This window comes from Desnuesiella massiliensis (assembly GCF_001403615.1).
GTDB classification, from domain to species: Bacteria; Bacillota; Clostridia; order Clostridiales; family Clostridiaceae; genus Desnuesiella; species Desnuesiella massiliensis.
The window spans coordinates 1-461373 of the sequence record NZ_LN879455.1 but is presented as its reverse complement, the minus strand read 5'-3'; the positions used below and the strand labels follow the sequence as shown (position 1 = coordinate 461373).

Below are 461373 nucleotides of genomic sequence, written 5' to 3'. Positions count from 1 at the left end.
CGCCTTCTGTAAATATAAATTCTTTTCCGCAGTCTTTACATACTAAAGTTTTATCTGCCATATCGATACACTCCTTTTTTAAGATTATTATAATATAAAAAAATTTTATCTCTTAAAAAAGAAGAGTATAAACTTTTATTATATTAAACGACATGCATTATTATATCACAATAATTTAATTAGTCAAATAATATTTTTTGGTAAGTAAGTTATTACTTACTATATACTGTCATCGATATAATTTCAGGGCGGTTAAATAGCCTTTGAGGTGCTACACTGTTTCCTAACCCTCTGCTAACTATCATAGTTGTATTATTTTTATTATAGGCTCCCTTATAATATTTTGGAAAAAATCCTTGGTTTGGAGCTATGACACCACCTATAAAAGGTATATTAATCTGTCCTCCATGAGCATGTCCTGCGAATACTAAATCTATTCCAGCTTCCTCATAAATATCAAATAGTTCCGGTCTATGAGAAAGTAAAATATTAAACTCTCTTTCTTTATCATACTCCATACTTTTAAGCACATTTTTAGTAATTTCGAAATCTTTATATGCCTCACTGTAGTCTTTTGTGTTGAAGGCTGGATCATCTACTCCTAAAATATTAATATAGTCTCCTCCTTTACTTACTGTTAGCTTATTATTTCTTAGTACATTAACCTCTCTTTCTTTTAGCTTTCTTTCAAGGGAAGGAAACTTTCCAGACCAAGCCTCATGATTGCCTGTAACATAGTATATGGGGCATATATCTTTTATTTTATCAATAAAGTCCAAGCTTTTATCTTCATTATAACGTCTCCTATCCACTAGATCTCCAGTAATAACTATTATATGTGGTTTTTCATCCCTTATCTTCTCTACTAAGTCTTTATTATTTTTCCCAAAGACTTTACTGTGCAAATCAGATATTTGAATAATTTTAAATCCCTCAAAGTCCTTTGGCAGCTTACTGCTATATAGTTCTTTCTTAGTGAGCTGAATAGAATTATTTTCAAAATAGAGAAAAGATATTAGGATTATAAGTATAATAAAAAAAATTAATATTTTAGGCATCTTCATATATTTAAATCCCTCATCTTATTTAAATTATTGGTGATTACCGCATTCCTTGTCCCACTAATTTTTTCATAAAAAAATAGCTTTTGTTTGCTAAATATATTTATGACTAAGTTCACTGCTATGATAATATTAAATACCATCATAACAAATATTACCACTATATTAATTAGACCTTTTTCCCCATTTAAAGTAATTACCTGAATCATGATATAATTCAGACCAGTAATGCCGTAATAAAGAATTCCATATCTTTTGAAAACCTCTAAGAACTTTAGTTTTTCTTCCTTTCCCTTGACCTTTATCCTTACAAGCCATTTTCCAAAAGTTCTTCCATTGGTAGCATATACTATTAATATAAAATATATAAAAATAAGAATTGCCTTTGAAAATAACTCTTGCTCCCTTTTAAATATAGTCAATACAAAAGAAACTATAGTCCAGTCTATAGAAAAAGCTATACCTCTTCTTACAATTCCTATTGGCATACTGCTTAAATCCACATTTTCATCTAATTTTTCTGCTTCAGGCAAAAAATAAGCAAACATAGGAGCAATTATAAATCCAATTAACCCACCCAAGGTATTTAAAATCAAATCATCCACATCAAAAATCCTATAAGGAGCATTATATATTCCGTATAATGCAGTAAGCTGGGTAAGTTCAAAAAATAATGACATAAAGAAGCTCATTACTAATGTTTGCTTTAACCCTTTATTAAAATAATATCTTAAATATATACCTAGAGGGGTTAATAGTACCCCATTAAAAGCAGCTTGAAGAAAAGCTCTTTCTTTAAATATAGTTATATAGGTGGATTTATTGCCAAATACCACTTTACTTTCTTTAATTATATCTCTTATAAAATTAAAAGGAGTAAGCTTATAATATACAGTACCAGGCAATTGAAGACTTTTTACATCCCTGGATGCAGGCAGTGGCAAAATTATTAAATAATAAGCTGTTATTAAATATAATAAAAAGGAATAAAGTATAAAAGCTCTAAACTTATTAAGATATCCATATTTTTTATATTGAAATATCAAAAAGGGTAAGGTTATAAAAGCGGCTATGAAAGGGAAAGTAAAAAAAGCCATCTTTATAGGAAATGCATAGCTGTTCATAGCATCTTCCCTCCATTTCAATTAATTTACTTAAACATTATAGCATATTATTTTATCCCCGTCCCTTAATCACTTTTACATATATTTAATATAATTTCAAAAACAAAAGAGTATCTAGCTCTTAAGAACTTAAACTAAAATTAGCTAAGTCCTTAACTAGATACTCTAATGCGTATGCATATATTAAATTAGCTTATATTATTTTTCCTTTTAGCTATCATTGGTAATATTAATCCTAGACCGATTAGTACGAAAGGTGTTATAAAGTTAAGAGTAATTTGGAAATACCATTGTGAGCTATAAGCTTGAACACCTTTTGGAAACATACCCATTACACAAGCAAAGGCTGTAAATAAGAAGCACCATAATCCCACTCCAAAGGCTACCTTTGAGTTCTTTATGAATTTATATTCGTAGTTTAGCTTTCCATCTAATACAGATCTTAACGCCATATAAGCTAAGAATACCCATAAGTACCTCATTGGCATAACTACTGAGTTAAGATCTAATAGCCAATTAAATAATGTGTTAATATCTCCTATACCAAAAGCCGGTACCATTATTAATATGCCTACTAGCACAGCAGTTAATTTATATCCGTTAATTGGAGCACCATTTTTATTGATCTTAGTTAAAGATTTTGGTATATATCTTTCATCAGCATCAGAGAATAACACCTTTAACGGAGCATCTATAGAGAATACTAACGCTGAAATTTGAGCTGTCATATTAGCCAAAGCATAAACAATTAGGAAGAAGTTTCCTAATCCATAATATTCTCCAAGCATCTTAAAGGCATAATATTGACCATTCATCTTTAAGTCCTTTGGAATATTGTTTGCATCAAACATCATACCCATAGCTATAGATCCTAATAAGGCTGATATAGCTACCATTATGGCTAGTACAATCATTCCTTTTGGGAATTCCTTACTTGGATTCTTTGTGTTATTAACATACGGAGAAATTTTTTCAGATCCTCCTACTGCAAATACCAACATTGATAAAGTAGTAAAGTAAGCAAAATTAAATTCTGGCATTATTGACTTAAAACTTATATTAGTGGTAGCAGGCTTTACTCCTGTTAATGCTGGTGCAGCAATTACTAATAGTATATATAATAGCGACATTATAAATGTAGAAGTACCTGCTATGGTTCCTATTTTCTTTAGGGAATTTACTCCCTTAGAAGCTACCCATAAGAATATAAAGAACACTACTAAACTTATAGATTGTAATACCATAGGATTTAAAGCTTTTATAACTTTACCATCTTGAAATACACTCCAGCTTAATGCTATTAATATAGCTTGTGGCTTTTGCGCTAAGTAAGGTACATGTACCACCCAGTATGTCCATCCTGCTAAGTATGCAAGATTAGCTCCCATAGTGGATCTTATCCATGTACTAACTCCACCTCTTCCATCTTTAAAGGCCGATCCCATTTCACCAACCATTAAAGCATAAGGAACAAAATAAAGAGCAATCATTAGCACCCAGGATACAATAACTGATAACCCCTGATTGGCATAGTTGTTTACAACATTTCCAAATCCCCATACCATAACAAAAGCCATCAATGCCAGGTTGTACCACCTAAGGTTTCTCACTTCATTGTTATCCATAATACAAACCTCCTCTTTAGTAAAATAATAATTCAACATTCTGTTAAACGTTTGCACCGAAAAATAATTTATTTCCTGCCTTTCTCCATCTGATATATCTTATTTTTCGACTTTTTTCTACATTTATTTTGTTACATTTCATATCTTAGCACTATTTTTAACACAAAACAATAGCTTGATTTTAATTTTATCGAAATTTTATTCATCTTGGCTGTGGATATTTAAATTTTTAAATAAAATAATTCGTTAAAAAAGTTTTATAACGAATCTTTCTTATCACTTTTTTGTGAAAATGTTAATAAAGTTCTATTAAAATTATAAAATAATGTATTAAAATCATTGACATTAAAAGGTATTTGCTAATATAATGAAATTGTGTAAGTAAATTTTAGGCGAAGGGAGTGTTGTATTATGAAAAAGTTTATATTAGAGGTGATTTATAAATAAAACTTAATACTGGATCATGTCACATATAAATGAATATTAATTTATTTTAATATACTTCATTTATTATGACTATTGATCACTCTAGTTTAGTAACCCCTTAGGCCTATATATTTTAATAATTTCAAAATGAGGCACCATGGTTATGGTGTTATTTTTATGCAAAAAATGCTATCGGGAAGCTATTCCTCTTAGCTTTTTTTGATTTCTAGGGGTTTTTAATGCGATTAAAATAGATTATGAAAGAAGGTATACTATTGTCATTACAACAATATGGATGGAATAATTCCTTAAATGAAGAACTTAAGAAATATACTGATAAAAACTTAAAACCAGCAAGAGTTACGATGGAAAGTAAAAACTTATATAAGCTATATACTGATATTGGTGAGGTAGAAGCTAAAGTCTCCGGCAAATTTATGTATGAGGCCATGAGTAAAGCTGATTTTCCTAGCGTGGGAGATTGGGTAGCTATATCCCTTAGAGAAGATGAGAAAAATGCTACTATTCATTCAGTGCTTCCTAGAAAAAGCTCTTTCCTTAGAAAGGTAGCAGGCACAATACCCGATTCTCAGGTTATAGCAGCTAATTTTGATTACGTTTTTATAATGACTTCTTTAAACAATAATTTTAGTTTAAGAAGAATAGAACGATATTTAGCTATTGCTTGGGACAGCGGCGGATTACCCGTAATAATTTTAAGCAAAGCAGACCTCTGCGATAATATTGATGAAAAAATTTCTTCTGTAGAGAGCATAGCTCCCGGTGTCCCTATACACGCAGTAAGCTCTGAAACCGGAGATGGAATTGAAACCCTTTTTAACTATGTTGTTTCAGGAAACACTATAACTGTAGTAGGCTCCTCTGGAGTAGGTAAGTCCACTTTATTAAACAAACTATCCAATGAAAATTTAATGGACACCAGCTCCATAAGAGAAGAAGATTCTAAAGGAAGGCATACCACTACCCATAGGCAGATGTTTCTTTTACCCTCTGGAGGACTAATAATCGATACTCCGGGTACAAGAGAGCTAGGGCTTTGGGAGATAGATTCTGGTATTACAGAGACCTTTGGTGATGTTGAAAGTATAGCTTTAGGCTGTAAGTTTAAAGATTGTAAACATGAAAAGGAGCCTGGCTGCAAGATTAGAGAAGCCTTAGCTAATGGTATGTTGGATTCAAAAAGGCTAGAGAGCTATATAAAACTGAAGAAGGAACTTAAATATATTGAAGCTAAAAATCAGCATGCTTCCAGAGTCAAAGATAAAAAGAAGATGAAAAATACTAAGGACTACAAGTGTAAAACATATGAATATTAATGTAATACTGCTCTATACCAAATAAAAAAAATGCGTAGCATTCTAATGTTACGCATTTTTCAACTCTATGAATAATTACTTGAAATTAATCAATATAAATGTGTAAGACTTCTATATGATTATTGAGCAACCCAACCCTTTGTGTTAATCTAATTTCACTTCAAAGCTTTTATCCTCATGGATCTCTATATTATTCATTTTGTCTGTGCCTATAAAGAATCTTTTACTTCCCTTATTTTTAAATACCGCTGTTATTTTTTCCCCTTTATCCATAACCTTATCAACATTACCCTTTGAAAAATCTCTTTCTAATAAATTTTTATTTTCATCATAAATATTTAAATTATATTTTTGTAATTCCAAGGATAAGCCTTCAGTAATATACTCTACATATACCTCATTATCTTTTGCCTCTATATTACTTATAATTATTTTATTTTTTTCGTTTTGAGTAATAGTCATTGGGAATTTATCCTTAACTTCTAAAAGCTCATTTTTTTCAATTTCCCTCTTGTCAGTTGAATGACTAAAATAGGGTATAAAAGTCAAAATTTTAGAATCCCTAGGTATTGCAGAGTATTTCATATTTCCTGAGTAGCTATTTCTCATAAACATGGAGTCTGTTCTATAACCTAAGCCCTCTGCTATTAATTCCCGTCCTTTATCATCTCTTACAATAAAATTATAAAACTCATTTTTACCTCTTAACTTAAAGCTTATTCCTGTGGTTAAAGGTGATGAAGTCAATTTTTCTAGCTCCATCTTCCCTCCACCAGGAGTACTAAGGGTTTTACTGATTTTATAGCTTCTAGTTTCTGCAGTGATTTTCTCCTTAGATACATTAAATTTAAATTCCCAAGGTCCTTTTACATTCTCTATTTCCTTTCCAGTGTCTGGGTCTATCACCTTAACCCCTTCATATACTACTTTCATGGATATATTTTTAGGTATATCTTCCTTCATTATATCTAGATTATCAATAGTTAGATAAGAACCGTCATCTTCGGTATGCTTACGGCCTCCCCCTCCTACATTTAACCATTTCCCATTAATATACACCTTAGGATGAAGGGTTAAAAATTTGTGCTTTATATCCTTATCCTTCCTATCAAATGTAGTGGCTATTCTAAGCTCATTATCATCTAGTACTACTTCCTTTAATGTAACCTTAAATCCATTTAACTCTAGAGACTGGTCTATTACATTAGTGTATTTATCAAAATCTGAATTTCCATAGCCTGTTATCTCTTTTATAATTCCTCCCACTAGAGGTATATTGCTAGCAAAGCTTGGATTACTATTATATCCAACTATAGAGACAAGTAATAAAACTCCTGCTGCCATAGCTACCTTTTTACCACGAGATTTTTTAGGTTTAATCTTGCTTTTTAAAGTATTTTTAATTTTTTTCTTCTCTATATCATTTAAAGGACTTTCGTCATACTCCTTTAAGTCTATCTGAACATCATTTAGCATTTCATAAACATCCTTCATTGTGAATTCACCTCTCCACTAAATAATTCTTTTAACTTTCTTCTCCCTCTTGAAAGCCTGTTATTTACAGCAGAACTTTTTAACCCAAGCTCCTCAGCTATATGATTAGTGCTTTCCTCTTGAAAATATTTTCTTATAAATATATCTCTATCTGAAGGAGTTAGATTAGATAACAGCTTCATTATCTCTTTATTGCATTCCTGCTGTAATAGTTCTTTGTCTATATCAGCCTCTTCCTTTAATTCTAACTCTTCCACATTTTCATGATATAAGCTCTTTATATACTTTCTTTGATAATCAATAGCCTTATATTTTGCAATAGCTCCTATCCAAGCTTTAAAGCTATTAACCCCTGAGAACTTATGACAATTTTCCCATATAGCTAAGAACACATCATTCATGCACTCTTCAATATATCCGCTGTTTTCGAAATTAAATAAGGTCTTTTGTACAACAGACTTAATCAATGCACCATAATTGTCAACAACAAACTCTAAAGCTTTAGGGTTTTTCCTCTTCAGTTGTTCTACTACATTGTCCTCCCTTATTCCCATGCTTTATTCTCCTTTCTGTAAAAGCTCTTACATATATTAAGTCGTAATTACTTATGTATTTATATCAATATTTAGTATAACTTTTTAGAATATCAAAAATAAAGATATTATTTTCAAATTATAAAGAAAAAACCAGCTCCTAAGAACTGGTTTTTTTTATAACTTGCTTATATGATATTAAATTAAAAATGCCACTCCACCCACAGGAATATCAATGCTCAAAAGTCCTTTATTTAAGTTTACCTTTTCTCTTCTAACCACCTGACCAGAGCAGTTTAGCACCTCTATATGTTTTTCTCCAAAATTCTCTTCTATTTCAAGATAGATTTTATTTTTCTGTGTTCCATTTACTAATATAACTTTTCCATTTGCTTCCTTACCTAAATGTGTAACAATCTCTGAATATACAGCTACTATATGTTCTTTTTCTGTACTTGAAGCAATTAGTGGGTAATTTAATTCTGGATACAATGGAGTTAGTTTTCCTTCTAGAAGCATCTCTCTATGTTTTTTCCAAAACTCAAGCCAAAATCTACTTACTTCAAAATGCTCTTGTTTTAGATTTTCAAACTTCATAGATAATTGAGGCACAGAAAATAATATGTTTATAAATTGCAATGCTACATTTTCCATACTATCTTCACTGTTCCACATTATCATATCTGAGTGAGGAGCAGTATTTCCGCATAGCAATCTTATATCCATTGATCCTATCTTATTAGTTATAGCATCATTAGGACAATCTGTAACTCTGAACATATTGCCATACTTTCTCATATAGGGACCTATATATCTTTGTCTAAATTCAATCATAAAATCAGGCTTAATAGCTCTAAGCTTCTCCATTACAGCACTTAATAAGCAATCTACAGCCTCTTGAACAGATTCAAAATCCATAAGCTCATTATGACTATTTGATCCATCACTTGGTAAATCAAATTCATCTACAAAATCTAATTTTAATCCATCTAAATCCCATTCCCTAACTGCATCTTCATATATAGAGATTAAATATTCTCTAACTTCAGGATATCTTGGATCAAGCACTCCAGCTTTTAAAATTTCATTGTATGACAGTATCTTATTATTAAATCTACTCCAAGCCTCTGAATGTAATCCAACAAAAGGAACGCTATACCAAAGCATATATTTTAGACCTATATCATGTACTCTCTTTACATGTTCTTTCATATTAGAAATTCTTTCCTTGGCAACTTTCCAATCTCCACAATAAGCATATCCTCTGTTGTTATCAGAAGTTTGCCATCCATCATCTACAATAATAGCTTCACAGCCTAGCTCCTTAGCTACTCTGCACTGCTTTTCTATTTCATCCTCTTTTATTTCTTGATGAAAGCTATACCAAGTAGAGTACATTGGTTGCTTTGCAAATTCTGGAACAAATGCAGGCTCATACTGTTTAAAGCTTTCCCACCATTTTGAAACATCCTTTAAGCTTTCGTAGTAAGGGATATTTCTTGTGTCTATTCTCAGTTCTCCTTCATATTCTGATACCTTCTTTGAAATTTCAGTGAAAAGTACAATTTTACACTTAAAAGTGCCATCCTCTTCATGTACTCCTAGATTAATATTAACCGTATTTAAAGCATCTGAAAAAGCACAAGTAAGCCTATTCTGTCCACTTACATTATATAGGCATGAAACCGGTGCTGAAATTGTCGCCTTAGAAAAAAATCCCCTTGCCCAATCAGCATGGAAGGCCTTATGTCTAAAGGCAGTGGGATACCAATAAGAATGTATATCAATAATAGGCTGATCCCATGATATTGTAATTTTAGGCAGGTGAATTGGTATCTGTGAATTAATTTTCAGCTTCACACTTTCTAATCCATCCTCCAATTCCTCACTAGTAAGATTTAACTCTAACCCTTCGCCACCCTCTACAGTAATTATATGTTTACTTGTTTTTATCTGTTTCAAATTCCTACCTCCTTACACCACTTACATTAAATAAAAGGAGATATAAATTTATCTCCTTTTATGAAGTTGCTTCTAATATCTTAAAGGAATTAAAAGTTCTACACAAATTTAGGTAACCAATTACCATGAGCTTCAATTAAATCATCACATAAAGCAATAATATCATCTATAGATAGCTCAGAAGATGTATGTGGATCAAGCATAGCCGCATGATAAATGTATTCCTTCTTACCAGTCATTGCTGCTTCTAGTGTTAATAATTGTGTATTAATATTTGTTCTATTCAATGCAGCCAATTGAGGTGGAAGGTCACCTATATGGCATGGTGTTACTCCGCTTCTATCAACCAAGCAAGGAACTTCTACTACGGCATCTTTAGGCAGATTAGTTATCAATCCATTATTCAATACATTTCCGCCAATTTTATATGGAACATCCGTTTCCATAGCCTCCATTATATATGAAGCATACTCACTTGTTCTTTTATGTTCAATATTCTTATTATTTACCAAATCCTTACCTAGTTGCTTCCATCCGTTTATTTGAGCTACGCATCTTCTTGGATATTCATCTAATGGAATATTAAATCTTTCAATTAATTCAGGGTATTTATCTTTTATAAAGTAAGGCATGTATTCTGCATTGTGCTCACTGGACTCAGTTACGTAATATCCAAATTGCTTCATTATTTCATAGCGCACCATATCTCCATGAGGCGTTTCTCTTTGCAAGGCTCTTTTCTTAATTTCTGGATATAAATCTTCGCCCTTTCTTGTAATCTCTAATAACCAAGCCATATGATTAATTCCAGCTATTTTCCACTGAATATCCTCAGTTTCCATTCCTAAGCCTTTTAATAAGTAATCTGCACAAACTTGTACACTATGACACAATCCCACAGTTTTGATGCTTGTTCCTCTAAGCATAGCTCCTGTTAGTATTGCCATTGGATTTGTATAATTTAAAAACCATGCATTAGGACAAACTTCTTCCATATCTTTTGCAAAATCTAACATTACAGGCATTGTCCTTAGTGCTCTGAAAATACCTCCAATACCTAAAGTATCTCCAATAGTTTGACGTAATCCATACTTTTTAGGTATTTCAAAGTCGGTTACGGTGCAAGGCTCATATCCGCCTACTTGAATTGCATTTACTACATATTTAGCTCCTCTCAAAGCTTCTTTTCTATCTGAATAAGCTACAATTTTAGCACGATTACTATTGCAATTTTTATTAATATTTTTTAATATCACTTCAGATTCAATTAATCTATTTTGATCTATGTCGTAAAGAGCAATTTCAGAATCTCTAAGCGATGGTGTTAACATAACATCCCCTAGTACATTTTTCGCAAAAATCGTGCTGCCCGCGCCCATAAAAGCAATTTTTGTCATAATCATCCCTCCATTAAATTTTCTTACTTTTACTTTATGCTTGATTTCATTTATAATTATAAATATTAACCAAATGAATATATATGGTATTATGTTATTAGTGTATAGTTCAATGTTACATCAATTTGTAAGATAACCAAATTGAAAACTCCATATATACTACTCTAAGCCTTCGGTAAATTTCATCCAGAAATTACTGTACAGCCCTTCCTTAACTAGCAAGTCACTATGAGCTCCTTCTTCCACAATATCACCATTATTCATAACTAAAATTCTATCAGCATTTTCTATGGTGGATAATCTATGGGCAATTATTACTGCAGTTTTATTCTTCATCAATTTTTCCATAGCTTGTTGTATTTTCATTTCGCTTATATTATCAAGAGCTGAGGTGGCTTCATCCATAATAATTACCTTTGCATCTTTCAAAAAAGCTCTCGCTATGGATATTCTCTGTCTTTGTCCTCCTGAAAGATTTGAACCCTTCTCACTAATATCTGTATCATATCTCTCCGGCAGTTCCATAATAAAATCATGGATACTAGCAAGTTTTGCTGCATTTAGTATTTCTTCATCACTAGCCTCTAAGTTTCCTAAAGCTATATTTTCTTTAATTGTGCCTGTAAAAATATAAGGAGTTTGAGATATATAAGCTATATTTTCTCTCATTTCAGACAGATTAGTTTTAGACTCTTTTCCAAAAACCTTTACACTGCCTTTAATAGGGAATAACAATCCGCTACAAAGTTTTGCTAAAGTACTTTTTCCGCAACCACTTTTTCCTACGAGGGCTACGGTTTCCCCTTCCCTTATATTTATAGTTAGTTCATTAAATAACTTATCATCATTTTCATAACTAAAATCTATTTCATCAATGGATATTCCGGTTTCTTTGTTATAGCTTTCTATTAATTTATTTCCACCTAAATCAAACTCTTCTTCATAGTCCATAAGCTCAAATACTCTTCGCCCAACTCCAATCCCCTTTTGAATCTTTCCCCATATATCTGCAAAACCTATAAAACATCCTTGTACCTGGCCAAATAACATTACAAACGCCAAAATACTCCCTACTGCCATTTGTCCCTTTATGGCTAAATAACATACAACTACTGCATATATTAGTTGAAGCCCTCCTTGGATAAAAATAAATAGAGCCCTAAACTTTATGTTTAATACTACTTCTTTCATTTGTAGTATTCTTAAGCTTTTACGCTTCTCTTTAAAATCTTTTTCTAAAACTAATTCTAAGTTCAAGACTCTAGCCTCTTCCATGCCTTGTAAGATTTCTTGTATTGCTGTTTCAACCACTGCCATTTGTTCTTCTATTTCTCTAGAAACTTTCTGCATCTTTTTATTTACAAATCCTGTCATAAGAAAAGAAAGTGGCGTTATAAGAATAGTTATTATTCCTAGAACTACATTTCTAGAAATTAAATATACTCCAGCGCCTACTGCTGCTAATATCATATTAAAGGTTGTAGTTAACTGGCTAGTCACAATGGATACTAATATTGGTATATCATTCTTTAATAATGACATCATATCTCCTGAATGCTTAGACTGCAATTTCTCCATAGGAAGTTTATTTATCTTATTCATTGTAGAAATAGTTAAATCCCTAATGGTTTTGTGCCTAGCATAATGCATCATCCATCCACCTATCATGCAAAGGGTAACTATAAAAACTGCAACTATAGCTGCTAATTTTGTTGTTGTAATAAGATTATGTTTCTCTCCATTAATTATCATATTTATAAGAGGTTCTTGTATAGCTGCTATTCCTACTGTTAATATAACGAAGGCTGGAATCATTATAAGAGCCCCTAAAACTGTTATCCATACGTATTTCTTTGTATATCCAAAGGTTCTTTTAAAAATTTGCCAAGATGTCATACTGCTGTCACCCCCTGATCTCCCAAATCTTTATAATTTAATTTATAATACACTCCTTGTAATTTCATAAGCTCATTATGCTTTCCTTGTTCTACAATATTTCCATTTTCTATAATAGCTATATTATCAGCTTGTCTAATTGTTGATAGTCTGTGAGCAACAACTATGGTAATTCTATGCTCCTTACCTTGATAAATTAAATTCTGAATTTCCTCTTCATTTTCACTATCTAAAGCTGATGTGGGTTCGTCCATTAATAATATTTCGGCATTCTTTAATATAGCTCTTGCTATTGCAACTCTCTGTTTTTGTCCACCAGATAATATGTACCCCTTTTCTCCTATGAAGGTATCATATCCTTTAGGTAAAGTCATAATAAAATCATGAATTTGAGCTTTTTTTGCTGCTTCATATACTTCTTCTTCCTTTGCTCCACTCTTAGCACATTTTATATTATCCATTACTGTTCCTGTAAAAAGATATGGATTTTGAGAAACATAGGATATTTTTTCTCTCCACTTTTCAGGCTCCATAGCTACTATTGAACTTCCATTGTACTCTATAGCACCTTTTTCTATATCATAAAATCTTAATAATAGCTTTAATAAAGTACTCTTACCTCCGCCGCTATTGCCTACTAATGCTGTTACCTTACCTTTAGGTATCATTAGATTTATATTATTAAAAATATTTTCATCCTGCTTATATCCAAAAGTAACATTAGATAATAATATACCTTCATAATTATCTATATGCTTTTCTAAATCAACTACTTTTTTCTCTAAAGGCATATCAAATATTTCAAACATTCTTGCACCAGCTGATATTGATTGTTGTAGTTGGGCCCAGGAAGATACTATTTCTTGTACTGGATAAACTAAACTTCCAAAAGCAATAAGAATTGTAGTTACTCCTCCAATTTCTATCTCTCCATTGAAAACTAAAAGTCCTCCGTAAGCAATCAACAAAATTCTTCCTCCAAAATTAACAAGGTTTTTTGTATTCCATATGATTTCATCCCATATCAAAAGCTTTCTTAATAACCTAAAATAATCTTTATAACTATGCTCAACTTTTTCTTTAAAATAATTTTTTAATCCATAGACTCTAACTGTTTCTCCACCTTGAATAACATCCTGCATATAACTATAAATTTCTGCTTCTTTTTTCTGACGCTTATCATAGGCCTTTCTTGCTAAAGAGGAAACAGGATTTAAAATCATAGGTAGTATAATAGCTACTATGATTGCTAAAATAGCTAACTTTATATTCATAGTAGAAAAATAAACAAAAAACATAGTCAGCTCTATAATTGAATTAAGAATCATTTGAACTTTATCGCTTACTCCATCTACAGCACTTCTTGAGGAACTCGTAATCCTTGAAATTAAATCTTGAGAATGATTTTCTTGAATATTTTTAAGTTTTCCTTTTAATAAATGACCTACAAGTCTTCCTTCAGTAATGGATTGAATCTTAAGCCTATAAAATCCACTGGCATAAATTATTGCAGAATAAAATAAAATTTCGCCTAAAATTCCAGCTACTGAAAATATAATACCTTGTTTAAATAAAGTCATATTTTTGCTTACAGCACTATTAACCATCTTTCTAATGCCTTCATTTATAGAAATGTTAGCAGCTGCAGAAAATACTGATGCAACTGCTATTATGGCATAAGCATACCAATATTTTTTAATTAATCCAAAAAGCTTTTTTAAAACCTTAATTGAAGAATATTTAATTTCTTTTTCCATACTTACCTCTCATTATTTAAAGATAAATTTTTCTTATAGGAGGCTGTGAAAAAAGGTGTTCTATAGGTTTCCATACACCGTGCGTGGAACCCCACGAGCGAACCGTGAAAAAGAACACCTATGTTTTTCACATCCTCCTATATATAAACAACCTGAAAATTTTATTATTTTTCTATACTTTTGCTTTATTCTTAATTTCATTTTAATTATAAATACTGCCTAGCGGGAGTATATATGGTATTATGTTATTAGCGTATAATTAAATGTTACATAAATTTTAAGATAAATACCCTAGGAGGTTACTATGAACGATTTTCTCATGGAAGAATTATTTTTAGAAATAACAAATAAATATGATTCAAACTTAATCGTTTACCAGTGTGGCTATGAAAACTGTAGACCCAAACATTCTTATGGACCTGCCATCAGAGATCATTATTTAATTCACTTTGTTACAAAGGGCAGTGGAAAATTCTACATAGATAATGTCTCCTTTGAAGTAAAAGAAAATCAAGGATTTTTAATATGTCCTGGGGATATCACCTATTATGAAGCTGACGAAGATACTCCTTGGAACTATATTTGGGTGGGCTTTAATGGAATGAAAGCCCCTCAATATATTAGACAAATGGGATTAAGTAAAGATAACCCTATAATAAATACAAAGAATTCAGAGCTTATTATAGACTATTTAAACAAAATTTTTGAAAGTACAAAGCTTGAACGTGCTCGTGAAATTAGAATGCTGGGTTATCTGTATTTATTTTTATCTGTATTAATCGGAGAATCTGATGTTAAGGAGACAATAAATTATAAGCATGAATATATACAAAAAGCCTTAGAGTATATAGAGATGAATTATTCTAGAAATATAACCGTAAAGAATATTGCCGAACACATTGGTTTAAACAGAAGCTATTTTAGCAGTCTATTTAAAGCTTCACTAAATATATCTCCTGAAAATTTTTTAATTCAATATAGAGTTAATAAAGCCTGCGAGCTTTTAAAGCAAAATAAAAATTTAAGAATAGCAGATGTATCTCGTTCAGTGGGATATACAGATCAGTTAGCTTTTTCAAAAACCTTTAAAAAAGTAAAAGGCTATTCTCCAAGTGAATATCTCATGAAAAATGAATAAAAAAATTACTACAGGAAATTTTTCCTGTGGTAATTTTCAGTCTCAATTGCCTTTAAAAACGCATTTTGAAAATACATAATAGCATAGCACATCAAGCTTATTACAAATAATACACTAATACCAGGTATAATGTAGAAAATCATGAAATTCAATAATAAAGCCATAATTATTAATATTGTAGTTTTTATCTTTTTAAATATATACACAATTGACATTATAATAACTTCCTTAGATTTTATGTGAAATCTTGAAACTATAGGGAACATATAAAATCCGCAAACTGATACCAATAAAAATAACAAAATAAACAGGAAGTATAGCTCATTTTTCACACTATTAATATCCACGTATAGTATAATGAGTACAGTAAGTTGTATCATCCATAAAAAAATGGCTTGCCTAAAATTCATCTTGTACATTCTAAAATAGTCCTTAGTTATGTTTACATCTTTTTCCCTCAGGAGCTTTCCCATTACCCCCAATAGCGCAGTAAAGGCTGGTCCTAATGGCAGGCTACATAAAAATATTTCTAATATGCTTGCTTCCATGATGCCATAATAATTTATTTTAATTAATAAGAATAAAAGAGGTATATTAAGCAGTAGAAAATATAAATTTCCCATGAAAAACCAGTAGAAATAGTTAGTTATTGTATATATGCTTCTTTTATCAAAATCTTTTTTGCTACTCATAATATCCTCCTCTACCTCCTCATATAATGCAAATTAAATAATCTTAACCACATGCTGCTCACTCTCATGTACAGCTACTATAACATATGAGTATTTACTTCCGCAATAATTATGTCCTTGTTCAGCTTTAACCTTTATTCCATCAACTAGTAGTTCGCTTGTTTCCCCTTTAAATATAGCTTTCCAGTATACAACACTTCCCCCATTGTTTGTGAAAGCTATCTCTTTATTTTCTATACACCTTATAGAAATTTCGTTGTTAAATATAGGAACATTATTAATTTCAATCCACTCTACATCCTCTGTTAATCTTGGAGTACTTTCAATTATTCTTTTAGTTGAATCTGGTATTATTCCAACCATACCTGTAATAATGCTATCCACGACGCTATAAGATACTTCTGGATATTCTCTTCTCTTTTTCTCAGTGCTTACTAAATCCATAATAACATGATATGCTTCCTTATTAAATCCATTTCTATATAGCACTTCTGCATAGTGTGATTGAGTCTCGATATTTATGTCTTTAGCACATAAAAGCACCTTAATGGAGTCCTTAATTTTTTTCTCATCTTTAACAATACCAAAATATAATGGCATAGGAGTTATAAGTTTAATATTTTCAGCAGCATCATATGCTGAAGCCCCCTCGAATTCTCCATTTTCTAAAATAAAAGTATTGTAGTTGTTTTTATTTTCATTCCACCATACTGTATCAAATATATGTTTTATTGTATTGGCTTTTTCTTCATATTCTTTGGCTTCTATGGTATTACCTCTTAAAGCTTGTATCTTAGAGTAGGATAAATATCCCCTGTATTGTGCAGCTACCATATCGCAGGCTGACACTATTTTATTAACTCCAACTTGATATTCTAAATATGAAGGAATTCCTCTATAATCAATAATTCCTTTATACTCCAGAAATCCATCATTATTCACATCCCAACACTTTACATAATCCTCTACAGTTCTTTTGTAGAAATTCAGAAAAATAGGGTCATTTATATAATCTAAATCTCCAGTCCAAAGATATTGCCTATAACAACAATCTAAAACATCAAAATTTGCAGGCAGGTTATACCAGAAATTATCATCATCCTTATAATCCTCTGGAGCAGGTAAATTATATTTATTTATTTCCCAATAGCTGCACCAATCTCTAGTTTCACTAATATTTTCAGCAAACTTTTTCAACATATTTTTTGTAAATAGCTGTAGTCCTAGCAACTGAGCCCCTGTACTTTGATGGGCAACGTCACGCATACAAAAGGCATCTCTTCCTGGCAGTGCAGCTTCATACCATAATCCCACAGGATCATTTACATGAACATATTCTAATGCTTGCTGCTTAGCCCAATTAAATCCCTCAACTAATTTACTATTAGAAGACTTTATTGTAATTTTACTTATGTTGTCCATATTCATTTTCAAAACTCCTCTTATATATAGTTAATATGGATATATACGACTTTTTCTCAGGTTATTCTTTAACGGCTCCAATAGTAATACCAGATATAAAATACTTCTGGAAGAATGGATATATCATGGCAATGGGTACAGTTACTACCATAGTAATGGCAGCCTGAACTGTCTTAGGGGTAAGGGAAGAGTACTGTGTAGCAGCTAGTTGTTGATCCCTTATCTTTTCTAATGCCTCTGTCTCTAATAAAACTTTTCTTAAATATACCTGTAGGGTATCCCACTTTCCCGATGGATTATAGACCACGGAAGTAAACCAGTCATTCCAATGGCCAACGCCATTAAAAACACATACTGCTGCTATTACAGGAATACATATTGGAAGCATTATCTTCCAAAATATTGTTAGCTCCCCAGCACCATCAATTCTTGCTGATTCACTTAAAGCATCTGGTATTCCTTGCATATATGCGGCAATTATAAGCATATTGTAAGCGCTAAAAATACTAGGCAGCCAATATATGGTAAAGGTATTTATCAAATGCAGCTTTACCATTAATAAATAAAAAGGAATTAGCCCCCCACTAAGATACATAGTTATTACGAACAGCCTTCTCATGAATTTTCTTCCTGAAAAGCCTTTAATAGTTATGATGTATGCTAAAAGAGCAGTACCTATTACGCTAGTAGAGGTTCCAACTAACACTCTTGCTATAGAGACAAGCGTAGCTTTAGCCATGGACTTTTGTTGGAATATAAACTTATAGGCATCAAAGGAAACTTTCCTGGGCCAAAGATATATTCCTCCTTTAACTGCATCAGCACTATCGTTAAAGGAAATGGCTAATTGGTTTATAAAAGGGTATAGCATCACAATAATAAGTAATATCATGAAAATAGTGTTAAAAACATCAAATATTTTGCTTCCTAAACTTTTTTTATAATGTCTTGATTCCATTTAATCCACCTCATTTTCCTTATATTGCAAATAATCATAATGATTATCAATCATTTTATCTTTAAATGCAAATGTTATTATATTAATGATAGGTCAAAGAATTTCTTGCTTAGACGATTTGCTAAAAATACAAGGGTAAGACCAATAACTGACTTAAACAATCCTACTGCCATACCATAAGAATATCTTCCTAATTGTATACCATATCTATATGCATAGGTATCAATTACATCCCAATACTCGCGGGTCTGAGGTGAACCCAAAAGAAGCTGTTGCTCAAAGCCTGCATTTAATATACTTCCAATTTGAAGTATCAAAAGTAATATTACTGTGGTCCTTATACCTGGTAAGGTTATATGCCATACCTTGCCAAACCTATTTACTCCGTCTACTTCCGCAGCGTCATACAATTCCTTATCAATACCTGCAATAGCAGATAGATAAAGAATAGAAGAAAAACCAACACCTTTCCATATATTAGCTGAAGTGATTATCGTCCAAAAATACTTTCCTTCTCCCAAAAATGATATTTCTCTGTTTAGGAGTCCAAGCTTTTGAAGAATAACTGGTAATAATCCATCAGTACTCAAAAATGAATATATTAAACTTGCTGTAACCACCCAAGAAATAAAATAAGGTAAGTACGAAATACTTTGTACAATTTTCTTGAAATGCTTATTACCCACTTCATTGATTAACAATGCCAATATAATTGGTGCTGGAAATGCAAATAGAAGATTTAATCCGCTTATTGCCAAAGTATTTCTTAATATGTTTAAAAATTCTGGGGCGTTAAAAAACTGTTTAAAATAGAATAGTCCCGCCCAATCGCAGGATAAAATGCTTTTTCCAGGAGTATAGTGGAAAAATGCTATTAACATTCCATACATCGGGTAATACGCAAAGGTTAATACCCAAATTATTATTGGAATGCAAATTATCCATATGTGCTTTTCTTTTTTAAAATTCCTAATTATTTTATCTATTTTCTTTTCTTTTTTCACCTGTAAATTATTTGACTGCAAAGATAGATTGCTCATTCTTTTACCTCCTAGAAAATTTATGCTATTCTTTATTAAAAAGAGAAGGGATTAAGCTCCTTCTCTTTTTATAAAATTACTTCTTTCCCCACTTAGTCAAATTTTTCTTATATTGTTCTGTCATATGCTTTTCTAGCTTATCTACGCCAGCTTTTTGAACTTTACTTTTCATCTCTGAATAATTCTTATCAAATTCTTCATCAGTCTTACTTAAAACAGCTTTTGCCCAATACGCTCTAATAACATCATCAATCTGTTGCTGAATAACTGTTACAGGATTGTCTGGTAGGAACTCTATTTGATCCATAGCCGAATTATCATAAATAGTGTCCTTTAAATTATCATTCATAATTTTTTTCCACTTTGCCTGATCATTGAAACACTGATCTATCCACGCATTTGCGTTTGGAGCATCACTCATAGCTCCTTGAGCATGAACTAACCATAAATAGTTTGGTCCAAGCGCTTCATGAGCTTTATAATCATAACTAGCATTTATTATTTCCTGCTTAGTTTTTTCATTGAAGCTCCATTTTCCATCTTTAAAATTCCAATTTGAAATATCTAGATTTGGAACCCCCCAGGCAAATAACCTTGTACCATTTGGTGTAATTGCAAAATTAAGAAATCTAATTATGTCCTCTGGATTTTTTGCTTTATCTGTTATAACAGTGTATCCCCATCCTGTTGTATCCTTTGGTGAAAAGTATGCCTTTTCAGCTTCTGCATCCTTTATGGCAACTTGCACATATCTTTGTTCTTCTTTCCATTCTTTATTTGTCTTCTGCCATACTTCATGTCCAGCATTCCAAGTTTCCCACCAAGGCCCTATATGTCCAACAATTCTCTCATCGGATACCTTTGTTTTCCATTGCTCAAATTTATTAGAGAAAGCATCTGGGTCCAGCATTCCATCTTTATATGCTTTATTGTAAAATTTAGTAAACTCAAGCCCTTCTTTAGTATTGATCCAATGTGTTAAATTGTGGTTGCTATCTTCTTTATAACCTTCCTTTAATCCCCAAATACTAGCCAATATAGGTACTGAACCAGTTGATGTAGCATTTGCTGTAGATATAAAGCAGTTATCATTATTCCAGGATAGAGCATACACTTTTTGCCCTTTTGAATTTGTCGGGTGTTTTTCTACAATTTTCTTTAATACTTCATAATATTCTTCTGGAGTCTCAAACTTAGGAGCGCCTATTTCCTGATACCAATCCCATCTGATATGAGCCGAATAATCAGGTATAGGAAGCATTCCCCATCCAGTTGGTAATGCATATATCTTACCGTCTTCATCTTTAAATCTATTTAACATATCTCCTAATTCTTTTTTGATATTTTCACCATACTTATCAATATAGGGTGTTAAATCTTTTATCTTTCCCTGTTGCTTTAACTTTGTCACATCTGCCTTAGTTAGTTCTGTTATTACTTCAGGGTAATCATTAGACGCCAATGCTAGATTAAATCTTTCATCAGCATTCTGGTTGTAAACGATTTTATTAATCTTAACATTAAAGTTATCTAATACATATTTTTGTAACTGCTCTGTTCTAGTTTTAGATTTTTCAGGGTCAGCTTTAACTTTAGCATAAAAATTAAGCTCTAAAGTATTTTCTGGCACTGCCCATCCATACTCATTAGTTCCTTTAGTTTTAAATTCACTTTTTGCTGTATCCACAGTATCCTTTTTACATCCAAAAAGCGTTGAAGTTACAAAAATACAGGCTAACAAAGCAACAACATATCTTTTTTTCATATTACTTCCCCCTCTTTAATTGTTATAGAAACTCTTTCATAATTTAAATAATCTTCCTCGAGACCCTATATGTTCCCATAGAAGAAAAATACTTATATATATTGGATTTAATGTAGTAAAATAGATTATTCCGCGGAACCTTGAAATTCTTTTATTGTTTATATAAATTATAGTATAGTACTGTACTATATTAAAATGAACTAATGTTAGAAGTATATGTCTAATTGTTAGTTTGAAAAGGTTTTCTTTTATTAATAAATTTAGGGGAACAGCTTAAGCTAATACTTCATATCTGCATCGTAACGGTTTTAAACTGTCATTTTGGAACATATACAAGTTAGACCTTCCTAGTACTTCCTTATTCTATGCTAAAAAAGTGAATTCTTAAAAGTTTAATTTCAACAAAAAAGAGCTGCCTTCTCTAGAAATCACTTTCTATTTGAAGACAACCCTTTTCAATATTTATCTATGTTATTGTTCTATGGTAGTTTCCTTCTTCTCTTCTTTATTTGCTATATTTTGAAGCATTCCTAATAAATCTATGCCTGTGGTAGCCTTTATAGTTTCAGGTACTTTTGTCATTATATCTGTAACATAGCCCGATACTTTTGATGCTCCACCTGAGCCATTTCCACTATCTATTACCACGATTTTTTCAGTCTTAGATAGAGGCTCTGCAATAGCTCTTGCAAGATCAGGCATTTTTTCAATAATCATTTGAAGCATAGCTGCTTCATTATATTGCTTATAAGCTTCTGCCTTTTTGAACATGGCTTCTGCCTCAGCTTTTCCAGTCTCTCTGATTATTTCAACCTTAGCCATACCTTCTAATCTCATGGCCTCTGCTTTAGCTTGACCCTCTAACTTAATAGCTTCCGACTTCGCTTGAGCTTCTTGAATATATTGATACTTTTCTGCTTCTGCTTCCTTTTTTACTGTAGCCTCAAGTTCTTTTTCTTTTCTCAAAGCTTCTTGCTCTGCTAGCTCAATTTCCTTTTGCTTTCTAACTATTTGAACCATCATTTCAGTTTCCGTAACTTCTTTTTTAACCTTGTTAGCTTCTATTTCGTAAGCCAAGTCCGCTACAGCTTTTGAAGTTTCTTGATCTTTTCTATATAATTGAACCTTTAATTCCTTATTCTTTAAGGATTCAGCTACAGAAGTTTCAGCAACAAGCTTAGCAGCTTCTCCTTCTCTAAAAGCTTCAGAAGTTCTTATCTTTGTCTCTTTTTGAGCCTCTGCTTCTGCTATTTGAGCATCTCTTTTAACTTCTGCAATTCTTCCTTTTCCTAAGGCTTGAAGATATCCATTTTCATCAGCTACATCTCTTATAGTAAAAGCCTTGATTTCAAGACCCATTTGGTCTAAGTCAATGGCAGCTACTTCCTGAACTCTTGAGGCAAATTTCTCTCTATCTTTATATATTTCTTCTACGGTCATCTTAGATACAATTTCTCTAAGTTTACCTTCTAGAACGTCCTTAGATGTATCTTTTATAATATCTATGGTTTTTTGTTCATGTCCGGTGTTAAATTGTTCTACTGCCGCTAGTACGGATTCTAGGTCTGATTTAACCTTAATAACAGCCACACCGTCAGCTGATATACCAACACCTTGCTCCGTTAAAGCATTTCCGATTTTAACTTCAATTTTTATGTTTTCTAAGGAAATTTTATCTGTTCTTTCTAGAAAAGGAATTACTAATCCTCCTCCACCAGATATAACTCTCTTCTTTAATCCTGTAACTACTACAGCCTTATCTTGCGGAACCTTTTTCCACATGGATAATAAAATTCCTAGTAATAATAGAATCAAGGCTCCTATCATTATAGGCATGATATAATTATCAATAGGCATAATTAAATTCTCCCCCTTACACTATATATTTATATATTTATTTTCTCTTTAATTGGAATTACATAAAAAACACTCTTATCTACTTTAGTGATAATAACCTTTTCTCCCCTTAAAACCGTTATTCCCTCTAAACTTTTAGCCGGTGAGCTATATTTATTGCCATTAGCCACATAAGTGATAGCGCCTATGCCCTCCTCCATTATGGATTCCAACACCACAGCCTCTATACCTATAAGCTCTTCTCTTGCTATAGAGCTTGTATTTTCAGCCTTTTTCAATTTTTCAAATATAAATTTTGAAAAAACAAAGGCCACAGCTAAACCAGAAAAAAGTGCAATAAAAAATACAAATGTCCAAGCTTTCTTCATACCTAATAGTCCCACTCCTCCAAAAACAGTTAAAAAGGCGGCAATAACAGCAGGTCTTAGCATTGAAGCAAAAGGAAATTCAAACCCTAGATCTAAATCCACTCCAAAGTTTAAAACCTCAAAAATACTTCCTAGAAAAAAAGATATGAGTATATAAATAACTCCAATTATAAAAGAAATATAAAACACCTTTTCCATAGATACCTCTGAATTCATAATTTTTATATATTATACCATATTTTATATATTAATAGTACGTATTCATAATTTTTATAGCTTTTTAACATTTAAATATTTTTTATTAGAACCTTTAACATAATACATAATATCTAAATTTATGGGAACTATAGATATAGTGCTATTTTTATTATAAAAAAATACATTTATAATGGTCAATAAAATGTGAAAGGAGTTGAAAAACCGTTAAATTAACACATATCGCTTAAAAGATAGTGTTAATGTAGGGTGGGTTACATCCGAAGTTACGCCTTTGGAGTGTTAGACCAAACGAAAGTAGTATATCCTTTTAGGAGTACAAAATCGAGCACGTTGAATGAGGAAGCAAACATAAACTCTTATAGAGTTTTATAGTCTTTGCGTAACGGTATAAATATGAGTGAAGAAAGAAAAGAACGAGATGATCGCCGAGGAGGTATACTTGGATATCTAGGTAGGCTTGTAGTAACTGCGATAGTACTTGCCATTACATCATTTTTAACCCCTGGGTTTTCCATAGTAGGTTTATGGCCAATTTTAATTGCTGCTGTAGTTATATCTTTAATTGATTATGGTGTAGAAAAACTTATGGGGGTTGATGCCTCACCCTTTGGTAAAGGATTTAAAGGATTTGTAATTACAGCTATAATACTTTATATAGCTCAATTCTTAGTTCCTTCTATGAGTGTTACAATAATGGGAGCTATAATCGCAGCTGTAGTTATTGGAATTTTAGATGCACTAATTCCTGGAAGAGCTATGTAGCCTTACTATGTATTTTAAAATTGGAGGGTAACTGATGAGTGCTAAGATATATTCTTTCAGAGATGAAGAGGGCCATCTTGTAAAGTATACCGTAAAAGAGCGCCTTCTAATAGATCAAAAGGATTATGTAATAATGTCTCCTGAAGACAATTCCTCTTTAATGGAGGTTTATAGATTCAATTTTGAAAATGGGAATGAATCTTTAGAACTTGTAGAAAATCAAAATGAGCTTAATAAAATAAAATCCATTTCTAAAGTAATGTAATAATATTAAAGACTTTGTGTACTCTTAAAAAAGTATCAAAGTCTTTTTTATGTTTTTATTTTTTACCTTGACTAAATTAGGAGTTTAATATATATTTTTCAGTACTAACTTTGTTATTATTACGTATTATAGGTAAATAATTTTATGTATAAATTTTATTATTGTGAGGGATATGAAATGACTATAGAAGATTTAAAGAAATACTGTTTATCTAAAAAAGGTGCTAAAGAAGAATATCCTTTCGGCCCTGAAGTTATAGTAATAAAAGTATGTGGCAAAATGTTTGCTCTGATTTCAAACAAGGAAGGAAAGGTAAATATATCTTTAAAATGCGAACCTTTATTGGCAGATAGCTTAAGACAAGAGTATTCTTACATAATACCTGGATATCACTTAAATAAAAAGCATTGGAATACAGTGATAATAGAGGATTATATTATAAAAGAGCATTTATTTTGGATGATTGATAACTCCTATGATCTAGTATTTAATAGTTTGCCTAAAAAGCTACGAGAAGAAGCATCATTGTAATTGAATATATATTATATGAAGGAGAGTGTTTTTAATGAAAATAAAATCCCTTCCTCTCTGTCTATTGCTACTCTCTACTATAGTATTAACCTCCTGCACAAATAAGCCCGACAGCTCCAAGGAAGTTAATGAAAAGAATGTAGTAACCGTGTCTGGTAATAAAGATACTAAATCCACAGAGGAAGAACTTAAATATTCTGCTAAAGATTTTATGCCTAAAAAAGTTAATATGAAAATATCTTATTTAGGAGGCTTTGAAAATGGCGGAGAACAAACCTATGTAGAGTACTCAAAGGATAACAGAGTTCAGCTTAAGACCTCTAATGGAGGTACCACTGTAGTTAATGTGCTTGAAGAAAGAAAGGAAGGAGTATTCACAGTATATAGAAGCCCTGAATTTTATGCTAAGAAAAATGTATTATCTATGAATTCCCCTAAAGAGGAAGTATATCTTAAAAATCCTATAAAAGTGGGTACTAATTGGAAAACTAATGATGGTGTGACAAAAACCATAACTGCTGTAGATATGGATTTAGATACAAAAGCCGGAAAGTTTAAGGTTGTAGAGGTAACTTCTCAAACTAAGGAATATACCTTTAAAGAATATTTTGCTAAGGACTTAGGATTGATAAAAACCTTATTTACAACTAATGGTGCTGAATTTTTAACTGAAATAAAATCTATAGAGGAGAATTCACCATTTATTGAAAGCTATAGATTTTTCTATTATAATGCTGTAGAAGATAAAATACTTTATGTGGATAAAACCATGGCACAGCAAGAAGCTGCACAGCTTAAAATTATTCTTGATGAAAATTTTAGGAAGACTCCTAGAAAAGAGCTTATACCTATTAAGAGTAATATAAAAATAAACAAAATAGAATTATTAGAAGAAAAAGGGATTCTTCATATAGACTTTTCTAATAATTTTGTAAAAGAAATGGGCCTAGGCGGTGGCGTGGAAATTAATTTTCTTCAAGCCATAGTCAATACCCTTGGCTACAATTATAAGGCAGATAAAGTATTGATAACCCTAGATGGAAAGCCTTATAATTCTGGCCATATTACCACGAAAAAAGATGAAGCTTTTTCTGTTAATTATGATAGATGCTTTAAAATGAACTGATTTTAAATAAAAATTACGAAGCAATTTTTATTTAATGCACAATGTACAGAGCACAATTCAAAAAAGCGACCAAAGTCGCTTTTTTCTTATATGTTTTATTTAATTACAATACTCTTATCCTAAGGCCACATCCAAAATCATCATTACAGTAAAACCAAGCATAGTAGCTAAAGTAGCTAGATCTGTATTTCCTCCCTGTTGTGACTCCGGTATAAGCTCCTCTACTACAACATATATCATAGCACCTGCTGCAAAACTAAGGGCATAGGGCAACATTGATTGAACATATATTACTGCTAAAGCTCCTATTACACCCGCAATAGGCTCCACAATTCCAGAGGCCTGACCATACATAAAGCTCTTTAACCTTGAAAAGCCTTCTCTTCTTAGAGGAATAGATACTGCTGCTCCCTCTGGAAAATTTTGAAGTCCTATACCTATGGCCAATGCAATGGCTCCTGCTAAGGATGCGGAAGGCAAGTTAGACGCTACAGCCCCAAAGGCTACCCCTACCGCTAGACCTTCTGGTATATTATGAAGAGTTATAGCTAACACCAATAATATACTCCTCTGCCAGCTTGTTTTTACTCCCTCTGCTTCACTTTTCTCCAAGCCCAAATGGAGATGTGGTAAAAATTTATCTACTAAGAATAAAAATACTCCTCCACCTAAGAAGCCTAGAGCAGCTGGTATCCAAGCTGACTTTCCGGCTGCTTCGCTCATTTCAATAGCTGGAGACAGTAATGACCAAAAGCTAGCTGCAATCATAACCCCCGCTGCAAAACCTAGCATTGAATCAAGAATCTTTCTATTCAAATTTTTAAATAAAAATACTAGGGCTGATCCTAAAGCTGTAACTCCCCAGGTAAATAAGGTGGCTAATAAAGCCTGCATTATGGGACTTAAATTCACAAACCAATCAAACATAAATTCCCTCCATATTATCACTCAATCAATTAATAATCATTATCTATTAATTTTAATTATAGCATATTTTCCTTTATAGTCCTAGCGATTTTTAATTCGTTGATATATCTTACTATTTAATGATATAATATGTTAACATTTTTAATTGGAGGAAAGGCTTTTTATGAAAAATATTAAAATAAAAAAACTAAACAACAATCTTCAATCTTTAGAGCTAAAAAAGAAGGAAGAGCATGTGCATACTGGAACCTATGAAGGTGAAAGAAAGGATGGAAAGATGCATGGCTATGGCACTTTTACATATACTAATGGAACTGTATATTCAGGCTATTGGAAGGACAATATGATGCACGGTGAAGGTACTTTGACTTGGGCTTCTGGTGAAAAATACATAGGAAGTTGGAAAAACGATTTAAAGCATGGTTATGGCATATACACCTGGCCCGATGGAGATAGCTATGTAGGACACTGGGAGAATGATCTAAAGACTGGTCATGGAATATATACTTGGTGCGATGGTGATAAATACATAGGGGATTGGTATGAGGACCAACGCCATGGAGAAGGCATTCAGCACCTTAGCTATGGAGATAAATATATAGGTCAGTGGATAAAAGACCAGAGACACGGTCATGGTATGTATATACATGAAAATGGAGAGATATTCATTGGTCAGTATGAAAATGATGACAGAATGGAATAAATTATAGGGAAACAATTTCAACTATAAATCACAGCAGTAAAAATTAAGCTTTTGCTGCTGTGATTTTTTACATATGCCTAGATTGTAATCTTTATAAAATGATGCCTTTTAGCTGGCCAGGAACTTGTATATGGAATGTTTAGAGCTTCGTAGGAATGCTGACTTACTAGAGGTTCTCCTCTACTAAAGGAAGTTATAATAGCAGAATGAAATATAGTTCCGCTGCTCCCCTCAAAAAATATGAAGTCTCCAAGCTCTAACTCTTTTTTATTAAAAACCTCCACTCCTTTTGCTCCAAAGTAATTGACGCTTTGATTAATCTTTAAATAGTAATATAAGGAGTTTGCCACAGTCCAAGGTATGGACCAAGTATCATCCATTACATTAGAGGTATTTTTATTATTATACCACCAAGGATGCTTAGGGTCATAGGTCATAGGAGCCCCTCCTGCATATAAACACTGTGACAGAAAATTAGCACAGTCTCCACTAGAATCTCCTATGAGAGGAAAATACCTATAAGCAGGATTAGGCTTTAAAGCAAAGGTTTTAGCATAAGCCACCGCATTACTTCTTAAATATTTGCTCATTTAACTCTCCTTAAAAGAACTATACTTACATAACATGAAATTAAAGAAAAAAGATTAAGAGCCTACATAACTACCACCATTTACATGAAGTATTTGCCCAGTAACATAACTAGAGTCCTCAGAAGCTAAATACACATAAGTAGGTCCGAGCTCTACAGGCTGACCAGCTCTTTTCATAGGAGTATCCAATCCAAAAGTTGTTATATATTCTGCTGGATAGCTGGCAGGTTGTAGTGGTGTCCAAATAGGACCAGGAGCAACACCATTAACTCTTATTCCTTTTGATACAAGAGAAATCGCCAATGAACGTGTAAAACTAACAATAGCTCCCTTTGTAGATGAATAATCAATAAGATACTTATTTCCTCTATAAGCTGTGACAGAGGCTGTGTTTATGATTGTACTACCACATTTAAGATATGGTAAAGCCGCTTTAGTAACATAGAATAGCGGAAAGATATTTGTACGGAAGGTATCCTCTAATTGTTCTGAAGTAATATCTTCAAGACTATTCTGAGGGAACTGCACTCCTGCATTATTAACTAGCACATCTAAATGTCCAAATGCGGAAATAGTTTCCTTAACTATCCTCTTACAGAAGCTCTCTTGCCTCAAATCACCAGAAATTATAATACACTTTCTTCCTTGAGCCTCTACTAGGGATTTTGTTTCTCTTGCATCCTCATGTTCATTAAAGTAAACAATAACAATATTTGCTCCTTCTTTAGCAAAGACTAAAGATACAGCTCTTCCAATTCCACTATCTCCACCAGTAATCAAAGCTACCTTATTTTTTAATTTGCCGCTTCCAGTATAGTCAGGGTTATCAAATATGGGTCTTGGATGCATAAGGGTTTCAAATCCAGGCTGCATAGGTTGATGCTGAGGTGGAAAGGTCATTGGAACTTCCTCGCATTTTGTTTTATAACCGAAATATGGATAGCAAAGAATCAAACTTATTCCTCCTATAAACACTATCTATTTTAATTATATGTTCAAGAGTTGAAAATGTTAAAATAATAAGTATAAAACTCTACTATAAAAATTGAATTATTATTATAAATTATAAAAATATTAAAATGTAGTAACAAAGATATTAAAATATCATATTATAATTATTGCAATATATTATATAAGAGAGGTAATCATGGCAGGAAGCGAACAATATGTAAAGCTCTCCTTAGAGCTAAATTTATTTTTCTTAAGGATATTAAAGGAACATGCTATCTTTGCAGCAGCTTCATTACCACCTAAGGATGTTCATATTTCCATGCAGTTTATTTCAATGAACAGAACCTTAGAGGCATTGCTTTCTAGAGCAATATCCTTGTCCCAAGGCAACATAAGCGAGGAAGTAAAAAATTCCTCCGAGCTAGTTACTGAATTTACTCTTCCAGCTGAACAGGCAGCCCAAACCTTAACAGGTATTCCTATCGATACTACTTTAACAGTTAGAGAGATGAACTTAGGTTATAGAAAAAATTATCCTACCAAAGAAAGCATAGTTAATCGAGTATCAGCCCTTAATCAGGACATAATTAAAGTGGGAAACTCAGCTATAAGATTTCAAACCAATATTCTTAATCAAATTCTATCCTGTAAAGCCTTCAGCTATACTTACCCATTAAACCTTGATCATGTCATAAGAGAGGCCCGTGCTTATATAAATACCCTTAGTAAGCTTCAAGCTAAACGAGATAAAGATGTAACACTAAAAGAGCTTATAGAAGAGGAAATTTTTTGGAATGATATAATGGAAGAACATTCTAAGTTCATAAGGGGATATTTAGATCCATCTGAAACTAAGCTATTTAGAAAGGCCAATGAATTTGCAGAAGAATTTGAGAAACTTGAGGAAAAAACAAAGGCACTTGTTAATAATCCAAGTAATGTCAAGTCCGTAACTGATGATAGTTATAAGCTTGTGACAGAATTGAGAAACTTTAAAAGGCAAGGAACGGAAGGCTTGTTACACTGTAAAATAAAAGCTATTATGCCCGCCCTATTAGCAGACCATGTAACTAGAGAAGCAAACTACTATTTAAGAATTCTTTGTGCTTTAAAAGTATAAGATAAGTCCTTCCAAGATAACTTGGAAGGACTTATTTGCTTAGTAGACTTATTTTTAATTAATAAAATTTGCATTATTAGCTAAAGCTTTTATTGTCTAGGATTAGTAAAGGATGGCGCTGTGGGGTTAGGATTTTCAAAAAATCTTCCTGGTGTAGATAAATCAAAGTAAAGCTTAGAATCTTCTGTTACCCCAAAATCTCTATTAGATCCAGTGTCTTTAACTTTATTTAATGCTTCTCTAAACAATGCATTATGAGCTTCTTCACGGTTTAATAAAAAATCAATAGTTTGTTTTACATACTTATCATTAATTTGACGATATAGATATTCATATACCACCTTTGCTCTTTGTTCTGAGGCTATATTCGAAAGTAGATCAGCCACTAAATCCCCTGTTACGGTTACATAATTTGCTGACCAAGGAGCCCCAGAAGAATTTGTTAACACAGGTGATAAACCTGATAAAACATGAGTTTCAATTTCTCCAGTACCTACAGTTTGATAATCTACATTATGTCCATTTAATAAATTTATAGTCTGTGCCACCATTTCCATATGACTTAACTCTTCTGCAGCAATATCTAAGAATAAATCCTTAATTTCTTGATTATTAATTCTAAAACTTTGAGATAAATACTGTAATGCTGCTTTTAATTCACCATTACCTCCACCAAGCTGCTCTTGCATTAGTACTGCATACTGAGGATTAACCTTATCAATTTTTACTTCATGCAGTAAATTTTTTTCGTGCTTAAACATTATAAGTCACTCCTTATGATTTTAATTTTAAACTCTCCATATAGTTTTAGAAATAATAATTGGTTTTATTCTATTTATTTAAGTTTTATTTATGTAATAAATTAAGGATAGTTTATTCTGTAATAATTAAAAACACCTAGATTTAACTAGATGTCCTCAATTACTCTTTAATTTCTCTACATTCCCCTGCTAATTTCCCTCTCAGGCCTAAAAGCAGCAGGCAATGCTTGTATCAATAGAAATACTATTAAACAAGAACCAATCTTATCCAAAAGATTACTGACAACTTTAGTTTGGAAGGATGCTGCAAAAATATTACTTCCACTCTTTTGCAGCCATAGGAATAAGAAATCAAGACCTGTACCTGTTAATCCTCCGTATACCCAAATTCCAATAGGCGTTCCAATCAACGGAGCCACTACACTTAATATCAATCCAGTTATGATGGCTGTAACAAAATTAAAGCTAAATTTTCTGCTTATGAATCCCACAACTAAGGCTACTACTACGCTTACAATCAAAAATGGTATATCTTTAGGATTAAAAATAATTCCGGTAATTAAATTTGTAAGCCCTCCTACTGCGGCACCATACCAAGGACCATAATAAACTGCTATAAATATTGTTCCTATAGTATCTAAATATAATGGCAATTTTAAACTGCTAGTAATTATACCTAGCACTATATTTAATGCTATAGCTACTGAGCATAATACCATGATTCTAACCTTATTATTTCTCATTTCTTTCACCTACCTTTAATATTATTTTCCAATAAGATTATATTGTTGTCTCATTAGAAACTCCAATACTTTTTCATAATACAGTCGTAACCAACCATAGAATTTATCAATAATTAAAAAGTTTCTAAATTTTCATGGTATAATCTAAATTTAATAATATATGAATCAGAGGTATCAGAATGGATAGAAATAAAAAGCTTATAATAGTAAGTCACTGCATACTTAACCAAAATAGTGTAGTAGCTCCATTAGCTAGAGCAAAAGGTCCCTTTCCTATAGCAAAAATATTCTTAGATATGGGTGTAGGTGTGCTTCAACTTCCCTGTCCCGAATTCAAATTTTTAGGACCAACGAGAGTTCCTATGTCCAAAGAAGAGTACGATACAAAAGAATACAGAGAATTGTGCAAGAACTTATTTATACCAATTATAGAGGATATAAAAAAATACATATCTGCAGGATATGAAATCAAGGGAATTATAGGCATCAATGAAAGCCCTACTTGCAGTATTACAGGCAACCGTGGAATATTTATGGAAGAGATTTTTAAACTGTTAGAAAAAGAAGAGATTTTTATAGATTATTTAGAAGTACCTACAGACTATAGTGAGGATAGTAATTATATAGATTTTGAACAGCAAGTTCTGAAATTATTAAAATAGACCACGACACTCTAAATAAAAATTGCGATGCAATTTTTATTAAAAGGCTATTCTCTAGCCTTTTTTTAATGCACAGTTCACAATTCACAATGAAGGAAATTTTTTCTCCGCTAATGCTACGAAAAAAATTAGGAGTTTGTAAAGCGTGGCTAATGATTAGCCACAACTTTTTTAGAGTGGCAAAGCCACTAAAAATTATAATTAAAGATTTTTCATAGAGTAAGGTCGAAAAATCCTCCCCATTGTGCACTGTGCATTGGTAGAGTAAGTCGGTGGCTAATCGCCACCTTCTCCTCATCAAACCGTGCGTGCGATTTTCCCGCACACGGCTTTCCGACATTCTTCTTTCTAAGGCATTACGACTTTAATAAGCTAGTTTCTTTAGTCCCATTTCTTTGAGTTTATTTACTACCTCTTTAATCCATCTATGTCGAGGTCTGTTTTGTTTCTTGCTATTATACCAAATGGTAAATCTTTGTATGATATACCAGTCTATTTTACTCAGCTGTTTGTTTGAGTATTTTAATTTATAGTAGTTTCTAAGTCCTACTATTTTCCTATTTATTATTTTGACTAATTCATACATTTCTTTCTTTAGATTTGCTCTGTTTCCTAAAACCTCTTTCACTTTCTTCTTCATATTGTCCATTGCCTTTTTACAGGGTATTTGTATTGTGGTGTTATATCTTTGTCCTTTCCTGCTTTCTATTTGGCTACGTCTATGATGAAATCCTAGAAAGTCAAATCCTTCTTTACCGTCCCACATATTCACAAATCTTGTTTTCTCTTTTAGGTCTGAAACCATAGGAATATTCCTTAAAATCTGCTTCAAATATAGGCTCGATAATTATTTTAGTAGCTGTTTGTACTATTCTATCCTTTATTATCGGTATTCCTAATGGTCTTTTCTTTCCATCTTTCTTGGGTATATATACTCTTTTAACTGGCTTAGGATTATAATGATTTTCTATTAATTCTTGCTGTATTTCTTTGAGAAGCTTGCTCTCTCCATATTCTACAACATCATCAATATAGATTTCATCTATTCCTCCAATTCCCTTATTGGCTTTTACTTGTTTCCATGCTTTCATTAAGATATCTTCTCTATATACTTTGTCATATAGAGCATGAAACTTTCGTCTCTTATTAGTCTTGGCACTTAGATATAGTTTCCTCTGAAGTTTTCGAGCTTTGTCTATGGTGTTGTTAGCTTTCGCATTCACTCACTCTTACCTCCTTTGAAAACTTGAATGAAGCAGAGTTCCTTCCCTATATGCAGTTTTGTTGTCTGCATAATCTTTGGTACTATGAACTCCTCCGACTCCTTCTCTGCTGAATAACAATTTCGCTTTTAACTTATATGTTTTCATTTTACGGCTTTCGCCGTGCAGAGGAAGGCCTCTCCAGTTCCAAACCATACTTTAAATACATGTCGTTTTCCCTATACCGAAGGATTCTTTGATGGTGTTATCCAAGTTCTTCCCATCTTCCGTGGTCTTCGCCCCAATGCACTAGGCTCGACTTCCTCTTTGTCTACTTTCGCAGTCTATGCTTACGATACGGCAAAATTCACTTTATGTTACGACCTGTATTTTCGCTCGCACCTTCTCAGGTACTTCACCCTCACGCTTCATACCCAGTATTTCTACTACGCATGGTGATTGGCTACTAGGCTTCTTGGCAATTACCTTGACTGGACTTTCACCAGTTAGCATGGTTCAGCTTAGCTGGACGCACTGAATTGTGCATTAAAAAAGCGACCTAAGTCGCTTTTTATCTATATTCCCTCTCTACTTCATTCCAATTCACTACATTCCACCAAGCATCTATATAATCTGCTCTTTTATTCTGGTATTTTAAATAATAAGCATGCTCCCATACATCAATGCCTAATATAGGTTTTATGCCTGCCATTATTGGACTATCTTGATTAGGCATAGATATTATCTTTAGCTTCCCATCCTTATCTTTTATAAGCCAAGCCCATCCGCTGCCGAATCTTCCTAGGGCCGCCTCCTTAAATTCTTTTTTAAAGTTTTCAAAGGAACCAAAGGCTTTATCAATATCAGCTTTAAGTTTTCCTTTTGGTATTCCATACTTATCCTTGCCCATAATTCTCCAAAATAAAGAATGATTATAGTGTCCTCCACCATTATTTCTTACCGTTTCCCTAATATCCTCTGGCAAGGTGTTTAAATTCATCAGTAGCTCTTCAATAGTCTTTCCTTTTAGCTCAGGGTGTTTATTTATAGCTTCGTTTAATTTATCCACATAAGTTCCATGATGCTTTTCATAATGAATCTGCATGGTTCTAGCATCAATGAAGGGCTCAAGGGCATCATAACTATAAGGCAATTCTGGAAGCTTGAATTCTCCCCCTTGAACTGCACTAGTTTTCAAAGACATCAATTGAGATAGTACTAAAGTAAAGGCTAAAATAGTAGAAATAATAAATTTTGTTCTAAAGTTATTTTTATGCATTGAATAATCCTCCTCTGTCTTTATGTTTTTAGTTATGCCATATAATGAGGAGGATTATTCATAATTTTTATGCCGCTGATTCTAAAGCTTCATTTATATGTTGAAAAACTGACTCTTCTCCAATTAAATCAATGAAGCCCATATTCTCTAATACCTTTTTAGGCTGCTCTTGAACTTCTGATAAGTATAATTTTACATTATGATGTTTGCATCTCTCATACACTCTTTCTAGTGCCTCAAGGGCTGAAGCATCCATGGCATTAGCATTTTTCATATCCAATATTAACACGTCGTATTTAGGATGTATTTCTTTCATAACCTCCATAAATTTATTTACCACTCCAAAGAAGAATGGTCCATTTATTTCATAGATCAAAACCTTATCGCTCCAACTACTTTGTAGCTCTTTTTCTTCTAAATCATCATAATCTAAATTAGCACTTTCAATTCTTGTAGTATCCGCGGCTCTTTTCATAAATAAGAACATTGCTATAACCATTCCAATTTCAATAGCTATCACTAGATCAAAAACTATAGTCAATATAAAGGTTAAAAGAAGAATTGCTACATCGCTCTTAGGTGCTTTAAGCAAGGAATACATAGATTTCCATTCACCCATATTATAAGAAACAATGATTAATATAGCTGCTAAAGTAGTCATAGGTATAAGTTTTGCCAAAGGCATAAAAACAAGCATTATAAGTAATAAGGTAACAGCATGTACTATTCCTGCAATGGGACTTCTACCTCCATTTTTAACATTAGCAGCCGTTCTAGCAATGGCACCAGTAGCAGGTATTCCTCCAAACAAAGCTGAAACCACATTAGCTACTCCTTGAGCTACTAATTCCATATTAGAATCATGTTTGCCACCTATCATTCCATCTGCCACTACCGCTGACAGCAAGGATTCAATAGCAGCTAATATTGCTATGGTCAAAGCTGGATTAAATAAATTTTTCAAGGTTTCAAAGTCAACCTTTGGTAAAGCCGGCATTGGAATAGCAGAAGATATATTGTTATAACGACTCCCAATAGTTTCTACGGGAAGATTGAAAATCTGAACTGCTAAAGTAGCCACTACTAAGGCTATTAAAGATCCTGGTATACTTTTATTTACTTTTGGCCATAAAATCATTATTAATAAGGATCCAAGGCCTACTAAAAAAGCGGATAGATTAAAAGTATTCATATGTTGAAAATAGACTTGCCATTTATGTATAAATTCAGCAGGTACATTTGAAATATTAAGTCCTAAAAAATCTTTAACCTGTGTAGAAAGCAAGGTTATAGCAATACCTGAGGTAAACCCTACGGTTATAGGATATGGTACAAATTTTATTATGCTTCCTAGCTTCATAAAACCTAGTATTATCAATATAACTCCAGCCATAAGGGTAGAAATTATAAGTCCCTGAATACCATGCTGCTGAATTATACCATATACTATAACCACAAAAGCTCCTGTGGGGCCGCCAATCTGTACTCTACTTCCGCCAAGAAAAGATATAAAAAATCCTGCCATAATAGCCGTTATAAGACCCTTTTCTGGAGACACCCCTGAGGATATTCCTAGGGCTACAGATAGCGGCAAAGCAATAATAGCTACTATGATTCCAGCAATTACATCCCTTGCTATCTTCTCTTTGGTAATCTCTTTTCTCTCCATCATTCTAAACAGTTTAGGTTTCATTTTTAATTCCCCCAATATAATATTATCCATACAAGATGATACGCCTTATTATAAAAGCTGTCAAAACAAGTTTTAACATATTTCAAGATCATTGTGTAAAATTCTCTTTTAAAATCGCTGGTTACTATGTTAAGATAATCTCATGTGATGTTAAATAATACTATGTTAGGAGTGTTAACTTGGAAAATGCAACCTATAATAATGGACATAGAAAAATACCCCTGGCTGATAAAATAGGTTATGGCTTGGGTAATTTTAGTACTGGTGTAGCCATTCAAGTGGTAGGAGCTTACTTGGTTTTCTATTGTACTGCTGTGCTTGATATCCCTGGGAGCTTGGTAGGTATAGCAGTAAGCTTAGGAGTAGTTTGGGATGCTATCACCGATCCTTTAATGGGATATTTCTCTGATATCACTAAATCTAGAACCTTCGGCAGAAGGCATCTATATTTAATTATTGGCGGAATAGGTATGGCTCTTAGTAATTTCTTCCTATGGAATATAAGCTCATCTTTCTCAACTTCCACAAAGTTTACCATAGTTTTAATAGATATTCTTGCAGTGAAGACCTTTATGACTATCTTCATAACTCCCTATACAGCTTTGGGTGCGGAGTTATCTAATGATTATAACGAAAGAACCTCTATTCAAGGGATTAAAACTATTTTCTTCTTATTGGGACTTTCCTTTGTATCCGTAGTTGGTATGTATATTTTCTTTCAGCCTAGTGCAGAATACCCCGTTGGACAGTTAAATCCAGAAGCTTACAAAAATATGGGCTTATTTTCTTCTATTATAGTTATAATTTTTGCCCTAGCCTGTTTTTTTTCAACAAAAAAATATATATCAATATTAAATCAGCATGAGCAAAATAATGAGATTAAAGGTGGTATACTAGCACTTTTTAATTCTTTTAAGGATATATTTATCAATAAAAGCTTTAGATATGTAGCCTTTGCTTACATGTTTAACAATATAGCCTCTGCTTTGTTATCCAATATAGGCCTTCATGTTTTTACTTATACCTTTAGCTTAACCAGTCAACAAATTGCCATTATTGTAGGAGTTCAATTTTTATTCAGTATGCTTTCTCAGCCAATTTGGACATATACCTCTAAAAAGTTGGACAAGAAACCTTCCATGATATTAGGTTTAATTATATGTATGATAGCTAGTTTAATCTTTATAGTGACGGTGTTATTAAAGGACTATGTACAGGGAAATATAATTTACTTTTTACCCTTTGCCATATTGGGCGGCTTTGGGACAGGAGGTTTATTTACTTTACCTCTTTCTATGATTGCAGATGTTATCGACCTAGATGAGCTAAATACAGGAAAGCGTTCAGAAGGCTCCTATTACGGTTGTCTTACTTTATTTTATAAACTTTCTCAATCAGTGGCACTATTTCTAATTGGAATTTTATTAGATTTAGTCAAATTTGATTCTAGTCTTACTGTACAAAGTAATAGTACAGTAATTATTCTTGGATTAATATTAGGTATAGGGCCTATAATCAGCTTTATACTCTCTCTTTTAAGTCTGAATAAATATGATCTTACAAGGACAAAGGTAGAAAATATTCAAAGAAGAATTATAGAAAGAAACCATAAAAATAAAGGCTTAACTTTTTAGTTAGCCTTTTTATTATATTCATATGCATGTTTATTTTTAAGCACTTATATTCTCATTAATATTTTCCACCATACTATTAATCCACTTATTAGATATAAACCTTCTTATAAGTATAACCACCTTTATCACCTCTTCTGTACAAGAGCATAATACCACTAAGGGTATAGGCAGCTTTAAAATAAAGGCTGCAATAAAGGCCATAGGTATTCCTATAAACCAAAGAGTTATACCTTGAACCAATAATCCATATTTAGCATCCCCTCCACCTCTAAGTATCCCAACTATAACCATAGCATTATAAACCTTTATCATCATGAATATAGCATAGATGTACAATATATATCTTGAATGCTCAATCACCATTTGTGATACATTAAAGAAAGAAAGTATTAATGGTGTTGAGATAAATAATATAATAGACAAAATCATACCGACAACTAAAGACACTGCACAGAGTCGTTTTGCATAGAGCTTGCCCCTTTCCTCATTTCCTGCTCCTATCTCTTTTCCTACTATCACCACAGATGCATTAGCTAGCCCAAAGGTTATTATCATAAATAAATTAAGCACTGTAGAACAAATTTGCACTGAAGCAGAAGCTTGTGTCCCTATTCTTCCATATATAATAGCATAGGTTACATTTCCAAGCCCCCAGCAGGCCTCATTTAACACTACAGGAATTATTGCTGAATAAGTTGAAGCTGTAAGTTGCTTAGAGCTCCCAACACAATCTTTCGGTCTTACAGACAATATTCCTTTTGATATGTAAATGTATGTTAAAAGCACAGCGCATTCCAAGACTCTAGCTATTACAGTAGCCAAAGCAGCTCCTCTAACTCCCATAACAGGCAATCCAAGCTTCCCAAAAATTAATATATAATTTAAAATACCGTTGGTAATTAATCCCACAAAACTAGCAACCATAGGGACTAATGTGTTTTCTATACTTCTTGAAGCGCTAGCAAAATTAAAGGTTATAGTAGTAAATATATAGCTTATACATACTATTTTTATATAATCTGATCCTATAGCTATAACCTCTGGATCTTTATTAAATATTGACATTATATTTTCTGGTATAATTAAAGCTACTATAGTAAAGGCAATAGTTACAATAATACCGATTATTAACCCTATGCATAATACTCTTCTTATATTTTCCTTATCTTTCTTCCCCCATAATTGAGCTATGAATACAGAAATTCCAGAGCTTATCCCCATAACTATCAAGCTGAATATAAAATAATATTGATTAGCTATACCTACAGAAGCCAGCTCCACTTCCCCCACCATACCTATCATTACAGTATCTAGCATATTCAAAGAGGATGCAATGAGATATTGCAAAACAATAGGTAAAGCCAAAACAAAAACTCCTTTATAAAACTTTCTGTCATAAAACAATTCTTTAACTCTTAATTTATACATTGTTATTCACTTCCTTTATATTAATTGCAAAAATAAAAAGACAACCCACTTTGAGTTTTTTAAGTGGGTTGTCAAACACTTGTTATCTGATTTATAAATCATCAAACATGATATTAAATTTCTATTATAAAATTGCTCAAGGAGTATTATATCAACGTAGATTTTAGCTGTCAATAAATCATATAATTATTTTACAAGATTATCTTGTACCACCTAGGTTTAAATTTAGTATATAATTTAAGTATATGTAATTTCATTTAGCTACGGGAGGTAACAAACATGGATGATTATATAAATTTTATAGCGGAAGCTTGGAGAGAATTTATAGCTACAGGTAATACGCATCCTAAAGTAAGAAGCGAAATAGCAGATTCTTGGAGAAGATGCAAAAGCTATGGTGTAGATCCCATGAATGGCCGAGGCATTAATAATTATAAGCATCCTGAAGTCTTAACAAGTGAAAATGCTGAGCTTATCTCTGTGGCAAAACCTATAATGGAGAGCATCTACAGCATAGTTGCTGGCTCTGGCTTTTCTATAATCTTAACCGATAAAGATGGATATATCGTGGAGGTAATTGGCGATAAAGATATAATGGAAAGAGCTGATAAGTTAAACTTTGTTAAAGGAGAGCTATGGACGGAGGCCTGCGTTGGAACTAACGCTATAGGCACAGCACTTTATTTAGATAAGCCTATACAAACTATTGGAGCAGAGCATTTTGGAATTAACCAACATTCATGGACATGTTCCGCTTCCCCTATTCATGATGAGGATGGTAATTTAATAGGCTGCATAAATATGTCAGGTAACTCTTATAGTGCCCATTCTCATACCTTAGGTATTGTTACCTCAGCAGCTCAATCCATACAAAAGCAATTAGCTCTTATAATATCTTATAATCTTATGAATATAACCTTTGACTCTATTTCAGAAGGCATGATTGTATTGAATGATCAATTAAAAGTAAAAAGAATCAATGATAGAGCTATGGAGATTTTAAATATAAAGGCTGAAGAAGCAATAAAGATGGATATTATCCATACTTTGTCCAATATTAATTTTAATGAAATTATCTGTAATAGCCGCAAAACCTTTAATAATGTAGAATGTGATTTTTATATAAAAGGAAATAGAATTAAGTGCATTATAAATGCTGTGCCAATGAAGGTTAATGAAAAGCTGGTAGGCATTGTCATAACCTTTAGGGAGGCTCAATATGTTCATAAACTAGTTAATAAAGTAGTTGGCTATAAAGCTTCTTATAATTTTGAAGATATAATAACCAAAAACGAAAAAATGAATGCTATGATTAGCTTCGCTAAGAAGGCAGCTAAAAGTGATTGCAATATTTTAATTCAAGGAGAAAGCGGAACAGGAAAGGAGCTCATAGCTCAATCCATCCATAATTATAGTAAGAGATCCCCTGGGCCCTTCGTAGCCGTAAACTGCGCATCTATTCCTAGAGAATTAGTAGAAAGTGAACTTTTTGGGTATGAAAAAGGAGCCTTTACCGGTGCATCTAAAGATGGCCACCCTGGAAAATTTGAGCTAGCAGACGGAGGAACTATATTCCTAGATGAAATAGGTGAATTGCCTTTAGATATACAGACAAAGCTTCTTAGAGTATTAGATAATAATAAAGTCATAAGGGTTGGGAGCACCTATGAAAAGCAGCTAAATGTAAGGGTTATAGGGGCCACTAATAGAGTTTTAAAAGAAGAAATAAAAAAGAAAAACTTTAGGGAAGACCTATATTATAGATTAAATGTCATGAATATAAATACCATTCCCTTAAGAAATAGAAAAGAGGATATAGAAGTTCTAGTTCAACATTTTGTAAAGATTCTATCTATCAAAAATGGTCATTTAAATAAGGCTGTAAGAAAAGATTATATAAATGAGCTAATGAAATATCCTTGGCCAGGTAATGTAAGAGAACTTAGAAATGTGGTAGAAAGAGACTACTATTTAAGTGATGGAGACTTGGTGGCTGCTTACGCTATAGAGGATAATGCTATAGAGAATATTATTGTAGAAAATTCTACACATGAAGTAGAAGAAAATATACCTTTAATATCTATACAATCCTTAGAAAAGCAAAGCATTGAAAAAGCATTGGTTAATTGCAAAGGAAATATAGTTAAGGCATCTACTATTTTAAATATAAGCAGATCTACCTTATATAGAAAAATTAAAAAATATAATATCCAGGTTGACTAATGCAATTTTAAAAAATGTATCAAAATGAGAATTATATCTTTCTGTAGCATAATGACACATAATTATTGTGTCATTATGCTACACTTTTTTTATTCGATAACAAAATATAATCAATCTCCTTTGTATAAAATTTATCAAATGTTCATATATATTGTTATTTATTCTACATATTCAGCCTATAATATCACAACTATCAATATATTTTTCATCTCATAAAAAAGTTGGCAAGGTTATTGCTATTATATATCTGTGAATAAATTAACAACAATACTAGAATAGTTATATTTAGGAGGATTAATCATGAAGGCAGCATTATGGTATAAAAAGAATGATGTAAGAGTTGAAGAAATCGTAGAACCAGTAGTAACAAAAGGTTCAGTAAAAATTAAAGTTAAATGGTGTGGAATCTGTGGTTCAGATTTACATGAATATTTAGGAGGACCAATATTCATACCAGTTGGACAACCTCATCCCTTAAGTGGAAATACAGCACCTGTAGTTTTAGGACATGAGTTCTCAGGAGAAGTTGTAGAGGTTGGTGAAGGAGTAACCAAGCTTAAGGCTGGAGACAGAGTAATAGTGGAACCCATCGTAGCCTGTGGCAAATGTCCTGCTTGTTTAGAAGGCAAATATAACCTTTGTTCTTCTCTAGGTTTCCATGGACTTTGCGGAAGCGGTGGCGGACTTGCTGAATACACTGTATTCCCTCAAGAATATATTCATAAAATTCCAGATACTATGTCCTATGAAAAAGCTGCTTTAGTAGAGCCTATGGCGGTAGCATTACACTCCATAAGAATTGCTAACTTCAAAACTGGAGATACTGCTTTAGTGCTAGGTTCAGGTCCTATAGGCTTAGCTACTATTGAATGTTTAAAGGCTGCAGGCGCTAAGCTTGTAATAGTTCTTCAAAGAAAATCCATAAGACAAGAATATGCTAAAAGAGCTGGTGCTGACATAGTGCTTGATCCAAATGAAGTAGATATAGCTGCAGAGGTTAAAAAGCTTACAGACGGTGTTGGCGTAGACGTAGCCTTTGAAACTACAGGAGCTAAAATAGGTTTTGATACAGGATTAAATAGCTTAAAATTTGAAGGTACTTTAGTAGTAACTAGTATCTGGGAAAATGAAATAAGCTTTAATCCAAATCTTCTAGTATTTAGTGAAAAGAAAATTATAGGAACCTTAGCTTATAGACATGAGTTCCCAGCAACTATTGCTCAAATGAGCGACGGAAGAGTAAAGGCTGAAGGTTATATAACAAAGAAAATTCATTTAGATGATATAGTAGAAGAAGGTTTCGGAGCATTAACTGGACCAGAAAAGAAAAAACATGTAAAAATCTTAGTAACTCCGGACAAATCTCTTTTATAAAAAGCAACAAAAGCTATTGGTATAACTACAGATTATACCAATAGCTTAATTAGGTTTATTACGTCAATGTTAAAATATGGAGGAATGAAAATGTACAGAATAGTAAAAAAATCCTTACTAGCACCAAATATTTATCTCATGGATATAGAGGCGCCAAGAGTGGCTAAGTCTTGCTATCCTGGTCAATTTGTTATAGTTAAGATGGATGAAAAGGGAGAAAGAATTCCTCTTACCATCTGCGACTATGACAGAGAAAAGGGTACAGTGACCATAGTATTCCAAACCTTAGGACAATCCACTAAGATAATGGCTACTTATGAAGAAGGTGGAGCTTTTGCAGACTTCGTAGGACCACTTGGACAACCTTCTGAAATGGTGCATGAAGATTTAGAGAGTTTAAAAGCTAAGAAGATAATGTTCATAGCTGGAGGGGTAGGAACAGCTCCAGTATATCCTCAAGTTAAATGGCTTCATGAAAAAGGCATCAAAGCAGATGTTATAGTAGGAGCTAAAACTAAGGACATAGTTATATTAGAAGAAGAAATGAAAACTGTAGCAGGAAATCTATATATAGCTACAGATGATGGATCTTCTGGCTTTAAAGGCTTAGTTACAGATCAATTAAAGGACTTAGTACAAAATCAAGGAAAGAAATATGATTTCGTGGTAGCTATAGGAACAATGATAATGATGAAGTTCGTAGCAATGCTTACTAAAGAATTAAATATTCCTACTATAGTAAGCTTAAATCCAATAATGGTGGATGGTACTGGTATGTGCGGTGCTTGCAGAGTAACTGTAGGTGGAGAAGTTAAGTTTGCCTGTGTTGATGGCCCAGAGTTTGATGGACACTTAGTAAACTTTGATGAGGCTATGAGAAGACAAACTATGTATAAATCAGAAGAAGGAAGAAAGGTACTAAAGACAGAAGAAGGAGACACTCACCATCATGGTGGATGTGGCTGCGGTAGGCATAATGATTAATAATCATTATGTGCGCGAAAGGAATACAAGGAGGGATAAATAATGGATAGAATGAAGAGAACCCCAATAAAAGAACAAGATCCAAAAGTAAGAGCTAATAATTTTGAAGAAGTATGTTTAGGATATTCCTTAGAGGAAGCAGTTTTGGAAGCATCAAGATGCTTAAATTGCAAAAACCCAAGATGTGTTGGGGATTGTCCTGTTTCTATTAACATACCAGAATTTATAGAGCAAGTTAAAAGTGGTAACATAGAAGAAGCAGCAAAGATTATTGCTAAATCTAGTGCACTGCCAGCAGTTTGTGGAAGAGTCTGTCCACAAGAAAGCCAATGTGAAGGAAAATGTGTCCTTGGCATAAAAGGTGAAGCAGTAGCTATAGGAAAGCTTGAAAGATTTGTAGCGGACTGGTCAAGAGAAAACAAGGTAGACTTAAGTGAAGTAGAAGAAAATAAGAATAAAAAGGTTGCAGTAATAGGAAGTGGACCAGCAGGGCTTACCTGTGCAGGCGACTTAGCCAAAAAAGGCTATAATGTAACTATATTTGAAGCACTACATGAGCCAGGTGGAGTTTTAGTATACGGTATTCCGGAGTTCAGACTTCCAAAGGATACTGTAGTTAAGCATGAAATAGAGAATGTTAAAAAGCTTGGAGTAAAAATTGAAACTAATGTTATAGTGGGAAGAACTGTAACTATAGATGAGCTTATGGAGGAAGAAGGCTTTGAGGCAGTATTCATAGGCTCTGGAGCAGGACTTCCAAACTTTATGGGCATACCAGGTGAAAATGCTAATGGTGTAGCTTCTGCTAACGAATTCTTAACAAGAAACAACCTTATGAAGGCCTTCAAAGAAGAGTACTCCACTCCTATAAGAGTTGGACAGAAGGTAGCTGTAGTAGGGGGAGGAAATGTGGCTATGGACGCTGCTAGAACTGCTTTAAGACTAGGAGCAGAGGTTCATATAGTTTATAGAAGATCTGAATCAGAACTTCCAGCTAGAGTAGAAGAAGTACATCATGCTAAGGAAGAAGGAGTAATCTTTGACCTTTTAACTAATCCTATAGAGATATTAACCGATGAAAAAGGCTGGGTTAGCGGAATGAAATGCATAAAAATGGAGCTTGGAGAACCTGATGCTTCAGGAAGAAGAAAGCCAGTAGAAGTTCCAAATTCTGAGTTTATCATGGATGTGGACACAGTAATCATGTCCTTAGGAACTTCCCCAAATCCATTGATTTCATCTACAACAAAGGGTCTAGATATAAATAAGAGAAAATGCATCATCGCTGAAGAAGAAACAGGTTTAACCTCTAGAGAAAGAGTATATGCTGGAGGAGATGCTGTTACAGGAGCAGCTACGGTTATTCTAGCTATGGGTGCTGGTAAGAAGGCAGCTAAGGCTATTAATGAGTTCTTAAGTAAATAATCATTCTAAATAAAAATTACGAAATAATTTTTATTTAGTGCACAATTCACAATGAAGGAAATTTTTTCTTAACTGACATTACGAAAAAATGTGAATTTATAAAGCGTGGCTAATGCTTAGCCACGCTTTACTTTTATAAAAAATATAATCATAGATTTTTCGTAGAGTAACGGAGAAAAATCAACTATAATTGTGCATTGTGAATTGTGAACTGTGAATTAAAAAAGCATTTTTTAAGTTTTTTATTTACTTTATTCTTTTATCTCTGAACTCTAATCTTTGAAAAAGCATAATATATAATAAAGTAATTATTAAGGAGCGTTATAATTTCTATGAATGACTATTATAACTTAAATAGATGAGGTTGCACCAACACTTCTCCTGTAGGGAGTCCAAATGCTGTACAAAACTATAATCCTCCTGAGAGGCCCGTCCCAGCTTTTATACCTTCAAAAGAAAAAGCTAAAGCAATGGGTTTTACAAAAGCGCCTAATGCAAAAACCATTGCTCCTAATACTGCTATTCCTTGCTTATTTAAATTTACCTATATATGGCTAAACAACCATGCTGAATTTTGGTCCAAACCTATATTGATTAATAAGAACTTTTTAGGCTGCTGGATTTGGAATAAATCTCATTGGTATTATAGTGAAATAAACTTAATGAATATTGAATGTTTTATATGTTATTAGGCATAGATTACTACACAAAGTGATAATCTATATTTTTTAATCCTTCAAAGCTTTCTGATATATCAATGCCAATGCTCCTATTACTACAACTCCTATGGCTATTAAGGGTATTATTAAACTTAAAGTTATTCCATCAGAAGCAGTCAAAATCTTCATAGAATGGGTTGCTGGAAATACTTTGCTTACCTTTACAAAGAAGCTTGGCAACATATTTGATGGAAACATGATTCCACTAAGCAATAAAGAAGGTAAAAAAACAAGCTGCGATAACATAGTCATGGTAGAGATTTTTTTAGCGGTTATTCCTATAAGGATGCCTATAAGGATACTAATAGTAATAAACAGCAGCAAAGCTAAGAAATAACTAAGTGGATTTGTTGGAAGGTTTGCTTTAAATATAATGGGCGCTGATATATAGATGATTACAGAGACTATACACATATGCACTAAGGCAGATATAAAATTTGTTGCAAGCATTGCCCATAGAGGAACATTAGCTACCTTATAAGCCTTTTTGGACTCAGAGGCAAACAACTCAAGCAAAGGATCTGGAGTTCCAAAAAATGCTCCCATTGAAATACTAAATATGGTCATGGACTGTATTAAGGTCTGTTGTGAAAGAGGGTTTATTGTTGAAAATACAGAACCCATTACTAAATAGAAAATAAGAGGTATTATATAATAAGCAAGCAAAATGCCTTTATTCCTAAAATCAAGCTTCCATTGTAAAATAGCGCTATAAATAAATCCACTCATGTTATATCACCTCTCTTTTAGTATTTATAATTTCTATAAATCTTTCCTCTAAGGACGTTCCTTCAACCTTTATATCTGTGATGATATCCTGTTTTTCCTTAACTACTTGTATTATTTCATTTAATCCCTCAGTAATATTGTCCACAATTAAAGTAATATAGTCTTGAGAAATTTCTTCTACACTGCTATATTTATAGTTCTTATTATTAAGTAGTGTACTGTTTAGAGTTTTTACTATTACTTTCTTGTTTCCCTTTCCTGCTGCAGACACTTCATAAGGTGTTCCTGTAGCTGCAATCTTACCTTTAAATATAATTGCCATTCTATCACATAAGGCTTCTACCTCTGCCATATCATGACTTGCTAAAATTATGGTAGCCCCTTTCTCCTTAAGCTTTCTTATCTCATTGTGAAGGTTTATTCTCCCTTCTACGTCAAGACCTGCAGTGGGCTCATCTAAAATAATCAGCTTAGGATTATGTGCTGTTGCCAGTGCTAAGTGTAACCTTCGCTTCTGTCCTGCTGACAGAGTACTGTATTGCTTTTTGTAGCAATCTTTAAGTCCGTATATTTCAAGTAAATCTTCTCTAATAGCTACCTTTTGCCATTTACAAAAAAGAGTCATAGCTTCTACAACTGTCATATTTCCCTGAAGTGATGTAGATTGAAGCTGAACGCCTATTAACTTATAAATATTTTTATTTTTCATCACATTCTCACCGAAGATGTTAATTGTTCCCTTATCAAAGGATTTTACTCCTTCAATGCATTCAAGAGTCGTAGTTTTTCCTGCTCCATTAGGGCCAAGAATTCCAAATATTTCCCCCTCTTTGACCTCTAAACTAAGACTGTTCACTGCGGTAAAATTACCATAGTTTTTTGTAAGATTATTCACACATAAAGCCAAACTCACAATTATTCTCCTCCTCCTACTTATTCTAATGTTATACCCTTAGTTTTATTATAGTATATTAGACAACTTAACGCGCAATACCTTCAATTATTTTCTATTAATTTAATTATTTTCAAAGTAGCATAAGCAATAAGTAGCTTAAAAAAATAAACCGTAATAAACAAAAGTTTATCACAGCTTATTTTCATATCTTTGCAAGGCTTTTATAAAGTTTCCTTCTACTAGCTCATTAAGCTCCTTAATAATAAATTCAGGTTTTTCCTTCATACCATTTTTCATCCATTGAATTACCAGCCCAGTAAAAGCAAGAGTATAGAAATTAGCAATAAATTTCTTATCTTCTTCCTTTACATTCATATTGCTTGAAACCTCATTAACCACTCCCATGATTAAATCATTAGTTACAGAATAAAGATAATTGTCTAAGTGCTCTCTTCCTAAAGAATTCAAGGTATTAATGCAAAGGTCTTTATTATCCTCTATATATAAAAAGATTTTATAAAATCCCTCTGTCCAAGTGTCGTAACTCCTATACTGAGCTATGCTTTCCACAGCTTCTGTCTTATATATCCACCCTACCAATTCAAAAATATCTTGAAAATGATAATAAAAGGTTTGTCTGTTAACTCCGCAGTTATCTACTACATCCTTAACAGATATTTTATTTAGAGGAGTTCTCTTCATCAATTCCTTTAGAGAATTTGCAATAGCCTTCTTTGTTATTAAAGAACTAGACATTCCATCACCTACTATTTATCAAAATACTACTCAAAATCATGTATAAATTATACCTAAATATTGATATTATCTCAATAAATCATTAGCTAACTGTGGCTTTAAAATTATTAAATTTCTATTAAGGTATGGTAAAAAAATAAAAATATCTAAAGGCAGCTTTTCTAATTGACATCTTTAAAACAAAACGCGTTTCTTTGATTTACTTTCTGCCACCCATCCTACTATCATCCATGGTTGTATTACCTGTAGTAGGAAGCTCCCCTGACAATTGCTTCTTAATATTTTCAATCCTATCCCTTATATAATTTATAATGGAAGTTGAACCGCCCATGATGCCCCCGCCAGGGCCACCTTTCATGTCACCACCATTAGGACCACCTTTCATATCTCCCTGTGGCGGAACTGGTCTATTGCCTTTTTCAAATCCAGGCATATCTTGAGGTCTCTGCCCGTTTGCTGCACCTTGGTTTGTGTTCTGTGAAGCCCCTGTAGCAGCATCGGGTTTGTTCTGCGATTTATCTTGAGAAGGCCCTACCGGAATGTTAGTATTTGCACTAACATCTGTAGTGCTATATTTTATGTTTGCTTCGAACTGCTCCATAGTGTAAAACTTACTAGGATCTGCCTCTACGTAAGGTCTTATAATAGTAGCAAGTTCTTCCACCCTTTTTTTAAAATTTTCCAAGTAGTTAAGAAGTTGTTTTATATACTCATGATATTTTGTCTTATATTCCTCTACAGCTAATAAATTATTTATTAAAGGAAGATTCTTTATATTAACCCCCATTACCGGCTCATCAATAGGAATAGTTGTAAGATTTCCTCCTCCAAAGCCTGCCATGGACATGTTATAGTCCCAAGGAATAACTGTAAATTTGCCCTCTTGTTCATACAAATAATAATTTTGAACTAGGTTTCCGCTATAGCTATCGTAATTACCTAGTACAGTGTTAGCCGCTATATATCTTAATGCACTATCTACATCTAAAACTTTTTCAATATTTCTCTTCTGTCCCTGTGGCATTTCATTTAAAATCTTTATAAAGTTTTTAAGGTCAGCTTTTGTTTCATCCTTTCCTACCTTTAGCTCACTCTTATCATAATTGCTTCCTTCAACATATTGAAGGGTACTTCCCTGTCCCTGTTTGTATAAATTTCCATTATTGCTACCAAAGTTATTTTCTAAAAAGCTGTCATCAAGGGCTTCAACACAAAGATAAAAACCATATAGCTTGCCATTAATATAAAGATTTGCAAAAGCTGTTTCTGGAACCTGAGCACCTATAGACTTAAGAGCTTCATAGCTTAAATATTCACGCATATATGATGGATCTGAGTACATATTATTTACAACAAATTCATCTAATCCAAGAAGATTTTGTCCCTTTACATATTTATCAAGTTTAATTCTAAAGCTATAACGGTCAGAACTGCTATTAGCCACTGATCTTAAAGTAAGATTCCCTTTTGTTCTAAAACCTACATTGTCCAAGGTTACATCACCCACCGTAACCTTAGCGCTTTTATACTCTTCAGCCATAGGATCTTCTATAATACTTTTAAAATCCTTTTCTGCTATTTCCACCTTGATATCTATTACTCCATCTTTTTTAAATATTGCCTCATAATCTGAAGCTGTTTTAGAGGATGTTTTTTCTCCATTCTTTGTTTCAGATTGCTTGGTAGCAGAACCTATAGTGTTGCTTTTACTATTTGCATATATTTTATAAACTAGTGCTGTAGCTATAAATATAGTTACAATACAAACAGCTATTATTTGTTTTATTCTAGTATTGTTCTTCATATTAAACTCCTCCCAATTAATATTCTGCTGTATCTGCACACATTAACAATGTAATGTTTAGATTGCCATTTCTACACCTAAGTGTATCTATGAATTCCTTTTGATTCACCTTGTTATCCATGGTTATTATATAAACGAGCTCGTAAAGACTGCCTAAGTCAGCGGTTCTCACTCTCTTTAACTCGTACTCTTTAGTAAACTGCTTAAATATATCATCAAAGGCACCTTCATAATCTAAATCTTCTGGAATAGTTATTTTAAGTAATTTCTGAGAATGTTTTTTTGCTCCAAAATTAAATAGATTAAGAGTAAACATCAGCAAGCAGAGAAAAATTGTAAACAAAACTGCATAGCCATAAAAGCCTACTCCACAGGCTAGACCTGCCGCCATAGTAAATAGCACATAAGCTATATCCTTTGGATCTCCAGGGGCACTTCTGAATTTGATTATAGAAAAGGCTCCTGCCAGACTAAACGCTCTTGCTACATTGCTGCCTATTAATAGTATGATTATTGCTATAACTGTAGGTACAAGAATCAAGGTAAGTGAAAAATTTTGAGAATAGCTACCCTTATTAGCAGTCTTCATGTAAGTTAAGCTTATAATAGCCCCTAAGGCAAAAGATACAATCATTGTTATAATAGAGCTTCCTAAAGATATTGTTGTATTAACTGTGGTTGAGTTGAATATTGTTTCAAGCATAAATTTATTTCCCCTTTCAAATTCCTGTCGTTTAATAGCATCCTTTGGTATTCCTCACCGTATTTTGAAAAGCTTGTACTAACTATTTCATATTCAGAAAGTAATTTACATAGCCATAATGGGATACTCTTTGAAGTTTTAACTTCCATAAGCCATTGATCATCTTCTAATAGATTGTCACCATAATCTCCCTGCTCTAGTTTTAAATCATACCTTCTTGTCCTTATATTCCTATCAAAGGTTATTCGCAAATTCCGATTTTCTTTGCTAAATAATGCTTTTCTGTCATAAGCTAGGTAGAGAGTTGGCTCAAGATCATATATTTTTAAAATATACTCTATCTCATTTACTACCTGCTTATTCATATAATCCTTAATTTCAGGTTTTACACCTGTTCTTACAAAATCATAGGCCTCTTTAAGCATTAGTGCGGTTCTCCTTTTGTTAACAACACCACAGACCTTTTTCTTAATCTCTAAATATACCTTATCCTCTTCCCCTGGAATCCCATAGCCTCTAAGTCTAAGCTTTTCCTTATATTTAGGTTTAGATAAAGAACTTCTAATGAGGTAATTATCCTTAGTATCAAAATAAATATTGCTAATGGTATAAAACTCATAGGTCTTATTATACTCATCAAATTCCATATACTTCAAAAGTTTATGCTGTATATTTTCATATGTGACTTTATCAATTAAAAACTTGCTTTCGCATCTGTTAAAAATCTCTATTGCCATGGTTAAACTCCTTTCATTTTTTCAGATATCTTCTCCCTTTGTTGATTTCATTCTAATTACTAAACCTTAAATAAACCTTAAAGGTTTTACAGGAATTTAACAAAAGTTTATTTCAGTTTTGTGAAAAAATATATTAAAAAATATAGAGATTTATTTGATATAGTTAAATATCTTTGCTAAGCATTTAAGATTAATTAAAGGTTTGCTGTGATATAATACAATAAAGATATTTAAAAACGGAGGGACTGCTATGCGTATATTGCTTGTAGAAGATGAGGTTTATTTATCTGAAGCTTTAACCCAAATATTAAGAAAAAATAATTATACCGTGGATGCCGTTGGAGAAGGTGATGCAGGACTAGATAATGCCCTAAGCAATATCTATGATTTGATAATATTAGATATAATGCTGCCTAAAATGGATGGTATAAGCATACTTAAAAATATACGCAAAGAAGGAATCTCTACCCCTGTTATTCTTCTTACTGCTAAAGGAGAAATTTCTGATAAGGTGATTGGATTAGATAGTGGCGCAGATGATTATTTACCAAAGCCCTTTTCTACAGAAGAATTATTAGCGCGAATAAGGGCCCTGTCAAGGCGTAAAGGTGAAGTGATTACTGATAATAGCTTAAGATATGGCGATATTGAGCTAAATCTCTCTACCCTTAAGCTTTCAAAGGTAAGTAAAGAGGTGAAGCTTATACTAAAGGAAAGCGAACTTTTAGAGCTTCTCATTTCTCGGAAGAATATAGCCACCTCTAAAGAATTAATAATAGAAAAGCTTTGGGGGTATGACTCCGAGGCAGAGCATAATCATGTGGAAGTTTATGTTTCCTTTTTAAGAAAAAAGCTAGTGTTTTTAAATTCAGAGGTAAGTATAAACACAGTTCGAGGTGTAGGTTATATTTTGGAGGAAAGATAGATGTTTAAGAAGCTTAAAAATAAATTTCTCTTCCTTAATTTAGTTATAATTTCTGTTACCATGCTCCTAGCTTTTATATCAATTTATGCAATAACCTATGATAATACTCGTAAATCTATAAACTTGGAACTACATAGACTATCAAAACCTAATGAAGGCCAAAGGCCGCCTAAGGCTAGCTTTGATGTCCCTAATACCTCTCGTAGTTTTTCTAACACAGAGCAACCTCCAGAGCCTTCTGTCTCTTTTACTTTAATAGCGGACAGCAATAAAAACTTAGTTAACTATTTTTCTATATTCCAAATGGAGAAGGATTTCTATGAATCCGCAATGAAAATGGCTTTTTCCAAAGACTCTAACACAGGAAGCTTTAATTTAGATGGAAGGCATTGGGCCTTTATAATAAACCCTCAAATGGACTTAGGTGGCTATAGGCTTGTATTTTTAGATGTAACTTCTCAACAGTCTATTCTTAATAGACTTGTTTATACCTTTTTAATTGTGGTATTAGTTATGATGATTATTATCTTCTTTATAAGCAGATTCTTTGCAAACAAATCCATAAAGCCAATTAAAGAGGCCTTTGATAAGCAAAAGCAATTTATTGCAGATGCCTCCCATGAACTAAAGACCCCCCTTGCTGTTATCAATACAAATGCTGACGTACTTTTATCCAACAGCGAAGATAAGATAAGCACTCAAGCAAAATGGATTCATTATATTAAATCTGAAGTAGATAGAATGACAAAATTAACTAATGATCTTTTATATCTGACCCAAATGGATTATTCCGAGATAAAAATGATATTTACGGACTTTAATTTAAGTGAAGCTGTTGAAAATGTCATTTTAACTATGGAAGCAATAATTTTTGAAAATAATATTTCCCTAACTTATGATATCGAGCCTAACTTAATGATTCATGGTAATAGCGAGCAGATTAAGCAGGTAGTTATGATTCTTTTAGATAATGCATTAAAATACACAAACAAAAATGGAACTGTAAATATTACTTTAAAAAAGTATCACAATTCCATTATTTTATCCTTAACTAATACTGGAGAGGGAATTCCAGAAGATCAAATAAATAAAATATTCGATAGATTTTATCGCATAGATAAGTCTAGAGCAAGAAAAACCGGTGGCTATGGCCTTGGCCTAGCTATAGCTAAAGCTATAGTGGATCAGCACGGAGGCAAAATCTATGCTAAAAGTATTTTAAATGAAAGTACTACCTTCAGTGTTGAGTTACCACGCGGCAACTAGTAAGATGGTGTATGTTAGTTTATACTTTTACAAATAAGTTAAAACCTCCGTATTTCAATGTTTTTTAATACGGAGGTTCTAACTTACATTACTATTCTATAGTGAGTCTTACCTTTAGGCTTACAATAATATGATATGTCATAATTTTAGAAACCATCTATAACCTTTATCACTTTAAGTCAATAACTATATCTTCTAAAATTATTTCCTTAGGCATTACTCCTTTTTTATTTAAGTAGTCCAATATTTTCTGATCTTTATTCGGTTCTTTAAGGGCTCCTGGTCCAATGATTCGATGTCCATCTTCTCCTATGACACCAAAGTCAGCCTTAGCTTTTATTATGAGCTTAGTGGCCTTTTCATCTATTTTTTCGTAGGTAGCACTCCAATTTATAATATCCTTAGAGCCACTGCCTCCATTGCCTTCACCCTTATAAACATTGCCCAAGTCATCTTTAACTTCAATAAGCTCCATATAGGTATCATCATACCCCTTCATAGCTTCTTTTGAGACCTTCTGACTATAATATAGAATGGTGGACATTGGAGTAAAAGTTATTTTTTCTACATTTATGCTTACTCCTGCTTTCTCTACACTTCTGTTAACTATTTTACTTTCTCCCTCTATCTTCTTAAGGTTGAATTCGAAATTCCAGTTACCCTTTATATCCAAATCTTTAAAATTACCCACTTTATCAAATTCTAACTTAACATTAAGCTCCTCTTTAACCTCATCTATAGACACTCTGGTGAATCCTACATAAGTATTTTCTTTTACCTTATGAGCTCCACTGGCGCCTCCCATTGCGCCCCTATATTCTTTAATACTAAGATCATTAGAAACATTTATTGCCTCCCCTAAGTCCTTTTCAGTTTCCAGGGTATACGTGACCATCACTGTTGTTCCATCATATATGGCATCACTTAGAGTGATTTTAATCCCATTGCTTTCCTGTGTCATGTCTAAGGATTTAGAATAATCCTTGTATCCCTTATAGCTTCCTTGCTTATTTTCACTTAAGTAAGCAAATATATTTCCAATAACAGGGATATCTCTAGCGTAAGTAGGGAATGCTACTCCTAATGCTGTTGTTCCAATTACTACAGCTGCCGCCGCTGCGACCACTTGTTTTTTCCATTTATTCTTAACTCTTGAATGTCCTTTCTTTTTATATCCCTCTTCTATGGCAATTTTAATTCTATGATCCAGCGTTGATGGGGCTTTAATTTCATCTATATTTTCATATTTCATATCTATATCTCCTCCATATAAACTCTCAATTTCTTTAAAGTTCTGCTAATGCTGCTTTTAATGGTTCCCATGGGGCTATGAGTTACCTCAGAAATATCTTTTATAGTCATATCCTCCATGTATCTCATAGAGATTAACTCTTTCTCCTTTTCTGTTAAGCTTTCTAGAGCCTTATGCAAATCTAAACTTCCCTCTATATCAGCATTGCTATAAATTAATTTGTTTTCAAAAATACTTGCATCATTCATTTCTATATTTTTACTTTTCCTTAGATAATCCCTGCAGGTGTTAATTGTGATACGAGTAATCCATGTATTGAAATACTGGGGTTCTTTTAGCTTATCAATGGACTGAATAGCTTTTATAATAGAATCATGAATACAATCTAATGCATCATCCTCATTCTGCATATGCATAAGTGCTATTCTATATAGTTTTTCTTTTATGGGTTCTAACAGTCTATAAAAGCTCTCCCCATCTCCATTTTTAGCTCTATAAAAGCTCATTTCATCAACCAACCCCATCACCCCTTTCATATAGTTCTTTGAAGCTGCTTCATCCATTAGACGTATAGCTTACTAAAAACGTTGCATAAATATAGGAGGATGTGAAAAAAGGTGTTCTATAGGTTTCCCTACATCGCGCGTGGAGCCCCACGAACGGCCCGTTAAAAAGAACACCTACGTTTTTCACCTCCTCTTATAATACCATATATAAAAAAGCCTCTAAGTTAATCCTTAGAAGCTTAAAACTATAAGTCTATACTATAATTTAACTATGACTTTTTATTATTGGTTGATAAATATCCTGTTCAACAATTAAATTTCTTCTCCATATAGATAAATAAATTCCTATTAATATACTATCTGTTATATAATTAGCCGATCCGAATGAGATAAAAGGAATACTTGAGTTTATTCCATCTATAAGTCCAAATCCCGTTATTATACCAATAGTACAGCTACATGCTAAATAAATAATTATAGTGGTTGATAAATAGTATGCAGCCATACTTTTCAACTCCAGTGTACTAAATATCATTAAAATTATTAACAATATGAATAGAACTATTAAAATGCTAGCAAAGCTCCATCCAAGCTTTGATGCAATAATGAGGAGCTCATAATCAGCCCAATTATTGGGAAAATTCGAAAATCCCTTTTCAAGGAAGGTTGATGCATCTCCTGTCCATCTTGAAGCATAAATTAATTCCGTAACTTCAGAACTATAAGCTTCAAAACCTGATAATAGTCTGGTAATTGCTATTACGAATACAATAAATCCATACATAGTAACTAAATAAGTCCTTCTATTATTAATAGAAAAGTGATTTTTAAGAACAGCTATGGTTATAATTGATAAGTACACTATAGTCATTATAAAAGCAAACCCTCTATTGGAGTTTATATACAAACAAAATAGTCCAATAGCTGAAAATACAACCAGCTTTATAAGACCAAATGCTCCATCACCTCTTACTTCAATTAACATTCCTATTATAGCTATTATAAATAGTAAATTATAGAATTTAGATACTTCAAAACTTATTATACCAGCTTGTAAAAATACAGAATTATTAACTCTAGTACCAAATATAACTGCAGTAATTGTCAAAAGTATTGCTAAAAAATATAATAATCTATTGTGGCTTATTAGCTTTCTATAATCTATATTATACATTAATAAGGCAGTGACAGTCCCAATACCTATGCTTAAAAGCTGTTTCTTCGCAAAAATAATGCCATTTCCATAAGGCAACTCTCTTGCTATAAATAAAAATATAACTCCTATAAAACTTAAAATTCCAACAACGGCAACTACCTTCCATGATATCTGTGCCTTATGTACCTTATTCAAGTTAGCTCCTATTTCCTTTGGCTCTCCCATGGACTGAACTGCCTTAATTAACGCCTCTTTTTCTTCAAATCCTTCCTCTATAAAATTTTCTACCATATCATCAATGTGCATCTCTAATTCTTTTCTTACGGAGTTATGTGCTTCTTTAAAAGAAATTTCTCTACAAACCTCATTAAGAAAAGCATCTTTACTATAATACATATTTATTGACCTCAATAACCTTATTTATACTAGTAGAAAAACTAACCCATTCATCCTTCTTAGCTTTTAACTCCTTAACTCCCTCATTTGTTATTTTATAATATTTACGCTTTTTGCCTTTATCACCTTCCGAAGTATATGAAATAACCAAACCATGCTTTTCTAAAGAATGTAGTATAGGATATAATGTCCCCTCTTTAAGTGAAAATGCATTTTCTGACCTTTTTTCAAGTTCCTTTACCATTTGATATCCATACATATCTTCAGATTGTAATAAACTTAAAATCATAAGCATAGTGCTTCCTGACATCAAACTTTTATCAAAACTCATAATCAATCACTCCTATTTTTTACCTAGATAATCTATGCTTACTATTTTAAATATTATAATAAATAAAGTCAAGCAGGCTCCTTATAATATATATTACTAATTCTTCTTTATCATTTCTATGATTTCTTGACTAATAACTTCAGGTTTAAACCAATGAACATAATGCTGGGAATCATCTACTATAATTTGCTTACTATTTGTAGACCATTTTAATAAGCCTTGCTGAATATTTCTGGTCAATTCTGAGCTATTGTATAAGGAAGAGGTTATTACTTTTAATGGAGTATTCCCAATATTCTTATTCTCTACTAATCTTGATGAATCCATTCTCAATTCTTGAAGATGATTCTTATTATTAAGGGTCTTTATAAACATAGCTTCATCAAGCTCCCTTAACTCTTCCGGTGCTAAAGAAAGATCGTTTTTATAGCCTGTGAATCTTGAGGCATATAAATCTGTATTATCAAAAAGTAGTCTTGTTATTCCAAATTTATTTAGCATATTAATTATGTTATTAAAAATCGTACTTTTTACAGTTCCATATCTTATAAAGTACTTTGAAGGCCTTTTTATAGTTATTGTATAGTATGGATTTGATCCATCAATGAGCGCTACTCCAGCTACTTCACTACTATACAATTGAGCAAATCGTAAAACTTCATTAGCTCCAAAAGAGTGTCCTACAAGGATATAAGGGCCCTTTTCGCCTGCTTTTACAAGTAGGTCATGCAGTTCTTTAGTAATTATATCAATATCTCTCTCTCCACTTGCGACTTCGCTCCACCCATATCCTGGTCTCTCATAAACTACAGCTCTAGTATATTTTGATATTTCTTTCTGCAATGGATAATAATCCACATAGGGACTTGGTGTTTTCCATCCTGATGTAAAAACAACTGTTGGGGTGTTATCTGCTAGGCCTTCTCCATATATGTGCATACTATGTCCATTAATATCTATTAATTTGCCTGGTGGTTCAAATTTCTTGCTATCTTCAAATTCTCTATATTTTTCAAAAGCAAAACCACTAACCACTAAGGCTACTAGTATTAAAATTATAATTCTTTTCTTTCCTTCTCCTTTTTTCTTATGATACTTAGGGCACACCTTACTAAAAACCTTCATCATACTTTTTTCCTCCTTATAAATATATTACCTCGATAGTCTATGTAATAATAATACATAGACTATCGAGGTATGTCAATATTAAAATATTTTATTATTAAGTCATAAATATTAAAGAAGGAGCTTATATTAATCGCGACTCTCAGTTTAACCACAAGCAGATTTATATATACATATGTTAGCTTTTGTAAGACGCTTTATAATTTAAAATACCTTTAGCCAACGCTTCTGCACATTTTGTTTGTCCACTTTCTGAGGTTATAAATTTCTCATCAGAAGAATTAGTTAAAAAACCTAATTCAACTAATGTAGAAACAGATTTATTAAGTCTCAATACAGCCAACGATTTTTCGGCTTCATACTTTATTCCTCGACTCGAAGTGTAATTATAATCAGAGAGTTCTTTCTGAATAGCCTTAGCCAGCTTTTCTCCTTCAGTATTAGGAAATCTGCACCAAGTTTCCATGCCTTTAAAAGAAGTATTAGTATTTCCATTACCATGTATAGATATGAATACATCTGCTTTAGCATCATTAGATATTTTAACTCTTTCTCTTAAATCTTCTTTCTCATTAGAAGGCCAAGATACTTTATCACTATTCCTTGTATAGATTACTTTAATATTGTTTTTTTCTAATAATTTTCCTAATTTTAGAGCTATCTCTAAGGTTACATCTTTTTCATGTATTCCAGATAAGCTTGTAGTACCTTTATCATATCCACCATGACCAGCATCAATACAAACTGTAAAATTTGACTCACTATCTATTTGCTGTTTATTACTATTGCTAACATTTTCTATATTTTTATTTGAAGTCACTAATTTATTTTTCTTATGTTGTTGATAGCTAGTAAATACAAATAACACTATGATAATAAGAAATAAAATCACCTTTGAAGTCATTTTGCGTAGCATTCTCTTTTTTCTATTTCTTAAAAATATTTCTCTTCTTTTCATCAGTTTACTACCCCTTTTACTTTAAGTTATATTTTCAATACATTTATAGTGCTTCATGTCTTTCTTTCTCACGGTAATTTTTACATATTTAACAAGTTAGCTCTTGTCATATCAATAGAACTTTTAGTTTTTTATTAAATCCTTATATTAATTGTAAAATCTAAATTTATGATAAGTGTTTGCAAATTGTAATATAGTTGTAAAGCTTAATTAAAAACTAAAAAAGTTCTAAATTATTATAGGGACATTACTATCCTTATAATAATTTAGAACTTTTAGTTTAAGTTATTTCTCTATAGGGGGATGTGAAAAACATAGGTGTTCTTTTTCACGGGCCGCTCGTGGAGCTCCACGCACGGTGTAGGGAACCCTATAGAACACCTTTTTTCACAACCTCCTATACATATATTTTCTTTTTTAAGTACCAAGATAACTAGTATTAAGCAAACTCATTATACCTACTGAAAATGAGATAATATTTAAATTTTTATTAATATACGCTGTTACTTTTTTACTTGAAATTTCAGCATCCTCAAACATAAATCTATATGAGATCTCTTTTTCTGCATCTATTAATTTTTTATTAACAAGCTTTCCATTTTTAATACCACCCAGGTTATTTTTTTCAATAAACTCTTTTGTAATTCTCTCTGCTTCCTTTGCATCAACGTTATTATTAGAACCTAGTATACTCTTACTACCATAAAAATAAAAATCCAATATCTCTCCTGTTTTTGCATTCAGTACAATTTGATTGTTTACGAGAAAATTTTCCTTTGGCATTTTAACATTTTGAGGATAAAAAATTACATAATAGACTCCATTTTCTAATACAGATTTACTATCCTCAAACTGAGTTTTTAAATTATCTTCTAATTTTAGTCTATTTAGACTATTTTTAATCTCATTTGACCCTTGAAAATATACATAACACTGCACTTCAGTTAAATATAGTTTTATATTTAGATATTTTTCTAAGCCTTCCAAAGCTTTCAGCTTGACCTCTTCTTCTGATAGAATCTTATTTTCATTTAACCTTTCTGAAGAGGTAGAATTATTAGTATCTATGGTTTCAACTACTAATTGATTTTTTTTAACCTTACTAAAGTTATCACAGGAGGTTAAAAATATACTAAAAATTAGTACTAGCAGAAATAGTTTTTTATATCTCATCAATGGAATCCTCACCTTCACAATTATTAAAGATCAATCTAATAGAAGTACCTTTGTCTACTTCACTTTCAACTTGAAATCTTCCATTATGAATATCCAATATCTTTTTACAAATTGCTAGGCCTAATCCCGCTCCATTATTTGCTTTAGTTCTTGCTTTATCCACCATATAAAAAGGTTCAAAAATTTTATCTATATGCTCCTCTGAAATACCTATACCATCATCTTTGATCTCAACCTCACTCCTATCTTTATTGATATTAATGTGTATTTCAGAATCAACCTTTGAAGCTTTTATAGCATTATCTGTGAGATTAGATAGTAATACCTTTATTAAATCTCTTTCCATAAGAATTTCAAAATCTTCTCCATTTATCATCAGTTTAATGTTTTTTTTATTTAAGCTTGGTTGTAAAGCTCCCTTAACTTCAAAAGTTATATTTTTTATACTTTCACTTTTCATTTTAAATTCTTCTTTTTTTAGTAATATTAAGTCCATTAGCTTAAATGATAATTCTTCTAACCTTTTCCCTTCTTTATAAATAAAATCCAAACCCTCTATAAAAATTTCCTCATTATATTTAGTGGTACGAAGCAAATTAGAATATCCTATTATAGAGGTTAATGGAGTTTTTAATTCATGAGTCAAGTTATCTATAAATCTTTGCTTTTCATTATTGTTTCTTTCTAGTTCATTAATTTTTTCATCAACAACTTCAGCCATTAAGTTAAAATTTTCAGATAAAATTCCTAGTTCATCCTTAGAATTTATTTTTACTTTTTCAGAAAAATTGCCTTTAGCTATTCTTTTAGTAGCTCCTATAAGCTTTTGTATTGGTTTGGTTATGTATTTGCTTATAAAATACATAAATATCATAAATAATAAAGATGCTACTAAATCTAACTTAAGAAAAAAAATATATTGATTCTTTCTTTCTTCAAATATTTGAGAAATGTTTCTTATATAAGTAAAAGGATATATTTTGTTATTTACACTTATTGGGGTTGATATGAATATATAGGATTTATTGTCTATATCTTTAATTATATATTGCCTTTTTTCTATTTGAAGGGATTTAAGCTCCTCTCTGCTATCAGGTAACTTAAAATTTATATTGCTAAATATATTTCCTTTATTTTCATCTAAAATCTCTATATAAACATTTTTATCATTATATTTTTTATAATAATCATTGATAGCATTAAATAAAATTTCATCGTCAGAACTTGTATTACGAGAATATCTTTTTAATGTATTATACACAGGCATACTCAAGTTTACACCAGAATAAATACTTAAATGTTCACTTAAGCACCTATCTATTTCTCTTGTTAATGTTTCATTGTGAATTTTTTCTATCAATAAAATTCCTGCAAAGTTAAAGGTTAGAATAAATAAAATTAAAGAGAAAAGGTATATTCTTTGCCAAAATTTCATTTATTATTCCTCCAACCTATAGCCGATTTTATAAATTGTTTTAATATTGTCATTTAAGTCTAATTTTCTTCTAATGGAACCAATATGCATATCAACAGTTCTAGTTCCTCCAAAATAATCAAACTGCCATACTCTTTCTAATAACATTTCTCTTGTTAAAGCTACATTTTTGTTTTGTGCCAAAATACATAGTAGTTCAAATTCTTTATGGGTCAAATCTACTATTTTATCATTCTTTTTTACTATTCTCTCTTTTAAATATATCTTTATATCCTTAAACTCTAAAATATCTTTAATTTTTCCATATCTTCTAAGAACAGTTTCAATTCTTGCTAATAATTCTATGGCCTCAAAAGGTTTTACAATATAGTCTTCAGCTCCTAATCTTAATCCATTTACTTTATCAATAACCGAGTTTTTAGCTGTTAGAAAAATAACCGGAACATCTAAATACCTTATTTTATCCATTATAGTAAAACCATCTGCATCTGGAAGCATAACATCTAAAAGTATTAAATCAAAGTGTTCTTTCTCAATAATATTTATAGCTTCTAATCCATTATATACTTCTTTAGTTTCATAATTTGCAATATTTAAATTAAACTTAATTAATCTTGATATTCCTAAATCATCTTCTACTATCAAAATTTTTCGTTTCAGTATCCTCACTCCTGTAATTTTATTCTTATCTATACATAAAAAGCACAGGAAAGCTTGATATATCTCTGTGCTTATATAGAGAGAAACACTACGAGAACTTAATTTATACATGTTCCAAAATGCCAATCTTTAAGGCATTATGGGGCATGTATAAATTAATAGTTGAAGTTGTTTCTCTATAGGAGGATGTGAAAAATATAGGTGTTCTTTTTCGCGGGCCGCTGGTGAGGCTCCACCCGCGGTGTAGGGAAACCTATAGAACACCTTTTTTCACAGCCTCCTATATTATTATATTCAATTCATATCCATAAATATAGTACATAATAAAACATCAGTTATGATGCCGTTCCTTTGTAAGCAATAATAATTATTATAATCTATTAATGTATATGAAGTTTATTATATTTGTAAAGTTTTTGTAAAGTTTATATTTTTATTGACTGTCCGAACAGTCAGTGATATTATATAGCAAAAGGAGGAATATAATGGAGCATAAATTATCTGATAAACGTCTAGAAAAAGGAGAGCAAGCACGTACCCGCATCATAAATGCCGCTATAGAAATCATCTCTGAAAATGGTATAAAGGAACTATCTGCTGCTAAATTAGCAAAGGCTACTGCTATGAGCAAGAGCAATATATTTCATCACTTTAAATCAATAGATGAAATATTGATGGAAGTGCTTAATATCATTTTCCAAGAGCTTCTGGAACCTTTGACCCTGGAATATAAAAATTTAGAAGAATTTCTAAATATAATAGGTCAATCTTCTTACAATGTGCCAGAGGAATATTTAAAAGTATTTAAAGCATTTTTTTCATTCTATCATGAGGGTATGTTTAATGTAGAATATAAAAAAACATTAGCTTCTTGTACTGATCAAATCACTAACCTTATATACAAACAGCTGAAACAATTGTCGTCAGGTGATTCTAATGAAGAAACTCTCTATTCTGCAGCAACCATTATATTATCTATGATGGATGGTATGGGGTTACACTACCTACTTAAAGGAGATAGTTCAAAATATTATGAGGCATGGAGTATTCAAACTAAGTTACTGCTCCAGCTCCTGTCAAATCACTAATACCCAGTTTAATATGGGTATTCATATAAAACTGACCATTCAATCGGTCATTATATTAAATACTATAAAAATTAAAGGAGGATTCTTATGAAATCAGTAAATATACCAAAATTTTTTCATGAAGTCTTTGGAAAAAAATCCACAGTTTTAGAGCTATTCTTAAGTATATCTTTTAGCATAGCAATGAGCATTTTTCTTCTTACCTTCACTTATTTAGAGTGGAAAGATTTTGAGACGTGGAAAATTATACTCATCATGCTTTTAGCTCTAGATATAACTGGAGGAGTTATCGCAAATTTTACATTATCGACAAATAATCATTATAAAGCTCATCCAAAAGCACGATTGATTTTTATACTAATGCATGTTCAACCAATGCTTTTAGCTTTATTGTCATGGGATTACTTTCTTCCTTGTAGCTATGTTTGGGCATATACAGTTGTCTCATCCCTTATAGTAAATGCATTAATCAAACACCCTGCTCAAAAAACAATAGCTGCGGTTTTGGCAGCTATTGGCTCTTGCACTACTTTAATTTTTTTCACATATATACCAAAATTTTTACTCATAATACTACTTTTATATATTATTAAAGTGGTATTCAGCTTTGCAGTGGATCATTACTCTCAAAGAGAGGTATAAAATATGGACAATATAAGTACAAACGCATTAAACAGAGAAATAATAACTTTGAAAAGATATCATGAAGCTCAAGTATTAGATATATTACCAAAGGCCTTTAGGAATGATCCCATGTTCCAATATTTATTTACAGGTGAGACACAGCTGAAATATCTTCAAAGCTTTTTTAAATTTGTATTTTACAAAAGTATCTTATTGAAAGAGCTCCCAATTGGTGTAAAGGAGGATAATATATTAAAAGCTGTTGCAAACATTGAACTTCCTAATAGTACTAAGGGGGCATCACTTCTATTAAAGCCTGCTTTTATATATAGTGGAATAAAGCTATTTTGTGAAATTCCTAAGCACGTTTTTACTTTTATAAATAAATATATGCAGATTACTTCTTCTGTTCGCCCTAAGACACCTCATCATTATTTAGTATTTATTGGTGTTGATATTCAGAATCAAGGTAAGGGCATAGGTAAAATACTTTTAAATCATATACATGAATTAGTAGACAAAGATCCCCTATCTGCTGGCATTGGATTAGACACTGAAAATCCAATAAATGTTAAGATATACGAAAGCTTTGGATACAAGGTAGTTGAAGAAAAAAAAATTGATGACATTACAATCTACTGTATGTTTAGACCAAGAATTCCCATTACATCTCCATAACTACCTCTGATAATGTTTTATTTTTAACCACAAATACTTTATCATACTTTTTCTTAGTGTCTTCAAATATTATATGACTTATATTAACTACTGTTATACCTTCCAAATTCAACAATGTATTTTCTATTTCCCTTGCTATAGTAGAGTCTAGGCTTGCAAAGGCTTCATCTAAGAAGATTATATCTCGTTTCCCCAGTAACCCTCTTGCAATGGCTACTCTACTTCTCTCTCCTCCGGATATGTTTTTACCATTATCTAAAATCATGGTGTCTATGCCTTGTGGCAATGCTTTTACAAAGTCACTTAACCCAGCTCTTTTTAAAGCTACAATTATTTCTTCTTCGCTATAATCCTTATATAAGGTTATATTATTTCTTAAAGTATCCTCAAACAGGAACACCTGTTGTTCCACATTTGATATATTATTGAAGTAGCTTGCCTTTTTTATATCTTTCAGGCTTTGATTATCTATTAGAATTTCGCCCTCTTTTGGAAGAAAGTACTTTCGTAACAGCTTTAGCAAGGTTGATTTTCCACCACCACTAGGCCCTATTACTAAATATTTTCCTCCCTTTTCAATGCTGAAGTTCACATCCCTTAAGACTTCATTTTCATCGTAGCTAAAGGAAACATTATTGAACTCAATACTTTGGTTAAAAGCATTCATAGCTATAGTTTCTACATGATTATCATAGTTCATTAGTACCTCATCCAGTTTCTTGAATATAGGTTTTGAAGATAAAATTTTAGGAAACCACTCTGCAAATTGCATCAATGGACTTATAACCTTGCTCATATTATTAACAATAAGGATGACTCCACCAGTGGTTAGCGATCCCTTAATAGACATATATGCCACCACTGCTAACAAAGAAAAATAAGCTAAATTAATGGTAAAGGATTGTACAGACGAAATATATGTATATATTTTGTCTATAACATATCCTTTATGTTGTATATCCTTGCTTTTTCTATAGAAGTCCTCTTGAACTTTACCATTTAGATTATTAGCTTTAATAATTTGAAAAGCGCTTAATACTTCTTTTATATAAGTAGTGTATCCTTCAAACAATTCACTTCTATGAGCCTGATGCTTTTGAATGGGTTTACCTAGCAGCATGGAAACCCCTGTACTGACAATCCCAATAACCACACCTATGCCCAATGCATAGGGACTTACAGAAGCAATCACAGCAAAGCCCACAATAAAATAAATAATATTCACTCCAACTTCAAATAAAGAATCTATATAACTCATCTCAATAGTATTCATATCATTTGTTAATGAAGATATGTATTTAGAATTATTATCCTTTTGAAACTCATTTATATTCTTATTAAAAACCCTTTCTATAAAAACCCCTTTAACGGAACGAGCTGCTTTTACTTTATACAAGCCTTTCGTGTAAGAGAGCAGTAGGCTGGTTGGTAATAAAATCAATGCCATCACAAGAAGCTTTTTTGCAGCACCAATAAAAATGCTGTTATTTCCTGCAATAGTTGCATCTATTATATTCATAGTATAAATAGAGATTAACCCTTCTAGCACGGCTGTACAAAGTGCCACAGCGAGAGCTATTATTAAAAAGGGCCAAGCTCTCCAAATTGACTTTTTCATAGGGCAACCTCCTCAAAATAAACTTTAGGTGCATGCTGCTTTATATTTCCATCTTTAATTTCTAAAATATAGTCATACTTTTCAGTTATACCCTCATAATATCTATGCGAGATGGCTATTACAGTACTATCAATACTTAAAATAGTATTTTCAACCTTTCTACCAAGCTCTTCGTCCAGACTTGAAGTACCTTCATCTACAAAAAGTATATTGGAGTTCTTAACTATAGCTCGAGCTATAGATATTCTCTGACGCTCTCCTCCAGATAGATTTTTTCCATTTTCCTTTACATCTTCATATATTCCACTTTCTTTTTTAACTAAAAAATCCTCTAACCCTGATTTTTTAGCAGCTTCTAATACTTGCTCTTCAGTAAAAGGCTTAAATAAAGCGATATTATTAAAAATGTTATCCTCAAAGAGAAAAACATCTTGATATATAAAAGAGATATTTTCATTCATACTATTTTCTTTTATATTTTTATAATCTACTCCATCTGCTGATATTTCTCCTTTATAATCATCATAAATCATAGATAGCAACTTGATTAAGGTGGATTTACCAGCACCACTTGCCCCTTTTAACAGATACTTTTTACCCTTTTCTATATTAAAAGATACTCCTTTAAAGATTTCCTTACCCTCATAATTAAAATATAAATCCCTTACCTTAATTTCATCTTCAAAGGAAAAATTTCTTTCCTTATTGAGCTGTGCATCAACCTTCTCATCACTTAAGGTAATTTTATTATATATTTTGGAGGCTGACTTTAATTCATTCAATAAAGGCAGTATTGCAGAAATATGCCATACGCAGCTATTTGACAATTGCAGCATGAAGGTAGCTCTAGTAAAGGACTCACCCTTAGAAATCAAAGTTAATAAATAAAATAGCGTACCCACAAAGATCATATATCCTAAAAAATTAGTTAACCTTTGTTGGGCATCAGTAAAAAAGGTATAACTAAACTTTTTCCTTTCTAATCTAAAAATAGATTTTAAGGATTTTGATAGGAATTTATCTTCTATATTGTTAAGTTTAAGTATTTCCAATCCGTTAAAAGTGTTTGATATATCGACGACAAAATTTTCATTGTATTCTGAAACTTCTTCCTGTAGTTTAACAGTTTTATTTTCGAAAGATCTGCTTATAAAAAAAAGTATTATAGAAATAAAAGCAATACCTAAAGCAAACTTATAATCCATAGTTGCTAATATTATTATAGATGTGATATAAACTCCTCCACAAAAAACAAAGTTTATTAGCTTTAAAAAAAATGTTTTTTCAAAGATATTTATATCGTTTATTAGATTTGATATATAGGAATCTTTTGATTTCTTACTAAAATTTTTATAAGAAGACTTTAATATTTTATCAAAGGCTTTTACCCTAACATCTAAAAGGGTATCTCTCATAAATGAAATCCTCATAAACCTTGACACTATAAACATTATGGATCCCAAAGCTATCATAGCTACTGTAAGTATTACTGCATTTCTAAAATATTCTATACTTCTTTTTTCGATACTTCCTATTAAAAGCGATGCAGCAAAGTTTACTAATATGTGATCTATAACTGGTATAAAGCAAGCTAATAAATAAAGAATAAATCTTCCCCTTCTTTTTAACAATAACTCTTTCAACAAACTCCCCCCAATTATTTTTTATAATCTCTAAATACCCGTTTTCAGTTTCTTGCTATTCCATAAATTTAACCATATGTAATCTACTTGTAAATTATCATAATATAGTATAGTGAAAATTATAGCACAGGGGAAATTTTGAAACAATAAAAATCCAAGCTTATATACTATTAAAAAATTAAAGCTATGACAAGAATATATTCTAACCATAGCTTTAATTTAAATATATAGTTACATCTATAAAATTGAAGAAGATAATACTTTATCTAGCTCTTTAAAGCTATTATACCCTTGAGAAACTACTCTTCCTTTATCTTCTTTAACTGCAATGACTGTTGGAAAGCTTACAGCACCTATTGAAACCGCCATATCAAAATGCTTAAGAGTCTCTTGTGTTAATTCTTCTGATTGAAATTCTTTAGTAAATTCCTCTTTGGATATATTAAAACTTTCAGATATTTCAATATATGTCTGTAAGTCATTCATATCCTTTCCTTCCACGAAGAATGCATTTTGAAGGCTCTTAAGAAAGCTAAAAGCCACGTCTTTTTTTAATTTTTGCACTAAAACTATGGCTTTTGCTCCTGGTAAACTGTCTAAAACTATATCAGTGCTTTCTAATATATTTTTATTAAATCCCTCTCCAAATCTTTTACCAGTTAATTGTTCTATTCTTACATTATGCTGCTTTATATAATTTCCTAAGCTATTATTCATGACTTTAGCATCATTCCCTACCCACATTCCTCCAGGTAGAATGCTAAAATCATAAACCTCCTTATATTTTTCCTGTATTTCAGTTATGACATCACTAAAGCCATAGCACCATCCGCACATAGTATCCATAATATAATATATTTTTGTATCCATATTTTACACCTCATAATTTATTTTTAAATTTACTCGTTGTAACCATTATAGTTACATCAAATAAATTTGTCAACAAAATATTTAAAACTTTTTAGGATGTAATTCATGAAATAAAGCAATAAAATTGCCAACTGCTTTGCAGCTGGCAATTTTATCATGATTTTGCTGTAGTATTAAAAGTTATTGAAAGCTTATCTTTATCTGAAGGAAGTATTCAATGCCCTTAATAAAGTACGAACATCATATCTGTGAGGAGTAACTGGGCAGATTTTCTTATCTAGTCCTAGCAAGGTGTAAACTGCCATTCTTGCAGCTCGAATAGAATACTCCTCTGTAAATACCATATCCTCAGGTATTTCAACAAATTGACTAATAAATGCAAGGTTTGTAGATCCTTCTGGTACTACCTTTGGACGATCGCTCATAGCACGTGGTTGGAACATTGAAACAATATATGGCATCATGCAAGGAATTACATTTACTATACTGTCCATAATCTCATCATAGTGTTCCTCAAAGTGCAACTGATGAATGAGCTCTGTAAGAATTTCTTCTCCTGTACATTCACGCATAGGCTTCTTCACATAATCACCGATTTTGTCTGTGTAGAGTCCATAGCCCCAGAAAATCGTAGTATCTTCAGGTTGATTCTTAAAGTGAGGCTGTGCTGCCACAACTATAGACATTAACCAACTGGAATCTTTAAAGGTCATTAATGCTCCGCTTCCTGGTTTGTTACGGGAGTATTTTTCAATTAACTTTAAGAATTTATTACCCTTACAAGTAACCGTAAAGGATTCCCAGTTTGATAGCTCAGCATTTCCAAAGAATGGTTTAGGATTACCAAGACCTTCTTTCTTGGCTGCAATTTTTGACCATAATTCTCCCGACATAGGCCTATCAACTACCATCTTAGGTGCAGTATGAAGATCTCCTAAGGTAGCATTATCTGTCATACAACCATTAGTTACTATACATAAATCCCCTTTATTAAGTTGAACTACGCCCTTTTTCCCATTTTCCTCATAATGAATTGCTGTAGCTGTAATACCGTCTCCATCTTCAAAATCTAAATCTGTTACTGTGTATTTTAAGCTAAAATCAACACCGAATCCATCTAAATAAGCCTTTATAGGTAAAATAATAGATTCATATTGATTATATGGTGTTCTTGTTACCCCTTCAAGGGTTTGAATACGTGAAAATTCAAATATCATACGGTTCATATAACGTTTGAACTCAAAAAGACTTGACCACTTTTGAAAAGCAAAGGTTGTCTGCCACATATACCAGAAGTTTGTCTCAAAAAAGTGAGGTGTCTTAGCAAACCAATCGCATATACGTAAATTATCTAGCTTTTCTTCTGGAGCAATCATTAGTTTTCCTAAGGCTATACGATCCTCGTTGTTAAAGCCCATGGAAGTAACATCAAGTACTTCTCCATCCTTATTTATAAGTCTTGCGTTTGCATGAGTGGGATGATCATGGTCAAAAGCAAGAATTTCATCACAGACTGACATTCCTTCATGATCTAAAGATGGTATTGAAGAAAGTAATTCCCAAGTATTTTCGTAAGTTTCTTCATTTAGCATTCTTCCGCCACGACAAATAAATCCATCCGCTGCATTTCCTGCACCATCATTACTTCCCCCTAGGATATGCATTCCTTCTAATATATGAATATTTCCACCTGGAAAACCGCAATCTCTTACAAGGTAAGCTGCTCCTGCTAAAGAGGCAAGTCCGCCGCCAACAAAATAAACCTGTTTGTTTTCGTATTCTTTTTTCATATTCATAACCTCCATATATTAATTTATTTTTCCCTGTGACATAAATATACTTCACCTTTTAATTGCTTACTATAGACAATAAAACAGTAGTGTATAAAGTTTATACACTACTGTTTTATTGTCTAAAAATAATATAGTATTTATCGATTTATTTGATATTATTTACTTTCGCCTGTATATATTAAAATTGCATCTCTTAAAAATTCAGCTGTACCAGGCTGTTCCTTATCATAATATGCTTTAAATCTCTCATCTTCTACATACATCTGAGCAAGACCAGCATGTGCTTCTTTACTATATTCATTCCAATAGTAAGTGAGCCATCTCTTATGAAGCTCCGCTGCCCTTTGAGCTATATCACTAGCTGGATCACCGTTTTTAAAAGCTTCCACTAGGGTTGACTTTATTTCCGCTTCAAGACTTGTCACTTCAGCATATTGCTCTTCTGTCATGTTCATGAGCTTTGCATTTGACTTTTCAACTGCATCATTTCCATATTTTTTTCTTATCTCTTCACCATACTTTTTCTCATTATCATCTACCATCTTCTTTTTAAAGCCTTCAAATTTTTCTTTATTACTCATCTTAATTCTCCCTTCTGTTAAAGCTATGGTTTTATCCACATTAGCTATTAAAACATCTAATTGATTTCTTTTCTCCAGGAGTTTTTCTCGATGTTCCCTAAGTGCAGCAGCTCCATCAAAAGAAGGTGCAGTTACTATATCTTTTATGCTCTCTAAGCTAACACCTAGTTCCCTATAAAAAAGTATTTGCTGTAATCTGTCAACCTCTGCTTCCCCATAAATACGATACCCTGATGAATTAATTCTTGCCGGCTTAAGAATTCCTATTTCATCATAATACCTAAGGGTTCTTGTACTAACACCTGCTAATTTACCTAGCTTCTGCACTGTATATTCCATCTTTACCCCTCCTGTTCTTTTTATATTGTACTTAATTATTAACCATTAAGTACCCTACAAGATCAATATACACCTTTACGCAGCGTTAATGTCAATAGCATTTCAAAAAATATTTGTAAAATGAAAAGGTAATGGAGAATCTTTGATTTATAGGAGGATGTGAAAAACATAAGTGTTCTTTTTCACGGGCCGCTCGTGGATCTCCACGCCCGGTGTAGGAAACCTTATAGAACACCTTTTTTTACATCCTCCTATATATAAAGAAATATTAAAAAAGTCACCAAAAGACAATCCACTTTGTTTAACATGCAGAAAAAATTTACCTATACATTTCTAAACAAAAGTGTACTATCAAAAGGCGACTTTTATATTTCAATTATTATAATTTAATTAAGTTAGATGAACGATTACTTATTTCTAATAAGTATTTCATCTATAATACCATAATCCTTGGCTTCCTTTGAAGTCATAAAATTATCTCTTTCCATATCCCGCTCAAGTTTCTCTATTGATTGACCTGTTCTCTCACTATATATTTCTATAACTTTCTTTTTAGTTCTCAATATTTTATCAGCATATATTTTTATATCAGTAGCCTGACCGCTTAAGCCACCTGAAATAGAAGGCTGGTGTATCATAATTTCACTATTAGGCAACGCAAATCTCTTACCCTTAGTGCCGCCAGTTAGTAGGAATGATCCCATACTAGCCGCCATACCAAGGCATATAGTGGATACATCTGGCTTAATATACTGCATAGTATCATAAATAGCAAGTCCTGCAGTGACTGACCCACCGGGGCTATTAATATAAAAAATTATATCTTTCTCTGGATCTTCACCTTCTAAAAACAGCATCTGAGCTATTATAATGCTTGCAGTAGCATCATTTACTTCCTCACTTAAAGTTATGATTCTGTCTTTCAATAGCCTTGAATAAATATCATAGGATCTTTCACCTCTGTTAGTCTGCTCAATAACCATAGGCACATAACTCATAAAAATCCTCCTTTTAAAACCCTATTATTTTATGCAACTTTACAAAATGAGTTCATCATTACTGGAGTTGTAGTGTTTTCATGACACAAGTGTATCTTCTTATATTGTAAAATATTAATCTTTATCTTCCTAAACTCTCCTGGAGAAATCTTAAACATTCTCCTAAAGGCTCTAGAAAAGGCTTCCTGAGATCCAAATTGATATTTTAATGCAACATCAACTATTTTAATATTGCTATCAATTAACTCTTTGGCAGCTTCCGTGAGGCGCCTTTTCCTAATGTATGTCATCACTGTTTCACCAACTAATTCATGAAAAACTCTATGATAATGATACTTAGAAAGAAAAACTTGCTTAGCCAAGTTCTCCAGTAAAATCTTTTCTTCTAAATTACTTTCAATATATTCTATAGAAGCTTGAATTCTTTCTTTATAGTTCATGATACTCCTCCAATCTATGAAAGCTACACAATTTAATTATAGAAACTTTCTGCATAAAAGTCCTGACATTTTTTGCTGAATTTTTATATACAAGCTAACTAATAACTATTACTGGAACTATCATTAAAAGTACTTTCTATTTTATCAAACATTCTCTTTCAAGATCAAATAGTTCTTGATAATAATGCAAGTGCTCAATTTTAGGTGAAAAAAATGAGAAAACATCCCCCTCGCACCTACAGGCATCCTTCTCTACTCCATCAAATGCAAAGCTTAACCGCATTACACATTCTTCTTTGCAGTGTCTGCATGGAGTTGCGCTCAATAGTGATTCTTTTATAGCTTCTGGCCATTGGCAATTATGTATATACTTTTCGATATTATTTAGTTTTAATCTTAGCTTTAGCAATCCATCTTGAGGGTAGTGATAATCTGTTAAACGGAAGTAATCTCCTGTCTCTTTTCCTTTGTGATTTAAAAAAGTGGCTTTGTATATAATATCTTCTTCTATACCTATTGAATAGTCATATTTTTTTATATATTGAAGAAATGCTCTGAAAAATTTAGTATTTTCTTCTCCAATAAGATTTTCAAAATCCGTTAACTCTAAATCTGGTAATGTATTTGTTTTTTCTTCCATAACTCTATAATTTAATATATAGAAATGAGTATTTACATAGCCTTTTGTCCCTTTTAATGAGTACGAGGCTCTTGTACAATATCCTTTAAGCATAGCAAGAAAACGGGATGCTTCTGGATAAGAAACAACAAATTGGTCACACCCCTTTGAAAACTTGTTTTTATCCCAATTACTAAAATAAAATCCCTGCTTCATAAGACTGTTTATTATATAAGCTTTGTTTTTAACTTTCATTTCTGAAATCATATTATCAAATTTTTGGGTATTTACATATAAATCTCCGCTCACAATTTCACCTGACATAGCTAAACAATATAAAATATTCCCAATTCTCCAAACAGATGCTAAAGATTCTCTTGCTTCTTTTGAATGGGTATGGTATTTTTCTACTTCATATAGTGGCAATCCATATGAAATAGGATCGTTGCACACATCTTCATAAATTGATTTCATCACTGTATGAAATCTTTTAAATTCCTCTACCCATTCCTCCTGTGAAAGCCCAAACACAAATTCACTATGAATATTAAAGGTTGGTACTATGGGAACAATCATTTTTCTATAGTACTCGGCTTGCTTCTGCACATAATAAATATAATCCATTTTATCATCTCCATTTATTTTACTCCTATTACCATTATATAGTTTATATAAAATTAAAGTAAATATCTGTAATATAGTTTTGCTGTTTTTTGCATAAAAATTAGACCTCTTTCATATTTAAGAGGTCTAGGTAAATCATTATTTAATTTTGATTTAAAGTACGTTTTAAGAACTCCTTAGTACGCTCTTGCGTTGGATTATTGAAGATTTGCTCTGGAGTTCCTTCTTCCGCAATAACTCCTTTGTCCATAAATATCACTCTATCAGACACCTCTTTTGCAAATCCCATTTCGTGAGTTACTATGAGCATGGTAAGACCAGATTCCGCAAGCTCCTTCATAACCTTAAGAACTTCTCCTACCATTTCTGGGTCAAGAGCTGAGGTTGGCTCATCAAACAGCATAACATCTGGTTCCATAGAAAGAGCCCTTGCAATTGCCACTCTTTGCTTTTGTCCACCTGATAATTGTTTGGGTTTTGCATTAATGTATTGCTCCATTCCAACCACCTTTAAATATTTCAAGGCCACTTTTTCTGCCTCTTCCTTGGAACGCTTTAATACTTTTATTTGCCCTACAACGCAGTTGCTTAGTACATTATGATTATTAAACAAGTTAAATTGCTGGAACACCATACCTAATTTTGTACGATAGGCGTATATATCATGCTTCTCATCTAAAATATTTTCTTCATTATAGATTATTTCACCACCGCTTGGTTTTTCTAAAAGGTTAACGCAGCGAAGAAGAGTTGATTTACCAGATCCTGAGGAACCTATGATACAAACTACTTCTCCCTTATTAACTGAAAAATCAATGTCCTTTAATACTTCATGAGTTCCAAAGGATTTACTTAAATGTTGAATATCAATTACTTTTTCCATACTTTCTCCTCCTTTGCTTTTAGGGAAACAATACGGAAACTTAACTTGTACATGTTTGAAAATCGCAGCTTTAAGCGATTATCGGACATGTATAAGTTAATAGTTGAAGTTGTTTCCCTATATTTATTCTAACCGATGCTTTTTGTCCTACGCAGCATATCCTCAGGAGTCTCTACTTGCATTTGATTTGCATACATGATGTAGTTATCAGGGCCATCTAATTTTCTTTCGATATATCTCAAAATTCTTGTTATTGTAAAGGTCATTACAAAATAAATAACACAAGCAACAAAGAATGTCTCAAAATATCTAAAGTTATTTCCTGAAATTGATTTTGTTTGGAAATATAGCTCTGTTACAGAAATTACATTAAGTACTGATGTGTCTTTTATATTAATTACAAATTCATTACCCGTTGCTGGTAAAATATTGCGAATTACTTGTGGTAATACTACATTAGTCATAGTTTGTATATGATTCATGCCTATGGCTTGAGCTGCCTCAAATTGTCCTTTATCAATAGAAACAATACCACCACGAACAATTTCTGCCATGTAAGCCCCCGTATTAATAGAAACAATAAAAATAGCTGCATACAATCGATTCATATTTACCCCAAAGGCTAAGGCAGATCCGTAATAAATTACCATAGCCTGTACAATCATAGGAGTGCCACGAAATACTTCTATATAAACTGAAAGAATAACGTTGATAGCTTTAAGAATGACTCTTTTTGCTCCTCTTTCGGGCTTTGGAATAGTACGTATAACCCCTACTAGCAGACCAATGATAGAGCCTAATATAGTACCAACCATGGAAATTAGTAGTGTTACGCCAGCTCCTCTAAGAAACATTGGCCAGTTTGTTGAAATAATTTTTACTACCCAATCAAAGCTCATTTTTCTCCTCCTTCTATTCCAATGACTTTTAAATAATAACTATTTAGCTGCCGGTTGATTTTTGATAGCAGCATCCATGATGCTTGTACGATCTTGTTCTGAAACATCTGATAATATCTTATTGATTTTTGCAGTTAATTCGCTGCCTTTTGCAACACCTACAGCAATGGCAGTATCATCATCGGAGGTAGTGAACTTCTCTTTAAATTCTGCCATCTTAAATTTATCATTGGCAGCAGAAGCACTAACACCTTCTGGACGTTCTGACACATAACCATCAATCATTCCAGATTCAAGAGCAACTCTCATAGCTGGGAAATTGTCCATAGCTGGCTGCTTATTTACTCCTTTGATTTGATCTATTACTGAATAGTGGAAAGTATTTAATTGAGCAGTTACCTTTGCTCCTTTGAAATCTTGTATAGAAGTAGCACCATCATATTTACCACCTTTTTTAACCACCATAACTAGATCAGATTTATAGTAGTTGTCTGAAAAGTCTATGGCTTCTTTACGCTCTGCTGTTGGTGACATACCTGCAATGATGGCATCAATCTTTCCTGAAGCTAATGCTGGTACAAGACCATCCCATTCAGTTTTAACTATAACTAATTGCTTTCCTAAGCCTTCAGCAATTTTTTTAGCTATTTCTACATCATATCCACCTGCATATTCTGAGCTGCCTTCAATTTTAACGGCGCCATTGGAAGCATCCATTTGAGTCCAGTTGAATGGTGCGTATCCTGCTTCAAGACCTACTTTAAAAGTTTCAGCTTTTGCTGCTGGTGATTTTGAACCTTCAGAGTTACCTTTTGAAGCACAACCTGTAAAAAGCATAATTGCTGATAAAGACATTGCTATTAATAATGATAATTTTTTTCTCATAATAATTTTCCTCCTGTTTTTTTAATTTAATATAGTATTGAGATTTAAGATGTCTTTTCACCTTTGCCATACTAGCCCATTTTTGATATTTTTAGACATCAAACTCAAACAAAAAAGACCTGAGGTAAACTCAGATCCTAATATGCGTGATTAGTCCTTAAGCCCCTTCTTTTCCCAAAATGAGATAGCACAACTCAATAAACCGGGAAGCTTATTGAGACAGTCCTGCAGTTCTTAACTGCAGACCCAGCAAATAATACTGAGAAATATTATAAACTTCGGCGATATTTCCTTCTCTTTAGCATCATCGCTTCTCCTACTCCACTAAAGACTATTAAACACCGCGCCTCTACCTCACTGTAAAAGTGAGGCCTTATTAAGTTATAGTACATACTATACAACAATATATTACATATGTCAACATAACTATTAATTTTTTTTAATTTTCTCTTCAAAAATTTTTCTCATGTAAAATAACTTAACAAGCTTCTAGCTGCTGGCACTTGAATAAAACTTAACAGCAAAATCCCATAACTTTTTACTTATTATGAAAAATACTATTGGGGCTGTAATTCCCCATAATATCATGATTGTACTTAATTTATTTAAAATAAATAGTGTTCCGAAGTTAGTTATGATAAAAATAGGTACTATAAATACTCCTATAGCCCTGATTATATTATTATAAATGATCATTGGCATATTATTAAAATCCCACATTTGATTTACAATCTCATTTATTCCTCTCGTTGATATGGTCCAGAAAGCAAATATATTAGGAATCAGAAATAGGCTATAAATCAAAAATATTCCGCTTATTGTATAGCCTAAAAATACCAATATATTTATTGCACTTGGCTGTATTCCTGCTCTTATCCAACCAACTATAATCATAGCCCCACCAGTTATAACAGACACTAATGCAAATCCTATATCAGTTCTTCTAAGGGTTGCCATAAATTGCAATGACACTGGCTTCACAATAACCATGTCTAGTTCCCCCGTTCTTACCTGATGAGATAGCATGCTGAAATTGTTAAGAAAAAATGAAACAAATATTCCTGACAATGCACTATATGTGCCTATAAAAATCATCATTTCATCTGGGGTTACTCCATTTATTGATACATCAGCGCTATAAAGTACAATTGCATAGGTCAATTTCACTCCTATATATGCCAATTGGATTAAACATGCCATAAAAAAGTTAAATCTGTATTCCATTTGAGACATTATAGAGTTTTTAACTAGAATGAAATAGAGTTTAGTATATCTTTTAATATTATTTATAAACTTCATTAGAAAAACCCTTTCCTAAAAATATTTTATCGAGATAACCTGGCTTAACACCCAGCAGCTATATACTTTTTCATACCATTTTTCCATAGATATTTTTGTAATAATATTAATATTAATATCCAAGTTAGCTGTACTGTCAGACCTATACCAATATCATCTATTTGAGCCCTGCCATTTAATATATTTATAGGGAAATACGTTAAATAATAAAACGGTAATGCTTTTAAAAGGTATAGCACCTTATTGCCAAATATGTCTATAGGAAATATTCCTCCTGAAATAATGGTAGCAACTACATTTATAGCCAAAAATAATCCCCAGCATTCCTCCATCCAAAATGCTATAACTGAAATAGTATAGGATAGTAAGAATTTAAGTACTAGATCTAAGCTAATTATTAATATAAATAATAATATCTGAGTAAGAGTAATAGATACCTGATCGTTAAATTTAAAGGAAAATAAAAATACAATTATTAAACTAAAAACTATGATCAAGTGTAATAATTTTTCCCCTAGAAACTTAAACAATCTATAAAAAAAATAATTTACAGGCTGTATTAAATATCTACTTAACCCACCATTCTTAATATCCTCATTAATTTCTCCTTCAAAGTTTGTAGATATAAGTTTTGTGATAAGAGCAGATAACACTACATATATAACCATCTGACTATGGTTGTATCCAAACAGCTCACTCTTACCCGAATTTTTAAAGATAGCTTGCCATAGATAATATTGTATTACTATGGGGAAAAAACATGATACCAATGATAGTAGAAAATCTACTCTATACTCTATAGAATTTTTAAATCCTATATTTAAGATTTTGCTATATTTCAATGCTTTAATTTTAATCATCTCCCTTTTTAAAAAGATACTCAATGCATTGCTCTAAGGGCAGGTTTTCTATAGTGAAATCTATTAAAGAAAATTTATCTATAAGCACTTTTGCACAGGATTTTACATTATCATTTAAAACCTCAATAGTGACCTGTTCGCCGTTATTATCTTTTATCTCGCCAAATCTTGTTAACTCCCCTAAATCTCTATTCTCTTCCAGCTTAAACTTAATTATTTTTTTGTTTTCCATGACACTATTCAAATTTTCTAAAAGTCCATCATGTACAATTTCTCCTTGATTTATAACTATGGCCCTTTTACAGAGGCTCTCTATATCTTGCATATAATGGCTTGTTAACATTACCGTAGTTTTGTTTTGCTCATTATAATACTTGAAAAAATTTCGTATTTGTCTTTGGGCTATTATATCTAAACCTATGGTTGGCTCATCAAGGAAAATAACCTTCGGCCTGTGTATCAGAGCAGCAATTATTTCTATTTTCATTCTTTCCCCTAGGGAGAGTCTTCTCACTTGTACTGGTAATAGTTCCTTTACATCCAAAAGCTCTGTAAGCTCATCTAAAGAATTTCTATATTCTTTATCCTCAAGTTCATATATATATTTGTTTAATAATATACTTTCATTAGCTGGCAAGTCCCACCATAATTGATTTTTCTGAGCCATTACCAATGCAAATTGTTTTTTAAATTCATTGCTTCTATGCCAAGGTGTATAGCCTAATACCTTAGCGTTACCCTCTGTAGGATAAAGAATCCCTGATAATAATTTCATCGTAGTGGTTTTTCCTGAGCCATTAGGCCCTAAAAAGCCTACAATTTCTCCTTCTTCTATTTCAAAGGAAATGCCTTTTAACGCCTCCTTATATAATTTTTCTCTATAAAACAGATTTCTAAAGGAGTTCTTTATTCCTTCTTCCTTTTTGTAATAAGAATAGGTTTTACTAAGGCCTTTAACCTGAATCATGCTCATTTTTACTCTCAACACCCTTCATTTTTCAATTTACGAATATTAGCTCCAATAAGAATTCACATTTTGGTTTTATACAATAAACTAAAATTCTCATTTTTATTTTAATTACACATTGCATATAATTAAATTGTAATTATTATAGATTTTATAGATAAAATATATATTAAGAAATCTTAATATTTTCCTCAGTGAGTTCTTAACCTTTTGATGTTATTTTAAAAATGAAATTCAGATAAGGAGACCTTAAAAAATGAGTGAAAGAATATTAATTGTGGACGACGATGAAAAAATTCGAAATTTGATTTCTATTTATTTGAAAAATGAGGGCTATATAACCTTAGAAGCAGGTGATGCCCTTGAAGCATTAAAGATGCTAGGAGAAGATGATATAGACCTGATCATGCTAGATATAATGATGCCTAATATGGATGGTATTGAAGCCTGTATGAAAATACGAGAGGAAAAGAATATGCCTATTATCATGCTTTCAGCAAAATCAGAGGAATTGGACAAAATTTATGGTCTTAGTTCAGGAGCAGATGATTATATAACAAAGCCCTTTAATCCTATGGAATTAATAGCAAGAGTTAAATCGCAGCTTAGAAGGTATAAAAAATATAATAAAGAAGCAAGTACTGATAATAATATAATTGAAGTAGGAGATTTAACTATCAATACGGATACCCGTCAGGTTTATACTGGAAGCTCTGAAGTGAGGCTTACTCCTAAAGAATTTGACATATTAGAACTTTTGGCGAGAAATAAAGGGATTGTATTAAGCGTAAGTAAAATCTACGAAGCAGTATGGAAAGATGATTTTTTAAAATCCGATAATAATGTAATGGTTCATATAACTAAAATAAGAGAAAAAATTGAAAGTGATACTAAAAATCCTATTTATATAAAAACAGTTTGGGGAGTAGGTTATAAGATATGAAAAAAACTATAATTACTAGTAAAATTAGCATCAAACTTTTGCTCACCTTCTTAGTAAGTCTTCTTTTATCAATATTAGCATTGTTGTTATTTAGTTTAATGGGCATTTCTGCAGTTATGCCAGGCCCTTCAGACTTTTTCTTAGCAATAGGTATATTTATACTCTGCTTATTGTTAATGATAAACAAAGAAGTAAAATACATCAAATATATCTCAGAAAGGGTTAAGAAGATATCTAATGAGGATTTAGGCGCTACCATGGAAATCCATGGAAATGACGAACTTGCTGAGCTTGCTGAAAGTGTAAATTTCATGTCAAAGGAGTTAAAATATAGACGTGAAAAGGAAATAGAAATAGAAAGAACTAAAAATGAACTCATAACTAATATTTCCCACGATTTAAGGACACCCCTTACTTCTATTGTAGGATATGTGGATTTATTAAAAAAGAAAGAATACAAAACTGAAGAACAGCTAAATGAATATGTGGATACCATATATAATAAATCTCAAAACCTTCAAATGCTGATTAATGAATTATTTGAATATACAAAACTTACAACTCCAGGGATAAAAATCAATTATAGCAAGGTTAATTTAAACGGCCTACTAGGACAAATGATTGGAGAGTACACCCCAATCTTTGGTAAAGAAAGTTTAATAATTAAAAAAGATATTTCTGAACAGGATATTTATGTAAATGTTGATATTGAAAAAATAGTGAGAGTATTTGACAATATCTTAATAAATGCAAAAAAGTATAGTTCTAAACCTGCTGACATTCATGTAAAACTCTGCCGCCAGAATAATAAAGCAATTGTGTCAATTTCAAACACAACAAATAAAATTTCTGTAGATAATCTAGATATTATTTTTGAAAAATTTTATAGAGTAGATTCTTCGAGAAGAGATGACGGCGGCTCAGGCCTTGGCCTTGCTATTGCAAGAAGAATTGTGGAATTACATGGCGGAAATATATGGGCAGAATACAAGGATGATGTCATTACGTTTTATATTGAACTAGATGCACAGATATAAAAAGGCATTTAAGAGAAATCTTAAATGTCTTTTTTTACACAGTTTTTTAAGAGACTTAAGAATTCTTAATAAATAAATCGATAAAATGTAAAGAATTCCTTTCTATAATAACCTTATAAATAATAAATTTACTAAAAAACATCAATGTAAATGGGATAAATAGTGTAAAGTTCCCTGAGAATATATACTAATAGTATTTGGAGGAGATAAAAATGAGTATTTTAGGTACTTTTGATTCAATAAAATGGCTAACCGTTTTTGAGATGCTGCTCTGTTTATTAAATTTAGTTGTTTTTGTATGGTATGCTATACCTATTAAAAAATATTACAGATGGTTAGACTTTTTACCAAGTTTAGCTGTGATTATAGCTATTATAAATATTATATATGGAGATACTTCGTATTTAGCTATAGTACTCTATTTATTAACAGTAATAGTATTCTTACGTACAGTAAAGAAAGTATTTAAGCCAAGTTATAGCATTCTTGTCCCAAAGCATAGAATCTTACTCTGTACCTGTGGAGTAATACCAATAATATTAGTATTAATGCTTGCAGGTGAAACAAGATACAATCCAATTAGTAACTTAAGTAATATGAGCTACTCTCAGGCTTTTGTAGAGATGAATAAGCGGCTATCCATTGAATACCCTTTTGGAGATTGGAAGAAAATTAACTGGGATGAATTAAAAAATAAATATGAACCTATATTTCAAAAAGCTGAGCAAGATAAGGACAAAGACTTATACTACAAGACTTTAAGAGAATATGTCTCTTCCATCCCCGATGGACATGTTGCCTTGAGGAATATGCAACAGCTAAAAAAGGAATTTGGCGGCGGCTTTGGAATCCGTGCAATTCGATTGGACAATGGCAGGATATTGGTCAATTCGGTTATAAAGGATAGTCCAGCTGATAGAAACGGATTAAGAATTGGGGCAGAATTGCTGACCTGGGACCAAAAAGACGGGAAAGAAGCTTTTAATAATACAAACTGTAACCTGACCTCTGCGGCTACGGATCATGCCAAATTTTATGCTCAAGGAATTTTTATGGTTCGAGCACCTATAGGAAAAGAAATTCTAGTTGAATTTAAAAATATAGACGAAAAAGAAGTAAAAAAAGTGGTTCTTACAGCCTACGACGATGAATTCCAGACCCTAAAACGCCCTTCTGGAAGTAAAGAGCCCATTGAAGGTAAATTATTAGATAGTGGCTATGCCTATGTGAAAATCAGCAGTTTTCCAATGGCATTCTTTTCAAGGCCTGAAAAAGTACTGGAGGAGAAATTGAAATTATTCCAGGATAGTCAGGTAAAGGGGTTGATTATAGATCTTCGTGACAATAAAGGTGGTGAGGACTCCCTAGTTGCTAAAATGGCTGGGTATTTTGTTAAAGAAGAGAGGCTTTATGAATACTCGAGCTACTATAACCGATTTACCAAGAAGTTTGAGATCAACAATAACGAAGTTAGGAAAATAAAACCTGCTAAGCCTTATTACGGCGGCAAAATAGCTATTTTAATAAACAGCCAAACGGCCAGCTCTGGGGAAGGGCTTCCGCTAGTGCTAAAGGGATTACCTAATGTTAAAATTATTGGATTTACAGCTACAAATGGCTCATTTGGAATGGTCACCAGTCCCATTGAAATTAAAATGCCAGAAGGATTTACCATCAGTTTACCTGATGGAAGGTCACTTAATAAGGATAAAGTTATCCAAGTTGATAGTGACCATACTGGCCAAGGTGGTATAGCTCCTGATATTAAGATTCAATTAGATGAAGAAACTTTTAGGAAAAAGTATATTAATGGACAAGATGTTGAATTAAACTATGCCATAGAAACATTAAAATGATAAATCAAACTAACTTAAAAGAGACTGCACAGGCTTCTCCACAACCACAGGTCACATCACAAACTTTAAACCCACTTTTTAACCTATAAAAGTGGGTTTTATATATTTCTTTGAGTCAAGAAAATATCACTTTAGCAAACGATAATATGGTACTCTTTTTAATTCCTCAAATCCTAATTTATGCGCAAGCTTCCTTGATCCTATATTTGCAGAATTACATGACCAAACTGGTTCGTAACCATTTTCAATGCAATAATCGATTAATTTTGAGCATACCATAGAAGCAAAACCTGAACCTTGCTTTTCTTCGTAAGTTTCAATTCCTATTTCAAGCTTATCATCTACAATATAGGATGAAAATGCAGTAGATGCTGGAAAATCATTCTCTAATAATAAGGTAAAACCTATTCCATTTTTTATAAAGTCACCGAAATTATTCCAAAAATGATTTGGTATTACACTTCCACTTAATTGATAAAAAATAGTTTCAGTCGTTGCAATAATTTTGTAGTGCTCGTTCTTGAGGTTTCTTCTAAATGCTAAATATTTTTTCTTATTAAAAATAAAATTTATTCTCTCATATTCTAAAATTTTTTTATCTTCTCCCGGAAAGAATGATTGTTTATATGGCTCATTGAGATTCTTTTTTATTAGGTTAGTTCCTAAAATAGCGTCCATTTTGGAATATAGTGAAGCAGGATATACTTGCAGCCATTCAAATCCATTCCTGACATTTTCTAAATTAAGCATATGAGATGTGAGCTGTACATAAAAATCTTCTTTGTTTGTTTCTCCATAAAGTAGAGCCATTCCATAAGGATGCTGGATATAAAATGAAGCTGGAGAGGACTCGTCATCAATAAACACCTTCCCTTCTACCTTTCTTTCCAAAACAGCTAATGCAAACATTGTATTTATATCTGCTGATCGAATGATTGGTATCACTTTTTTATAATCTCGGATATCTAATGCTTTCATCATATTTACCCTTCCTTTCTAAAACTATTTCATATAATCAAGGCCATGATATAATTAATTCTTAACTTAATATTCCCTTAATGTTAATTTTAGTATATAATGCAGACATAAATAGTTCAAACGTTTGATATCGACTCTGTACTATTACAGGTAGTAAGAATACAATGTTTTAGGAGATTGGAATCATGTATAAAATAGAATTGGTAAAAGAACATATTATGAATGAGATTGAACAAGGGAAAATTAAAAAAGGACAAAGGCTTCCAGGATGCAGAGAAGTTGCCAAAAAGCTTTCCATCAATAAAATTACAGTGAATAAAGCATATAAGTCTTTAGAGGATTCACATATTCTTTACTCTGTACCAAGGGGTGGTTACTATTTCGTTGGAGCTGATGTCAAAGAGGTGATCACATCAAAGAATATCGACTTTCAAAATATAAAGCCAGATCCAACACTGCTTCCTTATAGAGCTTTTACTCATGCAATAAATCGCGCCATAGAAGAGCATAAAAAAAAGCTTTTTGAATATGATACACCGTTAGGTTTAAAAAGTTTAAGAGAAACTCTAAAAGAAAGGTTTGAACAAAATGGTATATATACTTCCAGCTCACAAATCCTTATCACTCATGGAGCTCAACAAGGGATTTATTTGGCTTTGAAAGCCCTATTTCCTAGCCTATCCAGTGGCAAACTTTTAGTGGAAGCACCAACCTATAATGCAGCCCTAGATATGGCAAAAAGTCTTAATATTGATTGCATAGGGATAAAGAGAACTGCTAATGGAATTGATCTTGATGAGCTGGAAAATATTTTAAAGAAAGAACCTATTAAGGCATTCTATATCATTCCAAGACACCATAACCCGACAGGGTATTCATTAGTAGAGAAAGATAAGAAAAAGTTAGTGGATCTCTGTTACAAATACGGAGTCCTATTAATTGAAGATGACTATTTAGCGGATTTGGGTACAGATAAGCGTACTCTACCCTTACACTACTATGATACGAATCAACTGACTTTCCACATTCGCAGCTTCTCTAAAACCTTTATGCCGGGGATTCGTTTAGGTGCAATGGTTATACCAAATTCCTTCTATGATACTATGATTAAACAAAAGTATTTATTAGATATAAATACATCCAGTATACCTCAGGGTGCACTTGATTTTTTTATAAAATCAGGAATGTATGACCAGCACATAAAAAAAGTAAACGCATGTTATAAACGCAAACTATTGAAAGCCAAAGCAATCCTAACCTATATGTGTCCAGCAGGCTTATCCTTTCATGTTCCCAAGCAAGGTCTTTTTCTATGGTTAACACTGCCCGTTGAAGTTTCAGCCAATAGAATTATAGAAAAACTAGCCCAAAATAACATTCGGGTTTGCTCTTCTTCACAGTTTTATATTACTAATGGTGTAGAGCAAAACCTTAGGCTATGTATATCCGCCGTTCCTGAAGAAGATATTAAAGCATTAGGTGCTGTTATAGAAGCCATCAAAGATGAAATGCGACAATAGGTTATTTATAATATTTTTAGATACTTGATACTTAAATAAAAAGCGGCGGTGACTTAGCAGTCCTCCAATAAGGATATTTACGAAAACATTGTACTTGTTACGCACACAGACATCGAACATTGCGGATGAGATTGTCAAGACAGAATTGATTTATATCTAAAAATGAACAACAGCCTTGCAGACACTTCAAAAGTCTATAAGGCTGTTTGCTTCTGTAGATTATCTTGACTATCTCGCAAACGCAGTTTCGAGGGCAGTTATCAGTAAATTGCTCATAATCGTGTATTAAAACTCAATTTTTCTAATATCCTGCTTCTTAAATTTATATGCAAGAAGAACTGCACAAGTAGTTAATACCAAAGTGGTTAAAATACTTGCTTCAATACCATATTGCCCGCCATTTAAAATGCTGTTTCCATTGGTTGATAAATTGAATATTGCAGCTGTTTCACCATCTTTACCGCTTAAATTAAGTCCACAGATATTTAATAGTATAAAGTTCCAAAAGAAATGTAAACCACAAGCAACATAAATATTTCCGTCATTAATCATATATAGTGCGAAAATTGCAGATACCAACAGTAAATTAATTACTCCAATAATACAGTATATTAAATCTGCTTTAAAGAGTGATGAAAAATGTGGCCATGCAAAAGCTAACGAGCTAATAAAAATTGCAATTATAATAGGAACTCTTTTTGCAAGTGATGTCATCAAAAATCCACGACACATTACTTCTTCCATTGCACTTTGAATAATGAATCCACCCATAAATGCTAAAATAAGCTTATAATCAACAACTTCAAAAATACCGTTATATTTTATTGAATCGGTTAAAAGACTGAGTCCTAAACACATGGCTAATAGCACTACTGCAACCAACATACCCTTTAAATATTCAATAATTTTCTTATTAAAGCCAAGTGTTTTCGGAGAACGCCTTTCAAATATTTTACAATATAGAATTATTACACCAATATGTATAATGTACCCATAATATTTCATTAGTGTCATAGCAGTAGGACTAAGCATTTCTCCATGAAGAACATCGTATCCCATTGCATAATGTATGATAATAATGATTGGCTCTGCAATAAGCATACACCCAAAGTATAAAACAATAAAGGACAGAATTTTTCTTATAAGAAAAAAAAAGGTTGGGACATTTTCATCTTTCATGCTAAATGGGTTAATGCCCTTGATAAAACTTTTAACTGCACTAAAAACAGCACTCATTTTTTGTTCCTCCACAAATTATAATGGTGGAAAACCGTTTGTCGCAAAATATATTACCATTACGATTATATCAACAAGCAAGAATGTACCAACTGCTATGCCGACAATTTTTAGTGCAAGAAAAATTATATCACGAGTTGTCTTTTTCGTTTTTGTAACCTTGCTTCCAATGCTGTCATTTTCTATTTTAGGTTCAGGCTTTTGTCCTTTGATTAATTCATCAATAGACACATGAAAAAACTCCGACAACAATATTAGCTTTTCCATTTCAGGAGTAGTTTCATTAAGTTCCCATTTTGATATGGTTTGTCTTGAAACATTAAGCTGTCCGCCAAGTTCATCTTGTGACATATTTTTTCCTTTTCGTAAGACTAATAGATTTTCTCCAAAACTCATTTTATCACCTCGTATTACTATATCAATTTTTAGTATATCACTGAAACCAATCGTGCGTGGAATCTTGTCAACCAAACTTAACATTTGTGTTAAAGTGGCTTTCCAACTGTATTTCTTTAGATTATATAAGCTTTACTCGTCCCATACCTTAAACTAAGAAACGGAAGATTATTTTTCTAATTCAGTATAGCACTTGTGCCCATTTTTCGTAACCGATGAGAAATTCATTTGAATGATCTTGACAATTCATTTCGTGAGCGCTATGATTACTCACGGAAGAAAAGAGGCTAAATGGAACCATACACGACCATACAACTGAATGTAAAAGTAACACAGGATATTTACAAAATATCCTGTGGCAAATCTTAGGGGCAGAAAACATCCTTATGAGAGGTTTCCTTTATACCCACCACTTTTTTCTCTCTCTTATTCCCATTTAAAAAAACGAATAGAAATTCCAATACAAATGGCTGCTATAAAAGCTATTACAATAATTGAAAATAGTACATCTGTAGCAGGCAAACCCAGCGAGGTTGCTTTCAACAACTTTATTCCCTGCGTTAATGGCATAAAATCAGCTACCTTTTGAAGTGCAGATGGCATTACTTCATAGGGCAAAGTTGCTCCTGAAAAAATAAGCATAGGGAAGTACAAAACACTAGCAATTACGCTGGCGGTTTTTATATCTGGTGAAACTCCGCCTACCATCATACCAAGACTGAACATGGAAAGCATCACTAGCAGGTATGATGCTAAGAATTGCAGCAGTGAGCCAGCAAATTGGAACTGGAAAAAGAGTGATGCAACAGCATAAACAAGAATAAGAGAGACTACTGAGTAAAGCATATAAATTGTTACCTGTACAGCTAAAATCAGAGCTGGGCTTATTGGAGTAACCTTAAACCGTTTCAAAATTTTCTTGTTTCGATAATCCGATATGACTAACGGAAGTCCCATAACTCCTCCTGCGCATATAGCAATAGTGGAAACAGCTCCAAAGGACTGCTCTAAAAAGGTGTATTCTGCCCCATCAAAGGCAGGCCTATTGCCGTATATGATACCGAGGATAATAACCAACACCACTGGCATACATAGTGCAAAAATAAACATGTCCATTCCCCGCAGGGATAGTTTAAGCTCTGTTTTAACCATGGTACTAAATGTTTTCATTTTCTAATTCCTCCTCACCTGTATACCAAAGGTATGCATCTTCTAATTTCTCATAAGGACTGGCCTCAATGGCTTTCTGTACCGTTCCGCAGAAAATCAGGCTTCCATTTTTCAAAATACCTATCCTGTCACATAAGATTTCTACCTCGTCCATAAAATGAGAGGTCAAAAATATGGTTAAGCCTCTACTCTTCAATTCCAACAAGCTATTCCATACACTTCTCCTTGCTTTTGTGTCAAGACCTGTTGTTAATTCATCCAAGAACACAACCTCTGGATTTGAGATCAGTGCAAGCACAATAAACAACCTTTGTTTTTGTCCTCCTGACAATTCATTCACCATATTTTTTGCTTTGTTTTCCAGACCGAACTGCTTTAGCAAAGCTTCATAATCGGCAGGTCTTTTATAAAGGCAATATGTTTCCTGGCAAAGCTCAGTGACGGTTATTTTGTCTTGATAGTTTGCCTCCTGAAATTGAACACCAACTCTCTCGAAAAGCTTTTTTCGCTCCCTATGGGGATTCATTCCCAAAATAGATACTGTTCCGCTATCTGATTTTTTCGTACCTAGTATGCACTCAATGGTAGTGCTCTTTCCTGCTCCGTTAGCACCAATCAAACCAAATACCTCACCTCGTGTAACCTGAAATTTAAGATTTTCAACTGCAGGTATTCCTGCGTAAGTCTTACATAACTTATCAACTTTAATTGTCACTTCCATTTTCCAAACCTCCTTACATTTTGTACATGTAAAATAATACCACCAGAACATAGTCTGGTGGAAAAATGTAGGGTTTTATTTAGTTGAATTATGAAAAGTTTTTAAATCGCTTTTTCATCTTTTTTAACTGAGCCATTACATGAAGAGCATTACTTTCAGCCTCCTGTAATGAAGTAAGTAGTTTATCGCATACAGAAATAATATCATCATCATGTTTAGGAGTATCAATTACTTCTCTGATATTAACACTTGGATCCTGGGAAATGGCGGACAGCATTCGTAAAATGGCTGACAGAGAATAATTAGCACACCTCAAAGAGCGGATAATTTTTAGGCGCATGATATCATCATCCGTATAAACTCGATAACCATTTTGCCTTCGCTTTATTGTAATAAGACCATTTAATTCCCAATTTCTTAAAATATCCATTGTAATCTGTAAATATTCGGCTGTCTGCTTTCTTGTAAGAGATAAATGTCCTGCTTCTCCTGTATGATGTGAGGCAGATAATATCTGTTTTACAATTTCAATTGCTTCTTCCGCATTCTGTTTCTCTACTCTAATCTGTGATAGATAGCTTTCCGTGTGACTAATAGCCACATCAAAATTTTTTGTAGCAGAAATTTTAATAATATCAACAGCTTTTTTGCGTAAGCCATTTTGTAATACCTCAACTTTTAGTACAGCCCTTGCTAATTTGAACTGTTCAATATGCAAATCAGTAAAAACACGATAGCCATTTTCCTGTCTTTCTGGTTTAGGAATTAATTGATACTTTTCATAAAGACGCACTGTATTAGGATGAACACCAACTATTTTTGCTACTTCCGCTGTCTTATACTTATTTCCTATCATATTTTCACCTCCATTGACCTTTATCATAACACACCTTTAAAGTATGGTGTTATAGTGGAGAGTTTATTAACCATTTTTAGCACAGTCACTAGTTTATAACGTGAAAAAAACTGATTACCGTTAAAATAGTAAGGTTTTTAATCTAAATTTTTCCTTTTAGTTTTCGCATAGCAACTTTATTCTTTCACTATTAGTTCCATCACATCGCGTCTCATGCTTCGCGATGCTTCTTTTGTGGGCTTGCCCAAGCGTACAAGCATCTGGATGGTACCTCCACCAGAAGCATAGTCCCGGTGAATGCTACTGTAGAGTTCTTTCATTTCCGGGTATTCCTCCAGAACCTGGCTGAGGGGTTGCATAGCAAAGCCCATACGGTGAGCTTCCAGTATTAGTCTGCTGTAAAACATACCGCTTTTAACCTGGCTTATACGACTGTTGTCATCCGTAATAATCATGGCATAAGCTGGTGTATTGTCCACGGATGTACGGGTAGATTTAATAAAAAGCTCCGAGGAAGCTTTGCCACTGTTCATCGAAGGAAAGAGCGTAACCAAGCCCTGCATGAGATGGCGCATGATCCCGGAAGTACCCTGTCCTTCAACAGAAAAGCCATAGCGGTATTTATTTTTTTGGTGCTCGTTAGTGCGGAAGATATTTTCCGACTCCTGCATAACGCGGTTTACACCTGCTTCGATTACCGCCCCCTTCATTGCATAGCTCCCCAATTTGTCCATAGTTTCTTTATCCTGAAAAATCTTTATGGATCTATTGACATCACCATTGATGTTTTCCAACTGTTTTACCTGTTCAGGGATTAACTTGGTTGACTGGTACGCCGCCCTGTTTGTATCCGATAAAAACATAAAATCATAAAGCGGGCTGCTTTGAGGCTTGCCTTTCGTAAGCGTGATTTTCGCCACCGGTTTAGTTTTCATGCTCTCCAACAGTTTTTGCTCATCATAGCCGCCCTCCGGGAACAACTCCACTGCAGTATTATATCCTAATTGATCTCCGGCAATATTGACATACTCCAAAAATGTGCCTTGAGTAATCATCATTTGACGTGCAAAAGGATCTACCTCTTTTGTTAAGAGGTCACTGTCGGCGTATAAGTAAAATACCATGGGATCATCTTTGTCGAGCCGGATTTTCCAAGGCTGCATATTATGGCCATTGGCAGCTAGTACCCCGTGAGACACAAGACGTATTCTTAGATCATTAAATTTTTGTGAGTAGGTCTTTTGCCAAGGTTCCATGTACTTTGGCGACTCAAAAATACCACTTATGATGAATAAGGATGCAAAAGCTATGATTAATAAAGCTCCAAAGCATGAAAGAATAATAGTCATCGTTTTCTTCACCGTCCTTTTACTCATCTATGATTTCCTCCATTTTCAGTTTGTATTGATCTGATGATAAGTTCAAAAGCTGCTGATATCAATTCCTCCGGTGTCGTCCTGTGATAATTCTTAATATAATTCTCCTTTTTCTTTGCGGTATTAAAAACGCCAATCGTACAGGCCCATAAAGCAAGAGCTGTTGTTACGACATCCAAATCACCGCGGATGGAACCTTCTGCAATACCCTTTTCCAGTGCTCCGGTCAAATGCCCTAGTATTTCCTCTCCAAGTGTATAGCATTCTTCTCTCGATTGATCCGGAATCCCTTTTTGAAAATCCAATTCACCGTTTTCATATTCCATAATTGCCTCAAAATATTTTGGATAATCCTTGCTGAACTGATAGAGTGTCAAAGAAATTTGCCTCATTTCCTCTATGGCGTTGCAAGCTTTTTCTTTTTGTGCATTATCCTTCAGCATACCAATTAGCAGCCTGTATCCCCTTGTCATAATTTCAAAATAGATCTGCTCCTTACTGTTGAAATAGACATACACTGTTCTCTTGCTAAACTCAGCCTCTTTGGCCACATCATCCATGGTGGCATTGTCATATCCCTTTGTAAAAAAGATTCTTTCTGCTGCTTCAATAATATCGTTTCTTCTGATTTCCTTTTCTTTTCCTTTGCGTTCAATGATTCCCAACAGCTACACCTCTCAAATTCATCTTAGTGTTATAAAGTAAACTAATAGTTTACTTTATTGTATAATATATATTTTCTTATGTCAATAAGCACACTTTTGTATTGCGCTAATCTGTGGTATACATGCTATACTCTTGTCATAAAAAAATACACCTCCTTATTGTAATATTCATATTACAATAAGGGATGTACCTGTCCTATATCCATAAAACTAAAGAGCCCAGTTGCAGTTTTAACCGTTTTTCATCTGATCGACAAAGCGGGTAATGTTTTCTTTCATGATGCGGCACTGATTCTTGTCCGAGCCGGAAATCCTTTTAATTATAAAACGCTCCAGAAAATTCATCTTTTTAAAATCATACTCTCCGCCAAAGGACTCCTTTGCAACGGCGGAGGACAGCAGTTCTCGTGGGAAAGAAGACTCCAGCTGCTTCTGAGCATCGTCCCCGTCGGCCATTCCGCATATAAAAAAGCCAAGCTTTTTACTCTTCAGGGCATTGAGATTTTCCATGCAGAAACGAGCTACCGGTTTTCGTATTCTCCCCGCATAGATCGAACCGCCAATGATAACCTTATCATATTGTGCCAGATTGGGGCGATCGCTGCTTAAGTCACAGATGTCGGTCTTTTCATCAAGCTTTTTTGCAAGCATCTCAGCGCATGTTTTTGTAAATCCGTATTTGGTTGCATATGCAATTAACGTACTCATTTTCCAATTCCTCCTACACAATTATTTAGTTAGCGTTTTCTATTGATTTCAAAAAGCTATATCATCTCTCGTAATTTTAATCACTATATTATTTTTAGCAATCGGTAAGGCCTTTTATCGTAAACTCCGTCAGATAATCTATAATTTGCGGGAAATAACGAAGGCCTATTTCCTCTTTATGGGTTTCGATGGTAATGATTGCTGTGAAAATAGCCATAATTAGCTCGCTGTCAATGTCTTTCCTCATTTTTCCATCAGCTTGCCATTTTTTTACAAATTCCAAAAAGCCGCTATACATAAAATCAAGACTTTCCAATCCCTTTTCTTCACGGAAATGCTGCTCTATTTTGTTGAACACGTCCTTATTATACCACTCCTTCAAGATTGGATTCGAATTCATGCCTTTTAAGTTCAATAATAATAATTCTCTGACTAAATACAAGGGATCAGCATTAGGGTCAATTGATTTTAAAATACTTTTCTTAAGCTCTTCGTTTTCTGCCATATATATTTCCATGAAAAGTTCCTCTTTAGAGGAGTAGTAATTATAAAAAGTTCCTGTTCCTATTCCTACAGCTTTTGTTATATTAGAAATATTTGTTTCTTTGAATCCTTTCTTGCTGAACAGTTCTTTTCCGCACTGAAATATATCTGCTTTAGTATTCTTCAATTATTTTTCCTCCTCTCTCTGCGCACTATCCTGACAATTTTGCCTAGACATCAACTTCCCCATACAATCAAAAATTCGGCCTGCCAGACTTTTAATAGGATCTAATGAAATATCGTAATAATAAGTTGAATCAAACCAACCTTTTTCTTCATAATACCGATAGTCCAGGTACGTATTATTAAGCATTGACCTCATACTTGTACGGGACATCCGAAACATCATAAGCCTAAAAAAGGACGGAGATGGAAGGGTAGTACGCATAAGTTCGTCGTAAAATCTCGCGGCCGCCTTTTTGATTTCAAGCATATTCTTTTTCTGCACAGCCTCTGTTATCGGCTCAAGGGTTTTTAGGGTACATCCCTTTACAATCCTAAAACCAAAGTTTTCTCCCATATTGCTAAGGTACTTCACTATAGAGCCTCCCCCGAAAATACCCTGAGTTACTATAGATGTGAAGGTCTTTCCGAAAAAACGCGGCCGATGGAAAATAAAAGCAAGCCGATCAAATAAATTTTTCATTGATGCCGATACATGAAATGAATAATTGGGGGTGGCAAAAATAACTCCATTGGAGTCGGCTATCTTCTCAATCAGCAAATCTCGGTCATCTCGTATGGGGCAATATTCTTCTCCTTTGTCAAAGCAGAGTTTGCAGCCCCTGCAATATTCAAGACTATAATCTTTTAAGAAAACATACTCGAAGTCTATTTCCGTGTATGATTTTAAATTTTTCTCAAATTCACGGACTGCTTCATAAGTTGCTTGCTTTCGAGCACTTCCAATAAACGCGGTAACCTTTTTCATTTGAGACACCCATCCCATTCAATTAATTCAAGCAAAGTGAATGAATAAAGTTTTATTCATTCATATTTTATCATTAGCCAAATTAATCGTCAAGCTTTATTATTTTTTATATTCACTATAATACTATGTCACAATTATATACATGGTCCTCCAAATAACTATCGATACTATTGATAGTCAATATAGCCCAGATTAGATGCCGTCTGCCATCCCATGCCATTATCATACAATATCCTTAAATCATATACCTTTTCACACACATGAAGTATATAATTATCCAAATCCCTATCCCCATAACAACTAATAAAAATTTGTTAATAAACCATATAGGGTTTTGTGTGTTGGCAAACCTTATAAACAGATAAAAATAACTGAAGAATTTATATCGGATCATACTTTTTGCCAGTAGCGAGGATAACCAAAAGACTCCGCACATAGCTGTAGAGGTGTACTGACTTTTAAAAACAAATGAGCATAATAATCCAAAAGAAGAAAGACTAAAGGCTGTGGAAATATACACAATAAACAATTCTATTAATGTAACTGAAGGCTTTATTACGTGGATTATAAACATTGCTGATATAACAAAAGCACTTATTATACAAAGTATAAAAATATAGCGTACCAGCACCCATTTGAATAAGGATTTGGACTGTGCTTTTATAAGGTCAAATATTTCATCAGAACGTGTTTTACACCATTGAGTAACTCCAATTGCAGCATAAAACGGAAATAATATCTCAAATCCAAGATAATACCAGTTGATAAGGTTACCTCCCATAATAAAGGTGACTAAAAACATGCCTACAATCAATGTGGAAATCCAATATATATTAGTACCAGTGATTTTGTTCTCAAATGACAAATAATTAAACATTATTTTTCCCTCCAAAACCGCCCCAGTGGAAGAAGTAGTAAAAGGCTTAAGATTCCAGTAATCACAAGAAAGGCTGCATTAAAAAGTATTTTAAAAGAAGAAGGTTCAGCAAGTCCATAGTTGTATAAAAGCTTAGTTAAATCACCGCTAAGGAGTAAATAGAATGGAAGTTTATCACCGTCTGGTGTGATTATTAGGTTCCACATAAAATATGTAGAAAAAAGGGCATAAAAAAATCGTATATCTATGAGAATAGGAAATGCTAATGAACAGCCTACTACGAATATTGATGCAGGAATTATAACGCAAATAAAAGCAATTATATATGGATAAACAACAAAATTACCTGGAGTCCAGACAGCCTGAGCAAAACCATTTATTGCAAGGTATATGACAAAAAGCAAGATTACAAAGATAAAATTTCCGAAAAACTTACCAAATACATATTGAGATCGACTTAAAGGTTTAACCATAAAAATTTCATCAATACCTTTTTTTACATCACCACAAATTTGATTAGCTATTAAAAATACAAATCCAAACAAAAGTATGACACCTGGCTGAGGTAAAAGTCTTGATACAACATATCCCTGCTTTATAAGTTGCGGCAGGCGGTTTAAATTAGCAGCGGATGGGAAGTTATCGATTAGTGCCAAGGCTGTTGCTATAATAAGTATCAACCAAAATCCAACTTTCCCAAACTGCATTTTAAACTCATATTTAGCAATGGTAAACACTCTACTCATTTAGCTTCCCCCCATACAATATATATAAGCATCCTCCAATGTTTCAGAAACGGGTTTGGCTGTGAATATACCTTGCTCATCCAGCAACCTGACATTAATATGTTTTTTTTCATATGTAGTGGATATAACCACCGCCTTTTTCTGTATATCAATAAGCTCTGATTCATCAGTTATCTCAAGAACCTTAACCCTGTTACGCACTTGGCTAGTGAGTTCTCTGGATGCTCCTGCAAAAAATAGCTTTCCTTTTCTAAGAATTGCTAGATTTTCACAAAGTTGATAAACGTCTTCTACTATATGCGTTGATAAAATAACTGTGTTTCCGTCTTTAGCATAACGGGAAATAACGCCTCGAAATCGAACTCTTTCAGTGGGGTCAAGTCCAGCCGTTGGTTCATCGACGATAAGTATCCTAGGACTTCCCACAATGGCTTGAGCAATGCCTATACGGCGTTTCATACCACCTGAAAGCTGGCTAATTTTCCGTTTTTTAAATTCCTGCATATCCACCTGTTCCAGAGCATTTAAGACTTCCGCTTTATTTGATATGCCTTTTAATTCTGCCATATAACTTACAAAATCAAAGGCTGTAAGATTTGGATACATAGTGAGTTCCTGCGGTAGATATCCTATGATTTTTCGAACACCATCACCATCTTTTATACTATCCATACCATTTATAACAATATTGCCCCTTGTAGGCTTGATTATGGTTGCCATTGCTTTCATAAGAGTTGTTTTTCCAGCACCGTTATGTCCTAGCAATCCAAAAACACCGGAACCTATTGAAAAGCTAACATTTTCAAGTCCTTTCACGTTATTTTTATATTCTTTAGTAACATTGCTTATTTGTATAGTATTCACTTGTTTCACTCCATTTCGTTTGAGTTTGATTGGCAGGATAAGGGTGAAAGTATCCTCTTGACCCCGCAATGGAAAGGCCTATGGCACCTAAAAAAATGATTAAGGCAATAATAACTGCAGCTGCTTTAGTTACCCATAAAGGTTGTGACAACATGAAAGCAAGTCGTCTCTTTGTATGAATAAAGTCCAATAAGCCTGTGTTTTTGATCGTCTGTTTTTTCCCTAAAACGGAAAATTGCATTAATTTAATCATGGTATTTGCATATGCACAGGAGTCGGATCCCTGTATCATTGCAATAGTCTTTTGGTCACAATCTAGTTCACAGGAAAGATAATACTCATGTTGTGCAAGCCAACAGATTGGGTTAAACCAATGGAAACAGCATATAAGGTCAAAGACTCTCTGCATTAATAAATGCTTTCGCTTTATATGAACCAATTCATGTAATAAAATTATATCAAGTTCTTCATCTGACAAATTATCTATAATGTGCTCGTTCAATATGACTTTTGGAAAAAATATAGAAGCCGCGCAAGCTGGTTGCTTCAATGTACCAAACCGAACCTCTGGAAGTTTTCTTATATGAAGAGCTCCGCTAAGCCTTTTAACTTTGTTCAGTATTTTCTCATCTGCACATAAAGGAAACCTTTTTATTGCAAGTATAGTGATAAAAGCCTTTACTATCATAAAGATAAAGAATACTGAAAATAAGGCTGCCCACACAGTTGAGGCAATAATAAATTTATCAAGCCACTGCGTATTAGGCGCAATAATGAAAACCCCAGGTATAACCGTAGGTAAAGCAAATAGCAGAACCATGGCAGAACAAATGGAAAAGGGCAGTATTACTTTAAGAATATTTTGCGAGAACATGACAAATAGCCAAGCAATGCTTCCAAAGGCCGTCACAAACAGTACTATATAAAATATATCAGCAATCATTTTTTCTTATCCCTTTCGTATTTTTCAACGATTTCTTTTAACTTGGCCAGTTCATCTTCGGAAATGCTATCACTATGAATAAAGCTTGTCACCATGCTACTGATAGAACCATTGAAGACTCTACTAAGAAAGCTTTTACTCTCTTCAATTTTACATTTTTGTTCAGGTATAGTAGGCGAATATAAGAAGCCTTTTCCCTGCTGCTTTGTCTCCAAAGCACCCTTTTTTACAAGTCGTGAGAGATATGTTTGAATGGTTGTTGTGCTCCAGTTTTTATTTTTCAACTGTTCAGTAATCTGCATAAGTGTTTGAGGAGATTTTTCCCACAACACTTTCATTACCTCCCATTCAGATTCAGAAATGGATATATTTTTGTTTAACATTTTATTCTCCTTTCAAACTTATAACTACAAGTGTAGTTTTAGTATATTTTATTAAACTACACTTGTCAATATATAAATGTAAAATTTACCATACCTATTATCTTATTACATAACTCTTTATTATTTCTACATAAAAGGTGTAAATACCGCAATAAAAAAGCTCCACCAAACTATAAGCCTGGAGGAGCATAAAAACTCACTTTGATATTTATTTAAAAATTTTTAAAGACTTTGATATCAGTCTACTTCTTCTCTAGCCTCACTGTTTAGGCATCAAAACTCACAGGTCCTCAACTAAGGGAAATAGTAATTGAATTGCAAACCCTTTTTCATACTCAGACTCAACTTCAATTTCAATCTGTAATTCATCGCATAGTTTCTTTACAAGATACAATCCAATTCCAGTAGACTGGCTTCGGTTAAGGTTATCTCCTGTAAATCCTTTGTCAAAAATGAAAGGAAGATCGGAAGTAAGCACCCCAATGCCATTATCAGAAATCCTTAAATAATACCGATTGTTTATACTATCAAGACCAGTTTTTAACCAGATAAAGCTCTCTACTTCTTCCTTGGAGTATTTCACTGCATTAACGAATATTTGCGTAAAAATGAACCGAAGTGCCTTTTTATCCGACACAATTGGGACATCTTCCATCTGAGAAATAACTGAAACTTCTTTTTCCGTCAGTAATGCCTGGAGTTCCAACAGTATATCTTCATAGCAAAGATTCAACGAGACTCTCTCTAAGCGATAGTCAACATGCGATGCCTGCAATCTTGCATAAAATAATATCTGTTCAACATCATCACTGATATTAATTCTTACATGTTCAAGTCTTTGATGCACTAGCTCCGACATTTCTTCTTTACGATTTTCCAAAATCAACGTTGCCAAAGAAATAGGTGTCTTTATCTCATGAACCCAACTTTCAATAAATTCTTCATATTCTATGGATTGAAGCTTGGCATCCTCTAATTGGTCATTTAGCATCCGTAACTTATTAGCTAGATAACTCACTTTTCCCTTACGAGATTCACCAATGTGTTCTACCAAATGAGCTTCATGTTCCGGTGAGGGTTCACGAAGGAAATCATAGAAGGCTTTGTCTTGTTTCTCCTTCCTTTTCCAAACAAGTGACATGCCAAAGACAATACTGACTACAGAAAAAATAACCATGATACCAACTAGGAGTCCGAATGTTTCCGGATATGCTAACCAAGCCATAAAAATAAAAAAAGCATCACTAATACAAATTAATGATATCCAAGGACGTGATTCCTTTAGAACATTAATCCAATCTCTTGGCTTCATTGGCGTTCACCTCCTTGTAATTGATAACCAATCCCTCTGACAGTCCTGATTCGATTAGTCAATCCAACTTCATCTAGGGTCTTACGTAATCTGGTCATATTTACTTGTAATATGTTCTCATCAACATAGTCGCTACTCCCCCACAGCAGGCTAAAAAGCTCCTCTTTTTTTACTACTAAAGGAGCAGCTTTTAGCAAGGCCTTCATAATAATTCCCTCATTTTCCGATAATGAAACAGAATGCTCACCAACATATAATACATTTGCATTCTCATCTAACTGAAAATCACCAGCATCTAGCAGAACACGCATATTTGCATAGATATGAATCAGCTTTTGAATTCTAGCAATCAGACGTTTAGGATGACATGGTTTCGTTAAATAATCATCTGCACCTAAATCTAATGCATGCAGCTCATCACGAAGTTGATTACGTGAAGTCAGCACCAAAATAGGACCAATTCCTCTAGCCTTAAGCCCACGACAAATATCGAATCCAGAAAGCTTTGGCAAATTCAAATCTAACACAATTAACGAAGGAGAAGCTGAAGCAATATCTTCCAAAACGGTATCAAAAGAAGAGATACACTCTACAGAGTATCCCTCTTTCTCTAATATACTTTGTAACTCTGCACGTAGAAAGACGTCGTCCTCAACAATGACTATCCTTTCCACGTTCTCACCCCCTATCGAATCTCATTTAATTTCTTGATTTCCTCATCACTCTTCCGCTGGATCATCCATATATAGCAAAGTTCAAAAACTATAAAGACAATAAGTGCACTTCCTACCATCAAAGTAATGCTGGTAAGGTTTAAGTTTGATGTCTTCGGAATTCTCAGGAAAGATCCTAGCATGGACCAAATACCAAAAATAGAACTAATCAATGCTACAGCAATGGCCAAACCGAAATACCACCAAATTTGTATCCTTGCTGATGAACACAGGGATTTTACACTTGCACCTAACATAGATAATGTGAAATACCTATGTCTTGTACTTCTTTGCTGCATAAGAAACTTCAATCCTAACACTGTGTTTGCAATGATAAGGAACATCACACCTAAATAAAGTGTGGTATAACTTCCTGCCACTATATAAAACAACTGTCTTCCCATGCTAGTAAGATAGCTTTCATATTTTAAGCCAAATGTATTGAGCAGCTCATCTACTTGATGCATGGCTTGCATCAACCCCTTTTCTCTAACAAAATCAGAATCTAGAACCATATTCCAGAGTAATGAATCTCTCGAATTTCCAACCAAAGCATTGTACATATCATCGTGAACAATCAAAGCATAGGAAATAGTGATGGCTCGATCTGCAACAAGATTGCTTGTATATAGTGTTGATGTCAATTTGTATTGTTTTTCATCGATACCAACTGTTGGATTCCATCGCAATGCCTTCCTCAATACATCATGGGAGAATGAAAACTCCTCATTAGAATATATTGCAACTTCATTAGCTCCCAGCACAATGGCAGGCTTGTTTATAGACTTAAGCAGTGCATTATAACTAGAAAGAGAAATTAAATAAGGAGCACCTCGAGAAGATAAATCCCTTAGTAGATTTTCTTTTTCCTCTGAATTTTTTTCTCTCGAAACCGCTTCTTCCAATTCTTCCCAAGAAAAAGTGTGTGCTATAGTATTTTCAGGCATACCTGCATAAGGTGTCCTTAAATGATTAAGTTTCATGAGATAATAATCCTTTACATAGGGCCTTAATTTATCAGAGGCCAGTACTGAAGCAATTTCTTTTTCCGAACCTTCAAGAGTAAAATCTGCTGTTCTTCTGGATGCTGCACCTCGATCTAAAGTTGTAGAAATACCATAAGCAAAACAAACCATGGCCATAAGAATTAGCAGTGATGATATAGCAAGAGAACCCCATTGATGTAGAACATTCTCTTGAAGCTGTCTTCCTGTAAATATAAATAATCCGGTAGAAGAACTACTTTTACTTTTTATCCATCCTCCAATCAAACTTCCCAATCCGCGAAACAGCATAAAAGTCCCACTGATGCCTATGAGCAGTATTAATGCAAACATTAGAACATCAAGACTACGCAAATATAAAACTGCCAACACATAAGCTGCACATAACAAAACTGCTCCAAGCAGCAAACTAAACACGCCCCATGCATACGAAGGAATTCTTTGTACTTTTTCCTTCTGCTCATTTAGCAAATCCACAGGTTCCTTGCTGCTCATTCTCAAACTAAGAATAAACACTGCTAATAATTGTACCATAATGAAACCAAATACCGTTAATCCTAGACCCATCCAGGAGATACGAAACTTATGACCAATGATACTCATTCCAATAAGTTTAGAGGTTGCCAGACTAATTAGTTCTGTTAAAAATAAGGAAACTGGAATTCCAATGAACAAGGCCACTAAACCATTCCACAATGTTTCCCCCATAATCATAGCGAACAACTTGCTTCGCTTCATCCCCATCATCAAATAGATTCCAAATTCATGACTACGACGTTGTAATTGATATCTGTTCGCAAAATAAACCAGAAAAAATACGAAGAACAGCGAGACGGCATAGAACACCGGAATCATTAACAAAAGCTTTGCTACCGCATCACTCTCAATGGTCTTTAGATACATCATAACATCCTGTTCTCCAAGGGAAAGGATCACATAAAAAGCAACAATAGAAATAACTAACGAGGCAAAATAAACCTCATTTTCTTTTCGGATCTTACGACTATTTCGTTTGATGAAATCAAAGAACATTGGTACTGCCTCCTCCCAACTGTGCCATAACAGTTAAGATGCGTTCATAGAAGGAATTCCTAGTTTCTCCAGGCACTTTCTTTCGAAGCTCATGAAAAATAACCCCGTCTTGGATGAATAAGATTCTTGAGCAAAAGCTTGCTGCATTAGCATCGTGAGTAACCATCAAAATCGTAGCCCCATCTGTCTGACTGATGGAAGATAGTTTTTCCATCAAGATTTTTGCATTTTTCGTATCCAAGGCACCAGTTGGCTCATCTGCTAATACAATGCTTGGATTGGAGATTAACGCTCTTGCTGCTGCAACTCTCTGCTTCTGACCTCCTGACATTTGAGAAGGAAATTTATTTAATACCTCCTCAATATCAAATTGCTTCGCTAATTTTTGAAGTTGTGCTTCTTGCATTTTAACACTCTCTCCATGTATAGACAACGGCAAAATAATATTTTCTCTAGCAGTTAAGTTATCTAATAACTCAAATTCCTGAAATAGATAACCAATTTTACTCCCTCGATATTTTGCTAGCTGGGCTCCTCTAAATGAGGAAATATTCTGTCCCTCCAAGGAAACTTGTCCTGAGGTCGGTTTAAGCATCGTTGCAATGCAATTAAGCAATGTGGTCTTGCCTGACCCACTTGCACCCATGATTCCAAGAAATTCTCCTGGAAAAACATCAAAAGTAATTCCCTTTAACGCAGCGGTTTCACTTTGTCCCTTACCATATGTCTTATGTACTTCCTGAACTTGAAGCAGTTTATCTGAAATTTTCATATCATATCCTCCCTTACTTTTCCCTATTAATACTATACATTATAAATTTACCGGTTGATACTTACAGTTGTTGTAAGGTTTATAATGCTCTGTTTGAACTTATGAAATGTTGTTAAAAGATATTAAATTGAAGAAGAGCTAATCTTATTTAAGGCAGAATATAGTGGCATGACATTGCATTTTAAGCCAATTAAATCAATTACATTTTTTATTGAATTGTGATAAAATAGGTATGACATTGAAACGAGCATATGGAGGTTAAACTATGAATATAAAATTATTAGAAGTCTTTTTAGCTGTTGTTGATCATAAAACAATGTCTGCTGCAGCTAATAGACTTTTCACTACACAACCGAACATTTCGCTCATGATTAAGGATTTAGAGAATTACTATTCAACAAGATTATTTAATCGTGTTTCTAAAAGACTCTATTTAACCCCTGAAGGGATAAAATTAGAAAAATATGCACGAAAAGTAATGGCCGATTTTAAAGAAATGAATGAAGCAATGTTTAACCAAAACAAGATAATTCGTATTGGTGCTAGTGTTACAGTTGGGCAATACTTATTAAACGGATATCTTAAAAAGTTGAAATCTTTGATGCAAAATATAGAGTTTGAAGTGGTGATTAACAATACTGCAGAAATAGAAAAGCTAATATTGAATAATAGAATTGATATTGCTATTGTTGAAGGTAAAGTTAATTCAAAAAATATAATTCAAGTTGAAATTTTAGAGGATGAGTTAATAGCTATACTTAGTTATGACTATCCTCTTGATAATAATATTAAAAGTTTATCAGATTTGGAACTATTACCTTGGGTTTCTCGCGAAGAGGGAAGCCATTATAGAAATCAATTTGAAATTGACATGAATGAAAGAAAGATTTATCCTCAAGTGGTTTTTAGAGCAACAAATTTAGAAACGATTATACAAGCTGTTGAAAATCAATATGGTTTTGCTATTATTTCTAAAATAGCTGCTGAAGAAGCACTAAAAAAGCAAAGTTTAAAACAATTAAACTTTGCTGATTATAGCTGTCCACGTTCAATAAGATATATTTATAACAGAAATCATGATAAAGATCCAATTATATCTCAAATTTTAGATTACATTAATAATAAATTGTAGAGCAGTACCAACAATACCTGTTCCTATAATAATACTTACCGCATTGACTTTATACTTTCTAAGAATTATAAATCCACCAATAAATAGTATAAATTCAAGCCATCTAAATCTGCTAAGAACTATGTTATTAAAATCAGTATTAAATAATGCAAGGACTAAAATTGAAACACCTGCACTACCAATTAAGGCCACAACAGCAGGTCTAAGAGCTCCTAATACTGTTTGAACTCCGGAAAAATTCCTGTATTTATAATAAAAGTAAGCAAGAATTAAACAAATGATAAATGCAGGAAGAATACATCCAAGGGTGCATATTACCGCCCCTAAAGTACCATATACTCTTTGTCCAACAAATGTGGCTGAATTGATTGAAATTGGCCCTGGGGTCATCTCAGCAATTGTAATTAAATCTGTAAACTCAGCCATGGTTAGCAATTTATGAGTGTTAACCACTTGTTCTTGAATAAGCGGAATTGCTGCATATCCCCCACCAACACTAAATAAACCTACTTGTATAAAACTAATGAATAGAGTCCATAGAAGTTCCATTGCGTTTCTCCTTTCTATAGTCCAAAAGTACAGTAATAAGTCCAATTCCTAAACAAATAAATATGATATACATAGCACTAAGTTTAAAGAAATAGGCTGCTATAAAAGCAACTATCATAACAATTATGTACAGAACCTTCTTCATTTTAACTACATTTTTCCCCAAATTAACAACTACATCTAAAATTACAGCAGCTACTCCAGCTCGCATTACTTGTAAAGCAGTTGAAATTATCTGGCTATTCTTAAATTCTTTATAGAAAATTGAAATGAGTGAAATAATAACAAAAGGCGGAATTATTGTACCTAATATGGCAACTATACTTCCTAAGATACCATGGATTCTATATCCTAAAATTACACTTGCATTCACTGGAATAGGACCTGGACTTGATTGCGCAATAGCAGAAATATCCAACATTTCATCTTCATCTAGCCAATTTAACTCTTCAACAAATTTCTTCTTATATAGAGAAACAATTACAAACCCGCCACCAAATGTGAATGCGCTTAAAGTGAAGGTTGAAATAAAAAGTTTCCAAAGTCTATTTTCTTTCATATACATCTCTCCTCTCCTTTACAAGATCAGTTTATCAACTGATGGTTAATAAGTAAAATATATATTTATTATGATATATATAATAAAATGTTATATATAATTTGAAAATAGGAGGATTGCTTAGTATTGACCAAGTCGTAAAACAGATCAATAACTGGCATAAATTATTACCCAAGATATGAATATAAAAGTTCCCTCAAACTAAGTTCAAGGGAATATAAAACACACTTCAATATTCAATTAAAATCCTTCAAAGTCTTTGAAATCAGCCTATTTCTTTACTATCTTTACCACTGTCTCCACGTGGCTCGAGAGGATAGTATGAATGTCTTTCGAGCTGTCGGTAAGCGGAAACATATCCACAGCAGTTTTGGCACTATCGGTAGATGGGAACATATCAATCGGTTTTTGACTGTTTTTTAAGAAACCGTGGTATGGGGGGAATATATCGAAGCAATCATCGACAATAATGCACAAACAATTCAACCTTTTTCATAATCAACGCTATTCAAAAAGGTACTTAGATATTAATACAAGACTCTATAGACTTTTTCATATGATTAATGAGTGAAGCTACCTCGGACTCCAGCCCTTCCCACTTATCAATACATTCTCCTAGATAAGCTTTTCTGGCTATGTCGAGTAAAGCTGCTTGTTCAATGGGTAATTGAGGGATGGCCCATTCTGCTGCCTGATCCTTTGAGCTAATTTCACCGGTAGAGGCTGTCAACCACATTCTGGCTAACGTTAAAATGACATTGCGCTCGTCTCCTTTTATATCCGCCATTAATCCAGGTAAAGACTCTTTGATAGCCTTTCGAATGTCTGTTATTGGTACAGGTTCTAGAATATCTGATATATTCGGTCCGACAAGCGGAATGCTATTCATTATCGCTTGCTTTAAAAGAATCGCTAAATCAGGGTCATAAGTTCGTCTAGGAATTTCTCCTTTTTCAAACTGTTCTCTTAGCCACTCCCCATACATAAATTCATATTTAGGCGGAAAATGCCAAGGAAGCATATCATTTTTATTGATAACCGTAACTTCAAGTGGTCTTATAGCATTTGTATTTCCTACCTTCCCAGATACAAGTATTAATTTTTGTGTAAGCTCTCTTCGAATTTCTTCAGATAATATATTATTTGTGACCACCAAAATATCTACATCACTATTAATACGTAATCCTCCCATTACTGCAGAACCATATAAATAAACCCCAACTAATAAACCATCAAGCAACTCCTCTATCATTTCAATTGCTTGAATTGTTTCCTTTGGTATTTTCTTCATCGAATTGCCCTTCAAATTGTTATCTCCTTTCATCAAAAAATAGAGCATCTTTATGAAATTCTATTGCATCCTTAATCAAATCTTTGTTCCATTTCCTTCCGTTCCGAAGTATTGATTATATAAGTCTTTCGTATATCTTGTTATATTTTTATCATACTCAGGATAAACAAATCCAAGTATTTCATGCCGTAGAATCTGGTTCAGGTGATCAATCGCAAACAGTATCTCTTTACGGCACAAGCCTTTAACAGCATAGGTTGTTACATTCCAAAATTCATTGCAACAGTCATCGTATTTCCTCATGGTAGGTTTCTTTACATAACTTCTATCCTTGTTTTCTACTTGCAGATACAATCAGCATCATGGGACGGCGCATTTCGTCCTCCATCCTCGGAATATCTACTACCTTTAATCTGTGGAAAATGGGTTTTATCTTTTGCTACCCTCAGCATTTTATGAGAAATATCAACACCTACGACAGAAGAAGCAGCAATTATACTCATAATCCGAATTATAATTAATGCTCATTAATGTATAGATTCAGCGCATCATGAAACACATCAATTCTAGTCTCCTGCGGTTCGGTTTCTTCATTCAAAACAAGATCCACCATGTGATGCGGAGTTTTTCCGCCGATAGTCATGGATTTAATGCAGGAAACGCAATAGACCACAACATCCTGACAAGGCATCTGGGAGGCACGCTTTTTCTGCAGTTCTGTAACTTTTTCGATTGGCAACTGTGGATAAAAATTATCACCACAGCAGATTGATTTTATCCCACTGAATTTAGAGTCAATAATTTCTATATTCATTTTCCTCAAAATGCTTCTGACTGCTTCATGGACCTGCGGCTTGGGTCGGTATGAACAAGAGTCTTGTACCGAAACTATCAGTCCGGTATAATCCGGTAAAGGCAGATTTTCGATGCTATCCAATACTTCCCACAAAGAAATTGTTCGTATCCCTTCATATAAGGAACGAAATCTTCTGTCACAGCCTGCGCAGTTATTAATGATAGTAGATCCGTGAGGCAGCTGTGGATCATGATGGCAGCAAATGCTGTGAATCTTCACCGATCCAAAATATTTATTAAGCACATCCAGTATTTTATGTCCAGATTCAGGTTTGTAAATACTTAATGCACAACCTGGGTTGAAATAACATTTTTTCGTATCAATGTTAGAAATTTTAATGCTCGGAATCCGAATGTCATCCACTTACTAATCCTCCTAGTATATCGCCCTGTTTTTCAAGTTTCAGCAGAGCTTTTTTCATGTAAAGGCCACCTGCATAGCCAATAAATTTGCCGTATGTTCCGATTACCCGTTGACACGGAACAGCGATTGTAATTGGTTGAATTTTTATTGTCTGCCATGCCCACTGCACGGGTTGCTTTCGGACTGTTCACCGCCTCCGCTACCTTTTGTTTCTTCGTTGTAACTCGCCATTTTTAATCTCTCCTTGTGATCCTTATTTTATCACTTTTGACACAACCGTTACAACTTTAGTTTACCAGGACACTGACAAAGAGCATCCCACACTTTTTTCTGAAAATCTGTACCTTGAAGTTCATATGGAAAATTGAAGGTTGTACGCTTGCCTTTAAGGTACTCACATACTTGGTTAAAAGCCAGATTAGAAAGCACACTCATCAGCATCGTCTTCCAACATATTTCGATATTCATCACACACTAATAAATAGCATTTTCAATTTCGAAAATTTTAACTTTGTCAAATCTTACAAAACTTGTATACGCCTCCTTTTGTGTGTCTAAAATTGGCTTATATTCACTACCAGATACAAGCAAAGTTACTTTAATATACCTTAATATTCAAATAATAGATGGGAGTATATAATTTTCAATCAGTTCCCATCGTTCACGAGGTTTACGCATTGTTTTAGAGCTAATAGCAACGACAATTTCTTTTTCAGGTATACAACAAATCATATTACCGCCATCCCCCATAGCCATATAGGCAAAAAGATTATCTTTCTTATATATACACCATAAATGACCATAATGATTAAACACTACAGGTATCTCTTTTTCTAAAGGTATTCCTACTATAGATTGATGAATCCAATCTTTAGAAACAACTTGTTGATTATTGATGAAACCATCATTAATATAGAGCGAGCCAAACCTCGCCATATCTCTGGTAGTAAGTGTAAGTCCCCACCCACCAGTAGAGTTTCCACTAGGATCTTTTGCCCATCCCTTTAATTGGTTTCCAAATATCCCCTCATAATCAAAAGTTTGATTGGGATTATCCTCTATTTCTTTTATTCCGATTGGTTTAAATAGACATTCGTTGGCAAATTCTCTAGCGCTTTTACCAGTAGTACGTGTCAAAATAGCCGAAAGAATATTGACGCCACAATTTGAATACTTAAATGCGCCTATATTTCCATTTTTACCTAACATATCAAGCGAAAACTTAATCCAATCTTTTTGTCTCGTAAGCTTTTCCAACGGTTCTTGAAGCGTTTTAAAGATATATGGGGCCCTCATTGTTAGTAAATGACGTAAGGTTATCGCCTTTTTTTGTATTTCTGAAGGATGACAAATGTACTCAGGAAAAAATTCTAATACTTTTTGATCGAGACTCTTTATAAATCCCTTATCCATTGCAATACCAATAAGAGCGGAAATAAAACTTTTAGTTACTGAAGCAACATGAAAGGTATCCTCAGCTCCATACCCATTATAGTACTTCTCAAACACTACTTTACCAAAACGGACAACAATCATGCCATTAAGATTTTTATAGAGGGAAGGAATTATTTTATCCATCTCTAATAACTTATCTTTTTCCATTCCAACTTCAATAGGATCTACAGTATTAAATGTTAAAAGTTGATGACGATAATCTTTCATTATAAATACCTCCCAGTAATAGAGTTAGTATTATTTTTAATTATTTCTGGCGTTCCTTTAGCAATCACATAACCACCTTGAGTGCCTCCAACTGGCCCAAGTTCAATAAGGTAATCACAAACTTTTAAAACATCTATATCATGCTCAATGACAATGATTGAGTTCCCTTTTTCAACAAGTTGATCTAACAATTCAATCAGTTTTGCAATATCATGTTGACTTAATCCTGTTGTTGGTTCATCTAAGATATAAAGAATATTTCCTTTTCTTTTCTTACCAATCTCTTTTGCTAGTTTAATTCTTTGGGATTCACCACCGCTTAATGTAGGTGTTGGTTGACCTAATTTTATATAACCCATTCCGATTTGTTGTAAGATTTTTAAAGTGTTTAAAATACTTGGTTGATTATCAAAAAACTCAATTGCTTGGTCTATACTCATTTCTAATACATCAAATATTGTTCTTTCCTTATACTTAATCGATAATGCATCCTGATTAAATCTTCTACCATGGCACTTTGTACATGTTTTATTAATACTAAGATGTCTCCCTAGCCATATTTTTTCATACCCACTTCCACCACATTCACTACATGCACCTTTAGAATTAAATGAGAAATGACCATCTACAAAACCTTTATTAATGGCTTCTGGTTGATTAGCATATAAAGTTCTTATCTTATCCCAGATACCAATATAAGAAGCCGGATTTGAATTATTGTTGCGTCCAATAGGCACTTGAGATATTTCTGCATATCCAGAAATGAATTCAACACCTTCTAATCCATCTGCAACGGTTTTTATGACTGTTTCTTCACTATAATCATCTATTAAATCTTTCTTATATGAATACTTAAAATGAGTTCGTAACAATGGTAACAATGTATCTGATATTAAAGAACTCTTTCCGCTACCCGACTTTCCTGCAATACCAACGATTGCATGAAGTGGGAGTGTTACCGTAATATCTTTGAGATTATTGGTTTTAGCATGTTGAATAACAAGTGAAGGCATCTCTTCTATATTTACGTTGTGTCTTCTTGTAGGCATATTTTTCTTACCTGATAAATAATTACCCGTTATAGATTCATCAGATTTTATTAAACCATCAAGGTGACCTTGGTAAACAATTTGACCACCAAGATGTCCTGCCATTGGTCCAATATCAATAATATGTTCTGCTTTTTGTATGGTACTTTTATCATGTTCAACAACAATCACAGTGTTGCCAATCTCTTTTAATTGTTGAATAGATGCGATAATATCTTCTTTTTCAGATGCATGTAAACCAGCAGTTGGTTCATCTAAAACATAGATTAATGAATCCATTTTGGTATCAAGATGGGCATTTAAAAATAGCCTTTGTAACTCACCACCACTTAACGAAGCCATTTCTCTATATAGTGTTAAATAACCTAATTTTGCTTTTATTAAGTGTTCTAATTTAATGAGAATATCTTGAGCTAAATTTTTCCCAAATTGCGTATATTTTTCAACTTCGATCGTCTCTTTAAGAAATGAATGCATATCTGAAATAGGCATTAAACACAACTCACCAATATGCTTACCATTAATATAAACACTTCTACCCTCTTGTCCAATGCGATAACCATGACATTCACAACATGTCTGCATCGCATAAATATCATTTAAAGCTTCTCCTTTACGATAGCGACTTTCAAATGCTTTTGTCAGTGAGTAGCTACTTTTTCCATTTTCATAACGACCATAAACCGCTTCATTTTTCACATCTTCAGGTAATGATGTAAATGGCATATAAAAATAATCTTTAAAGCGCCTCTTTAAAACATTCATATAGCCAGGTGTAACTTTTGATTTTATAAAAACAGCTTCTAAAGTAATTTGATTATCCATTACTAACTTTTCCATATCAATTTCAAAGTAAGCTCCTCGACCTGAACATCGCACACACATACCACTTGCTGAATTATAAGAAAAGAAACTTGTATCAAGGTGTTCATCTCCATTAATCCCCTCACCATGTGCCTGCCCCTCACCTGAATAGAGTAATGTAAGCATATGGAGAATACCTGTCCGTGTTCCGACTGTGGAACGAGGATTACTTTGACGAATGGTGTTTTGATGAACTGCAATCGTAGGTCCTATCCCTTCAATATAGTCAAACTTATAAGTGTCATCAATTGTAGAAAGCATACCTAATGATTGTAGATATTGTTTACGTCCTTCTTCAAATATAATATCAAACACTAAACTTGATTTACCCGATCCGCTTACACCTGTTGCAACAATAAACTTGTTTTTAGGTAAGCTAATATCGATATTTTTTAAATTATGAATACGCGCACCCTTTATCCTTATTTCTTTCATTTAACCACCTCATTGTACTAATTAAGTATCAAATCAGACATGGAAGCATTACTTAGAATTAAATGATAATGGTTGAACTGGTAAGTATATATCGACTAAATGCATATTATTTACATCAGTTCGATAATCATTCATATACATTTCAAATGGAAAACTATCACTTGGAACATAGCCACTATTCGTTAACCATTCTTCATAAATATAATCCCAAATGGCACTATAAAGATGTTGCTGAATATAAAAATGACCAACAATATATTTACCCGCTGGTATTTCCATGAGACAAAGATCACTATTTTCATCTACCTTTGCATCATTTGGAATCGTAATACACAGACTTGTCTTTGAATAATCTTGGCTAGTAAACTCTGGATGATCATGATAGATTGACAAGACCTTTGTCTTATTTGCTTCAATAAGATTCTGTTCATGAGCACTCTTAAATAATCTTTCTAAAAGTTTAGGAAACTCAACAGCCAATTTATTATAAGCGCCAGTAAATCGAAGATAAGCCACCTTCATTTTATCCATTTCAACAATTTCCACATTGCCTTCTATATTTTGTTTAAATTCTTTCTTTTCCATATCCGATACACCTAAATTGTACCTAGAAATATTATATTGTTCTTTGCAATTCTTGCGATAATTTTTTCTATAGTCGTTAGGACTCACTTTAAACAGATGTTTAAAACTTCTCGAAAAAACTGCTGAATCTGTAAAACCCATATGATAAGCAATATCTGTAATACTCATATCTAAACGGTGGCTTAAAAGGCGAGCCGAATTTTCAAGTTTAAAACGATTTACATATTGTAATAAAGATTCATGGGTTATTGCTTTAAAAATACGGTGAAAATGATATTTAGAAAATCCTGCTATATTTGAGAGTTCTTCAAGTGTAAATGATTGTGAAGTATTTCTTTCTATATAATCTTGTACCTTATTGATACGACGTATATATTCATTTTTACTTGCATAATGTTCCATGATATTTTCTCCTTTACATATCTTTAAAGTAACAATATGTAGCCATTATACTTTATCTATTTTAATACCTCAACGCTGGTTTTAAATATCTTTAAAGTCAATAAAAATATGGGGCTGTTTCACAACTAAATAAATAGTTAGCTGTGTAGCAGCTCCTGTTTTTATTTCAGATATAGAAAATGCGGGGCTCGAAAGCCCCGCAAATGTTGTATAATTATAGTATGCTAAAACCAAATTATCAACATAAAAATTATACTTCATCAAATGGATATTATCAACTGGCGGATTAGCCCCTTCGTTTTGGACAAAACCTAATAAATTCTTTAATTTTCTTAGAATTAGACCTTTATTTTAATATTTGTTAGGTCTTCTCCAAAATAAAGGTTATAAAATTCATTCGGTGACATAAACCTTAGACTTGAATGAATCCTGCTATTGTTATAAAACTCCATTTTGTTTGGTGTTCTAACAGGTATTCTTTCATGTTCTATTCCTATTTCTTCGCAGCACTGGCTGAATTTATGGCTTACAAACTGCGGTCCATTATCCGTTCTTATCATAGGCTTTTTGGCTCCTTCTGCAAATAAGTTTCTACGAATTAAGCATTTTCTCAGTAATGCTGCCGCATCCTTAGCTTCGCAGTGTAAACCCATGTGGTTATCAATAATACTTCTATCAAAAATATCAATTAGATTTAGCAAATAGAAAAATTTATCCTCACCATGAACATAACCATATTTTATATCCATTTCCCAAAGCTGATTAGAGCCTGTTATAGTCCTGTTTACTGCGATAGTCTTCTTTACCTTAGGCTTAATAACTCTTTGGTCTTTAAGTATGCCAAGCACTTTACACAGCCTATAAACCTTCTTATGGTTGATTATAAGGCTATATTGTTTCCTTAGATGGTATGTTATTTTTCTATATTCATAATTACTGGCATCTCCATCAATTGACTCCATAATAAACTCTTTAATCTGCTCATCACAGACCTTTTTATTTTCTTTGTTTAGGCTGTATCCACGAGGCTTACCACCTTTAGGCTTTGTCTTTTCTTTTCCTGCTACACTCAAGTTATAGTAATATGTTGACCTTCCAAGCTTCACCATATTTAGTACAAAAACTGCGTTATATCCTTGATCTATATATTTCTTAGCTATCTCTACTTTATCTTTAATTGAGGGGGTGATTTTTTTATTAAGTCTCTAAGTATTGCTATCTCTAAGTCTTTCTCTCCTGGAAGTTTCTTTAACTGATCATTCTCCTTAGTTACTTCTGTCAATTCATCTTTAAGTTCCCTATCTCCCTCAACTAAAGCTTTTCTTCCTGGCTTAACTTTAATCTCATCCTTATTTACGGAGTTTTTAATCCACGTAAATATGGTTGACTTTGATATTCCATGTCTTCTTGAGACTAGTGATACATTTCCCTCTTCTTTAACTTCTCTTAATATTTCTTCTTTCAATTCTTTTGTATAACTTCTTCCTTTCATAGCTTACCTCCAATCACTTTCTACATTATAATAAATGTATAGGCAATTGTCCAAATCAATTTAGAGGCTTATGAGTTATCTTGATGACAAATTCCTGTTTATCTGATACTTTTCAATATATTACTTATACGTCATTATAATACTATAATAAATACATGATTATTAGTCAACTAAACCAGCATGCACCCGACAAATTAACTTTACTGCTAAAGCTCTTTCTAGGATACAATAACTTAACTGGTATTTTATTCGATTTTGAAACCAACTCCAAAACAAAATAAATTTGCTTTTTGTGCTATCCTTAATGATCTAAAATTATCACTTAAAGTGCTATACAGAGGTTCGCAGCCTAATTGCCTGACTTCTTGCGCCCACTTAAAAAGGACATCATAGGCATAACCATTCCCCCAGAACGCTTCCATGGTTTCAATTCCTGCTTCATGTGCTTTATGACTGATGCGAACACTTCGGCAAATTGACACAGCCTGTCCTGCATGAACGAACGCTGCACAGGGCAGTGAAAAAAGAAACTCTTCCTTTAGCCATTCAAATCCATCAGAAGTGAATGTACTTACGTTTTTGGAATCGAGAAGGATACAATCCCGTATTTTTTCTCCGCTGTCAGGAACGTAAAAGCATATCTCTTCGGTGTAACTTCTGCTTTGAAAACATTCAAGATATTGTTCAAAATACTTGGGTCTCTCATTTGCATTCTGAGCGATGGGTTCCTTCAAACACAATTCACTTACTTTAGAAATAATATTCTCAGAAACATCGTGTCGAAAATAATATATAGTTTCACCCTTAATAGTTCGCCCCATAACAAATCTTGGTGCAGGCTTTGTGGTATCCCACGGTTCATTAATATTTAAAAGTCTCAAATCATCATTCAACGTGAATAATGATTCTATGTGCATCCGCATAAGTTCCGTACTATTTAGCATATATGTCTTACCCCCTACTATAAAATTTTCAATTTCTCAGAATATGGTATCATTCCTAAATTTATATTTCAAGGGAAAGAACGATTATAAATAAAATACTTCTTAAATATATTTCTTAAAAAGGTTGTTCATAAGCCCCAAAATCAATTTGGATTTGTCAAGAAAAGTGCAGTTTTACTTCTGCACTATCTGAATAAGGTTGCCGCATGTATCATCGAAGACAGCTATTGTGACGTTGCCCATTTCGGTCGGTTCCATCGTAAACTTCACGCCTTTTTCTATTAATCGTTTGTACTCTTCGCGGATATCTGCCACGCCAAACATTGTTGCTGGGATGCCATCGGCAAATATCTTCTTTTGATACTCTTTTGCGGCAGGATGATCATTCGGTTCAAGTAAAAGCTCGGTACCATCCTGACCCTCGGGAGTAACAAGCGTTATCCACCTATACTTTCCGGCAGGAACGTCCTCCTTTTTTATAAACCCAAGCTTTTCTGAATAAAACTCCAGTGCCTTGTCCTGGTCTTGTACAAATATACTTGTAACAATGATTTTCATGCTTCTTTACCTCCATAGATATTTATGATTTGTGCTGTGCTGATAATATGGCTTTAAGAATTACAACCCTAACCTTCATCAGAGGTTTTTATTCGAATTTAAAAATTATTCTACCCATCCTTCCAGTAAATTTTTAAGTGGCTCATTGTTGAAAAAAAGTACCCGATATTTCCCCTTCCGTTTTGATTTTACGAGCCCTGCATCATCCAATACAGAAAGATGTTTAGCTATAGCCTGACGCGAAATGTTAAGGTTGTGCTTCATAATTAAACGTGCCGTAAGTTCATACAACGTCAGCTCGTTGTGTTCGGATAGTTCGTCTAATATAAGCCGCCGAGTCGAGTCGGCAAGTGCTTTGAATATAGAGTCTTTGTTCGTATCCATATATCTATTATAAGCAACCATACGGTTGCCTGTCAAGGATAAGCAACAAAAAGGTTGCATGAAAATAAAACCATAAAATGCACCCTTGACAGTCTAAAGTTATATTACAGATGGCTGTGTATCAACAAAAACATTTAGCAGAGCCAATAACAAAGGCATCAAGATTTGCTATCCTGACGCCTTTGGAATTTCCTACCTTAAATTTCTGTGTTGGAGGCTTCACCCCTCCAACACCCCTTTGTCACCTATAAACCCCCCTAAAAAACGAGCCAAAAATGCACTTTTTTGCCTCGATTTTTGCACTATCGGTAGACGGGAACATGTCGACCTAAGCTTTTATTTATTTCATTAACTCCATTAGATATTTGTATAGGTCATCCGTAAGACCATATCTAAGCTGAGAATTCTCTAAAGAAGCATGAAATGAAAATATGGAATTCTTAAGTTTTTCATCTTCCCCTATTGATTTGTTCAAAAGTTTTCTCCAATAATTTATACATTCAATGGCATTTAAATCTGTATTAGGCAATTTGTTCTTACAACAATAATTAAGTTTTGAAATGAACTCTAGCCACTCTGTTGCTCCTTCTGATTCTGCTTTATATCTTTCTAAATTATTTCTTATTTTATCTAACTGTTCTTTAGTTATATATTTGTCTGCTGAGGAATTAATAAATGGGACGATTGCTTTAAAGTCATCTATTGAGATATTCTTATTACCTTTAATCTCCTGCTTTAATTTTAGCAACCTACTAAAAAATAGCTGTTTCTGGGCAATTTCCTCTTGAACTTTTGAAATTTGGACTTCAATAAATTTTGGAATATCAATATATCTATCATGAATTAGACTCTTTATTTCATCAAGGTTAAATCCCATGTCTTTTAAAGACATTATTTGGTATAATGTTGTAATACTCTGCATGTCATATAATCTATGCCCTGTTTCAGTAATCTTAGATGGTTTTAATAAACCGACTTCATCATAATAATGCAATGTTCTGACAGTTATACCTGCCATACTCGCTAATTCCCCAATCTTAAGAAATCTATCCATCTTGTTCACTTTCCTTTATTTTAACAATAGCCTCTAAATCATTAGTACTAAATATATACCTCTTACCACATATACCACATTCCAGTTCTTCATTTTTCCCAACTTCAATTGAATTTTTTAATTCATCGGTTTCAACCGACATTAGGATCCCAAAAAACATTTCTTTTGAACAATTGCATTCACTTTGCACGATATATTCATCTACTACCGTTGCATATGGAAAAACCCTAATAGTCAGTTCTGCCCATTGCTCTGTGATCATATATTTCTCTGCACTGTAAATACTATCCATCACAAAATGTAGATGATTAATATTATAGAAAGGTAGTGGTTGTATCAAGCAACCTCTTGCAATCCCATTTTCAATCCATGTTCGAAAAATTGTTTTTGTCTGCTCGCTCTTAGAATAGAAATAGGAAAAGCACGAATTTATAGAAGCAGACTTTAATTCTACCGTTCCGGTAAATATTCCTGACATCCAACTAGCTCTTGAAATAGAAAGAGATGCCCCATCCCCGACTAAATCAGCAAAATCGCCATTAAAAGCTGCTAACTGGGAAGAGAAAGTACAATTAACATTGCCGCTACCATCTACATCGCAGTGAGCCGTATGCCCAGCTGGTTTAAACCGAACACTTACACTTATACGCTGATCGACTTCGGTTAAAAAGCCACGTAATAGACAACAATCGATAAATATGTTCGTATAAAGCTGTCTTGCAAAATCTGTTTTCATATTTTTTAAATTGCTGCGCTCCAGAATATTTGTTGCATCAATAATAAAAAGTCTGATTTCCTTATCTTTTGTTAATAGTTTTACTAAATTCTTCTTCATAATCATTACCTCCATGCACGCATTATATAACATAACGTAACGTGAGGTTCAAGTACTTTTTTTGAACGTTTTTTTGAATAAAGTTCTTATATAATTTAAAAAACCGCCAACCAAGAAAAAGTATCTCCTGATTGACGGAAGAGATAAATATTTTACATCTCATCTATCCTATCTCCACAACTCTACGTATGTTATCTAATCTATCCACACAACCCTACTGAATTTACCGGTTCTTTTTCTACCCTTCGATATGTTCCCACATACCCAATTTTACACTTTAGGTCGAGTAGATAATTTAGATGTAATCTCAGAAACCCAGTAAAATCAAGGCTTACACCCTTGACATCAAACATACTGTCTCCACATGATAGGTTTGTGGAAACATATCCACAGGTTGAATTTCCTCTACAGAATAGCCATGTTTCGTTAAATATCTGAGGTCACGTTCCTGAGTGATAGGATTGCAAGATATATATATTATTTTCTTGGGCTCCAAATGAACTAGAGAAGACAAAAACTTTTCATCGCTGCCGCTTCTTGGAGGATCCATAAACACAGTATCTATGCTTTGCTTTTTCTTTGCTAGCTCAACCATAAACTTACCAGCGTCCTCATTATAAAAGTGAACATTGTTTATTTTATTTCGTTTAGCATTTTTTATTGCATCTTTTACTGCATCTTTATTTAGCTCCACGCCAATAACATTTTTTGCTTTATGACTTACAATAAGCGAAATTGTTCCGATACCACAATAGGCATCTAGGACTATTTCATTGCTAGTTAGCTTTGCCATATCAATGGCTTTATTGTACAAAACTTCAGTTTGTATAGGGTTTATTTGATAAAAGGATTTAGGTGAAATTTGAAATATACAACCACATAAGGTATCTTCGATGTATCCCTTTCCAAATAGCACCTTTTCTGTCTCTCCAAGCACAACACTAGTTTTGCGGTTATTCACATTCATAACAACAGTAGTGATTTCAGGATGCTTCTTTAGCAATTCATTAACAAAATTATTTTTTCCAGGAAACACTTGGGATGAAACTACAAGCACCACCATAACCTGCTTGCTGACAAATCCTGTTTTTACTAGTACATGACGAAGAAAGCCCTGTCCTGTATCTTCATTATAGGGCTTTAGCTTAAAAGACTTCATAAGTTCACGAATAGATTCAGTAATTTCATCTGCAGGTTTATGTTGAATAATACACTCCTTAACAGCGGTGACATGATGCGTGTTTTCCTCATAAATTCCTGATACAATGTCACCTTTTTTATCATAAGCTACCGCAGCATGAACCTTATTACGATAAAAATACGGATCCTTCATTGTAAGGATTTCATTAACCTTTTTATATTTCTTCATCAATTTTAAGATGCTATTTTGCTTGAAGTTTCCCTGTGCTTCATAGGATAAATGCTGAAGTTGACATCCTCCGCATTGATTAAAATATTTACATTTCGGTATAACCCTATCTTTTGACTTTTCCTGAATTCTAACTACCTTAGCACTTATAAAATTTCTTTTTTCGGTGACTTCAACCACAGCAGTCTCTCCATCAATCAAATAGGGCACATGAACCTCTTTTCCTTTTATTTTTACAATTCCTTTTCCTTCTTCGTCCATGCCAACGCATTTTACTTTTATTTGTTCGTTTTTCATCTCTTCACCTTTTCTTAAATAATTAGACTCAATTAAAACACTATGCATTTCTGCTTTACTTATATTATAGACCTCTTTGCTAGACCCAAAGCATTAATTCAGTATAATATTAGCACAATTGTGTTACAACATAAAGTTTATTGTTAATAAGAAAAAGTGCTAACCTTATATATGATTAGCACCTTTGCCATACTCAATATTATTTATACACACCATAATCTATTTCATCTTCGCCCTTTGCAACAATTAACGCTGTAAGGGTATCTGAGTCTACATTTAGAATTGTTCTAAGCATTCCCACGAACCATTCTACTCCTGCAAAAACCGCAATGGCATCTATAGGAAGCCCCATTTGAGGTACGATTATAGCAAGGGATACAAGTCCTGCACCTGGAACTACAGCATTAGCCAGTGAAACTAAGGTTGCTAAGGCTGCAATGTATAAATACTGCGCTCCTGAATAATTAACACCATAAATTTGTGCTATAGTTACAATTGTAAAAGCCATATGCATAGCTGATCCATTACTATTAAGAGTCATTCCAAGGGGCAATACAATCTTTGTAACCTTTTCGCTTATGCCTAGTTTTTCTTTAGCGTCTTTCATCTCCGTAGGCAAAGTCACAGCAGAGGAAGTGGTGGCTAGAGCCATTAATGACATTTCTGTCATCCCCTTTATGAGCTTTACTATATTAACTTTGCAATACAGCGAAACTATTATAAAAAATACTATAAGATATGTGAAGGTAGCAAGTCCATAAACTCCTAAATACTTAGAAAGTGGTAGTATCACTCCTACTCCAACCTTTCCAACGGTGGAAGCTATTAGCGAAAATATACCGATAGGTGCAATCTTCATAATAATAGAAATCATTTTTAATATTATTTTATTAAATTCTATAATGACTTCAAGTAATTTATTGCTTTCATTTTCCATTCTTATATAGCTTAGCGCTACCCCAAATAAAATAGCAAATAATATCACTTGAACTATATTTCCATCTGCCATTGACTTTATTACATTTATAGAGAAAAATCCAAGTACCGTATCGGATGCTGACCCAAGATAGCTTGTGCTAATTTTCCCTCCACTACTTAAAGAACTAAGATCTATACCAAACCCTGGTTTTAAAAGTATTCCAGTTATTATTCCAAAGGCAGCTGCAAAAAACGATGTGAGAAGAAATATGATGATAACTTTAACTCCCTGCCTTCCTAACTCCTTAGGATTAAGGCCTCCTATGGCCTCAATTATTTGTCCCATTACAAGGAGTATAATAGACATTTGAATCAACCTTAGAAAAATATCCCCTAGCAGTTTAATTCCCTCGATTTTTTCTTTTGATATAGTCCCAACTACAACTCCCAGTACCATAGCAATCATTATTTGAACAGTCATATTTACTTTTTTTAACTTCATAATCATCATCTCCTTATGAAAATTAAGTAAAAAGCATTAAAATCTTTTCTTTAATCACTACTTAACTTTCAACACTATTTTCTTAATCACTGTATATAACCCTTGCAATGCCACTTTGTTGTGATAATATAAATGTATCATGATTTGTATTCGTTTTCATTTGCGCAAAGTTCTATATTCTATAATATTTTTTATACCTAAAGGATAAAGGAGTGATAATTTGAATATCAAAGACTTGTTAAAAATTAAATCACTTTATGATTCAAAATTAATTGCAGGAAAAAATGGAATATACAATGAGGTAACAGGTGTGAATGTACTTGAAGCTATAGATATAGAAAACTGGGGAAGAAGCGGAGATGTAATCTTAACTAGTTTTTTTGCATTGCAAAATTTAAGTGATAGTGAATTAGATATGTTTTTTGAAAAGCTTCATCACATAGGAATTAGTGCAATTGTAATTAAAATAGAAAGATTAGTTTATCAAATTCCCAGCAAACTAGTAGAACTTTGTGACAATCACTTAATTCCTCTAATTCAAATAGGTAAGAACGTAAAATATGAATCCATAATTTTAGATATATTAGGACCAATAATAGATAAAAATATAAATTTATTAAATAAATATTATGAAGTCCATAACGAGCTAACCAGTCTTGCACTGAGAATGCCCTCAATAGATGAGATCCTCTATGAATTTAAAAAAATGATACTTCGTGATGTAAGTCTCATTAATTATGTTACTGGAACTGAAACCAGTACCAATCCTGAGCTTTGTCATGTAACAATACTAGATAAAAGTGAAGTATCAAGGGAAAAATACATGAACTTTAACTATAAACGTAATAAAGTAATCTATAATAATACAAATCCAAAGATAGTTGGAAATCAGATTATCGTGGAAATCCCCTTTTTGGGCTTGGATGATTATAATTTAATCATCCACGAACTGCAAGATTCCATTAATTTAGAGGACTTTATGATAATAGAAAATGCAGTGAAATTTATGCAGATGGAACTATTAAAAAAATATGTGATATCTCAAAATCTATTTCAACAAAAAAATGAAATTATCAGCGACTTAATAAATGATAAACTCTACGCAAAAAAAGATATTGATGAAGTGTTAGAATCCCTTAATATTAATAATTACAATTTTTATCAACTTATCATCATAAAACTATATCAGCATGATGAAGATAAAAGCCTTGATAAAAATTTTATGCTCCCTATTCTAAGGCAGATTAGAAATGTATTTAAATTAAGTTTCAAGCATATAGCTTTCCTTGAAAAATCAAATAGAATAGTATTCATACTTAATTTTGACCATAATCAAAATGGATTTACCATGGCTTCTATTGAAAAATTAATGAACCCTTTAGTTGAAAAGAATACCTTTAAAGACTTCTATTACTTAGCAAGCATCAGTTCTAAGGTGAGGAAATATGAAATACCCAAAGCAAATAAAGAAGTTTTAGACACTCAAAAGATTCTGAGATTATTTCATAATTCTAATAAAACCTTGTCTTATGACGATCTTGGAATATATAAGTTATTCTTAGAATCAAATAGTCTAGAAGAACTTCAAAAATTTATTCCTCCTGGAATAAGTAAATTTAGATCAGATTATCCTCAGTTATTTGAAACACTAGAAGTATTTTTAAACTCTAATCAAAGCTATACCCTAACCTCTGAAAAGCTATTTCTTCATCCTAAGACAGTAAGATATAGAATAGAAAAGATAAAAGAGGTGCTGAGCACAGACCTTACAAACCCTGAAGAAATACTTCAAATTCAAGTAACCTCAAGGTTATTTAAACTAATTGAAGGCACAAAATAAAGGATATTTATATTTTGATACAAAAAAGTAGCCTCCAATGAGACTACTTTTTTCTTGCTTATCTATAATTAAAATTTAAACCTAAAACTCATGTATCTATTTACAGTTTGAATAACTATTCCTAAACAGCATACAGCAACCAATGGTCCTATGCCTATTGAAGCTCCCATAACATATCCTGCTATTAAAAATAGCAAATCACTACACATTCTTATTTTTACAAACTTAATATTAAATCTTTCAGATACTCCAAAAGCGAAAGCCTCATAAACACCTTTTCCAAGATTAGCAGAGGTAGTTAATCCTATTCCTACACCAATTAGCAATATTCCAATTACTGATTGCAATATCTTAAAATGTAATTGTACGCTGCTTCCTACAATATTCATAAATATATCCGAGAATATGCTGATAAAAATGGGGCTAATCAATGTTCCAAAACTTATTTGTTTATAATCTATAAATAGAGAAATGGCAAAAAGCACGGCACAAACTATTAGATTAGCTTGGCCTATTGTTATGGGAAGAATATTACATAGACCTTCCCAGAAAAAAGCCATAGGGTCAGCACCTTGACCGCTTTTCACGGAAGTGGCGATGCCTAATCCCATAATTGCTGACCCCATGGTTAGTCAAAATAGTTTTTTAGCTAATATTCTCATTAATTTAGCTCAGGCCAATAGCCTTTGTTTGCCTCAATTAAATCATCTAATAGTTCTTTTGCAACTGTTGCACTTGGCACAGTTTTTGATAATATAAGAGCTTGCCATAACTTTTGATATGATTTCTCTATCCATGCTTCTACTACTAATTTCTCTACAGCTATTTGTTGTTCCATTAATCCCTTTTGAAAGGTAGGAATTTTTCCTACGGATAATGGTTCATATCCATCCTTGCCCACAATACATGGTATTTCAACCATGGCATCCTTTGGGAAATTCTCAATTGCACCATTGTTTTCAACAATAAGAAGCATTCGTTCATGAGTATTAAAGGCTAATGCTGTGGCTAAGTCAACTATGAATTCAGCATGTATACCTACTTCTAAGGGGGAGCCTTTTGAATGTCCATTCTTCTCAATTTCAGCACATGCACTAAATACTTCCTTTTCTCTGCCATCCATAACTTCATTGGCACGGGTATAATTTTTATCTTCATGATCTACTACATAATCTGAAAACAGGTAGTATTTTAAATAACTGCTTGGAATAGTAGTAGGGTCAGTTTTGATAATATTTTTAGTAAATAGGTTTGTCTCAAACCAACTATCTTTTTTATCAGTTTTCATTCCCTCTTCCCCATTTATAAATCCATATTCCTTTATATGTTCTATAATTTTAGGAAGCATTTCATTGCCTTCTTTATCTTTAATCGATGTATACCAACCAAAATGATTCAAGCCATAATAGCGTATGTCCATGTGCTTACGTGATGGAACTCCTGCAATTTTAGCAATGCTATGTTCCATACCGATTGGCATATCGCATATATTTATAATTCTTGAATTTGGACGTAATCTTCTTGTAGCTTCTGCCACAATTGAAGCTGGGTTTGAATAGTTTAACATCCAACAATTTGGAGAATATTTTTCCATGCAATCTATATTTTCAAGAACTCCTGCTATTGAACGCATACCATACGCAATTCCTCCTGGTCCACAGGTTTCTTGTCCAACAACTCCATACTTTAGCGGAATTTTTTCATCTAATTCACGCATAGGCAGCTTTCCAACACGAATATGTGCCAAACAGAAATCTACATCTGTATAGGCTTCCTCTGGATCAGTGGTAGCTAGAAATTCAATTTCTTTCGCTCTCTCCTTTATTAAGATTTCACAAGCTTTTGCTAATTTGTTTTGTCTTTCCTCATCATTATCATATAATTTAATTTTTCTTAGGGGTAACCTATCTAGGTTATCTAATAGCATTAATATTATTTCTGGTGTATATGTACTTCCGCCACCTGCAATAACTACTGAGAACTTTTTCATAATATCTCCTCACTTTCATTAAGTAGGTTATATTATACATATGCACTTTAGATGTTAGAGCAGTTCACCTATATTATAGATTATAGACTTAAACTTAAAGTACCCATTGTTAATATAACTGATTATACTAATTTATATTATAATTAATATTGATCTTTAGAATACACAAATGCATTTTCTACAACATTTTCTGGATCATATTGCTTAAGTATTTCTCTATATCTTTCCTTATAATTATTAGTTACCTCTAATTCTGGACAAACCTTTGCCCCTTCTTCTAGGAAATGCTTTGAACCTCTTCCCATTTGTGCTCCACGCTTTGTGTGCTTATCTAAGCCCACATCCATTATTTCTGGTTTCTTTCCCATGGCAAAACTTTTTATTATTATATTCTTCAAAAGGTCGCTTGAACGATCTTTAGTACTTTCACATAAGACTCTAATTGCATGAATGAAATACATGGGTTGGTCACCATCATTGTATGGGAAATTCTTTCTCATTTCATTTAAAGTATTTATTTGCACTGCTGCATCAAGATTTCCAAAGCCTACATCCTCCACCGAAATAGTCAGTAACCTTCTCCATAGCTTTTCTAGAAGTAAAGGAGAACTTATATATAATTCATAAGCATATCCACAAGCTTCCTCTACCATTGATCTACGAATAGACTTTTGTAAGCAGGAGATCACTTCATCTGCTGCAAGTCCATTTCTAGTTTTAGTTTCTGCAAACATGCTATAAGGTACATTCATACTCATACTAAATCCCTCTTCTTTCTTTATACAATTCTATTAATTCTTCTACTAAAATTTTAATTGTTTCTGCGCTCATTAATTGATCTTCTGCGTGAACAAGAAGCAGACTTACTTGCGGTTCTAAGGTTTGCATCTCATCTAAAAGTACTTTTCCATGGCATTCATGAGCCTTTACAAATTCCTTCGAGCCTTCATTAAGCTTATTTATAGCTTCTTCCTTTCTTCCTTGCTTACACTCTCTTAGCGCCATCAAATAATTTGACTTAGCTAATCCAGCATAAGTTATTATTTCCATTGCTACTTCTGAAATCTTCTCTATATTTACCATAGAATCACTTCTCTTCAAACATCTTCACTGCTTGTTCTAGAGCTTTTGCTCCATCTGCCATGGCATAGGTTCTTGGTTCAACTGCGGCTACTGGAATCCCAAGGATATGTTTAATTTGTTCAACTGCATATATGATTTGTGGTCCAACCATGCACACATCCCATTTTCCTTTTTCAGAGCTAATTCCATTGTTTGATTTTGCCTCAACCACTACATCCATTCCTTTTTGTGCAGCGGCATCTTTAATTTTCTTAACTAATATTGAGCTGGACATTCCAGCGTTACATACAAGTAATATTTTCATAGTATTTCTCCTTCCTAAAGTAGATTTTTCGATAAGTAAATTAACTGTGATAAAAACTCATCTTTCTCTGACACTTCTGCCAATTTATTAAAAGCTTCCTTATTCAATGCTATTTGCTTAAAAAATTGAAATAATGAACTTACATCATCATCAATTTTATTCTCAATAGCTAATAAAAAAATCATTTTAATTTCCTTATCATTATGGATTATAGGTTTTTTCATCAACGCAACGCTTACCGTTGTTTTCAGAGCAAAAGTAGTAAGCGGATGAGGAATCATAAAAGAACTTCCAATAGCAGTTGGATAGTTTTGTTCTCTTTGTAAAACATCCTCAACATATTCCCTGTCATCTTCTATCCTTTCATGCCTCTTTAATTGCCTTCCCATCTCCCCTATGATTTCATCAAAGCTGTAACTTTTATCATATATATTAATAAACTCATTGCTGAACATCTTTTTTATGATACTCTCATATTTGTGACTTATTTTTATTTTATATACCATGTTGTTCACTAGAATTGCATCGTTCTTATCAGGAATTCCTTCAATTACATAGTGTGGTATAGGCAATGTAATATCAATTTGACTTGTAAAGATCATTAAATCTATTTTATTTTCTTTTAAATAATCATCTATAAGATGCATAGGCATGCATTCTACGACCTCAACTTGATTATAAAAATTATTGTGTATCCAATTTTTTATTATGTTTGTAAAACCTAATCTTGAACTGCTAACTATTACTGCTTTTAATTTAGTGTTAACCTTCTCTAGAAAGTATTCAATATAAATGGCTATATAAGAGATTTCATCATCAATGGGATATTTATTCTTGTATTTATAAACAATATGAACCATTAGCATTGCTATTTCATAGGAAAAAGGATATTTCTTTTTCACCTCATTGATAATTGGATTGGTAAGCTGATAATCGTTATCCAACCTTCGAAGCATATACTCAATATGAACTTTCATATTATCAATAAGCTGTTCACTTTCCTTAAGATTTATATTGTAAGTGTTCATAACTTCTCTACAAAATTCACTCATAATTGTGTCTACTAACACGCTGACCTTATCTTTTTTAGTTGAATGTGAAGTAAGCTTAATGGTCCATAAAAAGCTATTTAGGCATCCTAAGTCATTTTCTATTATTTCTAATCCCATTTCCATTAAACTTCTTATTAGTAAAGAAACCTCATCATTTACTGTTTCACCGTAGCTATTTTGTATTCTAAAGCCATACCGATTTCGAATTATCACTATATAAATAGCCCCTACAATCATAGAAAGCGATTGATCATCAATTGTTACCTTTTGTCTGGCAAAATGCTGCTTGATTTTTGAGTTTATAATATTAAACTCTTGTATATCAAAATTATCATTAAGCAGAATCTGCATTTCATTAAGATAACTATAATGATTTATTAACACAAAATTCTTCAGTATCTTAAATAAAAGCTGTCTTATTTCTTCCTCGGATACATCAATCCACACAAAGTCGCTACTAAATTTGATTAAGCTGCAGTTATATTGAGATTTCAAAACTTTTTTCAATTTATTTATTTCCTTATATACTGTTTGCTCTGAAACAAACAACATCTCAGCTAAATCCGCACAATGTTGTTTACCTTCAAATATTACCTTACTCAAAATCCTCAAATGACGATTTTCTTCAGCAGCACAACTATATTCCCTTTCTTCATTTGAATATATCAGCTGCTTTAAAGGCTCTATAGCATCACTCTTAATAAAATATCCAAATTTTTTTGAAGAGCTTATAGTAAGGTTTTCCTTTTTTAAGCTATCATTAATGGCCACTATATCATTGCGTATAGTTCTTACGGAGACCTCCAAATCTTCTGCAATTTTAGTGCCAGTAATTCCTTGTGTATTTTTTAATATTAATTGAAGTATCTTCATCTGTCGTTTTGTATACATGCCTATCACCATCATTCCATGTATATTTTATAAAACGTTTATTGATTTTTTAATTATTAAACATTTTGTTGTTCCTTTTTTAGTTCATCTGCTTCCATTGCTTTAAAGAATGGGTAGTATATAACAGTCATTAAGATTAAGTTAGTGAATACTAATACAACTGCCTTCCAATCTAATGTCATTAAGAATGCTCCAACTCCTGGAGGTAAAAATCCTGGTGGATTTGCTATTGGCATACCAACTAATCCTGAGGTCATTGAGAAATAAGTTAAAGCCGTTACTAATAAGGGTCCAAACACAAAGGGTATAAACATCAATGGATTTAAAATAATAGGTGTTCCAAAGATTACTGGCTCGTTGATTCCAAATAGCGATGGAACAATCGAAACCTTACCTATGGCATTTAAGCTCTTAGCTCTAGATCTCATCATTAATATAACTAATCCTAAGGTTAGTCCTGATCCTGTTACCTGTAAAATGTTGTAATAGAGACCAAATGTGAAAAAGTGAGTAACTTCTCCTCCTGCAGCATAAGCAGCTACATTATCTGCTGCGTACTTTATTGCAAAAGGTGCCCATACTGCTGAAGTAATTGCTGGCCCATGTAATCCAAAGAACCATAATAATTGAGTAAGGAAAATTACAATTAATAATGCTGGTAGTGTGTCCATTGAACTAATAGCAGGGGCTAACAAGCTCATTACTAGCTCGGGAAATACCTTTCCAGAAACATTAATAGAGATTGCTCCAATTACTGTAGCGATTATAGCATTTACAATTAGGGGAAGCAAACTTGAAAAGCTGTCTGCAACCATTATTGGAACGCTATCAGGTAGTTTAACTATCATCTTTTTATTTATCATGAACCTTGTAACTTCTACAGTTAATATTGCTGAAACGATACTTGTAAACAAACCTTCTGCTCCAAGAAATCCATTTCCAATACCCTTTTCAATAATTACACCACTTAATATTAAATGTACAACTATTGAGGTTATTCCTATTTGAGTGGCTTTCATTTCATATTTTTTAGCTAGCGCTTCTGCAATAAAATATGCTGCATATACAGATAAAAAACCATTTGTAAATTTTTCAGGATAAGTAAAGTAACCTGAAATACCTGCAAAAAACTGATGAATTGGACCGCTTTGGAATAAATTCATAAAAGCTATCGGTAATATGCACAATGAACCTATAATTATAATTGGGATAATTGCAATCATACCGTCTTTAATTGCTTGTAAGTGTTTTTGCTGTTCAACCTTATTTGCTATTGGCATAAGCCACTTTGATAAAGATGTTTGTAGCTTTGATGTACTCATAGTTTTCCTCCTTGCAACCGTTTAACAATAAATTAATGTCGACAAATTTATCATTTAAGTTAAGTATAAAAAAATAATGCTTGCTCAGCAAATAATCTTTTTCCTAACACTTAGGAAAAGGTTTAGTTACTAGCCATTATTTTTTATTTATGTGCATATAAAAATTAGAATACCGGATTACTTATAGATAAAAAAATGTTTGTAAAAAGGCTATGAAGTTTAAGCTAAAATAGCTTTCTTCATAGCCTTTAAAATAATGTATGCTTTACTTTATGATATTTCTATCTATTTCTTTTTAGGAATAATCCTACACCGCTTAGGATTGTTAATGCTCCAATTATAATTATTGCTTTATAGTCAAATAAACTACCTGTCTTAGGAAGAAGATCAATTATACTATCTATAAACTTTTCAGCTTCGTTCTTAACAGTAAACTTTTGAGTTTCCGGAGATTTAACTTTAACTTCTAGTTGTCCTTTACCTAGAATATATCCCTTAGGAGCCTTGGTTTCTTTAATTGTGTAATTACCATAATCCACACCATTAAAGGTTACAACTCCATTGTTATCAGAAACTGCTGCAGCTACTTCTTTGCCATCTCTATCATATAAAGTAAACTCTGCTCCTTGAAGCGCTCTTCCATTCATATCAGTCTTATTAATTACAATTACACCCTTAATTCTGTTATTTACTACCTCATAAATGTACAATTCTTCATGTTTATCCACAAATACCTTTATAGCACCTTCTGAAGCTGAATATCCTTCAGGAACTTTTGTTTCTTTTATAGTGTATTCTCCATATGCAAGATCTTCAAATAATAGAACTCCATCTATTCCTGACATAGAAGTTTTAATTACTTTACCTTCTGCATCGTATAATGTAAATTCAGCACCTTTAAGAGGTTTCTTATTTTCATCTAACTTTTTCACTTGAACAGAACCTCTAATTTTTGTATTAGAAATGCTTTCAGGGTTTGCTTTTACTGTAACACCATTTCCAGCTACATTAGCAGTTAATACTTCCTTTGAAAGAACATATCCTGCTGGTGCCTTTGTTTCTTTAATAGTGTACTTACCATACTCTATATTCTTAAACTCTACTTTTCCGCTTTTATCACTTGTAGCTGTAGCTATAGGGTTGTTATAGCTTGTGTCTGTTTCTTTGTAAAGCTTAAATTCCGCTCCTTGCAATGGCTCTTTGTACTCCCCTAATTTAGTAAATTCTATATTTCCTATAATTTTTTTATTGGAAATGCTTTCAGGGTTTGCTTTTACTGTAACACCATTTCCAGTTATATTAGCAGTTAATACCTCAGCTGAAATAAGATATCCTTCTGGTGCTTTTGTTTCTTTAATAGTGTACTTACCATACTCTATATTCTTAAACTCTACTTTTCCGCTTTTATCACTTATAGCTGTAGCTACGGGGTTTCTATAACTCGTATCTGTTTCTCTGTAAAGCTTAAATTCTGCTCCTTGTAATGGCTTTTTGTCTTCCCCCAATTTAGTAAATTCTATACTTCCTGTAATTACATTACTTTCTGTAATTATTCTGTTGGAAATACTTTCAGGATTTGTTTTTACAGTAATACCATTTTGGGTTATATTAGCAGTTAATACTTCATAGGAAAGATAATATCCTGATGGGGCTTTTGTTTCTTTAATATTATACTTACCATACTCTATATTCTTAAACTCTACTTTTCCATTTTTATCACTTATAGCTGTAGCTACAGGGTTGCTATAGCTTGTATCTGTGTCCTTGTAAAGCTTAAACTCTGCTCCTTGTAATAGTTCTTTGTACTCCCCTAATTTAATAAATTCTATATTTCCTCTTATTTTTGTGTTGGAAATACTATATGGATTTGCTGGTACCACTTTTCCGTTTTCAGCAATAGAAGCCTTTAATATTTCACCTGAAGGATTATATCCTTCTGGGGCTTTTGTTTCCTTTATAAAATATTCTCCATATTCTACATTTTTAAATTGTACTTTTCCACTTTCATCACTTATAGCTGTAGCTAATGGATTTGCATAGGTAGTATCTGAAAGCTTATAAAGGGTAAATTCTGCTCCTTTAAGAGGATTATTGTTCTCCCCATTTTTAGCGAATTCAATTTCACCTATAATGCTTTCATTCTTATAATTATAAATTATATTCTTTTCATCTTTAGTATTTTTAAGTTGGAATTTATACAATTCATTACTTAGAACATAGCCTGTAGGAGCAATCTTTTCTCTAACATAGTAATCTATATCAAACTTTAATTTATTGAATATTGCCTCTCCACTTGTCCCCGTTGGATCTGACGTTCTTATAACATTTTGATACCTATCAAGAAGTTCAAATACAGCTCCTTCTAGCTTGATATTCTCATTACTACTGCTAACTTTTATAACCTTAATGCTGCCAGTTTCACCAACTCCACCGCCACCAGCACCTTGGAATATAACATCAACCTTAGTAGAATCTGATGATTCTGTTATTCCTGTTCCCTTAAAAGATATAGAGTTATTAAAAGGTGACTTTTTCTTATCTACCACATCAGTTCTAAAAGTTAAAATATAAGCCTCCTCTGTCATAGAGGGTAATGTAAAGGTAAACTCTCTTGTTGCAGCATTGTATTTTACACTGTTTTGATCTAGAGCAACCTCTTCCCCTTTTTCTAGACTTCCATTTAATTTTAAAGTCTGCTTGTACAATTTTACAGAGGTGGTATCAAGCTCAAGCCCTTCTTGAAGGGTATCTGTTAAAACAGCATCCTTAATTAGTATCTTATTGGAATTAATGGTTACATTCCAATCAATATAAGAATTGCCTCTTGTATAATCAGCTTTTTTATCTATTAAAGTACTTTTTATCTTTCCTGTACCTGTACTTTCTACACCTCCAGGCACTAAATCTGTTATTAACTTTGCAGTATTTTTAATTTCCTTTTCTCCGTTTGTGTTAAATATGGAAGTATCGGTTATTTTAGTTTTAAAAGTTATTACTTGCTCATCTTTAATTTCACTAGGGAAATTATATCTTAAGGTTTTAGTAGCCTCATCATATACGTAATTTGATGTCTCTGCAGCGCTTCCATTAAGCATAACGGAATTTGAAACAAATTCTTGTCCTTCTTTTATAATATCTGTAACATAAGCATTTGGAAGGATCATTTTGTTCTTGTTAACTATAACCCTCCAAGTAATTTCTCTTGTAACATAGTTATAATCCTCGCTAGTCTTATTTATGACTTGGCTCTGAACATTTTGTGTGCCTTGATAGGTAGATTCTTTAATATTACTCCCTGATAGTTTAGCAACGTTATAGTAGTTTGCATTTCTATTTCCTGCATAGACATTAGTGTCTGTTACTTTTGTTCTAAAGGTTATTACATAGGTTTCATTAATATCACCACTAAAGGTATAGGTCAATGTTCCAGCTTTTTGTGTGTCACCATCTGCCGCTTTCACATAGTTAAAGTTTCCTCCAGGAGTATCTTTATCTATCTTAGCAGAACCTTCTACGTATTCTTGTCCTATTCTTATATCATCAGTAACCACTGTATCCTTTATAGCTATCTTATTATTGTTTACAGTAACTTTCCAAGTAATCTCTCCTGTGGCTGCATTGTAGCCTGCTCCTTCTTTATAAATAATGCTAGTAGGCACTCCAACGCCTTTATTGTCTGAAGCATCACCTGGTACCCCATCACCTGTTAGAGTTACTTTATTATTATAGGTTTTTACTGTATTAGAATTAAATGCATCTTCATCAGTTACATCTGTTGAAAACTCAATTTTATGAGGCTCATTGATAGCCGTTGGGAAAGTATAGGTGAATGTTTGTCCATTTAGAGTATAATTATCGTTAGTTGAATTCCCATCTATTTTAACGCTATCTGGTGTGAAAGTTAATCCAGCAGGTATATCGTCTGTAACTACAGCATTAGGAATGCTTTGAGCATTATTGTTTACATAGATAGTCCAATTAATTCTCTTGGCTGCTGCATCATACTTTCCGTCTTTTCTAATAAAATCTGTAACAATCTTAACTGATGCCTCATTTGAAACTACAGTAGTTCCATCATGATTGAATATTGCTTTATTATACTCGTATACTGTAGTTCCTTCTTTTTCAAAAGCCTTAGGATTTATTACTTTAGTCTTGAAGGTAATTATTTGCTCTTTTTCTATTGCAGTTGGAAAATTATAAGTTAATTTTTTACTACTGCCATCATAGTTATATTCTGATGGCTGAGCATTGACTCCATTTATTTTAACAGATCCTGATATAAACTCTTGTCCCTCTGAAATGTTGTCTACAATTTGAGCGTTATTAACCTTAACATTCTCTGGATTTACTATCACCTTCCAAGTGATCTCATTCTTAGAAGAATCATAACTTCCACTCTTCATAACAGAAGCATCAGGGATTGCAGGTTGCTCAAAGTTTACATTAATTATAACCGGTGAAGAGTTACCTCCAATCTCAAATTTGATAGGTATTGGATTAGGTCCACCTATCTTATCAGGATCAAATTGAGTATTTACATAAAAGTACCCTGAAACATTAGAATTGCTTTCGGCAAATTCATTAAAGGTAATATTAACCTTTCCATCAATGCCTATGGTAACATTTGCAATAGTATCACCATTATCAAGGGTAATAGGAAAATCTAGCTTTTTTATTATTTGTATTTCCTTTGGTATCTGCATAGTATAAGTATCACCATTTTTTACTGTTCCCTTGTTTGGTATTGCAAATTTATAGTTTATATTGACTTCAGCATTCTTGCTTATAGGATTTGATGACTCATTTATTGCTTTACCCTTACCATCGGTTAAAGTCACTTCGGTTATAAACGGAAAGCTGTTTGTAATGTCTGCAGATTTAACTGACACAGCAGGGAAAATAGAAAAAAGTTGAAAAAACACAGCAATTAATGCCACAAAAATGGATAATTTCTTCCTTCGTTTAGTTTTGTATATTTTCTTACTCATAAAAAAAACTCCTTTCATTATTGTTTTTAGCAACAAAAAAACCGACCTTAATTTAATAAAGGTCGGTTGCACTACTGACTCTGTATATACAAAGTGCCCAAATTAGTATATACTTCAATGTCTCCTTGATAAAATTCATATTAACAGGTAATATTTATTCTTTTTTAATATTACCTGTTAATAAGTATATCTATCTATATAATACCTGTCTACCTACTTTTTGCTTAAATATATACTAATATTTGCTATATTTAGTTTTTAACCTTGAAATTGGAATATATTATTCAAAAAAAATTTAAATTCTCTTTTCTAATATTATTAGCTCTATTCCATGAACTGGTATACTCATTCTCTCTATGTATTCACCTTGTAATTTTAATTCTTTTATCTCAATCTTAGGTTGAGTCTTTCCTTTTAAATATTGAAGTTCCTCTTCATGCATATTTTCTGGAGCCCCTAATTCTATCCAGTTATCAAATACAGAACCATTTTCTCTGTTTAGTTTATATTTTGTTATTTTGTAATATCCATTAAGGCCAGTTATACTAAGCTCTATTTCTTTTAATGCTTTTGCTTCATATATTGAATATCTCTCTCTATGATTTAAAGCAGAGATATCACCATGTAAGAACAAATCATCAAAATATGCATAATTATATGCTAATATCTGTATACTTTCAGCCTTCTTAGTTACTATATAATCTTCTCCTTGTTCAATAATCCTGTCTCCTAGCTTAGATAATAAATAATATGCGTAATAGGATGATTTTTTTAATCCATCTTTGTTGATAAGGCCAAATCCTCCATGAAATGATGAAATGCCTAATTTATTTTCTTCAATTAAGTCAGTAAAAGTCCAATAGCCTAAAGAATTAGTAACTCCTGTGCATTGCAAAACATTTTTTATAATGAAGGTTGCTACGTAACTTGTATCATGAATTAAATTTCCATTTAGTGATGAAGCATTCCACTCAGTTACATGAATTTCAATATCATTATTAAATACTTCTCTTAGTTTATTATTCACAGACTTTAAAGTATTAAAGGTATGATTTTTATCATAATAGATTTTCTTAATTTGGGATATTATTTTTGATGTATTTTTATAATCTCTATTCTGAAGAATATTTTCCTCTACTCCTTCTAAAGAAACGTACTCTGGATATATATGTACAGATAAAAAATCTAATGAAACTATATTTTTATTACAGAAGCGTAAAAAATCTTCTAACCAATTACTTCCTAATATAGCTCCATGAGTTATTGATGGTCCTCCAACTTTTAACTTTTCTGAAATAGATTTAATTGCTACTGCAGTTTCTTTATAAAATTCAAAATATTCTTCTTTACTCCCAGCCCAGAAATAATATTCATATTCAGGCTCATTCCAAACCTCAAAATACCATGTTTCTACTTCTTCTAATCCATATCTGTTTATACAGTGTTTTATAAACGCTTTCACTAAATCAGTCCATAAATTTATATGCCTTGGAGGAGAAATATTAGCTTTCCACCAGAAAACTGTATCCTCTGAACTCTTTAATTCGTTGGGCATAAAACCCAGTTCTATAAAAGGTTTTATATTAACTCCCTTAAAGAAATCAAAAAGCTCGTCCACATAGCTCCAGTTATATTGTATTTTTCCATCTTCTGACACATTGTATATCATCATCTCATCCATAAATATTCCATGGAATCTTATGTATTCAAAGCCTATATCTCTCTGCATCTCTTTAAGTTGTTCTTGAAGGTTATTTCTTAATCCTTCCGAAGCTCTACCAAAGGTTGCAAGCTTCTTCCAATAATGTTTAAAGCTCTCCCCTTCATATTTTGCATCTACAAAAATTCTATCTATATTACCTTCATTGTTATACTCTTCTTTACTTTCTGTGCTGGGCGCTGATAGATAGCAATATAGCTTTTTAAAAGCAGCATTTCTATCCACATCTAAGTAAGTTCCAACCTTCTTATTGTCCTTATTGGATTTAATACTTTTATGGCTAGAACTTAATAACCCATCTCTATATTCTGTTGGAGAACAGTTGTACTCTCTTTTAAAAAGTCTATTAAAAGAATTTATACTAGGAAAGCCGCTAACATAAGCTATGTTTCCTATAGTGTCATCACTATTTACAATCATACTTACTGCATTATTCAATCTTATGCTATTTAGATAATCTTGAAAGGACATACCAATTTTATCCTTAATAAAGTGGGATAAAAAATGATAATTGAGATGCTGTTTTTCCGCAATTTCCTTTAAGGTAACGTCTCTACCCATATTCTCATTGGCATAATCTATTATATTTTTAATTCTAATAAGATCCTTATCAGTAATCTCCTGGTTTTTATTCTCTATTACATCATAATGAAAATTATTAATCAAATACTCTCCTAATAAATGTAAATAACTACCAATAATTAACTCATAACCTTTATTTTTTTTATTTAAGCACCAAGTAATATTAGCAATATAATGCCTAATAATATCAAATTTGCCTCTTATGTAACCTTCTTGAGAAAAACATTTACAATGAAATCTCATGCTTTTAAATTTTGGAAAACAGAGTTTATAAAATTCCGGATCTATTTGCACCGCCAGTAGTACGTTTTTATCCTTAGTTTTTCTGGTACTGTGAAGTTCATTAGTGTTAACTAAAATTAAATCACTTTCTTGAAGAAGATATATTTCTTTACCTATGTTAACATTGACACTTCCCTCTAATACAAAGATAATTTCAATTTTATTGTGCCAGTGCAAATCAAGTTCATTAACACTATGTATAATAGTCTTTACAGGAAGTGCTTCCTCCCCCATTACAAATTCATATTTGTAACTCATAACTCTCCCCCCTATTAGTAACACTTCAGCGACAAATTTGTAGCTTTTTCAAATTATTTATTCTACTATCTATGGCATATATATCTTCATTGCCGTGCCCAATCTATCACCCTTATGTTAAAAATTAACTTACTATATTGTACCATTATGACTGTTCCTTTTCTACAAATTTTATATTATATGGATAAGATTTTAGAGACTATATTTAAAAATTAAAGTTAAAAAATAAGCACATGACAAATGGCATGTGCTTATTTCCTGATTTTTGTTATTCAATCTTTTAATTTGAATCAAGCTATATATGAATCTTAAGAATAAAACTAAATCATAGTGCGAAGATAAAAGTATACAACTATAGAAATAACTGCAATAATAATCAGTAATGTCCTATTATTTTTCTTCGTCACTGACTCAATAAATAAAATCAGTGCTAGCAAAATCCACAGCCTTTCAAATAAAAACAACCCTAAAAGCTTGAGAATTGAAAAGGGAAATATGGGAAGTACAAAAAACAAAGACATTATAAGAAGTACGACTATTGATACTACTCTTGTTTTAAAACCATAATGCCTCATATAGGAAAATGCTATAAAAGCTGCAATAATACCTAAGACTAGCCATTGGACAGTCATCTATGAATCCTCCTTTATTTTTCATTATAAACTAAGTTAGAATAACATTTAAAATCTTCCTACGAAGAACTCTTTTCTTATAAATAGTTACTTATGCAATACGAGCTTCAGCTTCTGCACGTTTAATAATCTCTGCTAGAGTTTCTTTCGCAGTCATATCTGTTGAATCTATCCAAAGTCCTTTTCTTGGATTTTCATTTATCAGCACTTCATAAAGAGGTTCAACCTCCCAGGTTGTATATCCTGTTTTATTACGCTTTTTCTCCCTTTTAATAACTGCATCAACTTTTGGATTTAGGGTAATAAAGTAAATTGGCTTGGATTCGAATGCCTGAAGAAAAGAGTGAACCTCTTTCCCTAAATAAGTATCTTGCACAACAACGGAAAATCCAGCTTTATAATACATATCAGCTACTTTTGCTGCCATTTTGTAACGAAGCATCAATTGCTCTAAGGCGCTTTGAGAATAATCCGGAGTCATATCAATGTTTCCATTGACTATCATCTTGCGGAATATGTCTCCATGTACATGAACTCCCTTATCAAAATGTTCTGCTAACATCTGTGCAATTGTAGATTTTCCTGAAGCCATTATTCCTGTTATAATATAAATCCCATTTTTAAGAGTCATAATAATTATCTCCTCCTTTTATGTGAATATTTCCTCACTTCAAGAATGCTTATAATTTAAATTATAAGCATTCTATAATGCTTGACATTATGGCATTGTCAAGAATTTTTCTAATAAATACTTAAATTTTAACATTTATTCTACTTATCTCTTTGTATTCTTACTATATGATTTTATGTATTTTAATGGGCACTAAGAAATTCTATGTAGTTTTATTTTGCTATCATAAAAAATATAACTGATTTGCTAAACTCTTATTAAATTTCTCTTGATAATTACGTATATAGTACTCTGCAACACCCATAGCTAAATCTTTCTTGCTCTCAAAATAAAAATAAAAGGATCCTTTGGATAAGCCTGCACTATTTAAAATATCATTTATGCCAGTTGCATTATAACCTTTTTCTAAGAATAATCTAGCTGCACATTCAATTAAATTTTCCTTAGATTTTTCGCCTTTAGTATTTTCACTCATAAAATGTTCCCCCCAGTCTTATTTATTTTACCATATTATATATCAACCTTCTCAATATTCCTTATAGATAGATAAGCAACAAGTACACCTAAAATTGCAAGACTAATAGGTATTGCTATAATAGAGCTTAAAGAAAAACCAATATTATTTGAATTAATAACAGTGGCTATTAATATTGAAGATACTATTGTAGCAGAAGCTGACTTCTTCCTCATACCAAAATATAAAGGTATCAGACTCATACCTGAAGAAGATAAAGCGTTGGTAATGATTCTTAACAAATTCTTATTGATAATATCCATAGTTAAGTTGCCCGGAATTATATTATAAACAGAATCTATAATTACTAATATACTACCTATAAAAATATTCGATATGATTATAGCCAAGAATGTAAATACTAAAACAATTAATAGCTTTGACATAATTAACTTTTTTCTATTTATAGGATAAGTGAATAATATTGAAATAGTGTTGTCTTTATATTCATTTATTATGAGCCTTGATATAAGCACAGAGGCAAAAATTACAAAGGTAACTCGCACCATGACATCAATTACTAAAAAAGCCTCCTTATAATCCGTTAATACCTTTAAGCCTTCAATTTTATCTATAAACATAAATACAAATAACATAGTTAATATACCTATAGCAGAAAAAAAGGCTCCTTTTATATATCCCCTCATTTTTATTTTTTTCATTTCTAGTTTTATTAATTTAAGCATTCGTAACCTCTCCATTCAACAAATTCATGAAATAATCCTCTAAAGAACTATTTTTCCTGTTTATAGATTCAATTGCCACATCATTTAATATTAATGTTTTAGATATATCGGTTTGTGATACTTTCTCTTCATATATTCTTATAATATCATTATCTATAACTCTAAAATTTGATATATTAAGGTGATTTTCTAAAACATAAGCTGTTTTTTTATAATCCATCGTCACTATCTCTATATAATCTGTAGTCTTCTCTCTTATGACATTCATAGAAACTTCCTCTAACAATCTTCCCTTATTTATAACTCCTATTGTATCTGCGATCTGTTCAATTTCTCCCAATATATGAGTGGAAATCAACATTGTCATTCCATATTCCTTACACAACATTTTAAATAGGTTTCTAATTTCTTTAATTCCTATTGGATCTAGTCCGTTAATAGGCTCATCTAATATTAACAGTTCCGGCTTCGTCACTATAGCTCTTGCTATACCAAGCCTTTGTTTCATCCCTAAAGAAAATTCCTTAACTGCTTTAGAATTAATATCTTTCAAATTAACAAGCTCTAAAGCTTTATCTATAGCCTTTGCATCGTAGTAACCCATGTACTCACAATGAAGCTCTAAATTTTCTCTAGCAGTAAGCTTTTGATAAAATATTGGATATTCAATAATTGAACCTATTCTTTTTAAAACCTCATAGGAGCTATCAGTTAGTTTTTCACCAAACATTTCAATTTCTCCACCGGTTGGTTTAATAAGGTTTGTCATCATTTTCATAATAGTGGTCTTTCCTGCTCCATTAGGTCCCAAAAATCCATATATTTCTCCTTTCTTTATATTCATGTTTACATTAGATATCACTTCTTTATCATTAAAGGTTTTTGTTAAATTACTTATTCTAGCTATATATGACATCACAATCTATCTCCTCCGTAAATATTTCTATATTCTTATTATAAAACTTGATCTTTTCTTTTACTTTAACTAAAGCTTACAAATTCCTTAAGTTTTATAGTTCGTAACACCTTCACTGCAAATTAGCACTTATATTACATGTACAAAATAGGATGCCCTTTTACAAGTAGCATCCTATCTCTAATAAGTCATTCTTTTTAGTTTAACTGAAAAAACCGTTTTTTCATAGGCCTTACTGTAAAGAAATATATCTCCCTCTAATCTTTCAATAAGTCTTTTAGTTATTGTAAGTCCAATTCCGCTGCCTTCATAAGACTTATTTCTCGAATCCTCAACTGTATACATTCTTTCGAAAATCCTATCTTTGTGAATTTCATTAATCCCTTTTCCCTTATCCCAAACATCGATATATGCAAAATTTTCATCTTGCTTTAGGTCCAATCCTATAATTTTGCCCTCTCCTCCATGCTTTATAGCATTAGATATTAAATTGTTTAATATTCTATGGAGAGCTTCTTCATTTCCTAACACATAAATATCTTTATCCGGTATATTAATGATTACTTCAAAGCCTTTTGCAGTTAAAGTATCATAAAAGCCCAATATATTTTTCCTTAAAACTTCATTTATATTAATCCTAGTCAAAAGTAATTCTTTATCTCCTGATTCTAGCTTTGCCAAGTCAAAAAATTTATTAATAAGCTCAATTACTTCCATGGCTTTGCTTTTTACCTTTGAAAGTAGTTCTTTTCTTTCCTCATATCCTATGCTTTCATCAAGCTCAATGGTTTCAATATATCCTAAAACTACGGTGAGAGGTGTTTTTAGGTCATGAGAAATATTAGAAAGCATTTTTTTCATTGACATCTCCATTTTCATGTGGTTAGCTATTGTCTTTTGATTATAATCTAACAGATTGTTAATGTCTGTTAAAAAAGACTTTAGTTCCTGGTCATCAGTTAAAATCAAAAGCCTTTCACTGGTGTTATTTGACAAAATGCTATTTAGTTTTTTATGTATATACTTTAAATTAGCATTTCTATTTATTATAAACCTATATTGAATTAAAATTATTGTTATTAAAATAATAATAATTCCTATTAAAAAAGCAGTCATTTTAAAACTCCCCTAGTTTATAACCTATTCCCCATAAGGTTTTAATATATTTAGGATTAGATGGGTCATCCTCTATTTTTTCTCTTAACCTTCTCATGTGGACATTAATAACATTATCATCGCCAAAATAACCTTCATCCCATATAAGATCATAAATCTGAGCTTTTGTAAAAACCTTATTAGGATTTGTTATAAATAATTTTAAAATATCAAATTCCTTTGAAGTGAGTTTTACATCTACTCCATTTTTTATAACGGAATAATTATCTAAACTTATTGTAAGCTCATTAATATTAATAGTATTTACTTCTTCAACCTGATTCCCTTGAGAATACTTGGTTGCACGTCTTATGGCTGCTTTAACTCTAGCTGTAATCTCTATCATTGAAAAGGGTTTTGAAATATAGTCATCAGCTCCAAGACCTAACCCCACTGCTTTATCTACATCTGTATCCTTAGCGGACATTATCAATATGGGTACCGAGCTTTTTTTTCTTATTATTTCCATAGTTTCTATACCGTCAAGTTTTGGCATCATTATATCTAAAATAACTAGTTCAAAGGAGTCCTGAAAGAACTTAGCAACCCCGTCTCTCCATCAAATGCCACTGTTATTTCAAACCCCTCTTTTGTTAGATGATTTTTAACTATATCGCTGATAGATACATCATCTTCTACTAAGAGTATTTTATTTTTCATAAACATCCCACCATTTTTTATAAATTCGATTTATCAAAATTTATTGTTCCCCATTCAAACTTTAAAATATTATAACATTTCAGACATTCTATTTCAAATAAGGAGTATACTATCTAAATTACTTTTACCAACTACTTGCAAGCATTAATACCATTAATTGTGTTCTATAATAGAAATCTAAACTAAGCTTTTCATCTCTCCCCCCAAATTTAGGGGGAGAAATTTTACACTTACTGATTTTCTTCATTACAGTATTAATTATTAAGGGTTAACCATAATTCCATAGCTGCCTCTAACTCTTTATTTAATCCCTCTTTTCTACAGTACAGCTTATTAAGCTCTTCATAACCTAAACCAGGTGCAGCCATAGCTAAATCGACCTCTTTTATTTCACTTTCAAGACTTTCAACTCTCATTAGAGCTTTAGCCTTTTCTACTTCCTGCTTTTTACTTTCATCAATATCCCTTGACTTCTTAACTTTTTCTGGCTTTATCATCGGTTCTTTAGGGATTTCCAAGGTCAATTTACCTTTTTCGCTTCTATAATAATCATAGTTACCAGAATAACTCTTAAATGCATTATTCTCTACAGCAATTACCCTTTCACCAATTTTATTTATAAAATATCTATCATGAGAAATGAAGAATATAGTCCCTTTAAACTCTTCTAGAGCCTCTTCAAGGGTTTCTATGGAATCAATATCAAGATGATTAGTGGGCTCATCCAGTATCAATAAATTTATATCTTCATATAATAGCTTACCTAGCTTCAACCTGATCTTCTCTCCCCCTGACAAATGCTTTACTTTTTTGAAGACACTATTACCATAAAACATGAATTTGGACAGGTACTCTCGTGCTTTTCCCTCCAATATAAGAATATCTTCTCTGAAGCACTCCAGCACAGTGAGTTCCTCATTTTTAAAAGTAATTTTCTGTGGTAAATATGCTGCCATCACACTGGCACCTAACTCCACTACACCGTCATCTGGATGTTCCTCACCTAAGAGCAGTTTCAGTAATGTGGTTTTTCCGCTGCCATTTGGTCCGATTAGCGCTGCTCTTTCCCCATAGTTGATCAATAAATTTGCATCCTTAAAAATAATCTTATTCTCAAAGCTTTTAGAGAGTCCCAGAACTTTAATAGTCTCATTACCTGATCGCTGTGCAGCTTTAAAGTTTAGCTTCATATTCTGCTTTTCAAAAATTGGTTTTTCTATTCTATCCATTTTATCAAGCTTTATCTGTATACTTGCAGCTCTTCTAAAGAATTTGTTATTATCGGCTCTCATAGCCCAGTCTCTTAAATCTTTTACAGTCTTCTCCATGGAGTTTATCTTCTTTTGCTGTTCTCTAAAATTCTCATATTGAATTCTCATATTTTCTTCCTTTTGATTGACATAAGCAGAATAGTTGCCCTTATAGGTTATAGCTTCCATATCCTCTATTTCTACAATCTTCGTTACTATATTATCTAGAAAATATCTATCATGAGATACAACAATTACAATGCCTTTATAATTTTTAAGATAGCTTTCAAGCCATTCAATTGAATCCATATCCAAATGATTTGTGGGCTCATCCAGTAATAATATATCTGGATTGTCAATCAACAGCTTTCCGAGCACTACTGTAGTTTTTTCCCCACCGCTTAATAAACTGAAATCTTTGTTTAAAAAACTGTCATCAAATTTTAAACCTGTGCAAATCTTACTTAGCTTTTCTTCTATTTGGTATCCTCCCTTAACTTCATATAATTGAACCAAATCACTGTACTGCTTTAAGGCTTTTTCCAAGGCAGCATCTTCTAGATCTTTCATTTCATCTTCTAGTTTACGCATTTCATTTTCTATGCCGTGAATTTCTTCAAAAGCTAGGTTTAAAACATCAATAACCTTTACTCCATCGTCATATTCAGGTATTTGTTCAAGGTAAGCAGCAGTGGCTTCTCTAGGCTTATTAATCAATCCTTCATCATATCCAGGACTTGAGGTTTGTGGGTAACCCGGCCAATAATTCATAGGTAATTTTCCCGCTATTAATTTAAGAATAGTGCTCTTTCCACTTCCATTTACACCTACTATACCAACCTTTTCTCCTGCATAAACTTGAAAGGTTATATTTTTAAGAACAAGGGTGGCATCCATATATTTTTTTATACCATTTAACGATAATTCAAACATAAAACTTCCTTCTTTCATCCATTTTTTAAATTAAGCATTTTATGGACAGGCAGAAGAAGATATTAACTTAATACATTGCATTAAAGTTCTTACATTATGGACTCTAGTACTTTCACAGAGCCAGAATGTTTTAAAACCTTTGCATGTATATACTATAAAGAATTTTAAAAATAAAAAGACCGTAAGAAGATGGCATCTCCTTACAGTCCAAAATAATCTATTGATACTATAATTTATTTAAATTACACATAAGCAAAAATTGTTCATGTCAAAAAATCATTCCATTATGCTTATATGTCTAATTATAGAATATTTCAAAATAACTATTTGAAATATATTTAGATAAACATTAATCAAACTTAATTTATACAGGATTTAAAATAGTATCTATAAGTCATTATTAGGCATGCATAAATCAGCAGTTGAAGTTGTTTATCTATATAAATTATAATATTGAATTCCAGTAAAGTAAGTTACCTTCTAAATGCCTTATTCCATAAAGAGCATAACAATAAGACCTAAATATAATTAGGCAAATTAAAACTCATTATAAAATACATATTAATTTAATTTTTAAATTAATATTAGCAATTAGCTGGTGTCATAACTTACTTCCCTCCTCCAAAGTTTTCTTTATTATATCACCTTTTGTATATTATGTAAATAACCTTAAAGAATGTATTTTTAATCTATCTCCATCCCCATATAGTATATATCACGATAAACACCATTAATGAGGCTGGCTCGAGTTATTCTACCTTCATGCTTAAAGCCTAGCTTCTCATATAGTTTTACTGCACTTGTATTATCACAAACAACTGTTAAATTTATTTTAGTGATAATTTTACTTTGCTTCGCCCAGTCAATTAAATACTGAATTAGAATACTTCCTATACCTAGACCCCAGAAGGTTTTTCTTATGGCAATGCCAAATTCTCCAACATGTCGAGATCTTTTTCTCCATCCGCCTTCGAAGCTAAGATAACCGATTATTTCATTGTCCACTTCTGCCACAATATAAATAGCATTATCTTTTTTGATACAGCCTTCAATATGCTTTTCCACATCTTCAACGGATTTACCAAACTCACCTTCTCCAAAGGGTAGATTATTGGATTCCTTTGAAGTTTCATTGAAGAGATTGTGCATAGCAGCAGCATCTGAATATACTGCATCTCTAATTATTAATTGTCTTCCATCAGATAAGTTTACCTTTTTTATCATATATGACCTCCTGTTGCATTCTAGCATATTTTTTAACCTCTAGAATTCTACTATAAACATTATACTATATCTTGTATAAGCATAAAATATGGATGTTATTATATAAAGTTTACTAATTGTATCAATGTTATATAATTGAATTAAGCTATGTGTTAAATAGGAATATACGATTAAAATATAGAAATGAGGTACTGAAGTGGACAACATTATTATTAAAGGTGCTAAAGAAGGAAATTTAAAGGATATTTCATTAGAGATACCTAAAAATAAACTTGTTGTTTTTACCGGTTTATCTGGTTCTGGAAAATCCACACTAGCCATTGATACCATCTATCAAGAGTGTCAAAGACAGTATTTAGAGGCAATAGGTTATCAAGGCATTCAAAAGCCAAAAATTGATTTCATTCGCAATCTATCACCTTCAATTAGAATTACTCAAAATGAATATAGTAAAAATCCACGTTCGTCTGTTGGTACAGTCACCAACATCTATACAGATCTTAGGATGATTTATGAAAAGTTGAGTAAAAGAGTATGTCCTAAATGTAATAAAGAAATAATATCTTCAGAGTGTAAAGAAAATGTTGAGAAGTCCAAAGATAATTTTAAAGTATATATGTTTTGCAACCATTGTAATTATAAAATGGAGAAGCTCACCAGAACACATTTTTCTTATAATACTAGAGAAGGTGCTTGTAAAACCTGCGAAGGATTAGGAAAGGTGTTAAAAATAAACAAGGATAATGTAATCCATGAACATTTATCGCTGGAAGCTGGTGCCATAGACTTCTGGGAACAAAAATATAAGGATTATCAAATCTCATCTTTATATAATGCTTTCAAGTATTATGGTATAACAATTGAGCCTTATACTCCAATAACAGCTTTTAATGAAGGCCAAAATGCAATTCTTCTTTACGGTGTTCAAAGCGATGAGGTCAAGAATATATTTCCAGACGTTGCTCCTCCAAAAACAGTGGCTGAGGGCAGATTTGAAGGTATACTCCCTGTGCTTTGGAGGAGACTAGCAGAAAAGTCTGGTGAAGCAAAACATTTGGATGCTTATTTTGATTCTGCTATTTGTGAGGATTGTAAAGGAGAAAGACTAAATGAGTTAAGCCGCAGTGTAACCGTACTAGACACGCGACTTCCAGAGCTAGTTTCTTTATCCTTAGAAGAATTATTTCAATGGCTATTAAAGCTTGAAACCTTTGTTAATGATTCAAATAAGCTTATGATAGAACCCTATTTATTAGATTTAAAAACAAAGATTCGAAGGATTGTTAATGTTGGACTTGGTTATCTTTCTCTCAACAGGCAAACCATGACTTTATCCGGCGGTGAAGCACAAAGAATAAAATTGGCTGCAACTTTGGATTCTACCCTAACAGGCATTATCTACATAATGGATGAACCAACAATTGGTCTTCATCCAAAAGATACTGCTGGAATCATAAATATATTAAAAGAATTAAAGAATCTAGGAAACACGGTTATAGTCATTGAGCATGACATAGATGTTATGAAAGAGTCTGACTATATTGTAGATATTGGACCTGGTGCTGGTAAATATGGCGGAGAAATCGTTGGAAAAGGATCCTTAGAGGAGCTTAAGAAACAAGATACTTCTGTAACAGGATCCTATTTTAATAGAAAAATAGAAAGTCCTAAAGACTTCCGCAAAGGAACAGGAGAAATCATAGAAGTAAAAAATGCTAATTTATATAACTTAAAAAATATTAATGTTAAATTTCCTGTAGGTTGCTTGATCAGTGTTACTGGAGTTTCAGGTTCCGGAAAATCCACATTGGTATTTGAGGTACTATCAAAAGCAAGCATAAAAAAACAAACAAACTGTAATAAGGTTTCTGGAACTGAAGTTTTCAACCAGATTATAGAAGTTGAACAATCTCCCCTTACTAGAATGAAACGCTCAAATGTGGCCACCTATTCTGGTGTTTACTCTGATATAAGGAAAATTTTCAGTGACTTAGAAGATGCTAAAGATAAAGGATTAACCACTAAGCACTTTTCCTTTAACATGTCAGGAGGACGTTGTGAGAACTGCGAAGGTCTTGGATATGTCACAAGCAATATGTTATTTTTTGAGAATTTAGAAGTACCTTGCCCAATTTGCGGTGGAAATCAATTCAATGATACAGTGCTGTCTGTAAAATACAAGGGAAATTCTATAAAAGATATTCTAGGAATGTCTGTTGAAAATGCCTTGGATATCTTCGATAGTCATCCAAAAATCCTTAAATATTTAAAATTGCTTAAATATGTAGGATTAGGTTATCTGGAGCTTGGGCAAACCTTGACTACTTTATCTGGTGGTGAAGGACAGCGCCTAAAGCTGGCGAAAGAATTAATGAATAATCAGGGTAAGAACAATCTATACCTAATCGATGAACCCACAACAGGATTACATCCAATTGATGTGGAAAACTTTCTTGTGCTTCTAAACCGAATTGTAGATTCAGGAAGTACAGTAATTGTGGTAGAGCACAATGAACAAGTTATAAAAGCTTCCGATTGGATTATAGACCTTGGGCCAGAAGGTGGAATCAATGGAGGTAAAGTAATCGCTGTGGGGACCCCTGATGAGATACTATCCAATAAAAATTCTTTAACAGGAAAATATTTATCCATGCTTTAACCAAAAAATCCCCCAGAGCAATAAGTCTGGGGGAACCTACAAAACGTCTTAAATTATATTACAGCGGTAATCTTTTCTTCTTAAAGATCATCACAGCACTAGCGAAAAGAACAGCAATTATACCAACATAGATAAGATTCACCACCATAATTTCACCACCATGAACCAATTCCACTGGATCGTAAAAACCGTAAATTGATAGCTTTTTCAAAATATTCACATCTGCTGAAACACCACCCAGCATATTCATTAAAATAAATGCTATTGGAATACCTGCGCCAAAACTAAGGGATAGCTTTGTTTCATTAAACAAGCAGGAGAAGAAAAAGCTTATCATCATTACAACCATATTCACAAGCATAGTGGTAAAGTTGAGTTTGAAAAATGCACCAATGTCCAAGGTGCTCGGAAACATAACCGTACAAGCTAAAACACCTACACCAAATAAAGCTGAAAAAAGCAGAGCAATAGAAGCTAGGGCATAGACACCTTGTGTAAAAATGATTTTAACTCTCGAATTAGGAGTTGATAGAAGATATACAAATGAACTATTGTCCACCATCTTTGCCACCAGTCTGTTTCCAAGGATTATACAGTAAACCATAGGAAAACCAAACATCAATAATCCATAGAGCCAGCTTGCAAGATAACCTGTAAGGTCTGTAACCACCTTTGAAAAGCCCATGGCTTTCATGAGGTCTTCCGGAAATAACTTAAGCATTGATGTCATGGCCTCCATGTCATTTGGATTATACATTGAAACCATTATAGTCGTATACATAGTCAGCACGCCAAAGAAAATAAGGAGTAGTGTCCAATTCTTTTTTAATACTGTTTTTAGCAATGTAAAGCTCATAACTATTTCTCCTCCCTACCGTAAAAATGCATGAAGATATCTTCAAGAGACTGGGTTTTAACATCAAAATTGAGCACAGTAAACTGTGCAGCCGTCTTAATAAAACGATCCACATTTTCACCTGTTACGAAAACCTCCACAGAGTCACCAGTTGTAGTATACACATCAAACCCCGCAGATTTAAGCAGCTGCGAAGCCGAAGCAACATTGTCTGGCCTTATAATAAAGCCTTTGCGTTGTGAATTTTTAAGAGTCTGTACATCAGACTGCTTAACAATTCTGCCATCCTTTATTATTAATACATTATCACAGGTCTTTTCCACTTCTTCAAATATGTGGCTAGACATCAAAATAGTCTTGCCTTTAGCTTTTTCATTTAATATAAGCTCAACAAACCGATTTTGCATAAGAGGATCGAGACCGCTGGTAGGCTCGTCTAAGATAAGTACATCAGGATCGTGCATAAAGGCAGTAATAATTCCAAGCTTTTGCTTCATACCTTTTGAAAACTTTTTGATTTTACCTTTTGGATCAAGCTCAAACATCTCAATCAGCTGCTTTTGTCTTGATGTATCCTTCATGCCTCTCATATCATGCATAAATTTAAGAAACTCATCTCCGTTCATATCATCGAGAAATGCTATTTCTCCAGGTATATAGCCAAGAGTTTTCTGAATTTCCGGCGCACGGTTTGTACAATCAATTCCTCCTATAGAACATGTACCGCTATTTGGCTGCATAAATCCCAGCAATGCACGAATGGTGGTAGTTTTTCCAGCCCCATTGGGTCCCAGATAGCCCATAACCTCACCCTTTTTTACAGAGAAATCCAATTCAAAAACGCCTTTTCCGCTTGGATATTTCAATGTAAGCTTTTTTACATCAATCATAAAAACTCCTCCTTATAGAAATTTTGTTTTAACATATTTAAACATTGATTAAACTCTCTGTTAATATCATCAATATCCATTGTGGTATTAACTCCAAGTTGACTCACATATCCTTCAGCAAACCAGGTAAGCATTTTTATTACCAGAGCAGGGTCTATGCCTTCCTTAAATTTAGACATATCTATTCCATCGAGGGCAATATGTGAACGAAAGGCTTCTCCCCGCAGCATCATAGATTTAATTTCCTGAACCACTTCCTCGTCGGATTCAAAATAAATGCTTTTAAAAAAAGACAAAATCGCTGGGTGCTTTCGCATGACTGAAACCTTTATTTCCGAGGCAAGTCTTACCCGTTCAAAAAAATCCCTCTCCTCTTCCTTAAAATTCATGCTTATTTCATTCATAAGCATATTGACGCTATATTGTACCAGAAAAAGATACATGTCTTTCTTAGTACCAAAATAGTGAAATATCATTGACTTAGATATTCCTGCCGTATTAGCAATATCTCTGATGGATGCTTTTTTATATCCATTGGTGCCAAAAGCGTTCAAACCTGCGTTAATAATATCATTTTGTTTTTCTTTAGATAGATTCAAAAACTTTTCCAAAATATCACCTTTCATAAATATATTATAAACCGAATCGGTTTATTCAATTATATACTAATAAACCGATTCGGTCAATAATATTCAGAGTTGTAGCCCCAAAATCAGAGTAATTTTCCCCAGCTTATACTGTTATACTCGTAATACACATTGTACTAACATCAAAAGGTAATTTATATAATCCTCAAATATAAACCTTAAGACAGCGCTTAATTTTTCGCTTGATTAATTCCATTTTTGGTATTATAATCAAAATTAGAACTAATGGAGGTGAAGTATCATGAAAGACATAAATAAGGTTATGTTGAATTCGGTCCGAATGAGAATCATACAGGAGCTTGCCGCAAAGCAAAGTATGACCGCCACGGAGCTTTGTGAAAGAATCAGCGATGTTCCACGAACCACCATGTACCGTCATATCAATATTTTGTTGGACAACAACATTTTATCTGTCTTATCCGAAAAAAAGATTCGAGGGAGTCTAGAAAGAACACTTGCCTTGAGCGTAGGAGAAATAGCAAAGCATAACACCCTTAAAAATGCTTCTCAGAATGCATTGACTTTTTTGATGAACAGATATGCAAGGTTTCACAACTATTTCAACAGAGAAAATTCGGACCCTGCTAAAGATAAGATTTTTTTTAACAATACAGTACTAATGATGGATGATAATGAGTTCGACCAATTCTTATTAGAGCTGCAAGCACTTCTCATAAAATACAACTTTGAAGTTGCAAGTGGAAGAAAAGCAAGAGATATATCAATCATCTCTTCCCCTGCAGGGGAAGAGTAAAATAGAAAATAATATGAACATCATATGCAAAACAAATCAGCCCAAACCTAAAATGAAAAGGGGGAAAAAGATTATGATGATATTTGGAATAGTAGTTACCGTGATTGCAGTTCTTATGTTGATTAGCACGATTTTACACGCAACATATTTCATGGGAAAATTTGAACAAATAAAGCCTTACGGTAAGCTTATTAATGTTGACGACGGACAAATGCACGTCTGTTCCATGGGCCATGGCAAGAAAACAATCATATTACTTCCCGGTATGGGTGTTTCGCTTCCGTCTGCCGAATTTGCTCCACTCATGCGTAAACTCAGCGAAAAATATACAGTTGTTTGCGTCGAGTATTTCGGTGTCGGCTTCAGCAGCGAAACTTCAAAGCCGCGCACCTGTGAGAATTATGTTGAAGAAATAAGAACTGCACTCAGCAAGGCAGGTTTTGAAGCGCCGTATGTCTTGATGCCACATTCCATATCAAGCGTTTACAGCGAATATTATGCCTCAAAATATCCTGAAGAAGTAGAAGCTATTATATCTCTTGACGGCACACCAACTGTGATTTATGAAGATATGCCTGCTTTTGTAAAATCTATACTTCCCATCGCAAAATTCCAGCAGGCTATAGGCACTACTTCACTTTTGGCGCCTTTGACCACAAATAAAAAGTACTTGCTCTCAAATGGATATACAGAAAAAGAGATAAACGACATGGTCACCTCTGCGGGTTTTTTAATGAATGATACAGTTTTAGAGCAGATGTCAAATTCAGCTGAATTTATAAAACAAACCATGGATTTGCCGTTTCCTATATATGTCCCATATTTTAAAATTATTTCGAAAAAAACCTATGAAACTTCAAATCAGCAGCTTAACAAGTTCAAAATGACGCCTCAAGAATATCAGCACAAACATCTGGAACGAATCGGTAAACATGCTCAATATGAGATACTTGACGGCACTCATTTCATTTACGCAAACAATGTTGAAAAGATTACAGAAATTACGGATGGTTTATTACTCAAAGCTAGTAAATAACATTATGAGAATTTGGCGGCATTCGTCCTTTTGATAAATTGGAAATCAGCGCAGTGTAACCGATCAGTTCGGCTGCACTGTGCTTTCTGCTACATCTCAAATTTTTAGCAACTACTTTTTTGTCTTAACAATTTCTATTCTATTTCGACCGTTCCTCTTTGCCATATACAGGGCATTGTCGCTTAATTTATACAGTGTATCTATAGAAGTACTTTCCTCTGGAATAACCGTAACTATTCCTATGCTTATAGTGTATTTTATAGTATGATTTGTACTAACACTAACAGAAGCGTCTTCAGTAATCTTTCTTAATTTCTCCGCAACTTCCAAAGCTTCTTTTTCATTAGTTCCTGGAAGTAATACAGTAAACTCTTCACCGCCAAATCTGCCAAATAAATCATAGTCCCGCAATTGACTTTTTATAATAGTTGCAAAATCTTTAAGTACCATATCTCCTGAAAAATGTCCATGAATATCATTAATTTTCTTAAAATTATCCACATCAATAAGAAAGAATGAGATAGGTTCTTTTCTCCTTGAAAGTAGTAAAATACTCTCTTTAGCATGCAATAGAAATGTTCTACGATTGAATATATTGGTCAGTTCGTCATAAGTAGCTGCATTTATTAAATCAAAATCAGACTTTTCTTTTGCCATAAGAATAAGACCAATATTCCCCATTAGCATTATTAGATATAAACAAAGAAAAAACAAGACATTATATATGCTACGCGACATCAAACTCGTGGATTCATCTAATACTATTCCAATATAAGCTCTAAAAATAAGCAGAGCCATTTCTACACCATAAAGAACAGCAATAACTCTCTGCAACACTGAAGAGTTTTTATCCGACAACAATACATATATTGGAAAAAACCATAATATAGTCATAATTATAGATATGACAGAAATTCTCATGCTCTCCATATTATAAAATAATGATACAAGATTAAAGATACAAATAGAGATTATAGTAGATATCACATAGAATCTTTTTACTATATTAGTACAACAATTTTTAATAGTCAAAAAAGCCACTATTTGTAAGGTTGCCCCGATAATTAGAAATGAATTACCTATTGATATAGAAATAAAGCTATGGATTATATTTCTTAAACCAATTAGAATCCATGCAACAGTTTCAAATAGCCTAGAGAATAAAAATGTATATACGGTTATATCCCTTTTGCGTTGAATCATATAGGCAATACCTAGTATTCCAGAAAAAAAATGCCCTAAAACAAGGGCTATTATAAGAGTTTCTATATGAACGTTTAAATTCATTTATTATTCACCACTATTCAACATAATTCCGAAATCAATATTAAAAAGATTTATCAATAAACCATTGATTTTTACATTGTATTCCGTTGATTTTAGTATTATTTTACCATTACAAATACTTCACTTCAATTAATATTATGGTTTTTCATAGTAGAAGATTGCGAATTAGTTGAAATAAGGATTATTCTCATAATCTTATCCAAAATTTGAAAAGAAATCGAAAAATAAATTATCCTGTTCAGACTTGTGGGTAGCATATCCAATAGCTATTTTGTTGTGTGTCAATTCAATCATCTTTTGAGCGTTTTCTTCTCCAAATGCTCCACATAATTCGATTGCACCAACACCCTCACTTTCCAGGAAAGAAAGCTTATGGCATGCTTCTTCAAAACTTCTAACTGTGAAGATATAGCTAATCTGATTTTCTGTTTCGAAACAAGCCTTATGCTCATCAGGATTATAATGACTTCCCATAAGTAAAAATGCAAATTTTTTCTTCATATAACTACCTCCTATTATATTAATAATCTTTGTTACACAATGTAAAACAAGGTTTCATTATTATTATATCTTAATCAGTGTAGCATTCATAGTTTGTCTCCTGTACTCTGTTTCTTCAATCAAAATATTTCGGCCCCTTATGGAATTATATCTTAAAATTTTAATTACATCATTACTATGCACTCAAAATGCCTTGAGGATACAAAAATATGTTGTTTGAACCTGATTGGGTCTTGGTGGCAGTCTGATTTTGTATTTTTGATTAGTATAAAAAAGGTCTATCTAATCGTTTATCAAAGGCATTATTCTGTTTTAACACTCTGTGCCAGCCCAGATTATTAAGTCCTATATCGCAGAAAAACTGAAACACCCACGTTTGAAATTTTGTTAACTCATATGGTTTCCCTAGTTCCTGAGCTATTTTTTGATCAAATGTATGAGTTTGCTCATAAATTTTGCCTAATTCGTTTATTTTCTTTAACACCTTTTTAAACATCTTAGGGAACATATATATTGCAGCAGCTTCCCCCTTGGAGACAGTGCCCAAATAGTTATAATTAAGCTGCTTTGCTAAAGATGTAAAATAGCGTTCTACATACTTTTCCTGTGCGGTTTCTATAAAACCTGCCTGTATAATAAAGCCAAGAGATTTCCCTTGTATAGATGATGGTCTTAAATGCTCAATAAATTTCATCAAGATTCCCGGCATAGCATGAATGTAAAGAGGCAAGATAATGATTACTGTATCATAGTTTTCCACATGATGTGCTAGTTTCTCTAAGTTAGAATTTGCTATACATTTTATTTCACAAGGCATTTTCATGCCGCGCACAAATTCTTCACATATAATTCTTGTATTGCTGTTTTGTGCATCTCCTTTTGGTGATCCATTTATAATGATTGTATTCACTTCTGACACCCCCTATTTCTAAAAAAATGTTCAACAGGCTTAACAATAATATTTTGTGAATAAAACTGATAAAACACACGATTGATGTAATCTTCAAAAATTTCACAACCATCGTCAGTTTGAAAATGTCCATCATAATAAAATTCTATATCAGGGTATTTCTCATATCTTTTTACATGCATGGACTCACCTGTTTTATAGGTAGTGTATGGAAGGTAGAGAGGTATCATGCGATCGAAAAGGTTTTTCAAATTGCTTGTGACAAACCCCTTTGTTACTTTTGCAAAATAAATAGCTTTATCTGCCGTTATATACTCATGATAATACTCGTTTAAATCTTTGAATACACATTTCCCCGGGCTTTTCCACCAGCAGCTCCAACAACCCACACAGTGGTTTACCTCAGCTTTTGACAGATCCAAGGTATAAGCATTTTCTATTGAAATATCCGTAACTTCCTTAATTACGATAGTTTTCATAGCTACTTTCCTCCTGAAACTTTACTTTGCCTCAATTATAAAGTAGGGGGTTACACCCATGTCAATATATAATCAATCATTCAAAAGGAATAAATATTTCAATGTAAGCTTTAGTTTTATTTACTTTGTATGTAATAAGGCGTATCATGGCGAAAGCTTCCCCTAATAGCCTAAGTCCATGTGTATTTGCATATTCTGAAGATACTCTGTACATTTTTTTAATTAAATCTTCCTGTTCATCTTGTGGTTGTATTTCCTCCACCACTGTATATAGACACTTAGGATAATGTAGATAATTATCATTTTCATTTTTTACTTCAGCAGTATCAACGATTAACATTTTTGCAGCAATAACACCGTTTTTATCAAAGGAAATATAACGCATAATTTGTGAGAGCATATCGTCATTATTGGAATTCATTATGTCTTTTACATTTTCATATTCTTCTACAGCAATAAAATCCGATACCTCTCCGTTAATTCTATACTGTGGCAAGGATTTAATGGTAAAAGTGTTCAAATTACTGTCTAAGTTTCTGCTGAATTTTTGCGTCTCCTCAATTCTTTTTAACATACACTGTGCATCATATATAATTTTTTCAAGTTCACTTCTCTTGTTCCCCAATAGGCTTTGTATATCCTGCACATCACTTTTATTTAATAAATCTTGAATCTGGTGAATTGTCATCCCGCGCTTTTTATAGAAATCTATTATCATTAGGTTATATATATCAAAGATATCATAATTTCTATAATTATTTTCACTATTCTTTTTCGGATTTAGTAATCCTTTCTCCTCATAAAAACGCAATGTATCTCTTGGCACCCCAAAATAGTTTAATAGATCGCTTGTACGATACTTTTTCAGCACTGCACATTACCTCCTTTTTATCCAGAACAGCAATCTTCTTTTAATGATATCATATAATTACAAATTATACCTTATCCGATTTCTTGTGGCTTAACATATAGTTATTTAACTTTATTCTATATGAATACTCATTGCTCTTTTAATTTCTTCAACAGTCTGATTACTAACTACATTTGCCTTTTCACTACCTGTAAGTATGCTATCTCCTACCTCTACTCCCTATCTAATGTACTAAATGCAATTTGCCAGTTGTTCTATCACTTGTTAAAATTCGTTCCATTTCAAAATCTCCTTTATAATTTTATTTTAGAATCCATCCCACCAACCATCTCCTTAAAAATAAAAAACTCCTATCCCCAAAAGGACAGAAGTTTACAGTTCTGTTTAGCCACCCAAAAAATTTATATTTACTTTCATTAAGATACTTTTAAAATTTGTTCTGTCAATGCCAACGGGCATGGTTATATAATAGCATGGTCATAACTATCTGAAGTATCTGAGTAGTAACATTATTTCTATTTAACAGCAACAGCCTCAAAAGTAATCATCTCTTCAGAATTTGATGGGTACTGCCCAAATTTATAGTTTGAAGAAATCACAATATTTTTAAATCCTATACTTTCAAGTATTAATCTAAACTCTTCTATCCCATACCATCGTAATGGAAAATACTCTAATTCAGTTTGCAGAAGTACTCCTTCACGCCACTTTTCATATCGTCCATGGGAAATAGTATATTGATTTATATAGTCAACCTCTACAATTTTATTTTCTAATGTAATTATATCTCCATTAAAACATTTCCAAGTTTTTGTGGAAACTGTACCTATTGAAATATCAGTTTGCAAAAATATGTCTAGAATTAATCTACCACCATTAGATAAATGCTTATAAAAGTTTTGTAATGCTTTTATTGAATCTTCCCTTTTATGTAGTAGAAGGAACGTTCCCGTTGGCACTATAATAGCATCATATTTTGTATCTTGTGAAAAAGACTCCATCTTTGCCTCAAAAAGTTTAGGATTTAACCCTCTTTTTTTACAATTATTCTCACAAATATTTAACATATCTTTTGAACTATCAAATCCATCAACATTCAATCCTTTTTCTAAAAAAGGAATTAATATACGACCAGTTCCTGTTGCAGGTTCAAGAATAGGTCCTTTGCACGACTCTAATCTATTCATGTAAAATTCCACATCCCCAAAAGAATGACCTATAGGCTTATCCATATCATATACTTCTGAAGACAATCTCCCATAATAACTCAACATCTTTTATCACCTTTCTCCATTGATTTATTCTAAATACCTACTTGAATCTACCTAAAAATAGCAGGTATCATAATTATAAGCAGAATAACTAACTTTATTTCACTTTTCTAATAGGAATATAAATATCCATGACAGTGTCCTTTCTGTGATGACAGCGTTCATCATAAAATTCAAAATCAATTTTACCTTCATCGTAAACATACTCACTGTCTTTAAACCAATCTTCAAAAATATATTTCCATGTGCTTGCAATAATCTTTGCAAACTCCTTTTGTTCTTTATCATTTGTAGTATCCACAGGAGTCGTTGTAAAAACGGCATACTCGGCCTCTGGAACTTCTACTGTCAGCATATTTTCCTCTACCTTTGAAAAGTCATCAACAATTACTCCTAAAAGATATATTGCATTTCCATCCTCGGATAATGGAACACACAGTCCCACTTCCCCATGCTTAGCTGGATTTAAAATTCTATACATTTTGCTTTCCAAATTTTCTCCGTTATAATTGCTCCAGAAGGATGCAATATCCTTTGTATATGTAACCCCAGTAATATTTGTTTTAATTCCATAACCAGCAACCTTAAATGCAGGTCTTTTTACAATAACAGGATTCATAATATACCCTCCAACTTCAAATGCTATTTTGGTATCAGCATATCTAGCCATTCGTATCATATACTGTGTAGGACTATAACCAAAAGCTTTACGAAAAGCCTTGGCAAAGCCACTGGGTGTCTCAAATCCATAGTCAAAAGCAATATCAATAATTTTTCTGCCTTTGAATAATTCTGTCGCTGATAAAGACAACCTGCGTCCTCGAATGTATTCCATAACAGACAAACCCTTACATAAACTAAAAACTCTGCAAAAATGATAAAGAGAGTACCCAGATTGACTAGCAACTTCTTCAATAGTAATATTTTCTTTGATATGGTCTTCAATGAATTTAATACACTTCTCAATATCTTTTCTATAATTCAATATCCACTTCCACCTAACTTTCTCCTCCACGGGGTAATTCTATTATAACAACAACTTTGAAACGGAACTGTTCCTGTATTGCTAAATATCAATAAATGAATCCTCTTCTATTATAAAATCCTTTTGATTCTAACATTATATTAAGTTTTTGAGTATATATGAAAACAAAGACACTAAGATTTTTATCTTAATGCCTCTGAATTTTCTTACTTTAAATTTCCAAATAAAGGGTATGCTCATTTTGTGAGACTAAACCTTTTATCCTGTTTGAATGCTTTCCTTGAAGGATTTCCTTCAACTCTAAAAATTGTACCATCTGTTAAATCATAAATTGATGACCAAACAGTGTCAATTCCTTGTTTACGATCATATTGACACATAAATCCCATCTTTCCAGACAAAAGATTTTCTGCAAAATCCAATGAATAATCTTGGCTATTTGCAAATGAATTTACTAATGTTTCATATCGTTCACGAGAATGTGCATCATCAACATCATCAAATTGATATTCCTGCATTTCCTCAGACACAAAATGGTTGGTTGTAAAAACATAGCTTTTTCCTTGCTGCGGGGCTAAGACAACAACCTTATCACAATTACATTCCACAACTGCAATATTGCCGAACCTGTCTGCCAACGTGATTGTTTGCGGTAAAGCAATGGGAATTTTTTTTAATGCTAGAATAGCTTCATCCGTTGTTTTACATTTCTCTAAAATATATCTGACAAGCATTCCTGCATTAAATCCAGGCTTTATTTTTATAGGATAAATAAAAGTCAGACCAACTGCCAATCCATGCTCATTGATACCATCTTCCATTTCTGTCCATGCAGTTGTATTTCCAATAAATGAATAGGCATTGCTAAACTTATAATACGCGCTGTCACATAATTTTTCTATGCTTACAACAAAATCACTATTTCGAGCAAACATGGTTTTTCCTTTATAAGAAAAAGCCAAACAAGAGCATTTATTATCGAACACAAAGCAATACATAGTGAAAAGAAACTCTGCTATATCCATATAATCAATTTGTAATCCGCATGCCATACCCTTTATTTCTTCAAGGATTTCCGGATAAAATTTTTCGTAAATTGGCAGACACTTTACTGCAAATTCTTTTCTTTCATCGCTTATCAGTATGCTGTTCATGGGATTGACTCCATTTTTATGCAATTTATTCCCATGACGCAATCCTGCTTCATAGTGACTGCCTTTCCATCTTGAATGATACATAATTTCACTCTCCTATCTTTAATTTGAGAGCTAACGTTAACTCATACTATAAGCCTAATTGAATAAAATTTTTATGTCAATGACTATATTAATATTGTGTTATCCCTAGGAAATAGCCCTTTCTTTGTGAGAGTATGTTATTGCATTTAAATAGAAAATAAAGTTTCAGCATGCTGATCACATTAAAAATGTGTAGCACGCTGATTTTTTCATTTCAATCTATTATCAAACATCAGTTGAATTTGAATGCCAAAAGGGTCTTCAATAATCCCGTATGCTTTACTAAACACATTGCTAGATAATGGAACAATGATTCTAACTCTGGTATCTGTAATTAAGCTATTATAAAAATGTTCAGCTTCGTTTAAGTCAGCACTTTGAATACATAACGATATATTATTGCCAACTTTGTATTTTTCATTAGTATCCATTGTATCTTCTGCAATCATTACTTTAGTTCTTCCAATTGATAAAACAGAGTGAGAGATATAATTTTTATTTTCATCAGTAACCTGAATAGTGATATCTCTTTTTGCCATATCCTCGTATGTAACGAGTAATAATTCCTTTGCATTGAAATGTTTTTTATAAAAATTTATAGCTTCTTGTGCTTTCCCATTCATTGAAATAAAAATAGCAGTTTCTAGTGTTGTACTCATAGTATCAATCTCCTTTTGTATAGTAATTTTCAGGCATATATTTTATATAATTGATATATCCCCTTAAATTTATTATAATGTATAAAGGTATCAAAGTATGACACCTTTAAAAAGGAGGCTTGTATGAAAAAATCAGAAAGATTAAATGACATGATACGATACTTAAATAGTCGAGAGTTCTTTAATTTAGGTGATTTAATGAATAAATATAATATTTCAAAAAGTACAGCTTTGCGTGATATTAGTTCCTTAGAACAATTAGGTATGCCTATTTTTTCAGAGTACGGTAGACATGGAAGATATGGTATTTTAAAAAACAGGTTATTATCACCTATTATCTTTACTCTTGATGAAGTGTATGCTTTATATTTTGCCATGTTGACCTTAGAGTCTTATCAATCTACGCCATTCCACTTAAGTGTCAATAAACTAAATGAAAAATTTGAAAACTGTCTTTCTAAAGAACAAATAAATCAAATTCATCAAATGAAAAAAGTATTGCAATTTGAAGCGTATCAGCATAATAATGTTAGTCAATTTTTAGATAAAGTTTTACAAAGTATTCTTAGTGAAATTAGTTGTAAGATTCAATACTTAAAAAATAGTAAACAAGTAAGTTATCATATTCAGTTTTTTAAAATTTCTGCTAAGTTTGGACAGTGGTATGCTACTGGAATAGAGATGAATACAAATAAATATAAAGTTTTCAGATGTGATAGAATAACTTTGTTAGAATTTCATAATGATAAAGCACAATTTTCTGTAGAAGAACTTATCCATGGTTCATTAGAACTTTATAAATCTAAAAAAAGTATTGAGTTTGAAGTAGAAATTTTAGAACAAGCAAAGGATATTTTTTATAAAGAGCATTATCCATCGATGAAAATAGAAAGTGGGACTAAGACACTTATAAAAGGGTTCTATAATTTAGGTGAAGAAGAGTTTATTGCCAATTATTTTATTAGATACGGTAGTTTTATCACGTCAGTAAAACCTGAATCTCTAAAACACATTATTCAAGAAAAAATAGAGAATTTATTAAATCATTATCAAAAATTATAAATCAGCATGGAGATCACACTACTGTGAATCATGCTGATTTCCTTTTTACTTAACTAGTGTATGCTCTTATTGACAAAATCTATTTTAGTATATATATTTATTTCGTAGGAGGTGTTGAAATGAAAGAATGTTTATATGCTAGTAACATAGAAAAGAATAAACATTCCATCTCTGTTTTCGATAAATAAATTTCTATCAATGGATAACTATGTATTATAAACAATATATAGTGGTAGGAATTATTTTATCCCAATACAGAAAGGATTTTATAAAATGAATAATAATGTAGTTAGTAGATTAGATTCTTCAGGAGTAAGTAGAGCAGTAGGTAATTATACTCACATAACAAAAATAGAGCCTAATGCAACATTTTACACATTTTCTGGTCAAGTTGGAGCAGATTTAGATGGTAATTTTCCTATAGAATTCAATCAACAAGTAAACAATACATTTTTAAATATATCAAATCTATTAAAGAGTATAGATTTAACACCGGATAATGTTATAAAGATTAATATATGGGCAACAGAAGAAATTGACTGGGATTACTTTTATAAAGTATATGATGATTTTTTTGGTAAGCCTTATCCTTCAATGACTGTTGCTTATGTAAATGCTCTAGGGTTAAAAGAGATAAAATTAGAAATTGAAATATGGGCAGCAAAATAATTTTGTCTCATATTTCTAGATAAAAATATTTTATTATAAAAAGATGTCCTCAATGTTTTAAAAAAACATTGAGGACATTTTTCATACTGATAAAATGATCATTTTACGTCACGATACCATTCTAATGCTTTTCTTTCTAATTGCTTGACAAAGTTATCCTTGCCATCACAATAAGCTTCAATGTTCGAAGGAAACAGGGTAGCTAATCTGCTCTTTAGCTCACCATACTCAAGTGCATCCTGTGGGTGTGTTCTTAAATAATCACGAACAGCTAAATGCCTTTCAATATCATTAGAGTTACTTTTTTCAAATACATGAATTTGATGGGTTCTGCTTTCCAACCCTTTTCTAAAATATCTTCTTACAGCCATGCCAAATTCACCTTTTGGCTCGTAGCCCAGGGCTTCAAACTCTTTATTATATTTATCAACTTTTGTAATGTCCTTTACCACGGGCATAATATCAATGATTGGTTTAGCTTTTAAATTTTCCACTGATGTGCTTCCGATATGGTAAATATCAATCAATTCATTTCCAAGTATATTTTTAATCTTTTCAGCTTCTTCCAGATATAAATTTGGCCATTGGCTGTTATATTCTACAACTTCCACTTTCATATAAACAATCTCCTTTCTAAGCAAAATATGATTTCTCTTATTATTCTCAAAACCGCTATCATGATTATAAACCTTCTGCATTATAGACCATCGAGATTCTCCAATAAAGTATCCCTTTAAGCGACTTTCTATCTTTTTTATATCCTCAAAACCAAATCGACAATAAAGGTGTTTTGCAGGATTCCCCCCAGCAACTGCTAATGTATAGGATGTATATCCTCTATCTAATAATGCCTGTTCTCCATGCTGAAGAAGTAACATGCCAATTCCTCTTCCACGACATGTTCCATCAACTGCAATATGTTCTATATAACATTCTCCTTCATTTAGTTTATGATCTTCTAACAGTGCCATTTTGGTGTACGTCATTATAACATTATAGACACCATATTGTCTACATAGCGATATAATAGGAATGTTTTCATTTGTATTTTCTGTTTTTCTGCAACGTATTAGAATTACGCCAACTACCTTTTCATTTAGTTTCGCTACAAAATGAAGATATGCGGGATCATCAGCTTTGAGATGCCAAGATGCGTATAAAATATTTTCTATGTCATTATCACTTAACTTTTGGTGTTGGCAAAACTTGCTTTTAAAAGATTGTACTATTAAAGCAATTACATCTCTAAAATCGGTATTTTGATACTTCTCAATATAAATATTGTCCATTTGCATATTGCCCCCTTTACAAATTAGATTTCTTCAGATATTATACTTAAAATAAACCCTTGAGTTACTCAAGAGTCAATGAGTATTGCTAAATTATTTTGAGGAGGATAAAATGCAAGGATTACTACAGATTGGACAAGTAAGTAAATTGTATGGCATATCACTTGATACTTTACGTCACTACGACCGAAAAGGATTGTTAAAACCAATTGTCGATCCTAAAAATGATTATCGTTACTATTCCTTAGAACATCTAGATATCCTAGAAATGATTTTAATTGGAAAATATATAAAAATTCCCTTAGATCAAATGAAGGAAAGAATAGATTCGGAAAGCATCGATGGTTATTTATCGATGGTAAAAGAACAAAAGGAACGTATAAACGAAGAAAAAAGGTTATTAAATCAACTTGATCAATATGCTGACGATATGTTAGAGGTACTTACGACTATTTCTAAATTTAAAAATGATTACACATTTTCTACTGCTTCAGTTTATAAAGAAATTGATATTATCATCTATAGAGTAGATTTTGGAACATTACTGCAAGAAGATACTGAATCACAGCAAACAGAAGGGATAGAATCTTTGGAGCAATGGGCTTTCTATCATAATAACTCGGATGGAACAATAGTAGAGAATGACGAGGTAATTGGTTTTTCATTTACTGACAGTACAATAAATACAACTATACTTCAAAAGCAATTTATATTTGCAGCTGAACATAATATTGTGGCACAGCATCATGTAACAGGATATTATGCAAATATTATGTTCTGGGGTGTAAAAAAGGATTTAATAGAATATCTGTATAAATTATGCCGTCATTTTGGCTTGCACGGTTCTACCCTATTAGTAAAATACAAATTTGCACTACTTCATAAAAGTATGGATCATGAATATTTTGTAGAAATATACTTTCCCCAAAACCCAGCTTAAAAACCAATCTATTCTCTAATAACGAAGGCAGGGGTTCTTATTATTTCTCGAAACTCCCCTGCCCGAAAGAAAATTTTTCATCCCACAAAACCACGTTCCATAAAATCAATAAAACTGTAACTATCTGTATATCAATATATGAGTAATATCAAATAAATACGTAAGTGTCCAATCTTATTAAGCCGCTTTAATTTGTCGGAACAGGCTCTGCGGTATAATTTTTCAAGTTGTAAAGGTAAGGTCCTCTTCCCTCATCATCATTATAGTACAGAAAGTCCTCACCTGCGAAATACCACGAGACATTATCAATTTTAAGGGATTGTATACCGGTATAGTCAGGCTTCATCCTGTATAAGGATTTTGGTGATCTAGGCCTGTCTGTAAAATAGATCCAATTGTCGCTATAGTCTGTATTACAAGCAAATTTGTTATCAATTTCTTTAACTTCAAGTGTGGTTTTTAAATCCTTTAAGTTTATCTTATACAAATTGTGCATATAGCCAGAATCCCCAAGCTCTTTTAGCGTATAATACAAACCATCCTTCCATATCTTTATGTCATCTACTTCATTTCCCACATTAACTTTGGTAATCATTTTTTCACTTCCATCCGACTTATTAACTCTGTACAGCATATACTCGGAAGATCCAAATAATTTACAAACGCAAAATAACCATTTATCGTAGATGAATATTCCATTAGTTACCATATTCTCTCCATCCGGAACAAAGAGTTTTACTTCCTCTCCGCCTTTTATCGGCTTTTTCTTTATTACATCTCGTTCTTCACGAGTTTCATAATATACATACTTATCATCCAATGAAAAAAGATTGCTTACTACCTCATCAACAATAGTAGTAATGCTTCCGCTGCCATCTAAAGGCAAAGCATCAAGCTTTCCGCTATTAAAGTTAACAAAAAATAATTTTCCATTTACTATAGCAAATTCGTTGAATGATGTTTTCGCTAATTTGACAGGCTCAGAAAATCCAATCTCCTTTGACATCCCCATGCAGTATATCCAATTATTTGTTACATAATACAAATTAACTACCTCTGCTCCATTGTTCTCGTCATAAATTTCTGCAAACCTGGTGGGGATATAAACTGAGCTTCTGTATTTCTTTTTATACTCCTCCTTTGAAGAGCCTTTCTCTACTGTAGCTATATTTTCTCCACTCCCCTTAGCAGCTTCTGTTTCCTTAACCGTGTTTTCATTGGCAGCTGTAGTATTTTCCGTCTTATTAGCATTATCCTTAGTGGTTTGTGCAGCTTCGGAATTGTTTGCTTTCTCGCGGGACGCTTGTCCCTTATTGCCGTTTATGTTTTGCTTACCACAACTTACTGTGCTTAAGATTATAATTACTGATATTATGATTACTGCAACCTTTCTCATGTCACCATCTCCTAATTTAGCAAGATTTCACAAATAATGATACAGCATAAGGCTGCTCTTAGCAACTATGATAATTTATATTTACTTAAATCCTACTCTTCATAGAAATGACAAGTATATACAAAGATTTATAAAATCTATATAATTTACAGCACTTAGAGTTTTATAACAATAAAAGGATTCCTTCAAGTCTAAGGTTCATGTCACCAAATGAATTTTATAATCTTCATATATACGCAATCATTCTCCATTGTATAAAAGTCTTTCTACACAAATGTATCGTCCCGCAGTGACTCTGCCATGTTACTCTTATAAATTTTCTTTCCACCAATATAATATGCTAGTCCTACACAAGCAAAGATTAAAATTGCAAATATCAACAATGGAACTATTGGCATGCATTCCAAAAATTCTATCGGGTTTAAATAACTTGTTGTAACAGCAAAGATGATAAAAATAACCGTGAGCGGAATTGTAATTAGGATTGGTTTCCCCCCTATAATAAGTGCCTCCAAAAATAGTACCTTTTTTACCCCCTGGGGAGTAAGTCCAATTGACAGATATCGTGCAAATTCTCTTCTTCTTTGATAAATGCAGCCTAATGCATTGGAAAAAACATTCGCCAATCCGATGAATGCTAGCAACCCACATAGCCCACCCATTAACAAAGTATATCCCTTTTGAATTTCTGCATTATACCTCTCTTCCTTCACACGATTTTCTATTTCGTAGTCATTTCCACTTAACAGACCTTCTGCTTCGCTCTGCACAGACTGAATTCTATCATCCGAAATAGCAAGAAGATTAATATACATTTCCTTCTCTTCTACATTCATGTTAGCAGCTACACTCTGCCATGTACTAGTGGACATAATCTGAAGCAATCCATAGTTAACATACTCTTCTTTCAATACCGGAAGTTTATCCGTATAAGCAAGTATTGGGATATCTACACTGTCTCTGTAACTTTCATTTTGGAATATGGTTAAGCTCATACCTTCCATTTCTTTCACAAAAGGAACATACTGCTTATATCGAAAATTGCTGTGAACGTTATCCCAAATACGATTTATGGTTACCATCCCCGTTTCCAAATCCAAGCTATCTGCGGCACCTATAAATTTATAATATTCTTTAAAGCTATCATCGTCCAAAATAACCACCGGTACCTTCACACGATACTTTCCTTCTACAGATGGCACATCTGATCCTGCCACAGCATCAATGCCTCCTAACGTTTTTAATTCGCCGCTTGTCTGTTCTTCTGAAATCCATGTATATACAAGTGCCTTTTGGTAAGCGGTACAACTTTCCACACCCTCTATCTCATTTATTTCCTGAAGCACTTTTATCTCGAATATATTTTGATTTTCTACTGTTATCATTAAGTCCCATGAATCCTTGTAGCGTTCAAAATAGGTATGCTTCGTACTAATTCTGGATAGGGTATTAAAACATAGGAAAATACTAAATGCTAAGAGCGAAAGGGTTAGCGAAAGAGAAGATGTACGAAATGCCTTTCTCCTTGCGTAAAGAGATTTTCTTGCCAGTTCGCCTTCTACTCCAAATAGTGACGAAATCACACGGAATTTTTTTTCTTTTTTTATTTTCTGTTCTTCGTCTCCTTTGATTACCTGCAACGGACTCAGTCTACTTAATTTTCTGGCAGGTATCCATGCTGAAAATAGCACAGTCAACAATGCTGCCAGCAAAGCTGCAAAAAATAGACCTGCATGATATGAGAATACTGCATTTTCACCACGATAAATACCAGCGATACCATTTGCCAATTGAATTGCTCCAAAACACAATCCCACTCCTGCTAGTATTCCCACTAAAATGGGTATTATACACAATCCCAATGCTTCCTGCAGCAAACATGACCTAATCTGTCTCGGTGTAGCACCAATACTTTGAAGAATCCCTAATTGATGAAGTCTCGCATTCATGGATACCTCAAAAGCATTACGAATAATCAATATTAATGAAATGCAGGCAATTAACATAACAAATACATAGAATGCCAGTAGCATTGGTGGTTGTTCATCATCTGGTGCAAAAATAAAATACTCTGATAACAGCATATCATGGTACATAATTTCGGAACTCCCTTTACCAATCAAGGTTGCAATCTTTGGCATATCCTCATAAATACTTCTCATATGATAAAAATAAACTGAAGTCTCCATTCCACCTTCTTTTTTATTTATAACTACATCCTTCACATTGGCAAAACTCTCTATTGCCTTAATATCATCTTCTGTAACATTGCCAATTAATTTTCCCTGCCAGTCTCCTTCGTCTATAACAATCTGATTGATATTATCTATCCAAATATTATAGAAAACACTAGTTATTAAAGATAAAAACATAGCTGCAATCAGAGTTGCAATCATGATAGAAATACTAGTAGTTTTATTATTTTTTATGTAACTTACCGAATAATCTTTCCACATGATTCTTACCCCCTTCCAAGCTTCTTATCTGAAAGGATTTTTCCATCTTCAATAGTGATGATTCTATCAGCCTCCAAAGCAATTTTTTCATCATGAGTAATTAACACTACCGTTTGCTTTAAGCTTTTATTAGAAAGCTTCAACATTTCTATAATCTCCCTGGAATTCTTCTGATCCAGATTTCCCGTAGGTTCATCAGCTAAAAGCAAAGCCGGGCGATAAAGCAAAGAACGGGCAATTGCAGTTCTCTGCTGCTGTCCTCCTGATAATTGGCTAGGCAGACAGTCAAGTTTTTCTTTCATCCCTAGCGATTCTACTATCTGATTAAAGTAATCCTGATCCGGTTTTCTTTTATCCAAAAGCATTGGAAGTAAAATATTACGCCTTACAGTAAGCGTTGGAATTAGATTATAAAACTGATAAATTAAGCCTACCTTTCTTCGTCTAAAAATAGCTGCAGAAGTTGGATTTAAAGTAGATAACTCCGTATCCTCTACCCACATCTTACCATCTGTAGGTTTATCAACGCCCCCCAATAAATGTAACAATGTTGACTTTCCAGAGCCTGACGAGCCAACAATCGCTACAAACTCTCCTTTATCAATGCTTAAGTCCACATTATTTAACGCCGTCACTTTGTTTTCTCCAGTACCATATACTTTCGTGATACCTTCACATTTCAAAATCTCCACCATAGTACCTCCTTGCATGTTTTATACAACTTTTAGAAATTGTTACACACATCATAGCAAAGAAAAGTGACATCTTAGTGACTGTATATCCTTACTAAATAACACGCTCCACCATTTACTAGATTTTTTGCCTCTATACATCCATTCTGCATCTCTATAATAGATTTTGCCAAAGCCAATCCTATCCCAATGCCACCTTCACAGGACCGTTCCCCATGATAAAACCTCTCAAAAATGTGAGAAATGTCATTCCTTGAAAACCCCTCCCCATCATCCCATACCTTAATTTCTGTGTAAATTGGATTTTGAGAATAATCAATTCCTACCGTTCCTCTAGCATGTTCGATGCAGTTTTTAATCAAGTTTATAAAAGCTTCCATAGTCCATTCCATATCTCCTTGAAAGCAGATTTCTTCATGATTCTCCAATTGAATATTAATATTCCTTTTTACTCGTATATTCTCCAATGCTTCTACTGATAACTGCAAAATAGTGTAGACATCCACCTGCTTCTTTTCCAAATCCAAAATCCCTGCATCAATTCGTGACAACATTAACAAAATTTCTGTTAATCTTGTTAACCTCTCAATTTGTTTTTGTATTTGCCTTACATATTCTTCTTCCCATTCTCTTTTTAAAAGTTGGGTCATTATAGACATGGAAGTAAGTGGGGTTTTTATCTGATGAGCAATATTGGCAAGATTATCTGCATAATTCTTTTTTGCATTTAAAGCTGCTTCTCTTGTATGGTATAAATTTGTCACTGTCTTATAAATCTCGTCCTGCAATTCTGAGAAGCAATCTTCTTTTGCTGGAAGCAACGTTACGTCTCTCCCCATATTTAATTTTGTTAAATAATCTGTAAGCCCTGTAATCCTCTCTGTCTGTATTTTTCTAATTAATTGAAATAAACAATATAGCAGCAATAGAATAATAACTACTGCTGCCACTGATATCAACAACATTTTATCAATATATCCAGCCACAAAATCTCTTGCTTCATATCCGTAAACAGATAAATAGTCCTGCTTGAATTCTTGTTTAGAATCATTCACATAACTGTTTTCTTTGATTATCCTTACTATTTTCTGTTCGTCCTGAGGATATTGTTCTATAAATTCCTGCGCCAGATTGGATAAGATACGATATTGGCTACCTGCAAAGTAACTTGTCCCCAAAATCCCAACTAATACGCCAACCACCATACAACACAATCCTACCACTATTATTGAAAATTTTATACTTTTCCCATTCATTTACTCGTCCTCCATTCGATATCCAAAACTACGAACAGTTTTCATACAAGATGGATTATATAACTTTTCACGCAACCTTTTCATTGTCACTGTTAAAGTATTATCGTTTACATAACTTCCATTTACATCCCATATTAATTCCAGCAATCGCTGTCTGGTCAACGTTTTCCCCTTATTCTCCATTAATAGCAATAATAATTGATACTCAGCCTGGCTCAATATTATCTCTTCTTCTTCCCAAAACACCTTTAACTTATTTTTATCAATTGATATTTTCCCACAATTTAAATAATTCCCATGAACTTTTCCAAACCGTCTCATCACTGCACAGATCCTTGCATACAACACCTCCAAATCGAATGGCTTTATCAAATAATCATCTGCCCCTCCTTGCAGTCCTGCTACCATATCTCTTGAGTCGCATTTTACAGTAAGAAATATTACTGGAAGTTCAGACCATCTGTTACGAATCCATTTACACAAATCTTGACCGCTTCCATCGGGCAAGTTCCAATCTACTAATATAAGAGAAGGAAGCTTTGTATCCAACACATTTTTTGCTGCACGTACTGTTTCTAAAATAGTCACTTGGAATTCTTTATTTTCCAGATATTTTTTTACTCCAAATGCTATATCCCTATCATCTTCAACATAATAAATTTCCGTCATTATACATTTCTCCTTATATCTTTATCCTGTAAAATTCTGGTATAATTTTAATACGTCAAATATTTTTCATTAAAGCCATAATAATGGCCTCTAAATTACTATTCATTATACTTTATTTCTTTGTACACCTCAAACAGATTTCACGCTTCTTACCTTACTCTTGCCTTTATCAGTTATATTGATAGAAATTCCACTTTTCTCATTGGAGCAGGAATGTAAATCTTACAAGTTATTTATCCAAAACAGAGCTTTCAGGAAAATGGTGAAATGCATCATCAGATTCCCCTGCCTCAATTTAGTACTAATAGAACATTTCTAATCATATTCTTATAAAAGAAAAGAATATAAAGGAGTGTAAAGTTAGTTGTTAAAAAAAGTTAAAGTTAGTTTACGTCCCATTGCTGGTAAGATAAATTTACCTACTGTTTTGAAAACAGCTATACTTCCGGGTGACTCAATGGAAAGATTATTCATTGCAACCCAGGTAGGAGAGATTTTTTACATTGAAAACGGAGTTATAAAAACCTTTTTAGATATTCGCCCCCGAATCATAAAACTAGGTTTTTCTGGTGGTAAATATGATGAACGGGGATTGATAGGGCTAGCATTTCATCCTCAATTTTCTTATAACGGTCTATTTTATCTTCATTATTCAGTAGCTGGAACGCAAGGTCCGGGTGCTCTTCCAAGTTCAGAAGTTTCAAGACAAGGTCTTCCTGAATTTTTTAAGCCTAACCCTTGTGACCCCAAAACCTTAAACCAAAAGTGGATAAATAGAGAGGTTAACTTTGATCATATTGATACAGTTGAAGAATGGATTTTACAATCCAATGGTCAACCTCAAAAACGGCGTACATTACTTAATTTAAGAAGACCATTTTTTAATCATAATGGTGTCAATAGCTTAAACTTTTCACCTGAAACAGGAAAACTTGTTTTAACAACTGGTGATGGTGGATCAGGCTATGATCCATTTAATTCAAGCCAGAATGATATGGAAATCGCCGGTAAAATAATTGAAATTGATGTGGCTAAGAATACATTTATCAATAATCCGCCGGTAGTCACACGTTTTGATGAACTTCCCGCACCTATTCAGGAAACTCTTACGGTGATTGCCAAAGGGACTCGCAATATACCTGGCATTTCATTTCAAAGGTTTTATAACCAGTATATCAAATATGTAGGAATTGTAGGACAGGATCTGGTAGAGTCAATTTTTTCATTCGTTCATTATAAACCAATACCGGTTCCTCAGCTTATTCAAGCTTCTTTAATGAAATCTGAACCTAACCAAGAAGGATTTATTAACTTTGGATGGCGAGGGTGGGAAGGTGCTTTTCCTACTTCGATTATAAGGAGCTGCTCTGCAAATCCAGCTTTGGATGAGGAAACAATTGCTTATTACAATGATGCAGTGAAAACTTCAACGCAGCGTATTCCACCTATAATTAGTTATTTTCATAAAGATCCTAGGACGGATAAGTTTGGAGCCACTGCACTTACAGGAGTCCAGCCATATATGGGAAATAGAATTCCCGATTTAACTGGAAGCGTTGTGTTTACCGATTTTGCCCGGAATGAAGGATCAGAGCCTCCTGTTAGAGGGGTTTTAGCTTACACCAGGGTAAGAACAGATTGTAAGCTAAGTGATTTTAGTGTTATTGAAACTGATTATACTTTTGGGTCTCAAGCAGCATATTATACTAGTTTGGGAACGAATTTGAATCAAACCAGGTTATACTTAGGGGTTTATGGCTCTATGAATGTGACTGATCTTAACCAAGGTACTATTTTTGAAATTGTTCCATGATTAATAACTATATAATTCAATTTATTTAATCGAAATGTAATATAAATATGAGAGAGGAATCATTTTCCCTCATAAATTTTCAAACTGATTTAGTGTAAGCTAGGAGGCATTTAAATTGAAAAAAATGAATATAGGCAGGTTTATTTGTATTGGAGGAATATTAACAACAATAGCTGTACTATTCCAATCAGCACCTGTATTTTTGCCCGCCATTGGGCTGGCCTTAAGTCCATTAAGTACTCTACCTATTGCGATAGCTGCTGTTTCTAATATTTCTCTTGGTTTTGCTGTATTTTTTTCTTCTGCATTAATTCTTGTTATAGTTAGTGCGCAGGAGACAATAATCCTGCTTTTTACCACTGGTCTACTAGGTATCGTTATGGGAACATTACTTTATAGGAAGGGATTAATTATTTCTATATTATTTTCAAGCATAGCATTATCTCTTGGGATGATATCTTTAACTTATATAGTAGGTATTTCGGCATTTGTAGATTTAGCCAGTCAATTATCAACTCCTTTAACTTTTTTAATTTTTTTCTCATTTTCACTTGTTTACACCAGCATCTGGAGTATTTGCTTTAGAAAATTCATGAATTATATTATAAAAATAAATGTACTCGGATAAATATATACTTGAATGCCGTTTTGAACTCATCCCTGTCAAGTCCTTTTAAAAAATTAAGGTGTATATCTAATTTGTCTGGGATATACACCTTTTCACTCTTTCGTACAAGCGCCCATTCGTTTATTATATATTCGTTTTTCATGTAAAAACCCCTTCTGTCTTTTCTTATATATATTAATCCTGACATCACAGGAAATTTATTACTTTCTTACCATGAGATGCATTTATCCAAGTCGTTAGCCTCATATACTCTTTATACTGTCAGCTCTAGCATAAATAACCTCTGCTGCAGCGCTGCGATGATAAGATTGCATACATTTATCCCCATTCATATTCTCAATCAAATTATGCATGTACATCTCTGCCTAAATGAATTTTTCTTTCACATAAGTTAGAAATAGGACAATTATCACATAATGGGTTTGTTGGTCGGCAATATTCCCTTCCAATAACCCAAATAGGAGTAGTAAGTTTACCTGGAAAATCAGGATAAATTAGTTTTGCCACTCCAGTCACTTGCTCTAATGTATCACTCTTAACCAATCCAATTCTTAAGAAGACCCTTCTAACATGTATATCATAAGCAATATCAATAATATGAGCATCCTTTACATAGACGCCTTTATCCCTTACTAATAACATTGTTCCAAGAGCAGCTTTTTTTGAGCTAATACCTTTGAAAGCACATAATCGGCAAATTATTTCTTTAGCACTGTCTGTATTTGACCAAATATTAGCACCATCTGCTTGATAATAATCTATAATATGCTTACTCGCTAAATAAAGATAATCAGCTATTCTTCCTGGATACCTATGTAAAGCTGGCTTATCTTTTATCGCCTTCTCTATTTCGTGCTCATATCCCTCACTACCCATCTTGTGCATATCATAATGACCTAGTCTTTTCTTTAATTGAAATGGTAAAGACCATGCTAACTCAGCTTTTGTAGATTGATCAGATATTAATCCGAAAATGAATGCATTAGCATTGTTCTCAACAAATTCTCTTGCTTCTTCTGAAATCAATGATCCCCGTAAAACACTCTGATCTAAACAAGATTCTTCATAGTAAGCTAACAATTTTTCTCTTAACTCATTTTTTCTTAAATATGTTGCTTCCATAGTTTTAAATATGCCTCCATCCTTTTGCCCCAGTTTAGTAAGTGCTTAATTTTTATTCCTATATCATGAATACCTGCATCTTCCTAAGTTCGTATTTTAATTATAGATTATCCTTTAAAAAATTCAATAGGCAATTTCTGGATTTGTTCATTTTAAAGACACGTTTCAGTATTTTATAAGTTGTATAGATTCTCCTAGCGTATTCATTAACTGTCATCTCTGGCTTAAATCTATATCTTTCTCTATTCTCGCTTGCTAAGTTCCCTAGGAAAAAGGAAAACGTTTCAAGAGTCAAAGTACTTATTTGAGTTTCTGTTGAATCTGAAAAAGATCCGTGTGAATACTCTTATAAAACTTCTTTCTCTCATATGTCCTCTCTTCATTATCAACTGGCCTGTTACCTTAAAACTAAAAACAAGACTTAAAACGCCTCTGGTACAATGAAATCATCACAAAACCATTACCTCTCAGAAAGGACGTGTTCAAGTCTCATGAAGATTATTAGTCCTTATCTTCAATGACAGCAATTCCGTCTATTTCAAGAAGGCAAGATGAACGCGCAAATTTCGAAACAAATAGAACGGTGACTAAAGGGTGATTCTCTAATAAACCAGCCACTTCTTGGAATGCTTTGTAACCAATTCGTGGGTCGCATCCACTAAGTAAATATATATTGAGTTTAACCAGATTGGTGAAACTTGCATTTTCAGAAGCTAAAATAGCTGCGATATTATTAAGCGCCTGCTTTGTCTGCAATTCCAAATCACCGGCCCCAATCAGATCACCTTTTGAATTAATAGCATTTTGTCCGCCTATATAAATTGTTTTTGCCTTTCCGCTTACGGTAATCGCTTAACTAAATGCTTTTGATAAGAATAAACCGTTTGGATTCTTATGTTCTATTTTAAAATCAGTCACAATTTTGACTCCTTTCAAATAAAATCTACCTTAAATATAGCCAAATTCATTTTTGGTCTATAAAGTTCTCCTATAAAGAAGGTTATCTTAAGTGATCTAATCTCCATTTAAACTCTTAGCCCATTCTTTTACTCTCTGGCTGCTTTCTTCTTCCGATAAATCTTCGATCCTGGTCATAATGGACCATCTCACTCCAAAAGGATCCAAAATACTTCCGTATCGGTCACCTGAGACAAAATTAACAACAGGTTCCCTGACTTTTGCTCCTCTTGCCACTGCATTTTCAAACACCTGATCCACATCAGAAACATAAATTGCTAAGGAATAGCAGACATTATCCTCCGTAGGCGGCAAAACCAGTTTATAGGCCGGATTTGCTGCTCCCAACTGCAAAAATCCGTTTCCAAAATCCAATTCCGCATGAACAATTATTTTATTGCCGTTTTCATCTAAAAATTCAGTGATATCCTTAACTCTTGCATTGAAAACAGACTTATAAAATTCTATTGCTTCAGAAGGGTTCTTCAATACTATAAACGGTGTTATAGTTGTGAATCCATTGGGTATCCCATTTTTTGTATACTTACCTGACGCTCCTGTATACTTTATGCTATCAGTCATTTTTATCTCTCCTTTAAATTAAAACCTAAAAATTTTGAACTATGCCTTCATTGTATTGAATTCATTAACTCGTAGAAATATTTAGTTTCATGAGTTTTATTAAGATTGTACCAGGCGTTTAATGTTTGTGGGGTAAATACGTCTAAGGTCTTCAAGACATGTAAAGCAAATTCCAATGGAGCTATTCCGGAAGCAGTTATCAGTTTTCCAGCAGTTACAGCAGACTCCTTCTTGTAGTACTTTTCTCCGGTATAGGTAGGACATATCATTTTAAGATATTCCAAGTCGTTGCTCGTATGCCATCGCGAATCCAGAAATCCTCTCTGAGCAAGCCCTATTGTAGCTCCACAAATTGCCGCCACAAGGGTATTTTCCTTTAAGCACTGCTCTACAGCTTTTATTATAGGTTCGTGAATTGTTTCTGTCCAAGTATCTCCACCTGGTAGAATCAATGCATCTGCGTTTTTAATGCTGCACTCATCCAATCTAATATCAGGTAATATTTTCAGGCCTCCCTTTGTAGTAATAGGAGTCTTTTCAATTCCCACAGTAACTATTTTTGATGGTGTCACCCCTTTCCTATAATATCTTCCCGAATTCAGTTCGGCAGTTAAGTAACCTATTTCCCAGTCTGCCATAGGATCAAATACGTAGAGATATACAGTATTATTCATTTGCATGTCCTCCATCTTTTCCAGTTCATCGAGTATCCCTATTATAAAACAGCTTCACTGACAACGGCTGTCAGTGAAGCTGCTAAATTTTATAATATTCCATTAACTCTGATGCGATATCGACAAGTTTTATCTTCAAACTCTGTGGCTCTATTACTTGAATAGCCTTTCCGTAAGATAAAAGGAAATAGGGTACATATGCATGAATTACTCTTTCATCAAGTAAAAACACAGCTTGATTTGAAGTCCTCTCTTTCAGATGATGACCTAAAAACCAATGAATGCATAAGTCATCCAAAGCCTCTGACCTGCCCCTGATAATTAATGAGGCCACCCCATCCTTACCCTCTAGATCAGGTAAAAGATTTTGTAAAAAGAATTCCTTAGCAGAAAAAGCTTCAGGCCGTTTAAACATCATTTGCGTTTGCTTTATCTGTAAAATCCGTTCAGCCCGAAAGCTACGGATTTCATTCCGCAGATGGCAAAATCCAATAGTATACCATTTATTGTTCCAATAAAGCATTCCATAAGGATCAATCACTCTTGGCCTAGGTTGTTCTTCGTGGCCAGTGCGGTATTCAATTTCTACCGAGTACTCGTTTGCTACAGCCCGCTCTAGTTCTTCCAATATCGTCTTAACAGAAGGATCAATATCACGGTTTATTACTTCGAAACCGGCTAGATGGCGATTAAGAATACTTTCCTGTTCCTGATTTGAGTACATTTTCAATTTTTCGGTTGACCTGCTTAATGCCTCACTAAAAGGGTACCCCGCTTCTTTTGCAAATACGGCCGCATGAAGGAGCGCTTTTTGCTCATCAATATCAAAAATCAGAGGCGCTCTGAAAAAATTGTTCAGCAAGCTATACCCGCCATTATGACCTGTATCGGATATTATAGGAACTCCGCTGGCACAGAGCGAATCAATATAACGGTAAACAGTTCGTACGTTTATCTCTAACTTTTCTGCTATTTGTTTCGCAGTTATTTTTGCTCCTGAATTCAGCATCCAAAGAATTGCCAGCATATTATCATTTTTTGACATAGCACCCCTCCTTTCTTATCTTGCTCCCTTCTCTCTAGCGGCGTTTCGCGCCACTTGGTACGGTGTGGCAGCAATAACCCTTGAGCACTCCTGAAGCCGGCTTCTCACCAAAATTTAGACCCTTAGCGATCCACGGAAACCCCTGGCAGCATAGTAGGATTCTGCTCCATTGTGGTACACAAAGACAGTGTCGTAGCGACGATCACAAAAGATGGCCCCGCCGAGTTTTCTAATATTAGCAGGTGTTTTCACCCAGCTCGATGTTTTCATATCGAAATTTCCTAGTTTCTGAAGCTCTCGGTATTGTTCTTCCGTTAAAAGCTCAATGCCCATGGCAGCAGCCATATCAATAGCGTTATTTTCTGGTTTATGTTCTTTCCTTGACTCCAGCGCTTCACGGTCATAACAAACACTTCTGCGGCCTTTAGGACTTTCTGCTGAACAATCATAAAAAATGTATTCACCCGTCTCTTTATTTTGACCAACAACATCCGGTTCTCCACTAGTTATTTCCATTTCATTGAGCGACCACAGCTTTTCAGTATTAGCTTCTAGCTTTGCTTGTACTTTAGCCCATTCAAGACCTTTATGGCGGTTCATATTTTTCTCAAAACGGGCTTTCAGTATTCTGAGTAGTTCTTCGCGCTGTTCTGGTGACAACTCCTTTTCATTGCTTATTTTATTACTCTTTGTCACGTTAGTTTCCTCCTTATTGTTTTTACTCATAATGGTTTAAGTATAGGAGGCTGTGAAAAACATAGGTGTTCTTTTTTACGGGTCGCTCGTGGTGCTCCACGCGCGGTGTAGGAAAACTTATAGAACACCTTTTTTCATAGCCTCCTATATATAAATATTTGTTCATAATATTTTAGCCAAATCAATAGATTTATATGTTTTTTGCATAGTAAGTCATCATACTTATTCTAATTTAAATGATGCAATCTGATAGAAGTTATTCTCCTAACATTAATTATAATATAAATAGTAATTTTTCGGTATCTCATTTTTTGTGTTTTACCGGCCTTATGTGTCCTTCCGACCACAATTCGTCATCATAACTACACACTCCACATAGGTTAGAGCTATATTATGATACTATACGCGGAAGTAAGGGGTTATGCATATTTGCGAACCACTAATGCACCTATTTCTCTTTAACTGCTAATTTTAGTGAATTTCTATATTCTGAAGGAGTTTTCCCTTCGCTCTTTTTGAACACAGTGGAAAAATGCCCACTATTTAAAAAGCCACATTGCATAGCTATTTCCTCTATTGAAGTATTTTCTTCCTTTAGCTTCTCCTTTGCTTTTTTTAATCTAAATTCCAATATATATTGATATGGGGTTTTATTCATTTCATTCTTAAATATTCTTTGAAAATGACAAGGACTTATATAAATGGCATTACATATTTCATTTATAGTAATATTGCTATTATAATAGGATTCTATATAAATAATTGCTTGCTTTACATAAGATTTTTCTTGGACATGGTTAATTTTATTTATTATAGGGTCTAAACCCATATCTCTTAATAATTGTATAACAATTTGTGTTTCTATACATTCAATCATTAGTGGGGAAGGAATATCTAAATAAATAAATTCTTGCATAAAAAATTCAAGTAAATCTAAGGTTTTATAACTGTAATGATTATCATATATTACTGATTTCATCTTTTTATTACCAACAATCTTCAAAAAAATATCTTCAAAAAAATCTTTTTTTACACTAATGGCTGCATACTTGGCTTGAGACTTATTCTTTGCAACCCCTACTGTAATTTCAGTCCCTGGTGACATGCATAATAAAGTGCCACTTTTAAATTGATATTCCTTATTGTTTATCGTTGCACATGGAGGAGTGGTATGAAAAATAACAAAATGATAGTCGTCATGAATTATGCCTTTTTCGATTTTATAAGTATGTGGAATAAAAACTGCCACATTTGTTCCTATGTAAGATCTTGTATTGTCATGGACACTCTTAGGTAATTTTTCTATGAAATCATCAAATCTACTTTTCACTCATATTCTCTCCTTTAGATATAAACTTTTTTTGATATATACTCGTCTAATCTCTCTTATATAACTATATCCTGATTTAGAAAATGAATCATAAAATACCTAAAACCAAGCTATTTATATATAAATTTTATGATAGTTTTATTGATTTTATTTCATTAATGCATTGAATATAATAAAACATAAATAATATTGTAGCTAAGAAATTATAAGGGGATGTTAATAATGAGTGATAATAATACTGAAAACAAGATTAAATCTTCATTGGGTATGGATGAGAATGTAGCTGGACTATTTTCCTATCTTTTAGGGTTTATTACTGGAATAATATTCTTCATCCTAGAGAAAGAAAGTAAGTTTGTAAAATTTCATGCTATGCAATCTATAATATTGTCAGCTGTTCTCACCGTATTATATGGAATTCTTGGCTTCATCCCAATTATAGGGTGGATAATACTACTGCTATTACCACTTATAACTATGATCTTATGGATAGTTCTTATGATAAAAGCCTACAAAAATGAATATTTTAAGCTACCTATCATAGGCGACTTAGCAGAAAAGTACTCTGGGAAATGAATAGTTAAAATTATCTATAAGCATTAAAATTATATACTATTTTTAGATTTTTCTATAAAAGGAGTTTTTAAAATGAAACGTAGACCATTCATAATTTTCATTTTACTAATAGCAGTATTAACCGTATTCATGACTGGATGTAAAAAGAAAATAGAAGATAAGATAACAGAAAAGCTTGTTGAAAAAACAACAGGCGCTCAAGTAGACATTAACAAAGGTACTACTACAATAAAAACTGGAGAAGGCACTACCCAAATGGGGCAAAACTTGAAATGGCCAAAGGATAAAATGGGTAATTTGCCAGAGTTAAAGGCTAATATCAATACTGTACTGGAAGACAAAGAAAAAACTATTGGTATGATATACTTTGATGGCTTTAAAAAAGATGATGCTATAAAATATGTTGATTCCATTAAAGAGCTTAAGTATAAGTCACTACTTGAAACCACAAGCAGTGATGGATTCATGTATTCAGGTAAAGATGAAGATGGCTCAGAGGTTGTTTTTTCTTACCTCAACAATGGAACAGGAAGTATTTCTTATACAGATAAACCCTTTATGTTCCAAGACAGTTCTTATAATAGTGACTCGACAAAAAAACCTTCTGGTTCAGAAAATATAGATATGACCGATGCTGTTCCATGGCCTAAGGATTTCTTGAAAAATATCCCAGAATTAGAAGGAAAAATTACTGAAGTAAGTAGTAATAGTCCACAAGCCAAATTTATTTATATTGAATATGTAATAAAAGAAGATGCCTTAGATTATATAGAGAAATTGAAAAAAATTGGATTTACTGAATCACCATCTGAATCCATGTCTGGAGACTCTTTAAATTATGAAGCTAGCAACGAAAATGCAGATCATATAATATTTAGCTGGTCCAACACTGGCTATGCAACTATAAATATACTCAAGGCTGAATAAATAAGTTAAGTGCCAAACTGGCACTTAACTTATTTTAGCAAATGGACATTTTTGAACTAACATCATAATTCATTTTCATAACACAACTGTCCGCAAGCAGCACTAATTTCAGAACCAAATTGTGTTCTAACAGTTACACTAATACCAGCTTTCTTTAGTGTACTGCAAAATTGCTTGATAGCATTTGAAGATTGAAATTTAAAAGTTGTTTTGTCCGTAGAATTATAATGTATCAAATCAATGTGATATAAATGCTCCCATGAACCACGATTTTTCAATAAACCTACAACTGCCTCTGCATGTTCTTTCGAATCATTAATTCCTTCAAGCATAATATAAGCAATAAACACTCGTCGTCCCGTATGAATGATATGTTCATCTAACGTCTTCATTACCTCATTCAATGGAAATCTTTTATTTATAGGCATTAAATCGCTTCGTTGACTTTCAAATGGTGAATGAAGTGAAAAAGCTAGATTCACTTGTGGAAATTCTTTGGTCAATCTTTGAATTCCTGGTATAATGCCAATTGTTGAAATAGTAATTCTTCGTTGACTTAACCCAAATAAATTTTGATCAGTTAAAATTTTTACTGCATCAAATAATTCTGGATTTGCAAAAGCCTCACCCATTCCCATAAATGAAATACTATTCAATCTATGGTTATTAAAATAGAAATAAAGTAATTGGTCAGTTATCTCATCAGCAGTAAGATTGCGTGTAAATCCAGCACTCCCCGTTGCACAAAAACGACATCCAAAACCACAACCACATTGGGAAGAAATACAAAACGATTCCCACCCCTGTTTATACTTTAGTCCAACAGCTTCTATTCTTTCCCCATCAGTCAATTGGAATAACAATTTTTGAGCTTGTTTAGAATCTTGTGAAAAAACAGGTATTACACTAGATACATTATTTCCAAATTCATTTACTAAAGCTATCCTTAACGCTTTTGGTAGTATATGCATATCATCAAAATTATCTATTCTTTGATGAAAAATAGCTTTTGTAAGCTGCTTGTATCTATAATCAGGTAATTTTAGATTTGATACTATTTGTTTTATTTTTCCATATTTTGTTTTTGTCTGTTTCATGTAGGCTTCCTCCTCACTATTAATAGTTAGGAAGCAAAGCCAGTATAATTAGCGACTTATACTACTCCATGCAAGCGTCGCCCAAAACATCTGGCTTTGCATGGAGCCTATTGTGTGTTACTTTTATATTCCTTTTAAACATATTAATTGCCATTTCTACCTTTACAATTTTATTATTTTTGTTGCAGCATTTTCACAAAATGCATTATCATGTGAAATGAGAATAAATCCTTTATATTCGTATTTCCCAAGCAAAAGATTTAGAAAAGTAGTCTTTCTTCTTCCGTTTCTTCCAGTAAAGCTTAATTTCCAATCGGTATCAATTTGAAAGCTTACATTTTCAAAAATATTATCATAGCTACCTTCATAAGCAAAGGTTAAATTTGTAACATTTATTAAAGACATATTTTTGTCCTCCTCTGTATTTAATAGTATTAATAACAAAGTCGGAACAATAGGTGACCTTGTTATTACTGCATATAAGTGTCGCCTGCAGTATCCGACTCTATATGGAGATTATCATGTGTTAGCAAAGTGTCTTTATTTATCATAATATTATTTATCCTCCTTATTCGAATTATTTATAAAAAAGTAAGAGCCGCAAGAATTAATTATTCTTACAGCTCATAGATATACGTAGTTAAGCTAATCATTGTAGCATAATACAAGTGTATATATTAAGAGAAAAAAGAATAACTTTCTTGCATAAGTACAACAAAACAAACAGAACGCACCTGTTTATCTTTGTATTAAATGTACTTTAAAAACTAGCAAGAAAATTTAATCATTTCTTCACCTCAAATTTCAAATTTTTATCATTATACTATTATACGTCGAAAAAGTCAATCAAGAGTGAATCAAGAAAATCTATTTCTTCTCTATCTTTATCCTCGGAATTCAATTAATTCGCCATCAGGGCCTTGAAAAACAACTCTTTTCCAGCCTGTTTCCTGAGGTGATCTGGGCTCGGGAATATGTGGTTCAGTTACGACTGGGATCCCTGCATTTTTAAGCTTTTGATAATCTAAATCAAAATCATCGCTAATGAGACAGAAATGATACCCGTTATTCTCCTTTTCATGTGTCCAATGTTCAAACTCTAACACGGTATCGCCCAACTTAAGATAAACAACCTTTTCAAGGCTCGGTACCCCGGGAACATCGTGTTCAAAATATTTTTTAAATCCAAAGTTTTTTTCATAAAAGTCAATGGACTTTTGTCTGTCTTTTACAGAAAATGCAACATGGTCTATTCGTGTAAACATTAATCAATACCTCCTATACTCAATCTTGAATTTTTATAAATATGGGTTAATCCTTTTTGGAAGTGTCAATTTTAATCTGCAACACAACCCAATTGGTAGAGCTGGTATTATTGAATCCATGTGTCTCGCCATTCGGTGAGAAAATTATATCCTTTTCTTTCACAAGCATTTCTTCATTGTTTATTGTGATTGTACCTTCACCAGAAATTACATAAAAGACTTCATCGATATCCGAATGCTTATGATCAGGTGTTGTTTGCCCTGGAGCATAAAGCAAAAGTCCTGTATCCAGCTGGCCTTCTTTGAAGATTGCCTTACGCGCACTTTTTTCAGTTGAAAAATTAAGAATATCGCCAATATTAATTTTTTTCATTACTTATCACTCCTATCTATTTGAAATACTATTCAGCTATCATTAACAATTTAAATCTAAACCGGTTGATTTATAAGTTACTGCTGTACAATTACTATAATATCGTTACAAACTTTTTGCAAGAAGGCACTATTTTGTGCTATACTAACCAGATAGTAAGTATAGCACAATAATTGACAGGAGTGATAATAATGCCGTGTGATAAATCATGCCCTATTGAGCATACCGTCAACTTAATCGGGCACAAATGGAAGGTGCTTATTCTGAGAACTCTATTCAATAACGGTACACAAAGGTTTAGTGAACTCAGTAAAGGAATCAACGGAATAAGCCAGAAGATGCTGACACAACAGCTTCGGCAGATGGAGGACGATGGGATAATTTATAGAAAAGTTTATCCGGAGGTACCACCAAAGGTTGAATATTCTCTCACGGTACTTGGCAAATCTTTAAAACCGATTTTGGATGAAATGAATAGTTGGGGAATAGAACATCTAAAACATAGTAATCTGAATCAGCAAAATAATGGATAATTTTATGTAATGCTTTCAACTTGCATATTTCATCATTAAGTTCGACTGCCCCCACTTCCTCCTTATATGGTTCCTGTTCGTCAGGGATAGGTTTTGCCGGTGTAAGCGTAACACCGGCATTCCCATTGATTTTGTCCTATATACGCTCCATAGCTTTTTCTATATTCTTTTGCTTCATCAAAATCTATTGTACACTGGAAGAGTTCGAACTCATCTACGTTTGATTCAATACTGTCTGTATAGCTTAAAAACTACAGTTCCATCTCAACCTATATGTCAGGCACATTCTTTTTACGGGATAACAGCACGAACGTCTTCACATGCCTTGAGGATACACTAAGCCTGAAATCCCCTTGGCGGCAGGATATATTTAGGTATTTAGAATAGTATTCCCTTAATATACTCAAAGGATAGCTTGGGGTGAACTCCTGCAAAATTCCTGGAAATATACTACTCACCAGCTATTAAAGTCCAGAAGGTCTGAGCCATCTCAAAGCTGCTTCCTGCTTTAATTTCACCTGCCTCCTGTCCCTTCAGAATAACAGGTTCAATCGTATCCTTAACCATATCAGGGCTGTTTTCAATGATTTTGATTATTTCCTTATGCTTACTGACTCTTGAGTAGATGGTTCCTTCCAGCTTAGGGCTTATTTTTGTACCCTTCACAAATTTATTGCCGGTTATATCCAGATAAAACTTCTCCAGGGTTTTTATTGCTGACTCCTCAACCATCTCAAGTATTACCGGATCCTTCGTACCAGCCTTCCACTCATCAGTATCCTCCACAGGTAGGTTATGAAGAAGAATCAACTCCAGATTTCCACACTTCCTACAATACCCGTCGGCTCTGTTATCTTTGAATAGAACATCAGGGAACGCATATCCTGGGGAAGGGATTTCACCTTCCGGTCCAGGGTTGTGGCAACCTCAATCCTTATATGGTTCTCTCCGGCTCTTAATGCTTCTCCCAAAAGAAACTGATATGGTGGACAGATTTTCATTCCAAGACAGCGGCCATTCAGCCAGACTTCAGCGCCTTCATAGACATCTGTAATATTCAATAGCTCCCTACCGGTTGGCATTATATCATAAATAAACTCACTTTCATAACGTAAATAACCAGAAAAGGCAGGTAATACCCGACCCATGCTTCTTAACTCCGTCGTAACTTCAACAGGATGAAACTCCGGATATTGACTGACTTCGGCACTGGAGATGCGCCATGCTGCGCCCAGTCTGTATTCCGACTTAGCCTTGAAATCGCCTTGTTCTTCCACCTCCTTCAGATCCTCAAACAGAGCAACCACACTCTGATAGGGTGTTAATCTGATATGTATGCTTGTTCCGTCTTCGGTATTTCTGTATTCTGCCGGAATTATCCTGTTGTCCATAGCATCATATAAGCTGACCTCTCCTTTTGATTTCACGGTTATCCAGCCATTGTAATCCTTACCGATACTTTCATTGGAGAACATATATATCTCTGTCTGCTCCTTACGGTAATGGTAATAACGCAGCGCATTAAATTGATTGTCACTGCTGATTTCAAATAATTTGTTATCCTTCAGTGTTTTTGACAAAGCCTCCAGAGGAACTACAATGCATTCGGACAGTCCGTCAAGTAGCAGCTTCTCCTCTTCCCGCTTATCTATATTACAGATTCCCTCCGGAAGCCCTTGAACAAAGAATACCGGGAAGCCCTTTTTTGATGCAGTACTGGCAAATACAGCCACTTCCTTTGTGATAAATTCTGCATATGGAACAATAAAGCAGTCATAGCTTTCACCATTCACCTGTAGGCAGCCATCAAATGCTGCCTTGTAAGCTGACATGTCTGCAAAAACATCGGAGGGAAGAATATCAAAATCAATCTGGCTTTCCAGCAGCTCTCTGGCAACCTTCTGATTAAACATACAGCCGCCAGTCCATTCGGCTTCTCCGTGATACAATACTGCTGCCGGTGCTATATGTGTACCTCCGTTCAATAGATGGCACATACGATTGGTGTAGTGCATCAGCTTTTTAAAATAATTAAACTGAGGATCCTCTCCCCCGGCATAAAAATGAGGCGGGCAGTCCGAATCAGGAAAATCCTTTGGTGAAAATGCGTGAGGTACATATACATTAATACCTCTCACCAGAAAATGATCCGTCAGATATTTCATCGTTCTTATCCCAAGCCTCCAGCCGTAAGCTCCGAAGATTTCACACATAGCCCTTCCCTGTTTCTTCGGATCGATATGGGCAAGGGACGAACCCAGCTTTCCGAGTTCATAATGATAAAACTCTCCATCCTTATCCGCACCCAACAATGCTTCTCTTTTATGATTTTCTCCTCCGGGAAGAACCTGATCTCCGATATTATCAATTCCTGACATATGCTGGCCCATCATGGAGCGGAAAAAATGTCCCTGGCTGCTGCCAAGTCTGCTATGCTGATTATTATCCTCCACGATATGACCGATGTATTCCACTCCTCTTTCCTCACACCACTGTCCGATCTGTCTGGAAAAATTCTCTTCCACCAGTCTGGTCACACAGTCCATATAGGCATAGCGAACCCTGGCATTTACCTTCTCATCCGCCATGTCGGTCCAGAGTGCAGGATAATATGGTAAATACTCCTTCCCCAGCTTCTCCTCCAACATTTTCTCAAGCTGGCTGCTCCAGGGAAGCGGTGCTTTTTTCTTTCCGATGGACTCATCAAAATTATAGCCGATGCTGTTGCCGAGGCAGGGTTCATCCGAAAAGAAGCCTGCAATTGTTTTCCCAAATTCTTCTTTGTAATGCTCATAATGAGGTTCATACACCGCATCAATCTGGATTCTACAGGAAGCTTTATCCACCATACTGATATAGTCGCAGCGCCCCTCACCATTTCTGGTAATAAAAAGAACATTAATCCTCCAGGTACCCTGGGGAACGTCCCATATTAATTTTCCGTTCACAATATTTGCAATAAGATCGATTCCTTCCCCAATCAAGGATGATTCCCTATCCATCTGATATGCACGGATGGACAGGATTCTGTCATCTGTAAAATAGCGCTTCTTCTCCGAGCTCATACCAAACATTTCAAGATTTAATCCGGAGGGCAGCATGATCGGCATCATCATGGCGGCAAGACTAACCTCAACCTCAGGTGTAGGGCCGCTTACATCGATGAACTTCCGACTAATGTACTGCTTACAGTATTTATCCTCTGACTCGGCAATTTTTCCGGCGGCATAGCCGGTAGGAAAATGTGCATCATCCAGAATCCACAGCTTCATATCCCTTTTCTTAGCTTCATCAATAATTATATCCATATCATGCCACCAGCCCGGTCCAAGATAATCCGGATGGGGTCTGGCCTCCACACAGACTGCACGAATACCACAGCTATGGATTGCCTCCATATACTCCCTCAGCTTCTCTTCACTCTCTCCATGCTGCCAGAAAAATGGCAGAATATAATTATCTTCCTTCTGTTCAATTAGTTCTTTTATAAATGATTTCATTCTTACCTCCATCATGCTGCCATCCGGCAGCTTTTATATTCAAAATGAAAAGGAAGCTTCATACTAATCGGTGATCTCACTGCTCCGGCTGTGCCCAAAGCGTTCCATCACTTTTGTATATCTGCTTCCTCTCAAATGCGGTCTGAGTATCATATTGCCTATAATCAAATTAACTGTAATAATAGTTCATCACAAGATGAGCAATACAATAGATTATTATGAAACAGCCCGGTCATTTATTAAGTTATTTCAGCTGCTCCTTTAGTACATAGATTAGTTCCTTCATCTGATCCTCTGTAATCTTTGAAAATCCAAACAGTGCCCTGAGCGGCAGCCCTCCCGTCATTTCATTCAGCACCTCATCTGAACTGCCAAAGCCTGATGTAATGCCTCCGCTAAACTTCGAAAACATCATCGACATAATGGGTGAGGTTTTGGGATTTTTCAGCAATGAGCCTATCGTTGTATTCTCATCCACCAGGAAAGGAATCTTCCTTACAGGAGTGAATTCAACCTTCTTCGATAGACGTATATCTGCAGAGGAATGAGCCAGTAAAAGCTCGTAGGTTCCACCGGCAGCATACCAGTCTCCGATTTCTTCGTTATACCAGGATAGGGAACGTGAATCGATTTCAAAGGTTACCGGCTTCGTCTCTCCCGGTTTAAGCTCTACCTTGACAAATCCTTTTAACTCCTTTACAGGCCTGCCCGGGGTGCCGGTACGGTCGCTGACATAGAGCTGCACTACTTCTTTTCCTGCCATCTTCCCTGAATTGGTGATCTGTGCCGTTAGGGTTATGCTCTCACCCTCTGTAAAATTACCACGGCTTACCTGGATATCCTGATAGGAGAATTCGGTATAGGACAGTCCATGGCCAAAGGGGAATAATACCTGGATTTTTTTAGCCTCATAATAACGGTAACCGATATAAATCCCTTCCGAATAAACGACCTTTTTGCCATCTCCAGGGAAATTCAAATATGACGGGGTATCCTCAAGCCGAATCGGAAAGGTTTCTGCCAGTCTGCCGCAGGGATTTGCATCTGCATATAACAGCGCATCTGTTGCCTCACCGACTCCCTGACCTGCAAGAAACATTTCAAGAATAGCATTCACCTTATCTGCCCAGGGCATTTCCACAGCAGAGCCATTATGAAGAACTACGATGGTATTCTTCTGCACTGCCGCGATCAGCTCAATTAGCCGGTTCTGACATTCCGGCAGCCCCATATGTCTTCTGTCAATACCCTCGGAATCAAAGGATTCGGGTAATCCTGCAAAGATAATGGCTGCATCCGCTTCAGAAGCAGCTTTGACTGCTTCTCCAAAAAGGGATTGATCTGCCTGATCCTTGTCATGTGGGAAACCTTCCGCATAAATTATGTTAGGATTTTTATCCCTACCGATATCAAATGCATTAGTTACCCTGCTGGCATGGATGTGGCTGGAGCCTCCTCCCTGATAACGCGGTATTTTGGCAAAGGCACCTATGTAGGCAACTTTTGTCTGACGACTCAGTGGTAGCGCACCTTCATTCTTCAAAAGAACAGCACATTCCTTTGCCATATCCGTTGCTATCTTGTGATGTTCCTCTCTATCATATTGCATATCGGTAGCATCGGCCTGTGAATATTTGAAAATAACCTTAAGAATTCGTTCCACAGCCAGATCCAATAGTTCCTCCGGGAGCAAACCTTCTCTGACTGCTTTTACAATCTGTTCATCACGAATACCGCTGGAAGAGGGCATTTCAAGCTCCAGTCCTGCCTCAAGGCTCTTTACTCTGTCGTTAACAGCTCCCCAGTCCGACATTACGAAGCCCTCGAAGCCCCAATCCTCACGCAGGATATCCGTAAGCAGCTTTTTATTTTCACTGGCATATTCTCCATTAACTTTGTTATAGCTGCTCATTACGGTCCAAGGCCTTGCCTCTCTCACAGCCATCTCAAAACCCGCCAGATAGATTTCACGCAGCGTACGTTCATCCACCTCTGAGGAGCAGGTCATGCGGCAGGTCTCCTGATTATTGACTGCATAATGTTTTAGGCTGGTACCAACCTCCCATTCCTGAATCCCCTTAATCTGTGCTGAAGAAAGCTTACCGGTCAGATAAGGGTCCTCTGAGAAATATTCAAAATTACGACCGCAAAGCGGACTTCTCTTAATATTAACAGCAGGTCCCAGTAAAATCGCTATATTCTCTGATCTGCATTCTTCACCCAGAGCCCTGCCCATCCGGTGTAATAAATTCTCATCAAAGCTGGAAGCACTCGCACAGGCCGGAGGAAAACATACAGCAGCAACACTCTGGTTCAGACCGAGATGATCTGCTTCCCCTTCCTGCTTGCGAAGACCATGCGGGCCGTCCGTTACCATCACGGCCGGAATGCCCAGTCTTTCCACTGCTTTCGTATGCCAGTAATCTGCACCGGAGCACAATCCTGCCTTTTCCTCCAATGTCATTTGTTTGATCAGGTCTTTGATCATATTTCCCTCCATTCTGCGCAAGAATTCTGCGCATTATCTATTTCGCTGAATGCTTAGCCCAGAAGGCTGCTGCCCTGTCCACCCATCCCTCAGCTTCGGTTCCTATACCAAGAGATATTCCGTGCTGTGCCTTTTCATACAGATGATATTCGTAGGGTATCTCATTCATCCGCAAAGCCTTTTCCAATTCATCTCCATGCTGGCGATAATCTAGCAGAAGATCATTCTTACCTGCCCAAAAAAATACGGGAGGGTAATCAGGTGTTATATTCCTGTCGATACTGATTGCACTTACAGCCTTTTCATCCGGTTCCGGCCCCAGAAGCAGCTTATTACAATGTGTAAACTTCTCAGTTGATATGAGTCCATATGCTATCATGATGGCTCCGGGTTTCGGCAGATTAAATTTCTTATAGCCTATATTGTCAAGCCCATAGCATCCAACCAGATGCCCTCCTGCTGAAAATCCCAGAACCGCATAATCTTCAGGAACTATATTCAATTCATCTGCACGGTCAAGAACATACCGGACAGCCGCTGCCAGATCTTCCACCGGTGCCAGATTATATGCTTCCTCCCTTACACGATAGGAAAGCACGAAAGCAGTATATCCCAGACCGTTCAGATGAAGTGCCAGTGGATAACCCTCCGACAGGGCTTCGCAATTAGCATAGGCACCTCCGGGACATACTATAATAAACTTTGATTTCTTCCCGGAAGGAAAATAATGCAGACTAGCATTGGCCTTAGTGGAATCTTTTTTTATCTCTTCCTCGGAATAGATCTGTCTGTAAACCCTCACCTTATTGCCGTGATTTTTAATTATCGCATTCAGACCGTCCGCATAGATTTGTCCTGTGGTTTTTGAAAAGCCCAATACGAATTTATCAAGTGTCTGTATTGCCATTATGTCATTCTCCTTGGACCGCTGATAGATTTTTGCCTTTTCTTCAACCAGTACAGGATGCTCTATGATACTGTCCACCGTGTCCTGCGGTGTAATAAAGGCACCCACAGGCCTTTTTCTATGAAAGAGTCTTTTCATTTTCAGACCTGCTCTTTTCAGCTTCATGCTGAAAAAGTAAAGAATCAGAATCGCTTTATTCATAACTTCCTCCCTTCTGAATCGACTGATACCCGCTCTTCTTAAGAAAATCATCAACTTCAAGCTTTAACTGTTCTCTGCATGCAATGGGAGCAGAAAAATCAATAAAATCAGGATCCTCCGGTCCGGTACCGTATTTCACCTGGAAATACTTACGTCCCAGAATACGTATCGTAATATTACTATAAAAGATCCCCTCTGATATAACATCAATCATGTGCCGAATCTGAGTCTTTGGCAGGAGGAAACGGTCATGGGCCGAACACACTCCGGTAAAATCCAGCTGGTCCACCTTCATTAGATCATGAAAAAACCGGTTGATCGGATATTTATTACCGTCAATGTAGAACAATCTTCTGCAAATGCTGTCACCGGATATCAGGGTTTTTGTTTTCTGATCATAAAGTACTATGCTTCCCGCAGTATGCCCCTGAATACCATATACCTGAAGTGTTCTGTCACCGAGCAATAATTCATCTCCTTCTATCAAATTATGAATCCTCGCGGTTATTTTCCTTGAGGGCAAGAACTTAATGATGTTCTTCCCCAGAATCAATGCATCCTCCGGGTGTACCCATACATCGTCAAATTCATTCACGGCACCGGTATGATCGAAATGTCCGTGGCTTAGTACCAGCATGACCGGCACCCCTGCCAGCTGCTGCGCATATTCCCTCAATCCAGAGGCTCTAAGCCCCGCATCCACCAGCACCGCCTTTTCCCTGCCCCTAATCAGGTAAGTATTAATGGTTGCTGTACTCATTTCCCATTCCTTGCAGGATATCAAGAAGATTCCATCCCGCAGCTCTTCATGAAAAAAATGTCCCTTTTTCATAAACCTCTCTCCTTATTTCTATAATTATGATTCAGCAGCTCATAGCCCTAACTGCTGCGCTTTACATTTCTATAGCAGCCTTTCAATATGAGTAACAGTACCAGTATCGGAAGCAGATAGAAAACGCACCCCTGCAAAAGCGTAAGCCAGACATAGGAATGTGGGTAGTGAAACAACTTCTGTGCTCCCAGATTAAGCAGAATCAACCCAGCTACTACAATAAGATCATACCGTCTGAATTTTCGATATATGGTTTTTCCTTTTATATCAGGATTAAAGATATTGGCTTTAATATATCGTTCAACCAGCAGATAATCCACCAGTATCCTGATGGGATCGATCAGGCATACTGACAGGTCTGCCTTCGTGGTAAAGGCTGGTCCCCCATTCATCGTGAGCAGTATGATGCAGGATACAATCAAAAAACTCTTAGGCAGCTCTCTTAACCGGAGCGCAAATAGTTCCAAAGGAGTCGGTAGTTTAATTTCCCGTTGCTCCAGAAACCCTTTACAAAAGCCTTTGGGGTCATTACCCCAAATGTATTCCGGTGATATTTTCTTCTCCTGGGCTTCTTTCAATAGCTGCAGAAGCTCAAGCATTATTTGATCAATTTGATAATTCGTTTGTTGTTGGCTTTTCTTCCTTCGTTCACGTCGGCTGCAGAGGCTTCTATCCTCCTCTGCCCTGGCCTTAGACAGGCCGAGTATCTCCATCATGTAGATCTCAGCGTGAATAAAGGAATCCCAATATTCATCCTTAAGGCTTTCAGAAGCATTTTCATAGGTAATCTGGAATTTAGGGTTGAAACGGCGCTTTTTACGAAGCTTTAAAGCTACAGCCTTGCTGCCACGAATACATTTTTCATTCTGCATTGATTGAATCAGCTCCTTATCAGGCTTGTATTAATGGGAATTTACAGCACTATTAAGTAATCGGCTACACCTCCTTATGATGGTCTGCTGTCATTCCTAATATTATCACGGACTCCGCGTCGATATACTCTTCTCCAGCCCGCATTCTTATATATCTCTCCCTGCTCTTCAAAAATCTCTCCAGCCGCATTGTCATCCATCAGCCGGTACCGAAACCAGGCTGTCAATATGCCCTTATATTTACCGCCTTCCTCCTGAATCTCTGTATGGGAACAGTAGCGAGCTTCCAGAAACCAACCCTCAACACTGGTTTTTAATCTGTTAATAGCAGCAAGACAACTCCTGAAGGGCGAGATAATAAAATCAAGGGTACCGGTTAACACCAAAAAAGGAACATTAATTCTTTCCGGTACATATACATCCTCAGGATCACACCATCGCAGAGCAGGAAGTGCGATAGAAACAACGGTTTTTATATAATTTCCTTCCGTAAAATTCGTATGCAGATTAATCACACCCGTAGAACCCTGGGAATGTCCCGCACAGCCTATCCGCTGCGTATCAATATGCATGTAGAAAATACTGTCAGGCTTCGCATTCTCCTCAAGCAGATAGCAAAGAGCCTCCTTTAGCGGCTTCCCGGTTCCAGTCTCACTGTTATAGGTATTCATAACGATAAAGCCCCAGGAAGCAAGATGCCGATGCAGCTCATCATAATTCTTCGGCAGGGCGTCTGTTCCATTGCCCCAAATAATTACCGGAAGTGCTCCCTCCAAGTGGACAGGAGCATATAGAATAAAACTTTCCTTATTCTCCCCATCGCCTATGATATGAGTCTTTATTATATTTTCTCCTTCTCCGCTGAAGAAGTATTCCCGACTTTCTTTGGTAATCGGACTTTTTATCCGTCTGCCAAGGAACAGCGGTAGGAATACGATACTGCACAACAGCAGCATTACAACAAAAATAATCGCCAGTATTAATAATAAAATCCACATGGAATTCATCCTATGCCTTTCATTTATTTCAACAGCTTGTGAATCATCTTCCTTACAATATTTAATCGCTCAATAACGTCAATTTCTCCTTTGTCGATGATTTCCTTACGGTGAGCCAGCTTCTGCAGATAAGCAAAAATGACGCTTACATAGGTTAAGGCTTCGTCATATTGCTCCTTAACCCTCTCCCCGCTCATATTGGCATCAATAATGGACTGTATCACCTTGTTATATTCCTGTGACAGATTATCGTTCGGATACTGATCCGAGTAAAGAAAGTCGAACATACTGATATAACGGTAGGCCTTTATATGATGAATAAATTTGTCCACCATGGTCAGAAGAATTTCCTTTATGACTTCGCCGCCATTGCGGTTAGCTACATCAATGAGTTTCAGATCGCTGAATATTTCCTGCAACATTTCGTATTCCACCTCAAAGGCGATGGGATGTATGCTGTCATAGTAACGGTACATTGTTGCTTTACTTAATCCGGCTTCATTCATAATGTCATTCATAGTTACATTATTCAGTCCTTTTTCCAGAAAAAGCTTTTTTGCCGTATCTATTACCTCTTTTTTTCTTTCCTCCATAAGCAGCTTTCTCTGCTCCAGGTATTTTTCTTTTTTTGTTTCTGCCATTCTATTTCATGGATACCTCTAATCAAAGTACCCATATCCTCCAATCCTTCATAATCATATACCTTATTAGCCATACTGCCAGCAAACTCTGATTCATATGTCCTTAATATAAGCACCGCACCAATGCATCCTAAGAGATATGATAATTCTTTCTCTGTATGAGCAGCCACTATTAATAGTCTATTTTAATAAAGCATTCATGATACTATATGTATCATGATACTATATGTATCATGATGTGTCAATGGGTATTCTAAGGACCACCTAAATAATTTTCCCATGATCAGCATCATTACCCGACCGTTCTTTACAAATAAAAGAAACTACTTTGTCGCTGATAGAAATGCAGGCTGGTATAAATATAGGCATAAAGGATTATGTATTGAATGAGGATGGATATGAATGGCTTAGTGAAGAATACAAACGAAAATCCCGTCGTTACCAAGGACAATTAAGGTAACTGCTTCTACCGGGAAAAAGATGAAAAAAACCGCACATGAAAAATAGGTGGTTTTTTATAGTGAAAAATACGCAAAGCGTGCAAAAGCAGAACGCGAAGCAGCTCTTTTAAAAGCAAAGGACTTAGTTTCAAATCCTTCAAAATACACACGTGCCACTTTCTATGGTGCCGCCAAATATGTTAAAAGATAGACTTTGATAAAGATACAGAGGAAATACTGAAAGCTTCCTCCAATCTCGAAATAAATGAAGCACTACTCAAAGAGGAGGAAACACAAAAAAATAGGTTATTACGCAACAACTTTTTGACAAAACGAGAAACCCGCCAGCCCTTGTAATTACTGCGCTGACGGGTATTCTTTATCTTATTTTTCTGCAAAACTCAGGTTATATACCAATGACTCAGAAGATTCAAAGTATTTATCTATTTCTCTACAGTAAAATACACCCATTAATAAATGGGTGCATTCTAATTCATTCTAATTAATTTATTTAATTCTATTTAGTAAGCAAACCGTCTCCACATGCCTTGAGAGTACAATAATGATGTCATAAGTATCTGGTATTCTCTTGGTGGTAGAATATTATTTCTTTTGTAATAAGATAATTCATTAGGTATATATTTAATTCCAGCATCAAGTATATATCATGATTGACTTTCTGTAATACTTCATAAAGAAAAATGCGTCCTATTTTAAGCATTTGATAACTTCATTGCCAAACTCCCTCAAATAATATAAATAGCCTTCAGTCCCACTATAGTTATATTGTTTATTGTACATACGTGCTACAACAAGTTCTTGAGATGGTATTACAAGCAGTAAAGCCCCTCTCACTCCTACAATTTGATAGGACCCAGTTGGTACTAAATCACCTATTTCAGTACATTTCCCAGGTAAATCCTTTGTAAACCAAAGAAACCCATTCTGTGGAAGCTCCTTATTTTCAAATTTTGGACTTTGTACTGAAGTTGCCATTTCGAAAATTTCCTTTGGGGCTATTTGTTTTCCATCAATCATTCCCTGCTTCAAGTGCAGATAACCCCAAAAGGCAAATTCCCTCGCTGAAACAAACATATTATGTAAATTACCATCTGCAGTTGCTTCAAGATATTGCTTGGGCCTCTTACCCTTTTCCATGATTGAATAAACTAACTTTTCATTCCAATGAATTTTCCATCCAGTCTCCTTCAATTCCAAGGGACAGCAAATATACTCATTGATTATTTCAGAAACAGTTTTCCTTGTTGTTCTTTTTACAATCTCACAAAGCATTAATATATTTTCTCCGCGATATGCCCAATTTGTACCACAAGGAAACTCCCTAAAAAGGTGTCCAAATTCGTTCCTCTCTATTCCATGAGTGTGAGTCAATAAGTGTCTTATTGTGATTTTGTCCATAACCTTTGCGTCAAGTTCTGGCAGATAATCTATAACTAAATCATCAATAGAAGAAATTTTACCTTGATACACAGCAAGAGCAATAGCAAATCCAATGTAACTTTTTCGAGCTGAAGCAATATTGAATTGTGATTCTTGCTGAATAGCTCTGGCATTTTTATCATGGGAATGAAAGCCACTATAGTATTCTGTAACAATTCTATCTCTTTGAATAACTATCAAAGCTGTTCCAGAGCCACCATTCAAATCATTGACTTTCTGCGTGTATTCAACTAACCCAGAAAACTTGCTTGTTATATCCTTATTTATATGCAATTAAATTCCCCATCTCTGTATGAATTAATTAAGTGGTTTGGTTAAGTAAATTAAAATATCATATTGCAATTAATGCTTAATTATTTTAGTCGTGAACGTGTAGAGTTTTGGTATAAATAATGAAAAGTTATTTCATATGATTACTTGACAGGCTATTCCTGTATAATATTTTTTAAAATCACCTGACCAAATATGTTTCACGTAGTTATTAGATATCATTGTTTCATATGGATCAAGATATGTAAAAAAATCTTTATCTCTATTCACCAATAAAATCCAATGACTATTCCTAAGACCAAACTCTTCTTCATTACCAGTCATCATTACCATAATCGGAGACTTTTTTAGAGCTTCCTTCCATTCATCTTCATAAAAAGACATTCTAAAATTGATGTTATTTTTAACGAGATATCTGAATATATCTTCAGGGAAAGTCCCACACTTCATATCATCACTATCATATCCTTTTTCTTCTGGTGAAACATTAAAATTTAATTCAATAGCAAGTTTCTCAAAGTTTTCGTAACCAGCTATTTGATGATATTTTAATAACATAGAAAGGCAAGCAATTCCGCATGCATACTCTGGATAAAAACTTTGTTCATTTTGACTGATAAAATAACTTCTATACATAATTGACTATTCACCCCTCTATTAGTATCATAAAGATTAGTTTGTAGATTGATATTCAACATCTAATCAGAATTCTGAATAGTGTCAATACTAAATATCATTATATAAATTGGGTATAATATAAATCTTTATACTTTTCTTATAATATATCACTTAATTTAACTAACAATTTCTAACTTATTCTCATTTTGTTTTTAAATAAGCTTAGCAGTTTGAGAGATACTGCCATCATTAATAGTCAAATAATGATTAATTCCATCATTTGCAAAATTAATTGTAACTGATAAGCTACGAAGGAAAAACTCATTATCCGAGGTTGCGTACATTTCAAGTTTCATTGATCTTGGAAGTTCAAGGAATAACCGCTGATCTTTCATCGTAACCTTTGCAATCAATTCAGTATGTTCTTCCAATCGATACTCCCCAACATATCTGTTTAAAATCTCAGTATGTAGTATTTTTGCTTTTTGAAAATCTGGAAGTTTAGGTATCTCATATGGTTCATTAAAAAGTATATTCTCAATTGATTGTAAAATAGATTGTTCAAAATCAAAATCCTGTTCTTTGTTTCTTAAAAAAATAATCACTAGATCATTATCAATGTATCTTTTAAAGTGTGTAGCATAACCTGGCCAACCACCGCTGTGCCACACAGCCCTTCCCTTTCTCTTTTCGTTCTCTAAAATCCATCCAAACCCATATTTAAAAGGACTTTCTAGTCTTGGGAACGATGGAGAATAGGCTTCTTTCAATAAAGTTTCATCAATAAGTGTCCCATTTCTCAATACTCGATCAAGTAAATAAAGGTCTTCAACTGTGGAATGAATCGCTCCATCTCCAACGATTCCATCAAGATAAACAACAAAGTCTGTTTCAGGAAATTCATCTGGCAAAACATGTTTGCCTTTGTATACATCAAAAATATAACCATATGCGTAGTTATCCACAGCCTGTTCAGTTAATCTTTTACAAAACACTTCAGTATTTTGCATTCCAACAGGTGAAAAGATATTTATTTTCATATACTCTGCAAACGAAAGGCCCGAAACCTTTTCAATAATGAGAGCAAGCATTACATAACCTGTATTGCTATATTCCATACGCTCGTTAGGCTTGAATAACTGTTCTGGTTTATGCTTAATAAGTAGCTCTAATAAGTCTTGGTTCACCGCTATTTTGGATTTATCCCAGTGATGTTCAAATAACTCTAAATAATCGGGTAATCCAGAAGTGTGATTCAATAATTGCCTTACTGTAACCCCTTTATAAGGAATATTAGGTAACCATTTTTCTATAGGGTCATCAAGAGAAAGTTTGTTATCCTGTACCAATAACATTATACCCAAAGCAGTTATCGGTTTTGAAACTGATGCAAGGTTAAATATCGAATTTATTTTTAGTTTTCGCTTTGAATCCAGTTCAGCCTCGCCAAAAGCTCCTTTATATAATATTTCACCATCCTTGGCTATTAAGACAGTTCCATTAATTAATTTTTCAGATTGGATTTCCGTAAAAAACTTTTTTAATATTATTCTCTTATCATTCATTTTTTTATTTTCCTTTCATTTCTTGTTTTGACAATTCATCTTCAACTACAAGATTGAGTTTTACTAAAATGTCTCGTAATTGTATCATGTCTTTCATTTCCATACGAGAATAAAAACGTTTCACAATTTCCTTGTTAATCTCTTCTTCCTTTGAGTAGTAATGGTATCCCCGCTCATCCAACTGCACAATTATTTCTCTTCTATTATTAGGATTTATTGTCCTTAATAGATATCTCTCTTTTTCTAATTTGGAGACAATCTGACTAACAGCACTTGAAGTAACATTCATCGATTCAGCCAGTTGACTTATTGATATTTGAGATTCCTTTTTTACTAAATCCATTAATATAATTTGCTTGTTTGAAAGTTCTTCATTAAACAAAGACTGACTCTCTTTTATAAAAAGAGCATTCATGGAATAAGTTATCTCGTTAATTTCTGTAACTAAATCAAACAATTCATTTTCGTTCTTATTATCTACTTTTGAAGCCAAAGCTTTACCCCCTTTTTGTTATAAAGTTAAATTAATAGTTAAGGCAACTTAATAATAAAGTCATCTAATGTATTTGTCAAGCAATATTTTGGAATATAACTAACAAAATTTTAATCTATAAGCAGTTAGTTTTCTCAAAATGTTTTTATTAAAAATTCCCATCTTTTACTTTCTGATAAGATAAAGACAAATGTAGTTCTCCGACATCTATGTAAAATGGGTAACTCCATGTATCTTTCTATCAAAAAAGGACATGAAAGTTATCGCTCTCATGCCCAAAATTTTTGCACATCTCTTTTATTTATTTCTTCAATAATTTAACTGCTTTTCTTCTGCAACAGGACTATAGATTCAACGTGCCCCGTCTGAGGAAACATATCCACTGGCTGTACTTCCATAGTTTTATATCCTAGCTCTTCTAAAATTCCTAAATCTCTAGCTAAGGTGCTTGGATCACAGGATACGTATACTACTCTTTCTGGAGCCATATTTCCTATAGCTTCTAATAGCTCTCTTCCGCAGCCCTTTCTTGGAGGATCTACCACTACTACCTCTGCTCTTACTCCTTTATCTATTAGCTCAGGAATCACTTTCTCGGATTCTCCTACTATAAATTCTGCATTATCAATATGATTTTCCCTTGCATTGATATTGGCGTTTTCTATGGCTTCTGGCACTATTTCTACTCCATAAACCTTCTTAGCCTTTCGTGAAAGGAATAAGGATATAGTTCCTGTACCGCAGTAGGCATCAAATACAGTTTCATCGCCCTTTAAAGCTGCATATTCCAAGGCTTTATTATAGAGTACCTCCGTTTGGATCGGGTTTACTTGAAAGAAGGATAGTGGTGAAATATTAAATTTAAACTCTCCTATATAATCGCTTATGGTATCTTTTCCCCAAAGGGTTATACATTTCTCTCCTAATATTACATTGGTATTTTTGCTATTCACATTTTGAATGATGCTGGTAACCCCTTCTATCTGTTGAAGTGTGATGTTTATAAACTCTTCTTTATAGGGCAAATATTCCCCTGAGGTCACAATAACCACCATTACCTCTCCGGTTTTAAAGCCACGTCTTATCATTATATGCCTTATAGAGCTCTTATCACCTTTTACTTTATCCTTAGAGTTATTTTCATCATAGGCTTTTACATTATGCCTTTTCATCCACGCTCTAGTCAATGCCACTACCTTATCTGCTACAGGGTCTTGAATATGACAAAGCTCCATATCTATTATGTCATGGCTTCGAGGAGCATAAAATCCTATGATTACATTACCATCCTTTTCACCTATGGGCAGTTGAACCTTGTTTCTATATCTGTAAGGCTCATTCATTCCTAAGGTATCATGCACTTTTATAGTATCTAAATCTAATCTTCCTATTTTTCTTAAACAGTCCTCTACTCTTTCCCTTTTAAACTCTAGCTGTCCCTCATAAGACAGATGTTGAAGCTGGCATCCGCCGCACTTTTTATAGATAGAACATACTGGCTCTTTTCTATTTGGAGCTGTTTCTAAAACTTCTAATAACTTTCCATAAGCATAATTTTTATTTACCTTAATAATTTTTGCTTTAATCTTTTCTCCCTTCAATGCTCCCTGTATGAATATGGGAAATCCTTCTAACTTAGCTATTCCCTCTCCTTCATAGCCTTGTGAAATTACATCTAATATATAATCCTTGTTTTTTTCTAACACTAATTATCACCCTTTATATATAATCTATCATCTGTTCAAAAGTTTCTTCATTATACTTCTTTCTTATTTTAGCATACTTCTTTCTGAAACCATCACCAATACTTTTTAAAAAGCTAAATCTAAAAGGCATATACTTTTCTATATTTTTTATATAGCTATAAGAAAAATAATCCTTACTATTACCCATGGACAAAAAGGCAAGCATCAAGCAATTTTCTTTTAAAAACTCATCCATATCTTCTTTAATTTCATATTTAAAATCCTTAAGTTCTTCGTATACTATATAATCTATAAAATTTATCAATTTATTCGTTATATTATCTAAATCCCATTGCTTTGCTGTAAGAGAGAATATAGTCATATGATTGTTTTTTAAATCCTCTTTTACATCTTGAAGATCATCACATAGCTGAAGCATTATTCCATAGCCTAACATAAATTTTATTTCTTCAAAACTTAAATTGCCTTTTACTAAATATCCATCAGCCAGTACCGAGGTTCCTCCCTTTATAAAGCTTATATTTAGCATATCCTTTTCAAAAGGAGAAACTTCTTTTTCCTGCTGCTGAAGGCTGACTACCTGCGCCTCATGTATGGCTAAAACACTTTCAAACACCTCTTTATATCTTTCCCTAGGAAAGTCGCCCTCAATTAACCCTATAAGCTCATAAAGCTTATTTTCGTAATCACTGTCTATATCTATATTTTTACCTAGAATTATACTTTTTAACTTATTACTTATTTGTGCCTTATATTCATCACTTAGTATTTTATCATCTAATAAATTATCCGTATAAGGATATAGCATGCTATAAGCAAAAATAGAATTAGTAAATTTAACATCTATATTTAATATAACCTGAGATATATTCATTATCCAAACATTTCTCATCGCCTGTCCTATTTCTTCTAAAGACATTTTATCATCAAAAGCTTTTGCTTTCTTAAAAAATTCCTTGGTTATATCCTTTATATTTTTAGAAAACAAATAGTTTATAGCTCTATTATTTATAAATTTACTGTTATTAGCAAATTCTTTTAAAAGTCTATCTATCTCTTTTCCCCATTTAATTTTTTCCTCTTCATCACTAGGAAAATTTAAAAATCTATCATAGATGGTATTCATAAAGCTCTCTATATATTTTTCATTTTCCATTTGAGAATTAGAATCATAGCCTCTCAATTCTTTAGTTATATTACAAGGTAACCCATACCACACCCTGCAAAAATCTATAGTGTTTAGTTCTATTTTTTCTTTTAAATTCTCCATATAATCCCCCAAAAAAACTCATCTTAGGCATCTGAGGAAAATAACTAGTCAAATATACGAGTAGGCTGGCTAATTATTTTTTGAAGGTGCCTTATCTAATTGTAATTTAATATATGCAAATGTCAATAATTCTGTAAATAAACACTATAAAAATAGCTAGTGAAGATATAAAAATAAAGAATCATCCTCACTAGCTAATTTTATCATATATTAATTTAAAAAGGTTTAAAGGTTTCACACTGAGTATTTAAATTTGACATAGCTTCTGGTCCAAAGATTTGCACATTTGATGCTTTGCAATTCCTGTGAGAATTATGTATGCATTTTACTGCATCACATACTATCTCAGGACTCATCTTTATTTCTTCACTGTTAAAAGCTTGAATAATTTCTCCTCCAACATTCATGTTAGCAATATTTTTAACGGCATTGCCCAAAGTTCTTTCACCAAAAGTATTACAATCTGTTTCTGGGCTGCGGTTAGCTTGTTTTCCTACTATATGTATGACCCTAGCAGTGCATAGCCCACCTACATTATTCACACAATTTGCAGCATTACAGCTTAATTGACTCAACAATATCACTCCTTTCGCTATAGTCCTTTGAAATAAAATAACCTTAATTATATTATTGACATAATAGAGTAATATAAATCTATTTCATAGGATACCCTATTTCTGAATTAAATTTTCCTAAAAAAGTATAAAAAAAGAGCACCTATTAGGTGCAAATCCAGAATCAGTTGCCATTTTTTATCCTTTTTACTATCATTATATTATATCCATACATATAAATAATATACAACATATATATGGATAAAATTGTTAAAATTTTGTTAAAATTTAAAAAAGGACGTTTATATTAAAAACATCCTTTTAAATGAAAAATTATTTTACCAAGTGAACCTTCATCATGTTAGTTGAACCCATATCATTTATAGGTATACCTGCAGCGATTACTACTAAATCTCCAGAATGAATAAAGCCTTCTTCCTTTGCTCTTTCCGCAGACTTTTCAATTAACTCATCTGTGCTTTCAAAGGCATCAGAGATCAATGGATAAACTCCCCAATTTAAAGCAAGCTGCTTTGCTACTCTATCATATGGAGTTACTGCAATGATTAGGCACTCTGGACGATATTTAGATACTATCTTAGCTGTGCTTCCAGTTTGAGTTGAAGTTATGATGGCCTTAGCTTCTAACTCCATCGCTGTTGAACAAGTTGCTAAGCTTATGGCACTTGGAACGTTTGATACGTGTTGTTGCTTTCTCTTTTTAACTAATATCATTTCATAATTTAATTTATTTTCAGCAGCCTCAGCTATTTTTGCCATAGTTCTTACTGTTTCAACTGGATATTTTCCATTAGCAGTCTCTCCGCTTAGCATTATAGCATCTGTACCATCAAATATAGCGTTAGCTACGTCAGAAGCTTCAGCTCTTGTTGGTCTTGGATTTCTTATCATAGAATCTAACATTTGAGTAGCCGTGATAACTGGCTTTCCAGCTTTATTACATTTTTCAATTATCATCTTTTGAACTACTGGTACTTGCTCTATTGGAATCTCTACTCCTAGGTCTCCTCTAGCTACCATGATACCATCTGACACTTCTAGAATCTCATCTATATTATCAACGCCTTCTTGATTCTCAATTTTTGAGAATATTAGAACATCTTTTCCGCCGTTTTGGTCTAAAACTTTTCTAATTTCTAGAGCATCTGAAGCTTTTCTTATAAAGGATGCTGCTACTATATCTACTCCAATTTCAACTCCAAATATCAAATCAGATATATCCTTCTCTGTTATAGCTGGTAGCTTTATTGAAACTCCAGGAACGTTTACTCCCTTATGATTTCCTACCATTCCACTGTTTCTTACTACACACTTAACTTTATTTCCCTCTACTTCCTTAACCTCTAAGCCTACTAAACCATCATCTATCAATATAGAATCTCCTGGTTTTACATCAGCACATAGACCATCATAAGTTATAGAACATTTAGCAGCATCTCCCACTACCTCTTCTCCGCAATAAATGGTAAAATCTGAACCTTCCTTTAATTCAACCTTACCTTCAGCGAAGTTACCTGTTCTTATCTCAGGTCCCTTGGTATCAAGAATAACAGCAATAGGCTTGTTGTACTTTTTGCTTAATCTTTTAACAAGCTCTATTCTAGTCTTATGCTCCTCATGATCTCCGTGAGAAAAATTGTGTCTTGAAGCACTCATACCCGCTTCTATTATCTTTGATAATATCTCCTCAGTTTGGCTAGCTGGCCCAATTGTACAGATAATTTTTGTCTTTCTCATCAAAACACTCCCTTAAATTTAATAAAGACCCATAATAAATTAATAAAAACACTGATAAAATATATTATATGAAGATAAGCAGAGCATAAACTTATTAATTACTATGTATCCGCTTATCTTTATATTAAAGCTTAATAAGATAGAGCTGTTGCTATCTCATATAATTTCTCATCAAATTTTCTTGGCATTGCTAATGCTTCATTTATATCATCATCAATTATTTGTCCGCCTCTTATTCCTATAACTCTTGAAGATTTTCCTTCTAAAAGCACTTCTACAGCCTTTGCACCCATTCTAGAAGCTAGTACCCTATCAAAAGCTGAAGGACTCCCCCCTCTTTGAATATGTCCTAATATAGTTGCCCTAGTTTCAATGCCAGTTATTTCTTCTACATGCTTTGCTAAATCTTCAGCTCCGCCAACACCTTCAGCTAATATTATTAAATTGTGCATTTTTCCTTTTAATTTTCCTGATAATATAGTCTTACATAGTTCATCCTGATCAAAGCTCATCTCAGGAACAATTATGCTTTCAGCTCCACCAGCTATACCTGCAAATAGAGCTATATCTCCACAATGTCTTCCCATTACCTCTACTATACTTACTCTTTCATGAGAGGTTGAGGTATCTCTCAATTTGTTAATAGCATCTAATACTGTATTTAATGCTGTATCAAAGCCTAAGGTATAATCTGTATAAGATAAATCATTATCAATAGTTCCTGGTATTCCTACTGTAGAAACTCCTAATTGGGATAAAAGTCTAGCTCCTGTAAAGGAACCATCCCCTCCTATTACTACCAAACCATCGATACCATAAACTTTTAATACATTAGCAGCCTTTTTTCTTCCTTCTTCTGTCTTGAACTCATCACATCTAGCAGTTCTTAATATAGTTCCACCTCTGTGGATTATGTCAGATACAGAATGTCTATCCATTTGGAATAACTCGCCATTAATAAGTCCATTATATCCTCTTTGTACACCCATAACCTCTAATCCTCTATCAAGGGCCATTCTAGTTATTGCTCTTATAGCAGCATTCATTCCTGGTGCGTCTCCCCCACTTGTTAACACAGCAATCTTTTTCATGTTATATATTCCTCCTATAACCACCGGGTCTTATCAAGTCCCAGTAGTGTTAAAATTTTACCCACTTCAATTATTGCAACTGATATTTTACAAAATTATCGATGATTTTGCAAATGTAAAATATTACTTTTAAAGATATTTTAGCTTAATTTAACGTAGTTAATATTCCTCCAATTTAATTTTACTTAATACAGTTATATTTTTCAACTATTTCGATATAAATATACAATAAATTAACTTTATAAGAAGAATGTTAATCGCTTTGCTCACAAATTATACTTATAATACCACCATTACTTTTTTCTTGCAGATACAAGTAACATCATTGGTCGACGCAGCTCCTCCAACATACCTGGAACGGTATAGAGCAAATTCTCCGCTGGCTTAGGTTCAATAAGTGCTGTTATTTCAAATCCTAACTTTATAAGAGAATTTAAGTAAGTGGTCAGTGTTCTATGATATTTTATAACTTCCTCACCCAAAAAATTAGTTTTACGCACATCCTCAGTAAAATATTTGTCAACTGGCCAATGCAGTGGATTACCCTGATTATCATAATACCAATCTTGTGTTCCGTATGCAGTAAAAATAGGATGTTCAACAGAGAAAATAAAATCTCCACCCTTGGAAAGGCAATTGCTTATTTTCCTTAAAATATCCTCAAAGGACTGAACATAATGAAAAGCCAAAGAGCTGATAACCACCTCAAAGGAACCTACCGGAAAATTAATATCTTCCATTGGCATACATATGTACTGAATATGCTCAGACTTTGTTTTATCTCTTGCCTCATTTAACATTTTTTGTGAAATATCAACACCAACAACTGACTTAGCACCATTCTCTATGGCAAATTGACAATGCCATCCGAAACCACAGCCTAAATCTAGAACTCTTTTATCTTGAAAACTAGGCAGTAGCTTTTTTAACTCATGCCATTCTCCAGCAGACGCAAGTCCATTTTTCGAACGATCCATATTACTATACTTATCGAAAAAAATACTATCATCATATTTGTTTTCTTTCATTTTTAATTCCTCCATCCTACCTATGTGGTATTATTTCATTACAATATCTTCGACATAAAAAGCAGCTTAATTAAATTTTATGAAAACAGGGCCCCCTACAAGAAAATAAAGGTGAAGCTTAACTTATACGTATTCAAAAATATCATCTTTAGATCTTATGACATGTATAAGTTATTAGCTAAACTTGTTCTCCTATGCTGGCAACCCTGCTCAATCATTTTTTATTTTTCATCTTAGCTTATTCTGATACTAACTTAACCTTTTCCTCTCCAAATTTCTTCTTTAGTAAAAATACTATATTGCTCTCCGTATCAATCCAGTATTCTTTAGATAGTCTAAAAGGAATCCTTTCCTTAGCTGCAAATAGATAAACCGCAGTACTGCCTTTAAAGTTTGATAATATAGGCTTTAGTTCATTCATTATTTCTCTAGCTACTTTTTGGTCTTCTACCTGGATATATAATTTTGATTGATTTACTTTTTCTAAAGGATAAATATCTTCACATAATATTTTAGGATTTTCATCCTCTCTCATAGCGATTCTACCTTTTATCACTACTAACTGATCTACTTCTACTAAAGATGAAATTTTTTCATAGGTCTTTGGAAATATAACACACTCAACAGTTCCTGTTAAATCTTCTAATTTAGCAAAAGCCATAATGGTGTTATTCTTAGTTATTTTTCTACTTACTTCAGCTATGATTCCACCTAGAATTACTCTCTCTCCATCCTTCAATCTATTGGAAAGATGAGATAGCTCACCTTGTATCATAGCTTCTTCACTGAAGGTTTCTTCATAATCCTTCATAATTTTCGACACATCAACGCTACTTTGATGCTTTAATGTCTGAGCATACTCGTCTAAAGGATGTCCTGTGAGATATAATCCCGTCATTTCCTTTTCCATAGCCAGTATGTGTTTTTTCTCAAACTCCCTTATGTTGGGGTATTTTATGTCTATTTCTTCAGCTTCTTCCATGATACCTGAGAAAAGATTCATCTGTCCCTCTATATTTTTTTTCTTTTGACTGGTCACTCCGTCTAATATCTTTTCATGTACAGCCAAAAGCTGAGATCTAAATATCTTAAAGCCGTCAAAGGCTCCAGCTTTTATAAGGCTTTCTACAGCTCTTTTATTTATAGCTGAGGTATCGATTTTGTTGCAAAAGTCCATGAAGCTTTTAAACACTCCCTTTTCATTTCTGGACTTTACAATGCTCTCTACCACATTGACTCCTACATTTTTTATAGCTGCTAAACCAAATCTTATGGTGTCCTTCTTAACTGTAAATCTTACATTGCTTTCATTTATATCTGGAGGTAGTACTTGAATTCCTAAACTTTCAGCAAAGTTAATATAGTAAGCTACCTTTTCATTTATTCCCATAACGCTATTTAGCATAGCCGCTATGTATTCTACTGGATAGTATCTCATTAAATAGGCTGTTTGGAAGCCAACTACTGCGTAAGCTGCTGCATGAGATTTATTAAAGGCATATGATGCAAAATCCATCATCTGATCAAAGATTTTATTTGCTGCCTCCTCTGAGATACCGTTTCTTAAACATCCAGGTACTTCTATATTACCTTTTTCATCTGTAATTCCATAAATAAAATTTCTTCGCTCTTCCTCCATCACTTTGTGTTTTTTCTTTGACATAGCTCTTCTTACTAAGTCACTTCTGCCCATGGAGTATCCTGCTAGCTTTCTAACGATTTCCATAACTTGTTCCTGGTAAACCATTACTCCATAGGTAACATTTAGTATACTCTCCAATTGTTCACTTTCGTATTTAACTCTGTTTGGATTCTTTTTACTTTCAATATATCTTGGTATTTCAGCCATAGGACCTGGTCTGTAAAGACTTATTCCCGCTATGATATCTTCTAGATTGTCAGGCTTTAATTCCTTCATAAAGCTAGTCATTCCTGCGGATTCCAGCTGGAACACCCCTACGGTCTTACCTTCACCTATCATTTTATAGACTTCTTTATCTTCAAAATTAAGATTATCTAAGTCTATTTCTATTTCACGGTTTTCCTTTACCATCTTTACTGCATCTTTCATTACAGTTAAGGTTCTTAAGCCTAAAAAATCCATTTTAAGCAAACCTAATTCTTCTAGGGTTCCCATAGTAAATTGTGTTACAATCATGTCTTCGTTCTTTTGCAGCGGTACATAATTTACTAAAGGCTTAGAGGCAATAACCACCCCTGCGGCATGAGTGGAAGAATGTCGCGGTAATCCCTCCAAGCTTCTGCTTACATCTATAAGTTCCTTCACCCTGATATCCTCTTCATAGGCATTTTTAAGTTCAGGGTTTATTTCTAAGGCTTTATCTATAGTTATATTAAGCATGGTTGGTATCATCTTAGCAATTCTGTCTACCTCTGCATAAGAGTAATTCATAGCTCTTCCTACGTCTCTTATGCAAGCCCTTGCGGCCATGGTTCCAAAGGTTATAATTTGGGATACATTTTCTACACCATACTTTTCTACCACGTAGTCAATTACATCCTGTCGCCTTTCATAGCAAAAGTCAGAATCTATATCCGGCATGGATACCCTCTCCGGATTTAAGAATCTTTCAAAGAGCAGTCCATATTTTATAGGGTCTATTTTAGTTATTCCTAAGGTATAAGCTACTATGGAGCCCGCTGCACTTCCTCTGCCTGGCCCAGTGGGAATTCCATTTTCATTAGCAAACCTTATAAAGTCCCAAACTATGAGAAAGTAATCCACATATCCCATCTGATTGATTATTCCTAATTCATACTCTAGCCTATTGATGTACTCCTGAGATTCTTCATCCTTTGAGGCAGCTTCTAAAACTTCTTCAATATTTAAAGGCTTTCCTCTAAAGTCCTCAAACACTCTATACCTTTCCACTAGACCTTCATAACAAATCTCCTTTAGGTAAGCATAAGGCTCCTTGCCCTGCGGAACAGGGAATTTAGGCAATTTAGATTTATGAAACTCATAATCAAAATTGCACTGCTCAGCTATTTTAACTGTGTTTTCTAAGGCTTCAGGAATATAAGAAAACATTTCCCACATTTCCTCTGGAGATTTTAGGTAGAATTGATCTGAAGGATATCTCATCCTATTTTCCTCTTCTACGGTTTTAGCTGTTTGTATACATAATAGGACATCATGGGATTTATAATCCTCTCTCTCTATATAGTGAACATCATTGGTAGCCACCAAAGGTATTCCTAACTCTTTTGATAATTCTGCTAAGAGACCATTAACCTTTCTTTGTTCCTCTAATCCATGATATTGAAGCTCTAAATAAAATCCTTCTTTGAATATCTCTTTATAAAGCAAGGCAGTTTCTCTTGCTTTATTTTTATTACCCTTAGATAGGTAGGACTGTATCTCTCCCCCTAAACATGCACTTAAGGCTATGAGTCCCTCACTATGTTCCTTTAAATATTCATGGTCCACCCTAGGCTTATAATAGAACCCATCGATAGAGGCCTTAGAAACTATCTTCATAAGATTGTTATAGCCTACTTCATCTTTTACTAATAGTACTAAGTGATGAGTTTCATTTTCTTCATCATTTTGTTTTATGTAAAGAGACTTTGGTACTACATATATTTCGCAGCCTAATATGGGCTTAATCCCCACTTCCTTAGCCTCTTTATAGAAATCTACACAGCCGTACATGGAGCCGTGATCTGTAATAGCTAAAGCTTCCATGCCAAGCTCTTTGGCTCTTCCTACTAGCTTAGATATTTTTCCAGAACCATCTAAAAGACTGTATTCTGTATGTACATGCAAATGGCAAAATTTCGGAGCTGCAAGATTAACTATATTACTATCTTCATTCATCTGTTCACCTCCTCTGAGATGCATAATTTCATTTTAACTTAATATTTTTATATTAAGATTACTATTTATTTTACCATACTCACTTCTATTATTCACTAGCTCTATAATCATAAATTCTATCCAATATTTATAAAAATATATTCTTTATAAAGACTATATAAAACCCTAAAATAAAAAGTCAGCGCAGGCTGACTTTTTATAAGCTTAACAATTTATAAGCTTTGTCTAATATTTTATCCACAGTTAGTCCATATTTTTCATAAAGCTCTTCGGGCTGCCCTGATTCCCCAAAGCTATCTTCCACCGCCACTCCCTCTAAAAAACAGGGATGATTCTTACTTACTGTTTCTGCCACAGAGCTAAATAATCCTCCACTTAAAAAATGATCCTCTGCAGTGACTATCCTTCCTGTTTCTTTTGATGCCATAATAATAGCATCTTCATCCATAGGCTTAATGGAGCTAGCTATGAGCACTCTAGCGCTTACACCTTTTTCTTCTAGCTTTAATGAAGCCTCATAAGCCCTGCTTACCATAGAACCATGAGCTATAAAGGTTATGTCTTTACCTTCTTTTAGAGTATAAAACCTTCCTATTTCATATTCCCATTGTTCTTTAAAAAGAATAGGACACTCCATTCTTCCAATCCTCACATAAACTGGTCCTTTATGTTCAATGGCTTTTTCAACAGCTTTTCTAGTTTCAACTTCATCAGAAGGAGTTAATACAGTAAAATTAGGCAATTCCCTCATTAAAGCTATATCATCTAAACACTGGTGTATAGCTCCATCCATGCCTACAGATAGCCCAGGATGAGTGGACATTATCTTAACATTGAGGTTAGAATAAGCTATAGATTGTCTTATTTGATCATAGCATCTTCCTGGGGCAAAGCAGGCAAAAGTACTCATTACTGCCGTAAAGCCTGTTCTAGCTAGGCCTGCTGCTATGCCCACCATATTCTGCTCACTTATACCCACATTTAAATATCTATCTGGAAATCTCTTCGCAAAGATATCTGTTTTTGTAGCTGCTGCTAAATCCGCATTAAGCACGTATAGTTTATCATTATATTCTCCTATTTCAGCTAAGGCCTTTCCAAAAGTATCTCTAGGCGCCATATACTTAGCCATTTAATGCCGCCTCCTTTTCCTCTAACTCCTCCATAGCTTTTTTATACTCATTCTCGTCTGCTTTTTTAGAATGCCATGCTACGGAATTTTCCATAAAGGAGATTCCCTTGCCTTTAACAGTATGAGCTACTATTAAATTAGCTTCTCCCTGTTTTAGGCGGCTAAAAGCTTTATGAATATCCTTAAAATCATTGCCGTCAATATCCATAGCATTAAAACCAAAGCTCTTAATTCGCTCTGACAGGTTATTCATTGGAATTATGTTTTCCACATAGTCATCTAATTGAATGCCATTAAAATCTATTATAGTAATTAAATTATCCAGCTTTAATTTACTTTGAAGCATTAATGCCTCCCATACCTGCCCCTCTTGCAGTTCCCCATCACCTAACATAACATAAACCTTTTTATTAATGCCTTTTTTCTTTGACCCTAAAGCTATACCTATACCAAAGGATAAACCTTGTCCTAAAGAACCTGTGGAACATTCTATTCCTGGAGCGGAGTCTATATGAGAATGCCCTTGAAGTCTTGAGTTGATTTTTCTATAGGTTTTTAACTCTTCTTTTGGAAAAAATCCTCTTTCCGCAAGGGTTGCATAATATCCTATGGAGGCGTGACCTTTGCTTAAAATAAATATATCTCTATCCTCTTTCCAGGGGTTTAAAACGTCTATGTTCATCTTATAAAAATATAGATATGTTAAAATTTCCATAGCGGAAAACGCTCCTCCAAGATGACCTGAACCAGCTATTCTTTGGACTTCTATGGATTCTCTTCGAAGGCTTACGGCTATTTTCTCTAATTTTTTATAATTAATGTCCATATACATCTTCCTTTCTTTATAAGGAATGGGGGCATCTATAGAAGGATGTGAAAAACATAGGTGTTCTTTTTCACTTGCCGCTCGTGGGCCTCCACGCGCGGTGTAGGGAAACCTATAGAACACCTTTTTTCACAGTCTCGTAGATAACCAATAGGTCAGCTTAATTTATACATGTTCCAAATAGCATCTTCAATCCATTATAGGGCATGTATAAGGTAATAGCTGAAGTTGTTTCCCTATAAGATACCCCTCTAAAGCCTCTAGTGTCTATCTAAATAACCTTAATAAATTTCCTAGTATAATACCAACTATGCCAAAGTCAGCATCACTAAAGGTAGTATTAGCAAAGCCTAAGTCTCCAAGTACTGGCATTAAAAGTACTGGTAAGAAGGTTATTAATAAGCCTTGAGCAAAAGCTCCCCAGAAGGCACCTTTTCTTCCCCCTGTAGCATTTCCAAATACTCCTGCAGTAGCTCCGCAGAAAAAGTGAGGTACAACCCCTGGAAGAATTATTGGAACTGGAATACTCATATCTAACAAAATCAATATCACCATTCCCACTATACCGCCTAAAAAGCTTGAAAGGAATCCAATTAAAACTGCATTAGGTGCATAAGGATATACCACTGGACAATCTAATGCTGGCTTAGCCTTGGGAACTATCTTTTCAGCAATTCCTTTAAAGGCTGGAACTATTTCTGCTAAGATTAATCTAACTCCTGAAAGGATTACATAAACTCCACCGGCAAAGGTTATAGCTTGGATTATAGCGAAAACTAAGAAATTTTGCCCTCCGCTAAGTTTATTTTGCACGTAGCTTGGACCAGCAGCTATGGCTACAACTATATATAAAATACCCATAGCCAAGGAGATTGCTACAGATGTATCTCTTAAGAAACCTAAGCTCTTTGGAAAATTCATTTCCTCAGTAGATTTTGAATTCTTTCCAACTAATTTACCTATAAAGGCTGATAACACATATCCTACAGTACCAAAATGTCCGAAGGCCACCTCATCTGTACCTGTTATCTTTCTCATAGTTGGCTGTGCCATGGCTGGGAATATAGCCATAACAAAACCTAATAATATAGAACCTACCACTACTAGAGGAACTCCCTTAACTCCTCCAGATAATAATATAGCTGCTATCATACAAGCCATATATAAAGTGTGATGTCCTGTTAAGAATATATATTTTAATTTTGTAACTCTGGCAATTAAAATGTTTGCAAGCATACCAAATAACATTATAAGTGCTGTTTGCGTACCATAGGTTTTAAGTGCCATGGCTACTATAGCTTCATTGTGAGGAACAACTCCCTTTATTCCAAAGCCCTGTTGAAACATCTCTCCAAAGAAATTTAATGCTCCAACAGCTATGCCTGCCCCTCCGCCTAATACTAGAAATCCTAAAATAGTCTTTATTGTACCTTTAAATATATCTGTGCCTGGTTTCTTTTGAACTACTAATCCTATAAGTGCAATAAGTCCTACTAATATAGCTGGAACACTCAATATGTCTAAAATAAGCTTTAACATAGATTATCCCCCCATAATATTTTTTAGAATTTACCTAACTTTTTCAAGGCTTGTTCTAGCTTTGTTCTTAGCTCATTCATATCAAGCATGCTATTTAAGGATACTATCTCACCTCCTAAGGAATTAAATTGACTGGTTATATCTCTAGTGCCTAGGTATATATCTGCCTTCATGCCCATAGCTGAAGATAAATCTGCATGATCCACCTCTGCCTCCACCTTAAGTTCCTTTAACACCTTTTCCACATTCATTTGAATCATGAATGAACTTCCCAATCCACTGCCGCAGCAAACTAATATTTTCATTTACAAATCCCCCTTACCATATATTTTTATTTAGAATAATTTTTTATAATTGATAAAACCTCTTCTTTATTAGTGGCATCCATGATTTTCCTCAAATCCTCACTATCCATAAATAGCTCCATTAGTTGTGCTAATGCCTTTAAATGACTTTCACTATCTGTGGCCGCTAGGGTTACAATAAACTTTACTGGGTCATTATATTTACTACCAAAATTAATAGGGTTTTTAAGGGTGATTAAACTCATGGAGAGTTTTCTAACACCGGCCTCAGGTCTAGCATGAGATAATACAATACCCGGGGCCACTACCATATAAGGACCTATATCATTAAAGCTTCTAATTATCTCATCATAATACCTTTCTTCCACACATTTGTGCTGCAATAATATATTTGTTCCTTGTTTTAATGCAGATTTCCAATCACTGCATTCCACATTTATTTTAATAAATTCAGGCTTTAGCAGATCATCAAGCATATATACAATCCCCCTAGAAAATTTAAACTATTTATACTCATTCATATTAAACATGGATTTATAATATTACTTTTTTCAACTCACACCTAGTAACATATTCTAAAAATTTTTCATATTTTATTACGAAGCTATATTATATGAATTTTAGAAATTAGGAAGGTCGGATGAAAATGTGCGGTATCGCTGGATGGATTAATTTTAAGAAAAGCATTTTAACTAAGGAAGATATTATAAGAAAAATGACTAATACCCTATCAAAACGGGGTCCAGATGCTGAAGGTTACTATATTAGCGATAAAGTCTTATTAGGTCATAGAAGGCTTATAATAGTGGATCCTACAGGTGGCACTCAACCAATGATTAAATTTAAAGGAGATAGAAAGTACATTATTGTTTATAATGGAGAGCTCTATAATACAGAAGATTTAAGAAAAGTTCTTATAAAAGAAGGCTATAGCTTTAACTCTTATTCTGATACAGAAGTGTTGCTTACAAGTTACATGCACTGGGGAGAAAATTGTGTAAATCATATAAACGGTATCTATTCCTTTGGAGTTTGGGATGAAAAAGAAGGGAGACTATTTTTAGCTAGAGATCCCTTAGGAGTTAAACCCCTATTTTATAAAGAAGGTAATGAAAGTTTAATTTTTGGCTCTGAAATAAAAGCTATTCTTGCCCATGAGGAGGTAGAACCTATTTTAACTAAAGAAGGTTTAACTGAACTTTTTTCTCTAGGTCCTGCTCGTTCCTTAGGCAGCGGCATTTTTAAAGATATAAAGGAAATTCCCCCAGCCTTTTATGGGGTCTTTAATAAATACGGCTTAAGACTAAAAGAATATTGGAAGCCTGAAGCTAAAGAACATTTAGAAGATGCAAAAACCACTTCAGAACATGTAAAATTTCTTCTAGTGGATGCTGTAAAAAGGCAATTGGTTTCGGATGTGCCTGTGTTTTCCTTCCTCTCTGGGGGACTAGATTCTAGTGCTATCTCTGCTATTGCTTCAGAAGAATTTAGGAAAAGAGGAGAAACCCTAAACACCTATACCATAGATTATGAGGATTATGATAAATATTTTATTCCTAATGAATTTGAAACCTCCTCAGATAAATATTGGGCTTTAAAGATGTCGGAAGTAATAAATAGCAATAATAAGCTAGTAGTAAACAAGAGCAAGGATTTAGCTATGGCTTTAGAAGATGCTGTGATAGCTCATGATTTACCTGGCATGGCAGACATAGATACCTCCTTATATCTCTTTTGCAAGGAGATAAGGAAGGAGGCTACTGTAGGATTATCTGGTGAATGTGCCGATGAGATTTTTGGCGGTTATCCTTGGTTCATGAAGGAAGAGGACTTAAACCTAAATATATTCCCTTGGTCAAAATCTGTGGAAGAAAGAAAAGCGCTTTTATCTGAAGATCTAAAGGATATTGATATAAGAGCTTTCGTGGAGGATAAATTCAGAGAATCCATTAAAGCAGTACCTCATATTCCTGGAGAATCCTTAAGGGATTATAAGATGAGAGAAATGTTTTATTTAAATATAAAATGGTTCATGATCACCTTGCTCAACAGAAAAGATAGAATGAGTATGTCTAATAGTTTAGAGGTAAGAGTACCTTTTGCAGATTATAGATTAGTAGAATACGCCTTTAATATTCCAAGTGAAATAAAATTCTATAACTACAGGGAAAAAGGCATATTAAGAGAAGCTCTAAGGGGCATTCTCCCCGATGATGTAATAGATAGGAAAAAGAGCCCCTATCCTAAAACTCAAAGCCCTGAGTATACGGCAATTCTAGTAAATACTATGGATAAAATATTAAAAGATTCTTCCTCACCAATACTAAATATAATTGACAAAAAAGCTGGGGAAGAATTAGTCCAAACCTCTGGAACTTCTTTTAAAAAACCTTGGTTTGGTCAATTAATGAGAGGTCCTCAACTCATAGCTTATCTTATTCAAATAAACTTCTGGCTAAAGCACTATAGTATAAAATTACAATTTTAAGATATAGTAAAAAAAGGCGTTAGCCTTTTTTTACATACTTCTCTATAATTAAATCAATCTGTTCTTCATTCTCTGGAATATTTATTCCTTTGTGAAGGCTCCAATACTCTACATGGGCTATGGATTCCTCTGGTTCAATTTCCTTCATAGGAGATAGGGTCTCCATTTCTAATACATCTAGATAGGTAAAGGTTTCATAGCTCACTCCACTATCAGGATAAATAGCACTTATGTCATGATCATGGTTTAATACAAATAACTCCCCATGATTTATGTAAGCAGCCCAAGCCTTTTCATTGTTTATACCTACCTTAAAGGGATAGTCTATAGTTTCATCTAGTTTCAATGTAATATATTTATCGCCCCAGTAAACCCTTGAATCATTCATTTTAGAATAAGCCCATAGAGATAAGTTTTTATTTGGTAAATAACCCGTAGCCCTGTCTGGTATGGGTATTATTTCGAAACCACCCTTATCCATTATAGACACAGCCCAAGAAGATAACTTTATTGGCCATGCATTTTTATTCTTAACCCTGTGAACAACCTTTACTTCACTGCTATTCTCATTTAAGTATAGCTCTAATTCCTTTTGAGTTTGAACCCAAGGCTCCACCTTCTGAACCAGCTTTACTCCTCCCTGAAGGGCTTCCCAATAAACTTCATTATTATCTGGCATATAGGTTCTAGGAAAAGCTTCAGGACTATGCCATAATCTATGCCCGCCTACAATTCTCCAAGTTTCTTCTCCTACCTTCATCTCCGTAGTAGCTCTGTCTGAAAAGTGGTTTATTCCTTTTTCAAAGCCATATCTTAAAATTCTTGGCCCCAACTCTAAAGTAACCACTAAATTTACTATACCATTAGATAGTTCTAAGGCCCTACCAAAGTCTTTATATTGAATTTCTTTGATACTGACTTCTGCCACATGGCCCATCCCCTTTCTAAAATGCTTATTAAAGCTGACTAATAATCTACTGCTACAGAAGCTTTAAGCATTGGTCTCAAATATTTTAATACCTCATTTACATGATATTCACTTACTTGATAGGCTTGCATATCTTCATAAGAATCAAACTTAGTTATTAAGGCTAAATCATAGGATCTTTCACTATGAAGTACATCTGCTCCCACTTCTAAATATTTTAATTCTTTTATTTTACCCTCCATGGCTAGTAAAAGATTTTTGGCCTTTTCTATATTTTCCTTAGTAGGCTCTTGTAATTTAAATAGTACAATGTGTGTAAACATAAAAACTCTCCTTTCTCTAATTCAAAATTCATAATGCACAATTAAAGAAATTTTTTCTCCACTATTTAACTTTTATTTAGTCTCTTATTAATTTAGCTGATAAAATAGCTTTTCCTATGAGTTCTTTTTTCTTATTATACATATTTACTTCTACCTTACAATAATTTCTTCCAATATCAATTATATCTGCAATGATGGTTATATTAGAATCTCCTTGCACTGGCTTCATAAAATAAGTGCTCATATTATCCAATGAAACATTCATGCTTCTAACTCTAAGGGCCATTAATCCAGCAGTAGATAACAGCATATTAAGAGAGCTCCAAGAGGCAGTACCGATGTAATGCAGCATCTGAGGAATTATACTTCCAGAAAAGGTTACTCTGTCTCCTTCTCTTTCATAGGTAAAATTCTTTAGTATCAAGTCCTCTAAAGTATCCACCGCTTGAGGGTGCTTTGACATATAATGCAGCGCTTTTATTACATCTTGTCTGGTTATAACACCAACTAGCTTTCTGCCATCTACTACTGGGCAAAGCTCTATGTCTTCTCCACCCATTATATGAGCAGCATAAGCTACCGTAGTCTTTGGAGTAACAGTAATAGGATCTTTAGTCATTATTTTAGATATAGGCTCTTCAACCCCTACATCCACAGACAAATCCTTAGAGGTAATGACCCCTACTACCTTTAAATCCTTATCTACCACAGGATATCTTATATGCTTTGTTTTCTTAACCATTTCTCTCCAAGCACCTATATTATCAGTTACCATAAGATAGGCAGGCTTACTTTTCATTATATCCTCTACTAAAATAATATCCTTCTTTATCAAATTCTCAGACATAGCTCTATTTATCATGGTCGCTATGGTAAAGGTATCATAGCGAGAAGAAATTATAGGTAGCTTTTTCTCATCTGCAAGCTTTTTTATTTCATCACTACAGGCAAAGCCACCGCTTATTAGAACTGCTGCCTCATTTTTTAGAGCTAACTCATGAGCTTCTTCTCTATTACCCACGATAAGTAAGCACCCTGGTGTAATATATCTATGCATGGCATCTATAGTCATAGCACCTATGACAAACTTTTTTAAGATCTTATGTATACCTTCTTTTCCGCCTAATATAGAACCTTCTACTATATTTACTACATCAGCAAAAGTAAGAGTTTCTTCATGTCTTTTGTCAACCTTCTCCACTCTCACTGTGCCCACTCTTGGAATAGTAGAAACTATGCCTAAGGCTTCACATTCTTTTATAGCCTTGTAGGCAGTACCTTCACTAACTCCAAGTTCACTAGCTATACTTCTTACAGAAATCTTATATCCAGCTTCTAAGGAAAGGATGTAATTAACTATCTCATGATGTTTTGACATTTTTTACCTTCCTTCTCTTCTTAACTCATCTGCAATTTTTTCAATTTTTCTTAATCTATGATTTACTCCTGACTTTCCTACAGGAGGATCTAGCATTTCTCCTAATTCTTTTAGAGATTCATCAGGATAATTTAGCCTCAGCTCTGCAATATCTCTTAGATTCTTTGGTAATCTAGCTAATCCAATTTCTCTTTGGATCAGCTTAATGCTTTCCACCTGTCTTATAGCTGCATTTACTGTCTTACTTAGATTAGCAGTTTCACAATTTACTAATCTGTTTACATTATTCCTCATTTCCTTCATGATTCTTATATTTTCTAACTCTAACAGAGAAGAATGTGCTCCGATTATGTTTAATAAGTCTACAATCTGCTCTCCTTCTTTTATATACACTATATAACTGCTTTTTCTTTGTATAACCTTAGAAGTTAATCCATACTTATTTATAAGCTTGCATAAATCCTCAGCATATTCAATACTATGGGTAACAAACTCTAAGTGATAAGTCTTTTCAGGATTGCTTATGCTGCCTCCTCCTAAAAAAGCACCTCTTATATAGGATCTTTTGCATTCTTCTGAAGCTATAAGAGTTGAATCTATACCATAATCTAAAGAAATAAATCCATCCTCTTCTTTAAGAATTTTTGTTTCTTTTAATAAAGACTTAACTCCCATATCTTCAGTGATAACCACCATATATATATTATTCTTTTTTAGAGAATTACTTCTTTTTACCATTAATTTAGTATGAATATTAAAATGTTCCTTGAGCAATTTAAAAATAAGCCTAGCGATAGCGGGATTTTCCGTAGTAATTTTAAAGCTTAATTGTTTACCACTAGCAAAGGATATAGTTCCACTTACCTTCATAATAGCAGAAAGCTGAGAAGTAGCTTCTTCCTTGGACAAATTACTCCCTCTACAAATCTCTCCTTTAACTTTTGATGAAAATGACATATGCACCTCTACTCCTACTTTTTCTTATTTTGTTTCAATCGTTCTGATAGATAGAAGTATTCTATTATCTTCTTTCTATCATAGAATAATTTCCTATCCATTATGGTTTCTACTAATACTGATGCTAATTTTTCTGAATCATGTCTTATTAAGCCTTTTTTAGTTTTTACCAAGTTTTCTTTTACTATTTTTACATTTAGCTTATTTAGCTCCTTATCGTCTAAAGAAACTAAATTAGATTTTTCACTAAAATACTTTTTCTTTAATTCTTCATCAATTTCTCCAGAATTTGCTATAACATAATCCACTACGCCATAGCCTATATGGTCATAGATAGCCTTTATATGATCTGATACTGTGAAACCATCAGTTTCTCCTGGTTGAGTCATTATATTGGATATATATATCTTTATAGCCTCAGTTCTATGAAGTGCACTGGATATATCTTTTACCAAGAGATTTGGAAGTACACTAGTATAAAGACTTCCTGGTCCTAATACCACTGCATCCGCTTCCCTTATGGCATCTATGGAGTCTTTTAAAGCCTTAGCATTTTCTGGTTCTATGAATATCCTATGAATTCTGCTATTTTGAGCTAGAGCTTCCTTTGGTATATTAGACTCTCCACTAATAGTATTTCCATTTTTCAGTTTAGCTTTTAGTATCATATTTTCTAAAGTAACAGGCAGAACTTTACCTGTTACAGCCAGTACAGAACTCATCTTTTGTACTGCATCTTCAAAATTATCTGAAATGCCGTCCATGGCTGCTAAAAATAGATTTCCAAAGCTTTGATTCTTTAATCTTCCATCTTTAAATCTATATTCTAACAATTCCTCCATTATAGGCTCTGTATCTGCCAAAGCTAATATACAGTTTCTTATATCTCCTGGTGGCAATATCCCTAAATCCTCCCTTAAATCTCCAGATCCACCTCCATCATCAGCCACAGTTACTATAGCAGTGATGTTTGAGGTATAGTATTTTAATCCCCTAAGCATGGTGGAAAGTCCTGTTCCTCCACCTATTACAACTATCTTAGGGCCTTTAACTAATAATCTTTTTTCATAGATCAAGTTTTCTAACTTTCTAGAGTCTAAAGAAAATTTTAGGTATCCCTTATTAATTAATGCAATAATAGATTTTAGGCTTTCTGTTACTGATATATAAATTATGAAAATTCCAGTGAGATTTAAAAATATATAAAAAGCTTTATATCTTATATTGTAAACATAATGTTTTGCAAATTCATTAAGGCCAAAGGCAATCAAAAGTATCCCTAGAATAGCAGAAAGTATCCATCTCTTTACCTTAATTCCTGGTTTAAGCCAATCCATAAATCTCATAGCTTCATTCCACCCCTATTTATGTCCTCATTAATGTCTCTATGCTCAATGTTGACCTTGCCACCTTCATCTCTTAGTTTTTCATATATTTCATTAGCAATAGCCACAGACCTATGTCGTCCGCCGGTACAACCAATAGATACTATAAGCTGCCTTTTTCCTTCCTTTAAATAATTAGGAATTAGAAACCTAAGCATATCTTCTAGTTTAGTTATAAAACCTTGAGTTTCCTCATGAGATAAGACATAATGTTTTACAGGCTCATCATTGCCTGAGAATCTTTTAAGCTCTGGTATATAGAAAGGATTAGGAAGAAATCTAACATCAAATACTAGGTCAGAATCCACAGGTATTCCATACTTAAAACCAAAGGATAATATGGTTATTGATAATTCTCTTTCTAGCTGTCCTTCCTCACCATATATTTCAGTTATTTTTTCTCTTAATTCTCTGGGTTTTAATCTTGAAGTATCTATAATATTATCTGCTCTGTCTTTTACCTCTCTTAACTTACTTCTTTCTAGTATAATGCCTCTTGTGACTCTTCCATCTGGAGCTAAAGGATGTTTTCTTCTAGACTCCTTAAATCTCTTTACTAATACTTCATCGGAGGAATCCAAAAACAATATCTCATATTTAAACTCTTGGTCTGTTAAATATTTCAGGCTTTCAAATAGAGCATCAAAAAACTTTCCACCTCTTATATCCATGACTAAAGCTATCTTTTCAATCTTTCCATCACTTTGATTACATGCTTCAGCAAATTTAGGTATCAAAGTTGGAGGCAAATTATCTACACAAAAATATCCTAAATCTTCTAGGCTTCTTATAGCTTCAGTTTTTCCTGCTCCCGATAACCCTGTAACAATAACAAATCTCATAGCAATACCTCCTTGTGGACTAAATTTTCTCCATATATAATTATACCACATACTTTTCAATGCACAATTCACACTGTACAATTAAGGATGTTTTTCTCTGCGTAAGTGAAAATACTCTTTGCTTTACAATTATAAAAGGGTATAATGATTAGTATTCTATCATTATACCCTTCAAAATTATAAATTACTTATTTAATGCATAATTCACAGTGCACAATGCACAATTAAGGATAATTTTCTCAGCAAAGCTGAGAAAATTTTAAATTATATTATATTACAGATTTTTTTCTACGAAAAAAATCTTCCTTCATTGTGAATTGTGCATCATGAATTGTGCATTGATAAAAGCTGCTCCTCAGCTTTTATCCCGCAATATCATCCCCAATTATCCTAATTTCAGTATGAAGCTCTACTCCAAATTTTTCTTTAACAGTATTTTGTACAAGATTTATTAGATCAAGTATGTCCTTAGCTGAGGCATTATTTTTATTAATTATAAATCCCGAGTGCTTTTCTGATACTGCTGCACCACCTAAACTTTTACCTTTTAACCCTGAATCTTGTATAAGCTTGCCAGCAAAAAAGCCCACTGGTCTTTTAAAGGTGCTTCCTGCTGAAGGATACTCAAGAGGCTGCTTTTCCTCTCTTTTAGCAGTAAGCTCTTTTATTCTTCCATTTATTTCTTCGTATTCTCCTTGTTTAAGCTTAAGGGTTACTTTTAAAACTATATAATTATATTTCATAACCGCACTAGTTCTATACCCTAATTCTAATTCCTCATTAGTTAATATCTTTAGATTACATTGTTCATCTAAAACTAAGGCAGTTTCTATTACATCCACCATCTCACCACCATAGGCTCCTGCATTCATAGTAACAGCACCGCCTATAGTGCCTGGAATACCACAGGCAAATTCAAAACCAGTCAAACTATTTTGAAGGGCTGACTTGGATACATCAGATAATAAAACTCCACACATGGCAGTGATCTTATCTTCTTCTACCTCAATTTGGTTTAAAGAGCATAATTTTATTACTACTCCTCTTATTCCCCCATCCTTAACTAATAGGTTTGAACCATTACCAATTATGTGATGAGGTACTTTCTTACTAATACATAGCTTCAATAAACCTATAACCTGCTCTATGGTTTCTGGCAATACTAATATATCTGCTGGTCCCCCTATTTTAAAATAAGTGTGTTTTCTCATAGGCTCATCTATAAAAACATTCTTCTCTTCAACTATTTCTTTAATTTCTGGCACTAAATGCAAATATTGATTCATTATATATCTCCTTAAACTTTTATTGCTTAATCTTTAATTATAGTATAAAGTATCTAATATAATTTAATCAAGGCTAACATCACTGAGTCTTCCTTTTGCTTTTAAATATTTTACTATTTTCTGCTTTTCAATATTCATTATTAAATCCTCTGGCATGTTAACAGCCTTTAAAATTCTTTCTGCCTTATCAAAGACCCCAATTTGATGACATATGTGAGCATCGCTTCCCAATATTACCTTAACTCCATACTCCTTGCAAAGTGCTGCTATTTTAATACAGTTTTCTTCACAACCTGGCCTAGAGGAAAAGGAACCATTGTTTATCTCTATAATCTTTCCTTCTTCCTTAGCTTTCTTTACCACCTCTTCTTCCCATATAGGAAAAACTGGATTTCCAGGATGTCCTATAATATCTACATGAGGATTCTTTAATGCACCTAAAAGAGCCTTGGTATTTTCATCTCTAGTTCCTGGCTTTATGCATACATCATGAAGGCTAGCTATAATTATATCCAATCTATTCTTAATTAATTCCACTGGAATATCTAAATTTCCTTCAAAATCTATAATATTTGCTTCACAGCCTTTAAGATGTATTACACCATAGATTTCCCTTGGAATAACCTTTAAATTTCCAAAATAGAATAGGTGGGGACCACCAGGCATTCTGGGACCATGATCTGTAGTTCCTAATATCTCCAGTCCCATTTCTGACGCTCTCCTTATATTCTCAAGAAGAGTACTATATGCGTGTCCACTAGCTACTGTATGGGTATGAGTATCTAATATATATTTCATTCTTTCCTCCTAAGTTTTATGCTTTACTTCCATTAAAAAATTGAAATATGCTTTCTGCTGCTTTCCTATCTATAGAGGGGGTTTCTATTAACTCCTCTAATTTAGCATTTTTTATGTTTTCTATACTTCCAAACTTCCTTAGCAATTCTTTTCTTCTCTTTTCCCCTACATTGGGTATATCCTCTAATATAGAATGAAGTACTCTTTTATCTCTAAGGCTTCTATGGTAAGTTATTGCAAATCTATGCACCTCATCTTGAATCCTTGTAACTAGGTGCATCGTATTAGAATGAGGATTTATTACAATCTCTTTATTATTATATATAATTCCTCTAGTTTGGTGATTATCATCCTTAACCATGCCGCACACCGGTATATCTATATTTAAGCTATTAAGTACCTCTAAAGCTACATTAACCTGTCCCTTTCCTCCATCCATCATTATCAAATCTGGGAATACAGAGAATTTGCCGCCACTAAACTCTATTGCTCTTTCCTGAATCTGTTTTATTTCTTCTAACCCATGCTTAAATCTTCTCTCTAAGATTTCTCTCATGCTGTCATAATCATTAGCGCCTTTTACGCTTTTTATTTTAAATCTTCTATAATCACTATTTTTTGCTTTTCCATCCTCAAATACCACCATAGTGCCTACAGAGTCCACACCCTGTATATTTGATATATCATAAGCCTCAACTCTATGTGGAAATTCCTCTAGTTCTAATATATCAGCCAATTCCCTCAGAGCTACTCTATGTATTTCTTTATCCTTTAATATTTTTAGCTTAAACTGCTCTAAGGTTATTTTAGCATTTTTCTCTACCATATCCAGCAGTTCTTTTTTCTCACCTTTTTTAGGCAATTTGATCCATACCTTAGAGCCTCTCTTCATTCCAAGCCATTGCTCTAAGAGCTCTTCATCCATAATGGCTGGCACATATATATTCTTAGGCACATGAGCTGTTCCACCATAGAAATTTTTAATAAATTCAGCTACTATCTCTTCCTTTTCCTCATTAGCCGTATTTTCTAGCATGAAATGCTCACGTCCCATAATTTTTCCTTCTCTTATGAAAAACACTTGTACGCAGGTATCTTTTTCATCACTATAAATGTGTATAAAATCCTCTTCTTCAAAATTTCCTGTGAATATCTTTTGCTTTTCCATGATAGTTTCTACAGCATTTATCTTATCTCTTAAATTTGCAGCCTTCTCAAATTGAAGTTCTTCTGCAGCCTCTTCCATCTCTTTTCTAAGCTCTTGAATTATATTAGCATTCTTGCCATTTAAAAGGCCTATTATATCATCAATAATTTTTTTATAGTCTCCTTTGTTTATGAAGCCTGCACAAGGTGCCTTACATATATTTATATAGTAATTTAAACAAGGTCTTGAGCAAGCTCCTCCTTCTACAATATTTCTTTTGCAGGTTCTTACAGGAAAGACCTTTTTGATTAATTCTAGGGTTTCATATACCGCTGAAGCATCTGTATAAGGTCCAAAATATTTATTTCCATCCTTGGCATGATTTCTTGTGACAAAAACCCTTGGAAAATCCTCATTAGTAGTAATCTTTATAAAGGGATAATGCTTATCATCCTTTAATAGGATATTATATTTAGGTCTATACTTTTTTATAAGATTACACTCTAATATTAAGGCTTCCATTTCTGAATCTGTAACTATATACTCAAATTCATCCACATGAGTCATCATAACCCTTACTTTTTCCGAATGGTTCTTAGAGTTTTGAAAATATTGTCTAACCCTATTCTTTAATATTTTAGCCTTTCCTACATATATGACTTCGCCTAGATTATTTTTCATTAAATACACCCCAGGCTTATCCGGCAATATCTTCAATTGATATTCAAAATCAAACATATATTTTTCACCCACTTCTTCTTAGGCATCATTTTTTAAGTGCTGCTTTTAAAACATAACCTGCTGCTCTAGCTGCCTTTCCTCCTCCTGCTCCACCACCTTCAACTATAACTGCAATAGCCACCTGTGGGTTTTCATAGGGAGCAAAGCCGATGAACCAGGAATGGGGTTCTGCATCTTTCCCATTCTTATCCTTATAATCAGCAGTACCTGTTTTTCCTGCAGCATTAGTTCCATCAAAAGCTCCTGGCCCTCCAGTACCACCTAGTATAACTGACCTCATATACTCTCCTATTATCTTTGCGTTTTCCTTAGAAACAGAAGAAGTAATAGTCTCAGGGGATATTTTTCTTATGGTCTTACCTTCAGGGTTTACAACTTCTTTTACTATTTTAGGTTCCATCATAGTTCCATCATTAGCTATAGTACTAGCTACTAGAGCCATTTGTATAGGCGTAGCTAAAATCTTACTCTGTCCTATTCCCGTTTGTGCAATGCTTCCTATTTCGCTCTTATCAAGCTTTGGAAATTTACTTTCATCGATGACTATGCCATCGGAAGGAGTATTTTTATTAAAATAAAATTTTTCTGCGGTAGCCTTAAGCTTATCATTGCCTAAATCCATAGCTAAGGTTCCAAAAACCACATTGCTTGAATGCCTAAAGGCATCTTTTAAATTTATGTTTCCCCAAGCTACACCATTTAAATTTCTTAAGGATTCCTTAGCATTGAATTGTATTTTTCCATTATCACTAAAAATCTTTGTTGTAATGCCCGGGATGTTTTCAAGAGCGCTGGCAGTAGTTATAACCTTAAAGGTAGAACCTGGCGGATACATACCAGATACTGCCCTGTTTAACAAAGGCACATTTTCGTCTTTGTTAAGACTGGTCCATATTTCTCCTAGTTTATTAGGATCATAAGTGGGCTTTGATACCATGGCAAGTATTTCTCCGGTTTTAGGGTTCAGCACTACTATAGATCCTTTTTCATTACCTAAAGCATCATAAGCAGCCTTCTGCACATTATAATCAAGGGTGGTAACTAAACCATTCCCAATTTTTTCCTTTTTGTCTTTATTAGATAAAAGCTTTTTAATATCTAAGGTTTTTATGGCTTCTTTAAGATTAAAACCAAAATTATTATTATTCATAAGCTCTTGGTCATATTTATTTTCTAACCCGGTAAGTCCATATCTCTGATCCACATACCCTAAGGCATGGGTAAACATATCTCCTCCTGTATATTCTCTCCTTTGAGTATATACGTCTTTCTTCTCACTTTTTGTGAGGGCCTGCATATTTCTATCATAAATAGTTCCTCTAAGTACTTCATTTCTTTTAGCCCAAAGCCTTTTGTTTCCTTCCTTATTAGCTATATCCGGAGCTTTGAACACTGTAAAATAAGCTATATAGGTTATTACGCCTAAGAAGCAAATAAGAAAAACCACCAATACATTTTTTATACTCTTTGACAAATTTTCATTCATTTTTAACCCTCCTCGGATATCTTTTGAATAATACCTAAAGCAAAGAAGGTTGTTAACATAGAACTTCCACCATAGCTTACTAAAGGTAAGGTTATACCAGTCAGTGGTATTATATTCATAACCCCTCCTATAATAACTAGGACCTGGCTAGCAATCATGGCGCTATACCCTACGGACATTAGTTGCGAAAACCTATCCTCCACGTATATAGCCGCTCTCATACATCTGTAGAACAGCAAGAAATATATTATTATAATACCAAAGCCCATTACTATTCCTAGCTCCTCACAAATAGCAGCAAATATAAAATCCGTCGTCCTAACAGGTACTAAATCTGGATGTCCTAGACCTAGCCCGCTCCCTAAAAGTCCTCCTGAGGAAATAGCGTAAAAGCCTTGGATTATCTGGTAACTTTCATTACTAGCATATTTCCAAGGATCCTGCCATATCATAACCCTTTTTCTTATATGGTAAAACATATTATAGCTAGCTATAGCTCCAAAAGCTGATAATACAAAGCTTACTATTACATATTTCAATTTTGAAGTAGCTATATAAAGCATGGTTACAGAAATTCCAAAGAATATAAGCGCTGAGCCTAAATCCCTTTGAAGCATCATAAACCCTAAGGATATCATCACTATTACTGCAGGCTCTATTAAGTTCTTAAAGCTTTTGTAATCTTTAAGACTAGAAGCTAAATAAGCTACTAAAAATAGCTTTCCAAATTCCGAAGGCTGAAAGCCTACGGGGCCTAACTGAACCCAGTTCTTCGCCCCATATCTCTCTACTCCTATAAGAGTAGCCATAGCCATAAATATTAAAGTACCAATCATGTACATATATTTATATTTACCAAAGCTTTTTAAATCAGGCAGCACTACTACCATTACTATATATCCAGCCATGCCTATAATAAACCAGATTATCTGCTTTATTGCTGTTGAAGGCTCCAGTCTATATAAGATTACAATACCTATTAAAGAAAGTATACAGGAAAAAATTAATATAAACTTATCCCCGTCGGAAAAAAACTTTCTCACTACAAAATGAGCATAACCCACTAAAATACAAAATACCACCGCCATAATAATAGCACCCTTATCATAAGGTTGCTTTAATAAAGCAAGGTTAGTAAAAAAAGCTATACATAATAAGTATGTAAAAAATAATAATATTCTCTCTTGTTTTAAAGTGCTATTCATAATTTCACCCCTTTGTGAATTGCCTTCTAGCCTATTACCACAAGCACTAAGCTTCCAATCTGTATTTCATCTCCTGGCTCTATAAACATTTTTCCGTTTATCCTTTCGCCGTTAAGTATGGTGCCATTGGTACTACTTAAATCTTCTACTACGTATCTTTCATTTTTTGCATATATCTTCACATGGTGACCAGACACATATTGATCCATAAGAATTAAGGTATTATCTTCCTTTCTTCCCAAAGATACTATTCCTCTTATAGGTATCACAGAACCTCTTTTTAGGTTTTTATTCTCTCCAGCTTCCAAAACCTCTAGTCCTAATGACTTTTTAATAGATTTTTTCTTTCCGCCGTTTTGTACATCCTTATACATTATTTTTAGTGCATAGATAATTATTAAGTAAAGTATTACTATAAAAATTATTGCAAATATAATGCTGAAGAATTTATTAAAGCCCATAAACACACCTCTTTTTTATTTTTATATGTAAATTGTAAAAACTCTAATACATTAATATTTACGATAGTATGTAATAAAAAATTCTATATTTTTAAAACCATGATTCTTATATATTTTGAATCATGGTTTTATAGTTTATTCTTATAAAATTATAACACTTTTTTTAGATATTGTCCTGTGTAGGAAGCTTCATTTTTGCATATATCCTCTGGGGTACCCTTAGCTAATATAGTACCTCCATTGGCTCCCCCTTCTGGCCCTAAGTCTATTATTTGGTCTGCACACTTTATAACGTCTAAATTATGCTCTATTACTACTACGGTATTACCAGCTTCAACTAACCTTTGAAGGATTTCTACTAACCTGCTTACGTCATCTATATGCAAGCCTGTAGTAGGCTCATCCAATATATATAAGGTTTTTCCTGTGCTTCTCTTTGATAACTCATAAGCCAATTTAATTCTTTGAGCCTCTCCTCCTGAAAGTTGAGTGGAAGGTTGACCTAATCTAATATAACCTAAGCCTACATCCTTTAAGGTTTGCATTTTGTTTTTAATTCTAGGTATATTTTCAAAGAATTCTAAGGCTTCCTCCACAGTCATATTTAATAAATCATCAATGCTTTTACCCTTATATTTAACTTCAAGAGTCTCTCTATTATATCTTTTTCCTTTACATACTTCACAAGGTACGTAAACATCAGATAAAAATTGCATCTCTATTTTTATGATTCCATCTCCGCTGCAGGATTCACAACGTCCGCCCTTTACGTTAAAGCTAAATCTTCCTGGTTTATACCCTCTCATTTTTGATTCTTGAGTATTAGCAAATACTTCTCTTATAATATCAAAAACTCCGGTATAAGTAGCTGGGTTTGACCTAGGAGTTCTTCCTATAGGACTTTGATCTATATCTATAATTTTATCGATATTTTCTGCTCCTAATATCTCTTTATGCGCTCCTGGATAGGTCTTAGCATTATTAACTATCTTATTTAACCCTTTATATAGTATTTCATTTATTAATGTACTCTTTCCTGAGCCCGAAACTCCTGTTACCAAGGTTAATGTTCCAAGAGGTATATCTATATTAACATTCTTTAAATTATTTTCTTTTGCTCCTTTTATTTTAATAAATTGTCCGTTTCCTTTTCTTCTCTCTTCTGGTACAGCAATATACTTTTTACCTGTCAGGTATTGTGCCGTTATGGAATCTGGGCAAGCTTTTATCTCATCCAAAGTACCTGCTGCTACTATATTCCCTCCATGTTCTCCAGCTCCAGGACCGATATCTACCACAAAATCTGCTTCTCTTATGGTGTCTTCATCATGTTCTACCACTACCAAAGTGTTTCCTAAATCTCTTAGATGCTTTAATGTAGCTATTAATCTATCATTATCCCTTTGATGAAGCCCGATGCTTGGTTCATCAAGAATATATAGTACACCTACTAAGCTAGAGCCTATTTGTGTAGCTAATCTTATTCTCTGAGACTCCCCTCCTGATAAGGTACCAGCATTTCTAGATAAGTTTAAATATTGTAATCCTACATCTATTAAAAATTTCAATCTGCTGCATATCTCTTTTACTATCTGATTGCTTATTATCTTATTTTTGTCTGATAGCTCTAGGGATTCTATAAAGTCTAATTCATCTTTTATAGACATCTTACAGAACTCATATATGTTCTTTTCCCCTACAGTTACAGCTAGAGTTTCCGGCTTTAACCTAGCACCCTTACACTTAGGGCAAGGGTTATCACTCATGTACTGCTCAATTTCTGCCTTTATATAATCTGAGTTAGTCTCCCTATATCTTCTCTTTAAAGAGTTTATTTCTCCTTCAAAGCTATGATTAAACTCTCCTGTAGAAAACTCTTTTTTATAATGTACCTTTAGTTTTTCCCCCTTCATTCCATATAAAAGTACTTGAACTACCTCTTCAGGTAAATCCTTAATAGGTGTATCAAGAGAAAACTTAAATTTCTCTGTTAAAGCTTGAAGTACACTATAAGTCCAAGAGTCTTCCTTTAACCTTCCTTCTCCCCAAGGAGCTATAGCTCCTTCTAAAATGCTCTTATTTCTATCTGGTATTACTAAATCCTCATCTATTTCCATTAAGGTGCCTAATCCATCACAATGATCGCATTTTCCAAAGGGAGAGTTAAAAGAAAACATCCTTGGCGCTAAGTCATCTATACTTATGCCGCATTCTGCACAAGCAAATTTTTCACTAAATAGTATTTCTTCTTTTCCAATAACATCGACAATTACAAGCCCCTCTGCCAGCTTTAATGCTGTCTCTATAGAGTCTGATAATCTGCTTTTGATATCCTCTTTTATAACCAATCTATCTACCACAGCCTCTATGGTATGCTTAATATTCTTTTCTAGTTTAATCTCATCTTCTGTAAGCTCTACCATATTACCATCAATTCTAGCTCTTACAAAACCATTTTTCTTTATATTATCTAATACTTTCTCGTGCTCTCCCTTACGACCTCTCACAATAGGAGACAGTATCTGTATCTTGGTTCTCTCTGGCAGTTCCATTATTTTATCCACCATCTGGTCTATGGATTGTTGAGTGATCTCTTTTCCACACTTAGGACAATGAGGTACTCCGATTCTAGCATATAACAATCTTAGATAATCATAAATCTCTGTTACAGTTCCCACTGTAGATCTTGGATTTCTGCTGGTGGTTTTCTGATCTATGGATATAGCAGGTGATAATCCTTCTATATATTCCACATCCGGCTTATCCATTTGACCTAAGAATTGTCTTGCATAGGCTGAAAGGGATTCTACATATCTTCTTTGCCCTTCCGCATATAGGGTATCAAAAGCCAAGGAAGACTTACCAGAACCTGAAAGTCCAGTGAATACAACTAATTTATCTCTAGGTATTTCAAGGGTTACATTTTTTAAATTATGTACCTTTGCTCCTTTAATTACTATTTTATCCCTCATGTGATGCTCTCCTCCATTTTTCAAAAAATCAGCATAAGTTATTTAAGTTTTTTCTTCAGCTTTGCAATTAAATCTCTAAGCTCTGCTGCCCTTTCAAACTGAAGTGCTTTAGCAACTTCCTTCATTTCCACTTCATACTTAGCTATAATTTCTTCAATTTTATTTCTATCTTCTTTTATTGCCTCTTCTAGGCTATTATATTCAGCTTCTGTCTCAGCTATCTTAGTGGCTTCTATAACCTCTCTTATGTCTTTCATTACTGTAGTTGGTACTATACCATGCTTTTCATTATATTCAGTCTGAATACCTCTTCTTCTATTAGTTTCACCTATTGCCTTATTCATAGATCTAGTCATGTTATCTGCATACATTATTACCTTGCTTTCAGAATTTCTTGCTGCCCTTCCTATGGTCTGAATTAATGAGGTTTCTGAACGCAAAAATCCTTCCTTATCCGCATCTAAAATTGCCACTAAAGCCACTTCTGGTATATCTAAACCCTCTCTTAAAAGGTTTATACCTACCAATACATCAAATTCACCTTTTCTAAGATCCCTTATGATTTTCATTCTTTCTATGGTATCTATATCTGAATGAAGATAAGTAGTTTTAACATTAAGTTCCTTTAAGTACTTTGTTAAGTCCTCTGCCATTCTTTTAGTAAGGGTGGTCACTAAAACTCTAAAACCCTTTTTAATAGTATTATTTATTTCACTATACAAATCATCTATCTGTCCCGTAACAGGCTTTACTATGATTTCTGGGTCTAATAGACCTGTAGGTCTAATTATCTGCTCTGCCACATTATTTGAGTGATCTAGCTCATAGGCTGCTGGAGTAGCACTTACAAATAAAGATTGATTGATCTTTTTTTCAAACTCTTCGAACTTAAGAGGTCTATTATCATAGGCAGAAGGAAGTCTAAATCCATATTCTACCAGCGTATCCTTTCTTGATCTATCTCCTGCGTACATAGCTCTTACCTGTGGCAAGGTTACATGGCTTTCATCGATGAATAACAGGAAGTCCTCTGGAAAATAGTCAATAAGGGTTTGTGGAGGGGTTCCAGGCCCTCTTCCGTCTAATATTCTTGAATAGTTCTCTATGCCGCTACAATAACCCATTTCCCTTATCATCTCTAAATCAAAATTAGTTCTTTGTTTAAGCCTTTGGGCTTCTAACAACTTTCCTTGGGCTGTTAGCTCTCTTAATCTAAACTCTAGCTCTTCCTCTATACTCTTTATAGCTATTTCTAGCTTATCCCTAGAGGTAGCAAAGTGAGAGGCTGGGAATATGGACACATGATTTCTTTCACCAATAATATTTCCTGTAAGTACATCGAATTCTCTTATTCTATCTATCTCATCTCCAAAAAATTCTACTCTTATACCCTTACTGCTCTCAGAGGCTGGAATGATATCTAATACATCCCCTCTTACTCTAAAGGTTCCTCTTGAAAAATCTATTTCATTTCTTTCATACTGTATTTCCACAAGCTTTTTAATGATTTCATCTCTATCCTTAACCATACCCTGTCTTAAAGATACGGTTAACTTTTTATACTCCTCCGGATTACCGAGTCCATAAATACAAGAAACTGAAGCCACTATTACCACATCTCTTCTCTCTAATAAAGCTGAGGTGGCGGAGTGCCTTAGCTTATCTATTTCATCATTTATAGAAGCATCCTTTTCTATGTAAGTATCTGTTTGAGGTACATAGGCTTCTGGTTGATAATAGTCATAGTAAGAAACAAAGTACTCTACGCAGTTCTCTGGAAAGAACTCTCTAAACTCTGAGCATAACTGAGCTGCTAAGGTTTTATTATGAGCTAATATCAAAGTTGGCCTTTGAAGCCTTTCTATTATATTGGCCATGGTGAAGGTCTTACCAGAGCCCGTTACCCCTAGCAAAGTTTGAAATCTGTCTCCATCCTTTATAGAATTTACTATACTATCAATAGCCTGAGGTTGGTCTCCTGTAGGCTTAAATTTTGAGATTATTTTAAATTCTCCCATCTTATCATCTCCAATACCACTTTTGAACATCTGTTCGATATTACTATTTTATACTTATTCATATATCAATGTCAACCACTATAAAATAGGAAAGCTAAGCTAAAAATTTAGCCTAGCCTTCCTATTTTATTTATAAATTAAACTATATTACAAATTAGAAAATCACAATAAATTTTTACATTATATCGCCCTTTTCTTAGGTTTAATAGTAATAGCTCCTCCAGCTAAAATAAAGCATAGTCCTATAAATTTTAGCGTGCTATTATCTATTGCAGATCCTGTCTTAGGTAAGGTTCCCTGATTATAGTCATTTTTATTGTTACCTTCTCCTGGATCAGTATTTTCCCCTGGATTTTCAGTGTTTTTCTCTTCTTCAGTTTCCACTCCTAATTGTTTTTTCAAGCTTATCTTTTCGCTGCTTTCAGGCATTAAATTAACCAAATCAATTACTTTTTCCTTTGTAATATTTTGACTTCCTACTTTAGAAATCATAAGCTCCAGAACAGCTGAAGAGGCTTTAATAGCTTCTTGAGAATTATCATTTTTATTCTTCTCAATAGTGTCAATAGCTAACTGTAATAATGTGGAGTTATTTTCTTCTCCAAAATCCTTAAGTGCTTCAGATACTAGAGTTATAATATTCTCTCCTTTAGAGGAAACATATCTATCCTTTTCGGAGCTATTTGTCATATAAATAGTTGCAGTATACTCAGTAGGATTTATAACCACTGATAGTCCTGTATCTGATTTCCAGCCCACAACCTTACTGTTTCCATAAGCTCCAAGCAAATCTATGTTTTTAAACTCTCCCTGTCTGATAAAACCCAGACCTTGAGCAGAGGTTATATCTAATGGGCTTATGAAATGAGCAGCCGTATCCTTATCAAACAATTTTATGCCGCCATATCCACCATAATTTATAATCGCTTGGGAAAGCACTGTTAAATCATTGACATTTGAATATAGCCCATAATGTCCAGAAACTCCCTTTAAATTATTTATAGTAAATTTATCTTTATTAAAAGATATTATATTTTCTTTATCATAACCCTTAGCTATGGGGTTATATAAAGTATTTTTTAGACCTAAAGGCTTATATATATTTTCTTCAACATATTTATCCTGAGTCATTCCCGTAACCTTTTCCATTATGCAGCCTAATAAAATACTATCATATTCACTATACCTAACCTTCGAACCTGGCTTAAAATCTGTAACTAAGCTTGTTAACTTATCTAATTCTTGCTCTCTTGTTAAAGGGTCGTTGGCATCAGAATTAATTTTCTCTGGAAGACCAGAAGTATGTTCAAGTAAATGCTTTATCTTTATATCCTTATGAGCACCAGGAAGGTATTTTTCTATAGAATCATTATAGTTTATAAGCTTATCATTGATCAATTTTGCTATAGCTAAGTTAGTAGAGAATATTTCTGTTCCATTACCTAAATCAAACAAAGTATTATTTTTTATAGTACTTCCATAGAAATTACTTTTTACTAACTTACCGTTTCTTACAACAGATAATGCAGCTCCCTGCATTCCAAACTTAACCTCTGAATTTATTACTTCATCAATTCTATTGAAGTTCTCTGAAAGAGCCTTCATATCTTCTGCCTTAAGCTTCATAACCTCAGGATATAATATCCTCACATTGATTTTTCCTTCTTTGGGCTGAATATTCATTACCTTTAATGCATTCACCCCATCTACAGTATACTTTCCTATCTTTATTCGTTGGCTTTTCTTATTTTCTTGCAATGTAGAGCTTATATCAATTTTATTCCCATTAATATATAGCTCTGCGTTAGTGGCACCTTGGTTTTCCACTACAATTTCTCCACTGCCTTTAAATCCATAAAAACCTCTTTTGTTATTTACATGATAGCGTGAAGATTGAGATTTATCTGGAAATAGCGGATCTGTTTGAGAGCCTTTACTATCTATAGGCTCTGTAATACCTTCAAAATTGCTAGCAGCTGTAGAACTTATATCTTCTAATAAAGCTTCATAAGCCAAAGTTGTTATACTTCCATATCTCCCTGTCTCATACTTAGCGCTTTCAAAGTTTCCTTCTGGACAAGGAGAGTTTCTTTGATTTGTTAATAATACCACTATCATATCGTTTTCAAAATCAATATTAGTTAAAGTTCCTGTCCATCCTGTATGCCCTATAGTATTATAGGTATAAGGAGAAAACATCCAATTTCTAGTTCTATTCCCATCTTGGATATTCCATCCTAAGCCCCAGTCCGCTCCAGAATAAGAAGGTTTTATAAATTCATCTAAGGTTTCTCTATCAAATACAGTTATATCCCCGTAACTTCCTCCATTAAGAACAACCTGACAAAGGATTGCTAATTCTTTAGCTGTGGAAAATAACCCAGCATGACCGGATACTCCTTGCATTGAATAAAATGCCTTCTCATCATGAACTTCTCCTTGAAGAACATAATCTCTAACGCCTTCAAACATAATTGATCCATCTCGAGTATTTCCATTTCTTTCGGTAGCTGCAATTTCTTCTTTTTTAAAGCCCTTTTGTAATGGATTAAAGCAAGTTCGAGTAAGTCCTAAAGGTTTATATATATTTTTCTCTACATATTCATCTAATGCTTCTCCAGTTATTAATTCAACTATATATCCTAGAATCATATAATCTGTATCGCTATAAAGCACCTGAGTTCCTACTTCATAAGTCAAAGGAACTTTATCAAATAATTTAACCGTATCCTCTTTCTTTACGGAAAAAAGTCCTTCTGCTCTATCCTTATCATAAAACTTTACAGATGCTGCATGGCCTGCATTATGATGTAATAAATTTCTAATTGTTATTTTATCCTTGCCTTTAAACTTTGCATCAGGCTCATCCTTGTATCCAGGTAAGTATTTTTGAAGCTTATCATCTAAATTTAGCTTACCTTCATACACAAGCTTCATTAAAGCAAAATTAGTAGCATACATTTTTGTGTTAGATGCCAAATCAAATAGTGTATCTAATTGAACCTTTTCAGGATTTTGTACCTTTTCATATTTATCCCACAGCTTTGTATGTCCATAGGCTGTATTTTTAACTAATTTCCCGTCTTTAATTATAGCTATAGAAGCTCCTGGAAACTCCCCTTTAAGCACTCCCGTACTAATATAATTTTTACCTGTTATAGGATCTATTCCCTTGGTTTCTGAGTCTATAAAATTATCCAAACCCTTTAGTTTTTCTGTAGAAAATCCATTTTCTTCTGGCTTTCCATTAGTTATTGTAGGTGCCAAGGCTTTAACTTCAAGCATAGAATTGCGAGGTAAAACATTCAATACCTTTATATTATTATCACCATCAATAGTATACTTACCAATATCTATAATTGCCTCATTATTTTTTAAAGCTTGAGATATATCTATTAAATTTCCGTTTACATATAAATCTGCTGACCGCACCCCATTAGCCTTAACATAGATTTGTCCACTGCCTTTATATCCCTTAAAGCTGCTCCTATATCTTACAGCTAGGCTCTCTGAAGTAGTATTAAAATTCAGATTACCATCTACTTTTTCTTTTGCAAAGGTGTTAGCTACAGTAGAATTAACTATTAAACCTGCTATAGCTAAGGCAGATGCCATAATTTTAAAATTTTTCTTCATAACTTAACCCCCTATTAATAGTTTGATCTTTCTTCTTTAAATAATACAACTGCTATGAACTTATAGTTAACCTCCCCCCTCTAATATACTATTTTTAATAAGACTTACTATATGGGCCTATATTTTTCAAAACATTCTGATATTTAAAGCAATATTAATGTTTTTCTTTACTTTTACAATGCATATATAAAAATAAAAAGAGCTTAAAAGACTTTTAATTCTCTCAGTCTTTTAAGCTCATGCCTGCTACCAGTAACACGCTTAATTATATGAAATATTTAACATGTTACTATAAACATACCACTTTATGAAATTATTTTCAAGTGTTTTTTAAATGTTTTAAACTTTTTTTCACTTATTTATCTTCATCATCTTTATCTTTGTTTCTCAACTTATCTAAGACATCCTTAAATTTCTCATCTTCAAATTTTACCACTGTACTTTCTTTAGGCATTACCTTTGGCACAAGTACCATTCCTATCTTTTTATCTCCCTGCAAAATATCAAAATGCATATCTCTTATTAAACCCTTGGAATCTTTTATTTTCAATCTTACATCCTGTAAATTTTTGCTTATGAATTTATATATAGATATTTCATTATCCACAGGATCATCATTAATTTGAAGCACTTTGTCACCACTTTTAATTCCCATTTCATAAGCTGGAGAATTAGGTGATACCTCTAATACCATAATCCCCTCATCATCGCTGACAAATTTAGGCTTGCCCTTTTCTTCCATATACCTTTGAATATATAACATGAACTCATGAGCCAGAGGTGCAAAGAACACCACAATAAATTGCCATACCAATCCTTTTGTAGCTAATTGAGCTACTAAGGTTAGGGCTATTCCAAATATGAAAATAGAGACTCCTGAAAGTAATGCTTTTTCTTTTTTATTTTTTGTAAAAGTAACAGAGTTATATCCTATAACACCATAGAATGGCATTAATCCTAATACTGCCGTCTGTAAAATAGTGGAACTTAAAGAATGATTAATTAATGGCCACCAATCTGGTGTTCCTATGCTCTCTCCACCTATCACTGTATTGTTGTTTAAAATTAGAAATATAGCTATAGGTAATGCCCAATACCTTTTTAGGGCAAAACCACCTATTATCTTATCTTCTTTATTTGTAAATACAGGTATAGCTCCTCTGTGTCCATCAATTATTACTAAAATCCCTTCTACTATATGTAAAACTCCCACAAGGGTCATTAGTGCAGTTATGTCTAAAGTCATCAATATGTCAGGTGCTACTCCTAAGCTGGATAGTACACCGATATTATTAATATTAAATATTTTAAAAACAAGACTAACAAAACCTAAAATTGCCCCTGAATAGGAGAAGCATATAAATCTTGGACTTATGGTCATTAAAAGTATAGAAAAAATAAAAATAAGATCTATACCTGAATTTTCTCCAAACATTACTCCTCCATAGGAAAGAGCCATACTAGCTATGGTTCCTGCAAAAATACCTATTACTATCTGGGATAAGGTAAGTTCTAGGGGAGAGTTTAAGGTCTCCCCAATAATCATTTTTTGCATAATTGAGGTTTTTTTGTTCTGTCTGTAAAATATAAAACCAATGAACACCAGAATAATTACCAAATAAGGATTTATCAAGGCTTGAGCTATAGACCTAAGCGTATATATTGCTATATTCATTAAATGAAATCCTCCTACTTAACTTTCTCTTTAATAACCTCCACAGCCTTGTTAAACTGAGGGTCAACACTTCTTAAATTCAGCTTACCTTTTGACTCTTCGTATGCTTTTCTATTTTTTTCTATCATTTCTGGTGTATAAGGCACTTCTATATCAGGTGCTATTCCTATCTTATGAATATTTTCACCATTAGGAGTATAATATTTAGATACGGTTATCTTTAAACCTTCTCCATCTCCAGCATCAAAAATTCTTTGTACTACACCTTTTCCAAAGGTCCTAGTTCCAACTAATGTTCCTATTTTATAATCTCTTACAGCACCGGATACTATTTCTGAAGCACTAGCTGTTCCTTCATCTGTCAATACTACTAAAGGTAAGCCTTGAGCAATACCACCCTTAGAAACATTTTTTTCCTCATTTTTATATTTATCGATAGTAGAAACAATTACCTTACCTTTTTCTACGAAATTTGAAACCACATTAACACATTCTGTTAGAAGTCCACCAGGATTTCCTCTTAAATCTAAGATTAATCCTTTCATCCCCTTATCTTTTAAGGATTTCAATGCTTTATTGAACTCATCACTTGTCTTTTCATCAAACATAGCTATGTTTATATAGCCTATAGAGTTATCTAGCATTTCTCCTTTAACAGTAACCATATTTATTACATCTCTTTTTACATTCAGATCAAAGTTTCCTTTACTCTCTCTAAATAAGGTTATCTTTACATTTACTTTGTCCTTACCCTTCATCATAGATACAGCTTTATCCATATCTTTTCCCGATACTTCTGTATCGTTGACCTTTAGGATTACATCTCCGGAAAGGATGCCTGCTTTTTCTGCGGGAGAACCATCAAAAGCGCTGATTACAACAATTTTATCGTCCTTAACCCCTACTTGTATTCCTAAGCCCACATAGCTTCCTTCATTCTTCTCTAATAAATCCGCAAACTCCTTTTTATTCATAAATACAGTATAAGGATCACCTAATGAATTTACCATACCCTTAATAGCACCCTCTATAAGAAGGTCCTCATTAATCTCTCCATCATAGGTTAAATAAAGTTTATCCCTTATATCAAACAATTTTTTAAACTTACTGACGTCTTTAATACCTTCAAGGGATTTCTTTACTTCCATATCTCTTAACCCTATACCAGGCATAGATACAGCAGCTACATTTCCAGCAAAAAAGGCTATAGTATTTGTAACAACTAATAGAGCTACTACTAGAACAATCCATTTAGCTTTACCTTTTTTCCTAACGGGCTTAATTTCATCATCTTTAAATTCCATAATAGCCATCCTTTCTTTTTCTCAACAGCTTAAATAAATACAAAATATATTATTAATAATATTGTATGTAAATATATCTGATTTTATATTAATATATATATTTATAATTAACCATCTTAATCATAAATAATCTTTATTTATTATATAATTACATAAAAATTTATTTAAATTAAGGTATCTGATAAAGATAAGCCTTTCAAAAATCACAACTCTATCTTTAAACAAATACCTTTATTTTAGCATATTATAGGAGGATGTGAAAAACATAGATGTTCTTTTTCACAGACCGCTGGTGGGACTCCACGTGCGGTGTAGTGAAACCTATAGAACACCTTTTTTTACATCCTCCTATATTTTCACAAGCTTCTCTCTATACTGCCAAGAATTTTCTTAAAGATAATATACTTCCTAGAGCACCTATGCTTATTCCCGCTAGGATAAACTCCCACATCATACTACCTAGTACATATGCAGGACTAACTAAGGGTACTGTTATTAATTGTTGAGTTATAGCCGAGAACGCTAGCTTATAAGAATAATATAAAGTTAAATTAGATAATATGGCTCCTACTAAGCCTATGACTACTCCTTCTATTATAAAAGGCCATCTTATGAACCAGTCTGTAGCTCCTACAAATTTCATTATGCCTATCTCACGACGTCTTGAAAATACTGTAAGCTTTATAGTATTTCCTATTAAGAACAAAGATACTCCTATTAATACTATAAATAATACTACTCCTGCCCATCTTATGGTATTTGAAACTGCAGATATCTTGTTAATAAGGTCTCTATCATTTACTACTTCGTCTATACCAGTCATATCTTTAACCGCTGCAGATGCGGAATCTGCAAACTCAGGTTTTTCTAATCTTACTATAAAAGCATTCTGCATAGGATTGTTCGAACTATCATATCCACTTAAAATACCCTTATTCTCTTTTAATTGCTCTCTAAAATTATTTAAAGCTTCGCTCTTGCTTTCAAAAACTACTTCCTTTACTCCTTCGCTGCCCTTTAGCTTATTTTCTATATCCCTTTGTTGAAATAAAGTTACATCATCCTTTAGATAAACTTTAATTTCAATTTTTGATTCCACATTATTTACATTTTCATTAATATTTAAGGCTAGCAATAAAAATATACCGAAAATAAACAAGGTTGCTGATACTGTAATAGCCGAAGCAAGGCTGATGGTTTTATTTCTCCTTAGGCTTTTTAATGCATCTATAAAAAATGCTTTAAATGTACTAATCTTCATATCCGTACCTACCTCTCTGTTCATCTCTAGCTACAGTTCCTTTTTCTATAGCTATAACTCTTTTCTTCATTTGATCTACTATATCCTTAGCATGGGTAGCCATGAGTATAGTAGTTCCAGCTCTGTTTATATCATCTAAAAGGTTCATTATATCCATAGCGGTTTCAGGGTCTAAATTACCGGTAGGTTCGTCTGCTATTAACAAGGATGGGTTGTTCACCATTGCTCTTGCCAAAGAAACCCTCTGCTGCTCTCCACCAGAAAGTTCATGAGGAAAAACCTTATATTTTTCTGAAAGGCCTACCAAGGATAAAACCATAGGTACTCTTTTTCTAATGTCCTTTGGTGCTGCCTCTACTACTCTCATGGCAAAGGCTACATTCTCATATACATTTAAATTAGGTATAAGTCTAAAGTCTTGAAATACCATACCTATTTTTCTTCTATAATAAGGAATTTCTCTTCTCTTAATCTCAGTTATATCTTTACTATTAACAAGAATTTTACCACTAGTAGGATCTACTTCCTTTAAAAGTAGCTTTATAAAGGTAGACTTTCCAGCGCCACTAGGTCCTACTAAAAATACAAACTCCCCTCTGTCTATAGTCACATCTACATTGATTAATGCATTAACATTATTGTCATAGGTTTTAGAAACCTTCTTAAATTCGATCATGTGAACAACCCCTTATACTATTTTTCTACAGTTTATACTACGCTTAACTATAACTATTATAACACAATGATGCTTTATGTAAAAATTTAAATTATTAATTTATTTTAAACAAAGTAAAAAATTTATCTTTTATATTTCGATATATACCATAAACATCCATATTGCCTTTGTATTGCCATATTATATTAACCTAGCACAGCTTATTTCTGTAAAATTCACATTATAATTAATATCATTCACTAGCCTTTTACCATTAATAAACCATGGAACAGAAAGTACATATATATTAGTATTACACTTTTTTTCTTTATCATATAAATATTGAATTTCCTTTATCTTAATTCTCCTTTGTTTAAAAAACTCCTCCAATTTCTCTATGCTATAATCTTCATCCTTATACTCTACCTGCAGCTTAATAGAATTAAATCCTAATAGACTACTTTCAAATCTTTTTAAAGATACCAATACTAAAAATACACTCAATGCCGATACAATACTTAGAAAATAATAGCCATAACCTACAGCGAGCCCAATACAAGCTACCACCCACAAACTAGCAGCTGTAGTGAGCCCTTTTACACAACCCTTATCCTGTATGATGGTACCTGCTCCTAAAAAACCTACTCCACTTATAACTTGAGCCCCGAGCCTACCAAAATCCGCTTTAAGCCCAGATGCTAACTCTGGATATTGAGTAACAAGTCCAATTACCTCATCCACGGAATACCTTTGAATCATTGATATAATTGTAGCTCCTAGACATACTAAAATATGAGTTCTAAAGCCTGCTGGTCTATTTTTAAACTCTCTTTCATATCCTATCAAACCACCCACCGCAATGGCTAAAAATAATCTTAAAATTACTTCATATATAGCCAATAATATCACTCCTTTTATAAATAATACTTAGATAATAAATATGTGCCACTTCACGGCTAATCTCTTAGCCTTCCGCGGCACATGTTTAGTGCTTATAAGCACTATATATAAATATTTATGGCTAACTTATTGAATAAAGGGTAATAAATCCTTATATACCTTTTCTGGAATTTCTATTCCACATAAAGGAGTATTTCTTTTATTATACATCCCATGGTAATCAGAGCCACCAGTGCATAATAAGCTTTTGCTTAGAATAATCTTTTCTAATTCATTCTTAACTTCAGCTTCAATAGAAGGATGATATACTTCTATGCCATCTAAAAGCTCACTATTAATTAACTCATAATATAATCTAGAATTCTTCTTTTTAATTTTTGTAGGATGCGCTAAAACTACCACTCCATTATTTCTTTTAATCATTTTTACCATAGATTCAAAATCCATATATTTATAATCCTCTGGCAAGTAACAAGGTCCCCCTTCTCCAAAATACTTTTTTAAGCTCATCATAATTTCCTCTACATCTAAGTAATTGTATCTAGCCAAGGTTCTCAATAACTTGGCTCTGTACAGAGGGCCTCCATTACTTTCCTTAAAAAATTCTTCCTTAGGTATATCAATACCCTGTCTTTGAAGCATCTCTATCTGAAGGGAAGATCTTTTATTAAGATATTCTAACAGCTTTACAGAATAATCCTTAAGCTCTTGAGAAGCTGCATCTACATTATAAGCTAAAACATGAAACTTTGTTCCTTGTTCCATTGCAGTAAATTCCACTGCTGATATAAAGGGGATACTATATTCCTTACTCAGTTTCTTCTCTAATCCCAAACCTAATGTAGTATCATGGTCCGTTATAGCAAGAGCTTTTAAATCTAAAGCCTTTGCCTTTTCAAATATCTCTACCATAGTTGAACTTCCATCGGAATAAGTAGAGTGCATATGAAAATCAAATAACATACTTATCGCCACCTAATTATAATTTAATGATATCGCTAAGTGGATTATCAAATTCCATTTCAGTATCTTCGGCTAAGTCCTCCCACTTAGTGAAATAAGTGGCCAAGAATCCGCCTGCATAAGCAAGCAATGTGCCTATTAAATAATGAATTACACTTCCTGAAGGTATTAAAAGAGTTAATGGTAATCCAGATAACCCTATACCTGTTGAAGCTACATTCATAACAGCTACATATACACCGCCAAGGACGGAACCTAAACAAGCAGTTATAAAAGGCTTACCTAAAGGTAGGGTTACTCCAAACATTAAAGGTTCACCTACACCTAACATTGCAACAGGCAATGAACTTCCAATAATATTTTTTAATCTCTTATTTCTAGTTTTCATATATATTGCAATACCTGCACCAACTTGTCCTGCACCAGCCATAGCTAATATAGGTCTCAATAAGTCTAAGCCTGTGCTCTTAAGAAGACTTACTTCCACTGGAGTTAGAGCTCTATGGAGTCCTGTCATAACTAAAGGCAAGAAGCTGGCAGATAATATAGCTCCCGAAAGCAATCTTCCTTTTTGTATGGAAGTATTAACTAACCAAGTTAAATTATTTGATAAAAAGCTTCCTAGTGGATGGAAAATATAAAGACTTCCTACTCCAACTATTAATAATACTAAAGTTGGTGTAACCATAAGATCTATAACTGAAGGCATTATTTTTCTCAATTTCTTTTCAAGAATTGCTCCAATAGCACAAGCAATCAGTACAGCGATTACGCCACCTTCTTCTGGCACAAGAGCCTTTCCATTGATGATTATTTTACTTAAAGCTGGGGCGCTTAAAATACCTGCAATGGATCCACCTATTGTTGGACTTCCCCCAAATTCTTTAGCAGTATGCATACCCACCATAATGTTCATGTATAAGAATACACCTTTACCTATTAGATATAATATATTATAGGTGTTTCCACTAACTAGTCCTAAACTTTCAAGCAATTTAGCTACTCCATATATAATTCCGCAGCCTACAAAGGCAGGAATTAATGGAATAAAGATATTAGATATTTTTCTTAAAAACAATTTAAAGGGTGTAGAATTTTTAGCCTTTAATTCTGCTTTTTTCTCTGCTACTGCATCTACTTCTCCAACCTTGACCCCGACAATCCTTCCTACTTCATTGGCAACCTTATTAACGGTTCCTGGGCCCAGAATTATTTGAAGCTGACCTGCTTGTTCTACCACTCCCATGACTCCATCAATGCTGTTAATTGAATTTTTATTTGCCTTACTTCCATTCTTTAAGGTAAGTCTCAATCTAGTCATACAATGAGCAACAACAGCTATATTTTCCTTACCGCCTACCTTTTCAATAATGGCTTCACTAATTTCATTTATCTTGGCCATTTCATTTACTCCTCCCATTAATAATAAATAAAATAATAATTAAATTTATATAAAGTAGCTACCTTTTAACTTATATATATTCTAAAATTCATTTCATGCAAATAAATAAGAGCTAAAAAGACTTCTATCAAGTCCTTTTAGCTCATGCCTGCTTACCAGTAACACGCCTGTAAAGTGTCAAGTTAATTTTATATTAAATATTGTTAAATCTATGTTAATTATTAGTATATAGAAACCTTTACATAATGTCAATACTAAATTTAACATTTATATATAATTTTAAGCATATATTGTTTATTCAATCTTTTTAAATCCCTCTCCCAAAACCTCATGCACTTCATTTACGCTTATGAATGCATCTGGATCAACTTCCTTAATAAAATATTTAAGCTTAATAAATTCTTTTCTATTTATAACACTATATAAAACATAGGTATCATTACCAGTATAGGCTCCTTTTCCATTGAAAATGGTACAACCTCTCTCTAGTTCATCCATAATAAATTTGCTTATTTCATTATTTTTACTGCTTATTATCATAACCTGTTTACATACATTAAAGCCCTCTATAGCTCTATCAATGGTAAAGCCATTTAATAATATACTTAAAAGAGCATACATACCTACATCCCATCCAAAGGTTATTCCTGATAGAAAAATTACTATAAAATCTACCAAAAGCAAGGACTTACCAATGTCTACATGAAAAAACTTGTTTAGTATTTTGGCTATTATATCCGTGCCTCCTGTGGAAGCATTTTGATTAAAAACAATAGCCATTCCTAATGCTGAAACTAAAGTTCCAAAAATAGAAGCTAGCATAAGATCCTTAGTAATAGCTACTGGATTAAAAATCACCTTTATAAGCCACATAGATCCCGACAATCCTAAAGCGGAATATACAGTCTTAACCCCAAAATTTCCTCCTATAAAAATAAATCCTATAATAAATAAAATCACATTAAAAGCAAAGGAGTATATCTCTACAGAAAGTAAAGGTAAATAATAATTTATAATTATGGCTAACCCCGTAACTCCTCCTGCAGCTATATTATTAGGTATAAAAAAATATTCCATAGCATAGGCTACCATCACTATACCTACAGTGATTAGTAAATACTCTCTCCCTATCTTCTTCATATACTTGCCCCCTTTTTGGTTATACATCTCATAGTTATATTTTAGCATATTTGCTACAACTTTATGTAATGCATAATAACTTAAAAAGTTGCAAAGCAACTTTTGCTCTGCAACTTTTTAAAAAATATTTTTAAAGCCTTCCCCTAAAACTTCATGAACCTCATTTACTGTTATAAAAGCTTTAGGATCCACTTCCTTTAAGTAATGTTTAAGTCTTATAAATTCCTTCCTGCTCAGTACACTATATAACACATAGGTTTCTTCCCCAGAATATCCACCTTTTCCATTAAATATAGTGCATCCTCTATCTAAATCCTCCATTATAAATCTTCTTATATCCTCATTTTTAGCGCTCATAATCATAACCTGCTTGCATACATTAAAGCCTTCAATTACTCTATCTATAATAAGTCCTATGAGCATAACAAATAAAAGAGCATACATTCCTACTTCCCAGCCAAAGGTTATTCCGCACAATATGGTCACTATTATATCTACAGAAAACATAGCCTTTCCCATATCAAAGCTGATGTACTTATTAAGTATCTTTGCTATTATATCCGTTCCTCCAGTAGAGGCATTTTGATTGAATACTATAGCTAGTCCACTTCCTGTTAATAAGCTTCCAAAGATTACAGCTAAAATTAAATCTTTAGTTATAGCTGTGGGATTTAGCATATTTTTTACAAGCCACATACCTCCAGATAGTCCAAAAGCAGCATATAAGGTTTTTACACCAAAACTTTTTCCTATAAATATGAAACCTATTATAAAAAGAATGATATTTAATAAAAAATAGAAAATTTCAACAGATATAGCTGGAAAATAGTAATGTAGTATTACAGATAACCCTGTCACTCCTCCTCCTGCTATATTATTAGGAATAATAAAATACTCAGCAGAAATAATAATCATACACATCCCTAAGGTTATATAGAGATATTCTTTAATAGCTTTCTTCATTTGATATCCTCCTTCTTTGCATGTACAAATATAGAATAATTTATATATATCTATGTCACTTTTAAATGCTTTTTGTATAATAACCAAAACTATTATAAATGATTATCCTTAGTATTTAAATAATATTTTTGTTAAAAAAAGCTCTTAAAAAAATATTTATGAAATAGACTATAATACCTTTAAAAGCTTATTAAATAGTCAATTTTATATATTATCTTATGATATATTTCATAAAGCCTTTATTAATTCACGGTGCACAATTCACAATGCACAATTAAGGAAATTTTTTCTCCATTATCATTACGAAAAAATTAAAAGCAAAGCCAAAGGCTTTGCTTCTATGTTTAAATATAAATTATAGATTTTTCGTAGAGTAACGAAGAAAAATCTACCTTCATTGTGAATTGTGCTCTGTGAATTAAATTAAGTGAATTGTGAATTAAATAATCCCTATTTTAATTCTAAGCCCCTTTTAACTGCCTTTACTATATCTTCAGCAGTTAATCCATAAGCTTTTAGTAATTCTCCAGGTTTTCCACTTTCTCCAAAGGTATCCTTAACACCTACTCTTACCACTGGTACTGGATGATTTTCACTAGTAACCTCGCAAACAGCAGAACCTAGTCCTCCAATTATATTATGTTCTTCTGCAGTTACAATCAGGTTTGTTTCTCTAGCTGCTTTGATAATTGCTTCCTTATCAATTGGCTTTAATGTGTGAATATTTACCACTCTTACCTTTATTCCTACTTCAGCTAAAATATTATAAGCTTCTAAAGCTGCCTCTACCATGATTCCTGTGGCAACTATAGTAGCATCCTTTCCTTCTCTTAAGGTTACAGCCTTACCTATTTCAAATTTATATTCAGCATTATCATTTATAGTATTTACTGCTGATCTTCCTAATCTCACATAGCATGGTCCATTGTATTCAGCCACTGCTTTTATAACTGCTTCTGTTTCTATATCATCTGCAGGACAAATAACTGTCATACCTGGAATACTTCTCATTAAAGATAAATCTTCTATAGCTTGATGGGAAGCTCCATCCTCACCAACGGTTAATCCAGCATGAGTTGCACACACTTTTACATTTAAATGAGGATATCCTATAGAATTTCTTATTTGCTCGAAAGCTCTACCTGCCGCAAACATTGCAAAGGTGCTTACAAAAGGTATTTTACCACAAGTAGACATACCAGCCGCTACTGCCATCATATTAGCTTCCGCTATACCCATATTAAAAAATCTTTCAGGATAAACCTTCTTAAAATCTGCAGTTTTAGTAGATTTTGATAGGTCTGCATCTAAAACCACTACCTTTTCATTTTCTGCTCCTAATTTCGCTAAAGCCTTACCATAGGCTTCTCTTGTAGCTATCTTTGCCATTAGTTTTCCCCTCCAATTTCCGCTAAAGCTTTTTCACATTGCTCCTTATTTGGTGCTGTTCCATGCCAAGAAGCTTCATTTTCCATAAAGGAAACGCCCTTACCTTTTATAGTTTTACATACTATCATGGTTGGTTGATCCTTTGTATTTTTAGCCATTTCTATAGCATCTAATATAGCGTTAAAATCATGTCCATCAATCTCTATAACATTCCAGCCAAAAGCTCTGAACTTTTCAGCTACTGGACCTGGGTTCATTACTTCTGCTATATTTCCATCTATTTGAAGTCCATTGTAATCCAAGAAAGCAGTTAAATTATCTAATTTATAGTGAGGTGCAGCCATAGAAGCCTCCCAAACCTGTCCTTCTTGAAGCTCTCCATCACCTAGTAAAGCATAAACTCTATACTCCTTATTATCTAACTTTCCAGCCATAGCCATACCTACTGCTGCTGATATACCTTGACCTAAAGAACCTGTAGACATATCTACACCTGGTACATCATTCATATTTGGATGCCCTTGTAGTATGGAGCCAAATTTTCTTAATCCCATTAGTTCTTCAACATTAAAATAACCTTTTCTTGCTAAAGTACTATAAAGCACAGGTGCAGCATGACCTTTTGATAGAACAAATCTATCTCTATTTGGATCTTTTGGGTTTCTTGGATCTACTCTCATTTCATTAAAATATAAACTAGTTAAAATCTCTACTGCTGAAAGCGAACCACCTGGATGTCCTGATGCTGACTCTGTAAGCATAGTGATAATATCCTTTCTGATGGTTTTCGCTACGCTTTTTAATTCCTCTAAATTTCTGTTCATATTTCACCCTCCTGTGTTAATTAGAATAAATATATCAAATAAAAATTGTACTTTTAAGCCTAGTATAAAACGCAATGTAAGCATATTTTTTGAATGCACAATTCCTAATGATTGCGCATTATTTGTTAAATAAATCAGTCCGTCATTTATTCTAACACATTTTTTAAATTTAATATAGTATAAATAGATGATTAATTGTTTATAGTTTTTTCAATTATATTATTACCATTACTATATATATAGTCTAAAGTATTTCAAATGTATATTATTTAATTCTTAATAGCTAAATATTATATTTAATTCTTAAATGTAAATATTAATATAATCCTCTTTTTTTATTTTTGCTATACATATCTGTAATATATAATAATTTTTAAATTTTTTGTTAACTTTATTATACCTGCACTAAAATTACTTAAAGATGTCCTTTTACAACATGTATAAGCTAAGCTTTCCTAATGTTCACCTGCAAATCAAAAACCCTATGCAGTATATGCATAAGGTTTTCTAATCGTTATATAATTATGGGTACTAATTAAATGAATTTTGTTATTTTTTAGCCTTCCAAGCGTCTATTTGCTTTTGCATTTCAGCAATTACTTTATCTATACCTATAGATTTTAATTTAGCATTTATCTTTGGTAAATACTCATTTGGATCTACTGTACCACTATATAAACTTGCTCCAAACTCATCTAATACGTTTCTAAGACCCGCTACTTCAGTGTTCACAGGTGTTGGATCAAATTTAAATCCAAGGGCTGGTGATTTTGAAGAATCTGCATTGAACTTCTTAAATTCTTCCCATTTAGTTTTTGGCTCATTCTCTAAGGTGTAAGTTATAAACAAATTACCAAGAGAGAAATATGGCATTTGATAGTTCTTTTGATCTGGAAGTATCTTTATTTGCTCATCATTAACCTTTTGATAGTGAGTTCCTTCAATACCATAGTTTATAAGATTTCTTAGGTACTTATCAGTATTTAATAAATTTAAGAATTGCATTGACTTTTCAGGATGTTTTGATGTAACTGATATAGCCTGCATTGATCCTGTAGTAGAACCATTTGTTATAAAAGGAGCCATCATTGGTGTTGATACCACTTCAAATCCTAGATCCTTTGACCATATAATATCTGCATAAGGCTGTCCATCGCCCTTAGTAACAAATCTCTTAACAGCTTTATCATCCTTAGCTGTAGCTGCATCCTTGTTAATATATCCTGCTTTGTAATACTTATGCATTGTATTTAGTGTTTGTTTCATTTCCTCAGTTTCAAATATATTTACTACTTTTAAATCATTATTCTTTAGGGATACTGCTACTGGGTCAATGATTTTATCATAAGGTAATTGTGCTGAGTAATCCTTAATTATATAGAAAGGAGTAACATCAGGTTCATTTTCTTTTATAGTTTTTAAGTAAGGCTCTAAATCTTCAAGAGTCTTAATTTTTGATATGTCTACATTATATTTCCTTGCATAATCTTTATTGAATACCCACAATGGAGCAACCCCTAACTCTTTGTTTGCAGGTATAGCATATATCTTCCCATCTATCTTGGCACCTTCCCAGAAGTTTGGATCAATAGCAGCCTTTGTCTCTTTTCCATACTTGTCTAAAAGTTCGTCTAAAGCTACAAAAGCTCCCTTTCTAGCATTAGTTAGATAGTCATTTGCCCAAGAACAAGTAAAGGCAATATCATATTCTTCTCCTGAGTTAATTACAACTTGCATTTTTTGATTGTAATCGCCCCAGTCTACTTGTTTAATTTTAATTGTAGCATTTATTTTTTCTTTAAGATACTTATTGATTTCTTCTTGAACTTTTTCAGTATCCTTTTGAGGTCCGCCTATAGTGTACCACACTAATTCTACAGGCTTTGAATTTGTTTCTTCCTTTGAAGTGCTATTCCCTTTGCTGCATCCTGTTAATATGAGGGATGAGCTTATGATAGCACCCATGGCTAAAGCCATTATTTTCTTAAACTTTAACATATAATCCCCTCCATGTTTCGCTTTAAATGTTTAACGTTTTCATCATTTTCATTATAACTGTGTATTCATGGGGTTTATAGTGTATTAATTATATATTTACTGTGAAAATTATATACTTATTTAAGCATGTAATTCAACTAGTAATTTAAGGTTCTAAAATAATAGTGCCCCAACTTAAAACTTAAATTGGAGCACCACTATTTTATATTAACCTATACCTTTATGTCTTTCCAAGATATTTTGAAAGCTTTATTCCATAATACTATATTTAGCATAGTAATAGCTAAAATGTATAAAAATACTCCATAGGACACATTCATACTTAAATAATGAAAGTATAATTATCATCTTTTTATATTTATAAAAGGTGATATAATTATACTGGTTATATATAAACGGAGGGATAAATATGGAGGCTAAACAGGTTTTAGAAATTGCCCTTTCTGCTGGTGAAATACTTCTCAGCAATGGCGCGGAGTCTTATAGAGTTGAAGAGACCATAGAGAGAATATGTAATTCCTATAATTTAGAATGTGAATGTATGGCAACACCCAAGGGTGTTTTTGTGGCTGTAGTAGATGATAAAGAAGAAAAAGTAACTTCCATGAAGAAAATCAAAACAAAACGGGTAGATTTATATAGAATAGAGCTTATTAATTCTTTTTCAAGAAGCCTTCAGGAAACCCCTCTTTCCTATGAGGGAGCAAAAAAAATATTGAAAGATATAGATGCTGCACCTTATTTCAGCTTTCCAACAAGACTTTTTGCAGCCAGTATGACCTCATTTATTTATGCCTTATTTTTTAATGGGACAATCTATGATTCCATTATCTCGGCTATTATAAGTTTAGGTATTTATTATATGCTAGAAAAAGTATCTCATGTGGGTTTTTTTCAGTTTTTTCAGCTTTTCTTTTCAGGTTTTATTATAGGAGGCTTAAGTATATTTGCTCAACAATTGTTTCCCTTTGCTAATAAAGATAATATTATTACCGGAGCCATAATGATATTAATACCAGGGGTAGCCCTAACTAATGGCATTAAAGATATTATTTATGATGACTTTATGTCCGGCATTGTAAAATTTGGTGAGTCCATGCTTATAATAACCGCTATTGGTGCAGGCATAGGCACAGCTTTATCACTAGGAGCAGGGGTGAAATTATGGTAAAACAAATTATTTTAGCATTTTTCGGCAGTATATTTCCTGTTATTCTCTTTAATATAGATAGAAAAAAAATAATATGGACTGGCTTTTGTGGAGCTATTGGATGGACAACTTATCTCATAGTATATAATTATATTCCTTCATCTATAATGTCCTCCTTTGTAGGGGCCTTAGCTGTGGGGGTATATAGTGAGATCATGGCAAGAAAGCTTAAAACTCCTGCTATGGAGTTTTCAATACCTGGAATATTTCCTTTAGTACCTGGTATAACGGCTTATAAGACTGTAAGTGAAATTGTAGAGCAAAACTATGCTGCCGCCTCTTCTAAAGGTATGCAGACTATAGCCGTAGGTGGAGCCATTGCTTTTGGTATAATGCTTTCCTCCACTACCTTTCGTTTCATATCAAAGTTAATAAAGCAGCGAAAATAATTTAAAGGCAAAGCTTATTGCTAAATATTTAGCATAAGCCTTGCCTCCAATTTTTATATTATCATTTATATTATCAGTTTTATTTTAATAGGATTTTTAAGGTTTTAATTTCATAAGGCTTCATTTGGAAGCTTACTTTATTTCCTTCAAAATTAGCTGCCTCTAAGTCTCTTTCCATCAAGTTACACTCTATAGCTTTTTCAATGTCTTTAAATAACTCCAAGATTACATTGCTTCTCTTATTATAACACTCATACATTCTTATAATTAGAGCATCGCTCTCTTCAGCCTTCTTTATAACCTCTATTATTACATTATCCTTATCTACTTTAGCTATAGACAGAGCTCTTGGCAATTGTCCTTTATGTCCTTCTTCTATCTTGGCATAAAGTGGTACATTCAAATTGTAAGCCATTTGAACAGTATTTGCTTCCTTCCAATCTCCAGCATGAGGATATAAGGAATAAGTGAAGAAATGCTCCTCTTGATCTGTGACTGGATTTGGCTCAATCCCACTCTTTATTAGAGTTAATCTCATAACTCCTTCTTTTATGTCATGACCATACTTACTATCATTTAGTAAGCTTACTCCAAAGTCTCCTTCTGAAAGATCTGCCCACTTTTGTCCACATACTTCAAATCTTGCAGCATCCCAGGATGTATTATGATGGGTCGGTCTTTCTACATTTCCATATTGTATTTCATAAGTAGCTTTGTCTGTATTTATATCTATTGGGAAGGCGGCTTTAAGAAGTACTTGATGCTCCTTCCAATCTACATAATTATTAAAGTCAATTCTTGCTATGTCATTATAAACATAAACCTTTTGAATTATAGTTGAGTCTGAGAACTTTCTTTCTATTTTAAGAGTAGATCTCACTGGACCTTGCTCTATAACCTCTATATTCTGAACATCATCTACCTTCCACATCTTTTCAGTGTAGAATATATCTATGTCCCAATTATCAAAGTTCATAGGTTTATCTTCAAATGCCAAAAGACTATTTCCCACTTGGCCTTGTTTTAATACTTCCCTACGATTTTCTTTATCATAGAAGGACTTTATTTCACCCTTTTCATCAAATATAAGCTTAAAGAATTTATTTTCCCCTTCCTCTTTACTTAACTTAACTACTTCCGGAGCATCCACTTTAGCTTCAACTATAGTATAGACTTTATAGCCTTGAGCAGGGATTCCTTCTGCAAAGAATATAGCTTTATTAGCTTCTATTACTTGGCAAACTATTTCCTTTCCCTTTTCATCTATTAAGGCTGGTTTTTCTATACCATGTGGTATATCAAAAACTGCAATATCATTTCTCTCAAAGGATAGGGTATTGAATACTACTACAGATGTATTTTCTAAGTCTATATTTGAGCTAATAGCTTCAATAGCTTCCTTCAAGGCTTTATCTCCATTTTCTATGATTTCCTTGTACTCTTCCTTAGTCACATCATAAACCTCTTTTATTGAAGAGCCTGGTAATATATCGTGGAATTGATTTAATATTATATTTTCCCAGCCTTTATTTAATTCCTCTTGAGGATACTTCTTTCCAAGAGTCATAGCAAGAGAACTCATCTTTTCTGCAGAAGCATACAGATTTTCACTTATCCTGTTATCTCTCTTATTTCTTGCCATAGAAGTATAGGTTCCTCTATGATATTCAAGATATAATTCTCCACTCCACTTTGGAAGTCTCTTATGATCTTCTACCTTCTCCTCTAACTTCTTAAAGTAATCTAAAGATGTTCCCATTTCAACCTTAGGACAGCCTGGTATTCCTTTATTTAATCTTCTTGCAGTTTCAAGCATTTCATAGGTAGCACCGCCGCCACCATCTCCAAAGCCGAAGGATACAAGTACATCATTGTTTATTTCCTTTTGCTGATATCTATCCCAAGCCCCCATTATGGCTCCTGGGTGTATTTCTCCATTATAAGTGGTAAAATGAGAATTTGGATCTTGGTAAGGACCCTTTGTAGTTATAAAATGAGTTAATATCTCGGTGCCGTCTATTCCCTTCCAATTAAAGGTATCATAAGGCATTTTATTAAATTGGTTCCATGCAATCTTTGTAGTCATGAAATAATTCACATCTGATTTTTTAAGTATTTGTGGCAGTGCAGCACTATATCCAAATACGTCTGGCAGCCATAATATCTCACTTTCTACATTAAACTCATCCTTAAAGAACTTCTTGCCGAATAATATTTGACGAACTAGAGATTCTCCAGAGGTAACGTTACAATCAGCTTCAAGCCACATAGCTCCCTCTGTTTCCCAGACTCCTTCTTTTACTTTTTCCTTAACCTTCTCATAAACATGAGGATGATCTTCTTTTAAGAATTTATATAATTGTGGCTGACTTGACATAAATACATACTCAGGATATTCTTCCATAAGCTTTAATACTGTAGAAAAGCTTCTTGCTACCTTCTCTCTAGTCTGAGCTACAGTCCAATGCCAAGCTACGTCTATATGAGTATGACCTACGCAGGTAGCTATAGTATCATTATGTCCACATAATTTTTCATAGAACTCTTCTCTTAAATATTCATTAGCCTTATTTACAGTTTCATGAAATTCCTTTGAAAATGGTTTTCTAAGATCTAATATATTAATTGCCTCATTTAGCACAGAAAGCATATCTATTCTTCTCTTATCCTCTGCATTGAGCTTTTCACATACCCATACTGGTACTTGTAGATTATAGAATAATTCTCTTAAAGGCTTATCAATTACTACTAAATCTCCAAATAGTGTACACTTTCTATCTGCCACCATACCGCTATAAGCATGCAGATCTATGTCATAAGTCTTTCCTGCCTCAGCACAATCTGAAATTATAACCTCTCTGTGGTTTATATCTATTCCTTGAATATGTTCCCCATTTAAATAAAGTATAAATTGTGGATTTATAGCATCCCAACCTTCATCAAAGGTCTTAAAGCTTAGGGCTACTACCTTTCCTTCAAAATCTTCTGGTATGGTAACGCTTGTCTTAAACCAGCAGTGATAATCTCTTCCACCCCATAGATCTCCTGTTTGAAATTCCTTCCATTGTCCTTCTGCTTTTTCTATTCCCTCCATGCCAAGGTAATTGCCTTCAAGCATTTTATAAGCATTTATGGAAATCTTTTTGCTATAAACATAATTCTTTAACTCATGGCATATTTTTTGAACTCTCTCTAATACGTAATACATATATTAATCTCCTTTGTATTTTTAATCTATTCCTTTACTGCTCCTATAGTTAACCCATTTACAAAATACTTTTGGAAGAAAGGATATGCAAATATTATAGGTGCAGTAGCAAGCACTACCATGGCCATTTTAGCGGTTTCTTTTGGCAATCCTGCTGCCACCTCTACCTGAGTCAATCCTAATTTTGCTGCATTCTGGGATAAAAATTCCATGCTATTTTCTATTCTTATAAGTAAATATTGTAAGGGCGTTAAGGCATTTGTATCTATAAATAACATAGCGTTAAACCAGTCATTCCAATAACCTAAGGTTAAAAATAGTCCTATAGTAGCCATGCCCGGCAAGGATATGGGAAGTACTATTTGGAAAAATAGTCTTAACTCACTGGCTCCATCTATTTTTGCTGATTCAATAACTGCATCAGGTACAGAGGTTTTGAAAAAAGTTCTAAGCACCATTATATAAAAGGAATTCATACATACAGGCAGAATTAAGGCCCAAATACTATTTTTTAAATTTAGCAATCTTGTCATTATGAGATAGAAAGGAACCAATCCTCCGCTGAAAAGCATTGGTATAAAAGCCATTAATGTAAAAAACCTTCTATAAGCAAAGCTTTTTCTTGATATGGCAAAAGCATAAGTGGATATTAATAGCAATCCTAGTAAAGTTCCTATTACTGTAATTAAAATAGTTACTCCGTAAGATTTGAGCATTTGATTGCTAGAATTTAAAACGTATTTATAGGCTGCTATACTAAACTCCTTTGGAAAAAAGCTATAGCCATTAGCCTTTAATGCACTTTCACTGGTAAAAGATATGATCACTACAAAAGCAAAAGGAATAAGGCTGAGCAGTGCAAACAAACTTAATATTATATTTAGTACTATATTTGACTTTTTAGATATATTTCCGAATCTACTATTCTCTAAAAGATGAGCTTTGTCTTTTCTATTCTTAAACACTGTGTTACCCTCCTTTGCTAAAATAAAGCGTTTTCGCTGTCTATTTTCTTAACTATATGGTTTGAAACCATGATTAAAATGAAACCAACTACAGATTGATATAAGCCTGCTGCTGCGCTCATACCTATTTCTCCCATGGAGGTCAATCCTCTATAAACATAGGTATCTATAACATTTGTCACAGGATATAAGGCTCCTGAATTTTTAGGAAGTTGATAGAACAAACCAAAATCAGCATTAAATATCTTTCCTACAGACAATATAAACAATATAATTATTACTGGCTTTAACAAAGGAAGAGTAATATATCTAATTTGTTGCCATTTAGTAGCCCCGTCTATCATGGCTGCTTCATAATAGGTTTTATCTATACCCGTTACAGAAGCAAGATAAACTACAGTACCATAGCCTACACCCTTCCATTGGCTCATAAATATTAAAATATAAGGCCAATATTTAGACTCTGAATACCATGAAACCCCTTCTTTTCCCATCATATGAAGCAAGTTATTAATATACCCTTTGTCTCCACTTAAAAAGGCAAATAAGCAATAACTTACTACTACCCAAGATAGAAAATAAGGTAAGAACATGGCACTTTGATATATCTTAGCCATCCTTTTATTTAGCAGTTCATTTATAGCAATGGCTAAACAAACTGGAATCACTATGCCCAAAACAATGAATACTGCGTTGTAAAGTACTGTATTTCTGGTAATTATCCAAGCATCATTGGTTTTAAATAAGAACTCAAAATTTTTAAAACCAACCCACTTACTGGTAAAGAGACTATGGATAAACCCTTTGCTAGAAACTCTAAAATTTTTGAATGCTATTACTACACCGAACATAGGTAGGTAACTAAAAATTAAAAACCATAGGGCTCCCGGTATAGCAAGTAGCAAAAGTTCTTTGTTTCTATTGAATGATTTAATAAACTTTTGCATCCTTTTACCCCTCTCTCGTAAGAAAACGTTATCCTGTCTAAAATATATCATAGGACTATCTTACGTTAAAGTTGATAAAATTCAGTTTTACTGTAATTATTATAGGTATTAAAAAAATGTACTTAAGGCTAGGCATTCTCTATATAAGAATCCCCTCTGACATAAGTACATTTCTTTATATATAGGAGTATGTGAAAAACATAGGTATTCTTTTTCACGGGCCGCTGGTGGGGCTCCACGCGCGGTGTAGGGAAACCTATAGAATACCTTTTTTCACATCCTCCTATAGGAGAAAAAATGTTTAAGCTAAATATGATTTGCTGTATTGCAATTAATAACTTTTACTTTCTCTTAAGGTGCTAGGTGATATACCAAAATACTCTTTAAATCTTCTATAGAAATAGCTGGTATCTACATAACCCACCATCTTCGCTATATCATTAACCTTTAAATTTGTACTTAATAAAAGCTCCTTTGCCTTTTCATTTTTCACTTTATTTAAGTAATCTGAAAATGCCATACCCACTTCCTTATGAAAGATTTGTCCTAGGTAAGAAGGATTAACATTGTATTTAAAGGATAAGGTTTTTAAGGATATTTCTTCTTTGAAGTTCTGATTTATATAATTTAAAATCTGCTGTATTACAGGACTCACACTATTATAATTGTTTTTTAGTTTTTCTATAAGCTCCTCACATTTTGTTTTTAAAGCTCCCGTTAATTGCTCCATAGTTCTTAAATTGCATACTTCAAATATCAGCTCTTTTAAGTTCTCATCTTCCCCTTCCGTAGAAAAATTTAATTCCTTAAGAGTTCTTTTTAAAACCAACATCATTTTTATAGCTATATTTTGTAATTCTTCTGGCTTAACAATGCTTTTCTTAAATAGCTGCTCATAGGTATAATCAATATAAGCATTTATACTTTTTAAATCCTTACTTAAAATTAGCTTTCTGAATTCCTGTACATCAAAATTTGAAGAATAGCTGTTTTGCTTTTCCATCTCGCTTATATGTTCTATGGATATTATCTTATTATATCCGCTGCTTAATATATATTTTTGCAGTTCCTTTGCGGTAAAATAGCTTCTATAAACAGTCTTGTAGGACTTTTCTATATTTCCTAAGGTTATAAAGAAATTTAAAGAAAACTCCTCTCTTAAGGATTTTAGCAATTTATCACTAGCTGCTTTCATATTATGATAAGTCAAAGCTTCATCATTACTTCCATATATTATTGTTATATCTCCCTCTAAGTCATGAAACACTGCAGATGAATTTAATTCCTTTTCATAACTCTTCACTTTATTATATATTTTAAAATACATTTCGCTATTTTCTTTTAAATCCTCTTTTATTTTAATAATAGCTGCCATATAATTTTCATAGAATAAATCTATACCTAGCACAAAACTTCTCTCTTCTAGTTCATAATTGCTTATGGAATCACTAGCCCATCTATATAGAATATTTTCTTTTAATATCTCTAAATCCACCGCTTCCGTTAAAGGTTTCTTAATTGAGCTTTCTAGCTTCTTTATGGTATTGTCTAAAGTAGCTTCCAATTCCTCTTCATTTATAGGCTTTAATATATAATTTTCTATACCTAGTGATATACCTTCCTTAGCATAATTAAAATCATCATAGCCGCTTAAAATAATAAATTTAGTTTCTGAATTTATTTCTTTTATCTTTCTTATAAGCTGCAGTCCGTTTAATTTAGGCATGGTAATGTCCGTTATCACTATATCTACAGGATTATTTATAAACTTTTCATAAGCTTCTTCTCCATTTAAGGCTGTATCCTCAATAGTCATTTCCAATTCATTCCATTGTATAAGGTTTTTTAAGCCGTTTAAAATTAGCACTTCATCATCCACCAACAGAACTTTATACATTTCCTTGAGCCTCCCTATTTGGAATTTTAATAATCACTGTAGTACCTCTTGAGCCTTTACTTTTAATGGTTATTCCGCAATCCTTACCGTAGGTTAGAACCAATCTTTCATGCACATTAAGGATACCGATAGATTTAATGTTCTCTCTAGTTATGTCATAATTTTTTAGATTTTCTTCTATTTCTTTTAATTTTTCCTCTTCAATGCCTTTGCCATTATCCTCAAGAGATATTATTATATGTTCTTTCTCTTTTTCCACAGTTATAAGCAAGAAATTATCATCATTTTCTAATCTTACCCCGTGCACTATATAGTTTTCTATAATAGGTTGTAATGTAAACTTGATAATTTCTTTAGTTATTAAATCTGGCTCTATATCTATATAGTATTCAAATTTACCTTCATATCTAAATTTAAATAAATCCAGATATAACCTGCAATGCTCTAATTCTTGACCAATGGTAATTAAACTTTTTCCTTTAATTATATTTCTAAACAAGGTGGCTACATTATAGAGCATCTTACCAATTTCTTTGTCCCCATTAGATATAGCCTTCATTCTTATAGATTCTAAGGTATTATATAAAAAATGAGGGTTTATTTGACTTTGTAAAGCTACTACTTCCGCATTTTTTTGCTTTATCTCCGCTACATATACTTTATTTATATAATCATCAAGAGTTTTACACATATTATTAAAACTCTCTGAAATCATGTTTAACTCGTCATCTTCGAAGCTATTAGGAATGCTTACCTTAAAATTTCCCTTTTGAAGCTCCTTCATAGCCTTCATTATATTTTCCGTTCTTTTTGACAACCCGTCTATTTTTAGTATTATAATAAATTCAGCTATAAATATTAATAGCAAAGCTAATATATAGATAGTGCTTACAATGATTCTGCTTCCTTCAAACACATTAGCTACAGGTAGTATTCCTACTACAGTTACACCTACTCCACCTGTAGCTATATCAATGTAGCTATTTTCTTTAAGCATTATAGACTTGTCTGTAGTTTTTAACTTGTCCAAATAAGGGTATACCTTTCTAGTGTATACTTTTAAGGAATCATATATAACCTCACCATCTTTATTGATTACTACTACATTACTTTTAGCTTTTGCATAGCTTTTTACCATATTATCTATAGCATCTAATTTGTATCTAATTATTAAGCTACCAATGTTCTCCAGCTTGTAAGGATCGTTTATGCTATTTATGGTATAATAACACCCTTGTCCATCTTTTGATGAAATAGAATTTAGCATATTACTAAAATTTCTATTGCTTTTTTCCTCCATGCCCTCTAGATTTATTCTTTTGCCTACATCATATATATAGCCTACAGTGCCTAAATGATCATATACTGCAAAGGTATCATTCTTATTGCTATAAAATATTACATTTTCAATATTGCTATTGCTAGAAAAGCAGTTTCTTACAAAGGTATCTATTCCCACAAAAACCGATAATTCTGATAAATAATAGTTATCAAGTCTGAGCTTTATATAATCTTCATAGTTATTATTTAAAAAATTTAAAATATCCCTTCGTTCCATAGGCTTAGTATATATAGCATCCGTCAAGACTTTAGAGGTCTCATATTGTACCTTAAAATAATTGTGAACATTTTCAATTATCTTTTGATTGAGATAAACTTGATTATTTTTCATAGTCTTTTTTATATTTGTAGTTACAAAGGCACTAAGTCCTAGAAGAGCTGCTACTATTATTGCTGAATACATAAAAAATACTTTTCTGAATACCTTAATTCTAAAAAAGCTCAATATTTAACCTTCCTTTCAATATCAGTATACGATTTCAACCAATATATATCTTATTTAAAATTATAATATATAGCTTTAGGTTTAAAGTGGAGTTTTTACACTTTTAATGAACAATTTCTATAAATGTTTCACTAACCACTTAAAGCGTATTGATATATAGATAAACATTACGTAAACTTAATTTATACATGTTCCAAAATCACAGCTTTAAGTGATTATGGTACATGTATAAATTAATAGTTGAAGTTGTTTATCTATAATCAAAATATAATATTAAACTTATGATTATATAAAGCTTTTAAGAAAGGAGACCCTTATGAATAAATATTTTAATTTTGAAAACCTAAACACCATATTTAACTACGTTTTCTGGTTTTTTATTGGTAATATTTATTTTCTAATCTGCAATATACCCTTTATTATATATTTGCTGCTATTTGGTTTTAAAAGCTTTCAGAGTTCCATTGTGTTACTGTTTGTAGTACTGCTTCCCTTAGGTCCTTCAATTACTGCTTTATTATATGTAATGGGAAAGCTGGTAAGGTACAAGGATACCTCTATCACCAGAGACTTTTTTTCAAGTTATAAAAATAACTTTGCTACTTCTATAACTACAGCATTCGTATATGAAATACTAATATTTATGCTTTTTTTTAATATTACTTTTCTTAAAGCTACCTCCTATGGAAGCTTGCTAATGCCCTTTTTCTATATAAGTCTTTTAGTTATATTTTGCTGTATTACTTACTCATATACTCTCATTGCTAGATTTCATATAAGCACTATAAATGTTTTTAAAAACTCTTTGATATTGTGTATTTCTAATCCTCTTATAACTTTAGGTAATATGATTATATTTCTATTTGCCCTTGCCTTTATAGAAATTAAAGCCTCCTACGCTTTTCTTTTTTTAAGCAGTATTGTATGTTTTTTATTAATGTTTTTTCAAGAAAATCTTTTTAAAGAACTTCAGGAAAAAAACAAAACCTCCCCATAGTAGATTATAAATCTTCTATAAGGAGGTTTATATTATTGCAATCCTACGCTGATTAAAAGTGCCTTATCAACTTTATCCATATCGGCTTCAGTCATATGTCCTATCTTCTCTTTTAATCTTCTTTTATCTAAAGTTCTTATCTGTTCAAGCAAAACAACTGAATCTTTATTTAGCCCATATTCTTCTGAGGAAATTTCTACATGGGTAGGAAGCTTTGCTTTATTTATCTGAGAAGTTATAGCGCTTACAATTACTGTTGGACTATACTTATTTCCAATATCGTTTTGAATTATTATTACTGGTCTTATTCCACCCTGTTCTGAACCTACTACAGGGCTAAGATCAGCATAAAATATATCTCCTCTTTTCACTATTATAGTCGTCATTGGGCAAATCACTCTCCGAAAGCCATGTCTCATATTCTAAACATTCTTTTAAATCATAGGCACTACTCATTTCAGAAAACTCCAAATTTATAGTTCCCATTTCTGCATAACCCTTTTTCATATTTTCAATATATTCTAATTTCTTTTTTTCCTCTATATATAATATTACGGCTTGCTTTATAAATTGACTCTTTTTTTTATTGTCTTCCTTAAGTGCTTCTGAGAGGCTAAAAAATAATCTCTTTGAACTTGACATATTAAAATTAATACCTCCTATTTTAAAAGCGCATAAATATGTATATTACAATTATAGTGCTAATTTTGTCAATATGTCAAAGGATTTCTCTCTTTTTTCATCATTTTACTACAAAGCACATTCTAGTAAAAATAGATTTTTCTACACATAATTTCTTATTTTTACAACCTCTCCATTTTTAATATATACTCTAGGAACTCTCTTGCTTATCATGCATACCACTTCATAGCTTATGGTTCCTATTAAATTGGCTATATCATCAGCATCAAATTTAACTCCATTATCTTCTCCCATGAGTATAACATCATCCCCAATGTTTACCTCTCCCACTTCTGTTACATCAACCATACACTGATCCATACATATCCTTCCTACCACCGGTGCTAATTTACCATTTATGATAACCTTAGCTTTTCCAAAAAGTAGCCTTGTATACCCATCAGCATATCCCACTGGCAATGTAGCTATAAGGCTTTCTCTCTCTGTTTTAAATCCTCTTCCGTAGCTTATGTACTCACCTTTAGGCAATTTCTTTAAATGTATAACATTAGTCTTTAGGGTCATAACGGGTTTTAAAATTATTTTATTCATTAAGACTTCATTAGATGGATAATGTCCATAGAGTATAATGCCTGGTCTCACAGCATCATAATAAGTTTCAGGCAAATCTATGATTCCTGCACTATTGCCAATATGTCTAATTTTAGGATTAACCCCTTTACTTTTAAGTTCATCACAAAACCAATCAAACTTATTAAGCTGGAAGTAGGTATATTCCTTATTTCCTTCATCAGCGCTAGAGAAATGAGAAAACACTCCTTCAATGATTATATTAGGCAGTTTACTAATTTTATATACATCCTCTAGACTTTTTTCATTAGGCAAGAATCCAATCCTTCCCATGCCCGTATCTAATGCTATATGTATTCTAGCATATTTATTAAATTTTTTAGCTTCCTTAGATAATGTTTCAGCATAGTCATAGCTGCATACCGTTTGCTCTATATCATAATTTATTAGTTCTTTAGCAAAGGTTAGAGGAGTATAGCCTAATATCATAATAGGAGCTTTTATTCCTCCTCTTCTTAGTTCCATAGCCTCTGTAATAATGGCAACCCCTAATCTTGTAGCTCCATTTTCTAATAAGGTTGGTGCGATTTCAAGAGCTCCATGTCCATAAGCATCAGCCTTTATTATTGCTATAATCTCCTTGCTGTTAGTTAATCTTTTAATCTCTCTTATGTTGCTCTCCAAATTATTTAAGTTTATCTCAGCCCAAACTGGTCTTATGCTTTTAAACATCATTAATCCCCCTCTTGTGCCCCACAAGAAAAAATGCTACTACAGGGAAACAAAGGTGAAACTTAACTTAAACATGTTCCAAAATGGCATCTTTAAGACATTATGGTACATGTTTAAGTTAATAGTTGAACTTGTTTCCCCTACATAAAAAGATTTTTGTCCAATTCATCCTCTACCTTAAACCCCTCATAAACTACCTGTAATCTTTCATTCCCCCTATCGTCATAGACTATTAACTTATCAGGTAGGCTATTATCTTGATTAATAAATAACACTGCCTTATTTATATTTTTATTATTTCCTGGTATAAATAATTCTACAACAGCATAATTTTTACCTTCTATTTTTTTACAAAAATATTTTATATCCTCACTGGTGTACATTAAATTAATGTATTCACCTATAAAAGTATACTTATATAGCTCATCAAAATCTTTCTCTAGAGTATACTTAGCATTATTCTTCACATCTTGTACAAAAATCTTTTTATCCTTATATATTTGTATTCTATCTTCTCCTATTTCTAATCTGTATCCTTTAGTAGAATCATAATATTGCTTGCATCTTTCAGTGGTCTCTCCTCTTGAGTTTTTATAACTAAATATGGCATCAGTGCTATAACTCTTTATAGTCTTTAAGAAATCAAAATTTTCTTCTGCAGTTTTAGGTTTCCTTTTACATGAGCAAAATACCACTGATATAACAATGATAAATATTATAGATAATATTAAATATAGTTTATTTTTCATCTTATCCCCCTATAGACCATTTCCTCATAATACTATTATTCTATAGGGAGAAATTTTATTCTAATTATATTTTAGATTTCTCTTGAAGCTTTTTTATGCCATAAGGTATTCTTTCAATTATATGGCTTGCATTAACAGCATACATATCTTTTGAAAGCTCCTCCCCCAGATATCCATGAAGAAAAGCCGCACTACAAAGAGCTCTTAAGGGTTCTTGCCCTTGAGATATAAAACCTGCAATAATTCCTGTTAGGCAGTCACCCATACCTCCTGAGGCCATAGCGCTATTACCTGTAGGATTTATATAAGTGATGTCTCCATCAGTGATTACAGTATTATAGCCTTTTAGAAGTACAATTACCCCATATTTAGCCGCAAAATCCTTTGCCACTTCTACTCTATTTTCTCTTATATATTCTATAGAAAGAGAAGTTATCTTAGCCATCTCTCCTAAATGAGGGGTTAATATAACCTTTACCTTACTTTCCTTTAAAAGCTCTAAATTGCCTTCCAGCACATTTATACCATCTGCATCAATTACTACTGGCCCATTAGCATTAAGGAGTATCTTCTTAACCGTTTTTAAAGTGTTAGGACTATTTCCTAAACCAGGCCCTACACATATTACGTTACTTTTTAAAATAAAGTCCTGAAACTTAGATTCCTCCTCAATATCCATAGTCATAGCTTCCACAAGCTTACTGCTTAATATATCTCTTATTTTTTTTACGCAGCCTAGAGTTACTAAACCCGCTCCAGATCTAACAGCGGCTTCAGTGGTAATATAGGCGGCACCTGTAAAACCTTCACTGCCAGCCACCACTAGAACTCTTCCATAGTCACCTTTATAGCCATATTTCTCTCGTAAGGGCAGGTCCTTTGCTATATTATCCCTCTCTAATATAAATTCATTATTATGAAAGTGTTTTATTACCTTTTCAGGAATGCCTATATCCTCAACCACTATGTCTCCAGTAAACTTATCAGTGCCATAAGCTAAAAATCCTCTTTTATATAACTGAAAGCTTATAGTTTTTTTAGCTCTTATGCCTTGTCCTAGCACTTTCCCTGTGTTACTATCCATACCTGAAGGTACATCTACAGCCACTACCTGCTTGCTATTTTCATTAATCACAGATATGACAGAACTGTATAGCTCCGTAATTTCTCTTTTAAGACCAGTGCCAAAAATAGCATCTATTACTACATCAGCCTTCTCTAATGATTCTCTTAAACTAGTAACATCATCCATATTGTTAATTTTTAATGGCTTTACATCTATCTTTTTAAGTATATTATAATTGATTTTACAATCTTCTGTCATATGAATACTATTTCCAATTACAAATACCTGTATGGATTTTCCTCTTAGCTTTAAATGTCTTGCTATAGCAAAACCGTCTCCCCCATTATTACCTACTCCGCATATAACTACATAACTATTGTATTTATCTAATGCTAAATGCTGTAATACTTTTAAAGCAGCATTTTCCATAAGCACTATACCTGGAATACCAATTTCCTCTATAGCAGCTTTATCTATATTCCTCATAATTTCCGCTGTACCAATTTTCATGCTATTTCACCTCCAAAATCGCATAAGCTATAGCTTTATCTCCATCATGGGATATGCTCAAATGCACAATATAATCTCCATGAATTTTTGCTAGCTCCTGAGCTTTTCCATAAAGTAATACTTTGGGCTTTCCAAGATTATCTCTAAATATTTCAATGTCCTTCATTGAAAATTTTCTAAAACCAGTGCCTAAGGCTTTACTTATAGCCTCCTTAGCCGCAAATCCTCCTGCAGCATGCTGAGGCTTAAAGCCCTTGCCTTGAAAATATTCAATTTCTTTTTCTGTAAATACTTTATATATAAACCTAGGATTATCCTTTATAGCTTTATCTATTCTCTCTATCTCTATAATATCCGTGCCTATACCCAATATCATTCTTATTTCTCTCCTAAAATAAATTAATAATTGACTGTAACTATTAATATATCACAAACATTTAAAAAATGCGTAGCATTTTTCAATTCACAATGCACAGTTCACAATGCACAATTATCGTGAATTGTGCATTATCCAAATTGCCTTAGTATAGGAGGATGTGAAAAAAGGTATTCTATAGGTTTCCCTACACCGCACGTGGAGCCCCACGAGCGGCCCGTGAAAAAGAACACCTATGTTTTTCACATCCTCCTATATATTATTATAAAAAGCATGATTTTATAATAAACTAAAATTAATTTACTATAAAACCATGCTTTTGTTCTGTTTGCTAATTTGTAGCAGTATTTATAAAAGCTTCGTCAAAATCTGCAATATAGTCATCTACGTACTCGCCTATTATGTCAATTAAATGAATTGGAGAAACTGAGTTCTCATAAAGCATTTTTAGCATTTGGTGTACTCTATGTCTTTGAGGGCTTATGCTACTTACACCATCTCTTTCGATATTAACAACTACTCCATTTACCAAATCCTGTCTCTCAATCTCCACGCCATAGGATTGAACTTCAATGCTGCCTTCTTCAAAAGGCAAAGTAATTTGTCCTTTTGTCATCCTGTAAGAGTAAACATAGACCCCTTTTTCAGTAACCTCAGTTCTTGATAAATTTTCAACTATTAACATTTTTCTCCCCCCAAAACCTAATATAAACAAGTGCAGCAATGGTATCTTAAAGTAATTTGCTATGTAGTGTATATACTGCTTTCAAGTATTTATGATACCATTGTATATATAAAAATTATGTCATATTATACACCTTCACTCTAGGATTTTATCCTTCTAAAGTGACAGCTTTAGCATTATACCACTATACAAAGTTTGGGGTATTTCCTTATATTGTAAATTAATAAAATAAAATAGTCTTCATGTGTCGAATATAATAACAAAATGCTATACGCTTTTTTTATAATCTCTTCTTTATTTCACTATAGCTATTTTTACTTAAAGAAACTTCTTCATCCTTAACTTCATGAGAAGAGAATTTTGCCTCATTATATATATCTGTAATATTCTTAGCAGGCTCCTTTACTCCTATTTTAGCTATAAGTAGATTTTTTAGCTGACTTCCCGTCATATACTTTCTAAATATCTCTTTATTATGAGTCTTTATTAATAAATGTCTATAGGTGTTAATCACCTGTTCTCTATTAGTTTTTGGTATGAATATATCTTTAATTGATTTTATTAGACTTTTCTTTTGCTTATATTCTACTCTATCTATCTTTTCTCTAGTTTCTTCAATAATACCCTCTTTTAAGGATTTCTTATACCTATATCTCTTTATAACCCTATATACGATATAAGCTAATAAAACCAATGTTATAACCTTAAAAACATTGACCATAATGTTCATATTTTCTGGATTTACTATAGGTAATTCCTCTGGCACATTTTGTGGTTTTTGCACGTCCAATTGTTCTTGCTGAAACTTTAACAATAATTTTAATACGAAATTCATCAACCATGATATAGGCCTATCTAGTATGGTAAACAACAGCCATACAAAAGCATAAATAATTTTATTAACTATACCAGCTAAAAATCCAAATATAATTTTTATATAGCTAAACACCGTATCTGTAGAAAGTATCAATATAAAAGCAAAGGTAGCAGCATTGTAAATAACATTGTATTTATCATTAACCTTATAAAAATATTTCCTTGCTTCTCTTAATATCCATATGGCTAATAAGAGAAATATTAGATAATATCTAAAAATATATTGAGCATATTGTCTCTCTACACCTATATAAAATACTATGGTAATAAAAAGCATGGTAATCATAGCCTTAATCTTATTTCTATAAAAATCGTAATTTATACCCTCTGTACTGACCTTTGGCAATACCAATATAGTTATAAAGCCCAAAAACCCTCTAGGTATAAAAGAATCTTTTCCATAAAATAAATAAAAGGCTGAAAAATTTATCACAAGCAATGATATTATTATCCAAGAAGCCTTTTTATTTCCCATCTCTAATATGTGCATCATCATAGCTATAAAAATCACTATAAATAAGTCTATATAACCAATTTGAACCTTTGCTAGCATATTAGCTATGACTCCCCACAGGATATATATAAATATTGTCACTATGAAGCTATATAAAATTTTAATGATTCTATATTTATTAACCTGCATTACTACCCCTCCCTATAATTTATCTTTTCAATCATGTGAATAGGAGGTATAGTTCCCTGCAATGAAGTATCTATGACTTTTAGCAGAAAACCCTTTTTTCTTAATTCTGTTAAGCAAGTTATGGTTTCATCATCCATATAGGCTGTAACCATTACATATAAGGCATTAAGGTTAAACCTTTTACTCTTTTCTTGAAGATATATATAGAACTCATCCTTAGGTACATAATCAATTCTAGCCCCTAATTCTAACATAGCCTTAAAATTATTAAGAGAAGGAGGGATGCTCATATCGTTCTCTCCATAAAAGCTTATAATTTGAGCATTGGTATATAATCCTGTAGGTATACCCTCAGCTATGGTATAAGAAGCCATAGACATCACCACATTTATACTTCTTTCCACAGCACTCTTATCTATACTTTGCCAGTAGGGCCTCCCTTGCTGTACATTGATTATAAAAACCACTTCTCTTTCTGAAGTATAATCATACTCTCTTACCATAAGCTTATTCATTTTCATTGAAGAATTCCAATGGATATCCTTCATTCTATCTTCCCTAGTATATTCCCTTATTCCTTTTATATATAAAGGATCTTTATATATCCATCTCTTTATAATTTCTTCTCCCTGCAAGCTATTATTATTGAACTCTAACTTTTTAGGGTCTAGTATTTTTGGATATACTACTATCTCTAACATTTCCATGAAAGACATAGTTTTGCTTGAAAATCCGAAGATATCACCTACGGTTACTACCATATTTCTTATAAAGTAAACTCCCCGATTATCAATTTTTACCCTATGAGCTCTCTTCACTCTTTCATACCATAGTACACTATAGCTGCTGACGTAGTAAGAAAAATCCCCAGTATTCCTTTGAGTAGAAGAATCTAATCTTTCCACGCCATTTAAATATTCCTCTTCTATATTTAAAAAGGATATGGGAAGCCATTTCTTATTTTCTATCTCAGTAATTATCTTAAATTCTTCACCTGGAAATATCATATTATTATCACAGCTTCTTTTAATAATAAGGTTTTTGAAGCCTTTTTCTCTTGTAAATTCCGCTACAAAAAGAGCTATAACTATTACAAAAGCAAATATAAAATATCCTTGCATCCACATCACCCCTAAATTTTCTCTAAAGGAGTATGCACGGTGTTAAGTATTTCTTCTATTATGGAAATAGCCTTATCTTCAAAGGATCCTAACCCAGATTTTAAAATAATTCTATGGCTTAATACTGGTATGGCCATTTCTTTTATATCTTCTGGCAAAACATAATCTCTGCCCTTTATAGCTGCCAAGGCTTGGCTTCCTTTCATTAAGCTTAAAGAGGCTCTTGGAGAGGCTCCTAATTCAATATCCTTATGCTTTCTCGTAGCAGTTACCAAATCTAATATATAACTCTTTATACCTTCGCTAACTTCTATATTTACATAGTTTTCTTGCACATATTGAATCTCTTCTATGGTTATGCTTGGCTCTAAATCTTCTAGAGGATCCTTTTGTATAAAGCGGTCCAATATGCTTTTCTCTTCTGCATACTCAGGATAACCTAAGGAAAGCTTTATAAAGAATCTATCTAATTGAGCCTCTGGTAAAGGGAAGGTTCCAAATTGCTCCACAGGGTTTTGAGTAGCTAAAACAAAAAAAGGCTTTTTTAATTTTATAGTGTTACCCTCTACAGTAACTTGTCTTTCTTCCATACACTCAAGCAAAGCGGACTGAGTCCTTGGAGTTGCCCTATTTATCTCATCGGCTAGAACAAACTGGCTTAATAATGGACCTTCTTTAAATTCAAATTCCATAGTCTTTTGATTATAAAAATAGATACCTGTTAAGTCCGAAGGCAACAAATCTGGAGTAAATTGTATTCTTTTAAAAGAGCAGTTTAAGGTTTTTGAAAGTGATTTTGCTAACTTGGTTTTCCCAAGCCCCGGTGCATCCTCTAACAAAACATGACCGGAACATATAAAGGCTACAATAACCTTATCAATTTTATCCTGCTTCCCCACTATTACTTTACCCACATTGCTATGTATCTTTTCTCTAAATTCTTGGAATTTTGATACTTCCATAATATATTGCCATTTAAGCCCAAAACTTAAATAGCTCCCCCCTTTTTATTGAATTATTTAAATATTTTGCTTTTTTTATTATAACACAAAAATAAAAATTACGATGCAACTTTTATTTAATTCAAAAAAGCGACTTTCGTCGCTTTTTTATATCATCGCAGGAAAAAGTGATGAAATAGCTGTCACAATAACTGCTGATATAATGCCTCCTAAGGCATTACATATAAAGGCTTTTTTAAGATCAAAACCTAAAAAAGCAGCCAAGGCGCTTCCAGTCCATAACCCTGTGGTAGGTAGAGGAATACCCACAAAGGTTATTAGCCCTATTTCCTTATACTTTTCTAACTTCCCAGTATTTTTCTGTAGCTTATTTTCTATGAAGTTTGTTAAAGGTTTAAAAAACTCATAACCTTTCATCCATTTAAATATGGCATTAAAACATAATAGAACAAAAGGCACCGGAAGCAAGCTACCTAAAAAGCTGGCTATCATTGTAGCTATAGGATTTAATCCATAACCTATTATCCCTATAGGTATAGCAGCCCTTTGCTCCGTTAATGGTATTGCAGACATTATAAAAACTTTAAATAAACTATACCAATCCATAATCACTGCTCCTTCGTTTATAAAAAATTCTCTCCAGAGAATTCCACAATATTTATATTATACTTATTAACAACAAATTTTTGCAACCTTTTAATTCTTAAATTATTATTAAGTTATCCCCATACAAAATAGTTCACTAGCTAATTTTTGTTTTATATTTAACAATTTTTTTATCAAAACAATTGACCTAAATAAAAATTTAACATATAATTATATTGTAATAATTATTCTTTAATAATAATTATCTTTTCACTAAATTAAATATTATAAAGTTTTTTCTATAAATTAAAAGTTAATTGAGTTCTCTTTATTTATAGAAAAAGCTTTAACCTGCAAATCTTGCATAGTAATAACAAAAAAGAGTAAGTATATATATAAGTTATAATAATAGTCACATATTTAATGCGCTTTGATTTTAAAACTTATTTAATACACTTCTTTAATAATTTAGTGATATAATTAATATATTACATATATTTACATGAAAGGGATGTGAAATATGAAATCATTAGAAGTTAAAAAAGATATTTACTGGGTAGGTGCCTTAGATCCTGACTTAAGAATATTTGACATAATAATGTATACTCCTTACGGAACCACTTATAACTCCTATATAGTTAAGGGTAGTGAAAAAGTTGCTCTATTTGAGACTGTAAAAGCTGAATTTTTCGATGAATACCTAGACAGACTTCAATCTTTAGATGTGGACATAACAAAAATCGATTATATAGTAGTTGATCATACAGAACCCGATCACGCTGGTTCTGTGGCTAGAATATTAGATTTATCCCCTAATGCTAAAGTAGTAGGTTCCCCTGCAGCTATAAAATTCATGAAAAAAATCGCTAATAAGCCTTTTGAATCTATCGTGGTAGGCGATGGAGATTCCTTAAGCTTAGGAAATAAAACTTTGAAATTTATATCCGCTCCTTTCCTACATTGGCCAGATAGCATATATACCTATATTCCTGAAGATAAAATGCTAATAACCTGTGACTCCTTCGGAAGCCATTATTCTACACAAACCATCTTCGATGATCTAGTAGAAAATGAAGAGCATTACATGGAAGCTTTAAAATATTATTTTGATTGTATCTTTGGACCTTTCAAGCCTTATGTTTTAAAAGCCTTAGAGAAGATAAATGATTTAGAAATTAATACTGTAGGTACAGGTCACGGACCAATCCTTAGAAAAAACATTAAAAAAATCATGGAATTATACAAGGGATGGAGTACTCCGTCTACTGACAATGATGGAAAAAATAAAGTAACCATATCCTATGTTTCCGCTTATGGATATACCAGGTCTTTAGCTGAAAAGATTTCAGAAGGTATAAAATCCAAGGGTGAATTTGAAGTTAAAATGTATGATGTAATCCATCATGAAATGGGTGATATATTAAGTGATATAGCAGAATCTGACGGTATATTATTTGGTTCTCCAACAATAAACGGCGATATGCTAGAACCTATTCGTGATGTGTTAACTAAATTAAATCCTATAGTCCATGGCGGTAAGGTAGCTGCTGCTTTTGGCTCTTACGGTTGGAGCGGAGAAGCTGTGCCTTATATTGAAAATAGATTAAGAGAACTAAAAATGCAAATGGTTACTCCTGGTTTAAAGATAAACTTTAAGCCTTCTGAGGAAGAACTAGATAAAGCCTTTAATTTTGGTGCTAGCTTTGCTGAAAAAATTATTGAGAAAATAAATAAAAAAACCATGGCTCCTATTAATGGAAAGCAGAAAAAGACAAGATATTGGAAATGTCTAATCTGTGGTCAAATCTTTGAAGGAGACAGTGCTCCAGAAATTTGCCCAGTTTGCGGCGCTTCTGCTGAGCAATTCATAGAAGTTAAATCAGAAGATAGTGAATTTAGATCAGAAACTAACGAAAAATTTGTGGTTATTGGAAATGGTGCTGCAGGCTTCTATGCTGCTGAAGCTATAAGAAAGAGAAATCCTAAAGCTAAGATTCAAATCTTATCAAAGGAAAAAGCCTTAGCGTATTATAGGCCTCAGCTTTCAGATTATATATCTTCTTCCATACCAGAAGAGGAATTCTATATAGCTCCTGAAAAATGGTATGAAGATAATAATGTAGAGCAATTATTAGGAGTATGGGTAGCTTCTATAAAACCTGAGAATAAGAAAATCTTATTAAGTGATGGAACAGAACTATTCTACGATAAATTAATATTAGCTAATGGTAGCCACAACTTTATACCACCAGTAAAAGTAGCTTGCGATGCATTAAAAACTGCTACTGGGGATTTAATATTAACTTCATCAAATTATGATAAAGTAGATGGAATATTCACCTTAAGAGAACTAGAAGATGCAGATAATATTAAGGACTATTTATCAACATCTAAAAAAGCCTTAGTCATAGGAGGAGGTTTACTAGGCTTAGAAGCCGCTTGGGAAATGAAAAAGATTGGCTTAGAAGTTACTGTAGTAGAATTCGCTTCTAGACTTCTTCCAAGACAGCTTGATAATGAAGGTGCTGCCTTACTAAAATCTATTGCAGATAAATCAGGCATTGAACTAATCCTTGGAGATTCTGTGGAAGAAATTATTGCTGACTCCTGCATACTTTCTGAAAACAAGGTTAAGGGAAAAGTAATGGGTGTTAAGCTCAAGAGTGGAAAAACTCTAGACACAGATGTAATACTATTCTCTGTGGGTATAAGACCAAATAAAGAATTAGCTGAGCAAGCTGGAATTAAATGTGATAAAGGTATAATAGTAAATCACAAAATGGAAACAAATGTTAAAGATATCTATGCTTGCGGAGATGTGGCTGAACTTAACTGCATAGTATATGGCAACTGGCCTGCAGCAATAGAAATGGGTAAAATAGCGGGAGCAAATGCCGTAGGAGATAATCTAGAATTTGAAGGCTTTGTATCCTCCACAATATTCAAAGCCTTAGATGCTGAAATCTTCTCAGCTGGTACAATTAATTTTGATGATACCTCCTTACAACAACTAGGCTTTAAGGATAATGCTAAAGGTTTATACAAAAAATTATTCTTTAAGAATGGAAAGCTAGTAGGTGGAATTTTAATAGGAGATACCTCAAAATCAGCGACAATAATTACAGGTATTCAAAAGGAAGCTACTATTCAAGAACTAGTTAAAGAAAACTTAATATAATTCACTTTTTTAATTCTCAATTCACAGTGCACAATGCACAATTAATGAAACTTTTTCTTCATTACATTACGAAAAAATTATGAATTATAAAAGCGTGGGCTGGCCCACGCTTTATTTAAATTAAAAAGAGTAAAAAAGTCGTGGCTAAACTAGCCACGCTTTCTAAATTCTCAATTTTTTCGAAGCTCTAGCGGAGAAAAAATTTCCCCAATTGTGCATTGTGAATTGTGCACTGTGCATTGTTTAAGCTTCTTCTTTCTTCTTGTATTCTACAAAATGAAAATCTTCTGCTACCACTTCAGAGAGATATTTTTTATTTCCATCCCTATCTTCGTAAGTTCCAGTTCTTAGTCTTCCGCTAACACTTATAAAACTGCCTTTGCGTAAGTATTTGCATATTATCTCAGCCTTTTTTCCCCATATGGATACAGGTATGAAATCTGCTTTTCTTTCTCCATCTCCGTTTTTATAACCTCTATCTACAGCTATTACAATTCTTGTCATAGATTTTTGAGACTCTTCTAATATTTTTAGCTCAGGATCCTTTACTAGTCTACCTACTAGTAATATCTTATTCATAAAATCACACTCCATAAATATATTATGTACACTTTTTCCTTAGAAATTATATCCACATTGTGTAATTTTATTCACTTATAATAAAAATTACGAAGGTAATTTTTATTTAATGCCATTAGCTACTTTTACTAAATCAAAAATATCTATAACTCCATCAAAATTAAGATCATATTTATAGTCCCAATTAGCTTCTCCATATTTTAAATTATATCTTTGAGCTATAGAAGCCAAATCTTTAATATCTACTATACCATCACTGTTTAAATCTAAACTTAATACTTGTCCTCCTAACGCCCTAAAAGCATCAGGAATTCCCGGACTTGCTACTTTATTTTTTAAGCTTTCTAGAGGCTTATAATTATTCAAAATCCTATTTTTTATTTCCTCTATATTTGTTGTACCCTTAGCATATAGCAAGGCTGCCAGTCCTGTGATATAAGGTGCTGCCATAGACGTTCCATCGTAGAATTCATAGCTTTTATCATAGTTATAGCTAGGAAGATATTCTAATACTGAAATTGCATTGTTGCTAATAGTATATCCTTGACTATTAATATAGCTATCCTTATTAACTTCTAAAGCATAATTACCGCCTTTAGAAATCTTATAGCTGCTTTGCTCTGTAATATAGCTTTCATTCATATTTACACTTTCAAAGGCTGTGCCCTTCATTCCCTTTACAGCTTGTACACCTTCATCTTTAAATAAAATCTTTACTCCCATATATTTTAGCAATAGATCTGAATCCTTAAGGCTTTCTCCCAAATTCTCCCCAGATAAATATAATTTTCCTCCGCTCTTTATATAATCTACTAGATTGTCTTCATCATCAATAGTTATAGGATTATCATAGGATTCCCCAGTAAACCAAAGTACCAGCTTATATTGCTTCATCTTGCTAAGGCTTGGACCATTGTCATAAAAAGGCACATTATAAGTCGTAATATTACTATAACCTAAATCCTGTAGTGGCACTCTATAACTATTTAAGTAATTTGGTAATGCAAAGTCACTTTCATCATCCTGTACTATCAAAATAGGATCCTTATAATTTATTCCTAAGGTCTTCATAACCTTATCCAAAATAAATTTTCTTTCACTATTGTTTTCTATGGCTTCAAGCCCAAAGCCTTGATAAAAGGTATTATTTCCTTTTATTGCTGCTGATGCTTTTATTTTTTTAGGTACGGTACTCAAAATTCCTTCTCCTGGCGCAGCTATATCCACATTTTTAACTCCATAATTAGAGAAATAAGATAACTCCCCTCTATTATTAATTGATGCTACTGAAATTATATTAGCAGAATTAAAAGCTGCAGGATAGCTAACGCCTGAATCTATAAGTTCTCCATCATTACCCGCTGAAGCTATGAATAATGCTCCGCTGTTTTCTATAGCTTCTTTAAGGGCTGCATCATAGCTATTGTTAGCCCAACTGCAATTTACGATTTTTACCCCTTTTCTTTTAGCATATTCTATAGCTTTAATGGCATCCACAGTGGTACCCCCAAAAGGGCCAATAAATTTTAATGGCATTATTTTCACTTCTGGTGCTACCCCTATTATGCCCATGCCGTTATTTGAAGCCCCAATGATACCGGCTACATGAGTTCCATGCTGGTCGCCATCCATAGGATCAAATACAGTATTATCATTGTTATAAAAGTCCCAACCATTAACATCATCTATATAACCATTACCGTCGTCATCTATGCCATTGCCTGGTATCTCACCTTTATTAATCCAAATAGAGTTCTTTAAATCAGGATGTGATATATCTATACCAGTATCAAGTACTGCTACTATATTTTCCTTGCCTGTGCCTTCAGAGGAACCTCCTTTTGTAACATCCCAAGCCTCTTCTATATTCATATCTACATCAGGCACTCCATCTTGTCCATTTATATTTTGGCCTGTATTACTTATCCCCCATTGATATTGACCATTTTCCTCTTGCTTTAAATAGGCGTTATTATTTAGAAAATTAGTGCTTTGAGAATAATATATGTAATTAGGTTGAACCCATTCTACTCTAGGGTCCTTTTTTAGATTTGATATAACATCCTCTTCCTTTTGACCCAGCGGAATTTTAACTAAATCAACATTTGGAATAGAAAGACTTTTTTTTAGATTAATACTATTCTTTTTATAAATATCCTCTTTAGAAAGAGCTGATTTCAAATCCTTCTTATACTTTATTATTAGTTCTCCTTCTTTTTTATTAGCCTTATTAAATTTACTATGCATCCTAATATCATTTTTCTTTTCTTGAGGATTTTCTTTTAAGGCATAAACTTGTCTACCCAAGTCTCCAACTCCAATGACTGAAATTGATATTCCTAAGGCTAGAATCCTCTTTAGCAGTCTGTTCATAAGCTATCACCCCCATTTATAAGTATAATATATTAATTTTACATCATAAGTGTACTAATTAACAATGAGCAAAAGGTGGTAAACATAGCCATAGTCTCTATGTACTCTTGAATTATTAATAAAATAATGCTATGATTTTGTATCGAATACTATTTAAGTTTTACTTATATATTTTATAAAATTCATTAAAAAAGCGCAAATTAAACATAAGAAATATAAGAAACATAAGAAGAGAGGATAAAAATATGAATAAAAAATTCAAAGACATGATTATCATAGGCTTTGCTCTGTTTGCTATGTTCTTTGGAGCAGGGAATTTGATATTTCCACCTTACCTAGGTAAGGCTGTCGGAAGCCAATTTTTCATAGCTTCTATCGGCTTTATCATCACAGGAGTTGGTCTTCCCTTTTTAGGCATTCTAGCTTGCACAAAAACTCATGGAAGTTTTGAAATAATGGCGAAGCCTATGGGAAAAACTTTCTCCATAATATGCACCACGGCACTTATATTAGCTATTGGTCCAATGCTGGCTATACCAAGGACAGCGGCCACTACTCACGAACTTTCTATAAGGCCTTTATTCCCTTCAATGCCTTCTATTATCTCCATGATAATATATTTTGCCATTAATTTAATATTCATTTTAAGGCCTTCAAAGATTATTGATAACATAGGAAAATATCTTACTCCTATATTATTGATAACTCTTTTAACCATAATTATAAAAGGCTTTGTATCGCCCATAGGAAACGTAGTAGACACAGGTGCCGCACTAGTTTTCCCTAATGCATTAAAAGAGGGTTATCAAACCATGGATGCTCTAGCTTCAGTAATTTTTGCCTCCATAGTTACCACAGCAGTAATAGAAAGAGGCTATAAAGATAAACAGATTATATCTATGACTATAAAATCAGGTTTCGTGGCTATTATAGGCTTAGCTGTAGTTTATGGTGGTCTTATGTATCTAGGTTCACAGACTAGCGTAATAATACCAGAAAATCTTTCAAAAACAGAGCTTTTACTTCAGATTTCACAAAGAACTCTTGGAAATTTAGGCAGCATTTTTATTGGCATAGCCATTGGCCTGGCCTGTTTGACCACTTCTATAGGACTGATTTCTTCTGCAGCCTCATTTTTTCAAGGTCTATCCGGAGGAAGGTTAAGCTACAATTTAAATGCTTTTATAATAAGTGCCATAAGCATATTGATAGGAAACTTTGGTGTAGACAAAATAGTAACCATAGCAGTACCTATTTTAAGTATTTTATATCCTGTGGTTATTTCTTTAATCTTGCTAACCTTAGGAAAGAATTTTATAAAAGATGCCAGGGTAACTAGATTTACTACTTATACAGCCTTAATTTTCAGTGTAATTTCTATATTACCAAGCATAGGTATAAATAGTATATTAATAAATAATATTATTTCTGTTATACCTTTAGGCGCTTCTGGATTTTTATGGCTTACGCCTTCATTAATAGTTTTTATAGCATCCTTAATACTTACATCAAAGAAAAATATTGTCAATAATTAAATAGATGCACATTTAATTTATTTATAAAAAGCAAAGCTTGAGCCAAATATTTACCTCAAGCTTTGCTTTTAAACTCTATATATCTTATTATTTTTTTCTTTTATACATAATAAAAACTAAAGTACCAACCATAGCTATACCTAGACTTATGCCTATATTAACATATAAGCTTTGTTTGCCTTTATTATTAAGGAGGTCTTTATCCCCTTGAGCTTTATCCTTTTCTTGATTTTGCGCCTCTTTATTAGCTTCGCTTTTAATATTATCTGAAGCTTTATCTTTATCGTTTTTATCTCCATTATTAGCTGGTTTATTTTCTGCTATATTATTGCCTGACTCTTTATTTTCAGTATTTTTTGTTACTTCAGATTTTACAATATCTTTAACTGTTTCTCCACCCTTGGATGTAGTGTATTTATATCCAGTAAATTTATAATCTAGCTCATTTATTTTATTTTCCGGAGTCCTTTCACAAAGCTGAAGCTTTAAATTAAAATCATCATTAGCTCCTCCTTGGAAGGCCTTACTAAATATATGAAAATCCTTCTTTTCTAATATTTCCGCTTTTATCTTTATAAAGGTACCGCTGCCTTTAAAGCCCTCCACCTGCCCAGTACAAGTAAATTGATAATCTACTTTTCCAGTAGGGTTATTTACATCTCCACCAAACTCTAATATGTTAAGCCCATTACCTTTTATCAGTTCTCCAGCCTCAATAGATTTTATCTTCATCACATCTCTATCGTAAAGATAAGATAGGCTCCCTGCATAAAATCTTTCTATATCTTTAATATTTATAAATATATCTATAATTTCACCTTTCTCTATATTCCCTTGAACCTTAACCTCCACCTCGGGAGTAACTGCCGCCTGAACATTAATATTGAATAGTAATAATAAACAAGCTAAAGCTAGAATAAATCTTTTCATAATACATACTTCTCCTTAGTTTTTAATAGTAAGCTCTTCTCCTAAGACTACGAAAAATTCTTTAGGAAGAAGATAGCTAGTTGAGTCCTATCTCTAAGCTGAAGCTTTTCTAAAAGCTTTGTGACATAATTTCTGACCGTTCCTTCACTTAAATAAAGCTTCTCTGAGATCTCTTTATTAGAAAATCCTTCTCCAATAAGTCTTAATATATCCATTTCTCTTTCAGATATATCTAAAGCTACAGCACTCTTTTGGGGATAATCCCTTAACATAGTAGATAGTGCTTCTGCCACATTTTTTTCTAATACAATATTCCCCTTGTTAACCGCTCTTAGGCTCTCTACTATAGCATCCGCTGGTTGATTTTTTAGTATATAGCCCTCTGCGCCATTTTTTATGGCTTCTTTTATATACTCATCATCTTTAAAGGTGGTAAGTATCACCACTTTTATTTGTTTAAAGGAAGCTTTTATGTTTTTGGTTCCAAGAACTCCATCCATTATAGGCATTCTTATATCCATCAAAACAATATCTGGCTGCAGCTTTGCACAGGCCTTAAAAGCTTCTTCGCCATTAGCAGCAGCACCTACAACATTAAAATCTTCTTCCATATCCAGTATTATACTCAAGCTATCCCTTATAAGAGCATCATCATCTACTATCAATATTTTCAAAGATACTTCCCCCTTCATTATACAATACTATAGGAATTAGAGAAACAATAATAAAACCATGATCACTGCTTACGGAAAAGCTTCCACCTATATTTTTTACTCTCTCCCTCATGCCGCTTATACCTAACCCTTCTCTTATGTTTTCACAGCCTCTACCATTGTCCTTCATATAAAGTCTTATAAACTTTTCATTTATTTCTATTCTTATTTCTATTTTGGTAGCGTAGGAATATTTAGACGCATTAGTTAGAGCCTCTTTTATATTATAAATAAGTATCTCTAAATGCGCTGGGGATAAAGCATTAAAATCTCCACTGGTTTTAAACTCTACATGGCAAAAGTTATATTCCTTAATTATATTTTCTATGTAGTCTATGCCTAAATTCTCTTTAGGCTTTATATTATGCACTGTATTCCTGATTATGGTTAGTGCCTCAGATAATCCATCTATGGATTTTCCTATAAGTCTTTCTGATTTTTCCTTCTGCACCTCTCTTATTTTATATGCTGCTTGAAGCTGCATAAGAATGCCTGCAATACTATGTCCAATGTTATCATGTATTTCTCTTGCTATTCTATTTCTTTCCTTCACCTCAGTAAGATAAACTAAATCCCTTGATGAATTAATAAGCTTTTGTCTTGCATCTTCAAGTTCATATATGTATCTTCTTTCCTTATCATAAATCTGCCTATAGGATTTTTCAGTATTATCTAATTTATACAAAACAAAAGAAGTAAAACTACTTATACTTATTAAAAACAAATTCTGTACTAAACTTTGTCCTTGTAAAAAATAGAATTGGACTGCATAAATCGGTAGCAAAAAATAGTATCTTTGAAGCTGAATCATATCAAAAGCTATAACCCCAAATAACATTACAAAGTTTATATTCATATAACATAAGCAAATAACGGCTATTAGCTCAACTATCAATATATAAAAATAATTATGGTACTTTTCCCTAAATATATTAAAACATAGGTAAATCAGTAAAGTTAAAAGTTCAAAAGGCTTTATACTTTCGCTGACTATCAACTGCAATATAGTAAAGGATAAAAATAGTAGTTTTAAAATATATCTCATGAAATCACCCTTATATGAATTTCTTATATTAATTATACACTATTTCTGAGTACTAAAAATAGAGAGCTTTCGCCCTCTATTTCATCACATCTTCTTTTTTCCAAGAACTTAGCAAGAAGAATACCATTGCAAATAATAATAATATTCCTATTTCAATATTTAGCTGCAGCAAGCTCTTTCCATACATGATTTTTTCAGCCCCTTTTAGCACCCAAGTGGTAGGAACAAAGTTTGAGGCCTTTTGCAATATATCCGGCATGATCTCTCTAGGCCAGAAGCAGCCTCCTAGCATGCAGAAGGGAGTAAATATTAAAGTACCTATGGCAGAGGCCTGTCTTGAATCCTTAGATAAACTTCCTATAAACATATTTAAGGCCACGCATACCAGAGAAAATACAACTAGTATAAAAAACATATTCATAGGAGCTGGCCCAATGTCTGCTTTGAATACTTTTATAAGCAATATAAGCAATACTATTATCTGAAATATGGATATAAATAAATAGCTTAATATATTTTGAAGCATATACTGCTTTATGGTAAGAGGTGTAGTGAATAATCTTGAGTATATATTCTTTTCCTTGTCCTTTATCATTAAATTTGAAGAGACAGTAGCTAAAGAAAATACACCCATAACCAAAAATCCTAAAGCTTGTAAGGAATTCGTCTTATTTCCTTCTTCCCTTTCTACATTTTTACATTCAATATTAAAACTACCTTCTTTATATGCCTCTATACCCTTATAAAATTTATCTTCAGCGCCTTCCGCGGCCTTGGCTATATTCTTTACTGAACTTATATAGGATTCTATATAAAATTTTGCTGGCAGAGCAGCATTAGTCTCATTTATGCTAAAACCTCTTATATCTACATCTTTACCCTCTATGATACCCTTTGTAAAATCCTTATCTATAACTATAGCATAATCTATTCTATTATTAATAAGCTCTCCCTTTATATCCTTTTCTTCTAGAGCTTTTATTTTACCATTGCTTTTTAAATTTTCTTTAAGGATTTCTGTAAGCTTAGTGTTATCCTTATCCACTACCCCTACTATAACATTTCCACCGGTGCCTGAATTAGCTGACATTATTAAAGCCATAAACAACACTGGGAAAACAAACATAAAAAATAAATTTAGCTTGTTTTTTAACATTCTTTTTATATTATTCTGAAAAACTATCATTTCCAAGCAACCTCCTTCCAAATAGGGAAGCAATAATTATAAAAGCAATAGTCATTACCCACATTGTAATTATCATGTTTTGAGTTTCTGCTGCTGATCCCCCATATATATTATTGAAAATAGCTGTTTGAGCTAAGTGGTTAGGAGATATATACCTTATCTTAGAAAAAAGGCTATTTGGATCTACATCAAATTTTGCATAACCCCCAGCTATAAAAGTAAGCACTGGAACAATAATATTCAGTAATGCCCCTGCTAACTTTTCATTTTTAGCAATAGTACAAACTGTCATACCTAATGAGGTAGCTAACATAGCTAAGGTTAAGCATATGAAAATTATCACTGCCAAATTATTACCGAAATTAACCCCGTACACATACTTTGAAAATAAAATCAGCGTCATAAATTGCCAAAATAGTGTAAATACTATGCCTAATGCCTTTCCTATAAATATTTCCATGTACCTAACTGGAGCAGTTTTAATTCTTATACCTGTAGCCTCAAAATTGTCTTCTCCAAAGCTATAAGACCCATACATGGTTCCATACATTAAAGTCATTACCAGCATAGTTACTGCATAATAATCTATGGCTCTAGGTTTCCTACCCGATACTGAAAAGCTTTCATCCTTTATGACTTTCTTATTTTCATATTGTACATTTTTAATAATCTCAGGCCCTGCTATTTTATACATAGCTTCTGTGGTATTAGCTCCACTTACATAAGCATCCACTATATTTTGTACCACATTACTCTTAAAGGTAGCATACTTACTTCCATAGATCTGAATATTAGTTTTATTTCCTGCGGTTATATCCTTTGAAAAATCTTCTTTTATATATATAAGAGCCTCTAGCTCCTTATTCTTTACCATTTCTAAAGCCTTGTCATAGTCTTCATATTTTTCTACTATTAGGATTTCTTTTATATCCTTTATATTTAAAAATTCTTCAAAGCTCTTTGAGATTTCTCCCTTATCTTTATTTACCAAAGCAACCTTTATAGGATCTATTTTTGAAGTAATAAAATACTTGTCTAAAGCTGTTCCAAGCAATATTATTAGCATTATGGGAAGCAGCAACATTGAGGATAGAGTCTTTCTATCTCTTACATATCTCAAAATAGTGTAATGGGCTATAGTAAATATATTTTTAAATCTATCCATTGTTTTCACCACCTATGAATTCAAATAATTAATCTCTTAAGGTTCTTCCTGTCAGTGTTAAAAATACTCCTTCTAGAGTTGGTTTTTCTATATTTATAGACATTATTTCTGAATCTGCCTCATTTATAATATCAATTACCTTACTCAAATTTTTACTATTCTTATTTGAAATCACCGTTATAACATTGCCTTCATTACTACACTCTCTAACTCCTTGAAGGTTCTTTATATTGTCTATTAATGTATAATTAACAGAAGATACCTCTAAACTCATTTTATCCTCGGAAGATATTAAAGCTTTAAGCTCCTCCTTAGTACCACTGGCAATAATCTTACCATGATCCATTATGGTTATATTTGTACAAAGCTCTTCTATCTCCTCCATATAATGAGAGGTGTATATTATAGTTGAGCCTAATTTATTCAATTCCTTCACAGATTGTAATATATGATTTCTTGATTGAGGATCTATACCTACAGTAGGTTCATCCATAATGATTATTTTGGGCTGGTGCACTATAGCACAAGCTATATTTAACCTTCTTTTCATTCCACCAGAATAATTTTTAGGAAAATCCTTTCTCCTATCCCAAAGCCCAGTAAAGTTTAAAGCCTCCTGAACCTTGTCCTTAAGATTCCCATCTCTTAATCCATATAATTTACCAAAAAACATCACATTCTCATAAGCAGTAAGTTCTCCAAAAACTGCTATATCCTGAGGTACTATGCCCATATTTCTTTTAATTTCTAACTCGTGATGCTTCATGTCTTTTTCAAATATTTTTATGTCACCGCTATCAACTTTAGTTAATCCTGCTATAGTATTTATAGTAGTAGTTTTACCTGCCCCATTAGGACCAAGAAGTCCAAATATTTCTCCCTCTCTTACCTTTAGATTCATATTATCTACAGCTAAAAAGTCTCCGTATCTTTTAACTAAATTTTTTATTTCTATAATCATTGCTCTACCCTCCATAAATTCCTTTTTAAAATTTATTTAATTATATAATATAAAGTTTAACTGCTTTTTTATAGTTCCTTTTATAACATTTTCATGTGACAAATGTCATCACTTCACAATGCACAATTCACAATTGTGGTAGATTTTTCGCCCTTACTCTACGAAAAATCTTTCATTAAAATAATAAAGTGTGGACTTTGTCCACACTTTGAGCAAAGCCTACTGCTAACTTGTTAGCAGTAGCTTTATACTTTATAATTTTTCGTAAAGCAGTGAAGAAAAATTCTCCTTCATTGTGCACTGTGCATTGTGAATTGTGCATTACTTAAACTAGTCTAAGTATATAAATTTATGAAGTAACTCTATATTTTTATCCCTATCCCATTTCATATAGTAAATATCGTTAATCATTGCATCTGACTTATAGCCATCATAAGGCACCCTTGATTCAGCGATAGCTTTTTTTCCATAGGAAATCAATTTACTTCCAAGAGATAGCATTTCTCCTTTATCCAAGCTAGTTTCAAGATAGGGTGTTATATTTGAGGCTATGGATGGAAGAGAAAGCAAAGAGACATCCTTTACCTTTTCAAATAATAATTTTAAAACTCTTCTTTGGCGTTCTGTCCTCTCATAATCCTGATTTCCTACATATCTTATCCTTGTATAAGCCACGGCCTGCAATCCTGATAATCTTTGTAGTCCAGGCTTAGTTACTGGCTGAGGTGTTATTTTTTCTATAGCTGCAATATCTCTTATATAAAAATTTATTATATCTACTTCCTCTTTTTTAATATCAATATCTACCCCGCCTAAACTATCAATTATCTTATGAAGGGCTGCAAAGTCCACTTTGATGTAATCTTTTATATCCATATTAAAGCTATCATTTACAGTTTTGACAGATAGCGCTGGTCCTCCGTAATGATAAGCATAGTTTATTTTATTAATCTTGTCTTTTCCAAAAAACACATAGCTGTCTCTCATTATAGAGGTCATTTTTACAGTTTTGCTAGTATCGTCTAAGGATAATATCATTATACTATCAGAGGCATTTTCCAGCTTATCTACCCCCAAAAATAATATATTAGTAACCTTATGGGCATTTTGTTCTTTTCCGCTATCATCCTTTACCTGTACAGGTGTTTCTTTAGGCGCTGCCTCTTCCTCCGGTAGCTTTGTGCTTTTTATTTTATTTAATTGTGAGTAGGAATATATAAATATGCCTAGACAAAACAGTACTATAATGATTAAAACAGTAGTAATATACCTTATAGCCTTATTATTTTTCTTGTTCATACTATACCTCTCATTTATTCTTAGAATATTGTATTTGAAAAAAGTGACTTCTATTTTAGATTAAAATACTTATTATATATAGTATATTAATTTTCATATAAATTATAAACCTTTAGAGTTTATAAATAAAAATTATGAAATAATTTTTATTTATAGTTAAGAATTAAGAGTGAAAAGTTAAGAGTAAAGGCAATTTTTTCTCCGCTGACGCTGCGAAAAAATTTGGAATTTATATAGCGTGGCTAATACTTAGCCACGGCTTTTGGGGCTAATCCATTAAAACTATAATCAAAGATTTTTCGTAGAGAAGCGGAGAAAAATCCTCCTAAACTCTTCACTCTTTATTATTAACTCTTAACTGAAAAAAGCGACCAACGTCGCTTTTTTCTTATATTACTTATTAAGTTTTATATAATCTTCAACACCTTGAAGGTCTTCTAAAGAATCTACCTCAAACCAGTCATCGCTTTTGATCTTTTTAATATATACATTTAAATTAGCTAAATTGTCCTTGACTATATTATCCCAATATAAATCCCCAAAATTTCCGCTATCTATTACCTCTTCTAGCTTTTCTTTTATGAAACTTCCATCTTCCTCAGACCAATAGGATACACCGGACATTATATAATCTTCTCCATCTCCTACTTCTATATCATGAATCCTTGAATTTCCGTCAAATTTAAGCTTCCATTCACCTATAAATCCTGATTTTACTCCTGAAAAATAGGTAGAGGTTTTCAAACTTTTCTCTAAAAAATTTCTATGAAGATAAGCATCTGCGTCTATTACATAGGAATCCTTTAAATACTCTCTTACAAGGTACATAGTGTAAATATTATTATATACATCGTACTTATCATTATGTACTAGTTTTACTCCGTACTTCTCCTTAAGATATTCAAACTTCTGTGGAAGATATCCTGTTAAAACTATTATTTCCTCTACTCCTATAGCTCTTAAATATTCTACCTGTCTTTCTAGTAAAGGCTTACCATTTACCACTATTAAGGATTTTGGTGTTTCTAAAGTCAAAGGTCTAAGTCTAGTTCCCATACCAGCTGCTAACAAAATTGCTCTCATATTACTACACTCCTTTTTGAAGAACATCTAAATTCTTCTTAGCTCTATTATATCTATCAATACCATAAGTACCAAAATTGTCTCCTTTAGCTTCTTTAATATTAGTCCAAATACTCCATAAAAAGTCTTGGCATATCTTATGGATTAAAATCCTAGTCTTAAACTTTTCTTCTGGATTTTTACCAAAATAAAGATTCAAAAATAATTCCTCGTCATCCTCTGAAAAATTACATTCTATAGAATGAGCTGCTAAATCCCACATTGGGTCATTCATTCCGCTATACTCCCAATCTATTAAATATATCCTATCTTCACCGCTCTTTATAAAATTCTCTGGCACTGCATCATTATGACAAGAAAGTATCTCCACATCTAAATTATCCAATAGATCTTTAAGAGCCATTACTCTTTCTTTTACCTCATAGTAATCTTTAAAATTATTACCCTTAGCTTCTTTTAAAAGATTTTCATAATGCTGGATTTTTTCAAATACATCAAAGCTATTTTTAAATTCTATGCCAGAACTATGAAGCTTTTTTAATATACTTGAAGTTAATCTCATATTTTCCTCTTTTTTAGCGGTAACACCATTTAAAGTTTCTGCATTATCTATAAATCTTGATATCTTAATACCTGTATTATCATCAAAGAATAAAACTCTAGTATCTATGCCAAGCTCATAACCAATCTGAGCATTTAACTTTTCTTCCTTTCTGTTTATCATATCCTCTGTCCCTAAGCCAGGAACTCTTAAAATATAAGGTTTGTTCTGTATTTCTACCTTATAATTTTTATTAGTCATTCCACCAGCAGCAGTAATTTCTCCTACTTCCTCCTCTTTAAGATTAAGAGCGTTACATACAAAGCTTCTTAAACTTTGAGCTTTAAACTCCATCTCTTTTCTTCTTAATCTAGGATAGATATAATTCACTACATTATGGTAATGCTCTTCATTATCTATTTCAGCCCAAACCAAATCATCTAGCTTTACATAGCCAATATTATAATTCCTGCCTACATCCATAAGAGAATATTCATAATTTAAATACGGATTTACATTATATTCAAAATCCTTAAGCATCCTTTTATAAACCTCATAGGATACCTTAACTATACCAATCATTTCACCATCAATTCTATTAAATTGATGTTTATCCTTAGACATCTTAAAGATAAAATCGTTTTTAATCTCTACAAAAGCTTCATCTCCAGAACCACTTTCGCTGGTTATGAGCATACAATCTCTATTTTCATTTTTTAAAACCTCGGTTATAGCTCTTTCTTCAAAAATTAGATCATTTTCTACTAGTATAAAATCATCCTCTATGAATTTCTGAGCTAAGGCTAAGGAATACATAGTGCCTGTCCACTTATACTTATTATTTTTCACTAACTCTAACTTCTTGCTTTGAGCTAGTTCTTCATAGTACTCAGCTTCATATCCTGTCACCACCACAATCTTTTCTATGCCATTTTCTCTTAAAAGATCCACAGTTCTCTCCGCTATAAGCTTATCCTCTAGCTTAAGAGTACCTATAGGCTTTCCGAACTCTTTCCTTTCACCTGCAGCTAAAATAACTGCTTGCGTAACCTTTTTTTTCGCCTCAGTATGCAATGTTAACTTTTTTTCCTGAATACGCTTTAAATTGTCCTCTAAGAACTCTAATCCCATTGAAGTAATAATGTAATTGTGGTTTCTGTTTATCTTTTCTATTTCTAAATGCCCACATTGGAGCAGCCCTTTTATTATTGAATTTACCTTACCTACAGATATACCCACTGCTTCTGCTATATCTCTTTGTGTAACTTGTTTATTTCTGTTAATAGTTTCTAATACCTCTATAGTTTTATTCATATATCCTGCCTAACCTCCCATTTTTGTATGTTCATTTTTTAAACATACTTATATTATACCGTTTACTTAGTTTATTTAACAATAGTTTTTATAATTAAAAGCAAATATTGACAATCATAATAATATATGTTACTTTAGAATAGTGTTCAAATAATGAACGTATTATTTTTTATATAAAATTTGGGGAGAGGGTGGAATTTTGATTAAAAAAGGCAATATCATAGGTTTATCATCTGGCTTGACTTGGGGGCTCTATACCGTAATATTATATACAGTGTTGAATCTATATGCTAACGCAAAAGGTGATTTGCTAAGTACAAAAGGAATAATGCTAATTTTGATTACAACTATACTAATTTCATTAGTAGATTTATTTTTTAACGTTATATTTGAATTATTTGTATTAAAGAAAAAAAATTTAATAGGAGAATTTAAGAGCGTATTTTTTTCAAAAAAAGGTTTTGGGATAATCCCAGCTGCAATATTAGCTGGTCCCTTTGGCTTAATACCCTATGCCATTGCTGGAGCTATATCGGCACCCGTTGCAGGTGCATTTTCAGCTTTATATCCTGTAATAGGTGCATTAGCTTCATTCTTAGTTTTTAAAGAAAAGCTGCCAAAGGCCAAAATACTTGGAGGTATCATTGCAGTTATAGGGGTTATTACAACCTATCAATTGGAAACAGTTAGTTTCGTCGTATACGTAATAGCATTAATACCCGCTTTTGGTTGGGGCCTAGAGGCTATATTTGGATACAAATTAATTAAAGATGATGTAAATCCCATTGTAACTATTACATTAAGACATATTTATTCAATTTTTATACTAGCAGCCTGCTTATTGCTCTTTTTATTTATCAGCGGAGAATACTCATATATACTTGAATTTTATGGTGGAATCCAATTTTCAGATATCTTTGCCGCTGGCAGCAGAGCCTTTATATGGCCTACCTTTATGATAGGATCCTTTATAGGTGGAGCCTCTTATATTTTATGGTATGTTTCAATGAAACATATAAGTGTAGCACCAGCTATGATTTTAAATATCTCTTATGTATTATGGATACCTTTTATACTAATGATGCCTCCTTTCTCACAACAGATATCTCCTAATGTTTTATTAGGCTGTATAATAATATTCTGTGGTACAAGCTTAGTTATAATCGGTGATACTATAAAGTTAAAAAGGCTAGAAAAAAGTTATTAGGTATCTACAGATGCCTTAAATATATGAAAAATAAAACTACCAAAGCTTAAACTTGGTAGTTTTATTTTTTAGACATGCTTATCCTATTATTTCTTAAGGATTTTACATATGGAAAAATATGCACAATCTATATTTCTTGTTCTAATATAAAAAAATATGTTATTATATATGTAGTATATTTTTTAAAGGAGGAATGATTTTTGAAATTAAAAAAAGCTTTTAAATACATAGTATTAACTTTAATATTAGGAGCTGGACTATGGTTGAACCCTCATGTATACAATGCAAAGGCCTCTGCGGCACCTACCATAGAATATGTTCCTTCCACCTCACCTCTTTATATAGGGGATAGTTTTGATTTAAATGTGAATATATCAAGCGTAACCAATTTATATGCTGCATCTATGGACTTTAAATACGATCCTTCTCTAATTGAAATATTAGAAGTAAAACCGGGTAGTATATTTAATGGAAAAAATATCAACAGTGCTTTGGCAAACCTAAATAACACTACTGGAGACTTAAGTTTTTATTCAACTTTATTAGGAAATACAAATAGCTTAAATAGTACAAGCCCCTCTAGCTTATTTACTATGAAAGTTAAATTCAAAAAAGCTGGAGCTCTAACCTTAAATACTATTAGTGATAATAGCAGCTTACTGTTTAATGGAAATAATATGAGAATAAAGCTTGCTGATAATAATGCTTCAAAAATAGCTTATAGCGCTAACTCTAAAAGCTTATCAGCAAATACAACAATAACCAAATTAAACAGTATCTCTACAAACTTGTTATCTCCTAGAACCCTAGGGGATAATATAACTATTACTGCCAATGCATCAGGAACTAATCTACTATATAGGTTCTGGATTCACGATGGATCCTCTTGGAAGGTAATAAAGGATTATTCTTCTTCAAATACTGTTACTTGGACTCCTTCTCGCTTAGGAACTCATAGAATATGGGTTGATGTTAAGTCCAGTTATTTCTCTGGTGATGTTGAGATAAGTAAAGAAGTGAATTTTTATGTAATTGATAAAAATCTGTTTTCTGCCACAGAGCCAGCAGTAAATGATGCCCTAAACATAAAAAACTTTGCTAGATTCCAAATTGCCTATGCAACTATACTAAAAAATTTCAGTAATAACTTAGTGATTAGAGATGCATATTTAGGTAAAATAATTGGTTTATGGGATATAGTAAACACACCAGATATTGTTGCAATTAGAAATGAAATACAGAAACTTGCTGATAATAGAGATTTGGGAGCTTATAACAAAATAGAGCTTGAATTGGCTCCTAAGTTAACTATAAAGGATAATAGAGATTATATATTAGGAGAATTAGATGCTTGGGGAAGAGACTATGTTTGGACTGCTAATGTAAAGGTAGCTGTAAGCGAAGTAATAAACTTATGGAAAAACCCAACTCTTGAAAACAAAGCTAAAGCTGAGGCTGCTATTGCTAAGGTAGAAAGCGCTGCTAGCAGACAGTACCTTTCAAAAGAAGTAAGTAGTGTGCCAATTAAATAAATAAAAAGTAAAAAACAGGATGCTAATTATAGATAAACAGCTTCCTGTTTTTTTATGTCTAACACCTATGTTTTTCATAAACCTACATATATTCTATAATTATAATAGATAATTATGATATAATTATTTATTATAAAACAATTAAATTAAGGTATCATAAGAAGATATATAGTCTTTTGAGATGCCTAAAGCATGGAAGGAAGTTAAATCGCAATGGGAAAAATTTTAGTACTAGCAGAAAAACCAAGTGTAGGAAGGGATTTAGCAAAGGTTTTAAAGTGTAATATAAATGGTAAAAGCTATTTAGAGGGAAATAAATATATTGTAACCTGGGCTCTTGGTCATTTAATAACCTTAGCAGACCCTGAGGTTTACCATGATAAATATAAAAAGTGGAGTATGGATACTCTTCCTATGCTTCCAGCTAGAATGAAATTGACGGTGATAGGCAAAACTGCCAAGCATTTTAGTGAAGTAAAAAAGGTTATGACTAGAAGTGATATAGATGAATTAGTAATAGCCACCGACTCAGGAAGAGAAGGGGAACTTGTAGCTAGATGGATCATAGAAAAGGTGGGCTTTAGGAAACCTATAAAACGTCTTTGGATTTCCTCTCAGACAGATAAGGCTATTATAGATGGCTTTAACAAATTGAAACCTGGAAGAGATTATGAAAACCTATATGAATCTGCAGTATGCAGAGCGGAATCAGATTGGGTAGTAGGCCTTAATGTAACTAGAGCTTTAACCTGTAAATACAATGCTCAGCTCTCTGCTGGAAGAGTTCAGACCCCTACCTTAGCTATGATAGTTAATAGAGAAGAAGAAATTAAAAACTTCAAGCCTAGAGACTACTATAATATTACTGGAAGTGCTAAAGGTTTTACCCTGCAATGGCAAAGCAAAAACGGCCAAATTAATACCTTTGATGAAAGTCTAGCAAAACAGATATTATCAAAGGTTACTGGCGGCAGTGGTAAAATTGTAGATATATCTGAAAGTGAGAAGAAAAAATATGCTCCAGCTCTTTATGACTTAACAGAGCTTCAAAGGGATGCTAATAGAATATGGGGATATTCTGCAAAGCAAACCCTCTCTATAATGCAACGACTTTATGAAAATCACAAGGTATTAACTTATCCTAGAACGGATTCCAGATATATCTCTAGCGATATAGTACCTACATTACCAGATAGACTAAAGGCCATTCCTTCAGTTAAATACGGTAAGTTTGTTAACGAAATTCTAAAAAATAGAATAAAATCTCATAAAGGCTTTGTAGATGATAGCAAAATTTCTGATCACCATGCCATAATCCCTACAGAGCAAAAGGTGAATCTTCTTAACCTAAGCAGTGAAGAAAAAAATATATATGATTTAGTAGTTAAACGCTTCTTAAGCGTCATGCTTCCTCCCTTTGAGTATATACAAACTACTATCAGTGCAGATATCAATGGAGAAACCTTTATATCAAGAGGTAAGGTTATTAAATCAAAGGGCTGGAAAGAGGTATATGATAATAATAGCTTAGATGAAGAAATTGAGGATGAAAATAACGAAAGCATCAAAGAACAGCTTCTTCCAAATCTAAATAAGGGGGATAGCATAAGTTTAGTTTCTGTAAATATAAATAAAGGTCAGACAAAGCCGCCAGCTCGCTTTAATGAAGGTACCTTATTATCTGCTATGGAAAATCCTCAAAAGTATGTTAATTTAGATAAGGAATATGCAAAAACTCTAGGAGAAACAGGGGGCTTAGGTACCGTAGCTACACGAGCCGATATAATTGAGAAGCTTTTTAATAGCTTTTATATAGAAAAAAAGGGTAAGGAAATCCTACCAACTTCAAAGGGTAGGCAAATTATCGATTTAGTACCTGAAGATTTAAAATCTCCTCTTTTAACAGCAAAATGGGAGAAGGAGCTTGATTTAATCAGTAAGGGCAAATTAAAAGGCAGAGCTTTCATCGATGATATGAAGGTGTATGCTTCCAAGCTTGTGGAAGATGTAAAGGGAAGTAAAGATAAATATGTTCATGATAATCTGACCGGAACAAAATGCCCAGAGTGTGGTAAATATATGCTTGAGGTTAATGGTAAAAATGGTAGAATCCTTGTGTGCCAAGATAGAGAATGCGGTCACAGAGAAAATGTTGCAAGGTTTACTAATGTAAGATGCCCTGAATGTCATAAAAGACTTGAGCTTAGAGGAGAAGGTGAAGGACAGATTTATGTATGTACAAACTGCAGTTTTAGAGAAAAACTTTCTTCCTTTAACAAGAGATTTGAGAAGAATGATTCTAAATTAAACAAAAAAGATGTATCAAAATATATGAAAAAGATGAAGGAAGAAAATGAAGCTCCTATGAATTCCGCATTGGCAGAAGCCTTGTCAAAGCTGAATCTTAAATAAAAAAATTAGAGGTTTTGCATAAACAAAACCTCTTTTTAATTAATAAATAATCGTTGCCAATAATGTCATAGAGAAGCCTATTAAAGTTTCATAGGGTATTAATTTCATTCTTTCAGAAATACCCATCTTAACAGAATCAGAGGATATATGAAACACATTTCCATGGGGTAAATGATCAATCACAGTAGCTCCTGTATGCACCATTACCGCCGCACTCAAAGGACTTACTCCCATTTCTAATATAGCTCTTCCAAAGGTACCCGTGGCTAGTATAGCCCCTGTAGTAGTAGAGGCTGCTGCTCCCGCCATTAATATACCTGCAATAGGTGCTAATAGCTTACCAGATATTCCAGCCCCTTGAATAGCCTGCACTACAATCTCACTTAAATTTGACTTGGAAATAATACCAGCTATGGCTCCAGCACCTATTAGCAATATGGCTACACCAGTCATTTTATTCAATCCTGACGTACTATAGGCTACAAAATTTTTTAACTGTCCCATGGCTAGCAAGCCAACAAAACCCGCAAAAGGAAGTATAAGCATTGAATCAACCTTTATGGAGGATAAAGCATTTACTTTTAATATGCTTCCTAAAGGATTAAGGGACAATAGTAAAATTGCTATTAAGGGCGCCACCATAGCCTTTATAAAGCTTGGCTTATAATGCTTAGAAATCACAATATCGGAATCCTTAACCCCTTCCCCCTTCTTACTTAAGAGCTTGGCTAATATGTAAGTTACTATTAATCCTACTAAAGCAGGAAAAAATCCATAAATCATAACCTGTGCTAAATCTACCTCAAAGCCCTTTGCTGCAGCAATGGTATTAGGATTAGGAGAAATCATATTTCCTGCCTTTCCTCCACCTAAGATAGCTAATAAAACAGAAGCCTTTGAAATACCTACCTTTCTTGCTACTGATAAAGCTATAGGCGATACAATAATTATAGAAACGGTTATGAATACTCCTACCGCTGTGATTATCATAGTAGCTAACGCAATAGCTAATATAGCTTTATTTTCACCCAATTTATCCACTATGGTTTCTGCAATTTTTTCTGCAGCACCAGATTCTATTAAAATCCCTGCCAATACTCCTGCTGCTATGACTCTCACTACCGCTGGCATTACACTTTTTGTTCCTTCAATCAATATGGTTACGGTTTCATTTAAGCTAGCCCCTCCAACTACTCCACCTATCACTGCCCCTCCAAAAAGGGCATATACTGCATTAACTTTTTTTAAAATTAAAAATATAGCTAAGGCTAATCCCACAACAGCCCCACTCCAATGCAACGTAACTTCAGGCATTACATCTCCTCCCACCTTTACTCAATATGATTTATTATACCACACACAAAAGTTCCATAGGAACTTTTGTAATTCCCAATGCTCAATCTACAATTAAGGTGGATTTTTCTCTGCTATACTTCAAAAAAATTTATAATTTATGTAAAAAAGGTGACTAATATTAGCCACCTTTTTAGTTTGAAATTTTTGAAACACTAGTAAAAAAATCCCTTAATTGTGTATTGTGAATTGAAAGAATTAAGACACCTTTTCCTTTGGTTCTCTTTTCTTATCAGATATTATCGCCTTTGTAGGGCACTTTTCATAGCATATATTGCATTGTGTACATTTTTCATAATCTATAGCTGCTAAATTATCACTTACAAATACAGCCTGTGAAGGACAGCCCTTTTCGCAGATTTTACATCCAATGCATCCTATGGAGCAGTTTTCTCTTACCTTTTTACCTGCATCCTTTGAATTACATTTTACTCTAACTTTATTTTTCTGAGGTATAGAAGTTATCAAGTTTTTAGGACATATATTTATACAGGCTCCGCAATTTGTACATTTATTTTCATCTACTATAGCAATGCCATCCACTATATGAATAGCATCAAATTTACAGACCTTAATACAGCTGCCTAAACCTAAACAACCATGTTCGCAGCCCTTAGGCCCTGCCCCTGGCAATTGACTGGCTTCTATACAGTCTACAATGCCTTCATATTCATACTTATCCTTACTTTTTGAACAATCTCCACCACAGCGTACAAAGGCTATCTTCTTTTCCACTCCGCTGCTTTTCACTCCAAGGATATCTCCGATAGCCTTAGCTACAGAAGGTCCTCCCACACCGCAGCAGTTTACATCTGCGCCTTCTTCTACTACGGCCTTGGCATAGGCATCACAACCTGCATAGCCGCAGCCACCGCAATTGGCTCCTGGTAGCACCTCTCTTACCTTAGGTACCCTTTCATCAACCTTAACCTCAAACTTTTTAGAAGCATAGCCTAGCAAAACTCCAAAGACTAATCCTATAATGCCTAAGCTGGACGCTGCATACAATATTCCTGTAGTATTCATTCAATCTACCTCCCTAGCGTATTAGCCCTTGAAAGCCTAAAAATGCTATAGACATTAAGCCTGCAGTTATAAGAGATATAGGTAATCCTCTTAAAACTAATGGTATATTGTCATTATTATCAATTCTCTCTCTGATTCCTGAAAGCAGCACTATTGCTAACATATAACCTAGGGCTGCACCTAATCCATTTACCACAGATTCTAAAAATCTATAATTCTCTTGGATATTTAATACTGCCACACCTAATACGGCACAGTTAGTAGTTATCAAAGGAAGGTATATACCCAATGCCTTATACAATCCCGGACTTGTCTTTTGAATCACCATCTCCACAAATTGAACTAAAGCAGCAATTACCAATACAAAAGCTATGGTCTTTAAATAGGTTATATTCAGAGGTACCAATATAAATTTATAAACACTATAGGACATTACTGAAGCTAGGGTCATAACAAAGGTTACAGCTAGCCCCATGCCTACCGCTGCATCTGTTTTTTTAGATACTCCTAAAAAAGAGCATATGCCTAAAAATCTAGAAAGAACAAAATTATTAACAAACATTGCACTTACAAATATAATAAAAATCCTCACTAATACTCACTCCTTTAACCTAGGATTGAATTACTCTGCCACAGCCCATGCTGCATTTACTGCAATCATGTTCTACTAGCTTACACTGGCTCTTATCCTTAGTTCTCTTTAAATTAATATAATTAATAACTGCCATCAATATGCCTAAGGTAAAGAAAGCTCCAGGCGCTAGAATCATTATAGAAGCTGGTTGATAAGCCTGTGGCATTATCTGAACTCCCCAAATAGTTCCTGCACCTAACAATTCACGGATAGTTCCTAATACTGTTAGAGACAAGGTAAAGCCTAGTCCCATACCTAAAGCATCAAATATGGATGGAATTACCGGAAACTTTGAAGCATAAGCTTCAGCTCTTCCAAGGATTACACAGTTAACTACTATCAAAGGAATAAATATTCCTAAGGACTTATATAAAGCTGGTACATAACCATTCATCAAAAATTCAATAACCGTAACAAAACTAGCAATGATAACTATATAAGCTGGTATTCTTATCTTAGATGGAATCAATTTTCTAAGCAAGGAGATGGCTATATTAGAGCCAATGAGCACTACCATAGTAGCTATTCCCATACCTATAGCATTCTTTGCACTAGTGGTTACCGCAAGAGTAGGACACATAGCCAGAACCTGTACAAAGGTTGGATTTTCAGTGATTATACCATTCTTTAATCTTTCAATAGCACTATTCATTTAAGCCCACCGCTCCTTTCAAATTATTATTGTAGAACTCTATAGCTTTATTTACTCCTCCCACCACAGCAGTGGAAGATACCGTAGCACCAGTAACTCCTTGTACCTCATTAGCATTAGCTGAAGCTACTTTTGTTAATTTTAATCCGCCTTGGATATTTTTATTTTTAAACCTATCTGTAAAATCTGTTTTTTCAACCTTTGATCCAACTCCAGGAGTCTCTGTATGAGAAGCTATTTTAATACCTGTAACTTGTCCTTTATTAGATATAGCTACTATAGTTTGAATATCCCCATGGAAGCCTTTTGAGGTTACATTTATTAAATAGCCTACCTTTTCTTCTCCCTTGAAGGCCTGAAGTACTTCAGTTATGGTTTTATCCTCTGGCAAAGCTACCTTTTCGTCCTTAAGCACCTTATCTGCCTCTGGCATTATAAGCGCTATCTCTTTTTTATCCAAGGAACCATTCTTAGCTATAGCCTCCTTGGTACTTTCATAGGAAACACCTAAAATAAGACCAGATAAAGCGGTAATTATAAGTAATATTACTCCAAGCTTAATATTCTCTCTCATTATGCCGCCTCCTCTTTTAATCCAATTATACTTATTCTATCAATTATAGGTGCAAACACATTCATGATAAGTATGGAATAATAAGAACCTTCCGTATTATATCCATATACTCTAAATAAAATAGTAAGCACTCCAGCGCCTATACCAAATATGATCTTTCCCTTAGCTGTAATAGGTGTACTTGCATAGTCATTAGCGCAGAAAAAGGCTGTAAGCACTATGCTTCCTGTTAATAAGGTTCTAACAACCTCTCCTGTCATTAAGCCCTCCTTACCAAAAAACCAAGAGCTTAAGGCTACCGCAGCTAAATAGGACACAGGGATTTTTAAATCTATTACACCTCTTATAATCAAATATAACGCACCTAAGCATAATGCTAATATAGATGCTTCTCCTAAATTTCCTGTAGCCTGGCCTAAAAATACCTGCCAAAGGCTTGGCAATTCTGCCACTACTGCTTCACTGGCGCTGCTTACCGCATCAGCAGCTTGACTAGCAGCAGTGGTAGCATCAGTGCTAGTGCTTATCTTAATCATAGCTGCAGACCAAGAAGTAAGTAAAAATACCTTTGAAGCTAGAGCAGGATTCATAAAGTTTTGTGAAAGCCCTCCAAAAAACTGTTTTACTACTATAATAGCAAAGGCGCCTCCAATAATAGGTATCCATAAAAGTACATGAGCCGGAAGCACAAAGGCTAGAATCAATCCCGTAATAATGGCACTGTAGTCATTTATGGTTATAGGTTTTTTATTTAGCTTTTGCCATAAAGCCTCTGAAATTACAGAACTCAGTACAGAAGCTAGTATTATCTTAACTGCATCCATTTTATAAAAGTATATAGCTGCTACTGTAACTGGTAATAAAGCAATAAACACATCCCTCATAATGCTGTTTACATTTCCTTTAGTACGTATATGTGGTGAAGCTGATATCTTATACATTTATCTGCACCCCCTAGTTAGCTTCTTTTAATAATAATTTTTTAGCTGTACTTATAGATTGAGTTAAATGGCGTTTAGAAGGGCAAGTATATGAACATAAACCACAATCTATACACTCCATTCCTTGCGCTTTCTTAAATCTTTCATAGCTTCTAGTTAATGCAAACTCATTAAGCTTTGAAGGAATAAGATTTTTAGGACAAATATCTAAACATTGCCCACATCTAATGCAATTATATTCCATAGAAGTTTTGCCTTCTTTTTCACCTAAGAATAGCAAAGAATAATCTCCAGGCTTAACACTTTCTTTCAAGTTATAGATCCCTTGTCCTTTAAGAACTCCTCCAAGGACGATTTTATAAGGCTCTTCTTTAAAGCCTCCTAAAAGATCTATTAACTCCTTATAGGTTGTACCGGATTCTACTAAAAAGTATCCTTTTTTATTTAAGCAATGTCCTTCAACACCTATTACATAATTGTTTATCTGCTTATAGTTAAATAGCTGGTATAAGTAATAGATATTTAATATATCCTCCATAATAAACTTGCCTTGAGAAAGAGCTAACTTTTCTTTAATGTACTCTTCTCCTAACCATCCATAGCTATAAGGAACTACTTTTATCTCCTTATTTGACAAGCCTGAGGTTAATTTTTCTACACTTTCTTTCGATGTCTTATCTACTATAAAAATAAACTTTTTTACCTTGTAAAGTTTTGAAAGTGTTGTAAATCCTTCTCCTATTTCTTTAAAAAACTTATTTAATAAAGCTCTATTTATATTAGAAGCAGGATCTTTTTCAAGGGTATTGATTATAATATAATCCAAATCCTTTTTAGCTTCCTTATAATTTTTCGCCCTATCTTTGTAGTCACCAATGGATTTAAGGCCACCTTCTGTTAATAAATGTTCAAACTCTTCCATAGTTAAATGGTTTACACTATCTGTCGCAGCTCCACTTACTTGAATTTCCTTTGATACATTTAATGATTCTATACCGTCTAAAGCATTGGTTTTAAATCTTTTAGTTATGCCGCTTAGCTGATAAATAACACTAAGTTTACTCATTTTGCACCCCCATGTTATAGCTATAAGTTTTATAATACCATATATCAGTTATATTTTAACACATATAAAGCTATTGAACAATGCATTATATAGTTTTTAACAAAGTATAGGAAATCTTTCTTTTTACAGAATATTCATAATTTTCTTAATAAAGCTATGCATAGCCTTAACTTAGTAGTTTGGTAAAAAATATGAATTCAATTAAATGTAAAATTACACGTTATTATTTTAACGTTAAATATATAACGACATAATTCCAGTCATTTTCCAACAGTAATATTTCATCAACACCCTCCACTACCACAATTAACAAAAGCTATTCTAAAACATACATAATAAAAAAAGTATGGCTAATACCATACTAAAAAGTAATTATAAAAATTCAGTTTTGTCAGTAGTAAGGTTAATATACCTAACTGAACTCCAAAGGTCAACACCTTCTAAGTACAATTTAGCAAATTCCGCCTTACAACTATCATAGCTTTTAAAGGTGTTCAACGCTCGTTCTTTATTCTCATATACCTTCCAGTATCCACAAGCTAAACACTCCCTGCCTTGCCATCTTAAAAATCCTAAAACATCCTTTAGGGGTATACCTAAGAATAATCCAATCTCATGGGGACATTGGTATTTTACATACCTTTGTCTTAATAGATTCAATTTTTCATGTAAAGTCATATGTAAGTCATATCCTAAACTGTTTAAAAAGCTTTTGTTTTCATTTTTATTTAAATGATTATCTAAAATCTCTTTATAGTAAAATAGTATAATTACTGTATCAGCAGAATGAACAAGCTCAAAAGCCTCAATTCCTACTGTTTCTAAATATTCCTTACCATATTTCAGCCAAGCTTCATATAGTCCTTTATTATTATTTGAAAGAGTAATTAATGTAGCTGGCTTAGCGCCTTTAAGTGTGGGGGATATGTTATAAGTAATCATATTCATCATATAGTGACGCTGTTCAGAGGTCATAATTTTTTTCATAAATTCTCTTGCCAGCATAATTTCCATTTTTAATCCTCCTTATATTCTATAGCCTCAGTATTCCCTGGCACAAGGCAATAAATGCAGAATATATGTATAAAAAAATAAACCCCACCATAGATACTTTTACATACCTTAGTAGGGCATCTCTCTTCCTTTTACATATTTACTATCTTCATTATATATAAATTCATGAAGTCTCTGCACACTTTGCTTTTTATCCCATCTTAAATAGTATATATCATCGATATAATCATCATATTTTAAATCATCATAAGGTACTCTTGTTTCTTCTACTTTATTTTTTCCATAGCCTATAATCTTTTGAGATAAGGAGAGCATAGCAAGTTTATCTAGACTTGTCTCAATACTAGAGCATATTTCCTCTAACAAAGCTTCATATTTTGTGATAGGTAATTCTTTAACCTTATTAAAGATGGCCTGCAACACTATTCTTTGCCTTTGAGTTCTTTCATAATCACCATTTCCAACCCTTCTTATTCTGCTATAATTAAGGGCTTCCATTCCATTTAATTTATTAATTCCTACGTTCTTTTGAGTATTTCCTAGATAGGGTAATTCTTCTTCCTTTAATTTAATTTCTATTCCTCCAATAGCATCCACTATATTTACTAATTGTTGAAAATTAACCTTTACATAATGCTTTATATCTAGATCATAATTTTCATTTACAGTTTTTATAGCTAGCACTGGACCTCCATAGTGATATGCATAGTTTATCTTATTTATTTTTCCTTCTCCAAAGTAAATATAACTATCTCTCATAATAGAGCATAGTTTTATAATTTTATTTCTATCATCTATGGATACTATAATAATTGAATCTGAGGCGTTTTCCTCTATATCTATTCCTAAAAGCAATATATTACTTATGCTATTTTCCACGCTTTTTTCATAAGTTCTTTCATTAATTTTTAGCTCCTTATTAGAAATATCTATAGTGTTAGTTTTTATATTATCTAATCTTCTATATATCCTATAAAACATTATGGTAAAGATATAAAGCAATATAAGTAAAACAGAAGCAGCTACTATAAAAAAGGATTTACCACTGGCTTTTTTCAACCCTTCCTCCTTAAATTTATTGATATGAACCTAATACTATTAATATATTGTTTAAATAGTATAAATATTCAGTTTATATATTGTATGAATAGTGTTATAATATATTTACTAAAGATTTCACCTTAGAAAATGCAAGGAGAGATGAATCATGGAAAAATTCCAATTTTATGAGCGCTTTAAGCCTTTAGAAAATTTGAAAAACATAGTTGCAGGAGATAAAAGAATTGAATCCCTTATTGTGGACGAACAAAGCTGCCTAGGCCATCGTAAGGTAGGAGAACGAAATTATCATATATTCTATTTTAGTCCTTCAGAATTTGCAGTATTTTATCATGGTGGTGGTTTAGATTCACTTTACACCTCTCAAACCCTAGGAGATGTGCTAAACTATATAAATACCTTAGAAGAATAAACATATCCTTCAGCCCGTAAAACTATTGGCTGAAGGATATTACTTTTTGGCTACAAAAACTGCAGCCTTGGCTACACAGCTTATTAATTTTTTTATTTTATTAACATATCTTTCACTTATTCTTTTAATGGGTTAGTTTTTAAACTTATTTTATGTATATTGTATATGTGGTTTGCTATTTTTGGGTTTTATGGTTATTGCGGGTTTTATCATGGATTTTATTATGAATCTACAATTTGTGTTTAGTTACCTTCAAAGCATAATAGCCTTTCTTTTTTTATACCTCCTCTCCCATTAATAGAGTCTTTATTTAATGAATTTGAAAAAATATTGTAGATTATATTTCTATATTAAAATAGTATTCTCTCAAAATTCTCACAAAACAACGTAGTGCTTTCAATAAAAAAGCAGAGAAATTAACTTATTTCTCTGACTCCAAATCTAATAATAGTTTTTTATAAAGTTGCTTTGTAGAGCTTCTAATAGGTAGATTTAACTCTTTCGTTAAAAGAGTGTTTAATTGCTCATACTGCATGGATAGTTTTATACGGTCACCCATGTAGTAATACACTCTCATAAGCATTTCATATCCCTTTTCGTCCAGAGGATTTATTTCTAGCATATTCTTTAATTTTTCCTCTGCTTTATGATACTGTTTATGTTCAATATAATATTCAGCTATTTTTTTAACTGACTCTATATAATAACAGATGCTCCCATTATATGCATTTATTTTTTATCAATAAAAAAACTGTAGCTATCAGCCACAGTCTTTTAAGAATAGATATCTGAAAACTCAATCTCTATAGCTTCTATAATACTCTTTTCATAGAGCCTAACCTTTTCAGTGGTAATGGCCGCTTCTAAGTATTGTTCTTCTATAGGAAAAACTATTAAGAATTCTGTTCCCTCGTTAATTTTGCTATTAAAATCTATAGTTCCCCCTTGCATCTCCACAAGGGATTTTACTAGAGATAGTCCTATACCACTACCTTCAGCATTTCTTGATAAGCTTTTATCCACCTTTTCGAACCTCTGAAAAATTCTATAATACATATTCTGCGGTATCCCCACGCCATTATCCTTTACACTAATCCCCACTGAATTGCCGCTCCTCTGATATACGGAAACCTGTATATTCCCCTGCTCCTTACCATATTTTACAGCATTCGATAATAGGTTAAGCATAATTCTCTCAATTAAATCCACATCACAATTAATATATAATTCCTCTACTTCTGTATCAAAAATTAAATTCATATTTTTACTTTCTACATAATCCACTATGGATAAAGATACATCCTCAACAATATTTATAATATTTTCTATCTTCATATTAGGTTTAAAAAAACCTGTTTCTATTTTGGTTAAGTCTATGAGATTATTAATCAATCTTATTAGTCTTAAACAATTTTGTTTAATTATCTTATTACATTTTATTACACTATCCATATTTGAATTATAATAGCTATCCTTCTGCAATTGCAGTGCTGAATATATCACATTTATAGGCGTCTTAAATTCATGAGATATATTTGCAAAAAAATCATTTTTTATTTGCTCTGATTTCTGTTTTTCTAATAATAAATTATGGGCTTCCTCTGCCCTTTTTCTATCCGTAATATCACGTATTGCTGATATTAAATATCCTCCTTCCTCGTCCTCTACATGCAATGAGCACATTTCTACAAAAACTTTTTTATCACCCCATACTATTTCGTATTCTACTGAACTTAAAAGTTTATCCTTATCTTTAATGTTTAATCTACTATTTAACAAAGCATAATATGGCTTATCTATGATAAAGTAAATGTTGCGGTTTATTATCTCTTCTTCATCTTTAATACCTACCATGTCACAAAATCTATTATTAACAGAGGTAATCCTCTCTTTTCTTAAAACAATAATCCCATCTGGGATAAAATCGATAAATTTTTTATAAAGCACATTTCCTTCTTTAATCTTTGCATTAGCCTCCTTTAGTAGTTTGTTTGCTTCCTCTAATTCTACAGCCTTCCTGTTAATGTCGTGAAAAAGTATTGAGTAAGTCTTGGTAATTATATTTTCAAAAAGAATTTTAAATATAAAATAAAAGGATATAAATCTAAAAATGTGTCCTAAAAAATTTGATATTCCATAAACATCAAAATATAATGAAAAAGCTAAACTGCTAAGTATTCTAAATATCATAGATTGTATCAAATAATACCTATTATTTGATAGTACTTCATTCTTACTTCTTATGTATTTTAAAATAATAATGAAAAATCCCATAGATGATAAATACTCACTCATCCTTTTAAAGGTAGTGAGACCTATTCCCTCCACATAACAATCAGGAAAAATACTAAATACAATTATGCTTGATAAAGATACTATTAAGAATATAGCATTAAATAATATTAATTTCTTAACATGTATCTCTCTTTTTATATATCTAAAGGATAGAAACATTATAAAACATTCATAGTATCTGCCTAACACCCAAAGTTGAGTGGGTGTGTTAGAGTTACTAGAAAAAATATTAATTCCCTTATAGGTGAAAATATGAAACCAATCTATGATACCAATGAAGCCTAGAGTAATTCCTAAAAAGGCAAAATAGCTATTTTCAGATATTTTTAGAGTTCCTAATGAAATTAACATTAAGCTAAAGCTAATCATAGTGATTATAGTTTCTATGACGCTGTGAAAAAATATATAATTCTTTGCACTTATAAAATAGAAAATTATGAATGAGGACAGTAATAATACTAGTTCTTTGATAGTAATCTTATTATGAACTTCTGACTTAATCATAAAACGCCCCCCTTTTCCATACATTTTATCACTTTAAATTTCTTAAGTCAGAGCTTTTTACATTTATTGTCTCTAAAAAATATCGCAAGTTTCGTTTTTTTAATTACTTAAAATTAAAACTATATATATTATTGTCTTAATATGTCATAGTACGATCTTAGATAAAAAATAATACAGAGCTTTCTTGCTCTTGCCAAGAAAGCTCTGTATTATTTACTTCATTAAAATATATCCTTTAAATTTAACTCTAAATCTTTAAATATATTAGAATAGGCAATCTCTTCATTATTTTCATTTTATAAAAGCTTTCTAATCTTTTTTAAATTTGGATCTTTTGATAATATTAAAATCAAAAGATATACTAATCCTCCAAGACCTATTTCTAATAAGGTACTTAAAGCTGAAGGCTTTAAACCCTTGGATAATAGAACTACACAAAAACACATTACGATTGAGGCTAATAAATATCTCTTTACATCATTAAATAACACCTTTAAATTTATGAAATTTCTTAAATAATACATCTGAACTACTGGCACAGCAAATTCTGCTATCACGGAGGCTATGCTAGTGCCTAGGGATTTATATTTATATATCAATAATAAATTAAGCAAAAAGTTTATAATGGCTCCAGCGAATACGGAAATTGTAAATTCTCTCTCCTGCTTCATAGGTATTAAGGTTTGGAACCCTAAGATATTGCACCAAGCCCCAAAGACTATGATTATAGAGTTTATTATTATTAAAGGCTCTATACCCTGAAAGCCACTGCCATAAAACCAAGGCTTAAAATCATAGGTTATAGCCATGAGTCCAAAGGCCATAGGTATTGAAATAAAGTTCATAAAAGAAAAAACCTCATATATCATCTTCTTAAACTCCTCTAAGTCTCCCTTGGCATATATATTGGACATTCTAGGAATCATCACAGTACCTACAGAGGTAACTATGGTCATGGTAAGCCTTATTATCTTTTGAGAATTATCATATAGTCCCACCTCTGCTTCATTTATAAACCAGCCTAGCATAATCTTATCTAAGAGCAAATACACCTGAGCAGCCAGCTGAGGAATAAATAGGCTAATAGAAGGCATCAGGTGTTTAACGACCTCCTCATAGCTAATCCTCCTAAAGGAAATAAGTTTAGGTATATAGGTCCACATAGTGATCTGCCCTAGCAACTGAGTAATGGATAATATGAGTATATAGGTTAAAACGTCAGTGCTGCTTTTAACAAATAAAAATAGCAGCACTACTCCTATAACCTTGGTTATGAGATTTCTATATACTATCTTCTTAAAATCCTCTATACCCATAAAAAACCAGGATATATCAATCATAGCTCCTATTATGTTTATAGACTGAATAAAATATATAGTCCTATCCTTGGAATTAAAAAATACAAAAATCACTATATAAAGTAGATAAGCTAGCCCAGTGGTAATAATACGAAGCAGAGTCAACTGCCAAAAGGTCTTTTCTAACTCTTCCTTGTCATCTCTCACATAAGCAATCTGCCTATTACCATATATATTTAATCCTATTACACCTAATAGTATAAAATACTGACTTATTGCATTGGTGTAGGCCTGCTTTCCTATACCAGTTTCCCCTAAAATCCTAGATACATAAGGCAGGGTTATAATAGGGGTAATTATAGTAATCAATTGATAAATTATATTATAAATAGAATTTTTAACTAAACTCAATATTCCACCTCTTAATTATAACAAGCCGTTTATTCCTAGCTTATAATCATAGATTTTCAACAAGCTGAAAATCACCCTTAATTGTGCATTGTGAATTTTGCATTTTGCATTGATCTAAGTTTTTCTATAAAAATCTTCTGATCATACTTAAATTTTTCTAAAACTACTTCCTTGGACCTTATTACATCATTATTAAAGCTAACCTCATCCTCATTAATTATATCTAATATGCGTTGATACCACTTATCTAATTCTAGCTCTAGTTCATAATCAATCAAGTAAGGAGGCACTTCTAAACCCTTGGTTAAAATAGTATTAAGTCCAAGCATTTTAGCTTCTGCCAACACATAGGAAAAACTTTCCTTTAAGGAGGGCAATAGCAGCATCTTTCCGCTAGATATTCTTTCATACAATACTTTTTTATCATTGATTAAACCTATATACTCTAAATAATCCCCTAGCTCTAACTTCAAAATGTCCTCTTGAATACTCTCTCTCAGCTCTCCGTCTCCTATAATCCTTATCTTGCACTCTATATTATTCTCTTTAAGCTTTTGAGCTAGCTCTATTAAAAATCCTGGATTTTTTCTATTATTTAACCGTCCTACAAAATAGCATATATTTTCCCTGTTCATCAAAGGATAAGCTTCAAAATCTTCTATATTTAAAAAATTGTATATAACGGGGAGCTGCTTCTCCATATTAAAATAATCCTTTAAAAATATGGCATACTCTTCACTGACAGTATATATATTATTATTTGAGTTAAGTAATTTAATCTCTAATCTTTTACATCTCTCATAATAAAGCTTCTTATAATTTTCAGCCTTATTGCTTAACAGCATTATTTCTTCAGCCTTACTGGCATGAATAAACACCATGCTCCTATTATTGTCCCTGTAAAAAGCCATGGGAGTAAATATATCCTCAAAAATATAATAATCATAGTCTTCAAACTTGCTTTTTATGTACAAGCTTGTTAAATAGGAATAAGCATAAAAGCCTCTAAAAGGCATAATACTATCTATTTTGTGTATTAAAGCCATAATATAATATAAAGCTTTAGGCAGCTCTTCTCTAGACCATAACTTTGCCTCGTAGCCTTCCTTATTTAGAAACTTATGAATTATTTTAGCATGCTCTGCTACTCCACCACTCTTCTTAAGGTAGCCGTTAAATACTATGAGAGCTTTATTTTTACCTTGATCTAAGGTAAGTTTATCTATAGTCATTACCAAAAGGAATAACAACGTAGTATTAAAATCCCATTCAAAGGTACTGGTAGCCATATTCATCATTAAAACTAGCAATATAAGTAGAGTTTTATGCTTATGCTTGCTATTTATATAAAGCTTTAAAATAAACAAAACTGTAATGACAAATATTATAAAGCCATAATTATAAAGATATTGAACATAAAAATTATCCACGCTTTTTATGATGATCTCTATTTTGTTATGATAGAGCTTAGCGATGTAGGGTTTATTTTCTCCCCTATTACCTAGCATAAAGCTATGAATATTAGAGAAGGTTTTACTTAACATTACCCTAATTCCATACATCCTATATAAATCTGATCTTTCATTACGACTTACAAAGAATAATATAGGCACTATAGAAATTATGCCTCCCACTATACCAAGACTAACTAAATATCTTCTTATCTTACTGCTTCTTATCTTATTGAAGAGGGCATGAATAATTATAATAAAGGCTAGAATATAAGCCATTCTTGAAAAGGTCATAAAAATCATGAAAGCCATAAGCAATAAATATAGCTTCTTGCCCTTAAAGCTTTTTACATTATAAATATAATAAAACAATAATATTACAAAGAAATTAGCTAAATAAAGAGGATGGCCAAATATGCCCATAGATCTAGCAATAGAGCCTCTATATATCACATCATGTATCATATCCTTGTTTACAAATGCCTTTAAAGGAGAGTTTAAAAGCAAGGTTTTAAAGTTAAATTTAAATTGAAGCAATACTAAAGCAAAATTTAATAAAGTAAACAGGTTCATTAGGGTTATGTCTATAGCAAAGCTGTTTTTAGAGGTATTTTGTGTCCCCTTTCTTGAATTATTCCACAATATGCTTATTATGGCACAAATAAAAATAGGAATAGATATTAAAGAAAATTTAGGTACAGCCAATACAAACAGAACACATAACAATATCTCTATTTTCTTATGCTTTAAAGATAGTTCTTTATTTTTAAGTAAATATAAGCCATAGAAAAACAATGCTAAAAAAATATATACACTCTTAAATTTGACAAAAGAGGTTCCAGCACGAAACCCTAAATAGTCCGGTATAAAAAAAGAAAAAAATAATATGTTATAAAAATTCATATTCCTATCACCACCTTTTTTTCAATTCACAGTTCACAATGCACAATTCACAATTGAGGAAATTTTTTCTCAGTTTACTGAGAAAAAAGAATAATTATATTATTTTATAGTTTTTCTAAGCTTCGCTTAGAAAAATATCATTCATTGTGCACTGTGAATTGTGCATTGTGCATTAAACAAGCTTTTTTAATTTCATAAAAATTTTCTTTTTACTAGTTTTTCTCACATATTGTACAATATTTTCATTAGGACATACTTCCTTCATATTCATATATCCATTGATATAAGCTAGGGCCTTTGAAGGATTTTTAAAGAACTTAAAAAGGAATTTACTTATGGCGTACAAATATTCGTAGCCAAAATACCTATCGGATTCTCCGTAATATTTATAGGCATGTCTGCTCCCCGTTTCTCTTAAGGATAGAACAAAAGCCGCCTTAAGGTTACTTACTCTAAATCCCATCATTTGGGCCTTTAATGTAGAATATGTATCTGGAGATCTAGTTATTTCAAAGCCTGCGCTGCTATAGCACTTGTAGGAGTATAATCTACAGCCACCTCTAGGCCAATCCTCAGCTACCTTTTCTACTATTAGCTTATGATTTGTAAGGACTTTTACATTTCCGCTGCAAATATCTATTTTGTTCTTATTCATATGCTCTATAAGCTTTTCGTAATAATCAGGCTGGGGAAACAAATCAGAATCCAATATGCCTATATAATCTAAGGCTATATTCTTATGCTCCATAAGTTCCTCTACTATATCAAAGCCTTTTCTTACCACCTCTGAATAATGTATCTTTAAATCATACTCACTCTGCTTTTCATTATTATATAAAATTACATTGGAATTCTTAAAATCTTCTCTATATAAAAGGAGGTTTCTCTCTATAAGCTCCTTAGTTCTATCATCACTATTGTCATTTACAATAACCCATACTCTAGGCTTAATACTCTGCTTTTTTATAGAAAAAAATAAATAATCTATATTAGCCTCTTCATTTTTTGCAGGCGTTACTATGGCGTAGTTCATAAACTTCCTCCCATTAAAGCTATAAATTTAAATTTATAAAATCATCTATGATTTGAATTACAGCAGTAGTATTAGAATGATACCTCTTAAAACTCATTCCTCTTATAAGCGTTAAGGCTTCTCCTAACTCTTGTACATCATATACTGCATATATAAAGCCCATATCCTTAAATTGACTCACTATGTCTAACTTATGGTCATCTACATGTTCACCATACTTCTTTAATCTAGGTATGGCTATGACCTTCTTTTCCTTTTTTACTCCAGTAATAATAGCTCCAGTACCTCCATGGGTAATAAGCAAATCACAATTATCCATAAATTTAGAAAAGGTATTTCTGTCCACAAAATTTTCATAGCTATAATTTTTAGGTTTATAGTCAGAATATCCAATCTGAGCATATACCTGTTCCTTTATGACACCTTTTTCTATAAGCTTATCTACTTCTTTGAGTACTCTATTAAATTGAAACTTTTGAGAGCCTAGAGTTATAAATATCAATATATTCCACCTCCATAAACGGCCTCTGGATAAAGCTCCTTTAATTCCTCCCATTGGATTATGAATAAATCTGCAAACTTATTCACTAATTTTCCTGTTAGGGTTCTAGAGTGTATCTTTGCAAAGGACTCAATAAATATCACCTTTTTCCTAAAAACTTTAGCTATAATGCATAATGGGAATGTAACCAAGGCTCCTGTAGATATGACTACCTCCGGTCTTTCCTTGATAAATATTCTTAAAGCATTAATAAAAGTACTTAAAAATTTCAATAGAAATAAAGGCTCTCTTCTATTTATTTGCCCTAAGTAATAGGTTGTTATTCCTTTTGGCTTCACAGAATACTTAGTTTTTTCAGTTACTATAAAGCTAGGATACTTATCCATCAAGGGCTTAAGCATCATCAATTGTTCAAAGTGCCCCCCTGAGGAGGCTGTAAAGCATATCTTTATCATTTTGCATCACCACCAAAAAAATCTGGCAGAATAGCTTGCCTTCCCACAGAATGATATTCCACTCCTATTTCAGCTGCTTCCTTCACGTCGTAGCAATTCCTTCCATCAAAAATAACAGCCTGCTTCATTAAAGCCTTGTATCTGGTTAAAGGAATACTCTTTATCTCATTCCACTCTGTAAAAATAAAAGCTAAGTCTGCATCCTTTAATGCTGATTCTGGGTTATCCACATAATGAACTCCCTGCGGAAATAGCTTTTTAAAGTTATTTACTCCTATAGGATCATAGGCCACTACCTCTGCCCCCTCATTTATTAGAACTTTTACATTGGGAATGGAAGGAGCCTCTCTTAGATCATCAGTACCGGGTTTAAAGGTCAAGCCTAGTACCGCTATTCTTAACCCTCTAAGTCTTTTAAATCTTTTCCTGGCCTTTTTAACCAATCTAAACTTTTGATTTTCATTTACTTCTATGGTAGCCTTTACGGTTTTAAGCTCATAGCCGTTGTCCTCAGCTAACCAATGCAAGGCCTTAGTATCCTTTGGGAAGCAAGAACCACCATAACCTATACCAGCCTTTAAAAATTTATCCCCAATTCTAGAATCAAAGGACATACCTTTAGACACATCTTCCACATTAGCTCCTACTATTTCACATAAATTAGCTATTTCATTAATAAAAGAAATCTTCAAAGCTAAAAAATCATTAGATGCATATTTTATCATTTCTGCACTTCTTCTATTGGTTATTACTAAGGGCTGATTAAATCTTTCATATATATCTCTCAAAGTTTTCTCTGCCTTTTTAGACTCTACTCCAATAACTATTCTGCTGGCACTTAAGGTATCCTTAACCGCTGTGCCTTGAGCTAAAAATTCTGGATTAGAGGCTACCTCTACAGAAACCTTATGAGTTGATTTTTCTTTAATAAACTCTTCAATCTCATCATTAGTACCTATGGGCACTGTTGATTTTATAACCACCAAGCAATCCTTCTCTACACTCTCAGCTATTTGCTCCGCTACAATAAATACATAGTCAAGATTTGCAGAGCCATCTTCTTTTTCTGGTGTACCTACCCCAATAAAAATAACATCTGCATTCTTATAAGCCTCTTTATAATCTAGGGTAAAACTTAATCGTCCCTGTTCATAGCCTTCTTTTAAAAGCTCTTCTAAACCAGGCTCATATATAGGAGAAATACCTTTTTTCATTAACTCTATTTTATTTTCATCTATATCCACACAGGTTACATTATGGCCCAAGTGACTAAGGCAAGCTCCTGTAACAAGGCCCACATACCCTGTTCCTGCTACAACAATCTTCATACTCTATATCTCCTTATCTTTTGTTATCGTGCGTGTTTATCTCCAAACAGAACTCTAAAAGTCCTTAAAATAAGCTTAACATCCAACGAAAGGCTTCTTTCCCTAACATATTTAATATCTAATTCCATCCACTGCTTAAAATCTATATCATTTCTTCCCATGACCTGCCAATAACAGGTTAGTCCTGGCTTAGCAATTAACTTGTCTCTCATCCAAGGTTCAAATTTCGCTACCTCTCTAGGAAGATTAGGTCTAGGCCCTACTAAGGACATATCACCTTTAAGTACATTAAAAAGCTGCGGCAGCTCATCAAGACTTGTTTTTCTTATAAACCTTCCCACCTTGGTCACTCTTGGATCTTCCTTCATTTTAAACATAGGACCAGACATTTCATTTTTATCCTTAAGCTTGTATAATAATTCCTCTGCATCTATTATCATGGATCTAAATTTGTACATTTTAAAAACCCTAGTATCTTGTCCTACTCTTTCTTGAACAAAAAACACAGGTCCTTTTGAACTTAGTTTTATAGCAATAGCTGTTAATAGCATAATAGGTGACAATACAATTATTCCAAATAAACTTCCAGCTAAATCTATAATTCTTTTAGTAACAAAATATCCTGTGCTCTTTTTGTAATCTTCACCAATTAGACTCTTAGAACCAACTTTATCCTTATCACTTAGCTCTTTGTCAGCAAAAGTGGAAGATAAGTTTTGCATAAAATCCCCCCGCATTAAATTATTTTTTACACTCTTATTATATTTAGTTTTTCGACATTATTCATCAATTACTTTTTTCCAAGTTCACCATAGTTTCCTTCTCAGTTATGCATAAAAAATCTCCGAAGACTTGGCTCATGACACAATATGAGTCAAATTTTTATTTATAGCACAATTTATGATAAAATATGAACAGGAATAATTTATTCTATAATTATAAAAAAAATGAATATTGAATTATTGACTTAGAATAAATTATCACATATAATTCAATTAGGAGGAATAATTTATTATGGATATAAAGCTAAAAATAGAAAGCAACCTTGAAAACCTATCTAACACAGAGGTAAAAATTGCTAGGTTTATATTAGACAATACATCTACTATAAAAAATATGACTTCAAGTGAACTAGCTGAGAAAATAGGGGTTGGCCAATCCACTATTATAAAATTTATCAAGAAGTTTGGATTTAATGGATTTTTAGATTTTAAAATAAAATTAAGTGAATCCTTAGCAAAGGAAAAAAGCAATACGAGGAAAATGCATGATGATATTTCCCTAGAGGACCCCTTAAAGGATGTGTACTTTAAGCTTGTAGAGGAATCTATAAGATCTATTCAAGGAACTTATCAGAACATTGATTTTTCAGAATTAGAGGCTACTATTGAACTTCTTAATAACTCAAGCAGAATTGTACTTATTGGTATAGGAAATTCAGGTTTGGTAGCTAAGGATTTTAATAATAAGCTTCTTAAAATAGGAAAAACACCGCTTTTTAGTGAGGACTTACATGTAAGTCTATCCATAGTCCCCTCTTTAACTGAACAGGATTGCTGCATTGTTTTCTCTTACTCTGGAAAGACAAAAGAGATTGTAGAAATATCTGAGAAAATAAAAGAAAAGAAGTGTCCAGTTATAGCTATTACCTCTAATATGAGTAGTCCCTTAGCAAAACTAAGCGACAAAATATTATGTACCATTTCTGCTGAAGGACTGCTTAGAACTTCAGCCATGAGCTCTAGAATAACTCAACTATCCATTGTAGATATTTTGTTTTTAGGGCTTGTACAAAAGAACTATGACCCAGCCATATCAAAAATTCAGCAAGGAAGGCACTTCGTTGGTTGGGAAAAATAATTAGGAGATGCATATATGACAAAGATAAACAGCTTATTAACAGAAAAGAGAAATAAAAACTCACTGCTTATAGACACTATGTCTATACCTGATATATTGAAAACTATAAATAATGAAGATAAGACCATAGCTTACTCTATTGAAAAGGAACTGCACTCCATAAGCAAGGTAGTAGAGCAAATGGTTTACACTATAAAAAATGGCGGAAGAGTAATATATATAGGGGCTGGTACCAGTGGAAGACTTGGAGTGCTAGACTCAGCTGAGTGTCCTCCTACCTATGGTACTTCTCCAGATCAAATAATAGCCTTAATAGCTGGAGGAGAAGAAGCTTTTACAAAAGCCGTAGAATCAGTAGAAGATTCCCCTACTCAAGGCATAATTGACTTAAAAAACATAAACTTTTCATCTGAGGATTTACTTATAGGCATTGCAGCTTCAGGAAGAACACCTTATGTTGAAAAAGCTTTAATATATGCTAGAGAAATAGGGGCAAGAACTGCTACTTTAACCTGCAATAAAAATAGTATAATAAGCAAATTTGCAGATAATTGTATAGAAATAGAAGTTGGTCCTGAAGTTATAACTGGATCTACTAGAATGAAGGCTGGTACTGCTCAAAAACTTGTACTAACTATGATGAGTACTACTACTATGATTTGCCTTGGAAAAGTATACAGTAACCTTATGGTAGATGTACAAATAACTAATGAAAAGCTCAAAACCAGGGCTATGAACATAGTAAAAGAAATCACCAATTGCTCTGAGGAAGAAGTCGAGAGAGCTTTAGAAGAAGCTCAAGGCAGCGCTAAGCATGCAATCGTAATGCTTCTATTAGATATAGACTACCAAGATTCCATAAATCAATTATATCAATGTAGCAATTCTCTAAGAAAAGTATTGGAAAAAAACTCAAAATAAAATTTTAGGAGGAAACCTTTATGGATTTGGAAAAAATTTCTAAGCAAATAATCGATGGTTTGGGTGGAGTTCACAATATAAGCTACCTAACAAATTGCATGACTCGTGTTCGTGCTACTGTAAAAGACACCTCAAAAGTGGACATTAAATATCTAAAAACCATCGACGTAGTCATATCCGTTATAGAGGATGAAACTATGCAAGTGGTAGTAGGACCTGGAAAAAGCAAAAAAATAGGAGATTATATAAATGAAAATTATGTCTTTGGAAATGAAGACAACAACGAAAAAGCCTCTAATGCTTCTCGAGAAAACGTTAGCAGAGACTATGTAGCGGAAGCTAAGGCAAAAAAAGCCCAAAGCAACAATGGCTTTAAAAAGGCTTTAAAGAAAATAGCAAATATATTTGTTCCCCTTATTCCCGCTATAATTGCTGCAGGTTTATGCAATGGTATTGCAGGTTATTTTGAAAATACATTAGCTGTAAAGGGTATAAAGGACATACCTCTTTGGATAACCTTCTTAAAAACTGTAGGTGGAGCTTTATTTGGATACCTATCCATTTATGTGGGTATTAATGCCGCTAAGGAATTTGGAGCTACTCCTGGTCTTGGTGGTATTATCGGTGGTATCACCATAAGTACAAATATTGATATTATATCAAAATCTCTAGGATTATTTAACGAAAGTAACAGACTAAAAAGCATACTTATATCAGGAAAAGGTGGAATCATTGGTGTAATAGTTGGTGTTGCTATACTTGCATTTATAGAAAAAAGAATTCGTAAGATAGTTCCTGATATGCTTGATAATATAGTTACTCCTCTGGTATCCGTAGGATTAACCGCATTACTTACAGTTTTCTTAATAATGCCTGCTGCGGGATTTTTATCCGATATATTAATGAAGATTTTAGAAGTGCTTATAATGACTGAAGGACCCATGGCTATAGTTGGGGGCTTCATACTATCTGCTAGTTTCTTACCACTTCTCATGGTAGGATTGCATCATGGATTAATACCATTCTATGTACTTCAACTAGAGAAATTCGGAAGCGTATCCCTTTTCCCTGTTCTATGCATGGCTGGTGCTGGTCAAATTGGTGCTGCTGCAGCTATATATCTAAAAGCTAAAGGCAGAAATGAAAAGTTAAGAAATGTAATAAGAGGCGCCCTACCTGTAGGTTTATTAGGTATAGGAGAACCTCTTCTATATGGAGTAACCTTACCTCTTGGAACACCCTTTATAACTGCTTCCTTGGCAGGGGGATTTGCAGGTGCCTTCTGCGCTTCCATGAAGGTTTCTTCCATAGCTTACGGTCCTGCAGGCCTTACTGCAATACCTCTTATGCTTCCAAATAAAATGATCTATTACTTCATAAGCTTATGTATCGCTTATGTATTAGGTTTTGTGTTTACCTATTTAATAAAAACTCCTAAGGCAGTAGATGAATACTAAAAAGGATATTGTACTAGATAACTATAAAAAGTACTACGAAGACATGATACTACGTGATTACTTAGCCTTAGATAGAACTCTCTTAGCCAATGAAAGAACCTTTCTAGCTTATATAAGAACCGTAGTAAGCTTCGTAGTAGCTGGTTTGACTCTTTGGAAGCTTGTTGAAGGTATTAATGGTATTATAGCAGCAATGATACTCTTCATTTCATCAATATTTATTGCTATTCATGGAACTAAGAATTATATCAAGGTTTCTAATAAGTTAAAAAAACAATAAATAACGTGGCAAGGGAAACGTCCCCTTGCCACTACTTGTTTTTATTTTTAATAAAGATCATTAAAGCTAATAAAGCTATAACGATTAAATTAATGATAGCTAAGGCAGGATAAAACAATTTTATCAAACTGCTTCGCTGAGCATAGGTTCTTATGGATAATGCACTAAATAAGAACACTGGCAGAGAAATTATATAAAAAGCATTATAACTCTTAAGCTTAAACATATATTTTATTATGTGTCCGCAGCCATAATATTCATTAGCTGTACGCTTTAATATTACAAAACTCCAAAGCAGTAAAAAAATATACCTGGAAGTATTTATGACTTGAATTCTATTAAACTCTGTCATTAGCAGCACTGGCCATAAGGACATATTCACAAGCTTATAGCCTAGATAATATATACACATGATAACCATAAAAGTGTTTGTAGCCATAGTTATAAATACAGCCCTCAAGGACACTTTTAGTATACTTTCTTTATTTTTCATATATGGATATATTAAAAATATTATCTCTATACCACTATAATAATATACGACATCCTGAACCGCCTTAAAAATACCTGCAAGATTCTTATCTATTATAGGCATCAAATATAAATAATTACCCTTAGGCAGCCCTATGCTCAAAGAAATGGTCATAACTATTATTATAATTAAGCTTATTTCATTGATTCTAGCCAAGGTTTTAAAGCCACGGGAGTGAGTGAATATAATTAATATTAACATTGCTATATATATCTTAATGGGTGATAAAAAGGGAGTGGCGTATACACTAATAACCTTATAAAAGCCAGATAAGGTCAACACCACAAATATAGGAAATCTTAAAAAAAATATAATATTTAAAATACCTCCCACCCATTTCCCAAAATACAATTCATTTAATGCCAATATATCTTGCTCCGGATGCTTATTACAAATATAAGCAGCTAAAAGGGATAAAAGCAAGGGATAAGCGGCTCCTATAATAGTTGATATCCAAGCCCCCTGCTTACCTTTCTCCGCTACAGCCTTAGCTATAGTGATACTAACACCTACCATAGTACCTACTAGTATTGCTAAAGCTTGATTATCACTTATACTATTATTTTCTCCTCTCTTCATATTATAGTCCACTAATATTGACCCCTTCCTACATTATCCACCTTTACTTTAGCCCTTACCTTAATGGAACTCTTTGATACCACTTCATTCCAATCTACACCACTATCTCTTCCAAACTTCGCCGCTGCCACGCTACCTAACTCTAAGCAATCTACCTTATATTGCTTTTGCATTTTTTTTATAAAAGCATTACACTTTTCTTCTATTTCTTTAGCCATGTCCTCTTCAAAGTTCTTTATGGACTTTTTATTTAATTCTTCGTAAAGAGTATTAGAGGTTATATTGCCAGTGACGTTTAAATCTATAATAAAATTATACTTATCCTGATCCTTATAGCATTTAACCTTCTTTTTTACTCTAGAATTGTAATCCACATACTTTTGTTCTCCTCTTTTTAGAGAAAATACTCCCCTGGTCTTATCCTCCCTTAATACATTCATTATTTTGGATTCATATATGTCTATTATCTGAACTAGTTTCTCTCTCTTAAAAAGAGCTACCCCAGATATCTCTATCTTATTATTGCGAATTTCTACATAAGGCAGCACTATATTTTCTCCCTCAGAGGTCAATTGAGTAAATAAGTCCAGAAAAGTATAGTTTTCTGAATAGAAATTATAATATATTGATTCCTTCACGATTCCCTCTATATACTCTGCAGAACTCGGTAAAGCTTCAACTTTAAACTTTATAATATCTTCTGCCTTACCCTTGCACACTACTATTAATCCTTTATCATTTAACCTAGGATTATTAAGGAATATGTTTACTAGAGAATCTATGCCATAAGCTCCCATATCTTCGCTGATTATAAGCATCCTCTCTATATCTGCAGTATAACTCCTATCTATTTTCAGCTGCCTATCCTGCCGATTTTCCCCTATGGTACTAGCTTCAGCAATCCTATTATAGCTATAGACTTTATCCTGAGAAAACTTGTATATATTGTATGTTATTCTATAATTAGCATTCTCTTTTAATGTTTTTTCAATATCTACTCCTATGCCAAAGGATATGGCATTTTCTTCTATAGGCGCGTTTAAGGTGTCATAATTATAGAACACCACAGCTCCTATTATTACTAGGATGATAAACACATTTTTTATCCTACTTTTCCTCAAGCTTCTAATACTCACCTCTTCCCACCTTATCTACGCGTACCTTAACCTTTACTTCTATGTTAGAATTGCTTATAATCTCATTCCAATCCACTCCAGTGCCTCTTCCTTGCTTTGTCACAGCTATTTTCCCTAACTCTAGGCAATCTAATTTATATACCCTTTGCATCTTTCCAATAAACTCCTTGCACTGCTTTTGAATTTTTTCTTCCATATCTTTTTCAAACTCTTTTATTTCTTTTGGATTCTCAACAAGATTCTTGTAAAGCTTATTGCTGACGATTTCCCCATTTAAATTTAGCTCTATAATAAACTTAAATTTATCCTCTTCCTTATAGCATTTAACCTTTCTTTTGCTTTTAGCCGTAAAGTTAATATATTCTTTTTCGCTGTTTTGAAGGGTTACCATTCCCCTAACATTATTCTCCCTTAAAAGGTTTAATACCCTTCCTTCATTTATATCAACTACCTGAGCTAGCTTATCCTTATTAAAAATTGCTAAACCTGTTATTTCAAATCCCTGTTCTCTTAATTCTATATAAGGCTGTACTACCGTTCTTCCTTCCGCATCCATGGTAAGATATACTTTTTTTAAAGTATAGTCCTTAGAAAAAAAATTATAATTAACTGAATTTTTTACCATGCTATCTATAAATTCTACAGGGGAATCGTAGCCTTCTATCTTATGAGTTAAATAATCGTCGCTTTTGTTCTTACAGACTAATACTACCCCATTGTCATTTAATACAGGATTCCTAAATAATATATCTATCAGTGGCTCTACTCCAAATTTAGCTACTTCCTCGTCTATCAGATAAACCCTTTGAGTACCTAAAAACAACTTCTTGTCTATTTTCCTTTGTCTATCCTCTCTGACTTTACCTATAGTACTTGCATTTCCTTCATGAATCTCACTGCTATTTTTTTGGCCTTTACTATCTTCCGTGGCGGTTTCACCATAAATAATAGAGCTTATAGGAATATGATATTCAACATCTCCCTGAGAATTTTGCAGCAAGCTATAGCCTATGCCTAGGGATATATCTAAATCCTCTGCATTTTCATACTTTATTTTATTTTCTTTAACAGCAACAAAAGCCACTACCACTAATATTGCTATGATTAAGCTCCTATGCTTTTTCACTGCTATCACCCTTTTTTATAACTGAAAATAAAAATATTATGGTTATATATACAAAATTATAGGCCGTACTAAATAAAGAGGTCTTTTCTGTTATAGACGCCCTTAAAAGCCTATCACTATAATACTTGTTAGCCACTAATACTATCAGGCCTCCCACCACTACATGAAATATGATTTTTTTATCAATATTAATTATTTGCCCTGCTAAATCAAAATTAAAGTAATAGAGCGCAGCTATATCAACTAAGGTTACTATCATCCACAAGAATATAAATATAAATCTAAAAGAATTGATTACCTCCAGCTGTATTGCTTCTGTAGCTGTAAAAAAAGGCCATATGCTTTTGGCTACTATATCTGTGCCCATATAATACATGGATACAAATACTATCCATGTATAAAAAAAAGCTATAAAGGCCACTGTTCCTAGGGCTGATTTTTTCAATTTACTCTTATCCTGCAAGTGTGGATATAGTAAAAATATAAACTCAATACCTGCATAGGTATAAGAGGTTATGAAGGAAGCCTTTATAATATTCTTGATCCCAGATCCAAATATAGGCAGTACATTTAAATAGCTACCCTTTCTTAATATGGCTAAGGAAGTTACAAGTATAAATAGTATTATAAAAAAATTGATAATAGAAACCCTTCCAAGAACCTTTAAGCCTCTACTTACTGCAAAAATTATAAAGATAACTGTCACTATATATATTTTAGGAAATCCCATATAAGCAATAACATAGGTCTTAAATATTATGGCTCCACTGGAAATAACCCCCGGAAGATAGGTTAAAAAGCCTAGAGCAAAAATTACATTAAGAAAAGTACTTAAGTATTTACCAAAATACTTTTTACTTAAGGTTAATATATTGTCATCAGGAAATCTTTTTGAAAAAAATATAGCTATTATGACTACGTATAAAGGGTATAGGGCACCTAAGGCTGTAGCTATCCACGCATCCTGCTTAGCAAGTTTATTTATGGTATTTGGCAAACTAGTAGATTCTATTCCTATGGTTATAGCTATTAATAGAACGGCCAGTTCTACAGGTGTTATAAAAATTTTTTTTGAGCCATTTCCCTCCATTCTATCAATACCCTCCTCTTCCTTGACCAAATATATGAACCTTTGCTTTAACACTTATTTCTGCATTAGTAACAGCTTCATTCCAGTCTATATTTTTTCTTCTGCCATACTTAGCGGCTCCTTCCCTACCTAGTTCTAGCAAATCCACCTTATATTGCCCCTGCATCTTTTTTATAAAAGCTTCACAATCCTTTTCCACTTGCTTTTCAAATTGCAGCTCTATAAGCTTCTTAGTATCTAAATCCTCCAATAGCTTCTTGGTTAATACATTGTTTATTATCTCTCCCTCCAATTTCAACTCTATTAAAAATTTATATTTTTCTCCTTCTCTTGTGCATTTAACCTTCTTTTGGCTTAATACACTTATATCTACATACTTATTTGACCCTTGCTGAAGAGACAATACTCCTACTACATTATTTTCTTTTAGCAAGTTTAATAGCCTAGTTTCATTCATATTTAAATGACCAATCATCTTATCCTTGTTGAACAGTGCTACTCCTGAAACAATTACCCTATCTTTTTCTATTTCTACATAGGGCAAAACTAAGCTTCTTCCCTCGCTCTGTACTCTAACCATAATATCTATGATCTTATAGTTTTGAGAAAAGAAATTGCTCCATTTAAGACTCTCGATCAAGCCTTCAAGGTATTCTGATATACTAGTATGATTTTTCATCCTAAATTTTAGTATATCCTCAGCTTTACCTTTAGATATCATAGTAAAGGCCATATCTGAGGTATAAGGATTTCTTGCTCTCTCTTCTAATATACTTCTTATTCCATAGGTGGCATAGTCTTCTCCAATCACAAATACCCTGTCTGTACCATATACAAAGACCTTATCCAACATCCTCTGCCTATTTTGATCCGTTTGCCCTGGAGTAAGGCCCTTAGCTACGGTGGTTTTACTCCTTATCTCTCCATTAGGGCTAATAACATAGGATTCAAGCGGAAAAGAGAACTCTATATTTCCAGAGGTGATTTTTTTCAAGTCGTAGCCTAGTCCTCCTATTATCTCTACTTCCTCTATAGGAACTCTTTGTATTCCTACGAATATAAGCATATAAAATAATAATGCTGCTGTTAAAATAAAATAAACCTTATACCTTTTAATCACTCTTCTCATCCTTTTTTATTACCATTACTAAGTAAATTATTGTTACATATAGAATATTAAATATTAAATATATTTTGATGCCCTTATTCAAAATATAATTTCTTTTTACCATATTGCCATATAGCAGTGGCAGTATAACCATTATAGGTGCTGCCATATAACTTAATCTTTTAACATTCCACCCTTTAAAAAAATCATTTAGTATCACCATGCCTGTATAATAACTATTAGCTACCACCTTAAAAGCAACCAGACTCCATAAAAACATGAATATATATCTAAAATTATTTACAATGGTTATGGTTACACTTTCTGTTACTGATAAGAATGACCAATAAGTCTTACTTATTATATCCGCTCCTAGATAGTATATGGTAATGAATACCACCCAGGCATATAGCAGAACTACTATTAATAAGCCCTTAAGAGAAGCACTTAAAAATTTAGCTTTATTTTCAATAGAAGGATATAATATAAAGATGCATTCTATACCTGCATAGGCAAAGGTTGTGGTCAAGCCACCTTTTAATATATTTTTTACACCTGAATGAAAAATAGGCATAACATTTTTTATGCTGCCTTGCCTTAAGGCTGGATATGGAGACATAAAGATCAACAGCGCAACACAAAAAATATAAACGTTTATTTTACTTAGGGTCTTCACCCCTTTACTGCTGGCATAAGCTATCATTATTGCCATTATTCCTATTACCTTTATAGGAGTTAAGAATCCTAGCGCAAAGGTTCTGATCAAATTTATATATCCTGAAAGTACCATGGAGGATGTAAATATAAAATAGCTAAAAAAAATAATATTTAATAAGCTTCCTAAATATTTGCCTAAGTATTTTTTGCTGATAAGAATTATATTTTCTTCTGGAAAGCTTTTCACCATAGCCTTTGCTATAAATACCATGTATAATGGATAAATTCCGCCTAGTATAACTGATATCCAAGCATCTTCGTAAGCTATTTTGGCAATCTCATTAGGCAAAGATAACACTCCTATACCCACTATGATTCCAAAAACCGTAAGGGTATAGTCTCTATTACTCATCTTCTCTTCTCCTGAATTTTTTTCTAAAATCCGTTTGCCTTGTGGTATTGTTAGTAGGTATGACTTCTGGTCTCTTGTTCATTTTCCATAATGCTCCTCTTATAAAGGTATCCTGCATATCTCTTGATTTAAATTCGAAATAGGGCACTCCTAAATTTTCCAAGGAGGATAAATGAACAAGAATAAAAAACCAACCTAGAGCCACTCCAAAGATACCCATTATATTTGCCATAATCAGCATGGGAAATCTTAATAATCTTATAGCTATGGACATATCATAATTAGGTATTAAAAAGGTGGCTACCACTGTTACTCCCACTATAAGCAGAGTAGTAGGACTTACTATTCTGGATTTTATAGCTGTATCTCCTATTATAATTCCCCCTACTAAGCTCAAAGTTTGAGCTATTTTAGAAGGTAATCTAAGACCTCCCTCTCTTAAAAGCTCCACCACAAGCTCCATAGCAAATATCTCTAGAAAAGGGGTTAGAGCTATGCCAATTCTAGATTGAACTATGGGGGTAATAAATTTTATAGGTATCAATTCCGTATTATATTTAAGTAGGGTTAAATATATGGCAGAAGTAGATACCACCATAAAAGCCGCAAAATATCTAAGCAGCCTTGTAAAAGAACCTACTAAGGTTCTTTCATTATAATCCTCTACCGTTTGAAAGAACTGAACAAATATCACTGGCAATATCATAGCCAAAGCATGACCGTCTACAAATAGCAATATCTTTCCCTCTCTTAAATCTGATTGAGCCACATCTATCCTCTCTGTAGCATAACTTTGAGGAAAGGGTGTATAGGGATAATCACCTATAAATTGTTCCAACATCCCAGGAGAGAAGGGTCCATCTATATCTACTAAGGATATTCTGCTTTTTAATTCCTCTAATATAGTCTTATCCACCACATCTTCTAAGTATAGAAGAGCTACATCCGTCTGTGATCGTCTTCCTAGGGTAAACATATCAATGCTTAGTTTACTATCCTTCATGGTTCTTCTTGTTATGCTTATATTTGTGTCTATATTCTCAACAAAGCTATCTCTTCTCCCTTTTACCGAAGTCTCATTTTCTGGCTCTCCTATGCTTCTATAGGTTCCCCCTTTAGTATCTATTATTATGGCTTCACAGACTCCATTTATAACAATGGCGGTATCTCCCCTCTTTAAATGACTCACTATATTGTTCATTTCTGCTTCTACTGTGGTATTGCTCATAGAAATATATCTTCTGCATAGGTAGTCAGGAAGATTCATTTTTCCATTTAAATCTTCTTGTATGTTGAACATTAAGGGCCTGAGCACATCTCTATCAATTATGTCCTTATTAATTAATCCATTGACATAGATAGCTGCCGCATCTAAAGGTATATTTCCTCCTAGATAAAAATCCTTTACTACAACAAAAGTCTCATCCCCTAGTTCATTTTTTATATTTTCTATATTTTGAGCTAAATTATTGCTTATCAAGTTATCCTCCCCTTTGAATACATTGAGGTTCTTTCATAGGTTTTTATTCCATTGAATATATTTTCTTCAATTAAAATATTAATATTCTTGTATATGAAAATTCTTTCAGATGCTTAAAGATCTATTTTTTGATTAAATAGTTTTGTATTTTTTGTTACATATTTTTTACTATTTTACTTTTATAATTAAGTATTATTTAAATCTTGTGAAATATTTAACTTCGATATTGACTTTTTTTATCATAAGTTGTAATGTAATATATGTACAAGGGCTAATTATGTCGTATTTAGCCTAAAAAATTGTTAAAAATATATACATATTTAGGAGGAACCCATTATGAAAAAAACGTTAAGTATTGTTGCAGTTGCAGTTTTAAGCATATCAATATTAGCAGGTTGCGCTAAATCAAAAACAGAAGCACCTAAAACTGAGACAAAGCCAGAAACAAAAACTGAAACAAAGACAGATGCAGTGACTACAGCATCTATAGTAGACACTCCAGAAGCTTTCTTAAAGGCAGTAAGCAAGGATGGAAAATGGATTATCGCTACAACTAAAGACTTAACTATTGATAAAGAAATAGTGCTGGATGGCGAATTCAAAAATGGTAAGAAGGATAAGGACGGCAAAGATATTATTCAACGTAAGATAGCTCTTTACACTCAAGATGATAAGAAAAACGTAACAGCTAGATTTACTTTAACAGCACCAAAATTAACTGTTAACAGCCCAGAAGCTAGAATTCAAAGTGGAACCTTTAAAGGCGATGTTTATGTTTCAGCTAAGAACTTCCAATTAGTAGATGCTAAGGTTGATGGAAACATATATTTTACTAACGAAGATGCTAAATCTACCTTTAAAATGGATACCACAAGTTCTGTAACTGGAAAACAAGAATTAAAGAAGTAAGAAGTAATTAACATAAAAAACTACCAAGCTGCATTTCAAAGAAACAGCTTGGTAGTTTTTATTTCGGGAAATTTCAGAATATTTTACATAATATTATTTTTATGTGCATATTACTCTCAATTCAAGCTTTCCTGTATTCTCTTCTCATAGAATGCCTTCATTTTCGTCCCGCTTTCGCTCTTTTGCCCACATTTTGTTTATTTCACCTGAGCTTGCTAATAGCTTATTGTTGGACATACCTATTTCAACGACAAATTATTTTACATATAGCGAATAATTTGTTAATATATATATTTTTTTATACTTTTATAAATTAAATAAATATAATATAATTAAATCAACTCTAAATATTAAATATTTAAAACCATAAAAAATGGTATAATATTCAAATAGATGAATTTATTGGTTATGAGGTGAAGCATGAAAAAGAAGTATACTATCATTATTAGTGTAATTTTATTAGTAAGCATTTTTATAGGTATCTTTATATATAGAAATTATGCTATAGATACTAGCACTGGAGAGCTAATTATAAATAAAAAAAGTAGTTATGATGCATCAAAGGAAATTAAAGAAGCTTTAAAATCACTGGATGCTGGTAAAAAGGCAGATGTGATAACTAATGTTAATACATCATCAAATATGGTAGCTTTATCTTTTGAGGGGCTTGGTAATGAAGATACTATGAATAAAATAATAAGCCTATTAGATACTTATAATATAAAGGCAACCTTTTTTGTCCCTGGAATTAAAGCCGCAGAAGATCCTAGTATAATAAAAATGATAAAAAAAAGTGGACATGATATAGGAAATGGAACTCTTTCTGGAACTAAAAATATGGAAAAGTTATCTACAGAAGAATTGGTTACTGACTTTTGTAGTACTAACAAGATTTTGAAATCTATAACAGGTAAAGTTCCTGATTTATTAAAATGTAATTCTACAATTTATAATGACAATATTTTAACCACAGCCTATGCATCAGGAAATAAGTATGTTGTTAATAGTAATCATTATTTGAGCTATCAGAGTTTTAAAAATTATAATGAAGCCTATTGGTATATGAAAAACTTAGCAAATATCTCAATTGTCTCTATAAAATTAGAGGGTGTTTTAGATAGCTTTGAATATGGAAAGCAGAAGACTGAAGAAAAACCTGCCATAGATAAGAAAGCAGGAATAGATGAGTCTCAAAGTAAGGATAAAAAAGAAGTAACAATTGTGGAAATAGTAGAATGGTTACTAAAATCAATGGATGAGCAAAAAAAGCTAGCTGTTAAGGTAGCTGATCTGCCAAGTATTGAAAAAAATAGTGAATTGTTTAATAGTAAAAATATATTAGATAAGATATCCAAGCAAAATAATAAATCAGAAAATAAGGAAGTAAAAAATAATATAGATTTAATTGATTTTAAAAAATTAATAGCCAAAAATAATAATAGACTTGCCCCTGTTATTTCACAATTTTATACTACTCAGAAATCTTTAACATATACATTTAGAGGCTTAAGTAATGAAGCTAGCTTAGATAAAACATTACAAAGGCTTGAAAAGCTTAATGCCAAGGGAACATTTTTTGTAACAAAGGATGAAATATTGAAGTATCCAGATAGGATAAATAAAATTATTAAAGCAGGACATGAAATTGGCAATGGAGGAATAACAGCTAATTCCTCATTATTAAATAAATCAACAGAGGAGATTTGCAGAGAAATATATGAAGTGGATAAATTATTAAAAGAAAAAGGAATAACTACCAATGCATATATGCCTGGATATGGGTATGTAGATGCCGAAATTCAAGAAGCTGTATCAACAATGACTACTATGCCTTCTTTTAAAAACTATGAATTATTTACGTACTCTAAGGCACCTATTATTCATAGATATAAAGACATGAATGCTGAAGAAATTGTGTCTGATTATTTCAATGTAAATTCATATCTATCACTAAGAAAGGGAGAGATAGTTTATTTTAGATTAGATTCAGGTCTATTTAAAAATGATGATGCTATTGCTAATATCGTTGAGTTATTAACTAAAAATTATGTTCAAAATGGTTATGCTAATAGATATAATGAAAAAACTCAATCCTATGATTTAGCTCAAAAGCCATTAGGATATTCAATAGTAAAATTAAGTAATTTACAAAATACAGCTGAAACACCATTACAGCTAGGTAGATACAATATTATAAATAATTCAATCACTATGAAGAAAAGGACCTATGAAGATGCACTAGCAATGATGAAAACTAACTATATAGGTAATAAGTATGTAGATTTAAGCGATTTTAGTGATGAGGAAAAATTATATATTGATAAGGCTGGAACCATTGATACAAATGGTGAAAATGTTATATTCTTTACCTTTGATGACTGGGGAGGAGACCCAATAGTTAATGAAATACTAGATGTGTTAAATAAACATAAAGTAAAGGCAGGATTTTTTGTAATATCAAAATATATAGACGTTAATAGCGGTATATCAAATACTAACCCAAATCTGCTTAGAACTATTGCTTTAAACGGTCATGATATAGGAAGTCATAACTATAACCATGAACTTTTAAATTCTAGCAGAGAAGAACTTGAAGTTTCTCTAATTAAGTCTTATGATGTTATGTCTAATATAATAGGTGATTTACCTTCATTAAAATCATATTTTAGATCACCTACCTTGCTTTTAAGAAAAGAAGGACTAGCTGCTGTGTTTGAAAGTGGATATAAATATGCTATTAGTGGAAATATTACAACCCATGACTATGAAAGGGCTTCCGCGCAAGAAATTGCTGATTATATAAAAGAAGAACTAGTTAAAGGAAAGGGAAATGTAGTGGTAATGCATATGAATGACCAAAGCTATTTCACTGCAGAGGCTTTAGACATATTCTTAACTAACAATGAAAAAGGATTGTATGGAGAAAAATATAAAATTGCAAAATTAAGTGATTATCTAAAAAAATAATATTAGGCATATGAGAATAAATAAAAGGTTAAAATTGGCTATGGTACTGAAATTTTATTTATTTGAGTATGCCTTAATATACCAAGTAAGGAGTTTAAACAATGAGGGTTGGATACAAAAAATCAAGAAAGAAGCAAGATAAAACCCATGATATTCTTTTAAATCCCCGTGTAGATAGAAGACTCTTAGCAAATGTACCTGATAAAGAAGGTATAAGAAATAGTGTTGACCGTAGAGGCCAAAAGGCGTTAGAGGATTATAAGGGTGATCCTAATGTATTTATAAAAAGTAAAAATGCTGGAATAAGATATATAATGCAAGCTGATATTAAAGTAGTATGTAGAAGCCAAAATGGCAATATCACCTTTAATGTTAAATCTGTAGATATTTCTACAACGGGAATTTTATTAGAATTAAAAGATAACGAACAATTAAATATGATTAGCAACGCTAAAAGTATTAAATTAGAATTCAAAATATTGCCTGGTTCTATGCCAGAAGGATATGAAATGAGTGTAAAGATTAAAGGGAAAAAAGTTCGGGATTCTATCACAAAAGATGGACAAATATTCTGCGGCATAGAATTTTTTGAAACTTTATCAGAATACTCAAATAGAAAAAAAGATAGGTATGTATTAGCTACATCTAGCTTACTATTATTATTTATAAGTGTTTTCATTTTATTAATGCGTGCAGAGAGTATAATATATTTTAAATTTAATAAGTGGATATACCTATATAGTATCATTGCAGCTGTATTTCTATTAAGTAGATATTTATTTGGTGTTTTGTACAAACCTATGCCAATAGATGTGGATTATACACCAGGTGTAACCATTATTATTCCTTGTTTTAATGAAGCTGAGTGGATAGAAAGGACAATTTTAAGTTGTATCAACCAAGACTATCCTATTGATAATTTGGAAGTTATAGTTGTGGATGATTGTTCTAATGATGATTCTGTAGATAAAATCAAGGAGACCATAAATAAGTTAAATAATGAAGCTGAAAGATTTGATGCTCCAAATAGAGTTAAGTATTTTGTTCAAGAAAAGAACCTAGGAAAAAGAGAAGCACTATGCAGAGGAGTCGTAAATGCAAAGCATGATTTAGTAGTATTTGTAGATTCAGATAGCTTTCTAGATCCATTTGCAATAAGAAATTTAGTACAACCTTTTAAAGATCCTAAAATGGGTGGAGTATCAGGTAGAACAGATGTTGCCAATACTTATACAAATATTTTAACTAAAATGCAGTCTGTTAGATACTATATTGCTTTTAGAATTATGAAAGCTGCAGAAGCTTATTTTGATGCCGTTACATGTCTATCAGGACCACTGTCCTGCTACAGAAAGCAAATAATTATAGATAATATGGATGAATGGATAAATCAAAAATTCTTAGGTCAAAAGGCAACTTTCGGAGACGATAGAGCTATGACTAATTTTGTATTAAATGGACATAGAACCTGCTATCAAGATACAGCAATTTGTTCTACTATTGTACCTAATAAGTATAAGGTATTTCTTAAACAGCAAATGAGATGGAAACGCTCCTGGCTCAGAGAATCCATTATTGCAGGAAAGTTTATGTGGAAAAAGGAACCTTTTATGGCCGCCTTCTTTTATATGGGGGTGTTCGTTCCTATTGCTGCACCTGTAGTAGTTTCCTATAACCTAATTTATGCACCAATTGTACACAAAATATTTCCAACTACATTTCTTGTTGGACTTCTAATGATGGCATTAATGATGAGCTTTGCTCAAATGTTTTTTAGGAAGAGTACAACTTGGATTTTTGGAATGGTGTTTTGTATTTTTTATGAAGCGGTATTGCTTTGGCAAATGCCTATAGCTTGGGTAACATTTTGGAAATCCACATGGGGCACAAGAATGACTCCAAGTGATATAGAAGCCCAAAGAAAAAAAGAACAAAGGAAAGCTTCTAGTATATTAAGAAAAAAGGTAGAGAATAAATATGCGAAATAAAAATTTTTCTCCTGAAAAGAAAGATAGAATTAAGATAATAAGAAGTATATTTCAAGGAATAATTTTGCTTGTAGTATTAGTACTCATTATAAAAGCTTTATTTACTTTTTCAGTGTACAAGCCTTATAGCTCACAGGAGATTTCTAAAGATAGAAATAGTGGGTTTATTGCCATATCATATTTTGGGGTAGATAGAACTGGAGATGCTACACTAATAAGTACTGAAGCATTAGAAAAACAGATTAAAGCTCTGAAAAATAATGGTTACGTAACTATTACTCAGCAAGATATACTAGATTATTATGCAAAAGGAAAGAATTTACCGGAAAAGGCGTTATTTTTATTATTTGAGGATGGAAGAAGCGATACAGCAATATTCTCTCAAAAAATTCTAGAAAAATATAATTATAAAGCCACAATGATGACTTATGCAGATAAATTTGCAAAAAAAGATCCAAAGTTTTTAATGCCTAAAGATTTATTAAAATTAAAAGATAGCTCTTATTGGGAATTAGGAACCAATGGATATAGGTTAGAATATATAAATGTTTTTGATAAAAACTCAAATTATTTAGGGAAATTAGATTCAGTTCAGTTTTCAGAAGCAGCTTCTAAGATTAATAGAGAATACAATCATTATTTGATGGATTATATTAGAGATGAACATGGTATTCCTATGGAATCCTATGAAGAGATGAAAGAGCGTATTAGTAATGACTATGAAAAATTATCAAAAATATATAATAAAGAGCTTGGAAATATACCATCTACCTATGCACTAATGCATTCAAATACAGGTAAGTTTGGCACAAATGATAAGGCTAGTGAAGTAAATGGTAAATGGATTAAAGAATTATTTAGCATGAATTTTAATAGAGAAGGATATTCTTTAAATTTATCAAATAGCTCTATTTATGATTTAACTAGGATTCAACCACAGGCATATTGGTCAACTAATCATTTATTGATGAGAATTTGGGATGATACTAAGAAGAATATTGAATTTGTTTCAGGAGATAAAGAAAAAGGAAGCAAGTTCAAAATAATAAAAGGACAAGCAGAGTTTATAGATGATAAAATTATATTAACATCATTGCCAAAGGATAAAGGCTTCATTAAGCTATTAAATAGTGATAATTTTAAGGATATTAAAATATCAACCCTATTAAAGGGAAATGTTATAGGTTCTCAGTCCATATACTTAAGATCCAATGAAGATGGAAGCAATAGCCTATGTGTTCAACTTATTAATAATATAGTTAATGTTATTGAATTTTCAAATGGAAATAAAAATATAATATATTCATTAGATTTAAGTGATAAAAGTAAGGATAAAAAGATTGATATAAAGGAACCTGGAAGTAAAAAAGTTGATATAACCTTAGTTGATAAAAAACTTACCTTAGCTATTGATGAAAAGGTAATAATAGAAGAGTTAAAAGTAAGTAATGAAAATAGAGGAAGTATTTTTCTTGAGTCTGCATGGGGAGAATATGGATATAGTCAAAGAAATATTGCAGATGATGTATATGATGGAGTTTTTAAAAGTTTTAAAATAACTGATATAAATGATGAAGTACTATACGATGCTTCATTAAAGGGAAAAGAAGCTGTAACTTATAAGATTAAAAATTCTTTTAATAAACTTGTAAATTGGTTTATAAAAAATCTATAGTTTAAGAGGTCTAAATGAAGAATAGTGTGAGAAAAAATTTGATTTATACTGGATTGATAATATTAATATTATCAATAGCAACTTTGACATATATAAATGCTGCTTCAAAAGAGGATAATTCCCTAAATAAAGATAATAATACACCCCTAAAGGAAGAAGTAAAACAGGCATTTGGAGAGGATATAAATAATCTATCAGCATGGGTTGTATACTGGGATTTAAATTCTGATAAAGAAATCAAAACCTTAGGCAAGAAATTAAAAAATATTTCTTACTTTGCTGCTAATTTTAGTTCCAATAATGAATTAATGATGCCAGAAAATTTAACTAATTATTATAATGAAACAAAGGATTATGATTACAATAAATATATAACTATTGTTAATGATAAAATAAATAGTGACGGAAATTATTCATTAAAAGATATAGGTCTATTAAAAGCACTATTAAGTGATTCAGCTTCAAGAAGTGATCATATTAAAGATATTATAAATTTAGCAGTTAAATATGGTTTTGATGGTATAGAAATTGATTATGAACAAATAAAGAATGACATGAAGCTATGGGATAACTATATATTATTTATAAATGAACTATACCAGAAAGCTGAAAAAGAAGGTTTAAAACTAAGAGTTGTATTAGAGCCTAACATACCCTTTAATAAATTGAACTTTAATGAAGGCCCAACATATGTAATGATGTGTTACAATTTACATGGGGGCTTTAGCGAACCTGGAGAAAAGGCAAATCCTAAATTTATTAGAGATTTAATAGAAAAGATGGGTAAAATACCAGGAAAAAAGAATTTTGCAATTGCTACTGGAGGGTTTAACTGGGCATCTAATGGAAAAACTACATCCCTTTCAGAAGCTGAAGCTAAACGTATATCAAAAGAGTATAATGCTAAAGTAGAACGTGATAATGAAAGCCAGTGCTTGTTTTTCAATTATAAAGATGAAAATAATATAGAACATCAAGTATGGTATGCAGATGCTATTACCCTAAAGTCTTGGATGAAGGTCATAACAGAAAATGGATATGATATTAGTATCTGGAGATTAGGTGGAAATTTGTTTTAAAAAAAGTGGGAGCATACATAGAATTGTGTAAATCAACTCTATATATGCTCCCTAAAAATTTAAAGTCTCCAATAACTATATCCCCTTTGCTCAGCCACCGTCCTATTAAGGATACCTTTAACGTCAATAATAACTTTCTCGCTATTATCAAAGTGTCCAAATAACCCATCTATCTGTGTCCATTCCATATCCTTAAACTCATCATGAGCCACAGCGAACACTAAGCAATCTGCATTCTGGATACTTTCAAGGTTAACTAGGTCTATACCATATTCATGTTTTGCATCTTCTTTATTAGCCCTGGGGTCAACCACTAATGGCTTAATTGCAAACTCATTCAGACTTTTTATAATGTCAGCAACTTTAGAATTTCTAGTATCAGGGCAGTTTTCTTTAAAGGTTATCCCAAGTATAACTACCTTTGCTTGCTTTACCACTTTGTTGGCTAGAATTAATTTCTTGATAATTGCATCAGCAACAAACTCCCCCATCCCATCATTAATTTTTCTGCCAGAAAGAATAATCTGACTATGATAACCTAGTTTTTCCGCCTGATACACAAAGTAATATGGATCTACTCCTATGCAATGCCCACCTACTAACCCTGGATAAAATTTTAGTGCATTCCATTTTGTATTCATTGCTTCTACAACTTCTTTAGTATCAATTCCCATGCGGTCAAATACCATAGCAAGCTCATTCATAAAAGCAATATTTATATCACGCTGACTGTTTTCTACAACCTTAGCAGCCTCGGCAACTTTAATAGAGCTGACTCTATGCACTCCAGCATCAATAACAAGTTCGTAGACTTTAGCAATTTCTTCTAAACTTTGAGCATCCATTCCGGAAACTATTTTAGTAATATTCTCTAATCTATGCAGCTTATCGCCCGGATTGATACGCTCTGGGGAATATCCTATTTTAAAATCTACTCCGCATTTTAGCCCTGATTCTCTTTCAAGTATTGGTATACAAATATCTTCAGTAACACCAGGGTAAACAGTAGATTCATATACCACAATTGATCCTTTGGTCAAATTACGTCCTACTATATTACTAGCTCCTTCAACAGGGGCTAGGTCTGGGGTTTTATCTGAATTTATAGGAGTAGGTACTGCGATAATGTGAAACTTTGCTTCTTGCAGCCTACTTTCATCCGATGTAAAATCTACTTTAGTTGACTTAATCGCTTTATCTCCAATCTCATTTGTTGGATCGATACCTTTTTTATACAGCTCAATCTTTTCTTTATTTAAATCGAAGCCAATTACCTCAACTTTCTTTGCAAATGCAACTGCTATGGGCATTCCTACATAGCCTAAACCTACTAATGATAATTTTGTTTTTTTCTCTAACAATTCTTTATATAGATTCATACTTAATTCTCCTCACATACACTTATACTTGTAGATGGTTTAAGCTTTTCTAATCTTGAATAATTAAGAACTTACGCTTACCCTACCCTTAGCTTTTAATGTGGCTGCCTCTGCATTATAGCTTTGCCTATAGGTATCTTTATCAATTAGGGTATAATACCTATTTTTTTATAAAATGACCGCAAAATGCATATATAGATTTATTTTACATTTTATAATAGATATTCTCAACCCTATTTTAAAATAATTGTTATAAATTAAAAACTACGTTAAAGCTAATGCTTAACGTAGTTTCCATTCTTATCCCCGCCACTTAGAATTTTACTTTTATTAAAATCCTTTCTGTATCAAAATAACCATTTATTTCGCATCTTTAATTTTAAAATATATCTTTTAGCTCTATGGATAAATCTTTAAATAAGTTTGATTTTATAGCATCCTTACCAAAGTAAAAAATAGGCTCATTGTAATATCCCTCTTCATTTAAAGTAAACACCTGAATGGTATGGTTTTTAGGAGATACTATCCAATATTCTGGAACTTTAAATTTTTCATAGAGGTTTAACTTGGTTATATAATCATGCCTTGCGTTAGATGGAGATACTATTTCTATAATTAAGTCAGGAATTCCTACGTAGTTATTGTCATTAAAACCAGAGTCATTGCATATAACCACTATGTCTGGTATTACTTTGTTTTTATTCTGCTCATCATTCTTCTTCAATATTATATCTATAGGGGCATGAAAAACCCTGCAAGATTTTTCTTTAAAATAATTTTTTAAAGCATAAAACAGATTTCCTGATATCTCTTGATGTATAATGCTAGGGCTTGCTTGAAGGTAGACTTGATCCTCTATATACTCCATGAGGTCATCATTTTCTCCATCCATTTTCAAGAATTCTTCAAAGGGTATTTTCTTTTCTTGAGGCAACATATCATCAGCTCCTCTGTTTAAATTTTAAAATATAAGTATTTATTTATATTATACCACATATACCCCCTAATTAATCCCCCTGCCTCAATAACCTGAATCTAAAAAACTACCCTCTAAGAACTATAAAACGCAACTATCCTCTATAATCTTTATAAAGAAAACACTATCAATGCTTTTATGTGTCCTGTAACAGCGCCTTGTTTTTGTAACTATATTCAAAACTATTAACATCTTTTGCTTTTATAGCATTTATTTAAAGATAATACCGCATTTAATTCTCCACCCATGAGCATTATCAATGAAGTCAAGAATAGCCAAGTCATTAACACTATTACCGCTCCTATACTTCCATAGAGCCTAGAATAATTAGCAAAATTGTTCACATAGTAGGAAAAACCTATGGATACCATAATCCATCCCACTGTAGTAAACATAGCTCCTGGAATAACTTCTACCCAGGTCATTCTTTTACAAGGTGTGTAATGATATAGGGCTGCAAAGGTGAAAATCATCACTATTATTATGAGTACATACCTTAATACATTCCATAAATAAGCTATAAAGGTATTAAAATAAAGCTTTTTTATCAGCACTTCTCCTATTACGTTTCCAAATACCAGTAAGAATAAAGTTGCGATTATTATAAAGGAAATTCCTAAGGTGCAAAGCACTGAAATAGCCCCCACTTTAATAAATCCCCTTCTCTCTTTTTCATTATAGGCTTTATTTAGTCCTTTAATAGCCGCAGAAAAGCCTGTGGAAGCACTCCATATGGTGAAAATTAAGCTGAAGGAAAGCAAATTTCCATCTTTATTGCTAACCACGTCTAATACTGTTTTTGCTATAAGCTCAAAGGCACTACCTGGAACAAAGGCTTTTAAGGTTAACAGTACCTGCTCACTATCTAGATGAAGATAACCGATTACTGTCATTAGAAATATCAAAAACGGAAAAAAAGATAATATCAAGCTATAAGCTAGTTGAGAGGCTAAAGCAAAAATATCATCCTGATCAAATTTTTTTATCAATTGAAGTATTATTGTTTTTATACTAACATTATTCATTTCCATATCTCCCGTTAAATGTTGTAGTATAATTATACCATTCTTTAATTCACAATTCACTATACACAATCAAAGTGAATTTTCCCAAAGTAGCTGGAGAAAATCTTTGATTTTGATTTTTTAGAATCTACTTTATAGATTTTTAGAGAGGATTAATAGTTGAAGCGGTTCTTTTGACTACAGTTTAACCTTGACAGCGAATTTTTATTATTTAATTTTTATAAAAAAGAGCAAAGCTTCCTGCTACACTCTTAGCAAAAGCTTTGCTTATAAATTCTATAATTTTTTCGCGGCGCAGCGAAGTAAAAATCACCTTCATTGTGAATTGTGCACTGTAAATTATGAATTAATAAAACTTCTTAACGCCTCAGTCCATTCTCTCATCTCATCTCCTATAGTACATCTCAACATCATATTATCCAGTGATGAAAAGCTTGGTCTTTTTGCCGCTCTGTTTAGCTTTTCTGAAGTTATAGGCTCTACCCTACAATTTATATTAGCATACTCTACTATAGCTCTAGCAAAATCGTACCAGCTGCATTCTCCATTGCCTGTGCAGTGATAGATTCCGTACTCTTCAGTCAAAGCTAGCTTTAAGATATGATGAGCTAGATCCTCAGCATAAGTAGGATTACCCCTTTGGTCATTTACTACCTGAAGCTCACCTTTCTCCCTTGCTGCTTTAATTATGGTTTTAACAAAATTGCTTCCACCATGACCATAGAGCCAAGAGGTTCTCACAATAAAGTACTTTCTGCAAAACTCTCTCACATAGTTTTCTCCTAACAGCTTACTTTTACCGTATACGCTGGCTGGTGCAGTCATATCATATTCTTTATAAGGTATTTGTCCTTCTCCCTTAAATACGTAATCCGTAGATATATGAATTAGTCTTGCTCCTATGTTTTCACAGACTATTGCTAGATTCCTTGCTCCTAAGGCATTTACCGTAAAGGCTAACTCTTCATTACTTTCACAGCCATCCACATTGGTCATGGCAGCACAATTTATTATGATTTCAGGGTTGAATTCTGTTAGCTTTTGCTTTACTTCCTCTAAGTTAGTTATATCCATCTCATCTGCATCAGGCATCCATAGCTCTGCATTTTTATAAGCTTCATCCATAATTCCTAGATCAGAACTTCCTTTTTTTATTATGCCATATATCTGCTGGGCTAATTGCCCCTTTCCTCCAGTTATTAATATCTTCAAAGTATATTCACTCACCCTTCTTTAATTCACAATTCACAGTGCACAATTCACAATTGAGGATATTTTTCTCAGCCTTGCTGAGAAAAATTTATAATTATATATTATTTAAGATTTTTTCGCCTAGCGAAAAAATCCTCCTTCATTGTGCATTGGTAGAGTAAGTCGGTGGCTAATCGCCACCTTCTCCTCATCAAACCGTGCGTGCGATTTTCCCGCACACGGCTTTCCGACATTCTTCTTTCTAAGGCATTACGACTTTAATAAGCTAGTTTCTTTAGTCCCATTTCTTTGAGTTTATTTACTACCTCTTTAATCCATCTATGTCGAGGTCTGTTTTGTTTCTTGCTATTATACCAAATGGTAAATCTTTGTATGATATACCAGTCTATTTTACTCAGCTGTTTGTTTGAGTATTTTAATTTATAGTAGTTTCTAAGTCCTACTATTTTCCTATTTATTATTTTGACTAATTCATACATTTCTTTCTTTAGATTTGCTCTGTTTCCTAAAACCTCTTTCACTTTCTTCTTCATATTGTCCATTGCCTTTTTACAGGGTATTTGTATTGTGGTGTTATATCTTTGTCCTTTCCTGCTTTCTATTTGGCTACGTCTATGATGAAATCCTAGAAAGTCAAATCCTTCTTTACCGTCCCACATATTCACAAATCTTGTTTTCTCTATAGTATCTATCCCATACCGTATCAAAATAGTTCAGGTATATATTCGATAATAGTGGGCTTATGGATGCGCCTTGCGGCGACCCAATTTCACTTTCTTCATACCTGTCCCTTTCTACTACTCCTATTTTCAGCCATTTCCTTATGAGCTTCAATATTCGTCTATCTGATATTCGTTGTTCTACTAATATCATTAATTTATCGTGGTTTATGTTGTCGAAATATCCTTTGATATCAGCGTCAAGTACCCACCATCCTGAGTTATTGCATTTCTTTCTTATGATTTCTAATGCTTGATGTTGGTTCCTTTTAGGTCTGAAACCATAGGAATATTCCTTAAAATCTGCTTCAAATATAGGCTCGATAATTATTTTAGTAGCTGTTTGTACTATTCTATCCTTTATTATCGGTATTCCTAATGGTCTTTTCTTTCCATCTTTCTTGGGTATATATACTCTTTTAACTGGCTTAGGATTATAATGATTTTCTATTAATTCTTGCTGTATTTCTTTGAGAAGCTTGCTCTCTCCATATTCTACAACATCATCAATATAGATTTCATCTATTCCTCCAATTCCCTTATTGGCTTTTACTTGTTTCCATGCTTTCATTAAGATATCTTCTCTATATACTTTGTCATATAGAGCATGAAACTTTCGTCTCTTATTAGTCTTGGCACTTAGATATAGTTTCCTCTGAAGTTTTCGAGCTTTGTCTATGGTGTTGTTAGCTTTCGCATTCACTCACTCTTACCTCCTTTGAAAACTTGAATGAAGCAGAGTTCCTTCCCTATATGCAGTTTTGTTGTCTGCATAATCTTTGGTACTATGAACTCCTCCGACTCCTTCTCTGCTGAATAACAATTTCGCTTTTAACTTATATGTTTTCATTTTACGGCTTTCGCCGTGCAGAGGAAGGCCTCTCCAGTTCCAAACCATACTTTAAATACATGTCGTTTTCCCTATACCGAAGGATTCTTCGATGGTGCTATCCAAGTTCTTCCCATCTTCCGTGGTCTTCGCCCCAATGCACTAGGCTCGACTTCCTCTTTGTCTACTTTCGCAGTCTATGCTTACGATACGGCAAAATTCACTTTATGTTACGACCTGTATTTTCGCTCGCACCTTCTCAGGTACTTCACCCTCACGCTTCATACCCAGTATTTCTACTACGCATGGTGATTGGCTACTAGGCTTCTTGGCAATTACCTTGACTGGACTTTCACCAGTTAGCATGGTTCAGCTTAGCTGGACGCACTGCATTGTGCATTGTGCATTAATTCCTAACTATATTATACACAATTCCTTTAGCAAAACCACTTCAAAATTTATAATAAAAATATCTTATTCTATAATCCTTTTGAGTTTTCTCATCAAAGCTTCCTTTCTCGTTCTACATTTGCTATATTTTAACCCTTTGCTGCTTGCATATGTTCTTAACCCTCCATGTTGTCTGTCTAAGGAGGCCATTAATATTTCTCTCTCTTCAGTGCTTAATAGCTTTATAGCTTCTCTAAGCCTCTTACATTGGTCCTTGTCCAAAATATGTTCTTCTAAGTTAAAGTCATCCTCTAAGAAATCAATAAATTCCGTACTTTCATCTAAGACCTTATTTAAGCTTGTTTCATAGTTTACCTTACATTTTTGTCTTATCTCATTATAATAATTTTTTTGAATAGCACTTCTAACATAGGCTACAAAATTATTATTTTTACTTTCATCAAATTTATCTATGGCTTTCATTATTGAAGTATAACCCATTTGTATTAAATCTTCTTGCTCATAACCATTTATAAACACATTATTACTTAATTTTATAACCAAAGGTTTAAATCTCATAAATATCTCCTCTAAAGCAGTATTATCTCTTTGTTTAGCCATTTTTACTAGCATTAGCATATCCATATTTATTCCCCCTTTTTTTTCCATAACCGTGTTTACATATATTATACGAGAACGTAAGTTTGGTTTCAAGCATATATTTTATTCTGCTCATATTTTATATATGCACTTTTCGGAGTATTTCAAATTTACTTTTTTACATCTTACACCAATTTTTATGTATCTAAGAGGGAATTTGTTGCTTTATGCGGATCGATGTATTAATATTTAATCACACACACAATACAATTAAGAAAAGAATAAAATCCTACACAAACCCTTAAACTCTTTACAAAATTCACCTGATAAGAGCAGTTATAAAATAACCGCTCTTATTTATTTTATGGTAATAGATGGAGTTTTTTAGCAAAATATTCAATGAAAGAAAATTGAGCCAAAATGCATTTAATTTTTTAAAGTTTATCTCAATTTACATCGATAAATATTAATAATAATATATATCAAAATGTAGAAAAGTGTAAAAACTTAGAATAGGGGCGATAAGTATGAAAAAAATTTCTACCAAAATCATTTCTGCAATTATCCTTTGCTCTTTGATTTCCTCTTTAAGTATTGGTATTGTAAGTATACTTAAAAGTGCAGAGGTTACTAGAAAACAATCCGAATACATATTAAGTGATTTAGCAAAGGTTAGTTCTGCTGAACTTCAAAACAATATATATAAGGTTGAAACCTTAACTAAGAATTTAGAAAACTTCGTAAAATCCACTTTAGATATGAATAATCTTAATAACGATACCTTGGGTAAGTATGAAGATTTTTTAGACCCTGCTATTAAAAGCTTAGCAGAAGGCACTAAAGATATTGCTGGTCTATCCATATTCTTTAATCCAGAATTAACAGGTAAGGTTTATGATGTTTGGTATGCAGATACAAAAGGTAGTGGTACATTTCAGCTACAAGCCTCTTATTCTTTAGGCTCTTTTAAAGAGGATAATGCTGATATGGCCTGGTACTATAATCCTGTTAAGGCTAAAAAAGCTTTATGGACAGAGCCTTATGTGGACAAAGCCACCAAGATGTCTTTGATGTCCTATGTTACACCCGTATTTGTAAATGACAAGCTTATTGCTGTTATAGGCTGTGACGTATCCTTTGACAAAGTGAAAAAAAATATGTTAGCCTTAAAGCCCTTTGGAGATGGTAATGGATTTTTAGTTGGAGAAACTCTTAATTATATTACTCATTCAAAATTTACCAATACAGATAACTTAAAGACAGTAGATAATGGTTCAATGTCACCTTTAGTAGAAAAGCTATCTAAAAGCCCTGAAGGTATTCATTATTATAAATTTGAAAATGCAGATAGACTTTTAGCATATCAAAAGCTATCAAATGGTTGGACTTTCTTTATAGCTGCTAATACAAAATCTATTTTTAAAGATATGAATAGTCTTATTTTATTAATTGGCATATTAACTTTTTCCTTCTTGGTAATTTCCATAGTATTAGCTTCTGTGCTTGGAAGGCGAATATCTAAGCCCATTATAGAAATCAACAAATTGATCAATAAGACTTCTTATTTAGATTTGACGGAAGATCATAGCTTTGATTCTCTAACTAAGGCAAAGGACGAAACTGGAGTTATGGCTAAATCCGTAATAAATTTAGTAGATAAACTAAGAAGTGTAATCAACGACTTAAGAACAAATTCCTCTAAAACTCTAGATTATTCTACAACCTTATCAGAATCCTCCTTTCAGTTAGTGGACTCTATGAATAATGTAAGTAAAACTGTAGAAGAATTAGCTAAAGGTTCTCAGGAGCAGGCAGAAGAAGCTCAAAGCAGTAATGAGAATTTAATGACCTTAGGAGAAGAAATAAATGATGTAGTAGCTTTAAGCAACGACGTCAAGATCTATTCCTCCGAGGTTGAAAAGAATAGCAGAGTTGGTCTAAATTCTATAGAAAATTTAAGTGAAAAGATGGATGTGAACTCTAAACTTACTAAGAATGTTTATAATAATGTAGAAGAGCTTTCTTTGAAATCTAATAATATAGGAAATATTATAGTGACTATTCAATCCATTGCAGAACAAACTAACCTTCTAGCCCTAAATGCTGCTATAGAAGCTGCTAGAGCTGGTGAGGCAGGCAGAGGCTTTGCAGTGGTAGCAGATGAAATAAGAAAGCTTTCTGAGCAAACCTCTAATTCTACTAAAGAAATTGAAAAAATAGTGATAGATATACAACAAAATGTAGCTAGCACTCAAGATAATGTAGAAAATACCCAAAGGGCCAATGAAGAATCCAATGCAGCTATGGAAGAAGCTCAAGAAGCCTTTAACAGCATTACAGATTCCGTTGGTAAAACCCTATTTAAGCTTAATACACTTATAGATAAACTCAATGAAGTTAATAAGGATAAGGAGCATACCATAGCTTCCTTACAAGGCATTTCCGCAATTTCACAGCAATCCGCTGCTGCCACTGAAGAGGTATCTGCCTCTGTAGAAGAGCAATTAGCAGAGATGGAAAATGTAGCCCAAGCTTCTCAGGAGTTAAAGAATATAGTTAACAATCTTGAAGATGTTATTTTGAAATTTAAATTGTAATATGATAAGGGGACGTTTCGTTTGCCACAGTGGCAAAGGAAACGTCCCCTTGGTTTACTTCAAATACTGCTCCTCATATCCATAACTCCTTAAAGCATCAGCTTTTTCCTTCGTAAATCTACTTAACAAGGCTTGTTTGATTTCTGAAGAATAGCCAGCATAGTATATGTCTACTTTTGATCTTTCATCATATAGAGCTGTTATTAAGTCAGGAATTGTGGTTTTGTCTTTATAGTTTATTATCATCTTTTTTGCTCCATTAGCTCCATGCTGTACAGCCATGGACCAAAATGTATTCCTTAAAGCAAAACTTTTATTTAGCATAGGTGTAAAATCAAATTCAGGCTTTAAGTACTTTAAAAGCGTATCGTAGTAGCTTATTTTTATGTATTTATGTTGAACAGCGAAAAACTCGTCATAAGAATCTGTAGCGATCTTCACCCAGGCTTTATCAAAATTATCTCCAAATCCACTCTCAACTCCTATAGCGGTATCCTGAAGCATAGCAGCATTAAGAGCATTGTAGAAGGCTGGATTTTCATTCTTTAGCCAAAGCAAGAAGGCTGACAAAGATCCCATTTTAGAAGAAAGCTGCCAAGGACCATAGGATTTTCCACCTTTATCCCATTCATTGTTTGATATGGTCTCCGGACCTCTATAAGCTCCTATTTCATAGGTTTCAGATAAGTTACCTAAATATTCATCCCCTGAAGTATCTTCTAAGATATCTAAGAATCTTGTAACATAACCCTTTAATATGGTTCCTGATTTATTGTATCTAACATAATATAGTCCCTTTGTCCTATTTAATATATCTATGGGAGTAAATGCAGGTATCTGCACACTATATGGGGCATTTATATCTGCCTCACTCCTTAAATTCAGAGCAGATTTTTGAACTACAGCCCTTACAGAATCCCTTTGTCCCATATTGGAAGATACCATGGATATGTCATAGATATCAACTATTCCATCCTTATTAAGGTCATATTCTGAATTATTCTTATTGTAATATGTAGAAATCAATGCTATGTCTTTAGCGTCTACTACACCATCCTTATTTAAATCTCCTACTATAGCAGCGCTAACATCTATACTTGTCCCTATAATTAGCTTTAGGCATAAAAAAGAAAAAGTATATATGATAAAAACAAAAATCTTATTTATATTTTTTCTCTGCACCCCTTCATCCTCCTCTTTTTATTCTAACCCTATTATAATGCAAATGAAAATTCAGTTCAATAAAATAGAAAGGAAAAACCTATCCAATTTATAGAAAGGTCTACTTATATTAAGCAAATCTCCCTTTTATTTTGTTTACTAATGCTATTAACACTTTATCCTTTATTATAATTAATATTAATAAATATACTAAAGAACAAGCTCCTACCATTAAAGCAGAGGTTACAAGGGCACCCTTGTTAACAACAGCTCTTAAAACCATGTCTATAATTAAAAAGCTCAAGGATATAAATAGATATTTAAAATTATCAAAAGACAGTAATTTAAATTTTAATTTTAAATTCTTCCTTACATAAATATATTCAACAAGCACTAGTATGTAATTGCATAAGGCGGTAGTAGCCACTGCTGTATTTTCATTTAATAGGTTTAAACTTACTAGTATAAATTTAATGGCTAAGTTTAAAACTCCAAATCCTAGTATAACAGCTAGGAGATATTTCTCCTTTCTATGAACATATAAAATCTGATTAGTCATAATAGAATCTAATCCAATAACTATCATGTAAAAAGAAAATATCTTAAGGGTTCCCCCTGTACCTATATATTCACTTCCACCATATAAAACCACTATTTCATTAGCTAACACATAAATACCTAGGGCCGCTGGAAATAAAAAGGCCATTAGGGTTTTAGTGCTTTTATGAATAAGCTCTAAATAGCTCTCTTTATCTTCCTTAGATAGTATATTAGATAGTCTCGGTACTGTTACAAATACCACGGATAATATTACAGTATTTATTATGGTCATTATACTTTGAGATAAGGTATAGTTTGCTACGGAAGCTTCACCTATAAATCGTCCCAGCATTATCTTATCTAATTGGGTGTATAGTACATTACTATTAGACATTACCAAAACCATCAGCATATATTTTACATGCTTTTTTATCTTTAGGTCAGTAAAATCAAATTTAATATTTTTTGTAATATAACCAAAACTCGCTATATTATTTAAAAAAGTATATAAGGTGCTTAAAAAAACATAATTTAAGAAATCCTTTTGCGTTTTTACCATGGTAAAGATTAGCACTACATAAATAATCCTTATGATTATGGTTTTCTTGGTTATAAAATCAAAATTTTCTACTGCCTCTATAGCCCATTCTATATAAAATATATTAGATATCATATTGATGGTGAGTATAAGCAATACATTAAACATAGGAGTATTTCTAAAATATATAAAATCAAAGGCTATATAAACCGCAATCATCACAACATTAGAAATTAATCCTATAACAAAAAAACTTGCAAACAAACTTGAAAGCTTCTTTTTATCCTCTCTTACTCTGCTTATTTCCCTCAATGCATAACCATATATACCAAAGCTTGCAAAAATAAAGAAATAATTGAATATGGTATATCCATAATTATATCTCCCTATAAGCTCCTTAGATAAAACCCTATATACATAAGGTCCTATAATTATTGGAATTATAAGATTAAATACATTAAGCAATACCTTATAAAAGGCATTTTTAAACAAAGATTTACTCATAACAGACTCCTTCATGGTGATTTGTAAATTAATTTATGATAATATATTAATGATAATATAAATAGAAGGATGTGTCTACATGGAGCCGCTTATTTCCGTTATTATACCCTTATACAATTGTGAGAATTACATAGTGGAAACCTTAGAATCAGTAATAAATCAAAGCTATAAAAATCTTGAGATCCTAGTAGTGGATGATGGCAGTAAGGATAACTCGGCTCAAAAGGTAAAGGAGCTATCCTTGAAGGATTCTAGAATAAAATACATATATCAAAATAACTCTGGAGTATCCATGGCAAGAAATAAGGCTATAGAAGCTTCTACTGGAGAGTTTTTATCCTTTATAGATGCTGATGATTTGTGGAATCCATTAAAGATAGAAAAGCAATTAAATAAAATAATAGCCACTAAAAGCGATGTTTGCTATAGCAAGTTTACTAGATTAAATGAAAGTACTAAAACCTCAATAGAGCTAGATATGAATTTATTAGAAGGAAATATAAGCTTTCATGAGCTTTTAAATAAAAATTTTCCCCAAACCAGCACTTGGCTCATAAAAAAGTCTATATTAGCTCCTAGCATAGTCTTCACCCCTAAATGCAACTGGGGAGAGGATTTAGAATTCTTTTCTAAGGCACTGACCCTTGGAAAGGTATGTTCAATTTCTGAAGCTCTATCTACCTATAGACTTAGGGAAAGCGACTCCCTAACCTCTAATTATAATGTTAATTCTATGAAGTCCTCCCTAGCTACTTGGAAGAGGCTAAGAGCGTGGTTAAAGGATAACTCTCACCTAGCCCCTTTAAAAATTAAGGAAGGCGTAGATTTTATAGATAAGGTTAAAATACCTGAAGTGCTCATAGAGCTTACTTGGAATTGTTATAAGGATAAGGCTTTAAGGCCTGGATGTAAAGCAATTTTAAAGGAAGAAGAAAATATAGAATTTCTAAATAACATTAAATTTAGTCTTTCAAAGGAAGGACTTAAAAACTGGACAAAGCTATTTATAGCAAAAAACTGCTGAAGCCAGCAGTTTTTTTAATTCACAGTTCACAATGCACAATGCACAATTAGGGAGGATTTTTCTCCGCTTCTCTACGAAAAATCTATAATTATATTTTTTAGTGGCTCTACCACCATAAAAAAGCCGTGGCTAAGCATTAGCCACGCTTTACAAATTCTCAATTTTTTCGTAGTGTCAGCTGAGAAAAAATTTCCTTCATTGTGAATTGTGCACTGGTAGAGTAAGTCGGTGGCTAATCGCCACCTTCTCCTCATCAAACCGTGCGTGCGATTTTCCCGCACACGGCTTTCCGACATTCTTCTTTCTAAGGCATTACGACTTTAATAAGCTAGTTTCTTTAGTCCCATTTCTTTGAGTTTATTTACTACCTCTTTAATCCATCTATGTCGAGGTCTGTTTTGTTTCTTGCTATTATACCAAATGGTAAATCTTTGTATGATATACCAGTCTATTTTACTCAGCTGTTTGTTTGAGTATTTTAATTTATAGTAGTTTCTAAGTCCTACTATTTTCCTATTTATTATTTTGACTAATTCATACATTTCTTTCTTTAGATTTGCTCTGTTTCCTAAAACCTCTTTCACTTTCTTCTTCATATTGTCCATTGCCTTTTTACAGGGTATTTGTATTGTGGTGTTATATCTTTGTCCTTTCCTGCTTTCTATTTGGCTACGTCTATGATGAAATCCTAGAAAGTCAAATCCTTCTTTACCGTCCCACATATTCACAAATCTTGTTTTCTCTTTTAGGTCTGAAACCATAGGAATATTCCTTAAAATCTGCTTCAAATATAGGCTCGATAATTATTTTAGTAGCTGTTTGTACTATTCTATCCTTTATTATCGGTATTCCTAATGGTCTTTTCTTTCCATCTTTCTTGGGTATATATACTCTTTTAACTGGCTTAGGATTATAATGATTTTCTATTAATTCTTGCTGTATTTCTTTGAGAAGCTTGCTCTCTCCATATTCTACAACATCATCAATATAGATTTCATCTATTCCTCCAATTCCCTTATTGGCTTTTACTTGTTTCCATGCTTTCATTAAGATATCTTCTCTATATACTTTGTCATATAGAGCATGAAACTTTCGTCTCTTATTAGTCTTGGCACTTAGATATAGTTTCCTCTGAAGTTTTCGAGCTTTGTCTATGGTGTTGTTAGCTTTCGCATTCACTCACTCTTACCTCCTTTGAAAACTTGAATGAAGCAGAGTTCCTTCCCTATATGCAGTTTTGTTGTCTGCATAATCTTTGGTACTATGAACTCCTCCGACTCCTTCTCTGCTGAATAACAATTTCGCTTTTAACTTATATGTTTTCATTTTACGGCTTTCGCCGTGCAGAGGAAGGCCTCTCCAGTTCCAAACCATACTTTAAATACATGTCGTTTTCCCTATACCGAAGGATTCTTCGATGGTGCTATCCAAGTTCTTCCCATCTTCCGTGGTCTTCGCCCCAATGCACTAGGCTCGACTTCCTCTTTGTCTACTTTCGCAGTCTATGCTTACGATACGGCAAAATTCACTTTATGTTACGACCTGTATTTTCGCTCGCACCTTCTCAGGTACTTCACCCTCACGCTTCATACCCAGTATTTCTACTACGCATGGTGATTGGCTACTAGGCTTCTTGGCAATTACCTTGACTGGACTTTCACCAGTTAGCATGGTTCAGCTTAGCTGGACGCACTGCATTGTGCATTAAATAAAAGTTGCCACGCGACTTTTATTTATCTCCATACATATTGTTGTAATACTTTTGATATTCTCCAGAAGTGATGCTCTTCATCCATGCTCTGTTATTTAGATACCAGTCGATAGTCTTTTTTATGCCTTCTTCAAAGCAGGTTTCTGGCTCCCAGCCAAGCTCTTCCCTTATTTTGCTTGGATCTATGCCATATCTTCTGTCATGGCCTTTTCTATCCTCTACATAGGTTATTAAGTTCTCTGTTATGCTGCTGTCTACCTTTTCATTGAGATAGCTAATAACAGTTTTAACTATGGCTATATTTGTTCTTTCATTATGCCCCCCTACATTGTACACTTCTCCTAGCTTTCCATTACTAATTACCATATCTATAGCCTTGCAATGGTCTTCTACATATAGCCAATCTCTTATATTTAATCCATCGCCATATACAGGAAGATTTTTATGGTTTAGACAATTATTTATTAAAAGCGGTACTAATTTTTCTGGAAACTGATATGGTCCGTAATTATTAGAACATCTAGTTATGTTTACAGGCATTTTATAGGTGTCAAAATAAGCTTTAACCATGAAGTCTGCACTAGCCTTACTTGAGGAGTAAGGGCTATGAGGATCTAAAGGAGTAGTTTCCATAAAGAATCCTGTTTCCCCTAAGGAACCATAAACCTCGTCCGTAGAAACCTGAAGGTATTTCTTTCCTGTCTTCCAACATGCACCTTCTGGAGTATTTTCTTCCCAAAACTTCTTAGCCACATTTAAAAGAGTTACGGTACCTAGCACATTAGTTTGAGCAAAAACCTCTGGGTATTTTATACTTCTATCCACGTGAGATTCTGCAGCAAAGTTAACCACATAGTCTATGGAGTTTTCTTCAAAGATTTTTTCTATGAGTTCTTTATCACAGATATCTCCCTGCACAAAGGCATAATTTGAATTGTGCTCTAAAACCTTTAGGTTTTCTAGGTTTCCTGCATAAGTAAGCTTATCTAGATTAATTATTTTTATATCTTTATACTTGTTAAGCATATAATGAATAAAGTTTGAGCCTATAAAGCCAGCTCCGCCAGTTACTAAATAAGTCTTCATCTCTACACCCCTTTATAAGTAAATGGAATATCTAATTCCTTTAAGGTTTTCTGATTTTTATCCTTTTCTGAGAGTATAAGCTCCTCAATATTTTCCAAAGGCCATTTTACACCTATGGTTTCATCCTTCCATAGTAGCCCGCTATCATACTCTGGAGCATAATAATCCGTACATTTGTATGAAAATATGGCTTCCTCTGATAATACTAAAAATCCATGAGCAAAGCCTTCTGGCACATAGAATTGCCTTTTATTCTCCTCAGAAAGCAATACTCCTTCCCACTTACCAAAGGTAGGGGAGCCTTTTCTTAAGTCTACTGCCACATCAAAGACCTCACCTTGAATAACCCTAACCAGCTTTCCTTGGGTATGCTTGGTTTGGAAGTGAAGTCCTCTCAGTACTCCTTTTTTTGACTTAGATTCATTATCCTGAACAAAGTCCATGGTTAACCCGGCATCAAAAAACTCTTTTTTATTATAAGCTTCTATAAAATATCCTCTATGATCTCCAAAGACCTGAGGCTCTATTATGTATAAATCCTCTATGGAGGTTTCTATGAATTTGAATTTTGACATGATAATAGTCCCCTTTCTACTTTTCTGCTGCAACTCTCATCAAGTATTTGCCATACTCTGTTTTCAATAGGGGTTCAGCTAAATCTATTAGCTTTTCTTTGTTTATATAGCCCTTTCTATAAGCAATCTCTTCTATACAAGCCACGTATAAGCCTTGACGGGTTTGTATTGCCTCTACAAAGTTAGCTGCATCTAAAAGTCCTCTATGAGTTCCTGTGTCTAACCAGGCCATTCCTCTACCAAAAAGCTCTACCTTAAGCTTTCCTCTTTTTAGATACTCATTATTTACTGCGGTTATTTCTAACTCCCCTCTCTTAGATGGCTTTATGCTTTTAGCAATGGCTATAACATCGTTATCATAGAAATATAATCCTGGAACAGCATAATTAGACTTGGGTTCCTCTGGCTTTTCCTCTATGGAAAGTACATTATAATTTTTATCAAATTCTACTACACCGAATTCCTCCGGGTTGCTTACATGGTAACCAAAGATTGTAGCCCCTTCTTCTCTATTAGCAGCCCTGCTTAATCTTTCTGTAAAATTGTAGCCATAAAAAATATTATCTCCTAGCACTAGACATACCTTGTCATCACCAATGAATTCTTCCCCAATTATGAAGGCTTCAGCCAATCCTCTTGGCTCCTCCTGTATGGCATAAGAAAAATTTAAACCTATTTGAGCACCGTCTCCAAATAGTTCTTTAAAGCATTCTATATCTCTTGGAGTTGATATTATTAGTATATCCTTTATACCTGATAGCATAAGCACTGATAATGGATAATATATCATAGGCTTATCATATATAGGCAATATTTGCTTTGATACAGATTTAGTTATAGGATATAATCTTGTACCTGAACCTCCAGCTAGTATGATTCCCTTCATTATTGCGATACCTCCTTAATTGTGCATTACCTCGCGTGCTCGTCTCCAAAAAGCACCTTAAAGGTCTTAAATATAAGTTTTATATCTAACCAAGTGTTTCTATCTTGTACATATTTTAAATCTAGTTTCATCCAGTCCTCAAAGTCCACATCATTTCTTCCCATGACCTGCCAATAGCACGTAAGACCTGGTTTTGCGATAAGCTTTATCTTCATCCAGTCGTCAAATTTCTCTACTTCCTTTGGTAAATTAGGTCTTGGTCCTACGAAGGTCATTTCACCCTTGAGTATATTAAGCAGCTGCGGAAGCTCGTCCATACTAGTTTTTCTTATGAATCTTCCTACCTTGGTTATTCTTGGATCATCCTTTATTTTAAACATGGGACCAGACATTTCATTTTTTTCCTTCAATGCTCCTAGTCTTTCTTCAGCATCTACTATCATGGAACGAAATTTATACATGTAAAAAGGCACTCCATTTTTTCCTATACGTTTTTGTGCAAATATAATAGGTCCCTTGGAATCTAGCTTTATAGCCACACATAATACCAATAATAAAGGACTTATTAATACAAGTCCCACAAAAGAACCTACGATATCTATTAAACGTTTGATTAAAAAATAGCCCATGCCTCTCTTATAACCTTCCATATTGTTATATTCGTCATAATTAAAGTTTATATTTACTTGTTCCATATCAACATTCCTTTCCCACTATCCATAACTACTATTATATATCAATTTTTAAATTTTTTCATTGGAAATTGTAAACTTTATTGTATGAGGCTTATTTTTTTTGTATAATATCATAATGTAACTTATTATGTAGGGGACCAACTTCAACTATTAACTTATATGCCTCGAAATGATTTAAGGATATCATTTTGAAACATGTATAAGTTAAGCTTTCGTAGTGTTTCCCTATACTTCCAGTGAGGTGAAGTAAAATTGAAAAATATTCTATATTTACATACGGGTGCGGAACTCTATGGTGCCGATGTTATATTGCTAGAGCTCTTAAAGGGTCTTGACAGATCAAAATATAACCCTTATGTAATTTTACCTAATAATGGTCCTCTTGTAAACGAAATAAAAAAATTAAACATTAATGTGCTGGTAAAGGACTACCCCATTTTAAGGCGTCAGTTTTTTACTCCTTTAGGCATAATTAAATACTTAGGCGGCTTAATCCTAAGTTTAATTTGGATGTCTAGATTTATTTCTAAAAACCACATAGATATAATTCAATCAAATACCCTAGCAGTGTTAGAAGGAGGATTTCTACATATTATACGTAGGAAACCACATATTTGGCACGTCCATGAGATTATAAAAAGCCCAAATTTCCTAAGGGTCTTTTATAGAAAATTCGTACCAGTGGCTTGTACAAAGGTGTTATGTGTATCAAAGGCTGTTAAAAATAATCTAAGTTCAAAAAACAACAAGCATAATAACAAGCTAGTGGTAGTACATAATGGAATAAACATAGAAAAATTTAAGCCTTTCAAGGATAACAATATAAGAGAGGAGCTTAATCTACCTGGTGATGAAATTTTAGTTGGTATGATCGGAAGGGTTAATAATATAAAAGGTCAAGGCTTTCTACTAGATGTTGCCCGGGAAATATGCAAAAAACATGACAATGTAAGCTTTTTAATGGTAGGAGATGCTTTTTCTGGTCAAGAAAAGCTTATGGAGGACTTAGTTGAAGCTAGCAAATGTCCTTCTTTAAAGGGCAAGGTATACATAGAAGGCTTCCGAAAGGATACCCCAAGTATCTATAACAATTTAGATATCTTTGTACTTCCATCTATAAAACCTGACTCCTTCCCTACAGTAGTGCTAGAGGCTATGAGCACAGGGCTTCCCATTGTAGCTAATGTAACCGGTGGGGTAAAAGAAATGGTGAAGGATTCCGTTAATGGATTCTTAATTTCTGATATAGATAGAAGTAAAATGGCTAAAAAGCTAAATACCCTTATAGAAAATACAGAGCTAAGAGATCGCTTTGGTAAAATGTCTAGAAGAATCATAGAAGAAAATTTTACCTCAGGAGTTTTTCATAAAAAGATTAATAGATTATATGAAGAAGTTTAATCAATGCACTTTTTCAATGCACAATTGTGGTAGATTTTTCTCTGCTTACGCTGCGAAAAATCTTGAAATATAAAATCATCAAAGCAAAGCTTTGATGATTTATTAAAAAAGGTCATGCCAAGGCATGACCTTTTAAATTTTCAATTTTTTCAGCTATAGCTGAAAAAATATCCTTCATTGTGAACTGTGCATTGTGAATTGTGCATTATCTAAGATTACCTCTAAATAATTAGAGACCATCCTCTCTACATTCTGCTCTTTTCCCAGCTTTAGGGCTTCTTCTGACATTTTCTTATACAACTTTCTATCTGCATATATTTTATCCATAAATTCTAGGATCTTATCCCTGTAATTATGGGACATATCCATAACTAAGCCCTGTTTATAGTCCTCCATGATTTCTGATATGCCGCAATTAGTGGATACTATGGCAGGAAGTCCAAAGCAGAACCCTTCTAGTACAGCCATGTTAAAGGTATCTGAGTGACTTAGAGCTATGGATAAATCATAGTTCTTGTAGGCTTCCATGAGTTTTTCCTTGCTTAAGGTACCTTTATAATTTATATATGAGGCTTCTTTATTAATTTTAAGACTTTTAAAATACTCAAGAGTCTCCTCTTCGTCATAACCTCCATATATATCTATGAATACCTTATAGGGTTTATTTTGAGTATTTATGTAGTTTATTATTTCTTCAGTCTCAAAAACTCCCTTAATCTTCTTCAATCCCCCCGATAGAATAATCTTAATCTTATCATCCTTTAACTCTTTCGGTTCATGACTAATGGTTTTTGCATCAAAGCCGCTATGAGCCACATAAATAGGCTTCTTTCGGCCGTAGGTATTAAGGATTTGTTTTTTTAATAAACTTGATACAGCTATTATATTATCAAAATTTTTAATCAGAATCCCTTCAGCCTTGTGGTAGTTTTTGTTTTCTATTTTTGCATACTTATCCTCTATTTTTCTTAAACCATGGCTCATAAGAAAATATTTATGTTTTCTATTCAACTTGCTCAATATTAACGTAATCATAGGAAACTTGAGGCCATTGCCATTTATCACAAATATTTTATCTCTTCCTCTGATTATATTCTTAAAAATATAGTTAATAGCCCTCTTTGAATCTCCTTTAAAGGTCTCTGGAGAAATTATCTGAATTGAACAACTTTCGCTATTTTTTGATATGCCTTCCGTTAAATTATTAAATATATTCACCGGTCCATTAAAAATATTAGTTCCATTGTGCCAGCCTATAAAAAATATATTTTTCATAAACCTTCTCTCCTTTAGTTCTATGTATAGATTTTCTTAATATAAGTTTCAAAAATCTAAGTCCCCCTTTGCCTTCAAAATTTCTAGGATAAAACGTATTAAGCCATAGAATTCTGCTTCTAAGGAATGTAGATTTTTATTTAGAACTTACGTCCCCATAATTTAAAGAGCATTCTGACTCTCAAGCACAAAAAGTCAGAATGCTCCTATAGGTAACTACGAGGGAAATATTTCACGCAAAAAATTATTTTTTGCTAGAAAATATGTAGATAAGAAAATCATGGATATCTTTGGGAATTCAATCCAATTATCTAATAATAATATACCTAAAAAATAGATAATAGTCAACTTATTAATATCATTTCCTTTAATAAATAATTTAATAAAAAATAACATAAAGGCAAAAAAACCTATAATTCCAAACTCACCCATAATACTTGTGTACTGCGAAACAGGTTGTTCTGTAATACTTATACCATATTCGGCAAAAATTGACGGTTTTATATATTTATCTGTATATTCACTGATTAAGGGTTTAAAATAGGGTTTTCCATAACTATACCAAGAAACATAATAGCCTGAAGCTGTTAATGCGGCTCTTGAAGAATAATTTCCCACTCCATTACCTATGGCTAAAAATTTCAAATCTTGATAAGGTAAGATTAAGAAGGTATTTTCATAGGCTTGCAGCTTCTTTATTCTGACCTTTCTATAGGCTGAATTGGTAACAGTTTTTACAAGATCGCTTTTTACCCAAGGATCTGCGGTTATCCAAAAAGCTCCTAATAAAAATAAGGTCAAGGCTAACAGCCCTACTTTTAGTTTTGGAACCTTTACATATATCAAGGTATAAAGGAATAAAGAAAATATAAAAATTAGGGTTAAAGATACTGATACCGTAGAAATTGCTCCCAAAAAACATACTACAGCAAATATTATGTATTTTCTTTGTTTTCTATTCCTATAATCATAAAAATATTTCATAAAGCCAAATATGAAGAGATTAAAGAGGGTTGGCCCCTGACTCACTCCTAAGGTTCCTATGGACCAGTCTCCTATAAGCTGTGTTAGTATATAGCTAAATCTTAAAGGTATAAATACAACTAAATATATGATCTGCAATAATATTATAGTATTAAAGCTAAGGTCCACTTCTTTGCTATAATTCCTATTAGAATATTTATACACTATAAACATGGCAATAAACACAAAGTAGTATATGATAAAAAATAGTATCTTTTGAATAGGTACTCTATTTAAAAATATATTAAGCAGCAAAAATATTGTCCAAAATGTAAATGAATATTTAAAGGACTTAGTTTTATAAAAATCGTATTTCTTTCTTCTCGCATAGGATATTATTAAAAAGCACAAAAAAAACAATCCTGTGAATCCTATAATAATAAAATTATCAGGAAGTATTACACAATAGATAGATAGGTTTAAAAGCATTCTATCTAAGGTAATTTGCTTCTTATACACCTGATAGCCTTTATATATTATTAAAGCCACGAAAGGTATATAAACTAGATTAAATTTATCTGTTAATGCGATTATAGGGAAAAGAGGCAAAAAAGCTAAAAAATCTAAATGATGTATTCTCAATTCTCTATAAGCCTTGATCAATGTTGATTTCAAAGTAGGCACCTCCTGAAATTAATATACTTAATTCTATCACTAGTTTATAGCACATTTCAATTATGATATAATTAATTCATATATTTTTAAGAAAGAGTGATATGATTGGTTTTTAATTCTGTAATATTCTTTATAACATTTATTTTTATGGCCTTTTTATACCATTTAGCTCCTAGATTTATAAAGCTTATAATCCTAGCACTATTTAATATTTATTTTTATATCTTTGCCATGGGGAATAAATTCTACATGATAATCATAACAAGCCTCATTGTTTACCTCATGGGAATTTTAATAGAAACCTTAAAAAATAAAAAAGTTAGTTCTATATTTTTATTTATGTTTTTATCCGGACTTATTTTATCTTTAATTTACTTTAAATACTACAATTTTATAAGACTTAATACAAAGGCCTTTTTAACACTTCCTGAGAAGTCTATAATAGCTCCTATAGGCATATCCTTCTATACCCTTCAAGCCATAAGCTATTTAGTTGACATATATAAGGGAAGGCTTAGAGCGGAAAAAAATCCTATTATATTTTTTAATTATATATGTTTTTTTGGAACAATACTATCCGGTCCTATAGAAAGAGCAGAAAAATTTATTCCTCAGGTAAGAAATTTAAAACCCTTTTCTTTAGAAGGCAGCTTTGAAGCTTTAGGTATAATACTATGGGGCTTGTTTAAGAAAGTGGTTATAGCAGATAGATTAGGACGATATGTGGATGTAATCTATGGAAATCCTTATGGTTATAGCTCACTTCCTGTATTTTTAGCTTTTTTACTCTATGCCCTACAGCTCTATGCGGATTTTTCCGGCTATAGCTCCATGGCCTTAGGCTTTAGTAAAATTTTAGGCATAGATATTATTAATAATTTTAACTTTCCCTACTTTTCTAAAAGCGTCAGGGAGTTTTGGAAGCGCTGGCATATATCCCTTTCATCCTTCTTTAGGGACTATGTATATATTCCTCTAGGAGGAAACAGAGGTGGAGAGCTTAAAAAATATAGAAATAACTTAATAGTGTTTTTGCTAAGCGGCATATGGCATGGTGCTAACTGGACCTTCATCTTTTGGGGAGTGCTCCATGGTTTATATATAATAACAGAAAATATTCTGGATAAAGCCTTTAATTACTCAAAAAAAATAAGCTCACTAATTAGAATTATAATAACCTATATCTTAGTAAATTTTGCTTGGGTATTCTTTAGAGCTGATTCTATAAGACAAGGCCTACACCTTATAAAAGCTTCTACTTGGAGGGAACCAAATACCATTACCTCCATTTTATCCATAATAAATATAAATCAATTTATTTTAGTTCTTGTACTTATATTCTTAATGTTTTTATATGAATACTTATTGTTTAAAGAATATGATGTTAAGATACCTGCCATCAGAGTATTTGCTTATATAATTATGCTAACTGGCATAGTACTTTTAGGCGAAGCCTCTCAAAGCCAGTTTATATACTTCAAATTTTAAGGGAGGAGAAAGCTCTTATGAAGAAAGCTAGAAACTATAAGAAGATAATCTTAATGATTATAGTGTTATTTTCCTGTATAGAGCTTATAGGATTGAATTTTAAGGACTTTGGTAGATTGACCCTTGCTTTAAACAGATCTAAATACTATTATGGTGATTTATATGAAATGTCTAAGCTATGGCGTTTTAAAGATAATCTGTACGTTAATAATTCCCCTTACAAAAACCCAGCTTTAGAAGATGCAGATATCATTACCTTGGGAGATTCCTTCCTTGAAACTAATTTTGAAACTATGAGGCTGCCACATTTGATCGCAGGTGAAACGGGAAAAAAGGTTTTTCATGTTTCACGCAATGATTTTTCGAAATATAATGATAACCCAGTGGAGTATCTAAAAAAAGTTAATTATAAAAAAACTAAGGAACAAAAATATTTAATTTTAGAAACCTCTGAAAGATATGCCTTAGAAAGGAGCACTACCATAGCTGAAAGCATCTTTGGTGCCCAAGTTCCTGAAAAAGAAGCTGTTTCTAAGGATTTAACTGCTAAAGTAAAAGAATCAATTGATCAGGATAATCTTAAATATCTATTCTACAATAACTGGCTCATTGCACCTTTTGCTAATCTAGGCAAAAACTTTAGATTTGAGGTGTTAAAGGAAATCAACAGTGGAACGCCAAAATACAGCAAAGATCCTGCAATGCTATTTTTCGTAGAAGACGTGAATTTTAATAATCTACCTATTTCAGATGATATCATAAACATTTATGCTAATAATCTAAAATTTATAAGAGATTATCTTCTAAAAGAATATAACCTAGAGCTGATTTACGTAGTAATGCCTACAAAATACTCTATTTATGGCAAATATACAGAAGATTATAAGCCCTATAACAACTTCATTCCTAGAGCTATAGCTGCTATGAAAAAATACGATATAAATACCTTTGATAGCTATAGTCTTTATGTAGAAGAAGAAAAAAATAGTAAAGAGTTACTTTACTACAAGGGAGATAGTCATTTTACTAAAAAGGGCAAGGACTTAATTTTAAAAGAGATTCTTAAATTTTTGAAATGATACTTATTCAATGCACAATTCACAATTCACAGTGCACAATTTATGGGGATTTTTCTCCGTTGCCCTACGAGAAATCTGGCAAAAACAAAGCCCTAGCTTTGTTTTTGCTTTTTAATTTAAGTGTTAATATTATTTATAATATTAACACTTAAATAAACTCCACATTGCAAGTCCATCTACCGTTTTTGTGACAAAACAAAAAGGGTGTGAGATCACCCTTTACACTACCCATAGCATCTGATATAGACTTTTTGTAACAAAACAAAAATCGGTGGCTCCTCTCAAAATAAAGAGAACCGCTATTTCTAACGATTCTCCCTATATGGCATTATTTTTTTCTTCCACCTAATTTTTTCTTAGTCTCAGCAAGGAAAAACTTTCCTTTATTGTAAATTATGTATTTAAAAAAATCTTTTCATATTCATCCACAATAAAATCCCAAGAATAGTGCTTAATAACTCTTTCCTTGGCTTTTTGTCCTAGTTCTTCTCTTTCTTCTTCTGTTAAATTGTCTACCTTTTCAATAAGGGTAGCTAGGTTTCTTTCTTCCTTAGAGAAGTATAGTGCTCCCTCTTCCCCTACTTCTTTATTAAATACCACATTTAATAGCAGGTTTACCTTGGTGCTGCCTAAGGCTTCTAATAGAGAAGGGTTAGTTCCACCCACCTCATGTCCATGGATATAACCACAGGCTAGCTCTCTTACTTTCTTTAACAGCTCCTCTTCATAAAGAGTGCCCACAAATTTTATTCTAGAATCCTTATGAAAATTGGTGTTTTCCTGTAAGGTCTTATAAAATCCATTTTCTTCTTTGTTGCTTATTATGACTAAATCCTTTTTAGTCTTTGACTTCATGAACTCAGAAATTATGGTTTCATAATTATTTTCAGGCACAAAGCGACCTACCACAAGATAATATTCTTGAGGTTTTATGTTAAACTCATTAAACCATTTTACTAATTTTTCGTCCTTATCTGCTAATGAAGACTGGCCAACCTCTGAGCCATAGGCGATATATGTAGTGTTTGGGTTATAATTTGCATAGGTTTCTTTTATGTATTTTTCTATGGCCTTGGAATCGCAGATAGCTAAATCCGTATTTTTAATCATGAGCTTTTCTGACAGCTTCCAATACTTTTTAATAGCGTTATTCCACTTTCCTCTCATCCACTCATGACCATCTGGGTTAACATATACCTTTACTCCTAGTCTTTCAAGCTTTCTTTTATAATAGCCCATAAAAGGTCCTATCCTGCAGGCAAGTATATAAACCAAACAAGGTTCTCCTTTTATGTTCTTTATGTATTTTATACATCTTCTTAAGCTTAGCACATCGTACAAAACTGCTTTAGCACTACCTATTTGAGGTACATTAACATTAAAGCACTGAGCTCCGTTATACTCAAAGGTATCTTCATTATCTGATATACAGGATATATAATATTTTATATCCTTATTCTTTCTATAGGTTACTAATTTGTCTACAAAGGTCTCAAAGCCCCCATAATTTGCTGGTATGCCTTTAGAACCTATAATAAATATGTTCTTCATATAATCCTTCCTTCATTAAGCTTCCATTGTAACATTGCATATTCTTATATCAAACTGTGGATTTATTATATCCTCAGTTTCTATTATAAATTTAAAGGCAGAGGTAGTTTGGGCTGCTAGGTTTAAGCCTTCTGATACCTTCTTAATAGCTTGAGGAATACCTAAATGATTTCTAAAAACAATCTTAAAGGCTCCTAGCTCCGCATTTCTTTCAGCGCTATTGCTTATTAATAAAATTATATAAGCTTTACCTTGCTCATCTATGTCTTTTCTAAATACATTTAAAGACACCTGGTCTTTTACTAATGGAGGCATTTCTTTAATATCTTTTTCTATTATAGTTCTTTCTTCAAAGGTTAAAGCTTCATCTAAATAACTAATATTGTTTTGAACCTACAGCTTCAATCTGTTGAATCATTAAAGCAAAATGACAATTATCTGTTATTTCAGCGCCTTCCTTTAAATTTTCCTTATGGAAATATATGCCGTAAGGCCTTATATACATGGAAGGGATAATAAACATATAAATTAAATCTATTATCTAATCCAATATAATTTTCTTATTCCCATTAATTATTATAAAAATTAATAATTGAAAATTCATCTACTTGTCTACTGTATTGTTAATAATTTTGCCTAAATTCTATCTCCTAAATCATAAAGGTATACGGCATGAAAATTTATATCACCATTAATCTTTGTCAGTGCTTCAATCTCCTTCCTTAATATCCTCTATGCAAGATTAAACAGATTTCTTATATCATTTTTAAAATACGATATGTTAAATAGCTTATTGTCCAACGATTCCACCTCATTTTATCATTAACCAATATTGTTTTTCTACTCTCATTTCAATATTATATCAATATTCCTCTAACTAGTAAATAAATATATAGCATTTCCTTAAATAGTCAACAGCTAACTACAACATCTTAAATTTAGTAGCTTAAGAAAGAGTCTCTCTATGTAAAATAACTGAAATATTGAACACTTTTTCAAGTTATTAAAAGAAACCTCAACCATATATCTATGTATGATTGAGGTTTCTCTTAGTTATACAGGAATATTTTTTCCTATCTACGACAGCAGAATCCTAAGGCTGCTTATTCTATGGTATATATATTTGCCTAAACTTAACTATCTTTTTAGTAGTAGGATTCACTTCTGCTACGGCTATAAACTTACTTGTGGAAACATCTATATTGTTTGCAGAGTCTCCTACTGCTGCTCCTATTAAAGTATAATTACCTATTATGGTGTTATAGTCATTAGGTATTACTTTAACCATGTTGTCAACAGCGTAGTAAATTTTATTTCCAGCCGATAGCTTATCATTAATCTTTAAAGTAGCTATTCCACCGCTTTGAATAAAGTCCACTGAATCTAAAGGGGCTATTAAAGCTGGATTATAATATACCACAGGTAACTTATTTGGTATATTTATGACTACATCTCCGTAGGAATTTCCTTTAACATAACTATTTGTAGAAGATAATGTTTTAGCTATACTGCTTGCATTATCAGCTTTTATTGTTAAAATACCTACTCTTACATTTTCTCCATAGGCATCAATCCAAATTCCAGATTCAGAGGTATTAATAGTATTAGCTGTTAAGTTAATATTTCCTCCATCCACATATATTGGGGTAGCTATAGAATTTACGACTCCCGCTACAAATTTGGTAAAACTATTGTTTTTGATTAACACTTCATTATTAGAAGTCTGTCCACCTATACTTACTCCCTTAGCATTTCTACCACTTATACTAGTAAAGCTTGAATTCTCTACTGTATTATCTAAACCAGCATTTAATAAAATAACAGCAAGGTCTTTTTCTCCTGAATTTATATTACTAAATGTAGATTGATTTACATAAAGTCTATTAGCATTTTGAGACTTTATAATAAATACATTATTGAAACCAGTATTAAAGTTCAATTTATCAAAGGTAGAGCTAATTATGCTTAAATCACTTTGGTTTTCTATTAATCCATCGGATATGTTACCAGTGAAGATTACATTTTTTATTTGTAGCTTTGACTTATTAATAATTTTTCCTGTTGCAGCTGAAAGCTTAATTTTAGATTTACCTGAAAAGCTGCTGCTTTCAATTTTTATAGGTCTATTTACAATAATATCTTCAGTTAAATTCAATTCGTATTCAGAAGATAAAAGCCATATGGTGTTTATATCTTCATTCATCAATGCAGCTTTCAATTCCTCACCATTATTAGGATTAGCTATTACTATTTGTATATCATAATATCCTGGTAAAGATGATCCGCTTTGAGCTGTTACCTTTACTTTCATGCCTTTTTCTATTAACCTTTGCTCATCTGTGATCTGATTTCCACTGCTATCAAGCACTGAAATAACAGCACCATTTTTATTAAATACATTTTTCAAGAAATCTCTTATAGGCATTTGAGCTGCTGAAACTAAATTTCCTTGTACTATAATATTAGAGCTCTTAGAGCTTAAGCTTGTATCTGTACTTAGCCCTCCTATACGAGACATAATCTCATTAATAATAGCTTCAATCTCAGATTGTTTTACATTAGGTTTAACTTTTATAGCCTCACCTTTCCTCACACTGTCAGACAATTCTTTTAAAACAATACCAGCCTCAGCTGCCTTTTTGATTTCAGCATATCCACTAGATAATGCACCCTCTAAGCCATCAAAATTTCTTGAGATAGTAATTGGAATAGGCGCAGTTATGTTACCAGCTTCATCTACCGCAACTACATTATAAGTTATATTAGTAGATATACCTATCTTAGAAGTAAAGGATAGCAGATTTTCAGAACCATAAACAGGTATCGGAGTATTACTTCCTGAGTGCTGTATCCATAATCCATTTTTGGCATTGCAAACTGCTTCTAAGGTTGCAATTTCATAATCCTTAATACCGCTATCTACTATATATACCTTTCCTTTCCTTCCTATACCATCATCCATTCTTACAGATATAGGATCTCCTATATTATAGTTTACTCCTTTAATAGGAGGCTCTACAGTTAAGGAAGGTACACTATTATCTACAGTAATCTTATTATCTGATTCTACTGAAGCCCCTACCCCATTTACTATAAATAATTTGTACTCTATATCTATTGGCTTGGAACTAACTCTATCTCCTAAAGGTGATGGCATTTTGGTTCCCGGACCTGTGAATTTAACTAAGTCCTTGCCTTGCTTTAATAACTCTTCAAAAGGAGAAAGACTAATTTCTGCTCTCCAACCTCTTACTGCATCTAACTCAGATACTGGAACTAACCAAGCAGTTTCTCCTGGTAATAGAGGTTTATCTAAGTTTACATAAATATTAGGCTTAGTTACATCGTAACCTTGCACTCTTTGAACCTTTATAGTAGGCTTAGCTGGTATGCCCTCTGATGTTAAATCAAAACTAGGAACTATAGCATTAGCTATTTTGCCTTCTACGAAAGGCTGACGATTATCCACATCTGGAGAACCAAGACCAGTAAAACTTGAAGCTACGTATAAATCATATCTTCCTGTTTTAAGAATATTCCCCCTACTATCTTTATTTTTGTATATAGCTTCTTCTTTCGGTTTTAGACTTCCATCCCACTGCTTCTTATCCAAGGTTATGGCAGCTTCTATAGGAATATTATTATCCATATCTAAAAGTGTTTTACTTGGAAGTACATAGATGGATTGATCTATCAATTTATAGTACTTGTTTAAATAATTTTCTTCATAAGGATTCCATTGAGCTTGAATCCAATTGTTAATAGTTATATCCCTTATATCTGCTCCCAACCCTTCAAAGTCTTTATCCATAACGTCATCAGCTTTAATTATTGGGGTAGCATATTGTTTTATTTCTGTGGGATTGCTCTCCGCCTTGTTAACCCTTGTGATGGTTATATAGAAGCTCTTTCCATAAGAGTCTAAATCTAATTTTGATACGGTAACCTTACCATCTTTTCCTACCTTAGAAGAGCCAAGAAGCCTTTTCTTCTGTGCATCCTCATAAACCTTTATGGTGTCTCCCTCTTTCATTCTAGTTCTTATAGAATTCTTATCATTGGTAGGGTCTAAATTTCCTTCTATCCTTATCATGTCATTTTTATTACCATTTTTATATACGTAAATCATATTAGTGTCATTTAACATCTCAGAAGGTATGGTCATATAAAGCTTAACAGCCTTATTATAACCTACTACGCTTCCTGTATATATTCTAACACCATCTTTAAAGCTCACCTTAGAAGGGTTAGTATCCCAAACAACTACTAATTGTTGCATAGTGTTATCCTTCATAATAGCTGGTATTTTATTTGGAAGATACTTATTTTCAATAAACTCTGTACTCTTGTTTACATCTGCAAAATCTACACTTACATAAACATCTTGAATTTCCGAAATTTGATTATTATCCTTAGAAGCTCCTACTTCTTCTGGCTTGTACTCTCCATTAGAATTAATAGGAAGTCTAAAGAGCTTACCCTTAGTAGTATTAAAGTATATCCAATCACCTATTACATTTATATATCCTACGGGCTCATCTCCCAGCTTTACCTTACTACCACTACCGTCAGTGTTTATCTTATAGAGCTTTCCTCCATCCTCAGCATTACTATAGAAGATCCAGTCTCCTACTGCATTTATGTGATATCCCTTATCATATTGATTTGCAGTAGCTCTTATAGGAATAACATTGCCATCTCCAGCTTTATTCACCTTGCCTATAACTCCGCTACCTGAGGTTAGATAGATCCAATCTCCAACCACTTGTACACAATCCGCCCAAGTGTCACTTATCTTTCCTCTATAAGTTCCATCTTTATGGATAACAAAAAGCTTATGTCCATCAGAATAATTTGAGTAGTATATCCAATCTCCCACTACATTTATATAAGCCACTTCATCGCTCTTTTTATTGTCGCCATAATCTACCACTAAAGCATTACCATGGCGGGTGTTATCCGAGTTGATCTTAATATCTGCTCCATCTTTTCTAACTTTATATAGTCTACCACCATCCGTGTGATTACTATAATAAATATATTCTCCTGCAATGGTAGTATATGCAGCCTTATCATCTAGCATCTTTTGTCTCTCAGTGCCGTCTTTTTTAACCTTATAAAGCTTTCCTCCGTCGTTATAATTGCTATAATATATCCAGTCTCCAGCTTCATTTATATACTGGGCCTTATCCTCTAATATCATTCTATTATAACCACTATCCATGCCAAGCTTATAAAGTTTTTCTTTATCTGCATTATTTACATAATATGTATAACCCTCTCCATCTCCAACAGCTATACCATTATTATTGATATTTCCAGCAGTATTGCCCAAAGCTAAAGTCTCTGCTAATCTTAATCTTACTTCTCCGTTATTGTTTCTATCTACAAAAACAGTACCTTTAGCTAAAACAGTTTTGTCTGAAGAAAGTATACTTAACTCTTCTGTAGGACTTAAAGCCATATATAATATAGGCTCACCAAAACTTTTTATCATATTGCTATTTCTAACTTTATAATATTTAGCTTCTGGAATAGCACTAACACTATTTACATTCAAATTTACAGCATTAGCATCACTTCTCACTATAACATCTACAGATGCTTTAGGTTCTACTAACTGATACTCCCCTCTATCTGTTCTGTATTTATATAGACTTCTATTACCGTTGGGGTCTACGTAAGTTATTTCATTTTTTATAGTAGTAGAATTTCCAGTTATAGGCCCAGTTTTAAATAGAGAATATATCTTTTCATAGTTTACATCATAGGTATAATAAATATCATAGGTCTTTGTTATTATCTCATTAACCATTGTTATATTTTTTATTAAATAATCTATAGCATAGGCCTTATCATCTACAATGATTAAACCATTCTCCGCTGGAAGACCAGAATATAGATTTTTAACGGTAAAATCCATCTTAGTAATCTGCTTTGTATATTTATTTTTCTTGGATTTTAAATCTCTAACTTCTAAGGTATAGGTCTTCCCCTTTTCAAATTCATTTTTTCCCTTTACCTTTAGATTATAAGGATCATTTATATCCTTCCTAATGACAATTTCAATAGGTTTTAGTGTAGCCTTCTCATAGATTTTCACTGTGCCTTCCTTTATGCTTGTCTCATCTATTTCCTGAGAAAACTTAACAGTGAATTCATGATTAGGTGCGATATTATATTTTGAATCTAATATTTTCACATTGCCCGCAGCTTTTATACTATAAACATTTCCTGCTATAAGTAACATAGCTAGTAGAAAAATTGCTAGGAATTTTTTTATCTTCAATGCCGTCCCTCCCCTTTTTTTTAATGCACTTCTTCAATGCACAATTCACAATTCACAATTAAGGATATTTTTCTTAGCGAAGCTAAGAAAAATTAGAAATTACTCTAATTGATTTTTTTCACATGCTGGGAAAACCTCCCTCAATTGACATTGTGCATTGTGAATTATTAGTTGAGTATCAATTTTTTAATTAGCTCTACATCCCTCGAGGTTATGCTTCCATCTCTGTCCACATCCGCTGCTTCTGCTCCTCTATACCATGGGAAATAGGATATCTTCTTCTCTACATATCTTTGCACATATTGTAAATCCAATGCTGTAACTTTGCCATCACCATCTACATCCCCATATAAGAAGGTGTTAATATCTACGTATCCTCCGTTATAGTAAACATTTATAGGGCTATTAGTGCTATTATAGAACCCTTCTGATTCGTATGCTTGTCTTACTATAGCATATCTTCCTGAAGCCGCCCCACTTTTCACAAAGAATTTCAAGGTAGCAAAAATACCGTTCTTATTAATATTTCTAGATATCTTTGAGCTATCTTCAAAGTTTAGAAGTATAGTATCATCTGATATCCTACTATAACTAAAATCTTGATTATCTATTATTAACCCTCCACCTGGCACAATATCTTCTAATTCAATAATTTCAGGATTGTAGCTTACGGCAAACTTTAACTTCGATACCCCCTTAACAGGAATATTTGAAAATATAATTGGAATCTCAATACTTGTTCCTGCTTCAACTGATTTTGAGTCTATAGTCACATTCATCTCTAACCTAGGTTTATTACTTATATAATATTCAAAGGTAGACACAGCACTATACTTTCCATATTTTATAGCTACAGCTTTAATTATGGTATGTTCAGTTATGTTTATAGGACTTGAATATAGTATACTTTTTTCAGTAGGATCCGTACCATCTAGAGTATAGTAAATGTTTGCCCCAGAAGTATTAGCGTATAATCTTATATTAGAGTATTTGTCTATTTCTCCTGGAGTACAATTGGCATATACTCTATCTACAGAGGTAGCATCAAATCCATAAAGTCTTTGAGGTTCATTATAAGTACCTCCAGACTCATTGATTCCTAGCTGTCCTAGATTGTTTCTTCCTAAGCCATATATATAGCCTTCTTCTGTTAAAGCAAAGGTATTATAGGTTCCAATAGATATTTTGCTTATTTTACTTAGTTCTTTTAAATGAACAAATATCTTTCTATTAGAATAAGTTCCATCTCCTAGTTGTCCAAAATTATTGTTTCCCAGGGAGAAACTTTGGCCATCTTTCTTAAGTAAGATCATATGGTCAGAATTTACCTTTATACTAGCTATATCGGTAATATCCTTTATGCTTTCAGGTACTTTAATATTACCTTGAGTATAGAACTTGCTTTCTCCCCAAAAAAGTGCGGTACCATCTCCCTTTATACAACTGCTGGTGTTTCCTTCTGCTGCTATAGATTTAACTCCATAAAGCCCTAGTATTTCTATAGGATTATATTTGCTATTTAAGGTTCCATCTCCAATTTGACCATAATCATTAGCTCCCCAAGCATATACCTTACCTTCCATGCTTAGGGCTAGACAATGAAAGTCACCAGCGGCTATATCCTTAATCTTAGTTCCTGAGAATCCACTGACTAGGATTGGCTTTAGGCTATATCTTTCCTCTTCATCTCCAAATTGCCCACTATTATTATACCCCCACATCCATACGAAGCCGTTTCTGTCTAAGGCTAAATTGTATCTGTTTCCAGCTTGCACCTTTACAATATCCCTTAACCCTAATACTTTAACGGGATTTAGTAAATCCCCTTTTATTGACTCCGAAAGCTGACCATAATCATTTAACCCCCAAACCCACACGCTGCCATCTGAGGTAAGAGCTATACTATGAGAATTACTAGTGTCAAAGTCAATTACATTTGAAAGATTTTTAACCTGAGTGAGTTTTATTCTGATATTAGTAGTCCCATCTCCAAGTTGCCCAAAGTTGTTAGCCCCAAACCCAAAGAGCACTCCGTCATTTCTTAGAACTAAGCTATGATAATCAGCAGTTTTTATATCTGTAAACATTGAATATATTTCTGAATCCTTCAACTGAACATTTACATAGTAGGTTTTCTTTGTAGTTTTATCCTCTGCGGTTACAGTTATCTTAACTAAAGCAGCTTTATTAACTAATCTATTACCCTCTATAGACACTGCAGCATTTCTATCATAGGGTTCCGCTAGTACATTTAATAATCCATCTGTTGTATTTGAAGGAAGAGTCAAGTCATAATTGGTAGCCCTAGGATCTACTATCTTAATATTTTGCCCATTTATTGTTATATTAACTAAATCTACATTATCAGAAGCTCTCGCACTTTCTATCAGCTTGTTCCATTTTACATTTGACATGTAGTAATCTGTGAGTAAATTATTCTTCACTTCCAGAATATTAAACTGACAAGTATTGTCACCATCAAAACTCGCACTTTGTTTTGGAATCCCTGATAATACTACTTTATGATTAAGCATAGGCATAAAATTATTTTTCTGGGTTAAGGATAGTTTTTGTCCACCTACATTAACCGTGGTATTAAAATTTCTTTGCTGGAAAGTTCCTTTTATTTCAAGAATACCGTCCTTTAAAATATCCTTATGCTGTGAATAAGTACTAAAGAAGAAATCTCCTTTTACCAGAACAAAATCCTTAGGGTTTTCCATCCTTAATTTACCAAAGTCCATTAGAGTATAATTTCTTCCTACACTCACATTTCCTCCATTAACATGCAATAAGCTTCCTACAGTATTTATACCGTCAAAAGTCCCTCCATTTTGGATTAAATCTCCTTCTATATTAAGATTAGCTCCGTTGACATCCAATTTACCATTAGAGAAATTCATATTCCCCCCATAACTTTCTCCAGTGCTATTTATATATGCATTTCCCTTTCCTAAATCTAGTTCTCCACCAGTAATGTTCAAATTGCCATTAATTATTATATTAGCGCCATTAAGAACTAGAGAACCCCCGCTTATGTTAAGATCTCCATTTATAGTAAGATTACCATAAATCTGCACCTGACCCTCTGAGATGCTCATAGTTCCATTAACGATATTATTATTTCCTCTAAGTAAGGAGGCCCCCCCTTTCTGGTAGAAAGAACTAGTAACCATAGTATAATAATTAGTATCGAAAGTTCCATTGTTAACAGTTATAGTATCTACATTAAGGTCATATTGCAAAGTCCAATCACTTTTTACCTCTATGTAATCTAAAGCCTTAGTATTTACCATTTTTAAATTTATAAAAATCAAAATAAAGCTCAATAGTAGGCTTATATGCTTAAAATTATTAATTTTATTTTTACCCATGTAACCCTTACACATCCTTTACTAAAGGCAAATCTTGTTTACCTGTAATTCTCAACATAAAAATCAATCTTTCTTTCCTTTGATAGCTTTTTTCCTTTTTTAGAAACAAAATTATTCTTTATTGTTAAGGTGTAGCTACTATTGATTTTATATCCTTGTGTTGGTGGCAATACTTCTAAGGTTCTCTCATTGCTTGTAATATTAAATCTACAATTCACCACTTGCCCATTTATATCCTTTACTTCTAGACTATTGTTGTTTAAATTAAAGTAATCTATTTCGTCATTAAAAGTAATTTTCCAAGTCTTATCTCCATATGTATTATAAAGACTGTCCTTAAAAATCAAAGAACCCTCCTTAAAATCTGGCTGTATTTTATCGAGCCAATTATCACAAAAGATTTCCTTGTCACTAACTATTCTCTTTATACTGTAAAGATTTTTTGTGGTATTAATTTTAAAGTTCAAATAGCACAGATTACCTTCATTCTTTATTGGCTTGTCTCCTCCAGTTCTGTCACTATATAAAAAGATAATCTTATTATCCTTTATGGAATAGCTAAAATCTGAGGAGTTTGGAATTATATCTCCAACTTTAACCTCATTAAGAGATAGGGCTGAATCAAACTCAATAACAAAACTGAAGGCAGATAGCCCGCTATAGGGCAGACTATATATATTAACTGGTATGCTTACCTTATTATCTCTTCCTATGTAATTAGCTCCTATTTCCACAGTAAATTTGCTGTAGGAAGCTGCCTTTACAGGAGCTACGCTGTTAAATATCAGCATAGAAAAAATCATTAATACACAACTAATTTTAAATATTCTCTTCATATTTTATTCACCACCCTAGGTGTACTAATTTATTTCGATTATAGAGAATTCGGATTTTTCTTTTATCTGAGCAATCTGGCTAGTTAAATAATCTCTGCTATAAGTGTTTCTTACTCCTCTTACTGCTGCTTCCGCATCAGAAATAGCTGAGTTTAAGTTCTGCTCCGTGCCATCTGATAGCATTTTCCATGCATATACTACCTTATCTACTGCATTGGTATAATCGGAGCTATATACCATTCTCTTACCCCAAGAGGTTAATTCTCCTAATAGATACCACTTGTCCAAATCTATTAAATTAGATTTATATACAGAGGCCTCCATCTCATCATATATCTTACCGCTTCCGCTAGTTTTAACTAAGTCATCTAGCATTAAGTTGAATTTTTTAACATCTGGAGACCATACGTCATTCATTATAGACGCTAACTGACCTAATAGAGGATCTCTATAAACAGGATCTTGAATCTTCATAATGGCATTATAAGCCATATTATATCTATAAAAATTCTTATCATCTAAGGCTTCCTTTAATAGTTTTTTGGCCTCACTTAAATCGTATTGGTTAACAGCGGTTACTTTATTTATAGCTTTACCATCTAAGAGATTTGTATTAGCTAATACGGTACTAGATAGCCCTAATAATAGCGTTGCTGATATTATTATTGCCCCTACCTTTTTTTTCATTGTTATTCCTCCCTCGTAAAATATCTTTAATATTATTTTCGTACATAAGCACTAAACTCTTTATAGGGAAACAACTCTAACTAATAACTCATAAATGCACCATAATGGCTTAAAGATGCCATTTGGGAACATATATAAGTTAAGTTTACGTAGTGTCTCTCTATAGTACATTATATACCATTAACATACAATTTTCATCAAATGTTTCCTATTTAGTTAATTATATTTTACTTAATAATACGTATATTAATAAAAAAGGCATTTGCTGATTTATATATTTGTATAAAAAGCTTGCTCCCTTTTTAGGTGAAGCAAGCTTTTTATTAATCGCTAAAAATCTTAATATATTTTATCATTAATGCTTTAATAGCTCAACAGGAATATCTCAAAACATATCTTATTTAGTATATATCTATAATTTTTCCATCAATATCCAAAATCAATATTATGGTACTTCCCACATTTATACCAATTACTCTTAATTTATTCATATCAAAATACTTACTAAAATTGTAGGTCACACCTCCGACTTGTATGTTTCTTGGGTTTATAGCACTTGGCAATATTGAATCTATTCTTCCTGATACTTTGGAACTATTGATATAAATATAACTATTTTTGTTCCATAGATCATATACCTTATATACTAAATCCTTATATGCTAATGTACCTATTTCCGAAAAAAATCTACCTGCTCTATATATAAATAGAGTATTGTATGTGATTAATCCGATAATACTATCCATATTATTGTAATCATATATTATTGGCTTACCATATATAGGATCAATAATTACACCATATTCATACCCTTTACTATCTCTTGCCAGTATAAGAGAAGAACAAGGCTGTATGGATGATAATGCAGTATTATAGTCTACTTTAGCTCCATTATAATAGTATATTGGTAATACTGGTGGTTCTAAGGTTTTGCTGCCTTCGTTATAAGTTATAATAGAACCGCTGATGCTTCTTACAGAGTAATTCTCTAAATTATTTTCAAGCTTTTTAACTCTTACAATGGTATCTCCATCGATAGCTACTCTATATCTGCCTCCCACCTGAAGCTTATCCATGGAATCTATTACATAGTATTTTCCTAAATCTGTCACCACCTGATTGGAGGATAGTCCTTCTGAGGTTAAGGAATTTCCTAAAACTTTTACTTCTTGATCCATACCTACTTTATATTTGATATTTTGCAAATCTACAATCTTTCCGTCATAGCCTAATAGTGCGGATACCTTATCCCCTATCTGAAAAGCGGACAATTTAGTTAAATCCATGTGTCTACTGAAATTATAGCTTCCATTATCAATTTGAACAATGCTTGGTGTGGGACCATTAGGTGAGAAGGCCTTAATATTACCTTCTACCTTGTTATTAAATACTAGAATAATGCTATTAAGATCATTTACACCTGCTACTTTATAAACTACATCATACTCCTCTAAATCCTGTTTGGTTATCTTTTGACCATTTCTATATATATCTGTATAGTAGTCTAACTTAATATCTCCTATTTTATCTGAATTAGTGTCAAAATTTAATACTACTTCCGGTTTGCTGTATATAGGGTCTAAAATAACAGCATATTCATATCCTTGACCATCTTCCTTTAATGTAAATGCTAAGGTCATGCAAGATTTTATCAAGGTATTTAAGTTGCTGTAATTTTGTTTAACTCCATGATAATAATAATCAATATTTGGATCAAGAGCTAAACTAAAATTAGTGCGGTAAATACTATAATATACATTGTTATCAAAGATGCTGTTTACAAAAATGCTCTTGATTTCCTTTACCTTTCCATAAACCTTTACTATAGTATTATCCTTTACTTTTAATCTATAGGTATTTCCAGGCTGAAATTTTTCCTTGGAATCATATGATAAAGTACCTTTATTAGTGAGCAGCTGATTTTCCTTTAAACTGCTATTAGTTAAGTAAGTATCAAAAATAATATATTTTACAAAGCTATTATTAGTTTCCGCAAAACTTTTGTCCACCTCTGTAGCATTTGCCTTTTTTACATTGGTGTCAAGGAGCCTATCAAAGAGCATCGCTGCAGCCCATAGTGGAAGTCTATCCTTCTTTTTAAAGTTCAAGTCCTCAGTAAGCTTTAAGTCATAAGCCTTACTTATATAATTATTAGGCCATACCCCCGATAGGTCCGCATCCTTGTAGCCTAGGAGCTTTACTAATATAGTGCAGGCTTCTGCATAGGTTACTCCTAATTCTGGATGAAAATAACCGTCTGCCATTCCAAACATGAGTTCTTTATCCTTAGCAATATTTACATAACCACTAAAGTCGCTATTGCTTTCAACATCTGGATATATGGTGGAGCCCTTAAGACTAGTAGCTTGTTCTTTTAAGCTGCTTACCTCTATTACTGCCTTTAAAAATTGTTCCCTTGTAATATCAGCATTATAGTCAGTTATAGAGCTATCTAAAAGCCCTAATTGCTGCATTCTCTTAACCACCTCAGAATAATCCTTATCAGCGGCTAATACTTTGAGGGGAGTAAAATTTATGGCTAGGACTAAAAAAGATAATACAATGCTCAATAGAGATTTTTTAACTTTCATTTTTTCACCGTCCTCTTCTTATTCATACATCAACGCATCTATAGGATTTAAATTCGCAGCTTTTTTTGCTGGATACATACCAAAAACCACTCCAATGATCAAGGATATCCCAAAGGATAGCATTATCCATTTTATTGAATATACTTCTGGTACGATTTTAAAGCCTCCTATGATAAATTTTATTATACTAAGGCCAAAAATTACGCCTATAATCCCACCAATTCCTGTAACCATAAGGGCTTCTATGAGAAATTGAGTAAGTATGTTTTTCTTTTTAGCACCTATGGATTTTCTTATGCCTATTTCCCTAGTTCTTTCGGTGACGGAAACAAGCATTATATTCATGATCCCTATACCTCCTACTACTAGAGAAATAGTGGCGATACCTCCTAATATAAGCATCATGGTACCCGTAATGGTATTAAGGGTGGAAAGCATCTGTGCTTGGTTGAATACTCTGAAGGTATTAGAGTTTTTATACACCTTGGTTAAAAGCACTGTAACCACTTCTACCACTTTATCAACAGTTTCAGCAGCAGTAGCCTGTACAAGAAAGTTCTTAGCATTACCTGCTCCTGTAATTCTAGCGGCTACAGATACAGGTATGATTATCTGGTCATCGGCGGTTTGAGTGCCGCCATTTTCTTTTTCCTCTAATACACCTACCACTTTGAATATTATACCATTAATCTTTAAGGTTTTGTCTATAGGATTAGCCCCTTGAAAAATATCATTGACCACTGCAGTACCCACTAGAGCTACCTTTTGGTTATAATCTATGTCTAGAGGAATTAAAAACCTTCCACTTTGCACATGAGTGTTTTTAATGATTTCGTAATCAGGACTTGTGCCTATAACTGTGGTGGTTCTGCTCTTACTTCCTACCTTTACCGTAACACTGCTGGAGACCTGGGGTGCTATGCTAGCTATTAAACTGCTGTTTTCTTCCTTTAACTTCTCTAAATCCTCATAGGAAACATTTCTATTGCTGTTTCTTCCTGTAATGGTTACTTGCACTAAATTTGTGCCTAGTCCTTGAATGGAGTCCGTTATTTGCTTGGTACTTCCTTCTGCAAAGGCGGTAGCTGCTATAACAGCCCCAACCCCAATGATAACTCCTAGCATGGTAAGCAAGGATCGAATTTTATTTCCTACTATACTTTTTATAGCCATCTTAAAAGCTTGTACAAAGTTCATTATATCACCTCACGATCCTCCGTAATTTCTCCGTCATGAATTTTTATCATTCTCTTTGCCTGCATAGCAAGACTATTATCATGGGTAATTAAAATAATTGTATTTCCCGTTGAATGAAGGTCTCTTAATATATCCATGACCTCTAGTCCTGTTTTACTATCAAGGGCGCCAGTGGGCTCGTCAGCTAAAATTACTGGTGGCTTTGTCACTAAAGCCCTCGCTATGGCCACCCTCTGCTGCTGACCTCCGGAAAGCTCATTGGGTCTATGATGCATTCTATCCTGAAGACCTACACTCTCTAAGGCTTCTATGGCTCTCTTTCTTACTTCCTTAGCATTTAGCCCTTGATAGATTAAAGGAAGCTCTACATTTTCTAGGGCTGACAGCTTTTGAAGCAGATTAAATTTTTGAAACACAAAGCCTATCTTGCAATTTCTGATCTCTGCTAGCTCATCATCCTTCATTTGGCTAACTTCTTTTCCATCTAATATATAGGAGCCAGAAGTTGGCACATCTAGGCAGCCTATCATATTCATAAGGGTAGATTTTCCTGAACCTGAAGGACCTACTATGGATACGAACTCCTTAGCATTTATTTTGATATTTACATCATTTAGAGCCTTAACCTCAGTGTCCCCCATTTTGTATACCTTGCACATATTAGAGATTTCTATCACCTATTTCCACCCCCTGGGAAGCCTCCGCCTGTAGGCATATTTCCCCCAGTGGCTTGCCTAGTCATTTGTTGATTGCTTTGAGAGGTCTGTATTTGAGGTAAAATTACTTGCTCGCCCTCTTTTAATCCACTCTTTACTTCTATATAGCCATCATTATTTATTCCTACCTCTACCTCTTTTTGCACAGCATTAGCGTAGTAGTTTTGAGTTTTATTATTGCTTTGTCCATTACCCAAAATGCCTTTCAATAGGTTGCTGGAATTTACTCCTGCTGTAGAGTTGGTTCTAGTTTGAGCATTACCGTTGTTTTGGTTGTTTCCGCTATTTTGTCTATTAAAATTTCCCCCATTACCATTACTTTGTCTATTGCCTCCTTGAGCATTTTGCCCACCTTGTCCTGAGTTTCCTTGTGGTCCTCCCTGAGTGGTTCCTTGTCCATCAGTTGGTCTTTGCCTATTAAAACCTGATTGTCCCTGAGAAGGTGTTTGTCCGTTACTTCCACTATTACTAGTAGCACTATCTGATTTAACCATTACATAAGATTTTCCTCTCATTTTTGTCACCGCTTCTATAGGAACGTAAAGAACATTTGCTACCGTATTAATCTCCACCTCAGCATTAGCATTCATTCCACTTTTTAAGGTTTCAATATTTTCATTTAGCTGTATAGTTACTGCAAAGGTGGCTACTCCATTTTGTGATTTTCCTTCAAAGGGTACCTTTACCACTTCTCCCTGAAGAGGCTTTGCAGCAGTGTCTGTAAGAGCATCTATGGTTATACTTGCCTTTTGGCCAAGGCTTAATTTAGCTATATCTAGCTCGTCTATACTTATATCAAACCTCATCTGGGTAGTATCTGTTACCACAGCTATTACATCATTAGCCTTTACATTATCCCCCTCATTTAAAGTTTGCTTAGTTATAGTTCCATCTATAGTAGCATAAATTTTATAATTAGAAAGCTGTTTCTCGGCATTTTCTACTTGAAGCTTTGAGCTTTCTATTTTTAAATTATTCAATTGATTTGACTTTACTATATCATCGTTTTTTAAGGTAATTACTAGAGATCCTGCGTTAATCTTTTGACCTTCCTTTATAGCTAGGCTTTCTACAGTTCCTCCTGTTTCACTAGTAATAGTCTGCTTATTTAAATAATCAAGAGTTCCTGTGTCAATGCTAGATGCTACTCCTCTAGAGGTTTCAACCTCAGCACTGGCAGTCATGCCCGCAAGCAATGCTCCTGGATTGTCCATTTCAATTTCTACATTTACAAGCTGTCCACCAGAAGCCGTGGTCTTAGGTGAATTGCTTATATATGTAACATATCCCTTTACAGATTGCATTATAGAAGTTAAATATACCTGAGCTTCAGCCCCTAAAGAAAATTGTGAAGCATCTGAGAAATTAAAGGACATAGAGGTTTTAAGCTTGGAGGTATCTGTTATGGTAAATAAAGCTCCACCTTTAGAAATATTAGCTCCCTTTAGGGCTTTCAACTCTGTGATTTGCCCTGTAATGGGTGCTTTGATCTGAAGCTTATTTATGTCATCTGTACTGTTACTCAATTGACTTTGAGTCAAGCTATTCTTTTTATCATTAACGGTGTTAAGGGCATCTTTATCATCTAGTTCTGCTATGAGGTCTCCTGCTTTAACCTTATCTCCTTCTTTAAAATATAGCTTAGTAATAGTGCTTGCTGCCTTTGAGGTTAAATTAGAGGTTTTGCTATAGTATAAGGGACCTGAGCCTGAAACCGCCACCTTGATATCTCCTTTTCTCACAGCTGCAAGTCGCTGAACTACCTGTTGATTTGAAAAGAATTTATTTTGTATGAATTTACTTTTAAATAGTGCTACTCCTGCTACTACTAAAATAAGTAAGCTAGTTATTAATACCACAGCCTTTTTGGAAGGCTTCTTAGAAATTATTTTCTTGAATTTTTCTTTGACTTCGACCTTCATACTTTTCACTCCTCTATATTCCATACTTTTGCATTCTATATATCAAGGCAGAACGGGTAATTCCCAGCAGCTGTGCCGCTCTACTCTGATTTTGATTAGCCATTTTAAGGGCCTTCATTATAAGCTCTTTCTCTACCTCTTCCAGATTTATACCTTCCTCTGGAAAATATATTATAGGATTCCTTCCCCTTTTTTTCTGTTCAAATATTTCTGCTGGGAGGTTTAGAGCTTTTATGCTTGGACCTTGATTTAATAGTATTATTCTCTCTATAACATTTTCTAACTCTCTTATATTTCCTGGCCAATGATAGCTTTTTAAAAGCTTTAGAGCCTCTGGGGTCACTTCACCTATTTTTCCTTCAGTATCATATTTATTAATGAAACAGTATATGAAATCACTGATATCTTCTATTCTTTCTCTCAAAGGAGGCAGCTCTAAAGACACTAAATTTATGCCATAATAAAAATCCTCTCTAAAATCCCCCTGCTCTATAGATTGCAAAAGATTTTTATTGGTAGCGGCGATAATCCTTACATCTAGCTTTTCACTATTGCCACCTGGTCTTTGCATCTCTCCAGTTTCAATAAACTTTAAAAGTTTTAGCTGCATATTTTTACTTAAGGCACTTATTTCGTCAAAAAATATGGTTCCCTTATGAGCTATATCAAGGCTTCCAATCCTTCTTTTGTCTTTATCTACTTTGATATCCCCCTCATAGCCGAATAGCTCTCTCTCTATAAATTCCTCGTTGCCTAAGCTGCAATTAAAAACCACAAAGGGTTTATGCTTTCTTTTGCCTAAATCGTGTACTTTTCTTGCTAAGACCTCTTTCCCATTACCATTTTCTCCTCTTATGAGGATGGGTGCAGAGCTTTCACTAATCTGAGGCAAAATACCGTATATAGAATTTACTTTTGCATTTTTGCTTATAAAACTGATATCATCTATATGCTTTGAAGCTTCTCTTCTTAGATAATGTATTTCCTCTCTAAGCTTTGTCATATTAAGAGCCTTTTCAGCTATTAGAAGCAGCTCATCTACATCAAAGGGCTTGGTTATATAATCAAAAGCTCCTTTCTTCATACTTTCTATGGCAGTATCAATCGAACCATGAGCAGTGATTATAATAACAGCTAGTTCCTTATAAAGCTTCTTAAGCTTACTAAGTACCTCCATGCCATCCATATCAGGAAGTCTTAAATCTAAAAATACCAGCTCAAAACTCTGCTTTTGAACCATATCAATGCCTTGCAGAGCGCTAGTACATGTCTGCACCTCATGGTCAGTTCCCTCAAAGGCTTTTTTTATGATCCAGCCTATATACTCTTCATCATCTATAACAAGAATTCTACTCACGGTGTTCCTCCTCCCTACCTCAATAATTTAATATTTTCTTTAATATTCTCTTGTTTTCATTGAATTTCAATTTGTATCATAAAACAAACTTAGTAAGTATTTGGAGTTATATTGAATATATAACGTTATTTTACTGGAGTTAGGTAGATATCCCCGTTAGAATTTTATTTTTTACCAATAATTTGAAGGTATTCACCTAAAAAGCTCTAATGCTGACCCTACCATATCTCCCTGAGTACACAACATTTGTGCCTCTATCATTCCTTCGTTCTGCATTTTAGAGCAGGTGCTAGCGTTAATCCTTGTATACTGGGTCATTTATGCCCTTATGGGGGTGTGAACGTGTTTAACCTTACTCTTTTTAACCGAACAATTTTTTATTGCTATATAACTTTAAATATCTTATTAAGCTGCTTGTTTATAACTATTTACTCCGTGAACTTTATCATGTGAGTACATTATCTTTTTAGTACACAAAGTATACATAACTTTGATAAGTCTAACACTTAAAGCTACTATTGCTTGTTTCCCTGTAAGTTTATTATCTTGTCTTTTTGTGAGATGTTCATAAATCTCCTTAAATGCTTGATTTTTCGCAACCATAACTATAGCTGCTTGATACAAAATATTTCTTAAATTAGATCTACCTCTTTTACTAATCTTAGTTTTTCCTTTTTTCATGCCAGAACTAGTTTCTTTCAGATTTAGTCCCGCAACTTTTTGAATTTGCTTATAGTTATCATACTTAGATATATCTCCTACCTCGGCTAAGAAAGTTGCAGCAGTCACTATTCCAACGCCTTGTATACTTAACAGAAAGTCAATATAACCAGTTTTATCTAAGTATTGCTTCATCATTTCTTCAACTGCATCTATTTCTTTTTGCAGCCAATCTAACTTCCTTAAAATTAACTCTAATCTATATTTTGCACCTTCTAACCCTACGGGTACACCTATTGACTTTTTAGCCGCCTCATATACCAATATAGACTTTTTTAAACCCACACGATTTTTAGTAGCATCTTTTAAAATCTGTGTAAGCCTTTCAATTCCAATATCTAAAATATCTTTCGGAAAAGGACAATTTTTTAAAATTGCTATTAAAGATTTACTTAATATATCTGAAAATAATCTTGTGAGTTCTGGAAAATATTCATCTAATAGCGCTATTAGTCTTACTTTTTCAGCAATTAGTTGCCTTCTTAATTCTTGTCTATTATTACTACACAATCTTAAATTAATATATATTTCTTCTTCAAACATGCATGTAAGATATTGCCCTTGATAGATTAGTTTTGATATTATTTTGGCATCCTTTTTGTCATTCTTAGTAGGACTATTATCTTCTAATTCCTTTGTTTTATTAACATGATAAGGATTAACTAAACATATATTTATTTCTCTATTTTTCAAATAGTAGGCAATATTTTTCCAATAATGGCCTGTCGGCTCCATGCCTACAAGAGTATGAATTGTTCCATATTTATTCGTTAATTCTTTTATTGTTTCTAATAGACAATCAAAAGATTCTTTGGTATTCTTTATTAGGAATGGTTTTTTTATATATTCACCATTCACTACAAATTGACCATAGTGGTTTTCTTTTGCGATATCTATCCCTAGAATTAACGTATTGGGAACCATTATTATGTTATTCATTTAAGTTTACCTGCTGATATAAATTGTTTGTTGTCTTTTGCAAGTTGACACAATATATTTATATCAGGTTTTTTTATTCATCTCAAAGTCTAAAACACTTTATTACAGGAATACTTGTAAGGTAATTTAACTATGAAGGTAGAACCTTCTCCCTCTTTACTAATAACCTCTATACTTCCACTATGCATTTCAATGATGTTATTGCTGATAGATAAACCAAGACCTGTACCCTTAGGTTTAGTGGTATAGTAGGGATTGAAAATCTTCTTAATCTTCCCTTCCTCTATGCCTATGCCAGTATCTATAAAATAAGCTTTTATATAGCTTTCATCCTTTTCTGTTTTAATGGTAAGGGTACCCCCTCCCTTCTCCACCATAGCATCGCAGGCATTAAAAATTATATTTACAAATACCTGTTTTATTTTATCTCCATCCATGAGAGCTAATGGCAAATTATCCTCTAGCTCTAGCTTAAGCATAGCCTTCCTATCTTGAATATATTTATTCATAAAGGATAGCACACTTTTAATAAGATAATTTAGGTCTAAGGCTGTAACCAAATGCTTTGAAGGCCTAGCATAATCTAAAAGGTCCTGAATAACCTTATTTTCTCTATCAGATTGCTCTTTCACAATTTTTACATACTCCTCTAACCCTTCTACATTCTTAAAATTTCTTTCCATAAGCTGCACGGTACCACTTATAATGGCTAGAGGATTTCTTATCTCATGAGCTATTCCTGAAACCATATGACCTAAGGATGCTAACTTTTCAGATCTAGCTAGCTGCTCTTCCAGCTGATCTTTTTTCTCCATGGCTTCTGCCATGTGGTTTATGTACTTAGCAATTTTGCCAATATCTCCCCCCATGTCTTCCATCCTATAAGAAAGATCTTCTGTCATCCTTTCAAGTCCCTGGCGTATTTTTAAAATATTGTTGCTTAGGTTTCTAAGCAATATCAATATTAAGAAAAATCCTAGGGTTAATCCTATTAATGCAAACACTAAAACATATCTTGAATTCTTTCTGATAGAATTTATCTCTGGCGGAATAGGCGTCTCTCCTAAGGCTATGGCTTTAACCTCTCCATTTAAGATTATGGGATGGTAATATCGTATAATATCCAATTTATTATAGCTTCCATAAACTACCTTATCCTTTTTATCTAAAGCAACTTGCTTAAGAACCGCATCTATATTTAGCTTTCTCCCCTCACTACCTTCTAATAAAGCTTTGGCTATAAATCTATCCTCAAATAATTTTACAGGGGTGAACTCTCCCTTATCCTTAATAAAATATACTTCCATAAAGGTTCCTCTTGCCACTCTATAGTGGGGAGTAACATTACCTTTTATGAGACTTGAAACTTTATCAGCCATTTCCTTGTTATCTTTAATCTGTAAAATGCTATTATTAATAATAATTCCATCAAAGTAATAAAGAAGATTTTTTAATCTATCCTCCTGCATGGATTTAAAGGCATTATCCACATTTGATCCAGAGTAAACATTTACTATGGTAGCCACTATAGGCACACTTAAAACCAGAGTCATTATAAATATTATTTGAAACCTTAGATTTTTATTGGAAAACCATTTCAGCATAACCTTTCCCCCACACACATATGAATATATTTCCTATTATATAGCAAAAAAATGTTTGAAAACAGACAATAAGTGTCCGTTTTCAAACATTTAATTGCATAAATCAGCCTAAAGATTTATCATAGTGTTATTAGATTTTTTACTTAATAGGAGAATTTTAGCAATTATGAAAAGAATATTAAAGCAAAATATAATTTTATTTTTATCTATAGTAGCTCTCATTATTATAAATCTTATCCCTAAAATAAGCCCAAGAGATTATATGGTTATAAATAATTATATCGATATAGTAGAAACAACCAATTCCTTTAAATATTATAATCTAGCTGAAGCTAAAATAGGAAGTATTTCAGATGAGCATTTAAAAAGAAAGCTTCAAACTAAGCTTGGTATATACAGCTCAAAAGTTTATACTCAAGATATCAAAGATGCCTTATATTGGCTTGGTGAGCTTTGGGCTAAAAACGACCTATGGTCCTATGAAGTACTGAGAACCTATGTATTAGATGGCGTAAAATCAGAAGAAGATAGAAGTTATTTAAAAGAACAATTAGTTGACTATGGAAAAAAGCGTATATTTACTAAAAATCTTTTGTATGCACTACAGTCCATAGATAGAGCTTGGATAAACAAAAATTATATAAAAGAGGCGGAGCAAAATATAATTAATAAACTTAGTGATGAAAACCCATGGAACATGGCTTATTTACAAGGACAGCTTAATATGATAAAAGCTAAGAATAAAGAAAAGGAGCAAATACTAATAATTGGAGATTCAATAACTCTAGGCATAGGTGCAGATTATTTAAATAAAAAGCCTATCACAAAAGTTCAAGATGCATGGTGGAATAAATTCCTTAACTCTAAGTACGAGTTTTCTACCATGGCTGTAGGAGGCATAGGAGTATTGAACAGCGGTATGACAAGTGGATTAGAGCTTGTAAAATTTATTGAATCTGCTAGTACCCCTTCTAAAGTTTATAACAAAATTATTATAGCCTTAAGTACTAACGATGTGACTTACTCTAGTGAGGAATATGAAAGGGCCTTAATGGAGTTAGTGAACTATATAAAAAATAACTATAGCTCAAATCAATTGTTATTTGTTAATTTTCATAATTTCGAAGACGTAATGGAGAAAGTTTCCAAGTTATATAGAGGAATCTTTATAGACATAAACATGGATAGAATAAACAAATATGATACTAATATAGATAATATTCATCCTTCTTCAAGAGGACAAGAGGAAATTTATAAAATTTTAAAAGATTATCTTTAATTATACGATAAATGTTAAATCTTCATTTATACTAAAAAGAGAACAGCAATTTTACTGTTCTCTTTTTTATATTTTATTTTACGAGCTAACCTTTTGTTAAAGCTAACACTTAATCAAGCTTTTGTAATCCTGAAACCATAGTATTTATCAATTCCATATAATTAACGGAATTCTTTTCATTTAACTCTGGTAATTGTATATCATTATATTCGTTTATGTTATAAATGTCGCTATTGAACTCTAGAGTGAAGTTATATACTCCTGCAAGCCTTTCTGCCCCGTTTTCCTGTGCCTTTGCGTTTAATTTGTCTAACTGAGAAAGATCAATTACAAAATCAGCTACACCTTTTTCATTGATTATATAGCCGTCTGAACCTACCGCATATTGAATAGCTATTCCTTTTTCTCCAAGGATTTTTATATCTTTAATGCCGTCAAAAGTTGCATTTATTTTTTCTACAAACTGAGGAAGGTTCTTTTCATAGGCTTGGAAAGCCTTGTCCATTTCTTCTTTTGCCTTATTTAATTCTTCTTCTGGTAATCCTGCAAATTGAAGAGATGAATTCATATATTCCTTAATAAATTCCAATACATCATTGTTTTGAGCAAAATTGTTAACAGTATACCTTAATAATTCTTTAAATCCCTTATCGTCTAATTTTATTTCATATATCTTAGCTAATTGTGCCACTCTTTGTTGAGTTATAAATTCTGGACCTTTATAAGCTATTACCTCTGTTTTAGGATTAAATTGCATTGCATATTTGCTTATAAACTTTACTAATTTTTCTTGAAGGTCCTTGCTAAATTCAGTAACCTTTTTAAAGTCTGGTGTACCTGCTCCAGGAATATTTGCTATGTCCTTATAATCCATATATAGATATTCCTTGCCCTTAAACTCTTCTGGTGCAGACTGCATAAGAGCTGATGGAAGCTTTACTATCTCCTTTAACTTCAATTGTTCTCCAGTTAAATCTGTGTCCATCCATAGAGCCATGTCCAAAGGCATATTAGCTATGTTCATTTTTATATCACTTTGAACCTGAGCTTTTGTTTTCTCTTTATTTTGATTGGTTTTTGTAGTCATGCTAATACTAGAATTATTTATCATTGGTATAATGCTGTCAGCTACTTGCTTTTCTTGAGCCGATAAATTTTGAGCAGACACTTTTAAAGTCATATCAGTTTTAGTGGTCATGGAAGTTACGCTCTGAGACTTACTAAAAGCCTTGTACAAATCCATACTATCTTTAGAACATCCAGTGAATAATCCTAGAGACATCACTCCACCTAGAGCTAATGCTACTATTTTTTTAATGTTTTTCATTTTTATACCTCCATTTCAAACTTATGATATGATTATATAATTAACTTTTAATATAGTCAAATATACCACATTTAACAGTATGTCATTACAGTTAGTTTAGGCTTATTATACTATATTGTCTATTTATTTATCGTCTTTACTAAATATTCCTTTACTTATCTTTAATTTTTTAGCAAATACTGAAAATAATGTTGGCAATGCTATGCCTAATATAACATATACTGGCCAATAGATCTTTAAATTGTAAAAATACTCTGAAATAACTATATTCATGGCGTCGATATTTTTTATCTTAACAAAGACTAAGTTTATCAATAAAAAAGCAAAAAAATGATTTGCCATAATGCTATAAGTGCTCTGACCAATGGTATATAATAATTTTTTATATTTTAAATATTTTTCTAAAATAATGGACAGATAGGTATAAGCATATATCCCTGTAATACTGGTTATAATAGGCAGCATCCTAACCTTAGGGAAATATCCCAAGGCAAGTCCATAAGTAATGCTTTTAAATTTATAAACTATTAATAGCTGCATAATAAGCACTAATGCTAAATTTCTAAAAGTAAAAATATTTCTAGCCTCTAATTTGGTTTTGTAAAGAAGACCTAAGTAATAGAAGAAAAATCCAAATAATGTTCTAATAATTATTAAATATATCCCTTGGTTCTTGCCTCTAATGGCTAATTCAATGCCTAATAAAGCCAAAACTAAATACAATACAAATATAATATAAGGTGACTTTATAAATTTGCTAATGTACTTATGCAATACTATAAAGGTGATTTGTATGATGAATAAAGCAGGCACAAACCAAGCTGGAATAAAAAACAAGTACTGATGACCATTTATGAAAGGCATAATAAAAAACCTTTTAAAAGAGAATAAATCCGCTGGGATATACTGATAATATTTAAAATGATAATAATTTATTATTAAGTAAAAAAGATTATAGGCAAAATAAGGAATAACCATAGATTTAAATTTCTTTTTTATGTACCCTAAAATATTTTCTTCATATTTAGTATTATAAAAATATCCTGAGATAAATATAAATAATGCCATATGGAATGAATAGGGCGGAAATAGCTTAAAAGGACTATACACGTGTCCCATTACTACTAAAATAATGCCTAAGGCCTTTAATATTGTCATTTGATTGTTTTGCATAGTTCATCCTCCTGGGTGGTATTAAGCATAACTCTTTAACATTATACTATAACATATAGCAATAATTCCATAAAATTGTATAAATAAAAGAAAGCCATCTCTGCTAGAAATAATTTTCCTATTCTGAGATAGCTCTTTGTTTATTCTAAATTTATACATGCAATACTTTTACTACTTATGGCTTGTACACTTACTTTAATATCTTTATAGTTTTCTTCCACCTTATTTAGTACAATTCTTTGCCAATTCTCGAATGAAAACTTAGATTTCTTTCATTTGTTGACTCATCTTATCTGATCCCGTAATAATTCTGCTATCTGACTATATCCTTCTGCTGAAGGATGAAAATCATCTATTTCAGTATTAAACTTGCTTATTTTAGACATGTCTACATCTAGGAATTTTGAATTTGTTTCTTCTGCTACTTCCTTCATCTCATTTTCATGAGCATAGAAATTTAATAATATGAATTCTTTTACTTTGTAATTATTTTTTATATAATCCACTAATTCTCTTAAAGCAAGCTTATAATCGCTGCCTAAATACCAGTTATCATTAGTGCTCAAAGCAATAATTACCTTATCGTAGTCTTTCTTCACTTCAGTGGTAGCTTCAGCATATTTAACCATATCTATGGCTCTTTCAGAAGCTATATTATTCATTAGTCCCTGTTGTATAACACCCATGCCACCTATAGCTGTAAAGGAGAATTGGAACCTGTCCTGATCAAGATTTCTCCACCAAACCCTTTCTAAGGTAGTTAAAGGATCCTTTCCATCATATACAGCACCCATACCAAGGCTTAAGGAGTCTCCTATAATCAATATCTTCTCTTTATCATTATTTAGCTTAGCCTTTATCATGTTTAACTGGTTTTGAAAATAACACATGCTCCAAAGATTTTTGTATGATAGTTCATTAACAACAATCTCCTCCGCCTTTGGAATATAAGCTTCATCTTCCCAAGCCCTGCTCACAGCATTAATTGAGGCTATTACTTCAGGACTATATACATGAATCTGTCCATAATTATATAGCTCTTCTAATAGATACTCCTTGTCCACCTTATTTTCTAACTTAGGAATCAAATTTGTAGCTATGTTCTCATAAGTCCCTATGTCTTTTCTATAATAAAGAGTGGTAAACTCCTTTAATGTCTTTATGAGTTCTTCATTAAATACCCTTGGTGCATAGCTATAAAGCTGAAACTGCAACTTATTTTTTACCTCTGCATCAGTTACCTTTGAAAGATAGCTTTCTGCTAAATTATAGTGTTTAAAGGAATAGACCAGTTGCCCATCTTCATCACTTTCTATATTATTAATATATTGCATAGCTAAGTAGCTTGGACTGTTCATCTCCTCCTTGGCGAAAGCAATGTTAATTTCTAATCTAGATATTGTAATTATAAAAAATAAAAGCAATATACATATTTTAAATGTAGTTTTATTTAATTTGTTTATCATTTTAAAGTCCTCATTTCTATAATAAGAGTGCATCTCATTTGGTATGATTATCCATGATAATTTTACATATACATTATGCACAATATTTTATGTATAATCCATATTAGTGTTATATACGATGCTTATAAATATTATTTTATCTATATATCTTCTTATATCTAATGTCATTACCTTAAGGATTATTTAGATAAAACAATGCTCAAAAATTTGCTCATTTTATCATAAGAAATTGTGTTATTATCTTAGTTATTACACCAAATATTCAATTTACACTTATTTTTACCAGATATATTTTCTATATATAACTTGTTCTTTACAATTTTAAGTGCCCTTGTCATATTTTCCATTGACAAAGTTCTTTCCAATGTATCGTATTGCAATGCATTAGTTTCTACTTTTGATGTTACTGTAGTATTCTATGTACTTTTTCTCTGACTTCTCATAGTTCACTATACATCAATATATAAAATTCATCTTTCCATAACTTATCTATAAAATCCTTCTAGGTAAGAGTGACTGCTTTCCCTACATATATCTAGCACATTTACTACTTAAACCCTCGAATAATATAGGACTTGATTTCGTAGTACAAACTCTCCTGTTTAAGCAAACCTTGTACATAATTCGTACTCCTCAAATCAGAGTTTTACTGCGAGCTTTCTTCAGATTTCAGTTCACAGTAATTATCCTTACCATAGGCTAGTTATTAATGCTATCTTCTCTACAGTGAATTTTCTTCACTAGGCCGTCACTCATGCTGAGCGTACATTTAAAAAGAAGGCATTATTGCGCTCTCTTATAAAATATCTTTAACTTTTTCCCAAATACCAGAAAAACTATAAGTACTACTACTTAAGGCATCACATATACTATTCAATATTTATTTTCTTTATGAAAGTATTCGTAAAGAACAACTCTTAAGGCATTAACGTTTTTTCACCTTCGCTATTACTATATATACCAAAATAAGAAACTAAATGAAATTCTAGTTACTACTAAATATTTAATAAATAAAGCTAGTACAAACTAAGCAGGAATAAAAAAACAAAAGCTGATGTTCATTAATAATACAAATAGTTTATTCATTAAATATTCTCTATTTATTGTGCTATTTACAATTAGAGTTAAAGTTAAGATTTACATTTTTATAAGTTCCCCGATCTTTTTAAGCTTATGGTACTAAATTCATTCAATGTAGCCTTTATTTCACTAGTATGCACAAAATAAAAAAGCTATAAATCTCTAATGACAAATAAATTATAAAATCACCCTTTAAAATTCTACTAGACACTTTTCTGATAACTATTAGCATAATAAGCTATAGAAATAATGCTAAATTTCCTCTTAATAGTATAAAACTAGCCTTAGTAGTAAGACTAGTTTTTACTTCATTCACTCAGATAAAACTAATTTATATTCAGTACTTTCACAAATTAAAAGTGTTTATTTGCTTATGTATTTATTTTACTAGATGCAATCAACTAATTCTCAAAATGCCTATAAGTCAATAAATCATTTTGAATCTATTATAAATACGTTTTTGAAGATTCTTTCATTATTAAGCTTCTATTGTGGCGTTACAAACTTTAATATCAAATACTGGATTAATTATATCTTCTTTTTCAATAATAAATTTAAAGGCCGAAGTAGTGTTTGCCTTAAGCCTGATGCCCTCTTTTACCCTTTTTATTGCTTGAGGTATATTTATATGATTATTAAGCAGTAGTTTGAATTCTCCTAATTCTGCATCCTCATCATAAGTATTAGTTATTAATAATATTACATAACTTATCTTATTCTCATCAGTAACCTTTTTAAATGTATTAACAGAAATCTGATCCTTTATCATAAGGGGCATAGTTTTAATATAACCTTTTACTAAAGTTCTTTCATCGTTATTAAGATTTTTATCTATTATATCAAGCTTCGTTTGTTTGGAAACAGCAATCTTAATATCGTCTTGCACTATTGCTACTTTAAACTTTTCGTTAACTATTGTTCCTGTTTTAAGATTTTTTTTATCAAAATATATATTACAAGCTCTCACATGCATAGATGGTATTGGAAGCATACTAGTTAAGTCCATAGTCTGAGTAAGAACTAATTCATTATTTTCATCTACAATTCCCATATTTAAAAGCTTAAAATTAATTTGATTTTCCATTGCATTTCTTATTAGTACTCTAGCCTCAATTTTATCATCTAAATCATATAAATACATCGTATAGAAGTTCACATCTCCATTATTAATTTCAGGAAGATTATCAATCTCTTCTCTTAAAATTTGTTCAGCTAATCTAGATATAGTACCAAAGTCATTCTTATCATAAGATATTTTAAACAATTTATTATCCATTATTTCACCTCGTGTAATATAGTTATGACATTTTGATATGGTCATATTCTCTATAAAACGTTATTCATAAATTTAAATTATATTATTATATATAAAGATATATAAAACATCTTTCTTAAATACTTTTCATTAATTATTTCTCAAGAAATCTATGAATACTAACTTTATTAAAACCTACTAAATAGAAGATATATGAAAATTATCAAAATCATTATTTTAATCTTTGCTTATACTATGTATAGAAAAACATACATTCAATTAGTAAAATTTCTATTTTTAAAAAGTTAAATTTCCCTTCAGAAGTTACTCGTATCATATGTAATATTACGGATTTACACTTCTTGAAAAAACATCTAAAATCAAACTAAATTAATTTCTCAATTAAGATCTACGTATTTTATATTAATATTATATCAGTATAATAATCAGTAGTAAACTAAGTATATGAAATTACGAATAAAATACATTTTTATACGAGATATCTTTGTAATAAGTAAATTTCTTTATTTAAATTGATCTTAAGCAAAGGCTAACCATATAAAAAAACTCTGTAGAGATTTACACTACAGAGTTTTTTCATATTCTACATATTTATAGTAATTATTTAGTTACTGTAACATTGATTGTTACAGGAGCTGCTAGTAAATTTGCATCATCACTTGCATCACCAGCAACCTTAATAGATTTAATTACTAAAGTGAAAGTAGCTGCTTGACCAGCAGTAACAGCAACTGTATCAGTTAAATTAGCTGTTGTTGGGGCAGCAACATTTCCTGAATGAACCCAGTTAGCAATAGAGAAGTCAACGTCGAATCCATTAGCGCTAAAGTAGCTCTCTGTGTTCCATATATTTCCTGTTGCTGTTGTTGAAGGTATTCCATAAAGATTAGCACCTGCTGAAATAACCTTATTATTGATATCAGATACAGTAATTAATGATTTATTGTACTTATATCCACCATTTTTAGCAGCTTTCTTAACAGCTATAAATGCAGACATATCTGTATCTTCAATTAATTGATCTTTATCAATCTTACCAAATAGAATTTCTTCAAAAGAAATATTAGTATCTGTAGAAGCTAATTTAATAGCTACAGGTTTAGCATCCACTGTTACTTTATGAGGCACTAACGCAGAATTCTTGAATTTAACCGGTATAGTTTTAGTAATTCCGTTAGCTGTAACATTAACATTTACTGAACCAGGAGCACTCATAAATGTAAGTGCATCAGTTTTAAATTGTAATGTATCAGCAGTTACTTCTATCCAATCAGATGCTTTTAAAGTATCTTTTGCTACTGCACTTGAAGGAGCAACAGCATCAATACGATTACCCTTTTGATCTAATACAAATGCAGTCAATGATGTAAATTTAATGTCCTTATAATCTGCTATAGCTGTGTGATCTGCATTAGCATCAATTTCACTAGGCACTGCTATATCTAAAGATGTAGGTATAGCAGTAGCTAAATTTACATCTACTACAGTTACATTAATAGTTTTTGTTGATGTTGGTTTTGTATCAGTAATATTTTTGAAATACTTAACTTCAACACGTCCACTAACAATTTTATCTTTAGTTGAAGTAATTTTGAAGCTTGCTGTTCCAGCAGGTGCCACATCTAATGTATTATCGCCGTTAACACCGGTAAGAACTAGTCCATCAGTGTTTGTAGTTACAGTAATTTTACCGAATTCAGTTGGTTTAGCAATTAATTTGCCATATTGATCATACAATTTAAAATTAACTGTTTTTTCATTAACGCCTTCAGTTGCTGTTGTAGCTTTGGTTTCATCAGAAAGCTTTACAGTAGTTGTATCTACATAAATATCTGTAAGAACCTTTTCCTTTTTAACATCTACAGAGAAAGTTCTCTTAGTTTTGTCTTTAAAAGTTACTTCAAATGAAGCTTTTCCTGCTTGTCCTGCATTAGCTGTAACAATTAACTCTGATCCACTTACAGCAGCTGTTGCAATAATAGGATTTAAGGAACGAACTGTTGCATCTGTAAAATCAACATGTTTTGTCTCAGGATCACCATTTGTAGTATTATACATTGCAACATATTTAATTTCTTGAGCATACATTGATGTTGCTTTATCGCCATTATTAAACTCTACAGTATTTTCAGGAGCATCAGTTATAGCATCTACTAATGTATAACCTTGATTAACAACTTGATCTGGTGATACATTAACTGTTACTTTAAATGTATTTGTAAGAACTGTTCCATCTGGTAAAGTAACTGTTACAGTTATGTCAGCACTTCCTTCATTAATTGCAGTTATTTCAGCATCTGCAATAGTAGTTCCTGCAGTAGTTATTATATTGTTATTTGATGATTCTAATGAAACCTGTGCTCCAGCAATATCTTTTCCGCTTTCATCTTTTACACTTACACCAGATTTTTCTCCTTTATTAAGAGAACCTTTTTTAAGTGAAACAACTACTCCCTCTTCAACACTCCATGTAAATTTCCCTGTTAAATCTCCAGAAACTACATCGGATAGATTTGATATGTTAGATGCAGTTAATACATACTCTTGATTTCTGGTAAAGTTATTATTAACTTCTACCTCTACAGTTTTATTGTCAGATAAAAGAGTTGCTTTAACAACTGTTAATCCACCATTTACATCAAAATTTGTAAAATCAACATCTTTAACTTGAGTGTTAAATGTTACTTTTACTGTATTAGACTTAGTAGCAGTTACAGAATCAATTTTAACTTCTCTAACTACTTTCTCACTTGCTTCAGCTAATTGTTCATTTAAGTATGCTACATTGTTAGCATTCTTAACTTTAGCTATAGTTTCTTTAGCAGCTTTTTCAGAAGCTTCTGTTTTATCAGTCCATACCTTAACTATAGAATCAACTGCTACTGTAACATCTTCAGTGTAAACACCTCTTCTGCCCCAGCTAGTTAATTCTCCTAAAAGATATTGCATATTTCTTGCATTCTTAATTTCTTTTCTAAGATATGCTTCAGTAGTATCGTATTCTCTTAATTCTAATTTCTTAGAAAGAGCTACTATCATATCTAATCCTTTTTGAACATCTGGAGTTACAACATCGTTCCAAGCTGGTAATTGAGCTAATAATTCGTTTTGTTTAGCTTCATCTAATTTTAATTCAAGAATTGCAGCATAAGCTATGTTGAACTCAGCAAAATTCTTTTCTTTGTTAGCGTAAGCGATAAGCTCTTTCGCTCTTTCTAAAGTCATTTTTTCCTCAGCAAATACTTGAGTTGCTGGTACTACAACCCCTGCAACAGAAGCAGCAGCCAAGAATGTGCTTGTGAATTTTTTGGTGCTTTTCTTCATTGAAAATTCCCCTCCTAGAGATATATTTTGATTTTTAATTTGTATTCCTAACTTGCAAATACATTTATCCCATGTATTTACTTTTTTATATAGTAATACATATAATTTCTATATACATACATATTATAATAAAGCTTGTCCCGACTTGCAAGAACTTTTTTATTAAAATTTACTAAAGAGCCTTATTATTTACTGTATTTCCTCTAAAAATATACGCATACCATATGTTTTCTCTTTCTCATATATATTCTACGAAGTTCAAAAAAATCCTCCTTAACCAAAAAAAATTTTTAAAACTTAATGATTTTTAATGAAAATTTATTTTTAAAAATAAAAAAGCCATTTTGCAATGAATAATTAAGAAATGATTTTTTCGCAAAGCGAAAAAATCAAAAAAGCAAAAAGAGTTTTTCTCAGCTCGCTGAGAAAAACTCTCCTTCATTGTGCACTGTGAATTGTGCATTATTCCACGTATCCTATTTGATTTTTTAATAATTCTTTCATTTCCTTTTTCTTTTCTTCATTAACATCTTTCCTAACAGTATAGCTTTCATCAAATGTAGGCAATACCTTCATATTATTTCTATGCTTTTCCATATAATAAGAAGTTTTTCCTACTGTGGTTATAGGGTTGCCTATTACTATGCTATCATTAGGCACATCCTTGTTAACCACTGCTCCTGCTCCTATTATCACATCATCTCCTATGGTAACATTGGGCAGTATTATGGCTCCTGCTCCTATGAATACCCTAGAACCTATGGTTACCCTTCCTATTTTAGCATAGCCTAAGGCTCTTTTAGTAGAGGCATCATGAACTAGAACTTGTACCTTAGGGGCTAGAGTGACCTCATCACCTATTTCAATGAGCCAGCAATGGGAATAGTCTAAGCTGCAGCCTGGCTCCATAGAAAAGTCTTTTCCTACCTTTAACCCTCTCTTTAAATAAGCACTTAGAGGAATTTCCCCTCTAAGCTTCCAAAAAACAAATTCCTTAATGTTTTTCAGCATGATTACTCCTCTTTTTCTTCTCTTAAATTTAATAAGAATTTAACAGTATCTAACTTTATATTATAGATCATATCATCAAACATTATACCTGCTCTTAGATTATAGTCCTCCACAGGATCCTTTTGCTTATAGGCATGGAGGCCTATATATTGCTTTAAGTGCTCCATGTTTTGAAGATGGTTTATCCATTTTTGGTCTACTACCTTAAGAAGTATGGCTTTCTCTATGCTTCTTATGTTTTCTTTATATAACTTTTCTTTTCTTTCATATATAGTTAATACTTTATTAGCTATATATTCCTTAATATCCTTTAAGCCTAAGGCTAATAACTCATCCTTTATTAGTTTATCCTTAAAATGAACTAGGCTATTAAAGTAGTCTGCTATATCCTCTATGGATTGACTCTTAAGCTTTTTATCTTCCTTATATCTTTCATCAACTTCTTTATTTGCCACCTGGTTAATCATGGAACGGATATATTCTTTTATATCCTCCGTCTCTACAGTCTTATCTCTTTCCGCATAGATTACTTCTCTTTGCTTATTCATGGTGTCATCATACTTAATTAAATTCTTTCTTGTACCAAAGTTATCAGACTCCACTATCTTTTGTGCCGCTTCTACTATATCCTTTACCTTTTTAATCTCTATCGGACCTTCTGTTTCTATTTTTATTTTATCAAAAGGGTTTTCTTCTCTGTCTGCTAGGTATTTTATTATTATCTCATCTTCTAAGGAAATGTAGAACTGGGATACTCCTACATCTCCTTGACGTCCAGAACGTCCTCTGAGCTGATTATCTATTCTTCTTGCTTCATGTTTTTCAGTACCTATTACTTTAAGGCCTCCTAATTCTATAGTCCCTTCTCCAAGCTTTATGTCCGTTCCTCTACCTGCCATGTTGGTAGCTATGGTTACCATGCCTACTTCTCCAGCATGAGCTACTATTTCAGCCTCTCTTTTATGGTGCTTTGCGTTTAGCACTTGATGAGGAATGCCCCTCTTCTTTAGCATGAAAGATAGAAGCTCTGATTTTTCTATAGATGCAGTTCCTACCAGTACAGGTTGACCTATTTTATGAGTTTCAATAATCTCTTCTACTATAGCTTTAAATTTTCCTAATTCTGTTTTATATATTTTATCTTCACTATCTACTCTTCTTATAGGCTTATGGGTAGGTATAACCACTACGTCTAGATTATATACCTCTCTAAATTCATTTTCCTCTGTCTTAGCTGTTCCAGACATACCAGATAGCTTTTTATATAGCTTAAAATAATGCTGGTAGGTTATAGTGGCAAGGGTTTGAGATTCTTCTTTTATTTTAACCCCTTCCTTTGCCTCTATGGCTTCATGAAGACCATCGCTGAATCTTCTTCCATCCATAACTCTACCCGTAAAGGTATCCACTATGAGTACCTCTCCATCCCTTATTATGTAGTCCACACCATTTCTCATAGCATAGTTTGCCTTTAGCGCTTGAACTGTATGGTGTTGTATGGAAAAGTTATCTGTTATAGTAAAATCCTCTACCTTATAAAAGTCTTCAGCCTTTTCCACACCTTGTTCTGTAAGCATTACTGCCTTTGTTTTCTCATCTACCTCGTAGTCTTCATCTTTTTTAAGGGTTTTTACAAAAAAATCTGCTACTCTATATAGCTCTGAGGCCTTTGCTCCTTGTCCTGAAATTATAAGAGGAGTTCTTGCTTCGTCAATGAATATGGAGTCTGCCTCATCCACTACGGCAAAGTGCAGAGGTCTTTGCACCTTTTCTTCCTTGGCCATAACCATATTGTCCCTTAAATAGTCGAAGCCAAACTCACTGTTAGTCCCATAGGTTATATCACAGTTATACTCCTGCTTTCTTTGGTCAGGCTTTAAGTCATGTAATATAACTCCAGTGGTTAATCCTAGGAAGCCATATACTTGTCCCATTTCCTCCTTATCTCTATTGGCAAGATAATCATTTACTGTAACTACATGGACTCCTTTTCCTTCTAAAGCATTAAGATAGGTAGGTAAAGTAGCTACTAGGGTCTTACCTTCTCCAGTCTTCATTTCTGCAATTCTTCCCTGATGGAGCACTATACCACCCATGAGCTGTTCTTTATAATGCTTCATGTTTAGAGTTCTTCCTGCGGCTTCTCTAACTACAGCAAAAGCTTCCACTAATATATCATTTAAGGTTTCTCCCTTTGATAATCTTTCTTTAAAATACTCTGTTTTATTTTTAAGCTCCTCATCGCTGAGTTTTTCCATGGAAGTCTCCAAGGATAATATTTGTTCAGCAGTAGCCGACAATTTTTTTATTTCTCTTGTATTATAATCTCCAAATAACTTTTTTAGCATATCCATAATTTTTTCCCCTTCTTCAATTTACACTGCTCACTAATTGTGAATTAATTCAAAATTTATTTATTTAAATGGTACTTTATTTTATAATATCCGTATATATTGTAGGTATCTTTATAAAGTCGCTATTTTATATTATAGAATATTTAAAAAAGACTGTCCACGAAATTAATGATAATAATTTGTAAAAATGCTGTCAAAAACTTTATTTATATTTTTAAAAATAGTATAATATATAAAGTTATAGATATATAAGTTGCAATAAAAATCTTACATTTCTTAGCTTGAAAATTTCACCACTTAAAAGGTTCGACCCTAGGAATTTTGAAGCTAAAGAAATGTACTTAGATTTTTGCAACTTATACATAAATTTAATTTTAATTGAAAGAGGTTTAAAAATATGGCTAGAATGGATAGATATAATAAGACTACTCCTAGTAACAGAAATTCTAATAATCAAAGTAATAAACCTAAAAGAAAAAAGAAAAAGAAGATCTTAAGAATAATTGTACTTACATTAGTATTTTGTCTGCTTTTTGCAGTAGGCGCTGGAGGTTTTTATTTAGCTAACACCTTTGGCAAGATTAAAACACATATAATAGATAGGACTAAGGAAGGTACTGGGATAGATACAGATACTGAACAGAAAATTGACGAAGTCGGTGGAGAAGATATTGTTAATATTGCTCTTCTAGGTATAGACAAGCAAGAAAAGGATGATCCTGGTCGTTCTGACTCTACCATGATAGTATCCATAGATAAGAAAGATAAAAAAATAAAAATGATATCCGTGATGAGAGACTCCTATGTAAAGATAGATGGCCATGGAAGAGATAAACTAAATCATGCTCATGCCTATGGCGGCCCTCAGCTTACTATAAAGACTTTAAATCAAAACTTTGGCTTAAATATAAAAGATTTTGTATCCGTAGATTTTGGAAATATGGCAGATATAGTGGATGCTCTTGGCGGTATAGATATTAATATCAAGGCTGATGAGCTAAGCGAGAAGAATCCTTATAACATCAATTTTTATATAAGAGAAATCTCTGGTATAAAGAAAGTATCAAAGGTACCTACAGTAACTAAAACAGGAATGCAACACTTAAACGGAATTCAAGCTGTAGCTTATAGCAGAATAAGATCCACTGGAGATGGAGACTTTGACAGAACTGAAAGGCAAAGAGAGGTTTTAACTCAATTATTTAACAAGATAAAATCTGCGGGAGTTCTAAAACTACCAGGTCTCGCTAATAAGTTAATGGGGTATGTATCCACCAGTATGGATTCTGGTCAAATGATTGCCTTAGGTACCGATGTACTAAAATCTGGACTAAATATAGAACAAGAAAGATTCCCTCAGGATGGCTATTGCCAAGGAAAAACGATCAATGGCACTTGGTACTTACAGTATGACGAAACAGCTACTAAGAATCAGATATTCGATTATATATTTAAGGATGTAAAACCTGCTCCTAAAAAATAGATGATTCTTTTATGTAAACTGTATATTTTATGAAGCTGCGCTAGGCATAAAGGCTTAGCGTGGCTTTTAATTTTAAACTTTAAATATGATATTTAAAATTGATTTATACAGTAGGTCTATGGAATTTTGTGTTAGAATTTCCCACTTGATATTCATATATGTTAATGTTAGAATGTAGACATAGAAATTTATGGTGGTGAGATTATGGAAAAAGAAATTTTAGATCTATTAAAAACCATGAATAATAAGCTCGATGAACATACTCAAATTTTAAATGAGCATACTCAAATTTTAAAAGCCTTAGAGCATGCAAGTGAAGTTCATAAAGCTGAAATAGATAAACTCAATCATGCAGTAGCAAGGGTTGAAGGAGAAGTCAAGGGTATCAGAGAAGACCTTACAGCAGTAGAGATGATAACTTCAAAGAATTGGAATGATATTTCAAAACTAAAAGCAGTAAAATAAAAAATCAAGCGCGGCTAAGAAAATTAGCCACGCTTTTTATTTTCCCATTTTTTCTTAGCTCAGCTAAGAAAAAATCACCTTTATTGTAAATTGTGCATTGTACATTGTGCATTGTGCATTGTGAATTGTACATTGTCTAAAAACTCTTCTACTTCCTCTGTCGGTAAGGGTCTGCTGAAATAATAGCCTTGTATGCTATCACAGTCCATAGCCTTTAATATATTTAACTGCTGTTGAGTTTCTACCCCTTCCACTATAACCTCTAGCCCCATCTTATGAGAAAGCTCTATGATACCAGCGGTTATGTCTCTATCCGCTTCATTAGACTCTAAGAAGTCAATGAAGGATTTATCAATTTTTAATTTATTTATAGGAAGTAATCTTAAATAGCTCAGGGAGGAATATCCTGTACCAAAATCATCCAGAGCTATTTTAAAACCTTTATCCTTTAATCTTTTTAGAAATTCTATATTATCATCATAAAGATTCATCAATACATTTTCAGTGATTTCTATCTCTACATTCTCTGATCTTATGCCTGTTTCTTGAAGTATAGAGGTTAAATCCTTTATGAAGTCTTCTTGTTGTATTTGAAGGGGCGATATATTTATAGCCATGGAGTCATAAACATAGCCTTTATCCTTCCAAACCTTGATTTGTTTACAGGCTTCTTTTATTATCCAATTTCCTAAAGGAATTATAAGATCTGTTTCTTCAGCTATAGCTATGAATTCCGTCGGCGAAACCCATCCTAGCTCTTTAGATTTCCACCTTATCAGTGCCTCAAAGCCAGATATTCTATTATTTTTTATATCTAATTGAGGTTGGTAGTAAAGCATTAATTCATTTTTCTCTAAAGCTTCTCTAAGCCCTCTTTCTATGATATCTTTTCTTAATATATTTTCACTCATGGTTTTATTAAAGAACCTATATTGATTTCTACCATTATATTTTGCTTCATACATGGCAGTATCTGCATTTCTTAATATATCCTTTGAATTTATACCGTCCTCAGGGAATATGGAAACTCCCATGCTTATAGAAGAATAAATGGTATTACTATTTATAATAAAAGGATTTTTGAAGTAATTTATTATGTTTTCACTTAAATCTAAGATCTCATTTATATCCTCCATTTTAGGAATCAATATTATAAACTCGTCGCCCCCAGAACGTGCAAGGATGTCTGTGGGCCTTATGAAGTTTTTTAGTATTTGAGCTATCTTCTTTAAAAATTCATCACCATAATCGTGCCCTAATACATCATTTATTTTTTTAAAGTTATCTACGTCTAAAAATATTACTGCACCTTTATGATTTTTTACTACATTTTCCGCTATGGCATTGTCAAGCTGTTCTAAAAATCTAGCTCTATTAGGTAAGGTGGTGAGAGTATCATAGTAGGCTATATAATTTATTTTATTTTGTATGACTTTATTTTCCGTTATATCAGTGACGGAACCAGCCATTTTTAAAATTTCCTCATTATCATCCCTCAGCACTTTTCCTCTGGCCCTTAACCATTTATATATACCACTCTTAGTAAAGATTCTAAATTCACTTTGAAAATAATCAGTCTTACCTTTCATATGACTTCTTAAATCTTCTTTTACTTTTGGTAAATCCTTATGATAAACTGTACTTCTCAAAAAATCTCTTATGCCATCAACTTTATTATTTTCACTTTCAGAGATGCTCTCCCATTTATCGGATATAAATAAGGAATCCTTTCTAAAATCCCACTCAAAAATTGCATCGTTAGCACCTTCAACAGCTAGCTTGTATCTTTCTTCACTAATTTTCAAGGCCTCTTCATGATTTTTTAGTTCAGCAATCTGCTGCTTTAACTCTTGTTCTGCTGCGGCTAATTGCTCATACACTGCTGAGAGCTCTTGATAGCTTTGAGAAAGCTTTTTTTCGCTCTCCATACTATTTTTCTCAGCTTCTTTTCTATTCTCAATTTCTTCATTTAGCATATTTTTTAACTTTAGCAGCTCATCAATTTGATTATTTTTTCTTAGTATTACAATTTCCATAAAAATAATTAGAACTACAATTAGAAGTAATATTAATATAGAAACTATAATAAACCCTGGCCTATAAAAAATCCTCATATGTATTCCCCATTCGTTTTTCTTAGGAATTGCAAAATTTCCTAATTTTATGTTACCATATTTTATTAGATTGTAAAATATAATATGATATTTTTTTACAAAAAATATTATTTTTTTCTGCTACTTTTTAAGGCTTTGTTTTAATATAATTTTATATATATTTCAATAATATTTTGCGTAAATTAATCTTATGCAATAATATTGTGCTGTTCAGTGTAGTTCACCATGTAAATATGTGTTTTAATTTTTTCATGCTTCTACTAAATTTTTAAACTTTTTTAATCTCTAATATTGTCTTAAAGTTATTACACTAGATTTTGGTGGAAATGTTTATTTCCTATGGTTTACTTTGCTTTTGTTTATATTTATTATATATTTGTATAGATAAATTGCATTAAAGTTCTTACACTATGTTTCAGTCAGAATGTACTAGAACTTTTACGCTGTATATTATTGAACTTTTTTTGAAAGGATGTTTTTCTATGTTTAGTTTAGAGAATGAATTTTTAAGTATTAAGGTAAAATCCAAGGGTGGAGAGCTAAGCAGTATAATGTCTAAATCCACTGGCACAGAATATTTATGGTGTGGAGATAGTAATTTTTGGGGTGGTCAATCTCCTACTTTATTTCCTACAGTAGGTAAGGTTAAAAATAACCAATATTCTTTAGAAGGAAAGGCTTATCCTTTGACTAATCACGGCTTCGCTCGTCATTCAGAATTTAATTTGGCAGCTGAGGACTCTAATAGTATTACTTTCGAGCTTCCCTATTCTGAAGAAACTTTAAAAATATATCCTTATAAGTTTAGGCTTCAAATCATCTATAGCCTTGAAGCTTCAAGCCTTAAGATTAGTTATAGAGTTATAAATGAGGATAACAAAGACATTTATTTCTCCATAGGTGCTCATCCTGCCTTTAATTGTCCATTGTCCAAGGAGGAATCCATGTCAGATTATTATTTTGAATTTGAAAAGGAAGAGAGCACTTCCATTATGACCTTAACCTCTGAAGGATATTTTAAAAGAGAGCTATTGCCATATTTAAAGGAAGAAAAGATAATAAATATTTCTGAGGACTTGTTCAAGAAGGATGCTCTGGTTTTCTATGATTTAAAATCAAAAAGCATTGCATTGAAAAACAAGAATAATAATAAAGCTATAAAGGTTGATTTCGATAGTTTTAAATGGTTAGGATTGTGGTCTAAAGGCAATGGTGCTCCCTTTATTTGCATAGAGCCTTGGCTTGGTCATGGTGACTATGCAGATTTTGAAGGAGATTTTAGAGAAAGAGAAGGAGTAATGTGTTTAGCTGAAGGAAAAGAATTCAGCTGTAGCTATAGGGTGCACATTATAGAATAGAGTATGATGGATTCTTACAATATAGGAGAATTATCTAAGAAATTAGACATCAATAAAGAGACTATAAGATATTATGAAAAACTTCAGTTGCTGCCTATTCCTAAAAGAGATATCAACGGTTATAGAAAATACACTGAAGGAGATTTAGAAAAGCTTAGACTTATACTTAGGGCTAAGGAATATGGTTTCTCACTAAGTGAAATTAAAATTCTATTAGCTAAGCTATTCCAGGAAATAGAAGGCTGTGATATCACTGAAATAAAATCAATAGTTGAAAATAAAATAGAAGATATTAACAAAAAACTCATGGAACTAAAAGAAACTAAAAAATTGCTGGTAAAGTTAAATAACACAATGCTTTCAGAGCCTGCAGAATGCTGTGATTTGAATAAGCTTTGATTTTAACCTTTAAGATTCTCTTGACCATGGAGTATAGTACAGGGTTTATACTGTTTATAAAGATTATAAACTATCCATGGAGGAGATTTTTAATGGAAACAAGCATCTATTATTTTTCTGGAACAGGCAACTCCCTGTACCTAGCCAAAAAACTATCAGAAGGAATTCCTGGCAGTAAGCTTTACTCCATACCAAAGCTTCAAGGAGAGCATGCTGTGAGCTCAGAGGTCATGGGATTAGTTTTCCCTACTCATGCTCTTGATGTGCCAGTTATGGTAAAAGACTTTATACAAAAGGTGGATATATCAAAGGTAAAATATATTTTTTCCATTGTTACCTGTGGAGAGAAGATTGGAAATACCATAGTTTATTTGGATGAACTTCTAAGAAGTAAGAAAGCTAAACTAGATTACGGCTTAGAAGTTAAATTAGCCGATAACAGCATATATTATAAAACTCCCGATATTGAAATAGAAAAAAGATTTAAAGAGCTAGATACCATATTAGCTAGAGCATCCTATGATATATTGAATAAAAATAATAATATGGATAGCTATAGCAAACTTACTAAATGGAGCTTTATGTCTGTCGCCTTGAAGATGGCTATGAAATATTATTTAAAGGATGGAAAAAAGAAAGTATCCTCTGAAAAGTGCATCCACTGTGGTCTATGCCAAAAACTATGCCCTTCCAAAAACATAAGCAATATTGATGGCAATATGGTATTCGGCGAAAACTGCGTAAATTGCTATGGCTGTATAAACTGGTGTCCTAAAGAAGCAATAAGCTTTGGCAAGATAAATGTTCATAATGGTAAGCAGTATAGATGTGCTGGAATTAAGGCTGATGAGCTGAAGGTTTAGAGGATATATTAGATTTTAATACTAAAGAATATTTATATAGTTATTTAACCTTGTAATGCACAATTCACAATGCACAGTGCACAATTAAGGATATTTTTCTCAGTTGCACTGAGAAAAATTAAAAATTATTTTTATTTTTTCGCTAGCGAAAAAACATTTCTTAAGTGCTAACTGTGCATTGATTAAATATCTAAGTTTCTTTTTGTAGTGCTTACTATAGAATTTAATATTCTACATATTTCTCGACACTCTTTTAATAGTTCTTTTTCTACCATAAATCCAGATGCTATTAACAATTCCAACCAGTATTCTGTTTCATTAGATTCTTTTAAAGCAATATTCATTTTAGCTAAAAAATCTCTTTTAGTTTGCCCTCTTAACCCCTCCTTTACATTAGCGCCTATGCTAGTACCACATTTTAAAAGTTGCTTAGACAAAACAAATTCTTTCTTTTCATAACATAAATACTTATATACAGCTATAACCTTTATTGCAAAACTAAAGGATTTTATTTCTATAACATTATAATTCATACAATTACCTCTAATAATTCGGGATATAAGAATTATAGCCCTTTAAGAATAAAAATATTCTAAAGGACTATACCATAAATTCCAAAGATTTTTTCCTCTTAGGAAAAAATCCACATTAATTGTGCATTGTGAATTGTGCATTGTGAATTATCAAAAGGCTTTCCAAAACTCTCTTAAAACTTCTTCTAGCCCCTGAGTACTTTTAATTATGTTAAAATCCTTCCACTCTTCAGGAAACAATCGCTGATATTCTTTTGATGCAAATCTATCATCTATTAATACTACAGCTCCTTTATCCCGCTCAGTCCTTATTACCCTGCCAGCAGCCTGGAGCACTTTATTCACGCCAGGGTATATATAAGAATATTCAAAGCCCTTAGATAATTGGCCTCTTTTTTCACCATAGTATTCTTTTATTATATTTCGCTCTAAACAAATTTGAGGGAGACCCACTCCAACTATTATAGCTCCTATAAGCTTATCCCCCACTAAGTCGATACCTTCGGAGAATATGCCGCCCATAACCACAAAAGCGATTAGGGTATAATCATTGTCTTCTTGGAAATTATTTAAGAATTCTTCTCTGTTCTCTTCAGTCATAGAATTATCCTGCAAAATAATCTTTTCTGCCTCCTGACTATTCTCTCCTAGGGAAGGATCATCAGGAAAGAGCTCCTTATACATTTCATGGACCTTATTCATGTATATATAAGAAGGAAAGAATATCATGTAATTTCCTTTTTTGCTTTTAGTAAAGTCTTTTATGTATCTAGCAATTTCTCCATAGCTGCTTTCTCTATTAACATATCTGGTGGATAGGTTAGAAACTATGTTTAAAGAGAGATTTTCTCTATGGAAGGGTGAAGGTAGTCTCATCTTATAATCCTCCTCCCCTCCCCCTAAAACCTCTTTAAAATATTCCATAGGAGTTAAGGTAGCAGAAAAAAATACCGCAGCCTTGGCTCTTCCTGTAGCTTCCTTTAATAGAAATGAAGGGTCCACACAATAAAGCTTTAATTTTACTTCACTGCTTTCAGTATCTATATAAGTTACGAACCTCTCATCATAGCTCTCTGCTCTACTTAAAAAGCCATTGATATCAAAATACAGCTGCAATATGTCCTCATAACCCTCTGTACCCCTATTCTTCACTAAATACTCCTCTGACTCCTTCATAAAATTTTTTAGCATAGGGTATAGTTCCTCTGGTTCTTCCTTCTTCACTAAAGCGCTAACATTTTTTTCTTCGCAAAGGTGTCTTAGTTGAATAAAGTAAGAATTGATTTTATCAATGCTTTTATACAAGGAAGGCATTCTTCCCTTCATCAGCTTCTTGCATTTCAATATATTGCCTTTTAAAAGCTCCGCTGAAAACATTTCTCTGGATCTATCCACTAAATTATGAGACTCATCTATTAAAAAGGCATAATCATCGCTAACATTATTTTCAAAAAACCTTCTTAAATAGGCTCTGGGGTCAAAAGCATAATTATAGTCGCAAATAACCAGGTCTGCCCAAAGAGCCAGATCTAGTGAGAATTCAAAAGGGCATACCTGGTGTTTTTTGCTGTAAACTTCAATTTTATCCCTAGTAAATTCATGCTCATTTTTTATTATATCTTCTAAAGCCCTATTGACTCTGTCAAAATGCCCTTTGGCATACTCACAATGCTCTGGGGTGCAGGAAGCTTTAGGTTTGTTCATATCTAAGCTTACTTCTAGCTCTCCCTCTAAAGCTCCTTCTTCTCTGTCTTTTCCTGTGCATTTGAAGCATATTTTATCCTTAGCAGTTAAGGTTATATTTCTAAAATGTAGTCCACTATTCTTAAGCCTTATGGCTGCCTCTTCCGCCACAGTTCGGGTTATGGTTTTTGCCGTAAGATAGAATATCTTAGACACCATGCCTTCTCCCATAGCCTTTACGGCTGGAAACAGAGTGGATATGGTTTTCCCAATGCCTGTAGGAGCCTGAGCAAAAAGCTTCTTGCCTTCTTGTATGGTTTTATAAGCAGCCACCGCCAGCTCTCTCTGCCCCTTTCTGTAACTTGGAAAGGGAAAATTAAGCTCCTTTATAGATTGAGTTCTATGGTGTTGCCAAAGGAATTTTTCTTTAGCCCAGCCATAGTATTTATCTACTAAGCCCATAAAAAATTCTTTAAGTTCCTTTAAATCAAACTCTCTGATAAGACTCTTCACTTGCTCATTAGCCAGCTCACAATAGGTAACCTGTATTTTGATATTTTCCAAATTATTTTGCAACCCATAAATATACCCATAGCACATAGCCTGAGCCCAGTGAAGAATATTGTAGTCCTCATCTATTAAAGATAAATCCCTATGAGTACTCTTTATTTCATCTATGGTTATATTACCTTTTTCATCTGTTATTATGCCATCGGCTCTTCCTTCTACTAAAAGCTGAAACTCTTCATATTCTATACTGTGCTTTAAGGAAACTTCAGAGGCATAGGAATAGTATAGCTTTTCATTAGACTTTTGAAGCTTTTTATGTATTCTAGTACCCTCTTGTGCCCTGCTGCTGCCCATGAACCTGCTGTCTAAATCTCCTGATCTCATTATGAATTCTACCAGCCCTCTTACGGAAATATTTATTTTTGATTTTTCTTTTTCCATGATATCCTCGTTAAATAAAACTTAATCTTAAAATTATTTCTTCTTAATAATTATAGCATATAATTTAATTTATAATTTTGTATAAATATGCTAGAAATCTTATGTAATTTTGTACATAATATTTAAATAGTATTATAATTCTTTTTAATATTTATTATTACTTATGTTATAATGAAATCTGTATAAATAATTAGCTAAAGGGAGTTGTGACTATATGAGAAATGGTAAAGAGAATAAAATAAGAAAGTATATTATCAGCACTATGGGGTTGGTACTGCCTTCCACCTTAATATTAGCAATAATTTCAGGTAAGGTATTAGGCTTAAGTGGTGAAAAATTTTATATAAACATTTTATTTTATATAGGTGCCGGCTTACTAATTGGCATATCCTCCATTGTAAAAAATGCAAAGAGATTCATAAAACCTTTTTCCATTATAAATGACTTTTGTGAAAGCCTTAATAACTATGATCTTACCTTTAGTTTTGATGAAAAAGCCTTATCTAGTAAAAATGAGACTATTCAAAGTTTAAATTCAACCTTAAATCAATTAAAATCACTAATTAAAAGCATAAAAGAGCTTAGCTCCGTTGTACATAATTCTGCTGATCATAACAACATTATTTTACAACACACCTTTAGCGCTTTAGAGGAAGTGAACGCAGCCACCTCTCAATTAGCTATGTCTGCTGCGGAAGAGACTTCCAACGTAGAAAAATCTACTACCCTTATAGAAAAGGTAGCAACAGGGTTAGATAATATAAGCAGAGATATGTCAGAGTCCAAATCCCTTTCAGAGGCCACTCTTAAACAAGTAACTCTTGGTAAGGATAATATAGATTCTCACTCCACTAAAATGGCAGATACAAGAAGGGCTATGGATAAGGCATCGGATTCAATAAAAAACCTTGAGCAAAGCTCAAAGGAAATAAGCAAAATTGTGGATGTCATAAGCAGCATTTCTAATAATACAAACCTGCTAGCTCTCAACGCCTCTATAGAGGCAGCAAGGGCTGGTGAATCAGGTCGCGGTTTCGCCGTGGTGGCTGAAGAAGTGAAAAAGCTGGCTCAGCAATCTAATGAGTATACCGAAAAAATCTATACTCTTATTAATCAAGTGCAGCTAGGAGTATCAGAAACCGTAGAAGAAATAAGTAAAATTTCTAAAATTGTTATAGAGCAAGAAAGTTATCTTTCAGAAACCGATGAGAGATTTAATAAAATTCATCATTCCCTCTCCAATATAGTTAGCAATATAAATAAGGTTTGGGATCAATCACAGAATCTGAATAAAACTTGTGACCAAGCTGTACAAGAAATAACCAATATTTCAAGCTTATCTGAGGAGAATTCCGCTAATACGGAACAAGTATCCACCTCAATAGCCTCTGAAGCTCATAACCTTAAATCCATAAGAACTTCTGCTGAAGATTTATTAAATATTTCTAAAGAGCTAGAAAAAAAGGTATCTCCTTATAAAATATAAATCTTAAATAAAATATTTATGTATCCCTGATTTCATAGTAGAAATATTTGATGTATAATATAATATCATGTTCAATGCGTAAATTTTAATTATCTACTGTGCATTGATAAAAGATTTGGGGGGAATATTCAGCTTTTGCTGATAAACTATGAAGATTTTGAAGATATTTTCAATTATTATAGGCATTTTATTACTCACAGTGATAGCTTTCCTAGGAGGTTATTATGTGGCTAGAGATTATTCTAGCAGCAAGGTAAACTATGGAGCTAATCAGAGCTCTGTAACTAAGGTCACCATACTAAATAAATCCATGCAAGGAGCTCCTACTGATACTGATGCTAAGAAAAAAGAAATAAAGGGCTTAGTTATGGTTAGCGATTATGATGATAGCATTGCTATAGATTTAAGATATGCCACAAATAATAATTTCACAGAAAAAGTGGTATATAATGCAGATATATGTGCATTACAAAAGGGTACCTTGAATAAACTCATAGCTGCTAATAATGATTTTAAAAAGCTTGGCTATAGGATAAAAATCTGGGATGCTTACAGACCTGTAGAAGTTCAAGAATACTTCTGGGAACTGGTAAAGGATAGGAGATACATAGCTAGTCCTTATGTAAATGGCTCTAGACACAATAGAGGAGCCGCTGTGGATATAACCTTAGTAGATGCTAAAGGCAACGAGCTTGAAATGCCTACAGGTTTTGACGAGTTTAATCCTAGCGCTCATAGAAATAATACAAGCACCTCTAAAAACGCTAGGTTCAATGCTAGTCTTCTCACCGAGATCATGGTAAAACATGGCTTTGCTAAAATAGAAACTGAATGGTGGCACTTTGATGATACCGAGGCTGATAACTATCCTATCTTGGATGTCAAGCTAGAAGACTTTTTAAAATAAAAATTACTTCGTAATTTTTATTTAATTCACAATGCACAGTGCACAATTCACAATGAAGGTAAATTTTTTCTCCGCTTACGCTGCGAAAAAATTGAGAACTTATAAAGCGTGGCTAATGCTTAGCCACGGCTTTTTTATGGCTAAAACCATTAAAACTATAAATTTAGATTTTTCGTAGAGAAGCGTAGAAAAATCCTCCTCAATTGTGCATTGTGAATTGTGAACTGTGCATTAAAAAAAGCGACAACCGTCGCTTTTTTTATAACCTAAACCTTTTAATGAGCTCATCTAAAGTTTCTGATAAAGTTTTTAGTCTTTCAGAGGAAAGTACTATTTCATTTAAGCCTGAAGCTTGTTCCTCAGAGGATGCACTTACTTCTTCGGTAGTAGCTGCGGTTTCTTGGGCTACAGTAGCTACCTCAGTTATCTTCATAACCACAGTATCCTTACTTGCATTAATCTCTTTTAAGGAGCTTCCCACCTTATTTACACTTTCTTCAAGTTCATTTATCATGGTGGAGATATTTTCAAATCTATCAGTAGTTATATTTACACTTTCTCCAGTGTTTACATTGAGATCTCTAGTATATAGGATCTCTTCATAAAGTGCCTGCACACTGCTTTTTATCTCTTCTATAACCTTACCTATTTCTGCTGCTGAGCTGGCAGATTGCTCTGCTAGTTTTCTAACCTCTTCTGCTACCACTGCAAAGCCTCTGCCGGCTTCTCCTGCTCTAGCAGCTTCTATGGATGCATTTAAAGCTAGAAGGTTTGTCTGTTCTGTAATAGTCTTAATAGTATTAGTGATAGTGCTTATCTCATTAGATTTTTCAGATACTATAGTGACTTTTTCCTGAACCTTTATATTAGCGTCATCCTGCTTTTTAAAATTATCCTTTAGCACTATTACAGCATGAAGGCCTTCATCTGAGGATGTTTTAACTTGAGCAGCCAGCTCTAGCATGCTCTTGGCGTTATTTATAGAGTTTTTAACTTCATCTCCTAGCTTATTTGATATTATAACACTTTCATCCAATTCAGAAGCCTGTTCAGTAGAACCTTCTGCGATCTGCTGTACTGCCTTTGCTACTTCTTCCCCTACCTGACTAGATTCTTGGGTTATTATAAACATGGATTCAGACGCATCCTTGACGCTATTAGAGGTTTCTTGTACATTGTTTAGAAGCAGTACCATATCCTCTATTACTGAATTTAATGCATCGATGATTATATCTATTTCATATGGATTTCTTCTATGTTTATCAACCTTCTTAGTAAAATCGCCCTGTTTTAAAACATTTAGTACTTTAACTAGTCCGTTAATAGGCTCACTAAGCCTTGAAGAGAATTTTCTTCCAAGTATAAGAATTATAATCAAGGAAATAATTAATATTATAACAGGAGTTAGCATGGCTTTTACTAATATATTTATAATTTCCTTATCTGGTATAAACCCTACTACATTTAATCCTGAATCCTTTTCTGTAATTTTAAAGGTTAAATAATCTTCACCATCTATGTTAACAGTTTCAGCAGTCTCATCTTTTATGCTTAGTACCTTTTCAATCCATGGTTTTTCTTCAATACCTTTTCCAATTAAATTCTTGTCTTTATGAGCTATAATTGAACCTTTTTCTGTTATTACTGTGGCAAATCCGTTACTTCCTAAGGTTATTCCGTTGACAAGCTCTGTTATCTGATTTAATTTGATGTCTATTGCCACTACACCTACTAGCTTACTACTTTCATCCTTTACTGCTTTAGCTATAGTAAGAACGGTTTCTTTACTACTGACATCTACATAAGGCTCTGTCATTATTACTTTTTCCTGGCTTTCTACAGCTAGCTTATACCAATCTCTGGTTCTTGGATCAAAGCCTTCTGGTAAAGTTGCTTCAGGAGCAATAATCATTTTTCCTGTGGTTGTCCCCATATAAAGGGTGGCAATATCCTTATGCGTTGATACATATCCTTCAAAGGTTTTCTTTAGCCAAAGGTTAGAATCCGCTGTCATAATTGCTTTAGCATTAGGATCATTAGAAAAGTAATCTATGATTTCCTTGCTATTTTTGTTATCAAGTTTCATCACATGGGATACTTGTCCTAAATTATTATGTATAATATCATGAAAATCCTTTACTAAGTTTGATTGAAGAACATAGAAACTACCAATGGATATTGCTATTAAAGGAATCAAGGAAACCAAAATTAATAACATAGTAATCTCTTTTCTTAAAGTTTTCTTTTTTTTCATACTCCCATTCCTCCTTAAAATATCAATATTAATAATACAATCGAGTCAAATAACTTAATCTTTAGTCGATTTTAGTAATTTTTTAGCTTTTATTTTATGAAAATACATTATATTATTTTAAATTTTAACATATTTAGATAAAAATATGAATATATTTGTCTAAATATGTTAAAAATAGATATTAACTACCTAGTATTTTTCATTTTTTTATTTTTATTGTGATATTTTATGTAATTATTAATTTTTGTTCTTTTTATGATAAATTATTAAAATTATAAAGTTATTAAATCTTGACATACTAATAGTAAAATATTATAATAAAACCATAGATACCCCCACGGGGTAATTAGGAGGTATATTTTATGAGGTTTTCTATAAATAGCGATACTATAGAAGTTCTTAAAAAAACTTTAGAAGAAAAAAACAAAGAAGCAGTTAGAGTAGTTATAAAAGGCTTTGGCTGAGGCGGCCCTAGCTTTGGAATTGTTCTGGATGAACAAAAAAATGAAGATGAAGCAATAACCATAGATGGAGTAAAGGTTGTAGCCGATAAAGAATTTTCTTTTTTATTTGAAGATGCGAAAATTGTTCATACAAAAGGATTATTTGGAAATAGCTTTGCTGTAGTAACTGGTTCTGGCGGAGGCTCTTGCTAATAAAAATAATAGACACATTAATTTCATAGGAAATTAATGTGTCTATTTATATATAAGGGAAACATTAAGGGCTAATTTAGTGGTAATTTAGCATAAAGAAAAAATACTAAGATAGAGTATTTTTTCTTTATGCATTTTTCTAAAGTTTAATTTATTCTATTTATAAGGGGGATTAATTCTTATATTTAGAATAACATAGCTTTATTAATAAAATATTAATTAATGGTAACTTATACGTTAATTCTCTTTTAGGCATATCCCCAGATTACCTATAACCTTTACCATGTGCTCCATGTTTATCAAATCCTTTCAACTTATATATACATATTTGAAGCAAATAAAAAAAATCTATGATATATTTTGAAAGAATTTATAGGAAAACAACTTCAACTATTAATTTATACATGCTCCATAAACCGTTAAGATTAGCGTTATGGAACATGTATAAATCAAGTTTCTGTATTGTTTATCTATAATTTCTAAAATCTATCATAGATTACCTTGAAACATAGAAAATAACTAGCTGCTCTATTCGTGGTATTCTCTTACTATTTTTTGAACAAGCTTTTTAATGACGCTAGCTTGAGCTACTAAAGACATAACTACAATAAAGGTTCTTATCCTCTCTTCATCTTCATTAGCTAAATTGAGCTCTTCTGTAATATGATCCAGCTTTTTATCATCAAATAAATTATTACTTAAAAATCCGTCAAAACTATCTTTTTGGATGTCAGAAAATATTTTATAAGCTTTTTCCCAAGATATTATATCATCACTTCTGTCATTAATTTCATTAAAAGCTAATCTAAAAACCTTTTTTATTTCCTCTGTAGTTAAAACCGGTCTCATATAGCTTAATAAAGCCAATTGAGCAAGATGCAATTTTGTATAGCCTCTCTTTTTACCATCCTCCGGTTTTGATATGACTTCACTTTTAATATAATTTTGCACTATATTGTTGGTATATTTCTCTTCTGAAAACTTATCATTAAGATAGTCTATAACTTGAGATAAAAACAAATCGTATTTTGGAAGTTCTTCGTAGGCCACCATATTATTTTGAGACATTTCTTTTGCTAATTCCATGATTTCAGATGTATTAAAATTTTTTTCACTCATTTTATCCCCTCCAAAAGAGATTGACTATATTATCATTAATTATATTATAAGGTATATATAAACCTATTACAAGTTAAATTATTCTAATTTGCTACTTTATTATTGATTTTTAACAAGTTATAATAAAATTATTCAAATAAAAAAAGTTTTTACTTTTTCTTGAATGAAATATACTAAAAATTAATCATGCTACACTTTTTATAAATAGTTGTCCACATTTACCAACATTTTATCAACAGCTTTTGTGGATAAGTTTTTTATAATAATTCAGCACTTCTTTAATACTTGTACACATTATCCACATTTTCACTGTGGATAAGCTGTTTATTTCTTGTGGAATAATGTTATTAACTTTATGCATTAGGTAATATTTTTAGTATGATTTTGTCGAAATATTAAAAATATACTATTATTTTATTATAGATCAGAGATTGCATAAAATAACATTCCTCTTTTGTCTGTGGATAATTCTCGTGGAAAAAATAAAAGTCTCTTTAGAAATAATCCACAAAGAGACTTTTTATAACTTTTTGAAACTTATTATATTTTATTTAAAATTTATTATTTGCCTTGAGATTTATTATAATCATCAACGAATTTTTGTATGCCTATGTCTGTTAGAGGATGTTTTACCATTTGCATTATAACTCCATAAGGTATAGTGGCAATATGTGATCCAGCCTTAGCGCACTCAAGTACGTGCATTGGTGTTCTCACACTGGCTGATATAACCTCTGTCTCCATACCAAAGAAATCAAAGATTTCTACTATATCTTCTACTATTTGAAGTCCCCCATTACCAATATCGTCCATTCTTCCTATAAAAGGACTTACATAGGTAGCTCCAGCTTTAGCTGCCATAAGTGCTTGTTGAGCTGAGAAGATTAAGGTTACATTTGTTTTTATTCCTTCTTTTGATAATCTGCTAACAGCTTTCAAGCCTTCTACGCACATAGGAATTTTAATTACTATGTTCTTATGTAGTTTTGATAGCTCTCTACCCTCTTCTACCATTTTATCAGCTTCTAGGCTCATAACTTCTGCACTTATTGGTCCATCCACTATAGAGCATATTTCTTCAATAACCTCTTTTAGATCTCTTCCTTCCTTTGCTATTAAAGAAGGATTAGTAGTAACACCATCTAGTATACCTAATTCTGCCGCCTTTTTAATTTCCTCTACATTAGCAGTGTCAATAAAAAATTTCATAAAATTACCTCCCTTTATTTATAATTCAAAGTTCGCTATTCTTAATCTAAGATTTTCAACGATGTCTTGCTATCCTCATCACTTATGCTTTAATTATATAACAAATAGTATTGCTTTTCAAAATGTAAAGGTTTATAGTATAGACTAGCCTTTATTACATATTTTTTAACTATATACCTCATAATAATACTAGTTTAGTTTTAAATGTACCTATAAGATGTTTTTTAATTTATTATATATTCTTATATATTATTATTTGTACTTAATATATTATGCATTAGTATATCACATAAAAAATTTTCATGAATTTTTTTCTTTATATTTTTTTATAAAAATTTACTTTCAACATAATACTACAAATAACTTTTTACTTTTTATTGTAAATCATACTTTTTGAACTGATTTCTACGACTAATTATGAAAAAATAACTATTTACAATAGTTATTTTTCAGTTTTTTATAAAAACTAAGAAAAAAATATGCGACTCTATATTAATATTTACTATTTTACTATTAAATATTGATATTTGATATTTTAATTCGACATACAAATTATAATTTTATCCAACTAATTACTATTTTATTCATCAAGGATTTTTGTAAAAAAAAATATTTATATTGTACAAAATCCTCTTTTTTAAAACTTATATATCTGCATATATGCTGGTACAAGCCATTTCATCAAATTTCAATTTATTACTAAATAATTTTTAAATGCATATTGACATTTCAATATAATGGTAGTATATTAACTATAGATGGAATTTAGTAAGAATTTTGTAAACAAACAAAAAAAATTCAAATTAATTATTGACTTTATATGACATAATTGTTATGATTTAATTAACACATGTCGAAAGGTGTAATAAAAAGGAGGAACATATTATGAAATCAACAGGTGTAGTAAGAAGAGTAGATGAGTTAGGAAGAATAGTTATTCCAATAGAGTTAAGAAGAACTCTAGACATTGCAGAGAAAGATGCTTTAGAAATTTATGTAGATGGAGAGCAAATCATATTAAAGAAATATGAGCCAGCTTGCATATTCTGTGGAAATGCTAGAGATGTTATAAACTACAAAGGTAAGAATATCTGTAAGGATTGTTTAGGCGAAATTAAAGCTGACAAATAAGAAAAAAGCGACGGAAGTCGCTTTTTTTAATTTCTTTTAATTTATTAAGGAATTATTCTTCTTGCAGTCAAATAATTTTTCCCTTGAAGAGAGGATATCTTCACCACGTCTCCAGTTCTAGGAGCATGGATATAGTTTCCATTGCCTATGTATAAGCCCACATGATTAGGATCTGCTGGAGTTCCAAAGAATACTAAATCCCCTGGCTTTAATTGAGATCGATCTACAGGAGTACCTTCATTTATCTGCGTGTAGGTTGTCCTAGTTAGGTATACTCCTGCGGCTTTTGCATAGCAATATCTCACAAAGCCCGAACAATCAAAGCCTGCTGGAGTTTCTCCTCCCCATACATAGGGTACTCCTTGAAATTGCATGGAGTATAGTACAACCTTCATGGCATTACCTGAAACCTGTCCACCTCCTGTAGGAGGTTTTACTCCTCCATTATTTCCTCCATTGTTCCCCCCACCAGTAGGCGGCTTTTGTTTATCACTTATAATTTGTTTTCCTCTGTTAATAGCCTCTTGAATATAGCTTTCACTAGAATTTAGTCCTTGTAGATAACTAACGGCATTTTGAATTTCTTTAATACTTTTTCCTTCGTTGGTAGCTATAGCTATCATACTTAATATTTGCTGCAATTTTTGTACTTCGTTTTTAGATACTTGTACTTTTTCTCCTAAAAGCTTTTCTTGCTTTCTCGCTTCGTCTATTAAGGCTGTTTGTTCTTTCTTATTTTCACTTAGTTTAGATAGCTTTTGCTCTTTTTCTTTTTTAAGCTGTACCAGCTTAGCATTTTCAGCTTCTAGGGTAACTTTTTTTATCTGTAGGTTGTCTCTTTTCTCTTCCATCTGATCTACAATTTGTTTATCGTATTTTACCATTCTAGAAACTATTTGAAACTTATCTACTAAATCATTGAAGCTTTCTGAGTTCACTATGAGCTCCAAATATCCTGTTACTCCACTCTTATATAATACCCTCACTCTATTATCTAAAAGCTTTTGTTGAGCTGTTATTTCTTCTTTAGCCTTTTCCACTTCTTTCTCAGCTTTTTTTACATCTTCTTCACTCTTAGCTACTTTAACTTTATTTTCCTCAAGTTCTATAAGAGTCTTCTCTATTTGCGAATCTAATTTTTGTATATCACTTTCTAGTTGACTCACTTTTTCTTGTGCTGTTTTATAATCATTTTCATTTTGTTTTAGCTGATTTTCTGCATTACTTTTAGCATCTTGTCCACCGCTTGGAGCTGCAAAAGCTTCTGTTACTGGCGACAACAATAGCCCTAAAAGAAGAAAAAGTGCAACTATTTTCTTTCTTACCATATATTCACTTCACCTACTCCCCCATTTTACTCTTTTATTTATTATAACATCAAAAAAGTCTATAACCAATATTATTTCTCTAAAATCTGTCATATTATTATCGACATTTGAATATTATTTAAGTTTAATATGCAAAAAAAATGTACTTTTTCCATATCCAAAGTACATTTTTGTTTTATACCCAATTTTCTATTATTCTAATCCTATAGAATGCTTATATACTTCTGATTTAGCTAATCCTCTATCTTTAGCAACTCTCTTAACCGCTTCTTTTTTGTCAATTCCATCATCCATATACTTTTTTATATGCTCTTCTATGGATAGGCTTTCCCAGGTTTCCTGTGCCTCTTTTATTATTTCTTCTTCGCTTTTTCCTTCCACTATAAGCACATATTCTCCTCTTGGTTCCACACTCTTATAATGCTCAAGAGCCTCTTCTATGGTCATTCTTAAAATCTGTTCATGAAGCTTAGTGAGCTCTCTGCATAAAGCTATTTTTCTATTACTTAAGTTATCCTTTAAAAAGCTCAAGGTGTCTAATATCCTATGAGGCGCTTCATAAAATATTAGAGTCTCTCTTCTCCCTTTTAGCTCTTCAATTATCGGTTTCCTATCTTTATTTTCTCTAGGAAGAAAACCTCTGAATATAAACTTCGTAGTATCTAATCCAGAGTAAACCAAGGCTGTAGTTATAGCTGTAGCTCCAGGCAGAACTTCAAAATCTATAGCTTCTTCTATGCATTTTATTATGATGGCACTGCCAGGGTCAGATATGCCCGGAGTGCCTGCATCTGATATAAGAGCAATGGATTGCCCATTTTTTAGTCTATCTATTAGATTTTCACTTTTTTCTTGTTCATTATGCTTATGATAACTTATAAGAGGCTTTTTAATATTATAATGATTTAAAAGCTTAAGGGATTGTCTTGTGTCCTCTGCAGCTATTAAATCTGCATTCTCTAGCACCTCCAAAGCCCTTAAGGTTATATCCTTTAAATTTCCTATGGGCGTTGGAACTATGTATAATTTACTCAAAAGAGACCCTCCTTTTTTAAATTCTTCCGTAAATCCTATCTATCTCTTCACTATATCCACCTTCATCCTTATACACATATAAAGGAGCTTCCCATTTTAAAAATTCTCCTCCATCCCTTTGTCCTTCCACTAGAACAATGTTAGGGGCTTTTTTTGTATTTGGATGTACCATTCTTATGGTTTTAGGTTCAATTTTATATTTTCTCATAAGACATAATATATCTGCAAGCCTTTCTGGTCTATGTACCATATATAATCTGCCATTATCCTTTAATAATATCCTTGAGGCTGCTATAACATCTTCTAGGGTACAGCATATCTCATGTCTAGCTATAGCATTCTTATCCCTGAGATTTATTATTCCTGAGCTTCTTAACTTATAAGGAGGGTTTACAGTAACTACCTCTGCTTTTTCTATACTCCGTATAAGCTTTAAATCCTTTAAATCACCCTTTATAAATTCTAGCCTATCCGCTGTATTATTTATAACAGTGCTTCTTTTGGCCATTTCTACCATTTCTTCTTGTATCTCAAGTCCAGTTATATGTGAGGCTTCTGTTTTGCCCGCTAATAAAAAAGGAACTATGCCTGTTCCTGTGCAAAGGTCTATAACCTTCATGTTCCTTTTCACCTTAGCAAAATTTGCAAGGAGCACTGCATCTACGCCAAATCTAAAAGCCTGCTTTTTTTGAATTAGATGTAATCCATTTAATTGAAGATCATCTAAACTTTCATCTTCTTTTATATATTGCATATAGTGTTCAATCATTTTATCACTCTTTCCAAGGTTAAATCTGCTATTTTTTCTCTTTTATATTATAACATAGTTATTTTAATTCACAATTCATAATAAACAATGTGAAAGAATTGATATTAAGATCTGAAAGAAAAAAAGTGGCCTAAGCCACTTTAAAACATAATGTATTGTAAACTATGTATTTGTACATTTAAGAATCTTCTATCTTAAAACTCTTCTAGCCCCGCTAAAGCCGTAAATTGGAGAAACTTTTACTCTTTCACCAGTGTAAGGAGCATGAATATACATACCATCTCCCACATATATTCCAACATGTTCTACTCCTCTTGTAAACACTAGGTCTCCTGGCTGTAATTGAGAATAGGAAACTGATGCACCTACATTTATTTGATCGTATGTAGTTCTTCCTATATTATATCCAAAGGCTCTATATACATAGGAAGTAAAGCCTGAGCAGTCAAAGCCTGAAGGCGTAGTTCCTCCCCATACATAGGGAACTCCCATGAATCTATAAGCATATAACAGCAAAGAATTGGTAGTTGCTGGCAATGGTCCTCTTGAAGCCGTGGATGTATTCCTGTTTTGAACTATGGACTTACCTTTTTCTATAAGATTAACTATTTCTTTATCTATAACTACAACATTCTTTCTTATCTCTCTAAGAGTGTTTATAGATGATTGTATGTCGTCTGTACTACTGCTAGAATTATTTATAATCCTAGCTGGGAATTCAATCATCAATCTTTCCTTTTCAGCCAAATTAACACTAGCTTTCTTTTTCTCTTCCTTAGCTTGGTCTAATACCTTTTTATGTTCATCCTTTTTAGTGTTTAGTTCAGCTAATTTCTTTTCACTTTCAGCTCTTAAAACGTTTAATTCCTCAATTTGACTATTTAGAGCATTAGTTTTATCTTCTAATGTTTTTTTCTTGCTATTTAATTCATCTATTATCTTTTTATCAAAATCCATTAATTTCGCTACAGCTCTCACTTTAGATATTAAATCACTAAAGTTTTTTGACTCTAATAAAAGCTCTACATATCCTGGGGAACCACTTTTATATATGGCCCTCATTCTTTTGCCAAAAATCTCTTCCTTTTCGGCAAGTTCTTTTTCCGCCTTTTCTATATCTTTCTTAATGGAAGTTATTTCCTTTTCCTTTGAAGCTATTTTACTTTTATTGTCATTAAGTTCTCTTAATACTTTTTCAATTTCGCTATCCATTTTTTGAAGAGTTGCTTCCAATTCTTCTAATTTTGAAGATGCTTGTCTAAAATCTTGTTGCTTTTGTTGAAGTTCTAACTTTTGGGTCTCAGTTAATGGCTCCGCAAGCACTGCTGTGCTAGTACTCATAATTAAGCCTACGGCTAGTATTCCCGACAGTAATCTCTTGTTCATTTCCATTTCCACCCTCTAAACTTTTTAGATTTATGGGGCTCCCCCATTTATATATATTTAATTTATATTTTTGTTATTATTGACTAATTGACAAAAACCTATCAATCACTATTATTTTTTTCAATTACTGAGCCTATTATACCATTAATATCATAAATTGCACAATGTTAATTCATGGTTTTAATTTTTACCTTTTTCGTCACCATTATCTATTAGCTCCCAGCACTGACATTTGGACATTTCCAGAGTTTTTAAACCATTAAATCCTTTAGTATTCTTACATCTTCCTTCTTCCCCCATAAGCATTACAAAATTAGAATATTTAACCCTCTTAACTCCCCAAAACTCACAGGTTGCGCATATTTCTTCCTTTAAAAAATAAAAACTCAACATTCTCCACATCCTTATAAAGTTAATTTTTTGTAAACATGCAGTTGAATATGATAAAATGTGATGATTAATACCATTTGTAAGACTTACAAATACCTTTCTTAAGAATTATTAATACACTTATAGATAGTAACTGTAATTCTTTATTCTTCTCCATGTATAAAACTATATGATGTAAAGAGACAAATTATTACTCCTTAATACCTAAGCTTGTTAAATTTCTATACACTAATTTGTTATTTTTTGTCTTGCTTATAAATAGTTTTTCTAGCTTTTCAAACTATTAACAGGTATAATTTATTCATAAGATATTTACAATATATCACTGTAAAAATACGGGGGGAAAACCTATGAAACTAATGCGAAATAATAAAATACGTACTATGAAGATACGAACGAAGCTGATTACCTCTTTCATTTTGGTTGCTATATTAACCTTGATGTTAGGTATAAGTGCATTAATGAGCATGAAAACGTTAAACACCAATACCAGTCATATGTATACAGACAATCTAGAACCAATTCACGCTCTTGATACCATAAAGCAAAATTTAATAGAGATAAAAGCTAATCTTTACGCTCTAGTATATGAAAAAGATAAATCTAAGACTGAAATATACATATCTAATATTGATACCGCTACTATGACTAATGATAAACTGATAGCAGCTATAGAAAAAACACACCTAAATGAAAAAGAATCAAAGCTTTGGGTAGCCTTTAAAGCTTATCTAGTTAGATATAGAGACACTAGAGTAAAGGTAGCTGATCATGTAAGAAATGAAAAATATAACGATGCGGAGTTGGAGCTTGTTTTTGTAAATAATTTAAGAGAAAGTATGATGGCTAACATAGATGACTTGATTAATTCTAAATTTATAACTTCACAAAACACTTTTAAAGATAATGAAAAAATCTATAAAAATAATATTACAGAAATAATTATTGTTAATGCTGTTTGTATGACCTTAGCATTATCCCTAGGAATATTTATATCTTCTTACATATCAAAATCCTTAAAAAATTGTGTTAAATTTGCTAAAGCAGTAGCTGATGGAGATTTAACTCATAATATAAACATAAAAAACAAGGACGAGTTCGGAGAGCTGTCCCAAGCTTTAAATGATGCTGGAGATAAGGTTAGAAATATTGTAAAAGAAATTTCAGATAAATCAAATGACTTAAGCGCCTTTAGTGAGGAGCTATCTGCTACAGTGGAAGAGATAACTGCTAAGCTAGACACTATAAACGAATTTTCTAAAGACATAGCTTCTGGTACAGAAAATGCACATTCCATAGCAGAAGAAGTAAATGCTTCTATAGTACAGGTAACCAGCAGCATAGATGAGTTATCGGAGAAGGCTACTGAAGGAAGTAATGTTTCCAGTGAAATAAAGGAAAGAGCCTTTAAAATTGAAAATAGCGGTATCCAATCTAAAAAAGATACAGACCTAATTTATAAAGAGAAAGAACAAAAAATTATTCAGGCCATTGAGGAAGGAAAGGTTGTAAGTCAGGTTAGGAAAATGGCTGATATAATCGCTGGTATAGCTGAGGAGACAAATCTATTAGCTTTAAATGCTGCTATTGAGGCCGCTAGAGCTGGTGAACAAGGTAGGGGGTTTGCAGTGGTAGCGGAAGAAGTCAGAAAGCTAGCGGAACAATCATCCTCTACTGTAATAAGCATTCAGACCATTATAAATCAAGTACAATCCGCCTTTGAGAATCTAAGCTTAAATGCTCAGGACATATTAAAGTTTATAAATACTCAAGTTGCTCCTCAGCTTCAAACCTTTGTGGAATCAGGTATACAATATGGCGAAGATGCTGAATTTATGAATAATATGTCAGAAAATCTAGCTACTATGTCAGCAGAATTAAATGCCGCCATGGAGGAAGTAAATACTGCTATTTCAACTATGGCAGCTACCTCCGACACTGCAGCTTCTAGTTCAAAGGAAATTTTAAATAGTGTGAGTGATACTACCCTAGGTATGGAGGAAATATCAAAATCTGCTCAATCCCAAGCAGAACTAGCTCAAAAGCTTAATGAAATAGTACAAAGCTTTAAAATATAATTAAGATATTTTAAATATTTATGCATCAACCAAAGATTCTTAAATATAGAATTTTACGTTGATGCATTTTATATTTTAATAAATTTTTTATATATATTTACATTTTTTTACACAGGCTACTCTTGAAATAGAAGGCTCCTTAATATAAAATAGAGTGGATAGCTTACAATGTAAGAGGAAAGGAAGTCGAATAATTTGTATAGTTTCATAGAAGTGAAGGCCAATGATATAGATAGCTTTAATGAAAGTCATTTTAAAGGCCATATTTTTCAAAGTTCTTCCTGGGCAAAGGTAAAAAAGGATTGGATCCCTAAGTACATAGCAGGGCATGACTCTTCTGGTAACACTGTGCTTATAGCTTTAATAATATTAAGAAAGATACCTTATGTAAATAACTATATTGGTTATATTCCAAGAGGTTTTGTCTGCGATTATAATAATAAAGAGCTTCTAATAGAGTTTACTGAATATCTAAGGGATTATGCAAAAAGCAATAAGATTGCTTTCTTGACTATAGACCCAGATATTCATCTTAGAGAGAATGAAGTGCTTTGTGATAATGGTGAGAAAATCAAGAACTTTTTGCAAAGCATTGGATTTAACAATAAGGACTCAAAGAATTTTGAAGGCATTCAACCTAATTTTGTTTTTAGGTTAGACTTGCCTACTGAGGGTGATAAAGAGGATATAAAAAAGACTGTTTTCAATAGTTTTTCAAGTAAAACTAGATATAACATAAAGGTGGCTGAGGATAGAGGTTTATCTGTAGAGGTTTATGATGCTTCTAATCTAGATGATCATATATTAACTAGTTTTCACAACATAATGGTCACTACCGGAAAAAGAGATAATTTCATCATACGTCATAAGGAATATTTTAAGGATATGATTGAATGCCTTGCTCCTCATACTAGGCTATATATGATTAAATATTCTTATGACAAGGATTTTAATAGAATAAATGAAAAGCTGCAAAAGCAAACTGCTGCAAAAGAAAGAGCTCTTGCTAAAATTGAAGAAATCAACAAGCAATTGAGCATAGAAACTGATGAAGGTAAAATTACAAAGCTAAATAAAAAGCTTTCTGATAGTGATACAAAGCTAAAGGAAGCAGAGAGGCAGATAGAGGGCTTTAATAAGAGGATAAGTGATATTGAGATGTATAAAGGTAAGGAATTATATCTTTCTGGTGCTATTTATCTTGCTTACGGCGGAAAAGCTTGGTATCTTTACGGTGCTTCTGAGGACTTTTTAAGAGATGCTATGCCTAATTTCTTAATGCAGTATGCCATGATATGTGACAGTATAGATTTAGGTTGCTATTTATATGACTTTAGAGGTGTTTCGGGAGATCTTAATCCAGAGAATCCTCTTTATGGACTTTACAAATTTAAAAAAGGCTTTAACGGCAAATTTGTTGAATTTATAGGTGAATTTGATTTGGTTATCAACCCTGTTATTTATAATATGTTTAAGTATGTGTTCCCTAAGTTTAAGGAACTTAGAAATAAAATTAGAAACAGGTAATTTATGGCCGAAGCATAGCATAGTATGGTGTTATGCTTCGGCCCTTATGGTTTTGTCACAAAATACGGTAGATGGATTGCTGTTATGATTTTGTCACAAAAACCGGTAGTTATAAAATATCTACCGGTTTTTGTGACAAAACTTCATATACAGTATGCCTACCAGTTTTTGTGATATAGCCCTACATAAAACACATCTACCGTTTGCTGTGACAAAGCTATATATACTTACCTATTTATATAGCTATCACCACTTTATTCTTTTCCTGAATACTAAATTAAAACTCCCAAGCTATAACCTATAATACCTAGTGCAAATAAACCTAAAACAATCCATAAAACATTAATATTCTTTTTCAAAAGCTTAGAACATAAAAAGGTTAACAGTAGCGGCACTAGCCCGGGTAAAAGCTGATCTAGCATACTTTGAAGAGTTATAACCATTTCATCACCAGCGGCATTTTTAAACCTGGATATTTCCAAAGCTATGTTTATATGGGTCCATTTTGCCACTAAAGCCCCCATTACAAAAAGTCCTAGAATAGAAGCTCCCTCCGTAAGTTTCTGAAGCTTATTACCTCCCATGTCCTTAATTATAGCCGTTCCTTTTTCGTAGCCATAAACTAGTCCGTACCATTTAGTAGCTATTCTAATAATATTAAAAAGGATAAAAAATAAAAGGGGCCCTAATATATTTCCTCCTAAGGCCAAGGAAGCTCCTAAAGCTGCTAGTACAGGTCTAATAGTTCCCCAAAATACTGGATCACCTACTCCTGCAAAGGGTCCCATAAGACCTACTTTTATTCCATTTATGCTTCCCTCTTCTATGGGTAATCCTTTAGATTTTTCTTCCTCCATAGCCGCAGACACGCCTATTATAGACCCTGACATAAAAGGGTGAGTATTAAAAAACTCTAAGTGACGCTTTAAGACTATCCTTTGTTCCTCGCCCTTATAGAGTTTTTTAATTACTGGTATCATAGAAAAGCAAAAGCCTAGGCCTTGCATTCTTTCAAAGTTCCAGGAGCCTTGAAGTAAATTAGAGCGTAGAAACACCTTAAATAAATCCTTTTTAGTTAAAAGCTTTTCCTCCTTTTTCATGATACCCTCCTTATAAATCATCTATATCTTCTTTTGAAATTCCGCTAACATGATATTTAGGATTTAGTTGAATATATATTATGGCTAATGCCACACCTACTATGCCTATGGCCACTAAGCTGAAATTTGTAAAAGCTGCTATTACAAAACCAAGAAAAAAGAAGCTCATGAGATATTTAACTCCCATCATATTCATTACCATGGCATAGCCTACTACCACTATGAAGCCGCCGGATATTTGAAGACCTTTAGTAATAAATTCAGGAATAAGTCCAAGTATAGCTTTAACCTTATATGCACTTACCATGGCCACAAGAAGACTAGGTACTGCTACTCTTAAGGCTTGAAGAGCTAATGCGCTTAAATGGCATATATCTATACCTTTTAAATTACCTGTCGAAGCATATTCATCAGCTTTATGTTGTATTCCTATAGATATAGTTCTCACCAATATGGTTAAAACTTGACCAGCCGCGGCTATAGGCACGGCAATAGCTATGCCTGTTCCGATATCCTGTTTTGAAGATATAACCAGTATGGCAGCTATTATGCTAGCTAAAGCAGAGTCTGGAGATATAGCAGCACCTATGTTCATCCACCCCAAAACCATAAGCTCAAGAGTACCACCTAATATTATGGCGGTCTTTACGTTTCCTAGCACTAAGCCTATTAATGTGCATGCAACCAGAGGTCTATGTATTTGAAATTCATCTATTATGCCTTCCATGCCAGCCCACGCTGCTATTATTCCAATAGCCACCAATTGCCCTACTGAAATGGTCATTTTAAATCTCACCTCAAAACTTATAGTTCTATTTTAGACATCAAATTTACCTTATTATCTGCTGCAACTTTTCTTATTTCTAGCTCTATACCTTTTTCATTTAGTCTTTTAAAGGCTTCTATATCAGTATTATCTACTGATATTACAGGAGTTATTTGTTTTTTCCCCTCTTTAAAAGACATTCCGCCTATATTAACACTTTTTATCTCTACTCCACCTTCAATAACCTTTAATACCTCTAAGGGGCTAGTAAATAGTAGGAGAGCTTTAAAACCATCATATTTAGGATCTTTATATATATTAATCATCTTTTCTACAGTTATAACATGAGCCTTTATACCTGGGGGAGCTACCTGTACAAGCAGAGTTTTTCTTAAACTATCCCTCTCCACCTCATCGCTAACCACAATTATTCTATTGCATCCGGTTTCTTTTGCCCATACTGTTACCACCTGACCATGAATCAATCTATCATCAATTCTAGCTAACACTATCTTCATTCAAAGTCCTCCTTACCTGAAAACTCACTATTTCTTTTAAAGGGTATAATACCTAACTTACCTGAGCTTTGAGCCACTTTAACTAATTCTCTAAGTTCTCCCTTTTCTCTTAAGGAATATACTCCTAAAATCATAGGAAGGTTAACTCCTGTAATTACTTGTATTTCTTCCCTATTCATTGCCATATTTATTGCTACATTGTAGGGGCTACCTCCAAACAAATCTACTAAAATAAGTACCCCTTTGCTAATATCTAAACGTCTTAGTGCCTCTTCATATTTTATTTTTAAGCTATGGATTCCTTCTTCTGGCTCAAAGTCAATAGTTGTAATATTATTTTGTTTACCATATATCATTTCAGAGGCTCTTAATAGCTCTTGAGATAGTTTCCCATGGGTTCCTATAATTATTGCTACCATTATATGAAACTCGTTGACCTATTATAGGTTCAACGACCTCCTTTCTCCCTTTACTCTTCTTCTAAAATATCTGATATATAATATAATTCATTTTCTGTAAGCTCTAGATTTAAAGAATCTTTAAAAATCTCAGCTGCTTTTCTTATTTTTATTAACCTTTCACTATTTATCTTTTTGCTATGGATAGCATATGTTAAATATTCTTTAGTTACCATTCTCTCTAAGGCACAGGCTGTGTGTATGGATAGCCGTATAATCATAGAATTATTAAACTCTTTTGCAAGCTCTTCTTCTAAACGAGTTATAAAATTAAGAACTAAAGGTGTTACCTTATATGGATTTAAATAGGTTAAAAACTGTTTTAAGGAATCTTCACAAAGATCCTTAGCTATAACCTTAGTTTCCTTTTGAATGATTTTAATATGATTTTTACTCACCAAATCCTTTATGACTTTTTCTCCACTGCCTTCTATTAAATCTTCTAAAGGTATAAAAGGTACTTCCAGCTTAGGATCTATAACCCCCACAGAGGCCATGATATCATATTTATTTTTAAGTTTTTCTACATCCTCTTTTAAATTGTGTATTCCTATAGAAATTATATTTATATATTCCTCCGTTATATTTTCTATAACATCTTGAACTAAGCCTTTTAATTTTACTGCAGTGCCCTCTCCCGTGGAGCATATGGTTATTATAGCCTTATCATTCCCCCTATTATTTGCTTCTTGGTATTTTCCATAACCTTTAAAGCTCTTAAGAGAATTATAAATGTTATCTAAATCCATATCAAAAACATTAGCTTTCCTAACAGCTTCTAATACAATAGGAGTAGATACCATATCTATAGTCTTTACCTTTATGCCTGTGTTTTCTTCTATTTCTGCCCCAAAGGTAGTTAGAGATCCCATATCTACTAGTATGAGCACACCTTTCCCCATATCTATCTCTTTAACTATATCTATTATGTCCTTTAATATATTTTTAGGACTTATATCTAAAGGCATATCAATAGCTTTTACATTATAATCTCCTAAAAGCTTAATAGCCACATTTACCATAGAGGATGCAGTACTGCTGCCATGAGCAGCCACAATTATACCTACATTCCCTATTTTCACATTATCTTCTGCTTTTTGATTGTCATCTATAGAGGTTAAAAGCAAGGTTAAATAAACTACCTCCATGTCAGGCACTAAAATGTTATATCTTTCTTGAATTAAGGCTTTAATCTCTAAAGCTACCCTGTATTCCTCAGGATTCTCCTTCATTATGCTTTCTATATTGTTAGCATACTTTTTTAGTGGAGTATCTTCCTGCATTCTTTTTAAAAATGCACTTACATGAAGGCTGATGGCATATAAAAATCTATGGCTAAATCTTTTATTTAGTCTCCTTTCTGCTAAGCTTTTAATATCTTCTGCTAAATCTAGTATTTCTTCATCCACAATCTTCAGCAGCTTTTCTTTACTATTAGGATTGATATTAAACTTATCATAAAAAGATTTTATATGCAGATTTATATCCGTAGTTATAAACTTTTTAATGTATTCTTCATCTACACCTTCATCCTTAAGAATACTTGCCTTATCTTCTATAATCTTATAAAGGTTAAAAGGTGGTTCGTAGGTATCCCCTTTAACTAATTCTAAATTGCCTTCTGCCCTTACGACCATATCAGAATCTAAGTAAGGAGATATTTCCTCTAACTCTTTTCTTCTAGCTCCTAAATCCAAAATGCCTCCCTTTATATTGCTAGGCAGGGTTTTAAAATCTATATAAACCTGCTCTTTGTTTTCTATACTATTTAAAAAGCCCTTAGCGCATATAAGCTGAATATTAGATTTTAGCTGTCCTATATTACCATAGGACACACTACCTACTAGAGCTTTTATTACGTCTCCACTTATTTTAATAGGTTTATTTACCCTCATAGCTTCCTTAGATAACAGATGTTTTATTATATCTACTCTTTCCCTAATAGGCCTCTCTTCTAAGGAAGGTATATTAATTATTATAGGAATTCTTCTCACAAAGGTTTTTAACAAAGAAGAATTAGGATCTTCTGTGGTAGCACATATTATCATCACACTAGACTTTCTATTTCTCTCTGTTTCTCCAAGCTTATTAAAGGTTCCTGTATCCATGAAGTAAAAGATCATTTCCTGTCCTTCTGGAGGAAGCCTATGTATCTCATCTAAAAACAGAATTCCTCCATTAGCTTTTTCTACTAACCCGCTTTTTTCTCCCTCTGCCCCAGTAAAAGCACCCTTTACATGACCAAAGATTTGGGATATGAGAAGTTGGGGATTGTTATAATAATCTGCGCAATTAAAAACTATAAAAGGGGACTCTTCCTTAAGCTTTCCTATATATTTAGCATAACTAAACATCATATTGGCAAAAAGAGTCTTTCCAACTCCTGTAGGCCCTAGAATTAGAGTATGCAATCCATTAGGCGGGTATAGAACTGCAGCCTTAGCTTGCTCTATTTGGTTTTTCAAGCTTCCACGAGCTCCTATAATTAAATCAAAAGGAGATTCCTTGCTTTTCTCTTCTTTTTTATCTTTTTTATCTTTTTTTCTCTGCTGGAAGATTAATTTGTGAGAACTTAATCTTTCCCCTTCAACTTTATCTAGATACAGCACAGGCCTTCCTTTTAGCTTTATCACCTTATCTTGTCTTATTAATTCATTAAGTTCCATACTCACATTATTTCTTAACATTCCTAGCTCTTCTGCTATTTCTGAAGCAGTAAAGCCTCTACCTTGCTCTATTTCTTCCAAGGTTAATTTGGAGGTTTTCTCCTTTAAATGGTTATAGATTTTATCTATTCTTTTCATCCTTTTCACCACTCTCAGCTATTATATGAATACACATACTATTCCCTTTAGTGTATTAATCTAAAACTGTATTAACTATCTTAATTATAATAATACACTTTATCTTTATTAAAATCACTACAAAAAATCGTGGCTAATGCTTAGCCACGATCTACAAATTTCGCTTTTTTGTATCAGCAGTGAAGAAAAAAATTCCTTCACTGCACTTTGCTCTTTGAACTTTTACTTTCTATTTTTTAAAATTATTCCCTAAACTTTCTGCCTAGTATTCCTTGTATAGGAGCTGCTAATACAATGAGAAATATAAATATTAAAACAGCTATTATATTATTCTTTAAAAAGTAATCCACTATCCCTAATATAATACCTATGAGTCCAGTAAAAATATTAAAGATTCCATTAAATTTTAGATAAGCTTCTTTATCCTTAACTCCGCTTAAATAAGCTTTCATTCTTCCACTAAGACCCTTGTTTAAAAAAGCAAGTACTCCAAAAACTATAAACCACAAACTTGCCACAATCATTATAATAGTAGTAGTCTTCAAGAAATCCCCTCCATATATAGCTTTAAGTATTAGTATCCGTAAATTCCTGTTCTGAATATAGTATTAGTCCAAATAGCTATAAACTGCCTTACAGAAGAAGTTGATATATAATCCTTAATTCCATAATTTATTAAGGCCATTACAGCTAACATCAAAATTGAAACAATTATAGGTGTTATAACAACATTTTTATTGTCTTCAATTTCTAGACTTATTTTAAGAGTATTGTAAATAAAAATTATTAGGCTTCCTAAGGCCATAATTATAAAAAACATGCTTAATCCTAAGGATATATAACTAGCTGCAATAGCTAATGCTTTGAATAGGACATAGGGTGCACTTGCAATAATAAAACCTCTCATTACCTTACCATAGCACACCTGTTTTTTTAACCCATATTTACACACAGCAAAAAGTATCAGTGAAATAATCAATATACTTATTATATAAAAACTAATAGAATATGCAAGTATTCTTATTTTATTTTCCTGAAATAATCTATTTAATAATACTGTAATATCATCTTTAGGAATTATACTATTTATATTATTTCGATTTAAACCAAGGTCATCAAAATTCTTCCTAATATTATTTACGAAGCCTAACAAGGCTTTAAAAAACCAAATGTTTAGGAGGGAGGTAATAATTCCAATTATTATCATGATTAAAACAGCAATTTTATTAGAAGCCTTTACTGAAAATTTTTCTAATGCAGTAATGGGGCTCGTAATCATTTCCTTTGCCATTTTTTTAATTTCATCTAAAGCCTTTCCCATATCTCCCCTGTTTGATTCTACAGCAATAAAATCAATGTTTTCTTTAGTTTCTATTATCTTTTTCATATCTGTCCCGCATATATTACATAGATTTTTTTCATTTTCAATACGATTACCACAATTAACACAAAAATACATATATATCACCCTTTTACATCATTCTTCTTAATGATTATTCTATAAGGTATTACTTAAATCCTCTGTTTTAATGATAAATTCCCTAAGGAATTTGTAAACTTATTATAAATTATCGATGCTTTTCATAAATCAAGTTATATCTCTACTTCATCATACTTAGTAAATTGACCTATATCATAAACTTAATTTCCTTTAAGATAGCAGTTTCTACAAGTTTAATTCTTTCTTATGGTTTTGTCACAAAAGATGGTAGATAGAATATAAAAGCAAGCTTATTTTTCTAATTTTCGGGTTAAAAATTGTCTCCAATGTCTATAATCTAGCTAGGTATTTTTATTAAAGAATTATAGAAAAATAAATCATTTATTTAATTTATTATTTTTCGGATACTAAAAATAAAATAAATAGCTAGAGGTACTTATCATGAATAATTTAAGCTATACATTAAATCCCAGTGAGTTTTTAAGTTCTATTAAAGCTCTTCCCCCATTTCAAGCAACATATTTAAAAGATCTACTATTAAATAAAAGTGCTGCTGTTTATAATGATGATATTACTAAAAGTATTACTGAAACCTTGGCCAACAATTACATTAATCTAAATAACAAAACTTGCCCTCATTGTAGTAGTGATCATATAATAAAAAACGGCTTAAATTCTCTAAAGCTTCAGCGATATAAATGTAAGGATTGCAGTAAAATATTCTCAAGCAAAACTAATACTCCTATGAGCTATAGCAAAAAGCCTATACAAAAATGGATTGAATACTTAAAATGCATGTGCGAGAAATTAACCTTAAGAGAGGCAGCAGATAGGCTCAAAATCCACAGAAACACAGCCTTTTACTGGAGGCATAAAATTCTTAAAGCTCTTAAAGCCACCTTAAATGATAAACTTCAGGGCATAGTTGAAATAGATGAATTGTATATAAACGAAAGTTTTAAAGGAAATCATTCAAAAAAGCTCAATTTTTCCATGAACAGAGAACCTATTAAACGAAAATTATATGGATATAAGGATTTAAACCAGCCTAAAATTTGCATTCTTTGCTGTAAAGATAGAGCTGATAATATACTATCTCAAGGGGCTTGTAGAGGCAAAATTAACTATATTCACTTAAAAGATATATTGACTGACAAAATACCTAAAAAGTCAATTCTATGTGCAAACCACAAATTATTTTATGTTAGTTTTGCAAAACAAATTAAATCAAAACTATATAGAATCAGTAATAATATTAATTCTAAGGAAAGCCCTTATAATTTAAATAATGTAAAGACTTTTAGCTTTGAACTTAAAAAATTTATAAACTCTTTTAATGGTGTAGCTACAAAATACATTAATTTCTATATATCCTGGTTTAAATGGTTTAAATTATCTGAAGTCGAAAAAATACCTAGGGGATTATTGAATTTATTTTTATTAGTAGCCTGCAGTGGTGAAAGCTTAAGAATTAAGGATTTTAAGGATGTAAAATCCATTGCTTAGAACGTCTTTCATTACTTTTTTGCTTTGATTATGTTTATTCACATTACTAATGCCATATTTTCTAAAATTCTAAAACAATACTGTAAACGTAAAATTAATTTTTTATATTATAAATAACACAGTGAAATAATAGAAATATTTGGACAAGTATCTTTACTATTTCTGTGTTTAATAGAGGTTATATTAATTGTTGTGTAGTATATATAGTTTTGTCACAAAAACAGGTAGATAAATTTTAATGCTACAACATATCCTGAAATCACCTACCTGTTTTTGTGACAAAAGTATAAGGACCTTAACAAGTATACTCATAGTATAGTTAGTACAATCTCATCATATCCTGATTTACGCTAGATTCTACTAACTAGACTTTCTAAATTAACATCCTATTGTTTCTTCCTTGTATAACATCTATAAATTTTTATAAAATATTATTGACTTCTAACTGAGTATATAATATAATAGTTATTGTTCTTCGGGGTGTAGCGCAGATGGGAGCGCGCGTGGTTTGGGACCATGAGGTCGCAGGTTCAATCCCTGTCACCCCGACCATAAAAAAGGGGCTGTCGCACTAAGTGATTAGTGCGTAGCTCCTTTTTTGTGCAAAAAAATAAATCCCGAACTTCGAGAAGTAAGGGATTTATGGTAAAATATTAGTATGCTAAAACATAACATTTTACAAAAAAATTATACACTTAATCAAAGATATTTTCAATTAAAACTTCCAATAAATATCGATTGTATGATCCCAGAAAATGATTCAGTGCGTTTGCTAAGTCAATTTGTAGAGGAGATGGATTTAGAAGATTTATATTCGACTTATTCCAGAGTGAGGGAAAATCAAGCAACACCACGTCAGATGCTGAAGATTGTACTCTATTCTTACATGAATCATAGTTATTCATCTCGTGCCATGGAAACAGCATGTCATCGTGATATTAACTTCATGTACCTTCTTGAAAATTCACCAAAACCTGATCATTCAACTTTTGCAAGATTTAGAAGCTTGCACTTTGCACCCTGTGCTGAAAGAATTCTAGCTGAAATGACAAAGTTTCTTCTTAACATAGGAGAGATATCTGGAGATGCTGTTTTCATTGATGGCACAAAAATTGAGGCTTGTGCAAACAAATATACTTTTGTTTGGAAAAAAGCTGTTACAAAAAACTTAGAAAAGCTACTAATTAAATTAGCAGATTTAGTGGCTGAATGCGAGGAATTATACGGCATCAAGCTTGTTTATCAGAATAAAGTAAAAATGAAACACGTAAAAAAGCTGCGAAAAAAACTTTATACTCTGAAACATAAAGAAAAGATAGAGTTTGTACATGGATGTGGAAAAAGAAAAACTTCATTGCAGCGATCCATTGAAAAACTTGAGGAATACCTTGATAAATTAAAAGAATACACCCAGAAAATATATATTTGTGGTGATCGTAACAGCTATTCAAAAACAGATAATGATGCAACCTTTATGAGAATGAAGGAAGATGCTATGGGAAATGGTCAACTAAAAGCAGGCTATAATGTGCAGCATGGTGTGGACTCTGAATATATAGTGTGGCTTACCGTGGGCGACCAGCCCACAGATACCAACACCATAATTCCATTTCTCAAAAGTATGGAGGCGTTCCTAACATTTAGATATAAAAAAGTGGTTGCAGATGCTGGATATGAAAGCGAAGAGAATTATGTGTATCTTGAAGAAAATGGACAACTGGCATTTATCAAACCATCAAACTATGAAATATCTAAAACAAGAAAATACAAGAATGACATCAGTCGAATAGAAAACATGGAATACAATGAAGCTGGTGATTACTATACTTGTGAAAATAATAAAAAGTTAACAGTTAGCAAAACGATAAAAAGAAAAAGTAAAACTGGATATCAAAGTGAGAAAACCATATATATCTGCGAGGATTGCAGTAACTGTTCACACAAAAGTAGATGTATAAAAGGAAACAACTGCAAAACTCCATTAGAAGAAAGATTAAAAAATCTTGAAACATCAAAGTTATTTAACATGCTGAGGAAAAAGGATCTCGAAAGAATTGTAAGCAAAGAAGGTTGTGAACTCAGAATGAATCGAAGCATACAAGCTGAAGGTTCTTTTGGAGAGATTAAGCAAGATATGGGATTTCGAAGATTTCTGTGCAAAGGAAAGCAGAATGTTTTGTCCGAAAGTATCCTTTTGGCTATGGCACATAACATAAACAAACTACATAACAAAATTCAGTCAAACAGAACTGGAACACACCTTTTTTTGTTAAAAAGCACTGCCTAATTTTAGACTTTTAAAAAACAAGTATTCTGAAAAAAGTCTTAAGCGAAAGGGCTTATTAAAGTGCGCCATTTTTAAGGTATAGAGATGAATTTATTTGCAAATCTCTTTAAAATTGCTATAAAACAGTACAAAATAGGAGCTGAGCATTAGCGGTTTTTAACCGCTAATGCGACAGCCCCTTTTTATTTTCATATGAATTGAAAATTTCTGTAAAATTTTATATAATATCACTATCGGGATGTAGCGCAGATGGGAGCGCGCGTGGTTCGGGACCATGAGGCCGCAGGTTCAAGTCCTGTCATCCCGACCAATCTGTTTTTTGCAATATGCTTTATTCTCTCTACTCATCATATTTTCTTCAAAATTATCTGCTCTTGAGGCTGCCTTACATAATGACATGGTAGTTAATATAGTTCCTAAAGCCAGTAAAGATAATATCTCCATAGCAATTCCGTTACATAAACGGTTTTTCAACTCCTTCCAATTTCATTGATTATATAGAAATAACAAAAATGTATTAGATTTTTTGCAATATAAATAATATTAAATGTAAATAATATTATTTGTAGAAGTCTTTAAATATATACCAAATTTAAATCTTAATAAAATATCAGTATATGCTTTGTAAAATTCAAATTATGGTATAATAACTATACTTAGATAATTTCTATTTTCCTTAAAGCAGGAGGTACGCTTATGAAAAAAAAATATGAAGAGATATTTAAAATCTTAGTTAAGGCTTATTATGATGACAAATTCGAAGAGAAGGTAAATGAAATCTTAGAAGATCCTTCGGTAGACAAGGCGGAACTAAGCTCAATAATCTCCACACTCTGTGGTGTAAAAGTTGACTATACCGAAAGTTTTGCTTATGATCTAAGAAAGGCAATAACCAACTATCAAGCTAATAATAGAATAGTTCAAAAAATTTCTGATTGTACTATGCAATGTGCTGGTGAGGATGGTAAAACTAACTGTCAAAGGATTTGTCCTTTTGACGCTATATTAGTAGACCCTATTAAGCATTCTACATATATTGATACTGACGCCTGTACCGATTGCGGTATGTGTGTTGAGGCCTGCGATAGTGGAAGGTTAATGGATAGAGTTGAATTCGTTCCTATAATGGAATTATTGAAGGGAGACACCCCAGTGGTAGCGGCTGTAGCTCCTGCTATTATGGGGCAATTTGGTGATGATGTAACCATGGATCAATTAAGGTCTGCTTTTATAAAGGTAGGCTTTAAGGATATGGTTGAGGTAGCTTTTTTTGCTGATATGCTTACTTTAAAGGAAGCAGTAGAGTTTGATAACCATGTAAAAAAGGTAGATGACTTAATGATAACTTCTTGCTGCTGCCCAATGTGGGTAGGAATGTTAAAGCGCGTATATGGTAACTTGGTAAAGCATGTTTCACCTTCAGTATCCCCTATGATCGCTGCAGGAAGAGTTCTTAAGAAATTAAATGATGATTGTAAAGTAGTGTTCATAGGTCCTTGTATCGCTAAAAAGGCTGAAGCTAAGGAAAAAGACTTATTGGGAGACATAGACTATGTATTAACTTTTGAAGAATTAAAAGGTATTTTTGAAATACTAGAAATAAGTCCGTCAGAGCTTCAGGGAGTTCCTTCTATAGAATATGCTTCCATGGGTGGAAGACTTTATGCCAGAACTGGTGGTGTTTCTATAGCTGTTGGAGATGCTATAAAAGAAATGTTCCCTGAAAAATACAAATTATTAAAAGCAGTTCAAGCTAATGGTGTTAAAGAATGTAAAGCTATGCTTGAAAAAGCTCAAAATGGCGACATTCAAGCTAATTTTATTGAGGGTATGGGCTGTGTTGGCGGTTGTGTTGGTGGCCCTAAGGCTCTAATACCAAGGGAGCAAGGAAAAATCCATGTAGATAAGTTTGCTGAAAACTCCGCCATAAAAGTAGCTACTCATAGTGATTGTATGGATCAGATCCTTGAAAGAATACATATAACCTCTAGAGAAGATTTTAAAAACCCTGAAAAAATTGAAATCTTTGAACGTAATTTTTAGTTTAAGCTAAGTTTTTAGATTAAAATAAACCTTTAAATATAATGTTTTAGAATAGCGAAGCCTTTTTTAATTCTTGGTGTGCAATTTACAGTTCACTAATGATTGCATTATATGTAAATCATAATTATAAAAAGGCTTCGCTTTATTTATTTAAAATTTATTGCGCAGTTTTATATAATTTATTATAATCTTAATAATATTTAAATTTTATTTAATAAAAAAATAAGATTTTTCTGTTATTATTAATAGTACATAATATGCATTTATATTAAATATATATAGACGAAAATCCTTAAGAGTTAAATAAATACAAGCATATACTTAGCTACTAAAGGGAAACGAAGGTGAAACTTAACTTATACATTTTCCAAAATGGCATCTTTAAGCCATTATGGTGCATGTATAAGTTAATAGTTGAACTTGTTCCCCTATATATTGGAGGGGATTTTAATGCTAAAAAGAAGTGATGAAACCATTCTAAGGATATTTAATAATTCTATAAAATGCAGTTTTTTAGATAAAGTTATGCCGGCTATAACTTATATAGGATCTACTTACTTTGCTATAACTTACTGCTTGATATTATTTTTTATGGGCAAGCAGTTTTCTAGGGAATTTGCCGTTAAATGTTCTCTTTCCCTGATATTGAGTAGTCTTTTGGCCAGAATAATAAAGATCTTAGTAAAAAGAGTTCGTCCATTTATTGCATTACAAAACCTAAATATAAAGCTCATTGATATTGATAAATATTCTTTTCCTTCTGGACATACTACCTCTGCCTTTACCTTAGCTATTATTACTGCTTTATTCATACCTTCTTTTGCTTTATTATGTATAAGCCTTTCTGCGCTAGTAGGAATTTCTAGGATGTATTTAGGGGTACATTATCCTACGGATGTAATAGCTGGTTCCATAATTGGCAGTATTTGTTCTATGTTAATATATATATTATAGCAAATCGATTATGCGGGCTTAATATATTAAAAAAGTTGCAAAGAAACTTTTTTTAATGATATACTTTTGCGTGAGGTGATAAAATGTTAACTGATGTAAGAGCAGCAATATTTGATTTAGATGGTACCTTGGTAGATTCCATGTGGATTTGGGAAAAGATAGATATAGATTATCTTAAAATTAGAAATATAGATATGCCTGAAGATTTGAGAGATGCTATAAGTCATCTTAGCTTTCAAGAAACCGCTAAATATTTTAAGAACAGGTTCAATTTAGAGGATTCTCTTGAAGAAATAATGAATGAGTGGTATGACATGGCTTTATACGAATATGAAAATAATGTACCTTTAAAAGCTGGGGCCAAATTATTTTTAGATAAACTAAAAAAATTAGGTATAAAAATAGGACTAGCTACTAGTAATTCTCTTCCTTTATTAGAGATTGCCCTAAAGAAAAATGATATTTATGATTATTTCGATGCTATAACCATTACTGGTGAAGTAAAAAGAGGAAAGAGTTTTCCTGATGTTTATCTACTAGCAGCTGAAAAATTAGGGGTTTCTCCAGATCAATGCATAGTTTTTGAGGATATACTCCCTGCCATGAAGGGTGCAAAAGCTGCAGGTATGAAGGTAGTAGGTGTATATGATGAACTTTCTAAAGATGCTAGAGATGAAATAGAAGATACCGTAGATAAGTTTATTATTGAATATGCTGAGTTAAATGAGGCGGTATAGCCTTTAATAAAAATTAAAAAGCAAAAAATAAATCTGCTAATTTAGATTTTAGCAGATTTATTTTTGATTTTTGTTAAAACTCACTTCACTATATTGATATATTTTATCGGTTATTTTTCTCGTAACCTATAAATTTAATAGTCTATTTACTAAGTTAAATCCTTTTCCCTGCTTAAAGAAATTACTTTCATTAATAACATGAATTAAGCCTAAGCTTATAAATACATATTGATAAGGAAATATTTGAAGTTGAGTTCTTAAAAACCATCCACCGTACTGAAGTTTATATATGGTTATAAATCCTATAAACATTATGATTAATGAATATGCTATATCCTTTCTAGTTTTTATAAATTCCTTAACACCAATAACAAAAAGTGGAAGTGTTATTACTAAAAGTAGAGTTTCAGGATAAAACATACGTAATATTATGGTTTTAGGTGAAGAATATAGACTAGCAGAGGTATTGGTTATAAAGTCCAGGTTAGTAATACTTAATACTATACCCGTGACATACTTTACTATACCTTCATTTCTAAAGTAATTAATAAACATTTTTAACAGACTGAAGGAGTAAAGTTTTGAGGCTAAGGTTAAAGCTCCGGCTAACCCTACTATCCCTATAATAAAAACATAAATTAAATTTATATTTCTTCTTACACATAGCTTTAAAACAACATAGAATGCAACTATCATAGCTATTAGTATAAGAGCATAGTTTCTTAAATACCAGAGAATAAAAGAATATATAAGTATCTTTATAAGGCTTATAATATATCTTTTATCTATGTCTATGGTAAATACTTCTTTAAATATTAAAAATATGAACATAGATATAAATATATCTCTTAAAGCAAAGGTGGAAAATAATATCATCGTAGGCATCAAGGTCATAAATATAGCTGATAGCCTTGCCACACTTTTATTTTTAAACAGCTTCATTGCAAAATCATATACCATAACTATAAATAAACATGAAATTAAAGCATTGATGATTTTTAAGGAATAAAAACTCTCTATATTCAATAATTTTACCACTCCAGCAAAAAGATTATAGGCATATTGAGTTACCTCAGTAATTCCCTTGAGATCCGGCCATTTAAAATTATAAAGCAATAAGGAAATTTTGTTTGAGGTCTCATAGTAAAACATCTCATCTGGCTGTAAATAAGAAAGTTTTGTACCAAATTTATATAGGTTTAGTACCACCATAGCTATAATTGCTAATATTCTTATAGCAAAAGCCGTTGCATAAGCACTGATTATGAACTTTCCTTCATTATTATGAGCATAAGCATAATTTATCAGCACACCCAATAATATTAATGAAATACTGAGCAAAAATTGAAAATTTAGCACCATACTAACTATGCCTAGAGCAGCAAAGATGGCAAAAAGCTTATAATCACTAAGTATTTTTTTATTTTTATAACCTAATTTACTTATAAAGTAAAAGCAGGCTGCTAGATAAATTATAGCTGATAATGCTCTAAAGAATACATTGTTTAGGCTTTTATTACTAAAATTGTACTCTGGCTCATTTATTATATTTATAAACTTAATATCCTTATCTTTATCTTTTACATATAAAGTGTAGTCGTTGATGATACTGCTGTTTTTCTCTTCACTTAATTTATCTTTTGAATGTATTACCATTTCATATATGTATTTATTTGCACTAATAGGATTTATAACCACCTCTATGTTTTCTTTCTTGTAATTATCCTTAAAGTCCTCATTAAATTTATTTATCTTCTTTATTTTAGTGCCATCTACATCATAAGCTATCACATCATTAAACTCTGTATTCCCATAATAAATAATCTTATTTATAGTTATAAAATCTCTTTTCTCTAAATAACCATAGCCTATAGAAATTGCTAATAATATCAATATGGCTATTATATTAATTTTATTTTTAAATAAATTACCTCTCGTAGACAAAATACTACCTCCAAATCTAATAGTTAAAAGAAAACTTATCTAGGTTAAAATTCATATTGCTTATGATTTGAGAAATCTTTTCTTTTTCATTAAAGTCTTTTTTTACAATAAATACCAAATAATCTACTAAAGGATAATTTTCGTCTTTCATTTTTAAGCCATTGATAGTCACTAGCTTATATTTAGTAGAAGTATAGTATTGGCTAGCATAAATGAATCCCATTAGATTTTTATCTTTAACTATATAATCAGATAAATTTTCTCCAGCTACCTTATAAGCAATTTTACTGCCTAAATATCTATTAACAAAGTCTGCTGCATAGTTGGTTCCTACAGGTAGTTTATGGTCTGAAGTCCCTTTTAAATATTCCCAATCATTTAAGTCAATATTATTATGTGAATTTTCTATATTGGTTAAGGCTAAAACATAATCCTTTGATAAGGTAATCATATCAAAGTCTTTCTTTTCTTCTTCTGTTAAATCAGATTGATACTTAACTTTAAAAATAGTATCATTTTTGTGCTCTTTTTCCTCTGAAGTTAAGCTCAACGCTTTTCCAAACTCTTTTTTATATCCCTCTATAAAATCACTAGCTAAATAAGATAACGTACTACTACAAAAAATATAATTATCAGCTTTCATAGAAAGCTTCTTTTTTGCGTCATAGATATTAAAGGCTAAGCTTCCTAAGAAAACTATGAAAGTTATTATAATTAAAAATCTATATTTCTTCATTTATCTTTCACCACTTAATACATCTTTGTATAACCTCTCTACCTTCTTTACATAGGTGTTGATGTTATAATTTTCATCTAAATGCTTATATGCATTTTCAGCAATATTTCTTGATAGTTCCTTATCTTCATGTATTTTAATCATAGCTTCTGATAAATCTTTTCTGCTTCTTTCCCTTAAAACTAGACCATTAAATTCATTCTTCATTAATTTTTTTAGTCCTGCTACTGGAGTAGAAAGTACAGGCTTTCTCATAGCCATAGCCTCTAGCACAGCTATAGGCAGCCCCTCTCTTACAGAAGGAAGTATAAAGCAATCAAAGGCATTCATATAATCATATACATTTTTTTGATAGCCTGCAAAAATTACTTTATTTTCTATGCCATATTCTTTAACCTTAGCTTCTAACTTTTCTCTTTCTGGGCCGTCTCCTACGATTAGAAGCATGGAGTTTTCTACCTTATTTTGAATATCATAAAAGCTATCAATCATTAAATCTGCTCCCTTAACCTCTAATAGCCTTCCAAGATATCCATAAATATAAGCATCCTTATCTATGCCAAGCTGCTGTTTAAAGCTATCTTTGTCTTTAGGCTCTATCTTATTAAATTCATTAAAGTTAAAAGCATTATCTAAATACTCTATTTTACCCTGTAAAGCCTTTTTATTGTGCTCTAAATAAAAATCTCTTACCATTTCAGAGCAAGCAAGAGACTTAGTATACTTATTTCTAAAATATTGATCTATGATTTTTAGTGGTCCAAGTTTCTTCATCCATAAATAAGTTACATGTATATGAGAAACCACTGGCACTTTAAAAGCCTTAGCTGCTAAGTAACCAGCTATAGATGCTTTTACATCATGACTATGGACAATGTCAATATGCTTGTCTTTAATCAACTGTTTTAATTTCCTTATCTCACTAACACTTAATTTACTTATATCGATAACATAGGTTTCGATATTCTTCCCATCATAATACTCCTTTAGCTCTTCTCCAGCACAAACTGCTATAGGCTGAAAATCCTCACTTAAATTAGTACATATATCTGAAACCACTTTTTCAGCTCCACTTAATCTTCCTGTAGCTACAATATGAAGTACTCTACTAGCTGTCACAACTATCAACTCCTTAAAAAATCCTTTTAAATTATTTCAAACTCTGTGCAATGAGTCATTCTTTCATTCTCTGGTGGTATTCTCATATAATCGCCATAAAGATTTGTAAGATACTTATCATAGTTATTTGGTATAGAAAACTCATAATTTTCAAAGGTTGCTTTCTTTAACGGAAATATATCCTCTTTATGGAATAAAAATCTGCTGTTAGTAAAACTTGTTTCTATGCCATAGCAGAAATATTCCCCTTTGCCTTTTTCATTTAAATCATTAACGTATTTAACCCAATATTTTTTAAAGTTAACTGAAAGTAATAAACTTTTAATCAAAGCTTTAGGATCCTTAATCTTTTGTGGCTTATCGCTGCTGCATATCCTGCTTAATATATTAACAAGCTTCTTGTTAGGAGTATTATAGTCTACTAAATCCATTGGAAAAATATCTATGGATAGTCCCATATGCTCCTCTCCAGTATTGTGAAATTTCCACTTAAAGTTTTTTGTATATAGCAATCTAGCCCAGGGCAATTTCTTATGAAGGTTTACACTTTCTGTTTCTAGGGCTAAATGCTCTGGTAACTCTTTTTCTACTAGAGCTAAAAATTTATCATAGTCTTCTCTTGGCATGCACAAATCTGCGTCATCATCCCAGGGGATAAATCCCTCATGTCTAATGGCTCCTAATAAAGTTCCTGAATCTATCCAATAAGTTAAATTATGTTTCTTGCAAATCTCATCCACTACCTTAATCATTTCTACCATTACTAGCTGTGCTTTCCTTAAGGATGAGTATTCATGGCTTCTACAAATTAATTCTATAACCTCTGAACTCATTTATAATATATTCTCCTTTATTTAAAGTCACTATTATTAATTATTTACCAATTATCAATATTTATACCAATATTGAGTTACTTCTCCAATATCCACTTTTTCAACATTTCTAGGTGATGAGGAGGAGTCCCAATCCTTTTGTTTAATCATGTAATTAGCTCCATAATTTTCTGTTAAATATAAATTAAGATCCTTTGGTGCATCAAAATCTAACCCCTTAAACTCTATTTTATCAAAACCAGTATAGGTGGTTATGGATTTTATGGTCTTCCAGCCCTCATATTCATATCCATAATCTATTTCCTTTGGAAGTATAGGTGTTTCTGAATAAAAGCTATAGCACCACATCTTGTCCTCTTCTTGCACATAAAAGAAAATATCTATATCTGCTCCCTGATAACTATAGGTTTGTTCCACTACTTTACCCTGGTTCATAAATTCTTTTACTTTTTTTAGCCCTCTAGCCTTTAAAGCCTCTTCTAGTTTTAATATATCTCCTTCTTGGAAAGTACCTATATCTAAATCTAAATCATGCTCTATAAAATCCTTTTCCCTAACTGCACCTAATAAGGTACCGTAATCTAGCCAAAATAATCTGTTAATACTATCAAAGGCCTCTTTTACTCTTCTTAGACATTCTTGTCCATTTTTATGGAAAGCTTCACTTCTCTTTTTATCCCTGCGTTCATTAACTATTTTAGCTAAAAAACCATAAATATTTAACTTTTTTAATATGTTTTTTATTAGCTCTCTTCCCTTAATGCTCATTTTCTTCCCCCCAAGAACCCTATTAATTCTATCATTCTAATTATTTATGCTTTTATTTTTAACCTTCAATTTTATAATGACTATTGGCTTTAAAAGCTTTAGCTTCAGTAAAAGTATCTTAACCCTATTCTTTTTATCTATAATTTTGTTTTTAAAAACCTCTATAAGCTTTATGCTATTGTTATGGCTACCCAATAACTCCTTGCAGCTTTTAGCCTCTTCTGTTAATCCATGTCCATAGAGATATTCATAGAACATCATATTCGAGGTTCCTATATAAGAATAGTAAAAACTTTTATAATAGTCTTTATAATAGGCATATTGTCCTTTTTCCTCTAACTGCATTCTTATATTTTCAATGGCGCTTATCATATCTAAAACAGAATTTATTCTTATCTTCTTTGTAATAGATCCACCCCTTTGATAATAATGATAGTATGGCTTATTATCAAAGCAAATTCTATCAGAATTAAATATAAGTCCAAAAACCACCTGTATATCCTCATTTAACTTCCCTTCTGGGAAAAAGAAATCATGTTTTTCAAACAGCTCCCTTTTAAAGAGCTTATCACAACTAGATAAGCTTATAGCATGTTTCAAAAATTCTTTGGTTATTTCTTCACTATTATACACCTTGCTTTCATTATAATCATATACAAAGCTTTCCTCATGATCATTAAAAACTCTTAAATGTCCACACATCACTATGTCCGAATTATTTTTTTTCGCTTTATTGTAAAGATTTTCATACATGTCTATATGAATATAATCATCACTATCTACAAAGCCTATATACTCTCCCCTAGCTACCTTGAGTCCAGCATTTCTGGCAGAAGCAAGGCCTCCATTTTTCTTATCTACTATAGTGATGTCTGGATATTTAGCTTTATACTCATTTATTATACTTAAGCTGCTATCTGTAGACCCATCATTGACAACTATAATCTCCTTGCTTTTAATGGATTGATTTATAACGCTGTCTAAACACTTTCTTAAATACTTCTCTACATTATATACAGGTATTATTATACTCACTGATGCACTCATAGATTAACTCCTTTCATCATAGTGATTATAACACAAAAACCTTAGGGTTAAAATCTAAAAGTAAAAGAGTTAGTAAAATTACTAACTCTTGACTATTTTTTGAAGGTTATTTAACTATTTTAAGCTTCCTTAAAATAAAGAAAACTAAATCATCCTTTAATATATATAGTATTATAAAGTATACTAGAGAATTTACCACTACCGCTAAGAATGCCATCATAAGCATATTTGGCACCGCTAGTCTTATTGCCATAGTTATAGGAATAAATATTAAAGATATAAAAAGATACTTCATTTTGTCTAATCCAAATATATTTATATTCACCTTTAATTTTTTCTTTATATATATGTATTCCGTAGTAATAAAACAAGTGTTACAGAATAAAGTAGTGGCTATAGCTGTAACTGGAGTAAATATATTAAACTTTATCAATATAAATTTTGATATAAGATTTAGCAATCCAAAAATAAATATAATTACTCCTAATATCTTCTCTTTTCTCTTAACATATATAATCTGATTGGTAAATATAGATTCAATTCCAGTTGCAATCATATAAATGGAGAAAATTTTAAGCACATTAATGGAAGCTAAATACTCCTTACCGCCATAAAAATATATTATCTCTTTCGATAATATAAACATACCTATGGCTGCTGGAAATAATATTGTAAAATAAGCCTTACATATCTTTGATAATAATTTTTCATAGGCTTCATCGTCTTCGTTGGCTAGCACATTTGAAAGTCTAGGTATTGTTACCATTATCACGGAAAGCATTAAAGCATTTACCATGCTCATCACATTCTGAGCTACGCCATAAAATCCTACAGCCTTGTCTCCTAAAAAGCTTCTTAGCATTATCCTGTCTAATTGGGTATATAACACATTAGCATTAGACATTAGCACTGCTATAATTAAAAATTTTATATGTTTTCTTATTTTAATTTCTGTAAAATTAAACTTAAGCTTTTTTGATATATATATGAAGCTTATAATATTGTTTAAAAATAAGGATAATGATAATAATGCTACATATTCAATTAAATTATCAGAGGTTCTAACTAGGGTAAGTAATAATATTATGTATATTATCCTTACAATAATCGACTTTATAGTTATAAAATCATAGCTTTCTACCGCCTCTGTAGCCCACTCTACATAGAATATATTAGATATAAGGCTTAAGCCATATATAAAAAATACAGGAAAGGCAGTGGCATCTTTATTAATAAATATAAAAGAAAAATACACAGTACTTGCTATTATATTAGTTATTAATCCTATAATAAATAAATTAGTAAATAGCTTTGAAACCTTTTCCTTGTCATCTCTTACCCTGCTGATCTCTCTAAGTCCATAATTATATATACCAAAGGCTGCAAATATCAAAAAGTACCCATATATAGCATCTACCCCATTAACTCTTCCTACTAAAGTAGGTCCAAGCACTCTGTTAGCATAGGGTCCTATAATAAGCGGAATAACTATATTAAAAATATTTAATAATGCTTTGTATATAGCGTTTCTTAGTATTGATTTACTCATACTCATATTACCTTCCTATAATTGTTTACCTATAGGAGGATGTGAAAAACATAGGTGTTCTTTTTCACGGACCGCTCGTGGGGCTCCACGTGCGGTGTAGGAAAACCTATAGAATACCTTTTTTCACATCCTCCTATACTATTATAATGATTATTGATGAAAATACCAAGCAATCTCATAAAATTTAAATTATATTTAATTTTTGTTAATATTCTATATTACTAAATATAGGAGGAAAACTTCTAGGACTATGATTTTAAGCTATATGCTTTTGTCACAAATAAAAGTTGATGGTGGTGTATATATTAGAATTTGAGCCCTTATGGTTTTGTCACAAAAACCGGTAGATGGATACATTTTTTAATAATTCATAAAATCATCTACCAGCTTTTGTGACAAAACTCTATAGTTCTAAACCTATCTCATAATACGCAAAATGGAGCCTGCAATTAATGTCACAAGCTCCATAAAAACTATAATCTTTCTACTGTATATTTATTTGTAAGTTCTTCTACTAACTCTGCATATTTACTGCTTTGCTTTTCTTGTAATAGAGTATTTGCAACTGTATTTTTAACTTCTTCTAATGGTTTAACGCTAGCAGATTTTTTCTCCTCAACCTTAATTAAGTGATAGCCAAATTGAGTTTGAACTGGACCACTTATTTCTCCGATGTTTAATTCAAAAGCTGCTTTTTCAAATTCTGGAACCATTCTTCCTCTTGTGAAAGCTCCTAAATCTCCACCATTAGCTCCTGATGGACAGCTTGAGAATCTTTCTGCCGCTTCTTCAAAGCTTAAGCCTTCACTGATTTCCTTAGCTATTTGCTCACATTCTTCAATAGTTTCTACTAATATGTGCTTAGCTCTAACGCTTTCTTGATCCATAAACATATCTTTATTATCATTATAATACTTAGCTATTTCTTCCTCGCTGATGTCTATCTTAGATAAGGCACTATTAATAGCTGACTGGATTAATATCTCTTTTTTCATAACCTCTACTTGAGCTAAATATTGAGCATCTTTGTCTAATCCTATTTCTTTTCCATAATTATACATGAGCTCAAAAGATATGATTTGCTCTAATAGTTGCTTTCTTCCTAAGTCAGTATTTAAATAGGACTGTCTCTCTTGTGGATATCTCGAAAGAGTTTGCTCTAAATGTTCTTGAGTTATTTCAACTCCATTTACTCTAGCTAATACATTATTTTCCATCTGTGTGCTCCTTTAAATATATTTTTATTTCCTACTCTATAGTATCATAAAAACATATACTTTTTACAATTAATTTTCTAAGTTCATAGATAAAAATTTGAAAATAAACAACAATTATTATATAATATAAATTATAAGTATTGTGAATTAATTGAATGAGGTGATATTATGTCAGAAATTATAGTTAAGGAAGGTAACATTGCCCCTGATTTTACTCTTATGGGCTCAGATAAAAAAGAACATAAATTAAGTGATTATAGAGGAAAAAAAGTCATATTATATTTTTATCCTAAGGACAATACTCCTGGCTGCACTAATGAGGCTTGCTCCTTTAGAGATAACATAGAAGAATTCAACAACTTAAATGCAGTAATACTAGGGGTGAGCAGGGACTCTTTAGTTTTACACGATAAATTTATAACTAAGCTTTCCTTGCCCTTTGTGCTTCTAAGTGATGAAAATGAAGAAGTATGCAAGCTATATGATGTAATTAAAGAAAAGAATATGTATGGCAAAAAAGTTATGGGCATAGAAAGAAGCACTTTCGTAATTGACGAAAATGGTGTGCTTCTTAAAGAATTCAGAAAAGTTAAAGTAGATGGCCATACTGACAAAGTACTAGAAGTGATAAAATAGCAGTATAAATAAAAGCATTTAGTATTAATCTGAACTTCAACCTGCCGATTAGACAGGGTGAGGTTCATTAATTTACTAAACGCTTTTTTATTTTTAATATAGCCTATTTTAGTTTCATGTTTAAATATACACCTAGTATTATTAAGCCCCAAGATATGCATATCTTACATTTTCATCATTTAAAAGCACCTCAGCATTGCCCTCTAGTTCTACAACCCCATTTTGTATTACATAGGCTCTGTGAGCTATTTTAAGTGCCATGGATGCATTTTGTTCTACCAATAACACCGTAGTCCCCTTTTCATTTATATCCTCTATTATAGAAAAGATTTGTTTTACGATTAAAGGCGCAAGGCCCATAGAAGGTTCATCCAAAAGAAGAAGCTTAGGTCTTGCCATTAGAGCTCTGCCTATGGCTAGCATTTGCTGCTCTCCACCAGATAAGGTTCCAGCCATTTGATTTTTACGTTCTAACAACCTAGGAAAGGTTTCAAATATTTTCTCATAATCCTTCTTAATTTCACCTTTATCCTTTCTTGAATATGCCCCCATTTCAAGATTTTCCATTACAGACATGTTCATAAAAACCTTTCTTCCTTCTGGCACATGAGCTATACCCAAGCCAACAATATCATGTGCTTTTACCTTTTCTAATTCTCCCCCTTGAAATAAAACCTTGCCCTTTTTAGGTTTTAAAGCTCCAGATATGGTCTTTAAGGTAGTAGTTTTTCCTGCTCCATTGGCCCCTATCAATGTAACAATTTCCCCTTGATTTACTTTTATGTTTATCCCCTTAAGTGCATGTATAGCACCATAATATACATTTAAATCAACTAGTTCTAACATACCTCTTCCTCACCTCCAAGATAAGCCTTAATAACCTTTGGATTTGTTCTTATTTCCTCTGGTGTACCTTCTGCAATAAGCTGACCATAATCAAGCACATAAATTTTGCTGCATAAAGACATTACAAGTGACATGTCATGCTCTATTAGTATAATTGTGATATCAAATTTATCCCTTATATATTTAATTAAATTCATGAGTTCTTTGGTTTCATTAGGATTCATTCCCGCTGCAGGTTCGTCAAGCAGTAATATTTTAGGCTCAGAAGCTAGAGCTCTTGCTATTTCTAATCTTCTTTGTTCTCCATAAGGCAAGTTCTTAGCCAGCTCATCTTTTTTATCTAGCAGATCAAATATCTCTAGCAGCTCTAACACTTTTTCTTCTGCTAAAAGCTCTTCTTTATAATATTTAGGAGATCTTAAAAATGAGGGTATTATACCGTAGTCTACTTTCTTATGATAGCCCATCTTTACATTTTCTGATACGGTCATATTGCTAAACAGCCTTATATTTTGAAAGGTTCTGGCAACTCCTGAAGCAGCTATGTTATGAGGTTTCATGTTTCTTGTGCTTTGTTCTTTTTCAAAGTTATATATGATATCTCCTTCTGTGGGCTCATATATTCCTGTAAGCAAATTGAAAAGTGTAGTTTTTCCGGCTCCATTAGGCCCTATAAGACCTACAATCTCTCCTAAATTAATATTCATATTAACTCCAGCTACAGCCTTTATACCACCAAAGTATCTGGCTACGTTATTCACTTTGAGCACTGACATTTTTAGGTCCTCCTTTCTTAAATAATTTAAACTTACAATTCCCCATAAGTCCTTGAGGCCTGTACACCATTATTACAAAAAGTATCAAAGAATATATAACCATCCTAAGTTCTGGTATCCCTTGAAGCCATAAAGATATTAAAGATAGTGCTATTGCCCCGGCAATAGATCCTAAAATGCTTCCCATACCCCCAAATACCACTATAACCAGTATGTCTATAGATTTCATAAATCCAAAAGCGTCAGGTCTTATAAAGTAAAAATAACCAGAATATAAAGCTCCAGCTATACCTGCAAAGAAAGCTCCTACTCCAAAGGCTAGAACCTTATAAAAAGTAACATTAATACCCATAGCTTCCGCTGCTATCTCATCTTCTCTAATAGAAATACAGGCTCTTCCGCTCTTAGAGTTAATAAAATTTCTAATTAGTAGAATAGTTAATATGGTCATAGAGTATAACCATGTCCAATTTGTATTTTGAGGTATATCGTTAAAACCGCTAGCTCCTCCTAAATATTCATTATTTAGAAGTACAATTCTTACGATTTCACCAAAGCCTAAAGTGGCTATAGCTAGGTAATCTCCTTTAAGCCTTAAGGTAGGTATTCCTATAACTATACCTGCTAGGGCTGCTAATATTGCCCCCAATATTATAGATACACCAAAAGGAAGGTTTAACTTTGCTGTGGCTAAGGCCGAAGTATAGGCTCCAATGGCCATGAAGGCTGCATGTCCTAAGGTGAATTGTCCTGTAAATCCTGTAATTAAGTTAAGGCTTACTGCTAATATGATATTGATACCTATGATTACTATATTAAGCAGAACATAAGAATCTAGTATACCTGCTTCTATGAGCACCTGACCTAATGCATACATTATAATTGTTAGGAAGGCTATGATTATGTTTTTCTTATTAATTATTTTCATATTATCTCCCTCCTATACCTTTTCTTTTACATTTTTGCCTAATAAGCCATTTGGTTTTATTAAAAGTATTAAAATTAATATTGCAAAAGCTACACCATCTTTATATAAAGATCCGCCATAAGCACTTACCATGGTTTCTGTCATTCCAAGGAAGTAACCGCCAAACATAGCTCCAGGTATAACCCCTATTCCCCCAATTACTGCGGCTACAAAGGCTTTAAGTCCAGGTAATATTCCCATAAGCGGATTAATGGAGTTATAATATACTCCTACTAACACTCCAGCAGCTCCTGCCAAAGCGGAGCCTATAGCAAAGGTAAAGGATACTGTTCTATTAATACTTATCCCCATATACTGCGCTGCATCTCTGTCCATAGCTACCGCTCTCATGGCTTTACCAACTTTAGTTTTATGAATTATATATTGCAGTAATAGCATAAGAACCACAGTGATTAATATTATATAAATATCCGTTGAATTTAATATTAAAGAACCATTAAATAACTTTATGCTTTTGTTTGCTAATACCTGCGGAAAAGTTCTTGTCTCTGCTTTTACAAAATACATGGTTCCATATTCTAAGAATAAAGAAACGCTTATAGCTGTAATTAAAGCGGCGATTCTAGTAGAATTTCTTATAGGTTTATAGGCTATCTTTTCAATTAGAATTCCGATAACAGCACACAACAGCATAGCTATGACCAGTGATGGTAAAAATCCAAGATGAAGAAAAGTAGTGACTGCAAATCCTATGTAGGCCCCCAGCATATAAATATCACCATGTGCAAAATTTATTAAATTTATGATTCCATAAACCATGGTATATCCCAATGCAATTAATGCATATATGCTTCCTAAAGAAAGGCCATTAAGAAGCTGTTGTAAAAATTGTTCCACTGTTTTCACTTCCTTTTTTATATTTTATACAATGCACAATTCACCTTAGCTATTAACAATAAAGGAGGATTGTTATTATACATTTCGTAATATTTTTAACTATGAATTGTGCATCATATATCAAAAATTTACTGAAAAGCTTAGTTAACTATTTATTATTGTGGAGACAGCTTCTTCAAGAAAGCTTGCTCTCCGTCTTTCATTTGAAGTATAGTTATTGCTTTTACAGGATTATGTTTTTCATCTATAGATAATTTACCTGTTATTGCTTGGAAATCTTTTGTAGCTTCTAGGGCTTTCTTGATCTTTTCAGGAGTAGCTTCGCCACTTCTCTTTATAGCATCAGCTAAGAAATAAGCTAAGTCATAACCTAAAGCGTTAAAAGCATCAGGTTCCTTACTATACTTTGCCTTAAAGGCTTCCTTAAATTTAACTACCTCAGGAGAGGTATCCTTTGAGGAGTAGTGATTAGTATAATAAACATCATTTAAGGCAGTTTTTCCTGCTAATTCTAAAAGCTTAGGTGAATCATAACCATCACCACCAAGTATAGGTACATTTAATCCTAACTCTTTAGCTTGTTTTACAATTAATCCTACCTCCTCATAATATCCTGGCAAGAATACTACGTCAGGGTTTGTACCTTTTATTTTTGTAAGAACAGCTTTAAAATCTGTTTCTTTTGCCTGATAAGCTTGTTCAGTTACTACCTTACCACCTAACTTTGTATAAGTTTCCTTAAAACTTTTTGCAAGACCCTTACTATAGTCACTAGTGCTATCTACTAAGAAAGCTGCATTTTTCTTTCCCAAATCTCCATAAGCAAAATTAGCCATTATCACACCTTGGAAGGAATCACTAAAACAAGTTTTAAATACATAATCTCTTACCTTACCATTGCTATCTACAGTAACATCATCTGCAGTAGCAGAGGCTGAAATTAAGGGAACCTTGTTTTGAACAGCAATAGGTGCTGCTGCCTTTGTGTTTCCTGAAGTAGCAGCTCCTAGTATAGCCACTACCTTATCTCTTGTAGCAAGCCTTGTGGCTACATTAGCAGATTCCGCATTTTCAGACTTATTATCCACCTTAACCGTTTCTATTTTCTTACCTAAAACCCCACCATTTTTATTTATTTCCTCAAAAGCTAGCTCAATTCCGCTTACTAGGCTTTGTCCATAAGTAGCTACTTGTCCAGACAATTCGTAATTAAGACCTACCTTTATAGTATCACCATTAGCTGATGTTCCTGTTTTCTTACTACATGCCGTTAATGAACTTACTACAAATAATGCTGCTAAAAGCAATGATATTTTTTTCTTCATGCAAACTCTCTCCTTATAATAAAATAATTTTAAATCTTTAGACACTTTAATTTATACCAGTTCATGTTAAAATACCATCTTCATCAGCTTGTGTTATAATTCCCAAGCAAATCGCCCCCTTTTCTTACAGTAAAAAACCTGCTTTATTTCCCCTAGTTCAGCAAATCTTTCTCTGTAATTAACGAATAATTATTATAAAAACGCCTCTATAGGAATCTATACACCTATAGAGGCGCTAATAACGCTGTACCACTCTATTTCGCTATAATAAAATTAATAGCCTTTTTCGGATTCTATTAAACCCTAGTCTTTAACGCAGCCTTACGATGCAACCTACCTTATAGGGAAACAAGTTCAACTATTAACTTATACATGCACCATAATTGCTTAAAGATGCCATTTTGGAACATGTATAAGTTAAGTTTCATCTTTGTTTCCCTATATTCAGTTGCATAACTCTGAAGTGATCATTGCTATCTAGCTAACAGGGTTCTCAGCTTTTTCCCTTCTCTGTAATTAACTTTAGGATAGTTTTGTCTTCGTCATAGTTATTAGTCTATATTTATTTTTTCAATTTTTGAAAGATAATATTTCATATTTAAAAATAAATTGCAAAGTTCATTAATAATTTAATAAAAATATTATCATAACGTTAACTGTATGTCAACCATTTAAAATATTTTTTATCAAATTGTAAACCTTATCATTCAAAAAAATTATTTTTGCAAGTTTATATACCAAATTTATTGTAAATATGCATTTTTAAGGATCAAAAAATATATATTCGGCTTCTACTATTATGTTGATTTTATAAAATAAAAAAAAGACACCTAATTAAAGATGTCTTTTTTGGTGGCTGGACCAGGAATCGAACCAGGGACACGAGGATTTTCAGTCCTCTGCTCTACCGACTGAGCTATCCAGCCACATTGACCTGGCGACGACCTACTCTTCCACAAGGTCTCCCTTGCAGTACCATCGGCGCTATAGAGCTTAACTTGCGTGTTCGGTATGGGAACGAGTGTTACCTCTATGCCATAATCACCAGATGTTCTTTAGTTTTTGAAAGAAACATGTTCTTTCAAAATTGCACATAGAATTGGATTCATATATATTGATCAAGCCCTCGATCTATTAGTATCAGTCAGCTGAACATGTTACCATGCTTACACCCCTGACCTATCAACCTTGTGTTCTTCAAGGGATCTTACTAGCTTAACGCTATGGGAAATCTCAT

General features: G+C 32.7%; 387 protein-coding genes, 3 tRNA genes, 2 rRNA genes, 6 pseudogenes and 2 riboswitches (1 of these 400 only partly in view). Of the genes and pseudogenes, 80 read left to right on the top strand and 318 right to left on the bottom strand.

Annotation, left to right across the window (positions count from 1 at the left end):
* The 4 genes from BN2665_RS08890 to BN2665_RS08875 form a co-directional block, all read right to left on the bottom strand.
* On the bottom strand, positions 1-61 hold the 5' portion of the coding sequence (locus tag BN2665_RS08890; RefSeq protein ID WP_055666754.1) for a zinc-ribbon domain-containing protein. It extends 107 nt beyond the left edge of the window; the window shows 61 of its 168 coding nt (coding positions 1-61); the start codon lies at positions 59-61; the stop codon falls past the left edge of the window.
* 151 nt (positions 62-212) lie between these two features.
* Positions 213-1064: a metallophosphoesterase gene (locus BN2665_RS08885; protein ID WP_055666753.1), complete on the bottom strand. Its 852-nt coding sequence runs from the start codon at positions 1062-1064 to the stop codon at positions 213-215.
* Positions 1061-2185 (bottom strand): VanZ family protein, encoded by a 1125-nt coding sequence (locus BN2665_RS08880; protein ID WP_055666752.1) that lies wholly within the window; start codon positions 2183-2185, stop codon positions 1061-1063. Before BN2665_RS08880 ends, BN2665_RS08885 begins: the two co-directional genes overlap by 4 nt.
* A 188-nt stretch (positions 2186-2373) precedes the next feature.
* Positions 2374-3810, bottom strand: a complete 1437-nt coding sequence (locus BN2665_RS08875; protein WP_055666751.1) for an amino acid permease — start codon at positions 3808-3810, stop codon at positions 2374-2376.
* 701 nt (positions 3811-4511) lie between these two features.
* Here BN2665_RS08875 and rsgA point away from each other — a divergent pair.
* A complete protein-coding gene (gene rsgA, locus BN2665_RS08870) occupies positions 4512-5573 on the top strand; it encodes a ribosome small subunit-dependent GTPase A (RefSeq protein ID WP_055667114.1) in 1062 nt (353 codons plus the stop codon).
* Positions 5574-5717: 144 nt separating this feature from the next.
* Here rsgA and BN2665_RS08865 read toward each other — a convergent pair whose 3' ends face one another.
* The 6 genes from BN2665_RS08865 to BN2665_RS08840 all read right to left on the bottom strand — a co-directional run bounded on the left by BN2665_RS08865 (position 5718) and on the right by BN2665_RS08840 (position 14612).
* Positions 5718-7067, bottom strand: coding sequence for a DUF4179 domain-containing protein (locus BN2665_RS08865; RefSeq protein ID WP_055666750.1), 1350 nt, complete (start codon positions 7065-7067; stop codon positions 5718-5720).
* A complete protein-coding gene (locus BN2665_RS08860; RefSeq protein WP_055666749.1) occupies positions 7064-7621 on the bottom strand; it encodes a sigma-70 family RNA polymerase sigma factor in 558 nt (185 codons plus the stop codon). Before BN2665_RS08860 ends, BN2665_RS08865 begins: the two co-directional genes overlap by 4 nt.
* Positions 7622-7798: 177 nt before the next feature.
* Positions 7799-9562 carry a glycoside hydrolase family 36 protein gene (locus BN2665_RS08855; RefSeq protein WP_207643684.1) on the bottom strand — a complete coding sequence of 588 codons (1764 nt, stop codon included), beginning with the start codon at positions 9560-9562 and terminating at the stop codon, positions 7799-7801.
* Between the two features lie 98 nt (positions 9563-9660).
* Positions 9661-10959, bottom strand: a complete 1299-nt coding sequence (gene melA, locus BN2665_RS08850) for an alpha-glucosidase/alpha-galactosidase (protein ID WP_055666748.1) — start codon at positions 10957-10959, stop codon at positions 9661-9663.
* A gap of 159 nt (positions 10960-11118) precedes the next feature.
* Positions 11119-12855 carry an ABC transporter ATP-binding protein gene (locus BN2665_RS08845; RefSeq protein ID WP_055666747.1) on the bottom strand — a complete coding sequence of 579 codons (1737 nt, stop codon included), beginning with the start codon at positions 12853-12855 and terminating at the stop codon, positions 11119-11121.
* Positions 12852-14612: an ABC transporter ATP-binding protein gene (locus tag BN2665_RS08840; RefSeq protein WP_055666746.1), complete on the bottom strand. Its 1761-nt coding sequence runs from the start codon at positions 14610-14612 to the stop codon at positions 12852-12854. The genes BN2665_RS08845 and BN2665_RS08840 overlap by 4 nt, the downstream gene beginning before the upstream one ends.
* A 304-nt stretch (positions 14613-14916) precedes the next feature.
* Here BN2665_RS08840 and BN2665_RS08835 point away from each other — a divergent pair, with 304 nt between their 5' ends.
* Complete coding sequence (locus BN2665_RS08835; RefSeq protein ID WP_074042257.1) at positions 14917-15750, top strand: AraC family transcriptional regulator; 834 nt, start codon at positions 14917-14919, stop codon at positions 15748-15750.
* An 8-nt stretch (positions 15751-15758) separates the two neighbouring features.
* Here the strand turns inward: BN2665_RS08835 and BN2665_RS08830 are convergent, their stop codons facing one another.
* The 7 genes from BN2665_RS08830 to BN2665_RS08800 all read right to left on the bottom strand — a co-directional run bounded on the left by BN2665_RS08830 (position 15759) and on the right by BN2665_RS08800 (position 24050).
* Positions 15759-16442 (bottom strand): DUF624 domain-containing protein, encoded by a 684-nt coding sequence (locus BN2665_RS08830; RefSeq protein ID WP_055666745.1) that lies wholly within the window; start codon positions 16440-16442, stop codon positions 15759-15761.
* 33 nt (positions 16443-16475) lie between these two features.
* A complete protein-coding gene (locus tag BN2665_RS08825; RefSeq protein WP_055666744.1) occupies positions 16476-17870 on the bottom strand; it encodes a hypothetical protein in 1395 nt (464 codons plus the stop codon).
* A gap of 55 nt (positions 17871-17925) precedes the next feature.
* Positions 17926-18822 (bottom strand): carbohydrate ABC transporter permease, encoded by an 897-nt coding sequence (locus tag BN2665_RS08820; protein ID WP_055666743.1) that lies wholly within the window; start codon positions 18820-18822, stop codon positions 17926-17928.
* A gap of 77 nt (positions 18823-18899) precedes the next feature.
* Entirely contained in the window at positions 18900-19862 is a 963-nt protein-coding gene (locus BN2665_RS08815; protein ID WP_055666742.1) for an ABC transporter permease, read from the bottom strand.
* A 76-nt stretch (positions 19863-19938) separates the two neighbouring features.
* A complete protein-coding gene (locus BN2665_RS08810) occupies positions 19939-21627 on the bottom strand; it encodes a type 2 periplasmic-binding domain-containing protein (RefSeq protein WP_055666741.1) in 1689 nt (562 codons plus the stop codon).
* A 471-nt stretch (positions 21628-22098) separates the two neighbouring features.
* Positions 22099-23484, bottom strand: a complete 1386-nt coding sequence (locus tag BN2665_RS08805) for a flotillin family protein (protein ID WP_055666740.1) — start codon at positions 23482-23484, stop codon at positions 22099-22101.
* Positions 23485-23513: 29 nt separating this feature from the next.
* Positions 23514-24050: an NfeD family protein gene (locus BN2665_RS08800; protein WP_055666739.1), complete on the bottom strand. Its 537-nt coding sequence runs from the start codon at positions 24048-24050 to the stop codon at positions 23514-23516.
* A 414-nt stretch (positions 24051-24464) separates the two neighbouring features.
* Between BN2665_RS08800 and BN2665_RS08795 the strand changes: the two genes are divergently transcribed.
* From BN2665_RS08795 to BN2665_RS08780, 4 genes are all read left to right on the top strand, one after another.
* Positions 24465-24833: a phage holin family protein gene (locus tag BN2665_RS08795; RefSeq protein ID WP_055667111.1), complete on the top strand. Its 369-nt coding sequence runs from the start codon at positions 24465-24467 to the stop codon at positions 24831-24833.
* 34 nt (positions 24834-24867) lie between these two features.
* Positions 24868-25098: a DUF1292 domain-containing protein gene (locus BN2665_RS08790; protein WP_055666738.1), complete on the top strand. Its 231-nt coding sequence runs from the start codon at positions 24868-24870 to the stop codon at positions 25096-25098.
* Positions 25099-25275: 177 nt separating this feature from the next.
* Positions 25276-25629, top strand: a complete 354-nt coding sequence (locus BN2665_RS08785) for an MmcQ/YjbR family DNA-binding protein (RefSeq protein ID WP_055666737.1) — start codon at positions 25276-25278, stop codon at positions 25627-25629.
* Between the two features lie 34 nt (positions 25630-25663).
* A complete protein-coding gene (locus tag BN2665_RS08780) occupies positions 25664-26755 on the top strand; it encodes a GerMN domain-containing protein (RefSeq protein WP_055666736.1) in 1092 nt (363 codons plus the stop codon).
* Positions 26756-26869: 114 nt separating this feature from the next.
* Here BN2665_RS08780 and BN2665_RS08775 read toward each other — a convergent pair whose 3' ends face one another.
* The gene (locus BN2665_RS08775) at positions 26870-27682 is read right to left on the bottom strand and encodes a ZIP family metal transporter (protein WP_055666735.1); all 813 of its coding nucleotides are present in this window, start codon (positions 27680-27682) and stop codon (positions 26870-26872) included.
* A 163-nt stretch (positions 27683-27845) separates the two neighbouring features.
* Between BN2665_RS08775 and BN2665_RS08770 the strand changes: the two genes are divergently transcribed.
* On the top strand, positions 27846-28385 hold the full coding sequence (locus tag BN2665_RS08770) for an MORN repeat-containing protein (RefSeq protein ID WP_055666734.1): 540 nt from the start codon (positions 27846-27848) through the stop codon (positions 28383-28385).
* A 77-nt stretch (positions 28386-28462) separates the two neighbouring features.
* Here the strand turns inward: BN2665_RS08770 and BN2665_RS08765 are convergent, their stop codons facing one another.
* Both BN2665_RS08765 and BN2665_RS08760 read right to left on the bottom strand, forming a co-directional pair.
* Positions 28463-28975: an amidase domain-containing protein gene (locus BN2665_RS08765; RefSeq protein ID WP_055666733.1), complete on the bottom strand. Its 513-nt coding sequence runs from the start codon at positions 28973-28975 to the stop codon at positions 28463-28465.
* A 54-nt stretch (positions 28976-29029) separates the two neighbouring features.
* Positions 29030-29929: an SDR family oxidoreductase gene (locus BN2665_RS08760; protein ID WP_154674904.1), complete on the bottom strand. Its 900-nt coding sequence runs from the start codon at positions 29927-29929 to the stop codon at positions 29030-29032.
* A gap of 193 nt (positions 29930-30122) precedes the next feature.
* Between BN2665_RS08760 and BN2665_RS08755 the strand changes: the two genes are divergently transcribed.
* Positions 30123-31046 (top strand): DUF2935 domain-containing protein, encoded by a 924-nt coding sequence (locus tag BN2665_RS08755; protein WP_055666732.1) that lies wholly within the window; start codon positions 30123-30125, stop codon positions 31044-31046.
* 89 nt (positions 31047-31135) lie between these two features.
* Here BN2665_RS08755 and BN2665_RS08750 read toward each other — a convergent pair whose 3' ends face one another.
* Positions 31136-31807: a manganese catalase family protein gene (locus tag BN2665_RS08750; protein ID WP_055666731.1), complete on the bottom strand. Its 672-nt coding sequence runs from the start codon at positions 31805-31807 to the stop codon at positions 31136-31138.
* 176 nt (positions 31808-31983) lie between these two features.
* Positions 31984-32550: a CD3073 family putative ECF transporter S component gene (locus tag BN2665_RS08745; protein ID WP_055666730.1), complete on the bottom strand. Its 567-nt coding sequence runs from the start codon at positions 32548-32550 to the stop codon at positions 31984-31986.
* 179 nt (positions 32551-32729) lie between these two features.
* Between BN2665_RS08745 and BN2665_RS08740 the strand changes: the two genes are divergently transcribed.
* On the top strand, positions 32730-33212 hold the full coding sequence (locus BN2665_RS08740) for a CD3072 family TudS-related putative desulfidase (protein WP_055666729.1): 483 nt from the start codon (positions 32730-32732) through the stop codon (positions 33210-33212).
* Positions 33213-33576: 364 nt separating this feature from the next.
* Here the strand turns inward: BN2665_RS08740 and BN2665_RS27570 are convergent, their stop codons facing one another.
* The 4 genes from BN2665_RS27570 to BN2665_RS08725 all read right to left on the bottom strand — a co-directional run bounded on the left by BN2665_RS27570 (position 33577) and on the right by BN2665_RS08725 (position 37386).
* Complete coding sequence (locus tag BN2665_RS27570; protein WP_242865920.1) at positions 33577-33978, bottom strand: group II intron maturase-specific domain-containing protein; 402 nt, start codon at positions 33976-33978, stop codon at positions 33577-33579.
* On the bottom strand, positions 33965-34435 hold the full coding sequence (locus BN2665_RS27565) for a reverse transcriptase family protein (protein ID WP_242865919.1): 471 nt from the start codon (positions 34433-34435) through the stop codon (positions 33965-33967). Before BN2665_RS27565 ends, BN2665_RS27570 begins: the two co-directional genes overlap by 14 nt.
* 550 nt (positions 34436-34985) lie before the next feature.
* Positions 34986-35618 carry a superoxide dismutase gene (locus BN2665_RS08730; protein ID WP_055667109.1) on the bottom strand — a complete coding sequence of 211 codons (633 nt, stop codon included), beginning with the start codon at positions 35616-35618 and terminating at the stop codon, positions 34986-34988.
* A gap of 142 nt (positions 35619-35760) precedes the next feature.
* Positions 35761-37386, bottom strand: coding sequence for a SulP family inorganic anion transporter (locus tag BN2665_RS08725; protein ID WP_055666728.1), 1626 nt, complete (start codon positions 37384-37386; stop codon positions 35761-35763).
* A gap of 179 nt (positions 37387-37565) precedes the next feature.
* Between BN2665_RS08725 and BN2665_RS08720 the strand changes: the two genes are divergently transcribed.
* On the top strand, positions 37566-39020 hold the full coding sequence (locus BN2665_RS08720; RefSeq protein ID WP_055666727.1) for an MFS transporter: 1455 nt from the start codon (positions 37566-37568) through the stop codon (positions 39018-39020).
* Between the two features lie 36 nt (positions 39021-39056).
* Here the strand turns inward: BN2665_RS08720 and BN2665_RS08715 are convergent, their stop codons facing one another.
* On the bottom strand, positions 39057-40448 hold the full coding sequence (locus BN2665_RS08715) for an MATE family efflux transporter (RefSeq protein ID WP_055666726.1): 1392 nt from the start codon (positions 40446-40448) through the stop codon (positions 39057-39059).
* Positions 40449-40727: 279 nt separating this feature from the next.
* Between BN2665_RS08715 and BN2665_RS08710 the strand changes: the two genes are divergently transcribed.
* The 4 genes from BN2665_RS08710 to gltA all read left to right on the top strand — a co-directional run bounded on the left by BN2665_RS08710 (position 40728) and on the right by gltA (position 46454).
* Positions 40728-42671 carry a sigma-54-dependent Fis family transcriptional regulator gene (locus BN2665_RS08710; RefSeq protein ID WP_055666725.1) on the top strand — a complete coding sequence of 648 codons (1944 nt, stop codon included), beginning with the start codon at positions 40728-40730 and terminating at the stop codon, positions 42669-42671.
* Positions 42672-42971: 300 nt separating this feature from the next.
* The gene (locus tag BN2665_RS08705) at positions 42972-44045 is read left to right on the top strand and encodes a 2,3-butanediol dehydrogenase (protein ID WP_055666724.1); all 1074 of its coding nucleotides are present in this window, start codon (positions 42972-42974) and stop codon (positions 44043-44045) included.
* Between the two features lie 90 nt (positions 44046-44135).
* The gene (locus BN2665_RS08700; protein WP_055666723.1) at positions 44136-45029 is read left to right on the top strand and encodes a sulfide/dihydroorotate dehydrogenase-like FAD/NAD-binding protein; all 894 of its coding nucleotides are present in this window, start codon (positions 44136-44138) and stop codon (positions 45027-45029) included.
* A gap of 42 nt (positions 45030-45071) precedes the next feature.
* Positions 45072-46454 (top strand): NADPH-dependent glutamate synthase, encoded by a 1383-nt coding sequence (gltA, locus tag BN2665_RS08695; RefSeq protein ID WP_055666722.1) that lies wholly within the window; start codon positions 45072-45074, stop codon positions 46452-46454.
* A gap of 728 nt (positions 46455-47182) precedes the next feature.
* Here the strand turns inward: gltA and BN2665_RS08690 are convergent.
* From BN2665_RS08690 to BN2665_RS08665, 6 genes are all read right to left on the bottom strand, one after another.
* Positions 47183-47902 (bottom strand): ABC transporter permease, encoded by a 720-nt coding sequence (locus BN2665_RS08690; RefSeq protein WP_055666721.1) that lies wholly within the window; start codon positions 47900-47902, stop codon positions 47183-47185.
* A gap of 1 nt (position 47903) precedes the next feature.
* Positions 47904-48815: an ABC transporter ATP-binding protein gene (locus BN2665_RS08685; protein WP_055666720.1), complete on the bottom strand. Its 912-nt coding sequence runs from the start codon at positions 48813-48815 to the stop codon at positions 47904-47906.
* 171 nt (positions 48816-48986) lie between these two features.
* A complete protein-coding gene (gene dhaS, locus BN2665_RS08680) occupies positions 48987-49553 on the bottom strand; it encodes a dihydroxyacetone kinase transcriptional activator DhaS (RefSeq protein ID WP_055666719.1) in 567 nt (188 codons plus the stop codon).
* Between the two features lie 199 nt (positions 49554-49752).
* Entirely contained in the window at positions 49753-51357 is a 1605-nt protein-coding gene (locus BN2665_RS08675; RefSeq protein WP_055666718.1) for a CotH kinase family protein, read from the bottom strand.
* A 16-nt stretch (positions 51358-51373) separates the two neighbouring features.
* Positions 51374-52060: a DUF4956 domain-containing protein gene (locus BN2665_RS08670; RefSeq protein ID WP_055666717.1), complete on the bottom strand. Its 687-nt coding sequence runs from the start codon at positions 52058-52060 to the stop codon at positions 51374-51376.
* Positions 52009-52797 (bottom strand): polyphosphate polymerase domain-containing protein, encoded by a 789-nt coding sequence (locus tag BN2665_RS08665; RefSeq protein WP_055666716.1) that lies wholly within the window; start codon positions 52795-52797, stop codon positions 52009-52011. The genes BN2665_RS08670 and BN2665_RS08665 overlap by 52 nt, the downstream gene beginning before the upstream one ends.
* A gap of 250 nt (positions 52798-53047) precedes the next feature.
* Here BN2665_RS08665 and BN2665_RS08660 point away from each other — a divergent pair, with 250 nt between their 5' ends.
* Positions 53048-53722, top strand: a complete 675-nt coding sequence (locus BN2665_RS08660) for a response regulator transcription factor (protein WP_055666715.1) — start codon at positions 53048-53050, stop codon at positions 53720-53722.
* The gene (locus BN2665_RS08655; RefSeq protein WP_055666714.1) at positions 53723-54988 is read left to right on the top strand and encodes a sensor histidine kinase; all 1266 of its coding nucleotides are present in this window, start codon (positions 53723-53725) and stop codon (positions 54986-54988) included. It begins immediately after the preceding gene.
* 169 nt (positions 54989-55157) lie between these two features.
* Here BN2665_RS08655 and BN2665_RS08650 read toward each other — a convergent pair whose 3' ends face one another.
* The 9 genes from BN2665_RS08650 to BN2665_RS08610 form a co-directional block, all read right to left on the bottom strand.
* Positions 55158-56240 (bottom strand): DUF4179 domain-containing protein, encoded by a 1083-nt coding sequence (locus BN2665_RS08650; protein WP_055666713.1) that lies wholly within the window; start codon positions 56238-56240, stop codon positions 55158-55160.
* Positions 56241-56242: 2 nt separating this feature from the next.
* On the bottom strand, positions 56243-56758 hold the full coding sequence (locus BN2665_RS08645) for a sigma-70 family RNA polymerase sigma factor (protein WP_055667108.1): 516 nt from the start codon (positions 56756-56758) through the stop codon (positions 56243-56245).
* Between the two features lie 253 nt (positions 56759-57011).
* Positions 57012-58298, bottom strand: coding sequence for a permease prefix domain 1-containing protein (locus BN2665_RS08640; protein WP_055666712.1), 1287 nt, complete (start codon positions 58296-58298; stop codon positions 57012-57014).
* Positions 58288-58629, bottom strand: a complete 342-nt coding sequence (locus BN2665_RS08635; RefSeq protein ID WP_055666711.1) for a PadR family transcriptional regulator — start codon at positions 58627-58629, stop codon at positions 58288-58290. The genes BN2665_RS08640 and BN2665_RS08635 overlap by 11 nt, the downstream gene beginning before the upstream one ends.
* 96 nt (positions 58630-58725) lie before the next feature.
* A complete protein-coding gene (locus BN2665_RS08630; protein ID WP_055666710.1) occupies positions 58726-59757 on the bottom strand; it encodes an alpha/beta fold hydrolase in 1032 nt (343 codons plus the stop codon).
* Between the two features lie 175 nt (positions 59758-59932).
* A complete protein-coding gene (locus tag BN2665_RS08625; RefSeq protein ID WP_055666709.1) occupies positions 59933-60712 on the bottom strand; it encodes an N-acetylmuramoyl-L-alanine amidase family protein in 780 nt (259 codons plus the stop codon).
* Positions 60713-61129: 417 nt separating this feature from the next.
* A complete protein-coding gene (locus BN2665_RS08620) occupies positions 61130-61885 on the bottom strand; it encodes a hypothetical protein (protein WP_055666708.1) in 756 nt (251 codons plus the stop codon).
* Entirely contained in the window at positions 61875-63323 is a 1449-nt protein-coding gene (locus BN2665_RS08615; protein WP_055666707.1) for a sensor histidine kinase, read from the bottom strand. Before BN2665_RS08615 ends, BN2665_RS08620 begins: the two co-directional genes overlap by 11 nt.
* A gap of 3 nt (positions 63324-63326) precedes the next feature.
* Complete coding sequence (locus tag BN2665_RS08610) at positions 63327-63983, bottom strand: response regulator transcription factor (protein ID WP_055667107.1); 657 nt, start codon at positions 63981-63983, stop codon at positions 63327-63329.
* A gap of 485 nt (positions 63984-64468) precedes the next feature.
* On the opposite strand from BN2665_RS08610, the gene BN2665_RS08605 reads away from it, so the two are divergent.
* From BN2665_RS08605 to BN2665_RS08595, 3 genes are all read left to right on the top strand, one after another.
* The gene (locus BN2665_RS08605; protein ID WP_055666706.1) at positions 64469-65071 is read left to right on the top strand and encodes a TetR/AcrR family transcriptional regulator; all 603 of its coding nucleotides are present in this window, start codon (positions 64469-64471) and stop codon (positions 65069-65071) included.
* 87 nt (positions 65072-65158) lie between these two features.
* Positions 65159-65713 (top strand): hypothetical protein, encoded by a 555-nt coding sequence (locus tag BN2665_RS08600; protein WP_055666705.1) that lies wholly within the window; start codon positions 65159-65161, stop codon positions 65711-65713.
* Positions 65714-65716: 3 nt separating this feature from the next.
* Complete coding sequence (locus BN2665_RS08595) at positions 65717-66373, top strand: GNAT family N-acetyltransferase (RefSeq protein WP_055666704.1); 657 nt, start codon at positions 65717-65719, stop codon at positions 66371-66373.
* Here the strand turns inward: BN2665_RS08595 and BN2665_RS08590 are convergent.
* From BN2665_RS08590 to BN2665_RS08525, 14 genes are all read right to left on the bottom strand, one after another.
* On the bottom strand, positions 66360-67991 hold the full coding sequence (locus BN2665_RS08590) for an ABC transporter ATP-binding protein (RefSeq protein ID WP_055666703.1): 1632 nt from the start codon (positions 67989-67991) through the stop codon (positions 66360-66362). The two genes, BN2665_RS08595 and BN2665_RS08590, sit on opposite strands and share 14 nt — an antisense overlap.
* Positions 67988-69634, bottom strand: a complete 1647-nt coding sequence (locus BN2665_RS08585) for an ABC transporter ATP-binding protein (protein ID WP_055666702.1) — start codon at positions 69632-69634, stop codon at positions 67988-67990. The genes BN2665_RS08590 and BN2665_RS08585 overlap by 4 nt, the downstream gene beginning before the upstream one ends.
* A gap of 237 nt (positions 69635-69871) precedes the next feature.
* On the bottom strand, positions 69872-70504 hold the full coding sequence (locus BN2665_RS08580; protein WP_055666701.1) for a DsbA family protein: 633 nt from the start codon (positions 70502-70504) through the stop codon (positions 69872-69874).
* Between the two features lie 197 nt (positions 70505-70701).
* On the bottom strand, positions 70702-72294 hold the full coding sequence (locus BN2665_RS08575; protein WP_195892681.1) for an oleate hydratase: 1593 nt from the start codon (positions 72292-72294) through the stop codon (positions 70702-70704).
* A 158-nt stretch (positions 72295-72452) separates the two neighbouring features.
* On the bottom strand, positions 72453-73217 hold the full coding sequence (locus BN2665_RS08570; RefSeq protein ID WP_055666699.1) for a MerR family transcriptional regulator: 765 nt from the start codon (positions 73215-73217) through the stop codon (positions 72453-72455).
* A gap of 407 nt (positions 73218-73624) precedes the next feature.
* Positions 73625-74215: an ATP-dependent Clp endopeptidase proteolytic subunit ClpP gene (gene clpP / locus BN2665_RS08565; protein ID WP_055666698.1), complete on the bottom strand. Its 591-nt coding sequence runs from the start codon at positions 74213-74215 to the stop codon at positions 73625-73627.
* Positions 74216-74244: 29 nt separating this feature from the next.
* Positions 74245-74655: a helix-turn-helix transcriptional regulator gene (locus BN2665_RS08560; protein WP_055666697.1), complete on the bottom strand. Its 411-nt coding sequence runs from the start codon at positions 74653-74655 to the stop codon at positions 74245-74247.
* 136 nt (positions 74656-74791) lie between these two features.
* Entirely contained in the window at positions 74792-75898 is a 1107-nt protein-coding gene (locus tag BN2665_RS08555; protein WP_055666696.1) for a hypothetical protein, read from the bottom strand.
* A gap of 142 nt (positions 75899-76040) precedes the next feature.
* Positions 76041-76781 carry an amino acid ABC transporter ATP-binding protein gene (locus BN2665_RS08550; protein ID WP_055666695.1) on the bottom strand — a complete coding sequence of 247 codons (741 nt, stop codon included), beginning with the start codon at positions 76779-76781 and terminating at the stop codon, positions 76041-76043.
* Between the two features lie 128 nt (positions 76782-76909).
* On the bottom strand, positions 76910-77680 hold the full coding sequence (locus tag BN2665_RS08545) for an amino acid ABC transporter permease (RefSeq protein ID WP_055666694.1): 771 nt from the start codon (positions 77678-77680) through the stop codon (positions 76910-76912).
* Positions 77681-77719: 39 nt separating this feature from the next.
* Positions 77720-78565 (bottom strand): transporter substrate-binding domain-containing protein, encoded by an 846-nt coding sequence (locus tag BN2665_RS08540; RefSeq protein WP_055666693.1) that lies wholly within the window; start codon positions 78563-78565, stop codon positions 77720-77722.
* Between the two features lie 177 nt (positions 78566-78742).
* A riboswitch (Lysine riboswitch) is annotated at positions 78743-78925 on the bottom strand.
* Positions 78926-79054: 129 nt separating this feature from the next.
* Complete coding sequence (locus BN2665_RS08535; RefSeq protein ID WP_055666692.1) at positions 79055-79864, bottom strand: ABC transporter permease; 810 nt, start codon at positions 79862-79864, stop codon at positions 79055-79057.
* 44 nt (positions 79865-79908) lie between these two features.
* Positions 79909-80724 carry an ABC transporter permease gene (locus BN2665_RS08530; RefSeq protein WP_055666691.1) on the bottom strand — a complete coding sequence of 272 codons (816 nt, stop codon included), beginning with the start codon at positions 80722-80724 and terminating at the stop codon, positions 79909-79911.
* Positions 80717-81697, bottom strand: a complete 981-nt coding sequence (locus BN2665_RS08525) for an ABC transporter ATP-binding protein (protein ID WP_055666690.1) — start codon at positions 81695-81697, stop codon at positions 80717-80719. The genes BN2665_RS08530 and BN2665_RS08525 overlap by 8 nt, the downstream gene beginning before the upstream one ends.
* A 250-nt stretch (positions 81698-81947) precedes the next feature.
* Here BN2665_RS08525 and BN2665_RS08520 point away from each other — a divergent pair, with 250 nt between their 5' ends.
* The 3 genes from BN2665_RS08520 to BN2665_RS08510 all read left to right on the top strand — a co-directional run bounded on the left by BN2665_RS08520 (position 81948) and on the right by BN2665_RS08510 (position 85527).
* A complete protein-coding gene (locus tag BN2665_RS08520; RefSeq protein WP_055666689.1) occupies positions 81948-82634 on the top strand; it encodes a response regulator transcription factor in 687 nt (228 codons plus the stop codon).
* Positions 82631-83671 (top strand): HAMP domain-containing sensor histidine kinase, encoded by a 1041-nt coding sequence (locus BN2665_RS08515; protein ID WP_074042256.1) that lies wholly within the window; start codon positions 82631-82633, stop codon positions 83669-83671. The genes BN2665_RS08520 and BN2665_RS08515 overlap by 4 nt, the downstream gene beginning before the upstream one ends.
* A gap of 212 nt (positions 83672-83883) precedes the next feature.
* On the top strand, positions 83884-85527 hold the full coding sequence (locus BN2665_RS08510) for a S41 family peptidase (protein WP_055666688.1): 1644 nt from the start codon (positions 83884-83886) through the stop codon (positions 85525-85527).
* A 126-nt stretch (positions 85528-85653) separates the two neighbouring features.
* On the opposite strand, the gene BN2665_RS08505 is transcribed toward BN2665_RS08510, so the two are convergent.
* Positions 85654-86508, bottom strand: a complete 855-nt coding sequence (locus BN2665_RS08505; protein WP_055666687.1) for a GNAT family N-acetyltransferase — start codon at positions 86506-86508, stop codon at positions 85654-85656.
* Between the two features lie 182 nt (positions 86509-86690).
* Between BN2665_RS08505 and BN2665_RS08500 the strand changes: the two genes are divergently transcribed.
* Positions 86691-88025 carry an aminotransferase-like domain-containing protein gene (locus BN2665_RS08500; RefSeq protein ID WP_055666686.1) on the top strand — a complete coding sequence of 445 codons (1335 nt, stop codon included), beginning with the start codon at positions 86691-86693 and terminating at the stop codon, positions 88023-88025.
* Positions 88026-88310: 285 nt separating this feature from the next.
* On the opposite strand, the gene BN2665_RS08495 is transcribed toward BN2665_RS08500, so the two are convergent.
* The 18 genes from BN2665_RS08495 to BN2665_RS08405 form a co-directional block, all read right to left on the bottom strand.
* Entirely contained in the window at positions 88311-89261 is a 951-nt protein-coding gene (locus BN2665_RS08495) for a CPBP family intramembrane glutamic endopeptidase (protein ID WP_055666685.1), read from the bottom strand.
* Positions 89262-89279: 18 nt separating this feature from the next.
* Entirely contained in the window at positions 89280-89657 is a 378-nt protein-coding gene (locus BN2665_RS08490; RefSeq protein WP_055666684.1) for a helix-turn-helix domain-containing protein, read from the bottom strand.
* Between the two features lie 426 nt (positions 89658-90083).
* Positions 90084-90827, bottom strand: coding sequence for an ABC transporter permease (locus BN2665_RS08485; RefSeq protein WP_055666683.1), 744 nt, complete (start codon positions 90825-90827; stop codon positions 90084-90086).
* Positions 90814-91548 (bottom strand): ABC transporter ATP-binding protein, encoded by a 735-nt coding sequence (locus BN2665_RS08480; protein WP_055666682.1) that lies wholly within the window; start codon positions 91546-91548, stop codon positions 90814-90816. Before BN2665_RS08480 ends, BN2665_RS08485 begins: the two co-directional genes overlap by 14 nt.
* 88 nt (positions 91549-91636) lie before the next feature.
* Positions 91637-92401 carry a MerR family transcriptional regulator gene (locus BN2665_RS08475; RefSeq protein WP_341452626.1) on the bottom strand — a complete coding sequence of 255 codons (765 nt, stop codon included), beginning with the start codon at positions 92399-92401 and terminating at the stop codon, positions 91637-91639.
* A 179-nt stretch (positions 92402-92580) separates the two neighbouring features.
* Positions 92581-93780 (bottom strand): Acg family FMN-binding oxidoreductase, encoded by a 1200-nt coding sequence (locus BN2665_RS08470; protein WP_055666680.1) that lies wholly within the window; start codon positions 93778-93780, stop codon positions 92581-92583.
* Positions 93777-94445 (bottom strand): TetR/AcrR family transcriptional regulator, encoded by a 669-nt coding sequence (locus BN2665_RS08465; RefSeq protein WP_055666679.1) that lies wholly within the window; start codon positions 94443-94445, stop codon positions 93777-93779. The genes BN2665_RS08470 and BN2665_RS08465 overlap by 4 nt, the downstream gene beginning before the upstream one ends.
* A gap of 231 nt (positions 94446-94676) precedes the next feature.
* Positions 94677-95153, bottom strand: coding sequence for a flavodoxin domain-containing protein (locus BN2665_RS08460; RefSeq protein ID WP_055666678.1), 477 nt, complete (start codon positions 95151-95153; stop codon positions 94677-94679).
* Between the two features lie 94 nt (positions 95154-95247).
* Entirely contained in the window at positions 95248-95823 is a 576-nt protein-coding gene (locus tag BN2665_RS08455) for a TetR/AcrR family transcriptional regulator (protein WP_055666677.1), read from the bottom strand.
* Positions 95824-96627, bottom strand: coding sequence for a flavodoxin family protein (locus BN2665_RS08450; RefSeq protein WP_055666676.1), 804 nt, complete (start codon positions 96625-96627; stop codon positions 95824-95826).
* 876 nt (positions 96628-97503) lie between these two features.
* Positions 97504-98250 (bottom strand): ABC transporter permease, encoded by a 747-nt coding sequence (locus tag BN2665_RS08440; RefSeq protein WP_055666674.1) that lies wholly within the window; start codon positions 98248-98250, stop codon positions 97504-97506.
* Complete coding sequence (locus tag BN2665_RS08435; protein ID WP_055666673.1) at positions 98251-99114, bottom strand: ABC transporter ATP-binding protein; 864 nt, start codon at positions 99112-99114, stop codon at positions 98251-98253.
* On the bottom strand, positions 99083-100057 hold the full coding sequence (locus tag BN2665_RS08430) for a M56 family metallopeptidase (RefSeq protein ID WP_055666672.1): 975 nt from the start codon (positions 100055-100057) through the stop codon (positions 99083-99085). Before BN2665_RS08430 ends, BN2665_RS08435 begins: the two co-directional genes overlap by 32 nt.
* A complete protein-coding gene (locus BN2665_RS08425) occupies positions 100054-100440 on the bottom strand; it encodes a BlaI/MecI/CopY family transcriptional regulator (RefSeq protein WP_055666671.1) in 387 nt (128 codons plus the stop codon). Before BN2665_RS08425 ends, BN2665_RS08430 begins: the two co-directional genes overlap by 4 nt.
* A 280-nt stretch (positions 100441-100720) precedes the next feature.
* A complete protein-coding gene (locus BN2665_RS08420; protein WP_055666670.1) occupies positions 100721-101752 on the bottom strand; it encodes a sensor histidine kinase in 1032 nt (343 codons plus the stop codon).
* Positions 101749-102426: a response regulator transcription factor gene (locus tag BN2665_RS08415; protein WP_154674902.1), complete on the bottom strand. Its 678-nt coding sequence runs from the start codon at positions 102424-102426 to the stop codon at positions 101749-101751. Before BN2665_RS08415 ends, BN2665_RS08420 begins: the two co-directional genes overlap by 4 nt.
* 11 nt (positions 102427-102437) lie before the next feature.
* A complete protein-coding gene (locus BN2665_RS08410) occupies positions 102438-104501 on the bottom strand; it encodes an FtsX-like permease family protein (RefSeq protein ID WP_055666668.1) in 2064 nt (687 codons plus the stop codon).
* Complete coding sequence (locus BN2665_RS08405) at positions 104491-105273, bottom strand: ABC transporter ATP-binding protein (protein ID WP_055666667.1); 783 nt, start codon at positions 105271-105273, stop codon at positions 104491-104493. Before BN2665_RS08405 ends, BN2665_RS08410 begins: the two co-directional genes overlap by 11 nt.
* A gap of 265 nt (positions 105274-105538) precedes the next feature.
* On the opposite strand from BN2665_RS08405, the gene BN2665_RS08400 reads away from it, so the two are divergent.
* The gene (locus BN2665_RS08400; protein WP_055666666.1) at positions 105539-106405 is read left to right on the top strand and encodes a LysR family transcriptional regulator; all 867 of its coding nucleotides are present in this window, start codon (positions 105539-105541) and stop codon (positions 106403-106405) included.
* Here BN2665_RS08400 and BN2665_RS08395 read toward each other — a convergent pair.
* The 19 genes and pseudogenes from BN2665_RS08395 to BN2665_RS08310 all read right to left on the bottom strand — a co-directional run bounded on the left by BN2665_RS08395 (position 106379) and on the right by BN2665_RS08310 (position 123373).
* Positions 106379-106954 (bottom strand): chromate transporter, encoded by a 576-nt coding sequence (locus tag BN2665_RS08395; protein WP_055666665.1) that lies wholly within the window; start codon positions 106952-106954, stop codon positions 106379-106381. The genes BN2665_RS08400 and BN2665_RS08395 overlap by 27 nt on opposite strands.
* The gene (locus tag BN2665_RS08390; RefSeq protein ID WP_242865926.1) at positions 106926-107513 is read right to left on the bottom strand and encodes a chromate transporter; all 588 of its coding nucleotides are present in this window, start codon (positions 107511-107513) and stop codon (positions 106926-106928) included. Before BN2665_RS08390 ends, BN2665_RS08395 begins: the two co-directional genes overlap by 29 nt.
* A 520-nt stretch (positions 107514-108033) precedes the next feature.
* A complete protein-coding gene (ant(9), locus tag BN2665_RS08385; RefSeq protein WP_154674918.1) occupies positions 108034-108804 on the bottom strand; it encodes an aminoglycoside nucleotidyltransferase ANT(9) in 771 nt (256 codons plus the stop codon).
* A 75-nt stretch (positions 108805-108879) separates the two neighbouring features.
* Positions 108880-109149 (bottom strand): annotated as a pseudogene (locus tag BN2665_RS26685) (aminoglycoside 6-adenylyltransferase); the annotation flags it as partial.
* A complete protein-coding gene (locus BN2665_RS27950) occupies positions 109143-109307 on the bottom strand; it encodes a hypothetical protein (protein WP_207643683.1) in 165 nt (54 codons plus the stop codon). The gene BN2665_RS27950 and the pseudogene BN2665_RS26685, both read right to left, overlap by 7 nt.
* Positions 109308-109321: 14 nt before the next feature.
* Positions 109322-110023, bottom strand: a complete 702-nt coding sequence (locus BN2665_RS08375) for a heterodisulfide reductase-related iron-sulfur binding cluster (protein ID WP_154674901.1) — start codon at positions 110021-110023, stop codon at positions 109322-109324.
* Positions 110016-110192, bottom strand: a complete 177-nt coding sequence (locus BN2665_RS27560; RefSeq protein WP_242865925.1) for an MGMT family protein — start codon at positions 110190-110192, stop codon at positions 110016-110018. Before BN2665_RS27560 ends, BN2665_RS08375 begins: the two co-directional genes overlap by 8 nt.
* 446 nt (positions 110193-110638) lie before the next feature.
* Positions 110639-111685, bottom strand: coding sequence for a serine hydrolase domain-containing protein (locus BN2665_RS08370; RefSeq protein WP_055666661.1), 1047 nt, complete (start codon positions 111683-111685; stop codon positions 110639-110641).
* Positions 111685-114033 (bottom strand): excinuclease ABC subunit UvrA, encoded by a 2349-nt coding sequence (locus tag BN2665_RS08365; RefSeq protein ID WP_055666660.1) that lies wholly within the window; start codon positions 114031-114033, stop codon positions 111685-111687. Before BN2665_RS08365 ends, BN2665_RS08370 begins: the two co-directional genes overlap by 1 nt.
* Positions 114034-114081: 48 nt before the next feature.
* Entirely contained in the window at positions 114082-115020 is a 939-nt protein-coding gene (locus tag BN2665_RS08360) for an AraC family transcriptional regulator (protein ID WP_055666659.1), read from the bottom strand.
* A 338-nt stretch (positions 115021-115358) separates the two neighbouring features.
* On the bottom strand, positions 115359-116129 hold the full coding sequence (locus BN2665_RS08350) for a DDE-type integrase/transposase/recombinase (RefSeq protein ID WP_082435850.1): 771 nt from the start codon (positions 116127-116129) through the stop codon (positions 115359-115361).
* 53 nt (positions 116130-116182) lie between these two features.
* Positions 116183-116512, bottom strand: coding sequence for a transposase (locus tag BN2665_RS08345; RefSeq protein WP_055666657.1), 330 nt, complete (start codon positions 116510-116512; stop codon positions 116183-116185).
* 245 nt (positions 116513-116757) lie between these two features.
* The gene (locus tag BN2665_RS08340) at positions 116758-117456 is read right to left on the bottom strand and encodes a GNAT family N-acetyltransferase (protein ID WP_055666656.1); all 699 of its coding nucleotides are present in this window, start codon (positions 117454-117456) and stop codon (positions 116758-116760) included.
* Positions 117457-117630: 174 nt separating this feature from the next.
* A complete protein-coding gene (locus BN2665_RS08335) occupies positions 117631-118014 on the bottom strand; it encodes a VOC family protein (RefSeq protein WP_055666655.1) in 384 nt (127 codons plus the stop codon).
* A gap of 105 nt (positions 118015-118119) precedes the next feature.
* Positions 118120-118398, bottom strand: a complete 279-nt coding sequence (locus tag BN2665_RS08330; protein WP_055667103.1) for an ArsR/SmtB family transcription factor — start codon at positions 118396-118398, stop codon at positions 118120-118122.
* 340 nt (positions 118399-118738) lie between these two features.
* The gene (locus BN2665_RS08325; RefSeq protein WP_074042254.1) at positions 118739-119452 is read right to left on the bottom strand and encodes a MerR family transcriptional regulator; all 714 of its coding nucleotides are present in this window, start codon (positions 119450-119452) and stop codon (positions 118739-118741) included.
* Positions 119445-120287: an Hsp33 family molecular chaperone HslO gene (locus BN2665_RS08320; RefSeq protein ID WP_055666654.1), complete on the bottom strand. Its 843-nt coding sequence runs from the start codon at positions 120285-120287 to the stop codon at positions 119445-119447. The genes BN2665_RS08325 and BN2665_RS08320 overlap by 8 nt, the downstream gene beginning before the upstream one ends.
* Before the next feature lie 331 nt (positions 120288-120618).
* The gene (gene rlmD, locus BN2665_RS08315) at positions 120619-121953 is read right to left on the bottom strand and encodes a 23S rRNA (uracil(1939)-C(5))-methyltransferase RlmD (RefSeq protein WP_242865924.1); all 1335 of its coding nucleotides are present in this window, start codon (positions 121951-121953) and stop codon (positions 120619-120621) included.
* A gap of 199 nt (positions 121954-122152) precedes the next feature.
* Complete coding sequence (locus BN2665_RS08310) at positions 122153-123373, bottom strand: dicarboxylate/amino acid:cation symporter (RefSeq protein WP_055666653.1); 1221 nt, start codon at positions 123371-123373, stop codon at positions 122153-122155.
* 220 nt (positions 123374-123593) lie between these two features.
* Here BN2665_RS08310 and BN2665_RS08305 point away from each other — a divergent pair, with 220 nt between their 5' ends.
* Complete coding sequence (locus tag BN2665_RS08305) at positions 123594-125213, top strand: PucR family transcriptional regulator (RefSeq protein ID WP_055666652.1); 1620 nt, start codon at positions 123594-123596, stop codon at positions 125211-125213.
* A 68-nt stretch (positions 125214-125281) separates the two neighbouring features.
* Here BN2665_RS08305 and BN2665_RS08300 read toward each other — a convergent pair whose 3' ends face one another.
* The 18 genes and pseudogenes from BN2665_RS08300 to BN2665_RS08215 form a co-directional block, all read right to left on the bottom strand.
* Complete coding sequence (locus tag BN2665_RS08300; protein ID WP_082435849.1) at positions 125282-125839, bottom strand: DUF6198 family protein; 558 nt, start codon at positions 125837-125839, stop codon at positions 125282-125284.
* 35 nt (positions 125840-125874) lie between these two features.
* Positions 125875-127203, bottom strand: a complete 1329-nt coding sequence (locus BN2665_RS08295; RefSeq protein WP_055666650.1) for a 6-phospho-alpha-glucosidase — start codon at positions 127201-127203, stop codon at positions 125875-125877.
* 143 nt (positions 127204-127346) lie between these two features.
* Positions 127347-127961: a hypothetical protein gene (locus BN2665_RS08290; protein WP_154674900.1), complete on the bottom strand. Its 615-nt coding sequence runs from the start codon at positions 127959-127961 to the stop codon at positions 127347-127349.
* A gap of 1 nt (position 127962) precedes the next feature.
* The gene (locus tag BN2665_RS08285) at positions 127963-128304 is read right to left on the bottom strand and encodes a PTS sugar transporter subunit IIA (RefSeq protein ID WP_242865923.1); all 342 of its coding nucleotides are present in this window, start codon (positions 128302-128304) and stop codon (positions 127963-127965) included.
* On the bottom strand, positions 128291-128590 hold the full coding sequence (locus BN2665_RS08280) for a PTS sugar transporter subunit IIB (RefSeq protein ID WP_055666648.1): 300 nt from the start codon (positions 128588-128590) through the stop codon (positions 128291-128293). The genes BN2665_RS08285 and BN2665_RS08280 overlap by 14 nt, the downstream gene beginning before the upstream one ends.
* A gap of 14 nt (positions 128591-128604) precedes the next feature.
* Positions 128605-130533, bottom strand: a complete 1929-nt coding sequence (locus BN2665_RS08275) for a BglG family transcription antiterminator (protein WP_055666647.1) — start codon at positions 130531-130533, stop codon at positions 128605-128607.
* Between the two features lie 56 nt (positions 130534-130589).
* The gene (locus BN2665_RS08270; RefSeq protein WP_055666646.1) at positions 130590-131855 is read right to left on the bottom strand and encodes a PTS sugar transporter subunit IIC; all 1266 of its coding nucleotides are present in this window, start codon (positions 131853-131855) and stop codon (positions 130590-130592) included.
* Between the two features lie 281 nt (positions 131856-132136).
* Positions 132137-136846 carry a SpaA isopeptide-forming pilin-related protein gene (locus tag BN2665_RS08265; protein ID WP_055666645.1) on the bottom strand — a complete coding sequence of 1570 codons (4710 nt, stop codon included), beginning with the start codon at positions 136844-136846 and terminating at the stop codon, positions 132137-132139.
* Between the two features lie 51 nt (positions 136847-136897).
* Positions 136898-136980: riboswitch (cyclic di-GMP riboswitch) on the bottom strand.
* A gap of 161 nt (positions 136981-137141) precedes the next feature.
* Complete coding sequence (locus BN2665_RS08260) at positions 137142-139688, bottom strand: GH39 family glycosyl hydrolase (protein WP_055666644.1); 2547 nt, start codon at positions 139686-139688, stop codon at positions 137142-137144.
* A 320-nt stretch (positions 139689-140008) separates the two neighbouring features.
* On the bottom strand, positions 140009-140320 hold the full coding sequence (locus BN2665_RS08255; RefSeq protein WP_055666643.1) for a hypothetical protein: 312 nt from the start codon (positions 140318-140320) through the stop codon (positions 140009-140011).
* A 91-nt stretch (positions 140321-140411) separates the two neighbouring features.
* On the bottom strand, positions 140412-140951 hold the full coding sequence (locus BN2665_RS08250) for an AAA family ATPase (RefSeq protein WP_055666642.1): 540 nt from the start codon (positions 140949-140951) through the stop codon (positions 140412-140414).
* A gap of 223 nt (positions 140952-141174) precedes the next feature.
* Complete coding sequence (locus BN2665_RS08245; RefSeq protein WP_055666641.1) at positions 141175-141426, bottom strand: TetR/AcrR family transcriptional regulator; 252 nt, start codon at positions 141424-141426, stop codon at positions 141175-141177.
* Between the two features lie 35 nt (positions 141427-141461).
* Positions 141462-142151, bottom strand: coding sequence for an ABC transporter permease (locus BN2665_RS08240; protein WP_055666640.1), 690 nt, complete (start codon positions 142149-142151; stop codon positions 141462-141464).
* Positions 142144-143067, bottom strand: coding sequence for an ABC transporter ATP-binding protein (locus tag BN2665_RS08235; protein WP_055666639.1), 924 nt, complete (start codon positions 143065-143067; stop codon positions 142144-142146). The genes BN2665_RS08240 and BN2665_RS08235 overlap by 8 nt, the downstream gene beginning before the upstream one ends.
* Positions 143068-143247: 180 nt before the next feature.
* Positions 143248-144183 carry a sensor histidine kinase gene (locus BN2665_RS08230; protein WP_055666638.1) on the bottom strand — a complete coding sequence of 312 codons (936 nt, stop codon included), beginning with the start codon at positions 144181-144183 and terminating at the stop codon, positions 143248-143250.
* 1 nt (position 144184) lies between these two features.
* Positions 144185-144882: pseudogene (locus BN2665_RS08225) on the bottom strand (response regulator transcription factor).
* Between the two features lie 254 nt (positions 144883-145136).
* A complete protein-coding gene (abc-f, locus tag BN2665_RS08220; RefSeq protein WP_055666637.1) occupies positions 145137-147065 on the bottom strand; it encodes a ribosomal protection-like ABC-F family protein in 1929 nt (642 codons plus the stop codon).
* Between the two features lie 684 nt (positions 147066-147749).
* Complete coding sequence (locus BN2665_RS08215) at positions 147750-148289, bottom strand: GNAT family N-acetyltransferase (protein WP_055666636.1); 540 nt, start codon at positions 148287-148289, stop codon at positions 147750-147752.
* A gap of 196 nt (positions 148290-148485) precedes the next feature.
* Between BN2665_RS08215 and uvrA (BN2665_RS08210) the strand changes: the two genes are divergently transcribed.
* Positions 148486-150948 carry an excinuclease ABC subunit UvrA gene (gene uvrA, locus BN2665_RS08210; RefSeq protein WP_055666635.1) on the top strand — a complete coding sequence of 821 codons (2463 nt, stop codon included), beginning with the start codon at positions 148486-148488 and terminating at the stop codon, positions 150946-150948.
* A gap of 58 nt (positions 150949-151006) precedes the next feature.
* On the opposite strand, the gene BN2665_RS08205 is transcribed toward uvrA (BN2665_RS08210), so the two are convergent.
* Genes BN2665_RS08205 through BN2665_RS08195 form a run of 3 tightly spaced genes read right to left on the bottom strand, consistent with a single transcriptional unit; the run spans position 151007 to position 153305 of the window.
* Positions 151007-151804, bottom strand: a complete 798-nt coding sequence (locus tag BN2665_RS08205) for an ABC transporter permease subunit (RefSeq protein WP_055666634.1) — start codon at positions 151802-151804, stop codon at positions 151007-151009.
* Between the two features lie 2 nt (positions 151805-151806).
* Positions 151807-152694: an ABC transporter ATP-binding protein gene (locus BN2665_RS08200; RefSeq protein WP_055666633.1), complete on the bottom strand. Its 888-nt coding sequence runs from the start codon at positions 152692-152694 to the stop codon at positions 151807-151809.
* A complete protein-coding gene (locus tag BN2665_RS08195; protein ID WP_055666632.1) occupies positions 152691-153305 on the bottom strand; it encodes a TetR/AcrR family transcriptional regulator in 615 nt (204 codons plus the stop codon). The genes BN2665_RS08200 and BN2665_RS08195 overlap by 4 nt, the downstream gene beginning before the upstream one ends.
* 277 nt (positions 153306-153582) lie before the next feature.
* Between BN2665_RS08195 and BN2665_RS08190 the strand changes: the two genes are divergently transcribed.
* Positions 153583-154095 (top strand): helix-turn-helix domain-containing protein, encoded by a 513-nt coding sequence (locus BN2665_RS08190; protein ID WP_055666631.1) that lies wholly within the window; start codon positions 153583-153585, stop codon positions 154093-154095.
* A 73-nt stretch (positions 154096-154168) separates the two neighbouring features.
* Entirely contained in the window at positions 154169-155131 is a 963-nt protein-coding gene (locus tag BN2665_RS08185) for an alpha/beta fold hydrolase (RefSeq protein WP_055666630.1), read from the top strand.
* A gap of 111 nt (positions 155132-155242) precedes the next feature.
* Here the strand turns inward: BN2665_RS08185 and BN2665_RS08180 are convergent, their stop codons facing one another.
* The 9 genes from BN2665_RS08180 to BN2665_RS08140 form a co-directional block, all read right to left on the bottom strand.
* Positions 155243-156418, bottom strand: a complete 1176-nt coding sequence (locus tag BN2665_RS08180) for a GGDEF domain-containing protein (RefSeq protein WP_055666629.1) — start codon at positions 156416-156418, stop codon at positions 155243-155245.
* Positions 156419-156613: 195 nt separating this feature from the next.
* Positions 156614-156919 carry a DUF6506 family protein gene (locus BN2665_RS08175; protein WP_055666628.1) on the bottom strand — a complete coding sequence of 102 codons (306 nt, stop codon included), beginning with the start codon at positions 156917-156919 and terminating at the stop codon, positions 156614-156616.
* A gap of 262 nt (positions 156920-157181) precedes the next feature.
* Positions 157182-157829, bottom strand: coding sequence for a flavodoxin family protein (locus BN2665_RS08170; protein ID WP_055666627.1), 648 nt, complete (start codon positions 157827-157829; stop codon positions 157182-157184).
* Positions 157826-158308: a flavodoxin family protein gene (locus BN2665_RS08165; RefSeq protein ID WP_055666626.1), complete on the bottom strand. Its 483-nt coding sequence runs from the start codon at positions 158306-158308 to the stop codon at positions 157826-157828. The genes BN2665_RS08170 and BN2665_RS08165 overlap by 4 nt, the downstream gene beginning before the upstream one ends.
* A gap of 76 nt (positions 158309-158384) precedes the next feature.
* Positions 158385-159179: a MerR family transcriptional regulator gene (locus BN2665_RS08160; RefSeq protein ID WP_055666625.1), complete on the bottom strand. Its 795-nt coding sequence runs from the start codon at positions 159177-159179 to the stop codon at positions 158385-158387.
* A 515-nt stretch (positions 159180-159694) separates the two neighbouring features.
* Positions 159695-160453 carry a class I SAM-dependent methyltransferase gene (locus BN2665_RS08155; protein ID WP_055666624.1) on the bottom strand — a complete coding sequence of 253 codons (759 nt, stop codon included), beginning with the start codon at positions 160451-160453 and terminating at the stop codon, positions 159695-159697.
* Between the two features lie 94 nt (positions 160454-160547).
* Positions 160548-161435: an AraC family transcriptional regulator gene (locus BN2665_RS08150; protein WP_055666623.1), complete on the bottom strand. Its 888-nt coding sequence runs from the start codon at positions 161433-161435 to the stop codon at positions 160548-160550.
* A gap of 236 nt (positions 161436-161671) precedes the next feature.
* On the bottom strand, positions 161672-162673 hold the full coding sequence (locus BN2665_RS08145; RefSeq protein ID WP_055666622.1) for a C45 family autoproteolytic acyltransferase/hydrolase: 1002 nt from the start codon (positions 162671-162673) through the stop codon (positions 161672-161674).
* Between the two features lie 209 nt (positions 162674-162882).
* Positions 162883-163332 (bottom strand): VOC family protein, encoded by a 450-nt coding sequence (locus tag BN2665_RS08140; protein WP_055666621.1) that lies wholly within the window; start codon positions 163330-163332, stop codon positions 162883-162885.
* Between the two features lie 123 nt (positions 163333-163455).
* On the opposite strand from BN2665_RS08140, the gene BN2665_RS08135 reads away from it, so the two are divergent.
* Positions 163456-164394: a helix-turn-helix transcriptional regulator gene (locus BN2665_RS08135; RefSeq protein ID WP_055666620.1), complete on the top strand. Its 939-nt coding sequence runs from the start codon at positions 163456-163458 to the stop codon at positions 164392-164394.
* Between the two features lie 273 nt (positions 164395-164667).
* Positions 164668-165063: a RidA family protein gene (locus BN2665_RS08130; RefSeq protein ID WP_055666619.1), complete on the top strand. Its 396-nt coding sequence runs from the start codon at positions 164668-164670 to the stop codon at positions 165061-165063.
* 98 nt (positions 165064-165161) lie between these two features.
* On the opposite strand, the gene BN2665_RS08125 is transcribed toward BN2665_RS08130, so the two are convergent.
* Positions 165162-165680, bottom strand: coding sequence for a GrpB family protein (locus BN2665_RS08125; protein ID WP_055667099.1), 519 nt, complete (start codon positions 165678-165680; stop codon positions 165162-165164).
* Positions 165681-165737: 57 nt separating this feature from the next.
* Positions 165738-166352 (bottom strand): annotated as a pseudogene (locus BN2665_RS08120) (GNAT family N-acetyltransferase); the annotation flags it as partial.
* A gap of 112 nt (positions 166353-166464) precedes the next feature.
* Here BN2665_RS08120 and BN2665_RS08115 point away from each other — a divergent pair.
* A complete protein-coding gene (locus BN2665_RS08115) occupies positions 166465-167292 on the top strand; it encodes a MerR family DNA-binding transcriptional regulator (protein WP_055666618.1) in 828 nt (275 codons plus the stop codon).
* Positions 167293-167479: 187 nt separating this feature from the next.
* On the opposite strand, the gene BN2665_RS08110 is transcribed toward BN2665_RS08115, so the two are convergent.
* From BN2665_RS08110 to BN2665_RS08090, 5 genes are all read right to left on the bottom strand, one after another.
* Positions 167480-168688, bottom strand: a complete 1209-nt coding sequence (locus BN2665_RS08110) for a DUF5050 domain-containing protein (protein WP_055666617.1) — start codon at positions 168686-168688, stop codon at positions 167480-167482.
* Positions 168689-168954: 266 nt separating this feature from the next.
* On the bottom strand, positions 168955-171144 hold the full coding sequence (locus BN2665_RS08105; protein WP_055666616.1) for an ABC transporter permease: 2190 nt from the start codon (positions 171142-171144) through the stop codon (positions 168955-168957).
* Between the two features lie 5 nt (positions 171145-171149).
* Positions 171150-171836, bottom strand: coding sequence for an ABC transporter ATP-binding protein (locus BN2665_RS08100; RefSeq protein WP_055667098.1), 687 nt, complete (start codon positions 171834-171836; stop codon positions 171150-171152).
* Between the two features lie 74 nt (positions 171837-171910).
* A complete protein-coding gene (locus BN2665_RS08095; protein WP_055666615.1) occupies positions 171911-173092 on the bottom strand; it encodes a sensor histidine kinase in 1182 nt (393 codons plus the stop codon).
* On the bottom strand, positions 173093-173761 hold the full coding sequence (locus BN2665_RS08090) for a response regulator transcription factor (RefSeq protein ID WP_055666614.1): 669 nt from the start codon (positions 173759-173761) through the stop codon (positions 173093-173095).
* A 364-nt stretch (positions 173762-174125) separates the two neighbouring features.
* Between BN2665_RS08090 and BN2665_RS08085 the strand changes: the two genes are divergently transcribed.
* Positions 174126-175574 (top strand): PQQ-dependent sugar dehydrogenase, encoded by a 1449-nt coding sequence (locus BN2665_RS08085; protein ID WP_055666613.1) that lies wholly within the window; start codon positions 174126-174128, stop codon positions 175572-175574.
* Positions 175575-175698: 124 nt separating this feature from the next.
* Complete coding sequence (locus BN2665_RS08080) at positions 175699-176202, top strand: hypothetical protein (RefSeq protein WP_242865935.1); 504 nt, start codon at positions 175699-175701, stop codon at positions 176200-176202.
* A gap of 345 nt (positions 176203-176547) precedes the next feature.
* On the opposite strand, the gene BN2665_RS08075 is transcribed toward BN2665_RS08080, so the two are convergent.
* The 7 genes from BN2665_RS08075 to BN2665_RS08045 form a co-directional block, all read right to left on the bottom strand.
* On the bottom strand, positions 176548-177324 hold the full coding sequence (locus tag BN2665_RS08075; RefSeq protein WP_055666611.1) for an endonuclease III domain-containing protein: 777 nt from the start codon (positions 177322-177324) through the stop codon (positions 176548-176550).
* Between the two features lie 501 nt (positions 177325-177825).
* Entirely contained in the window at positions 177826-178140 is a 315-nt protein-coding gene (locus BN2665_RS08070) for a RidA family protein (RefSeq protein ID WP_074042252.1), read from the bottom strand.
* Between the two features lie 198 nt (positions 178141-178338).
* The gene (locus tag BN2665_RS08065; RefSeq protein ID WP_055666609.1) at positions 178339-178863 is read right to left on the bottom strand and encodes a VOC family protein; all 525 of its coding nucleotides are present in this window, start codon (positions 178861-178863) and stop codon (positions 178339-178341) included.
* A gap of 47 nt (positions 178864-178910) precedes the next feature.
* Positions 178911-179537, bottom strand: coding sequence for a type 1 glutamine amidotransferase family protein (locus tag BN2665_RS08060; protein WP_055666608.1), 627 nt, complete (start codon positions 179535-179537; stop codon positions 178911-178913).
* A gap of 82 nt (positions 179538-179619) precedes the next feature.
* The gene (locus BN2665_RS08055) at positions 179620-180582 is read right to left on the bottom strand and encodes a helix-turn-helix transcriptional regulator (protein ID WP_055666607.1); all 963 of its coding nucleotides are present in this window, start codon (positions 180580-180582) and stop codon (positions 179620-179622) included.
* A gap of 114 nt (positions 180583-180696) precedes the next feature.
* Complete coding sequence (locus tag BN2665_RS08050; protein WP_055666606.1) at positions 180697-181278, bottom strand: DUF4256 domain-containing protein; 582 nt, start codon at positions 181276-181278, stop codon at positions 180697-180699.
* 448 nt (positions 181279-181726) lie between these two features.
* A complete protein-coding gene (locus BN2665_RS08045; RefSeq protein ID WP_055666605.1) occupies positions 181727-182608 on the bottom strand; it encodes a helix-turn-helix transcriptional regulator in 882 nt (293 codons plus the stop codon).
* 222 nt (positions 182609-182830) lie between these two features.
* Between BN2665_RS08045 and BN2665_RS08040 the strand changes: the two genes are divergently transcribed.
* Together BN2665_RS08040 and BN2665_RS08035 are read left to right on the top strand one after the other, a co-directional pair.
* Positions 182831-183184, top strand: coding sequence for a DUF4870 domain-containing protein (locus tag BN2665_RS08040; RefSeq protein WP_055666604.1), 354 nt, complete (start codon positions 182831-182833; stop codon positions 183182-183184).
* 72 nt (positions 183185-183256) lie between these two features.
* A complete protein-coding gene (locus BN2665_RS08035) occupies positions 183257-184111 on the top strand; it encodes a hypothetical protein (RefSeq protein ID WP_055666603.1) in 855 nt (284 codons plus the stop codon).
* 62 nt (positions 184112-184173) lie between these two features.
* On the opposite strand, the gene BN2665_RS08030 is transcribed toward BN2665_RS08035, so the two are convergent.
* From BN2665_RS08030 to BN2665_RS08015, 4 genes and pseudogenes are all read right to left on the bottom strand, one after another.
* Entirely contained in the window at positions 184174-185208 is a 1035-nt protein-coding gene (locus BN2665_RS08030; RefSeq protein WP_055666602.1) for a Cfr family 23S rRNA (adenine(2503)-C(8))-methyltransferase, read from the bottom strand.
* Between the two features lie 222 nt (positions 185209-185430).
* Positions 185431-185613, bottom strand: a pseudogene (locus BN2665_RS08025) (P-loop NTPase family protein); the annotation flags it as partial.
* A 479-nt stretch (positions 185614-186092) separates the two neighbouring features.
* Complete coding sequence (locus BN2665_RS08020; protein ID WP_055666600.1) at positions 186093-186473, bottom strand: VOC family protein; 381 nt, start codon at positions 186471-186473, stop codon at positions 186093-186095.
* Between the two features lie 46 nt (positions 186474-186519).
* Entirely contained in the window at positions 186520-186846 is a 327-nt protein-coding gene (locus BN2665_RS08015; protein ID WP_055666599.1) for a cupin domain-containing protein, read from the bottom strand.
* A 191-nt stretch (positions 186847-187037) separates the two neighbouring features.
* On the opposite strand from BN2665_RS08015, the gene BN2665_RS08010 reads away from it, so the two are divergent.
* A complete protein-coding gene (locus BN2665_RS08010; RefSeq protein ID WP_055666598.1) occupies positions 187038-187379 on the top strand; it encodes a winged helix-turn-helix transcriptional regulator in 342 nt (113 codons plus the stop codon).
* Between the two features lie 450 nt (positions 187380-187829).
* Here the strand turns inward: BN2665_RS08010 and BN2665_RS08005 are convergent, their stop codons facing one another.
* The 9 genes from BN2665_RS08005 to BN2665_RS26955 form a co-directional block, all read right to left on the bottom strand.
* The gene (locus BN2665_RS08005) at positions 187830-188189 is read right to left on the bottom strand and encodes a hypothetical protein (protein WP_055666597.1); all 360 of its coding nucleotides are present in this window, start codon (positions 188187-188189) and stop codon (positions 187830-187832) included.
* Positions 188186-190879: a glycosyl hydrolase gene (locus tag BN2665_RS08000; RefSeq protein WP_055666596.1), complete on the bottom strand. Its 2694-nt coding sequence runs from the start codon at positions 190877-190879 to the stop codon at positions 188186-188188. The genes BN2665_RS08005 and BN2665_RS08000 overlap by 4 nt, the downstream gene beginning before the upstream one ends.
* A 244-nt stretch (positions 190880-191123) precedes the next feature.
* The gene (locus BN2665_RS07995) at positions 191124-193367 is read right to left on the bottom strand and encodes a glycoside hydrolase family 3 C-terminal domain-containing protein (protein ID WP_154674896.1); all 2244 of its coding nucleotides are present in this window, start codon (positions 193365-193367) and stop codon (positions 191124-191126) included.
* Positions 193368-193404: 37 nt separating this feature from the next.
* A complete protein-coding gene (locus BN2665_RS07990) occupies positions 193405-194475 on the bottom strand; it encodes an alpha/beta hydrolase (protein WP_055666594.1) in 1071 nt (356 codons plus the stop codon).
* Positions 194468-195307, bottom strand: a complete 840-nt coding sequence (locus BN2665_RS07985) for an MBL fold metallo-hydrolase (RefSeq protein WP_055666593.1) — start codon at positions 195305-195307, stop codon at positions 194468-194470. The genes BN2665_RS07990 and BN2665_RS07985 overlap by 8 nt, the downstream gene beginning before the upstream one ends.
* 47 nt (positions 195308-195354) lie before the next feature.
* Positions 195355-196179, bottom strand: a complete 825-nt coding sequence (locus BN2665_RS07980) for a hypothetical protein (protein ID WP_055666592.1) — start codon at positions 196177-196179, stop codon at positions 195355-195357.
* Between the two features lie 74 nt (positions 196180-196253).
* Complete coding sequence (locus BN2665_RS07975; RefSeq protein ID WP_055666591.1) at positions 196254-197177, bottom strand: alpha/beta hydrolase family protein; 924 nt, start codon at positions 197175-197177, stop codon at positions 196254-196256.
* Positions 197178-197200: 23 nt separating this feature from the next.
* Positions 197201-197770, bottom strand: coding sequence for a TetR/AcrR family transcriptional regulator (locus tag BN2665_RS07970; RefSeq protein WP_055666590.1), 570 nt, complete (start codon positions 197768-197770; stop codon positions 197201-197203).
* Positions 197746-197934, bottom strand: a complete 189-nt coding sequence (locus BN2665_RS26955; RefSeq protein ID WP_195892679.1) for a hypothetical protein — start codon at positions 197932-197934, stop codon at positions 197746-197748. The genes BN2665_RS07970 and BN2665_RS26955 overlap by 25 nt, the downstream gene beginning before the upstream one ends.
* A 236-nt stretch (positions 197935-198170) precedes the next feature.
* On the opposite strand from BN2665_RS26955, the pseudogene BN2665_RS27870 reads away from it, so the two are divergent.
* A pseudogene (locus BN2665_RS27870) lies at positions 198171-198549 on the top strand (IS1634 family transposase); the annotation flags it as partial.
* Between the two features lie 417 nt (positions 198550-198966).
* Here BN2665_RS27870 and BN2665_RS07960 read toward each other — a convergent pair.
* The 16 genes from BN2665_RS07960 to BN2665_RS07885 form a co-directional block, all read right to left on the bottom strand.
* A complete protein-coding gene (locus BN2665_RS07960; RefSeq protein ID WP_055666588.1) occupies positions 198967-199992 on the bottom strand; it encodes a serine hydrolase domain-containing protein in 1026 nt (341 codons plus the stop codon).
* A 132-nt stretch (positions 199993-200124) separates the two neighbouring features.
* Positions 200125-200625: a C39 family peptidase gene (locus BN2665_RS07955; protein WP_055666587.1), complete on the bottom strand. Its 501-nt coding sequence runs from the start codon at positions 200623-200625 to the stop codon at positions 200125-200127.
* A gap of 194 nt (positions 200626-200819) precedes the next feature.
* Positions 200820-202172 (bottom strand): serine hydrolase, encoded by a 1353-nt coding sequence (locus tag BN2665_RS07950; RefSeq protein WP_055666586.1) that lies wholly within the window; start codon positions 202170-202172, stop codon positions 200820-200822.
* Between the two features lie 4 nt (positions 202173-202176).
* Positions 202177-202665, bottom strand: a complete 489-nt coding sequence (locus tag BN2665_RS07945) for a MarR family winged helix-turn-helix transcriptional regulator (protein ID WP_055666585.1) — start codon at positions 202663-202665, stop codon at positions 202177-202179.
* A 317-nt stretch (positions 202666-202982) separates the two neighbouring features.
* Positions 202983-204371, bottom strand: coding sequence for a 23S rRNA (uracil(1939)-C(5))-methyltransferase RlmD (rlmD, locus tag BN2665_RS07940; RefSeq protein ID WP_055666584.1), 1389 nt, complete (start codon positions 204369-204371; stop codon positions 202983-202985).
* A gap of 13 nt (positions 204372-204384) precedes the next feature.
* Positions 204385-205641, bottom strand: a complete 1257-nt coding sequence (locus tag BN2665_RS07935; protein ID WP_055666583.1) for a class 1 isoprenoid biosynthesis enzyme — start codon at positions 205639-205641, stop codon at positions 204385-204387.
* A gap of 215 nt (positions 205642-205856) precedes the next feature.
* The gene (locus tag BN2665_RS07930; protein ID WP_074042251.1) at positions 205857-206216 is read right to left on the bottom strand and encodes a DUF1540 domain-containing protein; all 360 of its coding nucleotides are present in this window, start codon (positions 206214-206216) and stop codon (positions 205857-205859) included.
* 312 nt (positions 206217-206528) lie between these two features.
* Positions 206529-207953 (bottom strand): pyruvate kinase, encoded by a 1425-nt coding sequence (gene pyk / locus BN2665_RS07925; protein WP_055666581.1) that lies wholly within the window; start codon positions 207951-207953, stop codon positions 206529-206531.
* Between the two features lie 131 nt (positions 207954-208084).
* Entirely contained in the window at positions 208085-209044 is a 960-nt protein-coding gene (gene pfkA, locus BN2665_RS07920) for a 6-phosphofructokinase (protein WP_055666580.1), read from the bottom strand.
* A 293-nt stretch (positions 209045-209337) separates the two neighbouring features.
* Positions 209338-210072, bottom strand: a complete 735-nt coding sequence (locus BN2665_RS07915; RefSeq protein WP_055666579.1) for a class I SAM-dependent methyltransferase — start codon at positions 210070-210072, stop codon at positions 209338-209340.
* 238 nt (positions 210073-210310) lie between these two features.
* Entirely contained in the window at positions 210311-213913 is a 3603-nt protein-coding gene (locus tag BN2665_RS07910) for a DNA polymerase III subunit alpha (RefSeq protein ID WP_055666578.1), read from the bottom strand.
* 196 nt (positions 213914-214109) lie between these two features.
* Positions 214110-215045: a transketolase family protein gene (locus tag BN2665_RS07905; RefSeq protein WP_055666577.1), complete on the bottom strand. Its 936-nt coding sequence runs from the start codon at positions 215043-215045 to the stop codon at positions 214110-214112.
* Positions 215038-215871 (bottom strand): 1-deoxy-D-xylulose-5-phosphate synthase N-terminal domain-containing protein, encoded by an 834-nt coding sequence (locus BN2665_RS07900; protein ID WP_154674894.1) that lies wholly within the window; start codon positions 215869-215871, stop codon positions 215038-215040. Before BN2665_RS07900 ends, BN2665_RS07905 begins: the two co-directional genes overlap by 8 nt.
* A gap of 267 nt (positions 215872-216138) precedes the next feature.
* Positions 216139-217410 carry a PTS ascorbate transporter subunit IIC gene (locus BN2665_RS07895; RefSeq protein WP_055666576.1) on the bottom strand — a complete coding sequence of 424 codons (1272 nt, stop codon included), beginning with the start codon at positions 217408-217410 and terminating at the stop codon, positions 216139-216141.
* A gap of 23 nt (positions 217411-217433) precedes the next feature.
* A complete protein-coding gene (locus BN2665_RS07890; RefSeq protein ID WP_055666575.1) occupies positions 217434-217715 on the bottom strand; it encodes a PTS sugar transporter subunit IIB in 282 nt (93 codons plus the stop codon).
* Between the two features lie 26 nt (positions 217716-217741).
* Positions 217742-218191 (bottom strand): PTS sugar transporter subunit IIA, encoded by a 450-nt coding sequence (locus BN2665_RS07885; protein ID WP_055666574.1) that lies wholly within the window; start codon positions 218189-218191, stop codon positions 217742-217744.
* A 170-nt stretch (positions 218192-218361) separates the two neighbouring features.
* Here BN2665_RS07885 and asnB point away from each other — a divergent pair, with 170 nt between their 5' ends.
* Positions 218362-220203, top strand: coding sequence for an asparagine synthase (glutamine-hydrolyzing) (asnB, locus tag BN2665_RS07880; protein ID WP_055667096.1), 1842 nt, complete (start codon positions 218362-218364; stop codon positions 220201-220203).
* 19 nt (positions 220204-220222) lie between these two features.
* On the opposite strand, the gene BN2665_RS07875 is transcribed toward asnB, so the two are convergent.
* From BN2665_RS07875 to BN2665_RS07745, 27 genes are all read right to left on the bottom strand, one after another.
* Entirely contained in the window at positions 220223-221131 is a 909-nt protein-coding gene (locus tag BN2665_RS07875) for a hypothetical protein (protein ID WP_195892678.1), read from the bottom strand.
* A 38-nt stretch (positions 221132-221169) separates the two neighbouring features.
* The gene (locus BN2665_RS07870) at positions 221170-221454 is read right to left on the bottom strand and encodes a Dabb family protein (protein ID WP_055666573.1); all 285 of its coding nucleotides are present in this window, start codon (positions 221452-221454) and stop codon (positions 221170-221172) included.
* Positions 221455-221530: 76 nt separating this feature from the next.
* The gene (locus tag BN2665_RS07865; RefSeq protein WP_055666572.1) at positions 221531-222832 is read right to left on the bottom strand and encodes a DRTGG domain-containing protein; all 1302 of its coding nucleotides are present in this window, start codon (positions 222830-222832) and stop codon (positions 221531-221533) included.
* 3 nt (positions 222833-222835) lie between these two features.
* A complete protein-coding gene (gene whiA / locus BN2665_RS07860; RefSeq protein ID WP_055666571.1) occupies positions 222836-223789 on the bottom strand; it encodes a DNA-binding protein WhiA in 954 nt (317 codons plus the stop codon).
* A 14-nt stretch (positions 223790-223803) separates the two neighbouring features.
* Entirely contained in the window at positions 223804-225135 is a 1332-nt protein-coding gene (locus BN2665_RS07855) for a gluconeogenesis factor YvcK family protein (RefSeq protein ID WP_055666570.1), read from the bottom strand.
* On the bottom strand, positions 225132-226016 hold the full coding sequence (gene rapZ, locus BN2665_RS07850; RefSeq protein WP_055666569.1) for an RNase adapter RapZ: 885 nt from the start codon (positions 226014-226016) through the stop codon (positions 225132-225134). The genes BN2665_RS07855 and rapZ overlap by 4 nt, the downstream gene beginning before the upstream one ends.
* A gap of 362 nt (positions 226017-226378) precedes the next feature.
* On the bottom strand, positions 226379-227302 hold the full coding sequence (gene murB / locus BN2665_RS07845; RefSeq protein WP_055666568.1) for a UDP-N-acetylmuramate dehydrogenase: 924 nt from the start codon (positions 227300-227302) through the stop codon (positions 226379-226381).
* Between the two features lie 63 nt (positions 227303-227365).
* On the bottom strand, positions 227366-228100 hold the full coding sequence (locus BN2665_RS07840; RefSeq protein WP_055666567.1) for a phosphatase: 735 nt from the start codon (positions 228098-228100) through the stop codon (positions 227366-227368).
* A gap of 16 nt (positions 228101-228116) precedes the next feature.
* Positions 228117-229985, bottom strand: coding sequence for an excinuclease ABC subunit UvrC (gene uvrC, locus BN2665_RS07835; RefSeq protein ID WP_055666566.1), 1869 nt, complete (start codon positions 229983-229985; stop codon positions 228117-228119).
* A gap of 28 nt (positions 229986-230013) precedes the next feature.
* Entirely contained in the window at positions 230014-231474 is a 1461-nt protein-coding gene (locus BN2665_RS07830; protein ID WP_055666565.1) for a peptidoglycan D,D-transpeptidase FtsI family protein, read from the bottom strand.
* A gap of 2 nt (positions 231475-231476) precedes the next feature.
* Positions 231477-232679: an FtsW/RodA/SpoVE family cell cycle protein gene (locus tag BN2665_RS07825; protein WP_055666564.1), complete on the bottom strand. Its 1203-nt coding sequence runs from the start codon at positions 232677-232679 to the stop codon at positions 231477-231479.
* A 26-nt stretch (positions 232680-232705) separates the two neighbouring features.
* Positions 232706-233140: an FHA domain-containing protein gene (locus BN2665_RS07820; RefSeq protein ID WP_055666563.1), complete on the bottom strand. Its 435-nt coding sequence runs from the start codon at positions 233138-233140 to the stop codon at positions 232706-232708.
* Between the two features lie 149 nt (positions 233141-233289).
* Positions 233290-236112, bottom strand: a complete 2823-nt coding sequence (uvrA, locus tag BN2665_RS07815; protein WP_055666562.1) for an excinuclease ABC subunit UvrA — start codon at positions 236110-236112, stop codon at positions 233290-233292.
* Between the two features lie 38 nt (positions 236113-236150).
* Positions 236151-238130: an excinuclease ABC subunit UvrB gene (gene uvrB / locus BN2665_RS07810; protein WP_055666561.1), complete on the bottom strand. Its 1980-nt coding sequence runs from the start codon at positions 238128-238130 to the stop codon at positions 236151-236153.
* A 180-nt stretch (positions 238131-238310) separates the two neighbouring features.
* Positions 238311-241766, bottom strand: coding sequence for a penicillin binding protein PBP4B (gene pbp4b, locus BN2665_RS07805; RefSeq protein ID WP_055666560.1), 3456 nt, complete (start codon positions 241764-241766; stop codon positions 238311-238313).
* Between the two features lie 355 nt (positions 241767-242121).
* A complete protein-coding gene (locus BN2665_RS07800) occupies positions 242122-243441 on the bottom strand; it encodes a PDZ domain-containing protein (protein WP_055666559.1) in 1320 nt (439 codons plus the stop codon).
* A 14-nt stretch (positions 243442-243455) separates the two neighbouring features.
* On the bottom strand, positions 243456-244745 hold the full coding sequence (locus BN2665_RS07795; RefSeq protein WP_055666558.1) for a S41 family peptidase: 1290 nt from the start codon (positions 244743-244745) through the stop codon (positions 243456-243458).
* Between the two features lie 370 nt (positions 244746-245115).
* Complete coding sequence (gene ftsX / locus BN2665_RS07790) at positions 245116-246006, bottom strand: permease-like cell division protein FtsX (RefSeq protein ID WP_055666557.1); 891 nt, start codon at positions 246004-246006, stop codon at positions 245116-245118.
* Complete coding sequence (gene ftsE / locus BN2665_RS07785; RefSeq protein ID WP_055666556.1) at positions 245996-246682, bottom strand: cell division ATP-binding protein FtsE; 687 nt, start codon at positions 246680-246682, stop codon at positions 245996-245998. Before ftsE ends, ftsX begins: the two co-directional genes overlap by 11 nt.
* 180 nt (positions 246683-246862) lie before the next feature.
* Positions 246863-247561 carry an MgtC/SapB family protein gene (locus BN2665_RS07780; protein WP_055666555.1) on the bottom strand — a complete coding sequence of 233 codons (699 nt, stop codon included), beginning with the start codon at positions 247559-247561 and terminating at the stop codon, positions 246863-246865.
* A gap of 126 nt (positions 247562-247687) precedes the next feature.
* The gene (locus BN2665_RS07775) at positions 247688-248524 is read right to left on the bottom strand and encodes a PHP domain-containing protein (protein WP_055666554.1); all 837 of its coding nucleotides are present in this window, start codon (positions 248522-248524) and stop codon (positions 247688-247690) included.
* A 16-nt stretch (positions 248525-248540) separates the two neighbouring features.
* Positions 248541-249926 (bottom strand): PTS transporter subunit EIIC, encoded by a 1386-nt coding sequence (locus tag BN2665_RS07770; protein ID WP_055666553.1) that lies wholly within the window; start codon positions 249924-249926, stop codon positions 248541-248543.
* 294 nt (positions 249927-250220) lie between these two features.
* Positions 250221-251066: a YitT family protein gene (locus BN2665_RS07765; protein WP_055666552.1), complete on the bottom strand. Its 846-nt coding sequence runs from the start codon at positions 251064-251066 to the stop codon at positions 250221-250223.
* Positions 251067-251183: 117 nt separating this feature from the next.
* On the bottom strand, positions 251184-252029 hold the full coding sequence (locus tag BN2665_RS07760) for a YitT family protein (protein WP_055666551.1): 846 nt from the start codon (positions 252027-252029) through the stop codon (positions 251184-251186).
* Positions 252030-252479: 450 nt separating this feature from the next.
* Positions 252480-253418, bottom strand: a complete 939-nt coding sequence (locus BN2665_RS07755) for a transketolase family protein (protein ID WP_055666550.1) — start codon at positions 253416-253418, stop codon at positions 252480-252482.
* Complete coding sequence (locus BN2665_RS07750) at positions 253418-254242, bottom strand: transketolase (protein ID WP_055666549.1); 825 nt, start codon at positions 254240-254242, stop codon at positions 253418-253420. Before BN2665_RS07750 ends, BN2665_RS07755 begins: the two co-directional genes overlap by 1 nt.
* Positions 254243-254791: 549 nt before the next feature.
* Entirely contained in the window at positions 254792-256240 is a 1449-nt protein-coding gene (locus BN2665_RS07745; protein WP_055666548.1) for an ABC transporter substrate-binding protein, read from the bottom strand.
* A gap of 409 nt (positions 256241-256649) precedes the next feature.
* Here BN2665_RS07745 and BN2665_RS07740 point away from each other — a divergent pair, with 409 nt between their 5' ends.
* Positions 256650-257411 (top strand): threonine/serine exporter family protein, encoded by a 762-nt coding sequence (locus BN2665_RS07740; RefSeq protein ID WP_055666547.1) that lies wholly within the window; start codon positions 256650-256652, stop codon positions 257409-257411.
* Entirely contained in the window at positions 257405-257839 is a 435-nt protein-coding gene (locus BN2665_RS07735; RefSeq protein ID WP_055666546.1) for a threonine/serine exporter family protein, read from the top strand. Before BN2665_RS07740 ends, BN2665_RS07735 begins: the two co-directional genes overlap by 7 nt.
* 79 nt (positions 257840-257918) lie before the next feature.
* Here BN2665_RS07735 and BN2665_RS07730 read toward each other — a convergent pair whose 3' ends face one another.
* The 5 genes from BN2665_RS07730 to BN2665_RS07710 form a co-directional block, all read right to left on the bottom strand.
* Entirely contained in the window at positions 257919-261047 is a 3129-nt protein-coding gene (locus BN2665_RS07730; RefSeq protein ID WP_055666545.1) for an alpha-mannosidase, read from the bottom strand.
* Positions 261048-261073: 26 nt separating this feature from the next.
* Complete coding sequence (locus BN2665_RS07725; RefSeq protein ID WP_055666544.1) at positions 261074-262012, bottom strand: ABC transporter permease subunit; 939 nt, start codon at positions 262010-262012, stop codon at positions 261074-261076.
* A 17-nt stretch (positions 262013-262029) separates the two neighbouring features.
* The gene (locus tag BN2665_RS07720) at positions 262030-262959 is read right to left on the bottom strand and encodes an ABC transporter permease (protein WP_055666543.1); all 930 of its coding nucleotides are present in this window, start codon (positions 262957-262959) and stop codon (positions 262030-262032) included.
* A 331-nt stretch (positions 262960-263290) separates the two neighbouring features.
* Positions 263291-264856: a response regulator transcription factor gene (locus BN2665_RS07715; protein WP_055666542.1), complete on the bottom strand. Its 1566-nt coding sequence runs from the start codon at positions 264854-264856 to the stop codon at positions 263291-263293.
* Entirely contained in the window at positions 264849-266642 is a 1794-nt protein-coding gene (locus BN2665_RS07710; RefSeq protein ID WP_055666541.1) for a sensor histidine kinase, read from the bottom strand. The genes BN2665_RS07715 and BN2665_RS07710 overlap by 8 nt, the downstream gene beginning before the upstream one ends.
* A gap of 316 nt (positions 266643-266958) precedes the next feature.
* On the opposite strand from BN2665_RS07710, the gene BN2665_RS07705 reads away from it, so the two are divergent.
* Positions 266959-267639 carry a DUF624 domain-containing protein gene (locus tag BN2665_RS07705; protein WP_055666540.1) on the top strand — a complete coding sequence of 227 codons (681 nt, stop codon included), beginning with the start codon at positions 266959-266961 and terminating at the stop codon, positions 267637-267639.
* Positions 267640-267671: 32 nt separating this feature from the next.
* On the opposite strand, the gene BN2665_RS07700 is transcribed toward BN2665_RS07705, so the two are convergent.
* From BN2665_RS07700 to BN2665_RS07650, 11 genes are all read right to left on the bottom strand, one after another.
* Positions 267672-268025, bottom strand: a complete 354-nt coding sequence (locus BN2665_RS07700; protein WP_055666539.1) for a type II toxin-antitoxin system PemK/MazF family toxin — start codon at positions 268023-268025, stop codon at positions 267672-267674.
* Positions 267982-268281: a hypothetical protein gene (locus BN2665_RS07695; protein ID WP_055666538.1), complete on the bottom strand. Its 300-nt coding sequence runs from the start codon at positions 268279-268281 to the stop codon at positions 267982-267984. Before BN2665_RS07695 ends, BN2665_RS07700 begins: the two co-directional genes overlap by 44 nt.
* A 141-nt stretch (positions 268282-268422) precedes the next feature.
* The gene (alr, locus tag BN2665_RS07690) at positions 268423-269583 is read right to left on the bottom strand and encodes an alanine racemase (RefSeq protein WP_055666537.1); all 1161 of its coding nucleotides are present in this window, start codon (positions 269581-269583) and stop codon (positions 268423-268425) included.
* A 140-nt stretch (positions 269584-269723) separates the two neighbouring features.
* On the bottom strand, positions 269724-270332 hold the full coding sequence (locus tag BN2665_RS07685; RefSeq protein ID WP_055666536.1) for a germination lipoprotein GerS-related protein: 609 nt from the start codon (positions 270330-270332) through the stop codon (positions 269724-269726).
* Between the two features lie 64 nt (positions 270333-270396).
* Positions 270397-271908 (bottom strand): NAD(P)H-hydrate dehydratase, encoded by a 1512-nt coding sequence (locus tag BN2665_RS07680; RefSeq protein ID WP_055666535.1) that lies wholly within the window; start codon positions 271906-271908, stop codon positions 270397-270399.
* A gap of 1 nt (position 271909) precedes the next feature.
* Entirely contained in the window at positions 271910-272284 is a 375-nt protein-coding gene (gene acpS, locus BN2665_RS07675; RefSeq protein ID WP_055666534.1) for a holo-ACP synthase, read from the bottom strand.
* Positions 272285-272615: 331 nt separating this feature from the next.
* On the bottom strand, positions 272616-272969 hold the full coding sequence (locus tag BN2665_RS07670; protein ID WP_055666533.1) for a DUF6514 family protein: 354 nt from the start codon (positions 272967-272969) through the stop codon (positions 272616-272618).
* A 280-nt stretch (positions 272970-273249) separates the two neighbouring features.
* Entirely contained in the window at positions 273250-274488 is a 1239-nt protein-coding gene (locus BN2665_RS07665) for a hypothetical protein (protein WP_055666532.1), read from the bottom strand.
* Positions 274489-274490: 2 nt separating this feature from the next.
* Positions 274491-275609, bottom strand: coding sequence for a DUF58 domain-containing protein (locus tag BN2665_RS07660; RefSeq protein ID WP_055666531.1), 1119 nt, complete (start codon positions 275607-275609; stop codon positions 274491-274493).
* An 11-nt stretch (positions 275610-275620) separates the two neighbouring features.
* On the bottom strand, positions 275621-276571 hold the full coding sequence (locus tag BN2665_RS07655) for an AAA family ATPase (RefSeq protein WP_055666530.1): 951 nt from the start codon (positions 276569-276571) through the stop codon (positions 275621-275623).
* Positions 276572-276718: 147 nt separating this feature from the next.
* Entirely contained in the window at positions 276719-277177 is a 459-nt protein-coding gene (locus tag BN2665_RS07650; protein ID WP_055666529.1) for a COG2426 family protein, read from the bottom strand.
* A gap of 499 nt (positions 277178-277676) precedes the next feature.
* On the opposite strand from BN2665_RS07650, the gene BN2665_RS07645 reads away from it, so the two are divergent.
* Entirely contained in the window at positions 277677-280334 is a 2658-nt protein-coding gene (locus BN2665_RS07645) for an FAD-dependent oxidoreductase (protein WP_055666528.1), read from the top strand.
* Between the two features lie 243 nt (positions 280335-280577).
* Here BN2665_RS07645 and BN2665_RS07640 read toward each other — a convergent pair whose 3' ends face one another.
* On the bottom strand, positions 280578-280913 hold the full coding sequence (locus BN2665_RS07640; protein WP_055666527.1) for a single-stranded DNA-binding protein: 336 nt from the start codon (positions 280911-280913) through the stop codon (positions 280578-280580).
* A 102-nt stretch (positions 280914-281015) separates the two neighbouring features.
* A complete protein-coding gene (locus tag BN2665_RS07635; protein ID WP_055666526.1) occupies positions 281016-283286 on the bottom strand; it encodes a S8 family serine peptidase in 2271 nt (756 codons plus the stop codon).
* A 245-nt stretch (positions 283287-283531) separates the two neighbouring features.
* Here BN2665_RS07635 and brnQ point away from each other — a divergent pair, with 245 nt between their 5' ends.
* Positions 283532-284821, top strand: coding sequence for a branched-chain amino acid transport system II carrier protein (gene brnQ / locus BN2665_RS07630; RefSeq protein WP_055666525.1), 1290 nt, complete (start codon positions 283532-283534; stop codon positions 284819-284821).
* Between the two features lie 87 nt (positions 284822-284908).
* On the opposite strand, the gene BN2665_RS07625 is transcribed toward brnQ, so the two are convergent.
* From BN2665_RS07625 to BN2665_RS07585, 9 genes are all read right to left on the bottom strand, one after another.
* Positions 284909-285751, bottom strand: coding sequence for a cohesin domain-containing protein (locus tag BN2665_RS07625; protein WP_055666524.1), 843 nt, complete (start codon positions 285749-285751; stop codon positions 284909-284911).
* Between the two features lie 47 nt (positions 285752-285798).
* Positions 285799-286425, bottom strand: a complete 627-nt coding sequence (locus BN2665_RS07620; RefSeq protein ID WP_055666523.1) for a response regulator — start codon at positions 286423-286425, stop codon at positions 285799-285801.
* Positions 286403-287509 (bottom strand): sensor histidine kinase, encoded by a 1107-nt coding sequence (locus tag BN2665_RS07615; RefSeq protein WP_055666522.1) that lies wholly within the window; start codon positions 287507-287509, stop codon positions 286403-286405. The genes BN2665_RS07620 and BN2665_RS07615 overlap by 23 nt, the downstream gene beginning before the upstream one ends.
* A 76-nt stretch (positions 287510-287585) precedes the next feature.
* Positions 287586-288695, bottom strand: a complete 1110-nt coding sequence (locus BN2665_RS07610) for an ABC transporter permease (RefSeq protein ID WP_055666521.1) — start codon at positions 288693-288695, stop codon at positions 287586-287588.
* Positions 288676-289860, bottom strand: a complete 1185-nt coding sequence (locus BN2665_RS07605) for an ABC transporter permease (RefSeq protein WP_055666520.1) — start codon at positions 289858-289860, stop codon at positions 288676-288678. Before BN2665_RS07605 ends, BN2665_RS07610 begins: the two co-directional genes overlap by 20 nt.
* 28 nt (positions 289861-289888) lie before the next feature.
* The gene (locus BN2665_RS07600) at positions 289889-290821 is read right to left on the bottom strand and encodes an ABC transporter ATP-binding protein (protein WP_055666519.1); all 933 of its coding nucleotides are present in this window, start codon (positions 290819-290821) and stop codon (positions 289889-289891) included.
* A 330-nt stretch (positions 290822-291151) separates the two neighbouring features.
* Positions 291152-292120, bottom strand: a complete 969-nt coding sequence (locus tag BN2665_RS07595; RefSeq protein WP_055666518.1) for an LCP family protein — start codon at positions 292118-292120, stop codon at positions 291152-291154.
* 393 nt (positions 292121-292513) lie between these two features.
* On the bottom strand, positions 292514-293203 hold the full coding sequence (locus BN2665_RS07590) for an NTP transferase domain-containing protein (RefSeq protein ID WP_055666517.1): 690 nt from the start codon (positions 293201-293203) through the stop codon (positions 292514-292516).
* A gap of 4 nt (positions 293204-293207) precedes the next feature.
* A complete protein-coding gene (locus tag BN2665_RS07585; RefSeq protein ID WP_055666516.1) occupies positions 293208-295058 on the bottom strand; it encodes a phosphotransferase in 1851 nt (616 codons plus the stop codon).
* 199 nt (positions 295059-295257) lie between these two features.
* Here BN2665_RS07585 and BN2665_RS07580 point away from each other — a divergent pair, with 199 nt between their 5' ends.
* From BN2665_RS07580 to BN2665_RS07570, 3 genes are all read left to right on the top strand, one after another.
* Positions 295258-296265 carry a hypothetical protein gene (locus BN2665_RS07580; protein WP_055666515.1) on the top strand — a complete coding sequence of 336 codons (1008 nt, stop codon included), beginning with the start codon at positions 295258-295260 and terminating at the stop codon, positions 296263-296265.
* Positions 296266-296465: 200 nt separating this feature from the next.
* The gene (locus BN2665_RS07575) at positions 296466-297797 is read left to right on the top strand and encodes a cohesin domain-containing protein (RefSeq protein WP_055666514.1); all 1332 of its coding nucleotides are present in this window, start codon (positions 296466-296468) and stop codon (positions 297795-297797) included.
* Positions 297798-298010: 213 nt separating this feature from the next.
* Positions 298011-300209: a DNA topoisomerase III gene (locus tag BN2665_RS07570; protein WP_055666513.1), complete on the top strand. Its 2199-nt coding sequence runs from the start codon at positions 298011-298013 to the stop codon at positions 300207-300209.
* Between the two features lie 39 nt (positions 300210-300248).
* On the opposite strand, the gene BN2665_RS07565 is transcribed toward BN2665_RS07570, so the two are convergent.
* The 9 genes from BN2665_RS07565 to BN2665_RS07525 all read right to left on the bottom strand — a co-directional run bounded on the left by BN2665_RS07565 (position 300249) and on the right by BN2665_RS07525 (position 308528).
* Positions 300249-301523, bottom strand: a complete 1275-nt coding sequence (locus tag BN2665_RS07565; RefSeq protein ID WP_055666512.1) for a GntP family permease — start codon at positions 301521-301523, stop codon at positions 300249-300251.
* A 237-nt stretch (positions 301524-301760) separates the two neighbouring features.
* Positions 301761-302588 carry an RnfABCDGE type electron transport complex subunit B gene (rnfB, locus tag BN2665_RS07560; protein WP_055666511.1) on the bottom strand — a complete coding sequence of 276 codons (828 nt, stop codon included), beginning with the start codon at positions 302586-302588 and terminating at the stop codon, positions 301761-301763.
* Positions 302589-302601: 13 nt separating this feature from the next.
* Positions 302602-303180 carry an electron transport complex subunit RsxA gene (gene rsxA, locus BN2665_RS07555; protein WP_055666510.1) on the bottom strand — a complete coding sequence of 193 codons (579 nt, stop codon included), beginning with the start codon at positions 303178-303180 and terminating at the stop codon, positions 302602-302604.
* Positions 303181-303199: 19 nt separating this feature from the next.
* Positions 303200-303874: an electron transport complex subunit RsxE gene (rsxE, locus tag BN2665_RS07550; protein ID WP_055666509.1), complete on the bottom strand. Its 675-nt coding sequence runs from the start codon at positions 303872-303874 to the stop codon at positions 303200-303202.
* The gene (locus BN2665_RS07545; RefSeq protein WP_055666508.1) at positions 303867-304448 is read right to left on the bottom strand and encodes an RnfABCDGE type electron transport complex subunit G; all 582 of its coding nucleotides are present in this window, start codon (positions 304446-304448) and stop codon (positions 303867-303869) included. Before BN2665_RS07545 ends, rsxE begins: the two co-directional genes overlap by 8 nt.
* Positions 304448-305389, bottom strand: a complete 942-nt coding sequence (locus BN2665_RS07540) for an RnfABCDGE type electron transport complex subunit D (protein WP_055666507.1) — start codon at positions 305387-305389, stop codon at positions 304448-304450. The genes BN2665_RS07545 and BN2665_RS07540 overlap by 1 nt, the downstream gene beginning before the upstream one ends.
* A 13-nt stretch (positions 305390-305402) precedes the next feature.
* Positions 305403-306455 (bottom strand): 4Fe-4S dicluster domain-containing protein, encoded by a 1053-nt coding sequence (locus tag BN2665_RS07535; RefSeq protein WP_055666506.1) that lies wholly within the window; start codon positions 306453-306455, stop codon positions 305403-305405.
* Between the two features lie 372 nt (positions 306456-306827).
* Positions 306828-307469, bottom strand: a complete 642-nt coding sequence (locus BN2665_RS07530) for a DUF3793 family protein (protein WP_055666505.1) — start codon at positions 307467-307469, stop codon at positions 306828-306830.
* A gap of 108 nt (positions 307470-307577) precedes the next feature.
* The gene (locus tag BN2665_RS07525) at positions 307578-308528 is read right to left on the bottom strand and encodes an LCP family protein (protein ID WP_055666504.1); all 951 of its coding nucleotides are present in this window, start codon (positions 308526-308528) and stop codon (positions 307578-307580) included.
* A 148-nt stretch (positions 308529-308676) separates the two neighbouring features.
* Between BN2665_RS07525 and BN2665_RS07520 the strand changes: the two genes are divergently transcribed.
* Positions 308677-308940, top strand: a complete 264-nt coding sequence (locus BN2665_RS07520; protein ID WP_055666503.1) for a hypothetical protein — start codon at positions 308677-308679, stop codon at positions 308938-308940.
* Positions 308941-309361: 421 nt separating this feature from the next.
* On the opposite strand, the gene BN2665_RS26675 is transcribed toward BN2665_RS07520, so the two are convergent.
* The 9 genes from BN2665_RS26675 to BN2665_RS07475 form a co-directional block, all read right to left on the bottom strand.
* The gene (locus BN2665_RS26675; protein ID WP_278335882.1) at positions 309362-309640 is read right to left on the bottom strand and encodes a bacterial transcriptional activator domain-containing protein; all 279 of its coding nucleotides are present in this window, start codon (positions 309638-309640) and stop codon (positions 309362-309364) included.
* Positions 309641-309714: 74 nt separating this feature from the next.
* Positions 309715-311739, bottom strand: coding sequence for a sensor histidine kinase (locus BN2665_RS07510; protein WP_055666501.1), 2025 nt, complete (start codon positions 311737-311739; stop codon positions 309715-309717).
* A gap of 296 nt (positions 311740-312035) precedes the next feature.
* A complete protein-coding gene (locus tag BN2665_RS07505; protein ID WP_055666500.1) occupies positions 312036-313448 on the bottom strand; it encodes an oligosaccharide flippase family protein in 1413 nt (470 codons plus the stop codon).
* A gap of 77 nt (positions 313449-313525) precedes the next feature.
* Positions 313526-315802 (bottom strand): glycosyltransferase, encoded by a 2277-nt coding sequence (locus tag BN2665_RS07500; protein WP_055666499.1) that lies wholly within the window; start codon positions 315800-315802, stop codon positions 313526-313528.
* A gap of 172 nt (positions 315803-315974) precedes the next feature.
* Positions 315975-316835: a glycosyltransferase family 2 protein gene (locus BN2665_RS07495; RefSeq protein ID WP_055666498.1), complete on the bottom strand. Its 861-nt coding sequence runs from the start codon at positions 316833-316835 to the stop codon at positions 315975-315977.
* A gap of 19 nt (positions 316836-316854) precedes the next feature.
* Positions 316855-317337, bottom strand: a complete 483-nt coding sequence (pssE, locus tag BN2665_RS07490; RefSeq protein ID WP_055666497.1) for a PssE/Cps14G family polysaccharide biosynthesis glycosyltransferase — start codon at positions 317335-317337, stop codon at positions 316855-316857.
* Entirely contained in the window at positions 317334-317792 is a 459-nt protein-coding gene (gene pssD, locus BN2665_RS07485; protein ID WP_055666496.1) for a PssD/Cps14F family polysaccharide biosynthesis glycosyltransferase, read from the bottom strand. Before pssD ends, pssE begins: the two co-directional genes overlap by 4 nt.
* Positions 317789-319120 (bottom strand): UDP-glucose dehydrogenase family protein, encoded by a 1332-nt coding sequence (locus BN2665_RS07480; RefSeq protein ID WP_055666495.1) that lies wholly within the window; start codon positions 319118-319120, stop codon positions 317789-317791. The genes pssD and BN2665_RS07480 overlap by 4 nt, the downstream gene beginning before the upstream one ends.
* Positions 319121-319143: 23 nt before the next feature.
* Entirely contained in the window at positions 319144-319842 is a 699-nt protein-coding gene (locus tag BN2665_RS07475; RefSeq protein WP_055666494.1) for a sugar transferase, read from the bottom strand.
* Positions 319843-320134: 292 nt separating this feature from the next.
* On the opposite strand from BN2665_RS07475, the gene BN2665_RS07470 reads away from it, so the two are divergent.
* From BN2665_RS07470 to BN2665_RS07455, 4 genes are read left to right on the top strand one after another with little or no spacing between them, the layout of a single operon-like run.
* Positions 320135-320980, top strand: a complete 846-nt coding sequence (locus BN2665_RS07470; RefSeq protein ID WP_055666493.1) for a MurR/RpiR family transcriptional regulator — start codon at positions 320135-320137, stop codon at positions 320978-320980.
* Between the two features lie 15 nt (positions 320981-320995).
* The gene (murQ, locus tag BN2665_RS07465; protein WP_055666492.1) at positions 320996-321901 is read left to right on the top strand and encodes an N-acetylmuramic acid 6-phosphate etherase; all 906 of its coding nucleotides are present in this window, start codon (positions 320996-320998) and stop codon (positions 321899-321901) included.
* 20 nt (positions 321902-321921) lie between these two features.
* A complete protein-coding gene (locus BN2665_RS07460; protein WP_055666491.1) occupies positions 321922-323358 on the top strand; it encodes a PTS transporter subunit EIIC in 1437 nt (478 codons plus the stop codon).
* The gene (locus tag BN2665_RS07455) at positions 323348-323638 is read left to right on the top strand and encodes a DUF202 domain-containing protein (RefSeq protein WP_055666490.1); all 291 of its coding nucleotides are present in this window, start codon (positions 323348-323350) and stop codon (positions 323636-323638) included. The genes BN2665_RS07460 and BN2665_RS07455 overlap by 11 nt, the downstream gene beginning before the upstream one ends.
* Positions 323639-323669: 31 nt before the next feature.
* Here the strand turns inward: BN2665_RS07455 and BN2665_RS07450 are convergent, their stop codons facing one another.
* From BN2665_RS07450 to BN2665_RS07420, 7 genes are read right to left on the bottom strand one after another with little or no spacing between them, the layout of a single operon-like run.
* Complete coding sequence (locus tag BN2665_RS07450) at positions 323670-324761, bottom strand: GerAB/ArcD/ProY family transporter (RefSeq protein WP_055666489.1); 1092 nt, start codon at positions 324759-324761, stop codon at positions 323670-323672.
* A complete protein-coding gene (locus tag BN2665_RS07445) occupies positions 324761-325885 on the bottom strand; it encodes a Ger(x)C family spore germination protein (RefSeq protein ID WP_055666488.1) in 1125 nt (374 codons plus the stop codon). Before BN2665_RS07445 ends, BN2665_RS07450 begins: the two co-directional genes overlap by 1 nt.
* Positions 325875-327011 (bottom strand): Ger(x)C family spore germination protein, encoded by a 1137-nt coding sequence (locus BN2665_RS07440; protein ID WP_055666487.1) that lies wholly within the window; start codon positions 327009-327011, stop codon positions 325875-325877. The genes BN2665_RS07445 and BN2665_RS07440 overlap by 11 nt, the downstream gene beginning before the upstream one ends.
* On the bottom strand, positions 326998-328101 hold the full coding sequence (locus tag BN2665_RS07435) for a GerAB/ArcD/ProY family transporter (RefSeq protein WP_055666486.1): 1104 nt from the start codon (positions 328099-328101) through the stop codon (positions 326998-327000). The genes BN2665_RS07440 and BN2665_RS07435 overlap by 14 nt, the downstream gene beginning before the upstream one ends.
* 4 nt (positions 328102-328105) lie before the next feature.
* Entirely contained in the window at positions 328106-329221 is a 1116-nt protein-coding gene (locus tag BN2665_RS07430) for a Ger(x)C family spore germination protein (protein WP_055666485.1), read from the bottom strand.
* A complete protein-coding gene (locus tag BN2665_RS07425) occupies positions 329214-330278 on the bottom strand; it encodes a GerAB/ArcD/ProY family transporter (RefSeq protein ID WP_055666484.1) in 1065 nt (354 codons plus the stop codon). The genes BN2665_RS07430 and BN2665_RS07425 overlap by 8 nt, the downstream gene beginning before the upstream one ends.
* Positions 330271-331758: a spore germination protein gene (locus tag BN2665_RS07420; RefSeq protein ID WP_154674892.1), complete on the bottom strand. Its 1488-nt coding sequence runs from the start codon at positions 331756-331758 to the stop codon at positions 330271-330273. Before BN2665_RS07420 ends, BN2665_RS07425 begins: the two co-directional genes overlap by 8 nt.
* Positions 331759-332094: 336 nt before the next feature.
* Here BN2665_RS07420 and BN2665_RS07415 point away from each other — a divergent pair, with 336 nt between their 5' ends.
* From BN2665_RS07415 to BN2665_RS07395, 5 genes are all read left to right on the top strand, one after another.
* Entirely contained in the window at positions 332095-332667 is a 573-nt protein-coding gene (locus BN2665_RS07415; RefSeq protein WP_055666483.1) for a hypothetical protein, read from the top strand.
* Positions 332668-333087: 420 nt separating this feature from the next.
* Positions 333088-335634: a polysaccharide deacetylase family protein gene (locus tag BN2665_RS07410; RefSeq protein ID WP_055666482.1), complete on the top strand. Its 2547-nt coding sequence runs from the start codon at positions 333088-333090 to the stop codon at positions 335632-335634.
* A 101-nt stretch (positions 335635-335735) separates the two neighbouring features.
* Positions 335736-337622, top strand: coding sequence for a glycosyltransferase family 2 protein (locus BN2665_RS07405; RefSeq protein WP_055666481.1), 1887 nt, complete (start codon positions 335736-335738; stop codon positions 337620-337622).
* On the top strand, positions 337612-339297 hold the full coding sequence (locus BN2665_RS07400) for a polysaccharide deacetylase family protein (RefSeq protein ID WP_055666480.1): 1686 nt from the start codon (positions 337612-337614) through the stop codon (positions 339295-339297). Before BN2665_RS07405 ends, BN2665_RS07400 begins: the two co-directional genes overlap by 11 nt.
* Before the next feature lie 14 nt (positions 339298-339311).
* Positions 339312-340376, top strand: a complete 1065-nt coding sequence (locus tag BN2665_RS07395) for a glycosyl hydrolase family 18 protein (RefSeq protein ID WP_055666479.1) — start codon at positions 339312-339314, stop codon at positions 340374-340376.
* Between the two features lie 59 nt (positions 340377-340435).
* Here BN2665_RS07395 and BN2665_RS07390 read toward each other — a convergent pair whose 3' ends face one another.
* From BN2665_RS07390 to BN2665_RS07365, 7 genes are all read right to left on the bottom strand, one after another.
* Positions 340436-341755, bottom strand: a complete 1320-nt coding sequence (locus BN2665_RS07390) for a nucleotide sugar dehydrogenase (RefSeq protein ID WP_055666478.1) — start codon at positions 341753-341755, stop codon at positions 340436-340438.
* A gap of 379 nt (positions 341756-342134) precedes the next feature.
* Complete coding sequence (locus tag BN2665_RS07385) at positions 342135-342692, bottom strand: Uma2 family endonuclease (RefSeq protein WP_055666477.1); 558 nt, start codon at positions 342690-342692, stop codon at positions 342135-342137.
* Positions 342693-342916: 224 nt separating this feature from the next.
* On the bottom strand, positions 342917-343756 hold the full coding sequence (locus BN2665_RS07380) for a YihY/virulence factor BrkB family protein (protein WP_055666476.1): 840 nt from the start codon (positions 343754-343756) through the stop codon (positions 342917-342919).
* Between the two features lie 339 nt (positions 343757-344095).
* A complete protein-coding gene (rfbD, locus tag BN2665_RS07375; RefSeq protein ID WP_055666475.1) occupies positions 344096-344968 on the bottom strand; it encodes a dTDP-4-dehydrorhamnose reductase in 873 nt (290 codons plus the stop codon).
* Positions 344969-345225: 257 nt separating this feature from the next.
* The gene (locus BN2665_RS27555) at positions 345226-345627 is read right to left on the bottom strand and encodes a group II intron maturase-specific domain-containing protein (RefSeq protein WP_242865920.1); all 402 of its coding nucleotides are present in this window, start codon (positions 345625-345627) and stop codon (positions 345226-345228) included.
* Positions 345614-346390 carry a reverse transcriptase domain-containing protein gene (locus BN2665_RS07370; RefSeq protein WP_242865921.1) on the bottom strand — a complete coding sequence of 259 codons (777 nt, stop codon included), beginning with the start codon at positions 346388-346390 and terminating at the stop codon, positions 345614-345616. Before BN2665_RS07370 ends, BN2665_RS27555 begins: the two co-directional genes overlap by 14 nt.
* A 600-nt stretch (positions 346391-346990) precedes the next feature.
* On the bottom strand, positions 346991-347551 hold the full coding sequence (locus BN2665_RS07365; RefSeq protein ID WP_055666474.1) for a sigma-70 family RNA polymerase sigma factor: 561 nt from the start codon (positions 347549-347551) through the stop codon (positions 346991-346993).
* A 482-nt stretch (positions 347552-348033) separates the two neighbouring features.
* Here BN2665_RS07365 and BN2665_RS07360 point away from each other — a divergent pair, with 482 nt between their 5' ends.
* A complete protein-coding gene (locus tag BN2665_RS07360) occupies positions 348034-350103 on the top strand; it encodes a methyl-accepting chemotaxis protein (protein WP_055666473.1) in 2070 nt (689 codons plus the stop codon).
* A 54-nt stretch (positions 350104-350157) separates the two neighbouring features.
* Here BN2665_RS07360 and BN2665_RS07355 read toward each other — a convergent pair whose 3' ends face one another.
* Together BN2665_RS07355 and BN2665_RS07350 are read right to left on the bottom strand one after the other, a co-directional pair.
* Positions 350158-351285, bottom strand: a complete 1128-nt coding sequence (locus BN2665_RS07355) for a VgrG-related protein (protein ID WP_055666472.1) — start codon at positions 351283-351285, stop codon at positions 350158-350160.
* Between the two features lie 109 nt (positions 351286-351394).
* Positions 351395-352846 (bottom strand): oligosaccharide flippase family protein, encoded by a 1452-nt coding sequence (locus tag BN2665_RS07350; RefSeq protein WP_055666471.1) that lies wholly within the window; start codon positions 352844-352846, stop codon positions 351395-351397.
* Positions 352847-352925: 79 nt separating this feature from the next.
* Between BN2665_RS07350 and BN2665_RS07345 the strand changes: the two genes are divergently transcribed.
* A complete protein-coding gene (locus BN2665_RS07345; protein ID WP_055666470.1) occupies positions 352926-353870 on the top strand; it encodes a glycosyltransferase family 2 protein in 945 nt (314 codons plus the stop codon).
* Positions 353871-354190: 320 nt separating this feature from the next.
* Here BN2665_RS07345 and BN2665_RS27550 read toward each other — a convergent pair whose 3' ends face one another.
* The 6 genes from BN2665_RS27550 to BN2665_RS07320 form a co-directional block, all read right to left on the bottom strand.
* The gene (locus BN2665_RS27550; protein ID WP_242865920.1) at positions 354191-354592 is read right to left on the bottom strand and encodes a group II intron maturase-specific domain-containing protein; all 402 of its coding nucleotides are present in this window, start codon (positions 354590-354592) and stop codon (positions 354191-354193) included.
* On the bottom strand, positions 354579-355049 hold the full coding sequence (locus BN2665_RS27545; RefSeq protein ID WP_242865919.1) for a reverse transcriptase family protein: 471 nt from the start codon (positions 355047-355049) through the stop codon (positions 354579-354581). The genes BN2665_RS27550 and BN2665_RS27545 overlap by 14 nt, the downstream gene beginning before the upstream one ends.
* A 550-nt stretch (positions 355050-355599) precedes the next feature.
* Positions 355600-356667 carry a dTDP-glucose 4,6-dehydratase gene (gene rfbB, locus BN2665_RS07335; protein ID WP_055666469.1) on the bottom strand — a complete coding sequence of 356 codons (1068 nt, stop codon included), beginning with the start codon at positions 356665-356667 and terminating at the stop codon, positions 355600-355602.
* Between the two features lie 2 nt (positions 356668-356669).
* Positions 356670-357242 (bottom strand): dTDP-4-dehydrorhamnose 3,5-epimerase, encoded by a 573-nt coding sequence (rfbC, locus tag BN2665_RS07330; protein WP_055666468.1) that lies wholly within the window; start codon positions 357240-357242, stop codon positions 356670-356672.
* 16 nt (positions 357243-357258) lie between these two features.
* Positions 357259-358128 carry a glucose-1-phosphate thymidylyltransferase RfbA gene (gene rfbA / locus BN2665_RS07325; protein WP_055666467.1) on the bottom strand — a complete coding sequence of 290 codons (870 nt, stop codon included), beginning with the start codon at positions 358126-358128 and terminating at the stop codon, positions 357259-357261.
* A gap of 26 nt (positions 358129-358154) precedes the next feature.
* Positions 358155-358823: a sugar transferase gene (locus tag BN2665_RS07320; RefSeq protein ID WP_055666466.1), complete on the bottom strand. Its 669-nt coding sequence runs from the start codon at positions 358821-358823 to the stop codon at positions 358155-358157.
* A 252-nt stretch (positions 358824-359075) separates the two neighbouring features.
* Between BN2665_RS07320 and BN2665_RS07315 the strand changes: the two genes are divergently transcribed.
* Positions 359076-360224: a glycosyltransferase family 4 protein gene (locus tag BN2665_RS07315; RefSeq protein ID WP_055666465.1), complete on the top strand. Its 1149-nt coding sequence runs from the start codon at positions 359076-359078 to the stop codon at positions 360222-360224.
* A 174-nt stretch (positions 360225-360398) separates the two neighbouring features.
* On the opposite strand, the gene BN2665_RS07310 is transcribed toward BN2665_RS07315, so the two are convergent.
* Positions 360399-361499 carry a glycosyltransferase family 4 protein gene (locus BN2665_RS07310; protein WP_055666464.1) on the bottom strand — a complete coding sequence of 367 codons (1101 nt, stop codon included), beginning with the start codon at positions 361497-361499 and terminating at the stop codon, positions 360399-360401.
* A gap of 216 nt (positions 361500-361715) precedes the next feature.
* Positions 361716-363137, bottom strand: coding sequence for a hypothetical protein (locus tag BN2665_RS07305; protein ID WP_055666463.1), 1422 nt, complete (start codon positions 363135-363137; stop codon positions 361716-361718).
* Between the two features lie 249 nt (positions 363138-363386).
* Between BN2665_RS07305 and BN2665_RS07300 the strand changes: the two genes are divergently transcribed.
* Both BN2665_RS07300 and BN2665_RS07295 read left to right on the top strand, forming a co-directional pair.
* A complete protein-coding gene (locus BN2665_RS07300; RefSeq protein ID WP_195892677.1) occupies positions 363387-364625 on the top strand; it encodes an MBOAT family O-acyltransferase in 1239 nt (412 codons plus the stop codon).
* Between the two features lie 17 nt (positions 364626-364642).
* Positions 364643-365704: an alginate O-acetyltransferase AlgX-related protein gene (locus BN2665_RS07295; RefSeq protein WP_055666461.1), complete on the top strand. Its 1062-nt coding sequence runs from the start codon at positions 364643-364645 to the stop codon at positions 365702-365704.
* A 393-nt stretch (positions 365705-366097) separates the two neighbouring features.
* On the opposite strand, the gene cps2T is transcribed toward BN2665_RS07295, so the two are convergent.
* The 13 genes from cps2T to BN2665_RS07230 form a co-directional block, all read right to left on the bottom strand.
* On the bottom strand, positions 366098-367255 hold the full coding sequence (cps2T, locus tag BN2665_RS07290; protein ID WP_055666460.1) for a beta 1-4 rhamnosyltransferase Cps2T: 1158 nt from the start codon (positions 367253-367255) through the stop codon (positions 366098-366100).
* Positions 367256-367270: 15 nt separating this feature from the next.
* Positions 367271-367636 (bottom strand): SLAP domain-containing protein, encoded by a 366-nt coding sequence (locus BN2665_RS07285; RefSeq protein ID WP_082435837.1) that lies wholly within the window; start codon positions 367634-367636, stop codon positions 367271-367273.
* 727 nt (positions 367637-368363) lie between these two features.
* Entirely contained in the window at positions 368364-373544 is a 5181-nt protein-coding gene (locus tag BN2665_RS07280; RefSeq protein WP_055666458.1) for a DUF5050 domain-containing protein, read from the bottom strand.
* 167 nt (positions 373545-373711) lie between these two features.
* Positions 373712-376918, bottom strand: coding sequence for an RCC1 domain-containing protein (locus BN2665_RS07275; RefSeq protein ID WP_055666457.1), 3207 nt, complete (start codon positions 376916-376918; stop codon positions 373712-373714).
* A 38-nt stretch (positions 376919-376956) separates the two neighbouring features.
* On the bottom strand, positions 376957-377754 hold the full coding sequence (locus tag BN2665_RS07270; protein WP_055666456.1) for a cohesin domain-containing protein: 798 nt from the start codon (positions 377752-377754) through the stop codon (positions 376957-376959).
* A 24-nt stretch (positions 377755-377778) separates the two neighbouring features.
* Positions 377779-378441, bottom strand: coding sequence for a hypothetical protein (locus tag BN2665_RS07265; protein WP_055666455.1), 663 nt, complete (start codon positions 378439-378441; stop codon positions 377779-377781).
* Positions 378442-378842: 401 nt separating this feature from the next.
* Entirely contained in the window at positions 378843-381032 is a 2190-nt protein-coding gene (locus BN2665_RS07260) for an S-layer homology domain-containing protein (protein ID WP_055666454.1), read from the bottom strand.
* A gap of 18 nt (positions 381033-381050) precedes the next feature.
* Positions 381051-382229 (bottom strand): ABC transporter permease, encoded by a 1179-nt coding sequence (locus BN2665_RS07255; RefSeq protein ID WP_055666453.1) that lies wholly within the window; start codon positions 382227-382229, stop codon positions 381051-381053.
* Complete coding sequence (locus BN2665_RS07250; RefSeq protein WP_055666452.1) at positions 382229-382906, bottom strand: ABC transporter ATP-binding protein; 678 nt, start codon at positions 382904-382906, stop codon at positions 382229-382231. The genes BN2665_RS07255 and BN2665_RS07250 overlap by 1 nt, the downstream gene beginning before the upstream one ends.
* A complete protein-coding gene (locus tag BN2665_RS07245; protein ID WP_055666451.1) occupies positions 382903-384867 on the bottom strand; it encodes an efflux RND transporter periplasmic adaptor subunit in 1965 nt (654 codons plus the stop codon). The genes BN2665_RS07250 and BN2665_RS07245 overlap by 4 nt, the downstream gene beginning before the upstream one ends.
* Before the next feature lie 13 nt (positions 384868-384880).
* Positions 384881-386224 carry a sigma-54-dependent transcriptional regulator gene (locus tag BN2665_RS07240; protein ID WP_055666450.1) on the bottom strand — a complete coding sequence of 448 codons (1344 nt, stop codon included), beginning with the start codon at positions 386222-386224 and terminating at the stop codon, positions 384881-384883.
* A gap of 405 nt (positions 386225-386629) precedes the next feature.
* Complete coding sequence (locus BN2665_RS07235; protein WP_055666449.1) at positions 386630-387883, bottom strand: IS110 family RNA-guided transposase; 1254 nt, start codon at positions 387881-387883, stop codon at positions 386630-386632.
* Between the two features lie 89 nt (positions 387884-387972).
* Entirely contained in the window at positions 387973-389487 is a 1515-nt protein-coding gene (locus tag BN2665_RS07230; protein WP_055666448.1) for a sensor histidine kinase, read from the bottom strand.
* Positions 389488-389653: 166 nt separating this feature from the next.
* On the opposite strand from BN2665_RS07230, the gene BN2665_RS07225 reads away from it, so the two are divergent.
* Positions 389654-390766, top strand: a complete 1113-nt coding sequence (locus BN2665_RS07225) for an SGNH/GDSL hydrolase family protein (protein WP_055666447.1) — start codon at positions 389654-389656, stop codon at positions 390764-390766.
* A gap of 109 nt (positions 390767-390875) precedes the next feature.
* Here BN2665_RS07225 and BN2665_RS07220 read toward each other — a convergent pair whose 3' ends face one another.
* From BN2665_RS07220 to secA, 7 genes and pseudogenes are all read right to left on the bottom strand, one after another.
* Positions 390876-392093: a hypothetical protein gene (locus BN2665_RS07220; RefSeq protein ID WP_055666446.1), complete on the bottom strand. Its 1218-nt coding sequence runs from the start codon at positions 392091-392093 to the stop codon at positions 390876-390878.
* Positions 392094-392216: 123 nt separating this feature from the next.
* Positions 392217-393266, bottom strand: a complete 1050-nt coding sequence (locus BN2665_RS07215) for an acyltransferase family protein (protein ID WP_055666445.1) — start codon at positions 393264-393266, stop codon at positions 392217-392219.
* A gap of 284 nt (positions 393267-393550) precedes the next feature.
* Complete coding sequence (locus BN2665_RS07210) at positions 393551-394732, bottom strand: SGNH/GDSL hydrolase family protein (protein WP_055666444.1); 1182 nt, start codon at positions 394730-394732, stop codon at positions 393551-393553.
* A 1558-nt stretch (positions 394733-396290) separates the two neighbouring features.
* Positions 396291-397088 (bottom strand): SLAP domain-containing protein, encoded by a 798-nt coding sequence (locus tag BN2665_RS07205; protein WP_055666443.1) that lies wholly within the window; start codon positions 397086-397088, stop codon positions 396291-396293.
* 600 nt (positions 397089-397688) lie between these two features.
* Entirely contained in the window at positions 397689-400412 is a 2724-nt protein-coding gene (locus tag BN2665_RS07200; protein ID WP_055666442.1) for a hypothetical protein, read from the bottom strand.
* 462 nt (positions 400413-400874) lie between these two features.
* Positions 400875-401423 carry an acyltransferase gene (locus BN2665_RS27720; protein ID WP_055666441.1) on the bottom strand — a complete coding sequence of 183 codons (549 nt, stop codon included), beginning with the start codon at positions 401421-401423 and terminating at the stop codon, positions 400875-400877.
* A gap of 11 nt (positions 401424-401434) precedes the next feature.
* Positions 401435-403777: pseudogene (secA, locus tag BN2665_RS07190) on the bottom strand (preprotein translocase subunit SecA); the annotation flags it as partial.
* A gap of 397 nt (positions 403778-404174) precedes the next feature.
* On the opposite strand from secA, the gene BN2665_RS07185 reads away from it, so the two are divergent.
* Both BN2665_RS07185 and BN2665_RS07180 read left to right on the top strand, forming a co-directional pair.
* Complete coding sequence (locus BN2665_RS07185) at positions 404175-405260, top strand: LCP family protein (protein ID WP_082435833.1); 1086 nt, start codon at positions 404175-404177, stop codon at positions 405258-405260.
* A 204-nt stretch (positions 405261-405464) separates the two neighbouring features.
* Positions 405465-405725 carry a hypothetical protein gene (locus tag BN2665_RS07180; protein ID WP_055666439.1) on the top strand — a complete coding sequence of 87 codons (261 nt, stop codon included), beginning with the start codon at positions 405465-405467 and terminating at the stop codon, positions 405723-405725.
* Between the two features lie 80 nt (positions 405726-405805).
* Here the strand turns inward: BN2665_RS07180 and BN2665_RS07175 are convergent, their stop codons facing one another.
* Positions 405806-407839, bottom strand: a complete 2034-nt coding sequence (locus BN2665_RS07175) for a GGDEF domain-containing phosphodiesterase (protein WP_055666438.1) — start codon at positions 407837-407839, stop codon at positions 405806-405808.
* 482 nt (positions 407840-408321) lie between these two features.
* On the opposite strand from BN2665_RS07175, the gene BN2665_RS07170 reads away from it, so the two are divergent.
* The 3 genes from BN2665_RS07170 to BN2665_RS07160 all read left to right on the top strand — a co-directional run bounded on the left by BN2665_RS07170 (position 408322) and on the right by BN2665_RS07160 (position 410459).
* Positions 408322-409197, top strand: coding sequence for an aldose 1-epimerase family protein (locus BN2665_RS07170; RefSeq protein WP_055666437.1), 876 nt, complete (start codon positions 408322-408324; stop codon positions 409195-409197).
* 6 nt (positions 409198-409203) lie between these two features.
* Positions 409204-409596, top strand: coding sequence for a MerR family transcriptional regulator (locus BN2665_RS07165; protein ID WP_242865918.1), 393 nt, complete (start codon positions 409204-409206; stop codon positions 409594-409596).
* Positions 409597-409688: 92 nt separating this feature from the next.
* Positions 409689-410459, top strand: coding sequence for an EFR1 family ferrodoxin (locus tag BN2665_RS07160; protein ID WP_055666435.1), 771 nt, complete (start codon positions 409689-409691; stop codon positions 410457-410459).
* 182 nt (positions 410460-410641) lie between these two features.
* Here BN2665_RS07160 and BN2665_RS07155 read toward each other — a convergent pair whose 3' ends face one another.
* Positions 410642-410992, bottom strand: coding sequence for a four helix bundle protein (locus BN2665_RS07155; protein WP_055666434.1), 351 nt, complete (start codon positions 410990-410992; stop codon positions 410642-410644).
* A gap of 150 nt (positions 410993-411142) precedes the next feature.
* Positions 411143-413626 (bottom strand): ATP-dependent DNA helicase, encoded by a 2484-nt coding sequence (locus BN2665_RS07150; protein ID WP_055666433.1) that lies wholly within the window; start codon positions 413624-413626, stop codon positions 411143-411145.
* Between the two features lie 214 nt (positions 413627-413840).
* Here BN2665_RS07150 and BN2665_RS07145 point away from each other — a divergent pair, with 214 nt between their 5' ends.
* Positions 413841-415112, top strand: coding sequence for a methyl-accepting chemotaxis protein (locus tag BN2665_RS07145; RefSeq protein ID WP_055666432.1), 1272 nt, complete (start codon positions 413841-413843; stop codon positions 415110-415112).
* 226 nt (positions 415113-415338) lie between these two features.
* Complete coding sequence (locus BN2665_RS07140) at positions 415339-416019, top strand: M15 family metallopeptidase (protein WP_055666431.1); 681 nt, start codon at positions 415339-415341, stop codon at positions 416017-416019.
* Between the two features lie 259 nt (positions 416020-416278).
* On the opposite strand, the gene BN2665_RS07135 is transcribed toward BN2665_RS07140, so the two are convergent.
* The 3 genes from BN2665_RS07135 to fsa all read right to left on the bottom strand — a co-directional run bounded on the left by BN2665_RS07135 (position 416279) and on the right by fsa (position 421257).
* Positions 416279-418273, bottom strand: a complete 1995-nt coding sequence (locus BN2665_RS07135) for a methyl-accepting chemotaxis protein (protein ID WP_055666430.1) — start codon at positions 418271-418273, stop codon at positions 416279-416281.
* Positions 418274-419457: 1184 nt separating this feature from the next.
* Positions 419458-420048, bottom strand: a complete 591-nt coding sequence (locus BN2665_RS07130) for a DUF1836 domain-containing protein (RefSeq protein ID WP_055666429.1) — start codon at positions 420046-420048, stop codon at positions 419458-419460.
* Between the two features lie 561 nt (positions 420049-420609).
* Entirely contained in the window at positions 420610-421257 is a 648-nt protein-coding gene (gene fsa, locus BN2665_RS07125; RefSeq protein WP_055666428.1) for a fructose-6-phosphate aldolase, read from the bottom strand.
* 885 nt (positions 421258-422142) lie between these two features.
* Here fsa and BN2665_RS07120 point away from each other — a divergent pair.
* On the top strand, positions 422143-422388 hold the full coding sequence (locus BN2665_RS07120; RefSeq protein ID WP_055666427.1) for an AbrB/MazE/SpoVT family DNA-binding domain-containing protein: 246 nt from the start codon (positions 422143-422145) through the stop codon (positions 422386-422388).
* Positions 422389-422432: 44 nt separating this feature from the next.
* On the opposite strand, the gene BN2665_RS07115 is transcribed toward BN2665_RS07120, so the two are convergent.
* From BN2665_RS07115 to BN2665_RS07095, 5 genes are all read right to left on the bottom strand, one after another.
* Positions 422433-423716 carry a C40 family peptidase gene (locus tag BN2665_RS07115; RefSeq protein ID WP_055666426.1) on the bottom strand — a complete coding sequence of 428 codons (1284 nt, stop codon included), beginning with the start codon at positions 423714-423716 and terminating at the stop codon, positions 422433-422435.
* 192 nt (positions 423717-423908) lie between these two features.
* The gene (gene rsmI, locus BN2665_RS07110) at positions 423909-424751 is read right to left on the bottom strand and encodes a 16S rRNA (cytidine(1402)-2'-O)-methyltransferase (RefSeq protein ID WP_055666425.1); all 843 of its coding nucleotides are present in this window, start codon (positions 424749-424751) and stop codon (positions 423909-423911) included.
* A 16-nt stretch (positions 424752-424767) separates the two neighbouring features.
* Complete coding sequence (locus BN2665_RS07105) at positions 424768-425520, bottom strand: tRNA1(Val) (adenine(37)-N6)-methyltransferase (protein ID WP_055666424.1); 753 nt, start codon at positions 425518-425520, stop codon at positions 424768-424770.
* A 189-nt stretch (positions 425521-425709) separates the two neighbouring features.
* The gene (locus BN2665_RS07100; protein WP_074042272.1) at positions 425710-426906 is read right to left on the bottom strand and encodes a C40 family peptidase; all 1197 of its coding nucleotides are present in this window, start codon (positions 426904-426906) and stop codon (positions 425710-425712) included.
* Positions 426907-427086: 180 nt separating this feature from the next.
* On the bottom strand, positions 427087-427299 hold the full coding sequence (locus BN2665_RS07095) for a hypothetical protein (protein WP_055666422.1): 213 nt from the start codon (positions 427297-427299) through the stop codon (positions 427087-427089).
* Positions 427300-427646: 347 nt separating this feature from the next.
* Here BN2665_RS07095 and BN2665_RS07090 point away from each other — a divergent pair, with 347 nt between their 5' ends.
* Together BN2665_RS07090 and BN2665_RS07085 are read left to right on the top strand one after the other, a co-directional pair.
* Positions 427647-429374: a methyl-accepting chemotaxis protein gene (locus tag BN2665_RS07090; RefSeq protein ID WP_055666421.1), complete on the top strand. Its 1728-nt coding sequence runs from the start codon at positions 427647-427649 to the stop codon at positions 429372-429374.
* Positions 429375-429569: 195 nt separating this feature from the next.
* The gene (locus BN2665_RS07085) at positions 429570-430901 is read left to right on the top strand and encodes a peptidoglycan bridge formation glycyltransferase FemA/FemB family protein (RefSeq protein WP_055666420.1); all 1332 of its coding nucleotides are present in this window, start codon (positions 429570-429572) and stop codon (positions 430899-430901) included.
* Positions 430902-431173: 272 nt separating this feature from the next.
* Here BN2665_RS07085 and manZ read toward each other — a convergent pair whose 3' ends face one another.
* The 7 genes from manZ to BN2665_RS07050 form a co-directional block, all read right to left on the bottom strand.
* A complete protein-coding gene (manZ, locus tag BN2665_RS07080) occupies positions 431174-432001 on the bottom strand; it encodes a PTS mannose transporter subunit IID (RefSeq protein ID WP_055666419.1) in 828 nt (275 codons plus the stop codon).
* Between the two features lie 10 nt (positions 432002-432011).
* Entirely contained in the window at positions 432012-432779 is a 768-nt protein-coding gene (locus tag BN2665_RS07075; RefSeq protein WP_341452625.1) for a PTS mannose/fructose/sorbose transporter subunit IIC, read from the bottom strand.
* A gap of 26 nt (positions 432780-432805) precedes the next feature.
* A complete protein-coding gene (locus BN2665_RS07070) occupies positions 432806-433285 on the bottom strand; it encodes a mannose/fructose/sorbose PTS transporter subunit IIB (protein ID WP_055666417.1) in 480 nt (159 codons plus the stop codon).
* Positions 433282-433704 (bottom strand): PTS sugar transporter subunit IIA, encoded by a 423-nt coding sequence (locus BN2665_RS07065; RefSeq protein WP_055666416.1) that lies wholly within the window; start codon positions 433702-433704, stop codon positions 433282-433284. The genes BN2665_RS07070 and BN2665_RS07065 overlap by 4 nt, the downstream gene beginning before the upstream one ends.
* Positions 433705-433754: 50 nt before the next feature.
* Positions 433755-436547, bottom strand: coding sequence for a sigma-54-dependent transcriptional regulator (locus BN2665_RS07060; RefSeq protein ID WP_055666415.1), 2793 nt, complete (start codon positions 436545-436547; stop codon positions 433755-433757).
* Between the two features lie 242 nt (positions 436548-436789).
* Positions 436790-437092, bottom strand: a complete 303-nt coding sequence (locus tag BN2665_RS07055) for a hypothetical protein (protein ID WP_055666414.1) — start codon at positions 437090-437092, stop codon at positions 436790-436792.
* Between the two features lie 29 nt (positions 437093-437121).
* Positions 437122-438006 carry a YIP1 family protein gene (locus BN2665_RS07050; RefSeq protein ID WP_055666413.1) on the bottom strand — a complete coding sequence of 295 codons (885 nt, stop codon included), beginning with the start codon at positions 438004-438006 and terminating at the stop codon, positions 437122-437124.
* Between the two features lie 423 nt (positions 438007-438429).
* Between BN2665_RS07050 and BN2665_RS07045 the strand changes: the two genes are divergently transcribed.
* The 4 genes from BN2665_RS07045 to BN2665_RS07030 all read left to right on the top strand — a co-directional run bounded on the left by BN2665_RS07045 (position 438430) and on the right by BN2665_RS07030 (position 442091).
* Entirely contained in the window at positions 438430-439494 is a 1065-nt protein-coding gene (locus tag BN2665_RS07045; protein WP_055666412.1) for an IS1595 family transposase, read from the top strand.
* Positions 439495-439970: 476 nt separating this feature from the next.
* A tRNA-Pro gene (locus BN2665_RS07040) sits at positions 439971-440046 on the top strand.
* 106 nt (positions 440047-440152) lie between these two features.
* Complete coding sequence (locus BN2665_RS07035; protein ID WP_055666411.1) at positions 440153-441781, top strand: IS1182 family transposase; 1629 nt, start codon at positions 440153-440155, stop codon at positions 441779-441781.
* A 234-nt stretch (positions 441782-442015) separates the two neighbouring features.
* Positions 442016-442091 (top strand) — tRNA-Pro (locus tag BN2665_RS07030).
* On the opposite strand, the gene BN2665_RS26935 is transcribed toward BN2665_RS07030, so the two are convergent.
* Positions 442070-442255 (bottom strand): hypothetical protein, encoded by a 186-nt coding sequence (locus BN2665_RS26935; protein WP_195892676.1) that lies wholly within the window; start codon positions 442253-442255, stop codon positions 442070-442072. The genes BN2665_RS07030 and BN2665_RS26935 overlap by 22 nt on opposite strands.
* Positions 442256-442477: 222 nt before the next feature.
* Between BN2665_RS26935 and BN2665_RS07025 the strand changes: the two genes are divergently transcribed.
* From BN2665_RS07025 to BN2665_RS07015, 3 genes are all read left to right on the top strand, one after another.
* Positions 442478-443824 carry a [Fe-Fe] hydrogenase large subunit C-terminal domain-containing protein gene (locus tag BN2665_RS07025; RefSeq protein WP_055666410.1) on the top strand — a complete coding sequence of 449 codons (1347 nt, stop codon included), beginning with the start codon at positions 442478-442480 and terminating at the stop codon, positions 443822-443824.
* A gap of 450 nt (positions 443825-444274) precedes the next feature.
* Positions 444275-444778 (top strand): phosphatase PAP2 family protein, encoded by a 504-nt coding sequence (locus BN2665_RS07020; protein ID WP_082435831.1) that lies wholly within the window; start codon positions 444275-444277, stop codon positions 444776-444778.
* A gap of 83 nt (positions 444779-444861) precedes the next feature.
* Entirely contained in the window at positions 444862-445515 is a 654-nt protein-coding gene (locus BN2665_RS07015) for an HAD family hydrolase (RefSeq protein ID WP_055666409.1), read from the top strand.
* Positions 445516-445641: 126 nt separating this feature from the next.
* Here BN2665_RS07015 and BN2665_RS07010 read toward each other — a convergent pair whose 3' ends face one another.
* The 8 genes from BN2665_RS07010 to BN2665_RS06975 form a co-directional block, all read right to left on the bottom strand.
* Positions 445642-447459 carry a hypothetical protein gene (locus BN2665_RS07010; RefSeq protein WP_055666408.1) on the bottom strand — a complete coding sequence of 606 codons (1818 nt, stop codon included), beginning with the start codon at positions 447457-447459 and terminating at the stop codon, positions 445642-445644.
* Between the two features lie 16 nt (positions 447460-447475).
* Positions 447476-448195, bottom strand: a complete 720-nt coding sequence (locus BN2665_RS07005) for a type 2 periplasmic-binding domain-containing protein (RefSeq protein WP_055666407.1) — start codon at positions 448193-448195, stop codon at positions 447476-447478.
* Positions 448196-449314, bottom strand: coding sequence for a glycosyltransferase family 4 protein (locus tag BN2665_RS07000; protein ID WP_055666406.1), 1119 nt, complete (start codon positions 449312-449314; stop codon positions 448196-448198).
* A gap of 26 nt (positions 449315-449340) precedes the next feature.
* Complete coding sequence (locus BN2665_RS06995; RefSeq protein WP_055666405.1) at positions 449341-450147, bottom strand: LicD family protein; 807 nt, start codon at positions 450145-450147, stop codon at positions 449341-449343.
* Positions 450148-450201: 54 nt separating this feature from the next.
* The gene (locus BN2665_RS06990) at positions 450202-450915 is read right to left on the bottom strand and encodes a LicD family protein (RefSeq protein WP_055666404.1); all 714 of its coding nucleotides are present in this window, start codon (positions 450913-450915) and stop codon (positions 450202-450204) included.
* A 36-nt stretch (positions 450916-450951) separates the two neighbouring features.
* Entirely contained in the window at positions 450952-451962 is a 1011-nt protein-coding gene (locus BN2665_RS06985; RefSeq protein WP_055666403.1) for a glycosyltransferase, read from the bottom strand.
* A 106-nt stretch (positions 451963-452068) separates the two neighbouring features.
* Positions 452069-453511, bottom strand: coding sequence for an oligosaccharide flippase family protein (locus BN2665_RS06980; RefSeq protein ID WP_055667092.1), 1443 nt, complete (start codon positions 453509-453511; stop codon positions 452069-452071).
* A 473-nt stretch (positions 453512-453984) separates the two neighbouring features.
* Positions 453985-454728: a peptidylprolyl isomerase gene (locus tag BN2665_RS06975; RefSeq protein WP_055666402.1), complete on the bottom strand. Its 744-nt coding sequence runs from the start codon at positions 454726-454728 to the stop codon at positions 453985-453987.
* A gap of 168 nt (positions 454729-454896) precedes the next feature.
* Between BN2665_RS06975 and bcp the strand changes: the two genes are divergently transcribed.
* Positions 454897-455364, top strand: a complete 468-nt coding sequence (gene bcp, locus BN2665_RS06970) for a thioredoxin-dependent thiol peroxidase (RefSeq protein WP_055666401.1) — start codon at positions 454897-454899, stop codon at positions 455362-455364.
* Positions 455365-455505: 141 nt separating this feature from the next.
* Here the strand turns inward: bcp and BN2665_RS06965 are convergent, their stop codons facing one another.
* From BN2665_RS06965 to BN2665_RS06930, 8 genes are all read right to left on the bottom strand, one after another.
* Complete coding sequence (locus BN2665_RS06965) at positions 455506-456210, bottom strand: ABC transporter ATP-binding protein (RefSeq protein ID WP_055666400.1); 705 nt, start codon at positions 456208-456210, stop codon at positions 455506-455508.
* On the bottom strand, positions 456204-456986 hold the full coding sequence (locus BN2665_RS06960; protein WP_055666399.1) for an ABC transporter ATP-binding protein: 783 nt from the start codon (positions 456984-456986) through the stop codon (positions 456204-456206). Before BN2665_RS06960 ends, BN2665_RS06965 begins: the two co-directional genes overlap by 7 nt.
* Positions 456964-457914, bottom strand: a complete 951-nt coding sequence (locus BN2665_RS06955; protein ID WP_055666398.1) for a branched-chain amino acid ABC transporter permease — start codon at positions 457912-457914, stop codon at positions 456964-456966. Before BN2665_RS06955 ends, BN2665_RS06960 begins: the two co-directional genes overlap by 23 nt.
* 12 nt (positions 457915-457926) lie before the next feature.
* A complete protein-coding gene (locus BN2665_RS06950) occupies positions 457927-458811 on the bottom strand; it encodes a branched-chain amino acid ABC transporter permease (protein WP_055666397.1) in 885 nt (294 codons plus the stop codon).
* A 155-nt stretch (positions 458812-458966) separates the two neighbouring features.
* Positions 458967-460136 carry an ABC transporter substrate-binding protein gene (locus BN2665_RS06945; protein ID WP_055666396.1) on the bottom strand — a complete coding sequence of 390 codons (1170 nt, stop codon included), beginning with the start codon at positions 460134-460136 and terminating at the stop codon, positions 458967-458969.
* Positions 460137-460986: 850 nt separating this feature from the next.
* A tRNA-Phe gene (locus BN2665_RS06940) sits at positions 460987-461062 on the bottom strand.
* 6 nt (positions 461063-461068) lie between these two features.
* Positions 461069-461185: ribosomal RNA gene (gene rrf, locus BN2665_RS06935) — 5S ribosomal RNA — on the bottom strand.
* Positions 461186-461250: 65 nt separating this feature from the next.
* Positions 461251-461373: ribosomal RNA gene (locus tag BN2665_RS06930) — 23S ribosomal RNA — on the bottom strand; the annotation flags it as partial.

Bases quoted from the DNA above. Each gene is read 5' to 3' on its own strand.
- cps2T (WP_055666460.1), bottom strand. From the start codon at position 367,255: ATGAAGAACATATTTATTATAGGTTCTAAAGGCATACCAGCAAATTAT.
- BN2665_RS07865 (WP_055666572.1), bottom strand. From the start codon at position 222,832: ATGTCAAAACATCATGAGATAGTTAATTACATCCTTTCCTTAGAAGCT.
- BN2665_RS08555 (WP_055666696.1), bottom strand. From the start codon at position 75,898: ATGGATTATATTTATTATGTGCAGAAGCAAGCCGAGTACTATAGAAAA.
- BN2665_RS07890 (WP_055666575.1), bottom strand. From the start codon at position 217,715: ATGAAAATATTAGTTTGCTGCGGCAGTGGATTGGGAAGTTCATTCATG.
- BN2665_RS08540 (WP_055666693.1), bottom strand. From the start codon at position 78,565: ATGAGAAAAAAATTATCATTATTAATAGCAATGTCTTTATCAGCAATT.
- BN2665_RS07405 (WP_055666481.1), top strand. From the start codon at position 335,736: ATGAGGGTTGGATACAAAAAATCAAGAAAGAAGCAAGATAAAACCCAT.
- BN2665_RS08830 (WP_055666745.1), bottom strand. From the start codon at position 16,442: ATGAGTAGCAAAAAAGATTTTGATAAAAGAAGCATATATACAATAACT.
- rfbA (WP_055666467.1), bottom strand. From the start codon at position 358,128: ATGAAGGGAATCATACTAGCTGGAGGTTCAGGTACAAGATTATATCCT.
- BN2665_RS07745 (WP_055666548.1), bottom strand. From the start codon at position 256,240: ATGTTAAAGTTTAAGAAAATAATGGCTTTAGCCATGGGTGCTATCATA.
- BN2665_RS08030 (WP_055666602.1), bottom strand. From the start codon at position 185,208: ATGAAACAGACAAAAACAAAATATGGAAAAATAAAACAAATAGTATCA.
- BN2665_RS07740 (WP_055666547.1), top strand. From the start codon at position 256,650: ATGGAGGCTAAACAGGTTTTAGAAATTGCCCTTTCTGCTGGTGAAATA.
- uvrC (WP_055666566.1), bottom strand. From the start codon at position 229,985: ATGTTTGATTTTGAATATCAATTGAAGATATTGCCGGATAAGCCTGGG.
- BN2665_RS08495 (WP_055666685.1), bottom strand. From the start codon at position 89,261: ATGAGTGCTGTTTTTAGTGCAGTTAAAAGTTTTATCAAGGGCATTAAC.
- BN2665_RS08235 (WP_055666639.1), bottom strand. From the start codon at position 143,067: ATGTCATATATAGCTAGAATAAGTAATTTAACAAAAACCTTTAATGAT.
- BN2665_RS07090 (WP_055666421.1), top strand. From the start codon at position 427,647: ATGAAACTAATGCGAAATAATAAAATACGTACTATGAAGATACGAACG.
- BN2665_RS08060 (WP_055666608.1), bottom strand. From the start codon at position 179,537: ATGAATAATACTGTATATCTCTACGTATTTGATCCTATGGCAGACTGG.
- BN2665_RS07215 (WP_055666445.1), bottom strand. From the start codon at position 393,266: ATGCAAAACAATCAAATGACAATATTAAAGGCCTTAGGCATTATTTTA.
- BN2665_RS07655 (WP_055666530.1), bottom strand. From the start codon at position 276,571: ATGGAAGTATCAAAATTCCAAGAATTTAGAGAAAAGATACATAGCAAT.
- BN2665_RS08490 (WP_055666684.1), bottom strand. From the start codon at position 89,657: ATGAGTTTTGGAGAAAATCTATTAGTCTTACGAAAAGGAAAAAATATG.
- BN2665_RS08560 (WP_055666697.1), bottom strand. From the start codon at position 74,655: ATGAACTATAAAGAAAGAATTCAAGCTTCTATAGAATATATTGAAAGT.
- BN2665_RS08410 (WP_055666668.1), bottom strand. From the start codon at position 104,501: ATGTTCTTTGATTTCATCAAACGAAATAGTCGTAAGATCCGAAAAGAA.
- BN2665_RS07245 (WP_055666451.1), bottom strand. From the start codon at position 384,867: ATGAAGGTCGAAGTCAAAGAAAAATTCAAGAAAATAATTTCTAAGAAG.
- BN2665_RS08625 (WP_055666709.1), bottom strand. From the start codon at position 60,712: ATGAAAAGAAGAGAAATATTTTTAAGAAATAGAAAAAAGAGAATGCTA.
- BN2665_RS08395 (WP_055666665.1), bottom strand. From the start codon at position 106,954: ATGGAACTTCTATGGACTCTATTCATTAGTTTTATACAAGTAGGTTTA.
- BN2665_RS08115 (WP_055666618.1), top strand. From the start codon at position 166,465: ATGCAAGGATTACTACAGATTGGACAAGTAAGTAAATTGTATGGCATA.
- BN2665_RS08180 (WP_055666629.1), bottom strand. From the start codon at position 156,418: ATGAATTTAAACGTTCATATAGAAACTCTTATAATAGCCCTTGTTTTA.
- BN2665_RS07565 (WP_055666512.1), bottom strand. From the start codon at position 301,523: ATGCCTGAAGTTACGTTGCATTGGAGTGGGGCTGTTGTGGGATTAGCC.
- BN2665_RS08545 (WP_055666694.1), bottom strand. From the start codon at position 77,680: ATGAGCTTTGATTGGGTAGTAAAAATTATTTCAACAAACTGGCCAATG.
- BN2665_RS27550 (WP_242865920.1), bottom strand. From the start codon at position 354,592: ATGTGGGACGGTAAAGAAGGATTTGACTTTCTAGGATTTCATCATAGA.
- BN2665_RS07425 (WP_055666484.1), bottom strand. From the start codon at position 330,278: ATGAGTAATAGAGACTATACCCTTACGGTTTTTGGAATCATAGTGGGT.
- BN2665_RS08335 (WP_055666655.1), bottom strand. From the start codon at position 118,014: ATGAAAATCATTGTTACAAGTATATTTGTACAAGACCAGGACAAGGCA.
- BN2665_RS27950 (WP_207643683.1), bottom strand. From the start codon at position 109,307: ATGAGTATAATTGCTGCTTCTTCTGTCGTAGGTGTTGATATTTCTCAT.
- BN2665_RS07700 (WP_055666539.1), bottom strand. From the start codon at position 268,025: ATGACGACTATAATAGTGAAAAGAGGAGATATATTTTATGCTGATCTT.
- BN2665_RS07095 (WP_055666422.1), bottom strand. From the start codon at position 427,299: ATGTTGAGTTTTTATTTTTTAAAGGAAGAAATATGCGCAACCTGTGAG.
- BN2665_RS08600 (WP_055666705.1), top strand. From the start codon at position 65,159: ATGAAATCAGTAAATATACCAAAATTTTTTCATGAAGTCTTTGGAAAA.
- BN2665_RS08860 (WP_055666749.1), bottom strand. From the start codon at position 7,621: ATGGGAATAAGGGAGGACAATGTAGTAGAACAACTGAAGAGGAAAAAC.
- bcp (WP_055666401.1), top strand. From the start codon at position 454,897: ATGTCAGAAATTATAGTTAAGGAAGGTAACATTGCCCCTGATTTTACT.
- BN2665_RS08740 (WP_055666729.1), top strand. From the start codon at position 32,730: ATGGATAGAAATAAAAAGCTTATAATAGTAAGTCACTGCATACTTAAC.
- BN2665_RS08770 (WP_055666734.1), top strand. From the start codon at position 27,846: ATGAAAAATATTAAAATAAAAAAACTAAACAACAATCTTCAATCTTTA.
- BN2665_RS08155 (WP_055666624.1), bottom strand. From the start codon at position 160,453: ATGTTGAGTTATTATGGGAGATTGTCTTCAGAAGTATATGATATGGAT.
- BN2665_RS07155 (WP_055666434.1), bottom strand. From the start codon at position 410,992: ATGAATTATAATGTTATAGAAATAAAATCCTTTAGTTTTGCAATAAAG.
- BN2665_RS08010 (WP_055666598.1), top strand. From the start codon at position 187,038: ATGCCGTGTGATAAATCATGCCCTATTGAGCATACCGTCAACTTAATC.
- BN2665_RS07275 (WP_055666457.1), bottom strand. From the start codon at position 376,918: ATGGGTAAAAATAAAATTAATAATTTTAAGCATATAAGCCTACTATTG.
- BN2665_RS08535 (WP_055666692.1), bottom strand. From the start codon at position 79,864: ATGAAGTTTATAAATAATATTAAAAGATATACTAAACTCTATTTCATT.
- BN2665_RS07145 (WP_055666432.1), top strand. From the start codon at position 413,841: ATGAGAAATGGTAAAGAGAATAAAATAAGAAAGTATATTATCAGCACT.
- BN2665_RS07265 (WP_055666455.1), bottom strand. From the start codon at position 378,441: ATGAAAAAAAAGGTAGGGGCAATAATAATATCAGCAACGCTATTATTA.
- clpP (WP_055666698.1), bottom strand. From the start codon at position 74,215: ATGAGTTATGTGCCTATGGTTATTGAGCAGACTAACAGAGGTGAAAGA.
- BN2665_RS08775 (WP_055666735.1), bottom strand. From the start codon at position 27,682: ATGTTTGATTGGTTTGTGAATTTAAGTCCCATAATGCAGGCTTTATTA.
- BN2665_RS08510 (WP_055666688.1), top strand. From the start codon at position 83,884: ATGAGTATTTTAGGTACTTTTGATTCAATAAAATGGCTAACCGTTTTT.
- BN2665_RS07260 (WP_055666454.1), bottom strand. From the start codon at position 381,032: ATGAAAGTTAAAAAATCTCTATTGAGCATTGTATTATCTTTTTTAGTC.
- BN2665_RS08255 (WP_055666643.1), bottom strand. From the start codon at position 140,320: ATGACTGTCCAATGGCTAGTCTTAGGTATTATTGCAGCTTTTATAGCA.
- BN2665_RS07235 (WP_055666449.1), bottom strand. From the start codon at position 387,883: ATGAATAACATAATAATGGTTCCCAATACGTTAATTCTAGGGATAGAT.
- BN2665_RS08605 (WP_055666706.1), top strand. From the start codon at position 64,469: ATGGAGCATAAATTATCTGATAAACGTCTAGAAAAAGGAGAGCAAGCA.
- BN2665_RS07100 (WP_074042272.1), bottom strand. From the start codon at position 426,906: ATGAACAAGAGATTACTGTCGGGAATACTAGCCGTAGGCTTAATTATG.
- pssD (WP_055666496.1), bottom strand. From the start codon at position 317,792: ATGATAAAGATATGCTTTACAGCCTCCTCAGGGGGGCACTTTGAACAA.
- BN2665_RS08200 (WP_055666633.1), bottom strand. From the start codon at position 152,694: ATGATTGATGTAAAAAAGCTTACATTGAAATATCCAAGCGGAAAAGGC.
- BN2665_RS08580 (WP_055666701.1), bottom strand. From the start codon at position 70,504: ATGGATACAAAAATATATTATATTATGGATACTATGTGCGGATGGTGC.
- BN2665_RS07270 (WP_055666456.1), bottom strand. From the start codon at position 377,754: ATGAAGAGAATATTTAAAATTAGTTGTGTATTAATGATTTTTTCTATG.
- BN2665_RS08755 (WP_055666732.1), top strand. From the start codon at position 30,123: ATGGCAGGAAGCGAACAATATGTAAAGCTCTCCTTAGAGCTAAATTTA.
- BN2665_RS07395 (WP_055666479.1), top strand. From the start codon at position 339,312: ATGAAGAATAGTGTGAGAAAAAATTTGATTTATACTGGATTGATAATA.
- BN2665_RS08325 (WP_074042254.1), bottom strand. From the start codon at position 119,452: ATGGATAGATTTCTTAAGATTGGGGAATTAGCGAGTATGGCAGGTATA.
- BN2665_RS07115 (WP_055666426.1), bottom strand. From the start codon at position 423,716: ATGGTAAGAAAGAAAATAGTTGCACTTTTTCTTCTTTTAGGGCTATTG.
- murB (WP_055666568.1), bottom strand. From the start codon at position 227,302: ATGAATCAATATTTGCATTTAGTGCCAGAAATTAAAGAAATAGTTGAA.
- BN2665_RS07535 (WP_055666506.1), bottom strand. From the start codon at position 306,455: ATGAGTAAACTTAGTGTTATTTATCAGCTAAGCGGCATAACTAAAAGA.
- BN2665_RS08265 (WP_055666645.1), bottom strand. From the start codon at position 136,846: ATGAGTAAGAAAATATACAAAACTAAACGAAGGAAGAAATTATCCATT.
- BN2665_RS08095 (WP_055666615.1), bottom strand. From the start codon at position 173,092: ATGAATGGGAAAAGTATAAAATTTTCAATAATAGTGGTAGGATTGTGT.
- BN2665_RS08280 (WP_055666648.1), bottom strand. From the start codon at position 128,590: ATGAAAATATTACTTGTATGTAACGCTGGAATGTCCAGCTCAATATTA.
- BN2665_RS08290 (WP_154674900.1), bottom strand. From the start codon at position 127,961: ATGAGTATGAATGTACCTTATAGCATGTTTGCAGAAACTAAAACTAGA.
- BN2665_RS08240 (WP_055666640.1), bottom strand. From the start codon at position 142,151: ATGCTTAAATTAATAAAACTAGAAATGAAAAAAATAAAAATGAGGGGA.
- abc-f (WP_055666637.1), bottom strand. From the start codon at position 147,065: ATGTTTGAATTATCGTTAAATGGTATAAAAAAATATATGGATGCCACC.
- BN2665_RS08700 (WP_055666723.1), top strand. From the start codon at position 44,136: ATGTACAGAATAGTAAAAAAATCCTTACTAGCACCAAATATTTATCTC.
- BN2665_RS07255 (WP_055666453.1), bottom strand. From the start codon at position 382,229: ATGAACTTTGTACAAGCTTTTAAGATGGCTATAAAAAGTATAGTAGGA.
- BN2665_RS07840 (WP_055666567.1), bottom strand. From the start codon at position 228,100: ATGAAATATATATTAGATACTCATACCCATACAGTAGCTAGTGGACAC.
- BN2665_RS07025 (WP_055666410.1), top strand. From the start codon at position 442,478: ATGAAAAAAAAATATGAAGAGATATTTAAAATCTTAGTTAAGGCTTAT.
- BN2665_RS07695 (WP_055666538.1), bottom strand. From the start codon at position 268,281: ATGTCAAGTTCAAAGAGATTATTTTTTAGCCTCTCAGAAGCACTTAAG.
- BN2665_RS08310 (WP_055666653.1), bottom strand. From the start codon at position 123,373: ATGAAGTTAAAAAAAGTAAATATGACTGTTCAAATAATGATTGCTATG.
- BN2665_RS08405 (WP_055666667.1), bottom strand. From the start codon at position 105,273: ATGAAAATTTCAGATAAACTGCTTCAAGTTCAGGAAGTACATAAGACA.
- BN2665_RS08570 (WP_055666699.1), bottom strand. From the start codon at position 73,217: ATGGAATATACAGTGCAGAAGCTAGGTAAATTAGCAGGTGTTAGTACA.
- BN2665_RS07135 (WP_055666430.1), bottom strand. From the start codon at position 418,273: ATGAAAAAAAAGAAAACTTTAAGAAAAGAGATTACTATGTTATTAATT.
- BN2665_RS07495 (WP_055666498.1), bottom strand. From the start codon at position 316,835: ATGAACTACGCCATAGTAACGCCTGCAAAAAATGAAGAGGCTAATATA.
- manZ (WP_055666419.1), bottom strand. From the start codon at position 432,001: ATGAAAAAGGAGGAAAAGCTTTTAACTAAAAAGGATTTATTTAAGGTG.
- BN2665_RS07910 (WP_055666578.1), bottom strand. From the start codon at position 213,913: ATGAATGAAGATAGTAATATAGTTAATCTTGCAGCTCCGAAATTTTGC.
- pfkA (WP_055666580.1), bottom strand. From the start codon at position 209,044: ATGAAAAAGATTGCTGTGTTAACAAGTGGGGGAGACGCACCAGGAATG.
- BN2665_RS07105 (WP_055666424.1), bottom strand. From the start codon at position 425,520: ATGATTGAACACTATATGCAATATATAAAAGAAGATGAAAGTTTAGAT.
- BN2665_RS07540 (WP_055666507.1), bottom strand. From the start codon at position 305,389: ATGTATAAGATATCAGCTTCACCACATATACGTACTAAAGGAAATGTA.
- BN2665_RS07995 (WP_154674896.1), bottom strand. From the start codon at position 193,367: ATGATCAAAGACCTGATCAAACAAATGACATTGGAGGAAAAGGCAGGA.
- BN2665_RS08470 (WP_055666680.1), bottom strand. From the start codon at position 93,780: ATGAGTAAAAGGACGGTGAAGAAAACGATGACTATTATTCTTTCATGC.
- BN2665_RS07225 (WP_055666447.1), top strand. From the start codon at position 389,654: ATGAAAAGAATATTAAAGCAAAATATAATTTTATTTTTATCTATAGTA.
- BN2665_RS07360 (WP_055666473.1), top strand. From the start codon at position 348,034: ATGAAAAAAATTTCTACCAAAATCATTTCTGCAATTATCCTTTGCTCT.
- BN2665_RS07185 (WP_082435833.1), top strand. From the start codon at position 404,175: ATGGCTAGAATGGATAGATATAATAAGACTACTCCTAGTAACAGAAAT.
- BN2665_RS08655 (WP_055666714.1), top strand. From the start codon at position 53,723: ATGTTTAAGAAGCTTAAAAATAAATTTCTCTTCCTTAATTTAGTTATA.
- BN2665_RS08765 (WP_055666733.1), bottom strand. From the start codon at position 28,975: ATGAGCAAATATTTAAGAAGTAATGCGGTGGCTTATGCTAAAACCTTT.
- BN2665_RS07970 (WP_055666590.1), bottom strand. From the start codon at position 197,770: ATGGAGGAAAGAAAAAAAGAGGTAATAGATACGGCAAAAAAGCTTTTT.
- BN2665_RS07605 (WP_055666520.1), bottom strand. From the start codon at position 289,860: ATGGATAGATTTAAAAATATATTTACTATAGCCCATTACACTATTTTG.
- BN2665_RS08795 (WP_055667111.1), top strand. From the start codon at position 24,465: ATGAGTGAAGAAAGAAAAGAACGAGATGATCGCCGAGGAGGTATACTT.
- BN2665_RS07855 (WP_055666570.1), bottom strand. From the start codon at position 225,135: ATGAGATTTATGGATTGGCTTAAACCAGGAATTAAGGTAAAGAGATGG.
- BN2665_RS07820 (WP_055666563.1), bottom strand. From the start codon at position 233,140: ATGGGCTTTAATAAATTCTTCAGCATTATATTTGCAATAATTTTTATA.
- BN2665_RS07585 (WP_055666516.1), bottom strand. From the start codon at position 295,058: ATGAATAAAACTATAGAGGTATTAGAAACTATTAACAGAAATAAACAA.
- BN2665_RS08345 (WP_055666657.1), bottom strand. From the start codon at position 116,512: ATGAAAGGAAGAAGTTATACAAAAGAATTGAAAGAAGAAATATTAAGA.
- BN2665_RS08520 (WP_055666689.1), top strand. From the start codon at position 81,948: ATGAGTGAAAGAATATTAATTGTGGACGACGATGAAAAAATTCGAAAT.
- BN2665_RS08350 (WP_082435850.1), bottom strand. From the start codon at position 116,129: ATGGTGAAGCTTGGAAGGTCAACATATTACTATAACTTGAGTGTAGCA.
- BN2665_RS08825 (WP_055666744.1), bottom strand. From the start codon at position 17,870: ATGAATATGGACAACATAAGTAAAATTACAATAAAGTCTTCTAATAGT.
- BN2665_RS08135 (WP_055666620.1), top strand. From the start codon at position 163,456: ATGAAAAAATCAGAAAGATTAAATGACATGATACGATACTTAAATAGT.
- BN2665_RS08035 (WP_055666603.1), top strand. From the start codon at position 183,257: ATGAAACGTAGACCATTCATAATTTTCATTTTACTAATAGCAGTATTA.
- BN2665_RS08835 (WP_074042257.1), top strand. From the start codon at position 14,917: ATGAACGATTTTCTCATGGAAGAATTATTTTTAGAAATAACAAATAAA.
- BN2665_RS06960 (WP_055666399.1), bottom strand. From the start codon at position 456,986: ATGTCAGTGCTCAAAGTGAATAACGTAGCCAGATACTTTGGTGGTATA.
- BN2665_RS08260 (WP_055666644.1), bottom strand. From the start codon at position 139,688: ATGAGTTACAAATATGAATTTGTAATGGGGGAGGAAGCACTTCCTGTA.
- BN2665_RS07955 (WP_055666587.1), bottom strand. From the start codon at position 200,625: ATGTATAGAAGTTATTTTATCAGTCAAAATGAACAAAGTTTTTATCCA.
- BN2665_RS07800 (WP_055666559.1), bottom strand. From the start codon at position 243,441: ATGAATATAGCAATATATACGCTTAGGTCTATAGCTCAAGCCTTGATA.
- BN2665_RS08275 (WP_055666647.1), bottom strand. From the start codon at position 130,533: ATGTATACAAAACGACAGATGAAGATACTTCAATTAATATTAAAAAAT.
- BN2665_RS27570 (WP_242865920.1), bottom strand. From the start codon at position 33,978: ATGTGGGACGGTAAAGAAGGATTTGACTTTCTAGGATTTCATCATAGA.
- BN2665_RS08075 (WP_055666611.1), bottom strand. From the start codon at position 177,324: ATGGAAGCAACATATTTAAGAAAAAATGAGTTAAGAGAAAAATTGTTA.
- BN2665_RS06985 (WP_055666403.1), bottom strand. From the start codon at position 451,962: ATGAGTGCATCAGTGAGTATAATAATACCTGTATATAATGTAGAGAAG.
- BN2665_RS07775 (WP_055666554.1), bottom strand. From the start codon at position 248,524: ATGTTATTTGATTTTCATATGCACTCTACTTATTCCGATGGAAGTTCA.
- rfbC (WP_055666468.1), bottom strand. From the start codon at position 357,242: ATGTCAAAATTCAAATTCATAGAAACCTCCATAGAGGATTTATACATA.
- BN2665_RS08660 (WP_055666715.1), top strand. From the start codon at position 53,048: ATGCGTATATTGCTTGTAGAAGATGAGGTTTATTTATCTGAAGCTTTA.
- uvrB (WP_055666561.1), bottom strand. From the start codon at position 238,130: ATGGGAGAATTTAAAATAATCTCAAAATTTAAGCCTACAGGAGACCAA.
- BN2665_RS06995 (WP_055666405.1), bottom strand. From the start codon at position 450,147: ATGAGTTCAGAGGTTATAGAATTAATTTGTAGAAGCCATGAATACTCA.
- BN2665_RS08230 (WP_055666638.1), bottom strand. From the start codon at position 144,183: ATGACTGCTTTTTTAATAGGAATTATTATTATTTTAATAACAATAATT.
- BN2665_RS08450 (WP_055666676.1), bottom strand. From the start codon at position 96,627: ATGAAAAAGGTTACCGCGTTTATTGGAAGTGCTCGAAAGCAAGCAACT.
- BN2665_RS07990 (WP_055666594.1), bottom strand. From the start codon at position 194,475: ATGAATAAAGCGATTCTGATTCTTTACTTTTTCAGCATGAAGCTGAAA.
- BN2665_RS08330 (WP_055667103.1), bottom strand. From the start codon at position 118,398: ATGGATACGAACAAAGACTCTATATTCAAAGCACTTGCCGACTCGACT.
- BN2665_RS07640 (WP_055666527.1), bottom strand. From the start codon at position 280,913: ATGAATAAGATATTACTAGTAGGTAGACTAGTAAAGGATCCTGAGCTA.
- BN2665_RS07665 (WP_055666532.1), bottom strand. From the start codon at position 274,488: ATGCAGGTTAATAAATATAGAATCATTAAAATTTTATATAGCTTCATA.
- BN2665_RS07770 (WP_055666553.1), bottom strand. From the start codon at position 249,926: ATGGCCAAGATAAATGAAATTAGTGAAGCCATTATTGAAAAGGTAGGC.
- melA (WP_055666748.1), bottom strand. From the start codon at position 10,959: ATGACAAAAATTGCTTTTATGGGCGCGGGCAGCACGATTTTTGCGAAA.
- BN2665_RS06965 (WP_055666400.1), bottom strand. From the start codon at position 456,210: ATGTTAGAACTAGTTGATTTAAATGTATATTATGGTGCTATACATGCA.
- BN2665_RS08790 (WP_055666738.1), top strand. From the start codon at position 24,868: ATGAGTGCTAAGATATATTCTTTCAGAGATGAAGAGGGCCATCTTGTA.
- BN2665_RS07735 (WP_055666546.1), top strand. From the start codon at position 257,405: ATGGTAAAACAAATTATTTTAGCATTTTTCGGCAGTATATTTCCTGTT.
- BN2665_RS07935 (WP_055666583.1), bottom strand. From the start codon at position 205,641: ATGGAGAATTTAAAAGAAAAAATAGAACTAAACACTATAGATTTTTGC.
- BN2665_RS08530 (WP_055666691.1), bottom strand. From the start codon at position 80,724: ATGATTAAAATTAAAGCATTGAAATATAGCAAAATCTTAAATATAGGA.
- BN2665_RS08635 (WP_055666711.1), bottom strand. From the start codon at position 58,629: ATGAGTTTTGATAAAAGTTTGATGTCAGGAAGCACTATGCTTATGATT.
- ftsE (WP_055666556.1), bottom strand. From the start codon at position 246,682: ATGATCGAATTTAAGAAGGTTTCTAAAACCTATGACAATAATGTTAAT.
- BN2665_RS06990 (WP_055666404.1), bottom strand. From the start codon at position 450,915: ATGAGCATTAAGGGAAGAGAGCTAATAAAAAACATATTAAAAAAGTTA.
- BN2665_RS07460 (WP_055666491.1), top strand. From the start codon at position 321,922: ATGGATTTGGAAAAAATTTCTAAGCAAATAATCGATGGTTTGGGTGGA.
- BN2665_RS08320 (WP_055666654.1), bottom strand. From the start codon at position 120,287: ATGAAGAAGAATTTAGTAAAACTATTAACAAAAGATAAGGAAATCAGA.
- BN2665_RS07345 (WP_055666470.1), top strand. From the start codon at position 352,926: ATGGAGCCGCTTATTTCCGTTATTATACCCTTATACAATTGTGAGAAT.
- BN2665_RS07545 (WP_055666508.1), bottom strand. From the start codon at position 304,448: ATGAGAGAGAATATTAAGCTTGGAGTAATATTACTTATAATTACCGCT.
- BN2665_RS08145 (WP_055666622.1), bottom strand. From the start codon at position 162,673: ATGTATCATTCAAGATGGAAAGGCAGTCACTATGAAGCAGGATTGCGT.
- BN2665_RS08705 (WP_055666724.1), top strand. From the start codon at position 42,972: ATGAAGGCAGCATTATGGTATAAAAAGAATGATGTAAGAGTTGAAGAA.
- BN2665_RS07615 (WP_055666522.1), bottom strand. From the start codon at position 287,509: ATGAGATATATTTTAAAACTACTATTTTTATCCTTTACTATATTGCAG.
- BN2665_RS08575 (WP_195892681.1), bottom strand. From the start codon at position 72,294: ATGAAAAAAGAATACGAAAACAAACAGGTTTATTTTGTTGGCGGCGGA.
- BN2665_RS07150 (WP_055666433.1), bottom strand. From the start codon at position 413,626: ATGGAAAAAGAAAAATCAAAAATAAATATTTCCGTAAGAGGGCTGGTA.
- BN2665_RS07400 (WP_055666480.1), top strand. From the start codon at position 337,612: ATGCGAAATAAAAATTTTTCTCCTGAAAAGAAAGATAGAATTAAGATA.
- BN2665_RS07590 (WP_055666517.1), bottom strand. From the start codon at position 293,203: ATGAGAGCAATTTTGTTAGCAGCTGGTATGGGAACTAGACTTAGACCT.
- pbp4b (WP_055666560.1), bottom strand. From the start codon at position 241,766: ATGAAGAAAAATTTTAAAATTATGGCATCTGCCTTAGCTATAGCAGGT.
- BN2665_RS07455 (WP_055666490.1), top strand. From the start codon at position 323,348: ATGAATACTAAAAAGGATATTGTACTAGATAACTATAAAAAGTACTAC.
- BN2665_RS08485 (WP_055666683.1), bottom strand. From the start codon at position 90,827: ATGAAAACATTTAGTACCATGGTTAAAACAGAGCTTAAACTATCCCTG.
- BN2665_RS07905 (WP_055666577.1), bottom strand. From the start codon at position 215,045: ATGGCTAAGTATATGGCGCCTAGAGATACTTTTGGAAAGGCCTTAGCT.
- asnB (WP_055667096.1), top strand. From the start codon at position 218,362: ATGTGCGGTATCGCTGGATGGATTAATTTTAAGAAAAGCATTTTAACT.
- BN2665_RS07975 (WP_055666591.1), bottom strand. From the start codon at position 197,177: ATGTGGATTTTATTATTAATACTGGCGATTATTTTTGTTGTAATGCTG.
- BN2665_RS08840 (WP_055666746.1), bottom strand. From the start codon at position 14,612: ATGGAAAAAGAAATTAAATATTCTTCAATTAAGGTTTTAAAAAAGCTT.
- BN2665_RS07300 (WP_195892677.1), top strand. From the start codon at position 363,387: ATGATAATCATAACAAGCCTCATTGTTTACCTCATGGGAATTTTAATA.
- BN2665_RS07715 (WP_055666542.1), bottom strand. From the start codon at position 264,856: ATGTATAAAGTTCTGTTGGTGGATGATGAAGTGCTAATTTTAAACGGC.
- BN2665_RS08865 (WP_055666750.1), bottom strand. From the start codon at position 7,067: ATGAAGGATGTTTATGAAATGCTAAATGATGTTCAGATAGACTTAAAG.
- BN2665_RS08815 (WP_055666742.1), bottom strand. From the start codon at position 19,862: ATGAGCAATCTATCTTTGCAGTCAAATAATTTACAGGTGAAAAAAGAA.
- BN2665_RS07600 (WP_055666519.1), bottom strand. From the start codon at position 290,821: ATGATTATAGAAATAAAAAATTTAGTTAAAAGATACGGAGACTTTTTA.
- BN2665_RS07230 (WP_055666448.1), bottom strand. From the start codon at position 389,487: ATGCTGAAATGGTTTTCCAATAAAAATCTAAGGTTTCAAATAATATTT.
- BN2665_RS07670 (WP_055666533.1), bottom strand. From the start codon at position 272,969: ATGTTAATAGTTGAAAATTTATCAAGAACTGAGGTTACTGAAAAAGGG.
- BN2665_RS08360 (WP_055666659.1), bottom strand. From the start codon at position 115,020: ATGGAACATTATGCAAGTAAAAATGAATATATACGTCGTATCAATAAG.
- BN2665_RS08130 (WP_055666619.1), top strand. From the start codon at position 164,668: ATGAATAATAATGTAGTTAGTAGATTAGATTCTTCAGGAGTAAGTAGA.
- BN2665_RS07595 (WP_055666518.1), bottom strand. From the start codon at position 292,120: ATGAACAAGAAAAATAATAAGGCTATAAGGTATATTACTACTGTTTTA.
- whiA (WP_055666571.1), bottom strand. From the start codon at position 223,789: ATGTCATTTTCATCAAAAGTTAAAGGAGAGATTTGTAGAGGGAGTAAT.
- BN2665_RS08080 (WP_242865935.1), top strand. From the start codon at position 175,699: ATGAATATAGGCAGGTTTATTTGTATTGGAGGAATATTAACAACAATA.
- BN2665_RS08785 (WP_055666737.1), top strand. From the start codon at position 25,276: ATGACTATAGAAGATTTAAAGAAATACTGTTTATCTAAAAAAGGTGCT.
- BN2665_RS07380 (WP_055666476.1), bottom strand. From the start codon at position 343,756: ATGAATAATGTTAGTATAAAAACAATAATACTTCAATTGATAAAAAAA.
- BN2665_RS08420 (WP_055666670.1), bottom strand. From the start codon at position 101,752: ATGAAGCCAAGAGATTGGATTAATGTTCTAAAGGAATCACGTCCTTGG.
- BN2665_RS08595 (WP_055666704.1), top strand. From the start codon at position 65,717: ATGGACAATATAAGTACAAACGCATTAAACAGAGAAATAATAACTTTG.
- BN2665_RS07350 (WP_055666471.1), bottom strand. From the start codon at position 352,846: ATGAGTAAATCTTTGTTTAAAAATGCCTTTTATAAGGTATTGCTTAAT.
- BN2665_RS07170 (WP_055666437.1), top strand. From the start codon at position 408,322: ATGTTTAGTTTAGAGAATGAATTTTTAAGTATTAAGGTAAAATCCAAG.
- BN2665_RS07415 (WP_055666483.1), top strand. From the start codon at position 332,095: ATGAAAAAAACGTTAAGTATTGTTGCAGTTGCAGTTTTAAGCATATCA.
- BN2665_RS07625 (WP_055666524.1), bottom strand. From the start codon at position 285,751: ATGAAAAGATTTATTCTAGCTTTAGCTTGTTTATTATTACTATTCAAT.
- BN2665_RS07660 (WP_055666531.1), bottom strand. From the start codon at position 275,609: ATGCAAGGATATTTTATATTTGCTTTTGTAATAGTTATAGCTCTTTTT.
- BN2665_RS08065 (WP_055666609.1), bottom strand. From the start codon at position 178,863: ATGACTGATAGCATAAAGTATACAGGAGCGTCAGGTAAGTATACAAAA.
- alr (WP_055666537.1), bottom strand. From the start codon at position 269,583: ATGTTTAAAAGCATAAGACCAGTTTGGGCTGAGATAAACTTAAATAAT.
- BN2665_RS08745 (WP_055666730.1), bottom strand. From the start codon at position 32,550: ATGAGAAATAATAAGGTTAGAATCATGGTATTATGCTCAGTAGCTATA.
- BN2665_RS08650 (WP_055666713.1), bottom strand. From the start codon at position 56,240: ATGAAATATGAAAATATAGATGAAATTAAAGCCCCATCAACGCTGGAT.
- BN2665_RS08430 (WP_055666672.1), bottom strand. From the start codon at position 100,057: ATGATTGCTGATATATTTTATATAGTACTGTTTGTGACGGCCTTTGGA.
- BN2665_RS08270 (WP_055666646.1), bottom strand. From the start codon at position 131,855: ATGAGTACATCAAAGCTACAAACATCTTTATCAAAGTGGCTTATGCCA.
- BN2665_RS08015 (WP_055666599.1), bottom strand. From the start codon at position 186,846: ATGAAAAAAATTAATATTGGCGATATTCTTAATTTTTCAACTGAAAAA.
- BN2665_RS08670 (WP_055666717.1), bottom strand. From the start codon at position 52,060: ATGCTTGAAACAATATTCAACTCAACCACAGTTAATACAACAATATCT.
- BN2665_RS07220 (WP_055666446.1), bottom strand. From the start codon at position 392,093: ATGAAAAACATTAAAAAAATAGTAGCATTAGCTCTAGGTGGAGTGATG.
- BN2665_RS07020 (WP_082435831.1), top strand. From the start codon at position 444,275: ATGCTAAAAAGAAGTGATGAAACCATTCTAAGGATATTTAATAATTCT.
- BN2665_RS07730 (WP_055666545.1), bottom strand. From the start codon at position 261,047: ATGTATTACGTATTAGAGAGAGTTCAAAAAATATGCCATGAGTTAAAG.
- BN2665_RS07680 (WP_055666535.1), bottom strand. From the start codon at position 271,908: ATGAAAATTGGTACAGCGGAAATTATGAGGAATATAGATAAAGCTGCT.
- BN2665_RS07480 (WP_055666495.1), bottom strand. From the start codon at position 319,120: ATGAAGATTGTTGTAGCAGGAACAGGGTATGTGGGCCTTGTTACAGGA.
- BN2665_RS08515 (WP_074042256.1), top strand. From the start codon at position 82,631: ATGAAAAAAACTATAATTACTAGTAAAATTAGCATCAAACTTTTGCTC.
- BN2665_RS07950 (WP_055666586.1), bottom strand. From the start codon at position 202,172: ATGAATGATAAGAGAATAATATTAAAAAAGTTTTTTACGGAAATCCAA.
- BN2665_RS08105 (WP_055666616.1), bottom strand. From the start codon at position 171,144: ATGTGGAAAGATTATTCGGTAAGTTACATAAAAAATAATAAAACTACT.
- BN2665_RS07410 (WP_055666482.1), top strand. From the start codon at position 333,088: ATGAAAAAGAAGTATACTATCATTATTAGTGTAATTTTATTAGTAAGC.
- BN2665_RS07520 (WP_055666503.1), top strand. From the start codon at position 308,677: ATGGAAAAATTCCAATTTTATGAGCGCTTTAAGCCTTTAGAAAATTTG.
- BN2665_RS07475 (WP_055666494.1), bottom strand. From the start codon at position 319,842: ATGCAAAACTTATCTTCCACTTTTGCTGACAAAGAGCTAAGTGATAAG.
- BN2665_RS07830 (WP_055666565.1), bottom strand. From the start codon at position 231,474: ATGAATGAAAATTTGTCAAAGAGTATAAAAAATGTATTGGTGGTTTTT.
- BN2665_RS07005 (WP_055666407.1), bottom strand. From the start codon at position 448,195: ATGAAGAAATATAGATTTTTAATTATAATAACTTTCATAGTTTTCTTA.
- rapZ (WP_055666569.1), bottom strand. From the start codon at position 226,016: ATGAGATTTGTTATTGTTACAGGGTTATCGGGAGCAGGAAAAACTGAA.
- BN2665_RS08525 (WP_055666690.1), bottom strand. From the start codon at position 81,697: ATGAGCATGATTCAGGTTAAAGGCCTTAGTAAAACCTATTCTTATTAC.
- BN2665_RS08185 (WP_055666630.1), top strand. From the start codon at position 154,169: ATGATGATATTTGGAATAGTAGTTACCGTGATTGCAGTTCTTATGTTG.
- BN2665_RS08205 (WP_055666634.1), bottom strand. From the start codon at position 151,804: ATGAGCTTTACATTGCTAAAAACAGTATTAAAAAAGAATTGGACACTA.
- gltA (WP_055666722.1), top strand. From the start codon at position 45,072: ATGGATAGAATGAAGAGAACCCCAATAAAAGAACAAGATCCAAAAGTA.
- BN2665_RS08500 (WP_055666686.1), top strand. From the start codon at position 86,691: ATGTATAAAATAGAATTGGTAAAAGAACATATTATGAATGAGATTGAA.
- BN2665_RS07070 (WP_055666417.1), bottom strand. From the start codon at position 433,285: ATGAAGATAGTGTTAGCTAGAATTGATGATAGATTGATTCATGGTCAG.
- BN2665_RS08820 (WP_055666743.1), bottom strand. From the start codon at position 18,822: ATGGAATCAAGACATTATAAAAAAAGTTTAGGAAGCAAAATATTTGAT.
- rsxE (WP_055666509.1), bottom strand. From the start codon at position 303,874: ATGAATAGTGCTATTGAAAGATTAAAGAATGGTATAATCACTGAAAAT.
- BN2665_RS07980 (WP_055666592.1), bottom strand. From the start codon at position 196,179: ATGCAGAATGAAAAATGTATTCGTGGCAGCAAGGCTGTAGCTTTAAAG.
- BN2665_RS08690 (WP_055666721.1), bottom strand. From the start codon at position 47,902: ATGAGTGGATTTATTTATAGCGCTATTTTACAATGGAAGCTTGATTTT.
- BN2665_RS07035 (WP_055666411.1), top strand. From the start codon at position 440,153: ATGCTAAAACATAACATTTTACAAAAAAATTATACACTTAATCAAAGA.
- BN2665_RS07500 (WP_055666499.1), bottom strand. From the start codon at position 315,802: ATGAATTTTTATAACATATTATTTTTTTCTTTTTTTATACCGGACTAT.
- BN2665_RS07825 (WP_055666564.1), bottom strand. From the start codon at position 232,679: ATGAATAGCACTTTAAAACAAGAGAGAATATTATTATTTTTTACATAC.
- BN2665_RS08140 (WP_055666621.1), bottom strand. From the start codon at position 163,332: ATGAGTACAACACTAGAAACTGCTATTTTTATTTCAATGAATGGGAAA.
- BN2665_RS08425 (WP_055666671.1), bottom strand. From the start codon at position 100,440: ATGTTAAACAAAAATATATCCATTTCTGAATCTGAATGGGAGGTAATG.
- BN2665_RS08165 (WP_055666626.1), bottom strand. From the start codon at position 158,308: ATGAAAACTATCGTAATTAAGGAAGTTACGGATATTTCAATAGAAAAT.
- BN2665_RS07900 (WP_154674894.1), bottom strand. From the start codon at position 215,871: ATGGACATTAATTATAAAAAATTAGAGAAAATAGCCGTAAGCCTTCGA.
- BN2665_RS07570 (WP_055666513.1), top strand. From the start codon at position 298,011: ATGGGAAAAATTTTAGTACTAGCAGAAAAACCAAGTGTAGGAAGGGAT.
- BN2665_RS07160 (WP_055666435.1), top strand. From the start codon at position 409,689: ATGGAAACAAGCATCTATTATTTTTCTGGAACAGGCAACTCCCTGTAC.
- BN2665_RS06955 (WP_055666398.1), bottom strand. From the start codon at position 457,914: ATGAAAATAATTAATAAGAAAAACATAATCATAGCCTTCCTAACAATT.
- BN2665_RS08875 (WP_055666751.1), bottom strand. From the start codon at position 3,810: ATGGATAACAATGAAGTGAGAAACCTTAGGTGGTACAACCTGGCATTG.
- murQ (WP_055666492.1), top strand. From the start codon at position 320,996: ATGACAAAGATAAACAGCTTATTAACAGAAAAGAGAAATAAAAACTCA.
- BN2665_RS07205 (WP_055666443.1), bottom strand. From the start codon at position 397,088: ATGGATAATAAATTGTTTAAAATATCTTATGATAAGAATGACTTTGGT.
- BN2665_RS07295 (WP_055666461.1), top strand. From the start codon at position 364,643: ATGAAGAAAGCTAGAAACTATAAGAAGATAATCTTAATGATTATAGTG.
- acpS (WP_055666534.1), bottom strand. From the start codon at position 272,284: ATGATATTGGGTATAGGCACGGATATTATAGAGATAGAGAGAATAGAT.
- BN2665_RS08710 (WP_055666725.1), top strand. From the start codon at position 40,728: ATGGATGATTATATAAATTTTATAGCGGAAGCTTGGAGAGAATTTATA.
- ftsX (WP_055666557.1), bottom strand. From the start codon at position 246,006: ATGAAGATTAGTACATTTAAAGCATTTTTTATAGATGCATTAAAAAGC.
- BN2665_RS27720 (WP_055666441.1), bottom strand. From the start codon at position 401,423: ATGCTGAAAAACATTAAGGAATTTGTTTTTTGGAAGCTTAGAGGGGAA.
- BN2665_RS08340 (WP_055666656.1), bottom strand. From the start codon at position 117,456: ATGCTAAATAGTACGGAACTTATGCGGATGCACATAGAATCATTATTC.
- BN2665_RS07720 (WP_055666543.1), bottom strand. From the start codon at position 262,959: ATGCAAAAGTTTATTAAATCATTCAATAGAAACAAAGAACTTTTGCTA.
- BN2665_RS06975 (WP_055666402.1), bottom strand. From the start codon at position 454,728: ATGGAAAATAATGTATTAGCTAGAGTAAATGGAGTTGAAATAACTCAA.
- BN2665_RS08715 (WP_055666726.1), bottom strand. From the start codon at position 40,448: ATGTATAAATTAAGAGTTAAAGAATTGTTTTATGACAGAAAGTTTTAT.
- BN2665_RS07310 (WP_055666464.1), bottom strand. From the start codon at position 361,499: ATGAAAAATATATTTTTTATAGGCTGGCACAATGGAACTAATATTTTT.
- BN2665_RS08615 (WP_055666707.1), bottom strand. From the start codon at position 63,323: ATGAAATTTTGGCAAAGAATATACCTTTTCTCTTTAATTTTATTTATT.
- BN2665_RS07320 (WP_055666466.1), bottom strand. From the start codon at position 358,823: ATGGAACAAGTAAATATAAACTTTAATTATGACGAATATAACAATATG.
- BN2665_RS07650 (WP_055666529.1), bottom strand. From the start codon at position 277,177: ATGGATTGGTATAGTTTATTTAAAGTTTTTATAATGTCTGCAATACCA.
- BN2665_RS08090 (WP_055666614.1), bottom strand. From the start codon at position 173,761: ATGACGGAAATTTATTATGTTGAAGATGATAGGGATATAGCATTTGGA.
- BN2665_RS08020 (WP_055666600.1), bottom strand. From the start codon at position 186,473: ATGTTTACACGAATAGACCATGTTGCATTTTCTGTAAAAGACAGACAA.
- BN2665_RS08885 (WP_055666753.1), bottom strand. From the start codon at position 1,064: ATGAAGATGCCTAAAATATTAATTTTTTTTATTATACTTATAATCCTA.
- BN2665_RS08880 (WP_055666752.1), bottom strand. From the start codon at position 2,185: ATGAACAGCTATGCATTTCCTATAAAGATGGCTTTTTTTACTTTCCCT.
- BN2665_RS08550 (WP_055666695.1), bottom strand. From the start codon at position 76,781: ATGGAAAAAGTAATTGATATTCAACATTTAAGTAAATCCTTTGGAACT.
- BN2665_RS08590 (WP_055666703.1), bottom strand. From the start codon at position 67,991: ATGAAAAAGTCAATTTGGAGAGCTTGGCCCTTTTTAATAATAGCTCTC.
- BN2665_RS07750 (WP_055666549.1), bottom strand. From the start codon at position 254,242: ATGAACAGAAATTTAGAGGAATTAAAAAGCGTAGCGAAAACCATCAGA.
- fsa (WP_055666428.1), bottom strand. From the start codon at position 421,257: ATGAAATTTTTTATTGACACTGCTAATGTAGAGGAAATTAAAAAGGCG.
- BN2665_RS07165 (WP_242865918.1), top strand. From the start codon at position 409,204: ATGGATTCTTACAATATAGGAGAATTATCTAAGAAATTAGACATCAAT.
- BN2665_RS08000 (WP_055666596.1), bottom strand. From the start codon at position 190,879: ATGAAATCATTTATAAAAGAACTAATTGAACAGAAGGAAGATAATTAT.
- BN2665_RS08630 (WP_055666710.1), bottom strand. From the start codon at position 59,757: ATGATGAAGGTTTTTAGTAAGGTGTGCCCTAAGTATCATAAGAAAAAA.
- BN2665_RS07180 (WP_055666439.1), top strand. From the start codon at position 405,465: ATGGAAAAAGAAATTTTAGATCTATTAAAAACCATGAATAATAAGCTC.
- BN2665_RS07705 (WP_055666540.1), top strand. From the start codon at position 266,959: ATGAATAAATATTTTAATTTTGAAAACCTAAACACCATATTTAACTAC.
- rfbB (WP_055666469.1), bottom strand. From the start codon at position 356,667: ATGAAGACTTATTTAGTAACTGGCGGAGCTGGCTTTATAGGCTCAAAC.
- BN2665_RS08370 (WP_055666661.1), bottom strand. From the start codon at position 111,685: ATGAAAGATTATCGTCATCAACTTTTAACATTTAATACTGTAGATCCT.
- rnfB (WP_055666511.1), bottom strand. From the start codon at position 302,588: ATGAATACTACAGGAATATTGTATGCAGCGTCCAGCTTAGGCATTATA.
- BN2665_RS07895 (WP_055666576.1), bottom strand. From the start codon at position 217,410: ATGTTAAAGCTTATTTTAGACATATTGAGTGTTCCAGCTATATTAGTA.
- BN2665_RS07130 (WP_055666429.1), bottom strand. From the start codon at position 420,048: ATGAGTGAAAAAAATTTTAATACATCTGAAATCATGGAATTAGCAAAA.
- BN2665_RS06945 (WP_055666396.1), bottom strand. From the start codon at position 460,136: ATGAAGAAAAAAATATCATTGCTTTTAGCAGCATTATTTGTAGTAAGT.
- BN2665_RS08460 (WP_055666678.1), bottom strand. From the start codon at position 95,153: ATGAGTACGTTAATTGCATATGCAACCAAATACGGATTTACAAAAACA.
- BN2665_RS08730 (WP_055667109.1), bottom strand. From the start codon at position 35,618: ATGTCTTTGAAAACTAGTGCAGTTCAAGGGGGAGAATTCAAGCTTCCA.
- BN2665_RS07530 (WP_055666505.1), bottom strand. From the start codon at position 307,469: ATGGAAATTATGCTGGCAAGAGAATTTATGAAAAAAATTATGACCTCT.
- BN2665_RS07365 (WP_055666474.1), bottom strand. From the start codon at position 347,551: ATGGATATGCTAATGCTAGTAAAAATGGCTAAACAAAGAGATAATACT.
- BN2665_RS07435 (WP_055666486.1), bottom strand. From the start codon at position 328,101: ATGGAGGGAAATGGCTCAAAAAAAATTTTTATAACACCTGTAGAACTG.
- BN2665_RS07915 (WP_055666579.1), bottom strand. From the start codon at position 210,072: ATGAAAGAAAACAAATATGATGATAGTATTTTTTTCGATAAGTATAGT.
- dhaS (WP_055666719.1), bottom strand. From the start codon at position 49,553: ATGTCTAGTTCTTTAATAACAAAGAAGGCTATTGCAAATTCTCTAAAG.
- BN2665_RS08845 (WP_055666747.1), bottom strand. From the start codon at position 12,855: ATGACATCTTGGCAAATTTTTAAAAGAACCTTTGGATATACAAAGAAA.
- BN2665_RS08810 (WP_055666741.1), bottom strand. From the start codon at position 21,627: ATGAAAAAAAGATATGTTGTTGCTTTGTTAGCCTGTATTTTTGTAACT.
- BN2665_RS08365 (WP_055666660.1), bottom strand. From the start codon at position 114,033: ATGAAAGAAATAAGGATAAAGGGTGCGCGTATTCATAATTTAAAAAAT.
- BN2665_RS07685 (WP_055666536.1), bottom strand. From the start codon at position 270,332: ATGAAAAATAAACTATATTTAATATTATCTATAATATTTATCATTGTT.
- rlmD (WP_242865924.1), bottom strand. From the start codon at position 121,953: ATGAAAAACGAACAAATAAAAGTAAAATGCGTTGGCATGGACGAAGAA.
- BN2665_RS08640 (WP_055666712.1), bottom strand. From the start codon at position 58,298: ATGTATTATAGTAAAGATGCTTTTCTTAATGAGGTTTGTAGAGAAATT.
- BN2665_RS06980 (WP_055667092.1), bottom strand. From the start codon at position 453,511: ATGAGTAAATCAATACTAAGAAACGCTATATACAAAGCATTATTAAAT.
- BN2665_RS07015 (WP_055666409.1), top strand. From the start codon at position 444,862: ATGTTAACTGATGTAAGAGCAGCAATATTTGATTTAGATGGTACCTTG.
- BN2665_RS07385 (WP_055666477.1), bottom strand. From the start codon at position 342,692: ATGTTGCCTCAAGAAAAGAAAATACCCTTTGAAGAATTCTTGAAAATG.
- BN2665_RS08110 (WP_055666617.1), bottom strand. From the start codon at position 168,688: ATGAGAAAGGTTGCAGTAATCATAATATCAGTAATTATAATCTTAAGC.
- BN2665_RS08175 (WP_055666628.1), bottom strand. From the start codon at position 156,919: ATGAAGAAAAAATTTGCATTTTTACTTATGGGAAGTCATTATAATCCT.
- BN2665_RS08480 (WP_055666682.1), bottom strand. From the start codon at position 91,548: ATGGAAGTGACAATTAAAGTTGATAAGTTATGTAAGACTTACGCAGGA.
- BN2665_RS07210 (WP_055666444.1), bottom strand. From the start codon at position 394,732: ATGATAAACAAATTAAATAAAACTACATTTAAAATATGTATATTGCTT.
- BN2665_RS07610 (WP_055666521.1), bottom strand. From the start codon at position 288,695: ATGATAGTTTTTCAGAATAATATAAAAAGAATGTTAAAAAACAAGCTA.
- BN2665_RS07760 (WP_055666551.1), bottom strand. From the start codon at position 252,029: ATGAAGAAAGCTATTAAAGAATATCTCTATATAACCTTAGGGATGTGT.
- BN2665_RS08040 (WP_055666604.1), top strand. From the start codon at position 182,831: ATGAGTGATAATAATACTGAAAACAAGATTAAATCTTCATTGGGTATG.
- BN2665_RS08675 (WP_055666718.1), bottom strand. From the start codon at position 51,357: ATGAAGAACAATACTAGAATAAAACAAATAATAGCTGTTTGTATTGTA.
- BN2665_RS07885 (WP_055666574.1), bottom strand. From the start codon at position 218,191: ATGCTTGATGATCTGCTAAAGCCTGAATTTATTAAAATAAATGTGGAA.
- BN2665_RS08125 (WP_055667099.1), bottom strand. From the start codon at position 165,680: ATGAAAGTGGAAGTTGTAGAATATAACAGCCAATGGCCAAATTTATAT.
- BN2665_RS07510 (WP_055666501.1), bottom strand. From the start codon at position 311,739: ATGATTAAGTCAGAAGTTCATAATAAGATTACTATCAAAGAACTAGTA.
- brnQ (WP_055666525.1), top strand. From the start codon at position 283,532: ATGAATAAAAAATTCAAAGACATGATTATCATAGGCTTTGCTCTGTTT.
- BN2665_RS08505 (WP_055666687.1), bottom strand. From the start codon at position 86,508: ATGATGAAAGCATTAGATATCCGAGATTATAAAAAAGTGATACCAATC.
- BN2665_RS07200 (WP_055666442.1), bottom strand. From the start codon at position 400,412: ATGAAGAAAAGCACCAAAAAATTCACAAGCACATTCTTGGCTGCTGCT.
- BN2665_RS27555 (WP_242865920.1), bottom strand. From the start codon at position 345,627: ATGTGGGACGGTAAAGAAGGATTTGACTTTCTAGGATTTCATCATAGA.
- BN2665_RS08800 (WP_055666739.1), bottom strand. From the start codon at position 24,050: ATGGAAAAGGTGTTTTATATTTCTTTTATAATTGGAGTTATTTATATA.
- BN2665_RS08190 (WP_055666631.1), top strand. From the start codon at position 153,583: ATGAAAGACATAAATAAGGTTATGTTGAATTCGGTCCGAATGAGAATC.
- BN2665_RS08390 (WP_242865926.1), bottom strand. From the start codon at position 107,513: ATGAAAGAAAATAGACTTTGGAAACTTTTTATTTCAACCTTCACTTTA.
- BN2665_RS08250 (WP_055666642.1), bottom strand. From the start codon at position 140,951: ATGACTCTTAAAAATGGGATTTATATTATAACAGGAATAATGGCTTCA.
- BN2665_RS08440 (WP_055666674.1), bottom strand. From the start codon at position 98,250: ATGAGTAGAGTGTTTACCATTGCTAAATATGAGTTTAAAATGCAGTTT.
- BN2665_RS07870 (WP_055666573.1), bottom strand. From the start codon at position 221,454: ATGTTTACACACATTGTACTATTTAAATTACAAGAGCCTACTAAGGAA.
- BN2665_RS08750 (WP_055666731.1), bottom strand. From the start codon at position 31,807: ATGTTTAAGCACGAAAAAAATTTACTGCATGAAGTAAAAATTGATAAG.
- BN2665_RS08725 (WP_055666728.1), bottom strand. From the start codon at position 37,386: ATGAAACCTAAACTGTTTAGAATGATGGAGAGAAAAGAGATTACCAAA.
- BN2665_RS07045 (WP_055666412.1), top strand. From the start codon at position 438,430: ATGAATAATTTAAGCTATACATTAAATCCCAGTGAGTTTTTAAGTTCT.
- pyk (WP_055666581.1), bottom strand. From the start codon at position 207,953: ATGAGAAAGACAAAAATTATCTGTACAATTGGGCCAGCTAGCCAAACT.
- BN2665_RS08400 (WP_055666666.1), top strand. From the start codon at position 105,539: ATGAATATAAAATTATTAGAAGTCTTTTTAGCTGTTGTTGATCATAAA.
- BN2665_RS08805 (WP_055666740.1), bottom strand. From the start codon at position 23,484: ATGCCTATTGATAATTATATCATGCCTATAATGATAGGAGCCTTGATT.
- BN2665_RS07755 (WP_055666550.1), bottom strand. From the start codon at position 253,418: ATGGCAAAGATAGCTACAAGAGAAGCCTATGGTAAGGCTTTAGCGAAA.
- BN2665_RS07390 (WP_055666478.1), bottom strand. From the start codon at position 341,755: ATGAATCTATATAAAGAATTGTTAGAGAAAAAAACAAAATTATCATTA.
- BN2665_RS07120 (WP_055666427.1), top strand. From the start codon at position 422,143: ATGAAATCAACAGGTGTAGTAAGAAGAGTAGATGAGTTAGGAAGAATA.
- BN2665_RS07795 (WP_055666558.1), bottom strand. From the start codon at position 244,745: ATGGAATTTAAAGATGATGAAATTAAGCCCGTTAGGAAAAAAGGTAAA.
- BN2665_RS08055 (WP_055666607.1), bottom strand. From the start codon at position 180,582: ATGTCAAAAAATGATAATATGCTGGCAATTCTTTGGATGCTGAATTCA.
- BN2665_RS07645 (WP_055666528.1), top strand. From the start codon at position 277,677: ATGAAATCATTAGAAGTTAAAAAAGATATTTACTGGGTAGGTGCCTTA.
- BN2665_RS08780 (WP_055666736.1), top strand. From the start codon at position 25,664: ATGAAAATAAAATCCCTTCCTCTCTGTCTATTGCTACTCTCTACTATA.
- BN2665_RS08665 (WP_055666716.1), bottom strand. From the start codon at position 52,797: ATGGCAATAGAGATTTTTAACAGATGCGAAAGCAAGTTTTTAATTGAT.
- BN2665_RS07985 (WP_055666593.1), bottom strand. From the start codon at position 195,307: ATGAAAAAGGGACATTTTTTTCATGAAGAGCTGCGGGATGGAATCTTC.
- BN2665_RS07050 (WP_055666413.1), bottom strand. From the start codon at position 438,006: ATGTATTTTTGTGTTAATTGTGGTAATCGTATTGAAAATGAAAAAAAT.
- BN2665_RS07060 (WP_055666415.1), bottom strand. From the start codon at position 436,547: ATGAAAAGAATAGATAAAATCTATAACCATTTAAAGGAGAAAACCTCC.
- BN2665_RS07175 (WP_055666438.1), bottom strand. From the start codon at position 407,839: ATGAGGATTTTTTATAGGCCAGGGTTTATTATAGTTTCTATATTAATA.
- BN2665_RS08300 (WP_082435849.1), bottom strand. From the start codon at position 125,839: ATGGGGTCAGCAATTATGGGATTAGGCATCGCCACTTCCGTGAAAAGC.
- BN2665_RS07635 (WP_055666526.1), bottom strand. From the start codon at position 283,286: ATGAACAGACTGCTAAAGAGGATTCTAGCCTTAGGAATATCAATTTCA.
- BN2665_RS08295 (WP_055666650.1), bottom strand. From the start codon at position 127,203: ATGAAAAAGTTCTCAGTAGTTATTGCAGGTGGCGGAAGTACATATACA.
- BN2665_RS07065 (WP_055666416.1), bottom strand. From the start codon at position 433,704: ATGGTAGCAATAATTATAGGAACCCATGGGAAACTATCTCAAGAGCTA.
- BN2665_RS07470 (WP_055666493.1), top strand. From the start codon at position 320,135: ATGGATATAAAGCTAAAAATAGAAAGCAACCTTGAAAACCTATCTAAC.
- BN2665_RS08215 (WP_055666636.1), bottom strand. From the start codon at position 148,289: ATGATAAAAAAGGTAAACTTATCTGATGGAAGACAATTAATAATTAGA.
- BN2665_RS07765 (WP_055666552.1), bottom strand. From the start codon at position 251,066: ATGAAGAAGATAGGGAGAGAGTATTTACTAATCACTGTAGGTATAGTG.
- uvrA (WP_055666562.1), bottom strand. From the start codon at position 236,112: ATGAGGGATAAAATAGTAATTAAAGGAGCAAAGGTACATAATTTAAAA.
- BN2665_RS08620 (WP_055666708.1), bottom strand. From the start codon at position 61,885: ATGAGATATAAAAAACTATTTCTGCTAGTACTAATTTTTAGTATATTT.
- BN2665_RS08245 (WP_055666641.1), bottom strand. From the start codon at position 141,426: ATGAGTGAAAATACTAAAGGCGAAAAATCTAAGGAAAATTTAATTGAA.